Source organism: uncultured Methanospirillum sp. (assembly GCF_963668415.2).
Taxonomy (GTDB): domain Archaea; phylum Halobacteriota; class Methanomicrobia; order Methanomicrobiales; family Methanospirillaceae; genus Methanospirillum.
This window is the reverse complement of sequence record NZ_CAXXDL010000001.1, coordinates 1-461,373: the sequence shown is the minus strand read 5'-3', so window position 1 is coordinate 461,373 and position 461,373 is coordinate 1. Positions and strand designations below refer to the sequence as shown.

The following is a 461,373-nucleotide window of genomic DNA, read 5'->3' as shown; positions in this document are numbered from 1 at the left end:
CTGTTTCAAATTTCAGATCTGTTCATCTCAAATCAGAAAGTTTTGATATCTCCTACGGCGTCATCAGATGAGATCTTTCGTGCATTTGCAGGTACTGGATCAGTATGGCGTATTGTTTCAAATGATGGGGATATGACCTCGGTTCTAATTCAGCATTTGAAAAAGAATAACGCAGAGAAGGTAGCCATTCTTGCCATAAACAGTTCGTATGGAAAGACATTTTCTGACTGGATTCCATACTGGGCACTTGAATCTGGGATCTCAATCACCGGGTTTGAGGATTTTTCAAGACAAGATCAGATATCGGAGGCTATCGATCGGGTATGTTCAACAAATCCTGATTACCTGGTATTTGTTCATTCTGGTTCAAGTAGTGAGATTACAACAGCAGTTCATATTCTTGAAAACTATACATCCACGAATCTGTATCTTATCCATCCAAATGTTGATGAACATGGTTCTATCCAGGAAAGAGCAGATTCAAAAACATTGCACCAGTTCATGAATGCCGGAGTATGGAAACTGGGCAACTCAAGTATCAAAGTAACCAAATTGCCTGAAAATACCCTTATGCTCATGGCAAAACCAGGGGATCAGAATTTTTATCAGGAATTCAAAAAATTCACTAAAGATTCACCATCAGATTATGTTTGTGAGACTTACGACGCGGTACTGTGTGCCGCATTAGTTATGGCACAGTTTACTGCAAACCCAACCAAGTCTCCGAAACATGCAGCCATGGTCGTCCTTGCCAATGGATCCGGGGAGCCGCTTCCCAGGAGTGTAACCGGGTTTCAATCAGCATTTGACCTGATTAAAAATGGGAAAAGCCCGATACTGACCGGTGCTACAGGTCCTCTCACCTTTGCTTCAGATGGGACAGACAGGTTAATTCCCTCGTATGAGACATACCACATTGAAGGAGATACCATACTTTCTGATCCGGTCTCACTCAATAAACTGACAAAATCTGACGATCAACTCAGCGATATAGATAATTCATCCTCCTCTTCTGTCTTCAGTAAGGATCCTGAATCCGGTGATTATTGGGCTGTTATTGGAGCATTCTCAAAAGACTGGGTAAATTACCGTCATCAGGCAGATGCCCTGTCAGTATATCAGTTTGTAAAAAAACAGGGAGTATCAGATGACCATATCATACTCCTTGTTATTGATGATATCCCTTATGAAAAGAGAAATAAAAAACCCAATGAGGTATTTCACCTTCCTGGAAAAGAAGAGGTACGAACAACTGCTCATCCGGATTACACTGGTGATCAAGTCAATAAACAGATTCTCATTGACATATTGACGGGAATGCCTACCACTTCAGACAAGCCTGTTTTACAGTCTACTACGAACTCAACAGTCCTGGTATATCTTACATCCCATGCAGATTCAGGAGGTAATATCCTCTTTGGTAATGGAGACGATACGATCTCTCCTAAAGAATTTTCATCTGTTATTGATACCATGGCAGATAATGATAGATTTGGAAAGATGCTGATCATTCTTGAGTCTTGTTACAGCAGTGCAACGGCAGCACTTGTGAAAACCCCTGATGTTGTGGTCATAAGTGCATCAGCACCTAATGAAACCTCAAAAGCATCGATATATGATTCTGAACTCTCATCCTGGCTGTCAAATGAGTTTACATCCGAGTTGCTCTCAATACTCCGTGAATCAGATCCTTCTCTATCACTTCGCCACCTGTATCAGAACATATATTATCATGTCCGGTCTTCTCATCCGGGAATTATTAAAGATGACAGGTTATTGAATACACAGGCAGATCTCTTCTTTGGAGGATAACATCATGGCTCTGCGAGAACATACGAGATCTCGATCCACAATTGCGATTATCTTCTGGTTATTCTGTACCATCTCTATAATCCATTATCCTGTACTTGCTGCAGAAAATTCTACCATTACGTGTGGGGTGATCCTGCCTCTTAGTGGAGAGTTAGGGGTATTAGGAACTGATATCCTTCATGGCATTGAACTTGCAGCAGATGAGATCAATGTACGCGGGGGTGTAGACGGGTATCATATTGAACTGCGGGTTGTGGATGATCAGGGTAATCCACAGATAAGTCAGTCCTTGTTCTATGATATGCACAGTGATGGTGTCCCTGTGGTTATCGGTTCATGTACTACTCTGCTTACTCTTCCGATGGCAGAAGAGACCAAAAAAAGTTCTGGAACATTACTGATTTCACCTCAGGCGAACGGGGAAGCCCTATATGGGATATCGCCGTGGTTTTTCCAGGTTAATGCACCGGTATTCTATCTGGCAAAATTTGTTTCAGAATGGCTGTCATACACAACAGACCGGGTGGCTGTTGTTTATATTGATGATGAATACGGGAGATCGCTTCTTTCATATATCAGGAAAGAGCTCGACAATAGTTCTGTATCTATTATCTCGACTGAACCGGTCACAGATGAGAACCCTGATCATTCTACCCTCGCTCTCCGGATTCTGGATGCTGCACCTGATACGATTGTGATTATCATGTATGATGAACGGGAGATCTCACTCATCAGAAGCCTGGCAGATGCAGGGTATCGTGGACAGATCATCATTACTGAAAGTGTTCTCATGGACTCTTATGAACGATCAGAGGCAGATGTAATCTCTAAATTCTCTCTGTTTACCATATCAGCATATTCGAATCTGGTCCCCGGGGACCATACGACCAGGTTTATTTCGTCATACAAGAAGCGATTTGATACGGATCCTACTAAAAGTGTCGCAGGGTATGGATATGATTCCTTGATGCTAATCGCGGAAGCGATTTGTCGTGGAACAGAAAATGGTACTATTACTGCCCAGTCGATCAAGGATAACCTGGAAGATGTCAGATATTTTGGAGTATCAGGGCCGAAAGTGTTTGATTCACATCATGCAGTCAGTACTGCAATGGATAGGTGGGTTTTCAAAGATGGAAATTTTACCCTGATGTCAACATCACTCCCCTCATAAAAGAATAATTGTCCTGAAACACATTTTTTCAGGGGCTTTTTTGTTTGGCGATTGATGCTGAATGATCATACACCAAGTTATGTTCATTGTTTTTGTCCTCCTATTAAAATAAGGTGCACAATTTACAGTATTTCACGATTCACTCATCATGGTGATGAATTTAGTCAAATCTTTTAGGCTTCGGGTTTATATTTTCACTATATTTTCATGCATGATATGCAGTCAGATACAAATACCCAGCCTGACGGTGATGTGCTTTGGTATCCCTCACAAAAAAATCCGAGTAACACGTCCATCTCTACCGGTTGCACAAACCAGGTAGATTATTAATCTGCATAATATTTGCAGCATGATGGAAAATTAGAATCAATATGGGATATATCTCCGGAAATATTGCCTGAAAGGTTCTGTTGAAATAAACTAAATACTTGTGCAAACCACCAGACCTTTGGTATATCTGAAGATTCCTGATAATTTCGTAAGGCAATCTTCAGAGTCATCCATGCATCTGTTGAATGGGAGGATTGTGCTTATGAAACACTATCAGTTACCTGGATTAATCTGTGTATTTTATCTCGTGCTGGTATTATTTGTTGGATCTTGTTTCGCTGATGAAGTTCCAACGTATCTGACGTATGTTCAGGGTGGGAAGAGTGCTGTCTCTGCTGCATCAGATGGAGGATATGTAGTAACGATCAAGGATACTGTTCCTTTTGTTGTTATCTCGTATGGGGGGAGGGACAGGCTTGTTCCAACAGAGCGCCTGATTAATGTGACCTTTCCAGTACGTGCTGCGTTGATCGTATCGGATGCTCAAAATGATACGACATCCATGATTCAGATAACAAACTTGTCTTTGTCAGATGACAACAAGGTACTCACTCTTCATGTAGATCCCTTACCGTATTATGAAGGAGCTGCTCTTGCATCATTTGATGCGGACAAACAGAACATAGATTCACTTGTAGAATCTCACTATGGGAGATCAGGGTTATATTTTGAAACCATTGGGCAATGTCCCGAAAATTCATACGACTGTACCTTCTGGGATTACCTGTTTTGTCTCAATGGCTGTGGAGACACCACCTGGTGGTGTTCAAAAGGAGAGTGTGTGTGCAACGAATATGGTTGTTATTGTCCTGATTAAGTAGCCATGTTGTAATCAACCCCTCTAATTTTTAACTGTACGGTTGAATGACTACCTATCTTTTTGCATGAAAAAGTCCTTTTCATCGGTCCTACCCGGGCCCACAACTGGGCATCGTTGTGGTTTTTTAGTAACTAACCTACAATTATGATATTTCTTCCATCGTACTATTCTCCTCACTTCTGTGATCTATCGGGATGATCCACGGGTATTGCACAACATGGAAGAATTGCGCATCCAATGAAAATTCTTGTGTTTCATGACCAAAAATGCCCGGTTTTTTATGTATCAGATAACAGAAAAAAAGAGCAATTGTGCAATAATTTCTGATATTTCGCCATTTTCAACGATATAGAACCTGATTCACCAGATAATTAGGATTTTCAGGAAGATATTGCTTAACGCTGCACATATTTGGCAAAATTAAAAAAAGGCTTCATAAATCATTACATAAATGAAAGTGGCCGTCCTTTTTCAATTCTGAATATCGCACCAGGTTCTGCAGGTCTGAAGGAGTGTTTATCCAATTGTGCATTAGCAGAGTAATTGTGGGGTGATGTGCCGGATGAACCGGTTGACTGCCTTCCCCGGCCTCCCCCGTGTCTTCATCGCTATGCCTTCACTGGATTCTTCGCATTATACGCATATGGGCTGTAAGAGGGGTTGTTTCATTCTATGAAAACCGGGGGGTCCCGATATCATGAAGAGATCTCCTCTACAGGCCATTGAGGCACTGATAAAGTGGGACGAGAACATGAACATACGATTTCAGAGACTATTGGTGAAACGACCACTTCCTCTCTCTTTCCATTCCGATGATCTGGGGGGTCATCTGAAGAAAGTGTTGAACCCTCTTGACCTGATTATGATCGGTCTTGGGGCTTCCATAGGAACCGGGATATTTGTAATAACAGGGCTTGCATCAAGTATTGCAGGTCCCGGGATTGTTCTCTCGTTCATCATTGCCTCGATATGCTCGCTTTTTGTGGCATTATGTTATGCAGAACTGAGTTCCATGATACCACTTACCGGTAGTGCATATTCATACACTTATACCATCTTTGGAGAACTTTTTGCCTGGATCATCGGATGGACAATGATGCTTGAACTCACGGTATCGATCTCATTAATTGCCTCAGGATGGTCACAGTATCTTCTTGGCATATTCGATGCTCTTCACATCCCACTGAACTCAGCCTTAACCCATGACCCGATGAATGGGGGTCTTGTAAACCTCCCGGCAGTCATAATTATTTTATGTATGGCCTTCATGCTTTTACAGGGTGTCAGGGAGAGTTCACGGCTCAACGCTGTTCTTGTATCAATAAAACTACTGATTCTCATTACGTTTTTCTGGATTGGGTCACAGATTATCCATGTTGAAAATTATTTTCCAGTCCTTCCTAATGGGTTTCAGGGTGTTCTTACCGGGGCAGGACTTGTTATCGTCTCGTTTACAGGATTTGAACTGATCGCCTCAAGTGCAGAAGAAGTAAAAAATCCCCAGCGAAATCTCCCGATCGGACTGATAGGAACCATCGTTATCTGCTCTTTTTTTTACATTATCGCAGGTCTGGTTCTAACCGGTATTCTTCCCTTTTCTCAATATGCGAACGTGGGTTCTCCGTTTGAATTTGCTCTCAGTCAGTCAGGATTTTCTCATCTCGGGGGTTTACTGGCAGTCGGTATTATTATTGGTATAACCTCCGGACTTCAGGTATGTCTGTATGGGTCTTCACGGCTCGTTTATGCTCTCTCGCGTGACGGGCTCATTCCTTCAGGGCTTGCAGCAGTCAGTGCAAAAGGAATCCCGTTCAAGGCAACAATTCTGGTGGGGTTGATGAGTGCTGTCTTTGCCGGGTTTGCTCCGTTGTCACTGATTGTAGAACTCCTCAATATGGGTACTCTGATAGCGTTCATAGCCGTTGCTGCCGGTGTTCTTTTCATGCGACATAAGAACCCGGATCTTGAGCGCCATTTTCGATGTCCCATGGTGCCCCTTGTGCCCATCCTGGCTATCATCTCTGACCTGTTTCTCATCGTCTCTTTAAAGACGACGACCTTATTCTACTTCTGCATCTGGCTGGTCATCGGTCTCATGGTGTATGGATTATATGGGATCAGACAGTCAGAACTTGCAAAAAAGTTCAAAATCGATCTTCCCTATCCAAGTACCGTTGAGATACCAACGCCCCAAATTCATGAAGCAGTATAACTTCGATACTTCTCCTCCTTTTCTTTTTCATGATTCTATTGCACAGAATTTAAACTCATAATGGAGCCTTTAAACCTCATTTTCTATGAGAGGTTTTCCCTGACTCTAATGCTATCCGGATTCTATACAAACTAACCGATATATAGAAACATGAAGAGTTTGATATTACTCGTATATTACTTTCCAAACACAGGAGTATCCGGACTGATGATACTGATTGATGAATCGTTTGAGTGCCTGTCTCTTCCGAGAAGGATCTCACTCGATTGATCTTCATGAATACCAGTTTCATCAGTCTGAAATGTCTGGAGCGGGCACCATCGGGTTATACATGAATACCTCTTCATCTGAAATAGAAGATATTCTGCACATTTTGCAGGATGCCAATACCGAGTTGTCAATATCGGAGTTATCCCGTAAAACTGGAGTAAACCGAAATAAAGTCTCACTAATCGCTGAAACACTCTTTAAGAAAGGGATAGTACACTGTAATCAAAGCAGCAATGCAAAAAAATATTCATATCTTCCCTGTACTACCGTATTAACCCTGATTGAATCGATACCTGATCCGGCCCTTATCCTTGATAGCACCCTTCATATCGTCCGGATAAACCAGGCCTTTCTTGATCAGACCAGAGAAGGAGAACTTGCCTTTATCGGTGAGCATTTGAGTGCCATCAATCATCTGTACCATGGAATCAATGAAGAGGCTATCTCCTCTGTTCTCACAGACAGATATGAGGGGTACAGGACAAGTATTCATCCTGATCAGTCGCAGATCAGGTATATTTGTATACGGGTCACCCTTCCTGATAATCAACCCGGTGTTTTACTGTATATGCACCCCGATGCTGATGCCTACAACCCGGGAACCCTTTTCCGCAAGTTTATAGACAAACTCTTCAGTAAAATTCCGGGTATGGTAGAGGAGCAGCAAGCAGAAAAGATCTATGATACCATCACCCGGATACTCCGGGACATCTTTGCAGATGACATTATCGTGTCGTTTCTGATCGATGAAAAGTCCCGGATATCACACCTCAACACCATATCAGTGCCTGATAGTATTCGGAAGCCAGCACGCTCAGAGATCGATCTGGCCCTCTCCCAAAAAACTCCTGTTTCATTTGAAGGGCCTGAAATTCTTCCATATAAACTCTATGACACGGTGAGAATCAAAGGGATCTCACCATTGATGCTCCGGTCACCAGATGATATTGCCAGGGTGTTCAATCCGCTTCAGGGTTATGAGTTCATATATACCGGCATTGCCATAAACGACACCCTTACCGGAATAATCGGGATTGGAAAGATGAACGTCGGAATTCCTCCTGATGTCTATGAGAAAATTCTTCTGGCACTATCAAGGTTCTTCTATCTGTATGAGTCCAACCGGACAAAATCAGTGATACATGAAGAGGTTATTGCGAAATATAAGGAAGAGTATCGGAATATGTATCACCTGCTCACCGAAAAAACAGAGCAGGATGAGAATCGCAGAGCAGAGTCTGAAGCACTCCTGGCACTGATTGGGATCATGTCAGATCAGATGAGTATAGCGTGCTGCACCCTGACCCCTGAAGGAACCATTTCATCGGCTAATACCTCCATGCTCGACCTTTGCAGTGCAGAAGAGACTGATGTCCTCAAAAAACCCAGGTTTGAAGATGTCGTTCCCTCCCCAGTGCGGGAGGTTATTACTGACCTGATCAATTCATCCGAACATCAGACTGAGATCGGTTCGTATCAGGTTGTCGTTAAAACATCAGACCAGACACAGTCATCCTGGTGTCTTATCAGATCCCAGAAAGAGGGCGGTCTGCCGTGCATCTGTATCGGGGAGAAGGCACCTTCTCCACTTATTCAGTTTATTCTCATGTATGAGTACCGGAATTGTCAGAATGCATCTTCCCGACGGGCAAAGGGATAATGGTGTAATTGCAGTAGAAAATGGGTGTGAGTTGACTCACGCATGACTTTTCTGAAGAACCGGAGATAAAAGAAAAATCTGTATTATAATGTGGGATGATCAGACAACCTCTTTAGATTTTTTTGGGCTGCGTCATAAATTCGTTTAAATGCCCGCTCTTTCTCCTCCTGGGAAGGGGCCGGATCCTGGATCAATGAAGAGACCTGCTGCCATAGTGATGTCTCAAGACCAAGATTCTTCTCCTGTTCGGCAAAAAACTGTACGAAGGGCTGCTGTCTTGCATGCAGCGTTGACATATCAAGTATGATCATCTCAACGAGACTGGTATCATCATGATCGAGTCTTGAGAGTCTGACTTCTGCTTCGATCTTCGTATCACCTGCAAGAAAAATCCATGAAAAGGTTACGAGGGATCCTGTATTCGCTTTCGAGATATAATATACGAGTTTCTCAGGAATATCATCAGGATTGAACTGTCTCGGTGAAGAGAGGCTGGAAAGATCTGTTGCTAGAAGGTCCTGTTTTGGTACCTGAAACATATCCAGAGCTGCCGGGTTGCAGTCAATGATCTGCCCTTTTGAACATATCAGGATCGCATCTGGGTAAGAGACAAAATACTGGTGATATCGTTGTTCCTGTTTTATCTTCTCTTTCTCCTGAAGAAGTTCTACTCTTGTCTTCTGAATCTCCTGCTCAAGAGAGATCGTCTGGGTTATGTCGGCTATCGTGATCAGATGTGTCTCATCTGCTCCTACGGTTGTATCAGTGATACGGGAGGTCATCTGATACCAGTGTGTGCCCTGATGATACACAGGAAAATGAGAGGCCTGATCAATCGTGTCCGGGTCCGTGAGATACCGGATGAATGGTTCTGGGATTGATGGGATATCAGAAGCCGCCTTTCCAAACGCATCTCTCATCCTGGTATTTAGAATGCGTTCAGCTGCTGGATTCATATCAATGATCTCGCTTTTCTGATTCAAGGCCAGAAGGCCGTGGTCATTGAGGGTAAAGAACCGATCCCGAAAGACAGGTGAGAACTCCAGCAGATTGTAGTGGAGAACACCGAATGCGAGGAATAGTCCTGAAACTCCTACATCAAACCCGTATGTATGATATCCTTTCAGTACTGTCTCAAGAGCGAGCCTTGTAAGGAGCAGAATACTGATGCCAATGACGAGAAATGCGATCTGACTCTTAAACCGGTGTGATACCGTCTCGTATCGCTGCAGTAAAAAGTATATGCCGATAATTATCAGGATAAAAAAGTAGTATGCAGCAGCGTAATGACCACAGAAGATCAGTTCAGAAAGAATCTTCTGCCCAGATGATTCTACCGGCAGATTGAGCATATCCAAAAACCGGAAGATGCATCCTATTGCCATCAGTCCTCCGAAAAGTGCGATGTACTTCGGTGTTACATATCGTGGTCTCCCTGAATATAATGCACAATAGAAGAACCACAATACCGCGGTAAAATAAATAAGGCTGTATACGAGTCCAAATGTGATAAAACTCATCAAGGTTGAGTCTACCTGGGTTATCTCCCCGATGAGATAATATATGCCAAGGGTAAAGGAGAAGAGCGAGTCAAAGAGCAGTAATAACCAGAAGAACGATTGCCCCAGGATCTGTTTCTTATTGTATATCTGAATCGAGAGAGAGAGCAGGATAAATCCAAAGAGAAGACTGATGAATGCAACATACCAGGGAGCAAACATAAACCACTGGTATGTCTGACAATCGCTTCAATCTTCTGTATTGATCCCAGCCTCCCGGGTATACTCCTGGTTGCGTTCCATCCACCCTTTTAAAACCGAGATATTCACAGAATTTACCCTGATAGTTTGAATGAGAGGAGTGAGTGTGAGAGTGATCCTCATGATCCATCTCGCGGAATCGCGGAACGTTGCGGCATTGTCGCGGAAGTTTCCGCGACGAATCCGGATGAGAATTAGGAGGTAATTACTAAAAATAATAATATTATTGTACTTTAGGTACTCTTCGCGGAAAATTTGAAAGTACAGTACAGGTAGTATCTGATACCACGGTATCATGTCCGTGTGCTTGTGACCCTGATATTTCCGCGACGACTGATCATGAGTAGGTAACTGGGGTCGATGTATCTTCCGATTGCGATTCCGGGCACTCTGGTACTCGCCCCATTTTACGCGACGATTCCGCGAACGCCCGGAATGGGCTGGAAACTGTAGCAACTTCCGCGAGCACCGAGAATCCGGGAAATACCTTCAAAATAAGACCGTCTGACTTCTGTGAGATCGACCGGGGGTTTGGTGTTGGGCCGTGTGACTGCTGCGGATCAGAGTGGGTTCATTTCCAGGAACGGATGTCTGCTCCGGTACGAATGAACAGGAAAATCTGCAGGTCATGTTATGAGAAGACAAAACGTGATGAGGCTGCATCATTCCGGTCTCTTCCCGGTGTGATTGATGCCGGGTCGATGACAGGCTGATCTCTGATATCGGGAGATACCAGGTCTGTGATATGTTCAAGACAACCTGGCACGATTCAGGGCCTGGGTTGCAGTCTGTGATTCATGCCGGTCCATGATTCTCAGATAGGGATCATGAGGCAGATATTCAGGGTCCATCTGCCTCATCTCTTCTGGTTCTTGTTCGGCTACTCAGTTCTCTGGAAAGTGGGCAGGCTGAAGCCGGATCCTGCTCATAAGCAGATCAGGGTTATCATTGACGGTCCGGGTGAGATCGGGAGAATATCAGGGAATGATACACGGGCGGTATTGAACCGGGAGGAAGGGATAGATATTGAACCCGGGGGAACGGTAGAGTTATCGTCATCCGGTCATGGGATAGTGATCGAGATTCCGGGAGAAGGTGGTGGAAGGTTTGTAACTGTTGCTATGCAGGTCTGGAATATGCTGGAGAAATGGCCGAAGAAAAAGGCAGCGTTGTTTGAGGAGGGATAGAAGGGATGTTATCTTCTCAATCAGAGGGATGGGGAAGTAAATTTTCGTGGTATCTTTTCAGCCATTCTTTTCAGTCACTCTTTGATGCCCCTGTTGAGGTTCCATGAGTGCTCTCATGGCATTGATGAGATAAAATCAATACATTTAATGTTTTTTGGTTCAAACAATGTGCGAGACAGAGGAATTATTTCTCCACAATCATGAAGCCAGAAGAGAAGGCCCGTCAGCAGATAGATCTGATGCTTGAAGCAGCCGGTTGGAATGTTCAGGATTATCGTGATATTAATCTGGGCGCCTCTTTTGGGGTTGCAGTTCGTGAGTTTCCGGTCGGAGCCGGGTTTGCAGATTACCTCTTATTTATTGACCGGAAAGCAGTCGGGGTTGTAGAAGCGAAACATGAAGGGGTTACGCTCTCCGGAGTTTCTGAACAGACCCAGGCCTATAGGACCAGTATGCCTGCAGCGGTTCCCACTCTGTTTCGTCCCCTGCCATTTGCCTATGAAAGTTCAGGGGTGGAGACCTTTTTCCGGTCAGAACAGGATCCAGAGCCCAGGTCCCGCCGGGTTTTCGGATTTCACCGGCCGGAGACACTTCGGTCCTGGGCAAAGGAGGAATCACCGCTGCGTCGCCGTCTCCAGCAGATGCCTCCCCTGATTGTCAGGGGACTTCGGGACTGCCAGGTGGAAGCGATCACCAATCTTGAGGTCTCATTTGCCGGTGATCACCCTCGATCACTTATCCAGATGGCAACCGGGTCAGGCAAGACCTTCACTTCAGTCAGCTTTGCCTACCGGTTGATCAAGCATGCCCATGCAAGACGGGTGCTCTTTCTTGTAGACCGGAGCAATCTCGGCCGTCAGACGCTCAAGGAGTTTCAGCAGTATGTAACGCCTGATGATGGGCGTAAGTTCACTGATCTCTATAATGTCCAGCATCTAACCAAAAATACGATAGATCCGGTCAGCCGTGTCTGCATCACCACAATACAGCGGCTCTTCTCGATGTTCAAAGGTGATGAGGTCTTTGAGGAGGAGAATGAAGAGCAGTCACTTTTTGATATGCCTGGTGATCAGCAACCGATTCCGATCTCATACAATTCGAAGATCCCTATAGAGATGTTTGATTTCGTGATTACCGATGAATGTCATCGCTCAATCTATAATCTCTGGCGGCAGGTGCTTGAGTACTTTGATGCCTCATTAGTTGGTCTTACGGCGACCCCGTCAAAGCAGACGATCGGGTTTTTCCATAATAATCTGGTGATGGAGTACAGTCATGAGCGGGCAGTTGCTGACGGGGTGAATGTCGGGTACGAGGTGTACCGGATCAAGACCAGGATCACTGATGAAGGCTCGGAGATAGAGAAAGGGTTCTGGGTCGGGAAACGTGACAAACTCTCCCGTAAGGAGCGGTGGGAGATGCTTGATGAGGATTTTACCTACACGCCCACCCAGATCGACCGGGCTGTTGTGGTTCCCGACCAGATCAGGACCGTGATCCGGACGTTCCGGGATGCCCTGTTTACCGAGATATTTCCGGGCAGGACCGAGGTTCCCAAAACGCTCATCTTTGCCAAGGATGATGCCCATGCTGAAGAGATCGTTCATATAATCAGGGAAGAGTTCGGGAAAGGGAACGAGTTCTGTAAGAAGATCACCTACCGGACCACCGGGGAGAAGCCCGAGAATCTGATCAAGAGTTTCTGCAACAGTTATCATCCCCGGATAGCGGTAACGGTGGATATGATCGCTACCGGGACTGATATCAAGCCGCTTGAGTGTGTGATGTTCATGCGGGATGTGCGGTCCCGGACGTATTTTGATCAGATGAAAGGCCGGGGTACCCGGACGATTAGTGATACCGATCTCCAGAGTGTGACGCCTGATGCAGAACATAAGACCCATTTCATCCTGATTGATGCGGTCGGGGTCTGTGAAAGTCCGAAGCTTGAGGTCAGGCCTCTTGAGCGAAAGAGGACAGTATCGTTTGAGAAGCTGCTTCAGCAGGTTGCCACCGGTATCAGGGATGATGATACGCTCACCTCGCTTGCCGGACGGATTGCCAGGATTGACCGGGAGATGACTTCTCCGGACAGGGCTGATCTTGAGAAGGTAACAAAGGTGCCGATCCGGAGGATCATCAACCGCCTAATGGATGCAACCGATCCCGATGTCCAGGATCAGAAGGCCCGGGAGATCTTTGCAGTGGATTCCCCTACTTCCCGGCAGGTGACAGAGGCGACCGAGGTTCTGACAACCGAGGCATGTAGGCCGTTTGATGACCCTGCAATCCGCCGGATGCTTGAGGATATCAGACGTAAGAATGAACAGGTTATCGACCGGGTGAGCATCGATGAGGTCGTCTTTTCCGGTTTTGATATTCACGCGAAAGAGAAGGCACAGGCTGTTGTTTCTACCTTTACCACGTTCATTGAGACCAATAAGGATGAACTGGAGGCCCTCCGGATTCTGTACAGCCAGCCGTATGGCCGGCGTCATCTGACCTATGAGGCGATTAAGGAACTGGCGAACCGGATTGAGCAGCCTCCCTATCTGCTGAGTACTGATATCCTCTGGAAGGCGTATGCCCAGCTTGAGGCATCAAAAGTCCATGGTGCCGGACCACAGAAACTGTTGACCAATATCGTGTCACTCCTCAGGTTTGCCATCGGTGAAGAACCGGTTCTGGAGCCGTTCGATACCCATGTGCATGACGAGTTCAAACGCTGGGTTTCGGAACAGGAGGGGACAGGAAAAAAGTTTACTCCTGAAGAATGCCGGTGGCTGGTGATGATCCGGGACCATATCGCCGCGTCACTCTCGATTGATATGGAGGATCTTGATAATCACCCGTTTTCTGACCGGGGCGGGAGGATGAAGGCTTGGGAGGTTTTCGGGGAGCGGCTTGAGCCGTTGATGCTGGAACTATCCGAGGTTCTGGCAGGGTAAATAACAATTCACTACACAAAGTGTAGTGAATTGATCAGTACCCTTATTTCAACTGAACGAGTTGGTTTACCTGAGTTTTCATCATCATTCAGAGATACCTATTATGGAGGATCGGGTTATTGAATCATTCAAAGGGGAGATCTTTCCAAGGTTGACCGAGTTGTTTACCCCTTCATTGGTGATTCTCTTCGGTTCCCGGGTGAGTGGGTCAGCCCATGAGGAGTCGGATCTGGATGTGATCCTGGTTTCAGAGAGGTTCCGGGGTGTTCTTCAGCATGAGCGGTTTCCCCTGGTCAGAAAAAGTATCAGGTCAGGGTATTCGATCGATTATCTTTGTTATACGATTGATGAGTTTGAGAGGATGAAGACCCGATCGAGTGTTCTGGGGAGTGCGTTAACCGGACCCCATCAGATAGTTTTAGGAACTCTATGAAATATCATTTCCGTCCGGTTCGCAAAGCCTATTGCTGACTTTGACATATTAAGAGGTTATTTGTATGCCTGTAATTAATCTTCTTTTGGAAGAGATTGGTGAACTTGATACTGATGACCAGGAGTATCTGCTCGATATTCTCCAAAACCGGTTGAGAGATAAGAGACGATCTGACCTTGCATCCCGGGGAAAAGAGGCCCTGTTACATGCACAGTCCGGGAGTGCAAAAACGGGATCGTTTCACGATTTATGGGTAAATATCAATGATTGAAGTAATCGGGGATGAAAAGCTCATTAAAAATATTCAGGATGTGGAGCAAAAACCATTCGGATCCTCTGGATAGTTCATGCACCCGGTGTTTCTTGTTGACATTGGAACCCATGAAGAAGTTTATTAGTAGTTTTTAAAAATCTCCTTTCTCCGTAGGTAATGAAAAAATAATTTGAATATTATGACCAATGAGATAAAAAATATTACCATCCGGGGCGGAAATTTGCAGGGGGAGTTGAGGACCGGTGATGCGGGAGTTATCGGAGCTGTTAGTGGGATGAAAATAGGAAATAAAGGAATCCCTAAAGGATGGATATTAACAGAACTTAGTATAATTGCTGATATATTTGATGTCGATCACAAAATGCCAAAAGCAGTTGATCATGGAGTTCTGTTTATTTCTCCTAAAGATTTTAATGGAGAAGATAATATCGACTTTAAAAATGCCAAACAAATATCAGAAGAGGATTACTTTAGGTTATCTAAAAAGTGTCACCCTGACCCTGGAGATTTATTATTTTCTCGTATCGGTACTATTGGTAAGGTAAGGATCGTTCCGCGTTCACTAAAATTTCAAATTTCATATAGTTTGTGCCTAATTAAGGTATTTAATCAAAATATTTACAATAAGTACTTGTTTTGGTTGCTCCGTTCTCATTCTATACAAACTCAATCCCATAAAAAAAAGCGAAGTATCGGAGTACCTGATTTAGGACTAAGGGATATTCGTTCTTTCTCAATACCTCTTCCCCCACTTAACGAACAAAACCGCATCGTCTCCAAGATCGAAGAGTTATTCACTCAGCTCGACGCCGGCATCGCCAGCCTCCAGGAAGTTCAAGATAAACTCTTCCAATACCGCAAAGCCGTCCTGAAACATGCCTTCGAAGGAAAGCTGACCGAGGCATGGCGAGAGGCACACATGGATGAGATCGAGCCGGCATCGGTGTTGCTAGAGAGGATCCGGGAAGAACGGCGGAAGGATAAGAAATACAAGGAACTGCTGCCGGTTAATACTGAGGGTCTGCCAGACCTTCCAGAGGGGTGGGTTTGGGTACGGATAAAAGAAGTTGGAGATTCTCGATTAGGCAGGCAACGTGCCCCTAAACATCATAATGGTGAAAATATGCGTCCTTATCTTCGGGTGGCAAATGTTTATGAAGATAGAATTGAGGCTTCAGACATTAAAGAAATGAACTTCACTCCCGAAGAGTTTGTTATTTATCATCTTCAGTATGGGGATATTCTTCTTAATGAAGGTCAAAGTAAAGAGTTAGTCGGCAGGCCTGCGATATATCGAGATGAAGTACCTAATGCTTGTTTTACGAATACACTGATAAGATTTAGGGTTTACTCATGTTTACTTCCAGAATTTGCACTAACTGTATTCAGAGGATATTTACACAATGGTAAGTTCGAGAAAATTGCACGTTGGACAACTAACATTGCTCACCTTGGCGGGGAGAGATTTGCAGATCTTGAATTTCCCCTCCCACCTATGCAAGAACAGGAGCAAATTGTTCTTGAAGTGAATAGACAACTCTCAATAATAGATCACCTCGAAAAAGAGTTTAAATTATATATCCTTCAATCAACCCAACTCCGTCAATCAATCCTGAAAAAAGCTTTCGAAGGCCGTCTCGTACCCCAGGATCCCAGCGACGAACCTGCCTCGGTCCTCCTTGACCGGATCCGACAGGAAAAACTAACCGCCGAACCAAAGAAACGAGGTCGAAAGAATCATGATACCTGAAGTATCTGAATGGCTCCGTCAGGCCGAGTACGATTATGAGGATGCCGAATATTTATTCCTGGGAAAAAGATATCCCAAAGCCATTTTCTGTTGTCATCTGGCTCTTGAAAAAGGATTAAAGGCTCTTTATCTCCATTATACTCAGACCCAACCTCCCCGGACTCATAGCTTATATTTCCTCATCCAGACCATTCCGGGAGGAGTTCCTGAAAGGTTTGAAAACCTGATGGATATTCTGGAAGATGTGAGTGTGAAGGTCAGATACCCCCCGATGCTTGATATTCTTCTGACTGATATTACTGAAGAGAGTGCCCACACGATCATAGAAGATACCGGAGGATTCCTCACATGGATTCGCGAATTGAAACTTTGATTGCCGACTTCTTACAAGAAATCAAAAACCTTGGTGTCGATATTACCATGATCGTGCTATTCGGCTCCCAATCTGATGGATCAGCAACGAACGAGAGTGATATCGATCTCGCTCTCATTTCTCCATCATTCGAGGGTCTTACCTCACTTGAGCGACGAAAACGGGTAAAGTCTGCATTATTTCACATCATCGACCGGTATCGCATCCCGGTAGACCTCATCCTCCTGACCCCGACAGAGTATGAGACTGAACACTCCCTCCGGATGTCTTTCATCAGACAAGGAACAGCCATATCAATCCCTGCATAAACGGAGTGCACAATGAATCAGACCTTTTCCACTATCCCTCAATCCCTCCCTCCTATCGTACAAGAGGCAATCTCCAGGTTTACTGAGAAGATCCTGACTAAATTTCCCGGTAAAATATATCAGATCATCTTATTTGGATCCTACGCCCGGGGAGATTATCATAAAGACTCTGATGTTGATCTTCTTGTTCTGACAAACGATGATACCTGGGAACTAAAAAAGAGTATTATGGATGCTGGATTTTATTTTTACCCGGAAATTGGAGTGATGATTTCAGCAAAAGTGATGACCGAAGAACAGTATCAGAAGCAATCCGGTTTTTTATTCATACAAGAAGTAGCACGTGAGGGGATAACTGTTGTCTGAATCGATTGAAGGAAGAATTCTCTTTCAAAAGGCGTATGAACGCCTTTCAGTCGCTGAAGAACTTCATCAGAATGGTCATTATGAGGATGCAGTATCCCGGAGTTATTATGCAATGTATTATGCAGCAAAAGCATTGCTTTCAACAAAGGGAATGGTAACAAAAACACATCGCGGATTAATTGCACAGATCAGCGATCAGTATGTTAAGTCAGGGCTTCTGGATTATGAGACCTGTGAATCCCTCTTTTCACGGAGCCTCTAATGGCAAACGAATCCGCAACTATTGTTCAGCGACTCTGGAATTACTGTAATGTCCTCCGGGATGACGGGGTCTCGTATGGTGATTATGTCGAACAACTCACCTACCTTGTCTTCCTGAAGATGGCAGATGAGCAGACAAAACCTCCTTTCAACAAACCCTCAACCATTCCTGTCGGGCTGGACTGGGAAAGTCTGGTCGAGAAAGATGGAGATGAACTCGAAGTTCACTATCGGCATATCCTCGAATCTCTCGGAAAGATGGAAGGAATGCTGGGGGTCATCTTCCGGAAATCCCAGAACCGGATTAACGATCCTGCAAAGCTCAAACGCCTCATCTCTCTCATCCATGGTGAGAACTGGGTCAGCATGGATATCGACATGAAAGGGGATATCTACGAAGGCCTGCTCCAGAAGAATGCAGAAGATACCAAGTCCGGTGCCGGGCAGTACTTCACCCCGAGAGCCCTCATCAGGGCGATGGTTGAGGTCACCAATATTCAGCCAGGTATGACGATCTGCGACCCTGCCTGCGGAACCGGGGGTTTTCTTCTTGCAGCCCAGGAGTATCTCCTCGAGCATTTCAACCTCAATAAAGAGCAGATGAAACAGCTCAAATCAGAAATATTCAGGGGATACGATATCGTGGATAATGTCGCCCGGCTCTGTGCCATGAATTTGTTTCTTCACGGGATTGGAGGAGATGAAAGTCCTATCACGGTCGCTGATGCCCTGGCTGCAGACCCCGGAGATCGGTATGATATCGTCCTCACCAATCCTCCCTTTGGAAAAAAGAGTAGCATCACCATCGTAAATGAAGAAGGGAAGGCCGATAAAGAAGGGCTCACCATTGAGCGGGGAGATTTCTGGGCGACCACCTCGAACAAACAGCTCAATTTCCTTCAGCATGTCAGGACGATTCTCACGATTAATGGAAAGTGTGCAATTGTGGTGCCTGATAACGTCCTCTTCGAAGGAGGAGCCGGGGAGATTGTGCGGAAAAAACTTCTTCATGAATGCGATCTTCACACGATTCTCCGGCTCCCTACCGGTATCTTTTATGCACAGGGGGTCAAAGCAAACGTCCTCTTTTTTGAGAAGAAACCGGCATCAGAAACTCCCTGGACAGAAAAGGTCTGGTTTTATGACCTCCGGACCAATATGCACTTCACTCTGAAGACGAATCCTCTCAAGTATGCAGATCTTGAGGATTTTATCAGATGTTATCACCCGGAAAAAAGGCATGATCGGGAAGAATCAGAGCGGTTTAAACCGATCACGTATGAAGAGATCCTCGGCCGGGACAAGGTAAGCCTTGACATCTTCTGGCTCCGGGATGAGAGCCTGGAAGATGCGGATAATCTACCGGAGCCGGATATTATCGCAGCGGAGATTGTGGACAACCTCGAAGCTGCGTTGGAACAGTTCAGGGAAGTATTGGACGGGCTCGGGGAGAGTCCGTAAATCCAGAAGTCTTTTTTCGAATGCTCATGAACCGTCGCCACTCACCCGGGAGTGGTATTTTTATTTAACTCCCTGTCTCAACCCTGGTTTAAACCCTTCCAACCTAATATCAGCCAGGTCTCCTTCTTAATCCTGCATTCCTCTCCTGACAATCACATCTCTCATCTGATACCCTTCTATGAACCCCTGCATCCTCTGACCGAGGTTCCGCTATAAGGCTCCTGACAACAACCGGTAATATCGATATATTTTTCACGTGGCATGATCAGGTCCCCCCTCTTCTCAAATATCCACCTTCCATCAGTTCATAGATACTGCCGTCCAGGAGATACTCGGAACAATAGAGGGTGTTACCTGTCTTTTTTTCTCCCGCTCCCTGGGTCCTGATGATCAAGGGAACATCCCGTTCCTCACCGGCATTGATGGTCGGAATATGGGCCGTTCCTCCCTTGTAAGAAAACGAGTTATCCTTACTGATGAATCTGATCGTCACATATCCATCTTCAAGTGCCCGGCCACCGGTATTCTTCACCCGAGCATCACATAAGCCGGGTCTCCACCGTGAATCGAACTACTGATTGGTCTGAATGTGACCTGCTCAATCACCGTTATCCCCGAAAATAGTTTCAGGCATGCCCATTCTAATTCCGGCAGGTTCTTGGTTTGATCTTTCCTCGTTCAATTGATGACCCACATAGTATTCCTTTGTGTAAAAAAAGTATAATCACATATAAGTTCATTTGAAACATAACGGAAACAGACCGGTGTCATCAATGGGTTATCAAACTTCCATCATGCAGAAGATTCTCCATATCCCTATTCAACTGACAAATCTTATTGAGATTTTATTCATCTTTATCATGCTTGGTGCCCTTTATCTCATCAGCACCATTAATTATCTTCTCTTCCACACTATCGTAGAAGGTGCGGGTCTCGCCGTTGTTTTATCAATCTTTATCATCGTCTGGAATACCAGAAGACAGATATCGGGGGCTTTTTTCTTAATTATTGGTATATCATTCATCTTCTTCGGTAGCTTCGATCTCCTCCATACCATAGCATACAAAGGTATGAATATCATCCCAGGGAATAGTGCTGATTTACCCACACAACTCTGGATCGCAGCACGTTACTTTCAGAGTATCACCTTCTTTCTCGCAACCCTTTTTATCGGGAGATCTATTACCAGGGATCAAAAATATGATGCTAGTATAAATATTGCGGTATGTGCCATTGCATCTGCCTTCCTCTATGCCAGCATTTTAGCCTGGCATATATTTCCATCCTGTTACATTGAGGGTATCGGACTGACCCCGTTCAAAATTGTAAGCGAGTTCATCATCTCGTTTATCCTTATTCTTACGATTGTTATTCTGTTCCTTAAACGGGAATACTTCGATCCAGTCGTCTTGAAACTTCTCATTTTAGCGCAGACATTTCTCCTTCTCGGAGAACTGGCTTTCACCTCTTATGTGAGTGTATACGGGTCCATGAACCTGCTTGGTCACCTCTTTCGATTCATCTCGGTCTATCTGTTTTGCCGGGTATTTATTGTCATCAGCCTGACCCGGCCATATAACCTGATATTTCGTGAACTGAAAGAGAAAGAGAATGCCCTGCAGGAGAGTATAGAAGAATTCAGGGCCGTTTTTGACCAGACGTATCATCTGATGGGAATACTTGATTATCAGGGAATACTCAGGGAAATGAACGCGGTAGCGGTAAAATATCTCCGTGATGAAAACCTCGACCCTGGATCTGTTCTTGGAAAACCTTTCTGGAACACCCCATGGTGGGTCCACGATCCTGTTCAACAGGATCAATTGAAACGTGCAATCCGGCGTGTAGCATCTGGGGAAGTAGTGCGTTTCGAAGCAACCCATCTATCAGGGAAAGATTTAGTGAATATTGATTTTTCGTTAAAACCAGTGAAGGATAAGGATGGTACTGTATTTCTTCTCATCGCAGAAGGTTGGGATATCACTGAACGTAAACAGGCTGAGAAATCGTTAAAGGAACTTGACTTTGTCATCAGGCACAGTCCAGCCATTGTCTTTGTCTGGAAAGCAGAAGAGGGATGGCCGGTGCAATATGTATCTGAAAACATCGGTCAACTTGGGTATACTGTAGAAAATTTCCTTTCTGGCAATGTAGTTTTTTCAAATATTATTCATCCTGATGACATTGGCCGCGTTTTTGCTGAAGTGACCCGATATAGTTCAGAAGAGGGACGCGAAGAATTCAACCAGGAATATCGTATCATAAAAGCGGACCAGACAATATGTTGGATTGATGATCGAACCTGGATTCGACGAGATAATGCCGGCCAGATCACACACTTCCAGGGGATTATTTTTGACATCACTGAACGAAAACAGGCTGAAGAGGCTGTTCAGGTTGCAGTACAATTAAACCAGTTGATTGATACCATGTCTGCAAGCGAGAGCATGAGTTACACGCTCGATGAAGCAGAACGGCTTACAAACAGTACAATCGGATTCTTTCATCTAATAAATCCTGATGGACAGACGATCCAGTTGGTTGCATGGTCGACAAAAACCCGTAAACATTGCTTTATTCCCAAGGGACCCGATCGGCACTATCCAGTGGAGAAAGCAGGTGTCTGGGTAGACTGTCTCCGTGAACGAAAACCTATCATTCACAATGATTACGCAAACCTGCCACATAAAAAAGGGCTGCCTGAAGGTCATGCTCCAGTCCTTCGTGAACTCGTCGTCCCAATATTCGACGCAGACAAGATTGTTGCAATAATCGGTGTGGGAAATAAAGCAACAGATTACCTGGAGAAAGATATCATCGTGCTAACCCTGCTTGCTAAAAACGCGTGGATCCTTATCCAGCGTAAGCATGTGGAAGAAGCTCTCAAAGAAAGCGAAGAACGGTTTCGAACAATGAGTGAGAGCTCATTGACCGGGGTTTATATTTTCATGGATGGCCTGGTGAAGTATGCGAATCCCACCTTTGCAAGGATTCTGGGGTATACTCCTGAGGAACTGATAGGGATGGATCCCCTGGATACTGTCCACCCTGATGATCGTGATATGGTTCGGGATAGGATGATGGCACGTGTTGACCATAAGGAAAGGATCAGTGTCTATGAATGCCGTCTGATCACCAAAGACCAAAGGACTATCCTCGTCAGTATCATGGGGACGTTGATACCGTACCAGGGTCAACTGGCTCTTTCTGGAAACCTGATGGATATCACAGAACGTAAATCAGCCGAGGAAGCCCTGCGGGAGAGTGAATTCAGGTTTAGGGAACTTTTCAACTCCATGAGCAGTGGTGTTGTGGTCTACCGGGCAGTGGATGACGGTGCAAATTTTGTAATTGTTGACGTTAATCCCGCTGCTGAAGCAATTGAAAAAATTTCAAAGCAGGATATGATAGGAAAAAATGTCAGCGAGGTATTTCCTGGTATCTTTGAGTTCGGAATTATGGAAGTATTCCAAAGAGTCTGGAAGACAGGAATACCCGAACATCATCCCCTCTCCTTTTATCAGGATAACCGTGTTTCCAGTTGGCGGGAGAATTATATTTATATACTTCCTTCAGGGGAAGTCGTTGCCATATATGATGATGTAACTGCCCGTAAACGGGCAGAAGATGCACTTATTGAGAGCGAGCAGAAGTTCCGTGATATTTTTAACAATACTTCTGATGCGATACATATCCATGAAATCAATGAAGATGGGACACTAGGACGATTCACTGAGATTAACGATATCACCTCAAGGATATTAGGATATACCAGGGATGAGTTGCTCGCAATGTCACCTTCTGATATCACAACTGATTACCATTCTCCACCCCTTGAAAAAATCCTTGAAACACAACGAACCACCGGAACTGCAAGGTTTGAGACTGAATACCGGAGAAAAGATGGTTCAATCGTACCAGTTGAAGTCAACACCCATGTTGTAAACATTCAGGGAACCAGAGTCATGTTGGGAGTTGTCCGGGACATCACAGAGCGGAAATTTGCAGAAAAGGCCTTACGACAGGCTAATAAAAAACTAAATCTGCTCTCCAGTATCACCAGGCATGATATCAATAACCAGATTCAGGTCCTGTTATTTCTTTTGGAGTTCGCTAAAGATGCAATTAATGATACAACCAAACAATTGGAAATAATTGAGAAAGAGAAAGGTATCGTCGATAATATCTATCATCAGATCAGTTTTACAAAAGATTATGAAGATTTAGGTGTAGTGGCTCCAAACTGGCAGAAGGTCGCTCCTATCATAAAAAGTTGTTCTACACTGCTTCACCCTGAAACCGTTCAGATAATTTTCGAAGAATCAAATCTGGAGATATTCGCAGATCCACTACTCCAGAAGGTGTTTTATAATCTTTTTGATAATGCAATGCGATACGGAGGTGAAAAAATGACATCAATCCGTATTTCAAGTCATGAAGAAAATGATTCCCTGATCATTGTGGTAGAAGATGATGGGGAAGGAGTTAGTATAGAGGATAAAGAAAAATTATTCTCAAAAGGATTTGGAAAACATACTGGTCTCGGTCTTTTTCTCTCCCGCGAAATTCTCTCTATTACCGGAATTACTATCACCGAAAATGGGGTGCCAGGAATAGGAGCACGGTTTGATATCCTTGTGCCACATGGAGAATACCGCTTTTCAAGTAACGATTGATGAAAATCTTCAAGATTGGGATATATCTTCGTAATCAGAACCTACTCAATCCAAATTTCTAATTTTCGTTCACCCTCCTGAAATTTTAGGGAGGATATGGTCCAAGGAGCAGTTAAATGAAGAGCGGCATGAAATAGTTCCTCAGCAAGAATCATTGTACTTGATTACATTCGCTGATACTTTACCCATACGAAATGTCGATGAGCCAATTATCGCTCGTGATATCTCTACACAAATAGCCAGGGAAGAGATGTTGAAAATGCTTAAATATAAAACAACACCTCCTATCAGCAATCTCCAGGCACGATGTGAACAACAGTCTTCAGGTACTGATGCTCTGCAATTCACTTCTGGTTGAACAGATAACAGATCCCGAACTGCTAAAGATAGTTCAGACAATCCTGAAGCAGTCCCTGATTATAAATTCTCATATAGAATTCATGAAAGACTACGAATCACTGGGTATTCAGGCACCATCATGGCAAAATGCATATGATCTTTTTGAAAAGGCCTCTGCTCCTTTTTTTACCGGCTCTGTCAGATTTGAAAATAATCTTGAGAATCTTGAGATCTACGCAGATCCCCTGATTGAGAAGGTGATGTACAATCTCTGTGATAATGCCATGAAATACGGAGTAAATCTGACCTACATTCACTCGTATTATCAACCGGATGGAGAGACCTGTCTGATTATTGTTGAAGATGATGGGATTGGTATCCAGAAAGAACTGAAGGCAAAGATTTTTGAAAAAGGATTTGGAAAAACATCAGGATTAGGTCTGTTTTTTATCAAAGAGATCCTTTCCATAACAAATATCGCAATCAGGGAGACCGGGATTCAGGATAACGGTGCCCGGTTTGAATTGATCGTTCCGGCAGGAAACTGGAGGGTGAGATATTCATAATTTGCATGTTCTCTTGGACCATTTGTATCCTGAATATCTGCATTGTTCTGGAAAATCAGGACTGACTATCCTGGTTTCCATTCCATATTCCATACTTTTCAAGCCCGATGAACAGCAGATTAAGTCCAATCCCTGCGATGGTGGCAAGAGACATCCCTTCTATATTTGACGGTCCCAGATCGATAAGGGCTCCTGAACATCCAATTACGAGGATGACAGAGACAAGGACCAGGTTTTTTGTTCGTGAGAGATCCACCCCTGCTTCAATCATCATCCGTATACCCTGAGAGGCGATTACACCAAAGAGTAGAAGCGATATACCGCCGATGATCGGGTCCGGGATACTCAAAATCGCAGAAGAAAACTTTCCGCAGAAGGAGATAAGAATAGCAAAGACAGCAGCACCAGCAAAAACAGCAGTACTGTACACCCTGGTGATTGCCATCACCCCGATATTCTCCGAGTACGTGGTATTTGGAGTAGAACCAAAAAAGCCTGACAGGGTGCAGGATATCCCTTTTCCAATCACCACCCTGAAGAGGCCGGGATCCTTGATCATGTCAGTTCCGACGATACTGCCTGTCACCTGCAGGTGCCCGATCAGCTCCACCAAAGTGACAAAAAACGCCGGGATGAGTATTATTATGGCATGAATCGACCACACCGGAGTATAGAACGGGGGCACAGCCAGCCAGGGAGCCTCAATGATCTTCTCCATCGAGAATTGGCCGAGGAGAATCGCCAGTGTGCTTCCCCCGATGATTCCGATAAGTACCGGAATTACCCGGAGAAACCCCTTAAAGACGGTCATGCTGATGATCGTAACCAGAAGAGTAAAAAGTGATATTGCAGCGACATGGAGATCCGGATTGTCCATGCTGAGTCCTGATAATTTTGCTGCGGTAGGCGCAAGTGCAAGACCAATAACAGCAACGACGCTGCCCATAACAACATCTGGGAATAGTATTTTGACCCAGCCGGTTCCAAACCGGTAGATGATCAGGGCTGACAGCAGAAAGAGTAATCCGGTAACTATGTACCCGGAGAGGGCTGCTCCGTACCCGTAGGATCCGATGATGATGAGAGATGGAGCAATATATGCAAAACTCGATCCCAGATATGCAGGTACTTTCCACTTGCAGATGGCAAGAAAAATCAGAGTTCCTATTCCATTGAACAGTAATACCGTCGCCGGATTGATGCCCAGAAGTACAGGAACCAGAACGGTAGCCCCGAACATTGCAAACAGGTGCTGGAGACTGAGAGGAATCAGCAGGGCGAGAGGAGGGACTGCGTCAACCGGGATCTGATCACTGGTCATTGAATACCTGTAGGTACCATGAGGCATAGGTTCTTTCGAAATATTCCGGATGATCACCGATGGTAGTTCAGCAACTGTGACAATCGTACAGAAGAGTTCTTTATGTAGATCATGACCTTTCCGGCATTAGAATCCCGATACTCTCCGGTCTGGTATCCCTGGGCGATGGAAAAAAGTGAGTAGTCCTACACTTCTGACTGATACTTAAAACTCTTCATGAAGTTCTTTATTCCACCCTGTGATACAGCATTATCGGTATCATTTGTTTTTGTTCCATCTGCTATGCGTTGAGCAGTGCCGTTCGTGAGGTTCTGATACGACTGGTTCGTCTCATTTATTAAGATATCTCCTGATTGGGATATATTAGTCACATTCACGTTCTCTTTCTCTGCAAATGAGATGCCAAGGAGACTCACAAGGAGAAGACTGACAATAATGGATATTACAACTTTGTTGGCGATCATATCATCAATACCGGTACTATTCGTCAGTATCATACAAGGCTTTTCTTATTTGGAATCTATTTCAGAATCTTTTTGAGAGGCTATGCAATAATAATCCTGTCTGCATTTTTACAAAGATACGACCTTCAGATATATCCTGAGATATGGTATCAACTCATCATTTTTTTATGGTGGCTCAATTCAGTTCTTGTAATTGCCCTCTAGTCGTGTCACCATCGTTACCCATCTTTTTCGCAAATCATTGACCAGTCAACATTAAATATCTTGTTGACTCATCAACTAATTGCATGAGAGATACGGACGGGCCATTTGGAAAGTATGTTTCACTGGCATACTGGCTCATTCAAAAACAATTAAACAATGAACTCTCTGGATTTGGGATCAAAATCACACAGTACTCAATACTTCGGTATCTCTACAAGTATGATGGATCCAACCAGGAGCAGATTGCCGGAGATCTCGAGATTGACAAAGGCCTCTGTTCCAGAGAGATCAGAAAACTCGAGGATGCCGGTCTCATAGTCAGGACAAAACACCAGTCAGATAACAGGCAATGGATATGTTCTCTTACCAAGACCGGACTAGCCCTCAAAAAAGACCTTGTCAGGATTGGAGATCAGATCAATGATAATGTTCTGCAAGGAATATCAGCAACAGAAGAAGAGGCTCTCTATACTCTCATCAAACGTGTCATCTCAAATCTGAATCCGGAGGAAGATTGATTATGGTTATATCAAGTGAGATCGCAAAAAAGGCCGGAATACAAACAGAACCGGTCGCAATCGTGTGGAGTAATACAAAACCCGAACATGCACTTGAGATTCGGCCCGGAACCTGGGCATGTCTCATGTGGTATTATGCCAAGGCTGTCCTTGATGGAAAGATTACAGCATTATCCAGAGATTCGTTTGGATGTTGTGGAGGAGCCATCGGAATAGGATTTGGGCGGCCATTTGAAACACATTCTTCAGGAAATGAAGATAACTTCTGTTGTTTCCTCTCGAATGGACGAGACGGCTGCACAGATATTGAGGCCTTTGACGCACGTCTTGATGCGATATCAAATCCTCACCAAAAAGAGATGCTCAAGGAAGGAGAGAGGATCAAGAAAAACCCGGGAGTTGCCAAGGAATTTCTCAATGTATTGCCGCACTATGATGTCCCAACAAAGTATGTTCTCTTCAAACCCTTCTCTCTCACGCAGCCTGATGAGATGATAAAAAGTGTAATCTTTCTTGCAAATCCTGACCAGATATCTGTGCTGTCGATTCTTGCTAACTATCCCCGTGGTCAGATTATTGATCGGGTGGTTGTTGCAGCTGGTGCTTCGGGGTGTCAGGCATTTGGGGTCTGTACGTACAACGAAGAGTTGTCAGAAAACCCGAGGGCAATTGTTGGGCTTACTGATCTGATGGCAAGAAAGGCAGTGAGAAGAACACTTGGGTCTGACAAATTCACGTTCTCTGTACCATACTCGTTATTCCTTGAGATGGAAGCAAATGTTCCGGGTAGTATCCTTGACTCTGAACTCTGGATAGAGATCAGGGATGGATCATAACCTCTTCTTTGAGAGTGAGTTGCTTAAACCTGTCTGGTTGAGGGAATGAGATAAACAGTCTGTTCTTACGAAGTGTTGGTATAATTTCCCTTCTCTGTTCACATATCATCCCGTAATCCGAAACCTCTTCCTTTCATCTGGATGGTGTGGATTACGAGTTCTCTGATAACATCAGGAAGATCTGAAGGTAATTTTTCTATCTGCCATGCTCTCTCTTCTGACGCCTTATTTCCTGCAAGGATGGCTGCTTTTTGAGCATACAAGGCCGCTCCGATACAATGGTCTGCCATATGAGCTGTTGCAACGCCCTGCCCAATTGACCGGGCAACTGCACTGGCAAGAGGATCGGGTATCTCTCTTGCATGGGCGTGAACTTTTCGTGAGGCCTTCATGAGATCTCCTGTTGTACTTGTGCCTTGTGACCATGAAATAGCGAGAGTCATGGCTTCCTGTAAAACCTGATCCTCTTTGCAGCCGTAATAAGGCAATACGTGCTCATAACAGTTAATGGCCCATTTCATAAGTTTCCGGTGATCTTCGAGCGAAAGACTGCCGCCACGATGCATGGCAATAAATTGTATGTCTCTCATTGACGTTCCTTCATTTTGGTTGTGATCATACTCTGGATGTTTTGAGAACTGTTTACCGTACTCCTATGAAACAATATTGCTGTGAGATATTCATTACAGGTATAATAAAGAGGTTATGGATGCGGAACTCTTCTAAAAAAACCCCAACGGTGCCCCGTTGGGGGCCCCAGGTAGGGCCGGTGAAAAGGACTTTTTCATGCAAAATTTTTATTGTATATTTAGAATAGTAATAGTTCAGAGAATACGCTTCTGAACCAGGTTTCCTCTGCTCTCTCAAAAAAAGAATCTGATTTAGGTTCTCTGTGAACCTTTCAGACCTTGAAGAAATTAACCTGATTCTGCACATTCTCTACGATGCCATTCAGGTTCCCAATAACCTGAGAGATCTGATTAACCGCCATAGATACTTCATTCGTTGAATTTGCAGACAAATCTGCATCTTTGGAAGTATTCGATACAAGACTGCCAATCTCAGTAATACTTGCGGTAATCTCTTCAACTGAAGCCGCCTGCTCTTCGGTTGCTGCAGCAACATCGGTAACATTCAGATTAATATCACCTATCAACTCAGCAATCCGGGAGAATGACTGAAGAGTATCCTGGAGTGCCTTTCCTCCGGTCTCCACATCTTTTACCGTTCTTTCCATAGCATCTGATGCCTGGACTGACCGGCTCTGAAGATTTTCAATTTTGGATGCGATATTTTCAGCAGATGTCTGAGTCTCGTGAGCAAGTGCTTTCACTTCATCAGCGACGACAGCAAACCCGAGTCCTGCCTCTCCTGCCCGTGCCGCTTCTATCGCTGCATTGAGGGCGAGAAGGCTGGTTTGATCTGATATATCCCTGATAAGGCCCACAATCTTTCCAATCTCTTCCATCTGGTGGCTGATATCCTCCATATTCTTCCTGCTCTCGATGGTTGACTGGGTAATACCATCCATTCCTTTCTCAGCAACACCGGCGAGTGTGACACCTTCCCTGGAATACTTATCAGCTTCGGTTGTGAGTCTGCTCACCTGTTCACTCTTGACAGCAACCTGGTTTACCGTAGTATTGAGTTCTTCCATCGCCTTTAGAATCTGAGAAACTCCATCTTTGCATTTCTCTGCATTTTCACTGACACTTATGGATGAATCTGCAACCGCCTTTACACTAGCTGCGACCTCTTCAGTACTTGCATTAGCCTCCTCGGCATTTGCAGTCAGATCACTCATCTGCTGCTGAATAGAAATAATTGCACCAGATACTGATCTTCCACTCTCGTTTAATGCATCCTTGAACCGCTTGAAATCCCCTCTTACATCTGCCTGCTCATCATACCTGACTGAAAAGTTTCCTGTGGCAAATTCATTGGCAATTCTCATGGCCTCCATATTTGGTTTGAGAAAAGCTTCAACCAAGTCATGAATCGCCTCAACCAGTACCTTGAATTCGCCTGAATATTTGGAAGAATCAATGCGAATATCCAGATCTCCATTTCTTATTTTTTCAGCAATATTCATGATTGAAGTATTGGCAAATTTAGATCTTTCCAGGTTTTCTTTGATCTCCCGGTTTTGTTTCTCTAAATTTACTGCCATTGCATCAAAGGAAGAACCAATCGAACTGATCTCATCACTACCTTTCATATCAATATGATACGACAGGTTACCTGACCCTAATTCGTCCATTCCCTTCATTAGAAGGTTAAATCTCCGATTGATGTTCCGTGTAATTACCCATGCAATTGACAAAAGAACTAACGTACAGATGAAAATAACAAGAATGATAACCAGAAGTGCAAGAGAATACATCTTATTTGATTCAGTGTAACACTGACTTGCGGTCTGATTGTTTTCATCCATCAGTTTCTGAATGTCATTCAGGATGATATTACGTTTAGGAATGGCCTCCTGGGACCGTATTTGAGTGGCTTCTGCTTCTCTTCCTTCAAGTGTTAATGAATTAACCCGTTTTGTTATCTCAAAGTAATCTGAAGATGCCGCCTTTATCTCCTTAATCATATCCTTTTCGGTTTCAGTCATCTCTATTGATGAATAGTCATCAACACGATTGAGAAGTGAGACCCCGAATGGCTCCATCTTCGTCTTAAAAATCTGATCTTTTTCAGAAACGTTAGATGAAAGGGTAAATGTGTATCCACCGATTGCATAATTCAGCATATCAGAGTATGCTCCATTTGCGAGCATGGAATGGGCATATTTATTCTTGTATATTTTATCAATCTCTGAATTTATCGATCCTGCAGTGTATAACCCACATATCCCGATTATAATAATTGAAATAACACCAACTGCTATCAGGATGAGCAGTTTTCTGCTCATCGATATATCATCTAATTGTATCATGGTAGATCCCCTGTACCCAAATAACGAAAAGAATGTGGCAAAAACCACTGTCCCCGATTCATCAATACGGATAGTAGGCTGATTTATTTCATTTTCAGTAACTTAACGCCGGCCTTATTGCGAATCAATGCACGAACTTTTATAACCTATAATTATTATTTTTATAAGAATGGATGGGGATGCGTCTGATTCTATATGGGAAGTCTTGAAAAAAACCAATAAACCGATATCAATAACCCGGATTGCAAGGGAAGCCTCTATTTCCCGGACAACCGCTGCACGGTACCTCGATCATCTGCATTTTTCGGGTCAGGTAAAATTATATGAGATAGGAAAAGCAAAAAAATATCTGCTCTCTTCAGAGCAACCTACTCATTCTATCTGTGATATATCATCAGATCTCATCATCTTTTTAGATACTTCATTCAAAATTTTGTATGTAAATAAGGCATATCAGGAGTATTTTCATCTGTCCCTCGAAGAGATCATCGGGAGACGAATTGATGCCTTGAACCTGGATATTTTTTCAGCCGTAGATATCCTGAAAATACTGAAAGAGTATAACCGGGATGATTTTTCGTCACATATCATTGAGATATTTAGGGAAAACGATATGTATACCTATGAATTGTTTTTTGTAAAAGGACAGATCGGCCCATATCGTGCTGCTATCTCTATTATTATAAAGGATATTACCGAAAAAAAGCGAATAGAAGATGAGAACCGGTTTCTTGCATCAATTGTAGCATGTTCGGAGGATGCGATAATTGCAGTGAATAGGTCAATAACTGTTACTGCATGGAACACCAGTGCTGAACGGTTATTTGGATATAGTGCCGGTGAAGTAATTGGCAGATCGATATCTGTTATTCACCCTCCCTGGTATAATGATGTGTTTCCTATTCATGACCGGTTACTGAACGGAGAAGTAATTAAGCAGTACGAGTGTACCCGTCAAAGGAAAGATGGTTCACTCGTTGATGTTTCAATTACTGCCTCATTAGTTTTTGATCAAGATGGAGGGATTCTCGGCTCATCAGCTATTTTTCGTGATATTACGGCATATAACCAGATAAAGAGAACCAGATCTCATTTAAATCTGCAATTACATGCATTGCTAGATAATATCCATGAAGTGTTGGCAATTATTGATCCGACCACTCATAAAATCCTGTTAGTTAATGCTATTGGGAGAGAAGTGTTTGAAAACCAGACCGCGATATGCTGGTTTCACACGGGACAGTATCATTTTCCGATGGTATGTGATATCTGTTCTCAATTAAACCTGAAAGAAAAACAAGGTCCATTCTCATTCATATTTAATAAAGGAAACGCGAATCTGCATTCAAAAATCCAGATGATTCCATATGGGGCTCAAAAGAGTGCTCTGATGGTATCCATGTTTGATCCTGAAAGCTTTGTAGCCGAAGGACCACTGTGAGAATAATGGATAGAATAAATTCAGGATTATTGAGGTTTTTGACCAGTTGTCTGTGATTACCTGGCATCCGGGTTCTCCCCATGATATATTGGTAGATCTGAAGGATATGTGAGACGGTATACCTGTCCTGATAGTTCGTTCGGGAGTATTCCTTCTCTCTTCTGATTTCTGTCCGGGTATTACGTGCTCTAAATGATTGGCAGAAAGAAGTCTGATCCGGAGATAGAGCAGGACAAGGTTATCGTCGACGGTCCGTGACGATCATGAGGACTTTCAGGGATGATGCCCGGAAAGTGATCAACCGGAAAGATAGTAGTTGTGGTAGATCCCGGGTGAACAACTGATTATCACCGTCAGGGTACGAGTGGTGATAAAGACCCCTTGAAGAAGCCCGGGCCTTTATTGTTACCGTACAGATATGAAATATGCTGACGCTCAGGCTGAGGAATAAGGCCGGTTTTGAGGAGTGGAAGGGAGTTGAATGGAGAGATTGGGGGGCACATTCAGGCTCCATGACGTAATCGCGAAAAAAATCACATATTGGGATTTGAGATCTGATATTTTACTACGGCTATTGTATCATACAATCCTTCACTGTGATCCCTGGAGTAAGGTAGCATCATTCAGGTGATACTTGAGTGTTCTACCTGTTCGCTCAACTGTGATGACACCTCCCCTGAGAAGACGAGAGAGGTGCCAGCCTGCTGCCTGGGCTGAAATCTCTAGTCTGCACCCGATCTCAAGACGGGTAAGACTCTTGTTTTTACAGAGCATTGCAACAATCTCTTTACAGGCAGGAGATGCAGCAGCGTTCATCATCTGTTTCTCTTCTGAGGAATATCCCATCGGATAGTACCTGCTAAATCCATCATCCTGTTCTTTTGATATCTTGCCAAATCTGGCGAGTTGATCAAGATGATGCCTGACCGTACCAAGTTCCATACCAATACCTGATGCAATCCCCCGGAGATGAATTCCCGGATGATTTCTGATAAAGTCAAATATCTCTTTGCGGGGTTGAGAGTCAAAGAGGGTGCTCCGGTCAATCCGGCGATACCCCAGGGCAACGATTGCCTTAAGGAAAAGGAGGAATGGATTGAGAAGGACTATCTGCGATAAAATCAACCATAGTGGAAGTTCAATCAGATCCACCCGGGATGGACAACCAGGATGACCATCAGGGAGATCATCATACGCACTACTGACCTGATATCTGGTTGCCATCACCTGGGCTGGGATACAGATCAGGAGAAGAAGTAGTATCAGTAAAATCCTCATGGTTACTCCTGCCATGTTTCAATCTGAAATGGAACCGGACTTTGAAGATGCTCGCCGTGAACACGATAATACCATCTTCCGGGATCCAAGCCTTCTGTAGAGTTAATCTTCATGAAGATCGCCTGATCCATCTTCCCGTCTGCATCATCATGGTACGGGCCATACTCTCCGTCAGGGGTGTAAATCGTCAGGTTCAGGGCAGAGGGCTGACTCCATGATACCCGGACATACTGCTGTGTCTGTCCTGGGGCAATCGCATCAGAAAAATACTTATCTTCCTCTGGATTTAGTATCTGCAAAACACCCGGGTTATTTGGATCTGACATCTCTGATACATTGTATATCTTTACGATCACGATATTTTCAGTGCCTGTTCCTATCGATTCGGCAATGCCGTATGTGACAGTATTGCCTGATTTGACAGTATCAGATGAACCTGATCTGGAGATTGTAACATAGGAGTTTGATAAATCATCCTGAGTGGAATAATTCTCCTGTCCATCATTGGTCATGATTGTTACACAGATCGGTTCTGCCGGAGAAAGGATAGGAATGAAGAGCAGGATGAAGATAATTGCGGATAAAGCCTTTATCACACCGCTGCGTGTCATACAATACCGGTTGTCCGGGATACTATTGAAGGGTTGTGGCACAATTCTTTTCTCATCCTTTTCGGGGGTATGCAATAGGAGAGGTTCTTTCAGGGGGTTTTATTCCTGAATCCGGTTCCAACAACAGCATCTGTGGTTCGATCATAGATCGTCATCATTCCTGTTGCATCCGGTCCTTCAATGCGGAACTCTGTATTATGTTCTGTTCTCTCCTTCTCAAACTCTTCCGGAGTGAGGCTTTGTAGGAGTTCACCGGTATCAACATTTTTTACAATGTAATGAGTTCCATCAAACTCTGTCGAGGTAGTGACGGTAAAAACCTTGGCAGTCCCGTTGTCTGTGGTTTGTTCAGGCACCAGAATCCCGACAACCGGGATGATAATGAGGGATATACAGACCAGAAGGGCGCCAAGGACTGTACATCCAATACGTGTGTGTGTGTTCATGATAATCAGGGGTATGCCGGACCTTACCGGATTCATCCCCGTAATCAATGTCTGCATCGGATAGTATCCTGATTCCGGCACATCCCTTTTCATCTGAATCGACTTGGTGATGGAAATGAAGGTGATGATGCTTTCTTTGTTTTTGGTATGATACATGAGCATTTAAAAAAATCAGAAGAACTCGATGGACACTTCTCAAAGCAGAAAATTTCGAAACATAATTTCAGGTGGCCAGGTATCTGTGGAACTACATACAGAGAGAGGATAGGGGCAGCAGGATGACTTGATGCCTTGAATTGGCATTACTGTCATCCTGCCGGTCTTTCCGATCAATCGTGGGGTTTGGGGTAGAAGAACAGATCAGTGGGTTGTTATGAATCCGGTTGCGACATGTCCCTCATTTACCGAATCAGAAATAGTGATCGTGTCACCTGATCCTGACCAGTACCCTGCATTCAGGGGCTGTTCATAAAATGAAATCATTTCAGATACATCAGGCCTGACAATTCTACTGGTGATCGGATCATAATATGTGACCCTGCCATATGAATCAGGTCCGGTAATCCGGTATTTAGCCTCAAGAGCCGACCTTCTCTTCTGAAATTCAGGTTCAGAGATGGTTACTAGTACTTTTCCGGTAACATCGTTTTTTATGTGGTAAAACGAGCCATCAAAAATCGTTGATGTAGTTATCGGGTCATAATCGGTTGTCCCGGTGACCGTGGTCACCCCCTGTATCGGATTTGCGGCAACTGGCAGGATACAGAGGGAGAAACTGATCATAACGAGACAGATGGTTATTATTTCATAACGTTTGTGAGTTTTCATAATAATCAGGGGTATGCCGGATTATCCCGGGTTCATCCCGGGTTCATCCCCGTTACCATAGTCTGCATGGAATAGTATCCTGATTCCGGCACATCCCTTTTCGGGAGAATTGGTATGATCAAAATGGAATGAGTGTGGCTGCTTCACGGATAGTACACCTGAATAATTGCTAAAACATGTGATGATCTTATTTAACGCTGATTGCATACAGAATAGTCAAAAAAAAGAGGTAAGGCCCCGGATGTGATTATTAAGGATTCATCTCAGTTTAATTATTCTTCAGGAATCATTCCTATTCATGTCTGTACACAGGGGACATAATAATCAAGGATAATATTTCCGTTTTCATCAGGTTGCGTAAACCTGGGACAATTATATACTTCCATGCACCATACAGGGTTTTTACATGAGTATCCAATATCTGTTAATGCCTTTTCCATAAGGCTGTGAGCAGCAAAGCATACCTCCGGGGTTGATGTTCCCTGTATCCAGCCGATCCCAACTGTTTCAGGTTCAATTGTTCTTGAGACAAACCCGTCAACCTGAATGGTCAGGTCAGATCTCATAAGCATACCGCAGATGTAGGCAAATATTCCATTCTCTTCTGAGTAATCTGACATCCACCCGACATAGGCATCATTGAAAAGGTACTCCTTGTGCTCCATCAGATGTTTAAATGTGTCATCAGAAAAACATTCTTCCCAGAATTTAGGTATTGGATTCGTTTCAGATGTATTGGGTACTGGTACAGTAATCTGTTTACCAAGTACATAGACTTCCGGAAACTCACCCACTTCACAGTTTATGATTTTTGCCATTTTTAATCCCAATATTAGAGAATTTTCAGAGTGTCGTTACATGGCCTGGCATATCAATATAATGGCAACCTCTACCCCGGTTTTTTTACCAGATACAATGTGAGATCAGTATTCATGGGTATTAATTGGGTATACATGGGCGTAATGTAAGAGTATTTCCCGGTACAGTCTCTCTCTGTTTGAAAAAAATGCGGGAAGATCTTTAATGGGGGGAATCTTGATACAATCAGGTTTTACCCGATTATAACGGTAAAAAACCTGTATGGCCGGTATGTGAAATAACTCTCATCATGACTCTGACAGGTGCATACACCTGATCTGATGGTGAGGCCTCTCGGTAGCAGGAGGCACTATCTCATGATTCAAATAGTCTCAACAAGATCACAAATGGATATCATTATTACCACAAAAAAGTGATGGATTAATATGGGTATATTGACCATATCCCACAAATTATCAGTGATAGCGCTAATTTTGGTGCTATCATGTATTTGTATCACAAATGCGGACAGTCAGATCTGGAACATTTCATATGCCAAGGAACACATGCCGGGTGACATGATAGTCTCTGAAAAGAATATTGAAGAGATGTTTAATCCACAGGTTGTTCCATATGAAGATGATTCCTCCTTTATTCATGCGCTATCAGGTGATGGATTCACCGTGCAGCAGGGCGCAATGGCCAAAGTGGATCTTGTAAAATATGCAGAATTTGGTTTGCTTCCTGATGCAGAAGGGAATAATGCTGATAATCCGTATTACAGTATTGCACTCCCGAGATCTCCCGGTCAGACTGTCATAAATGATAATGAGTGTCCGAATGGTCTGAGTAGAAATGTCCGGTTAAATCCGGATGAGGCTGTCGTCTTAATCGGGAAAACACCATCAAATGTAACCTTCTATAACTTCCCGTTGTTTATGATCTACCGTACAATACAGTCGGAGAGGGCGTTTTTATTCGGTGGCCTTGGTGATACTATCAACATCGGATCAGTCAAGGAGCAGACTGGATCATCAGATGGATTGGGTGTCCCGATTATGATCATCTATTCTGCAGACAAAACCGTTGCAGAAAAGGTGAAGTCTGTAGCCGAAGCATCAGGGTATCCTGAAAGTATGATCACCATCATGGAGATCCCGTCACCCATGGTTCACATGGGACTTGCTGAAGATGACGACTCTTTTGCCTGTGGTATCAGAACTGCTATATTCAGCAGCCCTCAAGCAAAACAGGACTACATGGATAATATAAACACCATGGTGAGAGGGTACCGGATCACACCGAATACGTCAGGATCTCTCGACCCATTCCCGGTTAAGGACCTGAGAGTGAGAGGAACCGGAACTACCGAATTCGATCTCCTCCCTGCGGTATCAAGACTTCGTGATGCCATCATCGAGGCATACCCAAATTGTTCATACAAGGAACCTGAAACCGGTATCGCCTTCCCTGAAAGTTCACAGGTGCTCCAGAACAATGAGAAGGCTTATGGAGAGAGCAGGGATGCTGCATACCTTGGAAGCCAGAACTTTACACTCCAGCCTGGAGAGTTTGCCATATCGTACGGTGTGAATCATATGGAAAGTGGAAAGGCTATATATAGTAATGTCGTAGCCTATGGAGCCGAAAAACTCAACGGTGTCGCTTCTGCTGACAGCACGACATTTACCGGGTCTGCCTCCCGATATCTAAAGGGTGACCCTGACGTAGACAAATTGTATACATACACCATCACAAGAGCCAACTCGACCGAACCGTACACCCTGGTTGTTCCTCAAGGACCATATCTCCAGGGGATTCCGTTAAACCAGAAGATGTGGATCGGATGGAGAGCATACATGGAAGAGGAGACAAATGTCGGCCCTACGTATCCGGAACTTGTATACGACAAGGTCATTGTATTCACCCCGAAATAACTCTCCTTTTTTCTGGTTTTATTACCCTCATACATTCAATAGGATTCAGTGAAATCTCATGGATTTTTCAGAATATGAGGGTTTCTTTCTCGAAAAGAATGGTATACATGAAACACTCATCTAGGTGAGTCAAATCTCTGAATAATTATGTCGAGATGTATGTTTCTGGATAGGACTCATCTTCAGTATCTGAAACCTCTTGTATCGGTTTTTGATTCCTTTATTTCAATACACGGTTTTATATGCTCAAAAAAGATGATAACCTACTATGAGTAAACGGCGGTGTGCGGTTTTCGTTTTATTGTTGGTAATATCGGGTTTTATCGGTGCTTCAGCAGCGGTAATGTCAGACATTGCCCCAGGAAAGTGGGAGCGATTTGACACTGGCAACGGGTTTTCTGTTCAGTTGCCTTCTGGTTGGTCTTTTTTAAATAATGGGAAGGACGGAGAGGTTGTTACGACAATTCAGGGGCCGGTTCATGATATGACTCTTGAAATTTCTCTCATCGGCATTGACAAGGTCAATGCAACAAGTGAGGAGTTACAATCGCTGGTATTGGATATTCAGGATCAACTCAAATTTAGTACTGGGGGGAGAACGCCTGGTGTATACACGTATAAATCCGGCCCTTCTGTAATCTTTGGTGGTTCTCTTGAGAATAAAAAATCGGTCCAAGTGGATCTTCAATCAGAAAAAAGGAAAATAATCAAGGCAATTACATATTATGATACATTCGAAACATACAAGAATTATACTGATATTGGATACCTCATAAATTCGGTTCAGGTTACCGATGAGCCTTCTAACATTTCTCAGTCTCCAAATGTATCCTCCGAAGGTACATAACTACTTTTTTGGATTAGTCTCATATTTGAGTTATTTTTCTCATGAAAACGTTCTATTCATGCAAAAATGGTCCAAAGATCCAATTCCTGGATAAGATTACCCCAGGACAAGAGAAAACCTGGTTGTACATGGCATTCGTTGAATCATGTACATGATGATTGCCTTGAGTCTTGGAATCACTCTTTTTTCAGATTACAGAGCACGGAGAAGTTATCTGTGTCATCAACAAGAAGGACAAGTTCCATGCGATCAGGTGAGAGAAGATACCCTGTATCCTGTCCGGTCCCGTATTCGGCAATATGAAGCGTCTTCATATCATGGGCAATGACACCTGAAAACCGGTATTCCCTGGTCGGGTCTACCCCTGATACGATGAGTGTTCCGTTAAAAATTCTGCCTTCCTGCTGCCCGATGCTGAGGATATACTGATAATCACCTGCGTGAAAATATCCTGGTTCTGAATGAAATCCTTCAGACGTTCCGGTCCAGTTCCCAACCAGGTCGGGAATCGAAGACTCATCAGCCATTCCTCCTGTAGTTCCAACTCCCATTATAAGCAGAAGGACCAGCATAACCCTGATTTTGATCATAGAAGATAATAGGTGATATCTGACATAATAATGTCGAAATCCGCTCGATCATCCAAATGTCCTGTATTATACATTGCTTGCGTCTGGCACCAGAATGGACCGGGTGGCTGATTAATCCTGAATACTCCTGATTCCGCAGTAAGCCACCTATTTTTTGTTTTGAATATGATCTCCATACACTTGTTGATAAGGAAACTAAAATAATTAGAGAGTTTGCAATAACTATGAGCAAGTTACCAAATCTGATCTTTAGGTGGGTTAAATCGCCATCCTCTTAAGAATATACAATTTTTGTTCAAATAGGAAGAGATGTATACTTGAGCCACTAATGCAAGGTACTCTGATCTGCTTTTACAAAATTTATTTGATCATAATATTTTTTAAACCCAGATATCAGGGCGAATAGGTGAAACTATGAGTCATGATAAAAAGAAAGCCAAAAAAGTAGTTGGTCAGGCACAAGTGGTTGCAGAGTCAGTAAATCCTGAAAAAATTTCAGTCCCTGACATTAAAAGTAGTTCTAAAGGGCAATCAAGATCAAAAAAATGATAATTCAAACCACAGTAACATTAACCATTTAATTATTTTTATTTTCTTATTTTTCCGTTTTTTTCGTATGTAAGCGCAGATCGGAAAGTATGAATGTAGTTTCAAAACCTCCGCAGTATTCCCTTGTTTGATCAGTATATTACCCTTACTGAGTAGAGGATCAACGGTACTGGTTGGAATAATTGGATTTATTTTCTAGATTCTAACCACACATATTTATAGAACTATAAGTCAATGCTAACTCACTATCGGAGAGGTTCAATAATGTCAACACAACTTGGTGGGCAGCCGATTTATATTCTTAAACAAGGCAGTTCCCGGAACCGGGGCCGTGATGCTCAAAGTATGAATATCACCGCTGCAAAGGCGGTTGCTAATGCGGTCCGTACCACACTTGGCCCGAAAGGGATGGATAAAATGCTTGTCGATTCGATAGGCGATGTGGTCATCACCAACGATGGATTTACTATCCTCAGTGAGATGGACATTGAACAACCGGCAGCGAAGATGATGGTGGAGATCGCGAAAACTCAGGACACTGAAGTTGGCGATGGTACCACCACTGCGGTTGTTATTGCTGGAGAACTTCTCAAGCGTTCCGAAGACCTCATAGAACTTGGAATCCACCCGACTGTTATCGTGCAGGGCTACCGGATGGCATCCGAGAAAGCCCAGGATATCCTCAAGGGTTTGGCGATATCAATGAAACCATCTGATACCGGCGTACTTAAAAAGATAGCAGAGACAGCTATGGCTGGGAAAGGTTCAGAATCTGCAAATCTTTTACTCTGTGATCTTGTTTCAACGGCTGTTACCCGTGTCTCCGATTCAGATGGCTCGGTGGATATTGATAATATCAAGATTGAGAAAAAAGTTGGCGGGTCGATTGAAGACTCAGAAATTATCATGGGTATCGTTCTTGAAAAAGAGAGAGTCCACCCGGGTATGCCTACAAAAATTACCAAAGCAAAAATTCTGCTTTTAAACGTTGGAGTTGAGTATAAAAAAACAGAAGTTGACGCTGAGATAACGATCACCCGGCCTGATCAGATGCAGGCCTTCATAAACGAGGAAGAACGGATGATCAAGAAGATTGCTGATGCTATTATCAAAACCGGAGCCAATGTGGTTATTAGTCAGAAGGCAATTGAAGACACAGCTCAGCATCAACTTGCAAAGGCTGGAATATTAGCTATCAGGCGGGTCAAAGGCAGTGACATGGACAAACTGGCTCTGGCTACCGGTGCTACCATTGTTTCAAGTATTGATGAAATATCTGCTAAAGAACTTGGATTTGCCGGGATAGTCGAGGAGCGAAAAATTCTGGGAGATGATATGATTTTTATTGAGGAATGTAAAAACCCCAAAGCAGTCTCTATCATCATTCGCGGAGGAACAGAACATGTCATTGCAGAATATGGCCGTGCCATAGAAGATGCCGTTCGGGTAGTTTCCACTGTTCTTGAGGATAAGAAATTTGTTGCCGGTGGTGGTGCTCCTGAAATTGAGTTATCTCTCCGTCTCAGGGAATACGGGTCGTCAGTAGGGGGTCGTGCCCAACTTGCTATCGAAGCCTTTGCTGCCTCACTTGAGATTATTCCCCGAACTCTTGCAGAAAATGCAGGTCTTGACCCGATTGATATGATTGTTGCATTACGTGCTGCTCATGAGAAGGGTGAGACAACTTCCGGTCTGAATGTTTTCGAAGGAAAACCCGTGGATATGCTCAAAGAAGGAGTCATTGAGCCACTCCGGGTTAAAATCCAGGCCATTGTGAGTGCAACAGAAGCAGCAGGTATGATACTGAGAATTGATGATATTATCAAATCTGCAAAATCAGCAGCTCCGGCAATGCCACCGGGTGGTATGGGGGAGATGGGCGGAATGGGGATGTAACTAGTCTCTCTATAAAAATTTAGCTTTGTTTTGGTTCAAATTTGATCAATCCTATTTTCAATTTTTATTTTTGATCACAAGGTATAAGGAGAAGTAAACCTTCTCTCTCCTCATAATAGAATAATTTTTTTATTTTTGATTTTTGGTTGTTTTTTCGAAAATTTGAAGTAATTGGGGAATAAAAAGGCGTTGAAAAAAATTTTTGCAACCAGAAAAGAACATGCAGATACACGTTCAAATCGCGAACAGATTGATAGGGGCCCCCTTCGTGACGAACTCTTTAGCAGGGATCAACTGGAGAAGCATGCAAAGGAAATTGCAGGGTGCTATCGGGTTGATACCAGAAAAGGGGAGGATCGCCTTCTTCCACGACTTACCGATAATGAGCAGGTCCTGCTAAAAACTCACAAGCTCCTCAATACTGTTATAGAAGAACATTCTCCGGTTTCTCCTGCGGGTGAATGGCTCCTCGATAATTTCTATCTTGTTGAGGAGCAGATCAGAACCGCTCGTATGCACCTTCCTGAAGAATACAGCAAAGAACTTCCCCACCTCGCAAACGGACCGCTGGAAGGATATCCAAGGGTCTATCATATTGCACGAGAACTCATTGCCCACAGTGACGGCAGGATAGATACTGAAAACCTCTTTGCTTTTATCGATGCGTATCAACAGGTCACTCCTCTCAAACTTGGTGAACTCTGGGCAATTCCGATCATGTTCAGACTCGCGTTGATCGAGAATCTACGCAGAGTAGCCGACATTATATCTGAAAACCGGTCTGATCGCGATTCTGCCAATTACTGGGTGGATCGCATGACCCGAATGGCACAGCATGATCCAAAAAGTCTCATTCTTGTAATAGCTGATATGGCCCGGTCGGATCCACCCCTGACCAGTGCATTTGTTGCTGAAATGTCACGCCAGTTACAGGGTAGTTCTGGTCCTCTCTTATTTGCTCTTTCATGGATAGAGCAGCGGTTATCTGAAAAAAATCAGACCCCTGAACAGATGATCAGTGCAGAGATCCAGGCTCAGGCCGCTGATCAGGTCTCTTTTGGGAACAGCATAAGCAGCCTCCGCCTTCTTGATACAAGTGACTGGCGAACTTTTGTAGAACGGCTGAGTATTGTTGAGCATACCCTTCGTAGTGATCCGGCAGATGAATATGCAGAAATGGATTTTGAGACCCGGGACCGGTATCGCCATGTGGTTGAGGAGATTGCGAAGAATGGCGGGATATCGGAAGATCTGATTGCAGAAAAAGCGGTAGAACTTGCATCACTGGCCCGAAGCAGAGACAAGCAGAACGGAAGGGAGTCCCATCTTGGCTATTATCTGATGGATGATGGGAGGGGAGCACTGGAGAACGCACTTCTGTATCATCCTTCTGGTATCAGCCAGATCAAGAGATCTGGACTGGCTCATTTCTTTCCCCTCTATATCGGTGGTATCGTATCCATCACCCTCCTTGTTCTTTATGTTGCATTATCCAGATTCATCTTCTTAGACTGGTTCATTACTCTTCCGATTCTGATACTGCTTCTATTTCCTGTCAGTCAGGCAGCAATGAACGTGTTGAACTGGGCATGTACCCTGTTTTTCACGCCGGTCTCTCTTCCTAAGATGGACTATTCACAAGGGATCCCGGGCAACAGAAGAACTGTCGTGGTTATTCCGACGGTTCTTTCAGGATTTTCAGATATTTCAAAGCTTCTTGATTCACTTGAGGTCAGATTTCTCGCAAATAAGGAGAAAAATCTCTACTTTACTCTGCTTACTGATCTCAAAAATGCCCCTGCAACACAGATGCCTGAAGATGAAAAACTGGTATCCCTGCTTTCGAGTGGGATTGAAAACCTGAATGAGAAATACCGGGAAGAAAACCCTGATACCTTTTTTCTCATGCACCGGAACCGTACCTACAGCCCGGGTGAACGGATATTCATGGGATACGAACGAAAGAGAGGAATTCTCGAAGCGTTCAGTACCTTCCTGTCTGATCCCAAAGAAAATCAGTTCTCTCATGTCGCCGGCAATCCTGATGTTCTTACTGATATCACATACGTGATAACGTTAGATACTGATACAGATCTCCCGAGAAATAGTGCACGAACTCTTATCGGAACGATTGCACATCCCCTGAACAGGCCACAGATTGATCCAGAAATCCGGGTGATCAAAAAGGGATACGGAATTCTTCAGCCGCGTGTTGCAATCTCACTCTCTGAGTCAGGAATTTCCCGGTTTGTATCACTCTTCGGTGGAGAACAAGGGATAGATCCGTATACCCGTGTCGTATCAGATCTGTACCAGGATGTATTCCATGAAGGATCGTTTATTGGAAAAGGGATCTATGATCTCGAAACATTTTCCCTGGCAGTGAAAGGCAGGTTTCCGGAAAACCTCATCTTAAGCCATGATCTTCTGGAAGGCTGCTATACCAGAACAGGTCTTGTCAGTGATGTACAGGTCTTTGAAGAATATCCTATCAGTTATCTGGCTGATATCATCCGGAGACACCGGTGGATTAGAGGCGACTGGCAGATTCTCCCCTGGATTTTTTCATCTGTTCCTGACAGTTCATTTAAGAAACAGCAAAATCCCCTCTCTCTTCTCTCGCGGTGGAAGATCTTTGATAATCTGAGAAGAAGCCTGATAGCCCCTGTTACCTTTCTCCTGTTTCTTCTTTCATGGACTATTCTAGAGGATTCACTCTTCTGGACTGGGTTTATCATAGCACTCTTCCTGATTCCCCCAGTAATCATTGTAACTCAAAAAATCATCCGAAAGTCTGGAGAGCATACCTGGAGGATGCATATCCATGATATGGGCCATGATCTCCGGGTTCAGATTGCTGTCCCGCTGCTCACCCTTGCTTTCCTCCCCTTTGAAGCATACATCTCTCTTGATGCCATTGTTCGCTCCTGCTGGCGGATGATGATCTCTCATCAGAACCTGCTTGAATGGACTACCCACCAGGAAGCAGGACAAATGGGCGTCTCTGATGTTTCAAGTTCGTATCGTATTATGTGGCCTGCACCGGTTATCGGCGCAGCATTGCTCTTACTCATAGGCATACTGCCTGTATCTTTCAGTTTGTGCTGCATTCCTTTTGCCTGTGTATGGATCCTCTCCCCTATAGCGGCCTGGTGGATAAGCCAGCCGATAATATCCCGTACACTTCCCCTTTCTCCTGAGCAGAACCGGTATTTGAGAAGAATTGCACGCAAAACATGGCGGTTTTTTGAGACTTTTGTCACCGCTGAAGATCATCATCTCCCCCCTGACAACTACCAGGAACAACCGGTTGAGGTTGTTGCTCACCGAACCTCTCCAACAGACATCGGCCTTTCTCTCCTTGCAAATCTTACCGCCTATGACTTTGGTTACATCTCTGCTGGTGAGTTTTTGGATCGTACTCACAGTACCCTGACAACCATGGGGAAACTGAAGAGATTCCGTGGTCATTTCTACAACTGGTATGACACGATAACGTTAGAGCCCCTGCTTCCCAGGTACATCTCCACGGTTGATAGCGGTAATCTGGTCGGTGATCTGCTGGTGCTACGGCAGGGACTCTATGAACTTCCTTATCTGCCGGTTATTTCACAAAAATATTCCGAAGGGCTCTCTGATGTGCTTCATCTCCTCATCGATGCACTGGAAGCGTCTGAAGAGAGCATGGGAGAAGTGCCGGTTCTTGTTCTATCAAAAATTGCGGATCTGAAAGAATCTTTGTTCCATATACCGGAAACGGCTCCCGAAATCAACCATTCTCTTTCTGATTTAAATGAGATGTCATCAGATCTTCTGGCTGAACTCTGTTCACATCCTGATGAAGAAGTCAGGTGGTGGGCAGATGCAACCAGGCGACAGATAAAGAGTCATGAGGCTGAAGTAACCTCCTTTATTTCATGGGTATCAACCGGTTTTCATCCTGACACGGTCTTTGATGAGATTCCTGCAGAACTTTCGCCCTCTCTCGCCCTTTTTCTGAAAAAATATGAGTCTCTGGGCAACCACACTCCAACATTCAGAGAAGTATCTGATATCATAGAGGGTTTCCAACGTGATCTTGCTCCATTATTGGAGTGGGTTGCTACAGATAAAACTCCAGCCAATACGTCAGGTACCGGGTACCAATGGCTTGTTCGGACTATGGAAGAGATGCAAATCTCAAGTAAACGTGCCAAAGATATCCTTTTGATGGTATCAAATCTTGCTGATGAATGTGAAACATACTCCGATATTGAGTATGAGTTTCTGTATGATCAAACCAGCAAACTTCTTGCCATCGGGTATAATGCAACAGATCTCAAACGTGATGCCAGTTTTTATGACCTCCTGGCATCTGAAGCACGACTTGCCAGTTTTATCGGAATTGCCAGGGGAGAGCTTCCCCAGGAGCACTGGTTTGCGTTAGGACGGCTGCTCACGACCGTTGGAAAGGGAAGATCAACGCTCATCTCCTGGAGTGGTTCGATGTTTGAATACCTTATGCCACTCCTTCTGATGCCAAATTATGAGAATACTCTTCTGGATCGCACCTACCGTGCTGTGGTTACCAGGCAGATCGAATATGGAAGACAGAGGAATGTTCCATGGGGGATATCAGAATCAGGCTATAATATCATTGATGCAAGCCAGAACTACCAGTACCGTGCATTCGGAGTTCCGGGGCTTGGATTTAAGCGTGGTCTTTCTGAAGATCTGGTCATTGCTCCCTATGCTAGTGTGATGGGTCTGATGGTTCATCCATCGTTAACCTATATGAATCTGAAGGAGATGGAATCGCTTGGATATTCAGGGACATACGGGTTTTATGAAGCTGTTGACTTTACCCCTTCACGAATTCCTCCAGGCCAGAATCATACAATTGTGAAATCCTTCATGGTACATCACCAGGGGATGGCTCTGCTCTCGCTTGCGTATATCCTTCTTAATCGTCCGATGCAAAAGCGATTTGAATCTGATCCATCTCTTAAGGCAACCCTGATGCTTCTTCAGGAGAAGATGCCCCGAATTACTCCCTTCTATCCACATACCGGTGATGTGCAGGGTGTTCATAAGAAGAATGGGGATGCGGAGTCACTCATGCGAATCTTTCAGACTGCACATACACCACGACCTGAAGTACACCTTCTCTCGAACGGGCATTACCATGTGATGGTAAATAATAGCGGATCAGGATATAGCAGATGGAACGATCTTGCGGTAACCAGGTGGCGGGAAGATCCGACCGCAGACAACTCGGGAACCTTCTGTTACATCAGGGATCTTGCAAGTGGAGAGTTCTGGTCAAATGGGTATCAGCCCACAAAAAAGAATCCCGAAACCTTTCAAACGACATTTAAACAGGCACGTGCTGAATTCAGAAGACGTGACCGGGAGTTTGATACCCGTACAGAGATCATCGTTTCTCCTGAAGATGATGTGGAACTTCGACGAATACGGGTAACAAACCGGTCCTGGAAACGAAGGACTCTGGAATTTACCAGTTATGCTGAGGTGGTCCTGGCTCCCCAGACATCTGATGAATCACATCCGGCATTCAGTAACCTGTTTGTTCAGACTGAACTTCTTCAGGAGAAGAATGCAATCATAGCCACAAGAAGGCCACGATCAGAGGATGAAAAGCCGCCATGGATGCTTCATCTCATGACTGTTCATGGCACCGTGGTTCGAAAGATCTCATTCGAGACAGTCAGGGCTAATTTTATCGGAAGGACGAATTCCCTCTCAAATCCTGCTGCCATGACTGATTCATCTGTCCTTTCAAACTCAGCAGGTTCTGTTCTTGATCCCGTGGTTGCGATCAGATGCACTATCATACTGGATCCACAGGAGACTGCAGGTGTGAATATTTTCACCGGAGTTAGTGAGAGCCGGGATAAATCGGTCGCCCTTGTTGACAAGTATTATGACAGTTACATCGCTGATCGTGTCTCCGAGCTTGCCTGGACACATGCTCAGGTTGTACTCAAACAATTGAATGCAACAGAGAGGGATGCCCGACTGTTTGGGAGTCTTGCTTCATCGATTATCTATGCTCATCCTTCGCGTAGGGCGAGCCAGAAGGTACTGGAAAAGAACTCCCGTGGGCAGTCAGGTCTGTGGGGGTATGGAATATCAGGAGATGTACCCATAGTTCTGGTGCGAATTCAACATCAGAGCGGGATTGGTCTGATAAAAGAGATGGTTCAGGCCCATGAGTACTGGCGAATAAAAGGCCTGATGGTTGATCTGGTCATCTGGAATGAGGAACAGTCAGGATACAGGCAGGAACTACATGATGAGATCATGCGTCAGATTCCCCAGGGTTCTGATCATCCTCAATTAAATCAGAAAGGGGGCATCTTCATCCGACATATGGAACAGATGTCAGATGAGGATCGTATCCTGATTCAAAGCGTGGCACGGGCAATAATTTCTGATCGGAGGGGCAGTCTTGCGATGCAACTCGACCGGCCTGGCTGGATTGTAACTCCTGTACCTGAACTCATCCCAACCAGGGCATCAATTCATGAGAATGATCCAGGAATCAGCATTTCTGGTGAAGACCTTCTCTGTTTCAACGATATTGGGGGATTTTCGCCTGATGGAAAGGAGTACATCATCTTCACCGGGAAAGGAAAAGTAACTCCGGCACCCTGGGTAAATGTCCTGGCAAATGAGAATTTTGGGACCGTGATATCAGAGAGCGGGAGTGCTTACACCTGGAGTGAGAACGCCCATGAGTTCAGACTTACTCCCTGGACAAACGATCCGGTCTCTGATCCCTCTGGTGAGGCCCTGTATATCAGGGATGAAGAGACCGGCAGATTCTGGTCTCCAACTCCCTTACCCGTCAGAGGGCATAACAATTACAAAACCAGGCATGGATTTGGCTATTCAATCTTTGAATACTCAGGATATGGGATTCATACCACACTAACAGTCTCTGTATCGCTTGATAATCAGGTAAAATTCCTCTCTCTCCGTGTGAAGAATCAGTCAGGACAGTCCCGTATCCTCTCGGTAACCTGCTATGTCGAATGGGTTTTAGGAGAACTCAGGTCTCGATCACTGCCCTATGTAATATCAGAGATAGATCCGGTTACCGGAGCAATCTTTGTAAAAAATCCATATAATTCTGAATTTCCCGGGCGTGTTGCCTTTCTTGACTCAAATGTCCTAAGCAGAACCATTACCGGCGACCGGTATGAATTCATCGGGCGGAACCGTTCGATGGAGAAACCTGCAGCAATGGAGCAGGAACGGCTCTCCAACAAAGTCGGAGCAGGTCTTGATCCGTGTGCGGCTCTCCAGGTCTTATGTGACCTAGTCGATGGTGAGGAACGTGAGATCATCTTTAACCTTGGACTCGGTCGTGATGAAGAAGATGCACGAAGTCTTGTTCTTCGCAGTCGCGGGATTGCAACTGCACGTGCATCACTGAAAGCGGTACAGGAGTTCTGGGCATCAACGCTTGGAGCTGTGAATATTGCGACACCTGATCCCTCTGTGGATCTTCTTGTCAACGGGTGGCTTCTCTATCAGACTATTGTCTCCCGCCTCTGGGCACGTTCTGGTTTTTATCAGTCAGGAGGAGCGTTTGGATTTCGGGATCAACTACAGGATGTGATGGCCCTTATCCATGCTAAACCAGATCTTGCAAGAAGACAGATCCTCCTCTGTGCCGGGCATCAGTTTTCAGAAGGTGATGTACAGCACTGGTGGCATCCGCCTATTGGTCGTGGAGTGAGGACTCACTGTTCTGATGATTATTTATGGCTCCCGTATGTAACCTGCAGGTATGTAACCGGGACCCGTGATTTTGGGATTCTTGACGAAATGGCTCCTTTTCTTGAAGGGAGAGAACTACTCCCTGACGAGGACTCATATTATGATCTCCCTGGAATCTCCGGATCAGCAGATACGCTCTATGAACATTGTGTCCGGGCCATCAGGTCAGGACTGATGGTTGGTGTTCATGGCCTTCCGTTGATGGGAACCGGAGACTGGAACGATGGAATGAATCTTGTCGGAGCAGGAGGGCAGGGAGAGAGTGTATGGCTCGGATTTTTCCTCTATGATCTGCTTACACGGTTTGCCAGGATCTCTACGCTTCACAACGATCCAAAATTTGCAGAATATTGCCAGGTATATGCTGATCAGTTGAGGGAAAGCCTTGAGAAAAATGGGTGGGACGGGGAATGGTACCGCCGTGCCTATTTCGATTCAGGACAGCCACTCGGATCTTCCATCAATCAGGAATGCAGGATAGATTCAATCGCCCAGAGTTGGTCTGTCCTCTCGGGTGCTGGATCAACAGAGAGGACTGTCTCTGCAATGAAAGCAGTAGGCACTCATCTTATCAGATCCGATGATGGGCTGGTATCTCTCTTTACCCCTCCGTTTGATTCATCGTTGATGAATCCCGGGTACATTAAAGGATATGTGCCCGGCGTCAGAGAAAACGGAGGGCATTACTCCCATGCAGCCATCTGGGTTGCAATGGCATTTGCTATGCTAAAGGATCACGAACAGGCCTGGAAACTGCTGTCGTTTATCAGCCCGATTAATCATTGTAAAACTCATCATGATGTTCTAAAATACCGGGTTGAGCCGTATGTTGTTGCATCTGATATCTATACTGCTCCTCCCTACTCAGGACGTGGAGGCTGGACCTGGTATTCTGGATCTGCCGGCTGGATGTATACACTGATTATTGAATCTCTACTCGGACTTGAGATACATGGCGATCAAATGGCATTCAATCCCTGTATTCCTGAGATCTGGAGATCATACCGGATTTATTTAAGATACAAGTCTTCCAGATATCATATCTCTGTCATAAAGGCCGGTCCGGGATCAGCAGTAAAATCGGTGAGTGTTGAGGGAAAAACTCAGTCTGATAAAACGGTACATCTTGTTGATGATGGGGGGGATCGTCAGGTTGTGGTAGAACTTGGTGATACATCCCTATTATAATTGAGATCCCTGGCTTATGTTCTGATATTCTGGATGTGGTGCCAAAAATGATGAACAAAGAACATTCATGCAATGATGATCTGTATTGATCAGTACCCTATCATCGATTCTGAGTACTCTCTTTTATTGAGATGATAGATACAAGGTTGTTTTTTGGATTGTTCTTCTGATAAGTTGTATCTGTGCGTTTTGATCTCCCAAAAATTGGGCATCTTCTCATCACCGAGAATACTTGCATACCCCGACTCTCCAACCATATTAAAGTTACAATGAAGGTTGCCATCTTCTTCTTTCAGGCAATGGATACATCTTCGTGAAATATCTTCACTTACACATGGCCTGATTGATCTTTCTTCTATTGGAGGTATCATACTCCCAATCAGTCTTACTTCCCCTTAATTGTTATTACAGTACACTATGTCCATTTCAGATCTCATCAGTCACTTTCTAGATGTAAAATACACATAGTTGTGAATTCACACATTAGGGAGCAGGCTATCTGGTTTAGTGCACTATTATCCCAGATCAAAAAAAATGGGCAGAATTCATGAATATTTTATATCACATTTCTGATTCTAAAATCTGTTTTTCAATGCCCATACTATATGCTCTCATTGCAATACAGTAGATGAGAAAATATGAAAACGCTTGATCAGATAATATCGTATAAACCTGAAGAAATTAGTTGGGTTGACTTCGTAATGGTATTACTAATCTTCTTCTCCATGACCTCTTTTATCTTTATTGGAATATTAAACCTGGTTTCTGTGTACATGTCTATCTTTGTATTTTTTAGTGGGCTTGACGGACCAATAACTGATACCCGAATATTAGGAATTATTAGTACAACTCTTTTGACGATCATAATTGTAGAACTCTATATAACTGTAAAAGAACTTAAAAATGGTAATATTGATATTAAACTGATTTTAATTATTGGGTTGACTGCAATAATCAGACATTTTATACTGTTGATATCGCAGGATTTTAGTGAAAAGGATGTATTTGCCATGATTGGACTTGCAGTTGTAATGATGTTGTTTATATTCGGGTTATGGATTGTCAAAAGTAGAAATATTGATAGTATCTCCAATATCTGGGCCCCTGTCAAAAAATAAAATAGTTACAGGTTCACTCTTTGCCTGTTCTGAATTTACCTGGGGGTATCATAATCTCAAATTTTGCACCTGTTCCTTCCACTCCACATTCATGAATTGAAAGCCCGGTAATTGAAAGGATCTCCTGGGCTAGAAAAAGACCTATTCCCGTATGTTTCCCATATCCATGGTTAAAGATTAGACTTTTCTGATCTTCAGGGATTCCTCCCCCATTATCCTCACAGATAATGATGTACCTCCCATCCTGTTCCCGGGTAAAAAAATGTACCCTGCTCAAATTCTTCCCATGACGGATTGCATTCTCCATGAGGGTGGCAAATACTTTACGTAGAATAGGTTCAGCGTAAATCTCCAGATTCTTTGGGATCTGGTTCTCAATGATGACACCTACAGGGTTAATCTCTGATTCTGCAGAGTCAATTAGTTGGGAAACCAACTGCCATCCACTTGAGATAGTTCCAAAACTCTCGTAATCCTTGGTAAAACCAATAGTTGCTTCCATTCGTTTACAAGCATCGATAGAGTTATCTAACAGTTTTTTGAGGGTATCAGGATCAGACTCTTCACCAAGTAAATACAAAGTTCCCTGAATTACAGAGATCTGATTGATGATATCATGTCGTGTCAGACTGGATAGAAGTTTAAGTTTATTATTGGCCTCATGAAAGGCTTCCTTTGTTCTGTATAACTCAGAAACATCTTCCATGGCAAGAAGGATAAGATTCTGACCCCCTTTTTTATTCCAAATGCATCTGGCGTTCAGAATAAGGGTTTTCTCTCCAATACCCGGAATATTTACATGTACAGTAACATCTTCAAATGAGGTTTTTTCGGGGACAATTGTGTGCAAAAGAGTTATGAGGTGAGAAATACTCCACTGACTGCTCCCTATCTCGATGAGATTTCTCCCCTCTGTTTCGGCTGGTGATGTCAGAAACATCTGGTAATATGAATGACTTACTGAGATCACTGTTAAATCATTATCTAATACCAGAAGAGGTTCCCGTATGGTATCTATTATATTCTCAGCATATTCCCGGGATCTGACTGCCTCTTCTTCTGCTCTTTTTCTGCTATTTATGTCAATAAAGGAGAGAACGACTCCGTCAATAACATTTTTGAGTGTCCGGTATGGGAATATCCTGACCAGGAACCATCGATTATCAGTTGTCTGTATCTCTTTTTCCTTTGGTATTAATGAATCAAGAACCATTCCTGCCTCTTCAAGCAGGGTATCGTTGAGAATGAGAGATTTGATATCTGAAAGCGGTCTTCCAACATCAGAACTGACAAGTTTGTAGAGAGTGACTATCTCCGGGGTAAACCATCTGACTTTAAGGTCGATATTCAGAAAGATGGTGCCGACTCCTGTACTGCTCAGGAGGTTCTTCATGTCGCTTTGAATGTCCGCCAGTTGTATGATCTTCTCCTGCAACTCGGCGTTCACGGACATGATCTCTTCATTAACCGACTGTATCTCTTCTTTTGAAGTTTCTAACTCTTCATTAGTGGACTGGAGTTCTTCATTCGTTGATTGCAGTTCTTCGTTGGTTGACTTGAGTTCTTCGTTCGCGGCCTGCATCTCTTCTATTGTTGCCTGTAGACTCTCTTTTGTATACAGCAACTCCTGTTCAAGTTCAGTTACCCGTTCAGGGTTAATATGACTGGTATCTGATTTTTCTTTCTGAACGGATCCTTCCTCAGACTCTTCTGCCAGATGGAAACTGATGATAAGATTACCGTGCAGAGTCCCTGAATGGATGATTGGTCTAACCTCCAGATTGACTGTTTCATAACCGCCATTAGTCCGGACCTGCAAATTTTTACACGTAACGACTATCTGCTGCGTTTTTGAAGTGAATATTGCTGTCCTGAGATCCAGTTGTAATCCCTCACGTGCCATCTCGACAACAGATAGTGTTGCCTGACCCTGGGCAGGACGAAGAAATTTACCGGTATCTCCATGTACATACAGAATAGTGCCTGTGTCATCGGTAACCACCGAAGGTGGAGCATATGCCTGGAGTAATTCCCGCCGTGTCTGTTCGACTATTGATGCATCCATGCGTCCGGGATGGATATCTGAATTTGGTATGAGGGGATGCATGTCTCTTGAGGCAAGAGGAGCCTCCATTAATATCTGGCCTGCATTTTTTATGCCTGAAGCCTCATAAATTCTCCATTTTCTGTTAATTTGTTTGAAAAGGTCTGGAAAGCTTCCGATACTTTCAGATGAGGAAAGAAATAGAATTCCTCCGGGTTTTAGCGCATAATGAAATGCCGGAATGAGTCTGGATTGGAGTTCGGATTCAAGATATATGAGAAGATTACGGCAACTGAGAAGATCAAGTCTGGTAAACGGGGGATCTTTAATGAGATCCTGGGTTGCATAAATCACCATCTCCCTGATGTCCTTGTTTATCTGAAATCCGGCATCCTGTCTGATAAAATATTTCCTGAGGCGTTCTGGTGAAATATCTGCGGTAATATTTGGTGGATAGAATCCTTTTCGTGCGACGGCTATTACATCTTCAGCAATATCTGTGCTATAAATCTGAACTTTACAATCTCTCTCCAGATCTTCGAGTACTTCTCTGATAATGATAGCGAGTGAGTAGGCTTCTTCACCGGTTGCACAACCAGGAACCCAGACCCTGAATGAATCATATTCATTCTTATTTCGGATTAGATCAGGGAGTACATTCGTCTTTAAAAATTCGAACGCTTCTGTATCACGAAAGAAACTGGTTACATTAATGAGTATTTCACGAAAGAGTATCTTTACCTCATCCGGATGTTCTTCTACATACCGGGCATAACCTGAAATATCCTCAATTGCAAGAACTGACATTCGTCTTGCGATCCTGCGGTTTATTGTACTTTTTTTGTATTTGGAAAAATCGTGTCCGGTCCGTGTCCTGATGATTCTCAATATTCGGCTAATGGCGCCCTTATTATCTGATTCTTTAATTTCATCAATGGCTGGATGAGACGGTGATATTGGACCAAAGAGGTCCGAAATACTAGAGATAAGCTGGGCCGGAATCTGTGCCACCGGGAGAATATAGGTTGCATACCCACTCTCTATGGCACTGGTAGGCATGCCATTGTATTTGGCCTCATTTGGATCCTGAACAAAAGTTAGACCCCCACCTCCCTGAATTGCCCGCAGCCCAAGGGTACCATCTGTTCCGGTACCAGAGAGCACGACACCAATGGCTTTATGCCCAAGTTCATCAGCCAGGGATCTGAAAAACAGATCAACCTTCATACGCTGACCTTGGACGGTGTCAGGCATACTGAGGTGAATCATGGAATGGTGGATTGTCATCATCCGATTCGGTGGGATGATATAGACATGATCCGGCTTTATTTGCATCTGGTCTTCAGCTTCAATAACCGGCATTTTTGTGACCCTTCCGAGAATATCAGCAAGCATACTCTCGTGATCAGGATCAAGATGGGGAATCAGAATAAAAGCGGCACTACTGTCAATCGGAACGAGGCGAAGAAATTGCTCGAAAGCTTCCAGACCTCCGGCTGATGCACCGATTCCAACAATTGGAAATGTGTTAATCCCGGTGGTGGATGCTGCGATAACACCTGATGCATCAACAACAGACCGATCTGGGTTGGTTTTTTTTGGCATTTTTTTCCCGGATCAGATCTCAAGTGATTGGAATGAAATAAGAACTGAAATGTGACATGAAATTATTGTGCTTATATGGTAGTATGTTATATATCTGTTGTGTCTGTTCTGATGTTGAACAATGTATCATACGAATCGGGGTATGATTTAATTGGCGATTCAATCAGATTTATGTTCGCTATAACCAGAATAGAACCATGAATATTTACCAATTCAGCCGGTATTAGTGCTCTCCTATAGCATTATTAACACCCATAATAAAAAGAAGCCTTCTCTCAAGCCGGTCCAAGGTAAAATAACAAAAAATCAATGTTGGAAAGGCTCATTTCAAAATTTGTAAACTGGAACTATTTTTATATGGAGTAGGAACCAGAACAGGAATAGGTTCCTATCTGGACATTTCCCTTGTACCACTTGGATAAGATAAACACTCAACAGGTAGTGGGCTGATTTTAAATTGATTTGATAAAACCCAGATAAGATACTGTTATGTGTCTGATCTGTGTTGAGTACTACCCGAGGCAATAGAACCAAATCAGGATTCAATAATTCGACATATCCATATCAATCAATTAGTACGGAATCAATCAGTATCGTACCATTCAAACTACGAATCTCCTCTCATGACTCAAGAAGAATGCAAACCAGGAAAGATACGATGAAAACAGGGAATCCCGACGAGGGACATGAGGGTGGTTCACTTCAGGATATTGTTATCGAAAAGATCAACAACTCTTCAAAAATTCTGAATTCTCTACCTGAAAAGACATCGGAAGAACTGATGTATGATCTGCAGGTACATCAGGTTGAATTAGAGATACAGGCTGAAGACCTCAGGCAGGCACATCTAACAATAGAAGAGTCCCGTGACAAGTACCTTGATCTCTATGATTTCGCTCCGGTTGGATATATCACGCTCACGCATATGGCAATAATCTCAGAGGCTAACCTTACTGCTGCAACTCTTCTCCGTGTTGACAGGAAAAAACTGATTCATTCCCGTTTCAGATCCTGGATAGATCCACACGAGAGAGATATCTGGGATATGTATCTGGTGAATCTGCTCCGATCAGATGCGAAACAAACCGTTACCTGCCTGTTCAGGCGTAGTGATGGAACTGTCTTTCCTGCGAGGCTGGAGGGCATTAACCTCACACAAAATTTTCATAATCAATCGATAAGGATAGCAATCAGTGATATTTCTGATCTTAAAAAGACAGAAGACGAGTTAAAGAAAAGTCAGGATCGTTTCAGGCTTGCGATACAAAATGCTCATGTATCGGTAGCTATTCAGGATACGGACCTTGTTTTTCAGTGGGGATATAATCAGCAGATCATACAGAATGAAGAGATCAAAGGAAAGAAAGATACTGATCTTTTCACTCAGGAAGATGCACACCATCTGATAGACCTCAAACGCAGGGTTCTTGAAACCGGGGAAGAAGTCCATGAAAAAATGTGGATGACCATTCAGGGGAAACGAATATTTCTTGAACTCAATCTACAACCCATCCATGACGAAAAAGGGCGTATCACCGGTATCGGGACCGCAACCCTTGACCTTACTGAGCAAAAACTGATTGAAGATGCATTAAGGCACAGCGAAGAAAATCTTCAGCAGACTCAGGAGATACTGGAAGCGGTCACGAAAGGAACTGAGGTACTCATCGCTGCACAAGACATACATTTTCGCTATATTTTTTTCAATCAAGCATATAAAGAGGAGATGAAACGACGGACCGGGAAAGATCTGACATTAGGCTCCAGCATGGTAGACTTGTTTGTAGAAGATCCACATGGAAAAAATGTGACCGTGCAGGAATGGAGACGGGTGCTTCAGGGTGAAAATGTAAACAAGGAGGTGGAATTTGGAGAACCAGGTACTGACAGAAGAGTCTATCATACCCTGTACACTCCCATTCGGGATGCCCTGGGATCTATCATCGGTGCCGGAGAAGTCGCGTATGATGTCACCAACCAGGTGTTGATGGATGAAAAATTGCGGGAGACAAAGGATTATCTGGATAATCTCATTACCTCTGCCAGTGCTCCTATTATTGTCTGGGACCCGGATTTCAGAATAAGGCTATTCAACCGTGCATTTGAACAGTTAACCGGGAAACCGGCTCAGGAAGTTATCGGAAAACGACTTGAGATTCTGTTTCATGAGCGGTATCTTGCTTCGGTAATGAATCTCATCAAAAGAACGAAGGAAGGAGAACGGTGGGAAAGTGTTGAGATTCCAATTCTACATAAGAATGGTGAGAACAGAACCGTACTCTGGAATTCGGCATCTATTTTTGGTTCTGATGGAAAAACCCTCGTTTCAACAATCGCCCAGGGGCAGGATATCACTGATCGGAAAAAAATTGAATCTGAATTCAGACTCCGGGCTACCGAATATGAGAAACTAAATGAGACATTAAACGAGGAGATCAGGCAACGTATACGAACAGATACCACACTAAAAAAAACTCTTTCTCTCTTACATGCATCGCTTGAATCAACCGCAGATGGGATTTTTGTAATCGATCAAGAAGGAAAAATCTCGAGTTATAATCAGAATTTTGCATCCATGTGGAATATTCCCCGGAGTATCCTGGAGTCCGGAGAAGCTCATAAAGTACTGGATGTAATACTACCACAAATTAAAACACCTGAAAAATTTGCAGACACCATAACCAATTTTCATTCACATCCAACTCGTGAAAGTTTTGATATGATTGAATTTATCGACGGGAAGATCTTTGAACGTTATTCAAAACCCCAAATTATCGGCGATGTTGTAGTTGGGAGGGTCTGGAGTTTTCGTGATATTACTGATCGAAAACGTGCAGAAAGAAAACTGGTAGCCTCATTACAGGAGAAAGAGGTTCTTCTTCGGGAGATCCATCACCGTGTCAAGAACAATCTCCAGTTGATATCTGGCCTTCTTGATATGACCCGGATGAGGACAGATGATGATTCTATCTACAGTATTCTGACTGATATGATGCTCAAGATTCAGACCATGGCTCAGATCCATACCAGACTCTATGAAAGCAAGCAGTTTGGCAAGATCAATATCACAGATCAGATCCGGGATCAGTCAAAAGCATTATCTAATATATATTCCAATGAAGGGCATGAGATAACCTGCGAAATTCAGCCGAATGAAATTTTTCTTCCGGTAGATCTGGCACTTCCCTGTGCCCTGGTTGTAAACGAGATTCTCTCGAATGCGTATAAACATGCATTTATCGGAAGAGAGAAGGGCACAATTGACATAGCGGTGGAAGAGAAGGATGGAAACATCAGGATTTCGATACGTGACAATGGAATCGGGATACCAGATCCAGAAGAGATCAGTCGTTCAAACAGTCTCGGGGTGAAGTTAATCAGGACTCTGGTTCAGCATCAGCTCAGAGGTTCCCTGATTATTACAAGTGTTCAGGGAACGCATGTTCTGGTAGAATTCCCGTATCTCGCAAAGGAATAATTGCCCATGTCAAAAATTCTCATTGTTGATGATGAAGCGATCATCACCATGCAACTTGAAGAGCGCCTTAGTGCAATGGGATATGATGTAGCGGGTATGGCTGCCTCTGGTGAAGAGAGCATCGAGAAAGCGAGACGGTTGGGACCCGATGTTATTTTGATGGATATCGTGATGCCTGGAAAGATGAATGGCATTGATGCAGCAAAAATCATTACCACTGAATTACATATCCCTGTTGTTTTTATCACTGCATATGCAGATGATGCCATCATCGCGAAAGCAAAGAGCGTACGACCCTATGGATATATTGTCAAGCCCTTCAACGAACTGGAGATAAAAGCTGCTATTGAAGTAGCATTATTTCGCAGATCAGCAGAGCAGGAAGAAGAGAGATCAATCAAATCAATTCACCGGACAATTCCTTCATCGTCTGATTCTGACCAGATTGATGGAGATGATCTGACCTATCTGGATCAACCAGAGATAAAAACCGTGTTACTGGAAGATATTTTTACTGATATCATGCTCTTTCTGTATACGGATCAGGCTGAGAAAGATCCCATCTTTAAATTCGCATTAGAGGAAGGGATAAAGAAAGGTGGACGCAATCTGTTTGCATACTCACATTCAACACTTCAGAAATACTTTCCCAAAGAGATTCAAAGTCACAAACTTTACATTCACCGGATAAAAACCAACGAACTCTATACACTACCACCTGTTTTGGAAAAATGCACCGATTCGCTTCTCTATGAAGGCTCAAAAGAATCACTCCACATACTGATTGATTTTTCAGAAACCGAAGATTTTGATGATATTATTGCCATTAAAAATCTGCTTCTTGATAAAAAGAAGAGTGGAACCCTCATATCAGGGATGATCGCCCTTAATATCGGGAAAATTGATCATACGCTGATAAAAATTCTCGCGGAAGGGATCTCCAGAATCATTGTATCTACTGGCAAAGAGACTACCCTTTCATTTGCCCACCATACCTATCCGGTTGATTCTCTATCAGTTGTCCCCCAATCTACTATTGATGATGTAGTAAAAAAATTACTTGAGCCTGTAGTCCTTTCTCTTCTGGATAAGCCTGTGTCAGGATTTGATATTGTTCATGAGATCCATAACAGGTATCAGGTTTTAATTCCTCAGGCACGGGTGTACACCCTCCTCCATGACCTGCTTGAGAATGGCCATCTTGAGATACGGATATCAGGAAAATCTAAGTTATATTGTCCAACTCAGAAAGGAAAAATCCACATCAGTCAGAAACTTAATGATTTTAAAAAAGTATTTGAGCATATATTGGGTGAAGAAAGGGAATTACCCACAAATAACACAGATTCAAGGATGTAACGAACATCCTATTCTCGCCAGATTCATCGAAAAGACTCCACCCTTAAAGTATCAGGACCAGATCCTGCTTTTCATCGTTCATTGATGAATCAAAAAATGAAACAAGATTTGTATCATGTAGTCAGGTTTATCCCGTTTCATATAATGGATATAAATGGGTACAAGGATACCTGCAAGAGGAGAACCTTCCCCATTGAGGAAATACAAACCTTGTCTGACCATGCGAAACTGACATATCAATCCTACATTATGTCATACTCAAGAAGCAGTAGAAAGATCTCAACTTACATATATGAGATTTTCTTTTACATTCACCCGGATATCCATGATACGTTATCAGGAAGTAACCAGCATGTTCAGATCAGCATGTGAGTACTTCATTGCCATTTCCCCGGGTAATGAGTTACATACCTGTTTCAATTGGGTAGTTCTCCTCCTGTTTGTTTTATAATCGGCAATTAATCCTGGACTGAACTGACGTGAATTAAAATGTACAGCATGATACCGACTGTATGATGTTGATACAGAATACCGGAAGATTTGGAACATATGAAGTCATTCAACATAACCGAGCCTTCTATGAGACTCATAGATGAAGAAACATCTGTTCGGATCCTTACGGTTCTGCCTGATATCGACGAAGAAAAGATCAGGATTGATCTTGAAAATAATTCATCACTTGTTACCATAACGGCATCAGGTGCCAGAGTTCAGTATCAGAAAACAATTGTAATCCCTTGCAACGTACGATTTCTAAAAAAGCGCTTTTATGATGGGGTTCTAGAAATAATTCTTGAAAAAACACTTCCGAACCTATCACAAAATCTGCCGTAATGAGCCCTTTTCTACCTTGAAAATCGATTGCAAATTTTGTTTCAAAATTTGATTTCTGCCAACAATTCTATACAAATAATCATTCCATGTTCCGCCGGGTGAGGGTAATTATCAGCAGTGTAGATAAGCGGAAGAGATACCACGTAGGTGATGATATCAGCTTTACCTGGGGAAAGTATCTCGATCTGAAAGGAAATTTCCACAAAAACCATGCATCCGGATATTTGAACTTCTGTGTAACTGACCCATTTATTGGGAATACCAGTGTTGAGTCTCTGGATCATCTGTACAACGAATATATTCGGATGTACTGGAAATTTCCCCCTGGTAACTAATGATCCATGATGACACGAGCAGAAACACGTGAGGCAGATATCGGTCGATTTATCAAAAATTAAATTTGATAAATTATTTGCCCGAATGCCTGTATGGTAGGATCAAATCTGATGAATGGGGATCAGGTCTGTCTTAAGGATATATTATCGCAAATTACACCTTTCAGGCTAGAATAGGGATAAATGAGAGGATATTTACCATTTCATTGGGCTGCCCGGAAAGGACTGATCTCAGGCATCATCATGCAATAGACGAAGACTGGAAAAAGGGGAACAATGGCAGAAGATCTGGAGCAGATAACAAACGATCTCGAGAGGCATGTCAAACTTGCTGAAGACCGGCTCAATCAGCTGAAGTACCTTCAGGCAGATTTTGAGAACTATCGCAAGTGGTCTGAAAAAGAAAAGGCAGTAGTTATCGCCCTGGCGAATGAGAGCCTGATCAAAGATCTTCTGGTGATACTGGACGATTTTGACCAGGCTATCCCCTCTCTTGAGAAGGAGGAGAATCGGGAAGGGCTCCTCATGATCAGGAAAAAAATGATGAAAATCCTGAGCGAATATGGGCTGCAACCAATTGAGTGTGAAGGTAAAAAATTTGACCCACATTTTCACGAGGTAATCAGCAAGGAGAGATGTCAGCAGGAATCAGATACGATTCTTAAAGATTTCAGCACCGGATACCAGTTGAAATCGAAGGTCATCAGGCCATCAAAAGTAAAGATTGCAGAGCATTTTGCAGAAAATGAAGGTGAAAATAATGGCAAAAGAGAAGATTATCGGAATTGACTTGGGAACATCCAACAGTGAAGCGGCGGTCATACTTGGTGGAAAACCAACTATCATTCCTTCAGCTGAAGGAGCCACGGTAGCTGGGAAGATGTTTCCCTCCTATATCGCCTTTACTGCTGAAGGACATCTTCTTGTTGGAGAACCTGCCCGGAGGCAGGCAGTGAGTAATCCCGAAGATACGGTGACTGGTGCAAAGCGAAAGATGGGCACCGATTATATCTATAAAATATCAGGAAAGGAATACACTCCTCAGCAGATCTCTGCATTTCTTCTGCAAAAGATAAAACGGGATGCAGAAGCGTTTCTCGGAGAACCAATAACCAAGGCTGTAATCACTGTCCCTGCATATTTCAATGACAACCAGCGAACCGCAACGAAAGATGCAGGAAAGATAGCAGGACTTGATGTGGTCAGACTGGTGAATGAGCCTACTGCTGCTTCAATGGCATATGGTCTTGATCGGAGCGGAGAATACAAAATCCTCGTATTTGATCTTGGGGGTGGTACGCTTGATGTCACAATCATGGAGTTTGGAGGAGGAACGTTCACGGTTCTGGCAACCTCCGGGGATACTCAACTTGGGGGCACTGACATGGACAATGCAGTCTATGAATGGATCGCAGCCGAGTTTCAAAAACTTGAGGGAATTGACATCCGAAATGATAAGATGGCGATAACCCGGGTAAAAGAAGCAGCAGAAAAGGCAAAGATTGAGTTATCAAATGTCATCGAGACTGAGATCAATCTGCCCTATGTTTCAGCTACCCAGGCAGGGCCCAAGCACCTCTCGATGAAACTGAGCAGGTCTAAACTTGAACAACTTGTTGAACCGATCATCAAACGCTGCATTCATCCTTTTGAACAGGCACTCACCGATGCCAGCCTGACCAAGGACGACATTCAGAAAGTAATCCTTGTTGGTGGACCCACCCGGATGCCGGTTGTTCAGAAATTTATCGAGGATCATATCGGTAAAAAAGTAGAGCGGGGAATTGACCCGATGGAGTGTGTGGCCATCGGAGCAGCTATCCAGGGTGCAATATTAGGTGGTGAGATCACCGATATGGTGCTTCTCGATGTGACTCCGCTTACCCTTGGTATCGAGACGATGGGAGGAGTGAGAACCGGACTGATTGAGAGAAACACCACGATCCCTACGAAAAAAAGTGAAATTTTTTCAACTGCAGCTGATTACCAGACTTCGGTCACTGTTCATGTTCTCCAGGGAGAACGTCCCATGGCAAGCGACAATGTCAGTCTGGGCCAGTTTAATCTGGTAGGTATTCCCCCGGCTCCCCGTGGGGTACCCCAGATTGAAGTGACTTTTGATATCGATGCATCAGGAATCCTGAATGTGTCAGCAAAAGACCTCGGGACCGGAAAAGAACAGAAGATGACCATCACAGCTTCAACAAAGCTTCCTGATACTGATGTGAAGAAGATGGTCAATGAAGCAAAGCAGTTTGAGGAAGATGATAGGAAACGTAAAGAAGACGTCGAGGTCCGCAACTCTGCAGATTCGTTACTATATACAGCAGAAAAAACAAAGTCAGAACTAGCTGACAAACTGGATCCCGAGCATGTTGAAACCATAAATGCTGCAATTGTGGCCGTAAAAGCAGCATTAGAAGGTAAAGATACCTCTCGGATCAGGGTAGAGACTGAAAAACTCCAGAAAGTTCTGGGTGAAGCTGGATCTGCAGTGTATCAGAAAACCGCTCAAAAGTATGCCGAGCAGCAGGGAGGAGCGAAGTGTTCAACTCCAGGATGCGACGAACCATCTGGCCAGGAAACCGGTGCATCAGGGGGAGAGAAGGTTGTTGATGCAGATTTCAAGGTTAAGGATGAGGAATAAGACATTTCGTTTACATTATGGCAAAGAAGGATTTCTATGAGATCCTGGGCGTAAAAAAAGATGCGTCACAGGACGATCTGAAGAAAGCATTCCGGCATCTTGCCAGAAAATATCATCCTGATCTCAATCAGGGGAGTAGCGAAGCCGAAGAAAAATTCAAAGAAGTTAATGAAGCGTATCAGGTCCTGAGCGACCCTCAGAAGAAAGCCCAGTATGATCAGGTAGGGCACGCAGACTTCAAACCTGGTGAGTATACACAGGCTAAAACTCCCAGTTATGACGATTTATTCAGGGATTTCGGGTTGGGAGACATATTTGATGCTGTCTCTTCCGGTACCGCCAGAACCCGCAGCCGGGCAGGTGCTGATCTCAGGTATGATATAGAAATCTCTCTTACTGACGCTTTTTATGGAACAAAAAATACCGTAGCAGTTCCTCACCAGATCGTCTGCACAGTCTGTCAGGGGACCGGAGCAGAACCAGGTTTTTCCAGGACCTGTACATCCTGTCACGGGACCGGAGAAATTCGGACAGTGCAGAAGAGAGGCCATCAGCAGGTGATGAATATTGCGCAGTGCCCGGTATGTAATGGGGTCGGCACCATCATTGAGAAACCCTGTAAATCCTGCCAGGGAAGAGGGGTACTTCAAAAAACCAGGAAACTTGAGGTTTCTATTCCCCGTGGTGTAAAGGACAAGCAATTTTTGCGGATTGCCGGTGAGGGAGAACCAGGAGAGAACCAGGGACCACCGGGAGATCTGTATGCGGTTGTCCATGTAAAGCCTGACCCCTTATTTGAGAGGCAGGGGACAGATCTGCATAGTAAAGCAACTATCGGAGTGAAAACGGCTATACTTGGAGGAGAAATTTCCGTGCGTACGATTACCGGTATGGCATCCCTGAAAATTCCCAGGGGAACCCAGAGCCACACCCTCTTTCGACTCAAGGGGCAGGGGATGCCATACCTAAACAGTACCAAACGAGGTGATCTTCTGATAAAAATTTTGGTTACGATCCCGCAAAATCTGACCCCCAGGCAGGAAAGTCTTATACTGGAAGCCTTTGCAGGAGAAAAATAGGGGGGTGAACAAGATGGAACGATTGTATTTCCAGCACGTTTATGAAGAACTTGAGGTGATGAGAAACTACATGGATTCGCTCTTTCAGCAGATCCAGGAGAGCAACCCGATTCCCTTACTTCCTTCTTCAAGTGAACCATCCAGAAAATTACTCCCAGGTGTGCAGGATAATCTCCAGATTCAGATTGTAGAATATAATGATGAGATTGTGGTTAGTGCTGAAATGATTCCCGGTGACCTCAAACGAGACATCACGATAAACCTGATTCATCCAATGGCCTTGAAAATCTCCTGTGTACGCAGAGAGTGGAAAAAAGAGGATAAAATTGAATATACCATGTGCGAACACAGTTTTGGGTATATATCACAGATTATTCCCCTTCCTTCGCCAGTCACCAGCGAAGGAACATATACCTCATTGAAGAATGGCATTCTGAAAGTACACCTCAAAAAATGCAATGAAAATCCGGAACGGTAGTATCAGAATCTTCAGTGGATAACTAAAAATCTACCCATTTTGGACCACAATACATTAAGACCCTGCTAACTACTCCTCTTCTTCAAATTGTATATGATTCAGGATGATTACATATTTGGCGATTTTTTTGCCCATGCATCCGAACAGATTGTAGGATTGCACTTTTTGAAAATGAATAGCCAGAAATTGTAGATCTGGACCCTGTCAAAAAATCAGATACAGTCCTCTATTATTCTGGTTCTAATATTTGAGTTCAATAGGAAAGGCTATCTACCTTACAATAGAGGCGTACTACCTTTGGTAATGATTTTTTTGGCAATCTCTCTACCATCGGATTGCTCGAGGACATGTAATGTACGCAAAAATCGCAGTAGTAATTATTCTGCTTCTCGCATGTGTATGTGTTGCACTTCCGGCATCTGCAACCCTGAACAAGGTTAACTTGGGAGGCGATATTTTCCTTGGTGAAAAAAACCTAGATGTGAGCGCAGCAACCGGAAGCGCAAATCAGATCGCATGGTGGCAGCCAGGCAGTAACTCAAACACTGAGCAGCCAGCAGATATCCAGTCTGTAACTGATGCAAAGACCTTCTACGTGTCTCCAGATATCTTCATCGGTAAGACCGGTATCTGGTACCAGTGGAATGGCAATCCAAATGCCAACGGGACTCCAAAGGGACTCCCAGCATTTAATGTCAAAGAACCATCTCTCAATCTGAAGATCTGGGACGCAACTGCTGGTGAGGATATAACCAGCAAGGCAATCCCGGTCGGGAACTATGCAAATTTTGCAATTGAAACCAATATGCATAGTATCTCTAGCCGTACAGGATACCTGGCTGCTGACGGTCCATTCAAATTGAAGGTTAAATCTGCAGACGGTGGCGTATATCAGCAGCTTGCTGGTAACAATGGCAAGGAGTGGCCACTCAATGTGCAGACTGTCAACAACCAACTTTGGTACTGGGTTGGAGAAGGGAGCGATCACTCCAAGTATGCAAAAAATGATGGCTGGAACACAGCGGCTGAGGACAAGAACAACAACCACCTGTACAAAGCCGGTGTGTACACTGTCTGGGTTGAGTGCAACGCCAACTCAATGAAGGATCAGTACAAATCACCAGATGGTTCTGACTATACCGGAAAGACGATCTCTGCTGTGAAAACCGTTCAGATTGCAACCGATCAGGTTAAGATCGAAGCCAACAAGGACACTATTGTTCGTGGCAATCCGTTCTCCGTCACCATCACTGGTGTTCCAAACGCAGAGTACATAATCTGGGTCAAAGGGACAAGCTCCATGACCGGAACTTCAACAGATCAACCACCAATGATCCTGACTTCTCAAGACAATGTGAAACAGGATGATCCGGCAGGTCCGTACGAGATTGGTAAGTACCAATATGAGGGTGGTGCAGGGAAGAGTGTTAAACAGGATGTCCCTGATGATCCCGATTACCATGGAACCAAGACGTATTCTCAGGTAAAGTTAAACTCAAGCGGTACACGTACCGTAGAATTTAAGACAACAAAGGACACTAAAGACAAAAAATATACAGTCCGTGTCGAGCGAAAATCAGGTAACCAGTACAAGTCAGATGAAGTAGACATTAAGGTAGAGAAGGGAGATGTCACCGTCGTCGCTGCAGGTGACCAAAGTTTCTACCTAGGTGAGGAAGTAAAACTATCAGGAACCAACTCCGAGACTGATATTTCGTACCTTTTCATCACGGGTCCAAACCTTCCCACAAACGGAGCAATGCTAAAATCTCCAAAGAAGGAGGTCAACAATGACCAGCCACAGTCTTTTGATCAGGCTGATGTTCAGGATGATGACACTTGGGAGTATAAGTGGCAGACCGCAAACCTCGAAATTGATGCAGGAACGTATACAATCTACGCAGTAAGTGGAGCAGACGATAGAGGTCACTTGAATAATGCTCAGTATGACACAGTCTCACTCGTGATCAAAAAGCCGTACATCCAGGCAACTGCATCTGGCAGCGTGGTTGCTAAGGGAGACAAACTCTACATCAGAGGGACTGCTGAAGGAGATCCATCACAGGGCATATCATTATGGATTCTTGGAAAAAACAAGATACTCTATGCAACGGAATCCGTGAATGATGACATGTCATTCGAACACGAGATAACAGAAACCGAGACCAAGAGCCTGTATGCAGGTCAGTATTTTGTTGTCGTTCAGCATCCGATGTACAACAATGAGTTCGATATCTATCCTGACAACCCACTAAACCCACAGATTGTCCTTGGATCATATCCAACCCGTGGTTCTCAACTATTCAAGATTGGAGGGCCTGGTGCACTTCAGGGCACTGATGCAGCAGAAGCTCTTATCCAGTCAATCAACAATGCCATGGTTGATGACACTTATACAAAGCTGCAGTTCCTTGTAGAGGAGCCAAAAGTCACTATTAATCCACTCGGTGAGCAGAAGGTAGGATCCAGGTTCGAGATCTCCGGTACAACCAATCTGGCATATGATGATAACGATCTACTCATTGAGGTTACTTCATCCTCATTCAAGCCCACTGACAAGTCCCAGAGTGGTGAATTCAGCGGTGCAACTGGAACAGTTAAAGTTAAGCAGGGTACTGATGGTCTGAACAAGTGGAGTTTCAGCGTTGACGCGTCCACTTTCAAGCCAGACGAGTATATCGTCCGCGTATCTGGTGTTACCACTGACGTAGTTGAGACTACACTGTTCAACGTTGTTGAGGCAGGCGGAGCTCCAACTGAAGCAGCTACCCCGGCAGCAAAAGTCACACCAGTTGTCAATGTTACCCCGACAGTTGCTGACAAGAATGCAACTCCAACCGAAAAGCCAACTGTAACAGTAACCACTGTTCCACCAACCCCTGATCCGACCCAGAAGTCCCCTGGATTTGGTGCACTGATAGCACTCGCTGGCCTTGGGGCAGTAGCATTCCTTGTAATGCGCCGAAACTAAAGGTTAAACCCTAAATCTTCTTTTTTAACCCTTCGATAATTGATAAGGCTCCTGAATCATAATACTGTGTGATTTATGAAAATCTGTAATCATTACTGTAAAACTTTCAATAATAGATGAGATATTATTTTATTATAATGGATGAGGAACACAAATTCCTGAATATCACTCAAAAAAATGATTCTGGATCACCGCTGTAAACCAAATAAAATTATGTAAAACTAAATTGTGTTGATATTTTTTAGAACCTGAAAAATTATTCAGTTCCATTTTTATCTCCTTGAGTGGGTGCAAGTAGACCTGTAGGGTTTGTATGCTCCGGATGGTTATTTCCATGCGGATACGGATATAGAGAATAAAAAAGTGGGAGAATTGGTTTCAATTTTTGTTTCAAATAACGGAATTCAGGCTTTCAGGTATCTATGAAGACAAGGACATATGTACGTCCGGAAAGTGGAATTACCGATCAGCGTTTTTTTCACTTTCCGTACCTTTTTTCCGCATCGGATTCATCCCGTTCATCGCCATAGAATACGGGTAATTTGTTGCAGAGGGCAAAATACCTGAAAATATCGTCTTGAGGAGCGATCATTGATAGTACGAGCGTCCGGTTCTGTAATATTTGAAGATGATGAGCCTTTGATTGGAACAGTTTTCAACGGAAAATTATGTCTTCACTCTCTGTGTATTAATGGATATTTCCGAATCCGATGGTTTGAATTCCAGAAAAAGAGTATTTATGGAGAGGACACTGGGATAAACTCAGCATTCGGTGCTGATACACTATTTTCGTATGTGCTCTCAATCTTTGGCACATCTTCTGCCCATGTATAGATTGTTTCAGTGGATACGGTAACATCCGGTACTTCAGCAATACTGATGGGAATATCAAAATAACAGGTATAACTATTCATACGCAGATTGTATGCTCCGCTATCTCTGTGGGCATAGACCATCACATAGTAGGTAGATCCTCTTTGTGGACTGGCTATCGATACAAAGACATCCGGGCCACGAGCGTGATAATTGGTGGAGCAATATGAGTCTTGTGGGTTACACTCCTTGAATGCGTATACATCAAAAATATCTCCGCAATCTGATCGGGTCTCAAATATATCCTGTCGAATATTCTGATCTACAGATCTGCTCATGATTATCGGAGATTCCTCACAAAACCCGGAACCCGTAACTGTCCAATCGATGAGAGAACGGCCATCATCCGGGATGTAATAAGCATAAACCGCTGCCTGTCCTTGATAGAGATACCCGGATCGGTCAACGGATTTATACGGACTACACAAGGCGGGATAGGGCACAATTGGGGTGGGAGTCGGGCCAGGTGGGACACAATTGCTATCTGCGGTTACATACGCAGTACCGCTACCGGAACGGGCAGATACTACAACACACCAGAGACCTTCATCCAGATACATGGTTACGGTCCCCTGACTGTTGTACGCGACTCGATCATAATGAGTCATAATATCCTCATCAGAAGGACAAGATCCCAGCGATCTATCATTCTTTATTGCATACAGATCAAATGCTGCTTCATTGGGTGACACAACGGTAACCTGTGACCCACAGGAACCATACACTCCAATTTCATGCATAGCTGCTGATCCTTCCCAAAGATAATACGATTTGGGAAAGTCATTTGTATAACCACTAGCCGAAGAAATTATCCCCCAAAAAGTAACAAATAGCAGACAAAAAGAACTGTAATGAGAGAATGACCGCATAATTTACCCTCCTCGAGATATAGCCGCAATTCGTTTGTTATTACATTATTCAACAAAAATTTTTTTTCAGATGCTTTTCTTCACTTTAGAAGAAAAAAAGGTGAATCATGAGTTTTTTTTATGTTCCTTCAGAGAGAACAACCTCTGCAGTTGGCGCACTAACTTCTGGTTCAGAAGCCATATCCTGAACGCTTGAAGCAGACGCAATAATCGGGGCACTTCCTGAACACTTATAACTGTTCATCTTCAGATCGAAAGTTCCGCTGCCACTACGTGCATATACCATCACATAATAGATTGAACCGCTTGATGGGGATGCTACCGATACAAAGGAGTTCGGTCCTCTTGAATAATACCGGGTAGAGCATCCAGTAGTCTTTGGATTACAGTCCTTGAAGATGTAGAGATCAAATAATGAGGTTGCACTTGAGGAACTACTGAGTGCTGCAGTATCACCAACAGATGCGGCAATTATCGGTTCATTCCCCCCACTTGGGGAGCTAGTAGAAGTCATGGTCCATTCAATCTTCGAGCGTCCATCACTTGGAATGGAGTATCCATAGACTGCAGCTTGTCCCTGATTCAGGTATCCTTGTCGGGAATCAGTTCTATATACGCCACAGGGATAAGGTGTCGGGACAGGGGTGGGATTTGATGTTGGGTTTGGACAGACTGAAGTTACTCGTAGTGAGTATGAACCACTTCCAGAAGATCCATAAACTGCCATACACCAGACTCCGGGATCCAGGTTCAGGTACTTGGTCCCGCTGTATCCATACATTACTTTATCATAGTTACTTCGAAGGGCAAAGGCTGTCGGGCAGTATCCGGATCCCGAACTTTTCTTTGCATATAATGTAAACCGGGATCCATAACTCGAAGTCATCCGAACTGTTCCGGGACACGTCAAAGTTACCCGGTATACCTGCGATGACTGGCCCTGCATAAGAGCCGTATCAGTTTCACTGAGAATATTCATCTCTTCTTTTTGTACCGGAGAGATGTCCGTATCAGTTCCGGCAGTATCCGGAGTAATTACCGTAACTTCTCCAGGCGTTACCTGAGTAATAACGCTGGCTTCCTCAGCAAATGTCATGGCTGCAATGAGAGTAATCAGGAGCAACACCAGGCATATCATGCTGAATTTATTTATAAATTTCATCATTTTCATCCTCAAAGTAGAAGTAATGTTTTATAATTAACATACATCTTTTCCGAATTCTTTCCCTGATATGGTTTTTTAATAACATACTATTGAACATGTGATCCCCTCATACCAGAGTTAACCTGCATTGGAAATGGGAGCATATACTTCTTGCCGGTTTTTGCAAACAGTGAAACCAATATTATTTCCTCAAGTCATGTGAAAAAACCGGTCGCGAAGAGGGGGTTTTGGATCCAGTTCTCCAGATAATCCCTACCTTACCGTCTCTATCTGAAGAAATACCATCAGAAATAATGAATCGAAAAAGAGAAGATATAATCCATATCTGAAATGAACCCTATCCCCTGGTCATCTATAGGCAACCGTAGTCAATCCTTCTGAAGAAGATTGAGAATATCCTGTACTGGAACTTGTGGCATAACGAGTAGTATTCGGAGTAGATTCCACAAAAGAGGAATAGGTGCTGCTGGTACCTGAATTGGATGGTGAAGAAGAGCCTTTCTGTATTGCAAGAATATCATAGGTACTGGAATCTCCAATTGGGAAAATCGTGAAATACCATGATCCTGCATCGATATCCAAGGATATCGGAGCAGAGGAGGTTACCTTTGTAAGGGTTCCATAATTATCTCTGTTCGTCGCATTTAGTGGATACGTTTTACTCTGCTTAGAGTAAAGTTCAAATCCGCTGCCTGAAAGAGACGTGGCTAGTAACCTGCCTGCATTTTTGAAGTTGATCTTTTGAATGGAGGATTGATCCTTATTCAGCATGAGTACACTTTCTGTAATGACTTCATCCATTTGACTCGTAGAACTACCAGATGATTCTGGAATTGCCGTGTATGAGGTTGAAGTATCAAATTGAGTAATACTCGATGCATTCTGAAGATCAGGATCGAAAGGAGGATAATTCGTGTAAGTGGATGATCTCGAAATGGTATTTGCATCAGAGATTACAGATGGATCCGATATCGCGGACGAACCCTGAATCGCTGATGAACCAGAGGCTGTATCCCCACTAACATTTGCAATAAGACCTGCACTAATGATGAAAAGCATCAAGATAATGCATATCCGGATAGTGCCGGAGTTTTTTTTCTCTACTTGTTGTTTCATAAAACCACATCGGTCAAGGATATAAAGAGAACAAATTTCCATTACTCCATATACGTAATATTATTCGGGTAGATTCTAAAATTTGATTTGAAATTTGATAATTTAACAGATATGAAATACGGCATGGATAAGAGATTTGGTTTTTCTCAAAGAGAATGATAAAATGAAGAATCTTCATTAACAATTTTTCCATTATTACAGAAAAAACTTACATCAATTGTTGTAAAATAATTGCGATGAAACTTCATCCACCCATGTAAGGAAAAAAGAGTTAAACTGAATTCTTCTCATGTGGTTCAGTTTTGTAGACCGTTAAAAGCCCCCAAAGCCACCTAGTACGAATGACACAAGAGCAACAATAACAAAGATTATCACGAGGATTTTAGCAATTTCCATGGTAAATCCAGCGATTCCCCGTGCACCTAATATGTAAAAGACCAGTGCTAATATAAGAAAAAATACTGCCAGGCCAATCAGACTTATCATCTGTTTCTCATCTCCTTATACATCATGATTATCAAATCTCTTCTTGTCCGGTTATCCGAATGTACCTTGCATGATTGCAGAAGCTGACCATATACCTATGGTTAGGATCCAAAAAATGTGTCATACTTTGGAAAAAACAAAGCTTTTCACTAATCTAACAACTGGGCTCTTTGACATATATTGTTGTCATGAGAATCGTTCTGATGTTATCAGGATTTGTTCCAAAAATTGCAATATTACAAAGATTCTTTAAAATTTCCAATTCAAGACAGGGGGTAGTAGGGATAATAACCATTCTTCCCCTGTCTTGTAACATAGTACGATCTGGTTTATCAGCCCTGGGATGAAAAAAAGTCTATTGGCTTAACAGAACATCGGTGAAGAAAGGATGCAGTAGAAAACAGATCTAGTTTCAGATAAATCATCTGAAGAAGCATCCCAATATCACGGAAGATTGATTATAATCCTTACGTATTGTTAAAATGCAGAAGGGAGAAAAGATGAGAATTATTTCAGAAATTTTTTATGTTGCATTGATTCTGCTAATCATTGCAATTGGTGTTGCCCCCGGATCGGCAAGTTCCGGATATTTCTGGTCAAAGAGCGGATATCTGAATACTGGACAGGCAGCAACATATGAGATCCAGGTGGATTGTGGTGCAAAGCTGACTTTGAACGGTCCATATGGATCTGATTTTGATATCTATGCAATAAGGAGTGGAACAGGGAACTGGCCCTCTGAAAGTTATATCAGATCGCATTATGATAAAGCCGAATTAACTTTCAATCAGGTTAAAAATATGAACCTGGATCAGGGGAATTGGTATGTCGTCATATATGCATACTCCGGATCGGGAACGTTCCAACTAGATGCTTCAAGTGACTGTTATCAGCCTGAACCTTACAATCCAAATCCATGTTATGGAGACCCAAATTGCAGGGCAACGAACTGTCCTTCTGAAGCCACGGATGTAAAGACCGGATACCTGAATTCTGGAGAGTCCAAGACATATGTATATCAGATCATGGGTAATAGAAATTATATCGAGTGGATCCTTACCGGAGGATGTCTTGATGCCATAATTCCCATGTCAATGATGTCATCAAACGAGGTTCGGACAATCAGGAACAGTTATTGCGGGCCAGACTTCTCGCTTTACATCTATAAGGACTGTGATCCACGGTATGATTCCTGTACTGCAACCAGGGTTGATTTGAGCAGCAGTTCCAGTAAATATGTTGGCATCACCTATCCAATCACTGGATCAAAGTACTATGCCCAGATAATCACTACGAATGGAAGCGGAGCTTATACACTTACTGCCCGAAGTTACAATTGCAAGAATGACATCATCGCAATGATGGCACAACAACCAGAATTGATTTCAATGATGAGCACTGGATCAGATGTAACTGCACCTGTAAGTATATTCAACTCAAATTAATGGAATAACAAAGGAATCACCATTCGGTGGCCTTTTTTTGGTATAATTTACACAAATATCCCGGACCTCAAGTTTTTTATATTTGATTCACAAATAGCCCGTCTAATTCTGTCAATAGTCCCGATAATACAGGACATACAAGAGTACATAAAACCGCAAAAAAATGCTATCATGAATAGAGCAAATTCAGTTTCAACCCAACTTTGCCACTAACAAGAAATAAATGTGTTCTTAATGATGTTTGAATCGACCAAAGTGCAAACAAAACTAAGAACCAATGAACTTGAGCTGAATGAAAATATATCCTTTCCTATCGGTACCATTTTCCTTGTAGATAAACATTATGATGTCCTGAACTTTGTGATATTTTCAGGAAACACAAGACGAGGGGTATTGATCTCAATAATCTGCTTCGAGCCCTCATCAGTTACAAATTGACAGATAACTTCAGTATATAGAGATCTTACGACTGGATCAACCGGCCTGAAGTGCTTGCCGAATTTTCCTCCCTTCCTTCAGCGAGAGAACACTTTACCGTGTCCTTGAAATCCTTGGTGCTAATCGGGATGAAATCATCTCTGACATCCAGGATGTATTCTTTTCGAGGTACTATTTTGAGCAACCAACATCAACATGGGCTGGACCAGCATTGTCCTTCATGTCAATGAGGCCCGGCTTGGAAAGTATGGATACAGCCAGGATCACCGACCCGATAAAAAAACAGATTGCCGTTGGCGTTACAGAACTTTCCGACCCGATCAATATCCCTTGGGATGACAATCGAACCTGGCAATCTCAATGATGAGATCCACTTCAAGAAGTCATATCAACAGACAAGCAACTGGCTGAGAAAGGGATATCCAGTGATATTCGATAGAGTGGCGAACAGTGTCATTAATACCCAGATGATCCGTTCAGATAATCTCCAGAGGATAATTAATTACCCCCTCAAAACAAATGGTAGTTTTTATGCTCTTTATAGACAACAGTTCACCAAATGGGGGTTTTTAGCTATTCTCAACTGTCCAATACAGTTTCCCGATGAAATTATGGAAAAATGGATCACGATAGTAGATGATCTCATTAAGCGTCTGAAATCAATGTGGCAAACTTAATTTATTAGACATAAGGATCCATTGAGAAAATTATAAGACGAGGAATTGGCGGATTCTATTAATAATACCAATGATATAAGAGCGAAAATGTGGGCCCAAAATTTAAAACGGTTCATGACACAGAAGTTTTAAAATTCTATGGTATCGATGTAAAAATTAATAGATTTACACGCTCTTAACTAAGAATCATGTAAATATTTGAGAATATTTCTCTCGTGATGCCGTAAGGTGTTGTTCGAATATTGAAATGTTTTTAAAAAAAAGGTTCGGTTTCTAGCAAGATAAGAAATTCAGGCCAAAATTCTGGAATTCAAATTTACTGGTATCGATCATTTTATGAAATGTTGCAGAAGATGTTGATCTATTTCATATGGAAAGTTACGCGGTAGTTTTTGATTTTACCAACTTAAGCCCCATTTTCTTTATTTTTTCTTTAATTGAGCTCCAGCCTGATGAGCTACAATTTTGGCATCAGCAACTGATTTGCTAATGCTAATTTTGATATCATCAGAGACTTGTTGTGCTTTGTCACTTGCATCTTTATGCAGATTATGGGCAGAGACCGCTGCATCATCAATTACTGCATTTGCAGCCACACGAGCATCATCTGCTACTTTGCTGGCTTTCACTTTAAGATTATCTGTCATAATACCTCCTTCTTTCTCTGATCTGATATATAAGATAATAATAACTCCAAATTTTCCTACATATCAGAGCTGACCTGCATAGGGTAGTGATACATAAATCATTTTTTGGCGTTTGCAAAATTTGAATCAATCTGAAATATAGAATTCACCGGAATATTCAATTGGGTAAATAATCGTGTACGGTAGAACCCGAGCTTGAAATCAAATTCGAAGATATCCCGTAAATATTATATCATATAAAAAAATTGGTCGGGATTACTTCTTTTGAAGAGATATTCGATATGGAATGAGATAAAGGCATGGGGTATATGTCTTGTGGAATATATTTGTATTCAAACTAAAAAACACCCAAAATAGAACCCGTTATTGAAAAACTGATGAAAAACCTATCCGGGCTGAATTGTATAGCGGGGATCAACGAGTGCCATCGTCACTAAAATTTAGATACCCATTCTCTAGATAATTGATCCGAAAATAAAGTGACGGGGGTCACTAGAGATATAAATAGTCCCTATTCAGAGTTACCCAAGATTTAAGGCAAAAGTATGTTTTTTCTGCCAGATATTGCAAATGTTGTATCAATTTTGATATCATGATGGAAAAAACATATGCGGGAATTGTATGCCGGTCAATCTCCGATTATTTATCGAAATAGAACCAAGAACACTATTATGTTTTGTTAAATTACTATATCTTATAATACAATTTTTGTAATCTCAGAGAATGTTTATACAATTTTCCAATATATCATTTACTCTGGTTTTGAACCTGCCACCAGTAGTAATGAACATAAATGAGTTGATATCTGATATTGATGGCAACAAACAAAAACTTGTAGTAGGAATAAACCGGGAAATAACAGAATGGCGTGCCGTGATCACTACATTTGGTTCAATCATACTCATGGATACGATCTTTAAAATTGACCTTAATTATAGCGGTGACATGGATAACCGGGCATATTTCGATATGGCTGTTCATACTTCAAAACAGGTTCCGGATATGCTTATCAAACGGCTGATTCCTCCGGAGATAGATGCAAGACCTACCTAATTTTTAAACACGCATGATTCGTGAAATTTTTGAAAACGGGCCCGGGAAAAAGCGTTTGCATACGAAGAGAATAATATGAACATAGAAACCAGAACCCAGATCCTCATTCTGATCCTAGGAGTTCTCATAGGAGCTAGTGGATATCTGGTCAACTCACTTTACTTATGGAATACGTCTGTAAACAAGGATAAGGCTGACATCGCCGAAGGCCTCTATCTCGATATTACGTGGCTTGAGGAATACCTCAACACCACTAACCAAGAGTTCTTACAAAATCAGGATGGTAAATATATCTTTGTTCATGCAACCCCGTTATACCCAAATAACGGCCTTTACTTCACATATCAGCGGGATATATTCAAATTGGATCGTAATATTGCCAAAGATACATTCACTTTCTATAATCACTTATTGTCAGCAGAACGTGACAGGAGCCTGATATTCGATATCCAGCGAATAGGGGATGTTCGGGATATCACCACCTCGGAGAAAAGCCGTCAACAAACCTTAACGAGAAATGTAGCCCGAGAATTGAACGCAACAATACATCTTTTGCCTGCTTTGAAACAGGAATTGTATGCAGCTACTTGATTACTTCTTCATTTCTTCCATTATCTCAGTACCAAAGAGATCCAATAAAGAGGATGATCGATTACTTCAGTTGAATCTCAACTGTGTATTTGGGTAATAGTCAGGGTTTTCCTGAACAACCGGAATCAGGTCTCCCTGAAGTCCCATGGTTCTGCCCCGAAAAAAGTGTTAGTATAGGAAATATCAATGACATATCAGAGATGAGTATCAATCGTGCTTTGGACTCGGGGTAACCTATAAAATCCACATTATACATCTCTCCCTACTAGAAATACCTTAATGTATCATCTTAACTGGAAGTATTTGCCACCGTAATGTGGATCTGTATCATTCAGAACAACGAATCAATTTTCAAATATCGAAAAAGTGAGGCCGTTATTCAGTTCCTTTTTTGGTCATCTTTTTAGAGGGTTTAATTGGACTTGGAGGGTTTGTATGTTCAGGAAGATCATCTCCATGGAGATGTGAATGAGCATCATGCCTGGGAGGAAGGACTGTTTTGCCCTGTGGATGGTGAGGGGCATGGGGAAGCGGATGATCCATAGGGTGATGGCGATCTCCTTCATCATGTCGTTCCTTGTCCTGGCTCTCTAATGAGTCTGTGAGATGCGGGGCATCTGGTGGAAATGTTTTGTGTTTCTGCTCTGGTGTCATCATAACTCCTTTCTCTCCCTGGGGATGAGATACAAATTGAATAGCCCACTGTCGGGGAATAAGTATCTGATTATTTCAAATTTTGTTTCAAATATTGAGATTCAGGATACAGATTATGAGTGAGTACTGAGTACGTCAAAGTCAGAACGATATGCCATTCAGGTGTTTATCCAACTGCCTCATAAGAGCATAATCACATATTGGATTAAGGAATTTTCTAGTGGTTTGCTTGACCGGGAAGTCATTTCATGGTGATGGAGGGTATTTAGAAGACATCCGATCTGTTACATGGATATCTGTATGGTGGCCGTTTGTCATATCGTTAGCATCTGAACACATTTGCACTGATATCTGATGGAGGATGATTTGGTATGCCATATACCTGGAAAACTACGGTTGATGTTGATGAAACGATTGTTGTACTCATGAATGTTCTTGATAAGAATACTGAACTGCCAAACTGGCTTGTTTGCACAATAAATGGGTCTATCTCTGATTCTAAACCGGAAATCGTCAAGTATTTCTTCGAAGAAGTTAAGCAGCACATTCCTGTAGCCTTGAAATATTTTGAGACCACGATGTAGAAGGATGTACGGCATTGAGTCCCTTCTCTTTAGAAAGCAGATGGGAATGTTCTGGGAGAATCAGATTTTCAAAGTAAATATGACATGTAGATAACCAAGCCCGGTAATCAATGATGATAGATACTGGTTATTCTCGAGTTAGAATCGCATGAATTCACCCAGATCATTATTTAATGCTTTTCTTAGTTTATACCGATATTTTTCATCCTACCTGTTTTTTGATACATATTTCCACGTTTTGTTTCAATAATTGTATCATAGCCGAATCTATTTACCATCCTTTTCCCCTCTGGAAATCTCTGGAGAGAAATGATGGGATCAAGACAGATACAGCATCACCAAAGTTCGTGCGGAGTTGTTGCCTTACACAGAGGAAATGAATACAACGGGTTTGAAAGGAACCGGTTGGATCAGTCTTTGAAAGAGGCGGTAATCTACGGAAGTGCCATTCATTTAACTCGAAACTATCCCTGTTGTCCAGATGCAACTGTTCAGGGAGAACCGATCTATAATGGTAGGTATTGAGTCTTTACGGTAGTAATCTTTATAATGAGTAAATATACGATTACGCCGCAATTGGCGCAGATTATTTTTATGTCAAGACTTTGTCTGGAATAATATTCGACTTTTCCCGTTCGATGGATTCAGTCACTTATTCGAATCCTGGTGCTTTTTTTATCCTGATAGAAAAATTGGGTGGATATCTTATCAATCCAGGTTAATGGTCCTCGGATTTGGGATTTTCTCATAACTTTTCGCAGCCATTTCAAATGTATCAGTAATTCTTCCGATGCTCCCGATTCAGATACTGCGTAATAATCTCCTCTATGATATATCTGAGTCAGCAATTCCAACTGATAATGTAGATCTGTCATATATCGCCTCTCCGAAAAAATGGGATATTGAGTTTATCAAAAATTTACTATGTTTTTGGTCCGATTAGTTCTCTGTTTGATATTCTCACGTTTGGCATTCTTCTCTTTGTCTTTAACGCTGATCCTTCCCTTTTTCAAACAGCCTGGTTTATCGAGTCGGTATGTACCTAGACCCTGATTTTTTTGTGATACGAACGAGGATTGTTCCATTTTATATGAGTAAACCAAGTATACCCCTCATAATAAGCACATTGCTTATCGTGGCTGTTTCGTGTATATTGCCATTCACCGTCATTGGTAGTATCTTTGGTATCATGCAGCCTCCGTTTCATTCTTTGTAGTACTTGCTGGGCTGGTGATTGGATTTCTGGTCCTTGTCGAAGTAATAAAGAAGAGGTTTTACATCAAATATTCGCATTTTATTGAGAGAAAGAGAGTGATCCTTGATTAAGATTCTGACATTGGAGTTGTAACCCTTTTGGAATATCTATCCTAATTTCCGATTTACTCTCACCTTCCTGAAATCTCGAGACGAAATAGTCCAAAAAGCCATAAATTGAAGATTGGCATGAAATAAATTATCGGCCTGAATCATCTACATGATAGCATACACATACACGCTATCCACTCAAACTGTCGAATATCAGAGCTTCTATCCCGTCTATCATCGGCATCTGATAATCAGAGATAATTGTATCAAGGGAGTTATTTCTATTCTTTCAATGCTTACTCTTCAGACTCTACGATATCTATGCTAAATCCATCGGTATGCTCAAGAAATATTTTACGATGTGGGGTAATCTCGGCTCACTATCGGCGTATAATACCCGCAGAGGATGGGAGGATTTAGGGTAAAAGAAATGAATGAAAGACTTGCATAGTGTGTTCCTGGGATATGACTGGTGGATATATTACCATCTTAACTCCACATTGCAACGAAAATCTTTCTCTCCTCAATAGAGTTATTTTCCCAGCAACCTTTTTTAGATTCATGGCGTTCTCTTTTCAGGTTATGAGAGTCGTTTTATTTGCTTTCGGAGTACTCCTGCTTTTAACAGGTGCCTGTACAGCAGACAATACCTCTGCAGATGAACTCTATGCTGCCGGAATTAATGCATATCTCAACGGTTCCTATGAGCATGCTGGTGATCTGTTTAATCAGTCGATGCTCGTCTATGATCTACGGGGAGATGCCGATAATGCACGAAAGGCTTTCGGGATGAGAAATCGTGCCTCATGGATACTGATTGAGATGATGCTAAACAGAACCCAGGCTGAAGAAGTTCTTGCACAGGGTCTTTCGGAACTTTCAGAGGCGGAGCGATCCAATATCCTGAAACCTGGTGAGTCTATCCAGACTGAGTCTGACGGTCAGACCCGGTATTTCTATGACGTCGCAAATAATGCTGCGTATCACAATACCACAATCATGCAGGAGATCTCCAGGAAAGCAAACCACTCTCCATTCTTCGATGAGGTATTCCCACTGATAACTAACAACACGTCCTTTGACGGCTGGTATGGCAATCCACATACATTCATTGCCAACAGTTCAATCTCACTTCCCAGAGAATTGTTGCCTGCAAACGGAACTTTGAAGGTCTGGGTACCACTTCCCATAAAGACCGACAGTCAGAAGGATATCAGGATCCTGAACCTGCAGCCTGAACAGTACATCGTTTCTGGTCCGGTAACTGACGGTGATCTTGGTCAGGTGTATTATGAGATCCCGCTGAGCGAGATGGATGGACCATTCATCAACATATCAGCAGATTATGAGTTTACCACTTCAGAGCGACGGTTTATCATCGACCAGAATTCTATTGCACCGTATGATACCTCAAGTGATCTCTATCGTGATTACACACAAACACAGCCAAATATCGAGGTTAATCCTGGAATAAAGAATATCAGCAGATCAATTATTGGCGATGAGCAGAATCCGTATCGTAAGGCAAGGCTGATCTATGATTACATTATCAGGACCTATCCATACAGCACTGTACCTCATACCTACCTGGTAGGGTCGCAGACTCCTGAATCAACGTATATGTTTGATACTGGGTTTGGTGACTGTGGTACCCAGAGTATGCTCTTTGCCGCACTCTGCCGGGCTGCAGGAATCCCGGCACGGTCAGCAGGCGGATATCAGTTAGCTCCCGGCCTCGCAGGACCTCATTTCTGGGCCGAGTTCTATCTCCCAGGTTATGGCTGGATTCCCGCCGATGTCACGATTGCAGAGAGTGCAGACTGGGCATTTGACAAGAGCGATGCAGATCGTGAAAAGTTTAAGGACTACTACTTTGGAAACATGGATCCCTACCGGTACACAATTCAGAACGATGTTGACATCTCCTTCACGCCAGATCCGGGGAATGATATCATCATGAACATGGTTCATCAGACACCGGCCTTGGTCTGTCACGAGAGCAGGGAAGATATTGAGATGCTTGGGATGCAGTACTGGAATATTACCTTATCAGAGGTCGGCCAGCCGGGCAGGGCTGATATGACAGAGTAAAAAAACGGGCAGAATATGTACTGTTATAAAAACAGGGAATATACCTGCTGGTTTTCATGCATCTATGAATTCAAATTGCCTCAACTCTCTTATTTATTGGAACATTTTTTATACTCAGCAATTAATAAAAATACTTGTCGGTGCTGGGTATGGATACACGAAGGTATGTTCTCGGATTTATTCTGATTGTAACTCTTTGTATGGCACAGGGAGTGATAGCTGAACTTCATGAAAGTAACATCTCGTTTAATTCTTCACAGGCTGCCATGGAGGTTGGACTCCCTGTAAAGCCGATGTTTCATGAAGCCATGACAATTCCACAACCCCTTGATCTGATGAGTCAGAAGGCATCATACATCAATGGGACCGGGAACCTGACTAAACTGGTAGAATTCAACAACTCTGCTGGTGAATATTCGTTTGCTCAATTGATCATCAAGGGAACAGATGCAACCAGCTGGAGTTACACGATTCAGGGTAGTAATGCCACGAATGACTGTTACGCCTCGGCTCTTGTGCAGGTACAAAATGCAGACCAGATACTTCTGCAGGGCCATTCAATCAGCAAAGACAGATTTATTGCGTATGCAGGAGCTGGTCTGCAAGATACTGACTGGAATGATGCAGGCAGGTATTCAGGTACTATCAGAATAAGTACGGAAACAGGGGAAGATGGAACACTAGCAATAATTACCGGAAGCAATGAAACCGGATCAATCGATCATCTCTGTCGGTCATACCATGAGATCTATCGAAATTGCTCTGAGTTATCTACCAACGAAGTTCCGGGTCTAGAGTGGAGCCCGGATACTAATTACGTACGTGAATTCCCTAGTATTTTCTGCTATGATCAGTATGCAGGTGATTTTGCCTCCGTATCTCATGGAGGGCTGAAAAAATATTCTGGATACGCGATCAGTTACAACAATGAATCATACAGTTATCACAATATGGCAGGTGGATCTGGAAAAGCAATTACTGTGAATACTTATGGAGAACAATGGCCTCCAGGAAACATGAATATGCCTGGAAATGGATCATATGAACAGGTAAGAGGAACTGATGTCACCTCTTTTGATCATCTTGGAGAGGCGATTTTTTTCAACAAACTCCATGGAGCGTATGGGGAAACAGAGGCAACAGCAGGCAATCTTGATTACCGGATATCACCCACAACAAACAAGCATGATCCAATGTCAGCAACCGGGTATGTGTGGGGATCAACTCAAGCCTCTACACCACAGTCTGGAACGAATAAATCTGCAATCCCTGCCACCATGAACGGATGGCTGCTTGGTGAATTTGTAGGCAATACTGGACTTATATATGAAGGTTATCAGTTATCAGGGGTAACAGTAAACAGGAATGTTCAGGGAGGAATTTTCTCCAGTAATTCAGACTTCCAGACCGGGGTAAGTGGCAACATCACCGCTGGAAGATCAGACAAATCAACATCTGTTTCCCGGATTGATGGGGCATCAAAATGGACAATCGACCTTTCTGATGATAACGCAACAACTCTCGATGGACGATGGATGGTCGATTCAATGCAGGGCTCCCCGGTTAGCAGGTCAGAACTTGCCATAAAGCCGGGTACATCGGCTTACATCTCGAGTAAGACGTACTCAGGCAGTAAATACATCAAAGACAGAGCATATTACAAATCTGGTACTGTAGATGTGCAATAACTCATGAATCTCCCGGCAATATGCCGGACTACTTATCTTTTTCCTGAACTGATATTCTGCCTCCCAGCCGGGAGAGATGATATTGGTGATAGCCCTCCCATCGGGGGAAGATGTATTCAAAATAAGCATGACGAAAAAAGGAATAACAAAAGTTGGTTACTTGATCTTCTTCTCGAGTTTTTTGAGTTTCTTCTTGGCGGCCTGACTGCCTTCAGCTACTAACTTCGCGAGTTCTTCTGCCTTTTCCTTCTTTGCTCTGTTCAGCTTACCCAGCTCTTTCTTACTTGTTGGCATACCGTCATCTCGCTCTTTGTCTGGGGAGTTTATTAGTTTTTTTCCCTCATAAAATGTCCCTGCAGTTTTGAGCTATTCAGGATTGTTCAATGATGTAATGCCGACAGCGGTTATCATTTTCCTGGTGATTTTCACCTGTTCACTGCTGTCAGGATACAGTTTTCTGTTGGCACTGCAAGGCCACCGTCTTCCAGCCAGGGCGCAAGTCTTTTTTCTATAGTACAGAACATCCGGGTCTGTTCCTCACCTGACATCGCTGATATCTGTGCAGCAACCGAAAAAATTGAGAAATATACAGGAAGGAGTTCGGCAAGTGATGGGTGACGGGCAACTTTCACATCAATTCTAATATCAATGCTGCGAAACCCCGCATTCTCCCACAAACTTCTTCAGCATACGGGAATTGGAAAGCGAACAGGCAACCTGGAAGATGGTGGTCGAGTCTTCACCCAGATACTCGGCAAATGTATCGCATATGGCAACCACGTGCGGGCTTTTTTCCGCTCGACCCCAGGACGTTGATTACAAGTGTTCCCTCAGGTGAAAGGACTCTTCTCATCTCCTTTAATGAAGACACCTTTTCAGGGAAGAATTGAAGTCCTTGCTGGCAGATAACTGTGTCAAAGTCTCCTGAAGAGAAAGGCATCCTTGATATGTCACCCTGGCACCACCTGATGTCAGTCACACCCTCTTCTGCTGCACACCTGGTTGCAACCCGGAGCATTCCCCTGTTGAGATCAACACAGACAAGCCTGCCATCCGGCCCGACAAGGTCTGTTCCTGTTCTGCCCACGATGCCAGTACCGCAGGCAACATCCAGCACCCGCTTATGCGGGCCGATACCTCCGGCGTTGATGAGGTCATGTGTCTGGTCGATCATCCACGTTGTCACGATATACCGTTCATAGGTTTCAGGTCCGTCGGTGCTCATCTGCCACTTGAAATCGGTCTGTGATGACATGTTATCCCTTACATCCCTCTGGCTCATACCTGTCATGGACCATGCAACCGGCTATCCGTGCATTTGTATCAGATCTCTCTCTTTATCCAGGCCTCTATCAGTGCCCGGGAAATACTCTCTTTTGAAGGGACCTGAACTGGTTATCTCTGGTAAACCATCCAGCATTGTCAATCTCCTGCTTGTCTACACTGATCTCCCCTTCGGCATAATCTGCAACAAAACCGATCATAAAGGAGTCTGGAAAGGGCCATGGCTCGCTCCCGAAGTACCTGATATTCTGGACCATAATGCCGACTTCTTCACTGACTTCTCGGCGGACTGTCTGTTCGAGGTTTTCACCAGGTTCATTGAATCCGACGATGACCGAGTAGAATCCTGATGGAAACCGAGGGGAGTGGGCCAGCAGGATCTCATCACCCATTTTGATAAGAATAATGATGGCAGGGGATATTCTCGGGTAGACGATTCGGCTGCAGGAAGGGCATATTCGAGCCCGTTCTGTCGCTACCGGGTTTGTTTTGGTTCCATATACCCCACAGAAGGCAGTCGAGCGATAAAAGTCAAGGATTTGGACAGCATATGAGGCAATGGCCATATCGCTCTCTGGAACCTTTCCTGAGAGTTCCCTGACCGGTGACAATTGCCAGCCAGCCGTCCGGGAGGGTAACTCCGTCGGAGATCCTGACTGCGTAGAAGATGAGGTCATCCCTGGTACCAAGGTACGCCTGTTCTTCTGTCATCAGGCTTGCTGGGAACGGCTCATGCATGAGAACGGTGCCTGATTCCTTGTTTTTAAGGAAATAATCTTCATTACCCTGGACAATGATCCAGCGTTTTTGTGCGGGTGATGGATTCTCAGGTACCGGGTATGCCGGGAAGAGAGGGGTAACAGCGAAGAACGGATAATGCTCCATTCAACTCAATATGTATTTGGAATAATCTCTGAAACAGCCACCTCTGGGTTGTTATGGACCGTATGTCGCTCTGGTGTCATTCCATGTAAAAAAGGTTGAAGGCGAAAACAAGATCAGATTCATTATTATCATACCCACAGTTTGAAACTGATTGAATGGTTGAATCGAAATTACAACGAAATTAAGAAAAAAAGTAAATCTGAAAGTAATCGATGGTCTTCTGGTTAGGATCAGAACGCTGGGTCAGGTTGTTTCAGAAGGCACCATCAAAAATGAAGGTAGTTATATCCCTTTGAGCTTTCTGATGAACTGGTAATCAGGTTTCGTAAAATCAGTACCCATTGTTATCTGCAACGGTCCCTGTCCACTATGAGAGCCAATCAGGTTAGGTCCTGTGTCCACCTCTGATGAAACCACAGAACTTCCAATGGTCTCTCTTGGAGTCCCGATATACCCAGCTAATACAAATAAGGTAATGATCATCAGGCCAACAGCGATCTGGGAGGCCTGACTAAACCCTGCTCCTGAAAAACTTTCCTGTGACTTAGCAACATGGTGGGGCATAGCAGGTAGATGGCAATACGAATAAATAAATATTTGCTGTGCAGTATTCGTCACCGCAATTACAAATTATTCGTAATGAATCATGTAAATTTAAATAATGTACATGCGCTTACATCGAATAATCAAATCATTTGAATAATATAAATTTTCAATTATTTTATCAAAAAGAAGATGTTATCTATCTTGAGTATGAATATAACCAAATATTTGGGGTTTTACTTCATGCCTAAAAAAGTATTTTTTTGTATCGGGACTCAGGACATGAACGATCTCAGGATCAATGTTGTTAGATCTCACAAGATGACTCATGAGGATCATGGTGGATACTTTTCTCCCTTCATCTGGGAAGCTGCTGCCAGAGGAGGGGATGATTCGATAAAGAAACTGATTGATACGCAGATTCAGGCCTCTTCAGCATCTGTTGTCCTGATCGGCACCAACACCTATGATCAGCGATGGGTCAAATACGAGATATTCAGGAGTATGAGGAAAGGGAATAAACTCCTCGGGATTCACATCAATGGCATAGAAGGACGGGATGGCAGGGGTAAACCACTTGGCCCGAACCCATTCAGTTACCTGGGCTTTGCCTATAGTGCAGACGGTACCGAGTTCATCCCCCAGGAATATCGTGACGAGGTCTGGGCACCATTTACTGATATTCCTCCATACAAGGTGAAGCAGGTCCCTGAACAGCACCGGAACAAGATAATTACTCTCACCAAGATAGCAAAAACCTATAACTGGGTATCAGATAAAGGGGCTCTGAACTTTCCTCAATGGGTGGAATGAAGCAATCGATGCTGTGATCCCTTCCGGGTTCAATCCTTACTAGGCATAAAACTTCTTAGCCCTTCGTGGCTCGTATAAGAGGCTGTCCAATGAAAAGATGTAGATTGGACAGATTGTCAATCAAATAATTCGCTTTTTGTCGAACTACCAATTTTTACAATAGAATGATAGATACACGCACTGCAAAGGATGGGAATCAACATCCAAACTACTCAAAATTACAGTTGATAGACGAAGAAGAACTAAAAACTCGATAGCATTCGCTACTTAATGGGACATCTGCATTTTATTTTTTCAGTAATATTTTGATAGACCCTGACCCTTTCCTTGGTTTTTTACTAAATTTGCAAGTAATACAAACTGATATGAAATGAGATTCAATGTCATGTAAAATTCTTCAGATCTTTTCTGAATCCATTTTACACTGAAATTAAACATTCGTTTCATGTGTGAATGAGTTCTTTCACAATCTGCCCTTGATTTGTATTCAACTCTGAAATTTGGATTAAGTAAGTTCTGATTGCGAAGATACATCCCGACCTGTTTCTCCCTTCCATTATTCGTGAGAAATAGCATTTTTTCCTCAATAGAATCTCGAATGTCTCCCCCTTTCTTCCACATTTTATTTACCCAATGATCAATTCTCTCAATTGTCCCCTCTATGTTCAAAATTGCGTTCTTGCTTGGATCGATTAGTGGTTGAATTCTGAAAATTCTCCAGTATCTCGCATAAATCATGAAGGAATCATAGCCACCATCAAGTTGAACTTTGATCATGCTTGGATTCATCGTACCAACAATTTCAGCTAATGGGATTGCATATGGGGAATCATGAGCATTACCTTCAGAAAATATTCCATAAAGTGGAAAGTTGTTTAAATGAAATATGTGATATTTGTGCATCCTGCAAGCGTAATGGGGATTATATTCTGCATATTTATCATACCTTGAGGCTTCAATAGGGGTTGAATCAACCATTCCGTGACCATTCTGAATAGATTGACATGCAATGGCTCCGTTTAGGTACATGATCTTCTTAAAGCCGTCTAATCGCAAACGATTGTAAGCAAAATCATGTAAATTACTTGCAGAGGGAATATGATATTTTCCGGGCTCTATTTCAGGAATTCCAAGAGCAATGCAATCTTCAAGTGTTAGTGATTTGATGAATTTTCGATAGGATTGTTTTCGAAAGGAATGGACAATCAAGAGTTTGAATAATAATATTGGTGAATATAACCATTTTCGAGTTTGGCTGTAATTGAGATGGTTGTGCAATTCAATTTCAATCTGGGTAAGATCCATTTTTCCAAGTAATGTACTGATTGAAACACTATTTGTTGGATTTACAGTCCCATGTAATGTCCTTTTTTCGTTTGAGCCAACGAGCATAGAGGCCAGTTTCAATAGTATATAATGGTGCCGAAATCGGTCCCACGGCAATTAACGAAATGAAAAAAGAGTGGAGAGTCGAGAAATTTTATGACCTATTTAAATAATAGGGCCTTCGTTGGACGGCCTCTATAAGATGAATACAAAGTAACGACCCGTTCGCACTCATCAGAAAAGTCGGAGATAAATTGAAAAAACCTCATGGATTTGCGGGACCAGCCGCTATTATTATTACTCTATATCACGATTAAAGAATATGGAACGCTTAATCAGGGTAGTACTAGTGATGTCTCTGTTCATGTTCGTGATCCCCATGGGTCTTGCAGAATCTGCTGCAAATTCAACGGGCTCCACTGTTTCAGATGTCACCAAGATGTCCCCTTCCTTTAAAACTATTCCCGCGGTCAATGTTTCATTTGCAACAATCACTCCTGTATCTGTATCAATTGCTCCAAAGGCAGCAAACGTAACCTTTGCAACGATTGGACAGGCAGCAGTCGCACCAACTGCAACTGTAAAGGCAAACACAACTGAAGCCAAGGCAACCGTTACACCTGTAGCAACTGTAAAGGCAAACACTACCGAGGCTAAGGAGACCGTTGCACCTGTGGCAACTGTAAAGGCAAACACCACCGAGACCAAGGCAAACACAACCCCTGTTGAGGCAAAAGTAACAATTACCCCAGCCCCTACAAAAGCAGTAAATGCAACTGCAACTCAGGCAGCAAATACAACCGCCGTCTCTAACGTAACTGCATCACTGAACTCAACTGCAAACAAGCAGTAAATTTTCTCCTTTTTTTGTAACCTGTCTTTGTCAGTTTCCTGTCTAAATATTAGTTGTATAATCTACAACAATCCGGTTGTATATTATTTATCTGATACAGGTTGTCAGATTTTACCATTTGATTCACGTTCTATGGTGAGATGACATGGTAGAAAAACAGGCCCGCATTGTTATTTTGGGTGCAATAACCGGATTAATTGCTCTTTTTATTATCTACTCCTGTGTATGGGCTCAGGAAACGCCTTCAGATCAGGGACAGATCTCCGTGACTCAAGAAACCACCGTTTCCGGGGCAGATCAGGTGGTAATAAATCTCCCGATGCCTGACCACTCTCAATTAATAACTCTTGATGATGCCCTTTCGGATCGCCGGTCGGTCAGAGAGTACCAGAATACCTCAATATCTGCACAGGAGATTTCCAACCTTCTCTGGGCTGCACAGGGGATCACTGACCCACAGACCGGGAAGCGTACGGCTCCATCTGGACAGAAGATATACCCAATAACCCTTCATGTGGCAATAAGCCGTGGCACTGACATCCCTCCCGGTGTCTATGCTTACCATGCCACAGAACACCAGCTTGTCAGGGAGTTGGATGCACCAGGAGAACAGAACCTGGTCGATGTACTCGGACAGAAGAGTGTGGCATCTGCCCCGGCCTGTATCGTCATGAGTGGGAACTATACTCCTTACCAGAAGTTCGGTAATGATATGGCGAACCAGAGTATGTACCTGGAAGCTGGACATATCGCACAAAATTTTCTGCTTGAACTTACATCTCTGCATCTCTCAGGTGTACCGTTCTCAGGGTTTGATTCTGAAAAGGTGGGAACCGCCCTGGGTCTTGATAGTGACCATCCGGTACTTTATGGCATCGCATTTGGAAGTTCCTCCTAATCAGGGTCCACATTCTATTTTTCGTGTGGCTTTTCTGTGCTTCTGTCCCTTGTTTTCTATATACGCCAACCCCCTGCGCAAGGACCTCCCGCGCTATTGAGAGTAAAGCGTTCATAAGAGAGAAAAAAATTTCAAGCACCATTCATGGTAAAGAATTGCAATCAGAAACAAAATCTGAACGTTTAGATCATCATCGTCTGATACATCGTTCAAAAAAAGATAAACCCCCTGAATCTACCTGAAAAAAACTACGGTGAACCAAGTGGTTCACTCATGTGTAGATATATCAGATAATTTTATATCCTTCTGTTGATTGAGTGTCCGATATAATAATAACAACATAAAATTTAGGATATAACAGGGGGTATGGATGGATCTGAATATGAGTTTACAGTTTTCAGAGAATGATCTGGAAATTTCAAGGATTTTAACCGATGTGGGGTTGAAAAATAATGAGGCACGAGTCCTTGTCGTACTGTTCAAGGGGTATGATCTCACCTCACGGGAGATCGAACGGATCGTGGATCTCAGGCAACCTGAAGTGAGCATTGCCATAAACCAGCTGATTGACCGGAAGTGGGCACAGGTCACCAGTCTTATAACTGAAAAGAAAGGCCGGCCTGTCAAGGTGTATACACTCTCCCGGACTGTTGACAGCATCCTCGATCAGATCGAAGAGCAGATCGAAGGAGAATACCGCGGCAGACTTGAGGTTATCGAACGGGTCAGATCAATGGTTAAGGAGTCCAGGGTTACAGAATAATCCTAATACCATTATCTCTTCAGGTCATGGATCCGGATGTCTGTCATGGTCTGTGACCTGAATCCAGAAGGTGAACCCAAAAGATATATGACCCCTCCTCCGATATTCTCACCAAGGTGGTAAAAACGGCAGGGATTATGATCGATGCACGGGTGGACCGGATTCAGCAGCCAGATACACTGAGGTTCAGTCAGTTGGTCGCAGGGCAGAAGCATGTCTGCCAGTCAGTCGCATGTTGTGAAGACTTTTTCTCTTTTGGGAGAGCAGAATCCCCATTCCCGGTTCCTGATGATATCAGGGTTGAGATATCAGGTAAATCATGTCCCGGAACACTTGCCGATCCTGCCGGACTTCCTGAACTCAGGGAGGCCGTTAGCGGATTTTATGCACGTAACTACAATATAACTGCGGATGCAGACCGGATCATCATAGGGCATGGTGTAAAAGGGCTGGTCCTCCCGATCTTTACCATTCTTGCCGGGTCAGTCATCGTGCCTTCACCCGGATGGCTGGGTTATCTGCCGCAACTTAGAATTCTCAACAAGCCGTATTACCGGTTGTATGGCCATTATGCCGCACAGTACAAGATACGCCCGACCCAGCTTGCTGCCATGCTAAAGGGTCTGGTCAAATCCCAGCATCTTCTGATCCTGAACAACCCGGGTTATCCGACCGGGAACCTTTACACTGAGAAAGATCTGAAGGAGATCGCAGCAATCTGTCGTGAGTCTAATACGCTGATCCTTGCAAATGAGGCGTACAGTCTTCTTACCTATGATCTCTCAAAGTTTGTAAGTATGGGTTCTATCTATCCGGAAGGGACATTTGTCCTGAACGGCCTCTCGATGGACAGGTCAGCAGGCGGTCTTCGCATCGGTACCTGTATCCTTCCTGAAGGTTCCGATCAGGCTCTCAAGGATGAGTTGATCAAGGTTCTTGCGACTGTGTATACTGCTGCAGTAACACCGGTTCAGCAGGCTGCGATACCCGCCTACCTTCCGAATCCTGCGATGGATGCGTACCTGCATGATACCCGTGAGATTCACCGGATCATGACCACCCGGCTAGCAGCCCGGTGTGCAGCGATAGAGGGAGTCAGGACGATCATTCCTGAAGGTGGGTTCTCCTTCATGGTGGATCTCAATGTCATGATTGCTGAAATCCGGGCTGCCGGGATCCAATATTCTAATGATCTTGCTCCTGCCATGATACAGCACCCGTACCACATCGCCACCGTCACCGGCGAAGCGATGATGGCAGGATACGATGACTTCTACATCAGGTTCTCTGCCACTGACTACGACGGTACAGCAGCACTTGAGTCGTACCGATCAGTTCCTCCCAAGACCCCTTCTGACGAAGAGGCATTTTTCATGAGACACGGAGCACGGATGGCAGCCGGTATAGAGATGTTCAGCCGCTGGGTCAGTGATGTGAGGTCAGGATCGTTCAAATTTGAGAAATCGGCTGAATAACCCAATTTTCTGTTACACCTTTTCCTTCCGAATTTCATATACTGAATCGTGACAGGTTGGTTAGTACACCGGCTGCTCCTGTATCTCCCACTTTTTGCATCCCAGCCTGATCAAAAACCACGCCGGTATTGCCAGTATCACTGATGAGAGTGAGGCCCAGGGGTTTGCAAACGCTATCGAGCTGAAGACCGCCGTGACCAGCCCAATGAGAAAGAAGTACCGCACCATAACCTTCACATCATACACGAGGACATTTGGTGAGAGCCCTGCAAGCCATACCGTTACTGCAAGAGTGAAGAACGAGGTGGAGAGAGCAAGCACGATCACCGGAACCAGGTAGACAGCCTGTCCTGAGATCATGCAGATGATCGCAAGGAATACAACTGGTATCACCTGTAACACCGTGAAACTTGCAATCTTGCTTATGATTACGGTCTTCACACTTACCGGAAGGCAGGCATAGGAGGCGAAGGAGTCAAATGCCGTAAGCCAGGTGTACATGGTCGAGGCGATGATACCGGTGGTCATCGCATAGAGGAAGAGTACATTTCTCTTAGGCAGGTAATCGCTCGTCAGTGATAGGAAGAACCAGATCACGAGGAGAGGAATGAGAAAGGAGAAGAGTGTCTGGCCGATGGCACTCCCGCTCCTGTACAGGTCTATCAGGTCTTTTGCAGAGAGGGCAGGTGTAGGGAACCTGGATAATAACCGGGAAAGGGGAAGGATCTGGTCCCTGTACTGCCGTGATGCAGCGATGTTTTCCGGTGTGAACAACAGGACTCCTACTGCTGAAAGGATGATAATCCCGATGAGACACTCCCCGAGGAGTAGCAGGGAGAAGTCTTCGAACAGAATAAGTGGTGGAAAAAGTCTGGCAGGATTGTCTCCGGTCATTATTCCGTATCCTGCAAGTATGAGGATTAGGATACACATGATCGCGAACAATCCTGCATGGGTTCTGCTGTATAATGATGAAAGGAAGAAGATCAGAGAGAGCCCTGAGAGGAATGATATTGTCAGAGTCAGGCTGAGAAGAAACGGATGGTACAGCGGTATCCCTAGGAACGGTGATGCGAGAAGGAAACCGAGTGCAAACGGGAAGACCCAGAGCACGAAGTAATACAGGAGATCCTTTAGCACGAAGGTCGCGAAGATCTCCCTGTCCGAGACCGGGAGCGTTCTGGCAGCATACGCGATAAGGCTTGCCTGCCCAAACCTTCTGTTCATTGCCTCGTTTCCCAGAAGTCCGAATGCACCGACCATGAACCCGAGGAGCAGGTAATTTGAATGTAGGATCAGCGATAGATTTCCTGGAGGAAGAGATCTCCTTATGAATGGAAGCAGGAATGATCCCATGAATGCCATGCCTCCTACCATGATCGGAAAGAGGGCAAAACTCAGGCTTCCGAACATGGTTGAGTGAAGCCGCCACTCCTCTTTCAGCATGTACCAGAAGAGTTTACGCATCTTTCTCCCTTCCCACCAGGTGCAAAAAGAACTCGTCCAGATTCATTTCCTCTCTTGAAAGCTCCTGCGGTGTGCCGGTATGAAGAAGGCGACCTTTATGGAGAATGGCAAAACCTGAACAGATCTCCTCGGCTATCGAGAGAATATGGGTTGAGATGAATATTGTTCTCCCTGACCTGACATACTCTGCTAGATAGTCCTTGATCTTTCTCTGCATGATAGGATCAAAGTTGATGAGCGGCTCATCGATCAGGGCAAGTTCAGGCTGATGGATAAACGCCTGTGTGAACATGAGTTTTTGCCGCGTTCCTCTTGAGAGATCCTTACAGAGTACATTCTTCTTGTCAGCAAAGTCGAGAAAGTCAAACCACCAGTCAGCCCTACTCCGGAGATCAGGGAGTTTCCTGAGCGATCCAACCAGATTGAGGTACTCCATTGCGGTCAAAAAACTCGGTGGTGTCTCCTGTTCTGGGATGATCCCAACCTGCTGTCTGACCCATATGGGATCAGAGGATACCTCCCGGCTGAGCACCAGGGCAGATCCACTGGTCTGCCGAATCTGCCCGGTCAGCATCTTGATCATGGTGGTCTTGCCTGAACCATTTGGACCGAGCAATCCGAAGAGAGCCCCCTTTTCAACGGAGAGGGTAATACCATCAACAGCGGTCACATCTCCATACAATTTCTTTAGGTCTGTGGTCTGGATGATCGGCGTCATATGGGTGAATCCTGATATTTTACTCCTGAACCGTAATATGAGATGGTTGTTTGTGATAATATCCATCTATGGTAGGGAAAAATCAAAACAGTATCTTGATGGTGTCTTGCGAAAGAGAGGATCAGGAAGTTCAGGCAGTGCCGGTCATGAAGAAGCAATATGTATATTATATCGGATTTGGAATCGTCGTCATCGCGGTGATCTTTGCAGGACTGATGGTCGCCACAACTCCCCGGACAACCCCGGCACTTGATAAGAAGCCGGTTGTCACGATCTCGGTTCATGAGTCACCACAGATGAAAAAGACCAACGAAGGAACGGTCATCTCGTATGCTGTCAACACGTCCCGATTTGCTGATGACGGTCTCGATCTGGTAAAGGCTGAAGTGCTGGACAAAAAAACTGATCTCGTTCTTCTGAAGTTGGAGGGGACCAGCCTCACAGAGCAGTATACTCCTGTAGATCCGGCAGCAGGAACTGGAGTAGCAGACTATCCTGTTATCAGGTTTGATGTTACCGTTCCTTCAGATAAGATCCCATCTGATGTCTTTAGCCGGCTTACCTTTGCATCTAAAACGAAAGCAGCTCTACCATTCATGGTGACTGGTGGAGATATTCATCTGATCGCTGCCGGTGCATAAGCAAGATCTGTCATGGATCAAGAAGGTATTTACTCATAATTTTTTTGAAAACTCACACTTATGCCCTTTACATCAATTATTTTACATTACCAAGGTAATTGCCGGGGGAGTGAGAACATATGAAGATCCAATATCCCGAAATCGGTATCTGCTGTCTTTCCTGCAGGCTCTGCCCCCAGCTTTATACCGATGGTCAAAGCAGGTGTGGCGGATGCAAAACCGAAACCCGGATCTCTGTCGGCTGTCCTTTCATCACATGTGCTCTCAAGAGAAAAGGAGTTGAGTTTTGCTGGGAATGTGATGAGAGTGAAACCTGCGAAAAATGGAAAAAACACCGGGAAGCAGGGAAAAAAGCAGATTCATTTACGTGTTATCAGAAACTTGAGGATAATATCTGTTTTATCCGGAAGAATGGGATCGATATATTCCAGACACTACAGAAAACCAGGGAAGACCTACTCAGAATAATGCTGAATGAGTTCAACGATGGTCGCTCAAAGAGTTTCTATTGTATTGCTGCCACCATCCTTGAGATTGCCGAGCTGGAAGATGTTCTGGCCCAGGCAAACAATGAATCCACCGGGATGGATATGAAAGGGAAAGCCCGGATACTACATGCTTTACTCGAAGAAACAGGAAAACAACAAGGATATTGTCTGAAATTGAGGAGAAAAGAGAGGTCAAAGGGATAGTTTCAACATGAATTATTAATCCTTCCCATCGGTCATTACAGGTTCGTCTGAAACAGTGCAACTACATCATGCAGGTTGATGTATCCGTTCTGGTCAAAATCAAAGACCCACCACGGCTGACCTGATACGACTGTATCAATCTGATCGAATAAGGTTACCACATCATTCAGATCAGATCTTCCATTCCCGTTGATGTCCTCGTACAAGCCGTCACCGGTCAGGTCGCGTGGCAGCGGATATGACTGGCCTGATGTTGTATTGAATGGATGAAGTTCCCTGACCTGCACCGGCAGGGCGGTGTACCCGCTTCCATATCGGGTCCCATCATCAGCAGTTGCCGAATTCAGGATGCATTGAAGGTACCCGGATCCGGTCGTCCCTCCGATGAAGGAGAGGTTCACCAGATCAACGTTTGTTGAACCGCTGGTTATCAGATTGCTTTCATCACCTCCGGTGATCTGGATCCGGTGCTCATCGAGTACCTTCACCTCAGGATCAGATACCCAGGTTGGGATCGAGAGGATGTAGAATGAGAATGGAGCAGAGTAATCAGAGTACAGTGTCAGGTTGAAGCTTGCAAGCCCTCCTGACAGGGTTCGGACCAGTATTGATCCTCTGCCTGTTCCGGCCTTGAGGAGATAGGTATTCAGGGGACTTGTGTACATGGGAAAAGACTGCCCGTTGTCGCGTATAGCAAAGATCCCGATGTTTGAATCGCCACCGCAGGCACCCGGATTCTGCACCCTCACATAATGCTGGCCCGGTGTTGCGATATCAGATGCGGTGATGAGGGCCGTCATCTGGTGCGATGAAAGGTATGATCCGGTCCTGTTCTGAACATCCCAGACCACCCTGCTTTCAGGGAGAAAATTATTGCCATCTACAGTAAGGGTAAATGCATTCCCTCCGGCAATCATTGAATCCGGGTACATTGAAAGGAGTACCGGGGCAGGCCAGGCTGCTGAGGCAGAAATATTTGTGCTACGTATTGAGGGATCACACTGATCGGCAGCCCATCCCGGTACAATGGTTACCATCAGAATAAGAGTGATTATGCACCAACGGCAGGGAACTGCGATCATCAGTAAAACCTCATTTTATCAGTGTGTGGTTATATATCTATGGCTTCTTATCTCTGTCTATGCTGATGTATACATGGATGCAATTTTCTGTGCGTGTAGTATGTATTCAGAGGATTACCATATCCCAAAACCCCAAAAATGAGATTTCGGTCAGAAGGATTATAGTCTTTTTTCTGCAACGGATATTAATTTCACATGTCTTTTGGACTTAACCCTTTTAGCCCTGAAAATTTTACAGTTGTAATCGTTGATGATAATGATAATAATCGGTATGCGATTGCGAAAATTCTTGAAAATGCCGGTTACCGGGTTATCGAATCTACAAGTGGATCTCATGCCATCCAGATTGCTGAAGAGAAAAAACCAGATGCAATCATTCTTGATGTCATGATGCCAGGTATGGATGGGTTTGAAGTATGCCGTCGTCTCAACGCAAACCCATCTTGCTCTGATATCCCGGTAATATTCCTGACTGCCAGAGATAATGACGAGAGTATAGAAAAGGGATTTGAAGCCGGTGGGGCAGATTACGTTGTCAAACCGGTACACGTACGGACCCTCCTGGCACGACTCAAATCGCATATTGAACGCAGTCTCTCTCTCAGGCAACTTGAGCAGATGAATCAGGAGCTAGAAAAGATAAATCAGTGCCTGGATAAACAGATTCAAAACAACCTGAGTGTCCAGGCAACCCTCAATGATCAGGTTCGAAACCCTCTCTCAATAGCCATCACCCTGGTTGAAATGGGGGGATGTGAACGAGGGGATGAGGTCATCAGGGAACTGATGCGGATAGATTCGGTTATTGACAGATTGGATACTGGTTTTTTACAGTCTGAAAAAATTCATTCTTATCTGAAGAAGCACCACGGTGTAACCTGACAATCAATTTCCATAAGAAAATCTGTGTGAAACAATCATAACTAAAATGTTGTACCAAATATCACCGCATCAGATACAATGCTTCCAACCGGTGATGAAAAAAGACTGACCATTATTATTTAGATCAATAATCCTAATTCACGCAAAGAAGTAATTATCATCCTCCTCCTTTTCCGACACCACCTTTTCTAAATGTCTGATAACCGTACCTCTCGCCCTGATTAGTTCTGCAATACTCCATGCCTGACAGATCGTTCCGGCAGGCTGATGTGGGGCATCCCCATCAAAGATCTCGGGAAGCATTCCTGCCCCGTCGGTCAGGAAATACTCCCAGAGCGGTGTAATCACTGACTTTATCTTCTCATGATCTGTCCCATACTGGATCAGGGCGTCAAGGTAAAACCCGGTCTGCCATGGCCAGACCATCCCGTTGTGGTATGAGATGTCTCCTCCATACCTGCCGTGGTATCTGGCAGAGGCTGGCGAGAGTGTTCTCAAACCATACGGTGTGAGCAGTTCTCTCTCAATAACTTCCAGAGCCCGGTGTCCGTCATCAAACGGGAGAAGTCCAAATGCAAGTGCGATGATCTGGTTTGATCTGACTGATGGATCGGAGGGATTGAGCACGTCATAGAGACATCCCGTCTCCGGGTTCCAGAACTCCTGAAACTCTGCCAGTGCGTCCCTGGAACTGACCGGGGTTGAGAACTTCAGGTACTCCATCAGTTCGAGGGCAAGTATCCATAGTGCGTTTATCTCGACAGGCATCCCGGTTCTGGGAGTTTCCTGAGTATCCATCCAGGTTGTTCCCTCCCTGACTGTAATCAGATTCCCATTGAATGACGCAATCTCACTTTTGGGGTACTGGCTGATGAGCTCTTCGATTTCATGCCTGATGGTGGCAACAAAAGGAGAACCTGGAAGTTTTTGTATATACTGAAAGAGCGCCCAGAAGAACCAGAGTGTTGCATCAGAGGAGTTATACGAATCAGGGAACCGGTTCAGCAGCAACCCATCCCTGCGATGGGCAAGATGCCAGCGAAATACATCCTCTGCCTCCCTGTACCTGCCGGTCTCAAGAAGCAGCCCGGGCAGACTGATGAAGGTGTCTCGCCCCCAGGTCTCGGTAAACCAGTGATAACCCGCAAGGATCTCACTTCCCCTGATGCAGAGCCGGGATGCATGGTCAAGGATATCCCAGCTCTCTTGTGACTCCTGGATCTGGTTGGATTCAGGTATGGCATCCTGGGGAGCAAACCTGATCTCAACGATTCCATTTGTGACAGCACCGGCAAAGTAGCCCGGGGAGATGAGATCCTCCCGTCCATTATAACCCCGCTCCTCATCGCGTGGATACCATACATTCAGGTACTGTTGCCTGTCGTCAGTGAAACCGAGATCAGATCTGACTGCACAGCCGTTCAGTATCAGCGATCCCTCACTTGTACTGGATTTTTCCTTCTGTTCGCCGGATAAATTCTGCACACTCCTATTGGTCATAAGTGGCCGTATCATCAGCGATACGGTTCCTGTAATCTCATACCTGATCGTGAGGCCTCTGTCAAGGACGAGTGACCTTCGAATCCTGGCACCAGGGATCGCAAATACCTGGATCACCGGGTACAGGGATGCACCAAGTGTCCAGGGAAGCCCGCCGTCCACGAAGGTATCACCCCAGTATCCTGGTGAGAGTCTGATCCCATTCGCTTCTTCATGGAGAGCACTCAGAAGTATCCTGTCCTTCTTCACGAGGAGGCCATGATATCGCCGTGTATTTCCTGCAAATGATGAGGAACAGTACATCTCCCCATCTGCCATCAGGAACTCACGAGCCCCTGCGATATTAGGATCCCTGAGTTCACGTCCATACCTGATCCTGTCAGGAATAACTTTCAGATCTTCAATATCTTGATCTGGTTTCAGATCTATCACCCTACTGCCTGCATAGCGCAGCCCGGATTCTTTATCTTTCTGTACACAGCAGAGGTCCGGGCAGCTGCTGTATCCCATGTGAACTGCCTGATCACGCGGCTTCGCCCGGCTCTTCCGAACCTTGCCATCATATCCTGATCACTGAGGAGTCGCACGAGATACGTTGCGATATCATCAGGGTCCCACGGATTTATATGATATCCGCACTGGTCTGGCCCATCTGAAACCACCTGCTCACGCATCCCGCTTGTTCCGGTTGCCCCGACCACAACAGGTCTTGCCATTGCCATGGCCTCGATGCAGACGATTCCGAACGGCTCGTACTTTGACGGGAAGACTGCGCAATCACAGGCTGCGTAGAAGAGCAGTCGCTCCTCTTCGGTTACAAGACGGGTGTGCATCAGCACATGCCGGTCAACTCCGAGTGACCTGATCAGGTCACGCAGTTCTCCCTCCATCTCACCAACGCCAAGTATGATCAGTTGTGCATCAGGCACATTTTTAAGAACCGCAGGCATCGCCCTGATCAGTTCGTCAGGTCCTTTCACCTGCGTCAGCCTGCCGATGAAGAGGATCAGATTATTCTCCCAGATTCCTGTCTCTCTCCTGAACTCCTGGATCATCTGCTGGCTGAATCGTTCAGGGTTGTACTTCACAGGATCAACGCCGTTGTAAATCACCTCGATCTTCTCCTGATCGTATCCGTTCCTGACCAGTTCATCTTTCATGGCATATGAGACGGTCACCATGAGATCTGCAGTTTCAGCAGCAAGTCTTTCGATCAGCTCAACAACTGCAGATCCTTCATCTCTCCTTCCTTGTTCGGTTGAGTGAACATGAAAGACAAAGGGGATCTCAAGGTTACGTTTTACCAAAACTCCGGCGATGGCCGAGAGCCAGTCATGGCAGGCGATGAGGTCAAACCTTGCACCGCTTCTGTGAACCCTTATCAGATGATCAGCTGCAAGCTGGTTGAAGAGTACAGTCTCAAGAAAAAAGTTCTGGTCAGCAGGTGCCCATCCCTGGACATCGAGAGGCGAAAGCACCGGAAGGATATCATGGATATTCATCAGTTCGGGGCGGAAGACCGGTATCCCGTTCCATGTTTCGTGAACCTGATCGCTGCCTGTATTACGGGAGCATACTGAAATATCGATCCCGTTCTTTCTGAGTCGTGGCATCATCTCCATGGCGTACGTGCCAAGGCCACCCCTGAAGAACGGAGGAAATTCGTCCACTACACAGGCGATCCGCATCATCAGGTCTCATGATACAGATTCAGAATCTGGTCAGCGATAGAGTCCCAGAAGAACCGCCTGTCAACCTGGTTGTATCCTCCTCTCCCGAGCCGTATCCTTTCATTCTGATTCTCGAGGTAATGGTTCACACCCCATGCTATTCCATCTGCATTCGGTTCCACAACAAGTCCGGTGACCCCGTGCTCAACGTTCTCGGCAAGCCCGCCGACCCTTGTCACAACCACCGGCCTGTTCGCACTCCATGCCTCAAGCAGAACAATTCCGAACGGTTCGTTCCTGCTTGGAATAACCACAATGTCGCTTGCATGAAGAAGCCTGACGTACTCTGAGTCAGTGATGAATCCCGGGAATTGTACCGGCATTCCCTGTGTCCTGCTGATCAGCCAGTCCCTCATTCCTCCGCTTCCCGCAAGAATGAACTGTGCATTCCAGAACCTGTTGAGGATCTGAGGCATTGCATCAACAAGAAGATCAGGCCCTTTCTGGTACACCATCCTTCCAACAAAGAGGACAAGCGGAGCTAGATAATGGACTCCGTAACTCTCCTTAATCGCTCCCTGATTAATGCTAACATCGAACTGCTCTTTCACAACCCCGTTGGGAATAACCCTGATCTTGTTGGGATCAACCTTGTACAGATCAAGTACCTCCTGGCGGAGTTGTCCGGAGACTGCAACACAGCGTTTTGCTATTAGCCCTGCATACCATTCCTTTCCACAGATTTCGTGGTATTCCCACCAGTCTCCGTGTATCCCTCCGTTTCTTCCAAATTCGGTTGAGTGATAGGTGAAGACAGTCCTGCGATGTTTGAGCAGATCCAGTGCCTCGACCACATGCCAGTCATGGAAATGGAGGATGTCAAATGGTTTCTCATCGTACTGATAAAACCGCTGAACCAGGCCATGTGAGAGATCGGAGCAGTACTCCACCACGTTTGAGCCATGGGGTCTCCAGACGTGATAGAAGACACCACTCATCTCAAAGTCCTGGTCACCCCTGGTGAAGTAGTGAACCTCATGCTTTTTTGCAAGCGACTGTGCGAGGTACGTTGCAGCGTTGGAGAGGCCTCCAACCCGCTCTGAGTAGAGACTCTCCCAGCAGAATATTGCGATCTTCAACCGTTTTGCACCCAATGCTCTACACCTCCGTTCTTCTTCCTTGTACACTGTGTAATGCCGGTCTCTTTACCAATCCGGCCTCAGCGGAGGTTGAACCGGGAGCTAAAAAAAAGGCAGCAGAAAGCATCTGAATCGTGATAATACCAGGGATCATATACAGAGGATGGATGATGATCCGTTAAATACCTCACCGCACGTTCACTGCTTCTGCGGAAAGAGAAACTTTTTTGCAGAGACATACGAGAATACTTCTCTGTTACCTGGTGAATGGGTCCATGATACCAAGATACCAATATCCAGTAATTGCTGGAATAATTCTTCTGCTTCTGATCTCATCAGCCCTGGCAGATTCCTCTGACCGACTGGTATCAGACAATTTTTCAAGTTCTAGTGCCGGATCTGGACCACCTGATCCCGGGACGCCTGCTCTCCGGCCTGCAGCGATCATGAGCTGGTCTGACGTGACGATGGTCTCCGGTAAGATCAGGAATTTTCAGAAAGAGTTCAGGTATGAGTCAGGATTCACCCATGAATAACTGGATTGCAACTGCATCACTCATGAGCACTCCAATCTTCATGAACTCCATAACTCGGTGCATCTGTTCTGTGCTGCCTGAATGAGATCCTGATGCGAGCGGGCCTGTTCAAGGGCAGATGCCAGAGGTTCATCTCTCACAATATGCCGTGCCCATGCTGCAAAGTCACCCTTCCGGTGATGGAACTCGATCGAGTCTGCAGGAACGATAGAGAGCATCTCTGCAAACTGGTCGAGATCAAATGCCACATGCCCGGTATAACCTACCGGACTTGAGAAGTAGAATGCATTGTCGATGCTGATTGACCTGAGTGGGAACATCTTTGCCTTTTCTGGATCATTTACGATACACTGCTCTTCGTAATCAGCGACAACATCCATGTAGGTGATGAATGCCTGGTGTTCAGGCTGGTGACTGAAGTACGAGTGTACCTCACCGCATGACCCGTTCTTACATGACATGTAGTAGAAGTGATCGCTGATCTGAAGGCATCTCCAGAGCCTTTCGTCACATGCAAACCGTTGAGCCCGCTGGATGGCCCTGACCGCGTTTTTCTGCTTCCTGTTCTCTATCCAGGCTGTTGCATCCTTCTCTGCATCAGCCCATGAGACCGGAACAGGAACCGAAAACTGCTCCCTGACTGGGTACTTAAGGATCTCGGACGGGTTGACCATCTCAACTCCTGAACTCCTGAGTTCAGGACACAGATGCCTGAAAAAATCTAGTATCCCGGTATCAGACCAGTAGTGTTCACCAATAGTCTCGTAGTCGATGAACACCGGGATAAAATCACCTGGTGTCTGTGATACCCAGTGTGCGTATTTGTCTGCAGTCAGCGGCCATGCCTCCCAGTCCCTGCATGTGAACCTGAATGCGATGTCATCTGAGAGTTTGAAGTTTCTCATAATGAGTGGCAGGCCTTCGCATTGGTACAGGAAGTTCGGGCTCCTCCACTTGAGGATGTGGTCTACGCCTTCTGTAAAACAGGCTGAAAATCCCATCTCCCGAACATTCCGGGCAATCCGGTTGTCAAGAATGAACTCCGTGTTCTCAAAGATCTTCGGTGTCACCCCGAAGACATCTTTGAGCATCTGCCTATGCTGTAAAACCTGCTCCCTGAACTCGTCCATCTCCCAGAACAGACTTGATATGCTGTGATAATAGGTCTGGCAGATCATCTCTACTCTTGGGTGATGTGCAGCCTGAACAAAGAGATCAAGCACATCCGGAGCCCATTTCTCCAGTTGTTCGACCAGGACACCGGATATCGAGAATGCACAGGCAAAGCCGTCATCCAGTTCATCGAGGATGAGAGATGTCGCCGGTCCATAACATTTCTCGCAGACCCGTAGAAGGATTTCCTTGTTGGCCGGATCAAAGTACCGCCTGCTGTGATCCTCTTTGTCATCCTCCTGTCCGTACGCGAATCGTTTGTTCAGACGGTATGGCTGATGTACCTCAAAGCCGAGACAGAACTGTTTCATCCGGTTCCTCTCTGATCAAACACGAAAACAGTGTCATCGTTCAACACAAAAAATTGACATTTCGCTGCTATCAGAGAATGGAGCATATAGATGATAATTTTTCATCTGTATATTTATATGTGCCGCAACCCTCCTCTCCGATCTGATTGAACCGCCCGCGGATGCTGAAAAAAGCAGAAATCTTTTACTATGAAAAGAGAGCATGGTATCTGATGGAGTTTGAGGTGTTTCAGTTCCTGGCAGATCCGGTCCTGATCGCCTTTCTTATTCTGACGGCTCTCTCTGTTATCTGGAGGTTTTTTAAGGTATGGATCGCTTCTATCATCACCTGCTCATTGGCTGGAGCCCTGATTGTGGTGATCCTGGTTACGCTCGGTCAGATAGCAGGTGCAGATGACCTGATCAGGTACTTCATAACATCCCATTACCGGTTTGTCGGGTCGTTGACACTCAGTTTTCGTGATATTCTTCTGATGCTCCTTCTCATCATCTCGTTCCAGCTTGCTCTTGCGGGCCACACTCTTGAGATCGAGAAGAAACTGCATGAGCATTTGTACTGGATTCCATGTCGCGGGTGCCATCATTATGAGATGGAGCACACACTTGAAGGTGACAAAGAGCGGTGAATCTCCTGTCAGAGCGTACCAATATCCTCGCTCCAGAGCTCTGGATTCTCCCTGATGAACCGCTTCATCATTGTGATGCATCCCAGATGATTCAGATCAATGACCCTGACTCCATGAGATCGCATGAACACATCGGCACCTTCGAATGTCTCTGATTCTCCTACGATGACTTCTGGTATCTGAAACTGAACCACGGCCCCGGCACAGAGGTGACACGGCATCAGAGTGGAGTAGAGTGTACAGTCTTTATACGATCCGATCCGTCCTGCACTCCTAAGGCAGTCAATCTCTGCATGTCTCATCGGATCATCCTCCTGTACCCGCCTGTTATGTCCCCTCCCGACAATCTCTCCGTTCCGCACCAGAACCGAGCCGATTGGAATCCCTCCTTCAGACAACCCGAGTTCAGCCTCTCTGATCGCCTCTGCCATGAAGGGATCCTGAACTCCGGCGGTGGAAACAGGCGGCTGTCCGAGGATCTCGTCATCAGCCCTCCAGGCCGGATCCACGATTGCAAGAAAGATGAGTTCACCGTCCCCGATGTTCTCGATGAACTGGACCTCTCCGGGAGGTATGTACACGAGTTGTCCTGTTGATATTCGATTCAACTTCGACTCCGATATGCATGAGGCCGGTTCCTTGCAGAATATAGTAGACCTCAGAGGATCTGAGCAGGGTATGGGGAAGGGTCGTCTTCCCCGCAGCAACCCTGGCATGTGCAATACTGTACCTCGTTGAGACCTGGTCAGCAAACTGTTTCGGATGAAAGAGTTCTCCAAGCAGTGACTTGTCCATAACCTCCTGATACGGGAGAGTACTGATATCGGCGATGAGCATACTCTCCGGTACGATCTTCAGGTTTATCAAACGAATGAAAAGTTCGGGCAATATGAGATCCAGTACCCGGCATACCGGCATCCTCATCTATCATACGGGCAGACTCTGAATTACCATGATTGACACTATCGTCCTGATAGTTCTGGGGCTCATTATCCTTGTTGCACTCTGGCATCTTGTTAAGAATGTGATGAATCTTGTCATAAATTCTATAATGGGTCTCATCCTTTTGATTGCAGTTAATTATCTTCATCTCCTGGTTTTTCTGGGAAAGACTGATGTCCCGGTTAACATCATAACGGTGATCGTCTGTGCCCTTGCCGGAATACCTGGAGCAATACTGTTGATTCTTCTTCACATCGCCGGGCTCTACTAGCCCGTTTTTTTTAAATTAATATTTCTCACATATCATTCACGTATTCGTGCCAGAGCATTGCAGAAGATAGCCTTTCACACTGCTCAACAACGTCCGTAAACCAAGAATAGAGGTTATTAATCAATCATATAATTACTATCAGACACATAATCAAACTGAAAGGGAATAAATATGCGAACCCTTAAGGATTACTCCCGAACGAAAGATAGTATGCTGTTAGTCAGCAGAAAAGGTTTCAGAATTTTCTGATGAATTCTGTCATACAATCATGCGCATTATGTATGATTGGATCCCCATGACCGAAGAATAGGCTATTTACATCACATTGTGTCAATTTTCTTATCGATTCAATAGCAATCTCCCATGTCCCCATAGTTTTCATCCTTTCCTGTATTCCCTGTGGAATTGAAATTTTGCCATCAACTCCGAACATAGTATCTCCACAAAAGAGAGCCTTGCGGTTTGGATCCAGAACTGCAATGTTACCGGGAGTATGACCTGGCACGTGGATACATTGGAGCCCGGCAATCATATCACCATCATTGAGGAGGGTATCCGGAGTGAAGGTTATGGTTTCTCCGTGTTTTTGTTTATCTACCTTTGATGGTAATGCCCCCTGTATTTCCTCGGATAGATGTTTCGCGTCCGCAGTGTGAATTGCAACCTTTGCCCCGGTTGCTTGCTGTAATTCAATTACATTTCCAATATGGTCAAGGTGGTAGTGGGTCAGGATAATGGTGTGGATATCATGTGGATCCTGGCCAGCAGTTTTTGTGATATATGACAGGATTTTTTCTTTGTTACCTGGCAGACCAGTATCGATGAGAATAAGTCCGTCTTGTTCGATTAAAAAACAATTAGCGTAGAAGCCGAAATCAATAGTTTTTCCTGCCTCAATCTGTTGAATTCCCTGAATTACTTTCATTGATCCATCCTTTTTCTGTGATTTGTGTGTATTTTTTATCAGATGCTCATACTACTGGTAAAAATAAATATTGAGACTTTTATGGTTAGATAGCCGTTTACATGGCTCTTCCTTATGTATCAACATTTTTGAATGGATATTGGTCCTGAACAAAACTGGCACCAAATACTTGGTTATCGATAATAAATAACGGGGTTAACCCGTCTGTTCGCCTTATGTCTTATTCAAACCCGGGGTTTCATCACTCCCGGTTTCTGACGGGGTGATAATAAGAGCGAGGATCCCTGAATCGGCAGGACCGAAGAAGTCTGAACCGCTGTACACTCCCCGGTAATAGTGGAAACCCGGTGTCTTTGGTACATCCACCATGGCAACGGTTCCGTCACTGCGGGTTGTGAGATTTTCGTTCCCGTTCATGAACCAGGTGAATCCGTCCTCGGAGAAGTACATCTTCACCGGTTCTTCTGCGAGGGGATTTCCATCTGGATCTGAAAGAGTGAAGGTTATCTGGGCCTTCTCATTGACCTGAACTTCCGGTGGGTCGCTCTTTGCAGTGAGTTGTGCAGGAAGAATGGCTGCACTGGTCTCTGCCTGACCTTTTACTACCAGTGGGAGAATGTGTGAGAATAATGGTTTGCCTGTCTGTTCCTTCTTTGATACAACTGCGAGGTATGAAATGCCTGTCAGGTTCGGACCGCTCACATTAAAGGCATAATATCCGTCATCATTGGTTATCGCCTCTGAGCAGTTCCTGTATCTGTCCCATATCCGGTCTGCAAAGTTATACCAGTACAGGTTGAGACGGCCGGCGTCAACTCCATCCCCATTGCCGTCAGAGAACCATCCTGATATCGTGATATTCTCATCTGGTCTGATAATGGCAGCATTCAGATCTACATCAATATGCCTTGTGCCCGTCCGGTCACGTGACATCGGTGCGAAATCATCAGTCTCCTCAAACGGTACAGTTACTGTGCTGCTCACCAGATCCTCTCCCTGGTTGTCTGAAGAAACAGCCCTGAACGAGACCGGTTTTGGTCCGGTCAGGTAATACGATGCGGTGAATGTTCCATCAGCATCGGTTATGACCGTGTCACCAATCTTTGTATATTCACCATCACTGCCTGACTTCTGGATGGTAACAGCAGCATAGGGGAGTGGATTCCTGCCATTTCCTGTGGCAGATCCAGCGAGTGTGATGTTTTCTCCGGAAAAAAATGAGTCAGGGCCATGAAGAGTCAATTCAGATGCATCTGATACCTGACTCTCACTGATATTTCCTGACTCTACTAGTTCAGCTAGATCTTCCCCGTTCTCCCCGGGAGTTTCTGCTTCTTTAAGTTCTGTAGGATCTACAACATTCTGTCTGGTAGCATTGGGCACAGCAGTGATCTCTACTTCGTAACTCTTTGTCAGGTTCTCCCCTTTCAGATCTGAACCTTCAAACCAGGCCTGGTACCTGACGACTCCTGAACCATTCATCAGGTCGGTGAAGGAAAAATCACCAGACTCATCACTGGTCAGGTTGACAACAGGGGTGGGGTTGGTTGCATTTCCACGTGCCAGAATGACTGGTGCGTTTTTTATTGGTCCGAAGATCGAGGATATCGCACCTGTAATGTTCACTTCACTTCCCTGCGGGAGATAATATTGGTCAGGGCTGATTGCGAGGGTTATCTGGAGCCCGGTCAGCATGGTGCTGTTATCGGGAACTGCAAGAATCGATCGCCATTCTTCAGTCGTGTGTTCTGTCAGTGAGACTCCTGATACTATACCTGATGTTAGAACCAGTGTAACAAAAATAAGGAGATGAAGGGGTTTGATCTGCATAATTTACCGTCTCTCTCTTATGGGCCAAGTGGTTTCTCGCCCGGCTGCAGGTATCTGAACTCACGGTACCGGTCTTCAAGCTCCTGAATCGTCCGAGCTACATACTCGTCTGATCGCTTTTCTATCTTCGTTTTTATACCATCGCCTCTGCCCGGATCGAGTCTGACTGCCTGTTCATATCCCTTGATCCCGGGTGTGTAGAGATCAGTATGCTTAAGCGAGACTGATGCGTTTGCACCAGCGGTGGGAATCGTGAGGAGAGCAAAGATCACGTCAGATCTCTTCTCCCAGTTCCTGGCGTCAGTTGGTGTAAGATTTACTAGGATTGAGTACCGGTCATATGCATCAAGATAGCGTGCCTTTTCAAGGGCAATGTCTGCAACCACCGAAAGATACTGTGGCTTGTCGGTCTGGATCTGTAGGATCTGTGAGAATACTGCCTCAGCCTCACTACTCTTCCCGATCTTTATCAGAAGCCGTGCCTTCTTTGTGAGAAGGAGTGGATTGGAGGGATCGAGTGAGATCGCCTGATCGAGTACCTGCAGGGCACCAACGTCATCACCCGCCGAAATCAGTGCCTCGCTTTTGAGCCGGTAGAAATCTGCCTTGTCAGGATGTTTGTTGATGAAAAAGTCATACACAGAGACCGCGGTCATGGGTCGTGCGGTCATAACCGAGAACTCTGCAAGTGCTGTTCCCATGTTCTGGATGAGATCTTCGGGAATCATATTCTGGTACTGGGCAGGTATTACCGTGACCGTTGCCTGAAGAAAGGTTGCCGGCATCAGGACGATCAACACCAGCACTACCAGGAGAATGCCGATTGTCAATCTTCCCAGTCGCATCAGTTCCACCCTGAACGGATCGATCGATATTTAATATATATCAGATTCCTGGTCATAAGTATCTCGTTTTTATGATCGGTGCTGCCTGATCTCGCCGGCAAGCCGGTAAAACGGAGACGGGTCTCCGGAACGTACCGGTCTGCCTTCAAACCAGGTGTCAATGACCCCGGGTGAGAGGAGATGGGCAAGCATACGCATCTCTCTCAGGCTGTACTGGCCGGGAGATGTCGGGCTGTCAATGTAACAATAGGTGTAGAGTGAACCGAACAGGGGCAATAGCGATCGTGCATACCTGCACACCGTCCCGGTGACACTCACGATCAGTGGTTTCGGTGCAGCATTGGTAAACTGCAGAAGAGTCAGCAGGTCATCAGTATCCTGTGGTTGTACTGCGATCTTAGGAATATCACCAAATGACCTGAGTTCATGGTACAGGGACATCAGCTCGTCAGGCGTCAGCATCTCATTGCGATGACATGAGGCGATGGTTGTGATTCCCATCTCCTTGAATCGTTGTGCATGCTCCCTGAATCTGATCTCAATATCAACAATCGTGACAAGAGAGAGAAAAGGCATCAGCCGGTCCATCCAGAGTGCAGGATCTCCGGCAAACGCTCCACCCTCGTCACTTGATCTCAAAGTGAGAATGATCGGCCCCTTGAAGGAGGCAGCCAGCCGGTGAATCTGGTCTTCTATCGGTTCTGTGATCAGATCAAGCCTGATCTCTATCGCATCTGCTTCTTTTATCTGATCTGATTCAAACTGGCGAGGACTTGAGAGTGAGACAGCGGTCTGAATGATGGTATTGTTCTTCTCAACTTCATCCATTCCTGCCATTACGCTCTCCCGACGATACTCACACCTGAAAAGCGTGTGGACGGGAGGATGAGGGGCTCAAGCGTCCGTGTCTCTTCAGAACAGCCCTCAATGTTTTTGAGCATCTCAAACACGTTTCCTGATAGCATTCCGGTCTTGATAGGAGTGCCAAGAGAGCCACCTGAAGCATGGTACGGGCCTGAGAGTTCAACCGAGAAGTCTCCTGACATCGGGTTGGCCGTGTGTGCCCCGATGAGATCGTGGATGTACACTCCGTCATCATCCATAACGTTCATAGTCGGTCCTGATAGGATCAGGTTGTGGTTGCCAATTCCCGGTGCACCATTCATGCCGGTTCTGACTGCATGGCCGGTAGGTTTCACGCCATATCTGTACGCGGTCTTGAGATCATAGGCAAACGATGACAGAATTCCCTGGTTGATGAATGCTGTCTTGTGAACAGGCATCCCTTCGCCGTCCCAGTAGCAGTTGGCGGTACCCCGGGGATCGAAGGGATCATCGATAAGTGAGAACCGTTTGTCCATCACCTCTTCCCCCATCTTATCAGCAAAGAATGACCTGCCGGTATGGACATTTCTTCCTGACAGAGCAGGTATGAATGTTGCCTCAAGCAGGTGTGAGAGAGCGGTCGGCGAGAGGATGATGTCATAGGTACCGGTCTCGATCTCTTTCCCGTCCTTTCCTGTCGCTGCAAAGAAGGCCGCCTGCTCACCGACAAATTCTGGCTTTGCGGCTTTTAGGTTCCAGGCTGAATCGTACTCAAACCCTGTTGACTGCTCGGCGATCATCTCGAGTGAGAGGCTCACATGTGTCTCCTCGGTCTCGTACCATAGGCCGGTGCTGTTGGCAATGATATGGGAAGATCGTGAGAGTGAAACACCTCCACCGGTCACGTCTGCTTCGAAGGATTCGGCTCCCTGAAGCATCCTTGTGATGAGGTCTCTAGCGATTGAAGGATCTGCCTTTACAGCAGGATCGCATGCGAGAGGCTCTTTCGGAAGAGTGGCAGGTCCAGGCAGTCCTTTCCAGTCAACAGGATCAGAGAACTTTCCACTGGCAATCGCAGCATCAAGGCACTGCTGCCATGCATCCTTGTTATCAGTAGAGGATATCCCGATCTTCCCGTCTTTTATTGTTCTGATAACAAGTCCTGACCCTTCAGAGATCGTGCCGATCTCGATCTGTCTCCGCTTCAGATCTGCTGACAGGGCATGGCCGCTGCCCATGCAGATCTCAACCTCGTCAACCAGCTTCTCTGCCGCTTTCAGAATTTTATCAACTGACATCGCACCCTCCAACGATAGCGTCTCTGAGCAGCAGATGCGGTGCTCCGTCTGTTACCGGAACTGTCTGTCCACCTTTACCGCAATACCCCGGGTGTAGTGCCCGATCATTTCCAACAAGGGCTACCGCATGAAGGGTAGAGAGGATCTCACCTGACAGCGAGACGTCCCGCACCATTGATGTGCATTCTCCTCCTTCTACGAGGTACCCGTACTCTGCATTGAACTGGAACATACCCCTTCCCGGGTCAACCTGCCCGCCGCGTGAACCCTTGAGTAGAATGCCGTCTTTGCAGGACTCCAGGATCTCTTCAAATGACGCTTCACCATTCTCGACAAAGGTATTGCTCATCCTGACGATCGGAATATCTCCTGCCATTCCCCGGCAGTGTCCTGATATTCCGTCACCCACTCTGGCAAGTGTCTCCTTTGAATGGAGATATGACCTCATAACCCCGTCTTTGATGATCTCAGTCCGGCTTGTCGCTGAACCTTCATCATCCACCGGGCAGAAACCAAACTCAACGAGTGAGGGATCATCGACGATTGTTATGATTGGAGAGCCTATGGGCTCGCCGATCTTTCCTTTTAGCACGGAGTTTCCTTCCCGCACGAGGTCTCCCTCTACTGCATGGCCGATCGCCTCATGGGCAAATACTCCGCCGAGTTCCGGGTCTAGGATGGCATGCATCTTTCCGCCTTTTGCAGGTTTTGCATCGAGAAGAGCAGCGGCACGGTGAGCGGATTCACGGGCAAGGTCCTGACGGTGCCTGATGTTCAGCCCCTTGATGGTATGATCCCTCTCGTATCCCATCTGGACAACGCCGGCACGGCTTGCAACAGCGAGCACAGAGAAACCACATCTGCAGAGTTCATATCGGTATTCGTTGCCTGATGAATCGGTGAAGTGAATCTCCTCGGCCTTCTCGATGTATGTGACCCTCCGACTTACGATATTCTCGCCTTGAGCAGCTTTTTCAAGGTCCTGAAGGATAGCAACTTTCTCTTCGATTGCGACATTTCTTGGATCTTCGCCGGTCTTGGGGATATGATGAATTTTTGATGGAACCTTTGCGATATCAACCCGTTCGTTGGTGATAAGCGATGCAGTCATCGCCTCTGCAAGAAGTGACCTGTTGCAGTCATCTGATCCGATCTTATCTCCTGAAACCGAGAGAACACCCCATCCAAGATCACCGAGTGCCCTGATGGTGGCCTTGTCATAAAAAGAGGTACCTGCCTGTTCAACCCTGCCGTTGTCGATATCAATCTGGGTTACTTCCCCTCGAACCCTTCTGATATCGTAATATCGTGGCTCTGATGGCATCAGATAACCGTCCGTGGGACTGTGATGTCAGAGCCTAGGATTGACTTGGTGGTTGCATGGGTTATTGATTTAATCCGGTCCAGGAATCCTGCCCGATCCTCGGGAACGAGGGCAATATCGAGAACCTCTTCGATAGAGGTGACAGGAATGATCTCTACCAGTGATTTGTACTCCTCTTCGATGAGTACATCCTCAAGATTTGCCCTCGGAATGATGATCTTCTTGATTCCTGCCTTTGCAGCAGCCTCAATCTTATAGGTTACGCCACCGATTGGCAGAACATCTCCCCGAACTGAAAGTGATCCGGTCATTGCGATATCCTGTCGTACCGGGATCTGTTCAAGAGCACTGATTGCTGCGGTTGCAACCGTCACCGAGGCTGAATCTCCCTCAACACCCTGGTAGGTTCCGATGAACTGAATGTGGATATCTATGTTCCTGATGTCTTTTCCGGTAAACCGCTTCAAAAGTGCCCCGACGTTCTTGATAGATTCCTGGGCAATCTCTTTTAGAAGACCGGTTGCGATGATCTCGCCCCCGTCACCCTGGGCAGGGGTGATTGCAGCCATTATTGGTAGGACCGATCCTGCATCGCTTCCCATAACTGCAAGCCCGTTTACTCTCCCAATCTGCGTTCCTTCAACGACAGCAAGATCGTACTCCCTGGTTCTCCTGATAACCTGGGCAGAGATCTGATCCTCTATAGAGCGGGCAGTCTTTTTGGCCTCAATGACATGAGCACGAGTTGTGAGATCCGCAGATTCCTGTCGCGCCAGGTCACCTGCAACCCTGATAAGTCCTCCCATATCACGAAGACGGAGGGTAAGATGTCCTTTCCTGTTCGACCTTCTTCTGGCCTCATGGAGGACTTCTTCGATACCACTCCGGTCAAAGTGTGGAATCATCCCGTCGTTCTTGATCTCCTGAGCAATGAACCTGATAAACTTCTCCTGATTTTCAGGGTTGTCAGGCATCGTGTCTTCCATGTAGACCTCGTACCCGTTGCCCCTGATGCGTGACCTGAGAGCGGGATGCATCCCCTCAATTGCATCAAGGTTCCCTGCTGCCACCATCACAAAGTCGCAGGGGACCGGCTCGGTTCTGACCATAGCTCCTGATGAGCGTTCGCTCTGACCTGTGATTGAAAACTCACCCTCCTGCATGGCGGTCAGCAGGCTCTGCTGCGCAGCAAGTCCTAGGGTGTTGATCTCGTCGATGAAGAGAACTCCCTTGTGTGCCCGGTGAATGGCTCCTGCTTCCACCCGGTCATGGGCCGGGGTTTCAAGGCCACCTGACTGAAAGGGATCGTGCCTTACATCGCCGAGCAGGGCACCTGCATGTGAACCAGTTGCATCCACAAACGGTGCTGTGGTTGTCTTATCCTGTGAGACGAGGAGTTTTGGCACCATCTGCTCTTCACGCGGAGTGGCATACCTGAGGGCCATGAAGACGAATGCGGCTGCGATGATTCCCATCAGCCACTGGTAGGTGATGAACGAGTACCCGATGATACCGAGCATCAGGATCATGATCAGGGTGTTGCGTAGTTGTGCCTTCTTTCTGGCTTCTGCCTTGTGGGCGGCAACGATCTCCTTTCCCCTGCCTGATTTCACCGTCCTGATGATAGGCTCGTTCGAGTCTTCCGAGTTCGGATATACGAGGATGTCCTGCATCTCTTCTTTGGGCAGGAGTTCGGCCATCGCTTTTGCAAGCATCGATTTGCCGGTACCGGGTGTCCCGATCATCATCACGTGGCGACGCTGGATGGCAGCTTTCCTGACGACCTCCACGGCATGCTCCTGACCTATGACCTGATCGATAAGACTCTCAGGAACCTGAATTATCCGTGATGTACCGTCATCAACTACATCAGTGGATTCTTCTGAAATATTCTGCTGACCTGCCTCACCCTGTTCAGATATTTGGGACTGGACATCTGCAGACTCCGGGTTCTGCTGACCTGCATCCTCTACCTGGGGCCCTGACAAATCTCTCTGGTCTTCCGGAATATTGGTATTTAGCGGCTTATCTTCCTCGGGATCCATTATCGCGTGTACACCTGTAATGCGGTTAATCAGTATTCATTCGGGGACAATTGTTTAAGTACTTTCAGCAAAAGTATAAGCCAGCATGAAGATCATCAGCACCCGGCGGTCTCAGGTTCTTGCCGGCAGAATAGCAGAGATCCTGCAAAAACCGCTGGTAGATGTCAGATGGACCCGGTTTCCTGATGGTGAGATCTACCTGCGTTCTGGTGAGGTCTCGGATCGTATGGTAATTGTGGGGAGTCTGGTTGAGAGCGATGATCTGATAGAACTGCTGCTGCTCACCGATCTCTGCAGCGGTTCAGAGATCACCCTTGTCCTTCCGTATATGGGCTATGCCAGACAGGATAAACAGTTCAATCCCGGTGAGCCGCTTTCGGCCCGGATCATAGCCAGAACACTTGGCTCCGGGGTGAGCAGGGTGATTACCGTCAACCTTCATGAGAAGACGATAATCCCCTTCTTTGGAGTGCCAACTATTGATACCTCACTCGCCGGGGAGATGGCACGTGACATCCGAGAATTATCACTCATATCTCCACTGATTCTCGGGCCTGATATTGGTGCATCAGATCTTGCACGTGACATTGCGACTACAGGAGGTTGGGAGTCTGATCACCTACATAAGGTCAGGCTGTCAGGTACAGAGGTCAGGATAGAACCCAAAGAGATCCCGGTGAAAGGAAGGGATGTTGTGATTGTTGATGATATCATCTCAACCGGCGGCACCCAGGCCACCGCAGCAGCCATGCTTCTTGAACAGGGGGCTGCTTCGATATGCACCGTCTGTGTGCATGGTGTTCTGGCAACCGGTGCTTACACTCATCTGAAGAGTGCAGGAATCAGCCAGGTTATAAGCAGCGATACGATCGAAAGTGCCTGCAGTGGTTACTCTGCAGCCAGGACTATTACCGATGCCCTCACCAAATAATCCTGATATTGTAGATCCCGCCTGTTCAGCAGGCCCGGTTTCAGAGACAGGGTGCAAAGTTCTGGTTTTAGATACCTCAGCGTTCTTCCTCTCGATCCCGCTTGAAGGCAAATTGTATACTGTCCCCCGGGTGGAATCAGAACTGAAGGACCTGCGTGGAAAAGCCAGGTTTTCGGTCCTGCTTGATGGAGGTATGGAGATCAAACCCCCGCTCCAGAAGTCTCTGAAATCTGCAAAGGAAGCAGCAGGAAAAAGTGGCGATCTCCGTGTCCTGTCTGATACAGATACTGATCTGATTGCTCTTGCACTGGAGGTTAAAGGGACCCTCGTCTCTGATGATTTTGCTGTACAGAACACCGCCCTTGCTCTTGGGATTCCTGTACAGTCGATCATCCAGCGTGAAGCGGGTCCCCGGGTCTGGCAGCTCCGGTGCACCGGATGCGGCAAGTACTTTGATCAGATTCCGACAAAAGCCGGTGACTGCCCGATCTGTGGATCGGCATTAAAACGAAAGAATAAATAGATCCCTGCAGATCTCTTTCCAGATGTCTACGATCGAAGATCTCATTCAGAAGGCACGTCTCCTGAGAAGTGAGGGTCACAGCCCCGGTCAGATCGCGGACGAACTCTCTCTCTCCATGGAGACTGTAACCTGGCTCCTCACCCAGGAGAAGGGTGCCTCAACTCCGAAAGATGTCCATATCGATTGGACTACTGTCAGCGGTGATGCTGTCCTGCTTCATGAGAGCAGCATGATGCTGATGTCCCGGTACCGCATGATGCAACCGGAGGGATCCAGCCCGACCGCGTTTGTTGGTATTTCTATATCCGGTATTCCTCTTGCAACCCTTATGGCAGCATCAGAAGGGAGTCGTCTGGCCATTTACCATCCGTCAAAGCACAGTGCTTCCGAGACACCGATGGGTTCAATGAGTGGGAATTTTGGAATAAACCCCGGTGATCAGTGCGTGGTTGTCGATGATGTCATCACATCCGGAGAGACACTTCGTGAGGTTGTGGCATACCTGAAGAGTCATGGTGCAACTCCGCTTGCATGCTGTGTCCTCTTTGATAAGCGCGGAATCAGGGAGATTGAAGGCGTCCCTGTATATAGCCTCTTCAGAATTTCCCGAATAGATTAATCTCCTCTTCTTTTCAGGGTGAATGCGCAACTCATATATAGAACTCTAAATCCACCTGTATCCATACGGAGGATACTCTATGCTTGCGCAACAGCCTGTTATCATCTTACGAGAAAATGTAGAGCGGACGCACGGATATGAGGCGCAGCGCTCAAATATAGCAGCCGCAAAGGCACTTGCCGAGGCTGTCAGATCCACCCTCGGCCCACGGGGTATGGACAAGATGCTTATTGATGGGACCGGGGACATCACCATCACTAACGACGGAATTACAATTCTTGATGAGATCTCGGTACAGCACCCAGGTGCCAAGATGGTCATCGAGGTCTCCCGGACCCAGGACGAAGAGGTCGGGGATGGAACAACCACCGCTGTAGTCCTTGTCGGTTCCCTGATGGAACAGGCAGAGATTCTTCTGAACAAGAAGATTCACCCGACTGTCATCTGTCGTGGATACCGGATGGGAATGACCAAGGCTCTTGAGATCCTTGATAGCATGGCAACCACCGTCGATCCCTACAACAAGGAGATCCTTGCATCAATCGTGCAGACTGCCATCACCGGCAAGTCTATCGAGAACGTCAAGGAGAAGATCAGCGAGATTGCAGTGGATGCAGTCACAGCCGTTGCAGAGAAGAGCGGTAAGAAGGTCATCGTTGACGAGGACGATGTCCAGATAAAGTCCCACAAGGGTTCTTCAATGGATGATGCTGAACTGGTTCGCGGAGTAGTTCTCGAAAAGACCCGTGTCAACCAGGCAATGCCACGTATCATCAAGAATGCAAAGGTTGCACTGATTACAAGTCCTCTTGAGATCAGAAAGACCGAGGTCAAGGCCAAGATCAAGATCAACAGCACCGAACAGGTAGAGGCATTCGGTCAGCAGGAGCGCGAAGCACTCAAGGCAATGGCAGATGCAGTCATCGCAACTGGTGCAAATGTTCTCCTCTGCCAGAAAGGCATCGCCGATGCAGCCCAGTACTTCCTTGCCAAGGCAGGAGTCATGGCTCTTGAGGATGTTCCTGAAAAGGACATGAAGTTTGCTGCCCGGGCCTTGAATGCAACCATTGCAAACAAGGCAGACGATCTGACAAAGTCAATGCTTGGAACCGCTGCTGGTGCAGAGGAGATTGAGGACACCGAGATGACCAAGATCTTCGGAGCCAAGAATCCGAAGACCGTCACTATCCTGCTACGTGGAACCACCACCTACCTGGTCGATGAACTGGAGCGGGCAATGGTGGATGCGACCCGTGTTGTCATGGACACCATGGAAGACGGGAAATATGTGCCAGGTGGTGCAGCAATCGAGACCGAACTGGTTGTCAAACTCCGTGAGTTCGCAGCAACCGTTGGTGGGAGAGAGCAGATCGCAATCGAGTCCTATGCCGATGCCTTTGCAATCATCCCGATCACCCTTGCAGAGAACTCAGGCATGAACCCGATTGACAAACTCGTGGAACTCAAGTCTGCCCATGCTAAAGGGAAGAAGAACTTAGGTCTGAATGTCTTCACCGGTAAGGGTGTTGACATGCTGAGCGAGGGAGTTATCGAACCGCTCCGGTGCAAACGTCAGGCTATCCAGTCCTCAGCAGAAGCTGTCGAGATGCTGCTTCGTGTTGATGACATGATGGTTTCACGCAACGATGCTCCTGGTGGTATGTAATACCCTCTTTTTTTATTCCTTGTCTGGAATCTTCGATATCCTTAAACCTGAATTTGTTCAATTAATGTTGCTATCTGGGCCGAGGTAGTCTAGCCCGGGAAGGCGGTGGTCTCGAAAACCACTGGTGTTTCACCTCGGGAGTTCAAATCTCCCCCTCGGCGTTCGGTGGGTCTGCCCGACTCTGCTTTTTTACAACACTGATTCAATATTCATCAGATATTTAAATAAGTAAGTCGCTATAAAATTCTGATATTGTTACCCGATCAGGATTATCCTTTGCATCATTCTGATCCAGATATTCAGGTTCTGCATGGATTTGTCTTTAATACTGGTCTGGTTCTGTCTCGCCTCAGCGTGCATAACTTATGGGCTTGGCCTTTTTGTTCTCTCTAAGAATACGTCCTCTCCGGTAAACCGTCTCTTCTTTGCTGTTATGGTTGGAGCGGCTTACTGGGCAGTAGGTGAATTTCTCATATGGCATGTGAACAGTTACGAAGGCTCCCTGTTCTGGCTGAAAGCAAGTTCATTCTGGACTGTGGTCATCGCCATGACTGTACACTTCGTCCTTGTGTTCACCAGCCACCCGCTCTCAAGACGTGAACATATCCTCAAGATTCTCATTCTTCTATATCTTCCATCGCTGGCGTTTGCCTGTCTTGAGATCTTTACTGAATCTATCTACGTGGTTTTACCACAGGAAGGGTCTGGATTCTACTATACTCCTGTTTATGACAGTGTGTTGTTTCAGATCGAATCCCTTTATTTCCTGCTGATAATGCTGGGAGTAGCATATCTCAGTATTCAGTCCTGGTACAGATCACAAAAGGCGAGGATTCGCAGGCAATGCGTTCTTCTTAGTATAGGTTTCCTGCTTGTAATCGGCTTTGGTTCCCAATCGGCGTTCTACTTCCCCAGGTATGGGATTTATATCCCCAACCTTGTCTTCATTGGTATAGTTCTCTTCTCGATCATAATCGCATACACCATCCTGAAGTACGGTCTTTTTACCCTTGGACCTGAAACGGTGGCGACCAACATCATCCGGACGATGCCGGATGGACTTGTTCTGACTGATATGAGTGGCACTGTCCTCTCCGGAAACTCCGCAGCTGCAGATCTCTTACAGATAAATCAGGATCAGATGCCAGGAAAGCAGGTGACCTCCCTGATCTCTGGTGAAACATTTTCGCTGATCACAGGGATCGTATCTGAATCTGGAACACTCTCTGATTATGAGTCTGTTCTTTCAGGGTCAGGAAAACCGGTCAGTATTGCAAGTTCCCTGGTGAGAGATCCGGAAGGTGATCCTGCAGGCATCATCCTGATCATACGGGATATTACTGCCCGGAAATCAGCCGAACGGGCGTTACAAATCGCAAATGAGAAGATCACCCTGCTGAGCAGACTGACTCGTCATGATATCAGTAACCTGGTCACTCCTCTGCAAATGTATCTCTCATTGATCAGGGACGATGATAGTGTATCACCTGATAATCCTCACTTTACAGCCTGTATCACCCTCGTGGAGAAGATCGCTCATCATCTTCAGTTTTCACGCCAGTATCAGGAAGTCGGCTCTCATGATCCCGTGTGGCTGAACTTAAGAGAGGTGATTCAGTCAGCAGATTGTGATCTTGCCAATGATACGGTTCAGATCACGGTGAATGTCCCTCCCGGGATGATCTATGCGGATCCACTGTTTCAGAAGGTCATCTACAATCTGCTGGAAAATGCGATCCGCCATGGCGGCAACATCACCAGAATTTTGATTCATGCCATTCAGAATCTTGATCGGGAACTCATACTTACAATTGAGGACGATGGACAGGGTATCAGGGAAGAAGAGAAAGACCTGATTTTTCTCCATGGGTATGGGAAGAACTCTGGTCTTGGGTTGACCATGTCCCGCGAGATATTATCTATTTCTGGTATCACTATCACAGAAACCGGAATCTATGGGAGTGGAGCCCGGTTTGATCTCGTTATTCCGGCAGACACCTGGATACCGGAAACCTCTGATCCCTCTGCCAGTGTGACCGGAGATGACAGATACTGATTGTTTTTTCTCCTGATACTTGCAAAAGGAAGCAGGTATGTAATTCGTGGGCGAATAGATTTTATTTATAAACCCCCTATATTCAACACAACCGGGTTTTACTGGGGGGGATGTACATGGGAGCATCAGTCAGGATCATTCTTCTGGTATGCATTATCGGAATAATCTCCGGAGTTTCTCTTGCAGAGACTCCTTCTATTGTCATAGAGAACGGACATCAGTCAGTGGTCGCTGATTTCAGGGCTGATCTCCAGTCAGGTGCTGTACCAGTTGCTGTACAGTTCACTGATACCAGTACCGGCTCACCTGGTGAATGGTACTGGGATTTTGGCGATGGAACACATGACACCGCAGAAAACCCCCTTCACATCTATACATCTTCTGGGATCTACTCAATCTCGCTGAGTGTCACAGGCCCTGCCGGCTCGGACATGAAGACAAGACTTGGATACATAAAGGTTTCAGAAGCATCAGTATCTACCCGTGCACAAGAGCCGGTACAGACGATTAGCCCCCAAATATTATCCCTCTCCTCTCCAACCCCTACCGATTATTCTACTCCGGTACCCGTAGAGTCCCCACTGCCCACCCCGACCTTTACTCCTACTCCGGATATTGGAAAGTCTGAAACCGATCTTCTGAACCTTTTGACACCTGCCATTCATGCTGACTTCATGCCTTCGGTAACTGGTGGCCTTGCTCCTCTGGCGGTCAGTTTCACCGACAACTCTTCAGGCAGCCCGACAGGCTGGTCTTGGGACTTCGGTGATGGGACATCATCCGACCTCCCCTCTCCTGAGCACGTATACACGACTCCTGGAAAGTACACAATCAGACTGACTGTTCAGGGGAGCCAGGGTTCAAACACCACGATGAGTACTGAGCCCATCGAGGTAGCTCTTCCACCTGAAGCATCAGTTCGGGCGCAGCCCCGGACAGGTTCGGCCCCGCTGATGGTTGCGTTTACCGATAATTCGACCGGAAGAGTAAACTCCTGGCTTTGGACTTTTGGTGATGGTACGAGTTCTGAAGAACAGAATCCAGTACACACATATAGCCGTGCAGGAGTGTATGACGTCTCACTCACCATTTCAGGTCCCGATGGTGGTGCAAATGCCGCTGTGCCTGCAATGGTAACAGTCACGGATCTCATTGAGCAGCCGGTAGCAATGATCTCTACAGATACAACAGCCGGTGATGCCCCTCTTGCCGTAACGTTTACTGATGTTTCAACCGGTGATGTGACTACGAGGACCTGGGACTTTGGTGACGGTGGCAGTGGGGCAGAGTCTGAAATACCCCATACATTCTCCAAGTCAGGCACGTACACCGCCCGGCTCACCATTAAGGGACCTGCCGGAGAGAGTCAGGCAGAAACAAATATTATCGTAAGTGATCCGGTTTCAACCCCGAAAGCAGGATTCTCTACTGATACTGTGTCAGGAGTTGCCCCTCTCGCTGTATCTTTCATGGATATGTCAACTGGCAGCATCTCATCCTGGAACTGGGAGTTTGGTGATGGTACCAGTTCCGCTGAAACCAACCCGATGCACACATATTCTTCAGCCGGCTCCTATCAGGCAGGTTTGACCGTGAGCGGCCCTGGTGGTTCGAGTCATTCAGAGAAGGGTATCATCGTAAGTGAACCAACAACCCTGCCCACTCCCGAAATAACTCCTGCTCCGGTAGTCACCAGTACTCCTACTGTGGCTTCTGAACCCCAGGAACTTGTGACGACCCCGGTTCCGACGCCTGATATTACCCCGGTTATTGTAGTCACCAGTACTCCTACTGTGGTTTCCGAACCCATAAAACCCGTGACGACCCTGGTTCCGACCCCTGAAATTACTCCGGTCATTGTAGTCACCAGTATTCCATCTGTGGTTTCCGAACCCATGGAACTTGTGACGACCCCGGTTCCAACCCCTGAAATTACTCCGGTCATTGTAGTCACCAGTATTCCATCTGTGGTTTCTGAATCCCAGGAACCAGTGGCTACCCTGGTTCCTGCTAAAAAGAAAGCGATGGTTGCAAAGTTCACCACGTTCAACAATGAAGGCTCTGCCCCTCTGGCAGTTCGTTTCAAAGATGCCTCTACCGGGGAGATTACCTCGTGGGCCTGGGACTTTGGCGATGGTAGCAGTTCCTCTGATCAGAACCCTTCACACACCTACACCAAGGCGGGCAATTATGCAGTCTCCTTAACCGTTACCGGTCCGGAAGGTTCACAGAATTCAGATCTTTCGATGATTCTGGTTACTTCATCGGTTTCAATGCCCAAAGCAGTCATCACTGCTGATCAAAAGAACGGAACCGCACCACTCACCGTGACATTCACAGATGTTTCTATCGGAAGCGTCACCACAAGGAACTGGAATTTCGGTGATGAAACAACCTCCTCTGATCCAAATCCGGTCCACACCTATAGCGAGCCAGGTGTTTATACTGCCTCATTGATCGTGACAGGGCCTGCCGGAGAGAGCAGGACTGATGAGCAGATTGTGGTCAGAGGTTTTGAAGATAGCCCATTATTGGAATCTGCCGAATCACCGGAGCCAGTTGTTCCCATCCTTCACAGTGAAGATGTAACATCTGAAATACAGCCGGTCCAGTTGGCAACCGTCGCTCCTCAAAACGCAGAAGGACCTGTCATTCCTCAGAGCACACGGACTGAAACCCCGAAAAGTTCTCAAGCAGTTTCAGAATTACCCGGTATTCTCGTAACTACAGACAGAACCACCGGTCCTGCTCCCCTGACTGTTTCGTTTTCAAGCAATTCAGCATTGAAAGTGGATCGGTACGAGTGGCTCTTTGGTGATGGGTCCAGTTCAGGAGAAGAACGCCCGGTTCATACCTATGATAAACCCGGCTCCTATGATCTCACGCTCCTCCTCTATGGTCCTGATGGCCAGGGAAGGAAAGTGATCCCTGCATACATCACGGTATCAGAGCCGAAGATACTCACCTCAGAAAATAAAACCGAATCAGTACCCCTTTCTGAACCGACGGTGCAGCAGAATCACACAGGCCCTACGGCGAGTATCGCTGCAGACATAGTCAATGGAACAGCCCCACTTAAGGTCTCATTCGAGGCTGAGCCTGAAGGAAATATCGACGGGTATGCCTGGGACTTCGGTGACGGGGGAAGTTCGTATGAACAGAACCCGACCCATAGCTATGCAACAGAAGGGAATTATTATGTAAAACTGGTTATTGCCGGAGAGGGCGGTTCTGATGAGATACGACTCAACAGTACTATCACGATCCTTGAAGGTCTGAAGACTCCTGTTAGTGGCTTCACCGCTTCGCCGATCTCCGGGTATGCACCGCTGAATGTCTCTTTCACAGATACGTCATCGGGATCCATCAGCCAATACGAGTGGAGCATGGGTGATGGAAGCAGTTCATATGAGAAGAACCCTATTCACCAGTACACAGTGCCTGGGGTTTACACAGTAGGATTGAAGGTATCAGGTAAGGCAGGAAATTCAGCCGAGATAAAGAAGGATCTGATCACGGTTGAGAATCTCCCGGCAGCTCCTGTCGCCAGGTTCAAAGCAGATAAGCGGAGCGGAACTGCCCCGCTTGAGATTCACTTCCAGGATCTCTCATCCGGGGTTGTTACCTCCTGGAACTGGGATCTCGGTGATGGTACCATCATTGATGAGAAAGATCCGGTCATAACATATACCAAGGCAGGAGTTTATGCGGTAACACAAACCGTTACCGGGCCGGGAGGAAAGGATGTGGCAATAAGGAGAGGGTATATCACAGTATCCGAACCAGAGATCCCGCCCACTGCAGTCATCTATGCAGAACCAGTGGAAGGTCCCGCACCCATGACCGTAAAGTTCCTTGATATGTCCACAGGTCTGGTGACCGGTTGGACCTGGGATCTCGGCGATGGATCAGTCTCCACAAACAAGAATCCTACTCATATCTACCAGTCAGAGGGTACTTACTCGGTGAATCTTCATGTCTCCGGACCAGATGGAGAGAACAGCACCACGACTCTGATTCGGGTATCTCCACATGAAAAGAGCGCTGAAAAAACTGAACGTCAGAGTCCTGTTTCAGATTCAGAGCCGATTGAGCCTGTCGCTTCAGGTATGATTACGAATGAATCAGGTCTCCAGAATTCGAGTATAGGCGAACTGGGAACTCAGGCTCCTGAGAATGAAAAGCCTGTAGCCGCGTTCTCCCTGTCAGGGCGAAGCGGAAAAAGTCCTCTCACCATAACCTTCCATGATCGTTCAACCGGGCAAATCACCAACTGGCAATGGGTCTTCGGAGATGGAGAGACCTCTGATCTCAGGGATCCAACCCACACCTATCAACAGCCTGGCATCTACACTGTCGCCCTTGCAGTGACAGGTCCTGACGGGACTTCACAGAAACGGATTCGCGAGGCTGTTCAGGTTTTCTGAACTGCTGAAAAAGAGTAGGTATCTATACAGCCTTAAGGATTGCAACTAAATCCATCCTTTCCTTCTGAAATAAACAAGCATGGTGGCACTGACCGTGGCCATAACGAGAAGAATGGCCGGGTACCCGTACGGACTTGAGAGTTCTGGCATGTACTCAAAGTTCATACCGTATATACCGGCAATGAATGTGAGCGGGATGAAGATGTTGGCGATAATGGTGAGAACTTTCATGATCTCGTTCGTGTTGTTTGAGATCTTTGAGAGGTAGATCTCCATCAGCCCTTCTGCCATCTCCCGGTACACATCTACATCTTCTGCAATCTTGATGGTATGATCATAGACATCGCGAAGATAGAGATGAGTGGTATTCCTGATCAGGAGCGAGTCAGTCCGTTCAAGTCTTGTTATCAGTTCCCGTAGCGACCATATCTTTCTCCTGAACCAGATCAGATCACGTCTGAACTCCTGAACATGACTGATGGTCTCCTTGCCCGGTGAATTCACAACCTCATCTTCAAGGTCCTCCACCCGCTCTTCCAGTTTCTCAAGGACAAAAAAGTACCCGTCGACGATGGTATCAATAATCGTATACGCCAGGTAATCTATCCCGTTCAACCTGAAGCGGCCGGTTGATCGCTTTATCCTGTTCTCGATGTGGCCGAACAATCCCTTTGAGTTGCTGCAGGTGATCAGGATATTATTGGTCAGAATCAGACTGACCTGCTCCTCGTGAACCCCTTCTTCTGTCTGATGAAAATGTGTCATCACTATGAAGAGATACTGATCAAACTCCTCAATCTTTGACCGTGTCCTGGTATTGAGAATATCTTCTGTTACCAGCGGATGTACGGAGAAGGAACTTAACACCTGTTCTATCAGGGTCGCATCACGAAGTCCGGTGATAGAGATCCAGGCATTACTGCCTTCAGGAATCCGTGCAGGTAGATCTTGGGGTGGTACCTGTTCAAATCCTGAAGCCTCTTGTTCGGAATATACGAGCAGGTGAATTGTTGTCTCTACCGGGGTATCATCGCCGATATAGATCGGTGTCCCGGGTGGAAGACCAGTTTTACGGGAGATGTTCTGCTCAAACTGCATAATTTCAGGAATCCCTGCGGGAGGTTGTTTTCCTGACTAAAAAAGGGTTGTTATTCTTACTGACTGTTTCGCTTGTCAGGGAAGAGTTCATCAAAGGAAAGTTCATCGGGCTCGACAACCTTGATGCCCTTGAACTTTCCTATTTTCATCCCGATATAGTAGACGATCATCGGGAGGAGCACAGCTGGTATTGAGAGATACAGGGAACCCCTGAGATCTTCGTTAAAGACCAGGATCACCAGGGCAAACACCTCAAGGATGATCCCGATGAAGAGAGGCAACCATGGTGAGAGGGGTGCAGGACTTTCGATATCTGCCTTGGTGTACCCACGTTGATATACCCTCCTTCTGAAGGATATCTGTGCCCAGCAGATCGATATCCAGCATATTGCCCCGGTGAATGCAGAGACCGAGAGGAGCCAGACATAGAGTTCGCTCTCCCCGTTTGAGAACCACCATAGTCCGAGCACTGCCCAGCAGATGAGCAGGGTGAAGAGTGTGGCATACATCGGGGTGCACTGCCTGTTGAGTTTTGAGAACGTCTTGGGTGCCATGCCTTCGAGTGAGAGGCCGTAGAGTGCACGAACAGCCCCGTAAAATCCTGAATTCGCACAGGAGAAGGCAGCGGTGAGTACGATGAACGAGAGGATTCCGGCAACTTCTGTGAACCCATACTTGGCAAGAGCCATTGAGAATACACTGTCCTGAAGGTTTGCTTCAGAGTATGGGAGGATCATGACCAGCAGCAGAATCGGGATGATGTCAACACGCAGGATCCGGTATACCACATTCCTGCATGCACGGGGAACAACAGTCTTCGGATTCTGAGTCTCCGCTGCAGCAAGTCCTACGATCTCTGATCCCTGGAAGTTAACAAAAATGAGGGCCATGTTTGCAAGAAGGATCACAAACCCTACCGGGAATATAGCATCAGTCCAGGTAAAACCGGGAGGGAAGAGGACACTTAGCCCAATAGCCGGGCCTGTACCGGCAAGTCCGATCACAATGAGGGCTGCTACAATACAGAATGCCACATTGTGGATGATCTTAATAAGTGCCAGGGTACTCTCGACAAATCCGAACCCGCCAACATGAATGATGTTCAGGATTGTGATCAAAATCAGGAATATGACAGCCCATATTACAACCGGGACATTGTCGAAGAATACATGCATAATAATCCCACCGGCTACTGCCTCTGACGGGATGTATGCACACCAGTTGAACCAATAACTCCAGCCGGTTCCTACAGCCCAGGTTGGCGAGATGAATTCAGCTGAGTAACTGATGAAGTTCCCATGGCGGGGAATGTTGACCAGCAGTTCGGCAAATGACTGCATGACGGTGTAGATGACCAGGCCACCGATGAAGTAGAGAAAAATGACACTCGGTCCCATCTGGCTGATGAGATACCCTGATCCCAGGTAGTAACAAGAGCCGATGATTCCTCCGATGGCGATGAGACTCGCCATCCATGGTCTTATTCCGCGGTTCAGTCCGACTCTCCGGCCTGCCGGAGGTATCGGGTTTTCAATGGTAGTATGTGCACAGTCACATGGACCTTCACATGAACATGTTTTTTCTTCACTACGCGAAGGCACTACCATCTCTCCATTGATATTTTCCCGCATTTTGCCGGAGATTTGTCCAAATTCCTACCATAATCATCCTCGTATCGTATCTTTGAGTATTATTACGCCCCAAAATGTCAATCTCCTAATAAAAAACAGTTTCTATCGAAATACGATGGGATATTCCTTTTAAATCGAACAACTGCGGATTAATTTCGCCCAAAAATTATTTTTGGGCGATCTTGAAAATTATTTCCTTATGATTATAATGCAATTTGCAGATACCTGAAGACGAGTTTTTCCTGATCATCTTCTCCGCGCAATCAGGTTAGTATTGATGAAGTTCATTGAAGAATATAAAAATGAGTTGTCAGGGGTGCAGGGCAGGATTTTTAAATACGGTGATCCCTGATTTTGAATAGATCATGTTCCATGATGCAAGGGAATTAGCCGAGTTATGGAAGATATCTATGAATTTTGTCTGATTATCTGCGATGATGTAATCGGCTTTTTCATTAAAACCCTGGTACAGGTTTGTTCTTCTGGAAATATGGGGGAGGATATCTTCCTGTGATCCAATTGCAGCATCTTGAGGGATTGATGCGAGAATCTCATCCATTGCGAGATTATGTTCTGTAATCGTGGGATCGTATGACTTTGAGAAAGATCCTGATCGCAGTGGACTCGGAGAGAAGAGGAACATGCAGATAAACCCGGATATTAAAAGGCAACAGAGTATTGGTTTATAGAGACATGAGATCTGATGCCGATCAAAATTTTTTATTGTTGAGAGAGTTTTTACTGTTGCAATAAAAAGGCAGGGAATGATGAGCGCCGAGTACTGGTATTCTATGCTGTAATAGTATGGACTTGGTGAGAGAAATATCTCCAAAAATCCGGGAAGCCCGATAAAGAGGATGTCAGGAGAGAAGAGGGGTAGTATGAGGATGGGTGCGAGTAGAAGGGCTGCATGAGTCAACCGGTTTATCTGGTAATGACCAAAGCCTTCCATCATCTTTTGGTACTGAAAGATATGTCCACCAGCGGAAGATCCGTCTGGTATTAATGCCGGCATTATGGCTCCAATTACAATCAAGAACCAGGCTGCCAGAATTCCTGCGATGATCAGAAATGACTTATAATCTTTGCTGCTTCGTTTTACCTGCCATGCACCATAGATACAGATCATTACGCTTATTGGTATGAGATCTTCACGAGTACAGGCCAGCAGAAGAACAAAGAGAAAAAACAATCTGAAGTTCTCTGTTTTTAAAAAATAAAACGCTGAAAAAAAGAAGAGTGAAGCGAAGCATACCACATGAAAGTCTGTCAGGTTCACCCCGTGCAAAGCAGGGTACATCAGGTATGCACTTGCGACTATGATGCCTGCTTTATCATCGATACAATGGCGTGCGATGGAAAAAAGTGGCAAGGCTGCTCCTCCAAGAAGCAGTGTCTGAAGCACCAGCAGTGTTTCAGTGGCAGGGTGCAGGATATACACTGGAATGAGGGCGAACAGAATTGGAGAAAAATGGACTCCAAATGTATTTACTCCCTCCAGGGTGCTGGTGAAAAATGATCCCTGGTTTATTGTACTCCAGAATAAATGCTCATATACTGCCAGATCGATCCCGCTATGGTATGCCTGGTGTTTCTCTATTGCAAAAATGGAGAAGATGATCGTATAAATTGCTATAAAAAATAAACAAATCCAGAGATATGTATCAGATAATATTTTTTTTACATGACCTTGGTAATGATTCAAAGTTCTCCTCCCTTTGTTGATGAGCAGATGATCGATGTGAGTATCTTCTTTGACGACATACTCATATATACGATAGAGTCCTGTTTTTCATAGGAATATCGGAAGGAGAGTTGTGAAGAGTGATTTCACTCCGTTTTTACCGCATATACGATATTGGAAGAGAGATTAATCTCGATCAACTCGAACGTGAACTTGCACGGAGCTATTTTACTGCCAGGGCAAGTTTTCTTCGGGTTAACCCGAAGTCTATCATGATGGAGGATCCGCCACTCATGCTCAAGATGCATGAGGTGAGCGTTGAGCGCCAGGGAATTTCTTACAATATGAGCGTCATCGCCCGTCTGTATGATATCGGAGCGATCAGTCTCTGTTTTCTATACGAGGATCATGAGGCGCCTTCATCAGTTCTCGAAGATACGGTACTGCTCTTTTCAGGGCATGAAGGATTATCAGAACTCTTTGGAATTTACCTGAAGAACCTGGGTGAGATCCTCGGCCCTCATATCCAGAATCTCTCAATCGAACCTGATTTTTTTGAAGATTACTCTATTTACGTCACCGATAGGATCGATCAGAGCATTGACCCTGCTGTACTGCTAAGTGGTGAAAGAACACAGTTTTCATCCCAAATGCGGGAAGAGATCGTCAGGAACACACTCAGTTATACAACTGAAGATATTGCGATCCTCTCGTATGATTCAGCCCTGCTATGCAACCCTGAGAACCCCACCGATCTTATTGATCTGATCGAGTTTGCCAGTGTCCAGGTTCTTGAACTCAGGTATTATGACCGGATGCTCAACCGTCAGATGGAGAAGATGTACGATGACATCGAGCAGGCGGACCGTATGTGGCGTATTCGCAGGATGCGCCAATATCATGTGATCATGGCCCAGTTGATGGAGACCTATGCCGAGATATCGGAGATCACTGAAAAGGTCAACAACCTGATCAAAGTCACCGAGGATGTGTATTACGCCAGGGTGTACGCGACAGCCCTGAAGGTGATGCGGAGCAGTCAATGGAGTGGGAGTGTGGACAGGAAGATTGAGGTGATTCATGAGAACTACTCTATGCTTTCGGAAGAAGTCAGGATACAACACTCAAATTTTCTAGAATGGGTTGTGATCATCCTTATCGCAATTGAGTGTATCCTCGGTCTATTGAGGGCTGGTCATTAAAATCTGAAGCAGAAAAACCAATTTCATAGCAACCTGATAACCAGTATACTGGTAGTATGCAGGAAAAAAATGTCCGGAATAATTGAAGCAGTAGATCTTAAGAAGGAGTATGGCTCCCTGACTGCAGTTGACGGAATTAGTTTTTCAGTAAAAAAAGGGGAGCTTTTTGGGTTTCTTGGCCCAAACGGGGCAGGAAGGGAGATTCGCGGCAGGCTCGGTGTGGTTCCCCAGGAGACCAACCTTGACAGCGAACTGACCGTTGCAGAAAACCTGTTAATCTACGCAACATTTTTTGACATTGCACCTGATGATGCCCGCACCAGGACTGAAGAACTACTGGACTTCTTTGAACTGACTGCTAAACGTGATACTCTTATCGAGCAGTTATCCGGTGGAATGAAGAGGAGACTGCTCCTGGCACGGGCGATGATCAACCATCCCGAGATCCTGATCCTTGATGAACCAACGATCGGGCTGGATCCCCAGGCACGTCATCACATCTGGGAACGGCTTCAGCATATCCGTGCCCAGGGGAACACCATCGTCCTGACCACCCATTATCTTGACGAGGCTGCACGGCTCTGTGACCGGCTGGTTATCATGGATCAGGGGAAGATCCTGGTGGAAGGATCTCCAAGGCAACTGATCGAGACCCATATCGGCATGGACATCGTGGAGGTTGATCATATACCTGAAGTTGTTGACTGCCTTACATCTCTAGGGATTTCATTTGAGTCGGTCAGTGAAACGATTCAGATCAAGACCAGAACACCACGTCAGATTGCAGATCAGATCCTCTCAGTTTGTCCGGGTATCCGGGTCGTGACCAGGCCAGCGAGTCTTGAAGATGTGTTTCTGATGCTTACAGGCAGGAGGCTTCGGGAATGAGTGCTTCATACTGGGATACCACAAGACAATTGCTTCGCAGTTCATACCATGTGTGGTACCGGAACCTGCTGGTCTTTCGCAAAAATATCAAAGTAAACTCCCTTCCTCCCTTTGTCGAGCCTCTGCTCTACCTTGGAGCTATTGGGTTTGGCATCGGGACATATGTCGGAGAAGTGGATGGTATTTCGTTTGTCCGTTTCATAGCCCCTGCAATTCTGGCTGCCTCGGTTATGAACGCCTCATTTTTCGAGTGTGCGTATGGCACATATGTCAGAATGTACTACGGGAAGTCGTTCGAGGCAATGATGGCCACCCCGATAAGTCTGCGGGAGATCATACTTGGTGAGATCCTCTGGGGAGCAACCCGTGGGCTGATCTCTGCCGGGGCAATCCTGTTGGTTCTCTCCCTGCTAGGACTTGCAGATCTACCCCAGAGTCTGATCATTCTGCCTCTCGCATTCCTTGCAGGGTTCCTCTTCTCTGCGATTGCGGCATGTTTTTCAGCGGTCACACCATCCATTGATGCCTTAAGTTACCCCTCGCTCCTCTATATCGCCCCGATGTTTCTCTTTAGTGGAACCTTCTTCCCGCTCAGCCTGCTTCCCGAATCTCTGCAGATCTTTGCACTCGTAGCCCTTCCACTCACCCACGTGGTTGCCCTGACCAGGGGGATCATGGTTGGCGGGGCCATGCCATTGTGGCCGTTAAATCTGGCCTGGATTATCATTGGTATGATCGTTGCTGCCTATATTGCGATTAGGCTCTTTGAACGCAGGCTGATCGTATAAAATGGAATTAATTGTCAGCGTCAGATCTTAAGTCCTGACTGGTACGAGAATGCCTTCTGGAAGTTCTTAATGTCTCCTGCCACACCAGTCAGATCTTTCCACTGGTTTGTGGCAGAAACATTGGTCTGATTGTCCCTGGCTTCCATGATAGATCCCCTGAATGTAGTTCTGACAATTCCATCGGCTACCGATACGCCTGAACTCGAATCCGGGGTGATTGCAACCTGGTAGTTGAGCCCGGCAGGAATCAGATCTTCGCCAACCATCCTGATACTGCCTGTCTCTGATATCTGTGCATGGTTGATATTCATGAGTGAGACTTTTGCCTGGACCGTGTTGCAGAATGCAGGCAGCCAGGTGAGATCGCTTGCAGCATACACACAGCGGAGATGTTCGTCATCCGCGGGTTTGTATGATCCTGCAATGTTCAGGAGATAACTCTCCTCGCCGAGCAGGTGCGATCCGTTGGTGGTGTCATATGTGAGTATCTTCTGGGCCTGGATATTGTATGTGTTCACGGCTTGGTTCTGTGAATCAAAATCAAAATTCTTGTTTACAGCCAGCTTCCCGCCATTGGTCATGAGATTGTCTGACCATGCGGTCTCACCGATGACATCGCCGGGGTTTACGATGTGTTTTGTGATCGAGTACCCCTGGTTCTCAGCAGATACTGTTGTGATAGTGATCAGAGTAAGAAGAAGGAAGAAGGTTACTGTTTTCATTGATAATCTCAGGTTGATTCCGTATTTCATGTGGCTATTACGATACCTAACTGTCATTCTGAAGGCGATATCATCTACATGTCGGGCCTGCACATAGAAGGCTTTTCTCTACAACGTATCAAAAAAAGGATTGAAATTATTTCCCTACTTCACATGGAAAGCAGGCTTCTTCACTGCTGATTCTTTCCGGTTACCATATAACCGGACGCTGCTCAAGAGTCCGGTAGAGAGCATTGTCTGGTCCGACCGACGGGAATGCCTGATAAAACTCAGGGATATTGAACGGTGGACCGTTAGACCTGAATTTTACCCATGGATGCGGATCGGTATACGAATCACTTCTGAGAAACTCATCCCTTGCTACTCCACTCCAGATTCGTACAAAGGATAAGAATACTTTTTGAGCCGGAGTGATATTATCTGAGCCAGCCATTTCACCTGCATCCTTTCCGTTCTCTTCCCAGGCATGGTATGCCAGGGTCAGACCTCCAAAATCAGCAATATTTTCACCAAGAGTAAGATTGCCGTTCACAAAAACACCTGGAATAATCTCAAAATGATTATACTGATCAACGATACGATCAGCCTGCTCCTTGAATCTGGCTGAATCATTTGCATTCCACCAGTCACGAATGTTGCCGTCTTTATCGAACTGCCGCCCCTGATCGTCAAAGCCATGGGTCATCTCGTGACCAATTACTGTGCCTATTCCTCCGTAATTGGCAGAATCACTGGCGTTTGGATCAAAAAATGGTGGCTGTAATATGGCTGCTGGAAATACGATCTCGTTGAGGGTTGGGTTATAATATGCATTCACGGTCTGCGGAGACATGAGCCATGTTGTCCGATCAACCGGTTTTCCGATCTTTTCAAGGCCGTTAGGACCGTAAATCATAGAAAATCGTCCTGCTTCAAGGACATTGCTGGTATAACTGTTTGTGAGATTTAACCCTGAATAATCAATCCAGACGTCGGGATACCCGATCTTCTCCACTATCGCATCCATTTTCTCTATTGCAGCCTGCTTTGTCGTGTCACTCATCCAGGTCAGGTTTGCAATTCTCTCCCTCAGTGTTGCTCTGATGGCATGGGAGATCGATCTGGCCTTTTCACGTTCATCTGCGTTGAAATATGCCTGTACATATTTTTTTCCGACTTCATCGGGTATTGCAAAGTTCACAACGGTAAGAACACGTTTCCACCGTGGTTCTGGTGATTCAACCCCGTTGAGAATGTGCTTGTAAAAGTCAAAATTTTCCGATTCGAATGGATCTGAGAGGCAGGGGGAGAGTGAATCCACGAGTTTGTAGATTAAAAATACCTTCCAATCATCGAGTGGAACCGACCCGAACATCTGATCCAGTTTTTGTATTGCGGTCAGATGATGCAGGTTTATCCTGTCAGCATGGCCTGAACCGTTGATGGCAATAAGTGTCTCCCATTCAATATTCGGGTACTGCGATGAAAGGTCAGACCATTGAGTAATATGGGTGGTATTGACAGGGTCACGGTTCTCAACAGTTGTGTATTGTGATGATGCCATCTCTTTTTCAAGATTGTATACTATTCCGGCATACTCATCAGCGTCCGCTTCTGTATAATTGAGGAGTGTAAAGACATTCTTTATGTGCTGTCTGTATGCTTTCTGGATATCAGTCGTCTCAGTATCGTTTCTGAAGTAGTAATCCCGTTCTGGAAGCCCTAATCCGCCTTGTTCCACCTGTGGAATTACCCATGTCGAGTTGGTGGGATCCTGGTCAGCATAATACAAAAAGAACGGTGCGACACCATTCTCGATCAGATGTGACGAGACATTGAACAGGTCCTGTCGTGTGGAGATGGAATTAATTCTGGCTATTTCGTCAGACAGAGGAGAGACTGAGAGGTTGTCAATAGTTTCATTGTCCATCCCGCTTGCATAGAATTTACCGATGAGGCTCTCTTTTCCAGAAGCATAATCTGCTGCTTCCTTATCAAAGAGAGTGTGGAGTTGATCTTCTGTCTTTTCATTAATTGTGGTAAATGTAGTGTACGAACTTTTGTTTGCCGGGAGTGGATGTTCGGCAACCCATCCATCATTCACATAACTGAAGAGATCATCACCAGGATCTATACTTGTATTAAACGTGAATTTGCCTGATGATGATATCGGATTCGCACTTCCTGTCTGGAATAAACATAATAACAGAATAATAACCTGAAGCACCCGGATTTTTCTCATAACAACCTTCCATAATCTAATACTCTGATGATACAGATACAATGATTGTTTTATCGCTTTCAATGAAAGATTATGAAATAGATATAATACTGCTAATTGAGAACTAGGACAAATGTGCTACATAGGATTTTATAAAAACAAAATATGCGGATCAGAGATTATGACTACACAATCAATCTATAGGTACCTTATTCCTGGATCTGCCGTCGTCGCGGTGCTTCTCATTCTTGCAAACCAGCCGGTATCAGCCTCGGTGTTTCTCACAAACGGTACCGATGTTCCACAGGATCTGATCCCGGGCATTATCAACACAACCGTTGCGGGGTTGATTAAGAATCCTGTTCCGCTGGTCTTTTTCTATGATCGTGAGTGCCAGTCCTGTGAGCAGGCTCTGAATTCTGTCAGGTTCTTTGAGAAACGTAACCCCAATGTCAAAATCACATACTACAATCTTGGAGATTCACAAGAGAACCGCAGTCTGTTCACCGAATATAAAGGCCGTTTCAACACGACAAAGATCAGATATCCTGCAATATTTGCTGATGATCTTGCGATATCAGGAAGCAGTGACATCATTCATAATATCGAGTCATTTGCCAGAGGGTACGTGAAGTAGTGTAAATTTTTTTTATCATTCGTGAAGATTGTTCAGAACAGAACCTTGTTCAGCCCTGTTATATGGGTGTGGATGGCTAGTACTGTTGCAGATTCCGGGATGAATGGCGGGACTGGTTTAAAAAATACCCAACCTGATCGAGATAGTATAATCTGATACTACCTATTCATATCCTCTGACTGGTATCAATACAATATAAGATTTACATGTGCCTGATCCTGGGATCATTCAGGTCTCTATGATCCGGTAATGGTCGGGAGGCACCATGATCTCAAATCTCGCACCCTTACCTTCAACTCCGTTCTCGCGAATTGCTATATCATCTGATTCAAGGACCTCTCTGATGAAAGCCATACCGATACCAGTTCCTCTCCCATACCCCCTGGAGAATATCCGCTCCTTATCAGAATCGACAATTCCGTATCCGTCATCCTGATAGATCAGGTATCCGGAATCTCTCTCTTCAAATGATACCGTGATGGTTGATGCTGCACCATGCCTGATGGTATTGTCAATGAGGTTATAGAATACTTTTTTTATCAGCCGGTCTGCCAGGATCTCTACGGTACTACACGAATGTTTGATCTGAATCTGATCTGATAACTCATCCTGAAGATCATCGAGAATGTTGCCGATGTTCTGCCAGGCTGGTCCGTCCTGCCCGATCTGTTCATAGTCGTACGTGAAAGAGAGGAGCGTGGTAATGCTGGACAACACCTTTTGTGCTTTTCCTGTATACTCGTCAGCGCTCTGTTTATCGGTGGTTCCGGGAATTATCTCCAGAAATATCTGAAGGGCAGTAATCTGGTTCAGGATATCGTGCCTGGTGATCTGTGATAGCTGCGTCAGTCGTTTGTTTGCCTTTTCAAGAGCGTTCTCAACCTTAACCCTGAGTAGCAGTTCAGTTCTGAGTTCCTGTTGCTGGTTCTCTATCTCTGCGATGTAATCCTTTATACTCGCTACAAGCGAGTTAATGCTTCTTCTCAGTTTTTCAGTCTCATGAACACCGGTCTCGCGAACCTGGTGGGAGAGCGATGAAGAAGCAATAATTCCCACATCTTCAGTCATCATCTCGATCGGCCGGGAGATATAGACAGATAAATGCCTGGCAGCTATAAGAGCCAGCAATAGAGCAATAATTGTAATGAGTATGAATCGGGCTCTGTATAACAGGACTAATTGTTCAATTGGATCTGTAGAGAAGACCAGAACTCCGACATAACTCCGTTCTGCTCCAGATGTGGATCTGGTTGTTGAGAGATTGATATACTGCACCGAGATGATCTGCTTCTGGTCTGATCTGTCGATAACAGATGACTTTTTAGACTCCAGTGTCCTGTTCAGTACCTCTTCCAGTTCGGCTCCGTTCAGCGAACCAGAACTCATTGACCGGTTCTTCTGCCCGTCATCAGACCAGATGCTGCTTTTTCGATGAGCCTTGTCATACACATCTGCATGAATGAGCCCGGGAATATCCAGGGCATCGGTTGCAACTCTTCGGAGCTGGGTGATCATCTCGGTGTGCAACCGCGAGTAGTTCTCATTTCTCAGCCCAATCTCAAGGATGTACTCGTGATCATCTGTCGGAAGATATCCATACTTCCAGTAAACCTGTGAATCATCAAAATCTCTGATCCAGGGATCTGATCTGAACTCGTCTCCGAGTCTTATGCTGGTGAGTGATGAAAAAAAGTCCGGATATTTACTGAAGTCTACATTCTTGTCCTTTTCATAGGTCGTATACTCCACAACCCCGTTCTTGTTGATCAGATAGAGTTCCAGATCACCTGGTGCATCGAGCAAGAACTTCTTCCTTAATGCCTCCAAATCGACGGCTGCAGGATCTGTTCTCTTCTCCTGGTAGGCATGGAAAAACTGGAGTATTCTGTCTTGAAGAAGAAAGTCGTACTGGGAGTCAAACGATTCAACCCCATACTCTGTCAAAAGTGCGGATGAGATAAAGGTCTTTTCTGCCTGCAGCCGTGTGCTGTTAAAATCGTTCATCACCTGGGAGACAGCGGACAGGTAGATGATGCCGGCCATGAGCACGATGAAGAAGAAGAAGATCGAGGTGATGACAATCAGAAGTCTTCTTCTGAACGATGGTATAACTCTGTTATCATGCTGCCTTGCCGGCATTTTTATTCCCATCGGTATACGAGATCCTATAATACCTGATGACCTGCTGCTTTAAATTTCTCACTGACTGATTTGAGAGAAAAGCCGTGTGCTCTGCACACCTGAGGGTATGAGAACAAGTACTGACAGAATACGTTCAAAAGTCTGGCAGAATTAATTGAGGGAAAGGGGAGGACCTTTCCCCCATTCGGATCTGCAGTTCTCTTAGGAGGTGGGTATACAGGATCATGGTACCCCCGTCGCCAGCTTTATGACAAGCTTGGTTTTCGGTGTCTCCTGTGGTAGGGTTGTGATACCATTCATACTGAATTCAGGGTATGTTTGCCGGAATGCAGGGCTAACATCTTTGTGCTGGTAAAGATGCTAACCTAATACACGAAAGGTGGCGAAGCATACCAGGATCCTGTATTTCAACTCAATCATGGGTATTCCCATTGAAAGAGCAATCTCTATTTGATCTCAAGGTATATAAAATGGAAAACTTTAGCTGGTTGATAAAGACAACACCTCGGTTGGGTATTATCCTCTTGTCATTCCCGCTGAAAACTCCGGGGCTGAAATTTTTGGTAACGATGAACATCTGGTGATGATTTTACCTGCCGGACAAGGCCTGTCAGGTGTAGACGAAACCAGAGATTCATAATTCCCTTGCTCATGGAGAAAATGTCTGATGTCCTGACCGTTGTCCCCTGGCCCTGTGTCCACCTGACAGGTAGTTCTGCCAGAGCATACCCACTCTTCTGGCAGAGAACCAGGAGTTCAGTATCCCAGAACCAATGTGTGTCATGGACAAAAGGAAGAAGTGATGCCATGATTTCCCTGCGGAATACTTTGAATCCGCACTGATGATCATGGATTGTACTTCCGAGGATCATTCGTACAAGGTTGTTATACGCCCGGCTCTTCATCTCCCGATTCTGGTCACGCACCACGTGGCTTTCAGCCAGCAGACGCGAGCCGGTGGCGCCGTCATACCCATCCTCGATTGCCTGGAGCAGCTTTGGAAGTTCTTGGATGTCAGTTGCCAGGTCTACATCAAAGTAGCAGAATATATCTCCCGCTGACTCTCTCCAGGCCCTGGTCAGGGCCGAACCCCTTCCAGATCTCTTATCCCGGTGGATAATCTTAACTCTACTGTCATGGACCGCCCATCTTCTGGCAAGTTCATATGATCCGTCCGTGCTCGCATCTTCGGCAATAATAAGTTCAAACCACTGGGTGTTCTTCTCAAGGATATCTATTGTTGCGGGAATTGCTATACTCAACGCAGCCTGATCATTGGAAACCGGTATTACTGCTGATACTGATGAGGTTATCATATCACTCGCATCATTTTACTCGCAGCAGAGCATTCTGGAGAGATATGGATTAAAAAACCAGATCTCAGCAGTTGAGTGATTCAACCTGGAGGTTGGATATTGAGGAGAGGAACCCGGAGAGCCAACAGAGTTGTTGTTATCTTCTTGTTATCTTTGTCTTCTCAAGGCAGGCGATAAACTCCTCAACAGAAGTAAACCGCTCTGCCGGATCGGCCTTGAGAGCCTTTTTTATCAAAGAATTAAAACGGGTTAACAACTCGTTGCACTCAGAGGGGAGTCGGTACTGGTTCTTCTGGATTGCCATAAAGATCTCACCGATACCAGGTTTTACATAGGGAGGTTCTCCGCAGAGCAGTTCATAGAGGAGAACCCCGAGCTGATAGATATCGGTTCGCTGGTCACCACTTCCATACATATCTGGGGCAAGCTGCTCGGGAGTTGCATAAAAGAGTGAGAAACTTGTGTTTTTTGTATCCTCTGCACGGTGGAGCGATCGTGAAAGCCCCCAGTCTGCAAGTTTAGCCCTGCCGTCACTGGTAAGCAGCACGTTGCCCGGTTTAATATCCCGGTGAATTACCCCTTTCCCATGAGCGTACAAGAGAGCAGAGGCGATATCCCCGATGATTGAGACCGCCCGCTCTGGTGCTACCGGGTACGTGACATCCCGGAGTGATCTACTCATGTATTCCATCTCTACATATGGTATTGGGAAGATGTTCTGGTCGTAGATGGCCACGATGCAGGGATGATGCAGTTCACGCCAGACTGCCATCTCGTTCAGGAACGTCTTCCCGCTGGTCTCATCAGGAGAGAATGGTATCTTCAGTGCCACTTGCTTTGCGTCCCTCACCCGAACTGCCCGGTATACAACAGCAACCCCGCCGCTACCGATGATGCTAACGTCCTCATACCTCATCCGCAGTGCTTCAGGAAAAGACGATGTAATCTCGGTATGAATGACCGACTGATTTCTCGTCAGGGTCAGGCTTGGATCAAAAACACCGATATCGGAATTTCTCCTGATAATCTGGCTTGTCATGAGGGAGAGGACAGCACCAGGGAGGAAGAAGATCGAGATGGCAAGAATGGTTGTTGGAAGGGGAGGGAAGAATGGAACCCTTGACATCAGGACGAGACTGATCGCGATGAAGACGAAGAGGATGTGGATATGGTAAACCGGGGGAACAGGCCGGTTCTTAAATATTGATATTGCCTGGATCAGAGAAGAGATTGCCAGATATACCTGGACTCCCAGAAATGCGTACAGGGTAGAGAGAAAGTATGGATCAGCCCTGGAACTGTATTGCGCCGTGAAGATCATCAAGACTGCCGTTGCGATGAGAAGGGAACAGAGTATCTGACCTACTCCGATCCACTTCCGTGTCTTTATACAGGATTCATACTGGTAAGAGGCACCGATCCGAAGACCTGCAGCGGTCACAAGTACCAGTATCACCAGTGAGATCCCCACAGAAAGGAGCATCTGCATCAGCGGTGAGATCATGATGAATGCCTGATGTGATGAGATATCAGGGTTTTTTTCGTCGTCCCAGGAAGTGATGAAGAACCTTGGGCCTTCAGATCCGTTTTTGTTAGGAGGAGCAATAATAATCTCTGCAGGTATGCCCTCACTCTGGTTTGACCCGGACGGGTCAGATGGCCGGAGGATAACAAGTGGCGGGATCTTATCTCCATGTATTCCTGCCTGATAATCCAGTATCGGCTGCGAGTTACCCATATCTCCCGCAGGATATTCGGATGCTAGTGTAACCCCGGCAAAAAGGAGAAGCAGGAACAGATACAGTATTATTTTTCTTATCATGCAGGTCGAAATATCGTGGATCTACTGTGTTGTATCGTTTAGGAAGAGAAACCGTGCCGAAAAGTTTCCGGTTCCAAGAATAATGATATCCCCATCACGGATCTCATGCCGTGTCCTTGGGGCGATAGGTTCAGTGTTCACAAATGTCCCTGAAGTACTGCCATAATCTTCGATCTCCCATTTGTCTGTATGCCAGATGATACAGTGCGGTCTGCTCACCCGTGAAACCGAGCGGTATTCTGCTGAAAGGACGATGCGGGAAGAACTCTGCTGTGACGAAGCCGGATCAACCGGATCTATCCTGCCGATTGCAGTCTTTTCTCCTTCAAGCGGATAGATATTCTTCTCTTCAGGGCCGGTGGTGAGGTAGAGGCCTGGTGACTTCTGTCCGAACTGGCCGGCAAGTTCACTCCTGACTGTCTTGAGTTGATCGGCAAGTTCGGTATGAGTGATCGTGAGCGGAACCTTTGAGAACATGGAGAGGTTGGTGATGATCGCTTCCATACCTCCCGGTGCAAGGGAGTATTTCCATACCGGATGGACACCGGTCATCGTTTCAGAGCTCATTCCTGCATCTTTTCTGACAAGCCCTGCCAGTACCAGTTTATCCAGATGTTTTCTGATATTCTCATAACTGGTCTTGGTGATGGTGGTGATCTCCTTGAGTTCAAGAGGCTTTACCTCAAGTGCAGCAAGGATCTGGAGGCGGGTAGGGTTGGCAAGCGCATTGAGGTACTCAGACATCTCGATTAAATACTCGGGATCCCGTTTTGCCTGAATAGTATTGTTAGTCATCACCAGGTCTGCTACTCAGTATGCCTCGTATAGATATGGCTTTTCTCTTTCTGTATGCCTGACTGAACGATACAGGGGATATGGAAAAAAGGATAGGACCTCTGGATCTGTCTGCCCGTGTTTCAGGCCTTATCCAGCAGTGCTGCATGAGCCGCTGCCAGCCTGGCAATCGGGACCCTGGGTCCTGAACAGGATACGTACGAGAGCCCTATTTTGTGGCAGAAGATGATCGATGCGGGGTGGCCTCCGTGCTCACCACAGATACCGACTTTCATGTCTGTCCTGACCTGGCGTCCCCACTTTACTGCCTGTTCCATCAGTCTGCCGACACCCTTGACGTCAAGGACCTCGAACGGGTTATCCTGGAGGATGTTGCTCATGTTGTACATCGGCAGAAACTTGTTCTCGGCATCTTCGCGTGAGAATGAGAAGGTTGCCTGGGTGAGATCGTTGGTTCCGAACGAGAAGAATTCTGCCTCTTCTGCAAGGTTGTCAGCCCGCATGCATGCCCGTACCACCTCGAGCATCGAACCGAATTTGAACTTCAGGGTAAGGCCGTATGCCTCTTCAACGCTCTTCTGGATAGTGACCACCCACTCTTTGACCCGCTTGAGTTCCTGAGCAGTGCAGACCTGGGGCACCATGATCTCGGGGTGAACCTCGATACCAGCCTTCTGGCACTCGGCTGCAGCCTCAAGCACAGCTCGTATCTGCATCTCGTATATCTCAGGGAAGGTAAGACCGAGCCGGACTCCCCGGTGTCCGAGCATGGGGTTCACCTCATGCAGGGCCCTGACCTTCTTCAGCATCGTCTCTTTCTTGGCGACAACCGCATCGACAAGTTCCGGGTCGACAAAGCCCTGAACCTTTGACTTTAATTCTGGGAAGTTCATGAACCTGGCAGCATCTGAAAGGACCTGCATGCCCTTGATGGTCTCGCGAAGGTTACGGAGCTCCTTTATTTCATCGACGAGTTGCCGTTCGGTTGGCAGGAATTCATGGATCGGCGGATCGAGCAGTCTGATGGTGACGGGCCTGGGTGCCATCACCTCGAAGATCTGTCTGAAATCCTCCCGTTGGATTGGGAGAAGTTTTCCAAGTGCAGCAGTGCGGTCTTCCTTGGTCTCTGCAATGATCATCTCTACCATGATCGGAAGCCGCTCAACACCATTGAACATCCGCTCTGTCCTGCAAAGCCCGATACCCATTGCCCCATATTTCAGGGCACGCTGGGAATCCTCAGGGGTGTCAGCGTTGGCCATGACCTGAAGCCGTGCAGCCTCGTCTGCCCATGAGAGTACGGTCTCAAGTTCGGGCGAGAACTCAGCCTCTATCATCGGGACTTCACCAAGGTACACAAGACCGGTGGTCCCGTCGATGGTGATGAGGTCACCTTCGCAGAACTCGGTATCCCCGACCCGTGCAACCTTCAGGTGGATATCAACGGTGATTCCTTCAGCACCCGACACACAGGGTTTTCCCATACCCCGGGCTACCACTGCAGCATGTGATGTCTTTCCTCCTCTGCTGGTCAGGATGCCCTGGGATGCAAAGAAACCATGGATGTCTTCAGGCTTGGTCTCTTCCCTGACAAGGATGATTCGCTCCCCGGTTCTGCCAAGTTTTTCTGCCCGGTCTGCATCAAAGACGGCGATACCGATTGCAGCACCGGGTGATGCAGGCAGGCCTTTTGCCACCGGTTTGCTCGTGTTCTTCGGATCCAGGCGGGGGAAGAGGAGCTGGTTCAGCATCTCGGGGTTGATCCTGAGCAGAGCCTGGCGCTTGTCGATAAGACCTGCCTTCTCCATCTCAACAGACGTGCGGACGAGTGCGGTTGCATTCATCTTTCCGTTTCTGGTCTGCAGACAATAGAGGGTACCTTTCTCGATGGTGTACTCAAAGTCCTGCACTTCCTTATAGTGGGCCTCGAGTTTACGGCGGAGTTCCATCAACTCATTAAAGAGTTTTGGCAGTTCTTCTGCCATGGCTGCAACAGGCTTTGGCGTTCTGATACCTGCGACCACATCCTCTCCCTGGGCATTTACCAGGTACTCGCCGAACATCACGTTCTCGCCGGTCCCTGGATCACGGGTAAACCCGACACCTGTTGCCGAGTCATTGCCCATGTTTCCGAAGACCATCGCGACCACGTTCACGGCGGTCCCGTTTGCCTGCTCGGGTGTGATCCTGAACTCCCGCCGGTAGTCTACCGCACGCTTTCCCATCCAGGAGTTGAAGACCGCCTTGATGGCGATTTCCAACTGTTCATAGGGGTCTGTCGGGAAAGGTTTGTGGGTGCAGAGCTGGACAACCTTAAGAAAGCGTTCACAGATCTCGCTTAAATCGCTCGCAGCGAGATCCACGTCATGCCTGACACCCGCCTTCTGCTTGACAGCCTCGAACTCGGCATCAAACTTCTCTTCAGGAACATTGAGTGCAACCTTACCAAAGAGCTGAATAAATCTGCGGTATGCATCATACCCGAACCGATCATTGCCGGTCCCGTTGATCAACCCGAGCAGGGTCTGGTTGTTGAGACCAAGGTTGAGGATCGTGTCCATCATACCAGGCATGGAGATCGCAGAACCTGACCTAACCGAGACCAGAAGAGGTTTTTCTCTCCCGCCAAATGTTCGCCCGGTCTTCTTCTCAACTGCTGCCAGGTTTGCATGCACCTGATCCATAACACCCTCTGGCAACTTGCGTTCCGGGTCAGCGAGAAAGGCCAGGCACGCCTCGGTTGTGATAACAAAACCCGGAGGTACATTCAGGTCTATCTGCGTCATCTCACAGAGGTTGGCACCTTTGCCTCCGAGGAGTTTCTTGTTCTTACCATCGCCTTCGGTAAAGTCGTACACCCATTTCCTGCTCATATTACTCCCTTGTCATCTGTAAGATCGTGTAATTATATCGGTACGGAAAACCTGTCACTGGCAAGAAGGAAGGCAGAAGATAACGATCTCCAGCCGGAGAGATCTTCAGCCATGATATCAGATACCTGAAGCAGCACTGCAGAAAATTGAGTACCCCTGTCTGCTGCAGATAATAATGCAGGGATGACGCCAGGTGAAATACCGGTGTAATCCTGGTGTCCGGCCGGGTTAATCCCTGCATGGGTAGATATGTGATCGATCTGGATCTCACGTCTGCTATAGGCTCATCATAGAACCATATAACCCTTTCAATTTATGGCCCGGTTATCAGAGTGGGATGTGACTGTTCTGCCCGAAAGACTGAACAGAGGAAAAAGAGGTAATCAAAAGATATTTCACAGATATTCAATAGAAGTTCTGGGTTGCATAGAAGAACTCGCCGTCATATGCAACTCCTACACCGATTCGATCGATACCGGTGTTGACCAGGTTCTGATTATGTTCTGGGCTATTTATCCATTCAATCATCATCACGTCAGCGACCTGTTGCGGATCGCTCGGGTCCACAAATCCTGAGTATCCTTTGCCTATGATATTACCCTTCGCGATCTTTACGATATTCTCTGCAATACCGGTTCTCACGCTTCCATCCGAGAGCCTCTTGGTGGTCTCGTACTTTGCCTCCTGTGCCCGTCCGGTCGGGTTCACTCCCTCCGGTGTTTCATGTGCAAAGTAGTTGCGGGCTGCCATGTCGGTGCTGTGGGACTGTGCAATTGATGCGAGTTTTGGGTCATAGTTCAGGGCGGACAGGTCCCTGTACTCCCTGTATTTATTGGTCTTTTCTGTGATGTACCCGGCTACCTGATCGAGAAATGCCTGGGTAACCGGAGGATTCTGCGGTGTGATCGTGATCGGTGTTCCAAGAACTGCGGTATTCCCCTCTTCATCTGCCTCTAAGACCATGTGGGTGAAGTCGATGACCGCACCGAGATAGTACTCGCCCGGTGTGATATCGTGAGGGATCAGATTTGTACTTGATCCAGGTTCTGACATTCCCGGGTATGCCTGGTAGAAGATGACATCCCAGAGTTTCTGATCAGACGGGTCCACTTCAGGATCTTTGGAGAGGTAAAAACCAAGACGGAAGGTTCCTGCACTCCCTTTTCCGATGTTGGAGACTGTGTAGTTGATAGTGAGCGGGTAGTCCGGTGTTATCTCAGTGGCTGATACACTGTCAAGTGAGACGTGGAGATCGGGCAGATCTGACTGTGACGGTTCTACCGCACGTTTCACCTCGACAGGAGCAGCCGAGATGTACTCGTTATTGCTCAGGTTCCGATCAACTGTGACAGTCGAGATGGTTGCCATGAGATTGTACTCTCCAGGCGTGATTCCACCAGGAAGATCCACGGTGAATGGGACCCTGTCGTTGTAAAAGGCAGGAATCTCTTCGGCGGTCTTCTGATGTATCCATATTGGAATGGCACCAGTGGCATTCGGTACCAGGTAATAGTCAATCCTGACCTGGTCGGCTGCAGCGGGCCCCGGGTTCACCACACCGATTGCGGCTGAGAACGGAGATCCCATCTCTGCCTCCCGTGGGGTGATGCTGGCTATGATGGCAAGGTCTGCAGTGTTCAGCAGATCTGCATGGACAGCACCTGCTGAACTGTTCAGGATCGTCGAGTTATTAATTATCGGGGATTCTGCCATGCTGAACCCGACAAGGAACAGGAGCAGAAGGAAAGAACTTATGAGATGGAGAGATTTCATCGTGATCATCGGCTTCCAGTCCGGTACTGGTACGATATGAAGACCAGTAAGCCTTCTGGTCACGTGCAGCATGATCGCTGGAGACCTGCCTGAGGTCCTCACCTGATGAAATCGTTGAGTGATGAGTTTGTGGTGCCTGGGAGTTCTGATCCGGTCAGGTGATTGATTGCGGCCGGTGTGGTCTCCCTCCCCTGGGGTGTACGCTTGAGAAATCCGATCCTGATCAGAAACGGCTCATACACATCCTCTATTGTTCTGGTCTCTTCGCCAACCGAGATGGCAATCGTCTTCAGTCCCACCGGTCCGCCCTGGAAGTCCCGTGCAATAACCTGGAGGATCCTGCGATCGAGTTCGTCAAGCCCGAGCCGATCGATACCAAGTGAGGTGAGTGCCAGATCTGCGATCTGATCATCGACCGACCCGTCTCCCCTCACGATGGCATAGTCATAGACCCTTCTGAGAAGGCGGTTTGCTATCCTTGGGGTTCCGCGGCTTCGCCTTGCTATCTCGTCAGCTCCTTCCGGTGTTATCGGGATCTTCAGGATAGAGGCACTCCGGGTCACGATCGTTGCGAGATCTACAGGATCATAGAGATCCAGCCTGAAGATGAGACCAAACCGATCTCTAAATGGCGAACTGAGCAGGCCGATCCTGGTGGTTGCTCCGACAAGTGTGAATCGTTCAAGCGGCAGCCGTATTGAGCGGGCAGATGGCCCTTCCCCGATCATGACATCGATCGCATAATCCTCCATCGCGGGATAGAGGATCTCTTCGACGATCGGGCTGAGCCGATGGATCTCGTCGATGAAGAGGAGATCCCTCTGTTTCAGGGGCGTAAGCATTGCAGCCAGGTCGCCCGGTCGCTCTATCACCGGGCCGGTCGTGGCCTCAATGGCAGAACCCATCTCCCGTGCAATGATATGGGCAAGGGTGGTCTTGCCAAGCCCCGGAGGACCTGAAAAGAGAACATGATCGAGTGGCTGCCCACGAAGCTTTGCAGACTCGATGGCGATTGCCAGATTTTCCTTTACCTGTTTCTGCCCGATGAACTCTTCGAGAAGCGACGGGCGGACCGTCTTCTCCTCCTTGTCCTCGTCCAGAATAGCTGGCTTAAGAACCTGCTCACTCATTCTTCTCTCCCTTCTCCTTCAGGATCCTGAGGGCTTCTCTGACGATCCCTGCAGCGGATCCGTCGTGTGCTGATGACTCGACCTTTCCGACGGTGGCAGCTGCCTCCCCCTGTCCGTATCCGAGTGCCATCAGCCCAAGAACAGCATCAGCAGAGGCGGTGCCTCCTCCTTCAGATCCCGGAGTTCCGATATCTGCTGCAAGGGCGGCTGCCTTCTTTTTGAGCTCAAGCACGATCCGCTCTGCTCCTGTCTTCCCGACACCGGGCACTGTGGCAAGCAGGCGTGAGTCACCTGCAAGTACAGCACCTGCAACCTGGTCCGGTCTCAATCGTGAAAGGATCGCGGTTGCAAGCTGGGGTCCGACCCGTGAGACTGATGTCAGCATCCTGAAGACCTTCAGTTCTGCTGCGGTCTGAAATCCATACAGCAGGATTGCATCCTGTCTGACCACCATCTCAGTATGAATCACCGCCTCTTTTGATCCCTTGAGTGCTGCAGCCGATGGTTCGGGAACCCTGACCCGGTAACCCACCCCTGCAGCCTCGATGATCACATAATCATCACCGGCATCGACGACCTGACCCCTGAGCCGTGCTATCATCGTCGTCCCCGCGAGCAGTTGATATGGCAGAGTGCAAGTGAGAGGCCATCGGCAGCATCATCGGGTCTTGGGATCTCGGGAAGTCTGAGCAACCGTGTGATCATCTCCTGCATCTGTCTCTTGTCAGCAGACCCTGACCCGGTTATCGCGACCTTCACCTGGTTTGGTGTATACTCGGTCACCGGGATGTCATGATGCACTGCAGCTAGGATGATAACTCCCCGTGCCTCACTCACCTGGAGAGCACTGGTTGTATTCCTGGCAAAAAAGAGACGCTCTATTGCCATGCTCTCCGGGCTGAACCGTTCGATCAGATCAACAACACCCTTGTAGATGAGTCCAAGCCGTATCGGCGAATCGCCGTCTGATTTACTCGTCTTCACACAGCCCCATTCATCAGCACCAGGAGTCTGCCGATCATCAGAGATGATCCCGTATCCCATGGTTGCATATCCTGGATCTATTCCAAGTACGGTTACCATGAATCTCTCATCCTGGTATTCTGAACCTGACTGTGATTCTTCCCCGTACTTTCGGTCCGGATTATATGATCAGATGCCATTACGTCCGATACTCATATCTTCAGGCTCATCAGCAATCTGCTGGTTCCAGAATCCGCGATGCTTGAGGAACCACTCCTGTGCATTGACCGGCTCGTCACCGTTTGCCGGTTTCCTTGGATGGTATATTCCGTCCGAACCAAGAATACGTGCCTTGGCTGTGTCACGCATGTGGATCGGGAGGATCTCTGTTATGATCTCCTGCTTGATACCCGGGTCAAGGATTGGATACAGCACCTCGACCCTGCGGTTCAGGTTCCTGGGCATCAGGTCAGAGCTGCCCATCAGCAGAATCTCGTCTCCGCCATTGTGGAAGTAATAGATTCGCGAGTGCTCAAGGAACCGTCCTACGATGGTGCTTACTGAAATATTTTCAGATAACCCTTTTATTCCAGGCCTCAGGCAGCAGATCCCCCTGACCTGTAGTTCTACCTTAACCCCTGCAATGGATGCACGGTAGAGGGCCTGAATCATCTCTTCATCCTGAATGGCATTGAGTTTCAGGATGATATGGCCATCCTTGTACTCACGCTGCCGTTTGATCTCCCGTTCGATGAGCGAGATGATGCCCCGCCTGATGTATTTTGGCGATACCAGCAGGTGGTTGTATGCCATGTATCTCGAGTATCCGGTCAGGGAGTTGAAGAGGTTCGACACATCAGATGCGATCTCCGGGTTTGCCGTGAAGAGCCCGATATCGGTGTAAATCCTGGCAGTGGATGCGTTGTAGTTGCCAGAACTCATATGGACGTACCTGACGATCCCGTCACGCTCCCTCCGCACAACCAGACAGAGTTTGGAGTGGACTTTAAGCCCCATGATCCCGAATACGACATGGACTCCGGCGTGCTCAAGTGCTTTGGCCCAACCGATGTTGTTCTCCTCGTCAAATCGTGCCTTAAGTTCTACAACCACCGATACAGCCTTCCCCATCTCTCTTGCATCGAGAAGTGCTCTGACGATCGGAGAACGGGTTCCTGTTCTGTACAGGGTCATCTTGATAGCAAGTACATCAGGATCCTTTGCAGCCTGGTTGAGGAAGTTTATCACGGGCTGAAAACTCTCGTAGGGATGGAAGAGCATCACATCACGGGATTTGATCGTGCTGAAGATGGCCTTCTCATTCTCCAGGATCTTCGGGATACTCGGAACAAACGGGGGATCCTTGAGATCAGGCCGGTCAAGATCAAGCATACACATGAGGTCAGCCATCCCGATGGGACCTGCAATCCGGTAGAACATATGTGGGTGTTTGACCAGTTTCTCACCCATCATCCCACAGACCGCCTGGTCCATCCAGGATGAGACCTCGATCCGTGAAGGGATGCCGACCCACCGTCTCCCGACTGACTCCTCAACAGCGGTCAGGAGATCGTCAGCTTCATCCTCTTCTATCTCGATGTCAGCATCGCGGGTAACCCTGAACGGGTATGCAGCCCTGACCTCAAGACCGGGGAAGAGGAGGTCAAGGTTTGCAGATATCACATCCTCAAGGAATACGAGTTCAATGCCTCCCGGCGTTTTTGGTCCGCTCTCATCGTCAGGGATCTTCAGCAGGCGGGGGAAGAGTTTGTTTGGGATCTTGATCCTGGCAAAGAGGTCCTCTTCACCCCCACGCTCTCTGACAATGATAGCAAGATTGAGTGCCAGGTTTGAGATAAACGGGAAGGGGTGCGATTTGTCAAAAGCCAGGGGGGTGAGAACCGGGAATATCTCCTTTATGAAGTATGTCCTGAGTGATCTCTTCTGCCTCTCATCAAGTGTCTCGTAGGTGTGGATGATGACCCCCTGATCCCGGAGAGCAGGAATGATCTCGTCATGCCAGATGGCTACCTGCTCTTCAAGCAGCGGGAAGAGGTCCTCGTAGATCTTGTCAAGGAGCCGTGCAGGAGTGAGCCCGTCTGGAGGGGATTTGAGCACACCTTCATCAAGCTGACGGTGCAGACCTGAAACCCTGATCATAAAGAACTCGTCCAGGTTGTTTGAGAATATGGCAAGGAACTTGACTCGTTCAAGCAGGGGATGAGCCGGATCCTTTGCCTCGTCAAGCACATGCCGGTTGAACTGGAGCCAGGATAACTCCCGGTTGATGTAGCAGGAAGGGTCCATCAGGATACTATCACTGTCAAGGCTCTTTCCTTCGGCTAAAAGAGACTCATCCCGATTCATTATCAGGATATAAGAGGGCTATTGGTGATAATTCTTGTGATAATAAAATATTGAGATCAGAGATCTTGGGGAGTATCGACCTTGCTCTCGTAATGGAAATCTTTCTGAATAGTCCTGATGTATCCGTTCGCACTGGTATGGTCCTTGAGTGTTATCTCTGATGATACGTTTGAGTCATTGCCCCGTGCCTCCATCAGGTGTGCCCCGATGTCGATGCTGACACCACCAAGAGCATACTCATTGAGCAATGGATCACCCGAGGGTGTCGAACTCTGGACATCTGTATCCTCATTCGGGTGTCCGGTTCCGCTGTACATTCCCTGGTTATCAACTGCTGCACTTTCTTCGTCTGCAGATTCTGCACCTGCTGTTTCATCTGTCTGATTGAACCCCCCGGTCTGGTTCAGGAGTTCGTCAGAGAAAGGGGAACTCAGATTCACAATTCTATCTGCTGTTGTATTGGTCGTATTCAAAGAGAGATTCAGGGAAACATTCTGGCCCTGGGTCGAGGTATTTCCGTCAGCAGATGAACCACCAATCACTACAGCACCAGCGATGCCGAGGATCAGGAGGGAGATGAGTATTGAACGGGTATCCATGATATCACACAAGACCTTGAGACACAGGTCGCTGATCACACGTTGGCAGGCACCGTATGAAGATTTTGTGGTGATAGCCAAGTCAGGCGCCTCAATCAGAGAGACCTGATCATGGTTCAGGGAAGAAGGTCATAGGCGGGGTCAAGGTCACGGAGCACTACCAACGAGTAATATCTAAAGAAGGTTATCAACGGGACAAGAAGGAAGAGTGAGATGAGGATCATTGCCCCGGTTCCGGCTCCGAGTGTGATTATTCCTATAGGATTCTGCATGGGTGTAAGGCCGGACCCAACTGATGCTACTGCACCCAGAAGTCCGAGCGGGATGCTGATCAAAAAGATAATGACTCCAAGAATCATCCCTGAGATAAAAATGAGCAGGATCTTCAGACCTGTGTATATTCCTGCATCCATCCATCTCCCTGAGAATAGTCCGATCATCCTCTTCCAACCTGCAAAAATCCCGCAGTCATCAACGATCATCACCGGAACAACGAAGTCAGCGGTCAGGATCGCCATGATCCAGACCGGGATGAGCACTATAAGCAACGCGAGCAGGGTCTCGATGATCAGGATCATGAACCTGGTAAGATCAAAACGCCCGGTCTGCATCCCGGGAACAAGGATCATGAGAGTTAGGATAATCATGGAGATGAGAATTATCAGAAGGAGGAAGATGTAAAACCCGACAAGCCTGATCCCCTTTCCCCATCTGATATTGAGTGTCCTCGTGAGCAGGATGGTGTTCGTGGAGAGGCAGTCCACAAAGATGAACTGGAGGAGAGAACTGATCACCACATAGATAACTCCTGCCACAAACAGTCCGGCAGCGAGTGTCATCATCAGATTTGCGTATTCAGTGATCGCCTCCGGCCCGGGCATGCCGACTGGAACGCCGGCAAGTGTCGTGTCTGTTCTGAGTGGGTTGACAACAACCCCACCGAGAAAGAGGGCTATGATTACAAGGCGTATCCAGACTCCTGTCCTGGGAGGCCAGAGCAGGGTTCTTGTCCGGTTCAGTGCCTCATCGATAGCAGAGGTGACATCATGCCCCATGACTACTCCTGCATATGTTTCTGCTTTGAATGTTCCCAGTCTTCCTGGTTTTAGGATTGTCTGGTGCGTTGTATCTACACCGGAGCCGATCATCTATCTTCATCAGCGGGCAGGAACTGCACAATGGCCTGGTCTTGCAGACTACGTTTCCCAGGTACACGATCTGGGCGTGAAAATCGTTGAAGAGAGCAGTGTCGGGCTTCAGCCTTGTAGTGAAGAACTCCTGCATCTGCTGGTATGAAGCATCTGCAGCAAACCATCCGATCCTGGAACCGATCCTTTTCGTGTATGCATCAACAACGAAGATTGGCTTTTCACATGCATACAGAAGGATGGAGTCGACAGTCTCAGGTCCGAACCCTTTGAGATCAAGCAAGAGACTGCGTATAGTTCCGGTATCATGCCTGTCCATCAGGGTCCTGTCGCTGTTATACTGGACAACGAAGAATCTGGCAAATACCTGCAGACGTTCTGCTTTCTGATTGTAATATCGTGAGGATCTGATCAGCGGTGCGATAATTTCCTTGGAGGTTGTCAGGATCTGGTTTGGGTCAAGAAGTCCTGCGTCTTTCAGGGCCTGTACCGCCTGCGAAGCCCCGGTCCACGAGACGTTCTGGGTAAGAATGGCACCGACGATCGTCTCAAACCACCCGTCAGCAGGCCACCAGCCCCGGTTACCAAACGAGGTGAGCAGGGCATTGTAGTATGTAAGGAGATCCTCTCCTGTTATCTCCGGCTCTTCAGCTCTGCTCTCCATATTCACACGCTGTAGCAGGTCTATGACCAGCCTGACTGCCTCTCCCATGCTGCAAACCGCTGGCGCAGCATCAGAAGTTCCTCTTCGTTGAGATCCTTTCCATGCCGTCTTGCAAATATCTGTGCCAGTTGTTCAGCGATATTCTCTGCTACCGCCCGTTCGCGGCATGTAACATAAACCCTGGTATCGGCAATGGTGGTTGTCACACCACACACCGGACAGAGCATATGGTGCCGGTAATCTGGCGCTGTCATCATGTGTGAGCATCCTCCGCACCGGATAACCAGATACATGGTCTGAACCTTAGATCTGCGACTCCAGATGAATCTTCCGGATACCCCCTGATGGCGTTTCGGGAATACCTTGTTTGTTGTGAAGGGTGGGAACCAAATTGATATATGAGATCACTGCTGCACCCCTTATGAACAGGCGTAATCTATGGAATCTTCAATTTCGGTAACCGGCCTTCGCGGGCTCCCCCTAATACAAAAAGGGGACGATATTGCAGCACTTATCTGCAACGCTGTCACACTGCAAGATGGCGATATACTCTGCATTGCCACCACGATCGTCTCGAAGGCAAACGGGTACTCACGACTTTTGGACGAGGTCACTCCTGGTGAACAGGCATGCTCCATCGCATCGGTAACCGGCGAGGATCCCAGGTTTCTGCAGGTTGTACTTGACCAGGCCGCAGATGTTGTGATCGAGACACCGTTTACCCTGACCGCTCTTCCCTGCGGGCATGTGGGTGTCAGATCGGGTGTTGATGCAAGCAATGTTGACCATGGCTATGCAGTCTACCTCCCTCCTGATCCGATGGCAGAAGCTTCACAACTTGCAGACCGGATTCAAGAAATATCAGGAGCATCGTGCAGGGTTATCTTGACCGATACATGCGGGCGTGCATTCAGGCGTGGCCAAACGGGTCATGCTATCGGATGGAGTGGGATGCCTGCAATCAGAGACTTCAGGGGTGACACCGATCTCTTCGGAAAGGTCCTTGAGATAACAGAAGAAGCGGTGATCGACGAGATAGCCGGTTTCTCCAACTTCGTGATGGGCGAGAGTAACAATGGAGTTCCGGTAGTACTGTTCAGGGGCTGCCCTACATGGACAGGCCATGATGATATCTACTTCACAAAACAAGAGGACATCATCAGACGATCGCTCCAAAAAGAAGGATGTTAGAATTTGATCAGGTTAGCAGCGAAGATGATAACCGCAATACCAACTGCTGCACCGAGGACTATGTAGGGGCTGATGTGGACTGCCCGCCGGTCTTCACTGTCGTAATAATTGACGAGACCGGCAGAAGATATAAGTCTTCCACCCGATTTCTTTGCCATATGTATCATTCAACTGCTGATTATTTAAAAGCAGGTTCAGGAGTCTGCATTCATGGATGAGAGATCTTACAGCGGGATGGCATTTCTTGGTGACCCGCTTATTCCCTCTCCGGTAACCATCGTGGTCAGAGATGGTATTATCGCGAAGATAGAGGATGAGTCGAATGTACCTAGCCGGTGGATCTGTCCGGCATTCTTTAATGCACATACACATCTTGCCGACACGGTCGCCATGGACATCACCTGCACCGGGGATCTTGAGTCCCTTGTCACCCCACCCCATGGGCTTAAGCACCGGATCCTTGCAGAGAGTTCACCAGAGCTCCTGACCATCGCGATGAGAAGTTCGGTCACGTCAATGATCCAGGGCGGTACTGCAGGATTTGCAGACTTCAGGGAGGGTGGGGCTGCGGGGGTGTCTATCCTGCAGAATGCATGCAGAGACCTTCCATGCCGGCCTGTCATCCTGGGACGGGAAGGTGGCGAGGCAGTAAGCGACGGTGCCGGCATAAGTAGTGCCCGTGACATCAGTTCATATGCTGAAGTTGTCAGCAGGATGAAACGGGATGGAAGACTGGTTGCCTTCCATGCCGGTGAGAAGGACAGCAGCGATATTGATGCTGCCCTGGCATGTGAACCCGATCTCCTCATTCATGGAACCCATGCGGCACCTCACCAGATCAGGGCGATTGCCGATGCAGGAATACCTGTAGTAATCTGTCCGCGGTCCAACTTTCTCCTTGGTGTTACATGTTCGGCAGATCACCCGCCGGTCCGCGAGATGCTAGAGCAGGGAGTTCGTGTCCTTATCGGGACGGATAATGCCATGTTTGTCCAACCAGACATTATGCAGGAGATTTCGTTTGCTCATACGGTCTACAGGATCCCCCCTGCAGAGCTCCTTGGCTCTGCCACAGCCGGTCTTGAAGCAGCGGGAGTAAATCACTCAATCCGGGAAGGAAATCCTGCAAATTTCAATATTTTGGATATTTCAGATTCCAATCTGCAATTCTCCCATGATCCTGTTGCCAGTGTGGTAAAACGGTCTCCTGTTGACCGGATCTGCGCAAGGGTTTTTTATATAGAATCGAAATTAATTGAACAGCCTTTAGGAGGGGGACCACATGTATAAGACGATTCTCGTTGCAATTGACGGATCTGCGGTTAGTGAACAGGCGTTCGAAGCTGCCGTAGAGCAGGCACACGCCTGGAAAGGAAACCTGCATGCGGTTTACGTCGTGGAGACCGGCCTGTTCACCGATATCCCGGTGGACAGCAAGCTTGAAGTGATGTACAGCCTGCTTGAGCAGGAGGGATCCGGAGCCCTTGACCGGGTCAAAGAGATTGCGAAGAAGAAGAATATCGAGGTGGAGACCCACTTTGAACAGGGTCACGCAGGCGACACGATCATTTCCACAGCCCAGAAGCTGAATGCAGATCTGATCGTGATGGGTTCACATGGGAAGAGTAATGTTGACCGTCTTCTGCTTGGCAGTGTGAGTTCATTTGTGGTAGAGCACAGTGTTGTCTCTGTCCTGGTGGTGAGATCATAGCCACGGCTCAACTGGTATCTGACTACATGACGACCGACGTCGTCACTGTGGAAATTCCAGGAAACCGTGACGATGTTCTCAAAATTTTAAAACGTACAGGCATCAGCGGAGTCCCGGTTCTCAAGGAAGGAAGACTGGTCGGGATCATAACCAGAAAAGATCTCCTCCATAAACCTGAAGAGAACCAGCTCGCCCTGCTGATGACCCCAAGTCCACTCACCATCCAGGCCGAGGCAACCATCTTTGTGGCTGCAAGGATGATGACCGAACACAACATCCGCCGTCTTCCTGTCGTGGATTCGGCTGGAGAACTGATCGGTCTTATCAGTGTTGCCGATCTGGTGCTTGCAATCGCCAGGATGAAGATCGAAGAAGAGATCAAGGATCGCCTGACAAGCCATACCTTTGCACTCTGGGAAGAGACTCCTCTGCCGCTGGTTGGCAGAATCATGGAGATATCCGGGTTTGAAGCCATCCCTATCCTGAATAAGGAGAGCAAACTGCAGGGGATCATATCAGAGCGTGACCTTATCAGGTGTGCAATGATCGAGGACTCTGTTGAGACCTCTGATCTCTCCACTACCGGGACTGATGATGATGAATGGACATGGGAGAGCATCAGAGATGTTCACCATGTCAGTTATGGTATCTCCCGTGTTCAGCTCCCAAGCCGTCCGGTCAAGTCAGCGATGGTTACAAGTGTGGTAATGGTCCCGCCAAATGCTGAGGTCAGCGAGTGTGCCCTCAAGATGAAACGGGCCCGTGTTGACCAGCTCCCTGTCGTGAACGGGGACAACCGGCTCAAGAGCGTTCTCTTTGATCGGGATCTCATTAAGGTCCTTCTTGATGAGAAATACCAATAACAATCTTTAAATTATTGCAGGATGCTCTTAGCATAGGCATTTTTGCACCCTGCAATCCTTCTGCACTGCGTTTATATTATTCCTGGTGTTTGCTATGGCAGAACAGAATGAAACAATGAAAGGAACAACCACCGTCGGCATTGTATTTGAAGACGGGATAGTGCTCGCCAGCGAAAGGCGGGCAACGATGGGTTTTTTGATCTCAAATAAAACAGCTAAAAAGATCTACCAGATTGGCTCTCGGATCGGTCTTACCACTGCCGGTGGTGTCGGTGATGCCCAGCAACTTGCCAAACTGATGACGGTAGAGGCAAACCTTTACGAGATTCGCCGTGGCAAAGCCATGTCTGTCAGTGCTGTATCAACGCTCCTCTCAAACATCCTGCATGGCAACCGGTATTATCCATACTATGTGCAACTTCTGATTGGTGGCGTTGATGAAACCGGTCCGGTCCTCTTCTCTGTTGATGCCGTTGGTGGCTCTTCACGCGAAGACAAGATCGTTGCCACTGGTTCGGGATCTCCAATGGCATACGGAGTACTAGAAGATAGATTCAAACCTGCCATGACCGAGAAGGAAGCATCCGAACTGGCGGTCCGTGCACTGCGGTCTGCAATCAAGCGTGATGCAGGTTCAGGAGAGAGTATGGCTGTTGTGGTCATCACGAAAGAAGCGTATCGTGAATTATCTGATACTGAAGTTACCCAGTTAATACCAAATTAAATATCCATTTTCAATTTTTTACTGCTTTTTTAGGACGGTTGTAATGTTAATCGAGGAACGACTCAAGGAACTGCACGAGAAGATCAAGCGAAAGGTACCAAAAGGTATCACAGTTGCATCGGTAGAGTTTGAAGGGCCTGAACTGGTCATCTATACAGATGATCCCAAGAGTTTTGCTGACCAGGACGATCTGATCAAGATCCTGGCTAGGGAACTTCGCAAACGCATCGTGGTTCGTCCGACGATCCTGGAGGATCCTGAGCGGGCAGTCACCGCGATCAAAGAGGTCGTCGGGGAGAACGCAGGTATCACTGACATATTTTTTGAACAGGATTCCGGCGAGGTACTCATCGAGGCCGAAAAGCCTGGTGTTGTCATCGGCAAGAACGGGGCAACGCTCAGGGATATCACCAAGGAGATCGGGTGGACTCCCAAGGTTGTGCGGACACCGCCGATCGAGTCATCTACCGTCAAGCAGGTCAGGCAGTACCTCCGTGCAGCCCACCAGGAGCGTAAAGAACTGCTCCGCAGAATCGGGCGGCGTATCCACCGTGATGTCACCGCCAAGGACCAGTGGATCAGGGTCACGACCCTCGGCTGCTGCCGTGAGGTTGGCCGTGCTGCTTTTCTTCTCACAACTCCTGAAAGCCGTATCCTCATCGATTGTGGTGAGAATCCCGGGAATTCGACCTCAACGCCATATCTCTATGTCCCAGAGATCCACCCGCTCACCCAGCTGGACGCGGTCGTGCTTACCCATGCCCACCTTGATCACTGTGCATACATCCCTCTGCTCTACAAGTACGGATATACCGGGCCTGTCTACTCGACTCCGCCGACCCGTGATCTCGCGGCAATGCTCCAGCTCGATTACCTTGAGGTGATGAACAAGGAAGGTAACACCATCCCTTACTCCTCAAACGAGGTCAAGGAGTACATCAAGCACTCGATCGTCATCAACTACGGCTGTGTGACTGACATTGCCCCTGATATCAAACTCACTTTCCACAATGCAGGACATATTCTCGGCTCTGCAATAGCTCACTTCCATATTGGAGATGGTCTCTACAATGTCGCATTCACCGGCGATCTCCACTATGGTAAGAGCAGGCTCTTCAACGCTGCAACCAACCACTTCCCGAGGCTTGAGGCCCTGCTTATGGAGTCAACTTACGGTGGTGCAGGCGACATGCAGCCTCCCCGTGCAGAGGCTGAGGAAAAACTCTACAACATTCTCCGCGACGTGATCGGGCGTGGCGGTAAGGTCATCATCCCTGCCTTCTCGGTCGGTCGTTCTCAGGAGGTCATGCTTGCTATTGAGGAGGGACTCAGACTTGAGAAACTCCCGAAGATGAAGGTCTATCTGGACGGTATGATCAAGGAAGCGACCGCCATCCACACAACCTATCCCGAGTATCTGAACTCAGACCTTCGGAATTTGATCTTCAAAGAAGGACTCAACCCGTTCCTTTCAGAGTGCTTTGAACAGGTTGATTCACCTGATAAGAGGGAGAAGGTCATCACCGGCGATCCCTGTGTGATCATCACCACTAGCGGTATGCTCAACGGCGGTCCGGTCATGGAGTACCTGCGCAACCTTGGTGCTGACGAACGGAGTGCCCTCGTCTTTGTCGGATACCAGGCAGACGGGACACTTGGACGGCGTATCCAGAAAGGCTGGCGTGAGATCCCTGTTGGCAATCGTGAAACTCTGGTCATCAACCTCGAATGCTTCACCGTCGACGGGTTCTCAGGTCATTCTGACCGCAGGCAGCTGATGAACTTTGTCTCCCATATGCAACCGAAACCAGAGAAGATCTTCACCATTCACGGGGAAGAGAGCAAGACCCTCGACCTTGCAAGCTCGATCTACAAGAAGTACCATATACAGACCATGGCACCGATGAACCTGGAAACCTATCGCCTGGTCTGATCAGAGTGATCAGATGAGCCGATCAAATCTCTTTTTATTCAGCATCTTTTTTGGCATTGCCTCCCTGATGGCACTGTCAAACGCGATCATACCGATCCTGCCTAGTCTTGATGGAGCCCTGCAGATCCAGGCGTTCATCTATTCTGCCTACTTCTTTGGTGCGATGATCACCACCCTTCCCGGTGGTATCCTCAGCGACCGTATCGGCCAGTTCAGGGTCATCTCTGCAGGTATGATCCTGACCGTTATATCCGGAACCTTCCTTGCATTCGTCACCGACCCGGAACTGATCCTGCTCATCAGGCTCATTGAAGGGATCGGGGCCGGGTTGTTTGTCTCTGCATCCCTCTCCTGGATAAACTACCAGCAGGGACATGCCCGACTTTCAGGCATCTTCATGGCTCTGCTCAATCTAGGTCTCCTGCTCGGGCTGGTCGGAGGGGGCTGGATCACCGGGATGCTTGGTGATCTCACCGCAGGAATCAGGTTCTTTACGATCCTATCGGTGCTGCCGATCATAACCCTGTTGCTCTGCCTCGGCCTTGGCAGGGCGGATCCGGCAGGATCTCTTTCTCAATCACAGCAGGGTGCACAGTCCGAGTCACAGAAGGGATGGAGACCGCTCCTCAGTGAAGTCTCTGCGATGATCCGCAGGCAGGCCCCGTTATGGTTCTCGGTCATTGTGCTGCTCGGAATAACCGGGTTTGTCCAGGCCCTCTATCCAAATCTGTCAGGCCTTGCGGCAGCAGAAGTTGGAACTGCCCTAGCGGTGATGAACCTGGCGACGATCATCTCGTCGTTCGCTGCTCCATGGTTCAAAATTGAACCGGTGCTGCTGATCAGGGTATCTGCGATCCTCATGGCAATTCTGGTGCTCATCTTCATCCAATACCCGTCATCGATCTTTATCATGGGATTTGTGGCCGGCCTGGTGATGATCTCGCAGATCAGGTACCTTGCAATAGCAGAGGAGAAGCAGGGGGTTGCGATGGGACTGTACACCACCGCGAGCTACGCAGGCATGACATTCATTCCTGCCATCGGTGGGTATCTTGCCGGTCTCTTTTCGGTATCCGTTGCAGCGGCTTTGGTCGCCCTCCTCGCAGGTATTTGCGTACTCACCATCGGCTCCTGCAGTTGCAGGGGCTTTACCGGTTCTGACGAGTCATAATCATGAAAGACCGGGTCTCTCCTGAACCCCTTCCTCCTGCCTCTCCCTCCCTGGTAACTCCATCCTTGTCCTCTTCATTTTCACCACCTAATTCACCCTCCTCTTCTCCTGGCCTCTCGCAATTCTCACAAAGATCTGCATGGGATCGGCGGTACAGTGAGAAAGGCAGGCAATGGGGAAACGCCCCGACAGAGTTCTCCCATACCTCATCCTGTGGTACAATCCTCGAACTCGGTGTCGGTGATGGCAAGAACCTTCGTGTCCGCGGGAACAGAGATGCCTTCTTCATCGGACTTGACTTCTCACCTGCTGCTCTTTGTATCTGTAGAAGCGATCCACAGCTCGCCGGTGTTCATCTGCTGCTCGGAGATGCGTGCTATATTCCGCTTCGAAGTTCATCGGTTGATCTTGTGTATGCCCACCACATTCTCGGTCATCTCTCCTCCTTGCTTCAGCCCCTGCTGATTGAGGAAGTCTTCAGGGTTCTCAAACCCTGTGGGATGCTGGCACTCACCGTCTTTGCATCAGGTGATATGCGGGAAGGAAAGGGGGAGGAGGTTGAGGCATCGACTTATATCAGGGGTGACGGGATCATTACCAGGTACTTTACCCCGGAGGAGATCAGTCACCTTGGGCGATTCATCGTCCACACAATAAACCGGGAAGAATGGCCGTTTCCAGTCAGGGGAAAGAAGTATGTACGTGCCGTGCTCACGGCTCTTCTGGAAAAACCCGAATGAAGATCCTTCGTAACACGCTGAATGCGGCCTGATAACCATCGGTACCACCATGGAGTGTTCTGCTGCATGGCGGGATCAGGTGGTCCGGGTACTTTCGTCGCTGCTGCGGCTTCTCTGAACCATTTTTTTTCAACAGGTATGGATCTCCTGCATCACCCAGGTCATGAATCTGCATACTGAATAAGAAAAAATTATACGAAATGACTCAAATAGTACTCTTATGCCTGACTTACTATCTGATCATGAAGTCGAAGAACTCCAGGAGAACGATCTCTCACGTATCGGAGTTTCTCTTCCATCAAATCTTCTCAACAGCTTTGATCAGATCCTGAAAACCAGGGGCTATTCATCCAGATCAGAAGGGATCAGGGATGCTATCAGATCCTATATCAGGTATTACAAGTGGATGGCTGACATCACCGGTCCACGCCAGGGAGTTATTACCATCGTATATGATCATCATCAGCGTGGACTTATCGCCTCGATAACCGATATTCAGCATGATTACATGGGTCTGATACAGGCATCGCTTCACTCTCATGTCTCGCACAGCCGTTGTGTCGAGGTCCTGCTTGTGAGGGGAGATGCGAAAGAGGTCAAAGAGGTGGCAGAACGCCTGATGGCACAAAAAGGTGTCGAGACCGTCAAGCTCACGACAATTCCACTGGAAGGGTAGGCACCCTGTCTTCCCCTCACTTCCGGGATATCTGGATATCAGATCCTGATCAACTATTCTCTATGTTCAGATTCTCATCTCTTATCCTGTTCATTCTTCTCACAGCCCTTGCCGTGAGTGCCTGCTCTCCAGTAACTGCTGTAGGGATTCGCCATGACAATATCGGAGCTGTCCAGCTCTACAATTTGGCTGTTGATGAGGCAACGGCGGGAAACTACACCCAGGCAGAGAACCTCACCGCACAGGCACTCTCGATTCAGCCAAATTTTACGCTGGCACTTGTCACCCGTGCAAGTGTACTCATGAATCTCGGGAATATGACTGGAGCACGTGAAGCCCTTGATAAGGCAATGCTACTCGAACCACAGGATGCAAGTGTCCTGGCAACCATGGCTTCATTCAAACAGCAGACCGGAGCAGGACGCGAGGCCCTCTCGTATGCGACAAAAGCCCTTGAAGCAGATCCGAAGCTTACAGAGGCATGGATCATCAAGGGGACAGCCCATGGTTCTCTTGGAGAATTCGAAGAGGAACTGAACGCATCAGAGCAGGCACTTGCTCTGGCCCCTGATAATACGCTGGCACGTACAAACAAAGAGTATGCAACAAGGATGCTGAACCAGTCAAAGAAGTCACCGGTAAGCCCGGTGATTCCTGTTATTGCTCTCCTGGCAGGAGTCGTTCTGGCTGTTGGGCGGCGCAGGTAAACTAGGCCAGAACCAATACGTTTCACATATTTCTATTATAACTGAACGAATCAGATCAGGATTCAGATAAGACTTGACTGAATCCCGCTTCTCTTCTCTTTTGCCACCCGCTCCCGGGCGGTTATACAGTACTCCTCTGATACGTCGATGCCGATGTACCTCCTGCCAAGCCGGGTTGCAACCGTAGCGGTGGTACCTGCTCCGCTGAACGGGTCAAGCACGATATCGTTTTTAAACGAAAAGAGTTTCATGCACCGTTCAACCAGATCCTCAGGAAACATAGCAGGGTGATCGTACTGTTTCATCCTGCGTTCAGGACCTATCGACCACTTCGCCACAACCCATGACTTGAACTCCTCGTCGGTGATATCAATATCCTCTTTTCGACCAGTTTTTTTGAGATCGCCTTTGCAGAATACCTCGATAAATTCCCAGGTATACTTCAGGTACGGACTTGACGGACTCTTCCAACTACCCCACGAGGTGTACTTACAGTTGTAGTTGTTCTTCTCCCAGAGGATCTCTCCTTTCCAGATCATCTTCTGCTCCATGAAGAACGAGGATATGAGATGATGAAGAGGGATATAATCAGAGAAGAGCGGCTGGACATTGACAATGAACCTCCCTCCGTACGCGAGTACACGGATACCTTCTGCAAACACTCTGAAGAGCTTGTCAAGATATGCAGTCCAGTCGACCCCGTCATCTGTCTTGTCGTACTCCATCCCGAAGTTGTACGGTGGCGAGGTGATGATCAGATCTATACAGTTGTCAGGAAGTGACCGCAGAATCTCTTCACTGTCTCCACAGATGATCGTGTTTTCAATGCCTTCCGGAACAAGGTTTCGTGCCTGCGAGAACTGATGATCCCGGGCGTAATAGTGGACTCCCCGCGTAGATTCCTTCTCTTTCCTGTCTGAAACCTTCCGCTCATCTGCATATCCGATATAGATCCGCTTTCCGTACCTGATTCCATAACTCCCGATTGAAAGGATCTGTTTCAGGAGTAAGCCCACCGGATCGGAGTGACCTTCCTGTGCATACCATTCTTCAATACCGGTCTTCTCCCTGGTTTCCTCGAGAATCGTGTTAAAGGAGTCGGGATCAAACGATGCCAGATATGCACAGACGAGATCACTTTCTATCGAAAACTTCAGGTCCTGTGGTGGGAGAGAGTGGTTCAGTGCCCTGATGAATGCCAACTCTTCAACTGATATCTGGCGATCTACCTTTACGGTCAGTTTGAGATACCCGTCAATCTCTTCGATCTTCCTCCGACGACCCATACTTCTCCTGATATACCTGTTTGAGGTCTTTCCAGATATGCACATGAGTCATGTTCCTCTCTGCGCTGAGTCTATATGGGGGCATGGCAGAGTATTGAACAAAGACCCTTAAGCAGGGATGTAATGAGCGGATATGGAACGATGGAGATGACCCCCCCCCCTCTGCATGAATGGCTCACCGCTCTGCTCCCTTTTCTCTCAGATCCATTCTGTATCCTAGATACCAGCCTGCGTGTGAAGTATGCAAATCCTTCGTTTCTCTCACTCTTCCCTGACCGGTTGGCAGATGTGACTGATCAGCCTGTTGACCGGGCGTTCAGGTGGGACGGCCCGTTCAAAGACGTTCCTAAAGTTCTTCAAAGGATATCAGTCTCGTCTGAATCACCTGTTGAATACCCTTTTTTCAGATCAGACTCTGGTAGTCCCGGGGAGAAGGCATTTCTCACGGTTACCCCGGTCAGGACCGCAAATGCAGGTCAGTCATCCCGGGTAACCGGTATCCTGCTGACTGTGTCAGGCACTGCACACCAGTGTGCACTGTGGGATCAGCAGTCCCACGCAACTCCGCTCCTGAATATTATCCACGAGGTCGCAGCATCGGATCAGGTATCGTATCCTGGCAGGCTGGTCCAGCAGGTAGTGAGCAGGGCAGGTACACTCCTCCAGGTCCCGTTCATCTCGTTTCTAGAGTTCAGCCCTGATGATGATCTGATTCCTCCCCGTGAAGATCCGCTCTGGTCGCGACGGTACGGGTTTCTCATCGGAGAAGGATGGGATGATCTCCCGCAAAAGGATCTTCCCGGGTTCAGGCAGATCAGAGAGGCACTCACTGTTCATCCGTACCTGACTTATACCCTTGAGACTGTTCCAAGTGCCCTTCAGCCCATCATGATCGGGAGAGAGGTTTCAGTGCTTCTCATAATCCCAGTTCTACATGGAAGGGATGTGTATGGTTGTTTTCTCCTCTGGGGCACGGAGGAGACTCTTACCGAGTCTGAAATAACAGCTCTCAAGTCCATAGGCAGGATCGTTGGTGCCGGTATGATGAAGGCAAGGGTTGAGACCGATCTTGCACAGAGCAGAGAAAAGTTCAGGAGCGTCATCGAGCATATCGGTGACATGTATTACCGCACCGACAAGGCCGGTATCCTCCTTGAAATCAGCCCTTCTATGGCGACAGCACTCGGGTACCGTTCGCCTGATCTCCTCACCGGCATGAGCATGGAGAACCTGCTCAAGAATCCTGACACCTGGCCGGTATTTCTCTCTGAAGTCCTGAATGGAAACGGGGTCAAGGATTATGAACTGATCCTGAAAGGTCAGAACAGGGTGATAAGCGGCTCGGTCAGTTGTCGCCTGGTCTATACCGAGGAGGGAGATCTCCAGGGGATCGAGGGTGTCATCCGTGATATCTCGAGGCGAAAGCAGTATGAGCAGCTGGTCCACGAGTCTGAGTGGAAACTAGAACAGGCAGGCAGGATTGCAAAACTCGGTCTCTGGTCCTACGATGCCGGACTGAAGACGTTCAGGGTATCGCCTGAGGTTTTCACAATCCTGGTTCTTCCATCTGATATGAACATAATCACCCTTGATGACCTGGTTCAGATCGCATCAGACCCTGATAAGCCACAACTTGTGAAGCATTTTGAAAGTGAGGCTGCCAGCAGTGTCGAGTTCGGGTTTGACATCAGGATCGATCTCCCTGCTGAGAAGTTTAAGTACATCAGGATACACGGTCAACCCAGGATCAGGGGAGGTGTGGTAACCGGATCATTCGGCATTCTTCAGGATATTACTGAGCGGAAAGAGGTCGAACAGCACCTCCTCAAGTACGCAAACCAGCTCGAGCAGAAGACGCTTGAACTTGATGCGATGCGGAGCCAGCTCCTTGACATGAACAGGGAACTTGACCAGCGGGTTCGCATCCGCACAACCCAGATTGAAGAACTCCTTCGCCAGAAAGACGAGTTCATCATGCAGATCGGGCACGATCTCAAGACTCCGCTGACACCGCTGGTTGCCATCCTTCCCTTTGTAAGGAAGAAGATCACAGATCCCGAACTTGTGGAACTCTTGGATGTCTCGATCGAGGATGTGAAGACGATCAGGAGGATGATCACAAAGATCCTCGAACTCGCACAGATGAATGCCCTGTACTCGCTCTCTGACATGCAGCAGATCAATCTTCACGAGGTACTGGATCAGATCATCTCTGACAACGCCTATTTGATCCACCAGAAGAGTCTGAACGTGAGAAATGGCATCCCGGACTCGTTCTCTATCATGATGTCGCCGATGCATCTTGAGACGCTGATGGGCAACCTCATCGGGAACGCTGTCAAGTACTCGTATATCGAAGGCTCCATCGAAATCGCGGCAGAAGAGAAGCCTGAATCGATCTGTATCAGGATCACTGATACCGGAATAGGTATTGCATCAGATGTTCTGCCCAGGATCTTTGACGAGTTCTACAAGGCAGACTCCTCACGCCATGATCTGAGTTCACACGGGCTTGGTCTGGCCATCGCCCAGCGAATTGTTGATATTTATGGAGGTATCATCAAGGCAAGAAGCGAAGGGCCGGGAAAAGGTTCAACGTTTTTAGTGAACCTGAAAAAAGTCCCTCAGTTCAAGAACAGTACCTAGGTGAGCAAGGGCATTATTAGGAGAGAGGCGAATTATTCAGAAGAACCATAATGGGATGTGTGTCTGATGGGAGATGACAATTCAGGAATAAAGGTGATGATTGTTGATGATGACACCCATGTCAGGATTGCAGTCCATACCATCCTGGATGATGCCGGTTTTGATGTTGTAAGTGCAGAGAGCGGAGCAGCATGTCTTGACCTGCTTCGGTCCGGGTTTTCAGGGGTCATCCTTCTTGATATCATGATGCCTGAGATGGATGGGTGGGACACCATCTCCAGGATCCTTGAACACGATCTCTTTCACAACATCATCATCCTCATGCTGACCGCAAAGAGTGTTCCTGATAATAAGATGATTGGGCTTCAGGAGTGGGTGCAGGATTACGTGACCAAGCCCTTTGACTCTGATGACCTGGTGGGCAGGGTGCGGTATTACGCAGGATTTCTACCTGGAGATGAGGGTCAGGACTCCGTTTCATGAAGATAGCGATTATCGGCTCTTCTACCGGTGGACCTCACATCCTTGAAGAGATCCTGACCGGGTTTCCCGTTGCCCAGGCTGCCATCATTATCGTACAGCATCTTCCCGGTGCATTTACCCAGACATTCAGAAGCCACGTCGCGGGTATGACCCGGATGGACGTTGTTCTTGCAGACGCCGGAGTAAAGCTTGAAGAGGGGAAGATCTATATTGCACCTGCAGGCAGACACCTGGTCCTGGAACAGAACCGGATGATCCAGCTTGACGACGGCGAGAAACTGCACGGAGTGAAACCATCGATCGATCGAACGATGCTATCTCTTCAGAAAATTGACGGGGACCGGTTGCTCGGGGTTGTACTCACCGGTATGGGCCAGGATGGCGCAGCAGGTATTACCCATATCAGATCGCTCGGTGGGTATACCATTGTGCAGGATCCTATTACAGCCCCTATCAGAAGTATGCCCCAGGCAGCCCTTGATACCGGGAAGGTCAGGGAGATCCTCTCCCCTAAGGAGATCACAAAGGCCCTGAAAAAATTTGGATCAGGCTATCTGGTCTGATCCCTGGCTCTCTTCTTTTTTGAATCACGTTCTTATCCATGCATAAGGTATGAGGCTGCTGCAATTGCAGGCATTGCGATCCCTAGCGTTGAGAACACAACCAGATCTATCTGGCTCAGAGGTTTTTTCTGCAGGTGGTCAAGAGCGTGACTTCCATATCCACGGCAGAGCATTGCAGAGTAGGTCCGTTCACCCTGTTCGTAAGCCCTGAGAAAGAGTACTCCCATCGCGTATCCGAGTGTCTTGAGCCTGTATTGGTACGGGAGGTTTTTGGCCCAGGGATCAAAGTTCCTTCCCTGGAGAGCATGGTGGATCTGGGTGAACATGGTTGCAAACAGGAAGAGGTACCTGATCATCATTCCAAGTGAGAGGGCCATCACTGATGGAAGGCCGAGCCTTCGTCCTGCTTTGAGCAGTTCCTGCACCGGTGTGGTGGAGGAGAGGAGCAAGATGGCACTGATGCAGAGAAGGAACTTGATGAGCAGCAGGGTTGCGAACTCGACCGACTCGTAATACACCGGGAAGAACGGGAACGGAAGTGGCACCTCTGTTGCTGTCTGGTAATGGCTGTTTTTGAAGAATATCTGGAAGAATATGATGAAGAATCCGAACGGCAGGGTCATGACAAACCTGGTGAGATAGGTCTTCACCGGCAGGGTTGAGAGGGTCCAGAGTCCGGCAATTATCAGGCCGAATGGGACTGCGATATAGATAACCCCCCAGGAGAGCGGGTATGAGACGACCAGAACGATCATCAGCAGGACAAGGAGAAGCTTAACCCGTGCATCAATATTATGGGTGAATGAACTGCGGGAAGCATCCCATTCTATCGCAGTCAGTTCGTCTATCATCGTGTTCCCGGTCTGTCAGCGATGAGTGAGAAGAGTGCCTGTTCGACATCCTCGAACCGGTACCCTGCCTTAATTGGGACACCTTTACTCTGTAGTGAGGTGACAAGCCTGGTGAGGATGGGAACATCAAGTCGAGCTCTTGAGAGGAGGGAGATGTCAGCAAATATCTCTTCTACCGTTCCCTGTCCGATCACCTCTCCGGCATGCATGACGTAAACATACCGTGCAAGGTCAGGTACAAGGTCCACGTGATGGGTTGAGAACATCAGCGAGATCCGTCTGGTCTGAACAAGTCTTCGCAGCAGGTCGATAAGTTCCCTGATACCAACAGGGTCAAGGCCTGACGTTGGCTCATCAAGGACAAGGATCTCAGGGTTCATGGCAAGAATTCCCGCAATGGCAACCCGCTTCTTCTCCCCTCCTGAAAGATGATGAGGCGGCCGGTCGGCAAGATGCTCGATCTCAAGGAGCTGGAGCGACTGTTGCACCCTCTCCTGGATCACTTCAAGAGGTAGACTCAGGTTGGTAGGGCCAAAGGCGATATCTTCCCTGACAGTCGGAGCAAAGATCTGGTCGTCAGGGTTCTGGAATACCATACCGATCTTCTGCCTGACAAGACGCAGATTCTCTTTTGAGACTCGTTCTCCGTCTACCAGTACTTCACCGCTTTTGGGTGTGATGATCCCGTTGAAATGCTTCATCAGCGTGCTTTTGCCTGCTCCGTTAGATCCCAGCAGGGCAACACATCCGTTGCGAGGCACGGAGACTGACACGTTATGAAGGGCAGTTATGCCACCATGATATTCGTACGTGATCGACCGTGTCTCTAGAATATTCATACGCTGTATCCTGAGAGTAGGTTGTCAGGATATTACTGTTTTACGGAATGTATGAATGACATAACTGTTTTCATCCGGTTCTGCATAATCTCTCTTCTTTTAATGTGGGGGTATGAGATGGTTTGTCGCAATAAAGAAGGTGGGATCAGGTATTCTTCGTAAAATTGATCTTCTTTATTATCCTGTATCACCAGTGATCTCTCTTCATGATGCCTGGTGATGATATCAGTGGTACCCTGCTCTTGATATCTGACACATCTTGTGATCAAGTTGTAATACGAAATTGAGAATTCGCATACTCATTTTTAGTTCATAGTGTGTTGGTCAGGATCATTGCGGAGCTGCGGAATTTTCCGCAACGAAAAGGAGCAATTTAACCAGCCTTTAGGGTATAATAATAAAAATAATAATTATTTATGATCATATTGCGGAAAAAGTGAAAACACACAGTAAGGATTTCATCTTGCACCTATACACTCTCTCATGTGTGTGTTCTGGAACTTTCCGCAACTGATGATCCAACTCTGCGATTGGGGGCTAAATTAATCTTAATTTTTGAAATTGGGCACAAATATCCCGACGGCAGTATCCGCAATATCTCCGCAACATTCCGCAATAAGGAGATCATTCCGTAGTCAATTGATATTATCATGTACCGGGATCTCAACCCGGGTTACACGTTGAAAATATACAGCCAAGTCTTGTCAAATCGAGTTCTTTTTATTTGTCCGCTTTTATATGAACGATTCAATCAAGTACTGTACTCTGTTTCATGTACAATCGTGAGAATGGTTGTTCCATTCTGGTAATGCTCATGAAAAAGAGTACATCTACAACGTTGTCTTCAGATCCTCATAATAAAACCAGATCAGGTAGATGACACACAGAGATCATTGTAGTATATAGGATCCCCTCGGGATGATCATCTCAAAGCAGGCACCTGCCCCTTCAGATCCGATCTCCCTGATTGATATCCCGGTGAGAGCAAGGATCTCTCTGATCAGAAACATCCCAAACCCGGTGTTGTTCCCAAACCCTTTCTCAAAGATCTTCTCTTTCTCATCAGGAGAGATCCCGACTCCGTTATCGGACCACCGCAGCCTCATGGCACCATCGTCTCTCTGATCAGCCGTCACCCTGATCTTCGTAATCTCTCCCCCATGTCTGATTGCATTATCAAGGAGATTCTCGAACACCTTTGGCAGGAGTGGATCTGCAAAAATGGTGAGCCCGCTGACCTCGTTCTGTACCGGTATCCCGTGGGAGGTTAGGAAGTCTATCGTCTTTTTAACATTCTGCCATTCAGGTTTGTTCACCCCGAGATCCTGGTAACTCCTGGTAAACTGGATCTGCCGATGAATGATCGATGTCGCCTCCTCGATCCGCTGAAGCATTTTTCTCTGACCGTCAGGCATCTTCTCTGATGCGACAATATCGAGGTAACTGAGAATGATATGAACCTGATTGAGGATGTCATGGCGGGTGACATCAGAGAGGAGGTTGAGTTTTTTGTTTGCAGTTGCTAGGGCGTTTACGGTAACCTGCAGGGTCTGTGCGTACCGCTCAAGTGCCTCTTCTCCTTCCTTGCGCGAGGTGATATCTGTCAGGACGCCCAGTATGACATCAGAACCCCGGTACGGAATCACCGTTGCCTGGACCATGACGTCAAGAACAGTGTTGTCTGACTTTACAATTCTGACCTCGTAGGGCGGGACATCTTCCTGCATAAACCTGCGTTCAACCTTCTCCCTGACAATTCTGTGATGTTCCGGGAGCAGATACTGATAGATCAGGTTTCCAACCGGGTTCTTCTCTTCAGCCCTGAGCCCTGCAATGCCTGAACTGTTGATGTAGAGAATCTTCCCTGTCCTCTCATAGATCATGACATAATCCGGGAGGTTGTCAACAAGCCCCCTGTTAAATGCTTCACTCTCCCGTAGTGCATCCTCAGCCCTGACCCGTTCGGTCAGATCATGATAACTCCAGACCCGGCCCATAACATTGCCATCACAGATCTGGGGCCTGGCATGTGACTCGATCACCCTTCCATCCCTGAATGAAAGAAGGACTGGTTGACTTGTGCCAGACGTTTTTCCCTGCACCATGGGGTCCGATCCCGGCTTGATCTGATCTGAAACCAATGCCCAGATCTCTGCCCCCGTCTTCCCTTCAACCTGACTCTTTTCAAGGTTGAACATTTTGAGGAATCGCTCGTTATGCCCCACGATCTCCCTGTCCATCGTCTCGACGAGGATACCGTCCTCGGTTGCCTCAAGTGTTGCCTTGAGCAGCGAGAGCATCTTTCTGTTCTCTGCCTCGCTGATTCGCAGGGCCTCATCTGCCTGCTGCTTTGCAATAATCTTGCTGAGATTCATCCTGAGAGCCAGGAACTGCGGGGCCGGATCTTCTCCTTTCACCAGGTAAAAATCAGCACCCGCATTCAATGCATCAATTGCAACCTCTTCGCAACCTTGCCCGGTGAAGATAATGAACGGAATTGAATTGCCCTGGCTTCTGATGATCCTGAGCAGGTCAAGCCCGTCCATTTCAGGCATCTGATAATCTGCGATGATGGCAGAGAATGACTGCTCCCTGAGCATATCGAGGGCCTGCTGACCTGAATCAACTGACACTACTGAGTACTCCGGGTCTTCGGTCAGATAATGAGAGATGATATTCTGAAACTCCCGATCATCATCGACCACCAAAACTCTGAGTTCAGTAGGTTTCCGATACATTGACAGTCTCTATGATTATGAACCGTATAAAGGATTCTTCAGGCCTGTGTAAGATCCCACCTTCTCCCGGTTATACCGAGAAATGAGAGATCTGATCAGAGATTCCATCAACTGCCCGGTTGAGTGCTTCCATGTGGGATGCAATCTCTTCTGTAGCTGAGTTGGCTCTTGAGGTTGCTCCGGCGGAGTCGTGACATGCCTCGGCTGCCTTGCGAATGTACCCATCAACCTCGTGAATCCTGCCTTTTACCTCTTGTGCGGTACTAGCCTGTGCCTCGGCTGATGATGCAATTTGTGATATCCCGCCTGATATCTTCTGAATTGAACTTATTACCCTGTTAAAACCATCAACCGCTTCTCCGAAAGCCGCACCCTGTTCTCCTGACTGGCGGACAAGTGTCTTTTCTATTGACAATGCCCTCTTGATCTCTGTCTCCAGCTTTGAGGTTATATTCTGAATCTCGGCTGCTGCCTGTTCAGCATTCATGGCAAGGCCCTTGACCTCACCTGCGACTACAGCAAATCCTGCTCCCGCCTGACCTGCACGTGCCGCCTCTATTGCAGCATTCAGAGAGAGAAGATTCGTCTGTTCGGTGAGGTCCTGGATCTTTCTGCTGATATCTGTGATCTGGGCCATCTGATCTGCGATGCCCCCGATGATCATCGAGGTGTCATGCACAGACGACTGAACGGCTTTCATCGCCTCACGTGCCTCAATAGCGAGTTGTTGTCCTGATTCGGCAACAACAGATCCTTCTGACGAAATTTCAGCGACCTTTGCACTCTTTTCTGCGATCTCGGATGTTACAAGAGCAATCTGATCCATGGAGACGATAACCTCTCCCATCGCCTCTGCTATCTGTTCTGTCCTGGTGCTGATCATATCGCTCCGGTCAGCAAGAAGATGAGTATCCTCGGTCATGGACTGGGTCTTCCCGAGTACTGATCCCGCCATTGATGAGAGGGTTCTCATCTCGTCCTGGATCACCTCGATCGCCTCGCCCACCTGCTCACCTATGCCGGCAATTGAGTTCCTGAATGTGGCAAACTCTCCTTCGACCCTGATAGAGGAGTTGAACCGTGCCGAGAAGTCTCCTGATGAATACCGCTCAGATACCCTCATCGCCTCTCAGATAGGTGTGCGGATCCAGGCGATGAGTTCGTTGATTCCGGCGGCTAGTTTCTTGAATTCTTCATCAAACCGCTCTTCATCAAGAGCAGACTCCAGGTTTCCCATCTTCACAGATTCTGCTGTCATGATGATGGCCTCGTTGAGATCCTGTTGCGCCTGAGCATGTTCTGCGAGTTTCTGCTCCCTGTTAACCAGAATCCGGATAAGGCTGTTGAACTCGGTGTTCACCTTTCCGATCTCGTCCTGACTGATGACAGGTATCTGAACGCTCTTATCCCCATCAGCAAGGCGTTTCATGCCCGTGATAAGATATTTGAGTGGGGCCGTAATCCTGCGGGAGGCTGTGAAGAGAAGAATGAGTCCGACCGCTATCATCAGGCTCGCAACCGCGATAAGCTGAAGAATCAGGGCATTTGCATCTCTGGTGATCTCCTCTTCAGGAGTCAGCACTGCGATAGTCCATGGTTTTTCTCCTGACCCTATCCGGACCGGTACCTGGGTGATACTCGTCCCACCCTGGGAAGTCTTGTAAACACGGGCTCCTCCACTCTGTTCAATGGCCTGGCTTATGGTTTCATCAGGAATGAGCCCGGTGAAATGAGTTCCTACCAGGTCAGGTCGCCGAGTTGCCGCTGCGATCTCTCCTTCCGGTGTCACCATGACCATCATGCTTTCACTGCTTTCCGGGAGGGCATCCACTTTGGCTTGAAGAAAGTCCATAGCGATGTCTGCACCGACGACGCCAAGAAATTCTTCCCCTACGTTCACCGGTGCGATAACCGAGGTCATCAGGACCTGCTCGCCCTCGATCTCATCCAGGTATGGCTCAAGGAGCACTGCAGACCCTGCATCTTTGGCTGACAGGTACCAGTCTGCAGAATAATCTACCGATTCGTCTTCTTTATACTCATATTCGGTGATCGTGCCGGTATCATCACGGAACCAGTCGGTCTCGTACCTTCCGTTGCTGTCATATGGGGCAATCCCTTCAAACTCCCTGTCCTTCCCGTCAAATGCATTCGGCTCCCAGGTTGAGTATATCTGGATAAAATGTGGATTTGCCTGGAAGACCGACTTAAGCATCTGCGTTGGAGTATCCTGTGTGATAACGGTTCCACTGCTTTTTATCCCCGCCAGTGCATCTGCCAGTGACTACACGGTCGAGAGCGACCTGATTGTATCTGATGAGAAGCCTGCTGCAGCTGATTCGGCTGTTGTCACCTGTTTAGCCTGGGTATTCTCTAATGCCACCGAATGAACCGATACCGCTCCATATCCGATGATGAATGCTGAGGTTGCAAGCAGTGCCACTGCTCCGAGAACCGTGATCTTCCATCTGATGAAACCAGAGACCGTATTTCGAAGTGAACGTATGACTCCCATACCAGCACAGACCCCCGAGAGAGGATGAGAACTTGTGAACACTTCTAGATATAATCTCTGCCTGAATGACTGGTTGAAAATGACGTGGAGGTTTCAGTGATTTTATGCATTCAAAGAATGCCTGCTTTCCACTCCGGTGCATCCGTTTTTCCGTTTGAGAAGCAAATGACGTATTCTTTATTCGCCTGCCCGAACAGTTCTGCCTGCTTCATATCCACTCATCCCTTCAGGTGGATGGCGGAATTTTCCTCCCCATATAAGCATCTCATCAATGATCGGAAGTATACCACGTCCCTGTTCGGTGAGGGCATACTCCACCCGTGGTGGAACCTCGGGGTAAACAGTTCTGGTGATGATCGACTCCTTTTCAAGATCCCGGAGATGTTTGGTGATGGTCTTTGAGTTGATTCCACACATCCTGCCCTGAAGTTCAGAAAATCTGAGTACGGAATCACGGAGATGCCAGATGATCATAAGATTCCATTTACTCCCGATGACATCCACCACTGCGTCAAGTCTGCACTTGGTAACTTTTTCGCATTTCACTAAATATTCCTCAATAGTTACTATTTGGTTATAGTATTACTAAACCTCTTCTGATATCTATAATAGAGTATAAGAAAGATTCTTTGAGCAGAGCTTCTATGACGATAACTGTTGAGAATAAAACCTGCACCAGATGCGGAGTCTGCGCTGATATATGCCCCATGGGCATCATTCACCCTCCGGCAGATGGTGAGAGCCCTTTTGTTGCAGATTCGCAGTCCGGGTGGTGTATTTCCTGTGGGCAGTGTACTGCATTCTGCCCCTCCGGAGCCCTTACCCTGCAGAAGGATTCTGGTCTTGCACCTGAGCCTGCATGGGATGGGGACGGTGTTGCTCCGGATATCCTGATGTCATACCTGAAGAGTCGTCGCTCAATCAGGAATTTCAAGAGTGAGCCGGTTCCGAAGAAGACTATCGAGTCACTTCTTGATGTTGCACGATATGCAGCCTCGGGTGGGAACGGGCAACCGGTCCAGTGGCTGGTCATCCATGATCCGGAAAAGGTGCAGAAGGTTGCCGAAGCAGTCGTCGAATGGATGCGTACACTTGTCGGGAGTGATCACCCGATGGGCAGGTATGTCCCATCCCTCATCGCTGGATGGGATAAAGGTTCAGATCCCATCTGCCGGGGTGCTCCTCATATCTTGATACCCCATATTCCAGAGGATAATCCGATGGCACAGACCGACGGGATCATCGCCCTCACCCATGTAGACATTGCAGCTCCAGCGTTCGGTGTCGGGACATGCTGGGGGGGATTCGTGGCGATGGCATCCCAGGCATCACCAGATGTTCGCGATCTCTTTGCCCTTCCAGCCGGAAGAAAACCGCTGTATGCATTAATGTTCGGGTACCCGAGGTACAAGCCTGCATACATCCCTACAAGGAATGAGGCCGTGATCACCTGGCAGTGAAGAGGCGAATATTATGAAGATTATTGCAATAAATGGAAGTCCCAGAAAAACCTGGAATACAGCAACACTGCTACAGCATGCCCTGGACGGAGCTGCTGCACAGGGAGCAGAGACTGAACTGATTCATATTTATGATCTTGACTATAAGGGCTGTACCAGCTGCTTTGCCTGTAAACTCAAGGGTGGCAAGAGTTATGGGAGATGCATCCTCCGTGATGATCTGACTCCTGTGTTGGATCGGATTGCACATGCAGATGCCCTGATCCTTGGTTCACCCCTTTACTTCGGAACAGTCACCGGTGAGATGCGATGTTTCATGGAACGGCTCATGTTCCCGTATCTGGTCTACGCCAGGCCTCCGCAGTCTCTCTTTGAGAGAAAGATTCCAACCGCATTTGTGTATACCATGAACGTCAGTGAAGGAATGACTCATGAGGCCGGGTATGACGTGCATTTCAAGACCAATGAGTCAGTGCTTGAACGATTGTATGGCTCCTGTGAATCCTTCTTTTCCTACGAAACGCTGCAGTTTGAAGACTATTCAAAGGTCGTCTTCAGCTACTGCGATCCAGCAGAAAGAGTTGAGAGGAGAAAGACTGTGTTTCCAAAGGACTGCGAGCGGGCGTATGATCTTGGAAAACGACTCATGCAAAAGACATAATCACCCAGATTCTCCCTTTTATGTCATGAAGCCCGGTCAATCAGTATCGGGTTTTCATGATAGATCCCTGTTTTAACTCCGCGACAACGGGTGAGTATAAGTAGAAGGTACATACATTATCCAGTAACCAATCTGTATCGCTCTGAAGGGTGGGTCCTCATCATGAAACGAAAGATAATCACGATCGACGAGGAGAAATGCACCGGATGTGGCCAGTGCATACCTGACTGTCCTGAAGGAGCCCTCCAGCTCCTTGATGGAAAGGCACGGCTGATCAGCGATCTCTTCTGCGACGGTCTTGGTGCCTGTATCGGAACCTGTCCAGAAGAAGCAATATCTGTTATTGAACGCGAGGCAGGAGCATATGACGAAAAAGAGGACATGAAGAACATTGCCCGTCAGGGTGAGGCGGTTATCAGGGCTCACCTCGAACACCTTGCCGGGCATGGGGAGATGGATCTCTATCACCAGGCGCTGGCATCCCTGCAGGATATGCATATCGATGTGCCAGTTCACCGGGGAAGTCCTGATCATGCAGGACAACAGCATCACCACAACCCGTTTGCTGCCTGTCCGGGATCAGCGGCAAGGACCATAGAGCATACGAGGCAGTCGTCACAAGCTCCTGTCCATGCAGAGTCTGAACTACGGCAGTGGCCTGTTCAGCTTAAGCTTCTCAATCCAGCGAATCCGTATTTTGAGAATGCAGATCTGCTCGTGGCAGCAGACTGTGTCCCGTTTGCGTATGCAGACTTTCACCAGACGTTACTCAAAGACAGGATTTTGATCATCTTCTGCCCTAAACTGGATTCAGATATCGAGGGTTACATCACCAAACTGGCAGAGATACTAAAGATCCATACGATCAGATCCATCACGACTGTGCATATGATCGTCCCCTGTTGCAGTGGTGTTACGTATGTGGTCAATGAGGCACTGAAACTATCAGGAAAAGAGATACCTGTTCATGATATCACCATCACCCTTCAAGGGACCATCGCAGAGTGAGCCTGGGATCTGACCTACCCACGTATTTATACAACCCGGGTTCTAATTTATCGGTATGGCACACCATACGATCAAATCCCCTGTGGTCCTTGTTAACCTCAAATGTTACCAGGAGTCAGTGGGTCACGGTGCCCACCGGATAGCACAGGCAGCACAGGAAGTTGCAGAAGAGAGCGGCGTCTCTATTGGCCTTGCACCAATGTACATGGATATTCACCCGATCAAGCATCATTTTGATCTTCCTGTTTTTGCCCAGCACATCGATCCAATAGCCCCTGGTGCTCACACCGGACGCATTCCTCTCACTGCAGTAAAAACTGCAGGCGCAGTCGGATCACTGGTAAACCACTCTGAATATCGCCTCTCGATCGCAGATATCGAAACAAATGTACTGGCTCTTCGTAAAGAAGGGATGATATCGTGCGTCTGTTCAAACACGGTTGCCACAACCTCTGCCGTTGCTGCACTCGGCCCTGACTATGTTGCCATCGAACCGCCTGAGCTTATCGGGGGAAAAGTATCAGTTGCCGAAGCAAATCCTGATATTATCACCGGATCGGTTCAGGCAGCCTTGAAGGCAAATCCTGAGGTAAAGGTTCTCACCGGGGCAGGGATCCACTCAGGAAAATGTGTGAAGACCGCTGTCGATCTCGGAACCGTAGGTGTGCTTCTTGCATCAAGCGTGGTAAAAGCAGAAGACCCCGGTGCAGTACTGCGTGATCTGGTCTCACTCCTGTAACGACCAGACAAAATAGGGTTAATCCTGATAATGTTCGTCTATGGTGAGGAGCACTTCGGTGATCCGTAGTTCCTCGTCATAGTACGGCTGAATACTATAATAGAGAGTCTTTTTTGCACTGGCTTTGGTGCTGTACTCACACCGCCCGTGAATGGGCTGTCTGAGTGCCTGGGCTTTTGAGAAGTCGGTGAGCAGACCGATCTCTCCGAGTCCTGGTATCGAGTGCAGATTCATTCCCCGCAGCGAGCCGCTCATTTTTCCCAGCAGTTCTGAAGCCCGGTCATTTGACTCATGGATCTCCCCGCCGGGTCCGCAGGTCAACAGGCCGATATGGATATGATGAAAGATACCTGCGTATCGTCTCCGCTCTACGATGAGGGCCTTTGTTGCCTCCCTCTCTGCAGTGACATCGTGTCCGATCCCGACAGACCCGATGAGTTCACCGGCCTGATCATAGAAGGGGACCTTCCTGATCTCAAGATCAACCTGCTTGCCATCCACGAGTACTGATTCATCCCTTGCTTTGCTCTCTTGTTGGGATGTGACATCCGGCTGGGTCAGGATACCGGTTGAACAGGGGAGTTTCTGTGATGCTTCCTTGTTTTTGAACATGTACCTGCCATGCAAATCCCGTGCCCAAAGCATGTCAGGTACGGTATCGCAGAGCTGACGCATCATGGAGTACATGGACTCGTACTTCTCTTTCCCTGACAGGAGTTCTGAGTGCATCTCCTCCTGGTGAAGTGCAGATCCAACGATGGAAGCTGCTGCCTGCAGGGCATCAACCTCAACCACTGCCCACTTGCGTTCGGTAAGACAGTCACAGAACCAGATCATCCCCCTGACCTTTCTGTCAGCAATGATTGGGAACGCTGCTATCGACCTGATATTCTCCTCGTTGATGAACCTGTCTGCAACATCAGAGAAGTTACCTGCAGATCCTACAACCGGAGATCCCTGCAGGATCTTCTCTTCCCAGCACGAGTCGCTTCCCGGGCATAAGATCAGCCCCTCTGCCGGCTCCGGATCTCCAAGCCTGCTCCATCCACAGAGACGGTGATACCGCTGATCAAAAGGGTTGTGTGGATCTTCCCTGAATACCAGCACCATGTCCACCTCGGTTGCAAGCCCGAAGAGGGTCAATGATTCCTTCAGGGCTTTCTTGAATGCCTCGCCTCCGAGGAAAAGAGTGGCAACCAGGCTTACTGCTTCAAGGATGGCATCCCTACGCTTCAGGGCGAGCCTTGCATTATGCTTGGTTATTGCGTAGTCAACCTTATGATTAAGTTCGGCAAAGAGGGTCTTTGTATCCCCTCCTTTCTGGATAAAAAAGTCTGCACCTGTATTGATAGCCTCGATAACCACGGTCTCCTTACCACGACCGCTGAAGAGGATGAAGGGTATTTCAGGATCAAATGAACGGATCTCTTTCAGGAGTTCGATCCCGTTCATTGTGGGCATCTCATAATCTGAAATTACACACGAATAAGAGCCTGATCTCAGGAGAGCAAGAGCTTCTTCTGCGTTGTAGACCACATCAACCCTGAATCGTCCCCCCCGTTCAAGGCACAGTCTGGTCACGTCGCAGATCATCGGCTCATCATCCACATGAAGTACCCGTTCATGTGCAATAGCGGGAACGTCTGCCTGATTATTCATGTATTGGGTTTGTTACTCGGTTTTTCATCAATTGAGTAGAAGATTTATGAGGAAAATCAGATGGAATACTTGATATTGTTTGTGGAATGCCTTACATATCAAGATGCGTTGCAAATATTAATAATCAATGAGTAAACATATTTATCCGCTTCTTCTAATACAATATCGACCCTGGGTGTGGATCTAAAAATTTCGGAAACGAAATATTATCATACCTGACATCAACATAGAATTGATGAGAATATTACCTGCTATTTTCATAATACTCATATTACTTGTTTCATCCACCTCGTTTGTATCTGCTGCTCCTGCCCCTCTGCAGAATCAGTCAGCCAAGGCTCTTATTCCTGCTGTAAATACATCTCCAACGCAAACTTCTCCGACAGTACATGCAAATGCAACCGCGGCTCCGGCTGTCCCGGCCCCAGCCAATGCCTCTAACAAGACTCCGCCTGCCCAGGTAAACTCTTCGCGTGTCCAGGCTGCTTCAGGTGATCAACAGTTTCTCTTTCTGATGAACCAATACTGGATTCCTGATCTTTTTGATATCAAGGGCCGTATGGACAGTTCTGCAACATTCGGGGCCGATCTTCCGCAGATGCTGAACCTGACAGCAGATTATGCCAGGATACGGCTGAACAAGAACATCAACGAGACGAATGGATACTCACTCTCTCCCCCGGTCAGCAACCTGCGGACTGAGTACCAGAATGGGGCTGTCCGATGCACGAAGGTTATTGACAGTATCATGGCATTGAACCGGAGTTCAGAAAAGTTCGGACAGGATGTACCTACTCGTACAGCTGCCCTCTCGTTGTATGGAACCTGGCTTGAGTACCAGACTATGAAATGCTACATTCTCCCGAACATTTCCTATCCCGACATTGCCACAGTACCCCCTGACCAGTTCATGCAGGTCATGGGAGCAATCACCTCATGAGGGAGATATCTTTGTTTCCTGAAAAAATGGGAACTGGTAGGAGGCTGTCCAATGAGAAGATGTAGATTGGACAGATTGTCAATCAAATGATTCGCTTTTTGTCGAACTACCAATTTTTACAATAGAATGAAAGATACACGCACTGCAAAGGATGGGAATCAACATCCAAACTACCCAAAATTACAGTTGAAAGACGAAAAATAACTAAAAACTCGATAGCATTCGCTACTTAATGGGATATCTGTATTTTATTTTTTCAGTAATATTTTGATAGATCCTGACCCTTTCCTTGGTTTTTTACTAAATTTGCAAGTAATACAAACTGATATGAAATGAGATTCAATGTCATGTAAAATTCTTTAGATCTTTTCTGAATCCATTTTACACTGAAATTAAACATTCGTTTCATGTGTGAATGAGTTCTTTCACAATCTGCCCTTGATTTGTATTCAACTCTGAAATTTGGATTAAGTAAGTTCTGATTGCGAAGATACATCCCAACCTGTTTCTCCCTTCCGTTATTCGTGAGAAATAGTAGTTTTTTCTCAATAGAATCTCGAATGTCTCCCCCTTTCTTCCACATTTTATTTACCCAATGATCAATTCTCTCAATTGTCCCCTCTATGTTCAAAATTGCGTTCTTGCTTGGATCGATTAGTGGCTGAATTCTGAAAATTTTCCAGTATCTCGCATAAATCATGAAGGAATCATAGCCACCATCAAGTTGAACTTTGATCATGCTTGGATTCATTGTACCAACAATTTCAGCTAATGGGATTGCATATGGGGAATCATGAGCATTACCTTCAGAAAATATTCCATACAGTGGAAAGTTGTTTAAATGAAATATGTGATATTTGTGCATCCTGCAAGCGTAATGGGGATTATATTCAGCATATTTATCATATCTTGAGGCTTCAATAGGGGTTGAATCAACCATTCCGTGACCATTCTGAATAGATTGACATGCAATGGCTCCGTTTAGGTACATGATCTTCTTAAAGCCGTCTAATCGCAAACGATTGTAAGCAAAATCATGTAAATTACTTGCAGAGGGAATATGATATCTTCCGGGCTCTATTTCAGGAATTCCAAGAGCAATGCAATCTTCAAGTGTTAGTGATTTGATGAATTTTCGATAGGATTGTTTTCGAAAGGAATGGACAATCAAGAGTTTGAATAATAATATTGGTGAATATAACCATTTTCGAGTTTGGCTGTAATTGAGATGGTTGTGCAATTCAATTTCAATCTGGGTAAGATCCATTTTTCCAAGTAATGTACTGATTGAAACACTATTTGTTGGATTTACAGTCCCATGTAATGTCCTTTTTTCGTTTGAGCCAACGAGCATAGAGGCCAGTTTCAATAGTATATAATGTTGCCGAAATCGGTCCCACGGCAATTAACGAAATGAAAAAAGAGTGGAGAGTCGAGAAATTTTATGAACTATTTATATAATAGGACCTTCGTTGGACGGCCTCGGTAGGAAGAAGTTCCAGATTGCAGTCATTGGTGCTGTAGAAGCAGATCAGCATGTTCAGGATCTTGCGTTCAGGGTGGGCAGCCTGATCGCAGATCAGGGCTGTATCCTTTTGACCGGTGGCAGAGGCGGGGTTATGGAGGCTGCGAGCAGGGGCGCTCACGAAGCCGGGGGGCTTGTTGTGGGTATTCTTCCTGGTTCAGAAGGAAACCTGTACCTTAATGTTGCTATCAAAACGCAGATGGGCCAGGCTAGAAATGTTATCCTCGTCGAGTCTGCAGATGCAGTCATCGCGGTGGCTGGAAGTTATGGCACGCTCTCTGAGATTGGGGTTGCACTCAGGATTGGAAAGCCTGTTTTCGGAATTGATACCTGGGATATTCCGGGCCTGACTCCCTGCCGTACCCCTGAGGAGGCAGTGCAGAATGCTGTCAGTTTTTGCCAGCTCCTCTGATTTCCGGTCCTGATTTTTTCATTCTTTTTTTTATTTGGTAGCCGATAATGTCCGGTTGGTTTGCAATCGTTACCAGGGTCCGGCACTGGTCTCTATCATCTGACAAACAGAACGGAGCATATTTAGCATATCAGAAGACATTTATTGCGATACCGTGGGGATCAAAGAGTGGCTCATACCTCAAGATAAGGTGTTTTTTGACCTCTTCGAGCGTTTAGCCCGTATTGTCGTCATATCCGCCGAAGAACTCGAGTCGATGGTGAACAACCAGCAGGATCGGGATATCGCCTTTAAGAAGATTAAAGAACTCGAGCATCAGGGTGACCAGATCACACACGAGATATATGAGAACCTGAACCGGACATTCATCACGCCGCTCGATCCTCTGGAGATCTCGCGTCTTGCCTCAGCACTGGACGACATTCTGGACTATATAGACGATTCTGCAGAGAAGATGATCAATTACGGCGTCCTTGAGTTCGACAATTACATGCAGGACTTCGCACAACTGATACGCCTCTCGGTTATTCAACTTGAGAACGGAGTCAAATTGATCAGATCGACCAAGGATCTGCCAAAACTGGACTCATGCGGAATCGAGGTCAACCGACTTGAGAACCTTGCCGATGATCTCCTCTCCAAATCAATCAAACATCTCTTCATGGGCAATGACCCGGTGATGATGATCAAACTCAAAGATATCTACGAATGCCTGGAGACAGCGACAGATAAATGCGAAGATGTCACAAACGTCCTCTCTGATATCAGCATCCGTCACTCGTGATTCAGATGGAGCCAATCCTCATCATCGGCATCGCCGTGGCACTCCTCTTTAACTTTTTGAACGGGCTGCACGACGCTGCAAACTCAATATCTACAATTGTTGCAACCAGGGTTCTCACGCCAGTTCAGGCAGTGGCTCTTGCAGCCTTCTTCAACCTTATAGGTCCGCTCTTCTTCACAACCGCCATTGCAAAGACGATCGGAAAAGGGATCATTGTCCCTGGATGGCTGACTCTTGAGGTGATTATTATTGGGATTCTGGTTGCCTCGTTCTGGATCTACTTTACTGCGTACATCGGTATTCCCATATCATCCACCCATGCCATGATCGGCGGGCTCATCGGGGCAGCCGTGGCCTATGGTGGGTATTCGGTTGTGATTCTCCCTACTCTTCAGATCCTTGAAGGACTAGTCTGGTACGGAATCGCCGGAATCATCGCAGGTGCAGTTATTCTGACACTTCTTGCACGGTTGAACCAGGAGGAGAACCTGAAGATGTATGCAGGACTTGGTGGATACTTTGGGTTTGTGTTTATGATCCCACTCTGCATCGCCCTTCACCTCCTCCCGATTTCCGGAATTATCAGTATCGTCCTTTTCATCGTGATATCCCCGTCTCTCGGGCTGGCACTGGCATTTTTGCTCGGCTGTCTTGTGATCAGGATCTGCAGAAACAAAGATCACAGAATGATGAATCATATCTTCAACAAGTTGCAGATCATATCATCAGCATTCTATAGTATCGGTCATGGCAGCAACGATGCACAGCATGCCATGGGTATCATCACCGCCATGCTGGTGACAGCCGGGGTGCTGACCGACTTTTCTGTGCCCCTCTGGGTGATTCTCCTCTCAAGCGCAGCAATATCACTGGGCACTCTCACCGGCGGTTGGAAGATCGTTCAGACTATGGCAAAACGCATCACTCATCTCCGCCCATATCAGGGATTCTGCGCAGAAACCGGCGGTGGAATCGTCCTCCTCCTGGTCACCCTTTTCGGAGTTCCAGTCTCAAGCACCCACGCCATTAGCGGGTGTATCATGGGAGTCGGTGCAACTCAGGGGAGTTCGTCTGTCAACTGGGGTGTTGTCAGGCGGATTGTAACCGCATGGGTTATCACTATCCCGCTGACTGCTGCATTCTCCTGGATTGTTTTTTCAGCATACCTTGCAATCTGGGGCTGATTCTCCTTTTCTTCTCATGTACCCGCAATTCCTGCTTAACCTTATATGCCTGCAGGCATAACTGGTCAACTGACAGCGGGTACCTGCACCGTCCGGGTCCGGGCCTGCAGGCGAATGAATTTTGATTCATTGCTATACGGCCAGCCCGACATAAGGGGCTATGTTCTCCTGTGGTCCAGTCTGGGAGAGAGCCTTTATCAGGGGTACTCCTGCGGAGTGATCCAGCATGAAGGAATTATATGAGAAGATGATCCGGGAAGCGATGGCAGCACAGCGGGCTGACGTCTCTACAGTACAAAAGAAACGCGGAACTAAATTCTCGATGGCTGACGCAAAGCCGTACCTCGATGCAGTTTCCGGGATGAAGGCAGGTGAAGGGCAGAGCAAGGCCGTTATCGATCTCCACAAAGAGTCGGTAAATTCACACTATACTATCCTCTCCAAACTTACCAAGACGGTCCGCCCGGAAGACGACCCCTTTGTTGAGCATTACCAGACCCCGGTGATCCTTGAGATCCTCTGTGACAAAGACCCGGCATTCAAGAAGAGCATGGCCGAGTTTGTCAAGCAGATTAATAAGAGCGAGGCGATCATCGGCCTTGAGTCAGCAAGACGGTATGCAGGATTTTATGGTCCTACTTGTGTAGTTGACTTTGCTCTGATACCTGGAAGTACCAGCAATGTTGTAAATCAGATCCTCAAAGCAACTAAGATTCCCGATGACCACAAGAAGGCCATCCTTGCTGCAAAATCATGGGGGATGAACACCAGTTACGGAATTGGTGACGTGTTTGCACATGCTGTTGAGTCAGGTGAAACCCTTACCGCAGCAACAAAGAAGGAGATCGAGATGCTCGCCTCGATCTACACAAATCCTGTGTCTGCACAGGCAGAACTCATGGACTCCCTGGGCCAGAACTCGTTTGACTGCAGGAAGTACATGCAGGAGTACAGGGTCAAGATGGAGCCCTTTGTCCTGGCCGCAATCGCCGACAAGGTTCACTACGCTAACATCGTGACGATTCCGGCGTACTGCGTCGGCGATGTTGCCCACCATATCTCCCAGTCCACCTTCAACATGTGCAAGGATGACATGGTGATGGGGATCATCGAGGCTGTCACTGATGTTATTGAGAACAGCCTGATGGCGTCGGTTGGCAAGTTCAAGACCCCTGAGCAGCTGGTCTCGGTAGCGACCGGTGCGAGTGCAGCTGCTGTTGAGTATATTCTTGAGATGGACGGGTTCAACGCACTTATGATCGTAGACCTGCTCACAAAACGTTACCACAACTATGTCCAGCTCAACCCGACGAGAGGAGCTGCAGCAGAACTGCACAATTGCGACTTCATGGACATGATCTACCGGGGATGGGGAATACTTGACCGTGCACGTAAGATCAGAAACGGTTCAGGAAAGGATCTGAAACCGACTGTCTCCGGTCTTCCGATAGATCTCACACCGTTGTATACACACGAGATCCTCAACAACCCACAGTGGTATGCCTATCCAGCCTGTGCCATCACGGTCCGTCTCTCTGCCCTGATGAGACTTGCTGATTACCCCTGTCTGCTTACGAGCGAACCTATCACTGCCACCTTAATGACCAATGTCATTGCTTTGAAGAAAGAGATCCCCGCTGCCCCTGCACGGATCTGTAAGAACTGTGCTTCTGCATCCTGTGCAGACTTCAGACACGAATACTGCCAGTACCGCGAAGCGGTATAGGTTGATGAACATGAAATGTTATGTCTGCGCAAAACAGGGGAAGACAACCGAGGCGGTTGGTATCTGCATCATCTGTGGAATGGGGCTCTGCATGGATCATGTAATCCGTGAGGAGCGTGCTGTCTGGGAAGGTGGATATCCATTCCCTGCACAGAAGATGAAGAAAACCCTGCCCAGGATTCTCTGTAGGGACTGTGCTGAAGCAGTCAGAGAGGAGTGACACCGATGGTATCACTCCTCAAGAGATCGGTTGCCGAAGGAATAGGAACAGCCCTGCTGGTGTATTTCGGTGCAGGAGCAGCAGCGATCACCCTGATGATCAGCCAGGGAACGAAGCCAACCTCCTCGTTTAACATCGGGATAGGTGCTCTCGGGGGTCTTGGCGACTGGCTTGCCATCGGGCTTGCATTTGCATTCGTTATTGCTGCAGTTATCTACGCTACTGGACGGATATCCGGTGCACACATTAACCCGGCTGTGACCATCGCTCTCTGGGCAACCAAGCGGTTCCCATCACAAGACTGTGGTGCGTACATCGTTGCCCAGTTAATTGGTGCTGCAATCGGAAGTTTTCTCTTTGCAGCTTCTGCCGGAATGGACGCAGTCACCATCGGTGGTCTTGGTGCAACTGCTCCGTTCCCAGGTATCAGTATGGGACAGGCAGTCCTCGCGGAATTCATCGGGACATTCATCCTGATGCTGGTCATCATGGGTGTCGCCGTGGACAGGCAGGCACCGGCAGGATTTGCCGGACTCGCCATTGGTCTGACTGTTGGTGGTGTTATCACCACTACGGGCAATATTGCCGGTTCTTCACTCAACCCAGCACGAACCTTCGGGCCGTATCTTGGTGATCTTATTCTGGGTGGAACCAATCATTTTGGTACCTTTCCTATCTACCTGGTCGGTCCTATCCTGGGTGCGGTAGCAGCAGCGTTTCTCTATGACTGGTTGCAGGCTGAGTAATCCCATTCAAAACCCATTTTTTCTGATATCTGGTTGCCCATTATAGGTGTTGTCTTTCGTGCAAACCTCTAAGTTTTTTTAATCTGATATCGCATCATTACCTACGGCAGAGAAAACCTGACGTTCTAAATTTTCATTTATTTCGCAATATGAATACTACAGTCCCGGCAGGGGGTAAAACCATACCAATCAGTAAAGAAGTACTCAGGAATATTCTCCGGGAACGTAGGTGGGCATTGTCAGAACCGGAACGGGTGGAGAAGAGCCTGAAGATCTGTGAATGCCTCAAAGAGGTCATCATCCCCGGCGAAGAGGTACTTGTCTACTGTGCCAAGGATCCTGAAGTTGAGACCTCCCGAATCATCTCGTATCTTCTGGATCAGGATATTCCGGTCATTGTTCCGATTATTCAGAAAGAGGATGTAAGTCTTCGCCTTTCGTACCTGCAGGATCCCTCCTGCCTTGTCTCAAGTACGTTTCATGTGCCAGAGCCTATCGGTTCAGAGATCCCTGCAAATCCCGCTGATGTGACGTCAGCCATTATCCCGATGCTCGGGTTTGACCGGTCAGGTGCACGGCTTGGATATGGAGCAGGGTATTATGACCGATTTCTCTCAGAAAACAGGCATATTCGGACCATCGGGCTTGCCTACTCATGCCAGGAAGAGCCTCTGCTCCCTACTGATGCAAACGATATCAGCATGGAGGTCATCGTGACCGAGGACGAGATTATTCACAGGGGGCAGGGTATGTCATGAACCAGAGTGGAGGAATCAGGCTTGAAGTCAAGCGTGCTGCCGAGGAAGATGCTGGAAAAGGGATAGCACGGCTCCACCAGGCAGTGATGCGTGCACTCGGGATCGTGAATGGTGAGTTTGTCGAACTCCTGGGAGGAAAACGTGCGGTGGCCGCTGCCTGGAGCACGCAGAATACCGGTCATGGCAGGAGCGAGATCGCGATAGATGGGGAGATACGCAGCAATGCCGGGTGCGGTATCGATGACAAGGTACTGGTAAAACGGGTTCTGGCCCATGATCTTCATAAGGTTGTGCTCCAGCCGGTGACCGGCGTCACCCTCAACAACCCGGAGATCCTGCTCGCTAAAAAACTCCGGGGTCGGCCTGTTCTTGAGGGACAGACCGTCAGGATAGACCTTATCGGCAACACAGTAAACTTCATTGTCTCCAGGCTTGAGCCGAAAGGTGTCGGGGTAGTGACCTTCTCTACCGAAGTCATCCTTCACGATGTTCCATACCAGACCGAAGAGGTCAGGCACGAAGAGTCGGTCATTCACTACGAGGATATCGGCGGACTGTCTCGTGAGATCAGTCTGATAAGGGAGATGATCGAGATCCCGCTCCGGTACCCGAAGGTCTTTGAACGGCTCGGGATCGATCCACCCAAGGGTGTGCTTCTTTACGGCCCGCCCGGGACTGGTAAGACTCTCCTTGCAAAAGCTGTCGCAAGTGAGGTCGACGCCCATTTTGTCCCGTTATCCGGCCCGGAAGTGATGAGCAAATACTACGGTGACTCTGAGAAGAAGATCCGTGAGATATTTGACTCTGCACGGGAAAAAGCGCCATCTATCATATTTATCGACGAGATAGACTCGATTGCGCCCAAGCGGCAGGAAACATCCGGTGAGGTTGAACGCCGGGTGACGGCCCAGTTGCTTACCATGATGGACGGGCTTGCATCCAGGGGCCAGGTGGTTGTTATTGCAGCCACGAACATCCCGGATGCCATAGATCCTGCTCTCCGGCGGGGAGGAAGGTTTGACAGGGAGATCGAGATCGGTATCCCTGATCGGGCAGGGAGGCTTGAGATCTACCACGTCCATACCAGGAATATGCCACTCGCACCAGATGTTGATCTCGAGTCATATGCCGAACTGAGTTATGGATTTGTCGGTGCCGATATCGCCCTTCACTGTAAGGAGGCTGCGATGCATGCTCTTCGTGGAATCATGGTCCAGATGAAGGAAGGGCAGGAGGTTCCTCCCGAGGTGATCGACAACCTCGTCATCTCTGACCGTGATTTCATCGAGGCACGTAAATCGGTTGAGCCCTCTGCGATGAGGGAACTGTATATCGAGGTCCCGGAAGTCCCCTGGGAGATGGTGGCAGGCCTTGACAGGGTAAAATACGAGATCGAGAAGGTGATCGAATGGCCGATCAAACGAAAGGAAGCGTTTGAAAAACTGAAGATAAAACCTCCGAAAGGAATCCTGCTCTTCGGTCCTCCAGGGACCGGAAAAACCCTGCTTGCAAAAGCGATTGCAGCAAAGTCCAGGATGAACTTCATCGCGATCAAAGGGCCCGAACTCCTCTCCAAATGGGTTGGAGACTCTGAAAAACAAGTCCGTGAGGCGTTCAGAAAGGCTCGGCAGTCTGCCCCGGCCATCATCTTTTTCGACGAGATCGACGCCCTTGTTCAGAAGCGTGGGCAGCAGTCCGGGACCTCTAGGGTGGGAGAGAGTGTGCTTTCACAGATTCTCACCGAGATGGATGGGATTGAGGAACTGAAGGACGTCATTGTGGTTGCAGCAACGAACCGACCTGACATGCTGGATCCGGCCATCCTCAGGCCTGGCAGGATAGAGAAGCACATCTACATCCCTGCACCCGATGTTCTGGCCCGTGAGTCAATCCTCTCGCTCTATCTTGGTGATATCAGAGAACTGCTCGATCCTTCAATCAGCCTTCAGGATCTGGCTGGTCGTATGCAGTACTTTGTTGGTGCAGATATCCAGGCCTTTGTCAGGGAACTCAAACTGATCGTCCTTGAAGAGATCTTCTCACTCGATGCAGAATCAGCAGAACAGTATCAGATCAGGATTCAGGAGGATCAGATCACTCGTGCCCTTGAGGCGGTGAAAGGAACTCTTGGGAGCAAGACCCTTGAAGGATTTGAGATCGGAGCATGGGAGCTCCTCTACCCGAGATCACAACGTGATATCCTGATGAGGGCAGCAGTTGCTGTGAATCATGCTGATAAGATAAACCTCCTTGCACCGTTACCTGAAGGTATCGGGTCCATGGTCTCTGAACTCCGGGATATCACCTTCTGGCAGGAGAAAAATTTTGTCAGGATTGCTGATCTGACCCGGGATCTGGATCTCTTTCTCAAACAGGTCCGGGCAGAGCAGTAACTCAGCCCAGATTTTTTTTCATGTGGCTGATGTGAATCTTTTTGAGTTCACCCGAATTGAAATTTCTATTAATATATCTTCCGATATTAATCAAATATCAATTTGTTAGCATTATGCATCTTTTATTGGCTTATTCTGAATATTGTGTACCAAAATAATTTCAGCGTCTCAATTATTTTTATATACTATTGAGGAGTAACTTAAGGTGAATCTTACAAAGAGGATTATCACATGTCTACAACTCGTGACATTACACTAATTGTTCAGGAAGCACCGGTGCAGGACAAGGGAAAAGACATTGCCCGGATATCCTGGGATACAATGGAGAAACTGGGACTCTCCCGTGGTGATGTGATTGAGATTGAGGGGGCTTACAAGACGTATGCCCTCGTCTCCCCGGCAAGTTCCCCATGGGCTGACGTGATCTATATCGATGGGAACATCAGGCGGAGAGCAGGTGTTGGCATTCGCGAGCAGGCTGTCATCAGAAAGGCAGAACCCAGGGAGGCAAAAAAGGCCGAGTTTCAGATCATTCAGGATGTCCAGGGCCTAGACATACGAGAACTGGAACAGTTCCTTGCCGAAAAACTCAAGGAAAATCTGCTCTTCACAGGGAAAGATATAGCGATTCCGGTGGAAAGTGCTGAACGTGATCCATTTGATGATCTCTTCAGGTCACGTTCCTTTGGTGGTTCGATCTGGAGTTCTCCGACCACCTATGCGGTAGTCAGGATCACCTCTACCGATCCTGAAGGTGCCACCATCTCTACACCAAATACCCGATTTTCTGTGATACGGGGAGGGAAACAGGCATCTCCCTCATCCGGCAGGGCAGGATCAACGGCAGCACAGTCCGGTGAAGGAGGAGAGAAAGAGAAGTATATTCCAGATATCCATTACGAGGACATCGGTGGACTCGGGCGTGAACTCTCGCTTGTGCGTGAGATGATCGAGCTTCCCCTGCGAAATCCCGATCTCTTCAACCATCTCGGTATCGAACCGCCTAAAGGAGTTCTCCTCTACGGGCCGCCAGGTACCGGGAAAACCCTGATCGCCAAAGCCGTAGCAAACGAGGTGAATGCCCACTTCATCACTCTCTCAGGCCCCGAGATCATGAACAAATATTACGGGGAGAGTGAAGGAAAACTTCGTGAGGTCTTTGAAGAAGCAGAGAAGCATGCTCCTTCGATCATCTTCATTGATGAGATAGACTCGATAGCACCCAAGCGAGAGGATACGAAAGGGGAGGTTGAACGTCGTATCGTTGCCCAACTCCTGGCCCTGATGGATGGGCTCAAGAGCCGGGGCAGGGTCATTGTGATAGCAGCAACTAACCTGCCTGACAACCTGGACCCTGCATTGCGGCGGGGAGGCCGGTTCGATCGTGAGATCGAGATCGGAATTCCTGATGTGTCAGGAAGGATGGCGATCTTCCAGATCCATTCCCAACGTGTGCCCCTTGACCTCGCCGGTGTAACTATCAGCGAAGATCAACTGACCCGCGATGAAAAATTGCAGATCTCCCGGCTTGACGAAGATATTACAAGCCTTGAAGCAAGACGATCTTCAGATGAAGAGAGTCAAAATGAGAAGGGAGCCGAAGGGGAAGAGATTGAACGAAGGCTCAGTGACGTAAAGGCACAGAAAGAGGAGGTTGAGAACCAGATCAAGAGACGGCTCTTCCTTCAGCCGTTTGCAAATCAGACCCATGGGTTTGTCGGTGCTGACATCAGCCTGACTGTGAAAGAGGCTGCAATGCATGCCCTTCGTAAAGGTCTCGAGAAGGTTCCTCCGAAAGATCTGAAAGAGGGAAAGATCGACAAGAGCCTCATTGCGTCCATCCGGGTAACCCTGGGAGATTTCCAGGCTGCCCTCTCCCACGTGGAACCGTCAGCCATGCGTGAGGTGCTCATAGAGATACCTGATGTATCATGGAGTCAGGTCGGTGGTCTTGAAGAGGTCAAGAAAGATCTGAAAGAGGCGGTCGAGTGGCCGCTCAGGTACCCGCAGATCTTCAGTCACCTGCAGACCAAGACACCCAAAGGAATTCTGCTCTTCGGTCCGCCCGGTACCGGGAAGACCCAGATGGTGAAAGCAGTTGCACATGAAAGTGAATGTAACTTCATCTCTGTGAAAGGGCCTGAACTGATCTCCAAGTGGGTTGGTGAGTCAGAGAAGGGGATCAGAGAGGTCTTCCGCAAAGCGAGACAGGCTGCACCGTCTATCATCTTCTTTGATGAGATCGACTCGCTCGTGCCGAAGCGGGGAAGTTACTCTGATGCTACTCATGTGACCGAGAGTGTGGTATCGCAGATCCTGACCGAGATGGATGGGATGGAAGAACTCAAGAACGTGACCATCATTGCGGCAACCAACAGACCTGACATGTTGGACGATGCACTGATGAGACCGGGCAGGCTTGAGCGCCACATCTTTGTTCCCCCACCGGACAAAGAAGGGAGAAGACAGATCTTCGAGGTGTACCTGAAGGATGCAGGGACACTTCTCACCGCTGATGTCACCATCGATCAGTTGGTTGAGAAGACCGAGGGGTATGTTGGTGCCGACATCGAAGCCCTGATCCGTGAGGCCAAGCTTGCAGCCATGCGCGAGTTCATAGCACTGATGGCAGGAAGAACTGATCGTGAACTCGAAGAAGCGGTAGCAAATGTCAGGATCACCAGCCGACACTTCGATGAGGCATTCGGTCGGGTGAAAGGTTCACTAGATGACACTGCCCGTGAACGATATACCCGCGAATCCTGGCAGATCCTCTATAACCAGGATCAGAAAAAGATCCTGGTGAAGGCGGCATTCATCATTGCCTCTTCAGAAAACCGTGGAATCCCGGAGGATGAGATCAAGGATCTCAAGGCGAAGGTCTATGGAGGAACAATAAAAGACTTTACCAGCATAGAAAAGCAGACACAGGAACTTGATAAGAGATACAACCCCACCTAAGTAGGAGAGCGCCACAATCATGAGTGATACCCCACCGGAAGAGTTTAAGAATATCGAGGAACTACTGAAGAAGGTCCTTGGCCAGACACTGGGCACAGGGCAGATCCGCCCTGGTGTTATCGGTGTCAACATCATCCTTGCAGGTGGAATGCCCCCCGGCTTTCCCGGAGGATTTGGCGGAGGGGGTCCGGGACGGGATGTTGAGCATCCCGAGATCGAGGTTACCGAGTGGGACGGCAGAGTGATGGCAACATGCGAGATGAAAGGTCTTGCAAATGAACACGTCAGCATAGCGTTTCAGGACAATACCCTCCACATAATTGGGTATGACGGAACCACCCGGTATCGCAGTTCGGCCGTTCTTCCTCCCGTGATTGAGTCCTCTTGCAACCGGACATTTTACAACGGTGTTCTCGAGCTGACCTGGCTGGTCAGGGATATCGAGACACCTGTCCAGACGACTGCAGAGGATGAGACCGAGATATCTGTTACAATATCAGGTGATCAGGAGAATGAAACTCCTGATCACCCATAACCACTAATTTCGTATTCTATTTCGGTAGACCGCAGACGGCACTCGTCACCGTTTTGCACCATCTCCTCAACCATTTTTTTCAGCATTGTAGGGAAGACTGCACCAACTCTTGTCTGGATTGGCTTACCACCGCAGAAGTAGATAAATGTCGGGGTTGCCATGACGCCATACCGCTCGGCGATCCAGCCGGACGTAAGGATATTCAGCCTGAAGAACCTGACTGATGATGAAAACTCTCGTGCCAGTTCCTCAACATGCGGCTCCATCTGGGTGCAGTGCCTGCAGGTCGGGCTGAAGAACATCACAAGAACCGGTTCGCTGTTTCTCTCTACTGCATGCTCCCACTCACGATCATCGATCTCTGAGACTTTTGTTTCTGTCATATGATGGTGATAGAACAGGAGAACTCATAAACCTGTGTTTACCATGGTGAACAATGATGGCTGATGATCATTCACCTGGCAGGGGAGTAGAGCACGAACCTGAAAAAAGCATTCCGGTGAATGTACCGGTTCCATTCCCGCTTCTTGAAACCCTTGATGCAGCAGCCGGGTTGATGGAGATAAGCAGGGAAGAGATGATTCTGATGATTCTTACACGATGGGGCCGTGAGCAGACTCTTCCCCTGTATGGTGAGGACAAACTCTGCAGCCTGAAACCCGGGTCAGATATCTCCTGATTTCCCCTTGTATCTCTTTGGAAAACCGAATAGTTCTGAGTTTCCTGGATGCCGCATCATAAATAGCTGAACGTCAGACGTAAGAGATACGTATGCCTGATGAATCATACCGGGAAGCAGAGGTTGACGGCACCATCGTAAAATGGGATCCTGACCAGATGCGGAAGATTCAGGAGCACCCCTGCTATAGTGAGAAGGCCAGTCACACCTTTGGGAGAGCACATCTCCCGGTCGCTCCCAAATGCAATATCCAGTGTAACTATTGTGTCCGGAAGTTTGACTGTGTGAACGAGAGCAGGCCCGGGGTTACCAGCGAGATACTCAATCCTGAACAGGCACTTCAGAAGATCACTGATATCATCGCCGAACATCCGTACATCAAGGTAGTCGGAATTGCAGGACCTGGAGATCCCCTCTTCAATGATGCAACCTTTGAGACATTCAGGCTGATCCATGAGAAATTTCCTGATCTGATCCTCTGTGTCAGTACAAACGGACTTTTGCTCCCTGACAAGATCGATCTTCTCGAAAAGTATGGGGTTACCAATGTCACCGTTACTATGAACGCCCTGGATCCTGATGTTGCAGCAGAGATCTATCAGTTCATAAACTACCAAGGGAAGCGGTATGACTCAGGCAGGGAGATGGGTGAACTTCTCATCAGCAAACAGATCGAGGGTATCCGCCTAGCTGTAGAGCGCAAGATGCTCGTCAAGGTAAATACGGTGTACATTCCCGGGATCAATGATTCACAGATCCTTGAGATTGCAAAGAAGATCAGTTCCATGGGTGTATACATCCACAATATCATCCCGCTCATTTCACAGGCTAAATTTGCACACATCAATCCTCCGACCCTGGAAGAAAAACTTGCGATGCAGGAACAGTGCAAACCGTACGTGAAACAGATGTCGCACTGCCAGCGGTGCCGTGCTGATGCAGTCGGCTGTCTAGGCAAGGACATCAACCCCTGCACCGGGCACAAGAGCCAGTAACCAGGGATACATTCCCATATCTTTTTTGGATAATACGCCGAACAGATGCATACCATCCCCCCGGCTGGTTGACTCGGAGGTCTTTGAATGCGGTCGCTCCTGCCTGTACTCTTGCTAATCATACTCCTGTTTATGCCACACTGGTCTGCAGCAGATGTAAATTCATCTGTCATGCAGAATAATACAGTCAGTACTGATGACCTGGTGAAGGAGAATGATCTGGTTTTAGCCCAGGATCCAAAGAACCAGACCGCTCTTATGTACAGGGCACTAATTTTTTACAACGCAGAAAAGTATTCCGAAGCGATAAACGCATCTGAGATCCTTCTTTCAGTTAATTCTAGTTGTTCTTTTGCCTGGCATATCATCGGAACGTCGTGGGGGAATCTTGGAGATCAGGCAAAAGCGGTAGAGGCGTTTGGCAAAGCTGTAGCACTAGCGCCCGGCGATCCTAACGAGTACAATGTGCAAGGTGTCGCCTACTCCAGGAGCGGGAAGTATCCTGATGCTGTAAATGCATTTCTGAAGGCAACCACAATGAAACCGGATTATGCCACAGCATGGAATAATCTGGGGGTTACCTACCGCTATATGAATGAGACTGAAAAGGGGATTGAAGCAATTAATAAAGCGGTTGCTGTTGATCCTGAACAGGCTTCATTCTTTGCCAACAAGGGATACCTGCTCCTGGATAAGAAAGATTACAACGGGGCGATCATTGCTGCATCTGCGGCAAAAAAGATCCAGATGACCAATGTTCCCCAGTGGTTTGTTGCCGGTGATGCGTATTTTGCACAACAGGATTACAAAGACGCTTTCTACTCCTATGATGGCGGCTTTACCACGATGCAGAAGAACGATCTCTGGTACTATCAGGGAATAAAAAATACCAGGATCACCCAGAACATGGAGCCGGTTGAGGCGTATTACCAGTCGGTAGCCTCAAATGTCAGGTTCACCGGTGAATGGGACCGGGTGACAGTCATCGAGTATAAACTTAAGAGGTACAAGGACACCCTCGATGTCTACGATCAGGTGATGACGATAAATTCTGACCCCGGTGAGGCATGGCGGAGGAAAGGCTACACAGCCCTGAAGATTGAAGAGTACAAGAGTGCCCAGGATGCATACACCCGGGCAAGAGAACTTCTGCCAGATGATTCGGATGTCATCGCTTCGCTCGGGTATGCAGACGGAAAACTTGGTGATTACCTGACCGCAATGAACCTGATCGATGAGGGCCTGAAAATAAATCCGAATAATGGACGGGCATATATGCAGAAAGGGGAGATCCATTCAATGTACGGAGAGAAGAAAGAAGCTGCAGATGCATTTAGCAAAGCACTCGAGAAGGATCCTCACAATTCTGATATCTTCAATGCCCTGCAGGGTATCCAGATGTCCCAGGGTGATTACCTGGGGGCAGCAATTAATTTCTTCAGGGGAGTTATCGGATTTTAATTTTGTTACAATAATCGTTTTTTACAGAATTACTCGTGATATCTTCCGACATCTGGATCCGGTATTCCCATCTTTCGATCCAGTGCAATGAGCAGGCGGTTTAACGTCCTTTTCACCTCAGCATGCTGTTCCTTATCCATCGGGCTGCCGGCCTGATGCCACATAATCTGCTGTCTGAGTATGCCAACGAGCTCTTCGATCTCGGTTCCTTTAAATTGCGCAGGGATTATGAGATCTGAAAAGTAATCCTGTGCTCCCATCCATGCCCGGTCTGGAGGAAGGGAGAATTTTGTCACGATGTGGGAGATGTTGATGAAAAAACCACGTCCAAATCTGCTTTGAGATGCAGCCATGATCACTTCTCCTTCCGGCTGCCCAATAAACCTGTTTACCTGATAATTGATCTGATAGCTGACCTGAGAAAAATTCCTCCAGCTCTGTACATTGAGGGATGCAGGAGAAGGGACTGGAGCAGTCTTCCTGGCCTGTCCATATCTCCTTTCTGAACAATCAGATCCCTGATGTCAGGGCTGCTCATCACCGAGATGATCTGCTCCATCTCAGTCTGGGTTATCTGTTGTCTGTATTTGAACGCTGCATATCCAATCTTCAATTCTTTTCCGATGTCACCCCGCCATCTACTCTCATAAGCAGAGAGGAATGCAGGATCTGTTCGTTCTACATCACAGGCGAGTGTAGCCACAGCCGCAGCATGACGGGCAGCCCTGATCCCTGTGTATACCCCACCACCAGAGGTCGGTTTTGCCATCGCTGCAGCGTCACCGGCTACCATGATACCTTCTGCAACGGTGTTTTTCAGGGTTCCAAGTGGTATTGTTCCGCTTACGAACTGAACGTGTTGTGATCCGAACCCTGATAAGAACCGTTCAAACTTCTCCCTGACATTGGTTATACCGCACATTCCTACCCTGGCACGCCCGTCTCCTATAGGAATCACCCAACCAAAAAATTCCGGTGATGCGTTTGGATAAATTGCAACTTTATTCTGATCAGTTTCATAGGCAAGGTCGCACTGCAGCCCCGAGAGGTACACCAGAGCACGGGGTAATCCAGCCATCCTGCCTATTGTCGCTCTTGGTCCGTCTGCTGCTATCAGTACCCGGTATCTGATCTCTTCCAGTCCCCGTTGCCCTCTTACCTGGAGCCGGTGCCGATGATGATCCAAAGCATATGCCAGTGTCTTGAGCTGGATCTCTGCACCGGCATCAGCTGCTGCATATCCCATCTCCTGGTCGAGAAGGGCCCTGTCAACCACGTATGCTTTCGTCTTCCCGGCATCAAAGGAGAGCGTCGCATTCTCGGTAGTAACCATTGCTCCTGATACGGTGTTCAGGACCGAACGGGTGCTGACCCTGCATTCATCAAATGCTGAGCATGAGAGCAGACCTGCACACTGAACCGGAACACCGATGTGTGCCTGCTCTTCTATGAGCAGGACACTGAGACCGGCCTTTGCACACGACTCTGCCGCAGCTGAGCCTGCCGGTCCTGCGCCAACCACCACGACATCATAATTCCGGTCCATACTGCCTCAGTATCTGATGCTCTGACCTATGAATCCTCTGAACTTCCTGCATCATTATGGTCAGGAAGACCTAATGGGTTAGGATATGGTCCGGGAACCCGAGTTCAGGTGGAAGCAGTGTATTATCATCAGAAATGATGTGAAGATGAGTTGTGGGAAGAAGTGTGCCCAGGCCGGTCATGCTGCAATCGTAGCTTATGAGAAAGCGGATGCCTCCTCAAAGAAAGCATGGATGAACGAAGGTCAGAAGAAGGTAGTGCTGAAGGCCAACGATGAGCGTACCCTCTTCGAGATGAAAAGCATCGCTGAGGCTGCAGGTATTTCGGCAGCTCTGATCCAGGATGCAGGAATGACCGAGATTCCTCCCGGCACGATCACTGCCCTCGGGCTTGGCCCGGCAAAGAGCGAAGAACTTGATAAAATAACGGGAAATCTTACTCTTTTATGAGAAAAAGTCCGTTTCCCATTGACCATACGTTAGGCCTTTCCTGGTACATATCAGATCAGGATGGTATTGGAGGGCGCCTCAAGGCAGAACCTGAAGATTTTTTGGTCGAGGAGATTGCAGAAACCCCTGTACCATCCGGGACTGGTCCGTACCTGATCTGCAGGCTGACCAAGAAGAACTGGGATCAGCAGCGTGCGATCAAGGAGATCGCAGGGCGGCTCGGGATGAGCCACCAGAGGATCGGGTTTGCCGGAACCAAGGACAAACGAGCGGTTACCACCCAGTATATCTCTATCTATAAGGCTGACCCTGCTGTCATCCAGGCTCTTGTGATCCCTGACATGACCATTGAACCGGTCGGTGCGTCTGAACATCAGATCTCGCTCGGCGATCTCAAAGGGAACCAGTTTCAGATATCACTTGCTGATTTTGAACTGCTGAAACCTGATTCAGATCCGCAGGATATTCTAACAGGACTATCAGGAGGAGTCCCAAATTACTTTGGGTACCAGCGGTTTGGTGTTCAGCGGCCGGTCACCCACCTTACCGGGCTTGACATCCTTCGTGGTTCATACGAGGATGCTGTCAAAACTTTTGTGAGCACTCCTTCCACAGGAGAGAGCGGAGAGTATGCCGAGGGACGGAGATACTATGCCGAGACTGGTGATGCCAAAGAATCTCTTCACAGAATCCCGGTCCGTCTCTCACTTGAACGGTCGTTGCTTCACCATCTGGTGAGCAGGCCCGGGGATTTTGCAGGTGCTTTTCATGCCTTCCCAAGAACTCTCAGATCCATGTTTGTAAGTGCAGTTCAGTCCTGGCTCTTCAACCGTGCCCTGAGCATGAGGATCGAGGAGGGAAGGGGTCTTGACGATCCGAGAGAAGGGGATCGGATTGTGTATCCGGATGGCCGCTCTGACATTGTCACTGCAGGGACGGCCAGGATGGCAGCCATGCAGGTGAAGCGGGATAGGTGCCGGCTCGCAATCTTCATGCATGGTTCTGAACCTGTTGAAGCTGCCGGGCCCGATGATCGGAACATGGCCTGGCTGATGGAGGAGGAAGGAATCACCAGTGAAATGTTCGGGACTGCATCAACATTTCTGGAGACCAGATTCTCTGGTGCACCAAGGTCAATCCTGATCAATTCGGATATTGATATTAAAAAGGATGAAAACAGGATGATATTCTCGTTCTCACTTCAGCCAGGTCAGTATGCAACCACCCTGCTCCGTGAGATCATGAAGACAGATCCAATCAGAATGATCTGATCAGATCTCCACAACACACAATTCAGGTCCGGCGAACTGAATATTCAGTGATCAGGTTCTCGCCGGCCAGATAATTTTTCTTCAGTTCAAGCCTGATAAGGTCGTCCACAGATCGTGTTGGAAGCCCGCCGACTAGTGAGGGTGTATCAGTACCTCCTGCAATGAACGGAAGGTGGATGAGAACTATCTCATCAATAAGACCAAGAGAGAACATCTGCCCGTTCAATGTTGAACCCCCCTCGATCATCAGTTGCCTGACCCCATAGACTGATGAGAGACGGGTCAGTAATAGAGCGAGATCGACCTTTTCTTCTCCTGTAATCTCGATGATTGCCCCTTTCTCTCTGAGTACTGCAATCTTTTCCTCATCAGCCTGCTTGCTGACCGCTATGATGGTTGGTGAGTCTGGTGAAAGCACGTTGGCATCGGGTGATATATCTGCACGTGAGGAGGGGATTACCCGAATCGGGTTCTTTCCCTGGACATGCCTCACGGTCAGGAATGAGTTGTCGATCCGTATGGTATTTGACCCGACCATGATTGCATCAGAATCAGCCCTGATTCGGTGGAGCAGGACCTCAGCCTCATGTGACATAAACTGCATAAGAAGCTTGGATGAGGCACCACGGGTCACGGTTAATTTTCCGTCAACAGTCACCTCAGAGACGAGTACAACATGAGGACGGTTCTGCTCTCCAGACATTCGTACCATCACTATTGGTAGTGAGCCCAATTTAAACTGGTCCTTGGCACCAGGTTCTCTCAGCCTCCTGATCGGAGAGGTAAAATAGTTTCGCTGTCTGATCTCTCGGTATGGGAGAAGAACCACAGGACATGAAGGGGAGGATACTCAAACCGACAGAACTGGTCAGTTACCAGGATGGAAGCGTCGTGAGCCGGATGATAACATATACCCCCCAGGGAACAACCACCATGTTCGCGTTTGCAGCAGGATCGGGTCTTTCAGAGCACACAGCTCCCTTCGATGCTGTGCTTCAGGTTCTTGAAGGCAGTGCCGAAGTAACCCTCGCCGGTGAGAACTTCCAGGTTGTATCTGGTGATATGATCATTCTTCCTGCTAATATTCCTCATGCAGTCCATGCCACTGTCCCCTTTAAGATGATGCTTACTATGATCCATGCATGACTGCCCACTATCCCCTCCATTTTTTGTGGAAAAATTCATGACACAAAGCATAACCGATCTGACTTCTTCTGAGTACTACCAATCCTGTCTCAACTGTTCAGTTCTTCTGAACCGGAAGACGGGGTGAGGGACAATATAGGATGAATATAACCGCTTTTCGCTACCGTTTCATCGGGTATGTTGAGCCGCTCTCCGGGATTTTTCTTAAACTTGGCATCTCTCCGAATATGGTAACGGTTCTCTCGCTTCTTGCAGGAGTTGCCTGTGCTGCCTGTTATGCCATGAGTGCCTTTCTTCCCGGTAGTATTTTCCTGTTCATTTCCGCAGTCCTGGATCTCATTGACGGGACTGTTGCACGAAGATCTGGTCGGGAGACCCGGTTTGGTGCGGTATTTGACTGGATTGCCGATAAATATACCGATGCCATTGTGATCATCGGAGTGGGAATCTCTGCAACCCCCATCATCACACGGATCATCCCTGGTCCTTCAACATGGGATTTTGCCATTGTGGCACTTGCAGTAACCGGTTCTCTGATGAACACGTTCATCAAGCCGGTAACGTATGCGGAGATCGGGTTTAGTGAGCGTCGGGCTGGAAAGATAGAAGATCCCCTTGAGGGAGTGGGTTTCTTTGGCAGACCTGAGACGCTTCTGATACTTGGACTCGGGGGTCTCGTCGGGTATATCTGGGTTTCAGTTATTATTATCGCAATATGTACGAACCTCTCGGCTCTTGAGCGGATTATCTACCTTTACCGACGATATTCATAACTTCAACCCGGTATGCGTCTATCAGGTCTGCTGCAAAGTCTGCCAGGGTAGGTATCAGCCTGAAGAGTTCATAGGCGAGGATGATCAGAAATACAAGTGCAAGCCCTTCTGCAATGATATTGTGGGCCCAGAAGAAACTTGCATATCCTGGTTCAGGGTTTCCGGTAATATCTGGAAGCCAGGTGAACCACTGTTCTGTGTATGCAATCACAACCCCGGTGTTTCTGAACAGATTGAGGATGTATACTGTGGGAACAATGAGTAGAAATGCTATGCCTTTTTGCTTCCATGTGGTCGGGACTGCTGCCGCAACGCCGAGCATGATCGCAATAGCCTGTATGCCTGTGCATGCAAGGATGATCTCAACCCTGAAGTGTCCGTGCTGTAATGTGTTCCAGAGTACCTGATCAAAAGGGAATCTGAAGAAACTCAGGAACAGTCCTGTCTGTTTTACCACGATACTGATGAGTGCATTTCCGAGTGGCTCATAAAATGCAAACGGGGCATAGATAAGAAACGAGACACCTGCTGCCCGTGTCAACTGGTACACGACAACCTGATCCTGAAGGAGCATTCTGATCGTTGCCCAAAGAAACGGGAGTGAAAGTGCCGCCATTACCGGATATAGCAGGTTTGTCTCCTCAATCCAGGCAGGAACACCACTGATCAGCACACAGACGATGGAGATCCAGGCGATGATAGCGGTATACTTCTGATGCCTCCCGGGAATCAGCGAGAGAAGAAAGAATAAGCAGGAGAGGGGGACGAACAATTCAAGCATCTGACTCTTGTATATGTCCTGTCTCCAGATAATCATTCAGTACTTTTTGTTCGTACCTGAAAAAAAGTCGGCAATTTGCTCGTAGAATTGAATGAAGCGCTATTGATAAGATAAAAGCCTGAAATACTTTCTGGTCTGATACCTATATGATGTTCTGTTTAAAGTGCGGAAGAATGCTCAAAAATCAGAGTGGTTCTTTTGTCTGTCCGGGCTGTGGATGGACAAAGGATGATGCGCCCGGAAATCTGATGACCAAGGTTGACAAAAGAAAAGAGAAAGAGATCGTCATCGTAGATGACACCGAGAAAATTCATACCCTCCCGACCATTGCCATCAGATGTCCGGAATGTGGTAACAATGAAGCCGAATGGTGGCTCCGTCAGCTTAGGTCTGCTGATGAGAGTGAAGTCAGATTCTTCCGCTGCACAAAATGTTCCAAGACCTGGAGAGAGTACGATTAATCACCCTTTCAACCAAATTTCACCATTCTGATTACGGTTTGAAATAGTTATTTATCATCCAATTTTCTTTTTTTCGTACCTGAATCATTTCCTGCTTCGATTCTGCTCATTATTAATAATAATAAATGAAATGACCGTTTGTGAAGTATTTTTCATTAGTGTTGATCCTTTTTATTCTGGCCTCTTCGGGTCTTGGTATATATGCTGACAAGGCTGCGATCAACCTGGATACAGATGGGAACAACCTTGTATCAGCAGGGAAGTATCAGGAGGCACTTGATGCCTATACAAAGTCTGCAGAACTGGATCCTACATATGCACAGGCGTGGAACGGAAAAGGTATTTCCCTGTTTTATCTCCGGAGATATGAGGAGGCACTTGAGGCTTATGATAAAGCACTGGCTCTTGATACACAGTTTATCAGTGTGTACAACAACAAAGGCCGTTCATTGTCTGAACTCGGGAGAAACGAGGATGCATTGAAAGCCTTTGACAAAGCAGTGGAACTGAATCCAAAATTTTCAGAAGCCTGGTTCAACAAAGGAAGCCTTCTTGAGAAGATGGGGCAGAATGAGTCGGCACAGGAGGCCTTTAACAGGGCATCTGAGAATGACTCTCTGACGAGTAAGCAGTGGTCTGTGAAGGGACTCACCTATTATGAGAACGGGATGTACCAGGCAGCAATCGACGCCCTAGATCGGGCTATTCTGAAGGATCCCTCTGATGCAAGTGCATGGCATGCGAAAGGGGATGCGTTAAAAGCTCTTGGAGAGACAGGAGAGGCTGGGCAGATGTATGAAAAGGCCATCTCCCTCAATCCTCAATTGTCAAATCCGCTTATCAAGCATACACCCTTCCCGATCTTCGGACTTATCATGGGTCTTCTGTTGGTCTTTTCAGTCAGTGCCACAAGGATGAAGTTCAGATAATTTCCGGCTCATTCACTTTTTTTATGCAGATTTTTTAGTGCGTGTTGGTCAGTGCACTCAGTACTTTGGGATATATCAGTCGGAAAAAAGATGGGTTAGTAGAGACCCTGGGCCTTGACACGGTACATCTGCCAGAGAAGCCTGCCGACAACCCGGTAGGTGAAGTCAAGTTCTTCAAAGCTTGGGATGTTGTGGGCATGCAGAATTTTGCGGCCCCTGTTCATCGACTCACCACCAAGTAATGTTGGAATAAGTCTCTTGTCGGTTGAACTTGAGAATTTCAGGATCTGATTTGCCATCTGCTCTGAACTCAAGATGTTATTCGGGAATCCGACAATGAAACACATATCCCAGAGTGCATCATTCTTTGCCAGAACTTCGAAGGTCTTTCTGAATCGCTCCTCGCTGGCATCACCAAGCAGATCGATCGGATTGCCCTTGTTCCAGAACTCAGGGAGGAACTCGTTCATCTCTTTGATCAGGTACTCAGGCAGATCGATGAGTTTGATACCGTACCGCTCAGCATAGTCTGATGAGAGCACTGCAAACCCTCCGGCATTGGTGACCACGATTGCTCTGCGGCCTTTCGGGTACCGTTTCGGATGGGAAAGCATCTCTGCTGCATGGAATGCACCGGTAAGGGTGTGGACAACCAGAACTCCGGATTTTCTGAATGCTTCCATGTACACATCATAGGATCCCGAGAGTGAACCGGTGTGAGAAGCAGCTGCTGCCTGGCCACGTGCTGAAGATCCTGCCTTCAGGGCAACGACCGGCTTATGCCTTGTGACCTCACTGACGACCTCCATGAATGCCTTGCCGTTCTTGATCTGCTCGATGTACGTGATGATGACATCTGTACTTGGATCTGCTGCTGCAGCACGAAGATAATCAAAGAAGTTGAGGTCAGCCTGGTTTCCAACCGATACCACCATCGAGAATCCGATATCCTTGGTGAGAGAGAAGTCAACCACTGTGTTGACGATAGCACCACTTTGGGAGATGAATGCGATGTTACCCGGGTTTGGTGACTGGGCCACGTAAGTTGTATCAAGACCGATTGGTGGAATGATCAGGCCTAAACAGTTTGGACCAACAATTCTGGTTCCATACTTGTGGGCGATCTGGACAATCCGGTCCTCAAGCATATGGCCTTCCTCGCTCATCTCCTTGAAACCGGCGGTGATTATGACCGCTATCTTAACGCCTTTCTTTCCACACTCTTCCATGACACCAGGAACGTGCCTGGCAGGGACGGTGATGACCGCGAGATCTACCGACTCTTCCGGGACATCAAGGATGGTTGGATATGCCTGAAGACCCTGGATCGAATCGCGTTTGTTGTTGATAGGGTAGACCTTTCCCGGGAAGTGCAGAAGGTTGTGCATAACTGCGTATCCCATCTTACTCTTCTCGTCTGATGCCCCGATCACAGCCACAGATTTTGGTTTGAAGTAATCGATCGGGACTTCCATCCTGGTGTCGCTCTCGAGCATCTGGATGTTGTCATCCATGATGACCCGTGCATCGACTGCACAGGCACCTGAATCATAAAGTCTGATCGGGTTGACATCAAACTCCCTGAGTTCGGTCTGGTCAAGGAACATCTTGCAGATGTTCTTGATGATCTGGATAAGAACCTCTTCGTCCTTAGGCTTGGAGCCACGGTACCCGGTGATAAGCGGATACGAGTTGATCTCCTTGACCATTGCCCTGATCTCTTCTTCGTCAATCGGAAGGATTCTGAGTGTTACATCCTTCATCAGCTCGACGAGGGTTCCACCGACACCAAAGGTGATCACTTTGCCAAACGTCGGATCAGTCTTTCCTCCGATGATCAGTTCAAGACCAGGGGAAGCCTGGTTCTCGACAATAACACCGGCGATCTCAGCCTGGGGATTGTAAGCCCTGGCACCTGAGACGATCAGGTTAAAGGCCGACTGGGCTGCTTCCTTGGTACCTACTCCGACGATGACTCCACCTGCATCACTCTTGTGAATGATCTGGGGTGAGATGATCTTCATTACTACCGGGAAACCGATGGCTTCTGCAGCCTCTCCGGCATCCTCGGCACGGGTAACAATCCTGTACTTGGGGGTCGGAATTCCATACCTGTTGAGGAGATCATACCCCTCAGCCTCACTAAGCATCCATTCTGCCATGAATCAACCTCATATCACCAGAACTCTGCCGTCTCTGTAGGTCAGCAAAGTTCTACAAATGACGATGTCAAGTTCGTCACTTTCGTACCTATTTTGTGAACCACCATTCCATATAAACAATTGTAATTATTGTTCATGATGAATGAAAAGAGTCAGGAAAGACTTTTAGGAATTGTCCATGATAAATGATGATAGATTGGATGTGCAGTTCTGCATCCAGGAGATGGCAATATGTCAGGAACTATCTACTACCCGGATCCGTCATACAAGGAGACGGCAAAGATTCACAATTACTCTCATGAGTACCAGGAGTTCACAAAGGATCCTGATGCATTTTGGCGACGCATTGCTTCAGACCTTCTCTGGTTTGAATCCTGGGATAAGGTACGGATATGGGAGCACCCGTTTGCCCGGTGGTTCACCAATGCAAAACTCAATATCACGTACAACTGTCTTGAACGCCACCTGAACAACGACCGACGCAATAAAGTAGCCATTTGCTGGGTTGGGGAAAACAACCGTGAACGCATCCTGACGTACTATCAACTCCACAAGGATGTGATGAGATTTGCGAACGGGCTCAAATCCCTCGGTGTTACGAAAGGAGATCGCGTATGCATTTACATGCCTGCGGTGCCAGAGATGGTTGTCGCCATGCTTGCCTGTGCCAGGATCGGGGCAGTGCATACAGTGGTGTTTGCCGGGTACGGGGCAAAAGCACTCAACGAACGCATCACCGGTTCACAGTCAAAGGTGGTCATTACCGCAGATGCAACGGTGCGACGCGGAGGAAGCCTCCCCCTCAAGCCTATCGTTGAAGAGGCGATCATCAATGCTCCAATGGTTGAGAAAGTCGTTGTCCTGAGGACGCAGGAGCCGAAGGTCGGACTTCTGGATGATCTTGAGATAGATTATGAAGAACTGATGAGTGCTTCACCACGCCATTGTCCAGCCGAGCCGGTAGGGTCGGAAGATCCACTCTTCATCCTGTACACGTCAGGGACTACTGGTGCACCGAAAGGAATCGTGCATGCTGCAGGCGGATACATGGTCGGGGCATACTACACAACCAAGTATGTCCTTACCCTGCAGGAGAACGATCTCTATTGGTGCACTGCCGATCCCGGCTGGATTACAGGGCATACCTACGGTACCTACGGTCCTCTGCTTGTCGGAGGAACGATCTTCATGACCGAATACACACCTGATTACCCGGACCCCGGGATCTGGTGGAGGCTCATCGAGGAGTATGGTGTCTCTATCTTCTACACTGCACCGACTGCTATCAGGATGTTCATGAAGGTCGGAGCCGAGTATCCAGACAAAGCTGATCTCTCTTCACTGCGGATACTTGGATCGGTTGGAGAACCCCTGAATCCTGAAGCGTTCGAGTGGTTTTACCACAACATCGGCAAAGATCACTGTCCGATCCTTGATACCTGGTGGCAGACCGAGACCGGCATGCATATGATCACCACCATGGTAGGTGAACCGATGAAACCCGGGTTTGCGGGAAAACCAATTCCCGGGGTGGTGGCAGATGTGGTCAATGACGAGGGTGAGCCGGTGCCACCCGGAACAACAGGGTTCCTTGCTATCAAAGAGCCGTGGCCGTCGATGATGCAGATGGTACACCAGAACGAGGAGCGGTACAGGGGATACTGGAACTTTGGCAAGGATCACTTTTACAGCACCAACGATCTTGCTGTAAAAGATGAAGATGGGTACATCATGCTTCTTGGCAGGTCTGATGATATCATCATCGTGGCCGGGCATAATGTTGGAACAGCCGAGATTGAAAGTGCCCTGGTCTCGCACAGTTCGGTTGCTGAGGCTGCTGCGATCGGAAAGCCTGATGACCTGAAAGGCAACCTCATCAAGGCGTTTGTGATACTGCGCAACGGGATTACACCAACCCCGAAGCTCATCCACGATCTCAAGTACCATGTCAGGATGATGCTCGGCCCGATCTCTGTGCCTGCAGAACTTGAGTTTGTCGAAACCCTTCCAAAGACACGAAGTGGAAAGATCATGCGGAGAGTTCTCAAGGCACGGGAGATGGGCATGGATCCGGGTGATGTCTCAACCCTGGAAGAATAATCTATCCAACTCTTTATATACTGATTTATTACATTTATAAATATGACTGGCAGTCCAGAGAACTCTTTGCGGATTGAAAATATAGTTGCATCCGCAAAGATTACCGATTCCCTCAACCTGCCTCAGATCGCCTCCAGCATCAAGGACGCCGAGTATAATAAGAAACGATTCCCGGGGGTGGTAATCAGGATGCAGGATCCAAAGATAGCGGCTTTGGTCTTTGGATCAGGCAAGGTTGTCCTGACCGGTGCAAAAAGCATGGAGAGCCTGACACGCGGTCTGGATATCCTTGGTGATCTTCTTCGCAACCTCGGGATTGAGATCCCGACCGGGCTGACGTACAAGGTTCAGAACATCGTAACGTCAGCAGATCTTGGTGCTGGGATCAACCTCAACAAGATCGCGGTCGGCTTCAATCTTGAGAAGATCGAGTATGAGCCAGAACAGTTCCCGGGTCTTGTATACCGGCTTGATGACCCAAAGGTAGTTGTGCTCTTGTTTGGATCAGGAAAACTGATCATCACCGGGGGCAAGGTTGCAGAAGATGCCAGACGTGCGGTTCTCAAGATCGTAGATGACCTTAAAGGACTTGGTTTACTCTAATAACCAATAATCAGTTCTCTTTTTTTAATATTTTTATTTGTATATTTTTAAATACAATAAAAGAGACTTCAGTATCTGCATATGCATTCTTCTGCTGAAAGTCAAATCGTGGATGCTGATCAGGAAGGTCTTTTTTCGACCCGGGAAGAAGAGATCACACTGATGCTCACCAGGGCGGGAGTCAGGCAGAACCATGCACGCGTTCTGGTCTTCCTGTTTGGTCGGTCGGATCAGACCTCACGTGATATCGAGCGTGGAACTCTGCTGAGGCAGCCTGAAGTGAGTATCGCCATCAATTATCTGATCGGTCAGGGATGGGCGAAAGTTGCGAGCCTTATCACAGAGAATAAAGGCAGACCGGTAAAACTCTACCAACTCGCAGCCTCAATCGATACCATCCTTGATGATATCAAAAAAGAGAAGGAAGAGGAGTATACTTCCAGGATTGATCTGATCGAGAACGTCAGAAAACTCGTTCACGAGTCAGGGTATTAACTTACACCTCTTTGATGCCCAGAATCTGACAGTCATCACATTCTCCGACGATGACCGTCATAATTCCTGAAAACTCGGCCATAATGCCGCATCCGACCACACCTGGGATGTTGTTAATCTCTGTTTCAAGTACCTGCGGATTATCTATAAGACCAGAGTGGTAGTCCAGAATGATATTTCCGTTGTCTGAAAGGACAGGTCCATCCTTTTTTACCCCGTCTCTGACAACAACACTGCCACCCATTCCCTCAAGGCGGCGAATCACATGCCCGAGAGCAAATGGTATTACCTCTACCGGAACCGGACCTGAAAGTTGATCACAAAGTTTGGATGAGTCGGCAACGATGATGAGTCGTTTGGATGCATCTGCCACGCATCGCTCACGGACCTGCGCTGCACCCCTGCCTTTTATCAAACGGAGTGAAGGATCGATCTGGTCTGCCCCGTCGATGGTGATGTCGATCTCTGATACATCATCGAGTGAGGCCAATGGAATTCCTCTTTCCCTGGCTTTCATTGCTGTCTGAATAGAGGTGGGAACTCCTGTAATCTGAAGACCGCCCTTTATCCGCTCTGCTAAGCGATCCATCGTGTATGCAACCGTTGAACCGGTCCCGAGACCGACGATCATGCCATCGCTTACATATTCGGCAGCCTTGTATCCGGCATTCTCTTTCGGATTTCCATTCCCGGATTTCGTCATTACCGGTCAGGTTTGAAACAGAATGTCTTAAGTCTGCTGGCCCGGGCTGCCTGAGAAAAGTTCACCAAAACAAGAAGTTGCCTTGTAAGAAGTGCAGTCAAGTGTTATCGGTGTTACTGAAATATTGCCCATCCTGACCGCATGAACATCAGTTCCATCTGGTGCATCCTCAATCAGAGGTCCGTTGATCCAGTAATACGGTTTTCCCCTTGGGTCAAGTCGTTTTTCCACTCCAGTCTCAAAGAGCCGTTCTCCAAGAGTGGTCACTTCGTACCCTCCTTTGATAACTGATGGAATGTTTACATTGACTACATCGGTGTGCTTTGGGAAACCCTGCGTAAATATCCGTGAAATGACGTCCCTGACAACCATTTTAGATCCATCAAAACGTGAACCTGGAAACTTCGGATTGTCAAACTTCTCTGCCTGATCCTCTACCTGTAGTGAAAATGCAACTGCCTGTATCCCCTGGTTTGCTGCTTCCAGAGCAGCGCCCACAGTTCCGGATGTAGTTATTGCCTCTGCTGAAACATTTTCACCGATGTTTATCCCGGAAACGACCATGTCCGGTTTTAGATTTAAAGCAAAAAGACCGAGGATTACCGAATCAGTAGGTTTTCCTCCGACTGAGTATGCCTTCACTCCATTGTAGGATATTTCGTTAACCCTGAGGGGTTCAAAGATGGAGACTGACCTCCCAACTGCACTCTGCTGTGTTGCCGGGGCGCAGACGATAACTTCTGCAATATCTTTCAATGCGTCGTATGCTGCCCAGAGACCTTCTGAATTAACACCATCATCGTTGGTCAGCAGGATGCGGGGTACCATTACCCAATACATTACCCGGAGAGAGTAAGAGGATGACTGATCAGGGGAATTATGCGTGATGAACTCTAACCTGTTCTACAATGAGAGTTCTCCTCGCAGAATATGCAAGTCATCATGATCCTGCCCTGGCACCAGAAGGTGAAGCGATGTTACGCACTCTACGTGACAGTTTTACCCGGTCAGGATACGAGGTTGAAATGCCAACGCCAGGTGCCGATTTTGCGGATGAGCTTCGCCGACTGGCACCCTCATGCGAGGAAGCACTGGTTATTGCACCTGATCATCTGCTTGCACGGTATACGAAGATCGTTGAGGATCTGTCACGAAATATCGGGTGTAACTCTCTTGCGATTGCAGTCTGTGCAAATAAACGCCGGACAGCAGATACCCTCAAGGCCCATGGAATCGATGTCCCTGCAGAGGTCACAACAGGGAAACGGGTGATCAAGGAGATCTCCGGTTGCGGTGCGGTTCATATGAGACTTCGCGATGAGGAGCCCGGGACCGGAGAGTTTGGCCAGGAGTTCATCGAAGGCGAGCACTTCTCTGTGAGCATGGTTGGCAGCAGGGTTGTTGGTGAGGTCTGTCTGTACTATACCGGTGAAGGGCCGATGGTACTCTCACTAAACAGGCAGAATATCAGTATCGATTCAGATGGCAATTTTCACTATAACGGAGGAGAAACCCCGGTCGATCATCCACGGGCTCAGGAGATCATCAGCACTGCGAGAAAGGCAGCAACTGTCCTTGGATGTCAGGGATACATCGGGGTAGATCTTGTAGTTTCTGCTGACCGGATTGTTGTTGTTGACGTAAACCCACGTCCGACTGATAGTATTGTGGGTATCGCTGTAATCATGGAAGAAGAGATTGCCGATATCATTGTGAAAGCATCGTATGGAAGATCTCCTGAGAAGGTGACACTTAAAGGAAAGGCAACATTTGGAAAGGATGGTTTGGTGACTGTCAGTGATCGGAATTGATGTTGGCGGGGCGAACCTGAAAGTCGTCGATAACGATGGTGTTCATATTCATTACTGTCCGCTCTGGCAGGAAGCACCAATTCAGGAATTACTATCACCATATGCCGGGTCAGAGAATGCAGCCGTAGTGATGAGCGGGGAACTTGCAGACTGTTTTTCATCAAAGCAGGAAGGGATCGGGTTCATCGTTTCAGAAGTGCAGGCCGTCTTCCCTGATGCCATCTTTTATGGTATGGATGGAAAATTTCACACATCAGCAGTTCCGGAGCTTGCAGCTGCCAACTGGCTGGCCATGGCTGATATGCTCAAAAGCCGGTATCCTGATGCAGTGCTCGTTGATATGGGGAGCACAACAACTGACATCATCCCGCTCAATGCATTTGATTCAATGATTGGGCAGACTGACCTTACCCGTCTTCAGCAGGGATACCTGGTGTACTGTGGTCTGCTCAGAACCAATGTTGCCACTCTGATTCATAGTGCAAATGTCAACGGGATCAATACTCCCGTCAGTACCGAATATTTTGCCTCAACCGGAGATGTGTATGTTGCACTGAATCGGATTGAGGAAACTCTCTTTTCTGCTGATACTGCCGACCGGAAAGGAACAGACCGAACTTCCTGTTTAAGACGGCTCGCTCGTGTTGTCTGTGCAGATCTGGAAGAGATCGGAGAGAGCGGAGCACTTGATGTGGCCCGGTCTGTCTATAATGTCCAGATGAACTTAATTACCAACGCTGTCCAGAAGGTTGTCCAGTCCCATAATGCAGAAAAGGTTATCTCAGTAGGGATTGGTTCAGGGCTTGTTGCTGAATGGACTGGAGGGAGAGATCTATCAGCGGAACTCGGTGAATATACAGATGCTATGCCAGCGTATGCAGTTAAGGAAAAAGCAACATCTTTGAGTGATGTAGATTTTTTGTGATGAATGAGATGAGATGAAATGGTCAAGGTTGAGAGTACGTTTGGTTTTTGCTTAAGAGTATGGCGTCAGGAACTAATCCTGTCAGTTGTCTTGATTACCATCTTCATGTTGTTTCTTTTGCCGTGTGCTGATGCAGCACCGGCTGATGTCACCTCGGTTCATACCTATCAGACTCGTGCTCCTGTTGATTATGATCAGGAGGTTGAGACCGGAATCAGGGATTATAATACATGGGTTACTGCTGGAGAAGAACAACTCAGATCATCCAAGTACCAAGAGGCTCTTGAGTCTTTCAACAAAGCTCTAGTTGCCTGTAATAAAGGCCGTATTTTTGGATCTGATAAGGCCCGGGTGCTCACCGGAAAAGGTGCAGCATTTCTTGGTCTTGGGAGATCAAAAGAGGCTTTGACTGCATATTCTGAAGCTCATGATCTGGATCCCCTCAATACTGCTGCCATCATGGGGCAGGGTAATGCCAACACCGGACTTGGTCAATACGATGATGCTCTTTCAGCTTACAATTCAATTCTCTCACAGGATCAAACCAATCTCTCGATCCTCATTCAAAAAGGGAATGCTCTCAGCCTCCAGGGGCGTGCACAGGCAGCCATCAATGTGTACAAGAGTGTTATAAAGATTGATCCTGCAAATGCAGATGCCTGGGCTGGTGAAGGAAAGATGCTTGCATCCTTAAACCGTCACAAGGAGGCTGTTGAGGCGTACAATCTGTCTGTGACGTATGATCCACATAATTCAGATACATGGACCAATTATGGAAAGAGTCTCTGGATTCTTGGTCAATATCAGCAGTCACTTGATGCGTACAACAAGGCACTGGCGATTCTGCCTAATGATCCGTTGGCCCTTGAAGGAAAAACTACTGTAAGCGGACTCATGTCCCGGTACCAGAAGGCAATGTCACAGGCATCAAAATGAAAACTTCTGATTTTTCTGAAGTATCTGGAGATTTCATTCGGGATGCAGGGGTAGAGGAAGTCCGGTCTTTTGTTTTGGATCGTCTTCATGCCCACGGAGCACATGGGCTTGATCACACAATGCGGGTCACTGCTCTTTGTGATCGTATTGGGAGAAAAGAATCGGCAGATATGATAATTCTCATCTCTGCAGCCCTTCTTCACGATATTGCCCGGCCACTGGAAGAATCAGATGGCATTCCTCATGAGGAAGAAGGTGCCAGGATAGCAGAAAAATATCTTCCATCTCTTCATTATTCAAATGTTCAGGTTCAGGGGGTAGTTCATGCAATCCTGACTCACCGGTACAGATCAACAAGACTGCCGGAGACTCTGGAAGCAAAGATTCTGTCTGATGCAGATAAACTTGATGCCATGGGAGCAGTGGGTATAGCCCGGGCTTTTATGACCGCCGGTGAGAGAGGCGGAGAGATGCAGGATGCCATGGATCATATCGATGATAAATTGATACATCTGAAGGATTTGATGTATACAAAAACCGGGAAGGAGATCGCTTGTGAGCGACACCGGGTTCTTGAGAGATTTCGTGAGATCTATAATACAGAAACCAGGCCTATGTTACAAAAATAAAACTGGTGTGTTAAGGTAATACTAAACGCTAAAGACATGTATACTCAACTTTGTGAAAGAGGAGTAGTTGTTATCCCTACCTGTATAGAGTTTGAATCAATTATTATCGATTTTCCTAATTAACTATCGCCCGATCACTTTCGCCCTGTTTACTAAACCTTTAGATACAGGTTGCCAAGATCCTGGTATGCCATGCCTCCAGTTTTACACCCGGTCATATCGGGATCATCAGGCTCCTTCTCGATAATTGTTGCACCATCCGGGATCTTATTGGAAGCGCTCAGTACCGTACTCAGTTCGTATCTAACTCGGTCCCTCTACATATGCGGGAATTACCCGGTTTATCTCACAAAAATCATTGTAGATCACAACAAGATCAGGGTCAGGCGGGCTCTCACTGCATATCAGATTCTTACCATTCTTGAGGAAGCCAATGAATCCCTAATTCTTTTTGAGCATGATCGGACCTGGTATCAGGATGCTCCACAGCTCATACCGATTATTGGAGAGGTCTGTAAAAGAAAGGCAAATACACCACAGTTGATCATTCTGTTTTCAGATCGATTAGATCAATGGCTCTCTCAAATTGATCCGTATAGTAGCCGGGTTGTGTATTATTTGGATACCCTAGCAAAACCGAAGAAAAAACAGTCACCAGGAGTAACTCACCAGAATGCTCTCGAAGGACTCTGGTGATCAGGATTGACTCCTTATCTCCGGTCAGGGTTGAAGGGGTCAATCGTGGATCCATCATTCGATCCAATGAGATCGATATCAATTACTACCAGCAGGTTAGGTCAGGTATGGAGAGAAATGGAATTTGTGTATCTAATCTGCGAGATATAATCTGTAAACACTTTCGCGGTGTTTGAATCATGTTCATATACTGCTGATGATACCATATAGCGATGAGGGATCATACCAATCCGCTCAAAAATATTCCTCCCGAGGCTTTTTCCATCTATCAGGCAGCACACAAGGATTTTCTTACATGCCTGGCCGACATTCCAAGACGATATCCAACCGGTCGAATCACGTATATTAATAATCACGATTATGTTCCTTTACTTCAGTTTAAAGAAGAGGAGCAGGATAGACTCGATCACCTGAAAATTGGCAAACTCTCAGATTTACTTGAATATATTTCAACTGATACTTCAGCGATTCTTTTTATAGAGTATCATCTCTCCTGGTTCAAACCTGACAAGGAGGAGGAGATGAATCAATTCAGTGAGGTCTGTAAAAACCGGGCACGAAAGGGAGGACCTGTTGTGGTGGTTACTGCAATAATGGACAGGAACCTGCTAGGCCTGGAAGGGAAAGCAGATCATTTTTTTCAGGTCCGTACGTGGGAGTTGAAAAAAGGCCGAGCCATCAAGGAGCAGACGTATCTGGACTCATTACCGGCTAGTCAGATGGGTACGATGGAGAAGAGGAGAGTATACGGACAGACGAAGTTAGAATGGTGAGGAGAGAGAGTACACCAAGATCTTATTTTCGAATACTTGGAGGTAAAACTTGAAACTGGACACTATAACAATAACCGACTTTTGGTTCGTTTATCCGCCATTTAAAGCAAGTAGAATCAAAAATTGGATCTTCAATAAGCGCTAATTCATTGAAATCCCAAATTCCAACAGATCTATTCGTAATTTTCTTAGTGATACCTAATTCTTCTATTTTTTTTATCCGGTGATTTTCAGGAGCATTAACTTCAAGAGTAGCACACCTAGTTGGCGAAGTCGTAATACATCCTGCCCATTCACCTTTTTTAGTTAACATTTTTTGAAACAGATGCTTTTGACGAAATTCAATATTGATATCAGCGGACCAATTATGTTTCAGATTGATAGGAACAACAGCCCAGACTTTAGCTTCTGATATTGGACTATCTCTATAATTTAAGATATAATGTGGTTTAATTATTTGATCTCCATCAAATTCATTAGGTTTGTAGATTTTATCATATTTTGGATTTTTCAACTCGTCATAATATTTTACACTCAACTTAGTGACTTCAGGAATGTAATCTTGTTCTAGAGATTTATCATAAACATCATAAAACCAAGGAATATAAAAAGTGGTGAAAGTTGAAGAACCTAGATAAGTTAAATTATAAGCTCGAATTATTTCAGCACCAAAAGACTCATTTAAATTTATAATCACAGATTGACTATTTACAATATGCTCGTGCTTTAAAAAGGAATGAATTATAAATTTTCCATGATTTCTGTAATTTAAGTAATCATCAATATGGATTTTAAAATCTTTAAAAATAACATAGAGAATAGTTGAAAAAATAACAGCAATTACAAAAAATAATAAAAAAATAAACCTATTGAATTCAGCAATTGGTGATGCCGCAATAATAGCCATGAACAGGGGGAAAAAAAATACAAGATAAGGATTTTTTGTAAGAATATTTATTGGCTCTTCCATATATCAATAATTGATTATAAATTCATAACTTTTTCTAAATGATTTTAATATAAAAATTTCTTACACAGAACGGTAATCCACGATTAGGAGTGAGAATAAAAGTCGAAGTGAGAAGAACCTACACAGGTACGATAAGCATGTGGGCTAAGATATAGACACAAAATATTTTTTCAAAAGGGGGAAAAGAGAGATGTTGAGGTGATTTGGGATAATCTCTCAGGCGTGCGAGTGTCAACCACAGTTTGCAGAACATCAGAGATCTATACATGGCGTTCTGAGTTTCACAAGGAATTGCCGAGACTCAATTACTCAGTCATAAAAGAAACAGGTATCCCTATTTCTTTCCAATCTCCCCAGAAAGGCCAGATTACTCCGGCACATAGATATTCACACTGATCGTTTTTAACAGCAATGAATCAGAACCGGATCCATTTCAGGAGCCCGGATAACTGGCTGACGTGATCCATCGATGAGGCCGCAAGAGACAGAGGATCGATAGATACAGATCCGTCTTCTGCTTCCTCAATACTGGTAATCACAAGCTCCGCAAACTCAACGGATTCATACGCGAGTTTCACATATTGGCGATAGAGAAGGATCGCCGCAATTGTGTTTATCACGCTCAGAGATCCAAGAAACCCGGTCAATATTTCCCAAATCATAACCTCCCTCCATACTTCACAAAGTCCCTCACGCTCATATTTCCAGATACGAACCCTCTGGTTTTCAGAGTGTCATTCCCTTCAGACTGTGATCCGAACCCGAGCATACCGGAACCGTTCACAACGGTTCCCCCGGTCAGTCCGGATCCAACAACCCGCGAGATCTCATAACTTCCGTTCTGCAGCATCCCTGTAGTATACAGATCAGATACCTGGGCGGCTTGCACCCGGGATTCAGTCAGAAATGTACACGCGACTTCGTCCACGACATTCGGACGAATTCGGGAAATTAGTGACGGTGTCGATCGGAGTAATTATTTTCCTCTCCGCTGACTTTATGACGCCTTTGGTTGTAAAGTCTGCCAACTTTTTTCTCCACCCGGATTATTTCGGTATAAATAGATTTGCCGTTGGTTTATATGCAGAAAAAAAGATGATGAGAACGCGTAAAGAATTATGAGTGAAATTTCATTTCATGCCCGTCTATGTGTGGGCAAGAAAAAATAATCCGACTGATTAGATCATGAACTGATGTATCGTCTGATTTGATATATCCGACCCTGGTTTTCCAAATAGGTCAAATATGAGTATCTCTGACTGGATTATCAGTCCAATAATTATGCTTGAACAGGATTTACCTGAACACGACTAATAATGAGATCATTTTCAATAGGTACGGGTTCATTCTCCTCTTTCAAACATTCTATATGAAGATCTATCGCTTCTTTGACATTTCTCATTGCCTCCTCGATTGATTCGCCTTGTGAAAAACAACCTGGAAGCGTGGGAACTTCAACCCAAAATCCCCCTTCTTCAGCGGGATGAATTATTATCGTATATTCCTGCATCATTACTCCTCAAGAAATCTCACATATTCTTCTTCAGAAAGTCCGGCTTTTCGGATTGCAGATTTTAACAACCCAATTTTTACCTCTCCAGAAATTGGAATGGTAATGAGTTGACCATTGGGCATTTTAATATTTATTTATATGATCACCTTTCCCTTTTCTCGGCACTCCTCCGGCCTTATAAAAACCCTTTAGTGCCTCCTGCCCTTTTATTCCTTTTAAAAGACTCATATCATTCAGATTAGATATTGAATATACCAAATTCCCGCAGTATTGTATCTGTTTTTTGATAGTTCATTCTTTGAAATTACTTGACTGTCCAATTGACTGTAATATTACCCTATAATTGATAATCTTTGTTGCGTTAATGGATACATTAAAGATTATTTTTAGGATAATCGAAGGTGTTTTTCTACTTTCAATCCACCAAAGTCCATAAATCCGACTTTTTCCGGACTTGCAATATATTTAAAATCTGATGAACAATAAGGAGAGTTATTCGAAAAATTATTCTTTGCCAACTCAAGTTACAGGGTATTAAACAAATATTTCATTCTATACGTCATCAATGCAATAACCAATCCAAAAACCCCTGCAGTGACAAAAACAGCGGCAATACCTGAATATGCCAGAATTATACCTAAGATTATAGGAGAAAAACTTTGACCAATGTATCTCATACAACTATAAATTGAGATAACACCGCCTCTTGACTCAAGTGGAGATATCTGTATAATCTGGGCGTCAATGCATGTCTGTGAAATTACGAGTCCTAATCCAAAAAGAAGTAATAAAAGAACTACTCCGATTATTGAAGGCACAACAGACATTAGTAGCAGTGATAACCCTACAACTATGAATCCCGCAATTATCACCCTGATTAATGAATACTTGCCTGCAAAATACCGCACCTTTGGTGCCATCACGACACAAGCCATGCCCGGGACAGCGAGCATGATTCCTGATAATCCTGAAGTAAAGTTGAACTCACCCTTGAGCATAAAGGGCACATATATCATCATGGCAAATAATAGATAATATATCGAGAAACCCATAAAAATGGTATAAAGTATTGGCAAATTTTTGAGATATTTGAGAGCTTCAATGAGACCTTGGTAACTGCCCAGCTCCTTCTGCTTTCTTGTTTCAGGAAGAATCATCATAACAACCAAAGCAAATGGCAGGGAAAGGGCATAAAAGAGAAATGCGTAATTCCATCCAAAGGTTGCCAGTCCTCCTCCGATAATTGGCGCAAACACTGAGCCCAAGGCAAATGATATACTGATTTTACTCATTGCCCCGACACAATCAATACCAGTGTAAACGTCACCGATAATCAACATGGCGAGTGAGGTTATCGCGGCTACTCCAATACCCTGGATGAATCTCATTACTAATAACGAGTTCACATCAGAGACAAAAAAACTGACAAGACCTGTACATCCATAGATTACAAGACCGGTCACGAGTATTTTTTTCCGGTTGATGCAATCGATGAATTGTCCGATAATCAACGTGAATATTGCAGTAGAGATAGTGAAAACTGACATGAGCATCCCTACCCCCTGGGTAGTTGTATGCAGTGGTCCTACCATTTCAGGTAATACCGGTGTAATAAGGGCTCCTCCGGCCATTGCAAAAAAGGCAGTTATACAGAGCAGGACAAGGTGATGAGTTTTAAATTCCATGATAATTCTGTTTATTTAACATAATTCTCGATATATTCTAAACCATATCAACTAAAGAATTCACGATTAAATTCCCATGGTATGAATCAAATTCCGATAAGAGTATATCCTCCCATTTAAGGGCAATCTCTTTTATATGAGGCGCTATCTGTCTTCCCGTTTATATATATGAATGATTGTCTTATCCACTTTTTTGAAATACCTGGTGTTCGTCTGGAGAAACAAACGATTCCGTCATTATGATAAAAAAAAGAGTTAGAATATATCAAATAACTTTAACTAACAACTGAAAACTATACAGAAGAGATAATTCGAATAGATTATCCGTGTTCAATATTTTTATTAGAAAGGTATTTTTTCTATTCTATATATCTACCCTGAAAAATGAGGTGTTACCGTTTTATTCAAACCGATACAACCACCGGGACAGCATCCATCATAACAATTATTTCATGACCTTTTTCAGTGGATGATGCCCAAATTCCCCAGGAATCATCTACCATCTCCGCATATCCCAGCGTGAGTATGCTGTTGTCTGATCCATCAAACATAGGAACCCAGGCATAGCCACCACCGTCAACTGCAGCAGCAGTAAGAAGACCTGAAGTGCTTACCCCGTTCTGATCGATATCAGCAGTGCTGTTTGGATCAAATGAATGAAGCAGCATATTTGATGTTGAAGAGTATGAACCAGTCTCGATATCAGCCTCTGCCACTTCCCTGTTGAGATCCTTTGCATGGACAACCGCAGCATGAACACTCTCTTTCATCTGTGCTGGATCACCGGTAAAGACCGGGAGTGTCATTCCATCAACAGGGGTTACTGCTGATAGAATAATTCCGCTGATCGCTGGCCTGACATACAGAAGAGAGACCGGTTTTTCTCCTGTTGTCAGGTTTGTAATATACAAACTCCCGCCTCCCATTTTGGCTAGAGAGGAGATTAAAAGACCGGAAGATACCGGATCTGAATTCTGCTTTGATAGATTTACTCCAACCAGTTCAGGGTTTGCTACATCCGCAAGAACCGTGCCATTGAGATCCAGAGCCAGAATATATTTCGTGTCACTGGAAAATCCACTAGAAGGATTATTGAAGTCAGCAAGTGCCTGTGTTCTTCCGTGAATAGAGAGATACGATGCTGCATCATCTGACAGGGTTATTAAACCCGGGGTCAGGTTCTGCGTTGTGTACTGAGTGAGTGTTACTGAAATCTGACTTGTTGTTCCGTCTTGCACTGTTGTTGTTGTTGAAACAGGTTCATATCCCGGATACGTGAGGATGAGAGAGTGCGTACCGCTGGGGATATTCTGAAGAGTCATTGGAGTTTTACCCTGTGGGCGTGAATCCAGAATCACTGAGGCACCTGATGGTGTAGAGGTAACAGCAATTGATCCGGTGTGGATTACTGTCCCTTTAGGCGTGAGTGTTCCATAAATAGATGTTTCTCTTCCTGCAACAACATCAACGATACCTATCCAGTCAAGATATCCGGGAATTGAAACTCTGACATTGTAACTATCAGGATTCAATCCATAAATCCGGGCCGGGGTGACTCCACGGGTTATACCATCAAGAGTAACTACCCCGCCACTTGGGAAGGATCGTATAGACAGTGTCCCGGTTGGCGGGAAGTACCTTGGAAGGGCGACTTCGACCTTGTTCTCTTTTCCTGAACTGATCTCAATGCTTTGTGTTACCGGCTGATATCCAAACTTCGCCAGTTTCATTGTGTAGGTCCCGGTTGGTATGGCATCAAAGTGTGCGGGAGTGATACCATAAACCACATCATTCAAAATGATAACAGCTCCCCACGGATATGTATTGACTGTGAGTGATCCCGTCGTAGATACCTGGTTTAATACGGCTGATACCACGGATTCTGCTCCAGATGCTACAGTTACTGTTGTTGTGTAAGGTGTGTATCCATCTTTACTGATGGTAACAGTATGGGATCCTGGAATTATTTCCGGGTACGTGTGAGGGGTTGTCTGAATATCAGATCCATCAATTGCTACTGTTGCCCCTGATGGGGTTGACGTGACTGATATTGATCCATTTAGAGGGCTCGCCTGCAAAGTTGCTGTTATTATCTCAGTTGTCCCCGCAGCCGGGTTATGATCAATGGTTGAAGTCCAGTCCTGGTATCCACTCTTTTCCATTTTCACCGTATGCGGTGTGCTGCTGCTTTCATCAACAGCCACAGTCACGGGTGTTGTTCCTGAAGAAGAGCCATCAAATGTTACTGTCGCTCCTGAAGGAGATGAAATAAAACTAAAGTTTCCTGAAAGAGCCAGGTTTGTTATTGGGGAATCGGCCTGGATATTCAGATTACTTATACCTGGTTTTAATGATATTACTGGTTTAATAGTCGGTTGTAATGATGGAAGAAGAGTAGGTGTAGCAGTCGGTGTGGGAGTGACAGTAATATTAGATACTATAACTGGTTCTTTTGGTGTTGTAATCGGCACGGTTATAGGCTTAAGAGAGGGGACGAGCGTTACCTCTTTTGTTGGTGTTACCGTTGGTTCTGTTGTTGTCGGTACCTGAGTAACTTCTATAGTAGGGCTGCTGGTTGGAACTGTGGTCGTTGGCAGAATGACGACAGGCACCTGGGTAATAACCGGAGTTATATTAGTTGTCAGGTTAAACAGCAGGTTACTGGTATTCGTATCCGCTGCAGAAGGCGAGTTGACAACGAGACATATGAGAAGTACTAGTATCCACAACCTCATAGATCCATACTACTCATGCTTTGTTGAAATGGTTATGGGTTCTTTCTATTATCTTATATCATACCTTCTCTCTGATTGCCATGATGATCCATAACAAAAGCATGTTATCCTCCAGGTACCCACGTTATGCAGATGTCATCTGATATTCTCATAGTCAGCACTCCATATGTTCCGGGCTATAAGATCGTCCGGCAGGTCGGATTTACCTGGGGTCTGATTGTACGTAGCAGGGGTCTTGGTGGAAATGTTGTTGCCGGTCTCCGAACTATTCTCGGCGGAGAGATTCATGAGTATACACAACTCCTGAATGAATCACGCTCTCATGCTCTGGATAGAATGAAGGATCATGCCATGGAAATGGGAGCAAACGCGGTCATTGGCGTTGCATTTGATTCATCAGAGATTGGACAGTCGATGACCGAGGTGCTCGCTTATGGGACTGCAGTTGTTGTGGAACCGGAACAAGAGGAAAGTAAACCTGTTCGGTTGAGTTGAGGATACCGTACACAGGTGTGTGGTTCCTGTGAGGTTAAGCATCCATTATTGAACCTTTTTTCTTTTGTGGTTGTCATTGTTGGTTTCTTACTGGGTAATTCTGGGAGAACACTAATAGTTCCAAAGATGAGATACTGTATGATGTCCAGAGTACTCGCGTCACCTTCAAAATATATTCAGGGAGCAGGAGAGCTTTCGCGAATAAAAGATCATATTTCCAGGCTGCATGGGCCGTATCTCTTTGTCATGGGAGGTTTTGCATACACTCATTTGAAAGGTATTATCGAGGAAAGTTTCAAAGGTTCCGGGGCAACGCTCGTCTTTGAAAAATTTAATGGAGAATGTACTCATAATGAAATTGAAAGGCTCCGAACGGTATACTCATTAAATCATTGTGGAGTAGTTATTGGCGTTGGGGGAGGCAAAGCTCTGGATACTGCCAAAGGAGTATCTTATTATGAAGAATGTCCGGTCATATCCATTCCAACGATTGCATCCACTGATTCACCCACAAGTGCAATATCTGTAGTCTATACTGAAGATCATGAATTTGATGGCAACCTGATTCTTGCAAAAAATCCAGAAATAATTCTTGTAGATACTGAAATTATTGCTGAGGCACCGGTTCGGTTGCTTGTTGCAGGGATGGGTGATGCTCTCTCGACATATTTTGAAGCGATGGCAAACGTTGCTTCACATCATGAAAATTTTGTTGGGGGAACATGTACGAACTCATCAGTTGCATTAGCAAAACTCTGTTATGAGATTTTGATTCGGGATGGAGTTCAGGCAAAAAAATCTGCAGAAAATAAGAAATGTACACAGGAACTTGAAAACATTGTTGAAGCAAATATTTATCTGAGTGGGGTAGGGTTTGAGAGTAACGGGCTTGCCTGTGCCCATTCGATCTACAACAGTCTCACTATTCTCCCTCAATGCCATCATATGTACCATGGTGAACTGGTAGCATTTGGTACTGTTGTTCAACTGGTTCTTGAAAAGCGTCCGGATAAAGAGATACAGGAAGTATTGCAGTTCTGTACCAGTGTTGGGTTGCCAGTTACCTTTTCTGGTATCTGTTCCGGTGAAATGAGTTCTGATGATATCATGAAGGTTGCTGAGACTGCATGCAAGCCCGGGTCATTCATGGAATGTGAACCATTTGCTGTAACACCACATATGGTCTATGATGCCATGATGAAAGCAGATGCCCTTGGTCGTGAATTTATTTAAACAAGAAATGAGTCGGTGACCCCGGTAAAATTTTTTTGGTTATGAGGTCTTTCTGATTTTCTGAATCCAGAGAGAGTAATCAGGGGAGAATCAGATTTTGATCTGAATAAATTGGGCATGAGGAATAAAAGTTTCAATAGTTCCGGTCTAAATATCCTGACAGAGGATTTCATCATTGGAGTACACTTGAAAAGTGTATCAGCATGTTTAAGTTGTGTAGTCTGGAAAAGGCGATAAAATTATGGCTTATTTCAGGATCCCCTGGATAATATCCTTTATTGGTCAATTTATCAATGATTTAACCAGTTTTTGTATCTGAAACCTCCCCTCTGGTTGGATATCGCGGATCTAATTTTCAACCAGACTCTGCTGGTGATTATAAAATGCCTTTTCTACCGGGAACAATTTAAAATTTCCAACCTCAAATTGGCATAATATACGCGGAGATATTTGTTTGCATTGACACATCGAGAATGACAGATCTCAATGGCAGGCAGGGTATTCATCACCCCACTTGTATCTATTAATAAAAACACCTTGAGAAAACGATTTAGTTGACTTAATTTAAAAATAAAGCCTAAAACTTGACTTTAAATAATGTGAGACAATACCCGATCTAAATAATGGTTAAATCGTAAAAATACCTGATTTATAGCCGAATTTTTTCCACCCTGTGAAATGTTGGGTTAATGAAATCTTATCCTGGGATTTGAGTAATTGCTCATGGAGAGAATATTGACCTTATTTATACAAACCAGATGACGGACCTCCTCATATCCATATATCGTTATTGAGATGATGCGGATTTTTAATTCTTATTTATCAGAATTCATCGAACCATTACATAAAAACCAATAACTTGTGAAATATTGCTCATATGGTACAATTTCTATCAATTCAATTGTGCCGCAATGATGGCAATAATAAAACCAGGTATATCTTTGATCATTGAAATCCAGCAAGAGAGTACTAATCAAAGGAATTATTCAAATGATCTATCGTCACAATTCCGTGACCTGATCATATACCTCTTAGAAATTTTGCCGGCAGGTTGTATCACACCAATTGAGATGAGAGATTCATGACCCTTTCAAATAAAAATCAGGCAATAACGGTAGAAAAGATATCCTGGAAGTGTACAGTTTGTGGCTTTGTGATGAACGGTGAAAAACCTCCGAAAGGATGTCCTAATTGCCATAGCCCCTCTGGAGAATTTATCCCTGCAGATCATGAGATAACCTCCTACAATGGAGAACCATTTGATGTTCTGCTCATTAACGGCAGTTCACACAGGGCAGGAAACACCGGGATAATGGCTGATGTTGCGGAATCCATGCTTAATGAGTTGACTATTTCGTATCGGCGGTTTAACCTGAATGAATTCTCAATAGATCATTGCTGGTGCTGTTATGCAGTGCGGGCACAGTCCTGTGATTTTCCATGTCGGAATAAATCTGATGATATGCACATATTTCATCTGATGTTTACAGTTGCGAAAGCCGTCATCGTCGCTTCATCTATCAACTGGAATAGCATGTCAGCAAAGCTCAAGATCTTTCTTGATCGGACGACCTGTTTACAAAATCTCTATCACCTGAAAAAACCCGGGCTGACTACGGGAAAAATAGTTGGAATCCTTGTGAACGGGCATGAAGACGGGGGAATAAAGACTGCTATGGATATTTTCCTGAATTTTCAGCAGATGGGTTTTATTCTCGCTCCCTTTGGTTTGTATTACCGGACCCATGGTGCTGAGTTTACCAGCAACGAAGATCGGGAATTTTTTACTGCCGATCAGTTGCTCAATACCTATACCCGGGGAGTTGTATCAAACGTGGTTGAGATGATGAAGTTAGGTCTTGAGAGGCAAATGAAAGAGAGGATCATACCGGTTTCAGAATGATAATCGGATTACCCAATATTTTCAGATAATCAGAGATATTATTACAGAATTCATTTGTTCAATTCAGGATAATTTTAACACGTATATACATTAACTGCAATCTGTGCCTTGGCATTTGCGGGAACCAATTGTTAATTTCCATTTTTCCGATATACTGTCTATCGAGGCCCTTGTTCTACCAGTTGAACAATTAATCTGTTATTTTGGATAACCAGAATCATCAGGTAGTCATCAACATGCAGATAAAGAACGGCGATTTTTGCGAACCCTTGAGTTTCTTAACCTGGGTAAGGTGATCAGTTTTCAGTACACATATTGAGATGATTATCTCCCGAGCGATCTCAATAGAGTGTCTCTTCAGGTCTCGTGCCCTGTTGGTATAAATGACTAGGTTTTCCGTCATTCAACAATCGAATTTTCTCTTAATCTCATCCTCTGAGAAGATACGACCTGTTTTTATATCTGCTCATGATTCTTCTATCCCTTCGATTTCTTCCGGTGTGCGTGGAATCGGATGGAAAAAAGTTCATTCACTCCAATTTTGATGCCATCAACACGATGATTTTGCACCATAATTGGGGGATGACATGAAATTTTGAGGAGAAGATCTCCAAATTCAGAAAAATTTGATCACTATGTGGATGATCTCATTTGGTCTCGGAAGTTAAAGTGGCAAAGTTAGGCCATAACGGTCAATCCATGCGACGCGAATAAATGGGTCCGTAAAGTAAAAGCACAGGCTGCTTTAGGCAGAAATGGTGATATTTTATCCTCATACAATTATGTATTGACAATTGATCCAAATAATTAAGAATCTCAAGCGGGTGTATCTGTGATGAAAAGTTTACTCAGCATCAAATAATTTGTTGTATGCCTGTTCAATTCTTTTTCTGTATAGAAATCTATCCTAATTAGTCCATAATCAGGTTGGATTTTTTATGAATCGACATATATATCATAAAGTAGATCAACATTCAATTCTATGCTTCGTTATGGATGGATTTTTTTAGTCCTCATCTATTTCTCAACTGCCGTATCAGGACAACTAACCGTCTCATATATTGATGTTGGCCAGGGCGACTCCCAGTTACTACAGTCGGGTGGACACAATATGTTGATTGATGCTGGTCCTGTAGATGCAGGTCCTACGGTTGTAAATTACCTTAAAACTCATGGGATAATGAATCTCGATGTTGTTGTTGCGACGAATCCTGAAGAGGACCATATTGGTGGAATGGTTGATGTGTTGAACGCTTTCCCGGTCGGTCTCTTTGTTGACAACGGAGAATCAACCGCCTCTCAAACCTATGTGGATGTCATGAGTCTTGTCCAGAAAAAGCAGATTCCTTATGAAGAAGTCAAAACCGGAAAGACAATTCCTTTTGCAGATGGGATATCTGTTGAGGTACTCAATCCTACATCAGACAAAAATGATCTAAATGAGGATTCTGTTGTTCTTAAAGTTACAGATGGGTCAGAAAAGTTCCTGTTTATGGGAGATTCCTCGACGTATACTGGTGATCCCTCTGCACAGATTCTTAAGGTCACGAATCATGGATCTAAATCAGGGAGTTCTCCGTCTTTCCTCTCATTAGTCAACCCGAAGGTTGCTGTGATCGATGTTGGCCATAATAATGCATTGGGGTATCCTGCTCAAAAGACACTAGAAAACCTGAAAGATGCGGGAGCGGAAGTATACCGGACTGATCGAAATGGAAATATTGTGGTCACCTCTACTGGATCATCATATACTGTGACATCAGATAAGGGAACTAATTCATCAACATCTTCAGTTAAGACCATACCAGTCACTCCTCTTCCGACAGTAGCCGTTTCATAATCCGGGCTGCTGTGTTGATACAATTGAAGGGGACTGTGTGATCCTGGTTCCAGTCCCTCTTTTTCAAGGGTTGAAGAAGATGAAATGGTAACTCATCACAAAATGGGTATATTTGGGATGGGGAGGCGAAGCTGTTTTTGTCTCAGTCGAAGACGTCACTTTAAGCTTTTTTCTGATCTGTTGTAGGTGGTCGCGGTCAATGAATCTACGACTAAAAGTCTTGATTACCATGCCGGAGAGTCAGTTCCATACTCCGGGGATACGGTGTAAAGAGAACTGACAGATGTAACCTCAATCCTTGGCGCTGGGAAAAATCAGATTACCTTTAACGCAGAAGACATGATTGGGGCGAAAATAAGGTTTGCGCCGCTGGTTTATATTATGAGGTGGCTATTGCGAGTCAATGTTGATAGATGGATTGTTTATCGAACATCATTTATCTTAATATCTAATAAAAAACCAGAGAAAAATGAGAAGAGCGTTAGCGTAACTCGCAGAACGCCCCGGCTGGGACTTGAACCCAGGTCAAAAGCTCCGGAGGCTTCTAGGATATCCTCTACCCTACCGGGGCAGCCTTACCTTATTAGATCTTCGAACAAATAAAGGGAATGGGTAATCCATTACTTGTGGGTCGGGTACGAATGCCAGATCTTGCATGCTCCTTCGTGAGAGACCATGCATGGTCCAACCGGTGTCCGTGGAGTACACACTTTTCCAAATAATTTACAATCAGATGGATCTGCGATTCCTCTCAGCACCTTATCACAGATACATGCTGAATTTTTGCTGACCTTTTTATATATAATATTAAACTTCTTTTGTGCATCGTATTGTGAGAATTCATCCCTGAGCTTAAGTCCTGATTTTGGAATGACGGGAAATCCTCTCCATTCCACATCACATGGTTCAAAGACCTGATCCATGATCGCTTTTGCCTTCGGGTTTCCTTCTTCTTTTACAGCTCGCGGGTATGCATTCTCTACAAGGCCGGTCCCATCCCTGACCTGCTGGGCAAGCATACAGAGTCCAAGTAAAATATCATCAGCTTCAAACCCGGCAACGACCTGAGGAACCTGAAACTGCCTGTATTCATCAATACCTGCAACTGTCAGAACATGACCCGGAAGCATAAATCCGTCAAGACGTGCTTCGCCCTGTGACAGAAGCCATTGCATTGCCGGTGGCACAATCCGGTGAAAAGAGAGTATTGAAAAGTTGGCAGGGGGATTTGTTAAAAGCATGGCTGCCACTGTGGGTGCAGTTGTTTCAAACCCTACTGAAACAAATACAACCTCTTTGTCTGTCTTTTGTGCTATCTCAATGGCTTTGTGAACTCCCTGAACAATTCTCACATCTCCGCCACAACTCTCAAGAGTCCCTTCTGAGCCGGGAACCCTGAGAAGATCACCATATGTTGCGATGATACATCCTTTTGCGGCGAGTTCGAGAGCTGCATCGATCTCACCCTGGGGTGTGATGCAGACCGGACAGCCGGGGCCCATCACGATCTTCAGATTGCCTGGGAGCATGCTCCGGATCCCGTTTTTTGCAATGGCAGCTTCATGCGTTCCGCAGACATGCATGAATGTCATCGGACGATCGGTCAGCTCCGCAAGTTTCTGTGCAATCGGGTTATCGTGAGCCATAATCCTGTACATATAAGTCCGTTGAGCATAAACCTGATCGTATGCCCTTTGGAAACATCCCAGCTGCCCTGGTAATTGTAGCAGGTTGTGTTCTCGCTGTGATTCTTTATTTCGCAGGTTCGAAAATACGTGCACATCTGGAAGGATCAGAGAAGGGTATCAGTCGGGTTATCATATCAGCGCTCGGAATTCCGGCTGTAATTGCCATTTTGACAATAACCATCTTTCTGGCTCTCAGGTATGTTGCCGATCTTCCTGATCTTGCCCATCAGGTTATGGAGAGCACCTATGCCCAGGTTTTATACATCATTCTGGGCAGTTTAATTATTGCGTTCTTTATCCGGAATTTCCTGGACCTGTATGGGAAAAAGATTGCAAGTCTGACAGATTCCGGTTTCGATGATAAACTTGTTCATTTTCTCCAGAGTGTGTATGGATATGTCATCGGTATCGGGGCATTTTTTATGATCCTTTCTGTTCTCAAAATAGACATCACTCCATTGCTTGCTACCGGAGGTCTTGTGGGCATTGTCGTGGGTCTCGCTGCCCAGGATACGTTTGGTAACTTTTTTTCAGGAGCGATGATCGCTGCTGATCAACCGTTCCGGGAGGGTGACCGGATTGAAATACAAGGGGTCATTGGTGATGTCATTTCTGTGGGCCCACGAAGCACCAGAATTAAAACCCTGGACAGTCAGCTCGTAACTGTCCCGAATAAGATTCTGACTGAGAATATGCTGACAAATTTTGCACTTCCGGATATTACTATGAAAGTCAGAATCACAGTCGGTACTGGATATAATTCTGATATCGATCAGGTGAAAAAAATTCTGAAAACTGTTGCAGAAGAGGGAGTTGAGTCCGGGTTTGTTCTTTCTACTCCTACTCCTGAAGTATATTTTCTGGAGTTTGGTGAATCTGCGCTGATGTTTCAACTCCTAGTCTGGACCGGGATGTATGACAAAACGTTTGAGGTCAGGGATCACCTGAACACGGAGATCTATACTGCGTTCAAGGCTGCAGGAATTGAGATCCCATATCCGCAGATGGACCTTCATCTCAAATCCTCATCAGTTCATATTTAAATAGCCATTCGAAGGTCAGCCTGGGCGGCGTTAAATTTATATGTGGACCCGGAGTATATGTAAAGGCACAAGCCTCAGTGGCTCAGCCGGTAGAGCGCGTCCTTGGTAAGGACGAGGTCGCGAGTTCAAATCTCGCCTGAGGCTTTGGAACAATTGTTCACTTCTTCTCCAAAAATTTTTCCGCATAGTGACGCTACATCTTTCTCATGCACCTGATATAACCACCCTCGGAGTTTGCCTTTCATGATATCAAAGAGGACTATCCTGATCGGTCGATCGAAAAAGCTCTCGCTTCAGTTCAGATAACAAAACAGGATGCAGATCTGATCAGAGGGTATGTTGCCGATTCTAAGACTACTCGGAATATCGGTGGAAAACGATCACAGAAGATCGACTTTATCCTGGTTAATCTCAGAAGATTCATAGTTCCCTTCACTGAGAATTCCATCGCTGACCTCTATAGTGGAGTCTCAAGGATTAAAGTTGGAGAATCATTGAGAGGTAAACCGTTTGCGCCACACACCATTGCTGATTATGTTGGGATGATGAAGCCCTTCTATCGGTGCTTGATTGATGAAGAGTATGTCATACTTCACGAAAAGAAACTGGGTAAAGTTCAAACCCAGAAGCGGTCTAATAAGCGAACAGCGAATGACCTGCTCAGTGTAGATGATATTACTGCGATCTTGGGTGCATGTCATGCAAGTCGAGAGCGTGCATTCATCTCCACATTATATGAGGGTGGTTTCCGAATCGGTGAGATCGGTCAGATGGTATGGAATGATATCAAGTTTGATGCCCCCGGGGCTGTTGTCAATCTCAACTTCAAGACCGGGATCAATCGGTATATCCGCTTAGTGATGGCTAGAGAATACTTGATCAAATGGAAGAGCGATTATCCGGGCAGCCCTTCTGGTGAGAATCTGGTCTTCATTAGCGACCATGGGATTTCTCCTACCCGAGCTGCACTCAATAAAACCACATTGTTCTTGCCAAGCGTGCAGGAATGGAGAAACATTTCACTCCGCATATACTCAGACATTCCCACATTGCCCACCTCATTCAGCAAGGCGTCAACGAATCGGTTATCAAACTCATGATGTGGGGGACTATAGACTCGAAGATGTTTGCTACCGATGCTCATCTGACTGGGAGCGACATCGTTCCTGAAATCAATAAGCTCTATGGTATCTCTTAAGATGAACTTGAAGCGACCACAAACCGGCTAGGACCAAGAATCTGCCCTCTTTGCAATAAAGTGAATAGTCAGATTTCCAGGCATTGTCATCTTTGTGGAGAATCTCTTGATGGTGAGGCTCTTCATGATGACTACGAACTCCAGCGATTCATGTTGAAACATGTCGATGAGTTCAAAGCCTTTTTTTCCGGATGACTGATAAATCGGCTCTAGTTCACTCCTAATTTCCTCCCCGAGTATCTGGTGATTCTCCCATTTGGTTGATGTATTTCCTCAGATCTACTTAAGATGAGAAACAATTAATTACAAGATTAATACTTATCATAGCATCTGTTCATCGGATTTCTACCGGATTATGGTTTGATAATGAGGCAGAAGAGGCGGCTCGTTTCTACACGTCAATTTTTAAAAATTCTTCAATTGGAAGAGTGACTAGATACGGAAAAGAAGGGTTTGAGTTTCATCATAAACCTGAAGGGAGTGTCATGACCGTAGAATTTACTCTGGATGGTTCTTCTTTCGTTGCATTAAATAGCGGCCCGGTATTCCATTTTTCTGAAGCAATCTCCTTCATTATCAATTGTGCCAATCAGGAGGAGGTTGACTATTTCTGGGAGAAACTCACCGATGGTGGGGATCCTGCATCACAACAATATGGATGGTTAAAAGATAAATTTGGAATATCGTGGCAGGTAGTTCCCGGAGAGATGATAGATCTACTCACCGATCCTGATACCAAGAAGGCACAGAAGGTTATGGCTGCCATGCTTCAGATGAAGAAGATAGATCTGGCAACCCTCAAACTAACTTCTATCCAAGGATAAATATCATCAAACTCTGAAATGCATGTTGATAGTAATGATATAAAATAATTCAATCCTCTTTCTTCATTATTTCTCTATTTGACGAGAAACCCCCATCTTATGGCAAGGTAGGTCTTCGGCAGGAGCATATGTTCGGCGAGTTGTACATCGAAAAACATGCGGGCGATCCTGCGGCTTGAGAGAAGTTGAGTTGCCTTGAGTGGACCGTCATGCTGCGCTCATCTGGTGTCGTTGAGATCTTCGCTTCAGCCAATAACTGTCCAAATGATTCTATTCTCCAAAAAAATGATTTATACGAGATTTCATCATGTTTGTCCGGAGTTGAATGCGACATCAGATCGCATACATTTCGCGAATGAAATCAGTGCGCATGAGTAACGCTTATATGCGCCGGAGTGTAAGTAGTAAATCCCACTCGCGTTAAAGTGAGTGTGAAACGGCTCAAACGTTGTTGTTTGGGGGTTAATACCTGCAAAGGTATATAAGCCTTCGAACACAACGTTAGAGGCCGTTTAGATGGGAGCCCGAACTGTGAACAGCGATGTTGCAACGGGTTCGACATAGGAATACTGATGGTGTGGACATCTGTCCGCACCCGCCAATAGTCCGAGCAAGTGTGCGTTGCGAAAAGTAACCAAACAAATTCTGGTTGATCCTGCCAGAGGCCACTGCTATCGGGGTTTGACTAAGCCATGCGAGTCGAGAGGTGCAAGACCTCGGCGAACTGCTCAGTAACACGTGGACAATCTGCCCTGAAGAAGAGAATAATCCCGGGAAACTGGGGGTAATGCTCTATAGTCCGGGCGAACTGGAATGTTCTCCGGATGAAAGATCCGTCGCTTCAGGATGAGTCTGCGGCCGATTAGGTAGTTGTTGGGGTAAAAGCCCAACAAGCCTGTAATCGGTACGGGTTGTGGGAGCAAGAGCCCGGAGATGGATTCTGAGACACGAATCCAGGCCCTACGGGGCGCAGCAGGCGCGAAAACTTTACAATGCGGGCAACCGTGATAAGGAAACCCCGAGTGCCACCACAGGGTGGCTGTCCACCAGTGTAAACAACTGGTGAAGAAAGGGCCGGGCAAGACCGGTGCCAGCCGCCGCGGTAATACCGGCGGCTCGAGTGGTGGCCGCTTTTACTGGGCTTAAAGGGTCCGTAGCTGGATCTGTGTGTCCCTTGAGAAATCCATCGGCTTAACTGATGGGCGTTCAGGGGAAACTGCAGTTCTAGGGACCGGGAGAGGTGAGAGGTACTGCCGGGGTAGGAGTGAAATCCTGTAATCCCGGTGGGACGACCTATGGCGAAGGCATCTCACCAGAACGGCTCCGACAGTGAGGGACGAAAGCTGGGGGAGCAAACCGGATTAGATACCCGGGTAGTCCCAGCTGTAAACGATGCGCATTAGGTGTGTCAGTGACCACGTGTCACTGAGGTGCCGAAGGGAAACCGTGAAATGCGCCGCCTGGGGAGTACGGTCGCAAGGCTGAAACTTAAAGGAATTGGCGGGGGAGCACCACAACGGGTGGAGCCTGCGGTTTAATCGGACTCAACGCCGGAAATCTCACCGGATAAGACAGCTGAATGATAGTCGGGATGAAGACTCTACTTGACTAGCTGAGAGGAGGTGCATGGCCGTCGTCAGTTCGTACTGTGAAGCATCCTGTTTAGTCAGGCAACGAGCGAGACCCACGCCAACAATTGCCAGCTTGACCTTCGGGTCGATGGGGACATCGTTGGGACCGCCTCTGCTAAAGGGGAGGAAGGAATGGGCAACGGTAGGTCAGCATGCCCCGAATTATCCGGGCTACACGCGGGCTACAATGGTTGGGACAATGGGTTCCGACACCGAAAGGTGAAGGCAATCTCCTAAACCCAGTCTAAGTTCGGATTGCGGGTTGTAACTCACCCGCATGAAGCTGGAATCCGTAGTAATCGCGTTTCACCATAGCGCGGTGAATATGTCCCTGCTCCTTGCACACACCGCCCGTCAAACCACCCGAGTGAGGTCTTGATGAGGCGACGCCAAATGGCGCTGTCGAATCTGGGTTTCGCAAGGGGGGTTAAGTCGTAACAAGGTAGCCGTAGGGGAATCTGCGGCTGGATCACCTCCTAACGATTTATAAGCGGTATTATTGCAACGGGTGCCGGACAGACCATAAAACCATCAGTATTCCAAATAAAATGGTGGGCTCGTAGCTCAGTTGGAAGAGCGCGGCGTTTGCAACGCCGAGGCCTGGGGTTCAAATCCCCACGGGTCCACTGCCAGTGCACCAGGTGATGCAAATCGCCGGGGAAGGGCTTGAGACCCCGTGAAATCGGGGCGATGATAGGCCGTGTATAGGAATTGCTGCGTTTAGGACGTTAAATGGGTTTGACGGAACTGGACGAGCTTTATACCTGTCAGTGGATGGCTCGGTTTGGGAGCCGACGAAGGGCGTGCCAAGCTGCGATAAGCCCCGGGTAGGCGCATGGAGCCTATGAACCGGGGATTCCCTAATGGGCCATCCTGATACGTTACGTATCAATCCTGTATAGGATGGGGAACGCCCCGAATTGAAACATCTTAGTAGGGGCAGGAGAAGAAACCAAACGGGATGTCGTTATTAGAGGCGATCGAAAGCGACAGAGTTCAAACTGAATCCTTCGGGAGATGTGGTGTTGATAGGCCCGCCGTATGGGACATATTTCCAGAACAGAAGTTGTCTGGAACGGCATACTACAGAGGGTGACAGTCCCGTATGTGTATGGAAATGTGCTCTGGCGGAGTCCTGAGTAACGTGGGTCGGAATTCCCGCGTGAATCTGGGGGTCACTAACCTCCAAAACTAAATACTCCCCAAAACCGATAGCGTAATAGTAGCGTGAGCGAAAGCTGAAAAGCAACCCTAGAAAGGTGTTGAAAAGTGCCTGAAACTGACAGGTGATAGCGTGTTATGGCGCGAAAGGATCTTTCAAGCGAAGGAATCCGCAGTGATGCGGTAGTACGGGTTTGAATGCCGGTGTCATAACGTACGTTTTGAAGAACGGGCCAAAGAGTTTATTCTGCTGGCGAAGGTTAATTCTTAAAAGGAAGGAACCGAAGGGAAACCAACAAGTCCGTAGCCGTAAGGTGTGGGACGGCGTATTAATAATGCGCGGAGTCAACAGGATAAGACCCGAAGCCTGGCGATCTATGCGTGGGCAGATTGAAGCGTGCCGAAAGGTGCGTGGAGGATCGCAAGCGGTTTTGATATGCAAATCATTCGCGTGACCTGCGTATAGGAGTGAAAGATTAATCGAGCCAGGCATCCGCTGGTTCCTCTCGAAACATGCCGTAGCATGACCTGACCGGAGATCGACAGTGAGGTAGAGCACTGATTGGGGAAGTGGGTGACGAAAGTCGTCCCTCTCCTGTCAAACTCCAAATTCCCTGTCATCTAAGATGGTCGGAAGTCCGCATTACGGGGTAAGCTTGTAATGCGTAAGGGAGACAACCCAGACCGTGGTTAATGTCCCTCAGTGCAGGCTCAGTGTAAACACTGAAAGTGGTCCTGGGTCAAAGACAACTGGAAGGTGAGCTTAGAAGCAGCTACCCTTTAAAAAGTGCGTAACAGCTTACCAGTCAAGATTCAGGGCGCTGAAAATGGACGGGGCTTAAGCCTGCCACAGATACCACGGACCATACGTAAGTATGATGGCGTAGAGAGGCGTTCTGCATGGGCGGAAGCAGGGTCGTAAGGTCCTGTGGACCGTGTAGAAATGAAAATTTTGGCAGTAGTAGAAGCTTAAGTATGGTGAGAATCCATACCGCCGCAGGGGCCAGGTTTCCTCGACAATGTTCGTCAGTCGAGGGTTAGTCGGTCCTAAGTTGCACCGTAACTCGAGTGTAGCGAAAGGGAAACAGGTTAATATTCCTGTACCTGCTCCAGACAATCCTGACGCTTCCGGATATGCTCAGCGGGACTGTCGTCCCGTCTAAGCGGTATATGCGACTCGGAGTACCGTAATGGTGAGAAGGTTGCTAACCCGTTATGGGGTAACAGAGCAAATTCCAGGAGCCCGTGAAAAGGGTGGATGCAGTCCGTACCAAGAACTGACACAGGTGCCCCTCGCTGAGAAGGCGAAGGCGTGTCGGAATTAATCGTGTTAAGGGAACTCGGCAAATTAGCCCTGTAACTTCGGGATAAGGGGTGCCTGCCCAGAGATTGGGCAGGTCGCAGTGACAAGGGCGCTCCGACTGTCTAATAACAACATAGCAGACTGCAACTCCGAAAGGACTAGTATAGTCTGTGATTCCTGCCCAGTGCGAGTATCTGAACACCGGGTTCAACCGGACGAAGGACTCGTAAACGGCGGGGGTAACTATGACCCTCTTAAGGTAGCGTAGTACCTTGTCGCTTAATTGGCGACTTGCATGAATGGAATAACGAGAGCGCTACTGTCCCTAACACGAATCCGTTGAACCTTTTGTACTAGTGCAGAGACTAGTGACTCCTTATGGGAAGTGAAGACCCCGTGGAGCTTTACTGCAGCCTGTCGTTGGATTACGGTATTACCTGCGCAGGGTAGATGGGAGGCGTCGATCCAACTCTTGTGGGAGTTGGTTAGCCAACGATGAGACACCATCCTGGTTTTATTGTAATTCTAACTGAATTGTTTCAGGACATCGATAGGTAGGCAGTTTGGGTGGGGCGCCACACCCTCGAAAAAATATCAAGGGTGCCCTAAGGTCAACTCAAGCGGGTCAGAAACCCGCTGGAGAGTGTCAAGAGCATAAGTTGGCCTGACGCGATTGCGCATAGCAAGCAATCGCGAGAGGAAACTCGGGTCTAACGAACCAATACGCCCTTTTGGTGAGGGCTATTGACTACAGAAAAGCTACCCCGGGGATAACAGAGTCGTCGCCGGCAAGAGCACATATCGACCCGGCGGCTTGCTACCTCGATGTCGGTTCTTTCCATCCTGGCTGTGCAGCAGCAGCCAAGGGTGAGGTTGTTCGCCTATTAAAGGGGATCGTGAGCTGGGTTTAGACCGTCGTGAGACAGGTCGGTTACTATCTATAAGGAGTGTCAGAAGTCTGAAGGGAAGAATGAAATAGTACGAGAGGAACTTTCATTCGGCGCCTCTGGTCGATCGGTTGTCTGACAAGGCACTGCCGAGCAGCTACGCGCCAAGAGATAAAAGCTGAAAGCATCTAAGCTTGAAACTTACCCCAAAAAGAGACTTCAACAAGACCCGGATAGAAGATCCGGTTGATAGGATCGGGATGTACGCACGAAGGCAACGACGTGTTCAGTCCGCGATTACTAACAGTCTTATTCTTCCAGTTCTTCAAACCCAGACGAAATTCTAAACGCAGCACATTCCAATACATAGTCTTGACTAACTCAAGCTAAGCCAAGGTGGCGGAGCGGCCACGCGGTTGACTGCAGATCAACTATACTCCGGTTCAAATCCGGACCTTGGCTCTCAATAGCGGCCAAAGCAGGTGTGATACACCCGGTCTCTTTCCGAACCCGGAAGTTAAGACACCTCACGTAGAAGCCAGTACTGAGGTACGCGAGTCCTCGGGAGAACTTTTACGCTGCTATTGTTCTACAAATCGTAAATTCTATTGTACAGTCTTTGTAACATTCGGTTACAGATGTTGGTTCAGTCCAACAGGGGCTTTCAATAGCGGCCAAAGCAGGTGTGCTACACCCGGTCTCTTTCCGAACCCGGAAGTTAAGACACCTCACGTAAGAGCCAGTACTGAGGTACGCGAGTCCTCGGGAGAACCCTTACGCTGCTATTGTTCTAAAATTCGTAAACTCTATTGTACAGTCTTTGTAACATTCGGTTACAGATGTTGGTTCAGTCCAACAGGGGCTTTCAATAGCGGCCAAAGCAGGTGTGCTACACCCGGTCTCTTTCCGAACCCGGAAGTTAAGACACCTCACGTAAGAGCCAGTACTGAGGTACGCGAGTCCTCGGGAGAACCCTTACGCTGCTATTGTTCTACGATGAAATGACTCTTTTGTATGATGATGTTTGAACTGGATATTTAAAATCAGTATATTAATCTGAATGCTACTGCTATAGTATGGATTAGAATGGTAGAGCAGATCCGATCCGTTGAGCAGTACGAATGGCTGGTGTATTTGTTTAATGGATTTACGCTTGTTTTTGTCGGGTTGTATCTGATTGGCTCTTTGGTTGGCGCGACAAATAACGAAAGAACTCTGCCAACACTTATTGCTTCATTAGCCTGTATCGTTATGTCAATATATTTCTTTGCTGAATCTGTATTTACAAAAAACAGAAAAGAGTTTTCTCTTGATTTAACAGTCTTAAAGAAACTACGTTAAATTCTAATTCTTTCCGATGATTATTAGGCAAGGTGATGACTATGCTGGTCATCACTGCATGGCATACCTATATGTCATGGTTTTGATATGTTTTACTCCGGGGCAGGGAAGAATCCTGGACCTGATGCTTTGTTACTGGAGGATGAAGCACAATGGATTCAGAAGAGCGGGTAATTGAGATACGCAAACAGATATTTGAACATGCAATTCATCACCACGAAGAGATCATTAAATTTCTCAGACAGGAGATGAATCAAGTAGGTGAAAGCTCTTGCGCTTGATCTACTTTTTGTGTTTTATTTTTTCTGGTTAATGTATGTTACTTTTATCCAATTTGATACAAAAAGAGAAATGAGTTAGACGATAATCCAGATGCTGATATGGGGATTCGAACCCCAGTCCTCGGCGTGAAAGGCCGAAATGATTGGCCGGTCTACACTATATCAGCCTGTGCCTCTAATCATTAGAGTTAGTGGTATAAAAATGTGATGTGATCCCTTCTGTTCAATATATTGGGGTACCTTCATTCTGAACAACAATCTTGAATTTTTCCATCATCTGTCTTGTAATTGCTCCAGGTTTTCCATTCCCGATTACTCTGCCATCGATTAATGTGATCGGAGCAACTTCCGCTGCTGTTCCTGTTACAAACACCTCATCCGCGGAGTAGAGGTCATAATATCCCATGTTCCTTTCAGAAACACTGATACCGAGCTCATTGGCGATCTCAATACCTACAAGCCTGGTGATACCACGCAGGTTGTTAATCGTTGGTGGGGTAGTGATAGAACCGTTTTTCACCACAAAGATATTGTCACCCGATCCCTCAGAAAGGTACCCGTTTGTGTCAAAGAAGATCGCTTCATCCCCACCTTTGTAATTTGCCTCAATCTTGGCGAGAATATTATTCAGATAGTTCAGGCTTTTTACATTGGGTGGGAGTGACTCTGCCGGATTTCTCCTGATAGATACTGATATCGCTTTCAGTCCTTTCTCATACAGATCACCATACATTGCACCCCATTCCACAGCAAAGATAACCACGGTTGGCTTTATGCATTTTCTGGGATCAAGGCCAAGGTCTCCTACTCCCCTGGACACAAGTGGGCGGATGTATGCATCTTTTAGATTGTTCTTTTTACAGGTCTCAATGATTGCATCTGTCATCTCTTCCTTTGTGATTGGAATATTCAGATCAATGGTCTTGGCAGAGTCATAGAGCCGGTCGAGGTGTTCAGATAATCTGAATATTCTTCCAGAATATGCTCTGATTCCCTCGAAAACTCCGTCACCGTAAAGAAAGCCGTGGTCAAAAGGTGATATTTTTGCATCTTCACGGGAGTAAAATGCTCCGTCTATATAGATTAGCATAACATAGGTTTCTGGAAGTATTCAGCCAAAAATATATCTTTATGGATCCTTGGGAGTATTCTAAAGAGTCATCCCCTGGTGGTTTTCCATTTGCGACAGAGTTCACAAAAGTCAGCAAACATCTTCCTGGCAGCAACCGGGTGAAGGTGAGTGTATGATCCTAGTGTATTTCTGGAGATCGCCGCGTCCTTGGACCCTTCAATACCTACTCCTCTCTCAAGATGATACCCGTATTTTGCTCCGGCGTCTAACTGAACATCTGAATAATGAAATTCATGCCCCCTGAACTGATGAACGCCGAACGGGGTGTCTGCAGAACTTGTACCGATCACGTATCGCACTATACGTCTGGATGGGATTGAAGATGTACCGGAAAAAACCCCACACATCTGAAACTCGTCACCAGAAGAGAGTCCGTTCCAGTCACTGGTGAATCTGATCGAATCACAGAGGTACATGAGCCCTCCGCATTCTCCGTAGATCGGCATCCCCTGCAATGATACATTCTTGATCGCTTCTCTCATTCGCGCATTTTGTTCCAAATCTCTCCCAAAGTATTCAGGATATCCTCCTCCGATTATGATCCCGTCAACATCCGGGAGAGAGTCGCGGATCGGTGAGAATGGCACAACTTCAGCCCCGTAACTCTCAAGGATCGCGAAGAGGTCCGCATAATAAAAGTTGAAAGCCCCGTCAACGGCTACCCCTATCCTGATATCTTTCTGTTCCGGAGATCTGAAGATTGAACCTGCATAGGGGGGAATTTCCCGATCATCAGCAAGGTTCAGCAGGGTGTCGAGATCGATCTGTTTTCCGACTGATTCGATCATACTGTTAATCTGGTTTAGAAATTCCCTATCTGGAGATCCCTCAAGAAATGGAACCAGACCGAGATGCCTCATCTTCAGGGGAGGGTTTTCAAGTCGTGGAATTGCTCCTACAACCGGGATTCCACAGTAATGTTCGATCGCCTCGGTTGCTTTTCTGATATGGCTCTCGCCCCTCACATTGTTCAGGATCACTCCTGAAATAGTGATCTCGGGATCAAATGCAGTGAAACCTTTGAGGAGTGCCGCTGCACTCCGAGTGATACTCCTGGCATCAATGACTAATAATACTGGAACTTTCAGGAGTTTGGCGATGGATGCAGTGGAGCCGATGTCTGAAAGAGATTCTGCACCTTCATATAACCCCCTGACCCCTTCGATCAGTGCTATCTCAGCACCCATGCACGAACAGGCGTGGGAAAATATTTCCTGGTTCTCTTCGGGAGTAAGAACAAATGAGTCAAGGTTCAGGCAATGCCTACCTGTTACTGCAGAAAGATACGATGGATCAATATAATCCATTCCGACCTTGAAGCATTGGACTTTGTAATGCCGGGAAAGAAGAGCCGCGAGTGCCACAGTGATACTGGTTTTTCCTGCCCCTGATCGATCACCAGATATCAGGATGGTCTTCATGCAAGGCTCCGGAGCACTGCCCCGAACTCACTCTCCACGATAGAAGTGACTCCCAGGGTTCTGGGATGCAGGTCAACCTCAACCATCACATGGGCATGGCCCTGTTCCTTCAGAGGGCCAACCTGTCGGGGTCCATTGGTTATTGAGAAGCATTCGATACCCTCAAGATAATGAGAAGGTATTGCGTGTGGTACTCCCACGATGAGAGCGAAGTCCGGTTTCATATCCCTAATCCAGGAGCCAAGATAATCTCCGGAAGCACCATATTCATCAAGTGCTCCCTGCGAAATAAACTGAAGTCCTCTGGTTTTCAGTTCATCAGATATTCGCTGTGCATCCCGTCGCACTTTTGGCAGTCCCCTGAGTTCGAGATTTGCAGAGTAGATAATATCAGCATCAGGCACTGCATCATGGAGTCCGAGTAGTTCATCGGCAAACATGTACGCGGTCTCCTTCTTGGCGTTCATGACAGCAACCCCCTTTTTCCCTTCATGAATAAGATTCAGGATTCTGGTTGCTGCAACATGTTTCAGGTCTCCCCGTGATGGCTCGATGTAACTCTTCATTGCAGCTCCACGCAGCCTCTCCACCTCGTTTGCTTTCTTTAGCAGTTCTTTCTGCCTGATAAGTTCCTCATCACTGATCCAGCCGACACGGTTTGCAGGCTCAAGTGTTGCGATCACACCATCAATATTTTCTGGAAATCCTGCGTGAATGTCGACTGCTATCGTCTCTGTATGAAGATCAGCCATCTCTATTGCTGCTTCAAGATCTTCACCGATGATAAGGGAGACACAGGTCCCGACTACTGCCATACGCGACGGGTTGAACTCTTTTTCAGCATATTTGATGACTTCAATGAGACGTTCCTGGCCGCCAAACACGAACTCATTCTCTGAAAGCGAGGTTGTAAGAACCCGCATCCCATCCTCTTCAAGAAGTCGTGCGTGTTTAAATGAACAACCTGAAGGCCCATGAAGCACGGAGACGGTAACCCCTAAATCCCGGGCTGTATACAAAGCGGCAACAATTGAACTTGGTCGTGGCTGCATATATTTCATAAATTACCTCCAGGTCTTTACCGAGACAACTATCGGACTGGCAGGTTTCTCCCTGGCAACCTGCATACCTTCTGTTATAGAATTCACTGTGGTTATCGGAACTGCCTGTTCCTGGCATGCTCCTGATATGGCATCGACATTCATCCTGTCATCACCTGCAACAAGGATTGCTGTTGCAGGTCTTCCCTTTCTGATGGCAGCGATGATCTCATTATCGGAAAAATTTTCACATACTGCTCTGTTCTCCTGTCCGATGATCAGGGTAAATGGAGTAATCTGATCCTCTGTACCCCGGAGCAGGGCGATAGCATCAAGGGTGGTCTTCAGACATGCCCCAGTGCTGGCATTATCTATGATCATCCGGCCCTCTTCTGATGTTATCTTCATTCTGCCAGGAAGCGAGGCGAAATTACTCAACTTGTCTGGCCTGTATCCAAGAATAAGTGCTGCTGCTGTAGCCAGTTGAAGGGGAGTCCGGTATCCTTCGAGTGTCAGGAGCGGGTTTTCAAATGAACCTTCCATGTCCTTGTAGGAGTATGTGCAGATCCCTCCTGTTACCTGTGTGAGGTCTTTTGCATTGATCACCGAATCGTGCTCACTGGTCATACCCGGGGCTATCAGAACTTTTCTGCACGAAAGTGCACTCAAATGTTTAAGCGTTCTGGCGCTGAGTCGCCCGGATGCAATCCGATAGTCCTCATCAGAGGTAAGGATTGCAAGATCAGACAGACCAGTAAATCCAAGTGAGATCTCTGTAATACACCAGTCTGTATCTGACAGGAGAGCATGAACTGATATAAGTGATGCGGGAGTGATGCTCATCCGGGTAATTTTTTCTTCTTCCGGGTACCTGAAAATTCCCCTCGATGTATGAAGGATTCCATACCCATCCATGAGTGATGCAAGGGCTGTTGCGGTGGTTGTTTTCCCCCTTGCCCCTGTTATCTCAATGGAGATTCCGGTTTTTTCATGGCCGGTTGGCCTGGTCTCCCTTCCTGAGCCCAGGATCCACCTCACCGCTTCATGATGAGTAATAGCAGGGCAGGAGAGTCCCCTCAGCACCGGATATGAAGGATCAAGATGTACCGGGTGAATGAGCAGATCATACCTTCGGGACATGGCAGTCTCGCAGGTGATGCTTCCCGGGTGTGAGAGATCTCCCCGGTATACATCAACGAGATCCACGGTATGGCCCATGCCCTTCAGGGCATCACCTAGAATAATCCCGCCATGAATGATATCGAGGATCAGAATCTGCATAAAAAAAGATTAGATAAGAGAAAGTGCCTTTTCGGCATTCTCTGCCATCAGATCGGCAAGAAGTGGGTTCGGCCCGATCGGATCTGCATACACGAGGGGAATTTCCCGTGACTGAAGTTTAAATGTTCCTTTCTTCTGTCCGCTTTGAAGTTTTAGAATTCCCGGAATATCTTCATCGATGTGAACTCCACGTGCAAGGAAGAGAGGAACAACTGCAAGGGAATCTATATCTTCGGTTTTGAACTGTTCAAGTGCTTCTGGAATAGTGGGCTCGCTGAACTCCATGAACCCGCATTTTACCTTGTAATCTGGATGGCGTTCGGCGATCAGGGCAGCAGTTTTAGTGATAAGGTCCTTATTATATTCCTTTTTGCTTCCGTGACCTACTAGAAGAATACCTACGTTTCCCATTACGCTAAGGTAACACTGCCAGCGATAAAATAGTTATCAAATGTGTATGGTGAGCATGATGGTAAGTACATACTGTTTTAGTATCAGGGCCTGGATCCGGAGTCTGATATCTACTCCTGATATCAGGCCAACTTTAATTGATTCAAAGGTTGATTGGTAAAGGCAAAGATTCGAGGATTTGAATGGACAATATCTATGATCTCCGGATTGGTGATCGGCAGGTCTCCATTCCTGTCGCGATCTCATCCATGGCAGGGGTGACCGATGGTGCATATATTAGGGACCGGGCCGAATACGTCGGGATCGGATTTATCGGTGGATATGCAATAGATGAACCAACCATATCTGCAGCACGCGAACTCTCCCACCAGGGCAGGGAAGAGTTCCTGCCCCGGGATCCCATAGCAGAGATTGCAGCGCAGGTTGCTCTTGTTGAGTCAGCTGGAGTGATTCCCGGGATAAATATCCGTGCATCTGAAGTCAACTGCATGGTTGCTCTGGCCAAGGAGATTGGTGACCGGGCAATCTATGAGATTGATGCACATTGCAGACAGCAGGCCATGATTGAGGCAGGATGTGGAGAATATCTTCTTACCAATCCTCAAAAACTCCTCTCGTACGTACAGGCACTCAAGATTACCGGTGTTACAGTATCTGTAAAGATCCGTGCTGGTGTAGCACCAAATGATGGCGAACTTGCAAGACTCCTGTGGAAAGCCGGGGCAGACATCATCCATGTGGATCTGATGGATTTTGGGCCGATAAAACTTCGTGATATCAGAAATGCCTGCCCGGTCTTCTTAATAGCAAATAATGGTATCACCGACTTTGAGAAGGCAAAAGAGTACTTTGCCCACGGAGCAGACATGGTCTCGCTTGCCCGCAGTTCAGATGTGAAGACTCTCTCTGCCATCAGTCAGGCACTTGCCCAGTTTACCCGTGAGCATGGCTGGTATAATTCACCCAAGCAACTCTGCCGTGGTGGGGATATCAGATCCCTTGCGTTCTGCTGCTTACCGGTTAAACCCTGTCCACTTCTACCAGCACTTGAAAAACTGAAGATATCTCCACAGGATTTCGTTGCCATGAAGATGGAAGGGGTAAAGGATACGATTCTGGAAGGAGGAACCAGTACCTGTTTTGGTAGTCTTGCATATTGCTGCAAGGATACGACACCCTGTATGTTCCGTGATGGGACGCTTAAGCAGGCAGGAATAAAACGGTCGGTCTATATGCAGCAGAAACGCGAACTTGCCAGAAAGATTATGCAGAAGATCTTCTCCTGATATTGTATGGCCATACCACCTCTCACCCTGACAGAGCATGCACAGATGGCAATGATGCTCGAAGTCTGTGCCATGACCAAGCCGGGAAATGTTGATCGTGGCCATGATTATCCTGATACCTGGCTTGAACACTTTCTCGCATCATCTCTCTTCTGCCGGCCTGCGTTTGAGAAAGCTGAGCAGGAGGTGGGAACCATCGGTGAACTGATCCGGGAGGCCACGCTTCTGACCGGGCGGCATCGGGGGGGTAACACTCATTTTGGTGCATTTATCCTACTTGTCCCCCTGATCATGGGCAAAGGGATTGAGGGGGCATGCCGGTGCATCAGGGAGACTACCGTCGAAGATGCCATTCTCTTCTTTGATGCATTTGCCCATACTGCAGTCCGCGTTCGTGATTCTGATGAACTTGATATCAACGATCCGGCTGTCGCAGATAAACTTCGGGCACGGGGGATGACACTCTTTGATGTCATGGCCCATTCAGCACCGCAGGACATGGTGGCTCGTGAATGGACGAACAACTTTCCTCTCACCCGCAAAACAGCTGACCTTCTGAAAGAGGATGGAAGGGGAAGAGAAGCCGTCTCATCGGTATTTCTCTGGCTCCTGGCTGAAGAGCCTGACACCTTTATTGCAAAAAAGTTTGGAACTGACCGTGCATGCCGGGTCAGGGATCAGGCGATTCAGGTTCTTGCCGGACAGATCTCACATAACGAATTTGACGAGTACTGTATCAGGGAGAGTATCAACCCCGGCTCTCTTGCCGACATCATGATCGCAGGTCTCTTCGTGGCATTGACTGAAGGCTGGGAGTGGGATCTGTGAACCAGTCCCGCTTCTGGCCGATGCAGGAGGGGATAAACGAGATCATTGCGACGGTAAGGTTGCATGCCGCTCCAATGGGGGTGATCTGTCGTGGTGATCGTATCATGATGGCCGTGTTCAGGAGCAGTCACACAGCTTCATTGATTGAAGAAACCGGGCTGGTGGTTGCCAACATCATGCATGATCCTGTGATCTTTGTCAGGGCTGCATTCTCAGATCTCGATCCTGATGATTTTATAGAATTTGAAGAAGCAGGGCATCAGGTCTGCAGGCTCTCTTCAGCAGAGAGCTGGGTTGTGTATCGTTCAAGGATCGATCAGAAGACCGAACAGAAACTCCTCGTCAGTCTTGAACCGATCAGAATTGAACTTGCAGAGTCCACAATTGTTCCGATAAACAGGGGATTCAACAGTGTCATCGAGGCTGCTGTGCACGGCACACGATATGTTCTGACACGTGATTCTGCACTGAAAGACAAGATAGATCATCATGTTGACCTCGTGAAGCGATGCGGAGGGGAACGGGAACTTGAAGCTCTCCGGCTGTTGCAGGGTTATCTCTCCTAATTACTATTCGGTCCTGATTCCCGCAATATCATTCATCAGATTGCACGATATCGGCATCACGGTTCAGAATTCCTGTCGGACAGGTACCTGTGATGGGCTGGATATCTGCACGTATCCTTATTGTAGTTGAGAGGTTTCAAAAAAGAGTGTGGTTATACCGGCCAGAGTGGGAGAATTGTTCTCTCATGGGCCTCATTGATTACCTGTGCAAGTCCTGCGTAAATTGCTGAGAATCCACAGATTATTCCCTCATATCCGGCAAGCCGTGTGATCGCCTCGATACCTGTGATGTCTCCCAGTGCAAGCAGGAAGAAGAGAATTGTAAGTGAAGCGAAGACAAACTGTATTGCACGGTTTGCACGGAGTGTTCCGACAAACATGAATGCGGTGAAGAGGCCCCACATGGCGAGGTATGCTGCCATGGCTGTGTTCCCTCCGGTCCCGTCAGCGAGTCCTAGTTTAGGCAGGATCAATAAAATAACCAGTGAGATCCAGAAGAGTCCGTATGACGTGAATGCGGTTGTTCCAAAGGTGTTGTTCTTTTTCCATTCCATGATCCCGGCAATGATCTGTGCGGTTCCTCCATATGCCAGTCCCATCGCCAGGATCATCGATCCCAATGTGAAGTAACCGGCGTTGTGCAGGTTTAGCAGGACTGTCGTCATTCCAAATCCGAGCAGTCCGAGCGGGGCAGGGTTTGCAGTAATCTCTGCAACGAGCATTTTGTTGTTTGAAGGTTCTGTCTGTCCCATATAACACCTCACACCCGGGATATCTCTGCTATCAGGTTATCATCACCGGGAATCAGATACATGATGGTCCACGCAATATGGTATATATATTTCCGTAATTCTCGTGAGAACTTTGATGTATGCCGGTGGTTTTATACCTGAAAGATGAGCATTGGCAGACTTGAGACAAGGCATCCAAATATTCAATGAGTATTAAACAAAAAGTAACAGGACAATCCATGGATAATACCGAGTGGGAACGTATATTCAATGCAATTCCTGATATGATCGCTCTGATCGGTCCTGATCATACTATTCAGAAGATGAATCGTGCCATGGCTGAAAACCTTGGTATACCACTCAAAAAGGCTATCGGTACACACTGTGATGAACTTGTCCACGGGACCAGCGGCCCTGTTCTCGCCTGTCCGCACACAGCATTAATCCGGGACAACATGGACCATACCGCTGATATTTACAATGAACTCAGCGGTATTACAGGGTGAGTTGTACTCCTTTATACACTGCAGAAGATAGTCCGGTTGTCAGTATTCATATCATAAGGGATATCGCCGAGCAGCACAAACGCGAAGAACAAATTAAAGCCGACTCGGTATTTATCCAGCTTCTTGTTGACACGATTCCGAGCCCGATTTTTTACAAGGATAAGAACGGGTTATACCTTGGATCCAATGAAGCATGGGCTCTCTTTCTCGGTCTGAAAAAGGGTGAAGTGATCGGGAAGACAGTATATGATATTCTCCCGGAAGAGATGGCACGCGAACATGATCGGCAGGATAAGGACCTCCTGGCTACAGGCGGCAGTGTACAGTACGAGAGTAGATCTCAGGGGGTTGATGGTAAAGTTCACGACATTATTATGAGCAAAGCTGTTTTTCCTGATGAGACTGGAGAAAGGGCAGGAATTGTGGGTTTTATTATCGATATCACCGATCGCAAGCTTATGGAGAATGCCATCATGGAGACGAATCGGAAACTCTCCATCCTCTCATCGGTAACAAGGCATGATATCCTCAACTCAATCACCGCTCTTGCCGGATATCTTGAGTTCAGTAAAGAGAAATGTTCAGGATCTGATCAGGAGTCTCTCCTCTCTAAAGCAACACAACTTACTGCAATCATCCAGAGGCAGATAGAGTTCACACGTATATACCAGGACATCGGGATCAGGCCGCCAGAATGGCAACTGCTGTCAAATCTCGTCATCAAGGCGACGCAGACGCTGGATATGACTGGTATTTCGGTTGAGAATGAGACCGGCAGAATTGAGATCTACGCAGAGCCTCTCATCGAGAAGGTCTTCTTCAATCTTATGGAGAACAGTATCAGGCATGGAGGAAAGATCTCCAGGATCTCTATAACAACCGAAGAGGATGGTGGTTATCTTCGGATCATCTATACAGATGACGGATCCGGTATATGTGAAACAGACAAAAAGCGGTTGTTCACCAAAGGATTTGGAAAGAATACCGGTCTTGGTCTGTTTCTCTCCCGGGAGATTCTGGCGATCACAAGAATGAGTATTACAGAAAATGGTGGACCGGGAAAAGGAGTCAGATTTGAGATCAGTGTCCCGTCCGGATCATACCGTGTTGCATTGTCATAAAAACGGAGAGTTGATCAGTTTTCTGTTTCTGTACACCCTGTTTTAAAAAGGAAATATTATTAATCGGTACGGGTGAGTATACAACGGCGTGATATATGAGTAGAGAGCCGGGATTTTCAGGGCTTGAAGCAGCAGTAGTGCTGATCGCGTTTGTTGTTGTTGCAGCGGTCTTTGCTTATGTGACGATGAGCACCGGCTTTTTTGCTACCCAGCGTTTTCAGGAGGTAACGTATGCCGGAATCAAGCAGAGTACGTCAACCGCTATCACTGATGGCCTTGTCAGGGGAAAATATACTGATGCAAACGGTCTTGAGTCCCTGAGTTTCAGCCTGAGTGTACCTGAGACCGGAGAAGCCATTGATCTGTCAGAGATGGTCTACTATTATGCACAGGGTAGCGGAGCCGGTGGTGAAGTTCCATTAGCAAACGTGCAGCCAGGTAGTGGTCTTCTCTATCCTGGAGGGAGTACCCGGGTGACTCTTAATCTTCTGACTGCAGGAATGAGCGGTCCGAAGGCAGGAGGATCCTTCTCACTTGAGATCAAACCTCCGGTCGGGGCATCAACACTCATTCAGCGGACTATGCCGGATGCGTTTGCAGGCGGTTACATTCCGTAACCGGAAAAAAGGATTAAGATGTCTGGATCTTTCTCAGGTTAAATGATCCCATTATTGCAGATATCCCGCCAATCAGTGCAAAGATTCCTGCTACGAATGGAAGTGAAAGAGCTGCCTGAAGAGGATAAACCAGGAGCAGGATACCAAAGATAACACTCAGGAGACCGAGTGCAACTGATCCCCAGTCTTTTACCAGATATCCGTGATAGAGTTGCGCCCCTCCGATAATAATGCCCCATACTCCAATCAACATCACAAAGAACGGGAGAATGATCAGCGTGCTGAAGAGCGGGTACCCGAGGATCGCGAGACCGGCTATGAGGCTTAATATAGCGGAAATTACTTTCAAAGCCAGGTGTGACCGGTCAACAGTCAGACTCAGAAGTGAGAAGATTCCTCCGACAAACCACCAGGCCCCTATCATGGTTATGAGGGCAATGGTTGTGATCACCGGGCTTACCAGGAGCAGTATCCCGATGATCATTGCACAGATTCCCCAGAGCAGGACACTCCACCATGGGAATGATCCGGCACAGACGAGAGCCTGAACATCTTCAGATGCGTCTATGGTTTCAGCCATATCTCAAGGTGCGTCTGCCTTATTATTAAGTTATTTATTAAGGGTCATCGGCAGGAGAAACCTTCCCAGATCTCCCTCTCCAACCTGGGACTCTATCCAATCATATCGGCACAGGTATTTGTCCGGATGATACACAAATAAGATTATGTCTCTTGATGAGGCACTTCGGCAGATTGCAGAGCAGGCCGGAGTGAATCACTATGGAGTTGCCGACCTCAGGTCTGCACACGAGGCGGTCCGGAATCAGGGTGGAGATGAGATCGCCATGTATCCTCTTGCCGTCACCGTGGGGGTGGATCTCCTTCATCCGCTTGTCGACCTCCTGCCTGAGGGATCAGAAACTGGCTCGATCATGTACAAGCACTATGTTTATAATGTGGTCAATTCAAGGCTTGATAGTCTCATCTCCCAACTAGCCGGACGAATACAGCAGGAAGGGTTTGCAGCATTTCCTGTTCCCGCATCAACTCGTACAGACAATGAGAAGATAGCAGCATTTTTTTCGCACAAACTCGCAGCGCACTGTGCTGGTCTTGGATGGATCGGGAAGAGTTGCCTTCTCATCACCAGATCTGCAGGTCCAAGGGTCAGATGGGGGAGCATTCTTACGAACGCACCATTGGTTCCGACCGGATCTCCTATGAAAGAGCGGTGTGGTTCATGCCAGGAATGTGTTGATGCCTGCCCTGTTCATGCCTTTACAGGCGAGTCTTTCAGAGAAGAAGATCCACGGGAGACCCGGTTTGATGCAGGCAAGTGTGACAGGTATTTTGCCTCACTTCGAGAGCAGGGAAAAGAAGCTGTCTGTGGCATGTGCGTATACGCTTGTCCGTACGGAAAACGTGCAGCAGAAAAGATAGAACTGCCCTGAATATCAGGGAAGTTCTGCCTCTCCGATAACAGGAATCTGAATCTCGGTCAGTAACTCTTCCGGTGGAAGGTTGCAGGGATCATTCAGGTATAGTTCTCTCCCGGGAATCCCAAGCGAGATGCCCTTTTCTGTGGCATACGAATAAGCCCGGGACCATCCTTCATGAATCCCCATGTAAGGACCTTTATAGATCAGTGTGAGGAATCGTCCTCCGGTCAGAGTTGATATCCGAATTCGATCTGAATCTTTGCTGAGTCTCCCAAGAATTGGAAATGCAACCTCCACATCTGCATCTGTCTCCCTGTACTCTCCATCATGGTAGATACTCATGGGGGGACCGGCCATGCGAAGACCGGTCTGTCCTGCATCTTCAGACTCTACTATCCCACAGAGCTCACCGATGAGGCGGGAACAGATCTCCTCATATTGTCCTTTGTCGCGTATACTCATCACCCTGATCGGGGTGATCTCTTTAATTGCGGGTTCTGAACAACTCATAGGCATCAATTCCAGTGAGATCTCCTGATGCCGGAGAATCTCTTCTATCTTGTGTAACCGGTCGATCTCGATTCCTACCTGTGTCCTCCTTTCAGCAATAAGTGCCCGGATCGTTTTATCATCGCCTGATTCTTTTGCATGTAGAATTGTGGCTATCTCATCGAGACTGAAACCCAGGAGAGAGAGGGTTCTGATCACCACCCCGGTTCCGATCTGTGATGCAGTATAATTCCGGTATCCGGTGATCCGATCTTTTGCAGCCGGGACAAGCAGACCTTTCCTGTCATATATCCTAAGTGCTTTCAGAGAGAGATGACTGATAAGTGAGAACCTGCCGATAGGAATCTGATCGATTGCCATGTGTTACCCTCTATTGTGGCCCGTGAGCAGGTAAAGATCACCGCAGTCTCACCCGGGGAAGAGTCTGACTGCCACTCCGGTAGCACTCTATTCCTTCTCATATGATCCCCTTTTTTCCCGGTTATCAGCTAACCTGAATGTATGGTCAGGGTTATCGGCTCACCCAGGCTGATTCCGGCAGCCGGCTCTCCACCGAAAACAATTGCTGAGTATATCGGGAGAGCGGTATCCGGAACAGAGCAGGTAAGTATTGCCATGATGAAAAGTCCACCCGGATGGGCTGAACCAGGCCAGACTCCTGAGTTTGATGAATATTCAGTAGTTCTGCAGGGTGCACTTGTCATCTCAACCAGAACCGGTTCAGTACAGGTTCAGAGTGGACAGACCGCCATTGCGCCGGCAGGTGAGTGGGTCAGGTATAGTTCACCAGAAGGGGCCGAGTACCTGGCAGTCTGTGTTCCTGCCTTCAATCCGGAACTGGTACATCGTGATGGAGAAGAGAAACGATCGGAACCAGATATCGTAGATTCAGCAGATATCACATACGAAGAGTTCGGGAAAGATGGTCTGCCTTATATTGAAGATCTCTGGAACCAGCTCCGGACTCATCATGTATGTAATGCCCGATACTTCAGAGATCTGCTACAGGAACGGCCGTTCTCTGAACGATGTGACGATATCAGGAAAACTAATGCAGATCGGGAGATTCTTGTTCACCTGGCTCAGGTTCAGGGGCATGGGCCATATATCGGATTCTGTGTAAGTTCTGCAGCACCCGGTTCGTATGGCGAGATCGAGTCCATTTATGTAATGTCTGAGTACCGGTCACTGGGTATCGGAACGTCTTTTATGAACCGGGCCCTCGCATGGATCAGACAGAGGAATGTAACCGAATACAGGGTCAGGGTCTGTGAAGGTAATGAACAGTCCTTCAGATTTTATGAACGGTTCGGGTTTTACCTCAGACGGCATCTCCTCCTAAAAAAGACAGAGCAACAACCATGAAGTCAGCATTACTTCTCATTGATATTCAGAACGACTACTTCCCTGGTGGGAAGATGGAATTGGTTCGTGCAGAGCAGGCAGGTCATCAGGCCAAAGGACTTCTTGACGCTGCCCGGAAAAAAGGTATTCCTGTTATTCATGTTCAGCATCTCTCAACACGGCCGGATGCTCCTTTTTTTATTCCTGACACCCCGGGAGTTATGATTCACGATCTGGTAAAGCCAATGCCGGGAGAGGTTGTAGTTCAGAAGAATTTCCCAAATAGTTTCAGGGCAACCAATCTTCAGGATGTTCTGACCCGTGCCGGAATTGACCACCTGTTCATTGGAGGAATGATGACCCACATGTGTGTTGATGCAACCGTCAGGGCTGCGGCTGATCTTGGTTACCAGTGCACTCTGGCATCAGATGCATGTGCAACCCGTGATCTGGTCTGGGAAGGAAGAACTATTGTGGCAGATCATGTGCATGGATCCTTTCTCGCAGCACTGTCCGGGTTGTATGCACAGGTGCTCCCGGCATCTGTAGTAACCAGGCAGATCAGTGAATAACCGTTGATCTCCTAATTGGAGATCGCATTTTTATATTACCGAATATGTTCCGGGATGAACTTCATGCCCGGGCAGTATCGTATCAAGAAAAGTATAGAGGGTTCTGATAAGTTCGGGATCAAAAGCGGGCAGCCCATAACTGGATGAGAGTGTCATCTCATCCCCGAATGTGGAGATTGCAAAGCTGAATCCGGGAGGCAGGTTATGTGTCGGAAGCAGGAATGCATGTGATACCGGAACTCCCGAATCCAACTGTTCCGGGTATATTATCCCGGTATTCGTAAAGAGCGGCGATCTCTTTCCCTCAGCCAGTACCCCGTTCCACTGTCTCTGCATCTCACAGCGTGCTGCAGTACATCCGGCATCATACAGGCATTCAGCCTCAATGGCCGCATCAATCCCGGGAGTTCCCTTTTTTATCTGGTTCATCACCTGGTGAGTCCTGATTGCAGTATCCCTGAGTGTATCATCAGGATCTACCTCGATGGCAACCTCGAATGCAGTGGCGAAGTTAAAGACCGATCTCTGTGGCACTTCAGTCAGGTACCTGCGAAGGTCGATCGTGTTGAGCAGATGGATATCATTTATTTTACTGCCTGTTATCCGGGAACATGCTGTCGCAACCACGGCAAGCATCAGATCGTTAAGGGTGACTCCCCATTCCTTTCGCGTTGCATGGATACGTCCGACCCGTTCCTTGTTCAGTGACAGGAGTGAGAAGACCTGCCGCTCACAGATGAGTGATCTGGATGGAACTGAAAATTTATCTGACCAGCGAACCTGCACATCAGCTCTGTTCAGCAGGTCGGGTGCAAGAGATGAGAGCCTTGGCAGAACTCTGGCGCTCATATCGGTTGGCTCAACCTGGATCGATGCTCCACTCTGGTCTGCCCTGTATTGTGAAAGGAGCAGCCCGGCAAAGTCCTTCATCCCTTTCCCGTCCATGGAAGCATGGTGGGCATTGATGACAAGTACGTCTCCGTTCTTCTCAGTGCTCCTGATATAGACGATCTTCACCATCGGACCTCTGAATGGATCGATACAATATGAAAGGGCATTTTGAAGGTGTGATGCAGGATCAGGGACCGAAAATTCTGTAATCAGGTCTGCGGTGGTGACCAATGGGATCGTCTCCCACCAGAGCATATCGTTCTCTTGTATAAGCCGGCACCGGGTGACCGGTTCGGCATCAGTAGCCCGGAGTGCAGCCCGGACAAGAGCATCATAATTCATCTGCCCGTCAAGCATGATGACGAGATGAATCATCTGATCTGAAAAAGCGCAGAGGAGATCTGAAAAAAAGTCGAATGAATTGACCTGGTACCGGAGAGGGATGCTGTCCGGACAGGTTATATCAGGCTTCTCTCTCATTCTTATGCTGCATGCAGTTCAGGCGTCTCTTTCAGGTACTCCCTGAGCACCTGCCCGAGACGGCTGATTCCCTCTTCGATTCGTTCAGGCGTTGAGTTGGAGAAGTTCAGCCTGACTGTATCAGATCCCCCTCCGTCAGTATAGAATGGAAGACCTGGGAGGATTGCCACGTCTTTCTTGATCGCCCGATCAAAGAGTTCCATCGACGAGTAGCCCTTCGGAAGGGTTGCCCAGATGAACATCCCTCCGTCTGGTCTGGTGTAGGAGACTCCTTCAGGAAATTCAGACTGTATTGCTGATAACATGCAGTCGCACTGGCTTTCGTATGCTGCAGATATCCGGGCAATATGGGCATCCACCGGGTAGTTAGCCAGGAATCGTGAGATGATCCGCTGGCTCAGGATGTTTGAATGCAGGTCTGTGCCCTGCTTTACGGTGACGGCCTGCTCAAGGATCGGTGTTGGTGCACATATCCATCCCATCCGCATCCCCGGAGCGATGATTTTGGAGAACGATCCTGTCATCACTGTCAGTTCAGGGATCAGTTCCTTCATGGAAGGCATCTGTTCTCCCCTGAACTTGAGTTCTCCGTACGCATCATCCTCCACGAAGACAGTTTCTGCCCGTTCAAGCCGTTCTGCAACGGCTTTCCTGTTCTCCCGTGACCATGTAATTCCTGATGGGTTCTGGGAGTTGGGGACACCATAGAAGAAGCATGGTTTATCCTTGTCCAGAACCTGCCCGAGTTCATGAATATCGGGGCCTTCGGAAGTCAGGGAGATCGTGGAGAACTTGGGCTCATACATGGAGAATGCCTGGATTGCTCCAAGGTACCCCGGTCGCTCAAGGGCCACAACACTGTCCTTGTTGATGAAGATCTTTCCTATCAGATCCAGACACTGCTGGGACCCGTTGGTGATGAGGATTTCATCAGGTGATATCTCTAACCCGAGACGTTTTTTGTATCGTTCCGCGATCCACTCACGAAGCGGAGGATGTCCTTCAGTGGTCGCATACTGGAGTGCCGCAGTACCTTCCTCAACAATGACCTTCTCTGCCGTCTCTGCCAGTTCCTTCACCGGGAAGAGTGCCGGGTTTGGCAGACCTCCGGCAAAAGAGATGATCTCTGGTCGTTGGGTTACTTTGAGGATCTCCCTGATGAATGACCTGGGAGTCTTCTCCATCCGGGACGCAAACGTGTACTGCATACTATCCTATACACGTGAGCTGTACGGGCATTTGAGAGGGATCTTTAGAAGATGGTTTCAGATTTTTTCAGGAGATGATACAATATTGTTGAGATCTGGAATCTCAGTTCAGAGGAGATGCGTTGCCAGCTATAAAGGAATACCTAATCATTGTTCAGCCAAATATCGTGTATGCGCAACCTCTCTTTTTCAAAGAGTGATTCAAATCTTTCGATCCGGAGAAAAGCGATTCTTGAGGATATGGAACGATACGGGGAGTTGCTTGAGGAGTATACCAGAACCAGTAAAGATGAACCTGATAACCCGGACATCTGGACTGATATAGGACAGGTCCTGTTTCTACTTGAGCGGTATGATGAGGCTCTTGAGGCATGTGATCGGGCTATTCAGATACATCCGGAGAATGCGGTTGCATGGAATGCTAAGGGAATTACGTTGCACAGCCTTGAGCGGTACAGCGAGGCCCTCGAGGCATGTGAAAGATCGATCCAGATAAATTCGGAATACAGTGATGCATGGAATAGTAAAGGAAATGCCCTCAACTGTCTGGAGCGGCATGAAGAGGCACTTGAATCCTGCAATAGGGCTCTTCTGATAGATCCCGAATACAGCGATGCCTGGAATAACAAGGGGAATGCCCTCAATTGTCTGGAAAGATATGATGAGGCACTTGAAGCTTTTGACAAAGCAATTCTCCTCGATGAGATGAGCGCTGGTAAAGAGACGTAATGAAGGATGACATCAGATTGGTGAATCTCCAGTCTGAACATTCATCCCGGATATAAAATTTTTAAACCTTCACAAAATTTTGGCTGGCTTTTTCAGTCATCTGAACTCTGTGCTATTGATGATAGCAAGCATGGTGCTTGTGTATTTTGTAACCGCGTCTGCATTAGAATACTCACAGATCCAGCGTTTGATATGATCATCACTAAGCTCTTCTCTGGCTGTGATGATTGTCCCATCAAGTGTGGTGCCCGATGCAGACACATTATTTGCTTCAAGCTCAACGATCTCAGCCTTAGGCACTTTCAGATCTGACATCTTTTTTTGTATATGGGTGGTTACATTTACCCCGGAACCCTTTGATTCTGTCGAGTTTAAGGGCTCTTATGATATCATAAGGACCGCGTCGCTCTTATCTGTCCGGATTACTTCTGTTATCTTGTCTATAGGATCACTGGCCCAGTACGGTGGCATTTGAAACGTAAATCCAGCATCTGATGTACCATTCACCCAGTTTGATGTGTCAACAGCCATAGAGGGGATGATCAGAATGCCGAATAAGATGAGGTATAATAAAAATTTCATACAGTCATGTTATCAGGTTACGATAAAAAAAGAACTGTCTAATCCCGGTCGATCCAGGTTTTTTCAATTATCTGGTAATCCGTAAACTCTACGAAAAAACAGATCAAAAAATTGAATTTGTTACAACGTTGAACAAATTCATAAAACGCCGAGGAAGAGATTTGAACTCTTGAGGTGAAACACCAGTGGTTTTCAAGACCACCGCCTTCCCGGACTAGACTACCTCGGCTCCTCTAGTAGGTTGCACTGTGCTCTTAAAAAGGTATTCTCTTTACAACAAAAAAATGATAGACATTTCAACTGGAAATTGATGACTTTTAAAAAATTACTACGCACACGCTGACAGATAATTGAAAAAAGGAATATTTTTACTTTCGTCGCAGAAGCCATGCAGCTCCTGCAAGTCCGAGAACAACTCCCGCAAGAGGAGCGGGAGATTTCTTCTCTCCTGATGCGTTGCTATTTCCATATCTTGGAGGCGCACCGAATGCCTGGGCTGCCGTATCTGAAAGACCCACCGATGCTGCATTGCTTGCAGTAATGGTCACTTCATCAGATGACTTGTAACTGTACGGATATACTTTCAGATAGACTTCCTTGGTTGAGTCAGTGATCGTGGCCTGTTCGGGAGATCCCTTTCCTTTATCATTTACTTTAACTCCGGCAGATCCCGGGGCTGTTTTGTACTCCATGACCCAGTCCTCATCTGAAGAGGTAGAGATCGTTACCGGTGCCTGTTTTACAGACACAAGGAAATATGCCGGGGAATCGCGTGATGCCGGTGCAGTTGAACTTACCCCTTCAACCTGGACTGGTTTATCTCCAGTATTATTTCCTGGAGCCTTTGTCTCTGATGGTGTGAGTGAAGGTACACTTTTTGTCGGCTCGGAGGTTATGGCGGGACTTACACTGGTCTTTGCCGGGGTAGTGGTGTCTGTCTCATGAACTATCGGAGCAGCAGTTTCTACTGGTGTGGGAGTTGCAGTCGATGATCCTTTTTCTTCCCCGACCTGCACCGTGTATGTTCCGATAAATCCTTTTGAGTCGGTGAAGGTTATCGTGTATGCTCCAGGCTCCTTGATTGGAAGTTCATATTTCATCAGGCCACGGCTGACCGGCACAGACTCAGGACCAAAGACTGACGTGTTTCCTTTCTTCACTTCGATCTGGATTGCATTGTCTTCGTACCCCTGAATCCGGGTCTCGATCTCCAGAGTCCCGTCAAAGTCCTGGTAGAGTGGGGAAGAGAACCTGATGATATCAGACCGGTCAGTCAGCTTCACAACTCTAAGGTTTCGCGAACCGGCTGAGAAATCACGCAGGGTCTGTGAGAGCGCTTCTACTTTGTAATTCCCTTTTTCATAACCTGTAGTCTGGAATGTGACATTAAAACTGGTATCGCCCTTATCAGTGATCGCAACTGACTGACGGTCTTTCTCAATTGGAATATTGGATGACAGAGAGAGCACGACATCGATCTTGTCCGGTGGGGGGACATTCGTGGTTCCGGTCACCGTGAACGGCTGGCTTACTCTCACTTCTGCAGGAGCATCAAGTGTGAGATAATATGCTGATACAGTGCCAGGTCCGAGAAGGACCAATATCAGAAATATTGCAGATATAATGTTGAAAGAACGCGGATTCAAGTCCTAATCGCCTCCGAAATGATTGACTGAATATATTTCACCGGCCCGACCTAATATATTGTTGGTCTTTCCATAGACTGAGTAATACCTGTTGCCATTGTCCGGCAGCAAGGAGATTAATCGGATATTTCTATGAAAAAAGAACAGAAGAACACGCCAATAGCCTTGTGGACCGGTTCAGACCGCGTTCTTGATGAAATACTGAATAGTGTGACTGTGATTCTGCGTTCAGGGGGGTGCTCGTGGAACCGGTGCCTGATGTGCCAGTACAGGCATGAGCGGTATCATGATCTCTCAACAGATGAACTGATCCTCGCCATGAACGAGCAGCTCGAGGTTCTCGCTGCAAGTATATCTGAGCATGATCCCTCACTTGTAAAGATTTACACCTCTGGTACTTTTTTTGATGATCTGGAGGTACCTCCTGTAGTCAGGGAGAAGATTGCCACCCTCTGCAAAGGCCGCATCCTGACTGTGGAATGCAGGGGAGACTATGTGGATTATGAGAAGGTTGCTGCCTATCGAAATCTTCTGCAGGATGAATCGGGAAAAGGAGGCCTTATTATTGCTATCGGGCTGGAGACCTCATCTGATCTCATCAGGGAGAAGTGTATAGACAAAGGCCTGTCTTTTGCCCAGTACATCTCTGCTTCTGCAGATATCAGGCGGGCAGGGGGGCTGGTGAAGACCTATCTGCTCTACAAACCTGCGTATGTCACCGAACGCGAAGCCTATGAAGACATGAGCTCTTCGGTGCAGGATATTCTACCCCATACTGATCTGATATCCATGAACCCCTGTTCTGTTCAGCGCCACACTGTCGTGGAGCGGCTCTGGCGCCAGGGGTCATACCGGCCACCATACCTCTGGAGCGTTGCAAAAGTTCTTGCTGAAGCGCCGGTCCATATCACCTGTGATCCCCTTGGAGGAGGACAGAAACGAGGGGCACACAACTGCGGAACCTGTGATCAGATGATCCTTGATGCAATCCGTGAGTATAATCTGAACGGAGATCAGGAACTTATCAGATCTGTCCTTGACATCTCCTGCACCTGCAAAAAAGAATGGGAGTTTGTTATGAAGCATGAGCAGCCCTATGCCATGCCACTAACCAGTTAATTCTACTCTTCTGTTTTTCCGGTAATCAGCCTGATCTGCCTGAGTAGCATCGGAATGAAAGCCCCTGCATCACTCACAACTCCGATAGCCTGCATTGTACCCCTGTCCATCAGTTTGGTAACCGTTGACGGGTTGATATCAACGCAGATGGTTCTCACATATGCTGGGAGACAGTTTCCAACCGCGATAGAGTGAAGCATTGTCGCAATCATCAGGACCATACCTATATCGGGAACATATTTGCGCATCGCATCCTGCGCCACCCGTGCATCAGATATGACATCAGGAAGAGGGCCATCATCACGGATAGAACCTGCCAGGACGAATGGTATCCCGTTTTTTACACACTCATACATGATCCCTGATCGCACGACGCCTGTCTCAACCGCTGCACTGATCGAACCGGCCCTCATCACCTCACTTATCGCGTACAGGTGATTTTTATGACCTGCAGCAACCAGTTCTCCGGTTCTGATGTCCATACCGAGCGATGTCCCGTATAAACTGTACTCAATGTCATGAGTTGCGAGTGCATTCCCTGCAAAGAGAACATTAATGTACCCTTCTCGGACCAGTGCAGCACACGCGTCAGCAGCTCCTGTATGAATGATGGCAGGCCCTCCTACCAGCGCAACCTTTCCACCACGCTGATGAAGTTCGACCATCTCTTTTGCAATCTTTGCGATGGTCGTCTCGGTTGGACGCTCTGACGATACGCCTCCACCCATGAACTCAAATTCATTATGATCCCGGGAACGCTCTGGAGGGTGAACTGTTACTCCGAACTCTCCCATGACCACGAGATCATTCTTCCTGAGCTTATCCATGGGGGTGCAGATAGCCCGCCTCTCATCTGTTTTCACCACGATGAGGCAGTCCATCTCGATCTTTTCTACCGGGATCCACTTTTCTGCATACCTGATCTCGGTTGGATAATTTGTCGTGGAATAAAAGCCCTTTGGAACAATCCGCTCGCCTTCGGCTGGAACAAGAGTGACCTCTGCTACCTCTACGAGCCGGGCACCATGCCGGTGAAGACGGCTGATAATTCCATTAAGACGTTCGCTGGTGTCAGAACATATCCTGATCTTTGCGTAGCTCTTGTCGGTCTTCTTCTTGCCGACTTCAAACACCAGGAACTCAAAATCACCACCCATGTCGAGGATGGTATCAAGGACATTCTCAACGATTCCTGAATCGATTATGTGCCCGTCGAGTTCAATCTCACGGGAGAAACTCATGAGAGATCTTTGCTCTGCGGGCATATCATGATTCGGTCATCAGAGAAAGATGAAAGAACTTCAGGTTTTGTCCCGCCGTGATTTGAAAAATTCTTCTGCTGCTGTCAGTTCTTCTCTGGTATTGACATTGAAAACAAGTGCCGGATCATCTATCAGGAGACAGAGTTCGTCCTGCTCATCTTCAATCGAAGATCCTAAAAGAATGTTCAGACCTGCAGGAGATGCATGAGTGCCTGCTATCTCTTTGGTATAGTTTACTCTGCATCCCTGCTCTTCAAAACGGTATGCCGGGATCCAGACTGAACAGGCCGGTTTGCCCCCGGCATCATACGAGGAGAGGATCTGATCAAGATGATCCTTGCACAATCCGGGTATATCGGCACAGACGATAAGAACCGGACCCTCTTCACCGAGGATCTCAACGGCTTCAGCAATATCCTCAACATACCCTGCACCTTCTGTGCAGATTTGGTCAACTTCCCGTGTCCGGCAGTAGTTGGCAGTATACGGGGTTCGTGGTGTGGTTACAACCACCGGTTCAAATCCTGATTCTTCGAGAATGGAGATGACGTACTCAATCAGTGGTCTGTCACAGAGTCTGACAAGACCTTTCTCTCCCATCTGCAGACGTGTACCCCTGCCGCCTGCCATTATCAGCGCAAGCAAAAAGTTAGAGCCTCCAAAAGTCTGTCATTTTCTTCACGCTCTCTGACAGCCACTCTGATGCAGGTGGGAAGCCCAAATGAAGTGCAGTCCCGAACCAGTATTCCGTGGTTGAACATCGCTGCAGTGAGCCCGGCCACATCTTCCCCGGTCTCCAAAAGGACGTAGTTGGCTGATGCCTCTGATGGGGTAAGGCCGAGTCTGATCGCTTCCCTGCAGATTCGGCTCCGCTCATCTGTAATGTATCTGCGTGAACGTTCAAGATCCGGGAACTTCTCAAATGCCTGCATAGCCATCGTTTCAGCAAATACATTTACGGTCCAGGGTGGCCTCATAACCTCCATTGCGGCAATGAGTCCGGGATCCCCTATTCCATACCCGAATCTGACACCTGCCATGGAGAATGATTTCGTGAGAGAACAAAGAACAAACAGGTCAGGATCACGTATGTCAGATACGCTCTGTGCGGGGTCGGCAAGATCGATGAATGCCTCGTCAACGCAGAGAATGCCCCCTCTTGTTTTCACATCAGTGAGGTATTCAATCACCTGTTCCCGTCTGGTCAGGATGCCTGAAGGATTGTCTGGATTACACATGAATGACAGGTCAATCTGCGCACCGGTTTTTTCTGATATTTCAGCTCCTGCAAGACGGGCAGAGAGCGCATATTCTGAAAAGGTGTGTGGTGGGATCTCTGCTACACTTCCATGCTTCAAAACGGTATGACAAAGGGTCCGGATAACCTCGACTGAACCGTTTCCTACAGAGATCTCATCAGGGCTCCGGCCATGATGACGGGCGATGACCTCTTTGAGTGATATATATTGATCATCGGGATATTCCCTTATTGAATCCAGGGACACACCCCGGGTTAATTGCGGGGGCAACGGGTTAAGGCTGGCACTGAAATCGAGTGCCTCTCTATTCCTGTATTCTTCTCGTGCTGCTCCTCTGCCGCCGTGCACTGCTTTGTTCAAACCCGGGAATCTGACCGTCACTCTTCTGATCTCTGGATGTCTCCGGATAAACAGGTATTGGATTTTTAACCAGACTCAGAAAGGAAAATTTAAATAATCGCAAGTGCTAGTAAGTGTATCTCGTTGTGTCTGACTGGTGTCGCCCATATGTCTGACGTAGAGCTGACATGTGACTGACAAATGTCAGATCACTGAGGGTCACAACCATGCAACGTATCACCATCAGACTACCAGAGCAGCAGATCAGCGTGCTTGAGAAGATGGTGGATGCCGGTGAGTTCCCCACCGTCTCTGAAGCGATCAGGGATGCTGTTCGTGAGCTCATCGAGAAGCGGGCTAACCGCATTCTCTCAGACAGTGATCAACTGTCATTTTAGATTGAGGGGGATTTAAGTATGCAGAGTATCATTAATGCCGCGGTAATAAACTCCGAGCGCGAGAAAGAACTGAAATGTTCCATGCAGAACTATGAAGACGACTTTGACGGGCAGCCAAGGATCGTTATCATCGGTTGTGGTGGGGCTGGGAACAACACGATCAACCGGCTTCACAACATGGGGGTTTCGGGAGCCGAGACGATCGCGATCAACACCGATAAACAGCACCTGGACATGATCCAGTCTGACAAGCGGATTCTGATCGGAAAGAGCCTCACAAAAGGGCTCGGAGCAGGCGGGTACCCGGATGTCGGCCGCAAAGCCGCAGAAATGGCACGTCCGACACTCGAGACTCTTCTTGAATCTGTTGATCTCTGTTTTATTACCGCAGGCATGGGTGGGGGTACCGGAACCGGATCTGCACCAGTAGTCGCCCAGATTGCAAAGGATCAGGGTGCCATCTGTGTGGGAATGGTCAGTTATCCGTTTGATGTTGAGAAAGCACGACTGATCAGAGCCGAGGACGGCCTTGAAGCAATGGCAAAATCCTGTGACTCTGTTATCCTGCTTGACAACAACAGGCTCAAGAGTTTTGTTCCAAACCTCCCGTTGGCACAGTCATTCTCAGTAATGGATCAGCTGATCGGAGAGACCGTCAAGGGCATCACCGAGACAATCACCGAACCGTCCCTGATCAACATCGATTACGCTGATGTCAGAGCAATCATGAGCAAAGGTGGCGTTGCAACAATGCTCGTCGGTGAGTCCAAACAGCAGAACAAGGCTGAAAGCGTTGTTCGTGAGTGTCTCTCCAACCCGATGCTCGATATCGACTATCGTGGTGCAACCGGTGCACTGATTCATATCACCGGAGGCAGTGACCTGACGCTCATCGAGTCTGAAGAGATTGCATCATCCCTGACCTACGAACTCGATCCTCACGCTGATGTCATCTGGGGAGCCAGAATCCGCAATGATATGGAAGGCAAGGTTCGTGTGCTCGCTATCATGACCGGTGTCAAGAATGGAGATGCGATTGCTCAACCAAAGCACCCGTACCGGGTCAGGCTCGAAGAGATGGACCAGAAGATCCGCGCCCCGAAAACACCCGATGTCGGCAGAATAAAGCCCCGTATGCCCGCAGCAGCATGTGATCTTGCAAGCGGTCCCGACATCTTCTACTTTAAATAAGGGAAGAGTATTCGCAGTCTGCCAAGAACCTCACAATACTTTTCCATCTTCTTCCTAACTCTTCTCCTTGCGGTGTTTACGAAACTCTTAATTCATATCGAACCCTCTTAATGATAGAAGGTCACTAAGGTTCCCTTCACGAAGAACGATACGAAGGTCTCACCTCCCGGGGCCTTCTGGAATTGGGAGTCGAATATACGTGGATCGTGTTGCGAACAAGAACCGTTGTCGAACAGAAGATACGCTTTTTACCCGTCTGTGCGGATCTGCCAGCGTGGTTGCATCCCTGATGCAGACAGTAATTCTGATTCTGATCACTATCGCATCTACTCCATCTTGTACTCCGTATTGTTCTCGCGTAGTGTCACACCTTTCTCATGGTACCGGGATACCAGGCGTGCCTTTTTTCAGCGAGGATTGGTAAAAGATGTTGAACGAACTGATTGACAAAAGAAAAGGAACCATTGATGGTTCTGAAGATCACAAAATCAAGCGTAATGAGTTTAACGCGCAGGCAAGCCAGTTTGCCAGAGAGCGTAACACACTGAACAACCAGACCCGCGAGTGTGTTGAGGAAGCCCAGAAGCACAAAGAGCTCCGTGATCAGTTTAACAAGGAAGTTCAGGATCTCAAGGATCAGCGGAACGAGCTGAATGAGAAGGCGAATGTTCTGTTTGCTGATATTGACTCCTTCAAGAAGGATCACGGTGGCATCAAGAGCCGTGGCATCAAGGAACTTCATAAGCAGATCGAGCACATGGAGTTCAGACAGCAGACTGAAGTCTTCACGACCGAGAAGGAACGTGAACTGATCGAGAAGATCAAGCTGCTGAAAGAACAACTTCGTGAACAGGAAGCTGAGATTGAACAGAATAAAGAGGTCAAGGAAAAGATCACGACGGCGAAGGAGTACCGCCGCCAGGCCTCTGAGATTCATGAGAGGGTCACCGTGCTTGCTGAGGACGCTCAGAAGCACCATGATCTGATGGTTGAGTGCTACCGTAAGGCCGATGCATCCCGTGAGCAGGCTGACGCAGCACACAAGCAGTTTGTTGAAGCCCAGGAAGCAGCAGACAACGAACACAAGCTCTTCATCTCCTGTCAGAAGGAACTGCGGGACTACGATAAGGTGATCGGTGGTCTGCGCAAGAAGACCAAGAAGACCAAGAACACCAAGGAACAGAAGGAAGTTCGCAAGGAAGCAGAACAGGTCTTCTCCATGTTCAAGGCCGGAGAAAAACTTACCACCGAAGATCTGCTCCTCCTTCAGCGTTCTAAACTGGTCTGAATAAGACTCCCTTTCGTCTCTTTTTTGTTTTTATCATCATTCTGAAGATCTACCTATCTTCATATGACCCTGCTTATTATGTAGTATCATACTCTCTATATTCATTCAGAGTATATTGGTCATCTTTTGAAGAAAGGAACTCATTAATACCATTACTGCGAAAAACTCTTCATGGGATCTTCTCGGACTCTGGTACTCAATATCGATCGTGATGACGATATCGGGTTTAAGGCATCGATAGAGAGCCCCGTGGTCGGCAGAGAAGCCTGCCTTGATGCTGCAGTCAGGCTGGCTCTTGCAGATCCTGAAGACTCTGATGTCAACGCAATTTTCCAGACGATCTCCACGTATGACAGACTCCTGGCCGAGGGGGAAGACCCGGAGATTGCAGTTATCGGGGGAAATCATTTCAGGTTCATTGAGGGTGACCGGAAGATTGCAAAACTCGTTGATGAGGTTGTGACAGCATGCGGGGCAGATCAGTGTATCCTGGTGACCGATGGAGGAGAAGATGAGTACGTACTCCCAATCATCCAGGGTAAGGTTCGGATATCTTCGATACAGCGGGTGGTAGTCAGCCAGATGCCAAATCTGGAAGGGACTTTTTACATCCTCAAGAAACTTCTGAGCGACCCGAAGATCTCCAAACTAGTCCTGGTGCTTCCCGGCCTAACCCTTCTCCTGTATGCCATCTCCTATGCCCTGAGCAAACCTGAGGTTGCCACAATCATTATAGCGGCCGGAATCGGAGGCTATCTCCTGTACAAGGGGTTCTCGCTTGATGAGTTCATGAGGACACAAGTCACTGACATGCGGTCAACACTGTACCGGGGGCGGTTCTCATTTGTCACATATATCAGTGCATTGCTCTTTGCTGTCATCGGAGTGATGGAAGGGAGCTCTGCCCTGGCTGTCTACTGGGACGGATCAGGAATCTTTCCCATGGTGATGGTCTTTGTCTGGAGTGCTGTACTCTGGTTTACCCTTGCAGCAATCACCACATCGCTCGGAACAATCATTGACAGTTTCATGTATGAGAAGGATTCACTCAACCGGGCAGTGATTTTTTCATTCTTTCTGAGTTCTATCGGGGTCCTGGTTTTTGGAGGAGCAAGTTATATCCTCTCCACGCTGAATCTCCCGAACTTTACGGTCACTCCTGACCTTGGTGTTGCGTATATTATCCAGGGAGCAGCAGGCGGACTGATTTGTGCACTGGTTGGGATCCTCCTTCAGCATATGGTGTATCGCTGGGTAGAGGATCTTGATAATGAGAAGAGAAGTCTGGCAGTATAATTCGACAATTATATTTTTCTATAAATACGGTTTTGAGGATTTTTTTCTTTTTTCGATCTGAATATACATCACGGATATCAGGATTGTAATATATTAAAAACGGGCCATCCCCTATGAATGTATTCTATATTATCCGGGTGATATCAGATATCCACTGGCACGCATGACATCAGGCAGACAATTGTCTGACAAAAATTTTTCTTTATATGTGATCGTGATGTCTGTGTTTTGACACATGTAGGCTTTAAATTAAATATTACTCCCAAATTTATCTTTATTTTTGTTATGGATTTCATCTCATCCTCTGATAAAAAAGTCTGAAAAAAAACTCTGTGATTGTATAAATTGGCAAATCGGATTCAAAAAAATCTTTTGTCTATAAATACTTTCTATGGGTTTTTTATTTTATGATCTGAGTGAGCATCCCGGATATCAGGTTCGTAATATATTAAAAACGGGTCATCCCCTATGAATTTATTCTATATTTCAACAGTGATATCCCATCTCCATGGTGATGTACGACATCAGGCAGACAAATGTCTGACAAAAAATTTTCTTTATATATGATCGCAGGTTTTCAAAGCCCTGATATCCGCGCTTAAAATCAAAAAAAGTTGAGAAATATCAACCTATTATAAAAATACACCCGGTTTACATCAGATGTACCGGGGTTGCATCGAGAGGCGTTTCTGGGTATACATCGGTCTGTATGGTTTATCAGCGATCTCGTCCTGCACAGTTTTAATGAGTTCATCCATAGTGCATGTGATCTTGAATGGCTTGTTGGGTTCAGACTTCATCCGCACGGTTACGGTGAGATTTCCTGACTCTGCCTCGCTGTCACCGATGACAACAACATATGGTACCCAGTCCATTCCTGCTTCCCTGACCTTTTTGCCGACTGACTCCTCGCGGTCATCGTAATCAGCACGTATCCGGGCTGCCGTGAGTGTGGCTGCGATCTTTTCCGTAACAGCACCATGTCTCTCAGCAACCGGGATGACCCTGACCTGGGTTGGTGCGAGCCATGTTGGAAGATGGGCAACCTTCTGGTTTGCGGTGTTCTCAAGAATGGCACAGAAGACACGCTCAACAGATCCGGTTGGTGAACAGTGGAGAATCGGGGGGAAGACCTCGGTTCCGTCGTTGAGGTGGTATTTGATCCCAAACCGCTTTGAACTCTCAACATCGATCTGAACGGTCGGGTTCTCGATCGGGCGCTGCTGGCCATCGATTGCGGCGAGATCAATCTTTGCAATCCAGTAATGAACACGGTCTGAAAGGGTCTCAATCAGGATCGGAACCTTTGACTGAGCAACGATCTTTTTGATCCATGCCTCGTTGTTCTTGTAGAACTCTTCGGTGCATCTGAACACGGCAACAAGTTTGGTGCCGAAGTCCTCTCCGGTCTTCCATCCCATGGCAAGTTGCTCTTCAAAGCACTGCAGAGCATCGGTCATGTCCTTGCAGAGTGAGTGCATGTCAGGCATCGTGAAGGCACGAAGGCGCTTCAGACCGATAACCTCTCCCTTCTGCTCATGGCGGAACGAGTAGGTGGAGAGTTCGTACATCTTCATCGGGAGGTTATTGGGTGAGATGTGCATGTTCCGCATGATGGTGAACATTCCAAAGCATGCTGCAAACCTGAGCATCATATTGCGGTTCCCGCTCTTGAATCTGTACTGCCTCTCACCGAACTTGTCTGCATGCTCGTAGATGGCCTTGTCAGCAAGGTCGTACATCACCGGTGTCTCAACCGGACTGGCCCCATGCTCAAGTACCATAGCAAGGGCGTAGTCTGCAAGAAGGTCGCGGACAAGTTTTCCCCTAGGCATCCACCTGAGATGTCCTACATCTGATACCGGTTCGTAGTCCACGAACTCCTTTGATCTCATCAGGTCAACATGGATCGGCTCACCACCGGCCGGGACCGGGATACCTGTCTCTTTCTTGACAAGACAACCGAATGGTGAGTCATCCACGTACTCTTTGCAATCACGGATTGATCCGTCAGGAGTCATCACAAAGAACTTGTGGGTTACCGGAGACTTCTCCACCTTGACAACATCTTCTGACGGAGTGAGCGTACGTGAGAGTTCAGAGAGTGGGTGACCTTTGCATGAGACGGTGAAAGATTTGTACCAGCCGAACGGTGCACGCTTAACCTCAAATCCTGCTCCACCAAGAGCAGTCTCCATTGCCTTGAGTGCTTCGACTGCGAGATCTGGTGATGCCAGGTCACTGCTCAAATGGGCATATGGATACACCATGACCCGTCTGCACTTGGTCTGCCCTGACATCTCTTCGATAGATGCAACTGCCTGGGCAACAACATCCTCGATTCCGTCTTCATCTGGAGCCTCGACTGCGCAGAACGCAACAAGTGATTCATCAAACGAGTCTGAGGGACTGCAGGGTTCTTCAGCGAATTTTGTCTTCTTCTTCGCTTCGTATTCGATATGATCTGAATGTATCAAAAGAAGGCGCATGAATTATTCTCCGGAATCAATACCCGAATCTATTGGCGCTCATCGGCAATAAAACACCGCCTATTGTTTGTTTTCGTAATATCGTGAGAGGGTGGCCTGGCGTTGGTTCATGTATTTTGCATCATGCTTGGAGTTATACGGGCATGCAGCCCGCTCTGTGCTGTAAAAGACGAGCTGACCGATCGACATACCGGCATGAATCCTGACCGGGCGGTGGTTCACATTGCACATCTCAAGAGTGATGCTTCCCCGAAATCCTGCATCGATCCATCCCCCGGTCTGGTGGAGCTCAATTCCAAGCCGTGCGATGCTGCTCTTTCCTTCGATGCTTGCCACGATGTTATCAGGAAGTTCGATAAGTTCCATCGTCTCGGCAAGAATGAACTGGCCCGGGTGAAGAACAATGCTCTCTGCTGTCATCTCCTGCGTTTTACTGGTGACCGACTCACGGTCAAATGGATCGATGACATCATCGCTGGTCTCATACCAGGCAAAGTGATTTCCAAGTCTTATATCAAGAGAATTTGGCTGAACAAGTTCAGGATCATACGGGTCAACAGTGATAAAACCCCGTCTGATACGATCGACGATCTGCCAGTCAACAAGGATCATTACTATCGATATCGTCTGGATCGTATTTACTGTCTGTCTTTGGAATGCCGCCCTGATGTTTAATGGCATTGTCCCGGGGCATAAATCGCCACTCGGATCTGCGGAGCAGACCGTGGATGGTGGTTGCTTCCCGCCAGGTCAGGTTACATCGTCCGATGATACGCCGGATCAGGGTCATCGTAGATACACGCTTGAACATGGGATGATCCACCAGGTCCAGGTACTCGTCGATATGGGCATACAGATGGGTCATCTCTTCAGGTGACGCAAGGGCAACCTCCCCTTTCGGCATATTGGCGAGTTCGTAGCAGAGGATACCAACAGCATGGGAGAGGTTAACAATCGGGTATATCTCCGAGGATGGAATCGTACAGATGATATCAGCCCTTCTGACCTCATCGTTATTGAGCCCCCAGTTCTCCCTGCCAAAGAGGATCGATATGGTCCCGTCGATATCAGCGATCATCTCTCTCAGTTCTTTTGGTGAGTAGAATGGCATCCTGATCGGATGGCATGCCGACTGGGAGAGGGCACCGGTTGTTGCAATAACGATGTTGCTTGTGGTAAAGATCTCTTCAAGGTCTGTAATTACAGCCTGCTCAAGCACATCCTTTGCATGTGAAGCCCTTGCATACGCTTCGATTGTAAGCGGGCAGGGATTGATCATGGCAAGTTCTGTGAAACCGAAGTTCTTCATCACACGTGCTGAAAAACCAACATTTCCCTCGTATAGGGGTTCTACCAGAACAATACGGATACGTGGCATTATAAAATCCCGGAGCCCGTTCGTGGCTCCTGGAGAAAAAAATGAGGAAAGGTATTCATGCAGATTACTGAATCGCCTGAACTGTCTCGATCAGGGTCTGGACACCCTTGTCGTAGACTGCATTGCCAACGACGATGGTATCAGCATACTGGGCCATCTCGGCTGCCTTCTCTCCTGAATCAATTCCCCCGCCATAATAGAGAATCGCATTATCAACGGCACCAGCTGCTGCTTTCACGATCTCCGGGTTTCCATACGTTCCGCTGTATTCGATATAGACAACAGGAAACTGGAAGTAGTGATCAGCAACCTCAGCGTATGCTGCAACCTCAGCAGGCCCGAGGGAACAGTCAGATCCCGTAACCCGTGCAACCGAAGAGTCCGGGTTGAGGACGATGTAAGCCTCCTGGATGACCCGGTCCCACTGAACTTTATTGTGGAGTGCCCACTCTTTGTGTTTGCCTACGATCCACTGTGACTGGTTGGTGTTCATCACACTGGCGATGAAGAGGAGATCAATCCCGTCGGCTACGACAGCTTCAGGACCTGCAGGTTCAACCACCAGGGGAAGCCCGTACTCTTTGACCTGATCGCGGAGCTCCTGCATGTTCTCTTTTGTAATATTCAGGGTACCGGAGAGCATCAGGGCGTCAGTACCGCTGGTTGCTATCTCTGCCAGCTGATCCTCGGTCAGATTTTTATCGGGATCGAGTTTGGTAACATGAGCCCAGGTCTTCCATTTTGTATACATAATGATCCAGCCTTGGATTCTTCTTAAGACTCACCCTAGAAATAGAAATAGATTGCAGTTCAGACAGGGGCTGCAGCCTGGAACTGTTTTATCCTGTCTTTAGATATGCCTGATATCTTTGCAGCCTTCTCAGGAGTTGCAGCCTTGAGGGATTTGAGGTCAAAGATCCCTGCACAGTACAGCTGCTCCAGCATTGCTTCACTGACACCTTTTAGTTTCAGGAGTTCCTCACGCCCTTTCTCAAGATGCTTCTTGGTGATCTTCGCAGGAGGTTGCTGCCTGTGTGATTCAGCAATCAGGGTGATGTGCTTACCAACGGTCTCAATAGAGACCCCTGACTTCAGGCTGATGTACGTCTGATGTGTTCCAAGGAGATCTTCAGGCCCGATGAATCCGGCCTCCTGGTACTTGCGAAGTGATGCAGAAGGAATTCCGACCTCTCTGAGCTGATTCTTGCTTGTCAGCAGCACGGCCTCAGCCTTGAGAGTGTTTGCCTCTTCTTCAGTCAACCCGGCTTTCGTCAGATTCTCGACGCAGACCGTTGAGAGATCCTCAATGCTGTTGATCCCGCTGGCCGTGAATGCAGACATCACCTTGGTATGGCTGCGTCCCCGCTTTGGAGGGACGTACTGCTTCATGAACTTCTTGCATTCAGAACGCTTCTTCAGCAGCGCCAATACATCGGCCGTCTCTCTGATAAGCTGTTCAGCAATCTTCTTCGAAACTCCGATGGCCTTCACCAGGGCTTCTGGCTCCATCTTTCCGAGTTCAAACGCAGAGTAGATCTTTGCCCTGATGAGATCCTCCCTGATGACATCGGTCATGGACGGGATCATCGCGAAGATATCTTTCTGCTGGGTGATGAGCTGACAGAGCGGGCATCCCATCTCCCAGGGGCGTGTTCCCTTGGCGATGAGACTGACATGATTGAGGTGATGGATCTCACAGACCGCTTTGGTTCTGACAGCGCCTCCCCACATGGAACTCGGGAGGCTGATGTTGAAGGTGCAGTCAGGGTATCCGGTGCACCCGATGAACTGGGAGACGCCCTTGCGTCTGATGCGAAGATCTTTACCGCATATCGGGCAGGGTCCGATGGTCAGTTCCTCATCGGTCTGGTCCATGATCTCTCTCCCGATGAGTTCGCTGTTCGGCTCCAGTGCGTCGAAAACCCTGTGCAGCATGCTCCGTGAGTCTGAGACAACAAGATCGCGGGACTGCTTTTTGACCTTGATCTCCTCCATTGCTGCCTCTAGTGTACTGGTCATCTTGGGGCTGGTGATCTCTGAAGCATGCCCTTCGAGCGACTCAGTAACGGCTCTACCGACAAGTGTCGGTCTGAGTGGATTCCCCTCAATGTACTTCCTGCCAACAAGTTTCTGGATGACCTCGTGCCTGGTTGATTTTGTCCCTAGCCCGAGTTCCTCCATCACCTGGATGAGTTTACTCTGGGAGTACCGCGGTGGAGGCTGGGTCTGCTTCTCCTCAAGGTTGACAGCCTTGATAGGCAGTTCCTCACCCGGTTTTACCACCGGCAGGATCGTATCCTTGGCGTCGGAGTATGTGTACACCGTTCTCCATCCCGCCTCTTTCAGCCTGCTTCCGGTTGAAGTGTACCCCTCGGTGGATGCGGTGAGGTTGATCTTCATCGTCATCCACTCTGCATCCGGGGAGAGGGTTGCAAGGAACCGGCGCACTACCAGTTCATACACCTTCCAGTTCTCTCCTAACTGCTCAGGAGTTGCATCTCCGGCAGGGTGGATAGGCGGGTGATCGGTTGAGGACTTCTTTCCCTGAGTCGGGGTCTTGCGCCTGTTCTTCCGGACCCATGCAACCTCCTTGCTGAACTGCGTCTTTGAGAGGGTATCGAGGATCGACTCAAGGTTCAGGGAAGGCGGATAGATCGTGTTGTCTGTCCTCGGATACGAGATGTACCCGTTCATGTAGAGGTCTTCGGCGATCCGCATCGCGTTTGCCGCTGAGAGTCCAAGCCTGGCTGCTGCAACGATGAACCCTGTTGTATCAAACGGAGTTGGTGCCTTGTCAGTCCTTGTTCCCTCTTTGACATCAGTCACCTTGAGCGGCTTTTTCGTTGCAGCGTATGCGGTATCTGCCTGGTTTTTATCGGTGAACTTACCGTTGATGTGCCTGGCACTGAACTCCTCGCTGCCTTTCTCAGTGTCAAGTGATAGTTCCCAGTATGGTTCAGGTATGAATGCCTCTATCTCGCGTTCACGGTCCACGATCATCGCAAGCGTCGGGCTCTGGACCCTGCCAACCGAGAGGATGTTGTTTCCTCCACGACGTGCAGCAAGACTGATGAACCTGGTAAGTGATGCACCCCAGAGCAGATCTACAATCTGGCGGGCCTCACCTGCTGCAGCAAGATCAAAGTCGAGCTCAGAGGCATTGGAGAAGGCCTGGTTGATCTCTTCCGGCGTAATGGCAGAGAACCTTGCCCGGTCCACCTTGACCTTCTGGTTGACTGCCCGGACGAGTTCAAACGCCTCTTTACCGATGAGCTCCCCTTCTGTATCAAAATCGGTGGCTATCGTGACACGGTCAGCCTTCTTTGAAAGCTTTTGAACCAGCTTCACAATTGCCGGCTCGGTCGGGCGTTTGAGCACTCCGGCATCGATAAGTGAGCGGGGAGGATGAGTCTCGGATCGCCAGTTGGTGTATCCTTCAACAAAATCGATCTCAACCACGTGACCGCGAAGTCCGATTGTGGCAGTGTCGTTGAACTGGTAGAGGTTGACGCCACCCTCTTTCTTCTGGGATATCTTCTCCTTCCCGGCAAGTATCTGTGCGATACGATTCGCAACGATATTCTTTTCCGCAATGATCAGATGCATGATGATATCCCAGCCCTCTGCTTATGCTCCGCCCTGCATCTTGTCGAGTTCTTCCCTGAAGAGGGCGTTCAGGTGACCGGGGTCTGCCCGGCCACGACATTTTTTCATCACCTGTCCGACGAGGAAGTTCAGCGCAGGTCCCTTTCCTGCATGGTAATCTGCAACCGGCTGTGGGTTTTCTGCAATTACTTCCCTGACCATCCCTGTTATCTCGTCACCACCGGTCTTGGCAAGGCCAAGCCGCTTGACAATGGATCCAGGCATCTCCGGTTTCTCACCGTTCTTTACCTTGTCGAGAATGGTCCGCAGGATCTCAACACCGCTCTTGTCGGTGATGGTGTCAGCTTTCAGCAGTGTAATGAGTTCTTTAAAGTGTTCTGCCGGCATCGCATCGATAGAGAAGTCGCGGTAGTTGAGTTCTCCAAGCAGGTAGTCTGCTGTCCATGTTGCTGCAAGGCTGGCATCGGTCTTTGCGACCTCTTCGTAGAACTCTGCAAGTTTAAGACCACCGGTCAGGGTCCGTGCATGCTCAAGAGAGCATCCGTACTGCTGCATGAACCGTTCACGTCGTGCATCAGGCAGTTCGGGGAGAACGATGCCTTCTACCCAGTCCGAAACCTGCATCGGCATAAGATCAGGTTCAGGGAAATAGCGGTAGTCGTTCTCTTCCTCTTTGCTACGTGATGAGGTGGTGATACCCCGTGCCTCCACAAAGTGACGGGTCTCCCTGGCGACAACCTGTCCACGCCTGATAACATTCCGTTGTCTCGTGATCTCAAAGGTTAGTGCTTTCTCCACACCCTTATACGAGGAGATATTCTTGACCTCAACACGCCCTGATCCCCTGAGTGAGATGTTGGCGTCAACTCTGAGCGATCCTTCCTTCTCACTATCAAATACGTTCAGATACTCAAGGGTTGCACGGAGTTTGTTCAGGAACCGGCGTGCCTCTTTCGGTGACCTGAGATCAGGTTCGGTGACGATCTCGATCAGTGGTATTCCTGCACGGTTGTAATCGACGAGGGTGTATTTGCCACGGTCGGTGGTCCCCATGTGAACAGACCGCCCCGGGTCTTCTTCCACATGGATCCTGGTGATCCTGATGTCACGCTCCCCGTCCTCCCCTTCGATCATGAGTTTTCCCCACTCGGCGAGCGGGCGATCGTACTGGGTGATCTGGTATGCCTTGTTGAGGTCAGGGTAGAAGTAGTTCTTTCGTGAGAAGTCGCATTCCTTGAGAACAGCACAGTTCAGCGCCTTGGCAACTCTCATCGCGAATTCGATGACCTTTTTGTTGACAACCGGCATACTTCCCGGCAGACCGAGACAGACCGGACAGGTATGGGTGTTGGGCTCGTCATCCCTGAAGTCGGTTGAGCAGCCACAGAAGAGCTTGGACCTGGTATTGAGCTGACAGTGGATCTCAAGACCGATGATGACGTCGTCGTGCTCCATCAGACTGCCTCCTGTTCGTATGCAAATGCTGCATCAATAACCTTCTCGTCCTCAAAATGCCGCCCTATGAGTTGGAGTCCCACCGGCATGCCATCGACCTTACCACATGGCACCGATATTGCGGGAACACCGGCAAGGTTTGCAGGCACGGTCAGGATATCTGCCAGGTACATCTGCAGAGGATCAGACTTCTCCTTCAGCCTGAATGCAATCGAGGGCATCGTAGGTCCTGCGACAAGGTCAACATCCTTGAAGAGTCTGTTAAAGTCATCGCGTACCATCTGGCGTGCAGTCTGGGCTTTCTGATAATACCTGCCACAGTATCCTGCTGCGAGTGAGAAGGTCCCGAGAATGATCCTGCGCCTTACTTCTTTGCCGAACCGCTCCTGTCTCCGGTCAGAGAACTCTTCGTGCCAGCTCTTTCTGAGATCGCCACCTGGTCCATATCTGATTCCGTCGAACCGTGCAAGGTTGGACGAAGCTTCGCTTGTACAGATAACGTAGTACGCAGCAAGTGCATGGCTCATGGATGGCATGGAGCAGGGCACTGCCTCTGCTCCGGCTTTCTCAAGGGTGTTTACTGCGTCTCTGACCGACTCTGCAACTTTTGGATCGACACCCTCACCAAAAAATTCGGATGGAAGACCTATCCGGAGTCCTTTGATAGAAGAATCCGGTATGTGGGTGTATGGCCTGTCCAATGAGGTTGAATCACGCTTGTCGTGACCGGCTATCACCGAGAAGAGACGGGAGACACCGGTGACTTCTTTTGCCATCGGACCGATCTGTTCAAGGGAGTTTGCGTACGCGACAAGGCCATACCGGGATACTCTGCCGTAGGTGGGTTTCAGTCCGACGATCCCACAGAAGGCCGCCGGGCATCGGATAGAGCCACCGGTATCTGACCCGATTGCCATATCACAATATCTGGCTGCAACTGCTGCCGCTGATCCACCTGATGATCCTCCCGGTACCCTGCCGGGATCGCATGGGTTGAGCGTCGGGCCGAATGCACTATTCTCGGTCGTCGTCCCCATACCGAACTCGTCCATGTTTGTCTTTCCGACAATGGCTGCACCGGCTGCCTTGAGGAGGGTTACGACATGGGCATCATACGGAGGGATGTATCCTTTGAGGATCTTTGATCCACAGGTTGTTTCTACTCCGCGGGATGAGATATTGTCTTTTATTGCAACGGTTGTTCCGCTCAGCGGCCCGTCTTCGTATGATACTTCCGGGATGGTGGTGATGAAGGCATTGATTGTATCTGAAACCGAAAAGTTGAGAGTTCTGGCCACTCACATCACCCTCGGTGCTTTGAAGTATCCATCCTCTGTCTCTGCAGCGTTGCTGAGTGCTTCGTTCTGACTCAGAGATTCAGTGACCTCATCCTCTCTGAATATATTGACAAGGCCACGGTCGATGCCTGCTCCCTGGGGGAGTGCATCGAGCATCTCGAAATAGGTGAGGATATCTGAGCACTGTGATGTAAACTCTTCAAGTTCGCCGTCATCAACTCCGACATCGGCTAGTTTTGCGATCTTTCTGACGTCTTCTGATAGTACCATGGATTCTTATGCCTTCCTGATATGGTGCATGTAATCTGAAACTGAGTTCTGATAACCGTTCTGCCTTGCAAGACGTTTTATCTCTTTCCAGATCCCGGTCCCGTACTGCATAGCCTTCTTCTCATAGTAAGCCGTCTCTTGTGAGAGATATCTCGCTGCAATCTCCCGGAGCGGCTTTTTTCTGATGCCTTCACTGACCCGCTCTGTGACTGGAATTGCTGACGCAGCGCACACCACTCGTATGTCAAGGTATGGCATAGAGAGCCAGGTATTGTGGTACCCGGCAATGGTCTGATCCCGGAGCCCCTGTCTGGAGAGTGATGCGAAGTCTGTTGAGAAGGTTGACGCAAGTTCCTCCTCTGTCCTTCCCAGATACCGGGAGTATCCGCCAAAGACCTCGTCTGCCCCCTGTCCGGTGAGGATGCGTTCGTACCCTGCGCTGCGTGCCGTCTCTGCAACGAAGAAGAGGGTGGTTGCGATGGCAAGGTCCACCGGTGTCGGGTCAGGGAGAAGCCTCAGTACAACCGGCAGCGTCGCCTCGATCTCATCAGGAGTAACTGTCCTGATCTCAAGGGGGAGATCAAGTTCCCTGGCCACCAGGGCAGCCCGTTTCAGGTCATGAGAGTCATGAACCCCTACCGATATACAGGGTCTCTGTGCAACTGCTGCGACAAGGGCTGAGTCAACTCCTCCGGAGAGTGCAGTCACTCCTTCGGCAGATCTCATACGGATCGATTCCACGATTGCGGTGTTGAGGTCTGGTGATCGAAACGGTGGTTCGATCATACTGACTTTCTTTCCATTACACCAGACTGATCCGGCCGGGCTGTCTCCTGGCATGATCCCGAAGTGATCTCGTGCACTACAGGTATTCCACTTTAGAAAGAATTCTCCTCCAAACTGTGAGAGTTTCTCCTGGTCTCCGGTAAGGAAGTGGGATATTTCCTCATCAGTTAGCACGGTCCCGTTGAGTTCGACCCAGCCTCGTCGTTCCATCTGTCTTCTGAAAGGTGGAGGATCACCCTATATAGCATGTTCGTGAACTCTGTGAATCTGCATGCTACCGTATCCATGAGCCTGTAAGGAGAGAAAACCGGAATGAGAAGGGGAAACGACTGTGCAGAAGGCATATTATATAGTTTCAGGGAGAATTGAATGAGACATATCAGATAGGCACTGCTCGAATGGCGCTGTTTCTTTCTGCCTTTAGATATATGATCTGATGACACGGGCGAGGGTACCAAAGCCAGGCCAAATGGGCCGGACTTAAGATCCGGTTTCGCAGGAATTCAAGGGTTCGAATCCCTTCCCTCGCATATTATTATCCCTGTTGGGATGTCGATCTTCTGCAACACATGATTCTTCTGATACGAATGTTGTTCTGACAGAAAGAAGCTGACCGGAACTATCATCTCCTGAAATCTCCTGGCTTGTCAGGAAACTTTTCAGGCCTCAATACCATTTTGATGTAATAGAGAGAAAAAAGTAAGGAATATGAAATTTACTGAGGCATTTATCGGTATTGCAATCCTCCTGCTTCTTGCGATAGTCTGTGTAAACGCAGAGATTGGACTGAACACTTCTGAGTTTGACAAACGGTTGATCGCTGACAGCACCATCAACACATCCGACTTTGATTCCAACCTTGTGGAACACAGCAAGATCAATACGTCAGTGATCGATGATCATCTGATCAACGCTTCCGTGAACACATCTGACTTTGATTCCAACCTTGTGGAACACAGCAAGATCAATACGTCAGTGATCGATGATCATCTGATCAACGCTTCCGTGAACACATCTGACTTTGACTCGAGCCTTGTGGAACACAGCAAGATCAATACGTCAGTGATCGATGATCATCTGATCAACGCTTCCGTGAACACATCTGACTTTGACTCGAGCCTTGTGGAACACAGCAAGATCAATACATCAGTGATCGATGATCACCTGATCAACGCCTCTGTGAACACATCTGACTTTGACTCGAGCCTTGTGGAACACAGCAAGATCAATACGTCAGTGATCGATGATCATCTGATCAACGCTTCTATCAACACATCTGCAATCACCAATTCATCCTCAGTCTGATCAGCATCCGTTCAACTTTTTTTGGTGTTGTAAACTTCTCACCTTCCTAAGATCGTATCTGATTGGCATGATCAGTTCAGAATACATACATAGCTGCAGAGCAAGAATCTCATGTATTAATTCATGACCCGGGTTTTGTACATTGATGATGAGCCGTCACTGCTCACACTCACCCAGCTCTATCTTAAGGAGGAGGCTGATCTGGATGTGGAGATCGCCACTTCTGCTGAAGATGGGTTAGATCTTCTCAAAAAATCAGTGTATGATGCCATAATCTCTGACTATGATATGCCTGACCTTGATGGTATCGATTTTCTAAAAATGGTCAGGGCATACGACCTTACCATTCCGTTCATCATCTTCACAGGTAAAGGGAGGGAAGAGGTCGCGATCGAGGCACTTAACAACGGTGCAGACTTTTACATCCAGAAAGGTGGTGATCCCAGGACAATCTTCACCGAACTGGCGAATGCCATAAGTCACCTGGTCAGGCGGAGGCAGGCCGAACGCCATGCCCTACAGATAGAAGAACACCTGGTAGCTTTCCTGAATGCACTTCCAGACATTGCTTACATTAAGGGTCCTGACCTCAGGTACCTGCTCATCAATACAGCGTATCAGAAGTATCTCGGTCTCTCATCAGCTCAGGATGCGGTGGGCAGGACCGATGAAGAACTACTCCCCCCTTCTTTCGCTCTTCAGTCCCGGAGTTCTGATGAAACTATCCTGACTCGGAAAGAGCCGATATTTGTTCAGGATAATTTCAATGGAAAAACGTACCAGATCCAGAAATTCCCGCTCTCGTTCCCGTCGGGGACGATCGGCATAGGGGGAATTATCAGGGAGATCTCTGATCATAATCCCGGGTAACCCGACTCTTCTGATTGAGGACAATTCTCAAACCTGCTGTCACGATCATACCCCCGCTATTTTTTAAAAAAACTGATTCTTCCATGTGGATGCTGACTTGCGGTAGCGGCCGGTATCCTGAACCATCTTCGAATCTATTACAAGCTCCCGGAAGAGACATGTAACCAATGGCAATACACCCGATTGAATTCAGGTACGGGACACCGGAAATGAAGGCGGTCTGGACTGAAGAACACCGGTTCCGCCGTATCATCGATGCAGAGGTTGCGCTGGCACGGGCAGAGGCAAAGGCAGGGATGATCCCACAGGATGCCGCTGATGCGATCGCTGCATCAGCATCAGGCGCGAGTCTTGAGCGGGCAAAGGAGATCGAGGATGAGATCCATCACGACATGATGGCCATCGTCAGGGCAGTCTCCGAGGTCTGTGGAGAGCCGGGCAGGTGGGTGCATTATGGAGCCACATCCAACGATATCCTTGATACAGCCACCGGTCTGCAGCTGAAAGATGCAATAACCATCCTCAATACCAAACTTCGTCACCTCCTCAAAGCCCTTCTCTCCCGTGCAGAAGAGACAAAAACACTCGTCTGCATCGGCAGGACACACGGACAGCACGGCGTTCCGACCACCTATGGGCTCAGGTTTGCAATCTGGGCAAGTGAGATCGCACGGCATATCGAGCGGCTGGAACAGATGGTCCCCCGGGTCTGTGTCGGGCAGATGACCGGTGCGGTGGGAACCCAGGCTGCCATGGGTGATCATGGGATAGAAGTTCAGGGATCCATGATGGAGTTCCTCGGGATTGGCAGTGTTGATGTCTCGAACCAGGTGATCCAGCGTGACCGGTATGCAGAGTACTTCTGCTTCCTTGCGGGCGTTGCAACGACCCTTGACAAGATCGGTGTCGAGATCCGCTCCATGCAGCGGACCGAGATCGGTGAGGTCGAAGAGGCGTTTGGTGCAAAACAGGTTGGTTCATCCACAATGCCGCACAAGAGAAATCCAATACGGTCAGAGCAGGTCTGCGGACTTGCACGGATTGTCCGCTCTTCGGTTGAACCTGCGTTCCAGAACAACACCCTCTGGGACGAGCGTGACCTGACCAACTCATCTCCTGAACGAATTTTATTTCCTGAAGCAACCATCCTCTGTGATCATATCCTCAAACTGATGGCCACCGTTATCGAAGGACTTGTTTTAAAACCAGATCGGATCCGAAAGAACCTGATGTTCCTGCATGGGATCAACATGGCAGAGTCGGTCATGATCGAGCTCACAAAGAAGGGTATGGCCAGACAGGAGGCGCACGAGGTTATCAGGGTGAAGAGTATGGAAGCACTTGCAGCAGAGCAGTCCCTCGCCAGCCTGCTTGCGCAGACAGCCGAAGTGACCCGGTTCATCCCGGCACCAGAGATTGAGAAACTTCTCAACCCTGATAATTATCTCGGAACTTCAATACAACAGGTTGAGCGGGTAGTTACAAAACTGAAGCCCCTCTTCTCCTAATACTCCCAATTTTTTTCAGGTATCACCAGGAAAAAGTAAGTGGTATCGCTTACCCGAATACTCCCACATATATCGAGCCGTACTGCTCGAACTGGAAATCAGATCTCTCAATGGGATCGGTCACAAACTTCCAGGTTGCTTTTGGTGCCAGATAATCTACTGAGGCGTAGGCATTTCCGATCTGATCGCCGTCTGCGTTATAGAGGTTGAAGGTGATAACAATCAGGTCGATCGTCTTGTCATCAAGGTTCCTGAGTTCTCCCTTGATCACCGATTTTGATTTGGAGTATCGTTCTATTTCAGTCTTGACGATCGAGAGGTTTGCCAGGTTTGACTGTGTACTCTTGATGTAGCCGTACGGCCGTTGGACATACATGGTCATGCCAGGCGTGACATCCTCTTTTTCTACCGAGGTCTGTGTCTGATACTGGGCTGCATCATAGACCGGTACCGTATCCTGTGGTGGTACACCGAATGACGGGATCGGAATCAGATCGGCAGTGACCGCTGAAAAAAGCATGATACTAATACAGCATATCGCAGTTATTGAGAGAATACCCGGCATCGTATGGCCGCTCATAGCATTGAATCAGCATATGATGAGAAAAAAATTGCGAAACCGGTTCCCTGTACCGGCCCGGAAAAAAGTATCAGAGTTTTGGTTTCTTCTTAAGTGCCTCGACCAGAAGTTCGATGGCATTGTTTACATCTGCGAGATCCACCATCTCGACGGGTGAGTGAATATATCGGGCTGGCACAGAGAACGGGATGCTCGGAATACCATCTCGTACCAGATGAATAATGGTTGCATCGGTGTTACCGCCTTCTCCTACCTCGAGCTGGTACGGGATCTTTGCCTTGTCACCGGCACTCCGGAGCCATGCGGTGAGACGCCGGTCTGCCAGCAGGCCACGTCCTGCTGCACTCGCGAGGACCAGAACCGGACCTTTTCCCATCTCAGGGGAAGCATCCTTGCGGCTGACTCCCGGATGATCTCCCGGGATTGTGACATCGGTTGCGATGGCGATGTCAGGGTTGAGGGCGAATGCACTCACCTTCGCACCTTTGAGGCCGACCTCTTCCTGCACCGTGAAGACACCATAGACAGTCATCGGGGTCTTCATCTGCTTGATAGTCTCGATCAGAACTGCAACACCGACCCGGTTGTCAAGTGCCTTGCCTGAAACCCGGTCTCCGGCAAGTCTCGTGAACTCCTGCTCTATCGTGACCGGTGTTCCGATCTCGATTCCGAGCGCAGCCACCTCCTCAGCTGAAGATGCGCCGATATCGATGAAGAGATCGTCTATCTTGATCTCCTTCTTGCGATCCTCAGGGGTCATGATGTGTGGGGGTTTTCCACCGAGAACCCCGGTTACCGTGCCGCGTGTACCGTGAAGGATCACCCTGCGTGTATACATACTCGGGTTGAACCAGCCACCGATACCCACGAACTTGATGAATCCCTTCTCGTCGATGTACTGGACCATCATCCCGATCTCATCCATGTGAGAGGCGATCATCACCGAGAAGTCTGAACCCTTCCTGACCGCTATCAGGTTGCCGAGCGAGTCTTCCCTGAACTCATCCACATGTCCTGCAAGTTCTTTTCTGATGATATCCTTGATGTTGTCTTCAAACCCGGAGACCCCGTGGGCATCTGAGAGTTTCTTGAGTAATTCATAAACCATGATGAGTTCACCTGACTACCGTGCTGATTCGTTCAAGTGCTGCTGTAATATTCTCCCGTGAGGTTGCGTAACTGAACCTTGTATATCCGGATCCCTTCTTCCCGAATGCATCGCCGGGGACCACTATCACTCCTGCGTCCAGGATCTTCGTTGTAGTCTCGCTGTCCATCGGGACAAAGGCATAAAAAGCCCCTCCCGGGGACGGGAAATCAAACCCGAGATCATGAAGACCGGTCCAGAGCATATCGCGCCGCACCTTGTACTCATCACGCATGAGAGAGACACAGGCCTGATCGCCGGTGTATGCAGCATACGCGGCATACTGGGATATGGAGGTTGCACACGTCTGGCAGTACTGGTGGATCTTCAGACACTGTTGAATATAATCCGGGTGACCGGCAAGGTACCCGATCCTCCAGCCGGTCATGGCGTAGGTTTTGCTGGTCGCATTGACGGTGAGGACATCTTCACCGAACCGGGCTGCGCTCGTATGCTTCGCATCGTAGATGAAGTGCTCATACACCTCGTCTGACAGTACTGTCACCCCGGCGTCGTTTGCAGCCTCAACCAGCGCACGAATCGTCTCTTCTGACTCAACGGTACCGGTAGGGTTGCAGGGTGAATTGAGGATCAGGAGCCGTGCCCCGTTCATCTTCTCTATTGCAGCATCAACATCGATGTGAAGATTCCCGTCCAGTGAGAGCGGATCCATCACGCCGCCGGCAAGAGTAGTGCAGGCTTCGTATGAGACAAAGCCCGGATCTGTGATGAGCACCCGGTCCCCCGGGTTTACAAGTGCCTGGATTGCGATGAAGAGGGCTTCTCCGGCTCCTGCAGTCACAATGACCTGGTCTGGATGATACCTGAGCCCGTTCTCTGACTTGAACTTCTTCGAGATCGCCTCCCGTAACTCGGGAAGGCCTGAATTGAAGGTGTATCCGGTCTTTCCCTCGTTGATCGCCCTGATCGCTGCCTGTTTGATGTGTTCAGGTGTGTCAAAGTCGGGCTGGCCGAGTGCCATGCTGATCGAGTCAGGCTTTGCAGCCTGGAAGAACTTCCTGATGCCGGACATCTCAATGTCGAGTGCTCGTTGTGCGATACGTTTCATCTGATCACTCGATGTTGGCATGACGTCCTTTCAGCTCTGCCTCGTCCGTACTGGTGATCTCCATCAACCGGGAGATGACCGCATCACAGAACGTCATGGCTGCAGTCTCGAAGAGTGTCCCAAGCGGAGCAAAGGAGCGGTGTTCTCCGAGCATCTGCCTGATCTCAAACTCGACACTCTCGTCTGGAACTTTGTCGCGGTAGTTCTCGATAACAACACACGAGTCTGCCATCTTGCCGATGACAGAGTCAGGGTTTGAGGTGATAAGGCAGATCCGCCCTTCAATCTCCTTTGCAGTCTGCACAATCTCGGCGATCGTCCTGGTCTTCCCCGAACCAGAGAGCACAACGATCACATCCCCTTTCTGCAGTGCCGGTGTGATCGTCTCGCCAACCACATAACTGATCATACCGAGGTGCATGAGCCGCATGGCAAATGCCTTCGCCACCAGGCCGGATCTTCCTGCACCCATCACATAGATACGTTTAGCCTCAAGGAGTTCTTTGATGAACCGTGAGACCTCTTCATCTGATAAATGAGAGGCGATGGCGTCGATCCGCGATGCCATGAGACGCATCATCTCCTGCACACGATGCTGATTCATTGCTGATAACAGATTACCTTCGAAGATACATCAGGATACCGCGTGATCAGGCCTGAAGGGAATCAAAAAAAGTGGTTTAAATGTACTCAATTGTGACGGTATGTCTCGATTGTTCCGCACGGGATCAGATCGCCGTTATCGAGGATGGAGACCGGGCCGTGTCCACAACAGATGATAAGGTGCCTGCCGTCTTTCTGCATCTCTGCATCAAGATTCATGGCTATCTTCATCAATTCCCTGCGTTCACTCTTCACCAGGTCAGGATTTACATTCACGCTTCTGACAAGGTATACGGCAAAACCGTTGTATTCGCTCCGGTCAGGCGTGAGATGTTTCAGATTGAGGATGGTGTCTGATGTGAACAGGAGCCCGAGTTCACGGCAGAGAAGGTACACCATTCCATGCTGATGGCCTCCATACCCCTCGATAATCTCCCCTGATACTCCGTTCTCTTCAAACCGGCAGAGCAACGGGAATTCCCCTAGTTTTTCTCCTGAAGATGATGGGAAGAGGTTGACCTTTTCGGGGGGATGCATCCTGGCAAAGAGATTGATCATCACGGTGTAGACCTGTTCATACACCAGGTCCTCAGAACAGGCACCATATGCACGGTTGTTGGTCTTGATCACGTTCCAGGTCCCTTCATGTGTCCAGATCGGAACATCAAAGTATCCTGCCGCGCCGCAGTGATCGGTATCCCCGTGTGTCATGATGATCCGGGAGAAGCCGGGAGCCCCGTCCAGGCCATAATGCCTGAACATCTTCATCACATCATCATGGTAGATTCCATATCCGGTATCGACCATGATGCGTCCGGTAGGAGTATCAATGACAAAGATGCTTCCCCCTCCCGGGAGCTGGAAACAGTACAGCCAGATCGAGGAATTTACCTGGATCTTCTGCACATCTGCAAAGAATCCCTCCCCGGTCGTTTCGGCAAGGCGTCTTCCATTCTGAAGAATCTGCTCCAATGTTGCTTCGTACTCCTGACCGTACTCAGTCAGCTGCTGAGCGATGTGACTGAACTGATTGAGCAGGTCCAGAAGGTATGGATCAGCAGTCTCACCCAGAATCTCTCTGACCCGCCCGGCATAGCGCAGGTAAAAGAGGCAGCCGTCTGATTCATCGTCACCGCAGTCGTATCCCTCGACTTCGAGTCCGTAGTGCGTACGAATTGCATTGAGAAGATCTTCGGTCAGTGAAACATCATGAACCCGTACTGCGATCTGAAGACTATCCGGGTTCTTGCCCTTGTTGTCAAAGGAGAGCGAGGTGATCTCAGCCTTATATTCATCAAGTATCATCAGGATCCGGTGCAGAGTACCCGGAATATCGGGGACTATCACGGTAAACCTGACACTCTTCGGGTATCTGATCTCTGACTGCAGGTATCCCTTGAGCGACAGAGCCCGGGCGGCATTCTGGCATCCGTCAGATGAACCGCGAACAGAAAGAAAGGCGGTTTTGGGATCTATCGATCTGTTGAAGTGGCACCGGGTTACTGTTATTCCGGTATCTGCAATGATCCCAACCGCTTCATGGATTGAACCAGTGTCGGGGATCCTGATGATGAAAAATTCATTCCTGCAGTTCATCAGATCACCAGTTATTCAGGTACGAAATTTTCACGTTCGATAAACAGCCCGCCAAAGATTGCACGCTCAATCATCTCTGAAACGTATCGCATCTTCTGTGACTCTTCCATGTCCATATTCCTGTGGATCTCGGAGTAGATCTGCACTCTGAGGAGCCCGAACCTGAACTTATCGATGAGCTGCTCGTTGAGCGTCCCTGCTTCACGAAAGATAGGTTCTATCATATCAGGCAGGAGTGTGATATCCTCGAGACATAAAACGATCTGATCATAGAGAGGGATCTTTTCTTCCCTCCCGCAAAGGATTCTGATATAGTCCATTCTCACCGTTCTACAATGCTTACGAGTTTCTCCATGATGTCGTTGATGGCCTTCCAACTGGGAGTCTCATCCTTGCGTTTGATGATAAACGGACGTCCTTCATCTCCGGCCTTGCGCATCTCCGGGTCGAGTGGAATACTACCGAGGTATGGGACATGATGCTCCTCTGCGATCCGCTTACCTCCACCTGTTCCGAAGAGATCAATGACCTCACCGCAGTGAGGGCACGAAAAGCCGCTCATGTTCTCAACAACTCCGAGCACATCCATCTTCAGCATCTCAACGAAGGTGATCGCCTTGGTTGAGTCGAGGGTTGAGACATCCTGGGGGGTGGTGACAATGACTGCTCCACGCAGGTTTGGTGCGATCTGTGCGATGGTCAGGGCTTCGTCACCGGTACCTGGCGGAAGATCGACAACAAGGTAATCGAGCGATCCCCATTTTGTATCCTCAAGGAACTGCCTGATTGCACCGGCTTTCATAGCGCCACGCCATACAACGGGTGCTGATTTTTCAGGAAGCAGAAATGCCATCGAGATGACCTGAAGTGACCCGGTCACCCGCACCGGTATGATCTTATTATTCTCTGAACTCAACTGATGGTCTTCGAGCCCGAGCATCTTTGGTACATTTGGTCCGTGAATATCCAGATCGAGCAGTCCTACCTGGCGTCCATGGTTGGAGAGGGCGTAGGCGAGGTTCACAGCCACGGTGGACTTGCCAACTCCACCCTTTCCAGACAGGACAAGGATGACGTGCTTGACATCAACATCTGCCTTTGGCGGAAGTTTATTAGCCTGACCACAGTCTGAACTCTGCTGACAGGAAGAACAGTTATTATCGCATGATTCCGGTGATTTATTATCGTTCTCAACCATAATGGGACCTTATCTCTGCTGGGATTCGTATATTATTTGGTAGAATCAGAACATAAATCCGTGGTATCCTCATCTGCCCTTTGTGTCCAGGACAATTCTGACCGGGGCATTTCTTTACGATATAAATATCATGCTCACCCAAGTAGATAACAGAGGGGGATTTACGTAATGGAACGTCGGGATATCCTGGCCATAGTGGCAGCATTGGCCGTGGTTCTCATACTTGCTCTAGTGGTAAAGCCAATGCTTACCCACCAGGCACCAAATCTGGGATTACCAGAGACACCTGCGCCATCTGTACCGGTTGAACAGGGAACAACAGAGTCCGGGATTGTTGTCACAGGACCAACCGAAATTGTACTCACGCCAGAACCAACTCCGGTTCCGGCTTCGGCAGCACCGACAGCAGATGTATCGCTTCAAGCAGGATCAGATATAGGAAAACCGCTTCCGTCCATGACTCAGGTCACCTGGCAACCGGATGCAGATAATCCGATGCCTGCCGTGCAGATGATAACATATGCTGATATTGTCGGTAAGTACACCGGGAGTACTGCTCCATTCAGGATTCCTACCCCGTACTGGGAGGTAGCGTATAATGTTACCCCATCCGGTTCAATGCCCGTCTTCATGATGGATGTAATCGAGAAAGGAGTCTCTGGTGAAGCTGACAAAACAATACGCAGCATGGTGTACAAACAGGGAAAAGCGCCAGATCCAAAAGAAGGCAGATTCTTTGAAGGTGGGCATGAATATTACCTGAATATCACAGCAGATCAGCTGGAGAAGTACAGAATCACGATCTCGATACCCCTGAAATATCTCCCTGATGCATAATCAGGGAGTTCAACTCTCGTTGTTGAGGCATTGATGGAAAAACGTGATATGCTTATTATTATTGTGGCCATTTTCATCGTGCTCTTCATGGCGATGTACGTCAAGCCACTCGTTACCGGAAAGCCCGTCCAACTTATTCCCGATGAACTCACCAAAATGCTGAAGGGTGAGAATCAGACCGAAGTGAACAATACCAGTCTGGGTAATAGCACTGTCAGACGTGTGACTAATATTCCTAAGGTGATCTCAGTAAGCCCACAAAATTTTACTGCCGATGGGAATACATCAACGGTTGTTATCGAGGGGAAAAACTTTACCGAATCGATGGATAATGTCACCTTTGTCAATGATGGAGTAAACAAAACATTTTCAACCGTCCTTAAAAATGGGACTCTGGTCACAAATAATGTTACACTTTCAGAAGGCAGTTGGACTGTGAAGATAGTTGATAATGATACTAAAGTTACGTACAACACTTCACGTTCAGTGGTGGTTAAAGCACCGATAACTCCGGTTCCAACCTGGGATGGAAAGCCGATTCCGATTCAGGCGACAGAGAAACCTACTGGGACTATATTCAAGAGCAGACCATACCCGGAGGAAGTCGTTCCAATTAAATCAAAAATGAAGGTTCTTTCCAACTTCGGTGGTGTCCGGAGTGTATCTACTGAACCAATTAGTATTCAGTATCCATACTGGGATCTAACGTATAATGTGAATTACAGGACTGAGATCGCTAACCCGAAAGATACCACAAATAATGTTTTTGAGTTTAATAAGGAATACAAGGAACCTCTCATAACATACGAGGGGGATCCTATCATTTATTATGTGGGCAACAGTTCGATTCCAACAATGATCTCTGTAAAAGATGAAGTTGAGAGCGATACAATTTTTGTCAGAAGCAGTGACAAGGCAATTATTAAAGTACCTGACGATGAACCAGATGCCAGTCCCCCATATGAGATAACTACTGAAGATGCTCCACCATCCTTAGTTGAATCAGTCGGGTACATGAAGCCTGATATCAAAATTACTGTAAAAAATGTTGACGATCCATCGTTTACTCCCATCACAATAACTCCTGACGGTGGGATTGATCCCCTCCAGTGGAATGAAGCAAAGCATAAGACTGAAGCCGAAAATTTTCTAAAACAACAAGGGAAACAGGATTACTTTGATTCTGAAGAGTATCAGGATGCTTGGGATAAAAAGTGGAAGACTATAAAAGATCCAAGACCCTGGACACAACGGATCTATGGTCCTGGCAATTATTCATTCACCATTGATACCCAGAGTATCGATTCATACAATATCCAGATCAAGGTCCCGGAACAAACGAATACCTCATATATTCCAAAACTCGACGAGAAATATACCCTTGAGCAAACCGCTATCAAGAAACAACTGAGTGGATTCTTTACTGGTTTCAATGAGAACCTGAGTGCAACCTACTTTACAAATGTCACGGATTACTTAGCCAGTGACCTTACTAGCCCCGATAAAGTTCAACCGATTTATCAGAATTATGTGCAGACCCGGGCTACTGGCATCAGGGTTACTGATGTCGTGGTTGATGATATCCTTGTACGGGGCAACATAGGAAAGGATAACACCCTGATTCAGGCCGAATCTGCTACTGCAAGAGGGAATCTGAAAGTACTTCTGAATGGTGTTGAAAAGACTATTCCATTCGATCTTGTTTTTGTCAAAGAACCATCAGGCTGGAAGTTCAAAACTCTGCCTGATATCAGGTACTAATTTTTCTGTGAGCAAAGATCAGCAGTAGTTCTCTTGATAAAACTAACAAAAAAGTGAAACACCTGAAGTGTTTCATGAGACTATTTTATTTAATCGAACTTACGCTTATCCATGGACTGAATGTAGGTAATCTCTTTTCCAACCTCGATCTTGCTGGATATCTCATCAGGAATTGCAAGTTCAAAGTTTTCAAAGTCTGCCAGATCCATAAGCTGTGCAATGGTTCCGGCAATTGATATTATCTGTGCATTTTTTCGTTCCACAATCGGTGCATACACCTTTGCTGAAACCGGCTGGACAATGGATCGTTTGACCCCATCAAAGATACCCATCACGTCAAGACGTGCCTTTGCTGCACCGTGCTTTCCCGGTTTTGATATACTGATCGAGAGGATCTTACAAGGCTCATCCTCAACCAGCAAGTATTTTCCCTCTTTCAGTTTACCTACTTCAGTCTGTTCCTTCATAAAACACCTAATTAAAAGCTGATTATATGTATCGAGCCACCCACACATAAATACACCGTAATAGGACGCCTGGTAGCGATATCCATGGACTTCTTTTCAGCATGCAATTTAATGGCGGTAACAGTCAGAAATGCGATCACTCCACTCTGCGGGACAGAGGAAGGAGGACGTGTTATCGGGATGGGGGCTGATGGGACTCCCACTAAACATATCGATAAAGTAGCCGAAGATCTTATCATCGCCTTTCTTAAAGAGCATGGATTATGCAAAACCCTCATCAGCGAGGAGATCGGCAGGATATCAATAGGAGGAGAGAAAGGGACAATTTTTCTGGATCCGGTAGATGGGACCTATAATGCAGTCATGAACATTCCTTTCTATGCTCTATCCATTGCGTATGCTGAGGAAGGAAAGATTCTACGTGCCTTTGTCCGAAACCTTGCCACCGGTGAGACTTTTACCGCTGAGAAAGGCAGCGGTGCATTTCTGAATGGATCCCAGATCCATATATCTCCAACCTCAGACCTGCAGACCAGTGCCATGAGTATCTATGGCAAACACTTCCAGCAGGACCGGATATTTAACCTGATGCAGAAGATACGGCGATTCAGACAGTTCGGAGCATCTGCCCTTGAGATCTCATATGTGGCAGCAGGGAGAATTGACGGATTTGTGGATCTACGTAAAACCCTTCGTGTCACCGATGCAGCTGCAGGAGTTTTGATCTGTGAAGAAGCCGGAGGGCTTGTTACCGATCTTGACGGGCGGGCAATAGTCTTTGCTGATGAAGTCACCATCGGCACGTGCCTTATTGCAACGAACGGGCATCTGCACAGGAAAGTGATCGAGTACCTGAGGTGATCTTATGGATATACTGATGGTTGTCCGGTTTGAGGACTTACGCACCCGGGATTATGCTGATCAACTTGGGAATCACCTCACAAAGATAGGGCATACGGTTCGGTTCGGGCCTGAAAACCTTCATGAGGAGCAGAGAGATCTCTTTGATCCTGCCTCTTCTCCTGACCTCGTGGTGGTGGTCGGAGGAGACGGAACCATTCTCCTGACAGCACAACTGATGCCGGTTCAGGTTCCATTAATCGGTGTAAACAGGGGAGAAGTAGGGTTTCTTGCCGACCTGGAGCCTGAAGATGCGTTCAGGTTTTTCGATCACCTCTCCCTCCCGGTCAGAACCGAACCCCGGATGAGGATCTCTCTCTCAATTGATGGCAATTATATCGGAGATGCCCTGAATGAGGCGCTGATCGTCACAGATCGGCCTGCAAAAATGCTCAAGTTCCTGATCCACATAAACGGAGTGGTTGCTGAGCGGTTCAGAGCTGACGGACTCCTCATCAGCACACCTACCGGATCAACAGCGTATGCCATGAGTGCAGGGGGTCCGATCGTTGATCCAAGAGTAGAAGGATTCCTCATGGTCCCTCTTGCCCCGTTTATGCTCTCCAACCGTCCTCATCTCATCGACTCATCACGGACGGTGAGGGTAACCCTTGAGGCAGAAAAACCTGCCAAACTTGTAATAGACGGCCAGGTCATCCGTCATATCGGTGAGATGAGCACAATCGATGTCATCCGCTCATCCGAACCTGCTCTCTTTGTGGATGCAGGGCAGAACTTCTTTGAAAAGATCAACCGAAAACTGAGACACCTCTGACCTCATACACATGGCGAATATTAACTATGATTACTGACGTACATCTACGGGTATCAGGATGCAGATGAGATATCAGGCTATTCTTCTGATTATACTCTGCTTCGCTCTGGTGGGATCGGCCTATGCAGAGACCGGAGAAGAGTGGTTTGAGATAGGAAGTGCACAATTCGACAACTCCTCGTTTGTTGAGGCAATCAGTGCGTGGCAGAAAGCGGCAGAGATAGATTCTACCCTATCAGCAAATGCATGGTATAATATCGGTCTTGCTTATGCCGGTATGGAGCAGTATGAACTGGCGATCCAGGCCTGGGACAAGACGATCGCCCTTACTCCTGAATCACCTATAGCCTACGATAATAAAGGGACAGCTCTGGCCCTTCTTGGCAGAAATGATGAGGCCCTTGCTGCGTATGATATTGCAATCAAACTTGATCCCGACCAGGCCAAGTTTAAGTCAGACCGCGATATGCTCGTGAATGGTCTGAATAAGGCCAAGTCACCACTCTCACCTGCAGCCGTGGTTGTTGCAGTTCTGGTTGCCAGCCTGTTTCTGGTATATCATCGCCGTTTGTAACCACATTCCCTTTTTTGCCTTCAGGTTCCCGGGTTTATCCCGTAATCCTGACGCTCTCGGCAGGACCCGGCGGAACAGAAGATTTTTGTGCCATTCCAAAGATAGGGAAGCTATGCGAAGCAGTTCTCTGCGGACAGGTTGTGTGTCCGTACTCGCTCTTCTTATCGGATTTTGTCTTTGTATCAGTACGGCCAGTGCTGTATCCGGAGCTGATATATCAGGAACCCGTATCATCGCCCCGACATCGCTCTCAGCCGGTACTTCTGACGAACTTCAGGATTTTATCCGGAATGGTGGATCAGAATCAGCAGGTCCGTTTGATGTACAATACTTCCTCTCTGTTGATCAGAAGATGGATGACAAGATTCTGATCGGTACCTGGCATGTGGACGGCCTGAAGGCCGGAGCACAGAAGTACGGCAATACTACATTTACAATTCCTTCAGAGACAAAAGCGGGGACGTACTACCTGATCAGATGGATCGATCCCACCAGAGCAGTGCCTGGGGAGGACTCATCCAATAATATCCAGTGGTCTAAATCCCCGGTTTTTGTGACTACGAGTGGAAATGCGGGAGTTGAGGGGATCGGGACTCTCGTTGCTTCCACTGTAAGTGCTGGAAGTGAAATACCGGTCACAGTGATTGTGAATCATACCACAAACGATGCAGGCAGCCCCGGGAGTGTGAGTCTTTTTCTATCAACACAGAGCAGGCCTGATTCATCATTGATTCCGGCAGGGACGATCGCCCTTCCGGAATTTTCAGGGGAAGGAGAACAGGAGATCCCTGGAACCCTCGATATTCCTGCAGATATCGGAATCGGAGCATACTATCTCTTCACCTCCTTTGTTCCTGTTAATCAGATGATCGGGGAAGGATCTCCCTCTACGTTCTGGTTTAATGAGGATCCCATCAGGATCACCCCGTCGTCCGGATCAAGTACCAATTCAGATACAACACCGGTGGTGCGGGAGTCAGGACCTGATGTTCTCACATTGGATACCGAGCAGCCTAGTGAGGCATTCATCGGCGACTCCTTAACAGTCACTGACTCAGTGAAGAATATCGGAGGTGCTGAAGCGAATATCGTGAGGATTGAATACCTGCTCTCTCCGAATACTGACGGAACCAATGGCAGACATCTGGGGTGGCGGACCGTCATGAGTCTGCAGCCAGACCAGACCAGCACCGAACAGAAGCTGCTTGGTGTTTCGTCAGATATGAAAGCAGGCCTCTATTACCTGGCCAAGAAGATCACAGTTACCTCCGCGGTTCAGGAGAAGAATACCCTAAATAACGCCTGGGTCAGTAATCAGCCGATCAACATCAGGTACAACCCGGCATCCCCGATTCCGGATCTGACACATATCAGAACTGTGTGGCCGAAGGCTCAACCTGGTCAGACTGTACCGATAACTGATACGATAACCAATGTAGGAAAAGGGTGTGCAAAAGATGTTGCTGTTGCGTACTACCTCTCTCCGTACCAGAAGTTTGATGTCGCAACTGCCAGTTATCTGGGTGTGTGGAGGCTGGATTCAATATGTCCGCTTGAACAGAAGACCAACACAACACAGGTTACCATACCGTCGGATCTTACAAATGGTGAGTACTTCATCTACTCGGTCATCGATCCCTGTTCGTTCATGACCGACTGTGACGAAAGTATGCCTGAACTGGATAAATCAAATAATATCAACGTAGGGACTTTGTATATCGGCCCGTGTATCTTCTGTGGCTGATCATTCACCCTCCTCTTTTTAGACTCATATTCCTCCATACCATGGTAACAGGCTCGGATGCATTTTTATCCTTCCCGGGTAATTTGTTCATATGGCTGGCAATACCCTGAGCTCTGCATCACCAGACCAGACAGGTACATTCACCCCCAGACCGGGATCTTCACGTCCTCATGGTGCCGGGCATGGTGAAACAACAGAAGAGTTCTTTCAGGTCGTAGAGTTTCTTCTCGGAGAGGATCACTTCGCTATAGATCTCTTTGATGTCAAGGAAGTCGTAGAATACTCACGAATAACCCGTCTTCCAAACAGTCCGTCGTATATCAAAGGGATTATTGATCTCAGAGGTGAGATCACCACCATCATCGATCTCAAGCAGCAGCTTGCAATCACAACGAAATCATCCACCAGTGAGGAAGAGTCACGAATTATTGTGCTTGATGACCGGTTGACAAACTCCAAGATCGGGATCATGGTTGATGATGTGCTCACGGTTTCAACGTACACTGCAGGACAGGTTGACGAGACAGCAACTTCAGGGGATGAAGGAACCCATATCATGGGTATCATCAAGAAAAAGAGCAGGGATAAAGAGAAGGAACTGATCCAGTTGATCATCTGGATCGATGTGAAGAGTCTGCTCAGGGATATGGATCAGATCTAACTGAATTAACTGAAACCCTTTTTGATGAACCTGTATTGATTCAGGTATCTTCTATCATCATCTCATAGTTGATGACATTCTCAGCGATATCTGCTGAGTATTCCCCGGTTCTGCGGATACTATCGGTGATATTGCGGATCGGAACCGCAACAGTTGTGGGAAGGGAGAGGATCTCTGAATTGATGAGGGTATAATTTTCTTCGAGATGATGAATGGATTCGATCATTCGGTTGGCTTTTTTGAGATCATGGGTGAAGAATGCCTCAACGCTCTTCTCAAACACCTGTATCGCTGCATCTGATGCTTTTTGTATATGTGCTGAAATTTCAGGGCCAACGTCGCTTGATGATAATTTTCTGGTATTGTGGGCGATACGAACCCCGTGATCTCCCACCCGCTCCATGATCCGCCCTACCTGGAAATGGGGCAGCATCCGAACGATGGTGGTGTTCATCTTTCGGGAGAGATGAATATTCTGCATGATCATGTTGGTCTGACGTGCAATCAGCCAGAAGAGCCGGTCAACATCGTTGTCCCTGTCCATTACATCATCTGCAAGATCGGGATCATCCTTCAGCATCGCCTCGATGGCATCGTGATGCATCCCTTTCACGATAACGAACATCCTCTTTAATGAGTTTTCAAACGGCATCTCAAGAGGATTGAGGAGATCCTTGAGAAGGATGGACTGATCGGTCTCTTCGACACACTCTGGTCCTATCACCATGCTTGAGAACTCACGGAGTTTAACCCGGATCTGTCCGGGAATTCTGTCCTTGGTTGTTATCCTGATGGTGCTGTAACCAGCGATGTATGTTCCGATGAGCAGGCGAAGAAAAAAATCAGGTTCGGTCTGCTGATCAACGGTGATCTCCTTGATACGCTGGATCTGGTCACCATTTATATTCTTGGTGATCATCAGGGTTCCGTCCGGCTGAATCAGAACGCCAAGGGGATCATTCTTCTTGATATGCAGCGATTCTACCCAGTTCTTAGGAAGGGTGATGACGTAGGAGGAGCCTCCCGTCATCTGCACACGTCGGATTTCCATATATCTGATCCTGTCTGTATAGTTTTCTCTGAACCCATATAGAGAATCCGAAATTCTTGGTTCCTCTATTCCGGGTGGTTGCATGAAATCAAAAGAACCTTCACGATCAGAGAAGAAACGAAGGGTACGAACGAAGGGTTCATGACTACAGCGCCAGTGACTTATCAGGTTGTGAAGGGATGGAATGATGATGATATCATTGCTCTCTACCGATCTGCCGGATGGTGGAGGGACTATTATGATCCTTCAGGTATTGCCCCCCTGATCAAGGGAAGTTTCATCTTTGTAGTGGGGATCGATTCCGGGACAGGCAGGGCTGTCGCGATGGGGCGAATCATTTCAGACGGTGTCGGAGCCGGGTACATCCATGATCTCTGTGTTCTCACAGAAGTGAGAGGGATGCATATCGGAGCCGGGATTCTGGAATTTTTAGTACGAGAAGCACACGCTGCCGGGCTCTCTTCACTTTACCTTGTTGCTGAACCTGACACTCAGTCGTTCTATGAAAAATCAGGTTTTATCAGTGATAACGGCCTCATCTTCTTAACATATAATCCGGACGGTCAGAATGAGACTTGACGATGATGACTTCCACCCACTCACGCTTGAAGACAAGAAGATCTTCGATGATATCTACTCACGGTATCCGATTGAACACTCAGAGAATACCTTTGGAACGTGTTACTGCTGGCGGGACTACGGTCATTACGAGATAGCAGTTGTGGAAGGATGCCTGATAATCAGAGGCAGCACTGACTCATACACATCGCTCCGTTGCCCTATCGGACCGAAAAACCCGGACGTCCTGAATGCGGTCATCGACCTCGCGCTCTCTTCAGGTCAGCAGGCACCATTTCTCGTACTTGAGCCATGGCAGTACCAGTGGGTTCAGGAGGTAAGGCCTGATCTGCGGTTAAAGGAAGACCGGGACTTCTTCGATTATGTCTATGAGACATCAGATCTTGCAAACCTTGAGGGAAAGCAGTACCTGATGATCAGAAAACAACTCAATAAGTTCAGGAAGAAGTGTCCGTCAACAGTGGAACCGATCACGGAAGAGAACTTTGATGAGGTGAAAGAGTTCTTAAAGCGCTGGTGCCAGTGGAAAGAGTGTGATAAGTACACAATTCTGAAGCATGAGAAAGAGGCGCTCTGGGAGTCACTTGAGGTGTTTGATCAGCTCGGGTATGAAGGAATTGCAGTAAAACCCCATGGTGAGATCGGTGGGATTGCCATATTTGAAGAGCTCAATCCCAAAACCGCGGTCGTACACTATGAGAAGGGGATGCCTGAGTGTGAGGGAATCTACAAGGAGATAAACTACCAGACCGCAGCCATGCTCAAAGATCGGTACCAGTTTATCAACCGGGAGAGTGACATGGGCCTTCCCGGACTCAAAGAAGCAAAAGAGCGGTATCATCCCCATCACATGGCAGAGCTTCATTACCTTGATGTCAGTTCGTAACATCCGGCGTGGATTTTTCCATCCATCGTCGATAATTCTCATAATTCCGGATTATTGCTTTAACGCAATTTATCACATTTATTTTATACTTTTATATCAATACTAAAAATGCGATAATGCTCCGCCCTTCGTTATTTCGGGCAATACAAATATCATTTCTTGTACTGGCAGGTGGTTTGTTTCTGTTCGTATCTCCTGTTGCATCTGAAGTATCAGTCGGTACCCTCATTGATACAGTGGGGATGGTTCATGACAGTTCTACGTTTACACAGGGATATGGAAATCCGTACGTGAATGGATCTGCCCAACTCTTTCGTGACTCGACAATGACCAATGGCGGAGCCCTTGCCCTCTCAAAGACTGTCTCAACCGGAGGAAAGACGGCAGAGAGCGGGTCTGTTGACTCCCAGAAGGTTCTCAGTTATGATGCCGGATCTTCAGGCAGTCATCTCGCAGCCAGCGAGAATATCATCACCACGACAACGAAGGGTTCTAATGATAGTTCATCAATTCTCTGTGCCCTGGCATCAGGTGACTCCGGCTCAGATTCAAACAGATCGTTCACTGCATCTGCATCCATGGATGTTATCACTGCAAATACCCTGCAGCTCACATCAAGAACCCGGATCTCATCTGAAGAAATCCAATACTCGGTGAGTGCAAACTCATCAAACCCTGCAGGAAATGCCTCAAGCCCGGCCATCATCGGAAGTTCATTCACCTACGGCTCCGGAACTCCCGGCGATATGAACATGGCCTCTGACCGGTCTAAGGTTGCAGGACTCTTTGACCTCTTCAGCAGGGTATATCGTGGTGATACGAGTGCCACTATTCAGGCACAGACCCAGGGGACCGGGATGGTAAACTCACGGACGGTTGCTGAACATGTGTATGACAGCAGAAACTCTACCGGCCAGACCGAGTGGGCAGGAACAGCAGTGTATGCGGCCACACTTCTCACTAATGGAGGAACCCTTGCAGAGACCCGGTCACTTTCAGCAGATAAGACAACCTCATCGCAGCGGCTCGTGAGTTATCATGCGAACGGCTCAAACGCGATGCAGACCGAGGAGAGGGTCGTTGCAGTCAAGCAGGTGAGCGGTAATGCGAACACATCCACTGATCCAAGTTGTGTCTTTGGTGGTGGATCAACTACTGCAAACGGTTCGGCTGCCTCATATCAGTCAGTGAGTGCATCATCCCAGGCAATGGGTGTAGATTCGGCACAGATCGAGTCTGTTGCAGAGATGGATATCGGAAGTGAAAAGAACGGAACTGCACCGGTGGTAGTGCATTACAGGGCAGACATCGCGTCACCGGTTGAGTTTGACTCATCCATTCTTCAGAAGATGACAGATCCCAACAACGATGGTAAATTCGAGGATCTGAACGGGAATGGACGCCTTGACATGCAGGACCTTGTTCTGCTGTTCAGGAATTTCGACTGGCTCTCAAAAAGTGATATATCCTCAAGGTTTGATTTCAATCGCAATGGCAGGGTTGATTTTGCAGACCTCACCCGGGCATTTCGGGATATTCAGCAGAGATGATTCATTTCTGTATGCCTGTGCAACAGTACTCCCTGCATCTTTATCAGGAAACTGAAACATAGTATCATCATACCGGGGATCGCCGTGCAGGAAATATCCATCATTCGTGTTCTCTTCGTCGATGACAACGAGGATCTCTGCAGAATTTTCCGGTTATTTCTTGAATCCAGCAGGGAATTTTCTGTGTTTACATGCCTTTCGGCAGAGGATGGGCTTGAGTATCTGAAAGCACATCAGGTCGATGCGGTCGTCTCTGATTATGCAATGCCATATATGAATGGCATCGAGTTTTTAAAGATCATCAAACAGCAGTATCCCGATCTCCCGTTTATCATGCTGACCGGTGAGGACAGCAAAGAGATAGCCATTGAGGCGTTAAATGCAGGTGCAGACTTTTACCAGAATAAGGGTGATGAACTCGATATCCAGACCCTTGATATCGCAAAGAAGGTACGGGTCCTGGTCAGCCAGCGGGAAGCAGTCAGTGCAGTCAGACGAAAGGATGCAATCCTTGAAGCCATCAGTTATGCAGCCGAACAGTTCCTGAAAGGAACGATCCTTCATATAGATTCCCGCGACATTCTCGGAAGGCTTGGTGTTGCGACCGGAGCAGACCTTGTCTACCTTGTCAATGTCAGGGATTGTGAGACCGAGCCAACAGGCTGCGAAGTCTCTGTGGTCTGGTCACGAACAGAGAACGGACAGCCGGGATCACCTTCACACTGGCCTGAACACTGGCATTCGACTCTTACCACAAGCCGGTCATTTTCAGGTGGCCTCTCAACAGTGTCCCCTGTTGAGAGAGAGTTTTTTCAGAAAGAGGGCATCGCTTCTCTCCTTGTTCTTCCGATATATGCTAACTCCCAGATGTGCGGGTATCTTGTCTTTGAAGATCATGAACAGGAGCAGAGACGCTCTTCGATTGAGATTCAGACCCTTATCATGGCTGCGGAGATTATCGGATCTGCCCGGTACAGGCGGCACATTGAAGAGTTTTACAAGAGTCCGGTGGAGGAGGCAAATCTTGGGATCTTTCTCTTCTGCGATACGGTGTTCAGGTACGTAAATCCCAGGATCTGTTCCATCTTCGGGTACCGGCGTGAAGAGTTGCTTAAACTCAAAGATCCCCTGGTGCTTATTCACCCCTCTGATCATGAGTTGTTTACAGAGAGTATCACCAAGGCGATGGAGGGGGTAGATCAACCGCACAACTTTGAATGTACCGGAATCAGGAAGGACGGTCGTGAAATATTTCTTGAGATATACCTGACCACCATCAAACTCCTGAACTCCCGGTGCATTGCAGGCAATATCATCGATATTACTGACCGGAGGATCATTCAGCAGTCTCTTCAGGAGAGTGAGCAGCGGTACCGCAGGCTTGCCGAGCAACTTGATGATCTGATCCTGGTCATCGATCCCTCCTGGATTATAACGTACGTTAATCCTGCTGGAATGACGGCTTTTCCCGGGCTTGGCAACGGTCCCCTTTCTGATATCAGGAGTGTTTTTACAGACGAGATCTATGCAGGCTTTCTTGGACTGGTCGGAGAGTCAATCGGTGACGGGAGTATACGGTCCTGGAGTATGGAGATCCCCCTGCCAGACCAGGAGAGTAGGTGGTTTGACATCTCAATCACTCCCCTCAAGATCGATGACGGACAGATATCATCACTCGTTGTTTACTTTCATGATGTCTCATTCAGAGTCCAGCGGGAAGAGGAGATCCGTCGTGCAGGTCTCGCCCAGCTTGAACTGAACATGGAGCAGTTCCAGATCCTCAATGACGAGATTCGCAACCCGATACAGGTGATCAAAGGGCTTAATCTCCTGCAGGGCGGTGAGTATTCAGGCAAAATTGAGGTGCAACTGGGTATTATCAACGATCTCATTGATAAACTGGATCGTGCCTGGGTGCAGTCTGAGAAGGTACACAAGTTCCTGCTCCGGCATTATCAGCATGGGATGTATATGGAGCGGGATACCGATTCCGGAACCTAGTATTTGTCATCCCTTATTTTTCATTATCATTTGTCATTGGAATTACTCCCCATATTCAAATGACGAGGAACACCAGTAATTTATTTAAGAATTTGGAGTAGAAGATAATATTCTGAATGAGTAACGCTTCTAATAAATGAAAACCTGAATGATTGTCCCCAACGGTTTAATTATGGGTAAAAAAATTATAGCAATAATAACTGGATTATTAATATTGTTCCTATTATCAATTCCTGGAGGAGCAGATCTAAATAAAATCTCATCTGGAGATTCAATTTACTTAGGTGAAGATGGGTTGGATATTACTGAAGCCATACAAGATTCTACTGAAATCGGTTTTGATTTTGATAAAGATTGGACAAAACCATTGTATACGTATTCAATAACTAATCCGAAGTCCTTTTATGTTTCTCCGGATTTTTTCATAGGAAAAACAGGTGAATGGTATATTTGGGATGGTGAAAAAAAGGGAGATCTTTTGTTTATTGTGAAAGAACCGTCCATAAATCTTAAGATAATTAGTGGTCAATCAGGTCAGGAAATTACTGGAAATGAAGTAAAACCTGGTACTTATGTTAATTTCCTAATTTCTACTAACCTGATGAATGTATCAAAACGAACTGGTTTTAGCCCTAAAGATGGATATGTCTCCATTTCTATGAAACAAGGAAAAGATGGAGAAATTATATCAAGTTTACCAGTGAAAGAAAAATCCGTACTATCTCTATCTCATTTACCTTTGGATACAGAAGAGTGGTACTGGATTGGATCAGGGGATGATCATAGTCTTCCCGCAATTGGTGATGGCTGGGATACAAATAATAGTTCCATACCGCCTGAAGAATATTGGATCTGGGTATCAATAGACCTTAATGGTATGAATAAAAACTATCTCGCACCTGATGGCTCACAATATACCGGGAAAACACAAACATCAGTAAAAAGAATAAAAATAGCACAAAATTTACCATATCCTGAAAGAACTTCAAAGCAACCATTTATTGATGGCGAAGGTATTTCTGGTGGAACAACAAATTAATTTTACTTTTAGAGGCCGTTATTCTCCTTGATACTAATCTCATATCATATACTTCTAGTGCCTTTCGTCTCTTTTTTGCATCTGTTATCTGGGGAATGAACATTTAATTTAAGTGACGAGAATCATTAGTCTCCTGTTCTTTTCCCCGTAATTACTGTCTGCTGATTATCTGATCGTTCTCTGGTATATATGCGTTTTTCAAATCTACCCTGTCGTTTTATCGTTCCAAATCGGATACAAAGGTCAAATCTTGATTTCACTCAATTCATCGAGTTGAAAAACAGTAATGAGCACGATCAGAGTGTCACCGAATGAAGTAATCCCAATACGTAGGATCTCTCTTGCCTTTCAGCATGGGGGATTGTGTATGTGGGACACCGTTCGATAATATGTGAATAGAATACCTTGGGATGTACAATACAGATAGTGATAACCGGTGCCGGTGAGAGAGGTACCTGTTTCATGTCTGGGAATTTTTCGCTGGGTATCATCGGGGGTGGGCCTGCCGGGCTCTTCTGTGCATTGCAAGCGGCAGGTGAAGGCCTGAATGTTGTCGTGTTTGAGAAGAAGAGGTCCTGTGGCAATAAACTGCTGATCAGCGGGTCAGGTCAGTGCAATGTTACCCATGACGGTGATGTGAGATCGTTTCTGACTCATTACGGGGAGAACGCCTCATTTCTAAAACCTGCTTTGATGAACTTCTCTAATAAGGATCTGATACGGTTTTTCAATGATAACCAGGTTCCTCTTGAGACCGAGATCGGGGGAAAAGTGTTCCCGGTCTCACGAAAGGCATCAGATATTCTTGATCTTCTTGTTGGTGAGTGCCGTACGCGTGGCGTTGAGATTCGGAGCCAGCAGCCGGTCGTTTCGGTGTCTGTCGCGGATGGCAGATTCTTGATACAGAGTGACACAGACAAGGTCAGTGCCGATGCGTTGGTTGTAGCAACTGGTGGTGATACCTATCCTGCCACCGGTTCAACCGGTGACGGATTCAGATTCGCCCGTGACCTTGGTCACCAGGTTGCAGAGACTGGTCCGGCACTTACCGGTGTATACGTGCGAGACTATCTGTTCACGGATTTATCAGGGATCTCATTTGCTGATCGGCCGGTCTCTCTCTTCAGGAACGGGAAGAAGATCAAAACGCACACCGGAGACATTCTCTTCACTCACACCGGACTTTCCGGGCCTGGAATTCTTGATTTTTCCAGGTATATCAGGCCTGCTGATACTCTTCGTATCTCGTTTATGCCCGGGACTGATGCACATAAGGTGAATGAGGATCTGGTCAGTCTGATTGCAGCGGCTGGCAATCGACAGGTAAAGACTGTGCTTGGGGCATTTGATCTCCCTGACCGATTTGTCAGGAAAATTATGGAACTTGCCGGTGTTAATCTGGAGCTCACCGCTGCCCATCTCTCCAAGAAAGACCGGACTGCACTGGTAGATCTTCTGACCGCCTGTCCTTTTGTTGTTGCACGACTTGGAGGACCTGATGAAGCGATGGTTACCCGTGGTGGTGTTGAGTTGTCAGAGGTAAACCCGAAGACGATGGAGTCACGAATTGTTCCCGGTTTATTCTTTGCAGGTGAGGTTCTTGATATTGACGGGGATACGGGGGGATATAATCTTCAGGCTGCGTTCTCGACTGCAGTGCTGGCAGCGAAACGGGTGAGGGTTATAGCGAGTACTAAGCCGGAGTCGTAAATACCCGGGTTCATCAGGTGAAACCGGGGCATGCCGATTGGTACGACTGTTGAAAAATCCTTCAGCTTCTGATCTGATGGTAACCGGGGCCCGGGGTTGGTGTGAATGTCGTACAGGAGTCATTGCGGAACCTGATCCTGATCGCTGTCCAATCCTTTGTTTCGCGGACATCTCGCGGGAATGGGCGCGAGTACCAAAATTTCCTGATTGCATATCCGACCTCTTTGCTTCTTCAGATTTGGTTTCTGGATCTCATCTCGCGGAAAACTAAAACTCACTTGTATACGCACATACTATTGATGATGTGTCTGATCATACACTGTATATTCTCATTTTCCGCGATATGTACATAAAAGCTAATAATTTTTTATATATATTATATACAGGGTCTATACGTGCCTGGATTTGTCGCGGAAAGTGTCCGCGATCTTCCGGGATGTTCCGCGATTCCGCGATAACCCTGTTCACCAGTAATATGTGGATAAAATTTAATGGCTGCGAACTGAAAACCGGTAGATCTTCAGGAATAGGAACCTAGATTAGGGTGACTCGGTAAAAAAAGATTGTATTTTTGTAACTATTCAGCCATCCTGAGCGCCCCCAACTCACGTACCCAATATTTTCCTCAAATATCGCTTATTTTTCTGAACAATTAAAGAATTACCGAAAGATCTTAGTATAATGAGGGTAAATGTTCTTTTACCGCAATGGAAATACCTGAAGAGATAAAATCAAAATTTCCAGAATGCCCTCCTGAAATCGTTGCATATATTTACTATTTGCATGAAAAAATCGATAAGTTAGAAACCAGAGTGACAGAACTCGAATCACGGCTAAATCTCAACAGTACCAATAGCGGCAAACCTCCTTCGTCGGATGGTTACACCCGAAAAAACCGTGCAACCTCCCTTCGTAAGAAAACCCAAAAGCAACCTGGCGGTCAGCCTGGTCACAAAGGAAAAACTCTGGAGCAGAGTCCTAATCCGGATCATATTGAAACTCATTCTCCGGACATCTGTTCTTGTTGTGGAAGGAGTCTTCAGGGTGGGACAATAATTTCCCTTGAAAAACGCCAGGTATTTGACCTTCCTCCTCCTCCGGCAATTGAAATTACAGAACATCGATCTCAAACCTTGGTTTGTAACCATTGTGGATGCAAAACATCTGGAATTTTCCCTCCGAATGTAACTCAACCGGTTCAATATGGATCAAGAATCAAGGCGTATATGAGTTATCTTGTTCATTATCAATTCATTCCGTATGAACGGGCAGTTGAAGCATGTTATGGCCTATTTGGCGTTTCCATCAGTCCTGGAACGATTGTAAACCTGACTCATAACCTTTCAGAAAAACTTACCCCATTTGAGGATACTGTCACGAATGCTCTAAAATTCGAACCGATTATTCATAATGATGAAACCGGAGTCAGAGTTGAAGGAAAACTACATTGGCTTCATGTAACCTGCACATCACAGTGGACCCATTACTCAATCCAGAATAAGAGGGGGATGGAAGGAATAAACGAAATAGGAATTCTTCCGGATTTCAAGGGTATTAGCGTTCATGATTTTTGGAAACCCTATCTCTCCTATCCCTGTACACATAGTTTCTGTGGTGCCCATATTCTTCGGGAACTCAAACGAGTAGAAGAAGAAACGAAGCAACAGTGGCCAGGAAACCTGATTGAATTACTGATACAGGCAAAGGAAATCAAGGAGGAATATCATTCGAATGGGGTTCCTATACCTCCAGTCATGATGAACAGTCTCAATACTTCATATGATGAACTGATTCAAATAGGATTAGATGAGAATCCACCGCCGATACAAATTCTAGGAAAAAAGGGAAGGACGAAAAAGACTTTTACTCGTAACTTACTGGAAAGGTTGGAGTTGTATAAAGACGGAGTTTTACTGTTTATTCAAAATCTGATTGTTCCATTCGACAACAATCTGGCAGAAAGGGATATCCGCATGATGAAGGTTAAGATGAAAATTTCTGGAGGATTCAGGGACAAATCTACTGCGGAAGCCGTCACTCTGATCAGAAGTTATATCTCAACAATAAGAAAAAATGGAATCAGAGTTATTGAGGCTATTTACTCCGCTTTTAAGAACAATCCATGGATTCCAGGGCAGGATAAAATGAGAACATATGCACAAGAGAGTATGGTAGTGTCAACCTGTTCTCAGCATGCCTGAATAGTTACGTATTTTTAAAAACAAAGGAATAATAAAATTATATTTAATCAAATGTGCAATAGACCTCTCCATTTGGTAATGTTTCACATCCATTTTGTACCTTACGAAGAGGAGATTCTAGGTACACATGAGTCATAGGATAAGATCCAGGTTTAAATTCAGTGATGTTTTTAGCATATTCCGTTAAAATAACTCCATCGTAGAATTTTTGCGGAGTAACATTCCAGGACAGCGTTTCGTTATCTGATGAGTATTCGGGATTTGAAACCTGTACCAGGAACACTGTTTCATTCTCATTAATACCAGAAAAAATTAATGCTGCAATACAGGGATCAGCAGGGATTACTTTCTTTAAAAGGCCAGTAACGGTCTGGTTTGTTTGTGTTATCGTTACATTAGGATTAACATTTTCGACACGAATCTGAAAATTTCCATTATCACCAGAAGAAATGAGTGAAGTATTTCCAGACACTGTTAAAAGTGAAGTTGTTGTCTCCTCATTCGCATAACAGATGCTGATGGAAAGAACCATCAGAATACAAAGGGTACAAAATGCAGAAAACGAGTGCATGATAGTAATACAGTACTCCTTAATTTATTCTTGTTGATATGAGGCCGTCCAACGAAGGCCCTATTATTTAAATAGGTCATAAAATTTCTCGACTCTCCACTCTTTTTTCATTTCGTTAATTGCCGTGGGACCGATTTCGGCACCATTATATACTATTGAAACTGGCCTCTATGCTCGTTGGCTCAAACGAAAAAAGGACATTACATGGGACTGTAAATCCAACAAATAGTGTTTCAATCAGTACATTACTTGGAAAAATGGATCTTACCCAGATTGAAATTGAATTGCACAACCATCTCAATTACAGCCAAACTCGAAAATGGTTATATTCACCAATATTATTATTCAAACTCTTGATTGTCCATTCCTTTCGAAAACAATCCTATCGAAAATTCATCAAATCACTAACACTTGAAGATTGCATTGCTCTTGGAATTCCTGAAATAGAGCCCGGAAAATATCATATTCCCTCTGCAAGTAATTTACATGATTTTGCTTACAATCGTTTGCGATTAGACGGCTTTAAGAAGATCATGTACCTAAACGGAGCCATTGCATGTCAATCTATTCAGAATGGTCACGGAATGGTTGATTCAACCCCTATTGAAGCCTCAAGGTATGATAAATATGCAGAATATAATCCCCATTACGCTTGCAGGATGCACAAATATCACATATTTCATTTAAACAACTTTCCACTTTATGGAATATTTTCTGAAGGTAATGCTCATGATTCCCCATATGCAATCCCATTAGCTGAAATTGTTGGTACGATGAATCCAAGCATGATCAAAGTTCAACTTGATGGTGGCTATGATTCCTTCATGATTTATGCGAGATACTGGAGAATTTTCAGAATTCAACCACTAATCGATCCAAGCAAGAACGCAATTTTGAACATAGAGGGGACAATTGAGAGAATTGATCATTGGGTAAATAAAATGTGGAAGAAAGGGGGAGACATTCGAGATTCTATTGAGGAAAAAATGCTATTTCTCACGAATAATGGAAGGGAGAAACAGGTCGGGATGTATCTTCGCAATCAGAACTTACTTAATCCAAATTTCAGAGTTGAATACAAATCAAGGGCAGATTGTGAAAGAACTCATTCACACATGAAACGAATGTTTAATTTCAGTGTAAAATGGATTCAGAAAAGATCTGAAGAATTTTACATGACATTGAATCTCATTTCATATCAGTTTGTATTACTTGCAAATTTAGTAAAAAACCAAGGAAAGGGTCAGGGTCTATCAAAATATTACTGAAAAAATAAAATGCAGATGTCCCATTAAGTAGCGAATGCTATCGAGTTTTTAGTTCTTCTTCGTCTATCAACTGTAATTTTGAGTAGTTTGGATGTTGATTCCCATCCTTTGCAGTGCGTGTATCTATCATTCTATTGTAAAAATTGGTAGTTCGACAAAAAGCGAATTATTTGATTGACAATCTGTCCAATCTACATCTTTTCATTGGACAGCCTCGATATGATGTATTTCAATGAAGAGTGACCTTATATCCTGACTCATTTTGTTGTATATTAGGATAGTGTAGCAAAAGTGCTGTAAATTTGTGCGGCCCTGTATCTACTGACCAAAGGAGAACAGGGCCATGGATTTATTGGACTTTGTACAAGAATATCTTGCTGACCAGGATGAGGCAATGAAGAAACTCATCACCTTCTTTTTAAATCTGGTCATGGAATTTGAACTTGAACAGCAAACAGGGACATCAAGATATGAGCGTTCAGAAAGTCGTACTGCCCATCGAAATGGGAAACGCAGTCGTACCCTAAAAACAAGACATGGTGACATAATTCTTGATAAACCGGACCTTCGGGAAAAACCATTCCAGACTGTTGTTTTTGACCGGTATAGCAGAATAGAACGTGCGTTAGAGAACACTATTGTTGAATCCTATATTCAGGGAGTTTCAACCAGAAAAGTTAAATCAATCGTTGAAGCTCTGGGAGTTGAAGGAATATCTGCAGATACTGTACATCTAGAATGGCTCATGATCTGGATCAGGCTGTGAGGGAGTTCCTCGAACGTCCAATTGAGATACCGATTATTTATCTCAATGTTGATGCGGTTTACCTTAAAGTTCGTACTCATGGAAGGTATGTTTCCTAAGCTGTCCTTCTCATAGCTGGTGTTCGAGAGGATGGTTATCGGGAACTGATCGGACTAAAAGTAGCTGATAGAGAAGATGAGGCTTTTTGGCGATCCCTGTTTGACGAATTAAAAGAACGAGGGCTTCGGGGAGTAAAAATGGTTACATCGGATGGGCATAAAGGCATTCAGGCAGCAGTACTTGAATCATTTCCTGGCGCAAGTTGGCAAATGTGTCTTGTTCATTTTCTCAGAGCAATCATGAGAAACATCACTATAAAAAGCCAGGATACCTTCCGGCCATTCCTTAAAGCAACTTTATTTGAGAATAATGGAGATTTAAACGAAATTGCGGAAGATCTCCAATATCATGGATACACCAAAGCTGTTGGGACAATTGAACGCTTTTATCCAGATATCCACAATTACCAAACCTTTCCAAAAGAACACTGGAAGAAGATCAGAACTACTAATTTGATGGAACGAGTTAATAAGGAGATTAAGAGGCGTGCACGAGTAGTCGGAGCATTTCCATCAGAGGACTCTCTTATTCGCCTGATTGGTTCGATACTGATGGATATTAAAGAGGAATGGGTAACCGGCAAACGATACCTATCCATTGATCCTTATGCCATCGAAAGTGTCCAGGTAGAGAGAACTAATGAGAATCTTCAACTTGCCTGATTGCTGAGTAGAATCTAAATATCACCATAGGAAATTCAAATGATAGGGAGGTCGGGGCACAAAGCCCCTCTCCTTTACACCGTTTTAAGTAGCGATAGCGAGATAATTATTTCTATAGATCAGTTTAATCGGAATATGTAGATAATAGGATCGATCTATTTTACATCATAATCCTGACACTACCAAATATAATCTTGTAGAAAAATACAAAACAGACCGGGAAGTATATACCCTGGCAAAAGGAGATTTCGTCAGAAAGGTGATGCATATCGAGAAATAATCGTTTAGAGAGTAATATCCGCAATTTTTGGTGGCGAGGGTTTGTAGAATAATCCACTCCAAGTGCTGTCCCATATACTAAGTATTTATCCAGAATTCCGACGTTTATTGTTTGATTGGAAAAATAAAGTAAATTTATGTTTCTTCACGAGATATTAGGTATGCTAATCTGCCAACAAATAATAAGCCATAGGTAGTTGTAATGCATTGAATCAGCAACCCTATAATTGGAAGAATCAAAATCAAAATTAATGACATGCCCATAAAAAATATGAGAATCAATTCAAGAGTTATCATAGAGCAGAAATATTTTATCAAACCAATTCTCCGTATCAGATCAAATGTTAACCAGAATCGGAGAGCATCACCCCATTTTTGGGTCTTTGCATATCTTACAAAACCAGGTATTGCAAGTAATCCAAATAATAAGGAAATGATGATAAATGTAATTACGGGTATTGAGAAATCTATAGTCTGTCCATATGTTCTTTGCCAGGGTGGGATTGTCTTAAGAGCAATAATAAGCGGAATGATTGAGTATGCTAATCCAATTTGAAAGATCTGCATGCCATAATATATTTCTTTTAGTGTTCCATCAAAATCTGGAGCCGAATCCTCGCCTCTCATAATTTTAAGCATATGGCCTAATATTGGTACAATAAATAGCGAATATAAAAACAGGATAAAAAGATTTGATAAATCTCCAAAAAAAGTTTTATTCGTATACTTGAATGCATCATTGAATATGTCAATTATTTTCATACGATATAACCTCCTTATCTCAAAGATCTCCTACAACATGAATTAATTCATTGTTATTTTTTGAATCAGTTATATTATTGTTATTACAAATTGTTAAATTCACGGAGAAATTTCCCTTATGGTAAATGTGAGTTGGATTTTGTTCAGTTGAAGTATAATTATCACCAAAATCCCAATACCAATGTGAAGGATATCCTTCAGAAGTATCTGTAAAATTCACAGTCAAAGGAGTAATTCCAGACGTTGGAACAACAGAATAATTAGCAACTAAGGTATTCCTATAAACAGAAATAGCATTAAATTTATATCTGCAATTACTACCCGTGGTGATATTTGTAACTGTCAAATTAACTGAATAATTTCCTGAATTGTTATATATATGAATTGGATTTTGTTCAGTTGAAGTATAATTATCACCAAAATCCCAATACCAATAATTAGGGAATCTCAAAGATGTATCATTAAATTGTACTAATAATGGTACATATCCTCGGTATACAGAGGAAGTAAAATTAGCATAAGGGGGAGTATTGTTATCACCTAACTCGGTTACTACTTGATCGATTAAATTAGAATTTAGTATATTTGAGATTTCCAATAAATCTATTAGAGATTGATTATAATTAACAACATAAGAGTCTGGAATATTAAGCATTATTTCTTTTGTTGAATTTATTTCAGAATCCTGATAACCTGCATTTTTTAACAGGTTTGTTAAATTTTGAGGTAATCCTGAAATTGAAATATTATTTTTTATAGTCTCAACAGTTTCTTTAGTAGGATTAAAACCTAGTTCATTAAGATCCTGAAAAGCATTAGGCGCTCTTATTAAAACTTCATCATTTTTGTCTTTAATTAGGTTTAAATAATAATAACATTGGATTAATAAATTCTTTTCCCAAATTGTATCATTAACTTCCGTTGCTCCAAGATACTTCACGTAAGATTGATTATATGCATCCTCATAGACTACCAAATCTAAAGATGCCTTCGAGTAATCTTTTAGATTTGAGTTAGGAATATCCGTAAAATTGACATTTCCAAAACCTAACGTTGAATAATTTTTTAAAATGACGGGATCCCAATAATTTGGATCAGGATCGATAGCTCGATTCATAGCGTATCCTGAAAGGTGTGAAAAAAATTGAATATGGGCATTAATAATTATAACTGCGTACCAAGTTAGTGGATAGGATAAAGCATATGCCAGGATATCTGCCATGACAATATATATCATGGATAAACATAATTGAACTGGTTTTTCAGGAGATATTGATATTAAAACAGATGTATCTTGTAAATTATCAACATTTGATGATTTTGGCTTATAGTAATATTGCACTTGGTATTTTCCATCAATAGCTGATATTACTCCTAGAATAGCATCTATATTACTATAGAAGAATTTTAAAATGCCAAAGGCTTTATGGACGGCATCATATGTTGAGTCGTTGTTAATATTTGAAGTGTTTAAAAATGCACCAAAAACTCCACTCGCCATACCTATTTCGTTGAGATATGTTGTACTATTGTTTATTAATTTGTTTTTATCTTCAATAAGATATAACCATTTCCAATTATGACTATAACTTGAGGTTAAATAACTTGTACTACTCACGGGTATATTTGCAGACCATGAATAGACTTTTGGAGGAATTTCTTCGTATGGCATACTTTCAGAAGCATTTTCATATAATATAATTTGAGCGGGGTTTGTTGCCTCATTAGGATTTGATACAGGTATTTTTACTGTATACGGTTTACCCATTTGAACTGATCCTTTAATAATTCCACCATTCACTGCATTGCTAAAATTATACGTAATAGATGGTTTATCAGCAACAAAATTCCCATACGGTGGACAAGCACAAGCAATATTTGGTAGCAAAATTACTACGTTTAATATAGAAATACAAAAAAATAAATTAATAAATTTTAACAATTTTTTATAATTCATTTGTCCTCTCCAATAAATAATTAATTTAATAAAATTTTTTATACAATTTAAAATTATTAAGCCTTAATCATGGTAAATTTTAATTAAAAAATTAGATTGATACACCACACTAAATCATATCTGAATGATGGGACATTGTTTTATCGTATAGTATATTATTTATATCTGAATCTGTAAGATTTACATTGTAAAAACTAGCATAAAACTCTTTTATTTCATTTGTTAGATTATATGTAACTCTATTTGGATACATTATATTTTGCAACCACAGGGCCCCAAGAATAGATTCCGGGACTGGTAATTCCCAAGACATAATAAATTTAGGCATTCGAAAAATGTTTCTACTCCTTAAGGCAGGCAGTGATTGCCAAGCAGAATCTACAAAAAGATCATCAACATTAATTGAGGAATAGGAAAAAAGTACAATTAAATCAGGATTCCATTTATATACATTATCAACGGTAACTTTATTATCTCCTCCTGAATACCCAACTGCTACATTATCTCCTCCAGCAATTTTAGCAATTTTTGCTTCATAATAATCATTACCAAGAGTTTGAAGTGGATCTGTTTGGCCAAAATAAATCTTTTTCCTATCTTTGTCCGTTAAAGATACAACCCCCTCTTTTATTAAATCCATTTTGCTATTATAATACGCTAAAAATTTAGATGTTTCATTATCTTTTCCAAGAATATTTCCAATTATTTCATAACTCTTTAACAAATTATCTGGATTTTCAACATCAATTTGAAGCACTGGAATATTTAATTCTTCTAGTTTAGAAATTGTTTTATTATAGGATTTATCTGCAATAACGATATCTGGATTTAAACTTTTTATTACTGTTAAATTAACACTGTTTTTACTTCCAAATGTCGGTGAATTCGCGATGTATGGCTCATATGTTTTTACTAAACTTACATTTGAGGGGCCTATTGGAGTTCCAACTAGTTTATTATCAGCACCAATGATGTGAATAAATTGACTCGAAAAAGGATCCACTGAAATAACCCGTGAAATATTTTCAGGAACTGTTATGATATTTCCTTCAATATCAGTAACATTTATGGTATCTGCAATTACTATTTCAGAAAATAGAACTAAAGAGATTAATATAATCAATTGATAATGATTTAAATTCATTTAATTATTTCCACTAATAAATACGTATTAGTTGGTATATTAAATAAATATTTTGATTTTATTATTAAATAGAAGATCAAACCGATACTGATCCTGGAGTGTGGTGTGAGTGGTACTCTGAGTTTATATAAGAATCCCGTTTTCATGAAGTCTCATATGCATGGACTTAAATGCAGTAATGAGATCTTCATGGTATGTAAATGAGCAATTGATTGTGTCATGCACAAAATTGCGTCAAACTGCTCCTCCCATGCATTCTCAAGATAGCGAAAATCTGCTTCTTTAGTTAAAACATGAAGACCTGCCCTGGCAAGTTTATCATTACATATTTTCAGCATTGCTGGTGAAAAATCGCTTCCACAGACATGAATGCCCATCTGTGTAAATGCATGAAGATGCGGACCAGTACCGCATGCACAATCAAGAACCGTGTGAACATGATATGTTTTGAAGACGGTTTTGAGGAAATCGCTCTCTTTTTACTTACTTCACTAAATATGCCAAACTTGTCATAATCATCTGCGAAATCAGCATATTCATCTGTAATATGGTAATTATGCATCATTGTACCGATATATTACCCAGTTTTATTTTAATAATATGTTTAACTCTACAATGTCAAGTTTGAAGAGGTTGTTTATCTGAGCACTTGCTTTTTTGCGATCAATATCACAAAATTGGATATAAGCTTCACCGAAAGTGACTGTTAAAAACCCCCCCCGAAAAAATTTGAACTCCAGAGACTGGCAAATTCCATAAAAACTAAAAATACTATGAAGCCGGGAGCTATCCCTACAGGTTGGCACATACACCCTGGCTTCAACCCTTTAAATAGATGAAGTTCGTCCTTTTCGTTTCATCTTCGCTCTCCGTGAATTTTTTCGATTCGCATGATTCAGAGCAATCAACTCAGCAACCACCAATGAAGTCTTCTCTTTCAGAGGCATCCATATTTTAAAACATTTAATGACATCCTGTGGAATAAAGTCCTTAAACTCTTCAAGGAAGTGCTTTTGCTCTTTAATAATCCAAAGCATTGCAAGGAGAACTAATGCAACATGATGATGCCATGCCTGCCAATTTCGAACCTGATAATCTGCCATTCCGGCCAGTTCTATTGCATCCTGGAAGGATCGTTCAACCCAATATCTCTCACTTTGCATCTTGACCAGACGATCCCAGGAATTTATGTGATCTGCGTTACAGAGAGAGTACTTCACTTTAGAATCATCGAGTTCTTTTCGGATCAACAGCCAAACGGGCAGAGGTTCTTGGACATCTTTATCGATCCTCCAGACCTTCAGAGCGTAAAACTTAACCTCAAGGAAACCACTCATTGACTCCCTAACTCGCAGAACTCTCCAACGCTCTACTCTTTTCATTATTTCGTCAACCCTGATCGGTTGGGTATTCAGAACCTTTACCCGACTGGGGGGCCTTCCTTTTATACTATACTTTGCTGGTATTCCGTACTCAGGACTCTTAAGAAAAACTCGATCATCAGAACCAATATCTGCAACATAAGTCAAACCCAGTGATTCTAGCCGGGTTAGCAGCCAGGGTTGACTGCCATAAAATCCATCCATATTTATGTTACTGAATGGTATTTTCGAACGAACTGCTTCAACTATCAACTCATAAGATAACTTAGCTTTTGTTAGAAATTTCCGGTTTTCAAGGGGGATTCTCGCAGAATCACATCGATTAGGATCTGACGTCCAGCATTCTGGGAGGTATAACCGATAATCAAGCAGTAAGCGAGATCCATTTTTAACATAAGCCATAAATACGCCTACCTGACAGTTTTCAACTTTCCCCGGATTCCCACAATATTGACGTTTGACTCCAATTGAATGTTCGCCAGCTTTAGGATTTGCACACTCATCGATGACTAATACGCCATTCTTTCCGATGAGTCGCCAACCGGTATTTCGAATCCAATCAACAAGAGAACGGTGATCCCAGGTAGATTGGGAAATATAATGGCTAAAAACCTGGTTGTTGGCATTGCTACAATTTTGTGAGATCGCAGTCATATGACGACGGCCGGGACTTGTTAAAAGTCCTTTCACGTAATCGAGCGCATCTAAATACCTATTGTGGGTTTTAGTAGAAAAGCAATTTTGAAGCGGCGCCTGATGAAAGAAATTATTTACGTGAGAGATGCGGGAATCTATTGCTATTCTAAGTCATGCGACCTTATTCTTGAATGCCCAGTTAGCACAGCAAATATATTGTAATTACTTATATAAAGATCAAACGATATATGGCACGTGATTCTATTTTTGAACTTGACATTGTAGAGATAAACATTTTAGTAGTTTCTGCTCTCTATTCTCATCACTGAGATTTTTCTTTCAAAATCAGAAGATGGGTGTTTTCTTAACTTTCAAAAAATAGTTTAGCACTGTGTGATAGAACTCTACCCACATCCATATGTTGTGGGCTCTGATTCATGATAGTCTGGCAAAATCCTGGAATATCTCATCTCTCATGCTGATACGAATCTCCTCAAGAACCATATGCGGGAACAGCCAAAAAAATACAGCAGAATTCCGGAGCAACCTTGCCCATGACACCCACACTAATCCAAGCCGTACAGAAAGGAACAATTCCATCCGCAGTTTATTCCATTGCTGCCAGTGAGGGGGTCCCTCCTGAATATGTTCAGGAATGTATAGCATCCGGCAGTATCGTCATCATGCAGAGAGACGGGCACTGCGCCGGTATCGGAAAAGGGCTGCGTACAAAAATCAATGTAAACCTGGGAACCTCATCCTCGAAAGTCTGTCTTGATGATGAGATCAAAAAAGCACAAATCGCTGAAAAGTTCGGGGCTGACACGATCAGCGATTTATCAATGGGCGGGGATATTGAAAGAATCCGGAAGACAATCTTCTCTTCGACCAGCCTTCCTATCACCACTGTTCCCGTTTACCAGACCGTTTCGGAGATTGGTCTGAAGAAGATGACCGCTGATGATATTATTGAAACGGTCAGGTCTCATGCAGAAGAGGGTATGAGTTCACTGGTCATACATACTGTCACTTCAGCAATGCTCGCACAGATCCGGAAAAGAAAGCGTATTCTGGGAGTAGTTTCCAAAGGAGGATCTATCACCAGTGCGTTCATGGCGATCAACGAATGTGAAAACCCATTCATTGAACATTTCGATACCATCCTCCAAATCTGCCAGGACCATGATATTGTCCTCTCGCTGGGCAATACGGCACGGAGTGGCTGTATCAATGACCAGCGTGATATGCTCCAGCGGATGGAGGAGAAGAACAACGTAATTCTTGCAGAAAAGGCCCATGCTGCCGGGGTTCAGGTTATTATCGAGGGTGCGGGTGGTCATATCCGTCTGGATCGGATTGCTCCGATGATCCGCCGTTACAAAAAAATGGCAGACTTCCCTCTCTTTGTTGCCGGCCCGCTCCCGACTGATATTGGAGTCGGGTATGATCACATCGCTGGCTGTGCCGGAGCAAGTACGGCAAGTGCTGCCGGTGCTGATTATCTCTGCTATATCACGCCGGCTGAACATCTCGGTCTTCCGACAGTGGATGCTGTAAAAGAGGGGCTCATTGCGTTCAGGATCGCTGCTCACATTGGTGATACTGTTAAGTCAGGAGTTATGGCTGAGGACCGGTCCGTGGCCATGCTCCGGTCTGTTCTTGACAGAGAGGGACAGGTAAGGTGTGCCATCGATCCTGAACGGGCCTCCTCACTATCTGATAGTGAGCCGGAATGCACAATGTGTGGGGAATTCTGTGCGATTAAGATCATTCAGGAACTCCGGTGACAGTGCTGCTTGTTGTTGATAGATAGTATCTGAGCCGGAGTTTGGAGAATCGATCTGGATCCTGAGCAGGTTCCCTCAATCTATCAGAGACCGTGTGATGGAGATCGGTACGTAGTCCCTATTTTTCATCGTGTTGGTTTTTCAACACAGGGACTGGTATGAATGAAACTCATGGAATCATAGCGGAACGTGATCCAGATTGTGGCACAATCCTTTGTTCTCCGAATCAATCGCGGAAACCCGGGTTATAACTAGGCTCTTCGTCGTTTCAAGTGGGTAAGTTAAGTTTTAATCCTCCTGACGAAGGTAGATCATAGTCCTGAAATTTACATCGTTGCGATAACCTCTGGCATTAGCCTTAAGAGCCTGACTCATGCTATTTAATCCTTCAAGCAATCCGTTAGAATATCGATTATCAAAGTATGACATAATTCCATCCCAGTGATTTTTGAGAGTTTTCGCAACTTTCACAATGGCAGGAAGTCTACAGTGAGTTGCCTAGTACTACCATATTTAAAAAAGGCTCTGCAGTTTCTCGATCTTCGAATTTCTAAAATTCTTAAATAACAAGTTTGATATTATAGGCTCTAACGGTTCTTAATACAAAATTTCAATCTGCCTAATTCGTTCAATTGCTTTTTGGTTATTGAAGATGGGTTTTTTCAAATGTAGCGAGTATTTTTGAATATTCGGCTCATTAACCAAATTTATAATATAAAATTATCGAATATTACAGAGGATAAGGGTAATTCATTGGCTATCCCTTTGATAAAAGCAATAGACATATCACAATAAATATCTTTGATCTGTTCAGGCGCCCCGTTATTTGCCTTTAAATCTTTTGAATATGCAGAAAAGTTGATGAATCTTTTCCTTTCCATATGAAAATTACTCGCCCTGAGTTGATGTCAGCAAAATCAGTGATATATTCATGACCTTTCTGACGGGAAGTTTCATCTAACCCAAAATAAGTAATATCAAAGAGATCTGGCTTTGTTAATGCTTCTTTAACATAATGAGATACTACTCACCAGATTCTTTTATCTTTTATATGTAATTTTCGGAGATTTGAGATATTTACATAAGTTCCCGTGATTCAGGACCTTTTCTCAATCTAAAAAGAAACCTTTTTGGTCTTATTAAGAACTGTAGTATTATGAGACGTAATCATATACTGCTATTACAGGTGGTCCTTCTGATATTCGCAGTAGGATTTGTTTTTCCGGTGACGGCATCAGATAGCGGGCTATTATTTCCTCTAAAACCCTCTTCTCCTACAGGGCCGTATGATGATCAAAAATTTATGGATATGGCTACTATCCAGATTAATGGGTTTTCAGGAAAAATGCTTCCAACTGAAGGCACTGATCTTTTAAATCTCAAATCAACTCAATTGCAGATTTCACGCATGAACATCAGTCCGGATTTCTACCCCCGGGCCTCTCTTATCAACGCATATTTGTATAAACTAAACCAGGCAGGGGAGACGTATGGTACTACCAAACGGTTGACTGATCATCCAAGCACTCTAGGAAGTCCGGTATATGATCAGTATTCCAAAGCCCGGAGTTACTATAACGACGCTATGGAAACATGGAATCAAATAAAAGATCTTTTCCCAAAAGTCGTGCCTCCGGCATTGCCTGATCCCACACTTCCAATACAGGGATCGAAGGACGTACCGGCTCCTTCTGGATCCATTTTTTAGGTTTTTAAAAAAACATTTGTCATGAAAAACCCGGTACTACATTGACCGGGTTTTTCATGGGAAAATAAGTGGTGGAGTAAGCCAAAACACTCCCTGGAATGAGGGTCATTATTATTTGTCACATACCGGGATTTTAAGGTTCGTTTGGTATTAGACAGTTGCACCGTCCCTGTAATCACCGGTTCAATCTTTCAGGGATCTGACCTGGATAAAGTTCAGCAGGTTCCCCTGATCATATGTGTGAAATTAAAGAATGGTTACTTTTTCCGGCTGTACAATGGCACATAGATCACCACCGAATGACCAGTTAATTGTATTTTTATGAATGTGAGACCTTTTCTGAAGCGGCCTGATGTAACGTAGGGTCTGATGAACTTGTTCGCAGGCTGTCGAATTTCGGATGTGTAGTATACCAGCCTTCGTAGTTCAGATATACCTGAAACTCATATGTAGGGTTTTCTTACTTTCTCTTATCATACTTGATTTTGGAAAGATTTGGAAGTTTATCACTATATACCGAGTAATAGCCTGAAATATGGAATGGTAACTATCAACTATAAACCGATAATTATTAAACTCATAGCGAACTATTCCCATTAAAATGTTTTTTACACGATTCGTTATTTAATATATCTGTAAACAATCGGAGATTCTGCAACAGATGCGAAATTTCTCCGGTATGAAGGGATTAGGAACAAATAACCGGATAATTATGAGATTTATGTATTATACATCATGGATATCCCATGGAGTAAATGCTATCCTGCTTTTAGCCCTAATAGTTGCAGGATTTGGCGTCGCATCTGCCAGTGAACCGACCATCGTCATCTCATCCTGGCAAAGCCAGCCGGAGGTTCTTATGCCTGGTGGTTCAGCGATGATCACTGTCATCCTCACCAACACGGCACAGAAAGCCTCGATCACGACAACGGCCGCAGATCAGGAATCTGGCCAGTCAGTCACTACTACGAGTGAGGTCAATGCCTACATTTCAGATGTGGACCTGTTTGGAAATGGCCTTCTGGTTGATTCAGGAGATTATCGCAGGATTGGAGAGATCGGACCAGGTCAGTCCATACCACTCACCTTTCTGGTTCGTGCCCCAGATCACACCGGTATATTCTTCCCAGAACTTCATATCGCAACTGAAGGGGGTCGGAGCCTGAAGTATCCGATTCCAGTGAATGTGAATGATAACCGTTTTATCCAGAAAAATCCGGCATTACAGATCGAAAAGAGACTCCCTTCAAATGTTACGCCCGGTGATGATGCTTCAGGGAGCCTGATCCTGAAAAATATCGGTGAGACCGCAGCCAGCGAGATCATAGGGAATATCAGCCCTAAAGATTCTGGTTTATCTCTTCGCAGTCCTCAAACCTTTCACATCAGAACCCTGGGACCGGGTGACAAAGAAACGGTTGATCTTGATATCATGACCAGCAAAAATGCAGAAGAAGGCATAAAATCGCTGGTCTGTCATATAACCTATCGTTCAGCCGCAGGTACCCTGCATGAACAGAATGAGATGATTCCGATCCGGTTAACCGGTAGCCCTGAACTTGCTATCGCGACGGTCACTTCTGATCCGGTCAGAATCGTGGAAGGAAATCCATTCTCCCTGATTGTCAGGATAGAAAACACGGGAACCGGGGATGCTGATGGCGTACGGGCAAAAATAGAAACACCTATAAATGGTACAAAAGAAGCGTTTGTCGGAAAAATTGAACCCGATAATGATGCCCCTGCTATTTTTTATCTTCAAAACCCTCCTTCCGGTGATATGAGAATAGCGGTCACCTTCTGGGAACAGGATTCGCCAGAGGATGCCATATCTGATACAATCAGTATAAATGTAGGAAGCAAAGGAGCATTGCCGGTAATCCCCGTCATTATCATTCTAATTCTCCTTGGTGCCGGGGGGTATCTGATTCAGTATCGCCGAGCAGGGAAGAGATGACCCAGGTCATACTCCCATTCTATCTGGCTTCACGTGCCATCAGGAGAGGTAATAAGGGGACACTCATCATGACCATCCTGATCATCGCCATGTCCTTCGTGCTGATGGTATTCATGCCTTCCCTCTTATCAGGGCTTATCACGGTGTATAATCAGAATGTGGAGGATTACCTGTACGGAGACCTGGTTATCGAACCGTCTGGAGATGATAAGTATATCACAAACACCGAAGAACTGCTCAGAAAGGTAGAACGAGTCCCTGGAATGACAGCGGTCTCCTCGCACATGATCCTCAGTACTTCGATAGTTTCTGACAAGAAATCCCAGTCAGTTCCTGTAATTGCCATCACACCGTCTGATGAGCGACTAGTGACAACAACCTCCAGGATAATCAGGGAAGGTCGGTACTTGTCTGATGGCGATACAGATCGCATCTTTGTCGGTGCAGCCGTTGCTGGTCATGACGACGAGGTGAAAGATCAGATTCCATCTCTTGGTGGAATACATGCCGGAGACTCGGTGATGGTTACATTTCAGAATGGTGAGATTCGGAAGATGATAGTTTCAGGAATATTTGAGAGTGGGTTTCTTGCAGCAGACCAGCAGGTGTTTATAACCCGTAAGGAGATGGAGTCAGTCCTTGGGAAAAATGATCGGTCATCAAGTATTCTTGTCAGAACGGTCGAAGGGATAGATCCATCTGGTGTAAAAAACAGACTCCTGGAGTTTGGGGTCAGAGGGAAGGTCTGGCTTATGTCAGAAAAAGCCAGCGCAGTGACTGGTGATGTCATAAAAAGTTTCTCCCTCATAACCGCGATTATGACAATCTTCTCCCTGATCATCGCCAGTATCGTCATCTTCGTCATCGTGTATATCAACACTATCCATCAACGACGGCAGATCGGGATTCTGAAGGCAGTTGGTATTCCTGAACTGAATATCATCAGAAGTTATCTCCTTCAGGTGGTTTTTGTATTCGTCGCCGGAATAGTGGTTGGGTTAGTACTTTTCTGGGGAATCTGTGAGATTTTTCTGGCATTTCCTCTCCGATTTCCGCCAGGACTTGTGCACCTGATTCCTGATATGACCCAGCTCTACTCGTCCATCATTGTACTTGGCATAGTGGCAATAATATCTGGGTATATTCCTGCAAAGCGTGCAGCAAAAGAAGAGATATTAGTGCTGGTGAATAACTGATGATAGAAACAGGTGATCTGACCAAGACTTATATCATGGGAGATGTTCAGGTTCATGCTCTCAAAGAAGTATCTGTCAAGATTGAACCTGGTGAGTTTGTCGGAGTTGTCGGGCCAAGTGGAAGTGGGAAATCCACGTTTCTTCATCTTGTCGGCCTGTTGGACAGCCAAACCTCAGGAAAAATTGTCATCGGAGGGACAGATGTCTCAAAGATGTCTGTTGCAACCAGATCCCGGTTTAGGCTTGAAAAGATGGGTTATGTCTTTCAGGATTATGCCATCATTGAGGATCTGACCGTCATAGAAAATATCGCGATCCCTGCATTCGGGCTTGGCGAGGAGCACGATGAGGTGATGGATCGGGCATCCCGGCTGGTGGAAGAGGTTGGGCTTTCAGGAAGGGCTGATCATCTCAGGCGTGAGCTTTCGGGGGGACAACAACAGCGTGTTGCAATCGCCCGATCCCTGATGAATGATCCGGCCATTGTCTTTGCTGATGAACCCTGCGCCAATCTTGACACCGATTCATCAAAGACGGTTCTGGATCTGTTCCAGCGATTAAATGAGGAGAAAGGACAGACCGTGGTGATGGTATCACATGAACCGTGGCACGAGAAGTATTTTCATCGGATGATACAGTTCATGGATGGGCGGATAATTACTGAGTAGTATCTCTATAAACATCCACTGGGCTTATCTAAAAACCCTGGTTTATCGACCACGAACCGGACCCTGCTTGAACGCTTGCCTGTTTCCGGTAATTCTATAAATAAGATGATACTCTCCGGATCGGGGCAGGCCGCTCTTTGATGATCAAATCAAGGTTTTAACATCCTTTGAGAAATAAATATTTTTTGTTACAATTGGCCGGTCATTTGTAAATAAAAGTCTGGTATAGGTCTTGTCTCCGGTTAAGGAAGACTTAATCCAACTGAACCTGTCTCATGATATAGAGGTTAAGATCCTATCAAAGGGCATCAGGCCAGTCAGGGCAAGAAAAATGATTCCTGCACAGATAAGAATCTTCAGCATCTTCATCAGCCTCGAATGATGAAGATCTTCAAGCCAGAATCATTAGGGTGTCAGCCCAGGATTATTGGTCATCAGGATGACATCAGTCTCGTAACTGGAAACGAAAGTACTGTCATGCTTGAAGGTGAGATAGAGTTGTTTTCTCCATGTGATGTGTGATACTTCAGGGTGCAACTGCAAGAATCTCCTGAACTGTCTATACCCAGGAGTCCCGTCCATCGCGGTGTTTGTAATGATGGTATTCATATCAGATCTGATATCGGAGCCATCAGAGATCTTACCGACGGTCTTGGATTCTACGTTTTTATGGATAAACATGCCTGAATAGGATCCAGGTCCACTGATGTCAATCCAATTTTTTTTGTTCATACAGGAGTTTATCCTGTGTTAAGTTATCTAGTGCTTCTATTTTATGTTGGGTAATCCCTTGATTTTCAGACATATCCAATTTTAATAAAAACCTTCTTTTTAATATAATGTCTATTAAAATGCTAATATTTGAAATCAGGGTGATATTTGGGAGTTTTTTGTTCTGACATTCTTTCAAAAAAAACGTTCCCATATCCTTTTCATATTGGCTTATTCGTCGATGAGTTGATAGAAAGTACGTTGTAAATAGAGAGAGGAATTATAGGTCCTTTATGTGTGAATAGTGATCCGCGATTCATGGCTATTTTTATGAACTACTGGATTTGTGAGGGTTTTTATGTAGGGTATTGAAAAAAGCCACGATATGGAGGTATTTATTGATCTCTATGTAGATTAACTGAGGAAAGAAGGCATATTTGAGCGAATTGTAGCCTGATCAAGCAATATGACAGTACCTGGTTATACCTGGGGGGCAATAATTAACCAGGGGTTACAGGTTGAGTAACTGTATTTTACGATAGAGATCTTATGGCATGTATCAGCAAGAATTCCCATATTTGTTCCTACTTATCTTGATGAAAGGCCGGTATCCCTAGGGCACCTGCTGGTTATTCTAATCCAGCATGTACTGATGGATCCTTCATACTATCTGGAAAACTCTTTGACATAAGTATTTTAAAACCACACCGGATATCTCTATTCAGATTATGACTCTTAATCCCGAAGTCATATTTGAAAAATTATATATTCTCCGTCCAGAATTTCTGGAAAAATATGGAGTTGTCCGTATTGGATTATTTGGCTCATACATTCGTGGAGAGGCTAGTCCTCACAGTGACATAGACATTATTGTCACCTTCCAGGAGAACCGGGAGACCTTTGATAATTATATGGACCTGAAGTTTTTCCTTGAAGATATGTTAGAAAAGTCGGTGGATCTTGTCATCGAAGATACCATCAAATCCCGGATAAAAGATCGGATTCTTCACGAAGCGGTATATGTATGAGAGACTGGTCTCTTTATGCTGATGATATTCTTAATGCATGTGATACCATTGAAAAATACATCGCTGGTCTCTCGTATGAATCATTTATTGAAGACTCCCGGACCCGTGATGCAACAATTCACAATCTTATGATTATTGGAAAGGCGGTAAAGAAAATCCTCCCTCGATTTTAGATGAATACCCTGATGTTGATTGGAGAAAGATTGCTGGTCTTTGGGATGTTATCGCTCACTCGCACTTTCAGATAAAACCAAATATTCTCTGGAATATTGTGATCTCTAAAATTCAATCCCATAAAGATGCGATTACGATTATGCTTGAAAAAATCGACTCTGAATAATTATGATTAAATCTGATAAACTGTTACCCCTCAACCGGGCATGAAACTTCTGGAGTTGTCTGATACTTTCTCACATCAATAAGTGTTCCCTGATGCTGTATCTCATCAGCCAAATGATATAGCCGCTTGGCAACACCTCCATCGATATAATCCTCGCTACAGATCTCACAGATCTCAGCCGGCACATCACGCATAACCAGAGTAAAATCATCGCGGGTAAGAAGTACTGACGTAACCCCGGGCTTTGTCTCTCCCCGCTTACACATAACACATTTCATTATTGCCTTCTGGTTTTTCCTGAAACATAAGTGTTCGTCATCAGGTTCGTATGCGGTAATAACTATGATATTACCAGTATCCCTGTTAAGGGTAGCGACAACATGAAACATCCTACTTCGGACATACCCGCAGATCAGAAAACTGGCAAAGGATAATAATCCGGATACTCCTCAATTACCTTTCCGATACGGGGTGCCTCGCCACTCCCCGGATTCTTTATGGAGTTCGCGGCCTTGGAGCGGAGGAGAGAACCAGAGCGGTGGGTAAGCCTCGATAGATTCCCTCTCAAGAATGGGGGCAAGGGGGAGTGACTGAGTACAGGAATCTATCTTTCAACCGGACACCGGAATTTATCGCATCGCTATCAATCAGGAGGATGCACCGGTTTTTGTGAGTGGATAAATTTAGAGAGAGGGCCCGAAACCCTGATTTACCTTTCAGCGGGGCGGTTAGCGGAAGAGTAAAGCGACTGGGTGCGTGCCGAGCCAGAGGCGTCCCCGGTTGAAACGGTTTCCTCCTCTCTCCTGGGGTTTTGCCTGGAGAGAGGGGGTCAGGGGTAAGAGGCAGGGTCGCAGGGGCGAATAGTGCGACGAGCAAAGTTATATCGTGAATTTCGGTTCAATCTGCCATTCTATCCATTCAGGATGTCTCTACTCTGATGTGCATTTCTGGTAACGGATTTGTGCAAAGCTCAGAGGACAACGCGGTGCAAGACTGAACCTGACAGACCCAAACCGCTAGGGAAAAGGGTACATGGAGAACCGAAAGGTGAAGTTTCCGTTCAGGGGTCGTGACCTGCAACATGCGAAACCAGGTTGAATTCACACATGAGCCAAAATGGCAAAGAAGCTTGGTTATGACAATCAGTTTCGGTATCATAACGGATGGACACAACAGCTTCCGGCCTAAAGGAGCCTCTTAAATATCCTACAATTATTCACGATATAAAACTCGGTAAACCATTTGTGGTCCTGACAAAGGTAGGAACTTCGCGAGAAGAACTAGATCCGCAGATGGTAGAGGAACTGGCAAAAAGCGAAAGGTCGCCTGTAATGGGAGATATAGAGGTTCAAAGTTTGCCTTGATACGAAACATGCAGACTTGCCATTGGTCATGAAAGCAACGGAGATTGTTTATTATGAATGTAAGAGAACCAGAGATAACTTCAGTTATGGACCTTACAGACAAAGAACATACCCTTGAATGGAAATCCATAGGCTGGATCAAGGCAGAAGAAGTTGTCAATAACCTGCAGTTTCGAATTGCAAGTGCAGCAAAGAACAGAAATTGGAAGAAAGTTAGCAAACTCTCAAGACTCTTAACTCGGTCTTTTTATGCGAAACTCCTTGCTGTCCGAAGGGTAACCAGCGATAAAGGAATTAAACTCCTGGTGTTGATGGAATCCTTTGGAGAACGCCTGCAGATAAAATGCGGGCTGCTCTGCAACTGACAAATAAAGGATACCACGCAAAGCCACTCTCAAGGAAATACATCCTTAAGAAAAATGGTAAATTAAGACCACTGAGCATACCGACTCTTTATGATAGGGCGATGCAGACTCTGCATGCTCTGGCTTTAGGGCCCATTGAGTCAGCAACTGGAGACAAAACCTCATTTGGATTTAAACCGTTCAGGTCGAGCAAAGATGCACATGCATACCTTCACTCAACTCTCAGCAATCCCAAATCCGCTGACTGGATTGTTGAAGGTGACATCAAAGCGTGTTTCGATGAAATCAGTCATGACTGGATACGCGAAAACATTCCAATGAATAAACGAGTGCTAGATGAGTTCCTGAATGCAGGATATATCGAAAATTACCATTTATTTCCAACCAATAAAGGGACGCTGCAAGGAGGGACTATCTCTCCAATTATTGCGAATATTGCTCTAAACGGAATGGAATATGCTTTGGCTAGTAAATACTACGCTTGGCACAATGGGACTATCGATAAACACCATCGAAACAGGTTCAAGGTGAACTTCGTTCGTTATGCAGATGATTTCGTGATTACTACCAATTCCCAAGAGATAGCGTATGAAATCATTGAAGTTGTTAAAGCGTTCTTAGAACCCCGCGGACTTAAACTTTCCGAAGAGAAAACCCTTGTAACAAACATATCCGAAGGATTTGATTTCCTGGGCTGGAACTTCAGAAAATATAATGGGAAACTCCTGATAAAGCCATCAAAGGATTCACAGAAGAGTGTTATCGACAAAATTAGTGAAGTAATTCACAAGGCTAAAGCATGGGAACAGGGTCGATTGATCCAAACGCTCAACCCAATTATCAGAGGGTGGGCTCAGTATCACGACACCGCGGTTTCCTCTGCTGTATTCAGTAAATTGGATGATGTCATCTACAACATGCTTGTATCATGGGCCAAACGGCGACATTCAAATAAAGGAGTGTTCTGGGCATTTACGAAATACTGGCACAAAGTCGGCGACAGGAACTATGTATTCTGTACTGACTCACAGACTCTTGAGCGATTCTCTAACACCAAAATCGTCAGGCATAGACATGCCAAACTTGACAAAAATCCTTACACTGATAAGGAATACATTGAGCGATGGAAGGTAATAGAGTATCATCGGAAAAACCGCATCCGTATTCCTACCTCTGTTCTGAACTGACACCCCAAAGGGTAGTAGTGGCTTGAGCCGGATGATGTGAAAGTATCAAGTCCGGTTCTTAGAAGACGGGGCGGGAGAAATCCCGCCTTGTTATTCGACTTTAAAATTAAAAAGGAGGTGGACATTACGGTTATTATATCATTCTTATTCTCGTGAATAGGGTTCTATTATGGGTATTAAATCATCTACCATTTTTAGATATTCCTTAGTGTTATCAATAATTTTGTTCATCAATTCTTCTATATCTTCCAATTTATAATTTCCACACCCTCTTAACTGATTAGACATTCTTACGTAGGATGCGAAACCATTCAAACACGAATAAAAAGTGTATAATATCGAGGGCAAGTTGGGGGAAGTGGATGAAAATAAATAGAAATATTGATTCGTATTCTTAAAAATAATAAACCTATCAATGTCATAGTCATTCGATATGCTTGTTAAGATAATATTCAAACTGTGAATTATTGAAGATTCAATCAAACGTAATCCTTCATTATCTACTCCGGCTATGATTTTAGGGTCAAGTGTGGATTCTATTACGATTTTAAAATCGACCAACATATTATTATTAGCAATAAGATTTTTTTTAATTGCATTCAATTCGCAAAGAAGATCATTTGAAGTTCTTTTCAACGAAATGGCATCTTGAACTTTTATCTGTCGTTTAATATTTATCTCAAATACAGCATATAACAATATAAATGAGATTATTGCACCAAATGCACTACTTGAGATAAATGAATAAACAATTTTGGCTAAATCGGGGAAGGCACAATAAATCAACATACCCAAATCTATGATTGACAAAATTAAAGTAAATGCAATTATTAGATTTAGAAATAGATTGGAATTTATTACAGTTTTATTCCAATTCATAAATTAATATAAATATTTAAATTGATAATAATTTCTATTACTATTCAAACAGGACTCATGCATTTTTTTAATTAAAATTTTCAATTTTTTTGGATTCAAAGAAGGTGAAGTAATACCTATTTCTCTCACTAGGGATGAACAGGGAGAGAAGGAAGCAAAGGAGCGGATTGAAGAGATTAAAAATGAATTGAATCGGGTAGAATTATATAATTTTTAATTGTCATTGATAATCAGAAATGAACTATATCACAGAAAAATAAAATCAATTTCTACCTCTCATATTTTTTTGATCATCTCTTTATGGATCTTCAACGAAGAAATATTAATTATGGATAATGATATTTGGCTTCCTCGATTTGATGTATCTGCTGAAAATGATGATGAATTATTGGATTATTTTTTTCAAACTAATTTTATTGATGACTTACTAAAATCTAAAAAATGGATGGTTTTGGGTCGTAAAGGTACTGGGAAAACTGCTATATATCAATATTTAAAAAGTTTGGATAATCCAAAAGATAAATTTAATATAATCCCTTTAAATTTTAAAGAATACCCATGGCCTATTCATTCATTATACAAGGAAAATATGGAAGGTTTCACAAGTACTTATAGTAAAAGTTGGAAATATCTTTTTATTATAAATTCGGTTAGTAAATTAATCAATATTCAAGAAAAAGAAGGAAACCTAAATAAAGAATTAAAAGATGCTAAAAAAGTCCTTGAAACAATTTATGGAAATCCTACTCCCTCAATTACAGAAGTTATCAAATCGAAAATTGGTCGAATAAAAGAATTGAAATTACCGTCCGTAGATTTAGGAGACTATTCGGCAACATTAGGTGAGCTCTCATTTGACGAAATATCAATCAGTGAAACGTTAAAGAGTCAATTGAGAATTAATGCTTTTCAATTATTATCATATTTTGAAAAAATTTTTTTAAATAATTCTAAAGAACGCATTTTTATTATTTTAGATCAACTTGATGAGAATTGGATATCTCATAATATTAATGAATACTCCAACATTTTAATAAATTTGATAAATATTTCTAACAATATAAATTCCTCCAATGAATTTAAAAATAGATTGAAAATAATAGTTTTCTTACGTAGTGATATCTATTCAACTTTAATATTCAATGATAAGAATAAAATCCTTGAGGATGGCGCTATAACTATTCAGTGGGATTTTGACGCATTAAATGATATGTTCTTTGAACGGATAAAAAAATTCAAACCTATTGATTTAATAATTGAACCTTCTGAAAAATCTAATTGTGTATTTGTAAATAAAAATGTTCGTCGTAGGAGTAAGCCAATTAATCATATTATTAACCGTACTTTTTACCGACCTCGCGATTTAATTAGTTATTTTAATAAAATTAGGGAATGCCATCATAATAAGCAAGAGTCTAATAATCCAAATCGAGACACAAATTATAATCGAAAGATAAGTCGACGATTATATACCAATGAGGATATTTATGAAGCAGATCATAAATATTCCGTTAGTCTTTATGAAGAATTGCTCGATGAATGGGTAAATCAAAAACCTGATATTAAAAATTATCTCTCAATTTTACAAAATATTGGATTATTATCTTTTGATTATACCGATTATTCCAATACATATTTAAAAATTTATGGGGAATCATCCAAAGCCGATATTGAAAACAGTTTAGATTTTCTTTTCCAAAATTCGATAATAGGACAAAAATATAGTAATAAATATATCTATTCCTGTATGAAACCTAATATTTTAATCGACATAAATAAACCATTTCATGTAAACGAAGGATTAAAGAGTAAACTTAAACTTACCGAAAATAGAACTTCAAGAGATCTTGGATCTTTCCCTTAATAATCGTTCATAAATATATGGATAGAGGACGTTTTTTTTTAAATCTATCAAAAGAACAAAAATAGGGGAAAAGAGAGAGGTGAAATCTTGTATCTTATGAGGGATGTGTACGAGTGTCAACCACAGAACTGAACCCAATGGAACCACAAGATAAGAAGACCGATGACTGCCTGAAGGAATTGCCGAGACTCAACTCCTTTGAATAAAGAAAGGTGGATGTGATCCTCCCATTCTTTTACGATCTCCCCAGAAAGGCCAGAGGTTAATCGGTACTACAATATCCGGTCTTCTCCGGCATAAGTGCTCACCGGGAAATCCCGGACAACCCATCAAGCAGATCAACAATCTCCACCCCTCCGGCTTTGGTTGCCTTCACTGTCATGATAGCGCCCCGGATAACCTGAGCATATCGCCAATACATCAGTATCATCCCGAAACCATTCCCGATTGCGAGAACCAGGGACACAACGGTAATGATACTCATGAGATTCATGATTCACCCCCGTATTCTCCGTACTCACTCACATTCATCCTGCCTGCTGCAACAGACCGCTCTTCCTGTGTCCTGTTCACGGTCCCGGTCTTCTTACTCAGTGAAACCAGCCCGGACCCGGTGATATCAACACCTCCGGATGTCAGATCCTCTGACATACCCCGGACTGCAGTATAATTCCCTGATGCCAGGATTCCCCGGGTCTCGATCTCCTCATAAGGCGTCTCATCATCTGACCTGGCAAACATACACCGCCAGACCTCAGACTCCGGAATACTGGCCTGTGCAGAATACTCCTGGATCCCTACCGGACCGGTTGACGAGATCCGGGTATGGGTATCAAGATCCTTTGAGAAGTCAATCGTCCTGTTGACCGTTGACTGGTCATTCGTGAACAGGAGCCCGGAATAGGTCTTGTCCCCGGTAAGAGAGGACTTGATCCAACTCGACCCGTCTACCGAAATTGAGGACGAGATCAGGTCTGCCGACATGCCACCGGCGAGAACAAAACAGGCGATACCTAAAGTTACGAATATCTTCTGCATCTTCATCAGCCTCGAATAATGAAAAAATGAAAGATGATTAGGCCAGGAGTGCTACGGTGTCAGCCCATGCCTCGATACTGGTAAGCGTTGCATCGAGTTCATAGTATGACCACCAGTGAATCATGCATACGTGACGATAACGGCCGTTGCCTCCGTGGCATTTCAGCACACAGCTGAATGAGTCCTCTGAACTGTCGTACCCCGGAGTTTTCCCTATTGTGGCATTAATCTCTGTGGCAGTATAATGGCGTTCACATTAATACTGAACGCTGAAGAGGTCGGTGACATCTGAAATTTGCCCAACTGTCTTTGCCTCGGCGTTCTCGTACACGACCTTGCCGGTGTAGTATTCTGTCCCCCTGACAACAGCGGCAATGGTCTTCCCACCTGACTCATAGGACGTGCAACCCCACGGGTTGTTGTCAAGGATATTCTGGACAAGAGCCAGGAAGTGGGCTACAGTGTCGATCGGAGTGGTAAGTTTCCGCTCCGCAGACTTGGTGATGCTCTTTGATACAAAATCTGCCATGTTCGATATTCCCCCGCCGCTTTGGTCGCGGCTGATAAGAACATCGTCGTTTATATAAATGAGGGTTTAATCGACTAATTAATAAACCTAGTATGTTGCTTAAAATTGATAAATATTCACTCATATTTATTTTTTTGATTAATTTGTATAGCAATTCTATATAGAAATCTCCATAGATGGTCTCTGCGATTATTTAAAAAAATAACAAAAATGTTATATTATGACTAATAAGAAGAAATCTACAGATATGGAAAAAAATGAGGATATGCTAATTACATATGAAAATGAATTGAGGATAAATCAAAATAATATAATTCTATGGATAAAAAAAGGAAATTTACTATCTGAAATTAGAAGATATAATGAAGCGCTTAATGCCTATGATAAAGCCTTGGATTATAATCAAAATGATATTTACGCTTTGACTGGTAGAGGTAATGCTCTAAAAAATTTAAAAAAATATGATGAAGCGCTTATTGCCTATGATAAAGCTTTAGAAATAAATCCAAAATATGAAAATGCATGGATTGGAAGAGGTAATGCTCTAAAAAATTTAAAAAAATATGATGAAGCGCTTATTGCCTATGAAAAAACTTTAGAAATAAACCCAAAATATAAATATGCATGGATTGGAAAAGGTAATGCTCTGATAAATTTAAACAAATATGACGAAGCGCTTAATGCCTATGATAAAGCCTTGGATTATAGTCAAAATGATATTTACGCTTTGACTGGTAGAGGTAATGCTCTAAAAAATTTAAAAAAATATGATGAAGCGCTTATTGCCTATGATAAAGCCTTAGAAATAAATCCAAAATATGAAAATGCATGGATTGGAAAAGGTAACGCTCTTATTTACTTAAATAAGTATGATGAAGCGCTTAATGCCTATGATAAAGCCTTGGATTATAGTCAAAATGATATTTACGCTTTGACTGGTAGAGGTAATGCTCTAAAAAATTTAAAAAAATATGATGAAGCGCTTATTGCCTATGATAAAGCCTTAGAAATAAATCCAAAATATGAAAATGCATGGATTGGAAAAGGTAACGCTCTTATTTACTTAAATAAGTATGATGAAGCGCTTAATGCCTATGATAAAGCCTTGGATTATAGTCAAAATGATATTTACGCTTTGACTGGTAGAGGTAATGCTCTAAAAAAGTTAAAAAAATATGATGAAGCGCTTATTGCCTATGATAAAGCCTTAGAAATAAATCCAAAATATGAAAATGCATGGATTGGAAGAGGTAATGCTCTAATAAATTTAAATAAATATGACGAAGCGCTTAATACCTATGATAAAGCCTTGGATTATAGTCAAAATGATATTTACGCTTTGACTGGTAGAGGTAATGTTCTAATAAATTTAAAAAGATATGATGAAGCGCTTATTACCTATGATAAAGCCTTAGAAATAAATCCAAAATATGAAAATGCATGGATTGGAAAAGGTAACGCTCTTATTTACTTAAATAAGTATGATGAAGCGCTTAATGCCTATGATAAAGCCTTGGATTATAGTCAAAATGATATTTACGCTTTGACTGGTAGAGGTAATGCTCTAAAAAATTTAAAAAAATATGATGAAGCGCTTATTGCCTATGATAAAACTTTAGAAATAAATCCAAAATATGAAAATGCATGGATTGGAAAAGGTAACGCTCTTATTTACTTAAAAAAATATGATGAAGCACTTAATGCCTATGATAAAGCCTTGGATTATAGTCAAAATGATATTTACGCTTTGACTGGTAGAGGTAATACTCTAAAAAATTTAAAAAAATATGATGAAGCGCTTATTGCCTATGATAAAGCCTTAGAAATAAATCCAAAATATGAAAATGCATGGATTGGAAGAGGTAATGCTCTAATAAATTTAAATAAATATGACGAAGGGCTTAATGCCTATGATAAAGCCTTGGATTATAGTCAAAATGATATTTACGCTTTGACTGGTAGAGGTAATGTTCTAATAAATTTAAAAAGATATGATGAAGCGCTTATTGCCTATGATAAAGCCTTAGAAATAAATCCAAAATATGAAAATGCATGGATTGGAAAAGGTAACGCTCTTATTTACTTAAATAAGTATGATGAAGCGCTTAATGCCTATGATAAAGCCTTAGAAATAAATCCAAAATATGAAAATGCATGGATTGGAAGAGGTAATGTTCTAATAAATTTAAAAAGATATGATGAAGCGCTTATTGCCTATGATAAAGCCTTAGAAATAAATCCAAAATATGAAAATGCATGGATTGGAAAAGGTAACGCTCTTATTTACTTAAATAAGTATGATGAAGCGCTTAATGCCTATGATAAAGCATTGAATGTAAATTATTCGTCTGAATGTGCATTAAATAACAAAGGGATACTATTTTTAAATTTGAATAAATATGATGATGCAATTTCATTTTTCAATAAAACATTAACTTTAAATTGTAATAACAAATCGGCTATTAAATATAAATTATTAGCCCTTTACAAATCCGGAAGATATTTGGAGGCATTAGAGGTCTATAAAAAGATGACAAATAGTAGTAAAAAATACATTGAATATACTGAAGATTTCGCTAAAGACATCCTTAAAGATATAGTTATTGCGATTATTGCAGATTTGGTAGTTGAATCAATAAAGAATGTTAGTTCTGGTAACAATTGAAAAATTATCTTATTAAATAGGGGATAAGGAGTAATACCTTTCCCTATTTGAGATTATCTACAATTATTGTGTTATTAATAAGATTTGGCTACATGTTTTGAAAATGGTCGCCGTCATCAGTTTTCTTCTCGTGTCCCTCGTCATCTAAAATTTATATCAAAATCCCAAGAGAATCAATTCGAAAATTAAGTGATGAGAGGCACTAGGTTGTTTGATCACCCACTTTATCTATTGGTCTGCAAATGGCTGGCTCCTAAAATATGAAATTAATCAGGAAGAGGAAAAAAACCGCCGCCTTTTTCCTCGGCCATTTCTCCAGCATATTCCTCACCTGCTCCGCTACCACCACATACGCCTGACTATCTACCGGAATCGTCACCTTCACTCCCCGGATGGCAACACCAACTGAGGCTCTACCCCGGACAACAACTCAGTAAGATCCTCCATGGTGATCGTCCCGATATCCCCCTGATCGTCAACAATCACCCGGATCAGATCATTCACTGAATCAGGCTTCAGCCTCCCGACCTTCTCATACATCACTGCTCCTTGTGGCAGGACTCCATCGCCCGGGGACGCCTCCCGCTCACAGAACAGACCCAGACCTGCTTCCCGTACTGAACATCCCGGACCAAGCACTTACACCGGGTCGTCTTGCACCACTCAATCAGCGGCTTTCGCATCGGCAGCCTCCTGGTGCCTTGGAAGATTCTGGTAACAGATCTCACAGACTGCAGTCTTCGTCTCCGGATCTTGCCAGACCGCCTTCTGATTATCACAGACCTGACATCTCCCAAGATCCTTACTAACCCGGGTCATCATACCAGGATTCAGAACACCGGGAAGAACCCTGAACTGTGATGACTCAGCCCGCTTTGCAATCTCATAACACTTCTTACAGATCTTCCGGTTCATCCTGGGCGGTTCCTTCATCCGATCATATGTCATCCGTTCCTGGAAGTTCACCCACTTGTAACCACAACAGTCACACGGACCCGGACCGAACCCCTTCTCTATCTCAATATAGTCCCCGGGCTTGATCTCACTCACCGGAAACGTGCTAGCGGAATGATCGCCTTGTAGCGGAAAATCCTGACCTTCAGCAGAAATATTGCGAAATTTTCCCCCGGCGAAAGGTGATCCGGTTGCTTGTGATCATTTGAGTCCTTCTTATACTGATATTATTGGTGATCTTTCGCTCAGCAATAAAGGCAGAGATGAGGAATGCATCGTCCTGGATAATGTGATCTTCTTGAAGTCTATTGACGAGAACCCGGTCAGAATAATCGATTCTGATATCGTGAAACCTGTCGTTATCAGACAGTAAGACGGCGGGGTGCATAATCAGACCTCTGACCGGGAAAAAATGGTTGTTATCGCGATACACGCGAATTTATGCGACAAATAGGGATTTGAACATCACCACTAAAATATTATTAACTATTTTAAAATGTTATGCAAATAACAATAAATCATTTCAAATGCCAGACATAATAGAAGAAATGCATGGAAACGACCGATGATACTGCCATAATTCGATCAACGGACGATATTTACACAATGCTCGATGAGATTGTGAAAAAGTGGGATGCTAACTGGTGGGATCGGTTTTATGCCGACAGAGAAAAACCAATACCATTCTTCCGATGTATACCTGATGAAAGTCTCCACACCTGGATCCAGGACAATCAATTTAGGCCCGGTCGAGTTATTGACATTGGCTGCGGAATGGGCAGGAATGCGATATACCTTGCAAAATGTGGATTTTCTGTCGATGCTATAGATTTCTCCGCCGCTTCGATTGCCTGGGCAATTGAGAATGCGAAAAAAGAAAATGTCTTAGTTAATTTCATCTGCGATTCTATCTTTGACCATAGCATTGATCCAGAAACCTACAATTGTATTTACGATTCAGGCTGTCTTCATCATCTCAAACCTCACCAGAGATTCCAATATCTGAAACTGGTTTATAATCTCTTAAAACCCGGGGGGCATTTCGGTCTTTCCTGTTTTAATCCAAAAGGGGCAGTACCAATGTCGGATTATGCAGTCTATCGCGAAGGAACGATGAACGGTGGGATGGGGTATACTGAACAGAAACTCAAAGCAGTTCTTGAAGATTTTTTTGAAGTTATTGAGTTCCGGCAGATGAAGCAGATCACCGATGGTACCCTGTTTGGGGAAGACTTCCTCTGGACAGTCCTGATGGAAAAGAAACGAATCTCTTAAGATTAGGACACAAAAGAGAGAAGAGAATGATGAAGTTTTTTCTCAAATGGGCAATATTTCCTCTAAATGATAAAATTAGCCGAATTAATGTTATAACCCACTCTCTTTGTATCAGTGTTTTGCCGTTTTGTAATAACCTATCTAGATATATCATTATCAGGGAGTTATGTCGAGGTACACAACCCCTAAAGTGGTGACCGGATTTATCTATTTCATCCGCTGAAAACAGTCCCCGCCGCTTTCACGGCACTACAATATCCGCTCTTCTCCGGCATAAGTGCTCACCGGGAAATCCCGGACAGGACATCAAGCAGATCAACAATTTCCACCTCTCCGGTTTTGGTTGCCTTCACCGTCATGATAGCGCCCCGGATAACCTGAGCATATCGCCAGTACATCAGTATCATCCCGATACCATTCCCGATTGCAAGAACCAGGGACACAACGGTAACGATACTCATGAGATTCATGATTCACCCCCGTATTCTCCGTACTCACTCACATTCATCCTGCCTGCTGCAACAGACCGCTCTTCTTGTGACCAGTTCACGGTCCCGGTCTTCTTACTCAGTGAAACCAGCCCGGACCCGGTGATATCAACACCTCCGGATGTCAGATCCTCTGACATACCCCGGACTTTAGTATAATTCCCTGAAGCCAGGATTCCCCGGGTCTCGATCTCAGCACAAGTGTCTCATCATCTGACCTGGCAACCATGCATCGCCAGTCCTCAGACTCCGGAGTACTGGTCTGTGCAGAATACTCCTGGATCCCTAACGGACCGGTTGACGATATCCGGGTATGAGTATCAAGATCCTTTGAGAAGTCGATCGTCCTGGTGACCGTTGACTGGTCATTCGTGAACAGAAGCCCGGCATAGGTCTTATCCCCGGTAGGTGAGGACTTGATCCAATTTGATCAATAGGTAGGATCTAAAAAAATGGGAAAAAAAGTAATAATCAAATATTCTGTATAATTATTTGGATTCAACGTTCTGGGCTTCCTGGCGCTTTTGAATATTTGAAATGATCTCATCTGGATCAGATGGCAGCCAGGTGTGCCTGTCTCTTGTATAATCCCCGGAACCGATCTCAAAACTGGATAGAAACCGTGCCATGTCAACAGGACCAAGTGCCTTAGATAGCGCTTCGATTCCTTCCCGTCTGATCTCACTGATTGTCTTCATATTTCACCCTCATTAGCCAGGATGCCGGGTTGTGTGCAATAAGCCCGAATGTTGGGTTTTTTCGGATCGCCGATATGATTTGATCATCGGTTGTTAAAAATATAGAATTTCCTACTGTTGCACAAGCACAATGAAGAGCATCGAAAAGATGTAACCCGTACGATTCATACGATTTAGTTAGGTTCAGCACATCTGAAGTGATAGGCAGGTATTCATGAATAATCGAAACCGCACGAAGAGCTTTCACCTTCTTCTCATAATCGACTATGTATGAGATCTCCTCATCGATTGCCACACTTCCAAGCAATGTCAACTCAGAAGACCGACATCGGTCAAGTATCGACAATACTGCATCTGATTCGAGTCTGACTCTCTCACTTGTTTTGTCATCAAATGGACGACAATATTAACAGACATCAGGATAAATCCTCAACACAGTAACTGAATGTAGTATCTGTGGATATGCCCCATTAATCTACCGCTCTCATCACCACCGCCTTTTCTCATTGTTATTATGGCCGCATATTCCTGATCTGCACCATTCATTGAATTATTCTTTAGCCATTCTACCTGCTTGCCGTACTGAATATTCGGACCAGACACGTACACCGGATTGTCTTACACCACTCAATCAGGGGGTTCGCATCGGCAGCCTCACATTGCCTGGAAAATGTTCTGGAAACAGATCTTACAGATAAATCTCTTGTTTTTCCGGTGAAGTATTCGACCACCTGAAGGTATAGCATGAATAAACAATAGAACGGTATTGGATTAAGATGAAAAAAGATAATTATCGGCCAAAGGCCGCCTGTTCAATGCGATAACCGGGGATTGAACCCGGGCTAAAGGCTTGGGAAGCCTCTGTCATGCCACTAGACTATTATCGCAGATGCGATATATCCGTTGGACCTTTATTCATTTAAAGATTTATTACCGGATCCCACTTCTTCCCGCAGGTTCTGGATCTCATGGAGCATCTCCCGCTGGTATGCAAGCAGCATGTCAGACTGAATCCCGAACATGAATATCTGAAGCCCGGCGATGACAAGCATCATGGAGAGGATCGTAAGTGGAATATGATCTATCTTCCTGAACCACTCACTGATAATATACGCTCCCATCACTACACCGGCAAGGGTGATCAGTGCTCCGATCATCCCGAAATAAAAGACCGGGTTATTGAGCTTGGCAAGCCGGTATATTGTCCGTCCGATCTTGATACCGTCATGAATCGGATCAAGTTTCGTGACCGACCCGACCCTGACCCCGTACTTCACCGGGATTACGGCAATCCGATCCTTGTTCTTGACCGCCTCTGATGATATCTCGGTCTCGATACCAAACCCTTCCTCGTACAGGTGCATACGCCTGAGCGACGAGAGCGTGAAGGCCCGGTATCCGGAGAGGATATCATACAGGTATCTCCCATGGGCAACCTTGAAGAGCCAGTTTAAAATCCTGTTACCGGTCAGGTTCAGGCGGTGAAATGATGTAATGTTCTCCTGGCCGAGGCGGTTTCCGATCGACTGATCATATCCCATCAGGAGGGGTTTTAAAAGGTGAATAGCATCCTCCGGATCGTAGGTACCGTCACCGTCAAGGAGCAGGACATAGGGTTTTTCAAGAAACGCAAGTGCCTGAATAAACGCATTACCCTTCCCTTTGCCGGTCTGGATAACAACCTTAGCACCAGAAGATGCTGCGATCTCCCGTGTCCGGTCAGAACTTTTCCCGTCGATAACAAGGATGTCAGTGTATCCCAGATCTAAAAATCGTTGAATCAGGTCACCTATTGTTGGCTCCTCATTCAGGGTAGGAATGAGCACGCAGACCTGATCCTTCTCGATATCCATTAATAATACTTTAAACCCGCGTGTATAAGTTACTTTCAGACATGCGAATGGAAACCATCACCATACCTATGAAGAAGAGTCTGTTCCAAAAGAGAGATACCTGACGTTCATTAAAATTATGCCATTACTTTGATGGCTACCATGGTTATATCATCAAAAGGATCAGTCCCATTGCAATACTGGGCCAGTTCATCCTGAACAATTCTGATAATATCGGAAACCGGGTCATTCTGATGGGCCTGAATCAGCCTGATCAGCCTATCAAGGCCGTATTGCTCATCTGCGATATTAATCGCCTCGGTGATACCATCAGTGTACAGAACAAGGAGATCTCCTTCACGAAGAGTTACGGTATCCTGTTTGTATGGTCTATCAAAGACTCCAAGGGCCATACCGGTTCTATTCAGATACACAATGCTACCATCCTGGTGAAACAGCAGGGGGGGAGGATGCCCGGCATTCACATAGATCAACTCCCTGGATTGAATATCGAAAATCCCGCACCAGAGCGTGACAAACATCCCGGGAGTAGCATTCACCCTGATCATATTGTTCGCACCTTCTATTGCGGAGATGAGCGACTCTTCCCTGACAAGATTTGCCCAGGTGAGTGTCTTGGATATACCCATGAACAGGGCAGCAGGAACTCCTTTGCCAGATACATCAGCGATAACAAGACCCAGGAGATCTTCACGGAGGGGGTATATAAAATCATAAAAATCTCCACCAACATCCTGGGCAGGGACACTCACTGCTGAAAGAGAAATACCATCTACCTCCGGCACCCTGGCAGGAAGAAATTGCTTCTGGATTTGGTGGGCAGCACGGAGATCAACATCTCTCCGGTAGATCTCCTCACCCAGTTTATCCCGCTCCAGACGGATTGTCTCTTCAGAAATCCTATTGTGAATGATGATGGCGAATATTGCAATTCCTATTGTATTGGCCAGGGTTATGGGGAATGTCAATTGCAATACAATATTTTTAGCAAGATCATACGGGGTTATCAGGATGAGAGCCAGTATATCATGAAGTATCTCGATACCGATTGCAAACACCACAACAACACCGATAGATGGAAAATTTCTCTTGTTCAGGTACCAGACAACTCCGCCGAGTAGACCGGCGAGGATAGCAGCAAGTGAGCAGGGTTCGGCAGCAACTCCTCCTAGATTATATCGGAATAGGGCTCCGATTATTCCGGAGCCGAGCCCAACAACCGGTCCGCCAATGAGACCACCTACCATCGGCCCGAGATCGAGAACATTGACTTCAGCTCCGAGAATCCGTGTTCGGGTTATTGACCCGTATATTGAAAGTGCACCAAAAAAGAGGAGACAGATGAGGGTATCCTGCGTAGTTGACCGGTGATGGATAATCCTCTCAAACATCGATCCTCTGGTGAAGAGGTATGCAAGTACCGCAATCACACAGACCAGCTGGATCAGGGTTAGAAAAAACTCAATATAATTCGTGATGAGTTCTGACATGGTTACGATGAGTAACTCTCAATTAAAGCAATGTCATCCGGATATATTGAAAAGACTTCATCAAACCCACACATAGATATTATCTCCTTGATCTCCGGTTTCAAATTTGATAGTCTTACATCGCCGTCCAATTCACGAATCTGCATAAAAGATCCAAGGATAACACGGAGTCCGGCACTGCTCATATAACTCAGTTCTCCACAATGGATACCGATCTTACGAGCCCCGGTTTCAATGAGATTCTGAATAAACTCCTCTGCCTGGACTGCTGACGTTACATCAAGTCTTCCAATAAAGAAGACAATGTCAACATCATCGTTTTTTTTCGCTGCCACCCTGAACCGCTCACTCATACAGAGTGGTATACATTCCTATTCAGATGTTGATTTCGATATTGATGTTCATGATAAACAGGTTATCGTATACTCCTGAAAGACTGAAACAGTCTGACACTTCTCCTGCGAACGATCGTCGGTGTAAATAGCAAAGCACTCAAGAAGAAGTAAATTCAATGAAAAGTATCTATGTCAAGATCGCCTCCTGATATCATCTATGGGGTCAATGACAAACCCCCGACTCTGTCCCTGCTTATGATGGGGTTTCAGCATGTCGTTGTCATCACTCTGACCCTGATCATCCCCGTACTGATCGCAAAAGAAGTTGGGCTTTCAGACCAGCAGGCTAACTTTTTCATCAGCATGTCTTTACTGGCAACCGGAATAGGAACCTGCCTGCAGGCATGGAAATGGCGGGGAATTATTGGATCCGGCTACCTTTGTCCCTGTATCTGTGGTCCGTCTTATCTCTCGGCCTCTATCATGGCAGTCCACACCGGGGGATTATCACTACTTTTTGGCATGACTGCTATAACCGGAGTGTTTCAGATCGCAATCTCGCGTATCATCAGTAAATTACGAATTCTTTTTCCGGTTGAGGTTACCGGTGTTGTAGTAACAATGGTGGGGATAACCATCATCCCCTTTGCAATACCGTCATTTTTTGGAACAACAAATACGAATCTCATAAATCCGGTTGTAGTTCTGGTATCACTGATCACCTTCGTAATTATCTGCGGTTTTACGATCTGGGGAAAGGGCTGGACAAGATTGTTTCCTGCCCTTATCGGTTGTATCATCGGGTACCTGTTATCTCTTGCATTGGGAGTTGCCGGGGATGATACCGTCGCAAAGATATCAACAACTCCTCTCTTTGGATTCCCTGATCTCTCGTACTTTGGTTTTTCATTTAACCCCTATCTGCTTCTCCCGTTCTTCATTGCAACTATCAGTTCAACGTTCAAAAATGTCGGAGATATAACAATCTGTCAGAAAACGTCAGATATGGACTGGAAACGTCCTGATTTTTCCAATATCAGTGCAGGTATCCTCTCTGATGGAATTTCAACCCTGATTGGAGGATTAATCGGTGGACTTGGACAGTCAAGTTCTTCATCTAACATCGGACTGGCTCTTGGAACCAGAACAATTAGCAGGTACATATCGTTTTCTGCCGGAGGGATTCTTATTCTCCTCGCGTTTTTTCCGAAACTTGCTGCTCTCTTTCTCTATCTCCCTGATCCGGTTATGGGTGCCATGTCGATATACATGGGCAGTTTTATGATCGTCGCCGGTCTTGGCATTGTAACATCCCGGATGATGGATGCCCGCAAAACGTTTGTTGTGGGATCTTCATTGATGTTCGGATTGGGAGTTCACATGCTTCCTGATATTTTTTCACAGGTACCCACTGTGATACAGCCACTTTTTGAATCTGGTCTTTCAGTAGCAACATTGGTGGCAATAACTCTCAATCTCCTGATGAGAATCGGGATAAAAAAACAGGAGACTCTCACTATTCAGCCTGATGATGAGATATCAGACAAAGTCTTTGCTTTTATGGAAAAACAGGGAGAACGATGGGGAGCCAGACCTGATGTCATCAGACGGGCTACATCTGCCTTGTCAGAGACGTGTGAATCGTTGTTTTCAACCGGGAGAACAACAGAGCCTGTCAGTGTAACGGCAATATACGATGAGCTGAAGATCGATATTCCAGTCTCATACACCGGAAAGGAGCTGATCCTTACCGATAAAAGACCGACTCCTCAGGAGATTATGAAAGATCCCGATGGTTTTTCCCGCTTGTCCGGATATATGGTTCAGCGGTACGCAGATCGGGTTACCAACCAGAACCTCGGTGATAAATGGGTAATCACCCTCCATTTTGATCATTAACGGCAATACCTACCAGCATCTCATGCCTTCCTTTTTTGATCCTGGTTCTGAGTGAACAATAGTTTTTTTATCATTCAATCTGGAATTCACTCATATGCAACTCCAGAAGCCGGGTATCAGGATCCTGGGCATTGCAGAGAGTTACTCCGGGAGAACCTGTTCAAATCTAGCGGGAGTCGTCATGCGTTCTGATCTGCATGTAGATGGATTTGCATTTGGAAAAATTACCGTAGGTGGTACCGACGCAACAAACGAGATCCTCAATATGATCTCCGGACTCGATAGAAAAGACATCAACCTTATCATGCTGAGTGGATGTGTTATTGCCTGGTACAATGTCGTTGAGCTCCAGATCATCAACCATACAACCAGGATACCCGTTATCTGTGTATCGTATGAAGAATCAGAAGGTCTCCATGAAAAAATCGAGCACAATTTTCCTGGAGATAGTGACCGGATCAACCGGTATGAAGCACTGGGAGAGAGAATTCAGGTCCCCCTGTCTACCGGTTACTCCTTATTTGCAAGGGGATGGGGTCTGACTGAAAAGGAAACCATACGAGCCTGCAGACTCCTCACTCATCATGGAAAGATCCCTGAACCACTCAGGGTTGCCCGCATCGCTGCCAGGAGTATGATGCAGTATACTCAGGCACGGAACTGATGCTGCGAGATGATACGATAGCCTTTGTGGTCTGAATAATAGTTCTCCTTCAGCCAGTCCTGCATATACTCATCATCCCCGACATTCCCGGTCAGAGGGGTACATGAGGTGTCTGATGATCTCTGATAAATTCTGAGATCAACGAGATCTCCGGGAGCGTAATAGCCATCCTTGAGATTGATCTCTATCATCTCACCTGGTGAGAAGTATTCATTACTACACCCGGGTCCACCCATCGTGGAGACACCAAAATGGTGACTCGGTATGAAATCTGCTCCATGCAGGGTAAAAATCCTGGCATATAGTTTCTCATGACCTTTGTAAAACTCTGCCATCAGGTCCCGGTTCTTGTACTCGACCGAATCCTTATTCTGGATAAACACTCTGCTTGCATCTTTCATGGTTCCGGACGCTGTTGTATGGAGCACCGACGTGACCTGAATGAGTGGGGGAGCCAGTCGATTGGCAAGAGTGAATGCATTAAGATAGCCGAGAAGATATGGAAGAATAAGGCTGACAAGAAGAATTACAATACAAACCGTCAGAATAACGCCGACAACGGGTGACACCGCCGGCTCCCGGTGCATAAGAAAAAGACAGTTCCGGATACCATCAATCTTTCGAAATTAACCTGAAAAAAAGTTAGAAGTTGTTGATGTACCGCTGGATCTCCCAGTCGTGGACTGTGAGGCGGTAGTCATCAGTCTCGGCGATTGCGATTTTGGTCAGGTTCTCGACAACATGTGGTCCAAGTGCATCACAGATGACCTTGTCCTTGAGGAGTTCGTCGTTTGCCTCTTTCAGTGAGCCGGGGAGCATCTCGATGCCGAGCTTCTGGCGTTCTTCCTCGCTGAGGTGATAGATATTGACATCGGTTGCTGCCGGTGGCTTGATCTTGTTCTTAACACCATCAATACCTGCTGCAATCATTGCTGCGAAGAGGAGGTACGGATTACTGGTTGGGTCCGGACTGCGAAGCTCTGCTCGGGTACTGTTGCCACGGGCTGCAGGAACACGGATCATGGCTGACCTGTTTGCTGCACTCCAGGTGATATACACCGGTGCTTCGTATCCTGGGACCAGACGCTTGTAAGAGTTGATGGTCGGATTTCCAAGACGGGTGATTGCCTTAGCGTGCTTCATCAGACCGCCGATATAGTATAATGCAGTCTCTGAGAGCTGCTTCTCCCCATTTGCATCAAAGAAGGTATTCTTCCCGTCTTTGCTGAGGGAACCATGGCAGTGCATACCAGTACCGTTAATTCTGGCAATTGGTTTTGCCATAAAGGTGATATGCATATCATAGAGCAGAGCAAGCGTCTTTGCTGCAAACTTGAAGGTGATAACCTTATCTGCAACAGAGAGTGCATCACCGTACTTGAAATCTATCTCATGCTGGGAGTCAGCGACTTCGTGGTGTGATGCTTCTATTTCAAAGCCCATGTCGGTGAGTGCAAGGACGATATCACGGCGAAGGTCTTCTGCTTTGTCATTGGGGGCCAGATCGAAGTAGCCACCGTGGTCAGCGAACTTGGTCGTCGGGTTATCTTCCTCATCACGCTGGAAGACAAAGAACTCGAGTTCCGGACCGGTATTGAATGTATATCCGAGCTTTGCTGCTTCTTCCAGGTTCTTCCTGAGCACATACCGTGGGTCACCCTCAAACGGCTTGTTGCCGTAGGTGTATACATCACAGATGAACCGTGCGACCTTCTTCTCTGATGGTCTCCATGGGAGTATTGCGTAGGTGCTGATATCCGGCTTGAGGATCATATCTGACTCATCAATCCGGGTGAATCCCTCGATAGATGAACCATCAATCCAGATACCCTCAGTCAGGGCTTTCTCAAGCTGGAAGGTTGGAATTGCAACATTCTTTGGGATACCAAGGATATCCGTGAACTGGAGCCTGATGAATCCAACATCATCGGCTTTTACCCGAGCGATCATCTCGCTGACCTTTGCATCAGACATTGAAACAAGCTTCTACCTTGCAATATAAAAAAATACCTTGCTTAACAGGAATAACTAAATGTCAGTAGGCAAAAGAGGGGATCAATTGCTCAGTGATATCAGGCACACGGTTTTTCCTCTGCCTATCACATGATCGAAAATTTTCATGAAGTATTGGTATCCGGTCCCATTGCGAGTTCAGGAAAACTGTGTCCGTTATCGCTTTTCCTTTCCCTGGCTGGTGGATCTTTGTCTCTGCTCATGTTAATATGATCGAAGAACGTATAAAAGAGGTTACAACAAAAAAGCTTCCATCTCGGGATTTTGATCCGGATGCGTTAATGGCAGGAATAATGCCGACTTTTTGGTGTATGTGGTGATATGTGCGGAATAATAGGCGTGATTGATAAGACTCGCGAAAATATGGACGGGTCTGCAATCAGAGAAGCCCTCGCGATCATGGATGAACGAGGCAACGGTGAGGGCGCGGGATATGCTGCGTACGGAGTGTACCCGGATTACGCAGATCTGTATGCGATACATGTTTTTTACGACAACATAGTCGAGCCCAAGGAAAAAGTCGAAGAACTGCTTGAGACCTGGGGGATGATAGAGCATGACGAAGAGATCCCCACGTATGAATCAGGCCGGATGAAGAAGGTCCACATCCCATGGAGATACTTCTTCAGACCGAACCGCAAGCTGATGCCCCAGAGTGATACTCCTGATGATGATATCGTCACCCACCTGGTGATGACAGTAAATACCACAATAAACGGAGCACTCATCTTCTCTTCAGGCAAGAACATCGGAGTCTTCAAGGCATCAGGATGGCCTGAAGAGGTTGCAGACTTCTACCGTGTTGAGGATTATGAAGGGTACCTCTGGATAGCTCACAACCGGTATCCGACCAATACGGCAGGCTGGTGGGGAGGAGCTCATCCGTTCAACCTCCTGAACTGGAGTGTTGTCCACAACGGTGAGATCACATCCTACGGGACTAACCGGAGATATATCGAGAGTTTCGGATACCTCTGCCGGATGTACACCGACACCGAGGTCGTCGCGTACCTGATGGATCTGCTTTCCAGAAAGCACAGGTTAAGTCCTGAACATGCTGTCCGTGCAATGGCTCCTCCATTCTGGGAGGAGATTGAGAGGATGGAACCTGCAGAGCAGGAACTCAATACTGCCATACGCCTCACATACGGCCAGGCGATGATGAACGGCCCGTTCGCAATAGCGGTCGCATCTCACGACTCACTTGTCGGATTCTCGGATCGTATCAAACTCCGGCCTCTCGTTATCGGTGAGCATGATCAACGGCTGTATATCTCAAGCGAAGAGGCCTCAATCAGGACCCTGGATCCTGCGGTAAAGAAGATCTCCATGCCCCGTGCAGGTCAGCCTATTGTCGGGAGGGTCGTGGCATGATCATCGGATCACGCCCGCTGAAGTTTCAGGTAACTGTTGATCACGATCAGTGCATGCTCTGTGGCCGCTGCGTAGACAACTGTTCTTATAATGTCTACCGGATGGAAGACGGAAGAATAAAGATCAACTCCCGAAACTGTGTTGCCTGTCACCGCTGTCTCTCCCAGTGTCCCCGCGATGCCATCATGATCGCAGAACGACCATGCGATTACCGAAGTCATCCGGTCTGGACAGATCGCGTTCGGGAAAATATTTTTAAGCAGGCTGAATCAGGCAAGATTCTTTCAGGTGGAATGGGAAATACCGGGGATTATCCGATCATCTTTGACAGGATCGTCCTTGATGCCTGCCAGGTCACCAACCCAAGTATCGATCCGCTCCGTGAACCGATGGAACTGCGGACCTATATCGGCAAAAAACCCCGCCAACTTGATATCACCTATGGTCCGGGCAACGATGTTGAGTTGAATACAAAACTTGGGCCTAACCTCAAACTCGAAACCCCGATCATGATCGGGCATATGAGTTATGGTGCAATCTCCCTCAATGCCCAGATGGCAATGGCAAAAGCGGTCTCACGGATCGGATCATTCATGGGGACCGGTGAAGGAGGGCTTCATGAAGGGCTCTACCCGTACCAGAACCACATGATCGTGCAGATTGCGTCTGGCAGGTTCGGCGTTGATGTCAATTACCTGAACCGGGGAGCAGCAATTGAGATCAAGATCGGTCAGGGAGCAAAGCCCGGTATCGGTGGACACCTTCCTGGTGAGAAGGTCTGTGCTGATGTCTCATGCACCAGGATGATTCCGGAAGGCAGTGACGCCATCAGTCCGGCCCCGCATCATGATATCTACTCTATAGAGGATCTCAAGCAGCTTGTTCTCAGTCTCAAGGAGGCTACTGAACACCAGAAGCCGGTCTTTGTAAAGATTGCAGCGGTGCACAACGTTGCAGCAATTGCAGCCGGTATCGCACGGTCAGGTGCCGACGCTGTTGTGATCGACGGGTTCAGGGGAGGAACCGGTGCTGCACCGGCAGTCTTCAGGGACCATGTCGGTATCCCGATCGAGGCAGCGGTTGCAGCAGTAGATGCTAAGCTCCGTCAGCAGGGGATCAGGAATGAGGTCTCCATCATCGCATCAGGTGGTATCAGGCACAGTGCTGATGTCACGAAAGCGATCTGTCTCGGTGCGGATGCAGTGTACATCGGAACCGCTGCACTCGTTGCCATGGGATGCAGGGTCTGTGGAACCTGTTATCGTAATCTGTGTGCCTGGGGTATTGCAACCCAGCAGCCTGACCTTGTAGCACGTCTTAACACCGACGAAGCCTCGGTCAACGTCGAGAACCTGATTCATGCCTGGACACTCGAACTTGCAGAACTGATGGGAGCTGCAGGAATTAACAGTATCGAATCGCTGCGTGGAAACCGTGACCGGCTCAGAGGATACATGCTTGACGAGTCAATGCTGGATGTCCTTGACATTAAGCCGGTGGGGGCCTGACATGTCAGTAGTCGAGATCGATGCAAAGGGTATGCATTACACGCCTCTGAATAAACTGATCCGGAAGACGGCAGCAGCCGGTGCAGACGAGATTGTACTGAAAAACGTGATGGGCCAGCGGTTTATCGGTGACGGGCTGACCGGACATGTCAGGATCACCGTGGAAGGTGTTCCTGGCGGTGACCTGGGTATGTTCATGAAGGGACCCACGATCATCGTGAAAGGGAATGCAGACCACGCTCCCGGAAACACGATGGACGAAGGTCTGATTGTTATCCACGGAAGCGGCGGTGATGCCACAGCCCACAGCATGCGGGGCGGCCGTGTCTATGTACGGGACGACATAGGGTACCGCGGTGGGATCCATATGAAACAGTATATGGATAAAAGGCCGGTCCTTGTCATCGGGGGAAATGCCCGGGCATTTCTGGGTGAATTTATGGCAGGAGGCCTTATCATCCTGCTCAGACTTGGCGAGGAGGATCTTAAGCCGTTTGCCGAGATGAGTCTTGCAAGCGGTATCCACGGTGGTGCGATCTACATCAGGGGACCGGTTGAAAAATGGACGCTGGGTATCGGAGCTTCTGCACGAGAAGCAACCGCAGAGGATGTTTCTGTAATCATGCCGTATTTGCAGGAGTTTGCTGAGCACTTCGGGTATAACCCGGCTGAATTAGTATCCACACCCTTTACAAGGATTGCACCGGTCAGTGCCAGACCTTTCGCAAGTAAATATATCTGGGAGTGAGCAGATGGCTGATACAAAGAGTTACAAGGATCTGAGCAAGGAAGTCTGGGATGCAGGAACCTGCAGCGGGTGCGGAGCATGTGTTGCTGTATGTCCTGCAGATGCATTGTTTTTCATCGACGAGCCTGGGATTAACCATCCGACATCATCAGGGTACTGCAAGATGGCCATCGATTGTGTCCCCTGCGGTGCATGTTATGATGCCTGTCCCCGGACACGTGAACAGAAGAGGGAGACTCTCGGGTCCTACCACCGTCTGCTCAGGGCTCAGGCAACAGGAATGGTTCCCCACCAGCAGAATGGTGGTGCGGTCACCGCAATCCTGACTGCAGCAATGCAGCAGGGACTTATCGATGGTGTAGTCACGCTCACCGAGGACCGGTGGACCCATCGCCCGAGTTCGATCCTGATCACCAGTGAAGGTGAACTGATTGAACATGCCGGTTCACGATACAACTGGTCTGTACCGGTCCTTCGCTCTCTCAAGACTGCAGTTGTTGACCGGAAACTGAAACATATCGCCATCGTCGGAACTCCCTGCGTTGTGCAGGCAGCCCGGGCTATGAAGAACTCTGCGAATGATCTTCTGGTCCCGTTCGGAAGATCCATCCGTCTGATCATCGGGCTCTTCTGCACCGAGAGTTTTGATTATCACACCCTGATGGAAGATATCCTGAAGAGTTCTGGTCTTGAACCCCATCAGATCGCGAAGATGGATGTTAAGGGAAAACTGGATCTCACCCTGACCGATGGTTCATCAAGCTCCCTCTCGCTTGAAGAGGTTGCACGGGCAGTACGGCAGGGGTGTCACACCTGCGGCGACTTTTCAGCCCTTGATGCCGACATCTCGGCAGGATCAGTCGGGACTCCGACCGGTTATACAACCCTGGTTGTCAGAACTGTTGACGGGGAAGGGTTTGTTGACAACGCTGTTCAGGCAGGCGCTCTCACTACCAGTAGCGAGGTCGAGACCGGAATTATAGAAAAACTTGCTTCTGCAAAACAGAAGCGGCTCAACTAATTCACCCTTTTTATTGTGCTCTGATCTGATTCGTGAACGATCATGAATATATAGAACTATTGAGAGATAGATTAAAGGATACAAATATCTGATTGCCAATGGACGATAGCAGTTCTGAAGATATTCCTCCTCACAGTCGGCTCAGTGCTGGCTGCACACTCTGTTTTGAGGGGGCTAAACTGGTTCTTTTTGTTACCGGCCTCTGCCAGAGATCATGCTGGTACTGCCCGTTATCAGGGCAGCGAAAAAACAAGGATGTCATTTTTGCAAATGAGCATGCCATCACATCTCCGGATGAGATGATCGCTGTTGCACACAAGATGTCAGCACTTGGCACCGGGATCACCGGCGGTGAACCGTTTGCGGTTATTGACCGGCTGGTCACGTATGTAACAGCACTCAAGGATGAGTTCGGACCTTCTCACCAGATTCATTTGTACTCGGGGATAGCCCCGTCACGGGATCACCTGATGCAGATCAGGGGACTTGTTGACGAAGTAAGGCTTCATCCGCCCCATGAAGACTGGCCTTCAATCAGAGGCAGTGCCTTTCATGAGTCTGTCCTGAATGCAAGGGAACTCGGGTTTGATATCGGGGTAGAGGTTCCGTCCCTTCCTGGTATTGAGGCCTTCCTTGAGATCATCGATGACCTGGACTTTCTGAACATCAACGAGCTCGAGTGGGGAGAGTCGAACGCATCAGAGATGCGGGGTCGGGGATTTGAACTCAGGGGCGATGTTTCAAACGCTGTCCAGGGCGGAAGGGAAGCCGTTGCACCCATCCTCTTTCATCCGAAGGTCCACTGGTGCTCGTCTGACTTCAAGGATCGTGTACAACTTCGGATGAGGCTGAAGCGGATCGCTGCAAACACTGCCAGAGAGTTTGATGAGATAACACCTGATGGAACCGTCGTGTATGGTGTCTGTGAGTGTGACGGTGATCAGTCACCGGTGCCAGGCGATCTTGATCAGGATCTATACGCCCGGTTTGATGACCGTATCGAGATGGCTTGGTGGGCACTCGAATCACTCGTTGAAGTCATGCCTGGCAAGAAGTATGTGATCGAACGATATCCTGATAACGGACTGATTGTCGAGGTGACTCCGCTATGATCCGATCGCTCATGGAGCCTCTCTATGAATACTTCATCACCCGCCAGTGTCAGTATATTCCAACGCACATCGCAATTATCCAGGATGGTAATCGCCGGTTTGCCAAAAAGAAAGGTCTTGCCACATCGTATGGTCATCGGGTCGGTGCAGACCGGACCGAAGAGGTCCTGGACTGGGCACAACAACTTGGAATTCGGTATATCACGCTGTATATCTTCTCTACAGAGAATTTCAACAGGACAGATACCGAGGTCTCTGATCTCTTTGCCCTGTTCAAGGAGAAACTGGCAAGTATCATTGATGATGAGCGGGTTCATCGGTACGGAATCAGGATCCAGATGATCGGAGATCGTGATCTCCTTCCTGATGATCTCAGGGATGCAGTAGAGCGGGCAGAAGCAGCTACTGCCCATTATGATAACTTTTACCTGAATATGGCCCTTGCATATGGTGGCAGGAATGAGATCCTGCAGGCAACGAAGAATATTCTGAGCGATGTCAGGGATCACAAACTGAAGGGCAGCGAGATATCAGAAGATCTCCTGGAAGAGTACCTGTACGGGAAGAATATCACCATACCTCCGGTCGATCTGATAGTCAGAACCGGTAATGAGTGCAGGACATCAAACTTCCTTCCCTGGCTTGCTAACGGGCATGAGTCAGCAGTTTACTTCTGTGCTCCGTACTGGCCGATGTTCAGGAAACTCGATATGCTCAGAGCAATCAGGGTCTACTCACAAAGAAAAGCACAACAACAGGCTGGAGCCTGTACCTGAACTCCACCCTTTTTTGATCTTACTGTTGTTTGTATGCGACACTATTTGGTCGCTATCGGTTGTCAGGCTCCAAATCGTCTGACACGTGACTGGTAGTCACGAAATGCCCTGAGGAGATCAACTTTTCTGAGTTCTCTCCAGTTCAGGTCAAGGAAGAAGAGTTCTGAGTATACAGATTGCCAGATCAGGAAATCGACCAGGTGCGAGCCACCGGTCTTTATAACAAAATCCGGTTGATGCTGGAAGGTGAGATATTGTTCGAGTTTATGCTCATCTACATCTTCTGGATTCGTCTGTTCATCAGCCATCTGTCTGATGGCATCGATGATCTCTTCCCTTCCTGATTTCCCAACTGCAACAGCGACAGGAATTCCTGTACCTGCATCCTCTGTCTCATTCCCGTGATGGATTATAAGGTGTGCACGATCTGCGATGATCCTGATAAGATCAAGATACTGAGGATCGGGATCAGGGTCACGGGTGCTGATGTGGATAGTGATGCTGATAATGCCTGCATCTCTTCCGTAATGCCTGGTTACATCTGATGATATCTCAAGACACCAGTCAACCACCTGACTTATCTTTCCGGGATCATCCCTCATCTCCTCGTCAGAGATCATAAAACAGAGGTAATGGGGAATATGCTCCAGGCTTCGCGCGATCCACCATTCATAAAACCTGTAAAGCATGGACATATTCTCCAAATATACGTATCCGATTCTCAATTGAGTGCTGATTCACTGAAGACAAATTAATGTATTCAGATGATCAACTCATTGACCAGCCTTATTACTTTTTTTCATGAAGTATAAAAGAATTCGATCCATATTTTTCCGCTATCTCTCAAACGACCTGACAGAGTTAATATAATTGCAGGTCAACTGTTATCCAGAGCGATGTACAAATACCTGACCGGTATCGATAGTATTGACCAGCGGACCGGCGGTCTGAACCCGGGAACCAATATCCTCATCCTCGCTCCTGCATTTTCTAACGGTGAGCAAGTCGCCACCTATCTTGCAAAGCCCAGGAAGGGTGAGTACATGATAGTCCTGACTACCGAGAACCAGGCCACCGATCTGCTTGATTTTTTTAAAGGCAATAATTTTGACACCAACTATATCGGCATCATTGATGCAATCACCAGAAGTTCGTCAGGAGCACCCCAGGATAGTCACAAGGTAAAATATGTTGGAAGTCCGAACGACCTGACCGGGATGGATATAAGGTTCTCCCAGCTCACCGAGGATATCATGAAAGGAGAGTTCACCGAGGACCTGGACCAGCTCTTTCCAACCCCGATTAGGTACTGTATCCTCTCACTCACCTCGATGCTGATGTTTAGAAAGGTGGATGTCATCTACCAGTTCCTCCATATTATCACCTCGAAGCTGAAGAAGATGGGCTCCATAGGTGTATTTCTCATCAACAGCGAGTCTTTTGATCAGAAGACGATAGCCATTGTCAAGCAACTGATGAACATGGTCGTTGAGATCAGAAGTGATGATACCGGGACATCCATGAGGATTCAGGGTATGATGGGAGTATCTATGAACTGGCAAAAGTTCCAGGTGGAGAACGGATCAGTCATCTTCACCTCCTGATTTTGGTTATCCTGATCTTCTTGTCTGTTTACAATAACTGGAGATACTATGCTGACATTTGTAGGTCTTGGGCTTTACGATCTTGATGACATCTCGGTGAAAGGCATGCATGCCATCGAGAAGGCCGATCATGTCTTTCTGGAAGCCTACACATCCCGGCTTATGGGAACTGACCCGGCTGCCATGGAAGAGCGGTATAAAAAACCGGTTCAAATACTGAAACGTGAGGATGTCGAGCAGCATCCTGAACCTATTCTTGCAGCTGCAAAGGTAGGTGACGTGGTTTTCCTGACCGGTGGTGATCCGATGGTCTCAACCACCCATTCGGATATCAGGATCAGGGCTGCAGAACAGGGAATTTCGACCAGGATCATCCACGGGGCATCGATTGCAAGTGCAGTGAGCGGACTGTCAGGGCTGCAGAACTACCGGTTCGGCAAGTCCTGTTCTGTCCCGTATCCTGCAAAGAACTGGTTCCCGAGGACACCGTTTGAGACGATACAAGCGAATCTTGCAGCAGACCTGCACACCATCGTCTTCCTGGATATCCAGGAGAACAGGTACATGAGTGTCAGGGAAGCCGTTGAGATCCTTGAGAAACTCTCATCCGAAGAGGGAGTATCGATCTCTCTTTATGTCGGAATGGCACGGGCCGGCTCACCTGAACCGGTGGTGATAGCCGGTGATGCGGCAAAGATGCTGAACGCCGAATTCGGCCCGCCGCTTCATATCCTGGTTGTTCCTGCTACATTACACCCGGTCGAAGAAGAGTATCTTCGGATCTTTGCGGATCTGAAATGACATGAATGCCGGAGAACTTGAACAGTACCGGACAGATTTAGCCCTTGCATATGCAGGTACCGGATCGTTTCATCCTGCAGAGACCCCGCTTGGTGAGGTTACTGCCGGAATCAGGGAGATGATATCCTCGTATCTCACCGATGCAGAGGTATTCTACCAGCGTGAGGATCTGGTCAACGAGTATGCTGCCCTTCTCTATGTACACGGGTGGTTTGATGCTGCGTTGTATCTTGGGTACATCGAAGGGAAGTCTCCTGATCCTCTGCTCCCTGGTGACCTAATAATCCCCTGCGATCTCCATGACCGGCTCGTGGAGAAGCACGACCGGTATGACCAGATGCTCCGCGATGCCCTTGGTTCGATAGAGGTTGCACCGGAGACAGGTTCGCCTCTTTATGCTGCAGCGACGTTCATCCGAAAAAAAGGAGAAGATGCAGTAAGAAACGAGAGTTCCGTGGCCGCATATGTGAGTGAACTGGGTTCTCTCAGTTACGGATACGGATGGATCGATGCCGGGCTCCGTGCCGGACTCTTCAGGATCACGGCAAATCCCCATCTCTTCACCACTGAGACAGATCGGTGATCAGGGTTTTCTACGCGATTCCAGTTCGGCATAAACCGCGGATGGGCTGACGCCTGAACCCTTGAGTGCGAGAAGCGTATGATACAGGAGATCTGCAGCCTCACCTGCGATTGCTTTAGGCTCCTTGTTCTTCACTGCTATGATAAACTCAACAGCCTCTTCGCCCACTTTTTCAAGTGCCTTGTCAACACCCTTTCTGTGCGTCAGGATATGTGTTGTATACGATCCTTCAACCGGGTTTGCGGCCCGGTCTTCTATGATCTCCCAGAGTTCTTCAAGGATGGCTGAACTGGTCATGCAGCCTCTCCTTCCGGAAAGACCTCACCGACCTCCATGCCAAAGAACCTTCTGACCAGGGCTCGTGCCTTTTCGATGGTGCATCCATTCTTTCCGATAGCGATGCCAACCTCGCTCCGGGTAGCCACGAAGGTATTGATCTTGCTTGTCTCGTTATCAACTTCTATTCGGAGGATCTTTGCTGGTTTGAAGATATTTGCGAGGAATTCTTCAAGTTTCTCGGCATGCTCGACCATCTCGACCTTTCTGCCCAGAACATTCTGAAGTCGCCTGATATTATCTCCTTTTTTACCAATCGCGTATCCCATATCGCCGGTTTTTATTACATAGATGATACGATCGAACTTTTCATCGATGACACAATCGAGTGCGGTGGATTTGGTGAGGATGCGGATCTCCTCGATATATCTACGCTCTTTAAATCCAAGTGTACGTTCCATGAGTGAAACAATCTCCATATTCGCTTAGAGAAGTATCCGAAGATGGCTTTCCGAAATAACAAAAGATCCATACCATCCCCTGCCTTATGATGAAAATACCGGGGATGGAATATATTGAACATTTCTTTTGACTGGAAGACCGTTTTAATATTGCTAATATAATACTTTAATAATTGCTTTTCGATCAGTTGTTCTGAAGGAAAAACACTGCAGAAACGAAATTTACTGATATGAGATCAGAAGTGAGGCAGTGCCCGTTGGCTGCTGCCTACCTGGGGGTGAGATCCAAGGGTTGTGCTGATCGGGAGTCGTGCAACCGGGGCATACTGGGAATGCCGTGAGAGCAGTGAGCGGAGCGAGTCGATAGAGGTGGTGAACTTGCTTCCGTCTATGAACTCAAAGTTCAGTGCACGTCCTGAGTTTGAAAGGTATGCAATCCCGGCAAGAGCACCGACATACTGTTTCCAGTTTGTACGCAGTTTAAAGGTCCGTGCCGAGAGTGATCCCCGTAGTGCCTGGACAAGTTCATCAACCTGAATTCCGTATCGTCTGCCTTCGATGACCACCTCAACTATCTCGGTTGGATTGCCGGTCTCGTCGATGGTGATCATGCGGCTCTTCTGAATGAATCCTGCTTTTTCGAGCATTATTTTCACGTTCCTGTCTACTGATACCGTGAGAGAACGAGGTATATAAATGCTAAAATAACAGGGCGAAAGTATTCTGAAATTTTATTTTTTTAAAAAAATATTTGATGTGGTGTTGCATTCTTGTGATCAGGGAGCATTCAGGCGAACTAAATTTTTTAATTCACTTTCGCAAAAGTTGTAATTGCCCTCACTGGGAGGGTGTCCGGGGGGTCAGGAAGGATCGTCCCATCTGTTCGAGTTCCTCCATCTCCAGAAATGATGGGATGATAAACGAGGTGTTGGTCATGACTGCCTCAGCCAGTTCCCGGTATCGTGCTGCCTGCTCTGATTCAGGGGCATACTCAACAACCGTCATGGTATGGAGTTCTGCATGCTGAACGATCTCATCACGGGGAATGTACGCAAGAACCCGGGACCCGACCGCTGCAGCAAACGCCTCAACCAGTTCCTTTTCTCCCGGTGTGTTGCGGGCGTTACATATGACTCCTCCGAGACGGCAGATCTGCCGGGAGTTCTGGGAGATTCGTGCAATTGCTTTACAGATATTGTTGGCTGCATACAGGGCCATCAGTTCGCCTGATGTGACGAGGTAGATCTCCTGGGCGTAGCCTTTTCTCATCGGCATCGCAAATCCTCCGCAGACCACGTCGCCGAGGACATCGTAGAGGATCACGTCCCCTTTGAATGCTTCCAGCCGTTCGAGTAACTGGAATGTTGCTATGATCCCCCTGCCAGCACATCCGACTCCGGGTTCAGGCCCCCCTGCCTCAACACAGCGAATCCCTCTGAACCCCTGAAAGACAACGTCATCGATGCCGAGGTTCGCCTCTCCCTGATCACGGATCAGATCAAGGACAGTTGGAATAAGCCTCCCCTGCATCAGCATCCTTGTACTGTCCCGCTTGGGATCACATCCGATCTGCATCACGGCAAGGTTCCTATCTGCAAGGGCTGCAGAGAGGTTAGAAGAGGTGGTTGATTTCCCGATGCCCCCTTTGCCATAGATGGCGATCTGTTTCATTACTCATACGTGGGAGGAGCAGCGGTATAAGGATTAATTATTATTCCCGGTAGGGTGTGGCAAAAAGGATTATTGTGCAGAAATTCAGCAGTCAGGCCTTCTGCATCTGTCTGAGATCGATGAGGATCCGGTGATTGATGATCTGCCAGGAGATGATGAGCCTGACAAGGTCTGACCCTGCGATCACCTCCTTTCCGGTGAAGATATCGATCGGATGAACACCGGTCTGTTCCTCGATGTTGCGTTCTATCCGGTGTATTGTCTCATGGGAGAGTTCCCCGTCTATTGTCAGGGTTCTCATCTTTCGGTCATCCTGGTCGAGGGTGCTGCATTCGAGCAGGAAGTCATGGGATGATCTGGTGAAGAGTCCGCAGAGATCGATATTAAGTTCGATATCTTCCAGACAGGTCTCCGGCGGTTTCATGCCGAGTGTGATCCGGTAGATGTTGCGGGCAGTTCCAAGTGACTTCCCATATCCTGAGTATGCTATCCTGATGACCGTGCCTGCAGAGCCACGTTGCGGGAAGACATACTGCCGGTAATCAGGTTCACGCCGCTGGATCTCTTCAAGGGCAGCCTCCGGGGTGTAGTTTCTTTTGCCTACATCCCTTCTTAGCTTCCAGTCGTACTTCACCTCGTTGTCCGGGTCAACAAAGATGGTATAGTCCAAGTGCCTCAAAAGTTCAGGGGTTGCAAATGGGTGAAGCCCTTCAAGGATGACGAACTTAGTCGGATGAAAGGGAACCGGATCTCCGAATGTGCCGGTGGCATGCGAGTACACCGGCTTTTGAATTGGCCGGCCCTGTTTCAGGGTTGCAACATCCCTAGCAAGGCGGTCAAGGTCATTGGCTTTCGGATCGAGCGGTGTGATTCCACGGCGAGCCCTCTCTTCCCTGTCGTATAGATGGTAATCGTCTAGTGTGATGGTGGATACAAGATCAGTTCCGAAGATGGAGACAATTGCATCTGAGAATGTGGTCTTTCCTGATCCTGAATCACCTGCAACCCCGATGATATAGATATATGGCGATGCACGAATGCTGTCGTGAAATGTAAAACTGCTCATTAATACTCAAAAATGAAAAGTTCTGGCAGATTCAGCCAGGATTATTTTGCGCTTGTCCACAGGCCATGGACTGTGCAGTATTCACGTGCTACGACATCGGTTGTTGAACAGGGGAACTCGGCTTCGGGTTTTGCACCGGGTGAGAGTCTCTTGATGAAGTAGTAGTCTCCGCCGTGAACCTCTATCCACTCGATGTAGTGCTTCTCCTCCATCGGGTGAGGGATCTCACCGCACTTGACCAGGATGCCTGTCGCAGTCTTTTCGATGACCGGGACATGCTTCTCTTTTCCCTGGTCAGCGGTCTTTTCTATCTGCTTAACCATATCAGCACCGCAGCAGACCAGTGTTCCTGCAGACGGATGAAAGACCACCGTGATGTTTCCGCACTTCTCACATTTGTATACTTCATAAAGCGCTGTCATGTTTCTCCTCTCAATGGCAGATCCTGAGTATGGTTCTGCTCGTACTTCTGATTCGGCAGTCTAGTCTGATAATGGTTTTTATATCCGAACGTTCGTGGTATGAGTGAAAACATCCGGGTGGCAGAGCGGGTGAGCGGGGGAGGTGGGGGTTCATGCGGGAGGCTCCGCTTTTAAGATACTCGGATATCCGGCTCTCCTAGTAAAAATAATAAATATTTATTTATATTCTCTATGTAATGCGGAAGAATATGCACACACAACTATCTTCTTCCCTGTGATGCTGGTAGTATGTGCATGCAGGAGTTCCGTCTTCCCGCCCTGAATCCCGACCCTGAATGATTTATACTTGAATGCTGAATCAGGCCTATAATTGCTGAGCGATTACACCCGCTTTATTCCCGAATCTTCCGCTCTTTGCCAATGTCTGATCATTGTGGAAGAATGATGCATGGATGTTGCGAATTTGTGTAAATAAAGAGGATCAAAAGAGTCTGGATCTCACCGGTGTCAGCCGATGACCAGAGAATCCTCACGGTGTTTTACTGCGATCAGATCAGCAAGTGCCTGTAGGTCTGCTCTGGTCTTCTCACCCGGAGCACCCTGAATGTATACCGGACTGAGAAGTTCTGCCTTGATGTGAGGAATCATAGACTTCAGAGTCTCAACCGTCTTTCCTCCCCATCCGTAGGAACCGATAATAGAGGCATATCTGGTCTTGGGCTTGATGAGGTTGGCAAGGTACGCCACCGAGACCATATCCGGATGAGGGCCGAAGAGGACTGTTGGTGTTGCAAAGATCACAGTTGCGGCATCCACCAGTTCCATTGCAAGTGCCCCGCTGTCAGGACTCGTTACTTTGAACGGTTTTACCCCAACACCACGTTCAAGTAATAGTTCGGTAAGGGTGTTGACCATCTGGCTGGTGCTGCCATGCATGGAGACATACGGGATGAGGACAAAGTTCTTGACCTGGTCACTTGTCCACTGCTCATAGAGATCCAGGATCAGTGATGCCGGTCTGATCAGCGGTCCATGGCTCGGTGCGATCACCGCGATCTTCTTCTCCTTCAGATCTGCCATGTACTTGACGATACTTGATCGAAATGGCATCATGATCTCGCCATAGTACCTCTTTGCCAGGATCTCCTCACGTGCCATATCCTGAACAAAGAGATCTGATGTTGCATAGTGGGAGCCGAAGAGATCGCAGGAGAAGAGCATCTCCTCTTCAGGGCAGTAGGTCATCATCGTCTCAGGCCAGTGTACCCATGGTGCAGAGATGAATGCAAGTGTCCGGTTACCAAGATTTACAGAATCACCTGATGTTACAATCTGACACCGCTGGGCAGGAACATCAAGAAGGAGTGAGAGAAGCTCCTGGCATTTCTGTGTGCAACAGACCTTTGCTCCCGGAAATAACTCAAGCAGCATCGGCAGGCATCCTGCGTGATCCTGCTCGGCATGGTTGACAACGATGTAATCGAGCCTGTTGATTCCGAGCTTGATCAGGTTTCCAATAAATTCTTCTTCCCTGGAGGGATCAGCGGTATCGATGAGTGCTGTCTTTTCGCTTCCCTTAATGAAATATGAATTATATGATGTTCCTTCTGGAAGGGGAACCAGTTCATCAAATATCCGCCGGTCCCAGTCAATGATCCCGACTGCAAAAATGTGCTCACTAATCTGACGGACAGCCATGGTATTCCTCGGGCCAGCATCGCTGACCAATACCGGTCAGGTAGGACGGATAACAGGATAAAGGGATCAGATTATCTGAAACAACTCCAGTATGGGGCGAGCATCTGTTTCAGCTCCCCGGTGGTCTTGATCACCCGGGAGAGTGCGGTATCTGATACAGACCGGTGGAGCAGGTCAAGCAGGGTGTCAGGTTCTCTAATGGCAGAGATATCAAGCCCTGCCATGGCCGCGATGATGCCGAGGTTTGTGTACGGGAGCCCGCCCTCCACGCTGTATCCGCCTTCCAGGATCACAACAAGCCTTCCAAGACAGATACTGTCAGCGAGGATGCAGATCTCCTGCATCATGGAAGCGTACCCCCTTGCAGTAAGTGCCAGGCCAGTGAGGGGATCGGTGAAATGGTTGTCCTGGCCTGCTGAAATGACGATGCAGTCTGGCTGGAACTCTTCAGCAAGAGGCATGATGATCTCCTGAAGCAGGTACGTGTACACCTGGTCAGAGCTTCCGCCCGGGACCGGCATGTTCACCGTATACCCTGTCCCCTCTCCGGTTCCTATCTCATCTATCTGGCCCGATCCCGGGTAGAATGGGAACTGGTGCACCGAACAGAAGAGCACGGAGGGATCATCCTCGAAGATCTCCTGTGTTCCATTTCCGTGATGTGCATCCCAGTCCAGGATCATGACCCGTTTCATTCCTCTTCGCTGGAACTGCCTGACCGCTATGGCCACGTTGTTGAGATAGCAGAATCCTCCGCCGTGGGCACACCCGGCATGGTGGCCGGGGGGACGACAGAGGACGAATGCATTTCTCACATCCTGATCAAGCACAGCGTCCACTGCGGTGACTGCCCCTCCTGCGGCAAGCAGAGCGTCGCCGATCAGGCCGTGGGGGATCATGGTATCGTAATCGATCATTCCGCCGGTGACACTCGCCTCTTCGAGAAATCCCACATATGCAGCATCATGAACTGCAAGAATCTCTGACCTGGTCGCTTTCCGGGGTTCGATCAGACTGATTTCGGGGATATCAAAGATCCCTTCCTCGGTCAGCTGGTCCATGGTGTACGCAAGGCGTTCGCTCCGTTCCGGATGGGTGGGGCTCTGTTCGTGGCGGAGGTAAGCCTGGGCAAAAACGATCCCTGTCGTCATGGTGCCTCCGCAGTGATACCTGGTGCAATCCCAATCACGAAGTCTGTGATCCTGGCCTGCACCCTGCCTCCCCTGACCACATTATAAGCCGAATACTGACTGGTCACAAGTTCATGCAGATCTTCCTGTGGTGCTCCTTCGTTTCTGGCCATTGTCCTGACCAGTTCGCCGGTATGCAGGAGGAGATCGTCATCACTCATTCCGAGAGGAAGCGGATGATCGATCCCGTTTAATGTGAGCACTCCCCGCTGCGAGTCTGCATGGGCATGGACACTGATGCTGATCCGTGAGACCGCTGCACCGACGGCGTTTGCAGAACCGGCATGGTCGGGAACATAGAACCTCACTCTCGCCTCGTCTGCAAGATCCGGAATAAGATAAGGGGCCAGGAACCCTGCCCCAACGATAAGGACAGGGTCCATATGATGAATGATGCCCCCAAGTGTCTCGATGTACTCCCTGTATGCATCTTCTGCCTTCTTCAGGTCGAGACAACACGAGCGGGAGGTGTCGCCGATGTCAGCACCGAGTACGTTGAGTGCATCGGTCAGGGTCGGTTCAGCACCACCAAACGCCCGGGCATTGCCTGATCTGAACTGCATCAGTTCATCCCTGATGCACGAGTCTCCTCCTAAAGGAATTGTCTCTGCTGAAACAGCCTGGATAAGGGTTCTCTTTCCCTGTACGAACAGGGTCTCCAGGATCGGCTTTCCGTCTTTTATTGGGACGAGATCGGTGGTTGTGCCACCGATGTCAACAACCAGGCAGTCCTTCTTCTTCGAGAGATATTTAGCCCCGAGGGCAACTGTTGCAGGGCTTGAGTGATAGAGCAGGGACGGGTTCTCGATAGCCCGGTCATGTCCACAGAGTCCTCCGTCAGATGTCACGAATAGGGAGTCCTGATGGGTTTTTCTTATCCTGTCTGAAAGTGTAGCAACTTTTACTTTGATCCCTGCGTTGATCCTGGTCGTTGCTATTCTGGCAGGAAAGTTGAGTCCTCCGAGGGGAGAACTGATCGCTATCTGTTCATCGTCAAAGAACAGCCTCGCGATATCCCTGACGATCTCCTCCTGTACCGGGTTCCTGACAGAGAACTTTCCTGCAATTGCGATCCCGTCTGCACGGCATCCCCTGAGGAGGTTCTCGATCTCTTCTGTATCAACAGGTTCAAGGATGTCACCGCGGGGACCTACCGCACCTTTTACTGCGCCCCCATACACGAGGCCTGGACCGGGGATGGTAATTGTCCTGATCCTCCCGGCTGTGCCGGTAACCATCGCGTTTAGAGGCTGAGAGGTACTTACCGCAAGCCTTCCGCCCGCTCCTGCCATCTGCAGGGCATGCTCAAGACCCTTTGAGTTTGGGACTTTGATGGTCCGGATATCGTCATCAATCAGCGCAATGTCTGTATTGGTTCCGCCGATGTCAATTCCGGTAAACATCTCCCTGCCTCTTCTCCTCTCTGATTAAATTCCCTGACTGCGAATTATTTGAACGTTACCGGGACCTGATCTGATTCTGAATATATATGTCAGGAACCTGAAATACTTTGATCAATTCGTGCTGGTCTGCTAACATCATGACGCTTCAGTGTGAGGATGGGGAGAGTGTCCTGAAGAAGACCATCGCAGCGGTATTCTACACTCTGAAAGTACGCCACATCTCAAAGGTGTATGTGACTGATCGACGTATAGTCATCAAAAACCGCAAAAATGAATATATTAAGATCTCCTTTGACCATATCCATGAGATAACGGTTGAAGACCAGTACCGGCTCTGTATCAGGTGTAATACACCCCAGCGTTTTTTTACCGAACGTGAGGAGTACACCCGGCTCTACCTCCACGGTCTGAAGAAGAAGGAAGGTGGAGTGATCGCCCCGCTTGAAGATTCCAAGTGGCCTGATGCGTGGAGGCGATACCTGAACTCACTGGTAAAGAAGTACCAGACCGCGGTTGCCCGGAAGAAGCGGGAGATGCAGAATCAGGAGGACGAACTGCTCTTCATCGAAGGGATACAGCGAAGGCCGAACGGCCTTGATCCCTTCGCTATCGTCAAGACCAAGGAGAAACTTCTGGTCTGGTTCGATGAGACTGAACTTAACACCTGCACGGTGTATGCCACAAGTGAGCACCTCCTTGTCAAGATAAAGTCATCAGACTACCTTGTGGTTCCGTACTCGGTGATCTATACATCGAAGCCAGATGGCACGGATCGGTTCTGCATCACCTTCTCGTTCTCACAGGAGATTGAAGGATTCTCAGCACCTCTCTCAAAGATGTTTATAAAGAGAATCCCCGAACCTGACGAGCAGTACCCGGCAAAACTTCAGGAACGGTGGATGGAGGGATGGCAGGAGTTCTTCAACCAGGTGACTTCGGCATTTAAGGCACACAAAGGTGCTATCAGCCACGATGAGATGCTTGATATGCTCGTTGAGATGAAACACAGTCCTACCAAGTACTCGCTCAGCTCGTATGCCAAGCAGGGCTGGGATCGTGCCTGTGGCCTTGCAGTGGATCGGTTTGGCGGGATGGAGGATCTCTACCTGTTTCAGACATTTCTCCTCAAGGAGTATGAGGACATGAAGAACCGCGGGGTTGCAGAGCCTGACTCTGCCCGGCAGGAAGCTTACATGGGTTCAGAGATGGCATATAACGCGATCCTTGCCTATATCAACCAGCACACCCGTACACGTTGAAAGTTCAGGATTTAGCATACTTTTTCTCCCTGATGCAAATGACAGGATATTTACCTCATGCCCTGCACCTGAAAGTATGGATCCTGAAGAGGAAGCAGTCCGGACCATCGCTAACCTGATGGCTGTAAGCGTCCGCACTGCACCGAAAGGGAAGGGTACTGACACCATCGAGACGAAGGTTCTGTACGGGCCAGAACTTTCTGAGCTTGCACGGGAGATGGAGGTAGTTGGAACCAGGATCGGGTTTCAGTTTTTCATGCGTGATGCGAAGAATATAGCAGCCGCATCAGCATGCGTTCTGATCGGATGCCACGGGGAGCAGCACGTTGGCCTGAACTGTGGCGGGTGCGGACATAACACCTGTAAAGAGATGGCCGAGGCATTTGCAAACCGGAAAGAGAAAACCCTCTATAAAGGTCCGGTCTGTGCTATCCGGATGGCAGATCTCGGGATTGCTGTCGGTTCAGCAGCAAAGACCGCCCAGATTCACAACGCAGATAATCGTGTCTTCTTCTCTGCCGGAGTAGCAGCACTCTCGCTCGGTCACCTTCCCGGGTGCACCACTGCGTATGCGATCCCGCTCTCAGTGACCGGGAAGAACATCTTCTTTGATCGGTAACAGCAATGACAATACTGAAGATACGCGGAGGAGACCTTGACCTTGTTGAGTATGAGTTCAACTCATTCAAGCCGGGCGAGGACCTCAAGACTGCCGGACTAGAAGGTACGTATAACCTGAAGATAAGTTCAGAACCGGTAACAGTCAGGGCACCGGGACGGATTCACCTGACTGTGCTGGATATGAACAGGTTTGCACCCGGTCATCCTGGCGGGGGAGGCATCGGGTTTGCTATTCAGGTCTATGCGTATGCAACTGCCAGGGCGATCCCATCAGGATATGAGATCACATACAGCAGGCCTGCCATCATCGAGCATTTCCTCACTCTGTTCTCAAAGACTATCGGGTATACTGGTGGGTTTGCAATAGAAGCCCGGGATCATGAGTACAAGCATGTCGGGCTCGGGTCTACCAGCACCATCCTGACAGCAGTGGCATCTGCTGTGAACAAGGCAGTGGGAGAACCTCTCACGCAGGACCAGCTCAGGACCCTTATCGGTCACAACTACGTTGAAGAGACCGAGGGAGGGCTTGTTGCGTACGGGTTTGAGACCGGTGTAGGTCCGGCAGTCAGCACCTACGGGGGTATGGCAGTCATGGGCGATGACCTTGCTCTGGTCTACAGGCATGAGTTTGCCGCCGACAAGCACGTGCATATCGTCATACCGCCGAGTTCGATCTCTTCTGCCGGTGAGGAGGAGTTCTCCCTGCTCATGAACAAGGCACGGACCCTTGATTACCGTGACCGGGAGCAGAAGGCGTACTGTATCCTGATGGACTTCATCCCTGCCCTCGGATGCGGAGATCTACAGCGGATGGGTGATGTGATGTGGGAGATCGAGTTCAGGGGATCAAAGCGGGCAGAGGTTGAGCACCACTCGTTTGAACTGTATCACTACATGAACAGGCTCAGGAAAGCAGGGCTTGAGTTTGTGGGGATGAGTTCGGTAGGTCCGTCAATAGCCATCATCACGTCAATGCCTGCAGAAAAGATCCGGGATATCCTGAGACCTATGGATCTCACCATCGCCATCAGTACCAGTGTTGATAACCGTGGGCTGGTCTTTGAGTAAGGATCGATCTGCAGATCGATCCAACCCCCTGGTTCAAAAGGCATAATCCGTGTGAAGGGCAACATGGTGTGAATGAATATCTGGGCAGGGGCATGAGACCACTGGGATGTACCCTCTCCGGAGGACTTGTCTTCTTTTCGCCGGTGATCAACCGGGTACTTCGTCTGTCGATCCCGTTTCTCCTTGGAATCGGGATGCTCTTGGTCTACTATTCAATGTACGATTATAACACGTATCTTGAATTAGCCAGCCTGTCATTTCTGTATTTCATACCTCCGGCCGGGAAAGAGAGTCTCATCCCCGCCGCAATAGCGATGGGAATCCCCTGGGTCACCATATGCGCCACGCTGACCTTTATCGATATTATCTCCTGTCTCTTTATGCTCTGGAATTTTGAGATCCTGGTGCTTATCCCGTTCATCGGCCCAAGGCTTATCAGGCTCATGCGCAGAGGAAGAGATGTTCTGTCAAAACATGCATGGCTTGAGCGGCTCTATCTTGTCGGTCTGGCAGTGTTTGTCTTTCTTCCGCTCCAGGGCACCGGGGCGGTATCAGGAACGGTGCTCGGGAAGATGGCAGGAATGCCGCCGATAGAGATCTTCTGTGCCATCAGCATCGGGTCGGCACTGCACAGTTTTGTCATCGGGCTCTCGGCCTATGCACTGAATAAGTATCTGGGCCTCAACCTCTGGTACCTGGTTGCCTTCATACTCGGCATCATTATTGTGATCTCCATTGTATCCTTCCTCTGGTACCGCTATGTCGGGATCGACTGCCAGACAGATCAGTCCTAAGAAAGTATTCATAAGGCAGCATTCCTTCCTTGCATCTCTCATCTCCAATTATTTACTGGTCTTCTGTTACCCGTGATCGTGCCCAGGAATACAAAACAAGGGCACCTGATCCTACGATGCTCAGGATAAAGAGCAGGGAGACTACAGCGAAGATGAGATCCCGGTATTCAGCAAGCCAGGGGAGTACCCCGCAGAGATATCCGAACCCGCATACAGTAATTGGCCAGAGAAATGCCCCGAGAATATTGTAGGCAGTGAACTGGTTTATCCTCATCCGGCTGATTCCTGCAAGAAACGGAATGATTGTTCTGATGATCGGAACGAACCGTCCGATGGTGATTGCGGTATTCCCCCATCTGCAGTAGAACTCCCCGCTCCGTTTCAGATCCTTCTCAGTGACGATCCGGGAGAAGTGCCTGGTGATGAGGGGCAGGCCAAGGCGGTATCCGAGCATGTAACTGAGTTCGTATCCGAAAAATCCTGCCAGGATATATGCTATGAGGAGGTACCATATGTCGAGGAATCCTCCTGCTGAGAGCATACCGGTGAGGAAGAGCAGGGAATCGCCAGGAAGCCATATCATCGGGGGCACACCGTTCTCAAGCAGGATGATCAGAAAGAGGATACCGTATACGAGAAGGCCGAAGGTGCCTGCAGCACTGGTAATATCTCCTGTCAGGAGCTGGGGCACTGCTTCAGTCAGCATCAGGAGAAGATATACCGTGTTCCCCCATTTCTACTCTGCTGCGGAACAGATCCAACGCTTTAACCCTTTCCGGGTAGACCTTCCTCTACCAGAGCCGGAATTTCCGGACGGAGTCTCCCCCCATGCATGAATACGGGATAGCCTATGATATTGTTGAGACTGCACGACGTGCGGCTGTAGATCATCATGCCAGATCGATCAGTAAAGTCTGTGTAGATGTTGGTGAGATCTCGATGATCAATCCTGAACAGGTTGAGTTCCTCTTCAAGACGATCGTCGAGGATGAGCCACTCTTCGCAGGAGTCGAGTTGGTCTGCACGGTCATACATCCGGAGACGCGGTGTGAATGCGGGTACGTGGGCAATGAGATCTATGTCTGCCCGAAGTGTGGTGCTCTTCCGGCTATTGAGAAGGGGAAGGAGATTGTGGTTACAAATATTGAGATTGAGGCTGGTGAGGAATGAAAGTTACACTGATGCATGGTGCGGGTGGCGAAGTTATGGGAGAGGTGATCGATATCGTCTCAAAGATCACCAACAAGAACGCCGGTGGAATCGGTCTCGAATCACTTGATGACGGGGCAGTGATCCCTATCGGTAACTCCCAGGTTGTATTCACCACCGATTCGCATATTGTCAGGCCTCTCTTCTTCCCGGGAGGAGACATCGGGAGGATTTCTGTCTGCGGGACTATCAACGACATCGCTATGATGGGTGGAAAGCCTATCGCAATATCATGCGGACTTGTTCTTGAGGAAGGGTTTGAGTTCGAGGATATCAACCGGATTGTTGACTCGATGAACGAGGCCCTGAACGAGACCGGGGTTGCCCTTGTGACCGGGGATACCAAGGTCATGGAGAAGGGTAACCTTGACAAGATCATGATCAATACCACCGGAATCGGGGTTGCAGAGACGGTTGTCCGGGACTGTGGGCTTGAGGTCGGTGATGTGATCATCGTGTCGGGAACCCTCGGGGATCACGGTTTTGCCGTTCTTGCAAGCCGTGAAGGATTTGAGTTCGGTGATCAGATCGTCTCTGATGTAGCACCACTTGCCGGAATGGTACAGGAAGTCATGAAGGCAGGATCGATTCATGCCATGAAGGATCCGACCCGTGGCGGGTTTGCAAGTGCGATAAATGAGATGGCTAGAAAGTCCGGTGTTCAGGTCAGAATAACAGAAGAGGCCTTGCCGATCAGGCCTGCTGTGAAGAGTGCCTCGATGCTGCTCGGTATCGACCCCCTTGAGGTAGCCAACGAGGGGAAGGTTGTGATGGGCGTTAAGGCTGAAGATGCCGGGAAGATCCTTGCAGCTCTCCGTGGCCATAAATACGGGAAGGATGCCGCCATCGTTGGCAGGGTTGTCTCCGGGTCCGGGGTTATCATGGAGACCGCAGCCGGTGGAGAGAGGTTTATTGAGACTCCGCTTGGGGATCCGGTACCGAGGGTATGCTAAACCAAATTGGATAAAAACAAAAACCTTACTTCTTTCATTAATTATAATAAGATATTTTCAGAGTTAATAAAAATGACTAGAAGCATTTTCGATAATCTAAATCGTCTTTTCTCATCAAAAGAAAAAAAACTTCAATTGTTCTTAATATTAGCAATAGTTATCGGTTTTTTTTTCAAATTAATTTCATATTCTAATATAATATTAGACAGCGATTCTGCCCAATTTGGACTTTATAGTTACTCTATTATTCAAGGAAATTTTTTATTTCATGAAATATATTTATCAAGTTCGGGAAAATATTTCCTTGAACTGGTAATTTTCCATCTTCTTCCGCAATTTATTTCAAATTATGATCCATTAGTACTAAAATTATCTTTATTTTCAATCTTTATTTGTTCGATGCTGATTTTTTCCTATTTTGTATATTATTTAACCAAAGAGGTTACTAATGCCTTAATCTTCGCAGCATTACTTCTAACATTAAATTCTTCTGCATTTAGTGAATTTGCAGACATTGCTCATATGTTTTCAGTTTTTTTCTGTGGTATTGCTCTTATTGTAACATCTTATTTTTTATCAAGTAAGGAAACCCATGATTATAAAATTAAAACTCTGCTTTTGATGATTTTCCTAAGTATTTGTATTTCAATTGCATCCTACTCTGATCCCTACGTAATACTCTGCTATACGATACCGATAATTGGAGCCTATGTTTTTTTCTTCAATACCAAAACAAAGATCACAAATTTGTTTTTTATTTTTATAACAACATTTTCACTACTTACATATTTGTTTGGAGATTGGATTATTGAAACAATAATCGTAGATCCACCCAGAATCGTTTCCTATATGCCATTGGAAATCCGGCCATATACACAGATTGGACCCTATATTTTTTTCTTTTTTAAAGGAATATCAAATTTATTAAATATTAATCTTTATTATCTCTGGGATGCGTTCACCCTAGAAAATTTTTGCATTAGTATCGTTTTTATGATAATTGCTATTTATCTGTTGTACCTGTATTTGTTTCAACAGAATCCGGGATATCGTAAAAATATGTTTATTAACTCCTATTTTGCTCTAACATTCATATGTTTCTTTATTTTTTATATATTTACTAGTATGAGTGCAGAGGGTATTTCTCATCTTAAATACCTGCTATATCCGATGTTAGTGTTTCTTTTATTGATTTCACTTTCAATCTCATCAAAAAATAAATTATTTACAACTCTGGTCTGCTTATTAATTTGTATTGGATTAATTGGTAATCTTTATTTAAATCAGAAATTTGAGACTGATTCAAATCAGAAGCAAACTGAACTCATAAAATTCCTTAACGATAATAGTTTACATTATGGATACAGTGATTATTGGGATTCGAACCTCATTACGTATTTATCAAAATTCTTAGTTACAGTTAGAGCAATTACAATTGATAATAATGAGAGTGTAAAGACCTATCCCTATAACAGTAATGATAACTGGTACAATTACCCTGATGGTGCTGATGTTTTTATTCTGACTAGTAATGAGAATACTTTATTAACTGATGAAAAACTTTCGTATGTATTGTCAATAGACCCTCCAAAAAAGAAGTTACTGTGTAACGAATATTCAATTTATGTCTGGTAAATTGATTTCAATATAAGATGATTGAATTCCTCATGTTCACCGGTGAACCCTAAAAATGACTCAATCTGATGATTCATCAAATCTCCATAGAACTGAATGGCGGGAACTATCCAAAGACCTTACCGGTCGTGAGATATTATACTACATATCCGGTTCTCCAGACGGAGTCAGAGAGACGAAGATCAAGTCATTCATGCATGATGTCTTCAAGTACTCTTTTAGCGTATCAATCGAGACCCACCTGGAGAAGCTCGAGAAAGAGAATCTGATCTCAAGAGAGACAACCCGAAGTGGTGCCAGGATCTGGCATGCTAATCAGGATAAGGTTCTTGAACTGGTCCAAAGAGAACTTGAAGAGATGAAGTATCGTGAAGAAGAACTTCGTGAACTTCATGCGTACCTGGTTAGTATGTATGGTGACTGACCTGGCCGGTCCCTAATTGAAGATAACACATATCCACATTTTTCATTTCTTTGAATCAAATCCGGTGATATATTCAAGGCAATGGCATTGAGAATTTCTCAAAAAACTTTTTTTTCGAGATTGAATCATAAAAACATCAGGATCTGTTTGCCAGGGGAGCCAGATGACTACAATATGCCTTTAATCATGTGATCTCTGGAAAAATCCATCTTGTTCGTGATTACCCGACATTCCGCAGAGATCTCATAACGAATAATATTTTTCACAATGCAACCCCAAGAACCTAATAATTTTTATGAGGATGTCATTAAGATTCAAAACTTTCGTTACTATCATTCCCTCGATTCGAAGTGATATTTCTTTTACCCTTCTGAAAAGGAAAAATATCCATCTCATCGTTGGTTTTTGTGTTGGCTTTCCCGTCTGATCAGGTATGCTTTCGTTTGCTTCTCTCAGCCCTTTCCTCAGTCTGTATTCAGCAACAGCGTAGACATAAAGGCAGAGAACCATTACCATTGCCAACGCCTGAATTCTTCCAATATTCTTCAAAAACACGTCTGAAACCCTGAATGTTTTATCTTTCAGGAACCTGAATCCCTTCTCCACCTGTGATTGTCCCTTATAATAACTCAAAGTTGTATCAGGATCCAAATCCAGATCATTCGTCGCAAGAATAAACCTTCCAAGGATTGATCGTTCTTGTTCGATAAGTACCTGGTTGAGAGATATTTCTGCGTTAACAATGAACTTTGTCACAAGCTGTTCATCTTTCTTAGGTCTTCCCCGTTTTTTCTCTAATCGCTCTCTGACCTGGTCAATCGTGAATGAACTGAAAATTACTTTAGGATGGTTCTGTATCCATTCTTCTGCAACCATTTTTGCATCTGGTTCACAAGCAAATCTTTGAGAACATAAGTGTTTGAGCGATTTTTTTGTCTTCTCAAATTCAATCAGGATTCTCTTCTCGAAATCAGGTTCTTTCTTCTTTTGTTGTTCATTTGAATGAAATACGGTCCAGTTCTGGGGTATTCCTGCATATTCAGATTTTGCAGTAAACCATGAGTATCGCTCATCCTTACATGGGATGAAGAGTTCCGACGTATTCCTCAGAACTATCGCTTCAGATATCGTCATTGGAACTCTGCTTACCCAGAATGTGTGAAGACCTAATGTCTGGATATTGTCTTCAGTATAAAATGCAGCATCCGCCACGTGAATCACTTTGTCACCGGTATTTAGATTCATACGGACCTTATTGATTATCTCAAGTAATGCTTTCTTGTCAGATTCGTTCCCTGAAAAGGTTTGAAGCATGAGGGGGATGCCATATTGATTTGTTGCCATTCCCAGAGAAAACCGTTTCAGATCCCAACGGCCATCCTTGGGATGACCATGAGTTATTGAGATCTCCTGACTTTGGCTTTCTCCATCATACTCGCCATACACACTGAAATTTGTTGTATCGGCATTAACAAGATGGATTGAGAACTCTTCATTTTCCAGCGAAGGGAGAATGATCTGATTGAAGAGTTCTGTTTCACCGTATGCATGTATTGCGTCAAGAGTTCGACCAATTACATCATCATTGAAGTTGGTTTCACACACATCTTGGTGAAACAATCGTTCAACGGCAATGTCTGTAAAAAAACCTGGAAAAAGATAAAGACGGCGTTCAATATATCCGAGGCCATTGATTACCATTCCTTTAAGGGCATCACCATGAGTGAGTTTATGTTGTCCATTTTTAGGGATGAGATTGTCTACGATCTCACTGATTTTTAAAGAATCATAACATCCAGCAACCAATCCTAAATGACCGATTGTTCTATCTGAACCTGAAACGAAGATATCATCAAAATTCATTGAATATACAGTGATCGACGTACTTAGATAAATAATTTACCTTTTTATATAATTAAAGAAGTTGCGAAGATCTGCGGAATGTCGGATTACCAAACTCATAATGGTTGATCAATCCCAGGACCCATCATCACAAAGTTAATATCACTGAAGGGATCTCCTCATATCTAGGGAAGCATATGGCACAGGACTCCCATCTTGAAAATGGGACATCTGGAAAAAGATCTCACGACCATGACACTCTGATTTCTGCCCTTTTATCAGTAAACAGATCAAAGAGCCTGGAGATCATCAAGAGATCCGCTCTTCTGACATCACCGTTTGACTGTATTGAAGATCTGATAATTCCTGTTCTTGAAGAGATCGGAGACAGATGGGAGAGAGGAGAGGTTTCACTCTCACAGATCTATATGAGCGGACGTTTCTGTGAAGAGATCATTGAGACCATGCTTCCATCAGGTAGTGCTGACCGGAAAAAAGTGCCGAGAATTGCAGTAGGAGTCCTGGAGGATCAGCATACCCTTGGAAAGAGGATCTTGAAGTCTGTAATTTTAAGCGGAGGATACGAAGTCACAGATTATGGTGCCGGAATAGCAGCAGATACTCTCGTGAACGATGTGATCAGAGACAATATTGACATCCTCCTGATCTCCACCCTCATGCTACCTGCTGCATTGACGAGCAGGAATGTAATACAGAAGATAAAACAATTAAATTCAAAGACAATAGTGATCGTTGGCGGGGCACCATTTCGTTTTGATAAAAATCTCTGGAAAGAAGTCGGTGCAGATGCAATGGGAAATTCGGCCTTTGACACACTCGGGATCATTCAGAACCTGGTAGCGGAGAAAAATTATGAAACCTGAACAGAATTCTATGCAACGGGTTCTGACAACAATAGGATTTGTCGAACCTGACCGGGTTCCTTTTTTTCTTCTCTGTACCATGCACGGGGCAAAGGAGCTTGGCTTATCAATAAAAGATTATTACTCATCAGGAAAAAATGTCATAGAAGGACAGATACGACTCAGAGAAAAGTATCATTCAGACTGTTTTTATCCGTTTTTTTACGCTGCTGTTGAGATCGAAGCCTTTGGAGGTGACGTGATATCCGGACCGATGGACCTCCAAATGCCGGACGACCAATAATCCGGAATGCTGCAGACATTCATGAGTTACAGGTCCCAACCATAGACAACTCTCCAAGTCTCGGAAAGGTCATTGACGCTATTAAAGGGCTCAGTGCGTATGCAAAAGGGACGATCCCAATAATCGGGGTGATTATGTCACCATTTTCTCTTCCTGTTATGCAGATGGGATTTGAAGCGTATCTGGATCTGCTCTATGATCAACCTGAACTCTTCTGGCTTTTGATGGAGAAAAATGAGGAGTTCAGTGTTGCATGGGCAAATGCACAACTGGAGGCCGGAGCAACAGCAATCTGTTACTTTGATCCGGTCTCATCCCCTACCTGCATACCGCCTGATCTCTATCGAAAGACCGGCTGCATCGTTGCAAAGAGAACGATCTCCCAGATCCATGGGCCTACGGCAACTCATTTAGCATCCGGCCTGACTCTACCGATTATTCAGGATCTTATATCAACCGGAACGCTGATCGTGGGAGTCAGCTCTGACGAAGATATTGGTGAGATAAAACGGGTGGCACATAATGGACTTCGGGTACTTGGAAATTTGAATGGGATAGAGATGCGGAACTGGACACCAGAAGATGCTGAGTCTGCAGTAAAACAAGCTATACGTAAGGCAGGGCCTGGTGGAGGGTTTATTCTGTCAGATAATCATGGCGAGATTCCATGGCAGGTCCCTGACTCAGTACTTACAGCAATATCCAATTCCGTGAGGAAATGGGGAGAATATCCTCTCACCTGGATCAATTCATAATGCTATCGTGTGGTCTTCTGTACTGTAATACTCTGAAAGCAGAAGTTACATCAGTACTAGCCACCGGAGATTTTCCTGATCTCATTGCGATCCCTTTTACACCTCACTGCAGCGAGGAAAGAGTTTGTGATCCCATCAATGAACCCCTCCGGAGTATGCTCACTTCATGCAGAAGGATTGTCATCCTGAGGTGTGGGTGCTCGTGTAGTACACCAATTCAGACAGAAACCCCGGACACTGAGATCATTATCCCGGATCTGTTCAGAGACATCTTACTTCCTGAATCATTTGTTGACTCCTACCGGAGGGATGGGGCTTATTTTATGGTCCCTGATAACTTTTCAGATATTGAGGACTTTTTCAGATGCCAGGGATTCAGTACTGAAGATATCCCCGGATTTCTATCTGATTCCATCTCCTCAATCCTCATCACCGATACGCAGATCCAGGATCATGACCTGAATCCGGGCTTTGAATTCGCGAAACGAAACAACATCCCGGTAACAGTAGTACCTGTCGGAACCGGGCCATTGTATAAATATATCAAAACCCAGTATCTCGAATGTCTACTTCTTGAGGAGAGAGAGAAAAACTCACGAGAGATCTCTGAATCTCACAAAAAATTAGCTGATTATGCCATGATGGTAGATCTCCTTGGTGAGATCAGTATGGTTCAGCATGAGAACCAGACTATACAGAAGATTATTGATCTCTTCCTGACTCTTTTTTCACCTCAAAAGATAGGATTTTTGCCAGTTGTAAACAATACTCCTGAAAACCTGGTCACTTCCCAGGAGTTACAACCTGACCCGGCTGTAATTTCAGAGTTTTTGAATACAGACGATGATTACATCGTGAATGATTCTGGGACCGGTTTTTTTCTTCGAATCAGATATATTGAGACAACCCTTGGCGTTCTCATTATCGAAGGGTTTTCCGTATCTGAGCACATCCAGGATTACCTGGATATTGGAACATTTATCGCAAAAGTATGTGGACTTTCCCTCATGAATGCCAGGATCTATCAGCAACTTGATAGTACCATAACAGATCTCCATGCTGAAATTGCAGAACGAAAACGGGCTCAGGCACTGTTGTATGAGAGTGAATCACGGTTCAGGTCACTTGTAGAATCGACGAGTGATATGATCTGGGAGATCACACTTGATGGCCGATGCACCTATGTGAGTCCTAAAATCTTCGATATTCTCGGGTACACCCAGGAAGAAGTAATAGATAGAAAGATCTTTGAGTTTATGTCTCCAGGAGAATTAGATCGTATATCCAACTTGTTTACTTTTTATATCAGAGATAAGACTCCGATACGGAATCTTGAGATCCTCTCGGTTCATAAAGACGGTCATGAGATAATTATCGAGAGTAACGGGGAACCTATCATCGATCAATCCGGTATCCTCATCGGATTTCGAGGGATAAACAGAGATATAACTGCCCGTAAACAGATCGAAGATGCCCTTAAGCAAAGTGAAGAACGCTATCGGCTTCTCTTCCAAAATATGCTTGAAGGATTTGCATATTGCCAGATAATCTCTGATGATAATGGGAATGTCATCGACTGGGTATATCTGGATGTGAATGATGCTTTTGAAAGGCATACTGGTGTCCATCAGATTCTGGGAAAACGAGGGACTGATGTTTTCCCTGATATGGGTCCCCAATTACCTGAATTCATTGAACGATATAACAGAATATCCCAAACCGGGGTTCCGGAAAAATACGAAACCTACTATCCCGGGACTGATTCCTGGTTTCTGGTTTCTCTGTATCAACAGAAGAAAGATCATTTTGTGTTAGTGTTTGAAAACATTACTCCACAGAAGAGAGCTGAAGAACAGCTTCGTAATATTATCAGAGAATACCAGACAATTCTTGAAAATGTTCCGGTATGGATAATATTTAAAGACATCAACAACAGGTATGTCAGGGTAAACCCTGCTGCGGCCAGGATAATCGGTAAAAGTATCGCTGATATTGAGGGAAATACCATGTCCGAGCTGTTTCCCCGTGTAGCAAGTGAGTTTTATAATCAGGACCTTGAGGTTATCCAGACAAAAAAACCTAAAATCGGGGTATTAGAAGAGATAATAACCGCGAACGGGGAGCATATCTGGGTTCAGACCGATACAGTCCCGTTGTTTAATGACCTTGATGATGTCATTGGATTATTAGTTGTCTGTACTGATATTACTGAAAGAAAGCGTTCACGGGATGCATTAAACCAAATCAATCATAAGTTAAACCTGTTATCCGGAATAACGAGGCATGATATTGGAAATGAACTTCAGGTTATTTTTGGGTATCTGGGATTATTGGAAGGAACAATATCTGATCCTGAAATGAAAAAATTTATGGATTTAATTCTGAACGCTGCACACCATATCGAACGACAGATAGCATTTACCCGTGACTATCAGGACATCGGGGTTCATTCTCCGACGTGGCAGAACCTTAATCTGGTTATCTCCCAAATAGTCAAATCTTTGAATATTGCCCCGATTCAGGTAATCAACGAGATATCAGGGATTGAAATATACGCTGATCCACTTATTGGAAAAGTCTTCTTCAATCTCATTGATAATGCAACACGATATGGAGAGAAGATCACACAAATACGCCTCTTTGGATCTGTTGAAAATGACCAGTATATGATAATCTGTGAAGATGATGGTGTGGGTGTTCCGGAAGAGTTCAAATTAAAGATATTCAAACGTGAATATTACAAACACACAGGATTCGGACTGAATCTTTCAAGAGAAATATTAGATATTACCGGAATTACAATCAGTGAAAGAGGAGTGTATGGTGTTGGTGCACGTTTTGAGATCGTTGTTTCCAAAGATGGATGGCGATATGGTAAATAAACTCAGGATTTTTCGCGAGGATAATACATGAAACATGTCTGTGCTTTCTGCTCCCGCCTCCTCTCACCAGATCATGAAAAGGATGGTCTGGTATCACATGGGATCTGTAACCCATGTTACAATCATGCGAAAGCAAGTCTTGGGGTTGATCTCAAGGAATATCTGGATATGCTTGAAGAACCGGTCGTCCTCGTTGATTCAGATATGCACGTTTTAAGTGCAAATACCAGATCAAAAGAGATAACTGGCAAAGATGTTACGGAAATAATTGGCCTCATAGGTGGAGAGGTCTTCGAATGTGAAAATGCAAATCTCCCTGAAGGATGCGGGCGAACGGTTCATTGTTCAGGGTGTGTTATCAGAAATTCTGTTAGTGACACGTACAAAACGGGAGATCCAGTCAATGACCAGCCGGCAACTCTTCACCAACTCATGAATGGGGTATCTATACCAATTGAGATGCTGATCTCGACGAGGAAAACCGGCTCTGTGGTTCTTTTGCAGATAGAGTTGGTAAATCCAAATATTTCTTGATTACACTTTTTCCATCAATTACGCAATCCATCCTGTTTGAAGGATCCGAATATAGATCGGATGATCAGATGTGGTATGATGATGGGAATTAAGTAAATCAAAGAGTTTTTATGCTGATTGTCCGCTGAAACATGAACTGATTATGTATCATCCCGGTAAAAACTGGCACTTTTCCATTTCCTGGATAATTCCTTTCACTCATACTTGGAAGGTAAGATTACACCTCTGGATTCCGGGGGATCTGATGGCAGGTATGACCCTGAATCATGAATTTAGGAAGAAACATCAGGCGAAAAGATACCTGTCTCGATAATCTGGATTTTATCCTCAAGAGTACCTATTTCGGCTTCGATTTTCGAGATGAAATCGTTTACATACTGGAGGTTATCAGCATTCTGGATCTGTCCGAACTGGGACCGAAAGAGAGAATCCAAATATTTTATTGAGCGCTCCTGCCTTTTCAAGGTAATATAAGTAGAGATATCCTCTTTATCATGCCCCATCTGTAATGATCGGCTGCATCTGGTTAGCAGATCCTCATACCAGATGAAAAACTCTTCAAGGGTACTGATTAAAAAGGTATTTACAAACGGTTTTTTTATAAATCCATCAATGAGTGTTCCATACTTTATTATGTCTTCAAACATGAGCACTTTGCCGGAGAACATGTAAACCGGTATTGTTGAAGATACTGGATTTGAGCGGATATTTTTTAGAATTCCCCAACCATCGACCGGGGTCATCATGATATCAAGCAGGATTAGATCAGGGATATCCTGATTAAGTTCTGACATACATGTCTCTAAATCGCCTGCATCATGAACCCGATACCCGGCATTCTCTAATACTCTTACGAATACATGCCGTATCTGTTCATTGTCATCAACAAGCAGGACAACTCTTGACATGAGTAAGGGGATATCCGCAGTATAAGTAAAAAAAGATTACCTTACATAATGGTGTCGGGTTTCCTCGATCAGAGGAGTCTGTCATCTTATCGCTCGAGTATCACCTAACACTCTCGCCGATCTGTTCACAGAAAATTCATACATTTGCATATACAACAAGGTTGTCTGGAAACGCTCTGCAATGAGCGATAAATAATTTTTTATATCAGCCTGACGGTATAGATGATATGTCAGAATATGCTTGGATAAATAAAGCATGGTCTGATGTGAAATCACTGGTCCTGAAACCGGTATCTCTCCTCTCTATCCTGATAATTCTCATCTCAACAATAACTCTGGCAGCATATTTCCTGGGTACCTGGAGGCTGATAAGTTTTGGTCAGGATTATATTCCAATGGCACCACTCACAGCCATTCTTTTTATCATTCTTTCAATAATTCTCATAATCCAATCGAACTCGCAACACTCCGGAGGCAGATGGTGGATTGTCTTTATCGGATCTTTACTAATTTTTATCATCAGCATTCTTTCTCTCATCCAGGGTTTCTTTTCGCAACTCCCGGATCTTAATACGCTGGTTTTTCATGTCACCGATGTTATTGCAGGAATACCAGTTGGAAGAATTTCACCTGTAACTGCTGGTTTTTTTCTCCTCTTTAGTCTCTCGATCTGGATGGGATTAAGTGCAGATACTCGTATTCTGGAGTCATCTGCGTTAATAGCTGTATTGATCTCGATATTTGGTCTCATAGTGGTTGTCGGCTATTGGTATCAGACACCATTCCTTTATGGAGGAACAGGTGTCCCGGTTGCTCTGACAAGCGGTATTGGATTTCTTATCGGGGGGTATGCACTTGTTCTCCTGAGAAAGGAGGATACCATCCTTGGAGTTTCATTTTTTGGAGAGTCTATCCAGGCAAACCTTCTTCGAACCTTTCTCCCTGCCGTACTGCTTTCTGTGCTGATTGAGGGATGGATATTTTCGGTTCTTGCCAGCCATTCATCAACGATAAATCCGGTGTTCTGGTCAGGTATCATCGGCCTTGGTGCTATGGCACTCATCGCACTAATTATTTTTATTCTATCAAGGCAGATCTCGGGTATCATAGATACAGCCGAGATTGAACGCGATGAATCACTTTTAGCCCTTAAAAAAACTCATGAAGAACTCTCATCTGCTTATGAAAAACTCAAGATTAACGAGGAAAAGCTGCAGATTTTAGCAGATTATACATATGACTGGGAGATCTGGGAAAACCCGGATGGTGAGTACATATACATATCTCCATCATGTGAACGAATTACCGGGTATTCAACAGGAGAGTTCTGGTCAAATAATAATCTGTTTTCTGATATTATTCATCCACACGATAAACAGATGTGGGAAGAACACATCAGGACCCGATGCCATACCCATTCTCTTCTCTCTATTAATTTCAGGATTATCCATCGCGATGGTAGTATACGATGGATTCACCATATCTGCCAGCCAATCATTCTCCCGACTGGCGAAAACCTGGGACGACGATCAAGTAATCGTGATGTTACTCATGAAATAGAAGGTGATGTAGCACTCAAGGAGAGAGATACACAGTATCGATTAATTGCAGAAAACTCAGCAGATGTTATCTGGATCTACAATCTCTCTTCCGAAAGACTCCGATATATCAGTCCCTCGGTCTATAAACTGCGGGGTTTTACTCCCGAAGAAGTCATACATCAGTCATTTGAGGAGATGCTGACACCGGAATCCTATGATCTCGTAAAAACCGGATTGCCAATACGAATATCCCGGTTTCTTTCTGGTGAAGAGTCAGAGCGGGTTCAGATCAATGAGATCTATCAAACCCGCAAAGATGGATCTGTAGTCCCTACTGAGGTGGTAACAACCCTGGTTCGGGATCAGAACGGAGATGTTATTGAAATTATTGGTGTAAGCCGTGACATTACAGAACGAAAAGAAGCTGATGAAAGGATATCGATAGCCCTTCACCAAATAGATCAAAATCTTGAAACACTTGCTGTACTAAATGATCAGATCCGAAATCCTCTGACAATAATGGAATTCATCTCCGAAGAACTCGAGGGAGAAAAGAGAAAAACCCTTCATGAACAGATCCTCCTCATTGATGATCTCATCGATCAGCTTGACAAAGGATATCTTTACTCTGAAAAAGTCCGGAGTTTTCTTGCAAAGCATGTCGCGAAACCGTCTGCACGTGTGGAGAAATAATTACCAGCAATTACCCCCCGGTTTTTATCGAATCCTGTGATTCTCAAATTCTTGTTCTTACGAACACCACCTTCAGATATTTTCCCTGATTCTTCTTCTGCTCAACCAGAAACCCGATGCACTGAGGAAAAACCCCAGAGTACTGAGGAATGAGATGGGTTTCATACTTGTTTCATAAAAGAACGGATGTCCGAGGATATATCCTGTAATGAAAACCATTGAGCACATCATGATCCCCAAAAAAATGAGGCTTCCATGCCGGGAGAGATATTGACTGATAAACACACCTATAGACAGAGTCGGGAAAAGAACTGCACTCATCAGGGACATCTGGCTTTCAGGTGCTATCAGAAATATCTGGTACGCAGAGTATGAACTCCATGAGTAGGTAACCGGGAATTCTGAATGAGAAGTATATAATACCCATAATCCTATGAGAACCGGGGGAATCAAAAGGATATCAAAGATAATTGCATAATCCTGTTCTGATTCTGATAATCTGCTGATACAGATACAGATGCCCAGAATAATAAAAAGAAATGCTGAAACCGGTGCCATGGTGATACTTTTTGGGACAATGGTAACCAGAAACCGTGATCCCATAATCCACCCGCAGAGACCTATGATCCCAATGAGAATAGTACAGCCTCCCCACAAAACTGGATTAATAACGGATGACTGTTTCAGACAATCCAGAGCTGCACCAGGGCTTATTCTCATCAGTCTCCTCCCTTCCTGGATACCTCATTCAATATGACGAAAATCATAGAGTCTCGCCAATGTTCTCCTGACTTTTTCTGATTCCAATGTGCCTTTATCCAGGTGCTGAATACACATGTCTATGCTGTGTATTGCGTTCATTATCTCCTCATGTCTATTGGAAGTACAGTCTTCACAAGCGGTCATGATCACTGAAAGGGGGTTGCGGATCTGATCACCTGCTATCGCAATCTGGTGAATCGTCTCCTCTATCTGCTTCATTGCCTCTTCGCGAAATCTCCGATCCCTGATTACCACGAGGCAGAATCTCGATCCATTCTCTTCATAGAGGTGTGCACTGATCTCAACGGGAATGATTGTCCTGTCTTTTGAGATATATTCGGCGTCGAAGGTGAGATGCTTGAATTTCAGGAGGTTTGTCATAAACTCCTGGTAATGCTCTGACTGCTTGGCATTGTCTATCTCTGCCATATTCATGTTCAGCAGTTCTTCATGGGTGTATCCAAGTAATGAAGATGAAACCCCATTCGCCTCTAGTATCCTGCCGAACTCATCCGTTGGAGTGATCACATGCAGGATTATGGCATCGTTTGCATTCTCGAAGAGATTTCGGTACCGCTTCTCTGATTTTCGCAGTGCATTGTTTATCAGTTCAAGTTCAGCGAGTTTCTTCTCAAGCTGATGGATCAGGCGTTTGTTATGCTCGGATAGGTACTCATTTTCTCCAAGTGTGATAATCTTGGGCTCATAACCATGCTCCTCTGAGTATCCGGCCAGGAGTTCTCTGATGATAGATATAAATTCAGCAGGATCTGTGGGTTTTATAATGAATCTGTCTGCACCAAGGTTTAATCCGAATTCCTGATCCTTTTGTTCGGTATATGCCGCACTATAGAAGATGAATGGAATTTTTTTGAGATCAGGATTACTTTTCACTTCCCTGCAGAGTTGAAATCCATCCATCCGGGGGAGCAGAATATCTGATATTATCAGGTCAAACGGACCTTCTGATAGTTTATCCAGTGCTTCCACTCCATCTACGACAGATGTCACCGTGTACCCGTATCCTTCGAGCAGTTTCTCGAGGAGGTACCGGTTGACATACTGGTCATCTACCACCAGGATCTTCATGTTTTCACCATGCCAGGTAATAATACCACAAATTCGCTTCCTTCTCCGATCTCACTCGTCACCGAGATGGACCCACCATGCAGTTCAATCAGCTTCTTGGAGATAGAAAGTCCAAGGCCGGTCCCCTCGTGCTTTCTTGTCGTACCGGTATCGATCTGGTGAAACGGCTTGAACAGGATGTCCATCTTCTCTTTCTCAATTCCGATCCCGGTATCTTTGATAGAAATCCGGATCATGTTCTGCTTCATAGAACTGGTTACCGTGATAGATCCAGTATCCGTAAATTTAATCGCATTACTGAGTAGGTTGAGCATAACCTGCTCTATCCTCCGTTTATCTCCGATCACTGATCCGGTGTCAGGTGCAAGATCACTCATGAGCTCCAGTCCTTTCTCTTCTGCTGTCTTTTTCATGAGATTTATGGCTGACTGGATAGAGGAGAGGATATCAACGGGTTCTTTAACAATATTCAGTTCACCGGCTTCAATTTTAGAGATATCAAGAACATCATTGATGAGTGCAAGCAGATGTCTGGCACTCTGCTGGACCATGGTGAGTTGCTTCTCCTGTTCAGAATTAAGGGGACCTGCCAGTTTTTGCAACAGGATGCCGGTGAATCCGATGATGGAGTTGAGAGGTGTACGCAGTTCATGGGACATGGTTGCAAGAAAGGCTGATTTTAACTGATCTGCCTGTTCTGCACGATCTCTCTGCACAAGAAGTTCAGCATTTATCTCTTCGAGCTGGACGGTCCTATCGTGCACGAGTTCCTCAAGGTGATCACGGTATGATGAGACCTGAAGGAACGCCTGGTTCTTCTCTTCTTTCTCGGTTTTTATCTTCTCTATCATCAGGGAGAAGGATGATGCAAGATCTCCGATCTCCCCTTTGGTTGAAGTATCGATCTTCTGGTCCAGATTTCCGGTTTCTGAAATAGTACTTGCTACCTCTTTCAATGATGAGATCGGACGGATGATGGTCCGGTCCAAAATGAAGATTGTGATGACACTCAGGAGGATGAGAGCGAACAAAATAAAGAGCAGCATCTGCATGATAGAACCAAGGATCTCGCTCTCAATCTGGGAATATGGAATAAGAATGAGTAATTTCCATCCCAGCATCGGGGAGGTATAAAAGATAAGATATGACGATGGGAGAGTGATTATCCCTTCTTTATTCTTAAGGAGATAATCGGTCTGGTTCCTGGTGATATTCTGTATCTGAGTGAAAATGAGTGACTGATCCCTGGATGCAAGAATCGTGCCGGTCTCGTTGATCAACATGATCTCTCCTGATCGTCTGATCTCAATCGAGGAGATATAATCGGTCAGGTTGATGAGGGTGATATCTGCACCAAGTACTCCATAGACCGTCCCATTCGGATATGCAATGGCTTTCACAATTCCGATGTTGATATCCGGAGATGTGACAGATCGGTACGGGTCGGTCCGCATTACCGTTGTCGGATTTGCTTTGGCAAGGACGTACCAGGGCCGTTCCCTGGGATCATATGCTGTAGGGAGAGGCCGGGGATGGGACCTGACAAACGTTCCACTCTCCCTGCCCATGTACACCGAATTTACGTAGGGGTGAGTGAGACGGAATGCATTGAAGTCATCGACGATCTCCTGTTCGCGGGTATCGATATGGTACTGGAATGTTTCTTCAGAGGCATTGAGAAAACTGGTAAATCCGGTATCATCAGGATCAGTATTTCTCTTGTGCATGAGAAGTTCTGCAACATCATCTCCGGCTCCTTTGAAAAAATTGGAGAGGGCAAAGTCGATATGTTTCAGTTGTTGTATTGAATCTTCCCTGATTGAGACAAGATTCTGCTCATGGAGAGAGGATGGTATGATGATTCCGATGCAGAATAACACGAGTATGAGGATACAAAAATATAAAAGAAGGACTCGTGTCCGAAGTCTCATGGGATGATTATATCACGTCAACGTATAAATAGTGCATCATGGTTGGAGAAGAAGGACTCATATATTTCATAAGACTATTGGGATAGTATCGGTACTGAAAGAGTATAGGAATTATGAAGTGTGAGGACGTTCCAGAAAGAAAAATCATAAACCTCTTCATACTTCGCCTGGTCATGATTGAACATCTGGTGCTGGTTTCTATCATTGATGGAGGGGCTGATGCAACTAATTCCATCATATATTAATCGTTCGTCAGGTCTCCTTATCCTCGCAGTTCTCTTTATTTTTATTACCCTGTTATTATTCGGTTTTTTTTCTATACACAACCAACAGAAGATTGCCGAGGAAGAGGTTCATTCAGAACTGACTACGATCTCTGAGATGAAGGCGAAGGGAATATCTGACTGGTTTGGGGAGAGGAGATCTGATGCTGAAGTTGCCATGTATAATCATGATCTGGGTGCGTATCTTTCTCCTTCAATTGGAACCTCTTCAGTCACGAACGATGATCTCCTCACCTGGATGAGGATATTTCAGACCAGTTACAAGTACCATGCTCTCTTTCTCCTCTCAAGAAGCGGGGAGACTATCATTTCAATGCCTGAATCTGCAGGAATTAGTTCACACAGCAAGAATGCTACCCTCGATACCGCACTCCATGCAACCAGGCCGCTATTTGTCGATCTCTTTCTGGATCCTGATTCCGGAGAGAAAGTGTTGGAGTTCTGGGTTCCTATCAGAAAGCAAGCAGGGGATCAGGCTGTTGGTCTCCTGGTATTGCAGATAGATCCACAGGACTACCTCTATCCTCTCATTCAGTCATGGCCAACATCTTCAGATACTGCTGAGGCTCTTATCGCCAGGCAGGAAAATGATTCAGTTGCTCTCCTCAGTGATCTCAAATATGCCATGAATGCAGACCTTTCCCTGAAGATTCCGACATCAGAAGATACTATCCCGGCAGTTATGGCTGTGAAGGGTTATCGGGGTATTTTTGAAGGCAATGATTACCGGGGGGTGCCGGTGGTGGCGTCCCTTACCAATATATCAGGGACTCCCTGGTACCTCGTTGCAAAGATGGACAAAGAAGAGGCTTATGCTTCGTTTTGGAATTTTACCTACCTGGTGATCGGAACAATCATTCTCCTTGTAGTAGTAGGAGCCCTCATTATTCTGGTCATCTGGCGTTCCCGAAAAAATGAATATCTCCAACAGGAGATCACGCAGAAGGATCACGAACTCTTCCTTTCAGATAGGATACGGCTACTCATGCAGGAGGCCAACGATGCTATCCTTATCCTCGATGAAGGCTGGCGCATTCTGGAGGTAAATGACCGGGCAGTCGATTGGTATGGGTATACCAGGGAAGAGTTCGGAAAGATGGTCCTTTTTGATCTCCTGACAGATGATGCAAAGAAGCATGTGGCAGAGGATCTTGCACAGATCGGTGATAATGATGGCATCCTCTTTGTCACAAAGAATAAGAAGAAAGATAGCACCGTCTTCCCGGTTGAAGACAGCGTCCGGATGATAACCTTCCAGGGAACCTTATACCGGCAGGCAATCATCCATGATATGAGTGACCGCATTGCATACGAAACTGAGCTTCAGGAGAAAAATGCAACTCTTTCCTCTATGAATGAGGAGATTGGGACAAGTTATGAGGAACTCGCATCCCAGCAGGAAGAACTTCGTTTCCAGATGGAGACAATCCGGCGAAGTGAACAGGAACTTCACGAGGTCCATAGCAGGCTTACTGAAGCACAGAAAGCTGGGCATGTAGGAGTGTGGGAGTACGATTTACAAACTGACACGATCTGGGGAACAGATGAGTGTTTCACCATCTATGGATTGGATCATACGCCGGATGGGACAAAGGAAATATATGAGATCCTTCCGTACATCCAGGATCCGGATCTCGTCACATCAGCTATCGGTGAAGTGATTGAGAAGAATATCCCGTTTGATGTAGAACTTACCATCCATCCTGCAGACGGTTCATCAGACCGGATCGTTCTCTCCATTGGAGAATTATACCGTGATGAGAAAGGGAACGCATTAAAAATATCCGGAATTGTCCAGGATGTCACTGAGAAGAGGCGCCTGGAGTCTGATATCAGAAGATACCTGGAGAAATTATCTGCATTATTTAATGCACCAGTTATTGGAACCCTGAATGGTGACATATACGGTTCTATCTTTCAGGTGAACGATGAGTTTCTCAGGATCATCGGGTATTGCCGGGAGGATTTCGAGACCGGAGGAATCAGATGGACTGATATTACTCCTCCTGAATTTCTTCCCTTAGATGAGAAGGGAGTTTCTGAAGCACGGGAAAAGGGGAGTTGTACTCCGTACGAGAAGCAGTACCTCAGAAAAGACGGGACCCGAATCTGGGTACTGGTTGGTTTTATTCTGCTTGAGCCGGACCGGACCGAGTCTGTTGCCTTTATCCTTGACATCTCTCTTCAGAAAGAGAATGAAAAGAAGATTCGTTCTATCAACCAGACGCTGGAGGAGCGGGTTACTGAACGGACAAACCAACTCTCTCTCATCAATGAAGAACTGCAGACTGAGGTTGAGGAGCGGATGGCAGCTGAACAGAATCTTCAGAAAATCCTATCCGTCCTTTCTGCAACGATCGAATCAACACCTGAAGGCATCTTCGTTGTTGGTGACAAGGGATCAATATCGGTGTATAACAAAAGGTTTGTTGAGATGTGGCAGATTCCTGATTCGGTCATCAGGGCTGGTGATGAGAGAGCCGTGCTTGAGATCATGGCCAGGCAGGTTTCAGATCCTGAATTATTCCAGGTACGAATGGATGCACTCTCTTCAGACCCTGATAAAGATACTGTAGACACTCTTCTCTTATCAGATGGCAGGATCATTGAGCAGTATTCAAAACCTCAGCGAATCGGGTATGGAATTGTTGGAAGGGTGTTCAGTTTCCAGGATATCACCCAGAAGAAGGAGATGGAACAGAGGATAGAGAGATCTCTCCGGGAAAAAGAGATCCTGCTCAAAGAGATCCATCACCGGGTCAAGAACAACATGCAGGTCGTATCAAGTCTGTTGTTCATGCAGTCACGGCTTTCATCTGACCCACAGCTCAAGGAGATCCTTCTTGAAAGCCAGAACCGGGTGAAATCTATTGCCCTGGTCCATGAAGAACTGTATCAGTCCATGGATCTTGATAGGATCGATTATTCCAGGTACCTGAAAAAGATTAGCAGGATCATTTTTGATACCTACAAGGTCGATCCTTACCGGATCTCACTCAGGTTATCTGAGAAGAGTGAGTTCATCACCATCTCGAAAGCCGTCCCATGCAGTCTCATCATAAATGAACTCATCTCAAACTCCCTCAAACATGCGTTTCCCGATAACCGAAAAGGAACCATCTTCATTGATTTTACCCTTCAGGACGGTATGTATCATCTACTATACGGAGATGATGGAGTTGGTATGGCTGAATCAACTCTCTCACAAACACCCAAAACTCTGGGTCTTGAACTGATCAGAGGGTTAGTCAGACAATTGTCCGGCTCTGTACAGATTGACAGAAACCGGGGGATAACGTATGAGATCATATTTCCTGAATAGAAAAAGTGAGATCGTCCGCTTCATTCTTGTTACGATAATCTATTTTATTTTCGCGAAGATCAGTCTCACGTTCGGCATCACCCATGGAAACGTCTCACCACTCTGGATTCCGGCAGGTATTGCAGTCGCCGTGATGGTCAGGTGGGGGTATCCGGTCACTCCCGGGATCTGGCTTGGAACTTTTCTTGTAGTACTGACAACAGGATTATCCCCGGTGGCTGCTGCTCTTCTGGGTATTGGAAACTGTGCTGAAGCCGTTATTTTTTTAGTCCTGTTCAGACAGTACCAGACCGAATCCTTCTCTTTGTCCAATCCTCTTCATACCTTTCGGTTGTGTGCAATCATCACCATCTCATGCCTTTTTGCAAGTCTATTCGGGGCTTTGTCCCTTTATTTCCTGGGATATCTGCCGATCGAGGCACTTGTCCTGAACATCTTTACCTGGTGGCTCGGGGATTTTTCAGGGATCATCCTCATAGCCCCATTATTGATTACTCCTCATCTTTTCATTCACCCATTCATTCCGAAAGGGAAATGGATTGAGTTGGTGGGATATTTTATCATCCTTATTCCAGCTTCATATCTGATGTTTCAGATGGGTGTATCCTATCTTTTTCTCATCTTCATCATGTATGCGGTCTTCAGGTTCTCCTTCTTCTTTGTATTTCTGACTCTGATAATTGGAGATGTATTTGCGTTCATTCCCGCGATTACCACCTCAAGTGGAAGTTCATTTTCTCCTTTAGACCTGCTCTCAATTCAATTGTTCATATCGATAACCGCCCTCGTTGCACTCTTTCTCAATGCTGTTGTTGAGGGACGACTCCAGGCACTTCTGGATCTTCAGACATTCATCTCAACACAGGACGAGACGATTCGGGAACGTACCCGGGATCTTAAGGAGAGCGAAAAACGGTTCCACGAACTTTTCTCCAATATGCATGCCGGTATGGCAATTTACCAGGCAGTTAATGATGGCGAGGACTTCCTGATATCAGACATCAATCACGCCGTGGAACGGATTGAAGGAGTTGTTAAAGAGGATATTATAGGTCACTCAATCCTTGAGGTATTTCCCGGAGTGAAGGATCTCGGTCTGTTTGATGTCCTGAAAGAGGTATGGAAGACCGGGGTTGCAAAGCAGTTTCCTGTTTCATTTTATGTTGATGAAAAACGATCAGGGTGGCGTGACAATTTCGTCTATAAATTGCAGAATGGGGATGTTGTCGCCATGTATGATGATGTCACCAGGCAGAAAGAGGCTGAAGAGAGCCTGAACGATACTCAGGAGTGGCTGCAGTTAACTCAACGGGCTGCAAAAGCCGGGTCTTGGGACTGGGATATGCGATCATCAGTTCAGACATGGAACCCTGAGTTTTACTCCCTCTTTGCTCTTCCTGATACCGCTGAACCCACATTTGAAACCCTGATTACCATTATTCACCCTGATGATCGGAAACCTGCTCTTGACCGGAGCAATAAGGCGATCAAGGAGAAGATTGATCTCTGGAATGAGTTCCGAATCAGACTCCCTGATGGACGGTACCGCTGGATCGGAGCTGCGGGAAAGACCATGTATGATGATGAGGGAGTTGCAGTACGAATGTCTGGCATCTGTCTTGATATCACGAAGATCAAGGAGGCTGAAGAAGCACTGCAAAAGAGCGAGGAACGGCTGAAGTATACAATGGAAGCGATTGATGACGGGTACTGGGACTGGGATATTCCATCAGGACAGACCCACTTTAATCCCCGCTTGTACACCATGCTCGGCTATGAGCCATATGAGTTGCCTCAGTCATATGATACGTTTATCTCGCTGCTCCATCCCGATGACCATGAACGGCTCAATACCGCAATATCTGATCATTTTCACCGTACACAGATCCCCTATTCAATCGAGTTCAGGCTTCGGAAAAAGTCTGGTGAGTATCTCTGGATTCTCAGCCGTGGAAAGGTGGTAGTCTGGAATGATGACCAGAAACCAGTCCGGATGGTGGGAACTCATACTGATATCTCTCATCGCAAAGAGGTCGAGGATGAACTGCGGGAGAGTGAGCAGCGGTACCGGTTACTCATTGATAATGTCCCTGACATTATCCTTGTTCACCAGGCTGGCATTATTCAGTACGTGAATCCTGCGGCGATTCAGAGAATGGGATATACACAGGAAGAATTGATTAAAACATCCATTACCCAGTATATTGCCCCTGAATATCGGGAGACGATCACAATGGCCCTCCTGAAACGGATGGAAGGATTGGAGATTGATCCCTACGAGATCGAGATCCTCATGAAGTCAGGTGAAAGGAGAAATGTAGTCGTAAGAGGGATCTCAATCACCTACCTCGGTACTCTTTCCTCGCTCAATGTCCTTACTGACATTACAGAACAGAAGAAGATAGAAAAAAGCCTTAGAAATTTTAATGAAAAACTTGAAGCAGAAGTGCAGAGACGAACTGAAGAACTAAATAAATCGCTCAGGGAGAAAGAGGTCCTCCTCAAGGAGATCCATCACAGGGTAAAGAACAACATGCAGGTGGTCTCGAGTCTCCTGTTTATGCAGGCACGCAACGTTAAGGAGCCGGAGATCCGAAATATTCTGCTCGAATCACAAAACCGGATCAGATCGATAGCACTTGTACATGAGGAACTCTACCAGTCCAGGGATTTTGAACAGATAGAATATTCAGACTATCTGAAGAAGATTTCAGGACACATCTTTGAGACCTTTCAGGTGAATCAGAATCAGATTACCCTGGAAATCAGTTCAGATCAGGTATATATGCCGATTGATAAGGCGGTTCCATGCAGTCTGGTCGTAAATGAACTCTTCTCCAACTCACTGAAGTACTCATTCCCGAATGGAAGAGCGGGTTGGATCCGGGTATCTCTCTCACGCGATGAGAATTATACCCTGGTATTCGAGGATAATGGCATAGGAATCCCTGAAGAGATAACCTTTGACACAGCAAAGACACTCGGATTTCACCTCATAAAAGGGCTTGTTGCTCAACTGAATGGAACAATTCACCTTCACCGGGATAACGGAACACAATATGTCATTACTTTTCCTTCATAAATCCTGTCCGGAGATCACAACCTCTATCTGTTCAGATGATAATACTCATGATTACCTGGTGAATGTCCCGGAGAAATTCTTTGTAATGAAGGCAATAAAACCTGGGAACCTTGCACGAAACCCCCCTCTAGATATGGTTGGCACATAATGATAGATCCCGTCCGTATTGTTATTGTTGAAGATGAATTTGTAACGGGTCTTGAGATACAGGCCCGGCTTGAGGATCTGGGATACGAGGTACTCGCCATTATTGATACCGGAGAGGAGGCAGTAACAAGAGCCGGGGGACTTTTACCTGATATCATGATCATGGATATCACGTTAAAAGGGGAGATGAACGGCATCGAAGCAGCCAGGATTATCAAAAACATGTATGGTATCCCGGTCATCTATCTGACTGCTCATTCAGACGAAGCCACGGTGCAACAGGCAGTCCAGTCTGAGCCGTTCGGATACCTCATCAAACCGCTTGAAGAACGGGCATTGAATACTACGATCCGGATGGCTCTCTACAAGCATTCGATGGATAAAGCTCTCATTGAGAGTGAGAAGAGATATCGTACAATCGCAGAACTATCTGAAGACGCTATCTGCATCATCAACCCTGATCTCATAGTCCCGTACCTGAATACGAAATCAAAGCAGGTCTTTCATCTCTCTGACACATCAGAGTCTGTTCAAGATGTGCATGCTGTCTTTCCCACATCACTCCTCATCACCCTGGAAGACCAGATAAAGAGCGTCTTTACAGAGGGCAGATCATCCAGGGTGACTCACCATTACCTGATAGATGAAGAGGATATGTGGATGGACTGCACGTTTGTTCCCGTCCTGGCCGGAGAAGAGATTATACAGGCCATCGGGCTCCTCCATGATATATCAGCGATGGTCAGAATTGAGAAAGAGATCGAAAAGAAAGGAATCATACAGATCGAACACAATATGGCGCAGTTTCAGATCTTAAATGACAGAATCAGAAATCCCCTGGCCATCATCATGTCAATTGCATCTATGATTGAATCAAAGGAATCAGAGGATATTATCGATCAGGTGAAAAAAATTGATGACCTTGTAACCAAACTGGACCAGGGATGGGTCCAATCCGATGTGGTTCGAACCTTTTTAATAAAACATTACGGCCTTGGGCAAGAGATATAGAGAATTTTTCGTGACTGATATGTGATATGGCTACTCTTTCCATTTTTTCTATTACATGGCAAAAAATTAATGTCACTCTGGCATTCCCGGGAATAACCCCGGATTTCGTATTACTGGTTACAAGGTAGTCTTCAGATGGAGACAGAAGAATATCGGTATTCTGTAAATCAGGCTCTACCATCCATAACCCAACATATATATCCTTCCATAATCTATAGCCAGTATATCTGAGATCCCTTACTATGTCTACAGCAGTCTTAAGGGGTTTTCATGCCCTGAATCAATGATGCTCTCGATAATGACAGCAGCACTCATCAGATCTGGAAGAAATTATGAAAATTCTGGTAATTGAAGATAATGTGCAGAATATGTACCTGATTCACTTTCTCTTAGAAAGTAATGGGCTTACAGTATTGGAAGCGCTAAATGGGCAGGATGGTATTCGCCTGGCTCATGAGGAGAAACCAGAGATCATCCTTCTTGATATTCAACTACCAGGCATGGATGGATATGAGATAGCCAAAATTATCCGAAGTTCTCCAGACATTCAGGATATCCCGATCATTGCAGTGACCTCATATGCCATGGCAGGTGACCGCGAAAGGATTCTTGCTGCAGGAGCTACGGATTATATCGAGAAACCGATCAATCCTGAAACATTTGTCGATCAGATTCGTGTTCATTTTCCACAAAATCAGGTAAATAGTGAGATTCCCGAATAATTGTCACTCCTGATCTGCCCCATTATCCCTGTTTTTTTCCGGGATAGTTATTGTGAATGTGCTCCCTTTTCCTGGTATACTTGACACCGTGATAGTACCTCTATGGAGTTCTATCAGTTTTTTACATATCGATAGACCGAGTCCTGTGCCTTCATGCTTCCGGGTTGTACCCGTGTCTACCTGATGAAATGGCTGGAATAATGTATCAATATCCGCTTGTTCTATACCAATGCCGGAATCATGAATTGCCACATTGACAGTTGCATGATCAGTCCAGAGGCTGATCTTCACAAAACCTGACTCGGTGAATTTCACTGCATTGCTCATCAGGTTAAGAATTATCTGTTCAATCCTCCGTTGATCTCCAATTACGACAGCTTCGGTTTCCCTGATATCTGTCTCGATGCTCAAACCTTTCTGTGCTGCTAATGGCTGAATTGTCGTTATCACCGACAAGATTGATGGGATGATATCAACCGACTCTTCGGAGATCTTTAATTCACCAGCCTCAATCTTTGAGATGTCAAGGACGTCATTAATGAGGGCCAGAAGATGGCGGGCACTATGCTTGACGAGTTCTAACTGCTTGTGCTGCTCGATTGTGAGTGGTCCTGCCAGACCCTGGAGGATGATCCCGGTAAATCCAATGATAGAGTTCAATGGTGTCCTCAACTCATGAGACATCGTTGCAAGAAAGGCAGACTTCAACCGATCCATATCCTCTGCATGTTGCTTTGCCATTTGCAACTCGGAATTTATCATCTCTAACTCGTCTCTCTGATCTTGAAGCAACTGATTGGCTGTCTCAAGCTGGGATGTCCGCTCTTTCACAATCTCACTGAGATGATCCCGGTACTGTGACAGTTCGCTATTTGCCTTGAGGTTTGCTTCATCCTTTAATTTTATTGTTGTAATCATTGAGTTGAAGGATCGTGAGAGCTCGCCGATCTCACCTTCTATCTCTGTTTGAACAGAGTGGTTTAACTGGCCGGTTTTGGAAATATCAGTCGCAACAGAGGTCAGGGTTAAGATAGGCTCAATTACAGTATGGTTGAGAACCAGGAGCGTGATAATACTCAGAAGAATGAGAGCTATGAATACAAAGATCAGAATTGTGACGATAGAATCTGAAAGCTCCTTCTCGATCTGATAAAATGGGATAATAACTGCATATTTCCATCCAAGATATGGGGAGGTATAATAGATCAGGTATGAATTTTGCAGAGTAAGCATCCCCTCTGAAGAGTTGAGAAGGGTTGATGTCTGATTTCCGGTAACCTGGGATATATTGTTGAAGAGAAGAGAGGGGTCCTTAGCAGCCAGAACGGTTCCGGTTTCATTAACCATGGCTATCTGGACATCCCTGCCAAAACCAAATTCAGTAACGTATTTTGTAAGATCAACGAGGGTAATATCAGCTCCAAGAACTCCGTATATGGTCCCGTTAGGAAGAACCATCGCCTTCTCTATTCCGATATTCAGATCAGGAGATGTCACCGACTGATAGGGATCTGTCCGAACGACTTGTCCGGGGTGCTCTTTTGCAAGAATATACCATGGGCGGGTTCTGGGATCATACGCAGTAGGACTTGGCCTTTTATGGGATCTGACAAAAACTCCATCTTCTCTCCCCATGTACACAGAACTTACAGATGGATGATTCAGCCTGAATGAGTTTAATTCATCTATAATTACCTGTTCACGTTCACCTATAGAGTAACGAAACGTTTCGGGTGTTGCATTGATGAATGATGTAAAGCCAGTGTCATCTGGATTTCTGACATCGTTATCTTCTGAAAGCTGGCGAATGTCGTTACCAAGTTCGGCGATATAATTTGAGAGAGCAAAATCGATATGTTTCAACTGATTTGTCGTGTCTGTCTGAATTTTTACAAGGTTCTTTTCATGAAGAGATGATGGAAGTAAAACTCCAACACAAATTAGAACGAGAAGCATAATGAAAAAATACAGAATCAAAACTTTGGTTCTGAGCTTCATCTGTTTCCGGTGCTTCACAATTGCATTTATATCTGTCGCTTAGTTGATCAATACTACCAGATCTGGAAAAAGAAAACTGAAAGATTATGCCGGTGAATAACTGGGATAATGGACGTTATACATCTTTACAAAGAAAGAATCGATTAAATCAGATAAGTTGATGTCGGTAAAGAGTTCAGGATGTACATCCTTTGCAATGGCCATTAACGCCAGTGGTTGTTGTGGCGAAAAGGAATCATACACAAATGGATCTGCTACTTCGTACACCCTACCGGACTTAACTGCCTTGAGATCCCTCCATTGAGAAAATTCCCCCTCTCCCCGAAGAATATCTGAAGGGTTTACATCCTCATTATACCAGAGATATATAATATCAGGGTTGAGTTTCCTGAGTGTATCAAGATCTATAACCGGATGTTCATCACTTTTCCCGATGATATCGGCAGTTTCAATAACATTCTTTCCTCCTGCAAGGCGAATTAACTCGTTCGAAGCACTATTAATTCCGGCAGTCCCGTAAATATCCCCCCACATCCAATAGACGGTCGGCTTTTCACTATCCTGAAGACCTGCAGTCTTATCTGTTACCTTTTTTGTGTACTCTGTCATTATTGAGGCAACTTCAGACTCACGGCTCTCATCACCAATCATCTTTGCATACACGCTGATTGCTCTCGAAACATCTGATAATTTTGTGAAATAAACGCCATACACCGGAACCTTAACCTGTTCTTTAATTGCAGTAGTCGCCTGATCATTCCAGTCTGCAGACCAGAGAACTACAAGGTCAGGGTTTATCTGTGAGAGGGCCTGAAGGTCTACCTCTCCGTTTGTATCCGTAATTTTTGGTTTGGAATCAAAATCCGGGTCAATGGCTCGAAAAAATGGCTCTTTCTTTTCAAACATCCAGATATTTCCAATACCTGCAATTCTATCTGCCCCGCCAACAGCATACATGCTGTTCATCGCATTTTCTACAAGAAAGACCACGTTATGAACAGGATATGGAATTGTGATATATTGCCCCCGATCATCAAGGATGGTTATGGTTTGGCCACCCTGTGCGACCTGATCTGTATTTTTATCTTCAGCTATAACAGCCGGGCAGATGACTGCTATGAAAAGTGATGTTAGAATCACGACAATTATCAATTCATTCTTTCTTTCCATCTGAACTCCCTCACAAGTTTTCAGGACAGGCCTTCTTTATCCGGGTAAATCAGAGCCCTCCAGAAGAGAGAACTCCGGTATGATCGTGCCGTTCTCATACAATGACGTACCAATCCATCATTTAAATGTTGCTTGTTTAGGCTTATGAGCTAATAAAAGTGGAGTACAGATGAATGATTCAGGAAATTGAATAGATGGTAGTGCCTGTTCTCTCTCTCCATGAAATTTCAGATAAGAAGTGAATCATTTTTCCAGAAATTCATCGCCCTAATTTATATACCAAACATATATCTTCCCTTACAATCACTCTCATTTATCAGTCCGGATTATTATGATCAAGGTGCTTGCAGTAGATGATGAACCTGCATTTGCTGATATTTTAGGGATATATCTGAAAGATATCGGAGGATTTGACGTGGAGGTCTTCTCATCCCCTGAGAAAGCCCTTGAATACCTTACATCATTCGAAGTCGATGCCATCATTTCAGATTACATGATGGTTGAGATGGATGGAATTGCCTTTTTCAACCAGGTAAAAACTAAGACCCCTGATATCCCGTTTATTCTTTTAACCGGGCAAGATGACTCATCAATCTTTCTTCAGGCAATTGACGCCGGAATCGATTTCATTCAATTAAAGTCTGACGATATTTCGATCTTATTCAACGAGATAGGTCAGAAAATTAGAATTTCGGTAGGAAAATATCGCGCTAATAAGGAACTTCAATCCGGAATCAAGCAACGCGAGATGTTTATTGCAGTTCAGCGTAATTTGATGTCTAATCTCTCAACATCTTCAACGCAGAGTCAGGCATCTGATGCCTGTTTAACATCGGTACGGTTGCTTGCAGGATGTACACAGGGAAGTATTCATATTCTAAATCCTGTCAAAAAAAAGGTAGAACTCCTAATCTCTCATAATTTATCCAATTCCCTTCTTAAAAAGTTCACATTCGGCGATATTCATAAAGTTATCTTCCAGGGAGAATCGGTGTATTATCCGGTTACAGGAAGAGAGTCAGAAGACCTGATATCAGGAGGTCAGATCCCAATCCACGGGGGCGATACGGTTATTGGGGCCCTCTCTTTCATTCTTGAAGTCCCACATCCCATTAATCCTCCTGTTCGCGATACCATTGAAATACTCGTCTCCCAACTCGGAAATGCCATAATCAGGATACAATCAGAAGAACAGGTTCGAAATCGCCAGGAAGAGTTGAATGAACTCTACGTTGCAATGCAGGAACTTGTTTTTGTCATCGATATGGATGGAACAATCCTCAGTGTGAATCCTGCAGTTACAAGAACTCTTGGATATCAGGAAGATGAACTAGTGGGATCTCCCATTTATGTACTCTATTCTAATGACATCCGTGATGCGATAATCTATCAGTTTCTTGATCTGACCGGGACTGGGTCAAGCATCAAAAACGAATTTCCATTTATTACAAGAGATGGTACGCTGATTCCTGTTGAAACGCGGGGAACTGTGGGGGTTTGGGGAGGAAGAAACGTTCTCTTCAGCATAAGCAGGGATATCAGTGAGCGAGTCAAGGCGGAGCGGAGTGAGCACGAATACTATGAACGTATTCAGGCAATTCTCTCCTCTTCTACTGCCCAGATTTACATGAAGGACAAAAACCTTCAGTACCTTACTGCTAATAATCCATTCATATTTTTTGCAGGACGGGAAATCGCAGATATTGAAGGGAAAACCGACATGGATCTCTTCTCTGATTCTATTGCGACAAACCGTCAGCAGGTGGACAGGGAGGTTATTGAAACCGACAGACCTGTATACAATATAGAAGAGCATGTGTTATCCAAGGAGGGAGTGCCAGTATGGCTGGTAACATCCAAGGTGCCGGTTCACGACCTGAAAGGAGATGTTACCGGGATTGTAGGAACGTCTCTGGATATAACCGATCTTGTTATAACACGCCAGGAACTGATTTATCGGGATACTATTCTGAGTGCTGTCAGCAGTATTGCAAAAATTCTGGTGAAGAGTGAAGATTGGGAGAAACATATACCGATCTGTCTCAACCTCCTTGGATTATCAGTAAAAAATGACTATCTCCTGTTCTCCAGATTTAACCCGAATGATGAAACCTTCTCATGCCAGATTATTCACGACTGGTTGAGTGAAGGAACATCACCTTCTGATCAGGTGTTTTACAGAGATATCTCTACCCGGATACTCCTTGAAAAAGTTTCAGTCCTTTCGAAATCACCTTCAATCCAGGGGAATAGTGAGGATATTTCAGATGAGTTGAAAATCAGGTACAGAGATCGAGTACCAGCATCATTCCTGTATCTCCCGATATTTGTTTCCGACTCCCTCTGGGGTGCGATTGGAATTCTCAACTTTCACTCAGATCAGCAGTTTTCTCATGCAATTATTGACTCCCTGATTACAGCTACCGGAATTATTGCATCAGTTATAGCCCGCTCGCAGACTGAAGAACTGTTTCACCGGCCTGTGGAACGTTCACTTGTTGGCATATATCTGGTCCAGGATGACCGTCTCATGTATGTGAATCCACGGATGTGTGAAATTCTTGGATATCCTCGTGAAACCCTTGAGATGTTGCCGTTTACACTCTGTTTCCATCCGGATGACACGTCTGTTGCTGTAGATCGTCACCACAGGGTGATAGATACCCCGGAAACGACTGATGATTATGAAATAAGGGCGATCACCGCAGATGGCAGGGTAATCTTTCTTGAAAACCTCATCAGCCAGTTTGTCTACCAGGGCAGACCTGCAGTTATTGGTAGTATCATGGACATCACTGCCCGGAAGGAATCAGAATCCGGGCTGCGTCAATCGCTCCATGAAAAAGATATTTTGTTGAGAGAAGTCCATCACCGGGTAAAAAATAATATGCAGATCATTGTGAGTCTTCTCAGGATGCAGAGCAGCATGATTGATAACCCGGAGGTTGGTGCAGTTCTCAAAGAGAGTAAGAACCGGATACTTTCAATGGCTATGGTTCATGAAAAACTGTACCGCACTGATAACCTGGTGAGTATCAATCTACTTGAATACATCAGTTCACTTGCAAATTCAATAATAACAGATTTTTCTTTGGATGACTCCCGTATCACCCTTGATATTGTCTGCGATCCCACACTTGAAATGACGATCGATGCCGGTATTCCTCTGGGGTTGATCTTCAATGAACTCCTGACAAATACGTTTAAACATGGAATTATTGCAGATGAGAGAGGGAAAATCTCGATAAAAATTCTGCATACAAATCAGGGATGGCTTGATATTTCCTATCGGGATACCGGAAAAGGGCTTCCTGATGGATTTATGCTTGAAAACTGTGATTCTCTTGGGATGCAACTTATTCAGAACCTGGTATTTCAGGCAAGCGGAGAGGTTATTATGAGTTCAGAACATGGCATCCTGGTAAAAATGAGAATTCCGATGAAAGAGGGCTTTATTATAGGGGATAATTAAAATGCCACAAGGAAGTAAGATTCTGGTTGTTGAAGATGAGATGATCATCTCGATGGAGATCAAGCAGAAGTTGATAGCGATGGGGTATGTGGTCACAGGCCAGGCGATAACCGGTGAGTCTGCTATTCAGAAAGCAGGTGAGACAGAGCCCGATCTAGTTCTGATGGATATCAGGCTCAAAGGTGAGATGGATGGAATTGCTGCCGCCAAACGGATTATTGAGTTATATGATCTGCCAATAATTTTCCTTACCGCACATTCAGACAAGGCGACACTTGAAAGTGCGATTTCAGTCTCTCCATCAGGATATCTTCTCAAACCATTCAAAGAACGCGAACTCATGACAAATATCGAGATGAGTCTTCACAAACATCGCGTCAGACAAAAATTAAAAGAAGATACCCCTCTCACCTCCTCATCTGGGATATTGAATGGAATCTCTTCACTATCTCCTGCAATAATCGTGACCTCAAAATCCGGAACTATTGAATACACGAATACAACTGCATTGAAGATGCTGCAGTATTCAGAGAATGAGTTGGTCAAAAAACCAATAACTTCAATTATTGGAGAACAGGAGCATGTCCATGATGCTGATGCTGACACAAGGAAGAGTTCCGGCACTCACATTGTGATGCCTGATCAGCTAGCCCTGCATCAAAAAACAGGTGAAAACCTGCCTGTCACCGTTTCATTAGGTCTGATAACAGGGGGGTCAGAGGAAGAGATGAGAACCTTCTACGTACTTTCAGGAAATGAGAGTGAGGACACATCTGTCTCTCATCTGGGTCCCGGGATGATTCAGCATCTGATGCGAATAACTGCTGCCCTTAAATTTCCGGCCTTTGTTTTGGATAAAAGAATGGTTTTATCCGGTTATAACAGTCTTTTTACGGAACTGGCACGAAAGGTTGGTATCAGTCAGTATATGCTCACTCGCCCCATGTTTGAGACTCCAAACTTTTCTCTGTTTGGAGATATGCAGGATCTCCAGGAGATATTCAGATCCGGCGATATGGATAGTAAAATTAAAAAGTTTAAAAAAGGAGGTGACATTGTATTTATCCAGTTCACACGCATTCCCCTCAAAAGAGATGATGTAACAACTCATATTGCAACTGTTATGATTGATGTGACAAATGAGAAAAGGGCATTATATGAGGTTGAACGAATCAAACAGGTCTTCTCTGAACTGTTTTTTTCACTTGAGAATTTACGCTCAATCTCACAGGAGATGAAGCTTCCACTCCAGACTATGATCAAAAAGGTGTATGAAGATCAGAATAACCAGGGAGAAATGAATGATGATTGGGGGGCTCGTCTCCTTGCTTTACTCAGGGAATTGGACCTTGCCTGGGTCAGGTATTCAGAGGTCAGAGATAATATTAAAGAGACATAAATCCCTGTCTCCCATTATCAGGGACAGGTTGCCTCTTCCTGCGCCATATTATTGAATCCATCGGTAATTATCATCCTGAGTTCTTCAATAGTCTCTGTAAATTTTATATTCTCATCTGGACGTAAATTTAATATTTTTTCCTGTCTGATAAGGAGATCTCTCAGGTATGAAAGCATTTTTCGCTTTCTATAAACATTTCTACATGATTGTGCCTTTTCTTCACTTAACCCTGCGGCAATAGATCGTTCGTATCGCTCATTACACTCTGATATGATATCCCATATCTCTTCAACTGCGGTTACAAGCATGGAGCGTTCAAGTGGCTTCATCACAAATCCATCTATTTTAAGTCCATACTGAACCGCTTCATCGATTGTCAGTACTTTTCCGGTGAGTATAATGACCGGAATATCAGATATTTCGGAATCATCTCGTATGGCGGTTAAGATCTCCCATCCTGATACCGGCTCCATCATGAGATCGAGGAGAATGATATCAGGATTACTGGTCTTGATCGTTTCTATCGCTTTCGTTCCATCAGTGAGGATATCGGCCAGGTGACCCTGGGCACGAAGTATCTTCTGATAAATCTGAATCAAGGTTTCGTTATCATCAATCAATAAAACCTTCATATGAGGTACCCAAATATAGAAACAGAAAATTATATTATGAAACTCTTGTAATCTCTTTCTATCGTTAGCAACTTATTAATAATTTCCCATCACACGTTCCGACGGTAAACAGGAGAGAGAGATGATTTCTGTTTTGTACGTAGATGATGAACCTGCTTTACTTGATATTGGAAGACTTTTTCTAGAAAAATCAGGTAAATTGAAGGTTGATACATTTCTCTCTGCAGAAATTGCAGTAAAAATTTTAAATCCATATCTTTACGATGTAATTATTTCTGACTATAAGATGCCAGGCATGGATGGGCTTGATTTTCTCTCTGTTGTCAGAACCATCCAGCCAGATCTCCCCTTTATTGTCTTTACAGGACAGGGAGATGAAGATATCGCGATTCAGGCATTAAACCGGGGGGCTGATTTTTATCTCCAGAAAGGAGGAAATCCCAGAATTCAGTATGAGGAGATTGAAAATTTCATCATAAATATCGTGGGAAGAGAAAACCGGAAAGGAGAGATACTGGCTGAAAAAAAAGCAGCAGAACAGGCACTCTCACTTCTGCAGACATTGTATGCGTATGCTCCGTTTGGATTTGCATATGTTGACAGAAATTTTGTTTTTATCCATGTCAACGATGCTCTTGCTGAAATACGAAATCTTACCCGGACTGATCTGCTTGGAAGAACTATAGAGGATGTAACACCATCAATCTGGAAATTAACTGAACCCTTCTTTGAAGATTTGTGTAAAACAGGAAAGCCTGCCTTGAATGTAGAGATGACTGATGAATTTCCGGAAGGATCGGGAAATATTACGAACTGGCTCGTCAGTCTGTATCCAGTCTTTTCAAAAGAGAGCGAAATTATCGGATTTGGCATCCTGATCGTTGATATAACAACCAGAAAGCAGATGGAAGAGGCCCTTGTCAGGAGCGAGGACCGGTATCGGACTCTGGCAGAATCGGCTGAAGACGCAATCTTTATTATCGGTAGGGATGGTCTGCTGACATACATCAATTCATATGGTGCCAGTCTTATAGAGCAGTCACCTGAAGAACTGATGGGGACCCGGATTTCAGGTACGCTGACTCTTTTATCAAGATTTATCCCTGATGATTCGGTCCAGAGTGTTTTTGAAAGTAAACGTGGGTGTTCATACGATACTGAATTGAGAAACAACCATTCGCGGTGGATGGAGGTCAGACTTATCCCGCTTTCAGAATCTGATGGTACTATTCACCAGGTATTAGGTATTGCCCGGGATGTCAGTGCTCGTAAAAATGCGGAAGATGCCTTGCTCAACGCAAATAAAAAACTCAATCTATTGTCGAGCATTACCCGGCATGATATCATAAACCAGTTAAGTTACCTGTTTATAGATCTCGACGATCTCAAGGATCATGTGTATGACCAGCCGGAAGGGAGAGATGTGTTTGATCGGGTTAATCAGGCCATCAGGACTATTCACCATCAGATTGAGTTTACCCGGGAATATCAGGAGATTGGTATTGCAGCTCCTATCTGGCAGAATTTACATGACATTATTGAACAGTCGTTTCATTCAGTGCGGATAGGGGATATACGATTAGAGGAATCTGGAACCAATGTAGAGATCCTTGCAGATGCATTGTTTGAAAAAGTGATCTACAATCTCATGGATAATGCTGTCCGGTATGGAGAGTCAATCACATTCATTACGTGTTCAATTATTCAAACACCTGAACCCTGTCTGATTTTTGAAGATAATGGTGTTGGAATCGAGGATTCTGATAAAGAAAAGATTTTTTCACTTGGGTACGGAAAACATACAGGGTTTGGATTGTTTATTGCCAGGGAAATATTATCTATTACTAATATTTTAATCCGGGAGACCGGAAAGGCAGGATCGGGAGCCCGATTTGAGATAAAAATCCCACAATCATGTATCCGCCAGTCGCTGCAATAAGATGCCCTTTTTTTAATCAAAAACTCAAGTGGATAAATTTTTAGCAATAAGGGACAGGTTTCCTCACTATCTCTTCCTAGTCAGGTCCGGTTTTGGTTTATTCCGTAACCATTCACCCTTATAGTGGATTCAACTGGTCCGGTGAACCGGAGATCCCGGGAAATGATAACAAGGTTATTGGTGAGGAGATGCTGGCTGTACGATCTTTCCCCCGATAAATGATCATGAGAGCAGAGTTACTCCATCACAACTGATGGAGGTTGAGATCATGTCAGCCAGAGCGAACTGCAGCCCGATGAGGATGCAGATGGCCCCGGCTCCAATGTAATTCCAATTCATTCCCATAACCTCGGAAAGGGGGAAAAAAGGGGGTATTGCGAGATGTTTACACGAACAGTGCAACGGTGTCAGTCCAGGCTTCAATCCCGGTTCTGATGGCATCAGCCTCATAGGGTGAGAGGGTTACTGAATTACGGGCAAAACGGATTGATTAGAGTTCTCCGTTGGAGTGATGATACATGGGTACAGCTGAACCGGTCCTTTGAGCTATCATGGGATGGAGTGCCTCCCATTGCGGTATTCAGGGCGGTGGTGGCGACGATGGTGCTGACATCAGTGTTGAAAGCCGATGGCGTCGGAGCCTTGATGCTGATGGTCCCGACGGTCCTGGCCTCGGTGTTTTCTTAGATGACCCGGCCGGAGTAGGACTCAGAAGATTTTGAGACCGTAGGGAGGGTTACTCCGGCTTTTTCATAGGACGTACAGCCCCATGGGTTGTTATCCAGGATATCCTGGACAAGAGCAGTGAAGGCGGTGAGACTGCCGATCGGAGCTGCAAGCTTCCGGACAGCTGTCTTCACTGTAGTAGTTGGTGTGAAATCTGCCATGTTCGAATCCCCTGCCGCGATTGCATGCGGCTGATTAGAAATTGGCGTGAGTATATAAATGGTTGAACAGGGTTCTGAAACGGGGGGAGTAGGGGTGAGGGATAGGGGAATGGAGCGACAGAAGCGACAATGAGAAAAATAGTGGATCAAATTAGTAATAAAAAAATATCTTGGATTGAATCATAATTGTCATTCATACCTTTTCCAAAAAAACAATATTATTTAGAGTTGGGAAAAAACCATCAGAATTATTGAAAGTGAAAGCCTATATTCATTTATCATGGTTCTTTTCGAAGGGAATACCACTGACAATAAAGAAGGAAAATTAGAGGATTTAGATCCGCAAGTAACCCATGAGACTCCCCGAATATTCTTTTTGAATTTTGATGGTTCTATAATTCAATCTTTTAAAAAGATGAATTTCAATTGCTCTGGAGGTTCATTAGGAACTCCTGTAAAAATTAATCGTAAATATTCAGAAGATGTTATTTGTTATTTAAACTACGAAATCTCAAAAGATATTCATGAATATGATATTGTAATTATCAACGTTGAAGATAAAAAATCCATAGAATATGATTCAAAATTTTTAGAAAAATTTAAGATCCATGGAAATAAAGCCCAATTTTTAATAAGTAAAAGTCCAGAAACTGATTTTAATCCTCAACCATTTGTCGGTTCAATTATTATGAACATTATTCAACAAATTTTAAAAAGAGGTGGAATTGTCATAATTTTTGCCGGTGATTATTCTATTATCGAATATAATTTTGTTGAAGTTCCTAATCCATACGGAAAGATAAAAAATCCAAAGTGTGATTCGTATTCATTTTTGCCAATAAGTCCTAAATATGATAATAAATTTGGGAAAGAAACATCTATCATATCTAAATCTCTTTTTAATGAAATTCTCTCCAAATATTCCAATGATTTCGAATACCATGTAATTATTAGTCCCATGATGAAATGGGCTGATAACAAATGGATTCTTGATGAGTGTTTCCATCCACTAATGGTCAACAAAGATAATGAAATCGTGTCATTTGCATATCAATGTGAAAATGGACTGATACTATATTTTCCAAAAATATCACAAATCTTTCCATTTTTAAAGGATTTACTTGAAAATGATCTACCTTATATATCCCCTGATTTATTTCCGTATAATAGTCAACACAGATGGCTAGAAGACAGTCAATATTTATTACCTCATGAACATGAATATCGCGAAAGTATTGATCAACTTACTATTGAATTTAATTCTCATAAAGAACGAATTTTTAAAGATATTATTGAAAATAAAACGAAGTATGAATGTCTTCACAAATTATTAATCGAAAATTCTAATGATCTTGTAATTTCCGTTATCCATTTTCTAGTATGGATGGGATTCTCAAATGTAAGAAACATGGATGAAGAAACTGAAAATCTAGATGAAGACATTCAAGTTGATATAGGAAATGGTCTTTTAGTTATTGAAATTAAAGGGATATTTGGGACATCAAAAGATGAAGAATGTTCCCAAATAAGCAAAATTAGATATCGAAGAATAAAGGAAAGAGGGAAGCCTGATGTTAAAGCATTATATATTGTCAATCATCAACGAAACATCCCTCCTCATTTAAGAAATAATCCACCTTTCAATATTAACCAGATACATGATGCGGAAAATGATGATAGAGGGTTATTAACTACATATCAATTGTACAAATTGTTCTATTGGATTAAAAATGGAATCATTACTAAAGAACAAGCAAGAGAACAAATACTACAAATTGGACTTGTAAACTTTAAACCAATAGATATTATTGAGATTGAATCTCCCGAAAAAATTCTAAAAGAAGGAACGGTGATAATTATTAAGTCTCCTCCAGTATTATCTCAAATAGATCAAATAATAATATTTAGACATGACAATTATTTCTTTGCAAATATTCAAAATATTCGAGATCATGATAAAAATGTGGATAAGGTAGATGAAGGAGCGATCGTAGGAGTTCAAGTTGATTTTAAAATACAGAAAAGCGATAAACTTTATCTGAAACGCTAATTATTTACATTACTATAAAACACCGCCCCTTTCCCTTCCTTACCCTCCAATACTCTCTTTATCCTCTGCACCGGACCCACATACTACTCTCCAAGGATCCCCATTCTCAATCCTCGTCCACTATCAGATAGACTCATCACTCCAACTTCTCCTCCTGTTCTATCCCGGATAACCTCATCACCAAGCCCAAGAACAACAGAAACCACCTGAGCCTTCCCAACCTGAAATGATCCAATCCCATCCAGATGGTCACAACAAACACAACCTCAATCCTGAATCTGCCAACCTTCTCTAATGGGCGAGACGACCGTTCACTGGTAACTACAAATCCTCCCATCAGATCACTCCTACTGTTCTTCGGTTCCACATCACTGAAACCAGACTCTTCATAAAACGGCAAAGATGTTTATTGCCTTTAAAGTAAGATACTACAAAATAATTCATAATCATCCTGACTATCATGAAACTAACAATCCTCTGTGAAAAAGATGAAGAAGGGCATTTCGTCATGGAATGCCCTGAACTTCCAGGCTGCCTTTCTGAAGGTGATATCCTCGAAGAAGCTCTTGAGTCGATCAACGAGGCTATTGCTGGATGTATCACCAGCCGCATAAAGACCGCCACATGCACCCTCCTGAATAATACTCCAGATACATTCTCCTTCTCACTTGGGATCCCTGAAACCTCTCATCCCTAAATTACCCCGGGCATCAGGAGATCTCCACGTCGCTGCATTCTAACGGGCCGGATGGATGGTAAACCATATCGAAGGTAGCCATTACATCCTGATCAAAGAAGGCAGTCCTGTTCATCTTTCGATAACCGTTCACTCAGGCAAAGAACTCGGACCTGGATTACTTCGTAAGTTAATCCGGACAGCCGGATTAACCCCTGAAGAATACCTTGAGTTCTTTACCCGTTGATACCTCTTCACTCTCCTCTTCTGGAGGATCCGGGTCCGGTTCCTCCGATAATACGCCCGGGAGTTTTTCCGGTGCCGGGTGATCTGGTGTTCTCTCCGAATCAACCGGAGAGCATCAATAAGGTGCATGCTCCTCCTCGAGTGGACAGATCCGTAGATACCCGATCCCTTTCCCTGCCAGATCACAGATCCTGTTTCTCCTGACCTCACACTGCACAGACTTCAGATGAGGACACCCTTTTGTGAAACAGACCTCAATAGTCGGCCTACGAGATAGCCTCATGCAGACCCTCCGTACACAATCTGTCTGACCAGGAGGTACCGATCACATGACAAACATCTGCCACCGGTGGAGTGGGCACTGTCCAAGTGTACGGGGACAATAAATTCCTCGAAACATAGGCGTCCGGTCAACAGCCATCTGGGTGATCATGCCTTCACCCCGACAGAATCACAAAGATGGGAATAACAGGTCTCACATACCCCGAAGTGATCACCCGGATCCTGCCAGGCGATCGCATCATCAACTCCAGTAAAAAACTCAATACAGGCGATTTAGGTAAAAAAGGTCGGATATTTCTATATCTATAATATAAAATAAAGGTAAATCTCCGATTTCAACCCCTCATCATATCCTGCCGCTATCCCTGTTTTTCCATGCAGGACATACCAAAGGTCATCTCATTTGATCTGATAAATAACGGCCCGGTATATCTCGATAAATAATCTGATTTATCTAAAATTAGGGCCGTATCTGGGGTGTTTTGATCCCGATTTATCTTCACAAACCAACCCGATCAAATAACCCTCAAAACCCGAAAACAAGCGCATTATGCTGACTTTAATACCGAGACTATTATCAAAAGAAAATCGGATCGCGATTTGTGAGATTTTATGCTGATATGGGGCTCTAAGACATCAGGTTCGTAGCCGTACCTTTATCCCCTGGATTCAAATAAAGTCTCTTTTATGTTCCCCGGAACACTTTCTCGCAACGACAGATTTCACGGTATTGACCCTCATGGGTTGTCTCGATCTATCAACCAGGCAGTGATGGAAGGCCGACTCACCCAGGCCGATGCCGGTTTGATATCTGCGTTCATTGCTGAGAGAAAAATAACTCACGGCATAGGCATCAAGCGAGGGATGAAAATTTCAGCTGCACTCACCACTGTCAGAAGATTCGTTCCACAGTACACTGAGCTCACCGCTCCCACATTGTACTATGGCATAGAACAGATCTACCATGCTGACTCAGACCGAGGAAAGCCATTCAGCGTACACTCTCAATCTGACCTGATTAGCATATTAAAGCAGTTCTGCTTCTGGCTGACTGAAAACAATGAAATTGAGATCTCAGAAAACAAGATCCGCGCGATCAAGGTACCCAAAGGAACACCAACCCGGACAGCCGCCGACATCCTCACCTGTGACGAAATTCAGGCCATGCTTGAAACGTGCATGAACTCACGAGACCGTGCCATGTTCCTGATCATGTATGAAGGAGGACTTCGGGTCGGTGAAATCGGACAGATGAAATGGGGGGATATCAAGATCGACGGAACCGGACTTGTAATAAATGTCACATTTAAGACAGGCAAGCCTCGGTACATCAGGCTGGTGATGTCTCATACATTACTGCGACGATTGAGGACTTCAGGCAGGCCTGTAGGTTGTATACCGCTCTGAACGGGAAGAGTGGCGGGTAACAGACGAAATTGACAAAGAGTGAGTATGAGTTGATGGAAGCGATCCAGGAATACGGCAGAGCAGAGGTCACGATCTCTGAACTTCAGCATATTACTACGAAGTCCAGATCCGTAGTCTACAAGATGTTTCATGGAACCAACAGCAAGGGATACCACTATTCAGGTCTTCTTGAAAAGTGCCCTGCAATCTCGGTCTGTTATCGGACACTGGTTACTGATGAGAACGGGACCACTCTGGCTCATATGCGTGAGAAGGCATATGCCTGGGATGAGTTTGTGTATCAGTCCTGGGCTTCAGATGGTGGCTGCTGGCTTGTAAGTGAGGGTTCTGACCAGAACAACACCCCTCCATCACCACCATCAGATGATGTGGCGGAAAAAGAAGCAATTGGCGGACGTGGCGGAAAAGTGGCGGAATTTTCCGCCACGAAAATACCACCGGAAACAGGATCTAAAGAAGAAAATCTTAGTAATAATAATTCTTTGTGTACTCATGGCGGAAAAAGTGAACATATGCAGTACGGGATTTCTGATCAGGTTCCTGCTTGTGATCATGTGTGTGATCCTGAATTTTCCGCCACGAGTGATCAGTGTGTCTCATCTAATGAAGATCTGGAGTCAGTTAGAGAATCCGGACAATTAAATACATGCGGAAAATTCCGTAATCATTCCGCGAGAAGCCCAGATTTTCCGCCAGGAGGTGATCTTTCTGCTACACATCCGGGTGCCAGTCGGGGCCTCGCTTCGCCAGGTCCCTCCCCTCTATCCATCCATGAGATCAGGGCTGGTGATTATACCGAGATAGACAAGGGGTTTGGTCCGGGTCCGTGTGATTGTTGCGGGTCCAAGTGGGTGAACTATCAGGAACGGATGACCTTTGCACGGCTTTCCCGGCCGCCTCGTGTGAATCGGAAGATCTGCAAGAAGTGTTATGAGATAGCGAAGCGTGCAGAATCATCACCTTTTCGGGTACTACCTGGAATCCTCAACCCGGCTTTGATGACCGGGTTGTCTGTTGATCTTGGAAAGTGCCAGGTCTGTGACAAACAGAAGGCTGTCTGGCAGGAACCGGAGACGAAGACCGTTATATGTGAGATCTGTTACCAGAACCTTCCCCGGAGTAAGGGGGCAAGCCGTGAATTCGGGAGCAATGGAGAAACTGTATGACATATGAGAAGGTTGGGCGGATGAAACCAGATGGTGATTGTATCAGGATCTTTGTCGATGAGATCGGGGAGGTTGGAACAATCACCCGGCAGGATTTAGAAGAGTTACTCGCCGGGGGTGAACCAGAGCCGGTTATCCCTTCTGGTGAGGCTGATCTATCTGATTCACAGAAAGGTGTGAAGATAACGATTCCGGTGAATGGGCGGGTGTATATTGTGGTTGCCCGCCAGGTCCGGAATATGCTGGATAAATGGCCGCGGAAAAAAGCGGCGGTGTTTCGGGTGGAGGAGTGAATGAGGAATGATATCCAGAAATAATAAACCCTGTAAAGGAAAATAATGAATATTAAGATGAATAGATCGTTCATCTTGGTTGGGATTAGTATCTGGAGAACATATGGATAGTCATTCGAAGAGACCCAGGACTTTATCAGTAATCATTCCTGATTTAGGTCTTCCCAGGATAACTGTCCGCAGGCATGCATTCGAACAGATGTATACTCGGCGGATCTCTGAAGATGATATTGAAGAGATAATCCGCACCGGAGAGGTAATTGAGGAGTATCCCGATGATTATCCTTTGCCAAGTTATCTGATCTGTGGGTTTGCCCGTGTTCGGATGCTTCATGTTGTCGCTGCCTTTAACAAGGATACCGATGAGATCATAGTTATTACCGCATACGAACCTGATGACGATCACTTTGTTTCAGGAAAAACCAGGAGGCAACAATGAAATGTGTTATGTGTAAGCGGGGAGAGACCAAGCCCGGAGTTACATCAGTACTTCTTACCCGCGATGATTTTACTCTGGTTATGCGTGATGTACCGGCAGAGATCTGTGAGATCTGCGGCGAGGATTATATTGATGGAGATGTTGCCAAGCGGCTGTATCATATGGCTGAAGAGATACAGCATCAGGGAACACTCATTGATGTGAGAAAGTATCAGACAACTCCAGAAGTTTCATGCCCGGTTGAAGGATAAAGATTCTTTTATTTATTGATTCTTTTTTTAAATCATTATAAAAAATAATGATCAGTTTCTCGACCCGGTATCTTGGCTAATGAAGGTAGAATATGAAGACGATCGGTGAGATCAGACGTGAAGGAATCGAAGCGCTATCCAAAGCACTTGGTCCTGTTGACATGGCACGGTTTCTCTCCAGCTTTGAAGACCAGTGGATGATGCCTACAAAAACAATAATAGTTACCTATGATGGCCTGACTTTTCATCCAAAAGACACTCTGGATCTCAAACCAAATAATGAATATCGTATCACTATCGAAGAGATTCCAAGGCCTGTTCGGAAAGGTCCAATACAGTTTCTCTTTAATCATGCGGGAGAGGCAGATGGTCCTTCAGATTGGTCATCTGAACATGACCACTATCTGTACGGCACTCCCAAGCAGGGTAAGAATAATGAATAGTCGTGCTTTCATCGACACCTCTTTTATTGTCGCAGCATAAAACGCATCAGATTCTTTTCATGACCTTGCTCTGGTACAATGAGAAGAACTGTTAGAGAAGTATGAGATCTGGATCACGGATGCTGTTCTATTTGAAGTGGGAAACGCGTTTTCGAAGATCAATAAGAGTTTAGGAGCCGATTTTATTCAGAGTTATTTTGACGAGTCTGATATGCATATTGTTCATACCAGTGCCGAGATGTTTGAGCAGGCAGTCTTCATGTACACAGAATTCACAGATAAAAAATGGAGTCTTACTGATTGTCTGTCATTTATTGTCATGAAAGATAATAGAATTCATGTAGCATACTCGTCCGACCACCACTTTGAGCAGGCAGGATTTCAATATACTCTGCGTTGATTGTTCTAGCCATCTAGGAAAAAATTCCCGGGGATATTGGTTAAAAATTACGAGAACCCTTTATCAAGGGTTGTCTGACTCTCTTCATTCAGGCCGGTCACATATACTGATCTCCCGTGATCCTGGAACCGGTCGATCACCCTGGCAATTCCCATCACCGCAGATTGATCCCAGATGTGAGATTGAGAAAAGTTTATCTCAATTTTCTTTGGGCCTTGCTCGTATTCAAAAAGATCTATGAAATGATTCATCGTTCCGAAGAATAACTGACCTTTGATGGTATAAACAAGAACTCCGTCTTCACGAATCCGATTTGATTCTGATATTGAAGAAATTCTCCAACCAAAGATCAGAGCACTAATTATCACTCCGGTGATCACCCCTTTTGCCAGGTCATGAGTGTACACGACAACAGCCATAGTAAGAAGCATCACAACTGCATCACTCATCGGAACTTTATGAATCTCCTTGATAGAATGCCACTCAAATGTACTGATCGATACCATGATCATGACTCCGACCAGGGCAGCCTTTGGGATCTGTATCACAATATCACTATGGCAGATGATCAGAACTAAGATAAAACACCGGCAACCAGGGTAGGGAGACGCTCAATCACGCCTGATTAGATGTCCATACATTGCTTGAAGAAAATGAGAAAGTCGCGTTAAGGTGCGCCATTGATCCCTCTCGCATGCCGGACTCTCATTTGATCTAAAGGTCACTATCGGGGAACCCTCTGTTGTGATCGTTGAAATTGCATGGAAAGGGATGGCAGACCTGATTTTCATCGGCAGTCGAGGGTTGGAGGCAAAAAAGAGTTCCGCTCGGGAATGTAAGTCATAAGATCGCCCAGGCCGCTCCCTGTCCGGTCATGATTGTTCGATAATCTATCAATTCTGCTTGAGTGAAATACGGAGTATCCTATTTTTTCCTTGCATTGGTTCAGAACACTCAATAATGGTGCTTCTTCCTTCCCATCCTCACTTCATGTATTACCGCATGTCCGTTCTCGACGAGATTTTCAACCTGATCAACGATTGAGAGAACCAGTTCTTTGTATCCCTTGAATACTTACTGTGTCCAGCTGATTCTGATGGTTCTTGTTATGGGCTTCGGACCAGATTGCCAGATCTACATCACATCTTCAATTCTTCCAAATTCAAAAATCAGTTATATCTGGTAGAACTATTACAGGTATGACCCCGGGGAAATGCAGTAACCAGGATGGAATTTACTGGCACAATTTACCAGAATCTGACGTTCTCGAAAAATTACAGGTCACCTCAACGGGTCTTACAAATCAGGAGGCAACAACAAGAACAGCAGAATTTGGAAAGAATGTTCTCCCAGAGGGGAGATCCATCTCGATCATCTCGATCTTTATTGCTCAGTTTAAAAACCCACTTATTTATGTCCTTTTGGTTGCAGCACTCGTCTCATGGTTCTTACATCACATCACTGATACAACTTTCATCGGTCTTGTAGTTCTCATCAATGCAATTATTGGCACAGTACAGGAATGGAAGGCAGAGCAGAGTGCCAAGGCATTACAAAAACTCTTTCAGATCACAGCAACAGTCTACCGGGATGGCAGAGAAGTCCGGATACCTGCTGAAGAGATCGTTCCAGGAGACCGGGTAACCCTTGATTCAGGCTCTCGTGTTCCTGCAGATATCAGACTTACAAAGGTTATTGACTGTACCATTGATGAGTCAATTCTCACCGGCGAATCGGTTCCGGTGTCCAAAACCACGAAAATTCTGCCAGAAGAGACTCCGGTTAGCGATCAGGTTAACATGGCCTTTGCCGGAACTACGGTAGTCAGAGGCATTGCATACGGTTATGTTACATCAACCGGGTTATGCACTGAAGTTGGAAAGATTGCAACAGCAGTCGCTGGATCAGAGACAAACAAACCTCCACTGATTGTACGAATGGAAAAGTTCTCACGACATATTGCACTGATGGTTCTTGTCTTTTCTTTTATCCTGGGATTCATCGCCATCATGCAGGGTATGCAGATCTTTGATGTCTTCTTTTTTGTAGTTGCGTTGGCAGTATCAGCGATTCCAGAAGGTCTTCCTGTTGCATTAACAGTGGTGTTATCGATTGCAACCCACCGGATGTCACAACGGAATGTGATCATCAGGAAAATGACCGCTGTTGAGAGTCTTGGATCCTGTACACTTATTGCTAGTGATAAGACCGGGACACTGACCATGAATGAACAGACTGCCCATGTACTCACTCTACCAGGTGGAGAAGACCTTGCGATAACAGGAACCGGATATACCGGAGAGGGGAGAATAACAACATCTGATGGGAATGATCTCTCAGAGAAGGTAAGAGATCAGGTTCAACAGATCTGTCTTGTTGCAACCCTCTGTAGTGAAGCCAGGCTCAGTCAGATCAATGGAACATGGGAGTATACAGGCGATCCGATCGACGTGGCCTTTCTTGCATTAGCCAGAAAAGCAGGACTTGATACCACCGATATCATTCAATCGGTCGATCGTCCTCTCTTTGTTCCTTTTGAAGCAGAACGGAGATACTCAGCTGCAGGGTTCTTTTATGCCGATGGGTATCGATTTGGAGTAAAAGGAGCTGCTGAAGCGGTTCTTCCTTCATGCATCACGATGAGAACAAAGGATGAGGATCTCCCCGTTGATCATATATCTCTAAAAAATTCCATCGAAGATCTGGCAGAAGAGGGATACCGGGTACTTGCCGTTGCTGAAGCACAGAATAGAGAGATACCGTATGAATTGATGCCAAACGTTCTTCCTCCATTAGTGCTCCTTGGCCTTGTTGGTTTTATCGATCCCATTCGTATTGATGCTCAGGAAGCAGTGAAAGAATGTCAGAAAGCAGGGGTTGTTGTGGTGATGGTAACAGGAGATCACCCGATAACAGCCCTCAGTATATCAAAGAGATTAAACATCGCAACTGACTCATCACAGGTTCTGACCGGTGCAGATATTGACGATATTGGATCATTTGAAGTTCCCGAATTTTATGAACGGGTAAAAGGATCCAGAGTTTTTGCTAGAGTTACCCCTCTTCAGAAACATGCAATCGTTGATGCATTGATCAAAGTCGGAAATTATGTTGCAGTAACTGGTGACGGTGTCAATGACGCTCCTGCTCTTCGGCGAGCTCATATCGGTGTTGCCATGGGATCAGGATCCGACATTGCTAAGGATAATGCAGCCATGATCATCACAGATGATCGATTCTCTTCAATAGTAGCAGGAATTGAAGAAGGCAGATATGCATATGATAATATTCGAAAAGTAACGTATCTTCTCGTATCAACCGGGGCTGCCGAAGTCATCCTCTTTACCCTGGCACTCATTTCGCATCTGCCGATTCCATTTCTGGCAGTTCAACTTCTATGGTTAAACCTTGTAACAAACGGCATTCAGCATATCGGCCTGGCTTTTGAACCGGGTGAACCTGGTGCAATGACCAGACCTCCCAGGCCGCCTGATCAGGGTATTTTCAACAGACTCATGATCGGAGAAGTTCTCGTCTCATCGATAATCATGGGATTAATTGGATTTTTCTCATGGAGATATCTGATTGATCAGGGATATGACGAATCAACTGCCCGGAATTTAGCACTGCTCCTGTTTGTGTTACTTGAAAATGTTCATGTTTTTAATTGCCGTTCAGAGTTTGTTTCAGTTTTTAAAATGCCACTTAAACGGAATCTGTTCTTAGTCTTCTCAGTGATCGGTGCTCAGTTCATTCACCAGATAGCCATGCACACACCGATTCTACAACAAGTACTTGGTCTTCAGCCAGTAGGGTTATCTGATTGGATCATGTTGTTGGCATTTGCCTGTCTGGTAATTCTCGGGATGGAACTGTTCAAAGTGATATGGCCCATTATATTAGAAAAACCAGAACCAGACAAATTAAACAATGAGTAACTTTTTTTCAAAAAACGTTCGGATTTTTGAATGTTGTCAAATATCCTGATAATCAGGGATATCTGAAAAAAGAGGTAATGTTTGGTTTTAGTTCCGGCGCAGTGCAAGGAATGCGACTGCTCTAAGACCGGCCAGTGCAACAAGAGCACCAAATCCTGGGGACTACTGAAAGGATATTAGGTATCCGGTGATGATGAAGTGGAACAGGAACCTCATCCCGGTTAAGCAATAGCTGCTCTCCAAACACCACCTTTGAACTCCAGTGATCAAACGAATCAGGCTCAGAAAAAAGCCAGGGGTTCAGCCAGATCCAGATCAAAGCGAGAACATCCGGAATAAGAACCCACCACTCGAACTTTACCCGACTCCAGAACGCGAGGATCAGGAGAGGATGAGCAATATTGCGGGTAATTGCACTCAAAGGGTTAGCATGGCGTTACCAGGTTCTGTCATCCAGCCTGAAGAATGAAACGATAGTTCTCTTATATATACTCCCATTAGGGCTAATACGAAATTCTTTATTTCACAAAAGACCTGCCTAGTGTCAGATGTAAAAACAGACCTCCACTCTACTTAATATCCTTAAAGAACGTTCCTATGCACAAGGGGATAAAAATATGAGTGACGTCCTTTTATCACCAGATTTCTTTACATTCATCATTATCCCCCTCATGATATTTTGTGCCAGGATCTGTGATGTCTCAATCGGAACGGTAAAATACATCTTTATTTCTCGCGGTTTTAAAAATATAGCCCCATTTTTTGGCTTTTTTGAGGTGATAATCTGGCTCCTGGCAATTGGTCAGGTCATGAATAATATTACTAATCCAATCTGTTATATCGCATATGGAGGGGGATTTGCGACTGGCACATATATTGGGATGGTACTTGAAGAAAGAATGAAACTTGGACTTTGTATCATTCGGTTGATTACAGCCAAACCTGCCGAAGAATTTATACTCAAAATTCGTAAGCATGGATATGGGGTTACCAATATTGCTGCTCATGGAGCTCGTGGTGAGGTGACCCTCATATTTATGGTGGTTAAACGAACAAAAATATCACATCTAATCGGCTTAATCCGTGAATTTAATCCAAACGCATTCTTCACCATCGAGGATGTCAGGAGTGCATCAGAAGGAATCTTTCCTCGTGAACCGATTAATTACCCCTTCTCTTATTTTAAACGCCCATTTTCTCTTTTTGCCAAGAGAAAATAAAAGTCCCTCATGGAAATCACATTCATCGATCTTTGAATATTCACAACTCATAGGTTGATCCAAAGTCTTTATGATCCAAATATTACCTGATAACCTGTCAAATCTGACTATCAAATAATGAAACAATTTTATACTATTACTAGAAAAGAAGGTATGGCCACTTGCATTATGCTGATTCAATGTGGCATAAAACACCTGAACACACGATGGAGGGTTACATGCTGACACTCAACCGATCCATACTCCATCGATGAACATAAGGACCAAGGTAGAGTCAGAAGAAGACCGATCTCTCTGAATGCTCTACCCTTTATTCAATTCAATCTGCCTTCTCCTGTTTATTTCAGGTGTTGGTGTCATGTAATAGATATGGTGATCTCAATTTCTTTCCACAAGAGGATATTTTGATGGCCGGTTATCTCATGTTTGATCTGGTTTTTGCTCTCTTTTTCGTTGGGGCGGCAGGGTTTTGTATCTATTCGTACTTGTTGATCGTACAACAGAGAGAACAACAAAAAATGCTCTGTTCAATACAGTCCCTCCCCGCCATAGTATTAAAAAGTGTCCAGACTCCTGATCTGCCAGTTCCCGTGAAACGATATTTTCATTTGACTTGTATTGATCAGATAGAGCGTCTGCCATGTCTGGAAATTCAGATCTCCGGGGTATGGCGGCCGAAAAAAGGTTTGCCATCAATTCCAATTCATGGGAATATTTTCTATGCAATAAACAGGCCTTGTTTTTTGGAACTCCTCAGTTTTTCAACCTGGCCTCATATACTAAAAACTATTTTATTTAAACAATCTGTGAATGAAGGACAGATTGAAGAGAGATTCCTGTCAGTATTTTCGATTCGGAAAGAATCTGGATTCTATATCCAAAAGATGGGACTCTTGAAGTATTTCTTTGAAGCAGTCTGGTTTCCATGGATTTTTCGACCTTCATTGTACCTGAACTGGGAACCTATTGATGATTTGTGTGCTCGTTTTACGGTTTCTGACTCTTTAATTCCACTTAATTTTATTGTAAAATTTGATGAGTCCGGGCTAATTAAAGAGATGATCTCTGAATCGAGTATAGGTTTTTTTGATGACCTTACTCCTAATACTACATTTATAGCAATATATGGGGGGTATTGTGAGGTACGTGGTATGCTCATTCCTCGTGAGATAAAGATATTTAGAGATGATCGATGTGATGAAAACCTGTATCAACACCTTATCCTCGTCTCTTACCAAAATACTATGGTGTATGAAATAGCACTTTCAGATGAAAATTATAAGCCGATATGAGTATAAGGCCGATTATTTGAAGATGCTTCATAGAGGTAATTCCTCTTTTTAAGATTGTGTGTGATCATTCTCAATCTTATCCTGCATCTGGTCCTACATCGGTGATGTTACCTGTAGATTGATTCAAATGGTGTTGTATTCTGATCCTTCAATATAATTGTAATATTGGTTATTAAACCAGCAAACTATTAAATAATAAATATAATATTACATGAAAAGTCGTAGATCCAGTCTGTAGAATTTCCCTTTTAATTAGGGATCCGGATTTATGACCTGATGAACTGTGAAGAGACCAGAATGGATTTTTTTATACGACAATGTTATCAGAGAAGGCACGTACATTCAAAAAACCGGTTTCAGATTCAGAACATAAATCTCATTGGAAAGACTGGCAATGGCAGGTACAACATAGTATTGTAGATGTGAAAACCCTTGAACGGATGCTTGAGATCTCATTATCAGAAAAAGAGAGGGAAGAGATTCAGAAGACCATCCATATATTCCCAATGTCGATAACTCCATACTATCTTGCATTGATTGACAATGCTGATCCGTTTCATGATCCCATCTTCAAACAGGCTGTCCCCTCTGCCGGAGAGTTGATCATAGAAAATTATGATCTCCATGATCCTCTGAGTGAAGAGCTCGACAGCCCCTGTTCTCTGATCACTCATCGATATCCGGATCGGATTCTATTCCTCATCAGTAACTCCTGTGCCATGTACTGCCGTCATTGCACACGGAAAAGGAAGGTTGGAAAAATTTCATCAATGCCTTCAAAAGATGACTTTGAGAAGGCTTTTGAATACATCGAAAATCATCCTGAGATCCGTGATGTTCTTCTCTCTGGTGGAGATCCATTGATGCTACCAGATTCTCAATTGGATATGATCTTAAGCAGATTACGCAGGATTCCACATATTGAGATCATCAGAATCGGAACCCGGGTCCCCGTAGTCCTTCCATACCGGATAACAGATGAACTGGTAACTGTTCTTAAAAAACATCATCCACTCTGGCTCAACACACATTTTAATCATCCGCATGAATTTACCGATGCATCATGTGAGGCTCTTTCAAAACTAGCCAATGGAGGAATCCCTCTTGGAAATCAGTCAGTATTATTAGCAGGTGTAAATGACTGTCCAAACATCATGCGAAAACTCGTTCACGAACTGGTGAAAAACCGGGTCAGGCCATATTACCTCTTCCAATGTGATCTTGCTGAAGGACTCGCTCATTTTAGAACACCGGTAGGAAAAGGTACCGAAATTATTGAGAGCCTTATCGGACATACATCCGGTCTCGCTGTTCCGACATACGTGATCGATGCACCGGGAGGAGGAGGAAAAATTCCGGTTATGCCGCATTATCTCGTATCCTGGTCATCAAATAAAGTAGTTCTTCGCAATTACGAGGGGATGTTTTCAACGTATCAGGAACCTGATCAATACGAGCGACCAGCCTGCGATCTCCAGTGTGGGCAATGCAATCTTCAGCATTCAGGAGACAGTGGATATCTTATGAGAAGAGCACACGGAATTGAGGCGTTACTTTCAGATTATGAGAGTGAGATAACTATTCTCCCTGCAGATTCAGAGCGGGTAGCGAGGAGGCAGGATGGAGAATGATGCAATTTACCCAATCGGGAAAAGTTGTCTCCACCATGGATATCTGAATTACCGGATATATCTCATGAAATATCATCCTGATGATACTGAACTATTGATCAAACACATCATCGGGCTGCGAACAACATATGGATACACAAAATTAGTCCTTAAAATCCCTAAATCGTGTGAAAAACTATTCGCATGTTGCCATGGAACTCAGGAGGCTTGCATTCCCAATTTCTATCCCGATGACGATGCTCTATTCATTTCACGCTTTTATGATCCAGGCCGAAGTCTGGATGCAGCTTCTGATACCATACACACAATCCTTCAAGTTTGTAAAGAGAAAATTCATAGAACGACCTGTGTCTCTGAACAGATGCTCGTAAGACCGGCAAACCCTTCTGATGTTCATCTGATGGCTGCTCTCTATCACCACAATTTTTCAACATATCCGTTTCCGATCCATGATCCCGGTTACTTACTCGAAAGTATGAATCACGGGATTTCATTCTATGTCGGGGAACTCGACGAGCATATTGTTGCTCTTGGGTCATGTGAAGTTGATTCGTATGCATCAGCCGTTGAAATGAGTGATCTCGTGGTTGATCCCAGGAACCGTGGCTATGGACTATCAAAAGCAATCCTCCTTTACATGGAGAAACAGATGAAAGAGAATCAGATAAAAACATCATATACTATCTGCAGAGCCGAATCTGCACCGGTGAATCTGCTATTTGCAGGAGCGGAGTATACATATGGTGGAACCCTGGTGCAGAATACAAATATCTGTGGTAAGATTGAGAGTATGAATATCTGGTACAAACCACTATCTACATAATCCTATAATTTTTCCATTTTTGATGGATTCAATCTGAATCAGATCTCATGTATGTATCATAGATATTGGAATGGGATATCCTGTATGAGCAATATCTGGTGGATGAATCCCGGCTTTCTGGAATGCATCCCATGCATGCCTGGTAATATCTGATTTGAATTTAAATTCATGCCTGAGATCATTCACGTATGCTTTTACCAGAATTTTTCGATATATGGGATGATTCTCAACAAGAATAACATATGGGCGTGTTTCTGATATGTACACATACCTGGAGGTTATTACTGCTTCAGTGAGTAACCTTATTGCATCATCGACATTGGCATCATAAGATAAAAAGAGGTCCGTGATCACCATCATCTCGGCAGAGCCCGCATTTGCACTAGAGACTGCCTTACTCATGATTGCATAATTTGGAATTGCAACACGGCTATCTCCGGGAGTAACGATTATCGTTTGAATGATCCCGATATCAATAACTTCTCCGTAATAATCATCAATGGTAATTTTATCGCCGATTTGGTATGGTTTTTCAAGAATGATGATAAATCCTGCCACCAAATCTGCTACAAGATCCTTCAGTCCAAACCCGAGACCTGCACCGATAAGTCCTGAAAATACTGTCAACTCGGCGATTCCAAGAGTGATAAGTGGGGATACAATGAGATATACAGCGAAGAGATAGACAAAAATTTTCAGAATCGGTATGACCATTGAGAGGATATGCCGTTTTGTTCCGAGTTGCTCTGATAGAATTCGAAGTAGGAAGTCCATCCCCATAACGACTAAATATGCAAAAATTAGCACCAGAATACTTGAGATGATCCAGAATGGATCTGTTAAAATCTGGGCGAGATGAACCGGATTTGCTACTTCCGGGGTAATCCTAGTCAAATTTGTCAGATTCGTAAGAAGTGATGAAGTATTTGCCATAATTACCACACCATCCTGATACGTTTCATCTCTCTGGTTATGCCTGCAAGTGCAAGTGGTTCTATGGAGATCCGTTCACCTTCGAACGATATCAACCTCATATCACGCAATTTTAAGAGAATAAGATCCAGATTGAGATCATCAGGTATAACTGAAATCAGATCATGTATCTGCACATCTTCAAGTGCGATAATAAGCGAGAGTGTATACGCAGTTTCTGGATCAGATATGCCTGAAAGGGAAGGTGGAGTCAGTCTGCTCAATCTGATCTCCCAGGCATCAAGTGTATTTTCCCAGACTTTCCTAGCTATCCCCGGGTTCCCATTTGAAATTTGAGCGAGTCTCTCAAAGATGAGTTCGGCTGGTTCAATTTCATGCCCTTTTTTCCGAAGTAGTGCTGCAATGAGCCGTATACGCAATGAATAATACCAAAAACTAAATGGTATGTTAAGAAGAGGAATGGTGAATTTCTTTAACTTCTTAATAACCAGCAAACGTCTGGGAACCGGAGTATCTATTATATAAAAAACTGAACTTACCTGTTGGGAGAGAATAAACTCCTGAAGCTCCTGATTGGTCTTTTCCTTAAGTACGATTTGTGTCGGGAAGATGGATCCGATATCTTTGACCGCATGAAGATATCGCCAGGCATGAATATTCCATGTGGTTATCCAGATCTTTTCTTTTTGACAAAGAAGTTTGATGAATGAGTCAAGTACCTGAAACCCTCCGATTATACGGCGATAGAGAAACTGGCAATTTTCTACAATGACGATATCTGCATCCCCGGTATTCGTAAGGATAGAAATATCCTCAAGATAGGAGGTGAGGGTGATCTTCACCGTTCTACCTGGATGAATACATGAAACTTTCGAGACTATATCGTCTCTTCCTGCCATAAATTCAGATATTAAAGCGATATTGTGAATCTTTCCTGATACCCCCTCATCGATAGCATAGAGTAGCCGATCTGTTTCATGAGACCAGACCGTACTGATTGGCAGATTGCATCCCGATGAGTGTTCTTGTTCCATCGATACCATAGTAAGCATCCAATCTTTAAGATTGTACCTTCGCCTTCGTCGTGAATGGAAAACCTATACGTAATTGTTTGTATGGATAGATACTGGATGTGAATTACATTCAGGTTTCACATAATAATCCTCGTGATTACGCCATGGATCTTTTCCGGGGGAAGAGAATAAAACTGGACAAAGGGAGGGGCAGCCTTCTTCATAATTCCAAAGATCTTCCAGACCATCCGATCACTGATGATATTCTCCATACCATAGAAGATGGTCTTCTCTTCAATTCCACGCTCCCTGATAAGTGCCTCAATATCCAAAATTTCCATGTATCCTGTTTCTATTAGCAATCCTGAAAGACCTGGTGCACAATCCTCCAGGTAGGTTACCTTAACCCCAAAAGGATAATCCTTCATCCTGATGGACACAAGGATGTTATGTTTATATATTATCTCATTTTTGAAAAAAATCTGGCCGATATATGGTGAGATCTGGTGAATATCAGAGGTAAAATACAGGGCTGTTCCCGATATCTTGCACCTGCTCATATAGAGTTCCTTATATGCCGGAATAAACTCCTTCATGGGGATTGGTTTGAGTTTTACCCGTAACTTCTCCTGACCGCTGATAAATATAATAATTATCGTAAACGGGACTAATGCGAGAAGAAACGACCAGTATCCTCCATGAGGGAGTTTGGTCAGCGATGCAAGGAAAAAACTGAGATCGACACAGATCAATACACATGATATAAGTGATTTCAGAGGATCTCTCATAATCAGGAATATTAGAAGCAACATCATTGCTGATATCGTCATATCTCCGGCAACTGCAAGTCCATATGCCGCAGCCAGGTGCTCGGATGATCCGAACATACCCATCACTATCAGCACCGCTGCCATAAGGGCCCAATTCACGGCATCGATATAGATCTGGGAGTGAAGTTCTGATGACGTAAAATCGATCTTCAGCTTTGGAAGTATCCGGGTTGTCATTGCCTGGTATACAATCGAGAACATACCGCTGATCATGGCTTGTGATGCAATAATCGTGGCAACAACACTCAGCAAAAGAAATGGAATATACAAAGTACCAAGTTGATCAGAGACCATGTTGAAGAGGACCGTACTCATCGACCCATGCTGGATGACATACGCTCCCTGCCCCAGATAACTGAGCATCAATGCAGGAAAGACAAAATACCATCCTTTTACGATAGGTTCACGACCCAGGTGGCCCATGTCTGCATAGAGGGCTTCGCCACCAGTGATGCAGAGGATTACTGCAGAAAGGATAAAAAAAGCAGTCAATCCGTTATTAAGAAGAAATGAAAGTGCATAGTGTGGACTTAACGAGAAGAGCACCTGAGGTGTTCCAACGATTGAGATGATGCCGGTTATTGCAAGCATCGAAAACCAGATGAACATTACCGGACCAAAAGCCCAGGCGACCCGCTCTGTTCCCTTCTGCTGAATAAAGAAAAGTGAAATCGCAATAATTGCAGCAATACAGAGAAGAACAAATTCACTTATTCCTTCCAGACCTGGGACAAGTCTGATCCCTTCAACCGCAGAAAGGATGCTGATAGCGGGGGTGATCACACCATCACCCATGAAAAGACAGACTCCAATTATTGCAAGAAATGATACTACCGGGACGAGTGGTCCTTTTTTTAAGAGAGAGATAAGGATGCCTTTCAGAACGATGGTTCCTCCTTCACCCTTAAACCCGAGATTCATAGCCAGCCAGACATATTGGATGGATATAACAAGAATGAGACTCCAGAAAATGAGTGAGAGGACACCGAGAATATTATCTTCGGTAGGGAGAATCATCAAAAGAATTACTCCCATCGTATAGATCGGGCTGGTTCCGATATCTCCGAATACAAGGCCCAGGGATTTCAAAACTCTTGATGAATCCAGGGCATTCATACTTATCGTTTTTTAACAACTGTTAAATTACTTCTGGTTTAATGGTTATTTGTAACTAGTATATGTGGGCACTATCCTCTACAGTGTGTGTTAATACGCATATATCCAGGAAGGCATGTGAGATTACTCAGGAGTGAATATGTTCTCAATCCCGTCATTTGTCGCACCAACAAAACGGATCTTACTCATTGCAGTCGTTGTGGGAATCATTGCAGGAATTGGTTCACTTCTCTTTTTTGAGGGTCTGAAATGGGGGACTGCATTTTTTATGGGATATCTGCAGCACTATGCATACCCCCAGGAAGGTCAGACTGTAGCTGAGATTAGTCAGTGGTCTGGTCCACAATCTCTCACCCTGTTGATCCCGATTCTCTGTTTTGGAAGTCTTCTGACCGGAATCCTGGTAACCAGGTTTGCACCTGAAGCAGAAGGGCATGGAACCGATGCTGCAATCAAGGCTTTCCATGGCGAAGGAAAAATCCGCAGGAGGATTCCACTTTTAAAAGCACTCACAGCAATTCTCACCATCTCTACGGGAGGAAGTGCAGGAAGAGAAGGGCCATCAGCACAGATATCAGCAGGATTTGGATCAATGGTAGCTGAACTCCTCAATCTCACCCCGAGTGAGCGACGAATTGCACTCACAACCGGCATAGGGGCTGGCATCGGGACAATATTCAAGGCTCCCCTGGGAGGAGCCATACTTGCAGCCGAAGTACTCTATACCCGGGATTTTGAATCTGAAGCGATTGTTCCTGCATTTCTGGCTTCTATCATTGGGTACTCCATTTTCGGGTTATTCGAAGGATACTCACCAATATTTATTCTGACATCCCAGTGGTGGACCGTCTCACAGATTCCCATGTTTATCCTGCTCGGAATTCTGTGTGCAGGGTTTGGGCACCTGTACATCTTCACGTTCTATGGAGCTCGTGATACATTCTCTGATTTTTTTAAACGCCATAATCTCCCTGCGTTTTTAAAACCAGTATCCGGTGCTATCCTTCTGGGATTGATCGTAATAATTCTTGCAAAAATCTCTCCTGATGGGGAGATGCTTGGGCTTGCAAGCATGGGGTCGAGTTATGGATATACGCAACTCATGTTTTACTCCATGGTTCCACTTAGTGTCCTGATTCTTCTTCCTTTTATGAAGATTATCGCCACATCACTGACGCTTGGATCCGGGGGAAGTGGAGGAGTATTTGCCCCGGGACTGACAATCGGAGCAGCAATTGGGGGAGCACTTGGCACAATCCTGCATCTTGTAAATCCGGTTTATGTGCCGATTGAATCAGTTCCGGTGTTTGTAGTCGTTGGGATGATCTCTCTCTTCGGAGCAGTTGCAAATGCCCCGATTGCTGTGCTGATCATGGTTGTTGAGATGGTAGGGAGCATCACGATACTCGTCCCGGCCATGGCTGCTGTCGCAGTCTCAAATCTCCTGACCGGAGAAAACACCATCTTCAGGCAACAGGTTCAGACAAAAGCACAATCCGGAGCTCATCGTGGAGAATTTGATCGTGAAACTCTCGAAGGGATTGCAGTGAAAGATGCTATGTCTCCTGCATCAAAAGTGATAACTCTCTCTCCTGATGACTCTGTCTGTCTGGTCAGGAAATATATGGCTGAGACTGATCATACCGGGTATCCGGTGTTGGAAGATTCGCGACTCGTTGGAATAATTACGAATCATGATTTGAGAAATTCACTGATTAGTGAGGAGTTATCACAGATGATCAGGGATGTAATGACCACTCATCTTCACGTGGTTACTCCGGAGAGTACACTTGAGGATGCTCTTGTTGCCATGGTAACCTACTCAATCAACCATCTCCCTGTGGTGGAGTCTAAATCATCAGATCATCTTGTAGGTTTTCTTACCAGGACCGATATTCTAAAAACCTACTCACGATCCAGCCACAGTTGTAATATCCTGACAGTGGTGGACCAGAATGTATCATCCTGAATGTGAACAATCGATTATGAGGTTTTTGATGACCTCACACTTTCAATAATAATTATCAAAGAGGGAAATATATATATTGAAAAAGCCACAACTTTCATTGTCACTATCATTTGTGAAGAGCAACTGATGTGACTCCATCATTGGTACTGCTGATAGCGAACATGTTGATACTCTGACCCCCTCATATATTATTTTTTGAATGAAATTCAAATACGCACGGTATGTGAGAATCAAAGAAAAACGATATAATTTACGACCCCTCAAACGGGTTATAGCTGGATATCGTTGTACCGGTTTACAAGAATGGCACGATGGGCTCTAATAAAGTTCTCTGGGAAATGTGGAAATAGGGAAGAGTCATGGATGGTTTTCTGCTTGACCTGATCTTTCTCTGGATTGTCATTGCAGCAGGCTTTCTATTTTTTCTTCTCATCAGAGCAACCCAATATCCTCAGGAATTTCTTGCATTGTGTAATGAGATAGAAAAATCTCATGCTCCCCACAATAATGCGATTAAATTCCCTGTTCTTCCTTCATCTGTTGAACGTTATTTAAAGACATCTCAAATACATCCAGGTAACAAACCTGCTTTTGTTCACATTAAGTATACCGGGTATCACCGATTATACCCCCCGGCTGATCTGCTTCCCATTCATGGAGATATCTATTATTGCCTCTCCATGCCGGGATTCTATTCACAATCCCGTACCTGGATGAACCGGTTAATCTGGGCTGATATCAGTCACCGGTATTCGGTCAATGATGGGTATCTGATTGGAAAACTATTATCAGTATTCCCATTTTTATCGGCACGTGGTGTCAGGCTCAGCAAATTATGCCTCATCAGTTATTTCTGCGAAGCCGCCTGGTTTCCATGGATTTTTCGTTCTTCAAAGAACATCACATGGGAAGAGGTTGATGAGAGAACAGCAAGACTGCGTGTATCATATCATCCATTGATTGTTACACTAGATGTGCAGTTTAATTCTGACGGGTTTATCCAATCGATCTCATATCCAAGTAAACCCCGAAATCCGGGATGTATGGTTCATTCATGCACCCGTATCGTCTCTTATGAAGAATACAGTGTGATCCAAGGGGTTGGTATTCCCCGGAAGATAGTGGTAAAGCAGAAAAGCGCTCATCATGAACAGCCGGAGAAAGTCCTGAACCTGAAGAAGATCACGTTCCATTCAAAACTCCCGAATCAGTATACCTGAACAGATTAGTATTGATAAAAATGGTTTGTAAGGAAATGGGCTGTCTTACTGATACCAGTTACAGGAAATTCCCATACAGTGCAATCAGTATTATCGCAATAAAGGGAACTTGAATTATTGAATTCTTTGTAATCTGGGGAATGATCCGTGAGACCTGCCTTCCTATCTCCTGAAGTGTGATCTCATCATCCCAGAGGGTTGTTTCCTTACCTTTTAATCTGGTTATATCTCTGAAATCAAGGAGTATCTGCATCTCACCTGAAGACTCCCTGAAGAATGGAATCAGATAGCAATCAAGCCAGATATCACGAGACTGATATGAAAAGGATAACTCTACACGGTTACCAAGGCGGGTTCTCATAACTGAATCAAGGGTCACTCTCCAGAACTCCTGATCTCCCGGCAGAGGATTTTCTGATATATGGTTCCCTTTGAGTTCTTTACCGTCACAGCTGAAGAACATCTCGTATGCTTTGTTTACAAAGATATACTGCCTTTCAGCACTGAGGACAACAATCAGGTCTTTTGAAGCATTCAGAATATTTCTGACCAGTTCTTCACTTTTGATTAATGCATTTTCAAGGGTACGGATAGAGGTGATATCACGCATCGACTGAATTGCCCCGATGGTATTACCTTCAACATCCATTAAGGGTGAAGCCTTGACCCAAAAGACTACCTCTTTTCCGTCTTTACCTATTCCTTTTGTCTCAGCGGTCAGAACTCCGTCTTCCTTTGTCATATTTTGAAAATAACTTTTTATCTCGATATTATCGGGATCAAAGACAAAATCTGCAAGGATTGGTCGGCTGTAACCAAAGATTGAGGGTGTGAAGAGTGATCGTTCTTTTCCGATAACATGCTCTGATCTGACTCCTGTCATCTCTTCCATCGCTTTATTCCATAAGATGACCCGACGATCAGTGTCGATCACAAAGGTGGGATCAGGAAGGTGATTGATCACTTCAGAAAGGCCATGTTCTGACTCTTTCAGCTTTCGCTCTGACTGGACCCTATCGGTAGTATCAGTACCGATGCATAGTATCTCTGGAGATGAGCGTTCATGAGGTGCAATCACCTTAAATGTCCAGGATATCCAGATGGGCTGGCTCTCAACAGAGTACTCGATCTCTCTCTTCTTTATCAGGTTCGGCGTTGTGAGAAGCGAATCAATCAGAGAATCTGCAAAATCCTGCATGTCAGGGGTATCTGGTATGCATACACCTTTCAGAAAATATTTTTTCTCCGGAGAATCTATTCCAAGGACTTTTGCAGCGAGGGAGTTACTGAAGATCAATTCACCTACAGATGAAAATTTGAGGATTAGATCGGTTGAGTTTTCCACCAGTTGTTCATACTGATGCTTACTTAGTTCAAGTTCTTCTCTGACCCTTTTGTATCTGGTATTCTCTTCACCAAGTTTTTTATTGACTTTCTCAAGTTCGGTTGTACGCTCCTTGACAAGTTCCTCCATGTTTGTCAGGGTATTCTTGAGTTCAGTAATATCTTCGAGAATGATAATTATTCCTCTCGATCCCTGCTCAAAGAGGGTGGGGATTATTCTGATGTAGAAATGGGTAACTGCATCAGGACGGGTAATGTCTTCTTCTAAAAATTGAGGCTCACCGTTCATCGCCTGATTGAGGAGATCAAGCCGGGCTTCACTCACATATTCACCGAGAGGACTATACCTGATATCTCTACCGATTAGATCCTCTGCAGACAACTGGAAGAACTCCAGGAATGATTCATTTACCAGCTTGACCACAAAAGAATCATCAAGCATCAGGATCGGATGGGGAAGCAGGGAGAGAAGGTTGTTGATCGGGACACGTTCTGCCAGGGTATATACTTTAGCTGGACCGTATGGCCGAGACTCTATCTGTCCAGTCTGCTCCATAGCATTCAGATATTTTGCAGTAGTTGTTCTGCTAATGGAGAGATTGGTAGAGATCTCTTCTATACTTAATCCCTTTGAGTAGGTCCGAAGCAGATCCCGAATATCGTTTTGAATTCCCTCTACAGGGGTTCGTGCCATTCTACTCACTGGTTCAGCGTATGATAAGATAAACCATCTGAAGTTCAGATCTACAATTGGTCACTACTAATGATAATCACACATAAGCAACTCATTATATTATAATTGCAAACTAGTAGTTTGTCTCATCACTTCCTTGGTGATATGACACATTAGCTGCAAACGAGGACCTCATCATTTTTCCAACCCATGAGGTCAATCCTCCACATATTTTTTGGAGTCTTCCATGTCAACCAGGTACTTTAATTCAATACATGAGTCTCCCCTGAGTGAGATTCTTGATCCTGACCAGGTATCAAAATTAGAATCTGTTGAACGAGTGTATCCGTTCAGGTCCAATGAGTATTATCTCTCTTTGATCGACCACAAAAATCCGTGTGATCCGATCAAACGAATCATCCTTCCGGATCCGCAGGAACTCACAAAAACGGGGACACTTGATCCATCAGGCGAGGAGGGGTATACCCCGATTCCCGGCGTTCAGCATAAATATCCCCAGACAGCCCTGCTTCTGGTAAGTAATACCTGTGCAGGTATCTGCAGGTTTTGTTTCCGGAAGCGGTTATTCACCGGGGAAAATCCTCCTCCAACCTGCGATATAAATAAGACCATCGATTACCTGCAGGCGCAACCTGATCTGACTGATGTTCTCCTCTCTGGAGGGGATCCCCTGATGCTTGATGCATCAAAACTTGATACTATTCTGAGCAGAGTCCGGGAGTTACCCTCAAAACCCATCATCAGAATCGGCACCAAGGTCCCTGCGTATGATCCACACCGGATAACTGATACTTCAGATATCTGTGATGTACTTGCTAAACATGCAACACCGGAAGAGAAGATCTATCTTATCAGCCATTTTAATCATCCACATGAGGTGACAGATAGTTCGAAATCTGCTATCTCTGCCCTGAAAAAAACCGGTGCAGAACTTACTAATCAGACTCCAATTCTTGAGGGGGTTAATAATAATCCTGAAGTTATGGCATTGCTCTTCAAAAATCTTTCCAAACTCGGAGTCCCCCCATATTACGTCTTTCAATGTCGGCCCACTTCCGGAAACCATCATCTTACTGTCCCAATTGAGCAGGCCATGCATGTTATTCATGAAGCACAGGCGTGTTGTTCCGGTCTTGCAAAACGTGCACGGTACATTATGTCTCACAAATCAGGAAAAATTGAGATCGTTGGAAAAACCAGCAAACATATTTTCATGAAGTATCACCAAGCTGCCTCCCTGTCAGATCTGAACAGTATGCTTGTATTCAAACCTAACCCACGAGCCAGATGGCTTGAAGATTATCAGCATAGACTTACTGATATGGTTCCAAAGATGACCTGGCTCTTTTAATCAGGCATTATTTTTTAGTTTTTAATATCGAGATATACTATAACGAAACTAAACCACAATTGATCTATTTTGATAAAACAATGGAAGAGTTATTTATTTCACCCGAATTTCAGATGAGCCTGCTCCTGTTTGTTGCCCTGGCCGGATATCTTATTGCATCACGAATTAATCAGTCTGCAGTTATTGGACTGATATTTGTCGGGATTCTGGTTGGTCCGAGTGCACTTGGATGGATTCAGTATACCGATTTTGTGAGCAGTCTTGCTCATTTGGGAGCAGTGATCCTGCTCTTTGTGATAGGATTGGAATTTAAACTGCACGAGATTATGCAGATCCGAAATGGGATAATTGCCCTTGTTGGTGTTATTATTCCCTGGATCGGAGGATATGGTATTTCAGTTCTCTTCGGATACTCCGGAACCAGTGCAATCTTTATCGGAACAGCACTCACCGCGACGAGTATTGCTATTACTGCAAATGTGCTTCAGGAACTTGACCAACTCCAGACAAATGCAGCAAAAGCGATCATTGGGGCAGCAGTTATCGATGATATTCTGAGCCTGCTTGCACTTGCGATAAGTAACGAAGCTGCAAGTGGATCTGTATCCGGAACATCAATCGCACTTATGGCCATCAAAGCGGTGGCATTTGTTATTATTGGAGCTGTAGCAGGGGTTCTGATCATCTCCCGGTTTATTGAATATGTGGATGAAACCTCCTTTGCCGGAAAATACCCCGAGTTCACCTTCATATTTGCTATGATGATGGCATTTGTGTATGGAATACTCGCTGAATTGGTAGGGCTATCAGCAATTGTCGGTGCGTTTATCGCCGGTGTTTCATTTAATGAGATAAAACTGAAACAGGGTCATGATCTAAAAGAAGGAGCAGGGTACCTGCAGATCATTTTTGCCTCAATCTTCTTTGTGTCTCTCGGAATTATGGTTGACCTAAAGGCGGTGACTTCTGAGATTATCATATTCCTTGTTGTATTGACCATAATTGCAGTGGTGACCAAAGTTATTGGGTGTGGAATTCCAGCCTACTTATGTGGAATGAATCTGAAAGACTCACTTGTGGTCGGATTTGGCATGGCTCCACGGGGGGAGGTGGCTATGATTGTTGCATTAATCGGCCTGCAGGAAGGGGTCATTGATCAGGGGGTGTATGTCACTATCATCATCATGAGCCTGCTTACCACCATACTGACTCCGTTAATCTACCGGAACTGTTTCTTTAGAGAGTGTAAGGGGGAGGCAGATATCTCATAACTTTTTGCGTGAAAAATCAATTTAGACTCAGATCGTCTACATCAACGTATGATATCGGAGGTTCGAAAAAGAGATTAACCGAGATGAATCCGACATTAGGTACTAAAAATTCACACGAAATATTTTTCAACATTCTGACCCAATAATTGCCATATTTCCCGCATTTTATCTGTATAAATTACTATTCTACAAACCACATTCCTTCCGTATTGTTCTTTGAGCTTCCGAACCCTACGATATAACTGGAATATCCCTTTAGCAGACGGTTTTGCCGTTGGCTTTCCTGTTTTTTTCCATACTGCTTATTGTTTTTATCGAATACCTCTCGTACCATCCACTCAGCAAAGATGTATCTATAAACGACAGATCACCATGATCATTGACAATGTCGCAATAGGGTTTTCATTTTCCAAAAATGTATCAACCATGTGGACTGAGTCATCCTTGAGAAATCTGAAACCTTCCTCCACTTTACTCTGTTCCTTGAAATATTGTAAGAATTCATCAGGTGAAAGTGAGAGGTCATTCGATGCCAAAATTAACCTTCCCATCCGGCTTCTTTCCTGATCGAAAATCTGCTTGTTATATACGAGCGTACAGGTAGGATAGACCCTCCATACAGGTTCCTCTCCTTTTTTCGGTCTTCCACGTGCTCCATTTTTTTCTTTGATTTTCTACCTTGAACCCGATTTCAGTTGCCTCGTATCGTGGGTGTTTTCCGATCCATCTCTCAATAGATAATCTGGAATATTCTTCGCACGAGAAATCTTGGCTCTTCTGCATTTCAGGTGGGTAAATTAAACCTAACCTGCCATATTGCAGAAAAATCATGGCAATAAAGTTATCGATATTTGGGTATCCTCTACCACTTCTCTTCAGCATCTGAATTTTCCCATTTATTGCCTCAACAATTCCATTACTGAAGCCGTTCGGTTACACTATCTTCGAAGTAGTCAGGCATTATATATTACCGACACTCAACGAATCCAAGGCAGTTTAACAGAAGGGTTTTGATTGCTATACTGTGGCTTATTTTATGCCCTAGTTTTTTGGGAATGTTTTTTTGTCAATTGTTTTGACAATCTTCAGATCATCGATCAGTCCGGTAATAAGTCCTAGATGAAAAACAGTTACTATTGAACCGTCTATTATGACCATTATTCAATTAAAGGTCAATATCCTGATATTTAAGATTTCGGTACAAATCTCTATCGAATTATCATTGTAACTGCCGAGTCACGGATCGATCTCTTCTTCTGACATATCTTCCCAGAGTCAGATCATCCGGTCCAGAAACCAGAGTATTCCCAGATAGATAAATACTGCTACCTGTCCGGTTATGATTGTAAAATAATAGATACTAATTCTGACATCAATTGAGATCAAAACTGGTGCTTAAGATCAATCTGATAATCAATTCTCCATTTTCACCATTACTGGTCAACTCGATTATCATTCTCGCATTCAGAAACCACCGCACATGTCACTCTCTTCAAAGCCTGCATACTCTTCTCCCAGAGCTCCGGATGTATCCCTCTTAACGAAGAAACAAGTTCTTCCAGATGAATAATCCCGGCTTTCTCCTTATCGCACGTCTTCCCAAACCGGGGAGCCCGGCAGTTATGACAGATGGAGAGGGCAAACCGGTTCATTGCCTCCTGGTCAAATACCTGCCCGTTCAGTTCACGGGCTGCAGCATCTGTTGATCCACATGGCGATCTGCGGATCGGCTGGCACCATACAATCCGCTCCCCATCCAGGAGTACATGAAAGACAGGCCTGCCAAACACCTTCGCATAGTCGTTGATCTGCCAGAACTTCGTGTTCGGAAGGAGAGAACACATCGTCTCCGGACCGATTACTGCCTGATTACATTCCCGAGCCTGGGCGATAAATCCCGGACCTAAGTTCACACCGAGGAGAACCGGGACACCGGTTTTCACCAGTTCCATTGCGATGTCGGGATGCCGAAGATACGAGAGGTAGAGATCGCAGGAAGGGATCGAAAGATCAATATCATCCACAACCAGTGAGGAGGGAAATGGGAGAGGAATCCAAACGGTTGAAAACCGTGTTCTGATCTGCTCATACGCCCGTTCCCCATACTGGCCATCACTCACAATCCCGATCTTCACTCTATCAGATTGTACATAAAGAGGCTATTTTAATAAATATTGATCTCTTTCCCGAACTTCATTCCGCCTCAAAAAATATCTACCAACTCTTGAAATGCCGCAATATTTAAGGAATGGATAGAAATTCCTTTACTGGTTTTTATGACCCGGTTCGTTCGCATAATCATATTCTTCCTGACATTGTTCATTCTTTCAGGAATTGCTACCAGTGCTACCCTGAATGAACCCTTGATTAATCAGTCGATTCCACGGAATCTCTCTGAAGTGGTCGAGGTTCCTGATGTTCAGTCCATACTCACCAATCCGACACAATATTACGGAAAGACGATATCGCTCAAAGCAGTGGTTTCAATGACCTATCCAGAAAAAAAGCAGTTCAACATGGCTGACCGGGTCGGCTGTTCTCTCTGTACCGCAAAGAATGCGAAAAATTCTGTCATAATCTCGTATGCCGGAGAGATCCCAAAATACCTTGATATCATCCAGATAACAGGAGAAGTAATCCCTGAGAAGAACAAAGGGTATCATATCAATGCTACCACCGTAAAAAAGTAGAACGATGGTTTTTTCATGTACACTTTTTCTAATCTCGTGATATCTCACGCTTCAGCGCAATTTATCGCTACATCCCCGGGTTTCAGTATCTTCAAACCATAAGTATTTACATGATTTCAATTAATACTGAGTTAGTTCACTATTGTGACGCATACGGATGAATCAATATGTCTGCATTAAAACGACTGTCCTTCCTTGACACATATCTGACGCTCTGGATATTTCTGGCAATGATTATCGGAATTGCGATTGGGTACTTTGCACCAGCAGCTCCAGCCTTCATTACCAGCCTCTCGGTTGGGACTACCTCGATCCCTATCGCAATCGGTCTGATACTCATGATGTATCCTCCTCTGGCAAAGGTCAGGTACGAAGAACTCCATCTGGTATTCAAGGACAGAAAAGTCCTTGGACTCTCGCTTGTTCAGAACTGGATCATCGGCCCGATTCTAATGTTTCTTCTGGCAATACTTTTCCTCCGTGATCAGCCGCTCCTCATGTACGGTCTCATCCTTGTCGGGATAGCCCGGTGCATCGCGATGGTTATTGTATGGAACGACCTTGCCGGAGGAGACTGCGAATATTGTGCCGCCATCGTAGGATTGAACTCAATCTTCCAGGTCCTGTTCTTCTCCCTGTATGCATGGGTTTTCATCACCGTGCTTCCCCCGATCTTTGGGATCACAGGCACATCTGTATCGATCACAATGGTTGAGATAGCCATCAGTGTGTTTATCTATCTCGGCATTCCGTTTCTTGCCGGACTATTCAGCAGGATTATCCTCATAAAAAAGAAAGGAAAAACCTGGTATGAGACGGTCTTCATCCCAAGAATATCCCCAATCACCCTCATCGCTCTGCTCTTTACGATCATTGTTATGTTCTCCCTGAAAGGAGAATACATCATAACCGTCCCGTTCGATGTCATCAGGGTTGCTGTCCCTCTGGTCTGCTACTTCCTGATCATGTTCATGGCTACCTTCTGGATGAGCTGGAAAGCAGGCGTTGATTACCAGAAAACTGCAACCCTTTCATTTACTGCAGCTTCGAACAACTTCGAACTTGCAATCGCGGTTGCCATTGCCGTATTCGGGATTGCTTCACCGGTAGCCTTTGCTACCGTCATCGGCCCCCTGGTAGAAGTTCCGGTGCTTATCAGCCTGGTCAACGTTGCTCTCTATCTGAAGGGAAAATGGTATGGGAAGGAGTCAGGAGGAGAATGCCATAATCCACTCACATGATGTTGTGAATCGCGAACACCCAAGAATTCGGGGAGTAATTTCCCACTCTCTTGAGAATTTGTAAAAAAATCTCAAAACAGGAACCCCCCTCTTTTCTGTGGTAATAAAAAGAGAAAGCAGAAGATTTCAATTACTGTCGAAGTTTCAAATCTTGAATCTGCCCATCTGATGATTTCATCTCTGGTTGATCTGAAGGCCTGGCGAATTTCATCGGGTGTACCCGTTGCACTGGATGGATCGGTAAATCCTTGATGAATTGTTCTATTTGCTCCTGGAATGACCGGACAGGCAGCACGTGCTCCATCACATACGGTAAATACAATATCCATATCCATGTCGAAAAATTCTATTAGAGCTTTTGATCTCTGATTCGATATATCGATCCCGATCTCTTGCATGACAGCAATAGCCTCCGGGTGAACCCGGGTTACTTCGGTTCCGGCACTATATGCCTCGTATCGATCACCATATTTTTCCCGGAGATACCCTTCAGCCATTTGAGATCGGGCGGAATTGTGTGTACAGATGAAGAGAACCTTCAGTTTTTCCATGAAGTCTTCTTCACTTCAACCTATTTTGAATAATTCTCTTGACTGTCAGGGTCTCTCTGACACCTCTATAGGTTCAGCAGTATTTTTAGATGGTACGAGATTATCAAAACGAGTGGATGATATGCTACAGACGATTTTAATTCTTCTCATTGAATGAGAAAAGCTGCGTAATAGTGAGACATTGGCATGATAGATTGGAGGAATAAACCTCATTTAGCATTTACAGATAACCGAGATCTGAACTCATTGCACCAAATTTTTCATCCACCCATTCGATGATTTCATCCCGTGCTTTCCTAAATGATTGCCGTATTTCTTCTGGTGTACCAACGGTGGATGCAGGATCAACAAACCCCCTATGTTTCCTCTCTTTCGCTCCGGGAAAGACAGGACAAACCGCATGAGCCCCTTCACAAACGGTAAATACAATATCAAAACTATTAAAATAAAAGTCCATAATGTCCTTTGATTTATGATTTGATATGTCAATTTCGATCTCCTGCATAACCATTACTGCCTCAGGATGAATGGAAGTAATTTCAGTGCCGGCACTACACGCTTCATATTGGTCACCATATTTAGCACGGAGATATCCTTCTGCCATCTGGGATCGGGCGGAATTATGGGTACAGATGAAGAGGACTTTTAATTTTTCCATGTGATGACTACTACTTCAAACTATTTTGCAATACTCTCATGAATATATAGACTTATCCGGTTTTGCTATAGCTCTAAATAATATTGAGATTTTAAAAAAAGTTTCTGCCAATTTAGTGATTATCCTTAGCCATTGTATGTATTTGTATTATACTTCATATCTCTTATGAAAGAAAAATAATGTGTTATTTCGGGATTATACCCACATACTCTTTTTCTGCAAGTTCGGGGCATAGGCATAGAATGTCTCTCTGATACCTCATCGATTCGAATGGTAGCGACTTTTCATACATGGTATCGGCAAGGATAACCTCCGGATTCAAATCATGAACTAACTTTACCATTATCCGGGTGTTACATAGAAAAAAACAGATCATAATTGCTTAATATGATAACCTCGAATGCTCACAGATGGGAAGAGAGAAGCTGGGTATTTTTGGTAAAATAATTTTCCTGATATGGTTGGTTTTTTGTATACTCCCGTTGGTAAGCACTGCCGTAGAACAGGGGTCAGTGGATCAGGACAATGTTGTATTGTATGGAATATTCTCTACAAGTGGTGATCAGCAGAGCGGAGGCCTCGAAGCAAAGGCAGCGCTTATACAATCAGCAGAAGATCTGAACTCTTTTTATCGTGAAACTGGATCAAATAGAGTTATCACTCTAAACATAACCGAAATCGATTCAAATTCGGAATCCGTATTACCCGCAGTTAAGCAGCTCCATGAAAGCGGTGTAAATATGATTCTCGGACGATTTACAAGTGTTCAACTTGAAGCAATCAAACCGTATGTTGATGCCAATAATGTCCTTATTCTGACATCTGGCAGTACTGCAACATCTCTCTCGATTCCTGGAGACAATATCTTCAGGTTTGTTCCTGATGATTCGAGTCAGGTACAGGCTCTCAATTCCCTCCTTAAGATAGAAAATATCAGTGTTATTGTTCCTTTGGTCCACGATGATCGCTGGATAAATTTTGTAAACTTAACCATTCTTGACAATCCCATGAGTTCAATCGGACCCGATGATGTTGTGCGATATGATCATAACACCCAGGGATATGATGAGATCGTTGCTCGTCTGGACCGGCTTGTAGGTTCAGTTCTTACACATGAGGATAAGGATTCTGTGGGTATCGTAGCATATACCTTCGAAGATATTGTTCCTATTATGGAAGAAGCATCAAGTGAAAATTACTCAAATCTTTCCCAGGTAAGGTGGATTGGGACAAGTGCAAATATGCTCGTCTCTGAGCACTTGAAATCTCCGAAAGCAGCAACCTATGGAGCAGAGCGTAATTATACCGGGTATGTTATTGACCATCGTCCGGTTGAAGTTGATGCATTTGCTGACCGGATCGTCAAGGAACTGGGAGAAGTGAACGGAAATGCATACGCAGTCTATGATCTCGGGATTATCGCTGCTCGGGCGAAATTTCTCCATGGATCTGATGACATCGAAGATTTGAAAAAGGCAGTAACCCAGAAAGCAGCAAGTTATCATGGAACATTAGGAAAAGCAGAGTTAAACGCTGCAGGAGACCGGGTTCAGGCGATATTTGGATTTTGGACTTTGGAGAACAATTCAACAAGAGGTTTTGTCTGGAAGAAAATTGGGACTTCAGATCAATTCATTACCGGGGCAGAGCCGAGGATCACCATGATAGATGATAATGCTACCAAACCATCAGTGAAGTAATTAGAATCAGTTTCTTTTTTTTATCTTTCTGATTACTATTGCCTGTTAATATTTTCTCCATTCGTATCTTTCTCTCCGGTTTCTACGATTTGGTCCATGAAAATCAAATTTCTTACCTCACGAGGACGAACATAGGAACCTCTTATTGGTCACCCACATCATATCAGAATTGCTTAATAGGATAACCTCGTATGCTCACAGATGGGATCGGAGAGTCCGAGTATATCTGGATGGATTATAATTCTTCTGTGTGTGATTATCTGTTTACTTCCGATGGTATGCACTGCCGCACAGGAAGGGCCAGCGGATAAAGATGAGATTGTACTCTATGCAGTTTTCCCTACCCAGGGGGACATGTCAGCATCAGGTCTTGCATCAGAGATTGTTCTTAAGCAGTCCGCTGAAGATATGAATTCGTTTTATCAGGATATCGGATCTGACCGGGTCGTCAAACTAAATATTACTGAAATTTCTTTAGATCCGCAATCAGCCCTCACCGCAGTGAAACAACTCCATGAATGTGGTGTTCATATGATTCTCGGACTATTCTCCAGTGCACAACTTGAAGAGATCAAGCCATATGCAGATGAAAACGGGGTTCTTATTCTTGCATCAGGAAGTTCAGCTACCTCACTCTCGATCCCTGATGACAATATTTTCAGGTTTCATGCAGATGATTCAAGTCAGGTTATTGCACTCAATACCCTTCTGAAGATGGAAAATATCAGCGTTGTCGTCCCTTTGGTCCTTGAGGATCGCTGGATTAATTTCCAGAACTTAACAATCCTCGGCAAACCGATGAATACTACCGGACCAGATGATGTTGTACGGTATGGCCCTCAATCGCAGGGATATGAAGAAATCGTTGCCCGTCTGGATCAACTTACGGGATCAGTACTGACGCATGAGGATAAGGATTCTGTTTGTATTCTTGCATATACCTTCGATGATATCATTCCAATTATGGAAGAGGCATCAAACGAAAAGTATCAGAATCTTTCGCAGGTCAGATGGATAGGGACAAATGCGAATATGTTAAATCCGGATCTCATAAAATCACCGAAAGCAGCCACCTTTGGAGCCGAGAGAAAATATTCCGGGTTTGTAATCTCTCACCGACCGGTTGGCATGGAATCAGTTATTGATACCATTATTCAAAAGGTTGGATATGAACCAAATGGGTATGTATACGCAGTCTATGATATGGGAAAGATAGGATCCGAGATAGAGTTTCTCCATGGTTCTGATTCCATTGAATCTTTGAAAACCGCAATTGTAGGATTTACTGAGAATGATGCGGGAATATTAGGACAGGGAACACTGAATGAGGCTGGAGATCGGATAGTAAGCATCTATGACTTCTGGGGATTGGAGAAGAATACGACCAATGATGTGGCCTGGAAAAAGATCGGAAGTGCATTAAAGTACGGTTCGCAGGATAAGGTTGATGTCGCTCTGGGCAATGCGTCATCTTCATGGAAACCGGCCAACTAATCTCTTTTTGTGAACGGTAATCAGATCTCTTCAAAACGATACGCTAGTGTACGTGGATTCCATTGAATCTGTTCTCCGGCTGAAAAAGAAGACATGTGAAATCCCAGGTTTTTTCCGATTACTTTTTGATATACGTCCCAACCACTTTTTCTGCGACCTGCCTGGCATATGTACTGAACGTCTCGTCTGATACCTCATCGATCCCGAACGGGAGCGACTCTTCATAGAGCGTATCGGCAAGGACAACCTCCGGATTCAGATCAGGAAGCACTCCCTGCATCATCCGGGTTGCACATGAGACAAAGCACCCTTCGATAGCAAGACATTTCTCTGCCCGTCTGACCAGATTTCGCTGGCCGATATTCTTTGTAAATGCACCGCCCAGGCAGATCCTGACCGTTTCATCTTTCGCCATTTCGTGAGCGATCAGGTTTGCTGCCCGCCTGGAAACTTCTCCCCGGGCACAGGCTCCTTCGCAGGAGAGGATGGCGATCTTCGGGGGAGTGGTAATGTTCTTTTCTGAGTACTCTTCACAAAGCCCGCAGGCACCCTCTATCTTTCTTATCTGAATCGTTTCATACTCCATTGGTTTCACCACTATGATATCATCCAGAAAACGGGAAAAGGGATGATCTTCAATTCAGTTTTTTATGAAATGAAAGGAAATGAATACATATGCCATCTCACGGGAACATTCAGGTTCCCTTTCAGGATGTGATAGTATGGTAACCGCCCGGTGTTGTCCTGCTGATTGTGCACTCCGGGAAGACTGGGAGGATGAACTGAACCAGGTGAAATCTGCTCTGGAAGATGAATCCGTTCTCCGAATGGAGCGGATGCTCAAGGTAATCAGCCATCCGCTCAGGCTGAAGATCCTCCTCATGCTGAGTAATCGTGATCAGTGTGTCTGTGAATTTATCTGGATCTTTAAAGAACCATCCACCCTGATCTCCAATCACCTGAAGATCCTCAAAGATGCCGGAATCATCGAGACCTACTACCGGTCAAATCATAAGATTTACCGGTTCAAAGAAGATGCGGACCGGACGATTGTCACGTTCCTCCATCAACAGTGGAAGAAGAATACAAAACAACCATAAGCGGTGTCCCTATGAAACAAAACGTGCTCTTTATCTGTACCCATAATTCTGCCCGGTCCCAGATGGCAGAAGGGTATCTCAACGCAACGTATGGTGATCAATATCAAGGCCTGAGTGCCGGAACCGAGGTAACCCGGGTTCATCCCCTCGCTATCCGGGCGATGGAAGAGATCGGGATCGATATCAGCCATCACCGGTCAAAGGCACTGATCGAGTTCTTTGACCAGGACATTGATCTCGTGGTGACAGTCTGTGATAGTGCAAACGCTGCCTGTCCGATGTTCCCAGGAGCAAAAAAGATGATTCATGTCAGTTTCCCGGATCCATCTGCAGCAACCGGGAGCGAAGAAGACCAGATGAAGCTCTTCAGACAGGTCCGGGATGAGATCATCACCTGGATTGATGCAAACCTCAAAAAATAATCTTTTGTTATCCGGTAAACAGCATCGCGGTGAAGTATAATCCTATTATGATGAATATCACCGCTACAACTCTTCTGAACCAGACCTCGGCAGCCTGAACCTTGCCGAGAAAATTACTACACCGTTTTACCCCGGTTACGAGGAGCACCGAGAAGAGGATCACCGGGAGACCTGTTGCAAACCCAAACGCCAGGGGAACTCCGATAGGATCCTGGGTACTCAGAGCCAAGGGAACGAGCATCCCGAAGAAAAGAACCGCACTGAACGGACAGAAGCTCAGGGCAAAGAGGATACCTAGGAGAAAACTCCCGAGCAGCCCCTGATCTGACAACTTCTGGCTCATCCGTTCCTTGAGCTCCTGTAGCCCGGCATGTTCGAACCCGAAGGAGAGCGGGATGATCTCAAGCATGAGGATACCGCAGACGAGGAGGATCGGACCGAGGAGCAGATCGCCATACTCCTGCAGGAACAAGGCGATTGACTGAACATTCAATCCGCACAGAACAATGAGAGCGGCGATGGCAACATACACAAACATCCTGCCCAGACTGTAGAGCAGCCCGACGAGGATTGTGTACCTGCTGTCCCCGATCTTGCGGGAGACATACGCAATAGCGGTCACATTGGTTGCCATCGGGCAGGGGCTGATCGCCATCATCAGACCGATAAAGAACGCAGCGACGAGAGGAATATCACTGGTTCCCATCGCCTCCATGAAACTCATCAGGTCGGTCACGAGAGATCACCCGCCAGACGCAGATCGATTACCCCTTTCAGGTAATTCATGTACTGAGTCTTGTTCCCGGTCATATACCAGACCTTGTGATTACTCTCCCGGTTGAAAGCAGTCTTGTTATACACTCCGATCATCAGGGAGGAGCCGGTTACTCCATACCGTTCTACCAGATCGGCACTCTTGGGTTCCTGGTAATTGATGTGGTCAAAGACGATCTTCTTGTTTTTTAGTTCGTTTGGGAAGAAGGTATTCACCGTCTCTTCTGCGTAGTCACCAACTGTCGTGCAACTCCGGCACCCGTTTGTCGGGTGGAAATGGTATACCTCTACCTTCTCTACCGGTGACATCACACCCACACCGGCAGTTTTTCCGGCAGGCGACGTACAGCCGGCAGAGAGCATGACACCGATGAAAACTGCGATGATCAACAGCATAAGAGAGAATCTGATTTGATTGTGTTCCATTGTTTTCAAGCCTCCCATAATGCCGGTTATAGCAGAACCTCACGTAAGATCATAATCGCAAAGACCAGCATAATCAGACCAATAATCAGACGAAGAGATCTTCTCTGATCAATCCGCCACTCGTTCACCCGCTCGGGAGGGATACCCCAGTAGATGAGACCGATGATAACCAGAAGCGGAAATACAAAGGCAATGTTATAGATGAACAGATACCACAGCCCTCCGACAAGGTTTGTTTTCAGTGATATCATCGAGATGATCGAGAGATAAATTCCTCCTGTGCAGGGGAGTTCAAACATCCCTACCAGGATTCCGAGAATGAATGCAGCGGGTATCGATGATTTCTCAACGAAGTGGTTGATCGTCTCTTTCCGTGATTCAGGTATTGCAAGACTCAACCCTCTCCCGGGAAGAATCGCATCCTTGATCATGATGATCGCAAATATCAGGGCGATGATCCCGGCTACCAGAGAGAATCCACTCACCAGGCCGGTGGTCTGGACCACCGTGAAGATGCCGACCCCGGAGAGGAAATAAAAGATGAAGACTGCTGCCGTATAAACCAATCCGGTCAGAAGAACCCGTCGCCGGTTATTGAGGGAGAGCAGATAAGTCAGGAGAAAGACCAGAACCGCAAAGGCACAGGGATTGATACCGTCCAGCAGCCCTGCCCCGAGAATGAGCGGAAGACCGATCTCAAATGAACCACCATATGTAACTCCGGAGATACCGGAGAGGAAGGTATCAATGGGACTTTTTTTGTTCTTCTGCACTGCAAGGGCCAGTGGCTCGTAATAGGTGGAGATAGCATCATATCCTTCGAGCACCACCGGCCCAATGAAGATGACCGGATAGGAGATATGCTTCTGATTGTACGCCAGTTTCGCCTCATCAAACAGCTTGCCGTTTGTTGTGTTATTGAAGAGATCGTAACTGGCCGGGTAGATCTCCGGATGAATCTCAGCGAGTCCTTTCAGATACTCAAGGGCTTCATGGCAGATACCACAATGGGTATTATAGAAGAATGCCGTGGAGACTGGTTCATCAGATGCCAGGATATCCTGGATGAGCAGGTCAGCAGGTGTTCCATCCGGAATGGAAGATCCATTCTTTACAAAGACCTCTGCACTGGCAGATGATATGAGCACCGCAAGGCTGCAGATGAGAAGAATGGGTATGAATCGTGATACAGCCGATGACATGTCTCACCAAAATGAAATAGAAGAGAGATTATTCCTCAAAGGATCCGGCAAGTCTCTTGTCGAGGAGATCCTTCAGATAGGTATCGAATTTCCCTTTGTCCCCGACAATATACCATACCTTGACGTTCTCTTCCTTGTGGAACCCGGATACATCGGTCACCCCTATCATCAGTGAAGAGCCTGTTGCTCCGAACTTCTTGACCAGATCGGCATTCTTGGGATCCTGGTAATTGATGTGGTCAAAGACGATCTTCTTGTTTTCAAGTTCAGAAGGATAGGATTTTTTTATCAACTCTTCTGCATAGTTCCCGATGGTAGTACAGGTTATGCATCCGTTTGTCGGGTGAAAGTGATACACTTCAACCTGCTGAACGCCAGGGGTAGTGCTATTTGTTTCTGCAGCAGTGGCTCCGGAGATGAGAAGTCCGAAACAGACGATGCACATGAGCATAGATACGGCAATACCCCTTCCTGCTATTTTTTTTATTGATTGCTGATTCATGAATTCACCTGATTGAAAAAAATACTGATGGGTTTTGATTGCCAGGTTGAGATGATAGGAAATTTCTGGACTGGTGTGACTCCAAGCACGCTCAAATCTGACTGCCCCCTCATTCAATTAATTTTGAACTAATAAAAAGTTGCCGTATAACCAACCCTAATTTTCAGGATTTTTCTTATCGCAGATGTTTAGAATGCGATAATAGGGAACCAAAGGATATCAGGGAAGAAAAAAAGTTGGTTACAGCCAGATCTGAATACACCGCTTTCCGGTCTGGGTTATTGAGTATATCAGATAAATGCCGTCAGATTCTTTGTCTATCAATCCGGCTGTGGTGAGCGTCTTGAGGTGATAGGATAATTTTGAATCTGCGATATCGATCACCTCTTTGATCACACAGACACAGAGTGGCTGAACATTGAGAAGATAGAGTATCTGGAGCCTGATGGGATCTGAAAGTGCAGAAAAAACATTCTTCTTTCGAATAAGTTCTTCATCAGGAGGAAGATATTGCTTAAGACCCTCTACTCCCCCGATCTGACATAAGGTGTCCTCAATCGGTTCAGGTAATCCCATATCCGGTCAATCCTCGTATTGATGTAGATTTTATACACATAGTAACTCCCTATATTGAACGCTCTCAGTATTATTCAATAACAGTTGAAATTGTTGTTGATATCAAATAATCTCTTATTACGATGTTGATCTTCTGGTAAAGAGTTTTTTTATTTTCTTCTATCCACAACACCCGTTTGATGATCCTGTTCGCTCGTCCATCTGATCTGCTGCGATCATCAGTACCCGCCGGATCAGATCTGCGGGAAGTGATTCATAGAGTTCATCCGGAGTCTGGATTGCGCGACATTCAGCAGACTCCTGCTCGACGATACAGGCACAGGACTCACAGCATGTCTGAACCACCCTGGCATTTGTCAGGTACTCTTCCAATGGTTTTCCATTGATCAGCACTTTGTTAGACTCAGGGAGTTGTTCGGACGGGAGCACCGTTTCAGTATATACAATCTGAATCCCTCTCCCAGTCAGTTCAGGTTCCACATCCTTGATCACCGCTGCTACGGTTGTACCGGTTGCAGAGCATCGCACACAGGTATGGGTTACGTCTGCACCGACATGCAGCCATTCAACATACAATTCTTTTGTCATCAATACTCCCTGGGTTTTCTTTCGTTCTCATGATCTTTTGAATAGTTCACTCTTTCGCTGGTGATTCGATCCTCATGAAATTATGGGTCAGGAGAGATTTAATAAACTTCAACGACTACTTCAATTATTGTTGAAATATTTGAAGCCAGTTCAGATCAAACACATTGAGATGAGAATTACATGCCCTTTATGATGCCGTTTTTTGGAATGCCAATAATCTTCTTTGCCGGAGCGGTGATCTTCTGCCTCCTGGTGATGATCGGAGTCATGCTTCTGATGCGCCGGATGATGCAGGGAGGCTGCTGCTCAGGGTGTTGCTGTCAGAATTATTCCCGGGAACAGCGTGAACAGGAAAAGATCGGAGATCAGTGAGGATATCATGAACACAGATGTTCCCTGTTGTCAGGCAGATGCACTCCGGCGAGTCAGGCAGGTTCCTGTGAATGGGATTCCTACCGGTATCACCATGCTCGATGAGATTATTGCCGAGGTCAAAGCGATGAACCTCTCATCTGATCAGCTGGTCAAAGATGCCGTTCTAAAGAAGGTGAAAGTGTACAATTACGTCCCGAAGGCTGCCGAAGACGCGTATCTCAAGGCTATCCTGGCAGAATATCACAAGAGTGGTTCCTCGTAACTAATCCATATCTCTTCAAATAAAAAAATCGGAATTATCATGGTCTTTGAAATTGTTCAAACCGCTGCAGACTGGATCGTCTATACGCTTCTCGGTCTTAGTCCGGAGAGTCAGATAGGGAGTGCTCTGAACTTCTTCCTCTATGATACGGTGAAGATATTCATCCTCCTGCTTGTGATCGTCTTTGTGGTCACCTTTCTCAGGTCGTTCTTCTCGCCTGAGAAGACAAAAGCCTGGCTTGCGGAGCGGAAAGGATCCACCTTTATCGGTCATATCCTGGCTGCACTGCTCGGGATCATCACCCCGTTCTGTTCCTGCTCTGCAGTCCCGCTCTTCATCGGTTTTGTAGAAGCCGGCATTCCGCTCGGGGTTACGTTCACCTACCTGATCGCCGCACCGATGGTGAACGAGGTCGCCCTGGTAATGCTCTATGGCCTCTTTGGCTGGCAGATCGCTCTCACCTACATTGTATCTGGTGAAGTGATCGCGATCGTTGCCGGGCTGGTCATTGGCAGACTGAAACTTGAACGGTTTGTTGAAGAATACGTCTACCAGGTCAAAGTCAAATCCAACCGGATGGCGATGCATACACCGACATACACAGAACGAATCCAGGAATCCTGGATTGAAACGCTTGAGATCATCAAGAAGATCTGGCTCTATGTTGTGATCGGTATCGGAATTGGTGCCCTGATGCATGGCTGGGTTCCTGCCGGAGCACTTGCTGCGTATGCAGGGAAGGATAACCCGTTCGCAGTGATTGTTGCAGTCATCATCGGTATTCCCCTGTACAGCAATGCAGCCGGAGTCATTCCGCTGGTGTCAGAACTGACCCGTGCCGGGGTCGCGATGGGAACCGCTCTCGCTTTCATGATGGCCGTGACCGCTCTCTCCATCCCTGAAATGATTCTGCTCAGAAAAGTTCTCAAACCCCGGCTTCTTGCCATTTTTATCGGAGTGGTTGGTTCGGGAATTATCCTTACCGGGTATCTCTTCAACTGGCTGATGGGATAGAGGAAGAGAAAATTATTGGTCGAAAGATGAATATTTGAGAAGTGACAATTAGTTCAAAATACGGTGAAATGATGAAACTCGAAATTTTAGGCTCCGGATGTACGAAATGCAAACGAATGTATGACAACGTGAATGAGGCAGTGAAGAAGGCAGATCTTCAGGCCGAGGTCATCAAAGTGGAAGATCTGAGTGAGATCGTCAGTCGTGGAATTCTGATGACCCCTTCCCTGTTTAAAGACGGAGAAGAGGTTGTGGCTGGCCGGGTTCCAACCGTGAATGAGATCATCGAGATCCTCAAGGGGGCATAATGGCAGAGCAGGCACCCTGTTCCTGTGGTGGCGGGGACAAATCACGGATCATTTTCCCTTGCTGTGGTCAGGCGAACACCGGACAGATCTCGAACGCCGCTGCGATCCAGCTTGATGAGGAATCGTACGGGGGATATGCCTGCACCGCTCTGCTTGCATCATCTGAAGCCCTTGCAAAACGTGCCAACGAGGTCGATGAGGTTGTTGCGATCGATGGGTGCGGGATGCATTGTGCAAAGAAGATCGCCGAGGCGGCAGGAGTCCCGGTTCACCAGCACCTGGTGATCACCGATCTCGGTGTTGAAAAGAAGAGTGGTGACCGGTCATTCACCCCTGACCAGGTCGAGGTGATTGCCTCAGCTGCCTGGAAAGGTGAAGGAAAACTCCAGGAGTCAGGGAAAGGAAAGAAACCTTCAGACGGATCAAGCGGGTGCGGTTGCGGCGGGAAGTGCTGCTAATCTCATTTTTTTATGCATGATGATGACGGGATAACCCTGATCACCTGCTCCGGGATATCTAATACGGGTAAACTCACCGCGAAGACCGGAGAGCATCTGATGAGGAAGTGTCCGGGTATGATTGAGCATTGTATCTCCTGCCGGGTGGATCCGGACCGGCTCTGTGATGCTCTTTCTCAGGCAGAAAGGATCGTTGTTCTTGATGGATGTTCTGACTGGTGCGGGAGAAAAAAGGTGAAGGAGCATGGGTTTGATCCTGATATTCATCTGATCGCAACCGAGTGCGGTATCGTTAAAAACGGGATGGAAGATCCCCGGTTTGACGAGATTGAGCATCTGACCGCGATTGTCCGGGAACAGCTCCGGTGATGGGGCAACCGGATCTCTTTCGTTCTTCTTTTGATTTGCATGAACGATAAAAAACGATATAACGGAATGGCTCTCCCGCTCCTCATTCTTGCAATCACCACCGTGCTTCTCATTCTGTCGGGCGGTTGTGGGTGCAATAAAAGTTGTATCCTGGGAAACCAGTCATTCCCTGAACCGGGACAATCGGCTCCGGTTTTCGTTTCGTCAGATGCAATCGAGGTGTATCATTTCCATCCTGCCCAGCAGTGTTACTCATGCCAGGTCCTTGGCCAGCTTGCAGAAGAGACCGTGAACTCCTCATTCGCCCGTGAGCTGGCAGATGGGAGACTAATCTTTGCACATATCAACGCAGAACTGCCTGAGAATGCAGAACTGGTATCCCGGTACGGAGTGACTTCGTCGTCACTGATGATCGGGTACACTAATGAGACCGGTTTTCACGCAGAGAATCAGATCGGACTCTGGTATACGCTGGGAGATAAAGAGGGGTTTATGAATGATCTCCGGAGTGCAGTGTATGAACGACTGGGCAGAAACCAGAGATAGTGTACCACTACATCTCCGGTTTCAGGCATATTATCAGGTACACGTGGATGATGGTGAGATGAATGAATAATGACACCAATTTGAAAGACGAGATCCAGACACTCTGTGCCGGATTTAACACACATTTCATCGAGCGTGACGAGGAGATTCTCGGTGCCGTTCTAGCGATTCTCTCTAATGAGAATATCCTCTATCTCGGTCCGCCAGGAACCGCAAAAACATATCTTGCCCAGAGTATCTGCAGATCCATCAGAGGAGCGGACTTTTTCTATTACCTCCTGACCCGGTTCACCACTCCGGAAGAGATCTTCGGGCCATTGTCGATTAAATCCCTTGAGAATGATGAGTTTCGAAGAAAGACTGATGGGTGTCTTCCCGCCTCTCACATTGGATTCCTTGATGAAATATTCAAGGCGAACAGTTCCATCCTCAACAGCCTGCTCACCATCTTAAACGAGCGACGGTTTCACAACGGAACCGAGGTGATTGATACCCCGCTTCTGACGGTGTTCGGGGCATCGAACGAACTTCCTGAAGAAGATGAGAGCCTGGAAGCACTCTACGACCGTTTTCTCTTCCGGTATGATGTCCGGTACATTCAGAATGAAGAGAATGTGAAAACACTGCTCTTCAGGTCTGATCCTACTTTTTCTCCCCTGACAACTCTCACCACAGAAAAGATCGCCTGGATCAGGGAGCAGTCCCGGTCTGTCCAGATTCCCGGGGAGGTGCAGGATATTATCCTCTCCCTGAAACGACATCTGGAAAAGCGGGATTCAGAAGAAGGAGATGGATTCTGGGTATCTGACCGGCGGTGGAAGAAGATCACCGGGGTACTCAGGGTTGCCGCTGCCGCAAACGGGAATGGATCTGTTGACCGGACTATGCTCCTTCTGCTCCAGCACCTGCTCTGGGATCTGCCAGAGCAGAAAGAAGAGATTCGAAACCTGATCATCGATCACCTGGTAACCGGGGGGACAGACACTGAACAGCTGGAGGCAGGAATCCTGCATCTGCAACAGATGCTTACCAAAGGAGATGCGTTTGTTGAAGATGTCAGCCTGCCTGTCCCTGTTTTCGCTCATGATAGCGACGGAAACAATCAGAAGATTGTCTCATATGCTGATCTCGTAGCGGCATCAAAGGATGAAAAATGGTTCTATTTTACTGTTGAACTCTCTTTTTCAACCGGATATCCCTTCGCTCAAGTCATGGATATATTACAGAAGGAGTATCAGTTTTCTCCCAAAAAATCTCCGAATCCCGATAGGAAGGCTGTCTGCGAGGCGGAGTACGTGTATCTCATGGGACAGTTCCAGAGGTATCTCACTATAGTCAGAGAGGGAGCCGTTCTCCTGAAACAGAACCTTGAGGCAAATATCTGGCTGACACGTTCAGACATCGATGAGGTGATCAGTGTCCAGCAGAATCGGCTTGCCCGGGTTCATCTGTTTGAAGAAAAGATGGACACCCTGACCCATGCCATCCGATCCTGACCACTGATGAGAAACACATGAGCCCATCTGTTTACGGTCCCGGTCTCCGGTATCCCCGCTCAGCCACAGGCAGAACTCTTGTCCGGGAACTTACCGCAGTCCCCCGGAGGATTCCCCGTGATGTACGGGAAGATCTTGTATCCATCATGGTTCTGGAGCTCATCGAAGGGGTACATCTGCAGATTCGTGATTCTCAGAAGTTCAGAGAGCGGTATGGGATCTTCTACCCGATTCTGATCCATCTTCGCCATTCTCCATTATGGCACGCAGTACAGGACCTGGCAAGAGACTCACCGGAGACAGCGGCAGGTGTTGCCCGTGTTTTTATCACCACGATCCTCGAACTCATCGATCGTGCTCCGGTTCCCGGCAGGGAGATGTATGCCGATCTTGACGAGGAGATACGGGCGTTTCTCGCATTATGTGAGCTATCATGTCAAGAGGTTCTGGTTCCCGATGATCTGTCCTCCCTTATTGCCGAGTTTTCTTATCTCCTCTCCCGGGTGATATCCGGAGAACTGCAGAGTTCACAATCCATGGAACCATTCTGTGAAGCCTGTCTGGCAGCCATCCAGCATTATAAGGATGCGATAGCCGCAGAGGATGAGAGTCAATCAGTGCCGGATTCTGAACCGATGCAGGATCTGATCGCTGATTTTCGGCAGGTGATAGACGATCTACTAGATGAATCCGGGTCATATCATGATGATTCATCTAGAACAGGGACCAGTTCACCACAGAACGGGCCGGGAGGAAAGGGAGAAGGGAGCGGTCAGGAACCGGATACTGCACGGGTTCTGTCTCTGATCCGGCAGATCAGAGAACTTCTTCTGGAACAGAAGAGGCAGCCTTCCGGAATGCCGGAGATGCAATCAGATTTTTTTCAACCAAAGGATGAAGCATCCCGGTTCCAGTCCATTCTCCAGAAGACCGTCATGGACCCTGCCAGTTCTCTCTTTCAGTCCCTCGATCCTCACCGGAGATCGATCCGGTTTCTTTCAGAGGTCCATCCAGGAACAGACTGGGGACTGGATATCACCTCCCTGAAATCCGCAGAGATTGAGAACCTGGAGTCGTATGCCGCGTATGCAGAGAAGGATCAGGAACTGAAGCAGATTATCAGACGTATCGGGAGAGTGAGTTACGATGCCGGTATCCTCTCCCATGGAATCTCTCCGATGAGCCGGTATGAGATGTACTCCATCACACGGTCCCGTGATATTGCCCGCCTCCTGCCGGTTGAAGCGGTGAAGATTTCACATTCGGTTTTAAAAACCAAGTTCTATGCAGATTTTACCGAAGGAAAACTACTGACCTATGATCTTCGGGGTTCCAGCCTGGCAGGAGGCAGACCGAGAAAGAAGAAACACGGGCCGGTGGTTGCCCTTGTTGATACATCCGGGTCGATGAACGGGTTTCCAGAAACGGTTGCGAAATCGATCATTCTTGCTCTTGCAACCCGGATGATGAGAGAGGAGCGGGACGTGAAGGTGATCCTCTTTTCCGGTCCGGGAGATACCCGGGAGATTGAGTTATCACCAAAGAGAAAGATGGGTGACGAGTTCCTTTCGTTTCTTCAGAAAACATTTGGTGGCGGAACCGATTTCACGACTGCCCTGTATTCAGGGCTTGAATCCCTTCGCCAGCCGGCATTCAGAGGGGCGGACCTGTTGTTTCTGACCGACGGGGTTTCAGAGATATCGAACCGGGCAGTGATCTCTGAGTGGATACGGGTCAAGGAGAAACAGGATGCTCGTGTTTTCTCGTGTATTATCGGCGGGACCGATCCGGGAGGTCTCGCACTGATATCAGATTACACCTATTTCATCCAGGATGATCCGGAGATGAAGATCCGGATTATCCCGTCACCGGATAATCCGAAAGAAAGGACATATTCGCGATGAGAAATACCATCAGGCAAAAAAATTAAAGTTAATTCGTGTGTAAAATTGAAGGGATATATATGACAAAAATTCCAAAGTCTGTTGATACAGAACGTATCAGAAAAACTGCTGAAGCATATTATCGTAATCTTGATTATTATTGTTCTGAAGCCATTGTGAAAACAATTAATGAAGAGTTCGACCTTGGATACCCTGAGGAAGTGATAAAACTGGCATCCGGGTTTCCTATTGGTATGGGTGGGTCCGGTTGTTCATGTGGAGCGGTTGTGGGTGGTATCATGGCACTGGGAATGGTATTCGGGCGGACCGCACCCAAAGATGAACAAGTAAAAAAGTGTATGGCGTTAGCACATGAATTACATGAAAAGTTTCGAACCCGTCATACCGTGCTTTGTTGTAGAATTCTGACGAAGGATATGGAACTGGGTTCTTCTATCCATATGCAACAATGTGTTGAATTTACCGGAGAGGTTGCTGAGGAAACAGCAAAGATCATCATTAGGGAACTGGCTGGTTCCTTCGAATAATCGGCAGATTTACTGCAATATATAACACATCTCGATGTTTTCTCTTTTTTCTCATTTCGCGGAACTGATAGAGGTTCTTGAGTAACCGCAGGCTGTACTTAATTATTGGGTACGAAATCTGGTTGGTAATAGTGAACCGGGTCTTCAGCTACGTAAACAGGCTTTTGTTCTCCTTCAGGGACGCGAGATTGTAGTGGGTAATTATTATCTCCGAATTTTTCGTTTCAAACACACAGAGATACTTGAACCCAGGACTGTTTTTTTATCGGTAGAAATGATTTTCAAATAATTGATATTATCATCTTGATGAATCCCTTACCCTAAATCTGTCTGCGAGAGTGAATATTTTTTTAAAAGTTAGAGGATTTCGCTGATACAAAATAAATTGAAACAGCAAGGTTTATCCATTTTCCCATCT

416 protein-coding genes, 9 tRNA genes, 5 rRNA genes and 8 pseudogenes (1 of these 438 only partly in view) are annotated in these 461,373 nt (G+C 45.9%); 242 read left to right on the top strand and 196 right to left on the bottom strand.

What is annotated here, in order from left to right:
• From ACHZA2_RS02190 to ACHZA2_RS02170, 5 genes are all read left to right on the top strand, one after another.
• A protein-coding gene (locus tag ACHZA2_RS02190; protein ID WP_394698462.1) for a C13 family peptidase crosses the window boundary here: on the top strand, nucleotides 1–1,812 show its 3' portion. The gene continues 303 nt to the left of window position 1, outside the view; only the last 1,812 of its 2,115 coding nucleotides appear in the window; its start codon lies off the left edge, out of view; it ends in the stop codon at nucleotides 1,810–1,812.
• A gap of 4 nt (nucleotides 1,813–1,816) precedes the next feature.
• Nucleotides 1,817–2,986, top strand: coding sequence for an ABC transporter substrate-binding protein (locus ACHZA2_RS02185; protein ID WP_319578349.1), 1,170 nt, complete (start codon nucleotides 1,817–1,819; stop codon nucleotides 2,984–2,986).
• Between the two features lie 532 nt (nucleotides 2,987–3,518).
• The gene (locus tag ACHZA2_RS02180; RefSeq protein ID WP_319578348.1) at nucleotides 3,519–4,133 is read left to right on the top strand and encodes a hypothetical protein; all 615 of its coding nucleotides are present in this window, start codon (nucleotides 3,519–3,521) and stop codon (nucleotides 4,131–4,133) included.
• A 700-nt stretch (nucleotides 4,134–4,833) separates the two neighbouring features.
• Nucleotides 4,834–6,348, top strand: a complete 1,515-nt coding sequence (locus tag ACHZA2_RS02175; protein ID WP_319578347.1) for an amino acid permease — start codon at nucleotides 4,834–4,836, stop codon at nucleotides 6,346–6,348.
• A 220-nt stretch (nucleotides 6,349–6,568) separates the two neighbouring features.
• Nucleotides 6,569–8,278, top strand: coding sequence for a hypothetical protein (locus tag ACHZA2_RS02170; RefSeq protein WP_394698461.1), 1,710 nt, complete (start codon nucleotides 6,569–6,571; stop codon nucleotides 8,276–8,278).
• 83 nt (nucleotides 8,279–8,361) lie between these two features.
• Here ACHZA2_RS02170 and ACHZA2_RS02165 read toward each other — a convergent pair whose 3' ends face one another.
• A complete protein-coding gene (locus ACHZA2_RS02165) occupies nucleotides 8,362–9,999 on the bottom strand; it encodes a PAS domain-containing protein (protein ID WP_319578345.1) in 1,638 nt (545 codons plus the stop codon).
• A gap of 866 nt (nucleotides 10,000–10,865) precedes the next feature.
• Here ACHZA2_RS02165 and ACHZA2_RS02160 point away from each other — a divergent pair.
• From ACHZA2_RS02160 to ACHZA2_RS02115, 10 genes are all read left to right on the top strand, one after another.
• A complete protein-coding gene (locus tag ACHZA2_RS02160; RefSeq protein WP_319578344.1) occupies nucleotides 10,866–11,225 on the top strand; it encodes a hypothetical protein in 360 nt (119 codons plus the stop codon).
• Nucleotides 11,226–11,425: 200 nt separating this feature from the next.
• Entirely contained in the window at nucleotides 11,426–14,173 is a 2,748-nt protein-coding gene (locus ACHZA2_RS02155; protein ID WP_319578343.1) for a type I restriction-modification enzyme R subunit C-terminal domain-containing protein, read from the top strand.
• Nucleotides 14,174–14,276: 103 nt separating this feature from the next.
• Nucleotides 14,277–14,606: a nucleotidyltransferase domain-containing protein gene (locus ACHZA2_RS02150; RefSeq protein ID WP_319578342.1), complete on the top strand. Its 330-nt coding sequence runs from the start codon at nucleotides 14,277–14,279 to the stop codon at nucleotides 14,604–14,606.
• 64 nt (nucleotides 14,607–14,670) lie between these two features.
• On the top strand, nucleotides 14,671–14,877 hold the full coding sequence (locus ACHZA2_RS02145; RefSeq protein ID WP_319578341.1) for a hypothetical protein: 207 nt from the start codon (nucleotides 14,671–14,673) through the stop codon (nucleotides 14,875–14,877).
• A gap of 181 nt (nucleotides 14,878–15,058) precedes the next feature.
• Complete coding sequence (locus ACHZA2_RS02140) at nucleotides 15,059–16,630, top strand: restriction endonuclease subunit S (protein ID WP_319578340.1); 1,572 nt, start codon at nucleotides 15,059–15,061, stop codon at nucleotides 16,628–16,630.
• Nucleotides 16,620–17,003, top strand: a complete 384-nt coding sequence (locus ACHZA2_RS02135) for a HEPN domain-containing protein (RefSeq protein WP_319578339.1) — start codon at nucleotides 16,620–16,622, stop codon at nucleotides 17,001–17,003. Before ACHZA2_RS02140 ends, ACHZA2_RS02135 begins: the two co-directional genes overlap by 11 nt.
• Nucleotides 16,979–17,311, top strand: a complete 333-nt coding sequence (locus tag ACHZA2_RS02130) for a nucleotidyltransferase domain-containing protein (RefSeq protein WP_319578338.1) — start codon at nucleotides 16,979–16,981, stop codon at nucleotides 17,309–17,311. The genes ACHZA2_RS02135 and ACHZA2_RS02130 overlap by 25 nt, the downstream gene beginning before the upstream one ends.
• A 12-nt stretch (nucleotides 17,312–17,323) precedes the next feature.
• On the top strand, nucleotides 17,324–17,677 hold the full coding sequence (locus ACHZA2_RS02125) for a nucleotidyltransferase domain-containing protein (RefSeq protein WP_319578337.1): 354 nt from the start codon (nucleotides 17,324–17,326) through the stop codon (nucleotides 17,675–17,677).
• A complete protein-coding gene (locus ACHZA2_RS02120; RefSeq protein WP_319578336.1) occupies nucleotides 17,670–17,939 on the top strand; it encodes a HEPN domain-containing protein in 270 nt (89 codons plus the stop codon). Before ACHZA2_RS02125 ends, ACHZA2_RS02120 begins: the two co-directional genes overlap by 8 nt.
• Nucleotides 17,939–19,399, top strand: coding sequence for a class I SAM-dependent DNA methyltransferase (locus ACHZA2_RS02115; RefSeq protein ID WP_319578335.1), 1,461 nt, complete (start codon nucleotides 17,939–17,941; stop codon nucleotides 19,397–19,399). Before ACHZA2_RS02120 ends, ACHZA2_RS02115 begins: the two co-directional genes overlap by 1 nt.
• A 265-nt stretch (nucleotides 19,400–19,664) precedes the next feature.
• Here the strand turns inward: ACHZA2_RS02115 and ACHZA2_RS02110 are convergent, their stop codons facing one another.
• A complete protein-coding gene (locus ACHZA2_RS02110; protein WP_319578334.1) occupies nucleotides 19,665–19,931 on the bottom strand; it encodes a hypothetical protein in 267 nt (88 codons plus the stop codon).
• A 241-nt stretch (nucleotides 19,932–20,172) separates the two neighbouring features.
• Between ACHZA2_RS02110 and ACHZA2_RS02105 the strand changes: the two genes are divergently transcribed.
• Both ACHZA2_RS02105 and ACHZA2_RS02100 read left to right on the top strand, forming a co-directional pair.
• On the top strand, nucleotides 20,173–24,075 hold the full coding sequence (locus ACHZA2_RS02105; RefSeq protein ID WP_319578333.1) for an MASE3 domain-containing protein: 3,903 nt from the start codon (nucleotides 20,173–20,175) through the stop codon (nucleotides 24,073–24,075).
• Between the two features lie 332 nt (nucleotides 24,076–24,407).
• Nucleotides 24,408–24,980 carry an ATP-binding protein gene (locus tag ACHZA2_RS02100; protein WP_319578332.1) on the top strand — a complete coding sequence of 191 codons (573 nt, stop codon included), beginning with the start codon at nucleotides 24,408–24,410 and terminating at the stop codon, nucleotides 24,978–24,980.
• A 55-nt stretch (nucleotides 24,981–25,035) separates the two neighbouring features.
• On the opposite strand, the gene uraA is transcribed toward ACHZA2_RS02100, so the two are convergent.
• Both uraA and ACHZA2_RS02090 read right to left on the bottom strand, forming a co-directional pair.
• A complete protein-coding gene (gene uraA, locus ACHZA2_RS02095) occupies nucleotides 25,036–26,301 on the bottom strand; it encodes a uracil permease (protein WP_319578331.1) in 1,266 nt (421 codons plus the stop codon).
• 185 nt (nucleotides 26,302–26,486) lie between these two features.
• Nucleotides 26,487–26,798: a hypothetical protein gene (locus ACHZA2_RS02090; protein WP_319578330.1), complete on the bottom strand. Its 312-nt coding sequence runs from the start codon at nucleotides 26,796–26,798 to the stop codon at nucleotides 26,487–26,489.
• Nucleotides 26,799–27,052: 254 nt separating this feature from the next.
• Between ACHZA2_RS02090 and ACHZA2_RS02085 the strand changes: the two genes are divergently transcribed.
• Both ACHZA2_RS02085 and ACHZA2_RS02080 read left to right on the top strand, forming a co-directional pair.
• Complete coding sequence (locus ACHZA2_RS02085; protein WP_319578329.1) at nucleotides 27,053–27,487, top strand: MarR family transcriptional regulator; 435 nt, start codon at nucleotides 27,053–27,055, stop codon at nucleotides 27,485–27,487.
• 2 nt (nucleotides 27,488–27,489) lie between these two features.
• Nucleotides 27,490–28,323, top strand: coding sequence for a DUF169 domain-containing protein (locus tag ACHZA2_RS02080; RefSeq protein WP_319578328.1), 834 nt, complete (start codon nucleotides 27,490–27,492; stop codon nucleotides 28,321–28,323).
• Nucleotides 28,324–28,421: 98 nt separating this feature from the next.
• Here ACHZA2_RS02080 and ACHZA2_RS02075 read toward each other — a convergent pair whose 3' ends face one another.
• Together ACHZA2_RS02075 and ACHZA2_RS02070 are read right to left on the bottom strand one after the other, a co-directional pair.
• On the bottom strand, nucleotides 28,422–28,913 hold the full coding sequence (locus ACHZA2_RS02075; RefSeq protein ID WP_319578327.1) for a putative immunity protein: 492 nt from the start codon (nucleotides 28,911–28,913) through the stop codon (nucleotides 28,422–28,424).
• 311 nt (nucleotides 28,914–29,224) lie between these two features.
• Entirely contained in the window at nucleotides 29,225–31,261 is a 2,037-nt protein-coding gene (locus ACHZA2_RS02070; RefSeq protein ID WP_319578326.1) for a methyl-accepting chemotaxis protein, read from the bottom strand.
• Nucleotides 31,262–31,430: 169 nt separating this feature from the next.
• On the opposite strand from ACHZA2_RS02070, the gene ACHZA2_RS02065 reads away from it, so the two are divergent.
• The gene (locus tag ACHZA2_RS02065; RefSeq protein ID WP_319578325.1) at nucleotides 31,431–32,702 is read left to right on the top strand and encodes a PAS domain S-box protein; all 1,272 of its coding nucleotides are present in this window, start codon (nucleotides 31,431–31,433) and stop codon (nucleotides 32,700–32,702) included.
• Between the two features lie 591 nt (nucleotides 32,703–33,293).
• On the opposite strand, the gene ACHZA2_RS02060 is transcribed toward ACHZA2_RS02065, so the two are convergent.
• The 6 genes from ACHZA2_RS02060 to ACHZA2_RS02035 all read right to left on the bottom strand — a co-directional run bounded on the left by ACHZA2_RS02060 (nucleotide 33,294) and on the right by ACHZA2_RS02035 (nucleotide 36,683).
• Nucleotides 33,294–33,980 (bottom strand): helix-turn-helix domain-containing protein, encoded by a 687-nt coding sequence (locus tag ACHZA2_RS02060; protein WP_319578324.1) that lies wholly within the window; start codon nucleotides 33,978–33,980, stop codon nucleotides 33,294–33,296.
• Between the two features lie 2 nt (nucleotides 33,981–33,982).
• Complete coding sequence (locus tag ACHZA2_RS02055; RefSeq protein WP_319578323.1) at nucleotides 33,983–34,591, bottom strand: hypothetical protein; 609 nt, start codon at nucleotides 34,589–34,591, stop codon at nucleotides 33,983–33,985.
• An 89-nt stretch (nucleotides 34,592–34,680) separates the two neighbouring features.
• Nucleotides 34,681–35,094 carry a hypothetical protein gene (locus tag ACHZA2_RS02050; RefSeq protein WP_319578322.1) on the bottom strand — a complete coding sequence of 138 codons (414 nt, stop codon included), beginning with the start codon at nucleotides 35,092–35,094 and terminating at the stop codon, nucleotides 34,681–34,683.
• 303 nt (nucleotides 35,095–35,397) lie between these two features.
• Nucleotides 35,398–35,820: a hypothetical protein gene (locus ACHZA2_RS02045; RefSeq protein WP_394698460.1), complete on the bottom strand. Its 423-nt coding sequence runs from the start codon at nucleotides 35,818–35,820 to the stop codon at nucleotides 35,398–35,400.
• Between the two features lie 66 nt (nucleotides 35,821–35,886).
• A complete protein-coding gene (locus ACHZA2_RS02040; protein WP_319578320.1) occupies nucleotides 35,887–36,012 on the bottom strand; it encodes a hypothetical protein in 126 nt (41 codons plus the stop codon).
• Nucleotides 36,013–36,161: 149 nt separating this feature from the next.
• Entirely contained in the window at nucleotides 36,162–36,683 is a 522-nt protein-coding gene (locus ACHZA2_RS02035) for an effector binding domain-containing protein (protein ID WP_319578319.1), read from the bottom strand.
• Nucleotides 36,684–37,241: 558 nt separating this feature from the next.
• On the opposite strand from ACHZA2_RS02035, the gene ACHZA2_RS02030 reads away from it, so the two are divergent.
• Nucleotides 37,242–38,600, top strand: a complete 1,359-nt coding sequence (locus tag ACHZA2_RS02030; protein WP_319578318.1) for a hypothetical protein — start codon at nucleotides 37,242–37,244, stop codon at nucleotides 38,598–38,600.
• Between the two features lie 484 nt (nucleotides 38,601–39,084).
• Nucleotides 39,085–39,447 (top strand): hypothetical protein, encoded by a 363-nt coding sequence (locus ACHZA2_RS02025; RefSeq protein ID WP_319578317.1) that lies wholly within the window; start codon nucleotides 39,085–39,087, stop codon nucleotides 39,445–39,447.
• A gap of 176 nt (nucleotides 39,448–39,623) precedes the next feature.
• Here the strand turns inward: ACHZA2_RS02025 and ACHZA2_RS02020 are convergent, their stop codons facing one another.
• Entirely contained in the window at nucleotides 39,624–40,037 is a 414-nt protein-coding gene (locus tag ACHZA2_RS02020) for a hypothetical protein (RefSeq protein WP_319578316.1), read from the bottom strand.
• A 414-nt stretch (nucleotides 40,038–40,451) separates the two neighbouring features.
• On the opposite strand from ACHZA2_RS02020, the gene ACHZA2_RS02015 reads away from it, so the two are divergent.
• The 4 genes from ACHZA2_RS02015 (at nucleotide 40,452) to ACHZA2_RS02000 (ending at nucleotide 52,576) form a co-directional block, all read left to right on the top strand.
• The gene (locus ACHZA2_RS02015) at nucleotides 40,452–40,586 is read left to right on the top strand and encodes a hypothetical protein (protein ID WP_319578315.1); all 135 of its coding nucleotides are present in this window, start codon (nucleotides 40,452–40,454) and stop codon (nucleotides 40,584–40,586) included.
• A 264-nt stretch (nucleotides 40,587–40,850) separates the two neighbouring features.
• The gene (gene thsA / locus ACHZA2_RS02010) at nucleotides 40,851–42,482 is read left to right on the top strand and encodes a thermosome subunit alpha (protein WP_319578314.1); all 1,632 of its coding nucleotides are present in this window, start codon (nucleotides 40,851–40,853) and stop codon (nucleotides 42,480–42,482) included.
• A 189-nt stretch (nucleotides 42,483–42,671) separates the two neighbouring features.
• Complete coding sequence (locus ACHZA2_RS02005; protein ID WP_319578313.1) at nucleotides 42,672–51,458, top strand: GH36-type glycosyl hydrolase domain-containing protein; 8,787 nt, start codon at nucleotides 42,672–42,674, stop codon at nucleotides 51,456–51,458.
• Nucleotides 51,459–52,096: 638 nt separating this feature from the next.
• Nucleotides 52,097–52,576 carry a phosphate-starvation-inducible PsiE family protein gene (locus ACHZA2_RS02000; RefSeq protein ID WP_319578312.1) on the top strand — a complete coding sequence of 160 codons (480 nt, stop codon included), beginning with the start codon at nucleotides 52,097–52,099 and terminating at the stop codon, nucleotides 52,574–52,576.
• 13 nt (nucleotides 52,577–52,589) lie between these two features.
• On the opposite strand, the gene ACHZA2_RS01995 is transcribed toward ACHZA2_RS02000, so the two are convergent.
• Entirely contained in the window at nucleotides 52,590–56,225 is a 3,636-nt protein-coding gene (locus tag ACHZA2_RS01995) for a chemotaxis protein CheB (RefSeq protein WP_319578311.1), read from the bottom strand.
• A 658-nt stretch (nucleotides 56,226–56,883) separates the two neighbouring features.
• Here ACHZA2_RS01995 and ACHZA2_RS01990 point away from each other — a divergent pair.
• From ACHZA2_RS01990 to ACHZA2_RS01955, 8 genes are all read left to right on the top strand, one after another.
• Entirely contained in the window at nucleotides 56,884–59,703 is a 2,820-nt protein-coding gene (locus ACHZA2_RS01990; RefSeq protein WP_319578310.1) for a PAS domain-containing protein, read from the top strand.
• A 6-nt stretch (nucleotides 59,704–59,709) separates the two neighbouring features.
• The gene (locus ACHZA2_RS01985; protein WP_319578309.1) at nucleotides 59,710–61,062 is read left to right on the top strand and encodes a response regulator; all 1,353 of its coding nucleotides are present in this window, start codon (nucleotides 59,710–59,712) and stop codon (nucleotides 61,060–61,062) included.
• Nucleotides 61,063–61,611: 549 nt separating this feature from the next.
• Entirely contained in the window at nucleotides 61,612–61,896 is a 285-nt protein-coding gene (locus tag ACHZA2_RS01980; protein ID WP_319578308.1) for a hypothetical protein, read from the top strand.
• Between the two features lie 611 nt (nucleotides 61,897–62,507).
• Nucleotides 62,508–63,020 carry a nucleotide exchange factor GrpE gene (locus ACHZA2_RS01975; RefSeq protein WP_319578306.1) on the top strand — a complete coding sequence of 171 codons (513 nt, stop codon included), beginning with the start codon at nucleotides 62,508–62,510 and terminating at the stop codon, nucleotides 63,018–63,020.
• Nucleotides 62,992–64,878 (top strand): molecular chaperone DnaK, encoded by a 1,887-nt coding sequence (gene dnaK, locus ACHZA2_RS01970; protein ID WP_319540454.1) that lies wholly within the window; start codon nucleotides 62,992–62,994, stop codon nucleotides 64,876–64,878. The genes ACHZA2_RS01975 and dnaK overlap by 29 nt, the downstream gene beginning before the upstream one ends.
• 17 nt (nucleotides 64,879–64,895) lie before the next feature.
• Nucleotides 64,896–65,957, top strand: coding sequence for a molecular chaperone DnaJ (gene dnaJ / locus ACHZA2_RS01965; protein WP_319578305.1), 1,062 nt, complete (start codon nucleotides 64,896–64,898; stop codon nucleotides 65,955–65,957).
• Between the two features lie 13 nt (nucleotides 65,958–65,970).
• Nucleotides 65,971–66,435, top strand: coding sequence for an Hsp20/alpha crystallin family protein (locus ACHZA2_RS01960; protein WP_319578304.1), 465 nt, complete (start codon nucleotides 65,971–65,973; stop codon nucleotides 66,433–66,435).
• 352 nt (nucleotides 66,436–66,787) lie between these two features.
• The gene (locus ACHZA2_RS01955; RefSeq protein WP_319578303.1) at nucleotides 66,788–69,406 is read left to right on the top strand and encodes an MEMAR_RS02690 family S-layer glycoprotein; all 2,619 of its coding nucleotides are present in this window, start codon (nucleotides 66,788–66,790) and stop codon (nucleotides 69,404–69,406) included.
• Nucleotides 69,407–70,143: 737 nt separating this feature from the next.
• On the opposite strand, the gene ACHZA2_RS01950 is transcribed toward ACHZA2_RS01955, so the two are convergent.
• The 4 genes from ACHZA2_RS01950 to ACHZA2_RS01935 all read right to left on the bottom strand — a co-directional run bounded on the left by ACHZA2_RS01950 (nucleotide 70,144) and on the right by ACHZA2_RS01935 (nucleotide 73,915).
• Nucleotides 70,144–71,019 (bottom strand): hypothetical protein, encoded by an 876-nt coding sequence (locus ACHZA2_RS01950; RefSeq protein WP_319578302.1) that lies wholly within the window; start codon nucleotides 71,017–71,019, stop codon nucleotides 70,144–70,146.
• Nucleotides 71,020–71,266: 247 nt separating this feature from the next.
• The gene (locus tag ACHZA2_RS01945) at nucleotides 71,267–72,313 is read right to left on the bottom strand and encodes a hypothetical protein (RefSeq protein ID WP_319578301.1); all 1,047 of its coding nucleotides are present in this window, start codon (nucleotides 72,311–72,313) and stop codon (nucleotides 71,267–71,269) included.
• A 348-nt stretch (nucleotides 72,314–72,661) separates the two neighbouring features.
• The gene (locus ACHZA2_RS01940) at nucleotides 72,662–73,372 is read right to left on the bottom strand and encodes a hypothetical protein (protein ID WP_319578300.1); all 711 of its coding nucleotides are present in this window, start codon (nucleotides 73,370–73,372) and stop codon (nucleotides 72,662–72,664) included.
• A gap of 369 nt (nucleotides 73,373–73,741) precedes the next feature.
• On the bottom strand, nucleotides 73,742–73,915 hold the full coding sequence (locus tag ACHZA2_RS01935; protein ID WP_319578299.1) for a DUF1328 domain-containing protein: 174 nt from the start codon (nucleotides 73,913–73,915) through the stop codon (nucleotides 73,742–73,744).
• A gap of 500 nt (nucleotides 73,916–74,415) precedes the next feature.
• Between ACHZA2_RS01935 and ACHZA2_RS01930 the strand changes: the two genes are divergently transcribed.
• Both ACHZA2_RS01930 and ACHZA2_RS01925 read left to right on the top strand, forming a co-directional pair.
• Complete coding sequence (locus ACHZA2_RS01930; protein WP_319578298.1) at nucleotides 74,416–75,360, top strand: hypothetical protein; 945 nt, start codon at nucleotides 74,416–74,418, stop codon at nucleotides 75,358–75,360.
• 773 nt (nucleotides 75,361–76,133) lie between these two features.
• Nucleotides 76,134–76,475: a hypothetical protein gene (locus tag ACHZA2_RS01925; protein ID WP_319578297.1), complete on the top strand. Its 342-nt coding sequence runs from the start codon at nucleotides 76,134–76,136 to the stop codon at nucleotides 76,473–76,475.
• Between the two features lie 422 nt (nucleotides 76,476–76,897).
• Here the strand turns inward: ACHZA2_RS01925 and ACHZA2_RS01920 are convergent, their stop codons facing one another.
• Entirely contained in the window at nucleotides 76,898–77,122 is a 225-nt protein-coding gene (locus ACHZA2_RS01920; RefSeq protein WP_319578296.1) for a hypothetical protein, read from the bottom strand.
• Between the two features lie 783 nt (nucleotides 77,123–77,905).
• Between ACHZA2_RS01920 and ACHZA2_RS01915 the strand changes: the two genes are divergently transcribed.
• Complete coding sequence (locus tag ACHZA2_RS01915; RefSeq protein WP_319578295.1) at nucleotides 77,906–78,175, top strand: hypothetical protein; 270 nt, start codon at nucleotides 77,906–77,908, stop codon at nucleotides 78,173–78,175.
• A 75-nt stretch (nucleotides 78,176–78,250) separates the two neighbouring features.
• Entirely contained in the window at nucleotides 78,251–78,766 is a 516-nt protein-coding gene (locus ACHZA2_RS01910) for a hypothetical protein (RefSeq protein ID WP_319578294.1), read from the top strand.
• Between the two features lie 375 nt (nucleotides 78,767–79,141).
• On the opposite strand, the gene ACHZA2_RS01905 is transcribed toward ACHZA2_RS01910, so the two are convergent.
• The gene (locus ACHZA2_RS01905) at nucleotides 79,142–79,423 is read right to left on the bottom strand and encodes a hypothetical protein (RefSeq protein WP_319540457.1); all 282 of its coding nucleotides are present in this window, start codon (nucleotides 79,421–79,423) and stop codon (nucleotides 79,142–79,144) included.
• Between the two features lie 368 nt (nucleotides 79,424–79,791).
• On the opposite strand from ACHZA2_RS01905, the gene ACHZA2_RS01900 reads away from it, so the two are divergent.
• The 3 genes from ACHZA2_RS01900 to ACHZA2_RS01890 all read left to right on the top strand — a co-directional run bounded on the left by ACHZA2_RS01900 (nucleotide 79,792) and on the right by ACHZA2_RS01890 (nucleotide 85,088).
• A complete protein-coding gene (locus tag ACHZA2_RS01900) occupies nucleotides 79,792–80,004 on the top strand; it encodes a hypothetical protein (RefSeq protein ID WP_319578293.1) in 213 nt (70 codons plus the stop codon).
• A gap of 1,887 nt (nucleotides 80,005–81,891) precedes the next feature.
• Nucleotides 81,892–83,400 (top strand): transglutaminase domain-containing protein, encoded by a 1,509-nt coding sequence (locus ACHZA2_RS01895; RefSeq protein ID WP_319578292.1) that lies wholly within the window; start codon nucleotides 81,892–81,894, stop codon nucleotides 83,398–83,400.
• A 149-nt stretch (nucleotides 83,401–83,549) separates the two neighbouring features.
• Nucleotides 83,550–85,088 carry a hypothetical protein gene (locus ACHZA2_RS01890; protein WP_319578291.1) on the top strand — a complete coding sequence of 513 codons (1,539 nt, stop codon included), beginning with the start codon at nucleotides 83,550–83,552 and terminating at the stop codon, nucleotides 85,086–85,088.
• Nucleotides 85,089–85,244: 156 nt separating this feature from the next.
• Here ACHZA2_RS01890 and ACHZA2_RS01885 read toward each other — a convergent pair whose 3' ends face one another.
• The 6 genes from ACHZA2_RS01885 to ACHZA2_RS01860 all read right to left on the bottom strand — a co-directional run bounded on the left by ACHZA2_RS01885 (nucleotide 85,245) and on the right by ACHZA2_RS01860 (nucleotide 87,821).
• Nucleotides 85,245–85,382: a hypothetical protein gene (locus ACHZA2_RS01885; protein ID WP_319540468.1), complete on the bottom strand. Its 138-nt coding sequence runs from the start codon at nucleotides 85,380–85,382 to the stop codon at nucleotides 85,245–85,247.
• A 131-nt stretch (nucleotides 85,383–85,513) separates the two neighbouring features.
• Nucleotides 85,514–85,720 (bottom strand): hypothetical protein, encoded by a 207-nt coding sequence (locus ACHZA2_RS01880; RefSeq protein ID WP_319578290.1) that lies wholly within the window; start codon nucleotides 85,718–85,720, stop codon nucleotides 85,514–85,516.
• A gap of 107 nt (nucleotides 85,721–85,827) precedes the next feature.
• The gene (locus ACHZA2_RS01875; RefSeq protein ID WP_319578289.1) at nucleotides 85,828–86,343 is read right to left on the bottom strand and encodes a methyltransferase domain-containing protein; all 516 of its coding nucleotides are present in this window, start codon (nucleotides 86,341–86,343) and stop codon (nucleotides 85,828–85,830) included.
• A gap of 97 nt (nucleotides 86,344–86,440) precedes the next feature.
• On the bottom strand, nucleotides 86,441–86,938 hold the full coding sequence (gene nudC / locus ACHZA2_RS01870; RefSeq protein ID WP_319578288.1) for an NAD(+) diphosphatase: 498 nt from the start codon (nucleotides 86,936–86,938) through the stop codon (nucleotides 86,441–86,443).
• Entirely contained in the window at nucleotides 86,904–87,257 is a 354-nt protein-coding gene (locus ACHZA2_RS01865; RefSeq protein ID WP_319578287.1) for a hypothetical protein, read from the bottom strand. Before ACHZA2_RS01865 ends, nudC begins: the two co-directional genes overlap by 35 nt.
• Nucleotides 87,258–87,539: 282 nt before the next feature.
• Nucleotides 87,540–87,821 carry a hypothetical protein gene (locus ACHZA2_RS01860; protein WP_319578286.1) on the bottom strand — a complete coding sequence of 94 codons (282 nt, stop codon included), beginning with the start codon at nucleotides 87,819–87,821 and terminating at the stop codon, nucleotides 87,540–87,542.
• A gap of 222 nt (nucleotides 87,822–88,043) precedes the next feature.
• Between ACHZA2_RS01860 and ACHZA2_RS01855 the strand changes: the two genes are divergently transcribed.
• The gene (locus tag ACHZA2_RS01855) at nucleotides 88,044–88,613 is read left to right on the top strand and encodes a TIR domain-containing protein (RefSeq protein ID WP_319578285.1); all 570 of its coding nucleotides are present in this window, start codon (nucleotides 88,044–88,046) and stop codon (nucleotides 88,611–88,613) included.
• A gap of 294 nt (nucleotides 88,614–88,907) precedes the next feature.
• Here the strand turns inward: ACHZA2_RS01855 and ACHZA2_RS01850 are convergent, their stop codons facing one another.
• A complete protein-coding gene (locus ACHZA2_RS01850; protein WP_319578110.1) occupies nucleotides 88,908–90,005 on the bottom strand; it encodes a transposase in 1,098 nt (365 codons plus the stop codon).
• Between the two features lie 256 nt (nucleotides 90,006–90,261).
• On the opposite strand from ACHZA2_RS01850, the gene ACHZA2_RS01845 reads away from it, so the two are divergent.
• From ACHZA2_RS01845 to ACHZA2_RS01830, 4 genes are all read left to right on the top strand, one after another.
• Nucleotides 90,262–90,792 (top strand): hypothetical protein, encoded by a 531-nt coding sequence (locus tag ACHZA2_RS01845; protein WP_319578284.1) that lies wholly within the window; start codon nucleotides 90,262–90,264, stop codon nucleotides 90,790–90,792.
• 145 nt (nucleotides 90,793–90,937) lie between these two features.
• Nucleotides 90,938–91,690 carry a SagB/ThcOx family dehydrogenase gene (locus tag ACHZA2_RS01840; protein WP_319578283.1) on the top strand — a complete coding sequence of 251 codons (753 nt, stop codon included), beginning with the start codon at nucleotides 90,938–90,940 and terminating at the stop codon, nucleotides 91,688–91,690.
• A gap of 436 nt (nucleotides 91,691–92,126) precedes the next feature.
• Nucleotides 92,127–92,453, top strand: a complete 327-nt coding sequence (locus tag ACHZA2_RS01835) for a hypothetical protein (protein ID WP_319578282.1) — start codon at nucleotides 92,127–92,129, stop codon at nucleotides 92,451–92,453.
• A 116-nt stretch (nucleotides 92,454–92,569) separates the two neighbouring features.
• Nucleotides 92,570–93,928: a pyridoxal phosphate-dependent aminotransferase gene (locus ACHZA2_RS01830; RefSeq protein ID WP_394698458.1), complete on the top strand. Its 1,359-nt coding sequence runs from the start codon at nucleotides 92,570–92,572 to the stop codon at nucleotides 93,926–93,928.
• Between the two features lie 60 nt (nucleotides 93,929–93,988).
• Here the strand turns inward: ACHZA2_RS01830 and ACHZA2_RS01825 are convergent, their stop codons facing one another.
• A complete protein-coding gene (locus tag ACHZA2_RS01825) occupies nucleotides 93,989–95,395 on the bottom strand; it encodes a hypothetical protein (protein WP_319578280.1) in 1,407 nt (468 codons plus the stop codon).
• Nucleotides 95,388–96,113 carry an ABC transporter ATP-binding protein gene (locus tag ACHZA2_RS01820; protein ID WP_319580930.1) on the bottom strand — a complete coding sequence of 242 codons (726 nt, stop codon included), beginning with the start codon at nucleotides 96,111–96,113 and terminating at the stop codon, nucleotides 95,388–95,390. The genes ACHZA2_RS01825 and ACHZA2_RS01820 overlap by 8 nt, the downstream gene beginning before the upstream one ends.
• Before the next feature lie 146 nt (nucleotides 96,114–96,259).
• On the opposite strand from ACHZA2_RS01820, the gene ACHZA2_RS01815 reads away from it, so the two are divergent.
• Together ACHZA2_RS01815 and ACHZA2_RS01810 are read left to right on the top strand one after the other, a co-directional pair.
• On the top strand, nucleotides 96,260–96,754 hold the full coding sequence (locus ACHZA2_RS01815) for a hypothetical protein (RefSeq protein WP_394698457.1): 495 nt from the start codon (nucleotides 96,260–96,262) through the stop codon (nucleotides 96,752–96,754).
• A 119-nt stretch (nucleotides 96,755–96,873) separates the two neighbouring features.
• Nucleotides 96,874–97,446 (top strand): DUF3795 domain-containing protein, encoded by a 573-nt coding sequence (locus ACHZA2_RS01810; RefSeq protein ID WP_319578278.1) that lies wholly within the window; start codon nucleotides 96,874–96,876, stop codon nucleotides 97,444–97,446.
• 35 nt (nucleotides 97,447–97,481) lie between these two features.
• Here ACHZA2_RS01810 and ACHZA2_RS01805 read toward each other — a convergent pair whose 3' ends face one another.
• Nucleotides 97,482–98,483 (bottom strand): IPT/TIG domain-containing protein, encoded by a 1,002-nt coding sequence (locus tag ACHZA2_RS01805; RefSeq protein WP_319578277.1) that lies wholly within the window; start codon nucleotides 98,481–98,483, stop codon nucleotides 97,482–97,484.
• 240 nt (nucleotides 98,484–98,723) lie between these two features.
• On the opposite strand from ACHZA2_RS01805, the gene ACHZA2_RS01800 reads away from it, so the two are divergent.
• A complete protein-coding gene (locus ACHZA2_RS01800) occupies nucleotides 98,724–99,410 on the top strand; it encodes a response regulator (protein WP_319578276.1) in 687 nt (228 codons plus the stop codon).
• Nucleotides 99,411–99,548: 138 nt separating this feature from the next.
• On the opposite strand, the gene ACHZA2_RS01795 is transcribed toward ACHZA2_RS01800, so the two are convergent.
• The 3 genes from ACHZA2_RS01795 to ACHZA2_RS01785 are packed head-to-tail and all read right to left on the bottom strand — an operon-like array spanning nucleotide 99,549 to nucleotide 103,734.
• The gene (locus ACHZA2_RS01795) at nucleotides 99,549–101,420 is read right to left on the bottom strand and encodes an amylo-alpha-1,6-glucosidase (protein ID WP_319578275.1); all 1,872 of its coding nucleotides are present in this window, start codon (nucleotides 101,418–101,420) and stop codon (nucleotides 99,549–99,551) included.
• A complete protein-coding gene (locus ACHZA2_RS01790) occupies nucleotides 101,339–102,601 on the bottom strand; it encodes a glycosyltransferase family 4 protein (protein ID WP_319578274.1) in 1,263 nt (420 codons plus the stop codon). Before ACHZA2_RS01790 ends, ACHZA2_RS01795 begins: the two co-directional genes overlap by 82 nt.
• Nucleotides 102,601–103,734: a glycosyltransferase family 4 protein gene (locus ACHZA2_RS01785; RefSeq protein WP_319578273.1), complete on the bottom strand. Its 1,134-nt coding sequence runs from the start codon at nucleotides 103,732–103,734 to the stop codon at nucleotides 102,601–102,603. Before ACHZA2_RS01785 ends, ACHZA2_RS01790 begins: the two co-directional genes overlap by 1 nt.
• 260 nt (nucleotides 103,735–103,994) lie before the next feature.
• On the opposite strand from ACHZA2_RS01785, the gene ACHZA2_RS01780 reads away from it, so the two are divergent.
• On the top strand, nucleotides 103,995–104,255 hold the full coding sequence (locus ACHZA2_RS01780) for a hypothetical protein (protein WP_319578272.1): 261 nt from the start codon (nucleotides 103,995–103,997) through the stop codon (nucleotides 104,253–104,255).
• 38 nt (nucleotides 104,256–104,293) lie between these two features.
• On the opposite strand, the gene ACHZA2_RS01775 is transcribed toward ACHZA2_RS01780, so the two are convergent.
• Complete coding sequence (locus tag ACHZA2_RS01775; RefSeq protein ID WP_319578271.1) at nucleotides 104,294–105,739, bottom strand: alpha-amylase; 1,446 nt, start codon at nucleotides 105,737–105,739, stop codon at nucleotides 104,294–104,296.
• Nucleotides 105,740–105,900: 161 nt separating this feature from the next.
• On the opposite strand from ACHZA2_RS01775, the gene ACHZA2_RS01770 reads away from it, so the two are divergent.
• Nucleotides 105,901–106,365 (top strand): hypothetical protein, encoded by a 465-nt coding sequence (locus tag ACHZA2_RS01770; protein WP_319578270.1) that lies wholly within the window; start codon nucleotides 105,901–105,903, stop codon nucleotides 106,363–106,365.
• 8 nt (nucleotides 106,366–106,373) lie between these two features.
• Here the strand turns inward: ACHZA2_RS01770 and ACHZA2_RS01765 are convergent, their stop codons facing one another.
• Both ACHZA2_RS01765 and ACHZA2_RS01760 read right to left on the bottom strand, forming a co-directional pair.
• Nucleotides 106,374–106,946 carry a deaminase gene (locus tag ACHZA2_RS01765; RefSeq protein WP_319578269.1) on the bottom strand — a complete coding sequence of 191 codons (573 nt, stop codon included), beginning with the start codon at nucleotides 106,944–106,946 and terminating at the stop codon, nucleotides 106,374–106,376.
• Complete coding sequence (locus tag ACHZA2_RS01760; protein ID WP_319578268.1) at nucleotides 106,894–107,202, bottom strand: hypothetical protein; 309 nt, start codon at nucleotides 107,200–107,202, stop codon at nucleotides 106,894–106,896. Before ACHZA2_RS01760 ends, ACHZA2_RS01765 begins: the two co-directional genes overlap by 53 nt.
• 115 nt (nucleotides 107,203–107,317) lie before the next feature.
• Between ACHZA2_RS01760 and ACHZA2_RS01755 the strand changes: the two genes are divergently transcribed.
• Nucleotides 107,318–107,578 (top strand): pro-sigmaK processing inhibitor BofA family protein, encoded by a 261-nt coding sequence (locus ACHZA2_RS01755; protein ID WP_319578267.1) that lies wholly within the window; start codon nucleotides 107,318–107,320, stop codon nucleotides 107,576–107,578.
• Nucleotides 107,579–107,813: 235 nt separating this feature from the next.
• On the opposite strand, the gene ACHZA2_RS01750 is transcribed toward ACHZA2_RS01755, so the two are convergent.
• The 7 genes from ACHZA2_RS01750 to lonB all read right to left on the bottom strand — a co-directional run bounded on the left by ACHZA2_RS01750 (nucleotide 107,814) and on the right by lonB (nucleotide 116,670).
• Nucleotides 107,814–108,503 carry an MBL fold metallo-hydrolase gene (locus ACHZA2_RS01750; protein ID WP_319578266.1) on the bottom strand — a complete coding sequence of 230 codons (690 nt, stop codon included), beginning with the start codon at nucleotides 108,501–108,503 and terminating at the stop codon, nucleotides 107,814–107,816.
• 213 nt (nucleotides 108,504–108,716) lie between these two features.
• Nucleotides 108,717–110,333 (bottom strand): hypothetical protein, encoded by a 1,617-nt coding sequence (locus ACHZA2_RS01745; protein ID WP_319578265.1) that lies wholly within the window; start codon nucleotides 110,331–110,333, stop codon nucleotides 108,717–108,719.
• A 17-nt stretch (nucleotides 110,334–110,350) separates the two neighbouring features.
• A complete protein-coding gene (locus ACHZA2_RS01740) occupies nucleotides 110,351–111,178 on the bottom strand; it encodes a tetratricopeptide repeat protein (RefSeq protein ID WP_319578264.1) in 828 nt (275 codons plus the stop codon).
• Between the two features lie 69 nt (nucleotides 111,179–111,247).
• Nucleotides 111,248–112,015, bottom strand: a complete 768-nt coding sequence (locus ACHZA2_RS01735; RefSeq protein ID WP_319578263.1) for a type I 3-dehydroquinate dehydratase — start codon at nucleotides 112,013–112,015, stop codon at nucleotides 111,248–111,250.
• Nucleotides 112,015–113,301 carry a metallopeptidase TldD-related protein gene (locus ACHZA2_RS01730; RefSeq protein WP_319578262.1) on the bottom strand — a complete coding sequence of 429 codons (1,287 nt, stop codon included), beginning with the start codon at nucleotides 113,299–113,301 and terminating at the stop codon, nucleotides 112,015–112,017. Before ACHZA2_RS01730 ends, ACHZA2_RS01735 begins: the two co-directional genes overlap by 1 nt.
• A complete protein-coding gene (locus ACHZA2_RS01725) occupies nucleotides 113,291–114,625 on the bottom strand; it encodes a TldD/PmbA family protein (RefSeq protein ID WP_319578261.1) in 1,335 nt (444 codons plus the stop codon). The genes ACHZA2_RS01730 and ACHZA2_RS01725 overlap by 11 nt, the downstream gene beginning before the upstream one ends.
• The gene (lonB, locus tag ACHZA2_RS01720) at nucleotides 114,625–116,670 is read right to left on the bottom strand and encodes an ATP-dependent protease LonB (RefSeq protein ID WP_319578260.1); all 2,046 of its coding nucleotides are present in this window, start codon (nucleotides 116,668–116,670) and stop codon (nucleotides 114,625–114,627) included. The genes ACHZA2_RS01725 and lonB overlap by 1 nt, the downstream gene beginning before the upstream one ends.
• A gap of 85 nt (nucleotides 116,671–116,755) precedes the next feature.
• Between lonB and ACHZA2_RS01715 the strand changes: the two genes are divergently transcribed.
• The 7 genes from ACHZA2_RS01715 to ACHZA2_RS01685 all read left to right on the top strand — a co-directional run bounded on the left by ACHZA2_RS01715 (nucleotide 116,756) and on the right by ACHZA2_RS01685 (nucleotide 126,892).
• The gene (locus ACHZA2_RS01715) at nucleotides 116,756–117,601 is read left to right on the top strand and encodes a ribose-phosphate diphosphokinase (protein ID WP_319578259.1); all 846 of its coding nucleotides are present in this window, start codon (nucleotides 116,756–116,758) and stop codon (nucleotides 117,599–117,601) included.
• Nucleotides 117,585–118,124: an NOB1 family endonuclease gene (locus ACHZA2_RS01710; RefSeq protein ID WP_319578258.1), complete on the top strand. Its 540-nt coding sequence runs from the start codon at nucleotides 117,585–117,587 to the stop codon at nucleotides 118,122–118,124. Before ACHZA2_RS01715 ends, ACHZA2_RS01710 begins: the two co-directional genes overlap by 17 nt.
• A 22-nt stretch (nucleotides 118,125–118,146) precedes the next feature.
• Nucleotides 118,147–118,743, top strand: a complete 597-nt coding sequence (locus tag ACHZA2_RS01705; protein WP_319578257.1) for an orotate phosphoribosyltransferase-like protein — start codon at nucleotides 118,147–118,149, stop codon at nucleotides 118,741–118,743.
• A gap of 79 nt (nucleotides 118,744–118,822) precedes the next feature.
• A complete protein-coding gene (thsA, locus tag ACHZA2_RS01700) occupies nucleotides 118,823–120,409 on the top strand; it encodes a thermosome subunit alpha (RefSeq protein WP_319540502.1) in 1,587 nt (528 codons plus the stop codon).
• 78 nt (nucleotides 120,410–120,487) lie between these two features.
• Nucleotides 120,488–120,570: transfer RNA gene (locus ACHZA2_RS01695), tRNA-Ser, on the top strand.
• 149 nt (nucleotides 120,571–120,719) lie between these two features.
• A complete protein-coding gene (locus ACHZA2_RS01690) occupies nucleotides 120,720–122,465 on the top strand; it encodes a histidine kinase N-terminal 7TM domain-containing protein (RefSeq protein ID WP_319578256.1) in 1,746 nt (581 codons plus the stop codon).
• Nucleotides 122,466–122,581: 116 nt separating this feature from the next.
• On the top strand, nucleotides 122,582–126,892 hold the full coding sequence (locus ACHZA2_RS01685; protein ID WP_319578255.1) for a PKD domain-containing protein: 4,311 nt from the start codon (nucleotides 122,582–122,584) through the stop codon (nucleotides 126,890–126,892).
• A gap of 45 nt (nucleotides 126,893–126,937) precedes the next feature.
• Here ACHZA2_RS01685 and corA read toward each other — a convergent pair whose 3' ends face one another.
• The 3 genes from corA to ACHZA2_RS01670 all read right to left on the bottom strand — a co-directional run bounded on the left by corA (nucleotide 126,938) and on the right by ACHZA2_RS01670 (nucleotide 131,326).
• Nucleotides 126,938–127,990 carry a magnesium/cobalt transporter CorA gene (gene corA / locus ACHZA2_RS01680; protein WP_319578254.1) on the bottom strand — a complete coding sequence of 351 codons (1,053 nt, stop codon included), beginning with the start codon at nucleotides 127,988–127,990 and terminating at the stop codon, nucleotides 126,938–126,940.
• A gap of 56 nt (nucleotides 127,991–128,046) precedes the next feature.
• A complete protein-coding gene (locus tag ACHZA2_RS01675) occupies nucleotides 128,047–129,621 on the bottom strand; it encodes an amino acid permease (protein WP_394698456.1) in 1,575 nt (524 codons plus the stop codon).
• A 310-nt stretch (nucleotides 129,622–129,931) separates the two neighbouring features.
• A complete protein-coding gene (locus ACHZA2_RS01670) occupies nucleotides 129,932–131,326 on the bottom strand; it encodes a DUF2079 domain-containing protein (RefSeq protein ID WP_319578252.1) in 1,395 nt (464 codons plus the stop codon).
• Between the two features lie 119 nt (nucleotides 131,327–131,445).
• Here ACHZA2_RS01670 and ACHZA2_RS01665 point away from each other — a divergent pair, with 119 nt between their 5' ends.
• The 3 genes from ACHZA2_RS01665 (at nucleotide 131,446) to ACHZA2_RS01655 (ending at nucleotide 134,183) form a co-directional block, all read left to right on the top strand.
• Nucleotides 131,446–132,507: a hypothetical protein gene (locus tag ACHZA2_RS01665; protein WP_319578251.1), complete on the top strand. Its 1,062-nt coding sequence runs from the start codon at nucleotides 131,446–131,448 to the stop codon at nucleotides 132,505–132,507.
• 69 nt (nucleotides 132,508–132,576) lie between these two features.
• Nucleotides 132,577–133,395 carry an ATP-binding cassette domain-containing protein gene (locus ACHZA2_RS01660; RefSeq protein ID WP_319578250.1) on the top strand — a complete coding sequence of 273 codons (819 nt, stop codon included), beginning with the start codon at nucleotides 132,577–132,579 and terminating at the stop codon, nucleotides 133,393–133,395.
• A complete protein-coding gene (locus tag ACHZA2_RS01655) occupies nucleotides 133,392–134,183 on the top strand; it encodes an ABC transporter permease (RefSeq protein WP_319578249.1) in 792 nt (263 codons plus the stop codon). Before ACHZA2_RS01660 ends, ACHZA2_RS01655 begins: the two co-directional genes overlap by 4 nt.
• Before the next feature lie 20 nt (nucleotides 134,184–134,203).
• Here ACHZA2_RS01655 and ACHZA2_RS01650 read toward each other — a convergent pair whose 3' ends face one another.
• Both ACHZA2_RS01650 and ACHZA2_RS01645 read right to left on the bottom strand, forming a co-directional pair.
• Nucleotides 134,204–134,905: a hypothetical protein gene (locus ACHZA2_RS01650; protein WP_319578248.1), complete on the bottom strand. Its 702-nt coding sequence runs from the start codon at nucleotides 134,903–134,905 to the stop codon at nucleotides 134,204–134,206.
• Nucleotides 134,906–135,095: 190 nt separating this feature from the next.
• Nucleotides 135,096–137,126: a M13 family metallopeptidase gene (locus tag ACHZA2_RS01645; protein WP_319578247.1), complete on the bottom strand. Its 2,031-nt coding sequence runs from the start codon at nucleotides 137,124–137,126 to the stop codon at nucleotides 135,096–135,098.
• Between the two features lie 160 nt (nucleotides 137,127–137,286).
• Between ACHZA2_RS01645 and ACHZA2_RS01640 the strand changes: the two genes are divergently transcribed.
• Nucleotides 137,287–137,742: a hypothetical protein gene (locus ACHZA2_RS01640; protein ID WP_319578246.1), complete on the top strand. Its 456-nt coding sequence runs from the start codon at nucleotides 137,287–137,289 to the stop codon at nucleotides 137,740–137,742.
• Nucleotides 137,743–137,970: 228 nt separating this feature from the next.
• On the opposite strand, the gene ACHZA2_RS01635 is transcribed toward ACHZA2_RS01640, so the two are convergent.
• From ACHZA2_RS01635 to ACHZA2_RS01570, 14 genes are all read right to left on the bottom strand, one after another.
• Nucleotides 137,971–139,893: a HAMP domain-containing sensor histidine kinase gene (locus ACHZA2_RS01635; RefSeq protein ID WP_319578245.1), complete on the bottom strand. Its 1,923-nt coding sequence runs from the start codon at nucleotides 139,891–139,893 to the stop codon at nucleotides 137,971–137,973.
• A 518-nt stretch (nucleotides 139,894–140,411) separates the two neighbouring features.
• Nucleotides 140,412–141,200: a glycosyltransferase family 2 protein gene (locus tag ACHZA2_RS01630; protein ID WP_319578244.1), complete on the bottom strand. Its 789-nt coding sequence runs from the start codon at nucleotides 141,198–141,200 to the stop codon at nucleotides 140,412–140,414.
• A 136-nt stretch (nucleotides 141,201–141,336) separates the two neighbouring features.
• A complete protein-coding gene (locus tag ACHZA2_RS01625) occupies nucleotides 141,337–142,938 on the bottom strand; it encodes a serine/threonine protein kinase (RefSeq protein WP_394698455.1) in 1,602 nt (533 codons plus the stop codon).
• A 105-nt stretch (nucleotides 142,939–143,043) separates the two neighbouring features.
• The gene (locus ACHZA2_RS01620; protein WP_319578242.1) at nucleotides 143,044–143,817 is read right to left on the bottom strand and encodes an FHA domain-containing protein; all 774 of its coding nucleotides are present in this window, start codon (nucleotides 143,815–143,817) and stop codon (nucleotides 143,044–143,046) included.
• A gap of 122 nt (nucleotides 143,818–143,939) precedes the next feature.
• Nucleotides 143,940–146,690 (bottom strand): pyruvate, phosphate dikinase, encoded by a 2,751-nt coding sequence (gene ppdK, locus ACHZA2_RS01615; RefSeq protein WP_319578241.1) that lies wholly within the window; start codon nucleotides 146,688–146,690, stop codon nucleotides 143,940–143,942.
• 405 nt (nucleotides 146,691–147,095) lie between these two features.
• Nucleotides 147,096–148,472, bottom strand: coding sequence for a CAP domain-containing protein (locus ACHZA2_RS01610; RefSeq protein WP_394698454.1), 1,377 nt, complete (start codon nucleotides 148,470–148,472; stop codon nucleotides 147,096–147,098).
• Nucleotides 148,473–148,561: 89 nt separating this feature from the next.
• A complete protein-coding gene (gene ruvB / locus ACHZA2_RS01605) occupies nucleotides 148,562–149,593 on the bottom strand; it encodes a Holliday junction branch migration DNA helicase RuvB (RefSeq protein ID WP_319578239.1) in 1,032 nt (343 codons plus the stop codon).
• Nucleotides 149,586–150,194 carry a Holliday junction branch migration protein RuvA gene (ruvA, locus tag ACHZA2_RS01600; protein ID WP_319578238.1) on the bottom strand — a complete coding sequence of 203 codons (609 nt, stop codon included), beginning with the start codon at nucleotides 150,192–150,194 and terminating at the stop codon, nucleotides 149,586–149,588. Before ruvA ends, ruvB begins: the two co-directional genes overlap by 8 nt.
• On the bottom strand, nucleotides 150,191–150,676 hold the full coding sequence (gene ruvC / locus ACHZA2_RS01595; RefSeq protein ID WP_319578237.1) for a crossover junction endodeoxyribonuclease RuvC: 486 nt from the start codon (nucleotides 150,674–150,676) through the stop codon (nucleotides 150,191–150,193). Before ruvC ends, ruvA begins: the two co-directional genes overlap by 4 nt.
• Nucleotides 150,677–150,745: 69 nt before the next feature.
• Nucleotides 150,746–152,923, bottom strand: a complete 2,178-nt coding sequence (gene ppk1, locus ACHZA2_RS01590; protein WP_319578236.1) for a polyphosphate kinase 1 — start codon at nucleotides 152,921–152,923, stop codon at nucleotides 150,746–150,748.
• Between the two features lie 56 nt (nucleotides 152,924–152,979).
• Nucleotides 152,980–153,561 carry a hypothetical protein gene (locus tag ACHZA2_RS01585; RefSeq protein WP_394698452.1) on the bottom strand — a complete coding sequence of 194 codons (582 nt, stop codon included), beginning with the start codon at nucleotides 153,559–153,561 and terminating at the stop codon, nucleotides 152,980–152,982.
• Between the two features lie 77 nt (nucleotides 153,562–153,638).
• Nucleotides 153,639–154,670 carry a hypothetical protein gene (locus tag ACHZA2_RS01580; RefSeq protein ID WP_319578234.1) on the bottom strand — a complete coding sequence of 344 codons (1,032 nt, stop codon included), beginning with the start codon at nucleotides 154,668–154,670 and terminating at the stop codon, nucleotides 153,639–153,641.
• Entirely contained in the window at nucleotides 154,567–155,382 is an 816-nt protein-coding gene (locus ACHZA2_RS01575) for an endonuclease III domain-containing protein (RefSeq protein WP_319578233.1), read from the bottom strand. The genes ACHZA2_RS01580 and ACHZA2_RS01575 overlap by 104 nt, the downstream gene beginning before the upstream one ends.
• A complete protein-coding gene (locus ACHZA2_RS01570) occupies nucleotides 155,355–155,591 on the bottom strand; it encodes a hypothetical protein (RefSeq protein WP_319578232.1) in 237 nt (78 codons plus the stop codon). Before ACHZA2_RS01570 ends, ACHZA2_RS01575 begins: the two co-directional genes overlap by 28 nt.
• Before the next feature lie 181 nt (nucleotides 155,592–155,772).
• On the opposite strand from ACHZA2_RS01570, the gene ACHZA2_RS01565 reads away from it, so the two are divergent.
• Nucleotides 155,773–156,525, top strand: coding sequence for a coenzyme F420-0:L-glutamate ligase (locus tag ACHZA2_RS01565; RefSeq protein WP_319578231.1), 753 nt, complete (start codon nucleotides 155,773–155,775; stop codon nucleotides 156,523–156,525).
• Here the strand turns inward: ACHZA2_RS01565 and ACHZA2_RS01560 are convergent.
• Nucleotides 156,522–156,683: a preprotein translocase subunit Sec61beta gene (locus tag ACHZA2_RS01560; RefSeq protein WP_319540531.1), complete on the bottom strand. Its 162-nt coding sequence runs from the start codon at nucleotides 156,681–156,683 to the stop codon at nucleotides 156,522–156,524. The genes ACHZA2_RS01565 and ACHZA2_RS01560 overlap by 4 nt on opposite strands.
• A gap of 52 nt (nucleotides 156,684–156,735) precedes the next feature.
• Between ACHZA2_RS01560 and ACHZA2_RS01555 the strand changes: the two genes are divergently transcribed.
• The 7 genes from ACHZA2_RS01555 (at nucleotide 156,736) to ACHZA2_RS01525 (ending at nucleotide 163,667) form a co-directional block, all read left to right on the top strand.
• The gene (locus ACHZA2_RS01555) at nucleotides 156,736–157,815 is read left to right on the top strand and encodes an amidohydrolase family protein (protein ID WP_319578230.1); all 1,080 of its coding nucleotides are present in this window, start codon (nucleotides 156,736–156,738) and stop codon (nucleotides 157,813–157,815) included.
• Nucleotides 157,808–158,236: a universal stress protein gene (locus ACHZA2_RS01550; RefSeq protein ID WP_319540533.1), complete on the top strand. Its 429-nt coding sequence runs from the start codon at nucleotides 157,808–157,810 to the stop codon at nucleotides 158,234–158,236. The genes ACHZA2_RS01555 and ACHZA2_RS01550 overlap by 8 nt, the downstream gene beginning before the upstream one ends.
• 26 nt (nucleotides 158,237–158,262) lie before the next feature.
• Nucleotides 158,263–159,099 carry a CBS domain-containing protein gene (locus ACHZA2_RS01545; RefSeq protein ID WP_319578229.1) on the top strand — a complete coding sequence of 279 codons (837 nt, stop codon included), beginning with the start codon at nucleotides 158,263–158,265 and terminating at the stop codon, nucleotides 159,097–159,099.
• 94 nt (nucleotides 159,100–159,193) lie between these two features.
• On the top strand, nucleotides 159,194–159,823 hold the full coding sequence (gene psmB, locus ACHZA2_RS01540; protein ID WP_319540535.1) for an archaeal proteasome endopeptidase complex subunit beta: 630 nt from the start codon (nucleotides 159,194–159,196) through the stop codon (nucleotides 159,821–159,823).
• 43 nt (nucleotides 159,824–159,866) lie between these two features.
• Nucleotides 159,867–161,756, top strand: coding sequence for a beta-CASP ribonuclease aCPSF1 (locus ACHZA2_RS01535; protein WP_319578228.1), 1,890 nt, complete (start codon nucleotides 159,867–159,869; stop codon nucleotides 161,754–161,756).
• A gap of 13 nt (nucleotides 161,757–161,769) precedes the next feature.
• Nucleotides 161,770–162,927 carry an MFS transporter gene (locus ACHZA2_RS01530; protein WP_319578227.1) on the top strand — a complete coding sequence of 386 codons (1,158 nt, stop codon included), beginning with the start codon at nucleotides 161,770–161,772 and terminating at the stop codon, nucleotides 162,925–162,927.
• A gap of 2 nt (nucleotides 162,928–162,929) precedes the next feature.
• Nucleotides 162,930–163,667, top strand: a complete 738-nt coding sequence (locus tag ACHZA2_RS01525) for a class I SAM-dependent methyltransferase (protein ID WP_319578226.1) — start codon at nucleotides 162,930–162,932, stop codon at nucleotides 163,665–163,667.
• On the opposite strand, the gene ACHZA2_RS01520 is transcribed toward ACHZA2_RS01525, so the two are convergent.
• Nucleotides 163,639–163,842 carry a hypothetical protein gene (locus ACHZA2_RS01520; RefSeq protein WP_319578225.1) on the bottom strand — a complete coding sequence of 68 codons (204 nt, stop codon included), beginning with the start codon at nucleotides 163,840–163,842 and terminating at the stop codon, nucleotides 163,639–163,641. The genes ACHZA2_RS01525 and ACHZA2_RS01520 overlap by 29 nt on opposite strands.
• Before the next feature lie 45 nt (nucleotides 163,843–163,887).
• Between ACHZA2_RS01520 and nikR the strand changes: the two genes are divergently transcribed.
• Both nikR and ACHZA2_RS01510 read left to right on the top strand, forming a co-directional pair.
• Nucleotides 163,888–164,343 carry a nickel-responsive transcriptional regulator NikR gene (gene nikR / locus ACHZA2_RS01515; protein ID WP_319540540.1) on the top strand — a complete coding sequence of 152 codons (456 nt, stop codon included), beginning with the start codon at nucleotides 163,888–163,890 and terminating at the stop codon, nucleotides 164,341–164,343.
• Between the two features lie 62 nt (nucleotides 164,344–164,405).
• Complete coding sequence (locus ACHZA2_RS01510; RefSeq protein ID WP_319578224.1) at nucleotides 164,406–165,050, top strand: tetratricopeptide repeat protein; 645 nt, start codon at nucleotides 164,406–164,408, stop codon at nucleotides 165,048–165,050.
• Between the two features lie 62 nt (nucleotides 165,051–165,112).
• Here the strand turns inward: ACHZA2_RS01510 and ACHZA2_RS01505 are convergent, their stop codons facing one another.
• Nucleotides 165,113–166,336 (bottom strand): site-specific DNA-methyltransferase, encoded by a 1,224-nt coding sequence (locus ACHZA2_RS01505; protein ID WP_319578223.1) that lies wholly within the window; start codon nucleotides 166,334–166,336, stop codon nucleotides 165,113–165,115.
• A 75-nt stretch (nucleotides 166,337–166,411) separates the two neighbouring features.
• Between ACHZA2_RS01505 and ACHZA2_RS01500 the strand changes: the two genes are divergently transcribed.
• From ACHZA2_RS01500 to ACHZA2_RS01490, 3 genes are all read left to right on the top strand, one after another.
• Complete coding sequence (locus ACHZA2_RS01500) at nucleotides 166,412–168,982, top strand: PAS domain-containing sensor histidine kinase (protein ID WP_319578222.1); 2,571 nt, start codon at nucleotides 166,412–166,414, stop codon at nucleotides 168,980–168,982.
• 66 nt (nucleotides 168,983–169,048) lie between these two features.
• A complete protein-coding gene (locus ACHZA2_RS01495; protein ID WP_319540544.1) occupies nucleotides 169,049–169,465 on the top strand; it encodes a response regulator in 417 nt (138 codons plus the stop codon).
• Nucleotides 169,462–170,028 carry a CheB methylesterase domain-containing protein gene (locus tag ACHZA2_RS01490; protein ID WP_319578221.1) on the top strand — a complete coding sequence of 189 codons (567 nt, stop codon included), beginning with the start codon at nucleotides 169,462–169,464 and terminating at the stop codon, nucleotides 170,026–170,028. The genes ACHZA2_RS01495 and ACHZA2_RS01490 overlap by 4 nt, the downstream gene beginning before the upstream one ends.
• A 32-nt stretch (nucleotides 170,029–170,060) precedes the next feature.
• Here ACHZA2_RS01490 and cbiQ read toward each other — a convergent pair whose 3' ends face one another.
• The 7 genes from cbiQ to ACHZA2_RS01455 all read right to left on the bottom strand — a co-directional run bounded on the left by cbiQ (nucleotide 170,061) and on the right by ACHZA2_RS01455 (nucleotide 177,517).
• Nucleotides 170,061–170,879, bottom strand: coding sequence for a cobalt ECF transporter T component CbiQ (cbiQ, locus tag ACHZA2_RS01485; protein ID WP_319578220.1), 819 nt, complete (start codon nucleotides 170,877–170,879; stop codon nucleotides 170,061–170,063).
• Complete coding sequence (locus ACHZA2_RS01480; RefSeq protein ID WP_319578219.1) at nucleotides 170,876–171,718, bottom strand: ATP-binding cassette domain-containing protein; 843 nt, start codon at nucleotides 171,716–171,718, stop codon at nucleotides 170,876–170,878. The genes cbiQ and ACHZA2_RS01480 overlap by 4 nt, the downstream gene beginning before the upstream one ends.
• A gap of 890 nt (nucleotides 171,719–172,608) precedes the next feature.
• On the bottom strand, nucleotides 172,609–174,456 hold the full coding sequence (locus ACHZA2_RS01475; RefSeq protein WP_319578218.1) for a response regulator: 1,848 nt from the start codon (nucleotides 174,454–174,456) through the stop codon (nucleotides 172,609–172,611).
• Nucleotides 174,457–174,526: 70 nt separating this feature from the next.
• Nucleotides 174,527–175,579: a methyl-accepting chemotaxis protein gene (locus ACHZA2_RS01470; RefSeq protein WP_319578217.1), complete on the bottom strand. Its 1,053-nt coding sequence runs from the start codon at nucleotides 175,577–175,579 to the stop codon at nucleotides 174,527–174,529.
• 6 nt (nucleotides 175,580–175,585) lie between these two features.
• Entirely contained in the window at nucleotides 175,586–176,671 is a 1,086-nt protein-coding gene (locus ACHZA2_RS01465) for a HAMP domain-containing protein (protein WP_319578216.1), read from the bottom strand.
• A 69-nt stretch (nucleotides 176,672–176,740) separates the two neighbouring features.
• The gene (locus ACHZA2_RS01460) at nucleotides 176,741–176,971 is read right to left on the bottom strand and encodes a hypothetical protein (protein WP_319578215.1); all 231 of its coding nucleotides are present in this window, start codon (nucleotides 176,969–176,971) and stop codon (nucleotides 176,741–176,743) included.
• 177 nt (nucleotides 176,972–177,148) lie between these two features.
• Nucleotides 177,149–177,517: a helix-turn-helix domain-containing protein gene (locus ACHZA2_RS01455; RefSeq protein WP_319540551.1), complete on the bottom strand. Its 369-nt coding sequence runs from the start codon at nucleotides 177,515–177,517 to the stop codon at nucleotides 177,149–177,151.
• A gap of 98 nt (nucleotides 177,518–177,615) precedes the next feature.
• Between ACHZA2_RS01455 and ACHZA2_RS01450 the strand changes: the two genes are divergently transcribed.
• The 4 genes from ACHZA2_RS01450 (at nucleotide 177,616) to tpiA (ending at nucleotide 180,839) form a co-directional block, all read left to right on the top strand.
• Nucleotides 177,616–178,431, top strand: a complete 816-nt coding sequence (locus ACHZA2_RS01450; protein ID WP_319578214.1) for a nitroreductase family protein — start codon at nucleotides 177,616–177,618, stop codon at nucleotides 178,429–178,431.
• Between the two features lie 13 nt (nucleotides 178,432–178,444).
• Nucleotides 178,445–179,092: a flavodoxin family protein gene (locus tag ACHZA2_RS01445; protein WP_319578213.1), complete on the top strand. Its 648-nt coding sequence runs from the start codon at nucleotides 178,445–178,447 to the stop codon at nucleotides 179,090–179,092.
• Nucleotides 179,093–179,254: 162 nt separating this feature from the next.
• On the top strand, nucleotides 179,255–180,100 hold the full coding sequence (locus ACHZA2_RS01440) for a 4Fe-4S binding protein (protein WP_319578212.1): 846 nt from the start codon (nucleotides 179,255–179,257) through the stop codon (nucleotides 180,098–180,100).
• Between the two features lie 55 nt (nucleotides 180,101–180,155).
• Nucleotides 180,156–180,839: a triose-phosphate isomerase gene (gene tpiA / locus ACHZA2_RS01435; protein ID WP_319578211.1), complete on the top strand. Its 684-nt coding sequence runs from the start codon at nucleotides 180,156–180,158 to the stop codon at nucleotides 180,837–180,839.
• Between the two features lie 18 nt (nucleotides 180,840–180,857).
• Here the strand turns inward: tpiA and ACHZA2_RS01430 are convergent, their stop codons facing one another.
• Nucleotides 180,858–182,498 carry a response regulator gene (locus ACHZA2_RS01430; RefSeq protein ID WP_319578210.1) on the bottom strand — a complete coding sequence of 547 codons (1,641 nt, stop codon included), beginning with the start codon at nucleotides 182,496–182,498 and terminating at the stop codon, nucleotides 180,858–180,860.
• A gap of 235 nt (nucleotides 182,499–182,733) precedes the next feature.
• On the opposite strand from ACHZA2_RS01430, the gene ACHZA2_RS01425 reads away from it, so the two are divergent.
• The gene (locus tag ACHZA2_RS01425) at nucleotides 182,734–183,438 is read left to right on the top strand and encodes a hypothetical protein (RefSeq protein ID WP_319578209.1); all 705 of its coding nucleotides are present in this window, start codon (nucleotides 182,734–182,736) and stop codon (nucleotides 183,436–183,438) included.
• A 256-nt stretch (nucleotides 183,439–183,694) separates the two neighbouring features.
• On the opposite strand, the gene ACHZA2_RS01420 is transcribed toward ACHZA2_RS01425, so the two are convergent.
• On the bottom strand, nucleotides 183,695–184,792 hold the full coding sequence (locus ACHZA2_RS01420) for a transposase (protein WP_319578208.1): 1,098 nt from the start codon (nucleotides 184,790–184,792) through the stop codon (nucleotides 183,695–183,697).
• A gap of 118 nt (nucleotides 184,793–184,910) precedes the next feature.
• On the opposite strand from ACHZA2_RS01420, the gene ACHZA2_RS01415 reads away from it, so the two are divergent.
• The 10 genes from ACHZA2_RS01415 (at nucleotide 184,911) to ACHZA2_RS01370 (ending at nucleotide 196,682) form a co-directional block, all read left to right on the top strand.
• Nucleotides 184,911–185,375, top strand: coding sequence for a TIGR00725 family protein (locus tag ACHZA2_RS01415; RefSeq protein ID WP_319578207.1), 465 nt, complete (start codon nucleotides 184,911–184,913; stop codon nucleotides 185,373–185,375).
• Between the two features lie 154 nt (nucleotides 185,376–185,529).
• Nucleotides 185,530–186,159, top strand: coding sequence for a DUF47 family protein (locus ACHZA2_RS01410; protein ID WP_319578206.1), 630 nt, complete (start codon nucleotides 185,530–185,532; stop codon nucleotides 186,157–186,159).
• A gap of 5 nt (nucleotides 186,160–186,164) precedes the next feature.
• Complete coding sequence (locus ACHZA2_RS01405) at nucleotides 186,165–187,343, top strand: inorganic phosphate transporter (protein WP_319578205.1); 1,179 nt, start codon at nucleotides 186,165–186,167, stop codon at nucleotides 187,341–187,343.
• A 226-nt stretch (nucleotides 187,344–187,569) separates the two neighbouring features.
• Complete coding sequence (locus tag ACHZA2_RS01400) at nucleotides 187,570–189,069, top strand: DUF2193 domain-containing protein (RefSeq protein WP_319578204.1); 1,500 nt, start codon at nucleotides 187,570–187,572, stop codon at nucleotides 189,067–189,069.
• Between the two features lie 10 nt (nucleotides 189,070–189,079).
• On the top strand, nucleotides 189,080–189,289 hold the full coding sequence (locus tag ACHZA2_RS01395; protein WP_319580929.1) for a DUF2180 family protein: 210 nt from the start codon (nucleotides 189,080–189,082) through the stop codon (nucleotides 189,287–189,289).
• 5 nt (nucleotides 189,290–189,294) lie between these two features.
• On the top strand, nucleotides 189,295–190,035 hold the full coding sequence (locus tag ACHZA2_RS01390) for an MIP/aquaporin family protein (protein WP_319578203.1): 741 nt from the start codon (nucleotides 189,295–189,297) through the stop codon (nucleotides 190,033–190,035).
• Between the two features lie 149 nt (nucleotides 190,036–190,184).
• Nucleotides 190,185–190,793: a 5-formyltetrahydrofolate cyclo-ligase gene (locus ACHZA2_RS01385; protein ID WP_319578202.1), complete on the top strand. Its 609-nt coding sequence runs from the start codon at nucleotides 190,185–190,187 to the stop codon at nucleotides 190,791–190,793.
• Entirely contained in the window at nucleotides 190,790–193,186 is a 2,397-nt protein-coding gene (locus ACHZA2_RS01380; protein ID WP_319578201.1) for a CDC48 family AAA ATPase, read from the top strand. The genes ACHZA2_RS01385 and ACHZA2_RS01380 overlap by 4 nt, the downstream gene beginning before the upstream one ends.
• Before the next feature lie 231 nt (nucleotides 193,187–193,417).
• Nucleotides 193,418–196,147 carry a CDC48 family AAA ATPase gene (locus ACHZA2_RS01375; protein WP_319578200.1) on the top strand — a complete coding sequence of 910 codons (2,730 nt, stop codon included), beginning with the start codon at nucleotides 193,418–193,420 and terminating at the stop codon, nucleotides 196,145–196,147.
• A 19-nt stretch (nucleotides 196,148–196,166) separates the two neighbouring features.
• Nucleotides 196,167–196,682, top strand: coding sequence for an Hsp20/alpha crystallin family protein (locus ACHZA2_RS01370; protein WP_319578199.1), 516 nt, complete (start codon nucleotides 196,167–196,169; stop codon nucleotides 196,680–196,682).
• Here ACHZA2_RS01370 and ACHZA2_RS01365 read toward each other — a convergent pair.
• Entirely contained in the window at nucleotides 196,673–197,065 is a 393-nt protein-coding gene (locus tag ACHZA2_RS01365; RefSeq protein ID WP_319578198.1) for a thioredoxin family protein, read from the bottom strand. The genes ACHZA2_RS01370 and ACHZA2_RS01365 overlap by 10 nt on opposite strands.
• A 53-nt stretch (nucleotides 197,066–197,118) precedes the next feature.
• On the opposite strand from ACHZA2_RS01365, the gene ACHZA2_RS01360 reads away from it, so the two are divergent.
• From ACHZA2_RS01360 to ACHZA2_RS01350, 3 genes are all read left to right on the top strand, one after another.
• Complete coding sequence (locus ACHZA2_RS01360) at nucleotides 197,119–197,361, top strand: hypothetical protein (RefSeq protein ID WP_319578197.1); 243 nt, start codon at nucleotides 197,119–197,121, stop codon at nucleotides 197,359–197,361.
• A 92-nt stretch (nucleotides 197,362–197,453) separates the two neighbouring features.
• Complete coding sequence (gene nifB, locus ACHZA2_RS01355) at nucleotides 197,454–198,356, top strand: nitrogenase cofactor biosynthesis protein NifB (protein WP_319578196.1); 903 nt, start codon at nucleotides 197,454–197,456, stop codon at nucleotides 198,354–198,356.
• Between the two features lie 171 nt (nucleotides 198,357–198,527).
• Nucleotides 198,528–199,817, top strand: a complete 1,290-nt coding sequence (locus ACHZA2_RS01350; RefSeq protein WP_319578195.1) for a tetratricopeptide repeat protein — start codon at nucleotides 198,528–198,530, stop codon at nucleotides 199,815–199,817.
• A 29-nt stretch (nucleotides 199,818–199,846) separates the two neighbouring features.
• On the opposite strand, the gene ACHZA2_RS01345 is transcribed toward ACHZA2_RS01350, so the two are convergent.
• Both ACHZA2_RS01345 and ACHZA2_RS01340 read right to left on the bottom strand, forming a co-directional pair.
• Entirely contained in the window at nucleotides 199,847–200,170 is a 324-nt protein-coding gene (locus tag ACHZA2_RS01345) for a hypothetical protein (protein WP_319578194.1), read from the bottom strand.
• 35 nt (nucleotides 200,171–200,205) lie between these two features.
• Nucleotides 200,206–201,363 carry an NAD(P)/FAD-dependent oxidoreductase gene (locus ACHZA2_RS01340; protein ID WP_319578193.1) on the bottom strand — a complete coding sequence of 386 codons (1,158 nt, stop codon included), beginning with the start codon at nucleotides 201,361–201,363 and terminating at the stop codon, nucleotides 200,206–200,208.
• 85 nt (nucleotides 201,364–201,448) lie between these two features.
• On the opposite strand from ACHZA2_RS01340, the gene pth2 reads away from it, so the two are divergent.
• Both pth2 and truD read left to right on the top strand, forming a co-directional pair.
• Entirely contained in the window at nucleotides 201,449–201,811 is a 363-nt protein-coding gene (gene pth2 / locus ACHZA2_RS01335; protein WP_319540574.1) for a peptidyl-tRNA hydrolase Pth2, read from the top strand.
• Nucleotides 201,808–203,082 (top strand): tRNA pseudouridine(13) synthase TruD, encoded by a 1,275-nt coding sequence (gene truD, locus ACHZA2_RS01330; protein ID WP_319540575.1) that lies wholly within the window; start codon nucleotides 201,808–201,810, stop codon nucleotides 203,080–203,082. The genes pth2 and truD overlap by 4 nt, the downstream gene beginning before the upstream one ends.
• A gap of 22 nt (nucleotides 203,083–203,104) precedes the next feature.
• Here the strand turns inward: truD and ACHZA2_RS01325 are convergent, their stop codons facing one another.
• Nucleotides 203,105–203,785: a dihydrofolate reductase family protein gene (locus tag ACHZA2_RS01325; protein ID WP_319580928.1), complete on the bottom strand. Its 681-nt coding sequence runs from the start codon at nucleotides 203,783–203,785 to the stop codon at nucleotides 203,105–203,107.
• Between the two features lie 110 nt (nucleotides 203,786–203,895).
• On the opposite strand from ACHZA2_RS01325, the gene ACHZA2_RS01320 reads away from it, so the two are divergent.
• A complete protein-coding gene (locus tag ACHZA2_RS01320; protein ID WP_319578192.1) occupies nucleotides 203,896–204,228 on the top strand; it encodes a cupin domain-containing protein in 333 nt (110 codons plus the stop codon).
• A gap of 140 nt (nucleotides 204,229–204,368) precedes the next feature.
• Nucleotides 204,369–205,001, top strand: coding sequence for a CDP-alcohol phosphatidyltransferase family protein (locus tag ACHZA2_RS01315; protein ID WP_319578191.1), 633 nt, complete (start codon nucleotides 204,369–204,371; stop codon nucleotides 204,999–205,001).
• On the opposite strand, the gene artA is transcribed toward ACHZA2_RS01315, so the two are convergent.
• Entirely contained in the window at nucleotides 204,973–205,782 is an 810-nt protein-coding gene (gene artA, locus ACHZA2_RS01310; protein ID WP_319578190.1) for an archaeosortase A, read from the bottom strand. The two genes, ACHZA2_RS01315 and artA, sit on opposite strands and share 29 nt — an antisense overlap.
• 146 nt (nucleotides 205,783–205,928) lie before the next feature.
• Here artA and ACHZA2_RS01305 point away from each other — a divergent pair, with 146 nt between their 5' ends.
• Both ACHZA2_RS01305 and ACHZA2_RS01300 read left to right on the top strand, forming a co-directional pair.
• Nucleotides 205,929–206,243 (top strand): transcription factor S, encoded by a 315-nt coding sequence (locus ACHZA2_RS01305; protein WP_319540580.1) that lies wholly within the window; start codon nucleotides 205,929–205,931, stop codon nucleotides 206,241–206,243.
• A 140-nt stretch (nucleotides 206,244–206,383) separates the two neighbouring features.
• Entirely contained in the window at nucleotides 206,384–207,172 is a 789-nt protein-coding gene (locus ACHZA2_RS01300) for a tetratricopeptide repeat protein (RefSeq protein WP_319578189.1), read from the top strand.
• Nucleotides 207,173–207,267: 95 nt separating this feature from the next.
• On the opposite strand, the gene ACHZA2_RS01295 is transcribed toward ACHZA2_RS01300, so the two are convergent.
• A complete protein-coding gene (locus ACHZA2_RS01295; protein WP_319578188.1) occupies nucleotides 207,268–209,334 on the bottom strand; it encodes an acetate--CoA ligase family protein in 2,067 nt (688 codons plus the stop codon).
• A 231-nt stretch (nucleotides 209,335–209,565) separates the two neighbouring features.
• On the opposite strand from ACHZA2_RS01295, the gene acs reads away from it, so the two are divergent.
• The 3 genes from acs to ACHZA2_RS01280 all read left to right on the top strand — a co-directional run bounded on the left by acs (nucleotide 209,566) and on the right by ACHZA2_RS01280 (nucleotide 212,532).
• Nucleotides 209,566–211,434: an acetate--CoA ligase gene (gene acs, locus ACHZA2_RS01290; protein WP_319578187.1), complete on the top strand. Its 1,869-nt coding sequence runs from the start codon at nucleotides 209,566–209,568 to the stop codon at nucleotides 211,432–211,434.
• A gap of 42 nt (nucleotides 211,435–211,476) precedes the next feature.
• A complete protein-coding gene (locus tag ACHZA2_RS01285) occupies nucleotides 211,477–212,037 on the top strand; it encodes a TATA-box-binding protein (protein WP_319540584.1) in 561 nt (186 codons plus the stop codon).
• Between the two features lie 108 nt (nucleotides 212,038–212,145).
• On the top strand, nucleotides 212,146–212,532 hold the full coding sequence (locus ACHZA2_RS01280; RefSeq protein WP_319540585.1) for a hypothetical protein: 387 nt from the start codon (nucleotides 212,146–212,148) through the stop codon (nucleotides 212,530–212,532).
• A gap of 1 nt (nucleotide 212,533) precedes the next feature.
• Here the strand turns inward: ACHZA2_RS01280 and rpiA are convergent, their stop codons facing one another.
• Together rpiA and surE are read right to left on the bottom strand one after the other, a co-directional pair.
• Nucleotides 212,534–213,235 (bottom strand): ribose-5-phosphate isomerase RpiA, encoded by a 702-nt coding sequence (gene rpiA, locus ACHZA2_RS01275; RefSeq protein ID WP_319578186.1) that lies wholly within the window; start codon nucleotides 213,233–213,235, stop codon nucleotides 212,534–212,536.
• A 27-nt stretch (nucleotides 213,236–213,262) separates the two neighbouring features.
• Nucleotides 213,263–214,063, bottom strand: coding sequence for a 5'/3'-nucleotidase SurE (gene surE / locus ACHZA2_RS01270; RefSeq protein ID WP_319540587.1), 801 nt, complete (start codon nucleotides 214,061–214,063; stop codon nucleotides 213,263–213,265).
• Between the two features lie 80 nt (nucleotides 214,064–214,143).
• Here surE and ACHZA2_RS01265 point away from each other — a divergent pair, with 80 nt between their 5' ends.
• From ACHZA2_RS01265 to ACHZA2_RS01240, 6 genes are all read left to right on the top strand, one after another.
• On the top strand, nucleotides 214,144–215,046 hold the full coding sequence (locus ACHZA2_RS01265) for an ATP-grasp domain-containing protein (RefSeq protein WP_319578185.1): 903 nt from the start codon (nucleotides 214,144–214,146) through the stop codon (nucleotides 215,044–215,046).
• Nucleotides 215,033–215,971, top strand: a complete 939-nt coding sequence (locus ACHZA2_RS01260; protein ID WP_319578184.1) for a hydantoinase/oxoprolinase family protein — start codon at nucleotides 215,033–215,035, stop codon at nucleotides 215,969–215,971. The genes ACHZA2_RS01265 and ACHZA2_RS01260 overlap by 14 nt, the downstream gene beginning before the upstream one ends.
• Before the next feature lie 18 nt (nucleotides 215,972–215,989).
• Entirely contained in the window at nucleotides 215,990–216,907 is a 918-nt protein-coding gene (locus ACHZA2_RS01255; protein ID WP_319578183.1) for a tetratricopeptide repeat protein, read from the top strand.
• Nucleotides 216,904–217,536 (top strand): HD domain-containing protein, encoded by a 633-nt coding sequence (locus ACHZA2_RS01250; protein ID WP_319578182.1) that lies wholly within the window; start codon nucleotides 216,904–216,906, stop codon nucleotides 217,534–217,536. Before ACHZA2_RS01255 ends, ACHZA2_RS01250 begins: the two co-directional genes overlap by 4 nt.
• A gap of 192 nt (nucleotides 217,537–217,728) precedes the next feature.
• A complete protein-coding gene (locus ACHZA2_RS01245) occupies nucleotides 217,729–218,232 on the top strand; it encodes a hypothetical protein (protein WP_319578181.1) in 504 nt (167 codons plus the stop codon).
• Between the two features lie 212 nt (nucleotides 218,233–218,444).
• Nucleotides 218,445–219,005, top strand: a complete 561-nt coding sequence (locus tag ACHZA2_RS01240; RefSeq protein WP_319578180.1) for a hypothetical protein — start codon at nucleotides 218,445–218,447, stop codon at nucleotides 219,003–219,005.
• A 22-nt stretch (nucleotides 219,006–219,027) separates the two neighbouring features.
• Here the strand turns inward: ACHZA2_RS01240 and ACHZA2_RS01235 are convergent, their stop codons facing one another.
• From ACHZA2_RS01235 to ACHZA2_RS01210, 6 genes are all read right to left on the bottom strand, one after another.
• Nucleotides 219,028–219,912: a hypothetical protein gene (locus ACHZA2_RS01235; RefSeq protein WP_319578179.1), complete on the bottom strand. Its 885-nt coding sequence runs from the start codon at nucleotides 219,910–219,912 to the stop codon at nucleotides 219,028–219,030.
• A 479-nt stretch (nucleotides 219,913–220,391) separates the two neighbouring features.
• Nucleotides 220,392–220,637 carry a hypothetical protein gene (locus ACHZA2_RS01230; protein ID WP_319537906.1) on the bottom strand — a complete coding sequence of 82 codons (246 nt, stop codon included), beginning with the start codon at nucleotides 220,635–220,637 and terminating at the stop codon, nucleotides 220,392–220,394.
• A complete protein-coding gene (locus ACHZA2_RS01225) occupies nucleotides 220,634–220,903 on the bottom strand; it encodes a hypothetical protein (protein ID WP_319578178.1) in 270 nt (89 codons plus the stop codon). The genes ACHZA2_RS01230 and ACHZA2_RS01225 overlap by 4 nt, the downstream gene beginning before the upstream one ends.
• Nucleotides 220,904–221,254: 351 nt before the next feature.
• A complete protein-coding gene (locus ACHZA2_RS01220) occupies nucleotides 221,255–221,488 on the bottom strand; it encodes a type II toxin-antitoxin system HicB family antitoxin (protein ID WP_319578177.1) in 234 nt (77 codons plus the stop codon).
• A 524-nt stretch (nucleotides 221,489–222,012) separates the two neighbouring features.
• Complete coding sequence (locus ACHZA2_RS01215) at nucleotides 222,013–223,173, bottom strand: MFS transporter (protein WP_319578176.1); 1,161 nt, start codon at nucleotides 223,171–223,173, stop codon at nucleotides 222,013–222,015.
• Nucleotides 223,174–223,577: 404 nt separating this feature from the next.
• Nucleotides 223,578–225,908: a PEGA domain-containing protein gene (locus tag ACHZA2_RS01210; protein WP_319578175.1), complete on the bottom strand. Its 2,331-nt coding sequence runs from the start codon at nucleotides 225,906–225,908 to the stop codon at nucleotides 223,578–223,580.
• Nucleotides 225,909–226,034: 126 nt separating this feature from the next.
• On the opposite strand from ACHZA2_RS01210, the gene ACHZA2_RS01205 reads away from it, so the two are divergent.
• From ACHZA2_RS01205 to ACHZA2_RS01190, 4 genes are all read left to right on the top strand, one after another.
• Nucleotides 226,035–226,403, top strand: a complete 369-nt coding sequence (locus ACHZA2_RS01205; RefSeq protein WP_394698449.1) for a heavy metal-binding domain-containing protein — start codon at nucleotides 226,035–226,037, stop codon at nucleotides 226,401–226,403.
• Between the two features lie 138 nt (nucleotides 226,404–226,541).
• Nucleotides 226,542–227,636, top strand: a complete 1,095-nt coding sequence (locus ACHZA2_RS01200; protein WP_319578173.1) for a glycerol dehydrogenase — start codon at nucleotides 226,542–226,544, stop codon at nucleotides 227,634–227,636.
• Nucleotides 227,637–228,717: 1,081 nt separating this feature from the next.
• Nucleotides 228,718–229,539 carry an NAD(P)H-dependent oxidoreductase gene (locus ACHZA2_RS01195; RefSeq protein ID WP_319578172.1) on the top strand — a complete coding sequence of 274 codons (822 nt, stop codon included), beginning with the start codon at nucleotides 228,718–228,720 and terminating at the stop codon, nucleotides 229,537–229,539.
• A 982-nt stretch (nucleotides 229,540–230,521) separates the two neighbouring features.
• Nucleotides 230,522–231,379, top strand: coding sequence for a ComEC/Rec2 family competence protein (locus ACHZA2_RS01190; protein ID WP_319578171.1), 858 nt, complete (start codon nucleotides 230,522–230,524; stop codon nucleotides 231,377–231,379).
• 499 nt (nucleotides 231,380–231,878) lie between these two features.
• Here the strand turns inward: ACHZA2_RS01190 and ACHZA2_RS01185 are convergent.
• Nucleotides 231,879–231,950, bottom strand: a tRNA-Arg gene (locus ACHZA2_RS01185).
• Between the two features lie 49 nt (nucleotides 231,951–231,999).
• A complete protein-coding gene (gene hypD, locus ACHZA2_RS01180) occupies nucleotides 232,000–233,025 on the bottom strand; it encodes a hydrogenase formation protein HypD (RefSeq protein WP_319578170.1) in 1,026 nt (341 codons plus the stop codon).
• Nucleotides 233,026–233,066: 41 nt separating this feature from the next.
• Here hypD and ACHZA2_RS01175 point away from each other — a divergent pair, with 41 nt between their 5' ends.
• The 13 genes from ACHZA2_RS01175 to ACHZA2_RS01115 all read left to right on the top strand — a co-directional run bounded on the left by ACHZA2_RS01175 (nucleotide 233,067) and on the right by ACHZA2_RS01115 (nucleotide 242,455).
• The gene (locus ACHZA2_RS01175; protein ID WP_319578169.1) at nucleotides 233,067–234,110 is read left to right on the top strand and encodes a mechanosensitive ion channel domain-containing protein; all 1,044 of its coding nucleotides are present in this window, start codon (nucleotides 233,067–233,069) and stop codon (nucleotides 234,108–234,110) included.
• A gap of 71 nt (nucleotides 234,111–234,181) precedes the next feature.
• A tRNA-Thr gene (locus tag ACHZA2_RS01170) sits at nucleotides 234,182–234,254 on the top strand.
• 350 nt (nucleotides 234,255–234,604) lie between these two features.
• The gene (locus tag ACHZA2_RS01165; protein ID WP_319578168.1) at nucleotides 234,605–235,210 is read left to right on the top strand and encodes a tyrosine-type recombinase/integrase; all 606 of its coding nucleotides are present in this window, start codon (nucleotides 234,605–234,607) and stop codon (nucleotides 235,208–235,210) included.
• Entirely contained in the window at nucleotides 235,141–235,308 is a 168-nt protein-coding gene (locus ACHZA2_RS01160; protein ID WP_394698634.1) for a hypothetical protein, read from the top strand. Before ACHZA2_RS01165 ends, ACHZA2_RS01160 begins: the two co-directional genes overlap by 70 nt.
• 302 nt (nucleotides 235,309–235,610) lie before the next feature.
• Nucleotides 235,611–236,132 carry a VOC family protein gene (locus tag ACHZA2_RS01155; protein WP_319580927.1) on the top strand — a complete coding sequence of 174 codons (522 nt, stop codon included), beginning with the start codon at nucleotides 235,611–235,613 and terminating at the stop codon, nucleotides 236,130–236,132.
• A 642-nt stretch (nucleotides 236,133–236,774) separates the two neighbouring features.
• Nucleotides 236,775–238,241, top strand: a 16S ribosomal RNA gene (locus ACHZA2_RS01150).
• Between the two features lie 75 nt (nucleotides 238,242–238,316).
• Nucleotides 238,317–238,389: transfer RNA gene (locus ACHZA2_RS01145), tRNA-Ala, on the top strand.
• 118 nt (nucleotides 238,390–238,507) lie between these two features.
• Nucleotides 238,508–241,438: ribosomal RNA gene (locus ACHZA2_RS01140) — 23S ribosomal RNA — on the top strand.
• Nucleotides 241,439–241,504: 66 nt separating this feature from the next.
• Nucleotides 241,505–241,576: transfer RNA gene (locus tag ACHZA2_RS01135), tRNA-Cys, on the top strand.
• 3 nt (nucleotides 241,577–241,579) lie between these two features.
• A 5S ribosomal RNA gene (rrf, locus tag ACHZA2_RS01130) occupies nucleotides 241,580–241,701 on the top strand.
• 79 nt (nucleotides 241,702–241,780) lie between these two features.
• Nucleotides 241,781–241,902: ribosomal RNA gene (gene rrf, locus ACHZA2_RS01125) — 5S ribosomal RNA — on the top strand.
• Between the two features lie 79 nt (nucleotides 241,903–241,981).
• Nucleotides 241,982–242,103 (top strand): 5S ribosomal RNA (gene rrf / locus ACHZA2_RS01120).
• Together the 16S, 23S and 5S rRNA genes with 2 tRNA genes alongside form the textbook arrangement of a ribosomal RNA operon.
• 97 nt (nucleotides 242,104–242,200) lie before the next feature.
• A complete protein-coding gene (locus tag ACHZA2_RS01115) occupies nucleotides 242,201–242,455 on the top strand; it encodes a hypothetical protein (RefSeq protein WP_319578167.1) in 255 nt (84 codons plus the stop codon).
• 373 nt (nucleotides 242,456–242,828) lie between these two features.
• On the opposite strand, the gene ACHZA2_RS01110 is transcribed toward ACHZA2_RS01115, so the two are convergent.
• The 6 genes from ACHZA2_RS01110 to cfbA all read right to left on the bottom strand — a co-directional run bounded on the left by ACHZA2_RS01110 (nucleotide 242,829) and on the right by cfbA (nucleotide 248,021).
• Nucleotides 242,829–242,903 (bottom strand) — tRNA-Glu (locus ACHZA2_RS01110).
• Between the two features lie 56 nt (nucleotides 242,904–242,959).
• Nucleotides 242,960–243,826, bottom strand: coding sequence for a branched-chain-amino-acid transaminase (ilvE, locus tag ACHZA2_RS01105; protein WP_319578166.1), 867 nt, complete (start codon nucleotides 243,824–243,826; stop codon nucleotides 242,960–242,962).
• 68 nt (nucleotides 243,827–243,894) lie between these two features.
• A complete protein-coding gene (gene cfbB, locus ACHZA2_RS01100) occupies nucleotides 243,895–245,289 on the bottom strand; it encodes a Ni-sirohydrochlorin a,c-diamide synthase (protein WP_319578165.1) in 1,395 nt (464 codons plus the stop codon).
• Nucleotides 245,286–246,350, bottom strand: coding sequence for a Ni-sirohydrochlorin a,c-diamide reductive cyclase catalytic subunit (gene cfbD, locus ACHZA2_RS01095; RefSeq protein WP_319578164.1), 1,065 nt, complete (start codon nucleotides 246,348–246,350; stop codon nucleotides 245,286–245,288). Before cfbD ends, cfbB begins: the two co-directional genes overlap by 4 nt.
• Before the next feature lie 3 nt (nucleotides 246,351–246,353).
• A complete protein-coding gene (cfbE, locus tag ACHZA2_RS01090; RefSeq protein WP_319578163.1) occupies nucleotides 246,354–247,610 on the bottom strand; it encodes a coenzyme F430 synthase in 1,257 nt (418 codons plus the stop codon).
• Between the two features lie 9 nt (nucleotides 247,611–247,619).
• On the bottom strand, nucleotides 247,620–248,021 hold the full coding sequence (gene cfbA / locus ACHZA2_RS01085; protein WP_319578162.1) for a sirohydrochlorin nickelochelatase: 402 nt from the start codon (nucleotides 248,019–248,021) through the stop codon (nucleotides 247,620–247,622).
• A 182-nt stretch (nucleotides 248,022–248,203) separates the two neighbouring features.
• Here cfbA and ACHZA2_RS01080 point away from each other — a divergent pair, with 182 nt between their 5' ends.
• From ACHZA2_RS01080 to ACHZA2_RS01070, 3 genes are read left to right on the top strand one after another with little or no spacing between them, the layout of a single operon-like run.
• On the top strand, nucleotides 248,204–249,307 hold the full coding sequence (locus ACHZA2_RS01080; protein WP_319578161.1) for a methanogenesis marker 9 domain-containing protein: 1,104 nt from the start codon (nucleotides 248,204–248,206) through the stop codon (nucleotides 249,305–249,307).
• Nucleotides 249,308–249,313: 6 nt separating this feature from the next.
• Entirely contained in the window at nucleotides 249,314–250,135 is an 822-nt protein-coding gene (locus ACHZA2_RS01075; protein WP_319578160.1) for a triphosphoribosyl-dephospho-CoA synthase, read from the top strand.
• A complete protein-coding gene (locus tag ACHZA2_RS01070; protein ID WP_319540756.1) occupies nucleotides 250,132–250,701 on the top strand; it encodes a DUF447 domain-containing protein in 570 nt (189 codons plus the stop codon). Before ACHZA2_RS01075 ends, ACHZA2_RS01070 begins: the two co-directional genes overlap by 4 nt.
• A 152-nt stretch (nucleotides 250,702–250,853) precedes the next feature.
• Here ACHZA2_RS01070 and ACHZA2_RS01065 read toward each other — a convergent pair whose 3' ends face one another.
• Nucleotides 250,854–251,453 (bottom strand): acetate uptake transporter, encoded by a 600-nt coding sequence (locus ACHZA2_RS01065; RefSeq protein WP_319540757.1) that lies wholly within the window; start codon nucleotides 251,451–251,453, stop codon nucleotides 250,854–250,856.
• 218 nt (nucleotides 251,454–251,671) lie between these two features.
• Here ACHZA2_RS01065 and ACHZA2_RS01060 point away from each other — a divergent pair, with 218 nt between their 5' ends.
• The 3 genes from ACHZA2_RS01060 to ACHZA2_RS01050 all read left to right on the top strand — a co-directional run bounded on the left by ACHZA2_RS01060 (nucleotide 251,672) and on the right by ACHZA2_RS01050 (nucleotide 253,676).
• Complete coding sequence (locus ACHZA2_RS01060; RefSeq protein WP_319540758.1) at nucleotides 251,672–251,938, top strand: PAS domain-containing protein; 267 nt, start codon at nucleotides 251,672–251,674, stop codon at nucleotides 251,936–251,938.
• The gene (locus ACHZA2_RS01055; protein WP_319578159.1) at nucleotides 251,935–253,059 is read left to right on the top strand and encodes a PAS domain S-box protein; all 1,125 of its coding nucleotides are present in this window, start codon (nucleotides 251,935–251,937) and stop codon (nucleotides 253,057–253,059) included. Before ACHZA2_RS01060 ends, ACHZA2_RS01055 begins: the two co-directional genes overlap by 4 nt.
• Before the next feature lie 95 nt (nucleotides 253,060–253,154).
• A complete protein-coding gene (locus ACHZA2_RS01050) occupies nucleotides 253,155–253,676 on the top strand; it encodes an archaellin/type IV pilin N-terminal domain-containing protein (protein WP_319578158.1) in 522 nt (173 codons plus the stop codon).
• A 13-nt stretch (nucleotides 253,677–253,689) separates the two neighbouring features.
• Here the strand turns inward: ACHZA2_RS01050 and ACHZA2_RS01045 are convergent, their stop codons facing one another.
• Nucleotides 253,690–254,256 carry a DUF308 domain-containing protein gene (locus ACHZA2_RS01045; RefSeq protein ID WP_319578157.1) on the bottom strand — a complete coding sequence of 189 codons (567 nt, stop codon included), beginning with the start codon at nucleotides 254,254–254,256 and terminating at the stop codon, nucleotides 253,690–253,692.
• Between the two features lie 145 nt (nucleotides 254,257–254,401).
• Between ACHZA2_RS01045 and ACHZA2_RS01040 the strand changes: the two genes are divergently transcribed.
• Nucleotides 254,402–255,127: a 4Fe-4S double cluster binding domain-containing protein gene (locus ACHZA2_RS01040; RefSeq protein ID WP_319578156.1), complete on the top strand. Its 726-nt coding sequence runs from the start codon at nucleotides 254,402–254,404 to the stop codon at nucleotides 255,125–255,127.
• 3 nt (nucleotides 255,128–255,130) lie between these two features.
• Here ACHZA2_RS01040 and ACHZA2_RS01035 read toward each other — a convergent pair whose 3' ends face one another.
• Nucleotides 255,131–255,985 carry a GyrI-like domain-containing protein gene (locus ACHZA2_RS01035; protein WP_319578155.1) on the bottom strand — a complete coding sequence of 285 codons (855 nt, stop codon included), beginning with the start codon at nucleotides 255,983–255,985 and terminating at the stop codon, nucleotides 255,131–255,133.
• Nucleotides 255,986–256,126: 141 nt separating this feature from the next.
• Between ACHZA2_RS01035 and ACHZA2_RS01030 the strand changes: the two genes are divergently transcribed.
• Nucleotides 256,127–256,990 carry a GNAT family N-acetyltransferase gene (locus ACHZA2_RS01030; protein WP_319578154.1) on the top strand — a complete coding sequence of 288 codons (864 nt, stop codon included), beginning with the start codon at nucleotides 256,127–256,129 and terminating at the stop codon, nucleotides 256,988–256,990.
• Complete coding sequence (locus ACHZA2_RS01025; RefSeq protein ID WP_319578153.1) at nucleotides 256,987–257,541, top strand: cysteine hydrolase family protein; 555 nt, start codon at nucleotides 256,987–256,989, stop codon at nucleotides 257,539–257,541. Before ACHZA2_RS01030 ends, ACHZA2_RS01025 begins: the two co-directional genes overlap by 4 nt.
• 30 nt (nucleotides 257,542–257,571) lie before the next feature.
• Here the strand turns inward: ACHZA2_RS01025 and ACHZA2_RS01020 are convergent, their stop codons facing one another.
• Together ACHZA2_RS01020 and ACHZA2_RS01015 are read right to left on the bottom strand one after the other, a co-directional pair.
• On the bottom strand, nucleotides 257,572–258,912 hold the full coding sequence (locus ACHZA2_RS01020) for a hypothetical protein (protein WP_319578152.1): 1,341 nt from the start codon (nucleotides 258,910–258,912) through the stop codon (nucleotides 257,572–257,574).
• Nucleotides 258,913–258,914: 2 nt separating this feature from the next.
• Nucleotides 258,915–260,120: a PLP-dependent aminotransferase family protein gene (locus ACHZA2_RS01015; RefSeq protein WP_319578151.1), complete on the bottom strand. Its 1,206-nt coding sequence runs from the start codon at nucleotides 260,118–260,120 to the stop codon at nucleotides 258,915–258,917.
• A 171-nt stretch (nucleotides 260,121–260,291) separates the two neighbouring features.
• Here ACHZA2_RS01015 and ACHZA2_RS01010 point away from each other — a divergent pair, with 171 nt between their 5' ends.
• Complete coding sequence (locus ACHZA2_RS01010; protein ID WP_319578150.1) at nucleotides 260,292–260,849, top strand: tetratricopeptide repeat protein; 558 nt, start codon at nucleotides 260,292–260,294, stop codon at nucleotides 260,847–260,849.
• A 96-nt stretch (nucleotides 260,850–260,945) separates the two neighbouring features.
• Here the strand turns inward: ACHZA2_RS01010 and ACHZA2_RS01005 are convergent, their stop codons facing one another.
• The 4 genes from ACHZA2_RS01005 to ACHZA2_RS00990 form a co-directional block, all read right to left on the bottom strand.
• Complete coding sequence (locus tag ACHZA2_RS01005) at nucleotides 260,946–261,149, bottom strand: hypothetical protein (protein WP_394698448.1); 204 nt, start codon at nucleotides 261,147–261,149, stop codon at nucleotides 260,946–260,948.
• A gap of 81 nt (nucleotides 261,150–261,230) precedes the next feature.
• Nucleotides 261,231–261,431: a hypothetical protein gene (locus ACHZA2_RS01000; protein ID WP_319578148.1), complete on the bottom strand. Its 201-nt coding sequence runs from the start codon at nucleotides 261,429–261,431 to the stop codon at nucleotides 261,231–261,233.
• Nucleotides 261,432–261,577: 146 nt separating this feature from the next.
• A tRNA-Ser gene (locus ACHZA2_RS00995) sits at nucleotides 261,578–261,660 on the bottom strand.
• A gap of 139 nt (nucleotides 261,661–261,799) precedes the next feature.
• Nucleotides 261,800–263,077 carry a hypothetical protein gene (locus ACHZA2_RS00990; RefSeq protein ID WP_394698447.1) on the bottom strand — a complete coding sequence of 426 codons (1,278 nt, stop codon included), beginning with the start codon at nucleotides 263,075–263,077 and terminating at the stop codon, nucleotides 261,800–261,802.
• 132 nt (nucleotides 263,078–263,209) lie between these two features.
• On the opposite strand from ACHZA2_RS00990, the gene ACHZA2_RS00985 reads away from it, so the two are divergent.
• Nucleotides 263,210–264,196 carry an archaeosine biosynthesis radical SAM protein RaSEA gene (locus ACHZA2_RS00985; protein WP_319578146.1) on the top strand — a complete coding sequence of 329 codons (987 nt, stop codon included), beginning with the start codon at nucleotides 263,210–263,212 and terminating at the stop codon, nucleotides 264,194–264,196.
• Nucleotides 264,197–264,198: 2 nt separating this feature from the next.
• On the opposite strand, the gene ACHZA2_RS00980 is transcribed toward ACHZA2_RS00985, so the two are convergent.
• From ACHZA2_RS00980 to ACHZA2_RS00970, 3 genes are read right to left on the bottom strand one after another with little or no spacing between them, the layout of a single operon-like run.
• Nucleotides 264,199–265,437, bottom strand: a complete 1,239-nt coding sequence (locus ACHZA2_RS00980; RefSeq protein WP_319580926.1) for a TIGR00300 family protein — start codon at nucleotides 265,435–265,437, stop codon at nucleotides 264,199–264,201.
• 60 nt (nucleotides 265,438–265,497) lie between these two features.
• Nucleotides 265,498–266,058: an NTP transferase domain-containing protein gene (locus tag ACHZA2_RS00975; RefSeq protein WP_319578145.1), complete on the bottom strand. Its 561-nt coding sequence runs from the start codon at nucleotides 266,056–266,058 to the stop codon at nucleotides 265,498–265,500.
• 32 nt (nucleotides 266,059–266,090) lie between these two features.
• Nucleotides 266,091–267,098 carry a histidinol-phosphate transaminase gene (locus ACHZA2_RS00970; protein WP_319578144.1) on the bottom strand — a complete coding sequence of 336 codons (1,008 nt, stop codon included), beginning with the start codon at nucleotides 267,096–267,098 and terminating at the stop codon, nucleotides 266,091–266,093.
• A 185-nt stretch (nucleotides 267,099–267,283) separates the two neighbouring features.
• On the opposite strand from ACHZA2_RS00970, the gene ACHZA2_RS00965 reads away from it, so the two are divergent.
• The 4 genes from ACHZA2_RS00965 to ACHZA2_RS00950 all read left to right on the top strand — a co-directional run bounded on the left by ACHZA2_RS00965 (nucleotide 267,284) and on the right by ACHZA2_RS00950 (nucleotide 271,229).
• Nucleotides 267,284–267,454 carry a ribbon-helix-helix domain-containing protein gene (locus ACHZA2_RS00965; RefSeq protein ID WP_319540775.1) on the top strand — a complete coding sequence of 57 codons (171 nt, stop codon included), beginning with the start codon at nucleotides 267,284–267,286 and terminating at the stop codon, nucleotides 267,452–267,454.
• An 18-nt stretch (nucleotides 267,455–267,472) separates the two neighbouring features.
• Nucleotides 267,473–268,645 carry a cell division protein FtsZ gene (ftsZ, locus tag ACHZA2_RS00960; protein ID WP_319540776.1) on the top strand — a complete coding sequence of 391 codons (1,173 nt, stop codon included), beginning with the start codon at nucleotides 267,473–267,475 and terminating at the stop codon, nucleotides 268,643–268,645.
• Nucleotides 268,646–269,072: 427 nt separating this feature from the next.
• Entirely contained in the window at nucleotides 269,073–269,933 is an 861-nt protein-coding gene (locus tag ACHZA2_RS00955) for a coiled-coil protein (RefSeq protein ID WP_319540777.1), read from the top strand.
• Between the two features lie 171 nt (nucleotides 269,934–270,104).
• Nucleotides 270,105–271,229 carry a DUF373 family protein gene (locus ACHZA2_RS00950; protein ID WP_319578143.1) on the top strand — a complete coding sequence of 375 codons (1,125 nt, stop codon included), beginning with the start codon at nucleotides 270,105–270,107 and terminating at the stop codon, nucleotides 271,227–271,229.
• A gap of 656 nt (nucleotides 271,230–271,885) precedes the next feature.
• Here ACHZA2_RS00950 and ACHZA2_RS00945 read toward each other — a convergent pair.
• The 9 genes from ACHZA2_RS00945 to ACHZA2_RS00905 form a co-directional block, all read right to left on the bottom strand.
• Complete coding sequence (locus tag ACHZA2_RS00945; protein ID WP_319578142.1) at nucleotides 271,886–273,718, bottom strand: threonine--tRNA ligase; 1,833 nt, start codon at nucleotides 273,716–273,718, stop codon at nucleotides 271,886–271,888.
• A gap of 60 nt (nucleotides 273,719–273,778) precedes the next feature.
• Nucleotides 273,779–274,330, bottom strand: coding sequence for a dCTP deaminase (dcd, locus tag ACHZA2_RS00940; protein WP_319578141.1), 552 nt, complete (start codon nucleotides 274,328–274,330; stop codon nucleotides 273,779–273,781).
• Nucleotides 274,317–275,096, bottom strand: a complete 780-nt coding sequence (locus ACHZA2_RS00935; RefSeq protein ID WP_319578140.1) for an RNA methyltransferase — start codon at nucleotides 275,094–275,096, stop codon at nucleotides 274,317–274,319. Before ACHZA2_RS00935 ends, dcd begins: the two co-directional genes overlap by 14 nt.
• Before the next feature lie 64 nt (nucleotides 275,097–275,160).
• Nucleotides 275,161–275,847 carry a phosphoglycerol geranylgeranyltransferase gene (locus ACHZA2_RS00930; RefSeq protein WP_319540782.1) on the bottom strand — a complete coding sequence of 229 codons (687 nt, stop codon included), beginning with the start codon at nucleotides 275,845–275,847 and terminating at the stop codon, nucleotides 275,161–275,163.
• Nucleotides 275,848–275,906: 59 nt separating this feature from the next.
• Complete coding sequence (locus ACHZA2_RS00925; protein WP_319578139.1) at nucleotides 275,907–278,702, bottom strand: DNA topoisomerase I; 2,796 nt, start codon at nucleotides 278,700–278,702, stop codon at nucleotides 275,907–275,909.
• Between the two features lie 21 nt (nucleotides 278,703–278,723).
• The gene (gatB, locus tag ACHZA2_RS00920; RefSeq protein ID WP_319578138.1) at nucleotides 278,724–280,157 is read right to left on the bottom strand and encodes an Asp-tRNA(Asn)/Glu-tRNA(Gln) amidotransferase subunit GatB; all 1,434 of its coding nucleotides are present in this window, start codon (nucleotides 280,155–280,157) and stop codon (nucleotides 278,724–278,726) included.
• The gene (gene gatA, locus ACHZA2_RS00915; RefSeq protein WP_319578137.1) at nucleotides 280,157–281,455 is read right to left on the bottom strand and encodes an Asp-tRNA(Asn)/Glu-tRNA(Gln) amidotransferase subunit GatA; all 1,299 of its coding nucleotides are present in this window, start codon (nucleotides 281,453–281,455) and stop codon (nucleotides 280,157–280,159) included. Before gatA ends, gatB begins: the two co-directional genes overlap by 1 nt.
• The gene (gene gatC / locus ACHZA2_RS00910) at nucleotides 281,456–281,725 is read right to left on the bottom strand and encodes an Asp-tRNA(Asn)/Glu-tRNA(Gln) amidotransferase subunit GatC (protein ID WP_319540786.1); all 270 of its coding nucleotides are present in this window, start codon (nucleotides 281,723–281,725) and stop codon (nucleotides 281,456–281,458) included.
• Between the two features lie 6 nt (nucleotides 281,726–281,731).
• Nucleotides 281,732–282,721, bottom strand: a complete 990-nt coding sequence (locus ACHZA2_RS00905; protein ID WP_319578136.1) for an asparagine synthase C-terminal domain-containing protein — start codon at nucleotides 282,719–282,721, stop codon at nucleotides 281,732–281,734.
• Nucleotides 282,722–282,956: 235 nt separating this feature from the next.
• Between ACHZA2_RS00905 and ACHZA2_RS00900 the strand changes: the two genes are divergently transcribed.
• From ACHZA2_RS00900 to purB, 4 genes are all read left to right on the top strand, one after another.
• Nucleotides 282,957–283,041 (top strand) — tRNA-Leu (locus ACHZA2_RS00900).
• 178 nt (nucleotides 283,042–283,219) lie between these two features.
• Nucleotides 283,220–283,816: a hypothetical protein gene (locus ACHZA2_RS00895; RefSeq protein WP_319578135.1), complete on the top strand. Its 597-nt coding sequence runs from the start codon at nucleotides 283,220–283,222 to the stop codon at nucleotides 283,814–283,816.
• A gap of 123 nt (nucleotides 283,817–283,939) precedes the next feature.
• Complete coding sequence (locus ACHZA2_RS00890; RefSeq protein ID WP_319578134.1) at nucleotides 283,940–284,686, top strand: response regulator; 747 nt, start codon at nucleotides 283,940–283,942, stop codon at nucleotides 284,684–284,686.
• Nucleotides 284,687–284,853: 167 nt separating this feature from the next.
• Nucleotides 284,854–286,194: an adenylosuccinate lyase gene (purB, locus tag ACHZA2_RS00885; RefSeq protein WP_319578133.1), complete on the top strand. Its 1,341-nt coding sequence runs from the start codon at nucleotides 284,854–284,856 to the stop codon at nucleotides 286,192–286,194.
• Between the two features lie 49 nt (nucleotides 286,195–286,243).
• On the opposite strand, the gene ACHZA2_RS00880 is transcribed toward purB, so the two are convergent.
• The 7 genes from ACHZA2_RS00880 to ACHZA2_RS00850 all read right to left on the bottom strand — a co-directional run bounded on the left by ACHZA2_RS00880 (nucleotide 286,244) and on the right by ACHZA2_RS00850 (nucleotide 292,387).
• The gene (locus ACHZA2_RS00880; protein ID WP_319578132.1) at nucleotides 286,244–286,774 is read right to left on the bottom strand and encodes an FxLYD domain-containing protein; all 531 of its coding nucleotides are present in this window, start codon (nucleotides 286,772–286,774) and stop codon (nucleotides 286,244–286,246) included.
• Nucleotides 286,775–286,844: 70 nt separating this feature from the next.
• Nucleotides 286,845–287,882 (bottom strand): M42 family metallopeptidase, encoded by a 1,038-nt coding sequence (locus tag ACHZA2_RS00875; protein ID WP_319578131.1) that lies wholly within the window; start codon nucleotides 287,880–287,882, stop codon nucleotides 286,845–286,847.
• A gap of 7 nt (nucleotides 287,883–287,889) precedes the next feature.
• A complete protein-coding gene (locus tag ACHZA2_RS00870) occupies nucleotides 287,890–289,011 on the bottom strand; it encodes a pyridoxal phosphate-dependent aminotransferase (RefSeq protein ID WP_319578130.1) in 1,122 nt (373 codons plus the stop codon).
• Nucleotides 288,995–289,594 carry a 6-phospho-3-hexuloisomerase gene (gene hxlB / locus ACHZA2_RS00865; RefSeq protein ID WP_319540794.1) on the bottom strand — a complete coding sequence of 200 codons (600 nt, stop codon included), beginning with the start codon at nucleotides 289,592–289,594 and terminating at the stop codon, nucleotides 288,995–288,997. Before hxlB ends, ACHZA2_RS00870 begins: the two co-directional genes overlap by 17 nt.
• Before the next feature lie 86 nt (nucleotides 289,595–289,680).
• A complete protein-coding gene (locus tag ACHZA2_RS00860) occupies nucleotides 289,681–291,189 on the bottom strand; it encodes an MBL fold metallo-hydrolase (RefSeq protein ID WP_319578129.1) in 1,509 nt (502 codons plus the stop codon).
• 11 nt (nucleotides 291,190–291,200) lie between these two features.
• The gene (locus ACHZA2_RS00855; protein ID WP_319578128.1) at nucleotides 291,201–291,509 is read right to left on the bottom strand and encodes a hypothetical protein; all 309 of its coding nucleotides are present in this window, start codon (nucleotides 291,507–291,509) and stop codon (nucleotides 291,201–291,203) included.
• 2 nt (nucleotides 291,510–291,511) lie between these two features.
• Nucleotides 291,512–292,387, bottom strand: coding sequence for an Mrp/NBP35 family ATP-binding protein (locus ACHZA2_RS00850; RefSeq protein WP_319578127.1), 876 nt, complete (start codon nucleotides 292,385–292,387; stop codon nucleotides 291,512–291,514).
• Nucleotides 292,388–292,555: 168 nt separating this feature from the next.
• On the opposite strand from ACHZA2_RS00850, the gene ACHZA2_RS00845 reads away from it, so the two are divergent.
• Together ACHZA2_RS00845 and ACHZA2_RS00840 are read left to right on the top strand one after the other, a co-directional pair.
• The gene (locus ACHZA2_RS00845; protein ID WP_319578126.1) at nucleotides 292,556–293,224 is read left to right on the top strand and encodes a hypothetical protein; all 669 of its coding nucleotides are present in this window, start codon (nucleotides 292,556–292,558) and stop codon (nucleotides 293,222–293,224) included.
• 33 nt (nucleotides 293,225–293,257) lie between these two features.
• The gene (locus ACHZA2_RS00840; RefSeq protein WP_319578125.1) at nucleotides 293,258–294,985 is read left to right on the top strand and encodes a hypothetical protein; all 1,728 of its coding nucleotides are present in this window, start codon (nucleotides 293,258–293,260) and stop codon (nucleotides 294,983–294,985) included.
• Nucleotides 294,986–295,074: 89 nt separating this feature from the next.
• On the opposite strand, the gene ACHZA2_RS00835 is transcribed toward ACHZA2_RS00840, so the two are convergent.
• Nucleotides 295,075–295,452, bottom strand: coding sequence for a translation initiation factor IF-5A (locus ACHZA2_RS00835; RefSeq protein ID WP_319540800.1), 378 nt, complete (start codon nucleotides 295,450–295,452; stop codon nucleotides 295,075–295,077).
• Between the two features lie 84 nt (nucleotides 295,453–295,536).
• On the opposite strand from ACHZA2_RS00835, the gene ACHZA2_RS00830 reads away from it, so the two are divergent.
• The 5 genes from ACHZA2_RS00830 to ACHZA2_RS00810 all read left to right on the top strand — a co-directional run bounded on the left by ACHZA2_RS00830 (nucleotide 295,537) and on the right by ACHZA2_RS00810 (nucleotide 300,106).
• Nucleotides 295,537–296,313 carry a bifunctional fructose-bisphosphatase/inositol-phosphate phosphatase gene (locus tag ACHZA2_RS00830; RefSeq protein ID WP_319578124.1) on the top strand — a complete coding sequence of 259 codons (777 nt, stop codon included), beginning with the start codon at nucleotides 295,537–295,539 and terminating at the stop codon, nucleotides 296,311–296,313.
• Nucleotides 296,314–296,317: 4 nt separating this feature from the next.
• Nucleotides 296,318–297,127: an NAD(+)/NADH kinase gene (locus ACHZA2_RS00825; protein ID WP_319578123.1), complete on the top strand. Its 810-nt coding sequence runs from the start codon at nucleotides 296,318–296,320 to the stop codon at nucleotides 297,125–297,127.
• Between the two features lie 64 nt (nucleotides 297,128–297,191).
• Entirely contained in the window at nucleotides 297,192–297,701 is a 510-nt protein-coding gene (locus tag ACHZA2_RS00820; protein ID WP_394698446.1) for a tetratricopeptide repeat protein, read from the top strand.
• Between the two features lie 112 nt (nucleotides 297,702–297,813).
• Nucleotides 297,814–299,445, top strand: coding sequence for a CARDB domain-containing protein (locus tag ACHZA2_RS00815; RefSeq protein ID WP_394698445.1), 1,632 nt, complete (start codon nucleotides 297,814–297,816; stop codon nucleotides 299,443–299,445).
• 91 nt (nucleotides 299,446–299,536) lie between these two features.
• Nucleotides 299,537–300,106 (top strand): chemotaxis protein CheW, encoded by a 570-nt coding sequence (locus ACHZA2_RS00810; RefSeq protein WP_319578120.1) that lies wholly within the window; start codon nucleotides 299,537–299,539, stop codon nucleotides 300,104–300,106.
• Between the two features lie 40 nt (nucleotides 300,107–300,146).
• On the opposite strand, the gene ACHZA2_RS00805 is transcribed toward ACHZA2_RS00810, so the two are convergent.
• Nucleotides 300,147–301,157, bottom strand: coding sequence for a PhoU domain-containing protein (locus tag ACHZA2_RS00805; protein ID WP_319578119.1), 1,011 nt, complete (start codon nucleotides 301,155–301,157; stop codon nucleotides 300,147–300,149).
• A gap of 141 nt (nucleotides 301,158–301,298) precedes the next feature.
• Between ACHZA2_RS00805 and ACHZA2_RS00800 the strand changes: the two genes are divergently transcribed.
• The 7 genes from ACHZA2_RS00800 to tnpC all read left to right on the top strand — a co-directional run bounded on the left by ACHZA2_RS00800 (nucleotide 301,299) and on the right by tnpC (nucleotide 311,123).
• Nucleotides 301,299–301,736, top strand: a complete 438-nt coding sequence (locus ACHZA2_RS00800; protein ID WP_319578118.1) for a GNAT family N-acetyltransferase — start codon at nucleotides 301,299–301,301, stop codon at nucleotides 301,734–301,736.
• Nucleotides 301,726–302,622, top strand: a complete 897-nt coding sequence (locus tag ACHZA2_RS00795) for a phosphatidylglycerol lysyltransferase domain-containing protein (protein ID WP_319578117.1) — start codon at nucleotides 301,726–301,728, stop codon at nucleotides 302,620–302,622. Before ACHZA2_RS00800 ends, ACHZA2_RS00795 begins: the two co-directional genes overlap by 11 nt.
• A 176-nt stretch (nucleotides 302,623–302,798) precedes the next feature.
• Complete coding sequence (locus ACHZA2_RS00790) at nucleotides 302,799–304,172, top strand: hypothetical protein (RefSeq protein WP_319578116.1); 1,374 nt, start codon at nucleotides 302,799–302,801, stop codon at nucleotides 304,170–304,172.
• 84 nt (nucleotides 304,173–304,256) lie between these two features.
• Complete coding sequence (locus ACHZA2_RS00785; protein WP_319578115.1) at nucleotides 304,257–306,173, top strand: PAS domain S-box protein; 1,917 nt, start codon at nucleotides 304,257–304,259, stop codon at nucleotides 306,171–306,173.
• 172 nt (nucleotides 306,174–306,345) lie between these two features.
• Nucleotides 306,346–307,212: a DUF3821 domain-containing protein gene (locus ACHZA2_RS00780; protein ID WP_319578114.1), complete on the top strand. Its 867-nt coding sequence runs from the start codon at nucleotides 306,346–306,348 to the stop codon at nucleotides 307,210–307,212.
• Between the two features lie 462 nt (nucleotides 307,213–307,674).
• A complete protein-coding gene (locus ACHZA2_RS00775) occupies nucleotides 307,675–308,922 on the top strand; it encodes an NAD(P)/FAD-dependent oxidoreductase (protein ID WP_319578113.1) in 1,248 nt (415 codons plus the stop codon).
• Nucleotides 308,923–309,629: 707 nt separating this feature from the next.
• The gene (tnpC, locus tag ACHZA2_RS00770) at nucleotides 309,630–311,123 is read left to right on the top strand and encodes an IS66 family transposase (RefSeq protein ID WP_319578112.1); all 1,494 of its coding nucleotides are present in this window, start codon (nucleotides 309,630–309,632) and stop codon (nucleotides 311,121–311,123) included.
• 43 nt (nucleotides 311,124–311,166) lie between these two features.
• On the opposite strand, the gene ACHZA2_RS00765 is transcribed toward tnpC, so the two are convergent.
• Nucleotides 311,167–311,655 (bottom strand): hypothetical protein, encoded by a 489-nt coding sequence (locus ACHZA2_RS00765; RefSeq protein ID WP_319578111.1) that lies wholly within the window; start codon nucleotides 311,653–311,655, stop codon nucleotides 311,167–311,169.
• 209 nt (nucleotides 311,656–311,864) lie between these two features.
• Here ACHZA2_RS00765 and ACHZA2_RS00760 point away from each other — a divergent pair, with 209 nt between their 5' ends.
• Together ACHZA2_RS00760 and ACHZA2_RS00755 are read left to right on the top strand one after the other, a co-directional pair.
• Nucleotides 311,865–312,962: a transposase gene (locus ACHZA2_RS00760; protein ID WP_319578110.1), complete on the top strand. Its 1,098-nt coding sequence runs from the start codon at nucleotides 311,865–311,867 to the stop codon at nucleotides 312,960–312,962.
• A gap of 343 nt (nucleotides 312,963–313,305) precedes the next feature.
• Nucleotides 313,306–314,489, top strand: a pseudogene (locus tag ACHZA2_RS00755) (IS256 family transposase).
• A 414-nt stretch (nucleotides 314,490–314,903) separates the two neighbouring features.
• Here ACHZA2_RS00755 and ACHZA2_RS00750 read toward each other — a convergent pair.
• The 5 genes and pseudogenes from ACHZA2_RS00750 to ACHZA2_RS00730 all read right to left on the bottom strand — a co-directional run bounded on the left by ACHZA2_RS00750 (nucleotide 314,904) and on the right by ACHZA2_RS00730 (nucleotide 320,796).
• Nucleotides 314,904–315,530 carry a DUF4013 domain-containing protein gene (locus ACHZA2_RS00750; RefSeq protein WP_319578109.1) on the bottom strand — a complete coding sequence of 209 codons (627 nt, stop codon included), beginning with the start codon at nucleotides 315,528–315,530 and terminating at the stop codon, nucleotides 314,904–314,906.
• A gap of 19 nt (nucleotides 315,531–315,549) precedes the next feature.
• Nucleotides 315,550–317,487 (bottom strand): PKD domain-containing protein, encoded by a 1,938-nt coding sequence (locus ACHZA2_RS00745; RefSeq protein WP_319578108.1) that lies wholly within the window; start codon nucleotides 317,485–317,487, stop codon nucleotides 315,550–315,552.
• A 109-nt stretch (nucleotides 317,488–317,596) separates the two neighbouring features.
• Nucleotides 317,597–318,631, bottom strand: coding sequence for an ABC transporter substrate-binding protein (locus ACHZA2_RS00740; RefSeq protein WP_319578107.1), 1,035 nt, complete (start codon nucleotides 318,629–318,631; stop codon nucleotides 317,597–317,599).
• 152 nt (nucleotides 318,632–318,783) lie between these two features.
• A pseudogene (locus tag ACHZA2_RS00735) lies at nucleotides 318,784–319,050 on the bottom strand (class I SAM-dependent methyltransferase); the annotation flags it as partial.
• Nucleotides 319,051–319,458: 408 nt separating this feature from the next.
• Nucleotides 319,459–320,796: an IS701 family transposase gene (locus ACHZA2_RS00730; protein ID WP_319580925.1), complete on the bottom strand. Its 1,338-nt coding sequence runs from the start codon at nucleotides 320,794–320,796 to the stop codon at nucleotides 319,459–319,461.
• 407 nt (nucleotides 320,797–321,203) lie between these two features.
• Here ACHZA2_RS00730 and thiC point away from each other — a divergent pair, with 407 nt between their 5' ends.
• On the top strand, nucleotides 321,204–322,436 hold the full coding sequence (gene thiC, locus ACHZA2_RS00725; protein WP_319578106.1) for a phosphomethylpyrimidine synthase ThiC: 1,233 nt from the start codon (nucleotides 321,204–321,206) through the stop codon (nucleotides 322,434–322,436).
• Between the two features lie 288 nt (nucleotides 322,437–322,724).
• On the opposite strand, the pseudogene ACHZA2_RS00720 reads toward thiC, so the two are convergent.
• A pseudogene (locus tag ACHZA2_RS00720) lies at nucleotides 322,725–322,922 on the bottom strand (transposase); the annotation flags it as partial.
• Nucleotides 322,923–323,143: 221 nt separating this feature from the next.
• Nucleotides 323,144–323,412, bottom strand: a pseudogene (locus ACHZA2_RS00715) (transposase).
• Nucleotides 323,413–323,592: 180 nt separating this feature from the next.
• Between ACHZA2_RS00715 and ACHZA2_RS00710 the strand changes: the two are divergent.
• The 4 genes from ACHZA2_RS00710 to ACHZA2_RS00695 all read left to right on the top strand — a co-directional run bounded on the left by ACHZA2_RS00710 (nucleotide 323,593) and on the right by ACHZA2_RS00695 (nucleotide 327,965).
• Nucleotides 323,593–324,144 carry a hypothetical protein gene (locus ACHZA2_RS00710; RefSeq protein WP_319578105.1) on the top strand — a complete coding sequence of 184 codons (552 nt, stop codon included), beginning with the start codon at nucleotides 323,593–323,595 and terminating at the stop codon, nucleotides 324,142–324,144.
• A 712-nt stretch (nucleotides 324,145–324,856) separates the two neighbouring features.
• Nucleotides 324,857–326,101 carry a hypothetical protein gene (locus tag ACHZA2_RS00705; protein WP_319578104.1) on the top strand — a complete coding sequence of 415 codons (1,245 nt, stop codon included), beginning with the start codon at nucleotides 324,857–324,859 and terminating at the stop codon, nucleotides 326,099–326,101.
• On the top strand, nucleotides 326,098–327,297 hold the full coding sequence (locus ACHZA2_RS00700; RefSeq protein WP_319578103.1) for an FtsX-like permease family protein: 1,200 nt from the start codon (nucleotides 326,098–326,100) through the stop codon (nucleotides 327,295–327,297). Before ACHZA2_RS00705 ends, ACHZA2_RS00700 begins: the two co-directional genes overlap by 4 nt.
• Nucleotides 327,297–327,965, top strand: a complete 669-nt coding sequence (locus ACHZA2_RS00695; RefSeq protein ID WP_319578102.1) for an ABC transporter ATP-binding protein — start codon at nucleotides 327,297–327,299, stop codon at nucleotides 327,963–327,965. Before ACHZA2_RS00700 ends, ACHZA2_RS00695 begins: the two co-directional genes overlap by 1 nt.
• A 405-nt stretch (nucleotides 327,966–328,370) precedes the next feature.
• Here the strand turns inward: ACHZA2_RS00695 and ACHZA2_RS00690 are convergent, their stop codons facing one another.
• Nucleotides 328,371–328,697 carry a hypothetical protein gene (locus ACHZA2_RS00690; protein ID WP_319578101.1) on the bottom strand — a complete coding sequence of 109 codons (327 nt, stop codon included), beginning with the start codon at nucleotides 328,695–328,697 and terminating at the stop codon, nucleotides 328,371–328,373.
• Nucleotides 328,698–329,404: 707 nt separating this feature from the next.
• Between ACHZA2_RS00690 and ACHZA2_RS00685 the strand changes: the two genes are divergently transcribed.
• From ACHZA2_RS00685 to ACHZA2_RS00675, 3 genes are read left to right on the top strand one after another with little or no spacing between them, the layout of a single operon-like run.
• The gene (locus ACHZA2_RS00685; protein ID WP_319578100.1) at nucleotides 329,405–329,704 is read left to right on the top strand and encodes a nucleotidyltransferase family protein; all 300 of its coding nucleotides are present in this window, start codon (nucleotides 329,405–329,407) and stop codon (nucleotides 329,702–329,704) included.
• The gene (locus ACHZA2_RS00680) at nucleotides 329,701–329,877 is read left to right on the top strand and encodes a HepT-like ribonuclease domain-containing protein (protein ID WP_319578099.1); all 177 of its coding nucleotides are present in this window, start codon (nucleotides 329,701–329,703) and stop codon (nucleotides 329,875–329,877) included. The genes ACHZA2_RS00685 and ACHZA2_RS00680 overlap by 4 nt, the downstream gene beginning before the upstream one ends.
• Nucleotides 329,871–330,044, top strand: a complete 174-nt coding sequence (locus ACHZA2_RS00675; protein WP_394698633.1) for a HepT-like ribonuclease domain-containing protein — start codon at nucleotides 329,871–329,873, stop codon at nucleotides 330,042–330,044. The genes ACHZA2_RS00680 and ACHZA2_RS00675 overlap by 7 nt, the downstream gene beginning before the upstream one ends.
• 23 nt (nucleotides 330,045–330,067) lie before the next feature.
• Here the strand turns inward: ACHZA2_RS00675 and ACHZA2_RS00670 are convergent, their stop codons facing one another.
• Entirely contained in the window at nucleotides 330,068–330,433 is a 366-nt protein-coding gene (locus ACHZA2_RS00670) for a type II toxin-antitoxin system MqsA family antitoxin (protein WP_319578098.1), read from the bottom strand.
• 774 nt (nucleotides 330,434–331,207) lie between these two features.
• Between ACHZA2_RS00670 and ACHZA2_RS00665 the strand changes: the two genes are divergently transcribed.
• From ACHZA2_RS00665 to ltrA, 3 genes are read left to right on the top strand one after another with little or no spacing between them, the layout of a single operon-like run.
• Complete coding sequence (locus ACHZA2_RS00665) at nucleotides 331,208–331,408, top strand: hypothetical protein (protein ID WP_319578097.1); 201 nt, start codon at nucleotides 331,208–331,210, stop codon at nucleotides 331,406–331,408.
• A gap of 53 nt (nucleotides 331,409–331,461) precedes the next feature.
• A complete protein-coding gene (locus tag ACHZA2_RS00660; protein ID WP_319578096.1) occupies nucleotides 331,462–331,773 on the top strand; it encodes a reverse transcriptase N-terminal domain-containing protein in 312 nt (103 codons plus the stop codon).
• Nucleotides 331,752–332,960, top strand: a complete 1,209-nt coding sequence (gene ltrA, locus ACHZA2_RS00655; protein WP_319578095.1) for a group II intron reverse transcriptase/maturase — start codon at nucleotides 331,752–331,754, stop codon at nucleotides 332,958–332,960. The genes ACHZA2_RS00660 and ltrA overlap by 22 nt, the downstream gene beginning before the upstream one ends.
• Before the next feature lie 144 nt (nucleotides 332,961–333,104).
• Here the strand turns inward: ltrA and ACHZA2_RS00650 are convergent, their stop codons facing one another.
• Nucleotides 333,105–333,839: a hypothetical protein gene (locus ACHZA2_RS00650; RefSeq protein WP_319578094.1), complete on the bottom strand. Its 735-nt coding sequence runs from the start codon at nucleotides 333,837–333,839 to the stop codon at nucleotides 333,105–333,107.
• A gap of 328 nt (nucleotides 333,840–334,167) precedes the next feature.
• Between ACHZA2_RS00650 and ACHZA2_RS00645 the strand changes: the two genes are divergently transcribed.
• Nucleotides 334,168–335,703, top strand: a complete 1,536-nt coding sequence (locus tag ACHZA2_RS00645) for a P-loop ATPase, Sll1717 family (RefSeq protein WP_319578093.1) — start codon at nucleotides 334,168–334,170, stop codon at nucleotides 335,701–335,703.
• 304 nt (nucleotides 335,704–336,007) lie between these two features.
• Here ACHZA2_RS00645 and ACHZA2_RS00640 read toward each other — a convergent pair whose 3' ends face one another.
• The 4 genes from ACHZA2_RS00640 to ACHZA2_RS00625 form a co-directional block, all read right to left on the bottom strand.
• The gene (locus tag ACHZA2_RS00640; RefSeq protein WP_319578092.1) at nucleotides 336,008–336,196 is read right to left on the bottom strand and encodes a hypothetical protein; all 189 of its coding nucleotides are present in this window, start codon (nucleotides 336,194–336,196) and stop codon (nucleotides 336,008–336,010) included.
• Nucleotides 336,193–336,747: a hypothetical protein gene (locus ACHZA2_RS00635; RefSeq protein ID WP_394698443.1), complete on the bottom strand. Its 555-nt coding sequence runs from the start codon at nucleotides 336,745–336,747 to the stop codon at nucleotides 336,193–336,195. Before ACHZA2_RS00635 ends, ACHZA2_RS00640 begins: the two co-directional genes overlap by 4 nt.
• Before the next feature lie 31 nt (nucleotides 336,748–336,778).
• Nucleotides 336,779–336,910, bottom strand: a complete 132-nt coding sequence (locus ACHZA2_RS00630) for a hypothetical protein (protein WP_319578090.1) — start codon at nucleotides 336,908–336,910, stop codon at nucleotides 336,779–336,781.
• Nucleotides 336,911–336,997: 87 nt separating this feature from the next.
• Complete coding sequence (locus tag ACHZA2_RS00625; protein ID WP_319578089.1) at nucleotides 336,998–337,270, bottom strand: hypothetical protein; 273 nt, start codon at nucleotides 337,268–337,270, stop codon at nucleotides 336,998–337,000.
• Between the two features lie 220 nt (nucleotides 337,271–337,490).
• Here ACHZA2_RS00625 and ACHZA2_RS00620 point away from each other — a divergent pair, with 220 nt between their 5' ends.
• Nucleotides 337,491–339,935, top strand: coding sequence for a tetratricopeptide repeat protein (locus ACHZA2_RS00620; RefSeq protein ID WP_319578088.1), 2,445 nt, complete (start codon nucleotides 337,491–337,493; stop codon nucleotides 339,933–339,935).
• Nucleotides 339,936–340,316: 381 nt separating this feature from the next.
• On the opposite strand, the gene ACHZA2_RS00615 is transcribed toward ACHZA2_RS00620, so the two are convergent.
• Genes ACHZA2_RS00615 through ACHZA2_RS00605 form a run of 3 tightly spaced genes read right to left on the bottom strand, consistent with a single transcriptional unit; the run spans nucleotide 340,317 to nucleotide 340,985 of the window.
• Nucleotides 340,317–340,475 (bottom strand): hypothetical protein, encoded by a 159-nt coding sequence (locus tag ACHZA2_RS00615; RefSeq protein WP_319578087.1) that lies wholly within the window; start codon nucleotides 340,473–340,475, stop codon nucleotides 340,317–340,319.
• Nucleotides 340,475–340,618: a hypothetical protein gene (locus ACHZA2_RS00610; protein ID WP_319578086.1), complete on the bottom strand. Its 144-nt coding sequence runs from the start codon at nucleotides 340,616–340,618 to the stop codon at nucleotides 340,475–340,477. Before ACHZA2_RS00610 ends, ACHZA2_RS00615 begins: the two co-directional genes overlap by 1 nt.
• The gene (locus tag ACHZA2_RS00605) at nucleotides 340,599–340,985 is read right to left on the bottom strand and encodes a hypothetical protein (RefSeq protein ID WP_319578085.1); all 387 of its coding nucleotides are present in this window, start codon (nucleotides 340,983–340,985) and stop codon (nucleotides 340,599–340,601) included. The genes ACHZA2_RS00610 and ACHZA2_RS00605 overlap by 20 nt, the downstream gene beginning before the upstream one ends.
• A gap of 109 nt (nucleotides 340,986–341,094) precedes the next feature.
• Here ACHZA2_RS00605 and ACHZA2_RS00600 point away from each other — a divergent pair, with 109 nt between their 5' ends.
• On the top strand, nucleotides 341,095–341,262 hold the full coding sequence (locus tag ACHZA2_RS00600; RefSeq protein WP_319578084.1) for a hypothetical protein: 168 nt from the start codon (nucleotides 341,095–341,097) through the stop codon (nucleotides 341,260–341,262).
• 179 nt (nucleotides 341,263–341,441) lie between these two features.
• The gene (locus tag ACHZA2_RS00595; protein ID WP_319578083.1) at nucleotides 341,442–342,164 is read left to right on the top strand and encodes a class I SAM-dependent methyltransferase; all 723 of its coding nucleotides are present in this window, start codon (nucleotides 341,442–341,444) and stop codon (nucleotides 342,162–342,164) included.
• Between the two features lie 281 nt (nucleotides 342,165–342,445).
• Here ACHZA2_RS00595 and ACHZA2_RS00590 read toward each other — a convergent pair whose 3' ends face one another.
• The 9 genes from ACHZA2_RS00590 to ACHZA2_RS00550 form a co-directional block, all read right to left on the bottom strand.
• Entirely contained in the window at nucleotides 342,446–342,634 is a 189-nt protein-coding gene (locus ACHZA2_RS00590) for a hypothetical protein (protein WP_319578082.1), read from the bottom strand.
• Nucleotides 342,631–342,792 carry a hypothetical protein gene (locus ACHZA2_RS00585; protein WP_319578081.1) on the bottom strand — a complete coding sequence of 54 codons (162 nt, stop codon included), beginning with the start codon at nucleotides 342,790–342,792 and terminating at the stop codon, nucleotides 342,631–342,633. Before ACHZA2_RS00585 ends, ACHZA2_RS00590 begins: the two co-directional genes overlap by 4 nt.
• A 348-nt stretch (nucleotides 342,793–343,140) precedes the next feature.
• Nucleotides 343,141–343,350, bottom strand: a complete 210-nt coding sequence (locus ACHZA2_RS00580) for a hypothetical protein (RefSeq protein ID WP_319578080.1) — start codon at nucleotides 343,348–343,350, stop codon at nucleotides 343,141–343,143.
• Nucleotides 343,334–343,696, bottom strand: coding sequence for a PIN domain-containing protein (locus tag ACHZA2_RS00575; protein WP_319578079.1), 363 nt, complete (start codon nucleotides 343,694–343,696; stop codon nucleotides 343,334–343,336). The genes ACHZA2_RS00580 and ACHZA2_RS00575 overlap by 17 nt, the downstream gene beginning before the upstream one ends.
• A gap of 83 nt (nucleotides 343,697–343,779) precedes the next feature.
• Nucleotides 343,780–343,953, bottom strand: coding sequence for a hypothetical protein (locus ACHZA2_RS00570; protein WP_319578078.1), 174 nt, complete (start codon nucleotides 343,951–343,953; stop codon nucleotides 343,780–343,782).
• 213 nt (nucleotides 343,954–344,166) lie between these two features.
• Nucleotides 344,167–344,237: transfer RNA gene (locus tag ACHZA2_RS00565), tRNA-Gly, on the bottom strand.
• A gap of 24 nt (nucleotides 344,238–344,261) precedes the next feature.
• Nucleotides 344,262–345,203, bottom strand: a complete 942-nt coding sequence (gene aglJ / locus ACHZA2_RS00560; protein ID WP_319578077.1) for an S-layer glycoprotein N-glycosyltransferase AglJ — start codon at nucleotides 345,201–345,203, stop codon at nucleotides 344,262–344,264.
• A 116-nt stretch (nucleotides 345,204–345,319) separates the two neighbouring features.
• Nucleotides 345,320–346,693 (bottom strand): SpoIIE family protein phosphatase, encoded by a 1,374-nt coding sequence (locus tag ACHZA2_RS00555; protein WP_319578076.1) that lies wholly within the window; start codon nucleotides 346,691–346,693, stop codon nucleotides 345,320–345,322.
• A 2-nt stretch (nucleotides 346,694–346,695) separates the two neighbouring features.
• Nucleotides 346,696–347,046 carry an STAS domain-containing protein gene (locus ACHZA2_RS00550; RefSeq protein WP_319578075.1) on the bottom strand — a complete coding sequence of 117 codons (351 nt, stop codon included), beginning with the start codon at nucleotides 347,044–347,046 and terminating at the stop codon, nucleotides 346,696–346,698.
• A gap of 171 nt (nucleotides 347,047–347,217) precedes the next feature.
• Here ACHZA2_RS00550 and ACHZA2_RS00545 point away from each other — a divergent pair, with 171 nt between their 5' ends.
• Entirely contained in the window at nucleotides 347,218–348,927 is a 1,710-nt protein-coding gene (locus ACHZA2_RS00545) for a solute carrier family 23 protein (protein ID WP_319578074.1), read from the top strand.
• Nucleotides 348,928–349,021: 94 nt separating this feature from the next.
• A complete protein-coding gene (locus ACHZA2_RS00540) occupies nucleotides 349,022–349,591 on the top strand; it encodes a DUF99 family protein (RefSeq protein ID WP_319578073.1) in 570 nt (189 codons plus the stop codon).
• Here the strand turns inward: ACHZA2_RS00540 and ACHZA2_RS00535 are convergent.
• Together ACHZA2_RS00535 and glnA are read right to left on the bottom strand one after the other, a co-directional pair.
• Complete coding sequence (locus ACHZA2_RS00535) at nucleotides 349,576–350,178, bottom strand: type IV pilin N-terminal domain-containing protein (protein ID WP_319578072.1); 603 nt, start codon at nucleotides 350,176–350,178, stop codon at nucleotides 349,576–349,578. The two genes, ACHZA2_RS00540 and ACHZA2_RS00535, sit on opposite strands and share 16 nt — an antisense overlap.
• A 55-nt stretch (nucleotides 350,179–350,233) precedes the next feature.
• Entirely contained in the window at nucleotides 350,234–351,565 is a 1,332-nt protein-coding gene (gene glnA / locus ACHZA2_RS00530; RefSeq protein ID WP_319578071.1) for a type I glutamate--ammonia ligase, read from the bottom strand.
• Nucleotides 351,566–351,925: 360 nt separating this feature from the next.
• Here glnA and ACHZA2_RS00525 point away from each other — a divergent pair, with 360 nt between their 5' ends.
• From ACHZA2_RS00525 to uppS, 6 genes are all read left to right on the top strand, one after another.
• The gene (locus ACHZA2_RS00525) at nucleotides 351,926–352,978 is read left to right on the top strand and encodes a glutamine amidotransferase family protein (RefSeq protein WP_319578070.1); all 1,053 of its coding nucleotides are present in this window, start codon (nucleotides 351,926–351,928) and stop codon (nucleotides 352,976–352,978) included.
• Nucleotides 352,975–354,486 carry a glutamate synthase-related protein gene (locus ACHZA2_RS00520; protein WP_319540822.1) on the top strand — a complete coding sequence of 504 codons (1,512 nt, stop codon included), beginning with the start codon at nucleotides 352,975–352,977 and terminating at the stop codon, nucleotides 354,484–354,486. Before ACHZA2_RS00525 ends, ACHZA2_RS00520 begins: the two co-directional genes overlap by 4 nt.
• A 1-nt stretch (nucleotide 354,487) precedes the next feature.
• Complete coding sequence (locus ACHZA2_RS00515) at nucleotides 354,488–355,234, top strand: hypothetical protein (RefSeq protein ID WP_319578069.1); 747 nt, start codon at nucleotides 354,488–354,490, stop codon at nucleotides 355,232–355,234.
• A gap of 4 nt (nucleotides 355,235–355,238) precedes the next feature.
• Nucleotides 355,239–356,255, top strand: coding sequence for a Coenzyme F420 hydrogenase/dehydrogenase, beta subunit C-terminal domain (locus tag ACHZA2_RS00510; protein ID WP_319578068.1), 1,017 nt, complete (start codon nucleotides 355,239–355,241; stop codon nucleotides 356,253–356,255).
• A gap of 98 nt (nucleotides 356,256–356,353) precedes the next feature.
• Nucleotides 356,354–357,367, top strand: a complete 1,014-nt coding sequence (locus ACHZA2_RS00505; protein WP_319578067.1) for a 4Fe-4S cluster-binding domain-containing protein — start codon at nucleotides 356,354–356,356, stop codon at nucleotides 357,365–357,367.
• Nucleotides 357,364–358,143, top strand: coding sequence for a polyprenyl diphosphate synthase (gene uppS, locus ACHZA2_RS00500; protein ID WP_319540826.1), 780 nt, complete (start codon nucleotides 357,364–357,366; stop codon nucleotides 358,141–358,143). Before ACHZA2_RS00505 ends, uppS begins: the two co-directional genes overlap by 4 nt.
• Nucleotides 358,144–358,205: 62 nt before the next feature.
• Here uppS and ACHZA2_RS00495 read toward each other — a convergent pair whose 3' ends face one another.
• Nucleotides 358,206–358,832: an undecaprenyl diphosphate synthase family protein gene (locus tag ACHZA2_RS00495; protein ID WP_319540827.1), complete on the bottom strand. Its 627-nt coding sequence runs from the start codon at nucleotides 358,830–358,832 to the stop codon at nucleotides 358,206–358,208.
• A 207-nt stretch (nucleotides 358,833–359,039) separates the two neighbouring features.
• On the opposite strand from ACHZA2_RS00495, the gene ACHZA2_RS00490 reads away from it, so the two are divergent.
• Genes ACHZA2_RS00490 through ACHZA2_RS00480 form a run of 3 tightly spaced genes read left to right on the top strand, consistent with a single transcriptional unit; the run spans nucleotide 359,040 to nucleotide 361,131 of the window.
• Nucleotides 359,040–359,747 carry a hypothetical protein gene (locus ACHZA2_RS00490; RefSeq protein WP_319578065.1) on the top strand — a complete coding sequence of 236 codons (708 nt, stop codon included), beginning with the start codon at nucleotides 359,040–359,042 and terminating at the stop codon, nucleotides 359,745–359,747.
• A 48-nt stretch (nucleotides 359,748–359,795) separates the two neighbouring features.
• Nucleotides 359,796–360,548, top strand: coding sequence for a diphthine synthase (gene dph5, locus ACHZA2_RS00485; protein ID WP_319578064.1), 753 nt, complete (start codon nucleotides 359,796–359,798; stop codon nucleotides 360,546–360,548).
• Nucleotide 360,549: 1 nt separating this feature from the next.
• Nucleotides 360,550–361,131: a DUF357 domain-containing protein gene (locus tag ACHZA2_RS00480; RefSeq protein ID WP_319578063.1), complete on the top strand. Its 582-nt coding sequence runs from the start codon at nucleotides 360,550–360,552 to the stop codon at nucleotides 361,129–361,131.
• Here ACHZA2_RS00480 and hisE read toward each other — a convergent pair whose 3' ends face one another.
• From hisE to ACHZA2_RS00435, 9 genes are all read right to left on the bottom strand, one after another.
• Nucleotides 361,132–361,428, bottom strand: coding sequence for a phosphoribosyl-ATP diphosphatase (hisE, locus tag ACHZA2_RS00475; protein WP_319540831.1), 297 nt, complete (start codon nucleotides 361,426–361,428; stop codon nucleotides 361,132–361,134).
• Entirely contained in the window at nucleotides 361,425–361,868 is a 444-nt protein-coding gene (locus ACHZA2_RS00470; protein ID WP_319540832.1) for a NusA-like transcription termination signal-binding factor, read from the bottom strand. Before ACHZA2_RS00470 ends, hisE begins: the two co-directional genes overlap by 4 nt.
• A gap of 236 nt (nucleotides 361,869–362,104) precedes the next feature.
• Entirely contained in the window at nucleotides 362,105–362,515 is a 411-nt protein-coding gene (locus ACHZA2_RS00465; protein ID WP_319540833.1) for a hypothetical protein, read from the bottom strand.
• 190 nt (nucleotides 362,516–362,705) lie between these two features.
• Nucleotides 362,706–363,539 (bottom strand): Ni-sirohydrochlorin a,c-diamide reductive cyclase ATP-dependent reductase subunit, encoded by an 834-nt coding sequence (cfbC, locus tag ACHZA2_RS00460; RefSeq protein ID WP_319578062.1) that lies wholly within the window; start codon nucleotides 363,537–363,539, stop codon nucleotides 362,706–362,708.
• Nucleotides 363,540–363,630: 91 nt separating this feature from the next.
• Nucleotides 363,631–364,605 carry a phosphoribulokinase gene (locus ACHZA2_RS00455; RefSeq protein WP_319578061.1) on the bottom strand — a complete coding sequence of 325 codons (975 nt, stop codon included), beginning with the start codon at nucleotides 364,603–364,605 and terminating at the stop codon, nucleotides 363,631–363,633.
• A 41-nt stretch (nucleotides 364,606–364,646) separates the two neighbouring features.
• Nucleotides 364,647–365,027 carry a desulfoferrodoxin gene (locus ACHZA2_RS00450; RefSeq protein WP_319578060.1) on the bottom strand — a complete coding sequence of 127 codons (381 nt, stop codon included), beginning with the start codon at nucleotides 365,025–365,027 and terminating at the stop codon, nucleotides 364,647–364,649.
• Between the two features lie 507 nt (nucleotides 365,028–365,534).
• Nucleotides 365,535–366,725 (bottom strand): FprA family A-type flavoprotein, encoded by a 1,191-nt coding sequence (locus tag ACHZA2_RS00445; protein WP_319578059.1) that lies wholly within the window; start codon nucleotides 366,723–366,725, stop codon nucleotides 365,535–365,537.
• Nucleotides 366,726–366,796: 71 nt separating this feature from the next.
• On the bottom strand, nucleotides 366,797–367,876 hold the full coding sequence (locus ACHZA2_RS00440) for a histone deacetylase (protein WP_319578058.1): 1,080 nt from the start codon (nucleotides 367,874–367,876) through the stop codon (nucleotides 366,797–366,799).
• Entirely contained in the window at nucleotides 367,873–369,318 is a 1,446-nt protein-coding gene (locus ACHZA2_RS00435; RefSeq protein ID WP_319578057.1) for a hydantoinase/oxoprolinase family protein, read from the bottom strand. The genes ACHZA2_RS00440 and ACHZA2_RS00435 overlap by 4 nt, the downstream gene beginning before the upstream one ends.
• A 137-nt stretch (nucleotides 369,319–369,455) precedes the next feature.
• Between ACHZA2_RS00435 and ACHZA2_RS00430 the strand changes: the two genes are divergently transcribed.
• From ACHZA2_RS00430 to ACHZA2_RS00415, 4 genes are all read left to right on the top strand, one after another.
• Nucleotides 369,456–370,577 (top strand): hypothetical protein, encoded by a 1,122-nt coding sequence (locus ACHZA2_RS00430; RefSeq protein WP_319578056.1) that lies wholly within the window; start codon nucleotides 369,456–369,458, stop codon nucleotides 370,575–370,577.
• Between the two features lie 76 nt (nucleotides 370,578–370,653).
• Nucleotides 370,654–371,196, top strand: coding sequence for a DUF2148 domain-containing protein (locus tag ACHZA2_RS00425; protein ID WP_319578055.1), 543 nt, complete (start codon nucleotides 370,654–370,656; stop codon nucleotides 371,194–371,196).
• Between the two features lie 5 nt (nucleotides 371,197–371,201).
• Complete coding sequence (locus ACHZA2_RS00420; RefSeq protein ID WP_319578054.1) at nucleotides 371,202–372,269, top strand: GHMP kinase; 1,068 nt, start codon at nucleotides 371,202–371,204, stop codon at nucleotides 372,267–372,269.
• A gap of 92 nt (nucleotides 372,270–372,361) precedes the next feature.
• Nucleotides 372,362–373,063: a small multi-drug export protein gene (locus ACHZA2_RS00415; protein ID WP_319540843.1), complete on the top strand. Its 702-nt coding sequence runs from the start codon at nucleotides 372,362–372,364 to the stop codon at nucleotides 373,061–373,063.
• A 52-nt stretch (nucleotides 373,064–373,115) separates the two neighbouring features.
• On the opposite strand, the gene ACHZA2_RS00410 is transcribed toward ACHZA2_RS00415, so the two are convergent.
• Complete coding sequence (locus ACHZA2_RS00410) at nucleotides 373,116–373,769, bottom strand: VTT domain-containing protein (RefSeq protein ID WP_319578053.1); 654 nt, start codon at nucleotides 373,767–373,769, stop codon at nucleotides 373,116–373,118.
• Nucleotides 373,770–373,891: 122 nt separating this feature from the next.
• On the opposite strand from ACHZA2_RS00410, the gene ACHZA2_RS00405 reads away from it, so the two are divergent.
• The 4 genes from ACHZA2_RS00405 to ACHZA2_RS00390 all read left to right on the top strand — a co-directional run bounded on the left by ACHZA2_RS00405 (nucleotide 373,892) and on the right by ACHZA2_RS00390 (nucleotide 377,284).
• The gene (locus ACHZA2_RS00405; RefSeq protein ID WP_319540845.1) at nucleotides 373,892–374,233 is read left to right on the top strand and encodes a hydrogenase maturation nickel metallochaperone HypA; all 342 of its coding nucleotides are present in this window, start codon (nucleotides 373,892–373,894) and stop codon (nucleotides 374,231–374,233) included.
• On the top strand, nucleotides 374,230–375,225 hold the full coding sequence (gene hypE, locus ACHZA2_RS00400) for a hydrogenase expression/formation protein HypE (RefSeq protein ID WP_319578052.1): 996 nt from the start codon (nucleotides 374,230–374,232) through the stop codon (nucleotides 375,223–375,225). The genes ACHZA2_RS00405 and hypE overlap by 4 nt, the downstream gene beginning before the upstream one ends.
• 1,125 nt (nucleotides 375,226–376,350) lie before the next feature.
• Complete coding sequence (locus ACHZA2_RS00395) at nucleotides 376,351–376,860, top strand: hypothetical protein (protein ID WP_319578051.1); 510 nt, start codon at nucleotides 376,351–376,353, stop codon at nucleotides 376,858–376,860.
• 55 nt (nucleotides 376,861–376,915) lie between these two features.
• A complete protein-coding gene (locus tag ACHZA2_RS00390) occupies nucleotides 376,916–377,284 on the top strand; it encodes a hypothetical protein (protein WP_319540848.1) in 369 nt (122 codons plus the stop codon).
• A 243-nt stretch (nucleotides 377,285–377,527) separates the two neighbouring features.
• Here the strand turns inward: ACHZA2_RS00390 and ACHZA2_RS00385 are convergent, their stop codons facing one another.
• Nucleotides 377,528–379,147 (bottom strand): IS1634 family transposase, encoded by a 1,620-nt coding sequence (locus ACHZA2_RS00385; protein ID WP_319578050.1) that lies wholly within the window; start codon nucleotides 379,145–379,147, stop codon nucleotides 377,528–377,530.
• A 176-nt stretch (nucleotides 379,148–379,323) separates the two neighbouring features.
• Here ACHZA2_RS00385 and ACHZA2_RS00380 point away from each other — a divergent pair, with 176 nt between their 5' ends.
• The 4 genes and pseudogenes from ACHZA2_RS00380 (at nucleotide 379,324) to ACHZA2_RS00365 (ending at nucleotide 384,464) form a co-directional block, all read left to right on the top strand.
• Nucleotides 379,324–380,010 carry a cobalamin-dependent protein gene (locus tag ACHZA2_RS00380; RefSeq protein WP_319578049.1) on the top strand — a complete coding sequence of 229 codons (687 nt, stop codon included), beginning with the start codon at nucleotides 379,324–379,326 and terminating at the stop codon, nucleotides 380,008–380,010.
• Nucleotides 380,000–381,048, top strand: a pseudogene (locus ACHZA2_RS00375) (uroporphyrinogen decarboxylase family protein). The gene ACHZA2_RS00380 and the pseudogene ACHZA2_RS00375 overlap by 11 nt, the downstream one beginning before the upstream one ends.
• A 155-nt stretch (nucleotides 381,049–381,203) precedes the next feature.
• Nucleotides 381,204–383,930 carry a PAS domain S-box protein gene (locus ACHZA2_RS00370; RefSeq protein ID WP_319578047.1) on the top strand — a complete coding sequence of 909 codons (2,727 nt, stop codon included), beginning with the start codon at nucleotides 381,204–381,206 and terminating at the stop codon, nucleotides 383,928–383,930.
• Nucleotides 383,931–383,957: 27 nt separating this feature from the next.
• Entirely contained in the window at nucleotides 383,958–384,464 is a 507-nt protein-coding gene (locus tag ACHZA2_RS00365) for a hypothetical protein (RefSeq protein ID WP_319578046.1), read from the top strand.
• 272 nt (nucleotides 384,465–384,736) lie between these two features.
• On the opposite strand, the gene ACHZA2_RS00360 is transcribed toward ACHZA2_RS00365, so the two are convergent.
• Nucleotides 384,737–385,372, bottom strand: coding sequence for a response regulator (locus tag ACHZA2_RS00360; protein ID WP_319578045.1), 636 nt, complete (start codon nucleotides 385,370–385,372; stop codon nucleotides 384,737–384,739).
• 227 nt (nucleotides 385,373–385,599) lie between these two features.
• Between ACHZA2_RS00360 and ACHZA2_RS00355 the strand changes: the two genes are divergently transcribed.
• Entirely contained in the window at nucleotides 385,600–387,606 is a 2,007-nt protein-coding gene (locus ACHZA2_RS00355) for a PAS domain S-box protein (RefSeq protein ID WP_319578044.1), read from the top strand.
• A gap of 72 nt (nucleotides 387,607–387,678) precedes the next feature.
• Here the strand turns inward: ACHZA2_RS00355 and ACHZA2_RS00350 are convergent, their stop codons facing one another.
• From ACHZA2_RS00350 to ACHZA2_RS00340, 3 genes are read right to left on the bottom strand one after another with little or no spacing between them, the layout of a single operon-like run.
• Nucleotides 387,679–388,326: a hypothetical protein gene (locus tag ACHZA2_RS00350; RefSeq protein ID WP_319578043.1), complete on the bottom strand. Its 648-nt coding sequence runs from the start codon at nucleotides 388,324–388,326 to the stop codon at nucleotides 387,679–387,681.
• A gap of 24 nt (nucleotides 388,327–388,350) precedes the next feature.
• Nucleotides 388,351–389,457 (bottom strand): response regulator, encoded by a 1,107-nt coding sequence (locus ACHZA2_RS00345; protein ID WP_319578042.1) that lies wholly within the window; start codon nucleotides 389,455–389,457, stop codon nucleotides 388,351–388,353.
• Nucleotides 389,454–391,388 (bottom strand): ATP-binding protein, encoded by a 1,935-nt coding sequence (locus ACHZA2_RS00340; protein ID WP_319578041.1) that lies wholly within the window; start codon nucleotides 391,386–391,388, stop codon nucleotides 389,454–389,456. The genes ACHZA2_RS00345 and ACHZA2_RS00340 overlap by 4 nt, the downstream gene beginning before the upstream one ends.
• 219 nt (nucleotides 391,389–391,607) lie before the next feature.
• Between ACHZA2_RS00340 and ACHZA2_RS00335 the strand changes: the two genes are divergently transcribed.
• From ACHZA2_RS00335 to ACHZA2_RS00320, 4 genes are all read left to right on the top strand, one after another.
• Nucleotides 391,608–394,994: a PAS domain S-box protein gene (locus ACHZA2_RS00335; protein WP_319578040.1), complete on the top strand. Its 3,387-nt coding sequence runs from the start codon at nucleotides 391,608–391,610 to the stop codon at nucleotides 394,992–394,994.
• A complete protein-coding gene (locus tag ACHZA2_RS00330; RefSeq protein ID WP_319578039.1) occupies nucleotides 394,972–398,076 on the top strand; it encodes a PAS domain S-box protein in 3,105 nt (1,034 codons plus the stop codon). Before ACHZA2_RS00335 ends, ACHZA2_RS00330 begins: the two co-directional genes overlap by 23 nt.
• A 147-nt stretch (nucleotides 398,077–398,223) precedes the next feature.
• A complete protein-coding gene (locus tag ACHZA2_RS00325; protein WP_319578038.1) occupies nucleotides 398,224–399,234 on the top strand; it encodes a response regulator in 1,011 nt (336 codons plus the stop codon).
• 332 nt (nucleotides 399,235–399,566) lie between these two features.
• Nucleotides 399,567–399,956: a response regulator gene (locus ACHZA2_RS00320; RefSeq protein ID WP_319578037.1), complete on the top strand. Its 390-nt coding sequence runs from the start codon at nucleotides 399,567–399,569 to the stop codon at nucleotides 399,954–399,956.
• A gap of 3 nt (nucleotides 399,957–399,959) precedes the next feature.
• On the opposite strand, the gene ACHZA2_RS00315 is transcribed toward ACHZA2_RS00320, so the two are convergent.
• On the bottom strand, nucleotides 399,960–401,912 hold the full coding sequence (locus tag ACHZA2_RS00315; protein ID WP_319578036.1) for an ATP-binding protein: 1,953 nt from the start codon (nucleotides 401,910–401,912) through the stop codon (nucleotides 399,960–399,962).
• Nucleotides 401,913–402,038: 126 nt separating this feature from the next.
• On the bottom strand, nucleotides 402,039–403,124 hold the full coding sequence (locus ACHZA2_RS00310; RefSeq protein ID WP_319578035.1) for an ABC transporter substrate-binding protein: 1,086 nt from the start codon (nucleotides 403,122–403,124) through the stop codon (nucleotides 402,039–402,041).
• Between the two features lie 331 nt (nucleotides 403,125–403,455).
• Between ACHZA2_RS00310 and ACHZA2_RS00305 the strand changes: the two genes are divergently transcribed.
• Together ACHZA2_RS00305 and ACHZA2_RS00300 are read left to right on the top strand one after the other, a co-directional pair.
• Nucleotides 403,456–406,596, top strand: coding sequence for a PAS domain S-box protein (locus ACHZA2_RS00305; RefSeq protein WP_319578034.1), 3,141 nt, complete (start codon nucleotides 403,456–403,458; stop codon nucleotides 406,594–406,596).
• A gap of 1 nt (nucleotide 406,597) precedes the next feature.
• On the top strand, nucleotides 406,598–407,995 hold the full coding sequence (locus ACHZA2_RS00300) for a response regulator (protein WP_319578033.1): 1,398 nt from the start codon (nucleotides 406,598–406,600) through the stop codon (nucleotides 407,993–407,995).
• Nucleotides 407,996–408,012: 17 nt separating this feature from the next.
• Here ACHZA2_RS00300 and ACHZA2_RS00295 read toward each other — a convergent pair whose 3' ends face one another.
• Nucleotides 408,013–408,627: a response regulator gene (locus ACHZA2_RS00295; protein ID WP_319578032.1), complete on the bottom strand. Its 615-nt coding sequence runs from the start codon at nucleotides 408,625–408,627 to the stop codon at nucleotides 408,013–408,015.
• Between the two features lie 121 nt (nucleotides 408,628–408,748).
• On the opposite strand from ACHZA2_RS00295, the gene ACHZA2_RS00290 reads away from it, so the two are divergent.
• On the top strand, nucleotides 408,749–410,566 hold the full coding sequence (locus ACHZA2_RS00290) for a PAS domain S-box protein (protein WP_319578031.1): 1,818 nt from the start codon (nucleotides 408,749–408,751) through the stop codon (nucleotides 410,564–410,566).
• A gap of 683 nt (nucleotides 410,567–411,249) precedes the next feature.
• Here ACHZA2_RS00290 and ACHZA2_RS00285 read toward each other — a convergent pair.
• Complete coding sequence (locus tag ACHZA2_RS00285; protein ID WP_319578030.1) at nucleotides 411,250–411,453, bottom strand: hypothetical protein; 204 nt, start codon at nucleotides 411,451–411,453, stop codon at nucleotides 411,250–411,252.
• A gap of 280 nt (nucleotides 411,454–411,733) precedes the next feature.
• Between ACHZA2_RS00285 and ACHZA2_RS00280 the strand changes: the two genes are divergently transcribed.
• Nucleotides 411,734–413,503, top strand: a complete 1,770-nt coding sequence (locus ACHZA2_RS00280; protein WP_319578029.1) for a hypothetical protein — start codon at nucleotides 411,734–411,736, stop codon at nucleotides 413,501–413,503.
• 136 nt (nucleotides 413,504–413,639) lie between these two features.
• Here the strand turns inward: ACHZA2_RS00280 and ACHZA2_RS00275 are convergent, their stop codons facing one another.
• Nucleotides 413,640–413,840, bottom strand: a complete 201-nt coding sequence (locus ACHZA2_RS00275; RefSeq protein WP_319578028.1) for a hypothetical protein — start codon at nucleotides 413,838–413,840, stop codon at nucleotides 413,640–413,642.
• A 123-nt stretch (nucleotides 413,841–413,963) separates the two neighbouring features.
• On the opposite strand from ACHZA2_RS00275, the gene ACHZA2_RS00270 reads away from it, so the two are divergent.
• Both ACHZA2_RS00270 and ACHZA2_RS00265 read left to right on the top strand, forming a co-directional pair.
• Nucleotides 413,964–414,200 carry a type II toxin-antitoxin system HicB family antitoxin gene (locus ACHZA2_RS00270; RefSeq protein ID WP_319578027.1) on the top strand — a complete coding sequence of 79 codons (237 nt, stop codon included), beginning with the start codon at nucleotides 413,964–413,966 and terminating at the stop codon, nucleotides 414,198–414,200.
• A gap of 55 nt (nucleotides 414,201–414,255) precedes the next feature.
• Entirely contained in the window at nucleotides 414,256–414,426 is a 171-nt protein-coding gene (locus tag ACHZA2_RS00265; protein ID WP_319578026.1) for a type II toxin-antitoxin system HicA family toxin, read from the top strand.
• A 114-nt stretch (nucleotides 414,427–414,540) separates the two neighbouring features.
• Here the strand turns inward: ACHZA2_RS00265 and ACHZA2_RS00260 are convergent, their stop codons facing one another.
• Nucleotides 414,541–414,708 (bottom strand): hypothetical protein, encoded by a 168-nt coding sequence (locus ACHZA2_RS00260; RefSeq protein ID WP_319578025.1) that lies wholly within the window; start codon nucleotides 414,706–414,708, stop codon nucleotides 414,541–414,543.
• 743 nt (nucleotides 414,709–415,451) lie between these two features.
• On the opposite strand from ACHZA2_RS00260, the gene ACHZA2_RS00255 reads away from it, so the two are divergent.
• The 6 genes from ACHZA2_RS00255 (at nucleotide 415,452) to ACHZA2_RS00230 (ending at nucleotide 418,727) form a co-directional block, all read left to right on the top strand.
• Nucleotides 415,452–416,114, top strand: coding sequence for a tyrosine-type recombinase/integrase (locus tag ACHZA2_RS00255; protein ID WP_319578024.1), 663 nt, complete (start codon nucleotides 415,452–415,454; stop codon nucleotides 416,112–416,114).
• 29 nt (nucleotides 416,115–416,143) lie between these two features.
• Complete coding sequence (locus ACHZA2_RS00250; protein WP_319578023.1) at nucleotides 416,144–417,301, top strand: hypothetical protein; 1,158 nt, start codon at nucleotides 416,144–416,146, stop codon at nucleotides 417,299–417,301.
• Nucleotides 417,298–417,594 carry a hypothetical protein gene (locus ACHZA2_RS00245; RefSeq protein WP_319578022.1) on the top strand — a complete coding sequence of 99 codons (297 nt, stop codon included), beginning with the start codon at nucleotides 417,298–417,300 and terminating at the stop codon, nucleotides 417,592–417,594. Before ACHZA2_RS00250 ends, ACHZA2_RS00245 begins: the two co-directional genes overlap by 4 nt.
• 103 nt (nucleotides 417,595–417,697) lie before the next feature.
• Nucleotides 417,698–418,033 carry a DUF4258 domain-containing protein gene (locus ACHZA2_RS00240; RefSeq protein WP_319578021.1) on the top strand — a complete coding sequence of 112 codons (336 nt, stop codon included), beginning with the start codon at nucleotides 417,698–417,700 and terminating at the stop codon, nucleotides 418,031–418,033.
• Nucleotides 418,030–418,284 (top strand): type II toxin-antitoxin system MqsA family antitoxin, encoded by a 255-nt coding sequence (locus ACHZA2_RS00235; protein ID WP_319578020.1) that lies wholly within the window; start codon nucleotides 418,030–418,032, stop codon nucleotides 418,282–418,284. Before ACHZA2_RS00240 ends, ACHZA2_RS00235 begins: the two co-directional genes overlap by 4 nt.
• A gap of 92 nt (nucleotides 418,285–418,376) precedes the next feature.
• Complete coding sequence (locus ACHZA2_RS00230) at nucleotides 418,377–418,727, top strand: hypothetical protein (protein ID WP_319578019.1); 351 nt, start codon at nucleotides 418,377–418,379, stop codon at nucleotides 418,725–418,727.
• 447 nt (nucleotides 418,728–419,174) lie between these two features.
• Here ACHZA2_RS00230 and ACHZA2_RS00225 read toward each other — a convergent pair whose 3' ends face one another.
• Nucleotides 419,175–419,675, bottom strand: a complete 501-nt coding sequence (locus ACHZA2_RS00225) for an STAS domain-containing protein (protein ID WP_319578017.1) — start codon at nucleotides 419,673–419,675, stop codon at nucleotides 419,175–419,177.
• A gap of 275 nt (nucleotides 419,676–419,950) precedes the next feature.
• Between ACHZA2_RS00225 and ACHZA2_RS00220 the strand changes: the two are divergent.
• A pseudogene (locus ACHZA2_RS00220) lies at nucleotides 419,951–420,016 on the top strand (universal stress protein); the annotation flags it as partial.
• A gap of 310 nt (nucleotides 420,017–420,326) precedes the next feature.
• Nucleotides 420,327–423,065, top strand: a complete 2,739-nt coding sequence (locus ACHZA2_RS00215; protein ID WP_319578016.1) for an HAD-IC family P-type ATPase — start codon at nucleotides 420,327–420,329, stop codon at nucleotides 423,063–423,065.
• Nucleotides 423,066–423,152: 87 nt separating this feature from the next.
• Here the strand turns inward: ACHZA2_RS00215 and ACHZA2_RS00210 are convergent.
• Nucleotides 423,153–423,218: pseudogene (locus ACHZA2_RS00210) on the bottom strand (PGF-CTERM sorting domain-containing protein); the annotation flags it as partial.
• Between the two features lie 67 nt (nucleotides 423,219–423,285).
• Nucleotides 423,286–423,486: pseudogene (locus ACHZA2_RS00205) on the bottom strand (DUF6653 family protein); the annotation flags it as partial.
• A gap of 196 nt (nucleotides 423,487–423,682) precedes the next feature.
• On the opposite strand from ACHZA2_RS00205, the gene ACHZA2_RS00200 reads away from it, so the two are divergent.
• From ACHZA2_RS00200 to ablB, 4 genes are all read left to right on the top strand, one after another.
• Nucleotides 423,683–424,285 carry a DUF2179 domain-containing protein gene (locus tag ACHZA2_RS00200; RefSeq protein WP_319578014.1) on the top strand — a complete coding sequence of 201 codons (603 nt, stop codon included), beginning with the start codon at nucleotides 423,683–423,685 and terminating at the stop codon, nucleotides 424,283–424,285.
• 407 nt (nucleotides 424,286–424,692) lie between these two features.
• A complete protein-coding gene (locus ACHZA2_RS00195; protein ID WP_319578013.1) occupies nucleotides 424,693–425,577 on the top strand; it encodes a DUF6544 family protein in 885 nt (294 codons plus the stop codon).
• Between the two features lie 317 nt (nucleotides 425,578–425,894).
• Complete coding sequence (ablA, locus tag ACHZA2_RS00190) at nucleotides 425,895–427,208, top strand: lysine 2,3-aminomutase (RefSeq protein ID WP_319578012.1); 1,314 nt, start codon at nucleotides 425,895–425,897, stop codon at nucleotides 427,206–427,208.
• Nucleotides 427,198–428,031, top strand: a complete 834-nt coding sequence (gene ablB, locus ACHZA2_RS00185) for a putative beta-lysine N-acetyltransferase (protein WP_319578011.1) — start codon at nucleotides 427,198–427,200, stop codon at nucleotides 428,029–428,031. Before ablA ends, ablB begins: the two co-directional genes overlap by 11 nt.
• Before the next feature lie 45 nt (nucleotides 428,032–428,076).
• Here ablB and ACHZA2_RS00180 read toward each other — a convergent pair whose 3' ends face one another.
• The 3 genes from ACHZA2_RS00180 to ACHZA2_RS00170 all read right to left on the bottom strand — a co-directional run bounded on the left by ACHZA2_RS00180 (nucleotide 428,077) and on the right by ACHZA2_RS00170 (nucleotide 431,923).
• Entirely contained in the window at nucleotides 428,077–428,964 is an 888-nt protein-coding gene (locus tag ACHZA2_RS00180; protein WP_319578010.1) for a mechanosensitive ion channel domain-containing protein, read from the bottom strand.
• 2 nt (nucleotides 428,965–428,966) lie between these two features.
• On the bottom strand, nucleotides 428,967–429,998 hold the full coding sequence (locus tag ACHZA2_RS00175) for a hypothetical protein (RefSeq protein WP_319578009.1): 1,032 nt from the start codon (nucleotides 429,996–429,998) through the stop codon (nucleotides 428,967–428,969).
• A 116-nt stretch (nucleotides 429,999–430,114) separates the two neighbouring features.
• Nucleotides 430,115–431,923: a KUP/HAK/KT family potassium transporter gene (locus ACHZA2_RS00170; RefSeq protein ID WP_319578008.1), complete on the bottom strand. Its 1,809-nt coding sequence runs from the start codon at nucleotides 431,921–431,923 to the stop codon at nucleotides 430,115–430,117.
• A 139-nt stretch (nucleotides 431,924–432,062) separates the two neighbouring features.
• Here ACHZA2_RS00170 and ACHZA2_RS00165 point away from each other — a divergent pair, with 139 nt between their 5' ends.
• Together ACHZA2_RS00165 and ACHZA2_RS00160 are read left to right on the top strand one after the other, a co-directional pair.
• Complete coding sequence (locus ACHZA2_RS00165; RefSeq protein ID WP_319578007.1) at nucleotides 432,063–433,892, top strand: chloride channel protein; 1,830 nt, start codon at nucleotides 432,063–432,065, stop codon at nucleotides 433,890–433,892.
• A gap of 359 nt (nucleotides 433,893–434,251) precedes the next feature.
• Complete coding sequence (locus tag ACHZA2_RS00160) at nucleotides 434,252–435,112, top strand: DUF6544 family protein (protein ID WP_319578006.1); 861 nt, start codon at nucleotides 434,252–434,254, stop codon at nucleotides 435,110–435,112.
• 58 nt (nucleotides 435,113–435,170) lie between these two features.
• Here ACHZA2_RS00160 and ACHZA2_RS00155 read toward each other — a convergent pair whose 3' ends face one another.
• Nucleotides 435,171–437,150, bottom strand: coding sequence for a PAS domain S-box protein (locus ACHZA2_RS00155; protein ID WP_319578005.1), 1,980 nt, complete (start codon nucleotides 437,148–437,150; stop codon nucleotides 435,171–435,173).
• A gap of 226 nt (nucleotides 437,151–437,376) precedes the next feature.
• Here ACHZA2_RS00155 and ACHZA2_RS00150 point away from each other — a divergent pair, with 226 nt between their 5' ends.
• Complete coding sequence (locus ACHZA2_RS00150; RefSeq protein WP_319578004.1) at nucleotides 437,377–438,501, top strand: KamA family radical SAM protein; 1,125 nt, start codon at nucleotides 437,377–437,379, stop codon at nucleotides 438,499–438,501.
• Nucleotides 438,502–438,581: 80 nt separating this feature from the next.
• Nucleotides 438,582–439,772, top strand: coding sequence for a cation:proton antiporter (locus ACHZA2_RS00145; protein WP_319578003.1), 1,191 nt, complete (start codon nucleotides 438,582–438,584; stop codon nucleotides 439,770–439,772).
• Between the two features lie 582 nt (nucleotides 439,773–440,354).
• Here ACHZA2_RS00145 and ACHZA2_RS00140 read toward each other — a convergent pair.
• On the bottom strand, nucleotides 440,355–440,684 hold the full coding sequence (locus tag ACHZA2_RS00140) for a transposase (RefSeq protein WP_324292174.1): 330 nt from the start codon (nucleotides 440,682–440,684) through the stop codon (nucleotides 440,355–440,357).
• Between the two features lie 521 nt (nucleotides 440,685–441,205).
• The gene (locus tag ACHZA2_RS00135) at nucleotides 441,206–441,907 is read right to left on the bottom strand and encodes a DUF166 family protein (protein ID WP_394698441.1); all 702 of its coding nucleotides are present in this window, start codon (nucleotides 441,905–441,907) and stop codon (nucleotides 441,206–441,208) included.
• A gap of 141 nt (nucleotides 441,908–442,048) precedes the next feature.
• Here ACHZA2_RS00135 and ACHZA2_RS00130 point away from each other — a divergent pair, with 141 nt between their 5' ends.
• Both ACHZA2_RS00130 and arsB read left to right on the top strand, forming a co-directional pair.
• Nucleotides 442,049–442,462: a hypothetical protein gene (locus ACHZA2_RS00130; protein ID WP_319578001.1), complete on the top strand. Its 414-nt coding sequence runs from the start codon at nucleotides 442,049–442,051 to the stop codon at nucleotides 442,460–442,462.
• A gap of 167 nt (nucleotides 442,463–442,629) precedes the next feature.
• On the top strand, nucleotides 442,630–443,703 hold the full coding sequence (gene arsB / locus ACHZA2_RS00125) for an ACR3 family arsenite efflux transporter (protein ID WP_319578000.1): 1,074 nt from the start codon (nucleotides 442,630–442,632) through the stop codon (nucleotides 443,701–443,703).
• Between the two features lie 71 nt (nucleotides 443,704–443,774).
• Here arsB and ACHZA2_RS00120 read toward each other — a convergent pair whose 3' ends face one another.
• The 3 genes from ACHZA2_RS00120 to ACHZA2_RS00110 all read right to left on the bottom strand — a co-directional run bounded on the left by ACHZA2_RS00120 (nucleotide 443,775) and on the right by ACHZA2_RS00110 (nucleotide 445,255).
• Entirely contained in the window at nucleotides 443,775–444,254 is a 480-nt protein-coding gene (locus tag ACHZA2_RS00120; protein ID WP_319577999.1) for an arsenate reductase ArsC, read from the bottom strand.
• A gap of 220 nt (nucleotides 444,255–444,474) precedes the next feature.
• Nucleotides 444,475–444,912 carry an arsenate reductase ArsC gene (locus ACHZA2_RS00115; RefSeq protein ID WP_319577998.1) on the bottom strand — a complete coding sequence of 146 codons (438 nt, stop codon included), beginning with the start codon at nucleotides 444,910–444,912 and terminating at the stop codon, nucleotides 444,475–444,477.
• 184 nt (nucleotides 444,913–445,096) lie between these two features.
• Entirely contained in the window at nucleotides 445,097–445,255 is a 159-nt protein-coding gene (locus ACHZA2_RS00110; protein WP_394698439.1) for a hypothetical protein, read from the bottom strand.
• 169 nt (nucleotides 445,256–445,424) lie between these two features.
• Here ACHZA2_RS00110 and ACHZA2_RS00105 point away from each other — a divergent pair, with 169 nt between their 5' ends.
• Both ACHZA2_RS00105 and ACHZA2_RS00100 read left to right on the top strand, forming a co-directional pair.
• Nucleotides 445,425–446,612, top strand: coding sequence for an ABC transporter substrate-binding protein (locus tag ACHZA2_RS00105; RefSeq protein ID WP_394698438.1), 1,188 nt, complete (start codon nucleotides 445,425–445,427; stop codon nucleotides 446,610–446,612).
• Nucleotides 446,613–446,885: 273 nt separating this feature from the next.
• Nucleotides 446,886–448,106 carry an ABC transporter substrate-binding protein gene (locus tag ACHZA2_RS00100; protein WP_319577996.1) on the top strand — a complete coding sequence of 407 codons (1,221 nt, stop codon included), beginning with the start codon at nucleotides 446,886–446,888 and terminating at the stop codon, nucleotides 448,104–448,106.
• A gap of 118 nt (nucleotides 448,107–448,224) precedes the next feature.
• On the opposite strand, the gene ACHZA2_RS00095 is transcribed toward ACHZA2_RS00100, so the two are convergent.
• Nucleotides 448,225–448,692, bottom strand: coding sequence for a putative zinc-binding protein (locus ACHZA2_RS00095; RefSeq protein WP_319577995.1), 468 nt, complete (start codon nucleotides 448,690–448,692; stop codon nucleotides 448,225–448,227).
• A 136-nt stretch (nucleotides 448,693–448,828) separates the two neighbouring features.
• Here ACHZA2_RS00095 and ACHZA2_RS00090 point away from each other — a divergent pair, with 136 nt between their 5' ends.
• Nucleotides 448,829–449,206: a metalloregulator ArsR/SmtB family transcription factor gene (locus ACHZA2_RS00090; protein WP_319577994.1), complete on the top strand. Its 378-nt coding sequence runs from the start codon at nucleotides 448,829–448,831 to the stop codon at nucleotides 449,204–449,206.
• An 11-nt stretch (nucleotides 449,207–449,217) separates the two neighbouring features.
• Complete coding sequence (locus ACHZA2_RS00085; protein ID WP_319577993.1) at nucleotides 449,218–449,628, top strand: arsenate reductase ArsC; 411 nt, start codon at nucleotides 449,218–449,220, stop codon at nucleotides 449,626–449,628.
• 7 nt (nucleotides 449,629–449,635) lie between these two features.
• Here the strand turns inward: ACHZA2_RS00085 and ACHZA2_RS00080 are convergent, their stop codons facing one another.
• From ACHZA2_RS00080 to ACHZA2_RS00055, 6 genes are all read right to left on the bottom strand, one after another.
• On the bottom strand, nucleotides 449,636–450,364 hold the full coding sequence (locus ACHZA2_RS00080) for an aromatic aminobenezylarsenical efflux permease ArsG family transporter (RefSeq protein WP_319577992.1): 729 nt from the start codon (nucleotides 450,362–450,364) through the stop codon (nucleotides 449,636–449,638).
• Complete coding sequence (locus ACHZA2_RS00075; RefSeq protein WP_319577991.1) at nucleotides 450,361–450,828, bottom strand: nitrophenyl compound nitroreductase subunit ArsF family protein; 468 nt, start codon at nucleotides 450,826–450,828, stop codon at nucleotides 450,361–450,363. The genes ACHZA2_RS00080 and ACHZA2_RS00075 overlap by 4 nt, the downstream gene beginning before the upstream one ends.
• Before the next feature lie 26 nt (nucleotides 450,829–450,854).
• The gene (locus tag ACHZA2_RS00070; RefSeq protein WP_319577990.1) at nucleotides 450,855–452,030 is read right to left on the bottom strand and encodes a cytochrome c biogenesis CcdA family protein; all 1,176 of its coding nucleotides are present in this window, start codon (nucleotides 452,028–452,030) and stop codon (nucleotides 450,855–450,857) included.
• 28 nt (nucleotides 452,031–452,058) lie between these two features.
• On the bottom strand, nucleotides 452,059–452,532 hold the full coding sequence (locus tag ACHZA2_RS00065; RefSeq protein WP_319540863.1) for a nitrophenyl compound nitroreductase subunit ArsF family protein: 474 nt from the start codon (nucleotides 452,530–452,532) through the stop codon (nucleotides 452,059–452,061).
• 240 nt (nucleotides 452,533–452,772) lie between these two features.
• Entirely contained in the window at nucleotides 452,773–453,108 is a 336-nt protein-coding gene (locus ACHZA2_RS00060) for a metalloregulator ArsR/SmtB family transcription factor (protein WP_319540864.1), read from the bottom strand.
• A 159-nt stretch (nucleotides 453,109–453,267) separates the two neighbouring features.
• Nucleotides 453,268–453,696, bottom strand: a complete 429-nt coding sequence (locus ACHZA2_RS00055; protein WP_319577989.1) for a DUF2703 domain-containing protein — start codon at nucleotides 453,694–453,696, stop codon at nucleotides 453,268–453,270.
• 180 nt (nucleotides 453,697–453,876) lie between these two features.
• On the opposite strand from ACHZA2_RS00055, the gene ACHZA2_RS00050 reads away from it, so the two are divergent.
• From ACHZA2_RS00050 to ACHZA2_RS00005, 10 genes are all read left to right on the top strand, one after another.
• Nucleotides 453,877–454,068, top strand: a complete 192-nt coding sequence (locus ACHZA2_RS00050; RefSeq protein ID WP_319577988.1) for a hypothetical protein — start codon at nucleotides 453,877–453,879, stop codon at nucleotides 454,066–454,068.
• 7 nt (nucleotides 454,069–454,075) lie between these two features.
• On the top strand, nucleotides 454,076–454,333 hold the full coding sequence (locus tag ACHZA2_RS00045) for a hypothetical protein (protein ID WP_319577987.1): 258 nt from the start codon (nucleotides 454,076–454,078) through the stop codon (nucleotides 454,331–454,333).
• Nucleotides 454,334–454,372: 39 nt separating this feature from the next.
• Nucleotides 454,373–455,347, top strand: coding sequence for a permease (locus tag ACHZA2_RS00040; protein WP_319540868.1), 975 nt, complete (start codon nucleotides 454,373–454,375; stop codon nucleotides 455,345–455,347).
• A gap of 68 nt (nucleotides 455,348–455,415) precedes the next feature.
• On the top strand, nucleotides 455,416–455,655 hold the full coding sequence (locus ACHZA2_RS00035) for a thioredoxin family protein (RefSeq protein WP_319577986.1): 240 nt from the start codon (nucleotides 455,416–455,418) through the stop codon (nucleotides 455,653–455,655).
• Nucleotides 455,655–456,113, top strand: a complete 459-nt coding sequence (locus tag ACHZA2_RS00030; RefSeq protein WP_319577985.1) for a putative zinc-binding protein — start codon at nucleotides 455,655–455,657, stop codon at nucleotides 456,111–456,113. Before ACHZA2_RS00035 ends, ACHZA2_RS00030 begins: the two co-directional genes overlap by 1 nt.
• Nucleotides 456,114–456,125: 12 nt before the next feature.
• Entirely contained in the window at nucleotides 456,126–456,482 is a 357-nt protein-coding gene (locus tag ACHZA2_RS00025) for a putative zinc-binding protein (RefSeq protein WP_319577984.1), read from the top strand.
• A 39-nt stretch (nucleotides 456,483–456,521) separates the two neighbouring features.
• A complete protein-coding gene (locus ACHZA2_RS00020; protein WP_319577983.1) occupies nucleotides 456,522–457,028 on the top strand; it encodes a nitrophenyl compound nitroreductase subunit ArsF family protein in 507 nt (168 codons plus the stop codon).
• A 62-nt stretch (nucleotides 457,029–457,090) separates the two neighbouring features.
• Entirely contained in the window at nucleotides 457,091–458,524 is a 1,434-nt protein-coding gene (locus tag ACHZA2_RS00015) for an AAA family ATPase (RefSeq protein WP_319577982.1), read from the top strand.
• A gap of 17 nt (nucleotides 458,525–458,541) precedes the next feature.
• On the top strand, nucleotides 458,542–460,428 hold the full coding sequence (locus ACHZA2_RS00010; protein ID WP_319577981.1) for a VWA domain-containing protein: 1,887 nt from the start codon (nucleotides 458,542–458,544) through the stop codon (nucleotides 460,426–460,428).
• A gap of 59 nt (nucleotides 460,429–460,487) precedes the next feature.
• Nucleotides 460,488–460,955: a C-GCAxxG-C-C family (seleno)protein gene (locus ACHZA2_RS00005; RefSeq protein WP_319577980.1), complete on the top strand. Its 468-nt coding sequence runs from the start codon at nucleotides 460,488–460,490 to the stop codon at nucleotides 460,953–460,955.
• The last annotated feature ends 418 nt before the right edge of the window (nucleotides 460,956–461,373 follow it).

What these genes read in the sequence shown, in the direction of transcription:
- ACHZA2_RS02185 (WP_319578349.1), top strand. Translation starts at nt 1,817, where the DNA reads ATGGCTCTGCGAGAACATACGAGATCTCGATCCACAATTGCGATTATC.
- ACHZA2_RS02180 (WP_319578348.1), top strand. Translation starts at nt 3,519, where the DNA reads ATGAAACACTATCAGTTACCTGGATTAATCTGTGTATTTTATCTCGTG.
- ACHZA2_RS02175 (WP_319578347.1), top strand. Translation starts at nt 4,834, where the DNA reads ATGAAGAGATCTCCTCTACAGGCCATTGAGGCACTGATAAAGTGGGAC.
- ACHZA2_RS02170 (WP_394698461.1), top strand. Translation starts at nt 6,569, where the DNA reads ATGAATCGTTTGAGTGCCTGTCTCTTCCGAGAAGGATCTCACTCGATT.
- ACHZA2_RS02165 (WP_319578345.1), bottom strand. Translation starts at nt 9,999, where the DNA reads ATGTTTGCTCCCTGGTATGTTGCATTCATCAGTCTTCTCTTTGGATTT.
- ACHZA2_RS02160 (WP_319578344.1), top strand. Translation starts at nt 10,866, where the DNA reads ATGAGGCAGATATTCAGGGTCCATCTGCCTCATCTCTTCTGGTTCTTG.
- ACHZA2_RS02155 (WP_319578343.1), top strand. Translation starts at nt 11,426, where the DNA reads ATGAAGCCAGAAGAGAAGGCCCGTCAGCAGATAGATCTGATGCTTGAA.
- ACHZA2_RS02150 (WP_319578342.1), top strand. Translation starts at nt 14,277, where the DNA reads ATGGAGGATCGGGTTATTGAATCATTCAAAGGGGAGATCTTTCCAAGG.
- ACHZA2_RS02145 (WP_319578341.1), top strand. Translation starts at nt 14,671, where the DNA reads ATGCCTGTAATTAATCTTCTTTTGGAAGAGATTGGTGAACTTGATACT.
- ACHZA2_RS02140 (WP_319578340.1), top strand. Translation starts at nt 15,059, where the DNA reads ATGACCAATGAGATAAAAAATATTACCATCCGGGGCGGAAATTTGCAG.
- ACHZA2_RS02135 (WP_319578339.1), top strand. Translation starts at nt 16,620, where the DNA reads ATGATACCTGAAGTATCTGAATGGCTCCGTCAGGCCGAGTACGATTAT.
- ACHZA2_RS02130 (WP_319578338.1), top strand. Translation starts at nt 16,979, where the DNA reads ATGGATTCGCGAATTGAAACTTTGATTGCCGACTTCTTACAAGAAATC.
- ACHZA2_RS02125 (WP_319578337.1), top strand. Translation starts at nt 17,324, where the DNA reads ATGAATCAGACCTTTTCCACTATCCCTCAATCCCTCCCTCCTATCGTA.
- ACHZA2_RS02115 (WP_319578335.1), top strand. Translation starts at nt 17,939, where the DNA reads ATGGCAAACGAATCCGCAACTATTGTTCAGCGACTCTGGAATTACTGT.
- ACHZA2_RS02105 (WP_319578333.1), top strand. Translation starts at nt 20,173, where the DNA reads ATGGGTTATCAAACTTCCATCATGCAGAAGATTCTCCATATCCCTATT.
- ACHZA2_RS02100 (WP_319578332.1), top strand. Translation starts at nt 24,408, where the DNA reads ATGCTCTGCAATTCACTTCTGGTTGAACAGATAACAGATCCCGAACTG.
- uraA (WP_319578331.1), bottom strand. Translation starts at nt 26,301, where the DNA reads ATGACCAGTGATCAGATCCCGGTTGACGCAGTCCCTCCTCTCGCCCTG.
- ACHZA2_RS02090 (WP_319578330.1), bottom strand. Translation starts at nt 26,798, where the DNA reads ATGATACTGACGAATAGTACCGGTATTGATGATATGATCGCCAACAAA.
- ACHZA2_RS02085 (WP_319578329.1), top strand. Translation starts at nt 27,053, where the DNA reads ATGAGAGATACGGACGGGCCATTTGGAAAGTATGTTTCACTGGCATAC.
- ACHZA2_RS02080 (WP_319578328.1), top strand. Translation starts at nt 27,490, where the DNA reads ATGGTTATATCAAGTGAGATCGCAAAAAAGGCCGGAATACAAACAGAA.
- ACHZA2_RS02075 (WP_319578327.1), bottom strand. Translation starts at nt 28,913, where the DNA reads ATGAGAGACATACAATTTATTGCCATGCATCGTGGCGGCAGTCTTTCG.
- ACHZA2_RS02070 (WP_319578326.1), bottom strand. Translation starts at nt 31,261, where the DNA reads ATGATACAATTAGATGATATATCGATGAGCAGAAAACTGCTCATCCTG.
- ACHZA2_RS02065 (WP_319578325.1), top strand. Translation starts at nt 31,431, where the DNA reads ATGGATGGGGATGCGTCTGATTCTATATGGGAAGTCTTGAAAAAAACC.
- ACHZA2_RS02060 (WP_319578324.1), bottom strand. Translation starts at nt 33,980, where the DNA reads ATGAGGATTTTACTGATACTACTTCTTCTCCTGATCTGTATCCCAGCC.
- ACHZA2_RS02055 (WP_319578323.1), bottom strand. Translation starts at nt 34,591, where the DNA reads ATGACACGCAGCGGTGTGATAAAGGCTTTATCCGCAATTATCTTCATC.
- ACHZA2_RS02050 (WP_319578322.1), bottom strand. Translation starts at nt 35,094, where the DNA reads ATGCAGACATTGATTACGGGGATGAATCCGGTAAGGTCCGGCATACCC.
- ACHZA2_RS02045 (WP_394698460.1), bottom strand. Translation starts at nt 35,820, where the DNA reads ATGATCAGTTTCTCCCTCTGTATCCTGCCAGTTGCCGCAAATCCGATA.
- ACHZA2_RS02035 (WP_319578319.1), bottom strand. Translation starts at nt 36,683, where the DNA reads ATGGCAAAAATCATAAACTGTGAAGTGGGTGAGTTTCCGGAAGTCTAT.
- ACHZA2_RS02030 (WP_319578318.1), top strand. Translation starts at nt 37,242, where the DNA reads ATGATAGTCTCTGAAAAGAATATTGAAGAGATGTTTAATCCACAGGTT.
- ACHZA2_RS02025 (WP_319578317.1), top strand. Translation starts at nt 39,085, where the DNA reads ATGACTCTTGAAATTTCTCTCATCGGCATTGACAAGGTCAATGCAACA.
- ACHZA2_RS02020 (WP_319578316.1), bottom strand. Translation starts at nt 40,037, where the DNA reads ATGATCAAAATCAGGGTTATGCTGGTCCTTCTGCTTATAATGGGAGTT.
- ACHZA2_RS02015 (WP_319578315.1), top strand. Translation starts at nt 40,452, where the DNA reads ATGAGTCATGATAAAAAGAAAGCCAAAAAAGTAGTTGGTCAGGCACAA.
- thsA (WP_319578314.1), top strand. Translation starts at nt 40,851, where the DNA reads ATGTCAACACAACTTGGTGGGCAGCCGATTTATATTCTTAAACAAGGC.
- ACHZA2_RS02000 (WP_319578312.1), top strand. Translation starts at nt 52,097, where the DNA reads ATGAAAACGCTTGATCAGATAATATCGTATAAACCTGAAGAAATTAGT.
- ACHZA2_RS01995 (WP_319578311.1), bottom strand. Translation starts at nt 56,225, where the DNA reads ATGCCAAAAAAAACCAACCCAGATCGGTCTGTTGTTGATGCATCAGGT.
- ACHZA2_RS01990 (WP_319578310.1), top strand. Translation starts at nt 56,884, where the DNA reads ATGAAAACAGGGAATCCCGACGAGGGACATGAGGGTGGTTCACTTCAG.
- ACHZA2_RS01985 (WP_319578309.1), top strand. Translation starts at nt 59,710, where the DNA reads ATGTCAAAAATTCTCATTGTTGATGATGAAGCGATCATCACCATGCAA.
- ACHZA2_RS01980 (WP_319578308.1), top strand. Translation starts at nt 61,612, where the DNA reads ATGAAGTCATTCAACATAACCGAGCCTTCTATGAGACTCATAGATGAA.
- ACHZA2_RS01975 (WP_319578306.1), top strand. Translation starts at nt 62,508, where the DNA reads ATGGCAGAAGATCTGGAGCAGATAACAAACGATCTCGAGAGGCATGTC.
- dnaK (WP_319540454.1), top strand. Translation starts at nt 62,992, where the DNA reads ATGGCAAAAGAGAAGATTATCGGAATTGACTTGGGAACATCCAACAGT.
- dnaJ (WP_319578305.1), top strand. Translation starts at nt 64,896, where the DNA reads ATGGCAAAGAAGGATTTCTATGAGATCCTGGGCGTAAAAAAAGATGCG.
- ACHZA2_RS01960 (WP_319578304.1), top strand. Translation starts at nt 65,971, where the DNA reads ATGGAACGATTGTATTTCCAGCACGTTTATGAAGAACTTGAGGTGATG.
- ACHZA2_RS01955 (WP_319578303.1), top strand. Translation starts at nt 66,788, where the DNA reads ATGTACGCAAAAATCGCAGTAGTAATTATTCTGCTTCTCGCATGTGTA.
- ACHZA2_RS01950 (WP_319578302.1), bottom strand. Translation starts at nt 71,019, where the DNA reads ATGCATGAAATTGGAGTGTATGGTTCCTGTGGGTCACAGGTTACCGTT.
- ACHZA2_RS01945 (WP_319578301.1), bottom strand. Translation starts at nt 72,313, where the DNA reads ATGATGAAATTTATAAATAAATTCAGCATGATATGCCTGGTGTTGCTC.
- ACHZA2_RS01940 (WP_319578300.1), bottom strand. Translation starts at nt 73,372, where the DNA reads ATGCTTTTCATCATTAGTGCAGGTCTTATTGCAAATGTTAGTGGGGAT.
- ACHZA2_RS01935 (WP_319578299.1), bottom strand. Translation starts at nt 73,915, where the DNA reads ATGATAAGTCTGATTGGCCTGGCAGTATTTTTTCTTATATTAGCACTG.
- ACHZA2_RS01930 (WP_319578298.1), top strand. Translation starts at nt 74,416, where the DNA reads ATGAGAATTATTTCAGAAATTTTTTATGTTGCATTGATTCTGCTAATC.
- ACHZA2_RS01925 (WP_319578297.1), top strand. Translation starts at nt 76,134, where the DNA reads ATGACAATCGAACCTGGCAATCTCAATGATGAGATCCACTTCAAGAAG.
- ACHZA2_RS01920 (WP_319578296.1), bottom strand. Translation starts at nt 77,122, where the DNA reads ATGACAGATAATCTTAAAGTGAAAGCCAGCAAAGTAGCAGATGATGCT.
- ACHZA2_RS01915 (WP_319578295.1), top strand. Translation starts at nt 77,906, where the DNA reads ATGAACATAAATGAGTTGATATCTGATATTGATGGCAACAAACAAAAA.
- ACHZA2_RS01910 (WP_319578294.1), top strand. Translation starts at nt 78,251, where the DNA reads ATGAACATAGAAACCAGAACCCAGATCCTCATTCTGATCCTAGGAGTT.
- ACHZA2_RS01905 (WP_319540457.1), bottom strand. Translation starts at nt 79,423, where the DNA reads ATGATGACACCAGAGCAGAAACACAAAACATTTCCACCAGATGCCCCG.
- ACHZA2_RS01900 (WP_319578293.1), top strand. Translation starts at nt 79,792, where the DNA reads ATGCCATATACCTGGAAAACTACGGTTGATGTTGATGAAACGATTGTT.
- ACHZA2_RS01895 (WP_319578292.1), top strand. Translation starts at nt 81,892, where the DNA reads ATGAGAGTCGTTTTATTTGCTTTCGGAGTACTCCTGCTTTTAACAGGT.
- ACHZA2_RS01890 (WP_319578291.1), top strand. Translation starts at nt 83,550, where the DNA reads ATGGATACACGAAGGTATGTTCTCGGATTTATTCTGATTGTAACTCTT.
- ACHZA2_RS01885 (WP_319540468.1), bottom strand. Translation starts at nt 85,382, where the DNA reads ATGCCAACAAGTAAGAAAGAGCTGGGTAAGCTGAACAGAGCAAAGAAG.
- ACHZA2_RS01875 (WP_319578289.1), bottom strand. Translation starts at nt 86,343, where the DNA reads ATGTCATCACAGACCGATTTCAAGTGGCAGATGAGCACCGACGGACCT.
- nudC (WP_319578288.1), bottom strand. Translation starts at nt 86,938, where the DNA reads ATGGCCATTGCCTCATATGCTGTCCAAATCCTTGACTTTTATCGCTCG.
- ACHZA2_RS01865 (WP_319578287.1), bottom strand. Translation starts at nt 87,257, where the DNA reads ATGGAGCATTATCCGTTCTTCGCTGTTACCCCTCTCTTCCCGGCATAC.
- ACHZA2_RS01860 (WP_319578286.1), bottom strand. Translation starts at nt 87,821, where the DNA reads ATGCCCCACCATGTTGCTAAGTCACAGGAAAGTTTTTCAGGAGCAGGG.
- ACHZA2_RS01855 (WP_319578285.1), top strand. Translation starts at nt 88,044, where the DNA reads ATGCCTAAAAAAGTATTTTTTTGTATCGGGACTCAGGACATGAACGAT.
- ACHZA2_RS01850 (WP_319578110.1), bottom strand. Translation starts at nt 90,005, where the DNA reads ATGCTCGTTGGCTCAAACGAAAAAAGGACATTACATGGGACTGTAAAT.
- ACHZA2_RS01845 (WP_319578284.1), top strand. Translation starts at nt 90,262, where the DNA reads ATGGAACGCTTAATCAGGGTAGTACTAGTGATGTCTCTGTTCATGTTC.
- ACHZA2_RS01840 (WP_319578283.1), top strand. Translation starts at nt 90,938, where the DNA reads ATGGTAGAAAAACAGGCCCGCATTGTTATTTTGGGTGCAATAACCGGA.
- ACHZA2_RS01825 (WP_319578280.1), bottom strand. Translation starts at nt 95,395, where the DNA reads ATGCGTAAACTCTTCTGGTACATGCTGAAAGAGGAGTGGCGGCTTCAC.
- ACHZA2_RS01820 (WP_319580930.1), bottom strand. Translation starts at nt 96,113, where the DNA reads ATGACGCCGATCATCCAGACCACAGACCTAAAGAAATTGTATGGAGAT.
- ACHZA2_RS01815 (WP_394698457.1), top strand. Translation starts at nt 96,260, where the DNA reads ATGAAGAAGCAATATGTATATTATATCGGATTTGGAATCGTCGTCATC.
- ACHZA2_RS01810 (WP_319578278.1), top strand. Translation starts at nt 96,874, where the DNA reads ATGAAGATCCAATATCCCGAAATCGGTATCTGCTGTCTTTCCTGCAGG.
- ACHZA2_RS01805 (WP_319578277.1), bottom strand. Translation starts at nt 98,483, where the DNA reads ATGGTAACCATTGTACCGGGATGGGCTGCCGATCAGTGTGATCCCTCA.
- ACHZA2_RS01800 (WP_319578276.1), top strand. Translation starts at nt 98,724, where the DNA reads ATGTCTTTTGGACTTAACCCTTTTAGCCCTGAAAATTTTACAGTTGTA.
- ACHZA2_RS01795 (WP_319578275.1), bottom strand. Translation starts at nt 101,420, where the DNA reads ATGGGATACAGCAGCTGCCCGGACCTCTGCTGTGTACAGAAAGATAAA.
- ACHZA2_RS01790 (WP_319578274.1), bottom strand. Translation starts at nt 102,601, where the DNA reads ATGATGCGGATCGCCTGTGTAGTGGACGAATTTCCTCCGTTCTTCAGG.
- ACHZA2_RS01780 (WP_319578272.1), top strand. Translation starts at nt 103,995, where the DNA reads ATGATACCAAGATACCAATATCCAGTAATTGCTGGAATAATTCTTCTG.
- ACHZA2_RS01775 (WP_319578271.1), bottom strand. Translation starts at nt 105,739, where the DNA reads ATGAAACAGTTCTGTCTCGGCTTTGAGGTACATCAGCCATACCGTCTG.
- ACHZA2_RS01770 (WP_319578270.1), top strand. Translation starts at nt 105,901, where the DNA reads ATGCTGAAAAAAGCAGAAATCTTTTACTATGAAAAGAGAGCATGGTAT.
- ACHZA2_RS01760 (WP_319578268.1), bottom strand. Translation starts at nt 107,202, where the DNA reads ATGCTCATCGCCGATATCAGTACTCTCCCGTATCAGGAGGTTATGGAC.
- ACHZA2_RS01755 (WP_319578267.1), top strand. Translation starts at nt 107,318, where the DNA reads ATGATTGACACTATCGTCCTGATAGTTCTGGGGCTCATTATCCTTGTT.
- ACHZA2_RS01750 (WP_319578266.1), bottom strand. Translation starts at nt 108,503, where the DNA reads ATGAAAGTAATTCAGGGAATTCAACAGATTGAGGCAGGAAAAACTATT.
- ACHZA2_RS01745 (WP_319578265.1), bottom strand. Translation starts at nt 110,333, where the DNA reads ATGCAGATCAAACCCCTTCATCTCCTTATTTTTGTTACACTGGTTCTA.
- ACHZA2_RS01740 (WP_319578264.1), bottom strand. Translation starts at nt 111,178, where the DNA reads ATGCGACTGGGAAGATTGACAATCGGCATTCTCCTGGTAGTGCTGGTG.
- ACHZA2_RS01735 (WP_319578263.1), bottom strand. Translation starts at nt 112,015, where the DNA reads ATGGCAGGAATGGATGAAGTTGAGAAGAACAATACCATCATTCAGACC.
- ACHZA2_RS01730 (WP_319578262.1), bottom strand. Translation starts at nt 113,301, where the DNA reads ATGTCAGTTGATAAAATTCTGAAAGCGGCAGAGAAGCTGGTTGACGAG.
- ACHZA2_RS01725 (WP_319578261.1), bottom strand. Translation starts at nt 114,625, where the DNA reads ATGCCATCAGAGCCACGATATTACGATATCAGAAGGGTTCGAGGGGAA.
- lonB (WP_319578260.1), bottom strand. Translation starts at nt 116,670, where the DNA reads ATGGATCCCGAGGAAGATAAGCCGCTAAATACCAATATTCCGGAAGAC.
- ACHZA2_RS01715 (WP_319578259.1), top strand. Translation starts at nt 116,756, where the DNA reads ATGAAGATCATCAGCACCCGGCGGTCTCAGGTTCTTGCCGGCAGAATA.
- ACHZA2_RS01710 (WP_319578258.1), top strand. Translation starts at nt 117,585, where the DNA reads ATGCCCTCACCAAATAATCCTGATATTGTAGATCCCGCCTGTTCAGCA.
- ACHZA2_RS01705 (WP_319578257.1), top strand. Translation starts at nt 118,147, where the DNA reads ATGTCTACGATCGAAGATCTCATTCAGAAGGCACGTCTCCTGAGAAGT.
- thsA (WP_319540502.1), top strand. Translation starts at nt 118,823, where the DNA reads ATGCTTGCGCAACAGCCTGTTATCATCTTACGAGAAAATGTAGAGCGG.
- ACHZA2_RS01690 (WP_319578256.1), top strand. Translation starts at nt 120,720, where the DNA reads ATGGATTTGTCTTTAATACTGGTCTGGTTCTGTCTCGCCTCAGCGTGC.
- ACHZA2_RS01685 (WP_319578255.1), top strand. Translation starts at nt 122,582, where the DNA reads ATGGGAGCATCAGTCAGGATCATTCTTCTGGTATGCATTATCGGAATA.
- corA (WP_319578254.1), bottom strand. Translation starts at nt 127,990, where the DNA reads ATGCAGTTTGAGCAGAACATCTCCCGTAAAACTGGTCTTCCACCCGGG.
- ACHZA2_RS01675 (WP_394698456.1), bottom strand. Translation starts at nt 129,621, where the DNA reads ATGCGGGAAAATATCAATGGAGAGATGGTAGTGCCTTCGCGTAGTGAA.
- ACHZA2_RS01660 (WP_319578250.1), top strand. Translation starts at nt 132,577, where the DNA reads ATGTCCGGAATAATTGAAGCAGTAGATCTTAAGAAGGAGTATGGCTCC.
- ACHZA2_RS01655 (WP_319578249.1), top strand. Translation starts at nt 133,392, where the DNA reads ATGAGTGCTTCATACTGGGATACCACAAGACAATTGCTTCGCAGTTCA.
- ACHZA2_RS01650 (WP_319578248.1), bottom strand. Translation starts at nt 134,905, where the DNA reads ATGAAAACAGTAACCTTCTTCCTTCTTCTTACTCTGATCACTATCACA.
- ACHZA2_RS01645 (WP_319578247.1), bottom strand. Translation starts at nt 137,126, where the DNA reads ATGAGAAAAATCCGGGTGCTTCAGGTTATTATTCTGTTATTATGTTTA.
- ACHZA2_RS01640 (WP_319578246.1), top strand. Translation starts at nt 137,287, where the DNA reads ATGACTACACAATCAATCTATAGGTACCTTATTCCTGGATCTGCCGTC.
- ACHZA2_RS01635 (WP_319578245.1), bottom strand. Translation starts at nt 139,893, where the DNA reads ATGGGAATAAAAATGCCGGCAAGGCAGCATGATAACAGAGTTATACCA.
- ACHZA2_RS01630 (WP_319578244.1), bottom strand. Translation starts at nt 141,200, where the DNA reads ATGATAACCTCATCAGTATCAGCAGTAATACCGGTTTCCAATGATCAG.
- ACHZA2_RS01625 (WP_394698455.1), bottom strand. Translation starts at nt 142,938, where the DNA reads ATGGGTAACTCGCAGCCGATACTGGATTATCAGGCAGGAATACATGGA.
- ACHZA2_RS01620 (WP_319578242.1), bottom strand. Translation starts at nt 143,817, where the DNA reads ATGACTAACAATACTATTCAGGCAAAACGGGATCCCGAGTATTTAATC.
- ppdK (WP_319578241.1), bottom strand. Translation starts at nt 146,690, where the DNA reads ATGAGCAGGAAATGGGTGTACGACTTTACCGAAGGCGATGGTAAGAAC.
- ACHZA2_RS01610 (WP_394698454.1), bottom strand. Translation starts at nt 148,472, where the DNA reads ATGATCACGATGAAATCTCTCCATCTCATAAGTTCTTTCCTTCTGCTC.
- ruvB (WP_319578239.1), bottom strand. Translation starts at nt 149,593, where the DNA reads ATGAGTGAGCAGGTTCTTAAGCCAGCTATTCTGGACGAGGACAAGGAG.
- ruvA (WP_319578238.1), bottom strand. Translation starts at nt 150,194, where the DNA reads ATGATAGCACGGCTCAGGGGTCAGGTCGTCGATGCCGGTGATGATTAT.
- ruvC (WP_319578237.1), bottom strand. Translation starts at nt 150,676, where the DNA reads ATGGTAACCGTACTTGGAATAGATCCAGGATATGCAACCATGGGATAC.
- ppk1 (WP_319578236.1), bottom strand. Translation starts at nt 152,923, where the DNA reads ATGAATCGGGATGAGTCTCTTTTAGCCGAAGGAAAGAGCCTTGACAGT.
- ACHZA2_RS01580 (WP_319578234.1), bottom strand. Translation starts at nt 154,670, where the DNA reads ATGATCGGCTCCGGTGTAGATACAACGCACCAGACAATCCTAAAACCA.
- ACHZA2_RS01575 (WP_319578233.1), bottom strand. Translation starts at nt 155,382, where the DNA reads ATGGGAGAGGCAGTCAGGCTGGTCATAGACCTGCTACAGCGTGTGAAT.
- ACHZA2_RS01570 (WP_319578232.1), bottom strand. Translation starts at nt 155,591, where the DNA reads ATGATGACAGCGCCAGATTACCGGCACCATATGCTCTGTCCGGTGTGT.
- ACHZA2_RS01565 (WP_319578231.1), top strand. Translation starts at nt 155,773, where the DNA reads ATGGAATCTTCAATTTCGGTAACCGGCCTTCGCGGGCTCCCCCTAATA.
- ACHZA2_RS01560 (WP_319540531.1), bottom strand. Translation starts at nt 156,683, where the DNA reads ATGGCAAAGAAATCGGGTGGAAGACTTATATCTTCTGCCGGTCTCGTC.
- ACHZA2_RS01555 (WP_319578230.1), top strand. Translation starts at nt 156,736, where the DNA reads ATGGATGAGAGATCTTACAGCGGGATGGCATTTCTTGGTGACCCGCTT.
- ACHZA2_RS01550 (WP_319540533.1), top strand. Translation starts at nt 157,808, where the DNA reads ATGTATAAGACGATTCTCGTTGCAATTGACGGATCTGCGGTTAGTGAA.
- ACHZA2_RS01545 (WP_319578229.1), top strand. Translation starts at nt 158,263, where the DNA reads ATGACGACCGACGTCGTCACTGTGGAAATTCCAGGAAACCGTGACGAT.
- psmB (WP_319540535.1), top strand. Translation starts at nt 159,194, where the DNA reads ATGGCAGAACAGAATGAAACAATGAAAGGAACAACCACCGTCGGCATT.
- ACHZA2_RS01535 (WP_319578228.1), top strand. Translation starts at nt 159,867, where the DNA reads ATGTTAATCGAGGAACGACTCAAGGAACTGCACGAGAAGATCAAGCGA.
- ACHZA2_RS01530 (WP_319578227.1), top strand. Translation starts at nt 161,770, where the DNA reads ATGAGCCGATCAAATCTCTTTTTATTCAGCATCTTTTTTGGCATTGCC.
- ACHZA2_RS01525 (WP_319578226.1), top strand. Translation starts at nt 162,930, where the DNA reads ATGAAAGACCGGGTCTCTCCTGAACCCCTTCCTCCTGCCTCTCCCTCC.
- ACHZA2_RS01520 (WP_319578225.1), bottom strand. Translation starts at nt 163,842, where the DNA reads ATGCAGATTCATGACCTGGGTGATGCAGGAGATCCATACCTGTTGAAA.
- nikR (WP_319540540.1), top strand. Translation starts at nt 163,888, where the DNA reads ATGCCTGACTTACTATCTGATCATGAAGTCGAAGAACTCCAGGAGAAC.
- ACHZA2_RS01510 (WP_319578224.1), top strand. Translation starts at nt 164,406, where the DNA reads ATGTTCAGATTCTCATCTCTTATCCTGTTCATTCTTCTCACAGCCCTT.
- ACHZA2_RS01505 (WP_319578223.1), bottom strand. Translation starts at nt 166,336, where the DNA reads ATGGGTCGTCGGAGGAAGATCGAAGAGATTGACGGGTATCTCAAACTG.
- ACHZA2_RS01500 (WP_319578222.1), top strand. Translation starts at nt 166,412, where the DNA reads ATGGGGGCATGGCAGAGTATTGAACAAAGACCCTTAAGCAGGGATGTA.
- ACHZA2_RS01495 (WP_319540544.1), top strand. Translation starts at nt 169,049, where the DNA reads ATGGGAGATGACAATTCAGGAATAAAGGTGATGATTGTTGATGATGAC.
- ACHZA2_RS01490 (WP_319578221.1), top strand. Translation starts at nt 169,462, where the DNA reads ATGAAGATAGCGATTATCGGCTCTTCTACCGGTGGACCTCACATCCTT.
- cbiQ (WP_319578220.1), bottom strand. Translation starts at nt 170,879, where the DNA reads ATGATAGACGAACTGACTGCGATAGAATGGGATGCTTCCCGCAGTTCA.
- ACHZA2_RS01480 (WP_319578219.1), bottom strand. Translation starts at nt 171,718, where the DNA reads ATGAATATTCTAGAGACACGGTCGATCACGTACGAATATCATGGTGGC.
- ACHZA2_RS01475 (WP_319578218.1), bottom strand. Translation starts at nt 174,456, where the DNA reads ATGTATCGGAAACCTACTGAACTCAGAGTTTTGGTGGTCGATGATGAT.
- ACHZA2_RS01470 (WP_319578217.1), bottom strand. Translation starts at nt 175,579, where the DNA reads ATGAGGGTATCTGAGCGGTATTCATCAGGAGACTTCTCGGCACGGTTC.
- ACHZA2_RS01465 (WP_319578216.1), bottom strand. Translation starts at nt 176,671, where the DNA reads ATGCTTAAGTCGGTCTTCCAGGCAAATCCACATTTTATCCAGATATAC.
- ACHZA2_RS01460 (WP_319578215.1), bottom strand. Translation starts at nt 176,971, where the DNA reads ATGGGAGTCATACGTTCACTTCGAAATACGGTCTCTGGTTTCATCAGA.
- ACHZA2_RS01450 (WP_319578214.1), top strand. Translation starts at nt 177,616, where the DNA reads ATGACGATAACTGTTGAGAATAAAACCTGCACCAGATGCGGAGTCTGC.
- ACHZA2_RS01445 (WP_319578213.1), top strand. Translation starts at nt 178,445, where the DNA reads ATGAAGATTATTGCAATAAATGGAAGTCCCAGAAAAACCTGGAATACA.
- ACHZA2_RS01440 (WP_319578212.1), top strand. Translation starts at nt 179,255, where the DNA reads ATGAAACGAAAGATAATCACGATCGACGAGGAGAAATGCACCGGATGT.
- tpiA (WP_319578211.1), top strand. Translation starts at nt 180,156, where the DNA reads ATGGCACACCATACGATCAAATCCCCTGTGGTCCTTGTTAACCTCAAA.
- ACHZA2_RS01430 (WP_319578210.1), bottom strand. Translation starts at nt 182,498, where the DNA reads ATGAATAATCAGGCAGACGTTCCCGCTATTGCACATGAACGGGTACTT.
- ACHZA2_RS01425 (WP_319578209.1), top strand. Translation starts at nt 182,734, where the DNA reads ATGAGAATATTACCTGCTATTTTCATAATACTCATATTACTTGTTTCA.
- ACHZA2_RS01420 (WP_319578208.1), bottom strand. Translation starts at nt 184,792, where the DNA reads ATGCTCGTTGGCTCAAACGAAAAAAGGACATTACATGGGACTGTAAAT.
- ACHZA2_RS01405 (WP_319578205.1), top strand. Translation starts at nt 186,165, where the DNA reads ATGGAGCCAATCCTCATCATCGGCATCGCCGTGGCACTCCTCTTTAAC.
- ACHZA2_RS01400 (WP_319578204.1), top strand. Translation starts at nt 187,570, where the DNA reads ATGAAGGAATTATATGAGAAGATGATCCGGGAAGCGATGGCAGCACAG.
- ACHZA2_RS01395 (WP_319580929.1), top strand. Translation starts at nt 189,080, where the DNA reads ATGAAATGTTATGTCTGCGCAAAACAGGGGAAGACAACCGAGGCGGTT.
- ACHZA2_RS01390 (WP_319578203.1), top strand. Translation starts at nt 189,295, where the DNA reads ATGGTATCACTCCTCAAGAGATCGGTTGCCGAAGGAATAGGAACAGCC.
- ACHZA2_RS01385 (WP_319578202.1), top strand. Translation starts at nt 190,185, where the DNA reads ATGAATACTACAGTCCCGGCAGGGGGTAAAACCATACCAATCAGTAAA.
- ACHZA2_RS01380 (WP_319578201.1), top strand. Translation starts at nt 190,790, where the DNA reads ATGAACCAGAGTGGAGGAATCAGGCTTGAAGTCAAGCGTGCTGCCGAG.
- ACHZA2_RS01375 (WP_319578200.1), top strand. Translation starts at nt 193,418, where the DNA reads ATGTCTACAACTCGTGACATTACACTAATTGTTCAGGAAGCACCGGTG.
- ACHZA2_RS01370 (WP_319578199.1), top strand. Translation starts at nt 196,167, where the DNA reads ATGAGTGATACCCCACCGGAAGAGTTTAAGAATATCGAGGAACTACTG.
- ACHZA2_RS01365 (WP_319578198.1), bottom strand. Translation starts at nt 197,065, where the DNA reads ATGACAGAAACAAAAGTCTCAGAGATCGATGATCGTGAGTGGGAGCAT.
- ACHZA2_RS01360 (WP_319578197.1), top strand. Translation starts at nt 197,119, where the DNA reads ATGATGGCTGATGATCATTCACCTGGCAGGGGAGTAGAGCACGAACCT.
- nifB (WP_319578196.1), top strand. Translation starts at nt 197,454, where the DNA reads ATGCCTGATGAATCATACCGGGAAGCAGAGGTTGACGGCACCATCGTA.
- ACHZA2_RS01350 (WP_319578195.1), top strand. Translation starts at nt 198,528, where the DNA reads ATGCAGAATAATACAGTCAGTACTGATGACCTGGTGAAGGAGAATGAT.
- ACHZA2_RS01345 (WP_319578194.1), bottom strand. Translation starts at nt 200,170, where the DNA reads ATGGCTGCATCTCAAAGCAGATTTGGACGTGGTTTTTTCATCAACATC.
- ACHZA2_RS01340 (WP_319578193.1), bottom strand. Translation starts at nt 201,363, where the DNA reads ATGGACCGGAATTATGATGTCGTGGTGGTTGGCGCAGGACCGGCAGGC.
- pth2 (WP_319540574.1), top strand. Translation starts at nt 201,449, where the DNA reads ATGGTCCGGGAACCCGAGTTCAGGTGGAAGCAGTGTATTATCATCAGA.
- truD (WP_319540575.1), top strand. Translation starts at nt 201,808, where the DNA reads ATGAGAAAAAGTCCGTTTCCCATTGACCATACGTTAGGCCTTTCCTGG.
- ACHZA2_RS01325 (WP_319580928.1), bottom strand. Translation starts at nt 203,785, where the DNA reads ATGTCTGGAGAGCAGAACCGTCCTCATGTTGTACTCGTCTCTGAGGTG.
- ACHZA2_RS01320 (WP_319578192.1), top strand. Translation starts at nt 203,896, where the DNA reads ATGGGAGAAGAACCACAGGACATGAAGGGGAGGATACTCAAACCGACA.
- ACHZA2_RS01315 (WP_319578191.1), top strand. Translation starts at nt 204,369, where the DNA reads ATGAATATAACCGCTTTTCGCTACCGTTTCATCGGGTATGTTGAGCCG.
- artA (WP_319578190.1), bottom strand. Translation starts at nt 205,782, where the DNA reads ATGCTTGAATTGTTCGTCCCCCTCTCCTGCTTATTCTTTCTTCTCTCG.
- ACHZA2_RS01305 (WP_319540580.1), top strand. Translation starts at nt 205,929, where the DNA reads ATGATGTTCTGTTTAAAGTGCGGAAGAATGCTCAAAAATCAGAGTGGT.
- ACHZA2_RS01295 (WP_319578188.1), bottom strand. Translation starts at nt 209,334, where the DNA reads ATGGCAGAATGGATGCTTAGTGAGGCTGAGGGGTATGATCTCCTCAAC.
- acs (WP_319578187.1), top strand. Translation starts at nt 209,566, where the DNA reads ATGTCAGGAACTATCTACTACCCGGATCCGTCATACAAGGAGACGGCA.
- ACHZA2_RS01285 (WP_319540584.1), top strand. Translation starts at nt 211,477, where the DNA reads ATGACTGGCAGTCCAGAGAACTCTTTGCGGATTGAAAATATAGTTGCA.
- rpiA (WP_319578186.1), bottom strand. Translation starts at nt 213,235, where the DNA reads ATGACGAAATCCGGGAATGGAAATCCGAAAGAGAATGCCGGATACAAG.
- surE (WP_319540587.1), bottom strand. Translation starts at nt 214,063, where the DNA reads ATGGTACCCCGCATCCTGCTGACCAACGATGATGGTGTTAATTCAGAA.
- ACHZA2_RS01265 (WP_319578185.1), top strand. Translation starts at nt 214,144, where the DNA reads ATGAGAGTTCTCCTCGCAGAATATGCAAGTCATCATGATCCTGCCCTG.
- ACHZA2_RS01255 (WP_319578183.1), top strand. Translation starts at nt 215,990, where the DNA reads ATGGTCAAGGTTGAGAGTACGTTTGGTTTTTGCTTAAGAGTATGGCGT.
- ACHZA2_RS01250 (WP_319578182.1), top strand. Translation starts at nt 216,904, where the DNA reads ATGAAAACTTCTGATTTTTCTGAAGTATCTGGAGATTTCATTCGGGAT.
- ACHZA2_RS01245 (WP_319578181.1), top strand. Translation starts at nt 217,729, where the DNA reads ATGCCTCCAGTTTTACACCCGGTCATATCGGGATCATCAGGCTCCTTC.
- ACHZA2_RS01240 (WP_319578180.1), top strand. Translation starts at nt 218,445, where the DNA reads ATGAGGGATCATACCAATCCGCTCAAAAATATTCCTCCCGAGGCTTTT.
- ACHZA2_RS01235 (WP_319578179.1), bottom strand. Translation starts at nt 219,912, where the DNA reads ATGGCTATTATTGCGGCATCACCAATTGCTGAATTCAATAGGTTTATT.
- ACHZA2_RS01230 (WP_319537906.1), bottom strand. Translation starts at nt 220,637, where the DNA reads ATGATTTGGGAAATATTGACCGGGTTTCTTGGATCTCTGAGCGTGATA.
- ACHZA2_RS01220 (WP_319578177.1), bottom strand. Translation starts at nt 221,488, where the DNA reads ATGATGCAGGAATATACGATAATAATTCATCCCGCTGAAGAAGGGGGA.
- ACHZA2_RS01215 (WP_319578176.1), bottom strand. Translation starts at nt 223,173, where the DNA reads ATGGAATTTAAAACTCATCACCTTGTCCTGCTCTGTATAACTGCCTTT.
- ACHZA2_RS01210 (WP_319578175.1), bottom strand. Translation starts at nt 225,908, where the DNA reads ATGAGGTTGTGGATACTAGTACTTCTCATATGTCTCGTTGTCAACTCG.
- ACHZA2_RS01205 (WP_394698449.1), top strand. Translation starts at nt 226,035, where the DNA reads ATGCAGATGTCATCTGATATTCTCATAGTCAGCACTCCATATGTTCCG.
- ACHZA2_RS01200 (WP_319578173.1), top strand. Translation starts at nt 226,542, where the DNA reads ATGATGTCCAGAGTACTCGCGTCACCTTCAAAATATATTCAGGGAGCA.
- ACHZA2_RS01195 (WP_319578172.1), top strand. Translation starts at nt 228,718, where the DNA reads ATGACCCTTTCAAATAAAAATCAGGCAATAACGGTAGAAAAGATATCC.
- ACHZA2_RS01190 (WP_319578171.1), top strand. Translation starts at nt 230,522, where the DNA reads ATGCTTCGTTATGGATGGATTTTTTTAGTCCTCATCTATTTCTCAACT.
- hypD (WP_319578170.1), bottom strand. Translation starts at nt 233,025, where the DNA reads ATGGCTCACGATAACCCGATTGCACAGAAACTTGCGGAGCTGACCGAT.
- ACHZA2_RS01175 (WP_319578169.1), top strand. Translation starts at nt 233,067, where the DNA reads ATGCCCTTTGGAAACATCCCAGCTGCCCTGGTAATTGTAGCAGGTTGT.
- ACHZA2_RS01115 (WP_319578167.1), top strand. Translation starts at nt 242,201, where the DNA reads ATGGTAGAGCAGATCCGATCCGTTGAGCAGTACGAATGGCTGGTGTAT.
- ilvE (WP_319578166.1), bottom strand. Translation starts at nt 243,826, where the DNA reads ATGCTAATCTATATAGACGGAGCATTTTACTCCCGTGAAGATGCAAAA.
- cfbB (WP_319578165.1), bottom strand. Translation starts at nt 245,289, where the DNA reads ATGAAGACCATCCTGATATCTGGTGATCGATCAGGGGCAGGAAAAACC.
- cfbD (WP_319578164.1), bottom strand. Translation starts at nt 246,350, where the DNA reads ATGAAATATATGCAGCCACGACCAAGTTCAATTGTTGCCGCTTTGTAT.
- cfbE (WP_319578163.1), bottom strand. Translation starts at nt 247,610, where the DNA reads ATGCAGATTCTGATCCTCGATATCATTCATGGCGGGATTATTCTAGGT.
- cfbA (WP_319578162.1), bottom strand. Translation starts at nt 248,021, where the DNA reads ATGGGAAACGTAGGTATTCTTCTAGTAGGTCACGGAAGCAAAAAGGAA.
- ACHZA2_RS01080 (WP_319578161.1), top strand. Translation starts at nt 248,204, where the DNA reads ATGGACAATATCTATGATCTCCGGATTGGTGATCGGCAGGTCTCCATT.
- ACHZA2_RS01075 (WP_319578160.1), top strand. Translation starts at nt 249,314, where the DNA reads ATGGCCATACCACCTCTCACCCTGACAGAGCATGCACAGATGGCAATG.
- ACHZA2_RS01065 (WP_319540757.1), bottom strand. Translation starts at nt 251,453, where the DNA reads ATGGGACAGACAGAACCTTCAAACAACAAAATGCTCGTTGCAGAGATT.
- ACHZA2_RS01060 (WP_319540758.1), top strand. Translation starts at nt 251,672, where the DNA reads ATGGATAATACCGAGTGGGAACGTATATTCAATGCAATTCCTGATATG.
- ACHZA2_RS01050 (WP_319578158.1), top strand. Translation starts at nt 253,155, where the DNA reads ATGAGTAGAGAGCCGGGATTTTCAGGGCTTGAAGCAGCAGTAGTGCTG.
- ACHZA2_RS01045 (WP_319578157.1), bottom strand. Translation starts at nt 254,256, where the DNA reads ATGGCTGAAACCATAGACGCATCTGAAGATGTTCAGGCTCTCGTCTGT.
- ACHZA2_RS01040 (WP_319578156.1), top strand. Translation starts at nt 254,402, where the DNA reads ATGTCTCTTGATGAGGCACTTCGGCAGATTGCAGAGCAGGCCGGAGTG.
- ACHZA2_RS01035 (WP_319578155.1), bottom strand. Translation starts at nt 255,985, where the DNA reads ATGGCAATCGATCAGATTCCTATCGGCAGGTTCTCACTTATCAGTCAT.
- ACHZA2_RS01030 (WP_319578154.1), top strand. Translation starts at nt 256,127, where the DNA reads ATGGTCAGGGTTATCGGCTCACCCAGGCTGATTCCGGCAGCCGGCTCT.
- ACHZA2_RS01025 (WP_319578153.1), top strand. Translation starts at nt 256,987, where the DNA reads ATGAAGTCAGCATTACTTCTCATTGATATTCAGAACGACTACTTCCCT.
- ACHZA2_RS01020 (WP_319578152.1), bottom strand. Translation starts at nt 258,912, where the DNA reads ATGAGAGAGAAGCCTGATATAACCTGTCCGGACAGCATCCCTCTCCGG.
- ACHZA2_RS01015 (WP_319578151.1), bottom strand. Translation starts at nt 260,120, where the DNA reads ATGCAGTACACGTTTGCGTCCCGGATGGAGAAGACTCCCAGGTCATTC.
- ACHZA2_RS01010 (WP_319578150.1), top strand. Translation starts at nt 260,292, where the DNA reads ATGCGCAACCTCTCTTTTTCAAAGAGTGATTCAAATCTTTCGATCCGG.
- ACHZA2_RS01000 (WP_319578148.1), bottom strand. Translation starts at nt 261,431, where the DNA reads ATGAAATTTTTATTATACCTCATCTTATTCGGCATTCTGATCATCCCC.
- ACHZA2_RS00985 (WP_319578146.1), top strand. Translation starts at nt 263,210, where the DNA reads ATGAAAAAAGAACAGAAGAACACGCCAATAGCCTTGTGGACCGGTTCA.
- ACHZA2_RS00980 (WP_319580926.1), bottom strand. Translation starts at nt 265,437, where the DNA reads ATGAGTTTCTCCCGTGAGATTGAACTCGACGGGCACATAATCGATTCA.
- ACHZA2_RS00975 (WP_319578145.1), bottom strand. Translation starts at nt 266,058, where the DNA reads ATGGGAGAGAAAGGTCTTGTCAGACTCTGTGACAGACCACTGATTGAG.
- ACHZA2_RS00965 (WP_319540775.1), top strand. Translation starts at nt 267,284, where the DNA reads ATGCAACGTATCACCATCAGACTACCAGAGCAGCAGATCAGCGTGCTT.
- ftsZ (WP_319540776.1), top strand. Translation starts at nt 267,473, where the DNA reads ATGCAGAGTATCATTAATGCCGCGGTAATAAACTCCGAGCGCGAGAAA.
- ACHZA2_RS00955 (WP_319540777.1), top strand. Translation starts at nt 269,073, where the DNA reads ATGTTGAACGAACTGATTGACAAAAGAAAAGGAACCATTGATGGTTCT.
- ACHZA2_RS00950 (WP_319578143.1), top strand. Translation starts at nt 270,105, where the DNA reads ATGGGATCTTCTCGGACTCTGGTACTCAATATCGATCGTGATGACGAT.
- ACHZA2_RS00945 (WP_319578142.1), bottom strand. Translation starts at nt 273,718, where the DNA reads ATGCGCCTTCTTTTGATACATTCAGATCATATCGAATACGAAGCGAAG.
- dcd (WP_319578141.1), bottom strand. Translation starts at nt 274,330, where the DNA reads ATGATCCTTGTTGACTGGCAGATCGTCGATCGTATCAGACGGGGTTTT.
- ACHZA2_RS00935 (WP_319578140.1), bottom strand. Translation starts at nt 275,096, where the DNA reads ATGCCACGTATCCGTATTGTTCTGGTAGAACCCCTATACGAGGGAAAT.
- ACHZA2_RS00930 (WP_319540782.1), bottom strand. Translation starts at nt 275,847, where the DNA reads ATGTATACAAAATGGAAGACCTGGGCTCATGTTACCAAACTCGATCCC.
- ACHZA2_RS00925 (WP_319578139.1), bottom strand. Translation starts at nt 278,702, where the DNA reads ATGCATCTGATCATTGCGGAAAAGAATATCGTTGCGAATCGTATCGCA.
- gatB (WP_319578138.1), bottom strand. Translation starts at nt 280,157, where the DNA reads ATGGAGCACGACGACGTCATCATCGGTCTTGAGATCCACTGTCAGCTC.
- gatC (WP_319540786.1), bottom strand. Translation starts at nt 281,725, where the DNA reads ATGGTACTATCAGAAGACGTCAGAAAGATCGCAAAACTAGCCGATGTC.
- ACHZA2_RS00905 (WP_319578136.1), bottom strand. Translation starts at nt 282,721, where the DNA reads ATGGAACGACGAGGCTGGGTCGAACTCAACGGGACCGTGCTAACTGAT.
- ACHZA2_RS00895 (WP_319578135.1), top strand. Translation starts at nt 283,220, where the DNA reads ATGAAATTTACTGAGGCATTTATCGGTATTGCAATCCTCCTGCTTCTT.
- ACHZA2_RS00890 (WP_319578134.1), top strand. Translation starts at nt 283,940, where the DNA reads ATGACCCGGGTTTTGTACATTGATGATGAGCCGTCACTGCTCACACTC.
- purB (WP_319578133.1), top strand. Translation starts at nt 284,854, where the DNA reads ATGGCAATACACCCGATTGAATTCAGGTACGGGACACCGGAAATGAAG.
- ACHZA2_RS00880 (WP_319578132.1), bottom strand. Translation starts at nt 286,774, where the DNA reads ATGAGCGGCCATACGATGCCGGGTATTCTCTCAATAACTGCGATATGC.
- ACHZA2_RS00875 (WP_319578131.1), bottom strand. Translation starts at nt 287,882, where the DNA reads ATGGTTTATGAATTACTCAAGAAACTCTCAGATGCCCACGGGGTCTCC.
- ACHZA2_RS00870 (WP_319578130.1), bottom strand. Translation starts at nt 289,011, where the DNA reads ATGCCAACATCGAGTGATCAGATGAAACGTATCGCACAACGAGCACTC.
- hxlB (WP_319540794.1), bottom strand. Translation starts at nt 289,594, where the DNA reads ATGAATCAGCATCGTGTGCAGGAGATGATGCGTCTCATGGCATCGCGG.
- ACHZA2_RS00860 (WP_319578129.1), bottom strand. Translation starts at nt 291,189, where the DNA reads ATGAACTGCAGGAATGAATTTTTCATCATCAGGATCCCCGACACTGGT.
- ACHZA2_RS00855 (WP_319578128.1), bottom strand. Translation starts at nt 291,509, where the DNA reads ATGGACTATATCAGAATCCTTTGCGGGAGGGAAGAAAAGATCCCTCTC.
- ACHZA2_RS00850 (WP_319578127.1), bottom strand. Translation starts at nt 292,387, where the DNA reads ATGGTTGAGAACGATAATAAATCACCGGAATCATGCGATAATAACTGT.
- ACHZA2_RS00845 (WP_319578126.1), top strand. Translation starts at nt 292,556, where the DNA reads ATGGAACGTCGGGATATCCTGGCCATAGTGGCAGCATTGGCCGTGGTT.
- ACHZA2_RS00840 (WP_319578125.1), top strand. Translation starts at nt 293,258, where the DNA reads ATGGAAAAACGTGATATGCTTATTATTATTGTGGCCATTTTCATCGTG.
- ACHZA2_RS00835 (WP_319540800.1), bottom strand. Translation starts at nt 295,452, where the DNA reads ATGAAGGAACAGACTGAAGTAGGTAAACTGAAAGAGGGAAAATACTTG.
- ACHZA2_RS00830 (WP_319578124.1), top strand. Translation starts at nt 295,537, where the DNA reads ATGGACTTCTTTTCAGCATGCAATTTAATGGCGGTAACAGTCAGAAAT.
- ACHZA2_RS00825 (WP_319578123.1), top strand. Translation starts at nt 296,318, where the DNA reads ATGGATATACTGATGGTTGTCCGGTTTGAGGACTTACGCACCCGGGAT.
- ACHZA2_RS00820 (WP_394698446.1), top strand. Translation starts at nt 297,192, where the DNA reads ATGAGATATCAGGCTATTCTTCTGATTATACTCTGCTTCGCTCTGGTG.
- ACHZA2_RS00815 (WP_394698445.1), top strand. Translation starts at nt 297,814, where the DNA reads ATGCGAAGCAGTTCTCTGCGGACAGGTTGTGTGTCCGTACTCGCTCTT.
- ACHZA2_RS00810 (WP_319578120.1), top strand. Translation starts at nt 299,537, where the DNA reads ATGGCTGGCAATACCCTGAGCTCTGCATCACCAGACCAGACAGGTACA.
- ACHZA2_RS00805 (WP_319578119.1), bottom strand. Translation starts at nt 301,157, where the DNA reads ATGGAAATCCGACGTGTGCAGATGACGGGAGGCTCCTCCTACGTCATC.
- ACHZA2_RS00800 (WP_319578118.1), top strand. Translation starts at nt 301,299, where the DNA reads ATGACTACAGCGCCAGTGACTTATCAGGTTGTGAAGGGATGGAATGAT.
- ACHZA2_RS00795 (WP_319578117.1), top strand. Translation starts at nt 301,726, where the DNA reads ATGAGACTTGACGATGATGACTTCCACCCACTCACGCTTGAAGACAAG.
- ACHZA2_RS00780 (WP_319578114.1), top strand. Translation starts at nt 306,346, where the DNA reads ATGGGTAAAAAAATTATAGCAATAATAACTGGATTATTAATATTGTTC.
- ACHZA2_RS00775 (WP_319578113.1), top strand. Translation starts at nt 307,675, where the DNA reads ATGTCTGGGAATTTTTCGCTGGGTATCATCGGGGGTGGGCCTGCCGGG.
- tnpC (WP_319578112.1), top strand. Translation starts at nt 309,630, where the DNA reads ATGGAAATACCTGAAGAGATAAAATCAAAATTTCCAGAATGCCCTCCT.
- ACHZA2_RS00765 (WP_319578111.1), bottom strand. Translation starts at nt 311,655, where the DNA reads ATGGTTCTTTCCATCAGCATCTGTTATGCGAATGAGGAGACAACAACT.
- ACHZA2_RS00760 (WP_319578110.1), top strand. Translation starts at nt 311,865, where the DNA reads ATGCTCGTTGGCTCAAACGAAAAAAGGACATTACATGGGACTGTAAAT.
- ACHZA2_RS00750 (WP_319578109.1), bottom strand. Translation starts at nt 315,530, where the DNA reads ATGAAAATAATTGACATATTCAATGATGCATTCAAGTATACGAATAAA.
- ACHZA2_RS00745 (WP_319578108.1), bottom strand. Translation starts at nt 317,487, where the DNA reads ATGAATTATAAAAAATTGTTAAAATTTATTAATTTATTTTTTTGTATT.
- ACHZA2_RS00740 (WP_319578107.1), bottom strand. Translation starts at nt 318,631, where the DNA reads ATGAATTTAAATCATTATCAATTGATTATATTAATCTCTTTAGTTCTA.
- thiC (WP_319578106.1), top strand. Translation starts at nt 321,204, where the DNA reads ATGACACCCACACTAATCCAAGCCGTACAGAAAGGAACAATTCCATCC.
- ACHZA2_RS00710 (WP_319578105.1), top strand. Translation starts at nt 323,593, where the DNA reads ATGAGACGTAATCATATACTGCTATTACAGGTGGTCCTTCTGATATTC.
- ACHZA2_RS00705 (WP_319578104.1), top strand. Translation starts at nt 324,857, where the DNA reads ATGAGATTTATGTATTATACATCATGGATATCCCATGGAGTAAATGCT.
- ACHZA2_RS00700 (WP_319578103.1), top strand. Translation starts at nt 326,098, where the DNA reads ATGACCCAGGTCATACTCCCATTCTATCTGGCTTCACGTGCCATCAGG.
- ACHZA2_RS00695 (WP_319578102.1), top strand. Translation starts at nt 327,297, where the DNA reads ATGATAGAAACAGGTGATCTGACCAAGACTTATATCATGGGAGATGTT.
- ACHZA2_RS00690 (WP_319578101.1), bottom strand. Translation starts at nt 328,697, where the DNA reads ATGAACAAAAAAAATTGGATTGACATCAGTGGACCTGGATCCTATTCA.
- ACHZA2_RS00685 (WP_319578100.1), top strand. Translation starts at nt 329,405, where the DNA reads ATGACTCTTAATCCCGAAGTCATATTTGAAAAATTATATATTCTCCGT.
- ACHZA2_RS00680 (WP_319578099.1), top strand. Translation starts at nt 329,701, where the DNA reads ATGAGAGACTGGTCTCTTTATGCTGATGATATTCTTAATGCATGTGAT.
- ACHZA2_RS00670 (WP_319578098.1), bottom strand. Translation starts at nt 330,433, where the DNA reads ATGTTTCATGTTGTCGCTACCCTTAACAGGGATACTGGTAATATCATA.
- ACHZA2_RS00665 (WP_319578097.1), top strand. Translation starts at nt 331,208, where the DNA reads ATGGACACAACAGCTTCCGGCCTAAAGGAGCCTCTTAAATATCCTACA.
- ACHZA2_RS00660 (WP_319578096.1), top strand. Translation starts at nt 331,462, where the DNA reads ATGAATGTAAGAGAACCAGAGATAACTTCAGTTATGGACCTTACAGAC.
- ltrA (WP_319578095.1), top strand. Translation starts at nt 331,752, where the DNA reads ATGCGGGCTGCTCTGCAACTGACAAATAAAGGATACCACGCAAAGCCA.
- ACHZA2_RS00650 (WP_319578094.1), bottom strand. Translation starts at nt 333,839, where the DNA reads ATGAATTGGAATAAAACTGTAATAAATTCCAATCTATTTCTAAATCTA.
- ACHZA2_RS00645 (WP_319578093.1), top strand. Translation starts at nt 334,168, where the DNA reads ATGGATAATGATATTTGGCTTCCTCGATTTGATGTATCTGCTGAAAAT.
- ACHZA2_RS00640 (WP_319578092.1), bottom strand. Translation starts at nt 336,196, where the DNA reads ATGAATCTCATGAGTATCATTACCGTTGTGTCCCTGGTTCTCGCAATC.
- ACHZA2_RS00635 (WP_394698443.1), bottom strand. Translation starts at nt 336,747, where the DNA reads ATGAAGATGCAGAAGATATTCGTAACTTTAGGTATCGCCTGTTTTGTT.
- ACHZA2_RS00625 (WP_319578089.1), bottom strand. Translation starts at nt 337,270, where the DNA reads ATGGCAGATTTTGTATCAAAGAGCATCACCAAGTCTGCGGAGCGGAAA.
- ACHZA2_RS00620 (WP_319578088.1), top strand. Translation starts at nt 337,491, where the DNA reads ATGACTAATAAGAAGAAATCTACAGATATGGAAAAAAATGAGGATATG.
- ACHZA2_RS00615 (WP_319578087.1), bottom strand. Translation starts at nt 340,475, where the DNA reads ATGTATGAGAAGGTCGGGAGGCTGAAGCCTGATTCAGTGAATGATCTG.
- ACHZA2_RS00610 (WP_319578086.1), bottom strand. Translation starts at nt 340,618, where the DNA reads ATGCGAAAGCCGCTGATTGAGTGGTGCAAGACGACCCGGTGTAAGTGC.
- ACHZA2_RS00595 (WP_319578083.1), top strand. Translation starts at nt 341,442, where the DNA reads ATGGAAACGACCGATGATACTGCCATAATTCGATCAACGGACGATATT.
- ACHZA2_RS00590 (WP_319578082.1), bottom strand. Translation starts at nt 342,634, where the DNA reads ATGAATCTCATGAGTATCGTTACCGTTGTGTCCCTGGTTCTTGCAATC.
- ACHZA2_RS00585 (WP_319578081.1), bottom strand. Translation starts at nt 342,792, where the DNA reads ATGTCAGAGGATCTGACATCCGGAGGTGTTGATATCACCGGGTCCGGG.
- ACHZA2_RS00580 (WP_319578080.1), bottom strand. Translation starts at nt 343,350, where the DNA reads ATGAAGACAATCAGTGAGATCAGACGGGAAGGAATCGAAGCGCTATCT.
- aglJ (WP_319578077.1), bottom strand. Translation starts at nt 345,203, where the DNA reads ATGGATATCGAGAAGGATCAGGTCTGCGTGCTCATTCCTACCCTGAAT.
- ACHZA2_RS00555 (WP_319578076.1), bottom strand. Translation starts at nt 346,693, where the DNA reads ATGTCAGAACTCATCACGAATTATATTGAGTTTTTTCTAACCCTGATC.
- ACHZA2_RS00550 (WP_319578075.1), bottom strand. Translation starts at nt 347,046, where the DNA reads ATGAGTGAGCGGTTCAGGGTGGCAGCGAAAAAAAACGATGATGTTGAC.
- ACHZA2_RS00545 (WP_319578074.1), top strand. Translation starts at nt 347,218, where the DNA reads ATGTCAAGATCGCCTCCTGATATCATCTATGGGGTCAATGACAAACCC.
- ACHZA2_RS00540 (WP_319578073.1), top strand. Translation starts at nt 349,022, where the DNA reads ATGCAACTCCAGAAGCCGGGTATCAGGATCCTGGGCATTGCAGAGAGT.
- ACHZA2_RS00535 (WP_319578072.1), bottom strand. Translation starts at nt 350,178, where the DNA reads ATGCACCGGGAGCCGGCGGTGTCACCCGTTGTCGGCGTTATTCTGACG.
- glnA (WP_319578071.1), bottom strand. Translation starts at nt 351,565, where the DNA reads ATGTCTGATGCAAAGGTCAGCGAGATGATCGCTCGGGTAAAAGCCGAT.
- ACHZA2_RS00525 (WP_319578070.1), top strand. Translation starts at nt 351,926, where the DNA reads ATGTGCGGAATAATAGGCGTGATTGATAAGACTCGCGAAAATATGGAC.
- ACHZA2_RS00520 (WP_319540822.1), top strand. Translation starts at nt 352,975, where the DNA reads ATGATCATCGGATCACGCCCGCTGAAGTTTCAGGTAACTGTTGATCAC.
- ACHZA2_RS00515 (WP_319578069.1), top strand. Translation starts at nt 354,488, where the DNA reads ATGTCAGTAGTCGAGATCGATGCAAAGGGTATGCATTACACGCCTCTG.
- ACHZA2_RS00510 (WP_319578068.1), top strand. Translation starts at nt 355,239, where the DNA reads ATGGCTGATACAAAGAGTTACAAGGATCTGAGCAAGGAAGTCTGGGAT.
- ACHZA2_RS00505 (WP_319578067.1), top strand. Translation starts at nt 356,354, where the DNA reads ATGGACGATAGCAGTTCTGAAGATATTCCTCCTCACAGTCGGCTCAGT.
- uppS (WP_319540826.1), top strand. Translation starts at nt 357,364, where the DNA reads ATGATCCGATCGCTCATGGAGCCTCTCTATGAATACTTCATCACCCGC.
- ACHZA2_RS00495 (WP_319540827.1), bottom strand. Translation starts at nt 358,832, where the DNA reads ATGCTTTACAGGTTTTATGAATGGTGGATCGCGCGAAGCCTGGAGCAT.
- ACHZA2_RS00490 (WP_319578065.1), top strand. Translation starts at nt 359,040, where the DNA reads ATGTACAAATACCTGACCGGTATCGATAGTATTGACCAGCGGACCGGC.
- dph5 (WP_319578064.1), top strand. Translation starts at nt 359,796, where the DNA reads ATGCTGACATTTGTAGGTCTTGGGCTTTACGATCTTGATGACATCTCG.
- ACHZA2_RS00480 (WP_319578063.1), top strand. Translation starts at nt 360,550, where the DNA reads ATGAATGCCGGAGAACTTGAACAGTACCGGACAGATTTAGCCCTTGCA.
- hisE (WP_319540831.1), bottom strand. Translation starts at nt 361,428, where the DNA reads ATGACCAGTTCAGCCATCCTTGAAGAACTCTGGGAGATCATAGAAGAC.
- ACHZA2_RS00470 (WP_319540832.1), bottom strand. Translation starts at nt 361,868, where the DNA reads ATGGAACGTACACTTGGATTTAAAGAGCGTAGATATATCGAGGAGATC.
- ACHZA2_RS00465 (WP_319540833.1), bottom strand. Translation starts at nt 362,515, where the DNA reads ATGCTCGAAAAAGCAGGATTCATTCAGAAGAGCCGCATGATCACCATC.
- cfbC (WP_319578062.1), bottom strand. Translation starts at nt 363,539, where the DNA reads ATGAAACAGATCGCCATCTATGGCAAAGGGGGCATCGGGAAATCAACC.
- ACHZA2_RS00455 (WP_319578061.1), bottom strand. Translation starts at nt 364,605, where the DNA reads ATGAGCAGTTTTACATTTCACGACAGCATTCGTGCATCGCCATATATC.
- ACHZA2_RS00450 (WP_319578060.1), bottom strand. Translation starts at nt 365,027, where the DNA reads ATGACAGCGCTTTATGAAGTATACAAATGTGAGAAGTGCGGAAACATC.
- ACHZA2_RS00445 (WP_319578059.1), bottom strand. Translation starts at nt 366,725, where the DNA reads ATGGCTGTCCGTCAGATTAGTGAGCACATTTTTGCAGTCGGGATCATT.
- ACHZA2_RS00440 (WP_319578058.1), bottom strand. Translation starts at nt 367,876, where the DNA reads ATGACGACAGGGATCGTTTTTGCCCAGGCTTACCTCCGCCACGAACAG.
- ACHZA2_RS00435 (WP_319578057.1), bottom strand. Translation starts at nt 369,318, where the DNA reads ATGTTTACCGGAATTGACATCGGCGGAACCAATACAGACATTGCGCTG.
- ACHZA2_RS00430 (WP_319578056.1), top strand. Translation starts at nt 369,456, where the DNA reads ATGACGCTTCAGTGTGAGGATGGGGAGAGTGTCCTGAAGAAGACCATC.
- ACHZA2_RS00425 (WP_319578055.1), top strand. Translation starts at nt 370,654, where the DNA reads ATGGATCCTGAAGAGGAAGCAGTCCGGACCATCGCTAACCTGATGGCT.
- ACHZA2_RS00420 (WP_319578054.1), top strand. Translation starts at nt 371,202, where the DNA reads ATGACAATACTGAAGATACGCGGAGGAGACCTTGACCTTGTTGAGTAT.
- ACHZA2_RS00415 (WP_319540843.1), top strand. Translation starts at nt 372,362, where the DNA reads ATGAGACCACTGGGATGTACCCTCTCCGGAGGACTTGTCTTCTTTTCG.
- ACHZA2_RS00410 (WP_319578053.1), bottom strand. Translation starts at nt 373,769, where the DNA reads ATGCTGACTGAAGCAGTGCCCCAGCTCCTGACAGGAGATATTACCAGT.
- ACHZA2_RS00405 (WP_319540845.1), top strand. Translation starts at nt 373,892, where the DNA reads ATGCATGAATACGGGATAGCCTATGATATTGTTGAGACTGCACGACGT.
- hypE (WP_319578052.1), top strand. Translation starts at nt 374,230, where the DNA reads ATGAAAGTTACACTGATGCATGGTGCGGGTGGCGAAGTTATGGGAGAG.
- ACHZA2_RS00395 (WP_319578051.1), top strand. Translation starts at nt 376,351, where the DNA reads ATGAGTGCAGAGGGTATTTCTCATCTTAAATACCTGCTATATCCGATG.
- ACHZA2_RS00390 (WP_319540848.1), top strand. Translation starts at nt 376,916, where the DNA reads ATGACTCAATCTGATGATTCATCAAATCTCCATAGAACTGAATGGCGG.
- ACHZA2_RS00385 (WP_319578050.1), bottom strand. Translation starts at nt 379,147, where the DNA reads ATGAATTTTGATGATATCTTCGTTTCAGGTTCAGATAGAACAATCGGT.
- ACHZA2_RS00380 (WP_319578049.1), top strand. Translation starts at nt 379,324, where the DNA reads ATGGCACAGGACTCCCATCTTGAAAATGGGACATCTGGAAAAAGATCT.
- ACHZA2_RS00370 (WP_319578047.1), top strand. Translation starts at nt 381,204, where the DNA reads ATGCTCACTTCATGCAGAAGGATTGTCATCCTGAGGTGTGGGTGCTCG.
- ACHZA2_RS00365 (WP_319578046.1), top strand. Translation starts at nt 383,958, where the DNA reads ATGAAACATGTCTGTGCTTTCTGCTCCCGCCTCCTCTCACCAGATCAT.
- ACHZA2_RS00360 (WP_319578045.1), bottom strand. Translation starts at nt 385,372, where the DNA reads ATGTCAAGAGTTGTCCTGCTTGTTGATGACAATGAACAGATACGGCAT.
- ACHZA2_RS00355 (WP_319578044.1), top strand. Translation starts at nt 385,600, where the DNA reads ATGTCAGAATATGCTTGGATAAATAAAGCATGGTCTGATGTGAAATCA.
- ACHZA2_RS00350 (WP_319578043.1), bottom strand. Translation starts at nt 388,326, where the DNA reads ATGAGAATAAGCCCTGGTGCAGCTCTGGATTGTCTGAAACAGTCATCC.
- ACHZA2_RS00345 (WP_319578042.1), bottom strand. Translation starts at nt 389,457, where the DNA reads ATGAAGATCCTGGTGGTAGATGACCAGTATGTCAACCGGTACCTCCTC.
- ACHZA2_RS00340 (WP_319578041.1), bottom strand. Translation starts at nt 391,388, where the DNA reads ATGAGACTTCGGACACGAGTCCTTCTTTTATATTTTTGTATCCTCATA.
- ACHZA2_RS00335 (WP_319578040.1), top strand. Translation starts at nt 391,608, where the DNA reads ATGCAACTAATTCCATCATATATTAATCGTTCGTCAGGTCTCCTTATC.
- ACHZA2_RS00330 (WP_319578039.1), top strand. Translation starts at nt 394,972, where the DNA reads ATGAGATCATATTTCCTGAATAGAAAAAGTGAGATCGTCCGCTTCATT.
- ACHZA2_RS00325 (WP_319578038.1), top strand. Translation starts at nt 398,224, where the DNA reads ATGATAGATCCCGTCCGTATTGTTATTGTTGAAGATGAATTTGTAACG.
- ACHZA2_RS00320 (WP_319578037.1), top strand. Translation starts at nt 399,567, where the DNA reads ATGAAAATTCTGGTAATTGAAGATAATGTGCAGAATATGTACCTGATT.
- ACHZA2_RS00315 (WP_319578036.1), bottom strand. Translation starts at nt 401,912, where the DNA reads ATGCTTCTCGTTCTAATTTGTGTTGGAGTTTTACTTCCATCATCTCTT.
- ACHZA2_RS00310 (WP_319578035.1), bottom strand. Translation starts at nt 403,124, where the DNA reads ATGGAAAGAAAGAATGAATTGATAATTGTCGTGATTCTAACATCACTT.
- ACHZA2_RS00305 (WP_319578034.1), top strand. Translation starts at nt 403,456, where the DNA reads ATGATCAAGGTGCTTGCAGTAGATGATGAACCTGCATTTGCTGATATT.
- ACHZA2_RS00300 (WP_319578033.1), top strand. Translation starts at nt 406,598, where the DNA reads ATGCCACAAGGAAGTAAGATTCTGGTTGTTGAAGATGAGATGATCATC.
- ACHZA2_RS00295 (WP_319578032.1), bottom strand. Translation starts at nt 408,627, where the DNA reads ATGAAGGTTTTATTGATTGATGATAACGAAACCTTGATTCAGATTTAT.
- ACHZA2_RS00290 (WP_319578031.1), top strand. Translation starts at nt 408,749, where the DNA reads ATGATTTCTGTTTTGTACGTAGATGATGAACCTGCTTTACTTGATATT.
- ACHZA2_RS00285 (WP_319578030.1), bottom strand. Translation starts at nt 411,453, where the DNA reads ATGGCAGATTTCACACCAACTACTACAGTGAAGACAGCTGTCCGGAAG.
- ACHZA2_RS00280 (WP_319578029.1), top strand. Translation starts at nt 411,734, where the DNA reads ATGGTTCTTTTCGAAGGGAATACCACTGACAATAAAGAAGGAAAATTA.
- ACHZA2_RS00275 (WP_319578028.1), bottom strand. Translation starts at nt 413,840, where the DNA reads ATGGGAGGATTTGTAGTTACCAGTGAACGGTCGTCTCGCCCATTAGAG.
- ACHZA2_RS00270 (WP_319578027.1), top strand. Translation starts at nt 413,964, where the DNA reads ATGAAACTAACAATCCTCTGTGAAAAAGATGAAGAAGGGCATTTCGTC.
- ACHZA2_RS00265 (WP_319578026.1), top strand. Translation starts at nt 414,256, where the DNA reads ATGGTAAACCATATCGAAGGTAGCCATTACATCCTGATCAAAGAAGGC.
- ACHZA2_RS00260 (WP_319578025.1), bottom strand. Translation starts at nt 414,708, where the DNA reads ATGAGGCTATCTCGTAGGCCGACTATTGAGGTCTGTTTCACAAAAGGG.
- ACHZA2_RS00245 (WP_319578022.1), top strand. Translation starts at nt 417,298, where the DNA reads ATGACATATGAGAAGGTTGGGCGGATGAAACCAGATGGTGATTGTATC.
- ACHZA2_RS00240 (WP_319578021.1), top strand. Translation starts at nt 417,698, where the DNA reads ATGGATAGTCATTCGAAGAGACCCAGGACTTTATCAGTAATCATTCCT.
- ACHZA2_RS00235 (WP_319578020.1), top strand. Translation starts at nt 418,030, where the DNA reads ATGAAATGTGTTATGTGTAAGCGGGGAGAGACCAAGCCCGGAGTTACA.
- ACHZA2_RS00230 (WP_319578019.1), top strand. Translation starts at nt 418,377, where the DNA reads ATGAAGACGATCGGTGAGATCAGACGTGAAGGAATCGAAGCGCTATCC.
- ACHZA2_RS00215 (WP_319578016.1), top strand. Translation starts at nt 420,327, where the DNA reads ATGACCCCGGGGAAATGCAGTAACCAGGATGGAATTTACTGGCACAAT.
- ACHZA2_RS00200 (WP_319578014.1), top strand. Translation starts at nt 423,683, where the DNA reads ATGAGTGACGTCCTTTTATCACCAGATTTCTTTACATTCATCATTATC.
- ACHZA2_RS00195 (WP_319578013.1), top strand. Translation starts at nt 424,693, where the DNA reads ATGGCCGGTTATCTCATGTTTGATCTGGTTTTTGCTCTCTTTTTCGTT.
- ablA (WP_319578012.1), top strand. Translation starts at nt 425,895, where the DNA reads ATGTTATCAGAGAAGGCACGTACATTCAAAAAACCGGTTTCAGATTCA.
- ablB (WP_319578011.1), top strand. Translation starts at nt 427,198, where the DNA reads ATGGAGAATGATGCAATTTACCCAATCGGGAAAAGTTGTCTCCACCAT.
- ACHZA2_RS00180 (WP_319578010.1), bottom strand. Translation starts at nt 428,964, where the DNA reads ATGGCAAATACTTCATCACTTCTTACGAATCTGACAAATTTGACTAGG.
- ACHZA2_RS00175 (WP_319578009.1), bottom strand. Translation starts at nt 429,998, where the DNA reads ATGGAACAAGAACACTCATCGGGATGCAATCTGCCAATCAGTACGGTC.
- ACHZA2_RS00170 (WP_319578008.1), bottom strand. Translation starts at nt 431,923, where the DNA reads ATGAATGCCCTGGATTCATCAAGAGTTTTGAAATCCCTGGGCCTTGTA.
- ACHZA2_RS00165 (WP_319578007.1), top strand. Translation starts at nt 432,063, where the DNA reads ATGTTCTCAATCCCGTCATTTGTCGCACCAACAAAACGGATCTTACTC.
- ACHZA2_RS00160 (WP_319578006.1), top strand. Translation starts at nt 434,252, where the DNA reads ATGGATGGTTTTCTGCTTGACCTGATCTTTCTCTGGATTGTCATTGCA.
- ACHZA2_RS00155 (WP_319578005.1), bottom strand. Translation starts at nt 437,150, where the DNA reads ATGGCACGAACCCCTGTAGAGGGAATTCAAAACGATATTCGGGATCTG.
- ACHZA2_RS00150 (WP_319578004.1), top strand. Translation starts at nt 437,377, where the DNA reads ATGTCAACCAGGTACTTTAATTCAATACATGAGTCTCCCCTGAGTGAG.
- ACHZA2_RS00145 (WP_319578003.1), top strand. Translation starts at nt 438,582, where the DNA reads ATGGAAGAGTTATTTATTTCACCCGAATTTCAGATGAGCCTGCTCCTG.
- ACHZA2_RS00130 (WP_319578001.1), top strand. Translation starts at nt 442,049, where the DNA reads ATGACCCGGTTCGTTCGCATAATCATATTCTTCCTGACATTGTTCATT.
- arsB (WP_319578000.1), top strand. Translation starts at nt 442,630, where the DNA reads ATGTCTGCATTAAAACGACTGTCCTTCCTTGACACATATCTGACGCTC.
- ACHZA2_RS00120 (WP_319577999.1), bottom strand. Translation starts at nt 444,254, where the DNA reads ATGGAAAAACTGAAGGTTCTCTTCATCTGTACACACAATTCCGCCCGA.
- ACHZA2_RS00115 (WP_319577998.1), bottom strand. Translation starts at nt 444,912, where the DNA reads ATGGAAAAATTAAAAGTCCTCTTCATCTGTACCCATAATTCCGCCCGA.
- ACHZA2_RS00110 (WP_394698439.1), bottom strand. Translation starts at nt 445,255, where the DNA reads ATGGTAAAGTTAGTTCATGATTTGAATCCGGAGGTTATCCTTGCCGAT.
- ACHZA2_RS00100 (WP_319577996.1), top strand. Translation starts at nt 446,886, where the DNA reads ATGGTATGCACTGCCGCACAGGAAGGGCCAGCGGATAAAGATGAGATT.
- ACHZA2_RS00095 (WP_319577995.1), bottom strand. Translation starts at nt 448,692, where the DNA reads ATGGAGTATGAAACGATTCAGATAAGAAAGATAGAGGGTGCCTGCGGG.
- ACHZA2_RS00090 (WP_319577994.1), top strand. Translation starts at nt 448,829, where the DNA reads ATGGTAACCGCCCGGTGTTGTCCTGCTGATTGTGCACTCCGGGAAGAC.
- ACHZA2_RS00085 (WP_319577993.1), top strand. Translation starts at nt 449,218, where the DNA reads ATGAAACAAAACGTGCTCTTTATCTGTACCCATAATTCTGCCCGGTCC.
- ACHZA2_RS00075 (WP_319577991.1), bottom strand. Translation starts at nt 450,828, where the DNA reads ATGGAACACAATCAAATCAGATTCTCTCTTATGCTGTTGATCATCGCA.
- ACHZA2_RS00070 (WP_319577990.1), bottom strand. Translation starts at nt 452,030, where the DNA reads ATGTCATCGGCTGTATCACGATTCATACCCATTCTTCTCATCTGCAGC.
- ACHZA2_RS00065 (WP_319540863.1), bottom strand. Translation starts at nt 452,532, where the DNA reads ATGAATCAGCAATCAATAAAAAAAATAGCAGGAAGGGGTATTGCCGTA.
- ACHZA2_RS00060 (WP_319540864.1), bottom strand. Translation starts at nt 453,108, where the DNA reads ATGGGATTACCTGAACCGATTGAGGACACCTTATGTCAGATCGGGGGA.
- ACHZA2_RS00055 (WP_319577989.1), bottom strand. Translation starts at nt 453,696, where the DNA reads ATGACAAAAGAATTGTATGTTGAATGGCTGCATGTCGGTGCAGACGTA.
- ACHZA2_RS00050 (WP_319577988.1), top strand. Translation starts at nt 453,877, where the DNA reads ATGCCCTTTATGATGCCGTTTTTTGGAATGCCAATAATCTTCTTTGCC.
- ACHZA2_RS00045 (WP_319577987.1), top strand. Translation starts at nt 454,076, where the DNA reads ATGAACACAGATGTTCCCTGTTGTCAGGCAGATGCACTCCGGCGAGTC.
- ACHZA2_RS00040 (WP_319540868.1), top strand. Translation starts at nt 454,373, where the DNA reads ATGGTCTTTGAAATTGTTCAAACCGCTGCAGACTGGATCGTCTATACG.
- ACHZA2_RS00035 (WP_319577986.1), top strand. Translation starts at nt 455,416, where the DNA reads ATGATGAAACTCGAAATTTTAGGCTCCGGATGTACGAAATGCAAACGA.
- ACHZA2_RS00030 (WP_319577985.1), top strand. Translation starts at nt 455,655, where the DNA reads ATGGCAGAGCAGGCACCCTGTTCCTGTGGTGGCGGGGACAAATCACGG.
- ACHZA2_RS00025 (WP_319577984.1), top strand. Translation starts at nt 456,126, where the DNA reads ATGCATGATGATGACGGGATAACCCTGATCACCTGCTCCGGGATATCT.
- ACHZA2_RS00020 (WP_319577983.1), top strand. Translation starts at nt 456,522, where the DNA reads ATGAACGATAAAAAACGATATAACGGAATGGCTCTCCCGCTCCTCATT.
- ACHZA2_RS00015 (WP_319577982.1), top strand. Translation starts at nt 457,091, where the DNA reads ATGAATAATGACACCAATTTGAAAGACGAGATCCAGACACTCTGTGCC.
- ACHZA2_RS00010 (WP_319577981.1), top strand. Translation starts at nt 458,542, where the DNA reads ATGAGCCCATCTGTTTACGGTCCCGGTCTCCGGTATCCCCGCTCAGCC.
- ACHZA2_RS00005 (WP_319577980.1), top strand. Translation starts at nt 460,488, where the DNA reads ATGACAAAAATTCCAAAGTCTGTTGATACAGAACGTATCAGAAAAACT.